The organism is Rhizobium rosettiformans W3 (genome assembly GCF_004912135.1).
Lineage (GTDB): Bacteria > Pseudomonadota > Alphaproteobacteria > Rhizobiales > Rhizobiaceae > Allorhizobium > Allorhizobium rosettiformans.
Map to the genome: position 1 here is coordinate 1 of NZ_STGU01000004.1, position 435,725 is coordinate 435,725.

At 62.2% G+C, this 435,725-nt stretch carries 451 protein-coding genes, 15 tRNA genes, 1 other RNA gene, 3 pseudogenes and 2 riboswitches; of the genes and pseudogenes, 225 read left to right on the forward strand and 245 right to left on the reverse strand.

Annotation, left to right across the window (positions count from 1 at the left end):
* The 8 genes and pseudogenes from FAA86_RS08335 to dctP all read right to left on the reverse strand — a co-directional run.
* Nucleotides 1–1,207, reverse strand: a 1,207-nt coding sequence (locus tag FAA86_RS08335) for an acyltransferase family protein (protein WP_136539722.1), incomplete at its 3' end; no start/stop codon positions are given.
* Nucleotides 1,208–1,326: 119 nt separating this feature from the next.
* Nucleotides 1,327–2,343 carry an NAD-dependent epimerase/dehydratase family protein gene (locus tag FAA86_RS08340; RefSeq protein WP_136539724.1) on the reverse strand — a complete coding sequence of 339 codons (1,017 nt, stop codon included), beginning with the start codon at nt 2,341–2,343 and terminating at the stop codon, nt 1,327–1,329.
* Nucleotides 2,344–2,345: 2 nt separating this feature from the next.
* A pseudogene (locus FAA86_RS08345) lies at nt 2,346–2,519 on the reverse strand (UDP binding domain-containing protein); the annotation flags it as partial.
* Between the two features lie 35 nt (nt 2,520–2,554).
* Nucleotides 2,555–2,644: transfer RNA gene (locus FAA86_RS08350), tRNA-Ser, on the reverse strand.
* A gap of 1,109 nt (nt 2,645–3,753) precedes the next feature.
* The gene (locus tag FAA86_RS08355; RefSeq protein WP_136539726.1) at nt 3,754–4,683 is read right to left on the reverse strand and encodes a dihydrodipicolinate synthase family protein; all 930 of its coding nucleotides are present in this window, start codon (nt 4,681–4,683) and stop codon (nt 3,754–3,756) included.
* Between the two features lie 31 nt (nt 4,684–4,714).
* Complete coding sequence (locus FAA86_RS08360) at nt 4,715–6,010, reverse strand: TRAP transporter large permease (protein ID WP_113458067.1); 1,296 nt, start codon at nt 6,008–6,010, stop codon at nt 4,715–4,717.
* A complete protein-coding gene (locus FAA86_RS08365; protein ID WP_246035031.1) occupies nt 6,007–6,528 on the reverse strand; it encodes a TRAP transporter small permease in 522 nt (173 codons plus the stop codon). Before FAA86_RS08365 ends, FAA86_RS08360 begins: the two co-directional genes overlap by 4 nt.
* A 120-nt stretch (nt 6,529–6,648) precedes the next feature.
* On the reverse strand, nt 6,649–7,665 hold the full coding sequence (dctP, locus tag FAA86_RS08370; RefSeq protein ID WP_136539729.1) for a TRAP transporter substrate-binding protein DctP: 1,017 nt from the start codon (nt 7,663–7,665) through the stop codon (nt 6,649–6,651).
* A gap of 171 nt (nt 7,666–7,836) precedes the next feature.
* On the opposite strand from dctP, the gene FAA86_RS08375 reads away from it, so the two are divergent.
* Entirely contained in the window at nt 7,837–8,547 is a 711-nt protein-coding gene (locus tag FAA86_RS08375; RefSeq protein WP_136539731.1) for a GntR family transcriptional regulator, read from the forward strand.
* A 35-nt stretch (nt 8,548–8,582) separates the two neighbouring features.
* Here the strand turns inward: FAA86_RS08375 and FAA86_RS08380 are convergent, their stop codons facing one another.
* Together FAA86_RS08380 and FAA86_RS08385 are read right to left on the reverse strand one after the other, a co-directional pair.
* Nucleotides 8,583–10,472: a bifunctional sugar phosphate isomerase/epimerase/4-hydroxyphenylpyruvate dioxygenase family protein gene (locus FAA86_RS08380; RefSeq protein ID WP_136539733.1), complete on the reverse strand. Its 1,890-nt coding sequence runs from the start codon at nt 10,470–10,472 to the stop codon at nt 8,583–8,585.
* 224 nt (nt 10,473–10,696) lie between these two features.
* Complete coding sequence (locus FAA86_RS08385) at nt 10,697–11,584, reverse strand: shikimate dehydrogenase (protein WP_136539735.1); 888 nt, start codon at nt 11,582–11,584, stop codon at nt 10,697–10,699.
* A gap of 184 nt (nt 11,585–11,768) precedes the next feature.
* On the opposite strand from FAA86_RS08385, the gene FAA86_RS08390 reads away from it, so the two are divergent.
* Nucleotides 11,769–12,416 (forward strand): TetR/AcrR family transcriptional regulator, encoded by a 648-nt coding sequence (locus FAA86_RS08390; RefSeq protein ID WP_162760072.1) that lies wholly within the window; start codon nt 11,769–11,771, stop codon nt 12,414–12,416.
* A 28-nt stretch (nt 12,417–12,444) separates the two neighbouring features.
* Here the strand turns inward: FAA86_RS08390 and FAA86_RS08395 are convergent, their stop codons facing one another.
* From FAA86_RS08395 to FAA86_RS08415, 5 genes are all read right to left on the reverse strand, one after another.
* Nucleotides 12,445–12,954 (reverse strand): 2'-5' RNA ligase family protein, encoded by a 510-nt coding sequence (locus tag FAA86_RS08395; RefSeq protein WP_136539736.1) that lies wholly within the window; start codon nt 12,952–12,954, stop codon nt 12,445–12,447.
* On the reverse strand, nt 12,951–13,307 hold the full coding sequence (locus tag FAA86_RS08400; protein ID WP_136539738.1) for a hypothetical protein: 357 nt from the start codon (nt 13,305–13,307) through the stop codon (nt 12,951–12,953). Before FAA86_RS08400 ends, FAA86_RS08395 begins: the two co-directional genes overlap by 4 nt.
* Nucleotides 13,304–14,050 carry an exonuclease domain-containing protein gene (locus tag FAA86_RS08405; RefSeq protein WP_136539740.1) on the reverse strand — a complete coding sequence of 249 codons (747 nt, stop codon included), beginning with the start codon at nt 14,048–14,050 and terminating at the stop codon, nt 13,304–13,306. Before FAA86_RS08405 ends, FAA86_RS08400 begins: the two co-directional genes overlap by 4 nt.
* Before the next feature lie 177 nt (nt 14,051–14,227).
* Entirely contained in the window at nt 14,228–15,541 is a 1,314-nt protein-coding gene (locus FAA86_RS08410; RefSeq protein ID WP_342774132.1) for a cation:proton antiporter, read from the reverse strand.
* Between the two features lie 139 nt (nt 15,542–15,680).
* Nucleotides 15,681–17,015, reverse strand: coding sequence for an MFS transporter (locus FAA86_RS08415; RefSeq protein ID WP_113458077.1), 1,335 nt, complete (start codon nt 17,013–17,015; stop codon nt 15,681–15,683).
* Nucleotides 17,016–17,253: 238 nt separating this feature from the next.
* On the opposite strand from FAA86_RS08415, the gene cyoA reads away from it, so the two are divergent.
* From cyoA to FAA86_RS08440, 5 genes are read left to right on the forward strand one after another with little or no spacing between them, the layout of a single operon-like run.
* Nucleotides 17,254–18,459, forward strand: coding sequence for a ubiquinol oxidase subunit II (gene cyoA / locus FAA86_RS08420; protein ID WP_136539742.1), 1,206 nt, complete (start codon nt 17,254–17,256; stop codon nt 18,457–18,459).
* A 12-nt stretch (nt 18,460–18,471) separates the two neighbouring features.
* Nucleotides 18,472–20,478 (forward strand): cytochrome o ubiquinol oxidase subunit I, encoded by a 2,007-nt coding sequence (gene cyoB / locus FAA86_RS08425; RefSeq protein ID WP_136539744.1) that lies wholly within the window; start codon nt 18,472–18,474, stop codon nt 20,476–20,478.
* Nucleotides 20,479–20,483: 5 nt separating this feature from the next.
* A complete protein-coding gene (cyoC, locus tag FAA86_RS08430) occupies nt 20,484–21,104 on the forward strand; it encodes a cytochrome o ubiquinol oxidase subunit III (RefSeq protein WP_136539746.1) in 621 nt (206 codons plus the stop codon).
* Nucleotides 21,104–21,502: a cytochrome o ubiquinol oxidase subunit IV gene (gene cyoD, locus FAA86_RS08435; protein ID WP_136539748.1), complete on the forward strand. Its 399-nt coding sequence runs from the start codon at nt 21,104–21,106 to the stop codon at nt 21,500–21,502. Before cyoC ends, cyoD begins: the two co-directional genes overlap by 1 nt.
* 16 nt (nt 21,503–21,518) lie before the next feature.
* Nucleotides 21,519–22,223, forward strand: a complete 705-nt coding sequence (locus FAA86_RS08440; protein WP_136539750.1) for an SURF1 family protein — start codon at nt 21,519–21,521, stop codon at nt 22,221–22,223.
* 12 nt (nt 22,224–22,235) lie between these two features.
* On the opposite strand, the gene FAA86_RS08445 is transcribed toward FAA86_RS08440, so the two are convergent.
* Nucleotides 22,236–23,144: a LysR family transcriptional regulator gene (locus tag FAA86_RS08445; RefSeq protein WP_113458083.1), complete on the reverse strand. Its 909-nt coding sequence runs from the start codon at nt 23,142–23,144 to the stop codon at nt 22,236–22,238.
* 171 nt (nt 23,145–23,315) lie between these two features.
* On the opposite strand from FAA86_RS08445, the gene FAA86_RS08450 reads away from it, so the two are divergent.
* From FAA86_RS08450 to FAA86_RS08485, 8 genes are read left to right on the forward strand one after another with little or no spacing between them, the layout of a single operon-like run.
* A complete protein-coding gene (locus tag FAA86_RS08450) occupies nt 23,316–24,440 on the forward strand; it encodes a BMP family ABC transporter substrate-binding protein (RefSeq protein ID WP_136539752.1) in 1,125 nt (374 codons plus the stop codon).
* 20 nt (nt 24,441–24,460) lie between these two features.
* Nucleotides 24,461–25,576, forward strand: coding sequence for an ABC transporter permease (locus FAA86_RS08455; RefSeq protein WP_136539754.1), 1,116 nt, complete (start codon nt 24,461–24,463; stop codon nt 25,574–25,576).
* Nucleotides 25,573–26,493, forward strand: a complete 921-nt coding sequence (locus tag FAA86_RS08460) for an ABC transporter permease (RefSeq protein ID WP_136539756.1) — start codon at nt 25,573–25,575, stop codon at nt 26,491–26,493. The genes FAA86_RS08455 and FAA86_RS08460 overlap by 4 nt, the downstream gene beginning before the upstream one ends.
* An 11-nt stretch (nt 26,494–26,504) precedes the next feature.
* Nucleotides 26,505–27,521 (forward strand): formamidase, encoded by a 1,017-nt coding sequence (locus tag FAA86_RS08465; protein ID WP_136539758.1) that lies wholly within the window; start codon nt 26,505–26,507, stop codon nt 27,519–27,521.
* Nucleotides 27,518–28,195, forward strand: a complete 678-nt coding sequence (gene biuH / locus FAA86_RS08470; RefSeq protein ID WP_136539760.1) for a biuret amidohydrolase — start codon at nt 27,518–27,520, stop codon at nt 28,193–28,195. Before FAA86_RS08465 ends, biuH begins: the two co-directional genes overlap by 4 nt.
* Complete coding sequence (locus tag FAA86_RS08475; RefSeq protein WP_136539762.1) at nt 28,192–29,730, forward strand: ABC transporter ATP-binding protein; 1,539 nt, start codon at nt 28,192–28,194, stop codon at nt 29,728–29,730. Before biuH ends, FAA86_RS08475 begins: the two co-directional genes overlap by 4 nt.
* On the forward strand, nt 29,730–30,395 hold the full coding sequence (locus FAA86_RS08480; RefSeq protein ID WP_113458090.1) for a cysteine hydrolase family protein: 666 nt from the start codon (nt 29,730–29,732) through the stop codon (nt 30,393–30,395). The genes FAA86_RS08475 and FAA86_RS08480 overlap by 1 nt, the downstream gene beginning before the upstream one ends.
* Nucleotides 30,388–30,720, forward strand: coding sequence for a cupin domain-containing protein (locus FAA86_RS08485; RefSeq protein ID WP_113458091.1), 333 nt, complete (start codon nt 30,388–30,390; stop codon nt 30,718–30,720). The genes FAA86_RS08480 and FAA86_RS08485 overlap by 8 nt, the downstream gene beginning before the upstream one ends.
* A 36-nt stretch (nt 30,721–30,756) precedes the next feature.
* Here the strand turns inward: FAA86_RS08485 and hutC are convergent, their stop codons facing one another.
* The 17 genes from hutC to FAA86_RS08570 all read right to left on the reverse strand — a co-directional run bounded on the left by hutC (nt 30,757) and on the right by FAA86_RS08570 (nt 50,400).
* A complete protein-coding gene (gene hutC, locus FAA86_RS08490) occupies nt 30,757–31,494 on the reverse strand; it encodes a histidine utilization transcriptional repressor HutC (protein ID WP_136539764.1) in 738 nt (245 codons plus the stop codon).
* A 75-nt stretch (nt 31,495–31,569) separates the two neighbouring features.
* Nucleotides 31,570–32,190: a HutD/Ves family protein gene (locus FAA86_RS08495; RefSeq protein WP_136539766.1), complete on the reverse strand. Its 621-nt coding sequence runs from the start codon at nt 32,188–32,190 to the stop codon at nt 31,570–31,572.
* A gap of 17 nt (nt 32,191–32,207) precedes the next feature.
* Nucleotides 32,208–33,881, reverse strand: a complete 1,674-nt coding sequence (hutU, locus tag FAA86_RS08500; RefSeq protein ID WP_136539768.1) for a urocanate hydratase — start codon at nt 33,879–33,881, stop codon at nt 32,208–32,210.
* Nucleotides 33,882–33,893: 12 nt separating this feature from the next.
* Complete coding sequence (gene hutG / locus FAA86_RS08505; RefSeq protein ID WP_136539770.1) at nt 33,894–34,694, reverse strand: N-formylglutamate deformylase; 801 nt, start codon at nt 34,692–34,694, stop codon at nt 33,894–33,896.
* Nucleotide 34,695: 1 nt separating this feature from the next.
* Nucleotides 34,696–36,231, reverse strand: coding sequence for a histidine ammonia-lyase (gene hutH / locus FAA86_RS08510; RefSeq protein WP_136539772.1), 1,536 nt, complete (start codon nt 36,229–36,231; stop codon nt 34,696–34,698).
* Complete coding sequence (gene hutI, locus FAA86_RS08515; RefSeq protein WP_136539774.1) at nt 36,228–37,448, reverse strand: imidazolonepropionase; 1,221 nt, start codon at nt 37,446–37,448, stop codon at nt 36,228–36,230. Before hutI ends, hutH begins: the two co-directional genes overlap by 4 nt.
* Nucleotides 37,445–38,953, reverse strand: coding sequence for an HAL/PAL/TAL family ammonia-lyase (locus tag FAA86_RS08520; RefSeq protein ID WP_136539776.1), 1,509 nt, complete (start codon nt 38,951–38,953; stop codon nt 37,445–37,447). The genes hutI and FAA86_RS08520 overlap by 4 nt, the downstream gene beginning before the upstream one ends.
* A gap of 43 nt (nt 38,954–38,996) precedes the next feature.
* Nucleotides 38,997–40,370 carry a formimidoylglutamate deiminase gene (hutF, locus tag FAA86_RS08525; protein WP_136539778.1) on the reverse strand — a complete coding sequence of 458 codons (1,374 nt, stop codon included), beginning with the start codon at nt 40,368–40,370 and terminating at the stop codon, nt 38,997–38,999.
* 103 nt (nt 40,371–40,473) lie between these two features.
* On the reverse strand, nt 40,474–42,099 hold the full coding sequence (locus tag FAA86_RS08530) for an FGGY family pentulose kinase (protein WP_136539780.1): 1,626 nt from the start codon (nt 42,097–42,099) through the stop codon (nt 40,474–40,476).
* Complete coding sequence (locus FAA86_RS08535) at nt 42,092–42,799, reverse strand: HAD family hydrolase (RefSeq protein ID WP_136539782.1); 708 nt, start codon at nt 42,797–42,799, stop codon at nt 42,092–42,094. The genes FAA86_RS08530 and FAA86_RS08535 overlap by 8 nt, the downstream gene beginning before the upstream one ends.
* Before the next feature lie 6 nt (nt 42,800–42,805).
* Nucleotides 42,806–44,290 carry a mannitol dehydrogenase family protein gene (locus tag FAA86_RS08540; RefSeq protein WP_136539784.1) on the reverse strand — a complete coding sequence of 495 codons (1,485 nt, stop codon included), beginning with the start codon at nt 44,288–44,290 and terminating at the stop codon, nt 42,806–42,808.
* A 34-nt stretch (nt 44,291–44,324) separates the two neighbouring features.
* On the reverse strand, nt 44,325–45,101 hold the full coding sequence (locus FAA86_RS08545; RefSeq protein WP_167494926.1) for an L-iditol 2-dehydrogenase: 777 nt from the start codon (nt 45,099–45,101) through the stop codon (nt 44,325–44,327).
* On the reverse strand, nt 45,098–46,096 hold the full coding sequence (locus FAA86_RS08550; protein ID WP_136539786.1) for an ABC transporter ATP-binding protein: 999 nt from the start codon (nt 46,094–46,096) through the stop codon (nt 45,098–45,100). Before FAA86_RS08550 ends, FAA86_RS08545 begins: the two co-directional genes overlap by 4 nt.
* Before the next feature lie 11 nt (nt 46,097–46,107).
* Nucleotides 46,108–46,932, reverse strand: coding sequence for a carbohydrate ABC transporter permease (locus tag FAA86_RS08555; RefSeq protein ID WP_113458103.1), 825 nt, complete (start codon nt 46,930–46,932; stop codon nt 46,108–46,110).
* An 11-nt stretch (nt 46,933–46,943) separates the two neighbouring features.
* Entirely contained in the window at nt 46,944–47,816 is an 873-nt protein-coding gene (locus tag FAA86_RS08560; RefSeq protein WP_113458104.1) for a carbohydrate ABC transporter permease, read from the reverse strand.
* A 167-nt stretch (nt 47,817–47,983) separates the two neighbouring features.
* Nucleotides 47,984–49,297: an ABC transporter substrate-binding protein gene (locus FAA86_RS08565; RefSeq protein WP_136539788.1), complete on the reverse strand. Its 1,314-nt coding sequence runs from the start codon at nt 49,295–49,297 to the stop codon at nt 47,984–47,986.
* Nucleotides 49,298–49,446: 149 nt separating this feature from the next.
* On the reverse strand, nt 49,447–50,400 hold the full coding sequence (locus FAA86_RS08570) for a sugar-binding transcriptional regulator (protein WP_136539790.1): 954 nt from the start codon (nt 50,398–50,400) through the stop codon (nt 49,447–49,449).
* A 139-nt stretch (nt 50,401–50,539) separates the two neighbouring features.
* On the opposite strand from FAA86_RS08570, the gene FAA86_RS08575 reads away from it, so the two are divergent.
* The 3 genes from FAA86_RS08575 (at nt 50,540) to FAA86_RS25090 (ending at nt 51,471) form a co-directional block, all read left to right on the forward strand.
* Nucleotides 50,540–51,085, forward strand: coding sequence for a DUF4142 domain-containing protein (locus tag FAA86_RS08575; protein ID WP_136539792.1), 546 nt, complete (start codon nt 50,540–50,542; stop codon nt 51,083–51,085).
* A gap of 11 nt (nt 51,086–51,096) precedes the next feature.
* A complete protein-coding gene (locus FAA86_RS08580) occupies nt 51,097–51,276 on the forward strand; it encodes a hypothetical protein (RefSeq protein WP_136539794.1) in 180 nt (59 codons plus the stop codon).
* A 66-nt stretch (nt 51,277–51,342) separates the two neighbouring features.
* Entirely contained in the window at nt 51,343–51,471 is a 129-nt protein-coding gene (locus tag FAA86_RS25090) for a hypothetical protein (RefSeq protein WP_281281738.1), read from the forward strand.
* 245 nt (nt 51,472–51,716) lie between these two features.
* Here the strand turns inward: FAA86_RS25090 and FAA86_RS08585 are convergent, their stop codons facing one another.
* Together FAA86_RS08585 and FAA86_RS08590 are read right to left on the reverse strand one after the other, a co-directional pair.
* A complete protein-coding gene (locus FAA86_RS08585) occupies nt 51,717–52,541 on the reverse strand; it encodes a manganese catalase family protein (protein WP_113458108.1) in 825 nt (274 codons plus the stop codon).
* Between the two features lie 81 nt (nt 52,542–52,622).
* A complete protein-coding gene (locus tag FAA86_RS08590; RefSeq protein ID WP_167494927.1) occupies nt 52,623–52,826 on the reverse strand; it encodes a hypothetical protein in 204 nt (67 codons plus the stop codon).
* A gap of 114 nt (nt 52,827–52,940) precedes the next feature.
* Between FAA86_RS08590 and FAA86_RS08595 the strand changes: the two genes are divergently transcribed.
* The 13 genes from FAA86_RS08595 (at nt 52,941) to glpK (ending at nt 67,680) form a co-directional block, all read left to right on the forward strand.
* Nucleotides 52,941–54,254, forward strand: a complete 1,314-nt coding sequence (locus FAA86_RS08595; RefSeq protein WP_246035032.1) for an NAD(P)/FAD-dependent oxidoreductase — start codon at nt 52,941–52,943, stop codon at nt 54,252–54,254.
* A 102-nt stretch (nt 54,255–54,356) separates the two neighbouring features.
* Nucleotides 54,357–54,589: riboswitch (cobalamin riboswitch) on the forward strand.
* Nucleotides 54,590–54,791: 202 nt separating this feature from the next.
* Nucleotides 54,792–55,586, forward strand: a complete 795-nt coding sequence (locus tag FAA86_RS08600; protein ID WP_167494928.1) for an ABC transporter ATP-binding protein — start codon at nt 54,792–54,794, stop codon at nt 55,584–55,586.
* A gap of 20 nt (nt 55,587–55,606) precedes the next feature.
* On the forward strand, nt 55,607–56,563 hold the full coding sequence (locus tag FAA86_RS08605; RefSeq protein ID WP_136539796.1) for an ABC transporter substrate-binding protein: 957 nt from the start codon (nt 55,607–55,609) through the stop codon (nt 56,561–56,563).
* A gap of 57 nt (nt 56,564–56,620) precedes the next feature.
* The gene (locus FAA86_RS08610; RefSeq protein ID WP_136539798.1) at nt 56,621–57,631 is read left to right on the forward strand and encodes a FecCD family ABC transporter permease; all 1,011 of its coding nucleotides are present in this window, start codon (nt 56,621–56,623) and stop codon (nt 57,629–57,631) included.
* A 71-nt stretch (nt 57,632–57,702) separates the two neighbouring features.
* Nucleotides 57,703–58,491 carry a DeoR/GlpR family DNA-binding transcription regulator gene (locus tag FAA86_RS08615; RefSeq protein WP_136539800.1) on the forward strand — a complete coding sequence of 263 codons (789 nt, stop codon included), beginning with the start codon at nt 57,703–57,705 and terminating at the stop codon, nt 58,489–58,491.
* A 91-nt stretch (nt 58,492–58,582) separates the two neighbouring features.
* The gene (glpD, locus tag FAA86_RS08620) at nt 58,583–60,094 is read left to right on the forward strand and encodes a glycerol-3-phosphate dehydrogenase (RefSeq protein ID WP_136539802.1); all 1,512 of its coding nucleotides are present in this window, start codon (nt 58,583–58,585) and stop codon (nt 60,092–60,094) included.
* A gap of 51 nt (nt 60,095–60,145) precedes the next feature.
* Nucleotides 60,146–61,225 (forward strand): ABC transporter ATP-binding protein, encoded by a 1,080-nt coding sequence (locus tag FAA86_RS08625; protein ID WP_136539804.1) that lies wholly within the window; start codon nt 60,146–60,148, stop codon nt 61,223–61,225.
* Nucleotides 61,226–61,236: 11 nt separating this feature from the next.
* A complete protein-coding gene (locus FAA86_RS08630) occupies nt 61,237–62,307 on the forward strand; it encodes an ABC transporter ATP-binding protein (RefSeq protein WP_136539806.1) in 1,071 nt (356 codons plus the stop codon).
* Between the two features lie 3 nt (nt 62,308–62,310).
* A complete protein-coding gene (locus FAA86_RS08635) occupies nt 62,311–63,180 on the forward strand; it encodes a carbohydrate ABC transporter permease (protein WP_113458117.1) in 870 nt (289 codons plus the stop codon).
* An 11-nt stretch (nt 63,181–63,191) separates the two neighbouring features.
* The gene (locus FAA86_RS08640) at nt 63,192–64,010 is read left to right on the forward strand and encodes a carbohydrate ABC transporter permease (RefSeq protein WP_136539808.1); all 819 of its coding nucleotides are present in this window, start codon (nt 63,192–63,194) and stop codon (nt 64,008–64,010) included.
* Between the two features lie 10 nt (nt 64,011–64,020).
* The gene (locus FAA86_RS08645) at nt 64,021–64,302 is read left to right on the forward strand and encodes a DUF2160 domain-containing protein (protein ID WP_113458119.1); all 282 of its coding nucleotides are present in this window, start codon (nt 64,021–64,023) and stop codon (nt 64,300–64,302) included.
* Between the two features lie 82 nt (nt 64,303–64,384).
* Nucleotides 64,385–66,106, forward strand: a complete 1,722-nt coding sequence (locus tag FAA86_RS08650; protein WP_136539810.1) for an ABC transporter substrate-binding protein — start codon at nt 64,385–64,387, stop codon at nt 66,104–66,106.
* A gap of 80 nt (nt 66,107–66,186) precedes the next feature.
* Nucleotides 66,187–67,680: a glycerol kinase GlpK gene (glpK, locus tag FAA86_RS08655; RefSeq protein ID WP_136539812.1), complete on the forward strand. Its 1,494-nt coding sequence runs from the start codon at nt 66,187–66,189 to the stop codon at nt 67,678–67,680.
* 4 nt (nt 67,681–67,684) lie between these two features.
* Here the strand turns inward: glpK and FAA86_RS08660 are convergent, their stop codons facing one another.
* Genes FAA86_RS08660 through FAA86_RS08680 form a run of 5 tightly spaced genes read right to left on the reverse strand, consistent with a single transcriptional unit; the run spans nt 67,685 to nt 72,040 of the window.
* Nucleotides 67,685–69,301, reverse strand: a complete 1,617-nt coding sequence (locus tag FAA86_RS08660) for a cisplatin damage response ATP-dependent DNA ligase (protein ID WP_136539814.1) — start codon at nt 69,299–69,301, stop codon at nt 67,685–67,687.
* A 1-nt stretch (nt 69,302) separates the two neighbouring features.
* Nucleotides 69,303–70,316, reverse strand: coding sequence for a ligase-associated DNA damage response exonuclease (locus FAA86_RS08665; RefSeq protein WP_136539816.1), 1,014 nt, complete (start codon nt 70,314–70,316; stop codon nt 69,303–69,305).
* A gap of 39 nt (nt 70,317–70,355) precedes the next feature.
* Entirely contained in the window at nt 70,356–70,757 is a 402-nt protein-coding gene (locus tag FAA86_RS08670; RefSeq protein ID WP_136539818.1) for a DUF2177 family protein, read from the reverse strand.
* Between the two features lie 39 nt (nt 70,758–70,796).
* Complete coding sequence (locus FAA86_RS08675) at nt 70,797–71,474, reverse strand: ChrR family anti-sigma-E factor (RefSeq protein WP_136539820.1); 678 nt, start codon at nt 71,472–71,474, stop codon at nt 70,797–70,799.
* Nucleotides 71,471–72,040 (reverse strand): sigma-70 family RNA polymerase sigma factor, encoded by a 570-nt coding sequence (locus tag FAA86_RS08680; RefSeq protein ID WP_113458126.1) that lies wholly within the window; start codon nt 72,038–72,040, stop codon nt 71,471–71,473. The genes FAA86_RS08675 and FAA86_RS08680 overlap by 4 nt, the downstream gene beginning before the upstream one ends.
* A gap of 239 nt (nt 72,041–72,279) precedes the next feature.
* Here FAA86_RS08680 and FAA86_RS08685 point away from each other — a divergent pair, with 239 nt between their 5' ends.
* From FAA86_RS08685 to FAA86_RS08695, 3 genes are read left to right on the forward strand one after another with little or no spacing between them, the layout of a single operon-like run.
* Entirely contained in the window at nt 72,280–73,638 is a 1,359-nt protein-coding gene (locus FAA86_RS08685) for an NAD(P)/FAD-dependent oxidoreductase (protein ID WP_167494929.1), read from the forward strand.
* On the forward strand, nt 73,635–74,432 hold the full coding sequence (locus FAA86_RS08690) for a DUF1365 domain-containing protein (protein ID WP_136539822.1): 798 nt from the start codon (nt 73,635–73,637) through the stop codon (nt 74,430–74,432). The genes FAA86_RS08685 and FAA86_RS08690 overlap by 4 nt, the downstream gene beginning before the upstream one ends.
* Nucleotides 74,429–75,646 (forward strand): SAM-dependent methyltransferase, encoded by a 1,218-nt coding sequence (locus tag FAA86_RS08695; protein ID WP_136539824.1) that lies wholly within the window; start codon nt 74,429–74,431, stop codon nt 75,644–75,646. Before FAA86_RS08690 ends, FAA86_RS08695 begins: the two co-directional genes overlap by 4 nt.
* Before the next feature lie 43 nt (nt 75,647–75,689).
* Here FAA86_RS08695 and FAA86_RS08700 read toward each other — a convergent pair whose 3' ends face one another.
* Nucleotides 75,690–76,433, reverse strand: coding sequence for an SDR family NAD(P)-dependent oxidoreductase (locus FAA86_RS08700; RefSeq protein WP_136539826.1), 744 nt, complete (start codon nt 76,431–76,433; stop codon nt 75,690–75,692).
* Nucleotides 76,434–76,485: 52 nt separating this feature from the next.
* Nucleotides 76,486–77,910 carry a phosphomannomutase gene (locus tag FAA86_RS08705; protein ID WP_136539828.1) on the reverse strand — a complete coding sequence of 475 codons (1,425 nt, stop codon included), beginning with the start codon at nt 77,908–77,910 and terminating at the stop codon, nt 76,486–76,488.
* Between the two features lie 575 nt (nt 77,911–78,485).
* On the opposite strand from FAA86_RS08705, the gene FAA86_RS08710 reads away from it, so the two are divergent.
* A complete protein-coding gene (locus tag FAA86_RS08710; RefSeq protein WP_136539830.1) occupies nt 78,486–79,109 on the forward strand; it encodes a ribonuclease D in 624 nt (207 codons plus the stop codon).
* 49 nt (nt 79,110–79,158) lie between these two features.
* On the opposite strand, the gene FAA86_RS08715 is transcribed toward FAA86_RS08710, so the two are convergent.
* Nucleotides 79,159–79,488, reverse strand: a complete 330-nt coding sequence (locus FAA86_RS08715) for a DUF6665 family protein (RefSeq protein WP_136539832.1) — start codon at nt 79,486–79,488, stop codon at nt 79,159–79,161.
* A 152-nt stretch (nt 79,489–79,640) separates the two neighbouring features.
* Between FAA86_RS08715 and FAA86_RS08720 the strand changes: the two genes are divergently transcribed.
* Nucleotides 79,641–79,892 carry a hypothetical protein gene (locus FAA86_RS08720; protein ID WP_136539834.1) on the forward strand — a complete coding sequence of 84 codons (252 nt, stop codon included), beginning with the start codon at nt 79,641–79,643 and terminating at the stop codon, nt 79,890–79,892.
* Here FAA86_RS08720 and FAA86_RS08725 read toward each other — a convergent pair whose 3' ends face one another.
* Nucleotides 79,893–81,290: a nicotinate phosphoribosyltransferase gene (locus FAA86_RS08725; RefSeq protein WP_136539836.1), complete on the reverse strand. Its 1,398-nt coding sequence runs from the start codon at nt 81,288–81,290 to the stop codon at nt 79,893–79,895.
* 240 nt (nt 81,291–81,530) lie between these two features.
* On the opposite strand from FAA86_RS08725, the gene FAA86_RS08730 reads away from it, so the two are divergent.
* On the forward strand, nt 81,531–83,231 hold the full coding sequence (locus FAA86_RS08730; RefSeq protein ID WP_136539838.1) for a hypothetical protein: 1,701 nt from the start codon (nt 81,531–81,533) through the stop codon (nt 83,229–83,231).
* A gap of 72 nt (nt 83,232–83,303) precedes the next feature.
* Here the strand turns inward: FAA86_RS08730 and rpsA are convergent, their stop codons facing one another.
* Nucleotides 83,304–85,007, reverse strand: coding sequence for a 30S ribosomal protein S1 (gene rpsA, locus FAA86_RS08735; protein WP_113458136.1), 1,704 nt, complete (start codon nt 85,005–85,007; stop codon nt 83,304–83,306).
* 152 nt (nt 85,008–85,159) lie between these two features.
* The gene (gene cmk / locus FAA86_RS08740; protein WP_136539840.1) at nt 85,160–85,786 is read right to left on the reverse strand and encodes a (d)CMP kinase; all 627 of its coding nucleotides are present in this window, start codon (nt 85,784–85,786) and stop codon (nt 85,160–85,162) included.
* Nucleotides 85,787–86,054: 268 nt separating this feature from the next.
* On the opposite strand from cmk, the gene FAA86_RS08745 reads away from it, so the two are divergent.
* Entirely contained in the window at nt 86,055–86,441 is a 387-nt protein-coding gene (locus FAA86_RS08745) for a TIGR02300 family protein (RefSeq protein WP_113458138.1), read from the forward strand.
* 154 nt (nt 86,442–86,595) lie between these two features.
* Nucleotides 86,596–86,671, forward strand: a tRNA-Ala gene (locus FAA86_RS08750).
* Nucleotides 86,672–86,777: 106 nt separating this feature from the next.
* Here FAA86_RS08750 and FAA86_RS08755 read toward each other — a convergent pair.
* A complete protein-coding gene (locus FAA86_RS08755) occupies nt 86,778–86,975 on the reverse strand; it encodes a hypothetical protein (protein ID WP_113458139.1) in 198 nt (65 codons plus the stop codon).
* 142 nt (nt 86,976–87,117) lie between these two features.
* On the opposite strand from FAA86_RS08755, the gene FAA86_RS08760 reads away from it, so the two are divergent.
* Nucleotides 87,118–87,909, forward strand: a complete 792-nt coding sequence (locus FAA86_RS08760; RefSeq protein WP_136539842.1) for a YdcF family protein — start codon at nt 87,118–87,120, stop codon at nt 87,907–87,909.
* A 6-nt stretch (nt 87,910–87,915) separates the two neighbouring features.
* Here the strand turns inward: FAA86_RS08760 and FAA86_RS08765 are convergent, their stop codons facing one another.
* Nucleotides 87,916–88,389 (reverse strand): hypothetical protein, encoded by a 474-nt coding sequence (locus tag FAA86_RS08765; RefSeq protein ID WP_113458141.1) that lies wholly within the window; start codon nt 88,387–88,389, stop codon nt 87,916–87,918.
* Between the two features lie 125 nt (nt 88,390–88,514).
* Here FAA86_RS08765 and FAA86_RS08770 point away from each other — a divergent pair, with 125 nt between their 5' ends.
* On the forward strand, nt 88,515–89,150 hold the full coding sequence (locus FAA86_RS08770; RefSeq protein WP_136539844.1) for a trimeric intracellular cation channel family protein: 636 nt from the start codon (nt 88,515–88,517) through the stop codon (nt 89,148–89,150).
* A gap of 14 nt (nt 89,151–89,164) precedes the next feature.
* Here the strand turns inward: FAA86_RS08770 and irrA are convergent, their stop codons facing one another.
* Entirely contained in the window at nt 89,165–89,581 is a 417-nt protein-coding gene (gene irrA, locus FAA86_RS08775) for an iron response transcriptional regulator IrrA (protein WP_113458143.1), read from the reverse strand.
* Between the two features lie 303 nt (nt 89,582–89,884).
* On the opposite strand from irrA, the gene fabA reads away from it, so the two are divergent.
* Nucleotides 89,885–90,400: a 3-hydroxyacyl-[acyl-carrier-protein] dehydratase FabA gene (gene fabA, locus FAA86_RS08780; protein WP_113458144.1), complete on the forward strand. Its 516-nt coding sequence runs from the start codon at nt 89,885–89,887 to the stop codon at nt 90,398–90,400.
* Nucleotides 90,401–90,444: 44 nt separating this feature from the next.
* Nucleotides 90,445–91,668, forward strand: coding sequence for a beta-ketoacyl-ACP synthase I (gene fabB, locus FAA86_RS08785; RefSeq protein WP_136539846.1), 1,224 nt, complete (start codon nt 90,445–90,447; stop codon nt 91,666–91,668).
* A gap of 86 nt (nt 91,669–91,754) precedes the next feature.
* Here fabB and FAA86_RS08790 read toward each other — a convergent pair whose 3' ends face one another.
* The 11 genes from FAA86_RS08790 to rimP all read right to left on the reverse strand — a co-directional run bounded on the left by FAA86_RS08790 (nt 91,755) and on the right by rimP (nt 104,549).
* A complete protein-coding gene (locus FAA86_RS08790) occupies nt 91,755–92,018 on the reverse strand; it encodes a helix-turn-helix domain-containing protein (RefSeq protein ID WP_113458146.1) in 264 nt (87 codons plus the stop codon).
* 207 nt (nt 92,019–92,225) lie between these two features.
* The gene (locus FAA86_RS08795) at nt 92,226–93,248 is read right to left on the reverse strand and encodes a helix-turn-helix domain-containing protein (protein WP_136539848.1); all 1,023 of its coding nucleotides are present in this window, start codon (nt 93,246–93,248) and stop codon (nt 92,226–92,228) included.
* Between the two features lie 114 nt (nt 93,249–93,362).
* Complete coding sequence (locus FAA86_RS08800) at nt 93,363–94,379, reverse strand: class I SAM-dependent methyltransferase (protein ID WP_136539850.1); 1,017 nt, start codon at nt 94,377–94,379, stop codon at nt 93,363–93,365.
* Nucleotides 94,380–94,454: 75 nt separating this feature from the next.
* Nucleotides 94,455–96,599 carry a polyribonucleotide nucleotidyltransferase gene (gene pnp / locus FAA86_RS08805; RefSeq protein WP_136539852.1) on the reverse strand — a complete coding sequence of 715 codons (2,145 nt, stop codon included), beginning with the start codon at nt 96,597–96,599 and terminating at the stop codon, nt 94,455–94,457.
* Nucleotides 96,600–96,913: 314 nt separating this feature from the next.
* Nucleotides 96,914–97,183, reverse strand: coding sequence for a 30S ribosomal protein S15 (gene rpsO / locus FAA86_RS08810; RefSeq protein WP_113458150.1), 270 nt, complete (start codon nt 97,181–97,183; stop codon nt 96,914–96,916).
* A 150-nt stretch (nt 97,184–97,333) separates the two neighbouring features.
* Nucleotides 97,334–98,263 carry a tRNA pseudouridine(55) synthase TruB gene (truB, locus tag FAA86_RS08815; protein ID WP_136539854.1) on the reverse strand — a complete coding sequence of 310 codons (930 nt, stop codon included), beginning with the start codon at nt 98,261–98,263 and terminating at the stop codon, nt 97,334–97,336.
* A gap of 14 nt (nt 98,264–98,277) precedes the next feature.
* Nucleotides 98,278–98,682, reverse strand: a complete 405-nt coding sequence (gene rbfA / locus FAA86_RS08820; protein WP_113458152.1) for a 30S ribosome-binding factor RbfA — start codon at nt 98,680–98,682, stop codon at nt 98,278–98,280.
* A gap of 158 nt (nt 98,683–98,840) precedes the next feature.
* Nucleotides 98,841–101,495 (reverse strand): translation initiation factor IF-2, encoded by a 2,655-nt coding sequence (infB, locus tag FAA86_RS08825; RefSeq protein WP_113458153.1) that lies wholly within the window; start codon nt 101,493–101,495, stop codon nt 98,841–98,843.
* Nucleotides 101,496–101,596: 101 nt separating this feature from the next.
* Nucleotides 101,597–102,283, reverse strand: a complete 687-nt coding sequence (locus tag FAA86_RS08830; protein ID WP_377344247.1) for an RNA-binding protein — start codon at nt 102,281–102,283, stop codon at nt 101,597–101,599.
* Nucleotides 102,280–103,896: a transcription termination factor NusA gene (gene nusA, locus FAA86_RS08835; RefSeq protein ID WP_113458155.1), complete on the reverse strand. Its 1,617-nt coding sequence runs from the start codon at nt 103,894–103,896 to the stop codon at nt 102,280–102,282. The genes FAA86_RS08830 and nusA overlap by 4 nt, the downstream gene beginning before the upstream one ends.
* Nucleotides 103,897–103,952: 56 nt before the next feature.
* Nucleotides 103,953–104,549 (reverse strand): ribosome maturation factor RimP, encoded by a 597-nt coding sequence (gene rimP, locus FAA86_RS08840; protein ID WP_113458283.1) that lies wholly within the window; start codon nt 104,547–104,549, stop codon nt 103,953–103,955.
* Between the two features lie 242 nt (nt 104,550–104,791).
* Between rimP and FAA86_RS08845 the strand changes: the two genes are divergently transcribed.
* The gene (locus tag FAA86_RS08845; RefSeq protein ID WP_136539858.1) at nt 104,792–106,426 is read left to right on the forward strand and encodes an MFS transporter; all 1,635 of its coding nucleotides are present in this window, start codon (nt 104,792–104,794) and stop codon (nt 106,424–106,426) included.
* A 9-nt stretch (nt 106,427–106,435) separates the two neighbouring features.
* On the opposite strand, the gene FAA86_RS08850 is transcribed toward FAA86_RS08845, so the two are convergent.
* Both FAA86_RS08850 and recR read right to left on the reverse strand, forming a co-directional pair.
* The gene (locus FAA86_RS08850) at nt 106,436–107,698 is read right to left on the reverse strand and encodes a lytic murein transglycosylase (protein ID WP_136539860.1); all 1,263 of its coding nucleotides are present in this window, start codon (nt 107,696–107,698) and stop codon (nt 106,436–106,438) included.
* Between the two features lie 23 nt (nt 107,699–107,721).
* Entirely contained in the window at nt 107,722–108,327 is a 606-nt protein-coding gene (gene recR / locus FAA86_RS08855) for a recombination mediator RecR (RefSeq protein ID WP_113458158.1), read from the reverse strand.
* Nucleotides 108,328–108,382: 55 nt separating this feature from the next.
* Here recR and FAA86_RS08860 point away from each other — a divergent pair, with 55 nt between their 5' ends.
* Nucleotides 108,383–109,003, forward strand: coding sequence for an MOSC domain-containing protein (locus FAA86_RS08860; protein WP_136539862.1), 621 nt, complete (start codon nt 108,383–108,385; stop codon nt 109,001–109,003).
* Between the two features lie 79 nt (nt 109,004–109,082).
* Nucleotides 109,083–109,973 carry an alpha/beta hydrolase family protein gene (locus FAA86_RS08865; protein ID WP_136539864.1) on the forward strand — a complete coding sequence of 297 codons (891 nt, stop codon included), beginning with the start codon at nt 109,083–109,085 and terminating at the stop codon, nt 109,971–109,973.
* Nucleotides 109,974–110,010: 37 nt separating this feature from the next.
* Here FAA86_RS08865 and FAA86_RS08870 read toward each other — a convergent pair whose 3' ends face one another.
* The 3 genes from FAA86_RS08870 to ffs form a co-directional block, all read right to left on the reverse strand.
* The gene (locus FAA86_RS08870) at nt 110,011–110,334 is read right to left on the reverse strand and encodes a YbaB/EbfC family nucleoid-associated protein (protein WP_113458161.1); all 324 of its coding nucleotides are present in this window, start codon (nt 110,332–110,334) and stop codon (nt 110,011–110,013) included.
* A 48-nt stretch (nt 110,335–110,382) separates the two neighbouring features.
* Complete coding sequence (locus tag FAA86_RS08875) at nt 110,383–112,263, reverse strand: DNA polymerase III subunit gamma/tau (protein WP_136539866.1); 1,881 nt, start codon at nt 112,261–112,263, stop codon at nt 110,383–110,385.
* 80 nt (nt 112,264–112,343) lie between these two features.
* Nucleotides 112,344–112,440: signal recognition particle sRNA small type (ffs, locus tag FAA86_RS08880), an RNA gene on the reverse strand.
* A 93-nt stretch (nt 112,441–112,533) separates the two neighbouring features.
* Between ffs and FAA86_RS08885 the strand changes: the two genes are divergently transcribed.
* On the forward strand, nt 112,534–112,941 hold the full coding sequence (locus tag FAA86_RS08885; RefSeq protein WP_136539868.1) for an HIT family protein: 408 nt from the start codon (nt 112,534–112,536) through the stop codon (nt 112,939–112,941).
* On the forward strand, nt 112,938–113,897 hold the full coding sequence (nudC, locus tag FAA86_RS08890; RefSeq protein WP_136539870.1) for an NAD(+) diphosphatase: 960 nt from the start codon (nt 112,938–112,940) through the stop codon (nt 113,895–113,897). The genes FAA86_RS08885 and nudC overlap by 4 nt, the downstream gene beginning before the upstream one ends.
* 21 nt (nt 113,898–113,918) lie before the next feature.
* Here the strand turns inward: nudC and FAA86_RS08895 are convergent, their stop codons facing one another.
* Nucleotides 113,919–114,770: a prephenate dehydratase gene (locus FAA86_RS08895; protein WP_113458165.1), complete on the reverse strand. Its 852-nt coding sequence runs from the start codon at nt 114,768–114,770 to the stop codon at nt 113,919–113,921.
* Between the two features lie 4 nt (nt 114,771–114,774).
* Nucleotides 114,775–115,539, reverse strand: a complete 765-nt coding sequence (locus tag FAA86_RS08900) for a 3-deoxy-manno-octulosonate cytidylyltransferase (RefSeq protein ID WP_136539872.1) — start codon at nt 115,537–115,539, stop codon at nt 114,775–114,777.
* Between the two features lie 155 nt (nt 115,540–115,694).
* On the opposite strand from FAA86_RS08900, the gene FAA86_RS08905 reads away from it, so the two are divergent.
* A complete protein-coding gene (locus FAA86_RS08905; RefSeq protein ID WP_136539874.1) occupies nt 115,695–116,456 on the forward strand; it encodes a c-type cytochrome in 762 nt (253 codons plus the stop codon).
* A 60-nt stretch (nt 116,457–116,516) separates the two neighbouring features.
* Here the strand turns inward: FAA86_RS08905 and FAA86_RS08910 are convergent, their stop codons facing one another.
* Nucleotides 116,517–117,461: an AEC family transporter gene (locus tag FAA86_RS08910; protein WP_136539876.1), complete on the reverse strand. Its 945-nt coding sequence runs from the start codon at nt 117,459–117,461 to the stop codon at nt 116,517–116,519.
* A gap of 326 nt (nt 117,462–117,787) precedes the next feature.
* Here FAA86_RS08910 and FAA86_RS08915 point away from each other — a divergent pair, with 326 nt between their 5' ends.
* Nucleotides 117,788–118,780 carry an adenosine kinase gene (locus FAA86_RS08915; protein ID WP_136539878.1) on the forward strand — a complete coding sequence of 331 codons (993 nt, stop codon included), beginning with the start codon at nt 117,788–117,790 and terminating at the stop codon, nt 118,778–118,780.
* Here the strand turns inward: FAA86_RS08915 and FAA86_RS08920 are convergent.
* Entirely contained in the window at nt 118,773–119,315 is a 543-nt protein-coding gene (locus FAA86_RS08920) for an SH3 domain-containing protein (protein ID WP_136539880.1), read from the reverse strand. The genes FAA86_RS08915 and FAA86_RS08920 overlap by 8 nt on opposite strands.
* A gap of 199 nt (nt 119,316–119,514) precedes the next feature.
* Here FAA86_RS08920 and FAA86_RS08925 point away from each other — a divergent pair, with 199 nt between their 5' ends.
* Entirely contained in the window at nt 119,515–120,519 is a 1,005-nt protein-coding gene (locus tag FAA86_RS08925; RefSeq protein WP_136539882.1) for a 2-hydroxyacid dehydrogenase, read from the forward strand.
* A 3-nt stretch (nt 120,520–120,522) separates the two neighbouring features.
* Here FAA86_RS08925 and FAA86_RS08930 read toward each other — a convergent pair whose 3' ends face one another.
* The 3 genes from FAA86_RS08930 to recF are packed head-to-tail and all read right to left on the reverse strand — an operon-like array spanning nt 120,523 to nt 122,924.
* Complete coding sequence (locus tag FAA86_RS08930; protein WP_136539884.1) at nt 120,523–121,005, reverse strand: GNAT family N-acetyltransferase; 483 nt, start codon at nt 121,003–121,005, stop codon at nt 120,523–120,525.
* Complete coding sequence (locus tag FAA86_RS08935) at nt 121,002–121,754, reverse strand: molybdopterin-synthase adenylyltransferase MoeB (RefSeq protein WP_136539886.1); 753 nt, start codon at nt 121,752–121,754, stop codon at nt 121,002–121,004. The genes FAA86_RS08930 and FAA86_RS08935 overlap by 4 nt, the downstream gene beginning before the upstream one ends.
* A gap of 42 nt (nt 121,755–121,796) precedes the next feature.
* The gene (recF, locus tag FAA86_RS08940; protein ID WP_136539887.1) at nt 121,797–122,924 is read right to left on the reverse strand and encodes a DNA replication/repair protein RecF; all 1,128 of its coding nucleotides are present in this window, start codon (nt 122,922–122,924) and stop codon (nt 121,797–121,799) included.
* 161 nt (nt 122,925–123,085) lie between these two features.
* Between recF and FAA86_RS08945 the strand changes: the two genes are divergently transcribed.
* Both FAA86_RS08945 and FAA86_RS08950 read left to right on the forward strand, forming a co-directional pair.
* Complete coding sequence (locus FAA86_RS08945; protein WP_136539889.1) at nt 123,086–123,373, forward strand: hypothetical protein; 288 nt, start codon at nt 123,086–123,088, stop codon at nt 123,371–123,373.
* A 77-nt stretch (nt 123,374–123,450) separates the two neighbouring features.
* Nucleotides 123,451–123,660 (forward strand): SlyX family protein, encoded by a 210-nt coding sequence (locus tag FAA86_RS08950; protein ID WP_113458172.1) that lies wholly within the window; start codon nt 123,451–123,453, stop codon nt 123,658–123,660.
* Here FAA86_RS08950 and FAA86_RS08955 read toward each other — a convergent pair.
* On the reverse strand, nt 123,654–124,268 hold the full coding sequence (locus FAA86_RS08955) for a TetR/AcrR family transcriptional regulator (RefSeq protein WP_136539891.1): 615 nt from the start codon (nt 124,266–124,268) through the stop codon (nt 123,654–123,656). The genes FAA86_RS08950 and FAA86_RS08955 overlap by 7 nt on opposite strands.
* A gap of 98 nt (nt 124,269–124,366) precedes the next feature.
* On the opposite strand from FAA86_RS08955, the gene FAA86_RS08960 reads away from it, so the two are divergent.
* A complete protein-coding gene (locus FAA86_RS08960) occupies nt 124,367–124,618 on the forward strand; it encodes a putative antibiotic biosynthesis monooxygenase (RefSeq protein ID WP_136539893.1) in 252 nt (83 codons plus the stop codon).
* 65 nt (nt 124,619–124,683) lie between these two features.
* Here the strand turns inward: FAA86_RS08960 and dnaJ are convergent, their stop codons facing one another.
* From dnaJ to FAA86_RS24545, 8 genes are all read right to left on the reverse strand, one after another.
* The gene (gene dnaJ / locus FAA86_RS08965) at nt 124,684–125,835 is read right to left on the reverse strand and encodes a molecular chaperone DnaJ (protein WP_113458175.1); all 1,152 of its coding nucleotides are present in this window, start codon (nt 125,833–125,835) and stop codon (nt 124,684–124,686) included.
* A gap of 4 nt (nt 125,836–125,839) precedes the next feature.
* A complete protein-coding gene (locus FAA86_RS08970) occupies nt 125,840–126,310 on the reverse strand; it encodes a hypothetical protein (protein ID WP_136539895.1) in 471 nt (156 codons plus the stop codon).
* Nucleotides 126,310–128,223: a molecular chaperone DnaK gene (gene dnaK / locus FAA86_RS08975; RefSeq protein WP_113458177.1), complete on the reverse strand. Its 1,914-nt coding sequence runs from the start codon at nt 128,221–128,223 to the stop codon at nt 126,310–126,312. The genes FAA86_RS08970 and dnaK overlap by 1 nt, the downstream gene beginning before the upstream one ends.
* Before the next feature lie 289 nt (nt 128,224–128,512).
* Nucleotides 128,513–130,738 (reverse strand): transglycosylase domain-containing protein, encoded by a 2,226-nt coding sequence (locus tag FAA86_RS08980; protein WP_136539897.1) that lies wholly within the window; start codon nt 130,736–130,738, stop codon nt 128,513–128,515.
* Nucleotides 130,739–130,921: 183 nt separating this feature from the next.
* On the reverse strand, nt 130,922–131,380 hold the full coding sequence (locus tag FAA86_RS08985; RefSeq protein WP_136539899.1) for a YbaK/EbsC family protein: 459 nt from the start codon (nt 131,378–131,380) through the stop codon (nt 130,922–130,924).
* 314 nt (nt 131,381–131,694) lie between these two features.
* A complete protein-coding gene (locus FAA86_RS08990; protein WP_136539901.1) occupies nt 131,695–133,083 on the reverse strand; it encodes a dipeptidase in 1,389 nt (462 codons plus the stop codon).
* Between the two features lie 106 nt (nt 133,084–133,189).
* Nucleotides 133,190–133,636: a MarR family winged helix-turn-helix transcriptional regulator gene (locus tag FAA86_RS08995; RefSeq protein ID WP_113458181.1), complete on the reverse strand. Its 447-nt coding sequence runs from the start codon at nt 133,634–133,636 to the stop codon at nt 133,190–133,192.
* Between the two features lie 231 nt (nt 133,637–133,867).
* Nucleotides 133,868–134,029 (reverse strand): hypothetical protein, encoded by a 162-nt coding sequence (locus tag FAA86_RS24545; protein WP_167494931.1) that lies wholly within the window; start codon nt 134,027–134,029, stop codon nt 133,868–133,870.
* Between the two features lie 35 nt (nt 134,030–134,064).
* Between FAA86_RS24545 and polA the strand changes: the two genes are divergently transcribed.
* A complete protein-coding gene (polA, locus tag FAA86_RS09000; RefSeq protein WP_136539903.1) occupies nt 134,065–137,043 on the forward strand; it encodes a DNA polymerase I in 2,979 nt (992 codons plus the stop codon).
* Between the two features lie 62 nt (nt 137,044–137,105).
* Nucleotides 137,106–137,900, forward strand: a complete 795-nt coding sequence (pcaD, locus tag FAA86_RS09005; protein WP_136539905.1) for a 3-oxoadipate enol-lactonase — start codon at nt 137,106–137,108, stop codon at nt 137,898–137,900.
* 70 nt (nt 137,901–137,970) lie between these two features.
* Here the strand turns inward: pcaD and FAA86_RS09010 are convergent, their stop codons facing one another.
* From FAA86_RS09010 to mepA, 6 genes are all read right to left on the reverse strand, one after another.
* Nucleotides 137,971–138,606, reverse strand: a complete 636-nt coding sequence (locus tag FAA86_RS09010; protein WP_136539907.1) for a 2,3-bisphosphoglycerate-dependent phosphoglycerate mutase — start codon at nt 138,604–138,606, stop codon at nt 137,971–137,973.
* Nucleotides 138,607–138,627: 21 nt separating this feature from the next.
* Nucleotides 138,628–139,440: a 4-hydroxy-tetrahydrodipicolinate reductase gene (gene dapB, locus FAA86_RS09015; RefSeq protein WP_136540414.1), complete on the reverse strand. Its 813-nt coding sequence runs from the start codon at nt 139,438–139,440 to the stop codon at nt 138,628–138,630.
* A gap of 18 nt (nt 139,441–139,458) precedes the next feature.
* Entirely contained in the window at nt 139,459–141,342 is a 1,884-nt protein-coding gene (locus tag FAA86_RS09020) for an ABC transporter ATP-binding protein (protein ID WP_136539909.1), read from the reverse strand.
* A gap of 21 nt (nt 141,343–141,363) precedes the next feature.
* Nucleotides 141,364–142,404, reverse strand: a complete 1,041-nt coding sequence (locus FAA86_RS09025; RefSeq protein WP_136539911.1) for a glucokinase — start codon at nt 142,402–142,404, stop codon at nt 141,364–141,366.
* A gap of 28 nt (nt 142,405–142,432) precedes the next feature.
* The gene (locus tag FAA86_RS09030) at nt 142,433–142,813 is read right to left on the reverse strand and encodes a methylglyoxal synthase (RefSeq protein WP_136539913.1); all 381 of its coding nucleotides are present in this window, start codon (nt 142,811–142,813) and stop codon (nt 142,433–142,435) included.
* 88 nt (nt 142,814–142,901) lie between these two features.
* Nucleotides 142,902–143,972 carry a penicillin-insensitive murein endopeptidase gene (mepA, locus tag FAA86_RS09035; protein WP_136539915.1) on the reverse strand — a complete coding sequence of 357 codons (1,071 nt, stop codon included), beginning with the start codon at nt 143,970–143,972 and terminating at the stop codon, nt 142,902–142,904.
* Between the two features lie 188 nt (nt 143,973–144,160).
* Between mepA and FAA86_RS09040 the strand changes: the two genes are divergently transcribed.
* The 11 genes from FAA86_RS09040 (at nt 144,161) to FAA86_RS24550 (ending at nt 154,409) form a co-directional block, all read left to right on the forward strand.
* Nucleotides 144,161–145,999, forward strand: coding sequence for an extracellular solute-binding protein (locus FAA86_RS09040; RefSeq protein WP_136539917.1), 1,839 nt, complete (start codon nt 144,161–144,163; stop codon nt 145,997–145,999).
* A gap of 142 nt (nt 146,000–146,141) precedes the next feature.
* Nucleotides 146,142–147,236: a microcin C ABC transporter permease YejB gene (locus FAA86_RS09045; RefSeq protein ID WP_136539919.1), complete on the forward strand. Its 1,095-nt coding sequence runs from the start codon at nt 146,142–146,144 to the stop codon at nt 147,234–147,236.
* On the forward strand, nt 147,236–148,372 hold the full coding sequence (locus FAA86_RS09050; protein ID WP_113458191.1) for an ABC transporter permease: 1,137 nt from the start codon (nt 147,236–147,238) through the stop codon (nt 148,370–148,372). The genes FAA86_RS09045 and FAA86_RS09050 overlap by 1 nt, the downstream gene beginning before the upstream one ends.
* 67 nt (nt 148,373–148,439) lie before the next feature.
* Nucleotides 148,440–148,688, forward strand: coding sequence for a hypothetical protein (locus tag FAA86_RS09055; RefSeq protein ID WP_113458192.1), 249 nt, complete (start codon nt 148,440–148,442; stop codon nt 148,686–148,688).
* Nucleotides 148,688–149,176 carry a type II toxin-antitoxin system VapC family toxin gene (locus tag FAA86_RS09060; RefSeq protein WP_281281739.1) on the forward strand — a complete coding sequence of 163 codons (489 nt, stop codon included), beginning with the start codon at nt 148,688–148,690 and terminating at the stop codon, nt 149,174–149,176. The genes FAA86_RS09055 and FAA86_RS09060 overlap by 1 nt, the downstream gene beginning before the upstream one ends.
* Nucleotides 149,173–150,801: an ABC transporter ATP-binding protein gene (locus FAA86_RS09065; protein ID WP_136539923.1), complete on the forward strand. Its 1,629-nt coding sequence runs from the start codon at nt 149,173–149,175 to the stop codon at nt 150,799–150,801. The genes FAA86_RS09060 and FAA86_RS09065 overlap by 4 nt, the downstream gene beginning before the upstream one ends.
* Before the next feature lie 13 nt (nt 150,802–150,814).
* Entirely contained in the window at nt 150,815–151,777 is a 963-nt protein-coding gene (locus FAA86_RS09070; protein ID WP_136539925.1) for a 2-hydroxyacid dehydrogenase, read from the forward strand.
* 90 nt (nt 151,778–151,867) lie between these two features.
* Nucleotides 151,868–152,158, forward strand: a complete 291-nt coding sequence (locus tag FAA86_RS09075) for a hypothetical protein (RefSeq protein WP_136539927.1) — start codon at nt 151,868–151,870, stop codon at nt 152,156–152,158.
* Between the two features lie 130 nt (nt 152,159–152,288).
* Nucleotides 152,289–153,593 (forward strand): nicotinate phosphoribosyltransferase, encoded by a 1,305-nt coding sequence (pncB, locus tag FAA86_RS09080; protein ID WP_113458197.1) that lies wholly within the window; start codon nt 152,289–152,291, stop codon nt 153,591–153,593.
* Between the two features lie 103 nt (nt 153,594–153,696).
* Nucleotides 153,697–154,161, forward strand: a complete 465-nt coding sequence (locus FAA86_RS09085) for an SRPBCC family protein (RefSeq protein WP_113458198.1) — start codon at nt 153,697–153,699, stop codon at nt 154,159–154,161.
* 92 nt (nt 154,162–154,253) lie between these two features.
* Nucleotides 154,254–154,409, forward strand: coding sequence for a hypothetical protein (locus tag FAA86_RS24550; protein WP_167494934.1), 156 nt, complete (start codon nt 154,254–154,256; stop codon nt 154,407–154,409).
* A gap of 18 nt (nt 154,410–154,427) precedes the next feature.
* Here FAA86_RS24550 and FAA86_RS09090 read toward each other — a convergent pair whose 3' ends face one another.
* From FAA86_RS09090 to FAA86_RS09130, 9 genes are all read right to left on the reverse strand, one after another.
* Nucleotides 154,428–155,414, reverse strand: a complete 987-nt coding sequence (locus tag FAA86_RS09090) for a type II secretion system F family protein (protein ID WP_136539929.1) — start codon at nt 155,412–155,414, stop codon at nt 154,428–154,430.
* A 12-nt stretch (nt 155,415–155,426) separates the two neighbouring features.
* Nucleotides 155,427–156,443: a type II secretion system F family protein gene (locus FAA86_RS09095; RefSeq protein ID WP_136539931.1), complete on the reverse strand. Its 1,017-nt coding sequence runs from the start codon at nt 156,441–156,443 to the stop codon at nt 155,427–155,429.
* A 5-nt stretch (nt 156,444–156,448) separates the two neighbouring features.
* A complete protein-coding gene (locus tag FAA86_RS09100) occupies nt 156,449–157,933 on the reverse strand; it encodes a TadA family conjugal transfer-associated ATPase (protein ID WP_136539933.1) in 1,485 nt (494 codons plus the stop codon).
* 25 nt (nt 157,934–157,958) lie between these two features.
* The gene (locus FAA86_RS09105; protein ID WP_136539937.1) at nt 157,959–159,248 is read right to left on the reverse strand and encodes a CpaE/TadZ family protein; all 1,290 of its coding nucleotides are present in this window, start codon (nt 159,246–159,248) and stop codon (nt 157,959–157,961) included.
* 30 nt (nt 159,249–159,278) lie between these two features.
* Nucleotides 159,279–159,956: a CpaD family pilus assembly protein gene (locus tag FAA86_RS09110; RefSeq protein ID WP_136539939.1), complete on the reverse strand. Its 678-nt coding sequence runs from the start codon at nt 159,954–159,956 to the stop codon at nt 159,279–159,281.
* 59 nt (nt 159,957–160,015) lie between these two features.
* Complete coding sequence (locus FAA86_RS09115) at nt 160,016–161,569, reverse strand: type II and III secretion system protein family protein (RefSeq protein ID WP_136539941.1); 1,554 nt, start codon at nt 161,567–161,569, stop codon at nt 160,016–160,018.
* A 13-nt stretch (nt 161,570–161,582) separates the two neighbouring features.
* The gene (gene cpaB, locus FAA86_RS09120; protein WP_113458205.1) at nt 161,583–162,395 is read right to left on the reverse strand and encodes a Flp pilus assembly protein CpaB; all 813 of its coding nucleotides are present in this window, start codon (nt 162,393–162,395) and stop codon (nt 161,583–161,585) included.
* 114 nt (nt 162,396–162,509) lie between these two features.
* Complete coding sequence (locus FAA86_RS09125; protein ID WP_136539943.1) at nt 162,510–163,022, reverse strand: A24 family peptidase; 513 nt, start codon at nt 163,020–163,022, stop codon at nt 162,510–162,512.
* A 155-nt stretch (nt 163,023–163,177) separates the two neighbouring features.
* Nucleotides 163,178–163,375 carry a Flp family type IVb pilin gene (locus FAA86_RS09130; RefSeq protein ID WP_136539945.1) on the reverse strand — a complete coding sequence of 66 codons (198 nt, stop codon included), beginning with the start codon at nt 163,373–163,375 and terminating at the stop codon, nt 163,178–163,180.
* A gap of 521 nt (nt 163,376–163,896) precedes the next feature.
* Here FAA86_RS09130 and FAA86_RS09135 point away from each other — a divergent pair.
* The 7 genes from FAA86_RS09135 (at nt 163,897) to FAA86_RS09165 (ending at nt 169,276) form a co-directional block, all read left to right on the forward strand.
* The gene (locus FAA86_RS09135; RefSeq protein ID WP_167494943.1) at nt 163,897–164,250 is read left to right on the forward strand and encodes a pilus assembly protein N-terminal domain-containing protein; all 354 of its coding nucleotides are present in this window, start codon (nt 163,897–163,899) and stop codon (nt 164,248–164,250) included.
* Nucleotides 164,251–164,358: 108 nt separating this feature from the next.
* Nucleotides 164,359–165,000 carry a TadE/TadG family type IV pilus assembly protein gene (locus tag FAA86_RS09140; protein ID WP_136539949.1) on the forward strand — a complete coding sequence of 214 codons (642 nt, stop codon included), beginning with the start codon at nt 164,359–164,361 and terminating at the stop codon, nt 164,998–165,000.
* Nucleotides 165,001–165,017: 17 nt separating this feature from the next.
* Nucleotides 165,018–165,620 (forward strand): TadE/TadG family type IV pilus assembly protein, encoded by a 603-nt coding sequence (locus tag FAA86_RS09145; RefSeq protein WP_136540416.1) that lies wholly within the window; start codon nt 165,018–165,020, stop codon nt 165,618–165,620.
* Between the two features lie 86 nt (nt 165,621–165,706).
* Nucleotides 165,707–166,927 (forward strand): phosphopentomutase, encoded by a 1,221-nt coding sequence (locus tag FAA86_RS09150; RefSeq protein WP_136539951.1) that lies wholly within the window; start codon nt 165,707–165,709, stop codon nt 166,925–166,927.
* On the forward strand, nt 166,924–167,892 hold the full coding sequence (locus FAA86_RS09155) for an adenosine deaminase (protein WP_136539953.1): 969 nt from the start codon (nt 166,924–166,926) through the stop codon (nt 167,890–167,892). Before FAA86_RS09150 ends, FAA86_RS09155 begins: the two co-directional genes overlap by 4 nt.
* A gap of 106 nt (nt 167,893–167,998) precedes the next feature.
* The gene (gene upp, locus FAA86_RS09160) at nt 167,999–168,628 is read left to right on the forward strand and encodes a uracil phosphoribosyltransferase (RefSeq protein WP_113458212.1); all 630 of its coding nucleotides are present in this window, start codon (nt 167,999–168,001) and stop codon (nt 168,626–168,628) included.
* 126 nt (nt 168,629–168,754) lie between these two features.
* Nucleotides 168,755–169,276, forward strand: a complete 522-nt coding sequence (locus tag FAA86_RS09165; RefSeq protein ID WP_136539955.1) for a TIGR02281 family clan AA aspartic protease — start codon at nt 168,755–168,757, stop codon at nt 169,274–169,276.
* A 12-nt stretch (nt 169,277–169,288) separates the two neighbouring features.
* Here the strand turns inward: FAA86_RS09165 and deoA are convergent, their stop codons facing one another.
* The 10 genes from deoA to FAA86_RS09215 form a co-directional block, all read right to left on the reverse strand.
* Nucleotides 169,289–170,605, reverse strand: a complete 1,317-nt coding sequence (gene deoA / locus FAA86_RS09170; protein ID WP_136539958.1) for a thymidine phosphorylase — start codon at nt 170,603–170,605, stop codon at nt 169,289–169,291.
* 3 nt (nt 170,606–170,608) lie between these two features.
* Nucleotides 170,609–171,379 (reverse strand): deoxyribose-phosphate aldolase, encoded by a 771-nt coding sequence (deoC, locus tag FAA86_RS09175; RefSeq protein ID WP_136539960.1) that lies wholly within the window; start codon nt 171,377–171,379, stop codon nt 170,609–170,611.
* Nucleotides 171,372–172,178: a purine-nucleoside phosphorylase gene (locus FAA86_RS09180; protein WP_136539961.1), complete on the reverse strand. Its 807-nt coding sequence runs from the start codon at nt 172,176–172,178 to the stop codon at nt 171,372–171,374. Before FAA86_RS09180 ends, deoC begins: the two co-directional genes overlap by 8 nt.
* A complete protein-coding gene (locus FAA86_RS09185; protein WP_113458217.1) occupies nt 172,175–172,567 on the reverse strand; it encodes a cytidine deaminase in 393 nt (130 codons plus the stop codon). The genes FAA86_RS09180 and FAA86_RS09185 overlap by 4 nt, the downstream gene beginning before the upstream one ends.
* Before the next feature lie 3 nt (nt 172,568–172,570).
* Complete coding sequence (locus tag FAA86_RS09190; RefSeq protein WP_136539963.1) at nt 172,571–173,542, reverse strand: ABC transporter permease; 972 nt, start codon at nt 173,540–173,542, stop codon at nt 172,571–172,573.
* Nucleotides 173,543–173,552: 10 nt separating this feature from the next.
* A complete protein-coding gene (locus tag FAA86_RS09195) occupies nt 173,553–174,656 on the reverse strand; it encodes an ABC transporter permease (RefSeq protein WP_113458219.1) in 1,104 nt (367 codons plus the stop codon).
* Between the two features lie 7 nt (nt 174,657–174,663).
* Nucleotides 174,664–176,184, reverse strand: a complete 1,521-nt coding sequence (locus tag FAA86_RS09200) for an ABC transporter ATP-binding protein (RefSeq protein WP_113458220.1) — start codon at nt 176,182–176,184, stop codon at nt 174,664–174,666.
* A gap of 68 nt (nt 176,185–176,252) precedes the next feature.
* A complete protein-coding gene (locus FAA86_RS09205) occupies nt 176,253–177,245 on the reverse strand; it encodes a BMP family lipoprotein (protein ID WP_113458221.1) in 993 nt (330 codons plus the stop codon).
* A gap of 256 nt (nt 177,246–177,501) precedes the next feature.
* Nucleotides 177,502–178,161, reverse strand: a complete 660-nt coding sequence (gene msrA, locus FAA86_RS09210) for a peptide-methionine (S)-S-oxide reductase MsrA (protein WP_136539965.1) — start codon at nt 178,159–178,161, stop codon at nt 177,502–177,504.
* Between the two features lie 180 nt (nt 178,162–178,341).
* Nucleotides 178,342–178,659, reverse strand: coding sequence for a hypothetical protein (locus FAA86_RS09215; RefSeq protein WP_246035034.1), 318 nt, complete (start codon nt 178,657–178,659; stop codon nt 178,342–178,344).
* A 172-nt stretch (nt 178,660–178,831) separates the two neighbouring features.
* On the opposite strand from FAA86_RS09215, the gene FAA86_RS09220 reads away from it, so the two are divergent.
* The 8 genes from FAA86_RS09220 (at nt 178,832) to FAA86_RS09255 (ending at nt 184,711) form a co-directional block, all read left to right on the forward strand.
* Nucleotides 178,832–178,921 (forward strand) — tRNA-Ser (locus tag FAA86_RS09220).
* Nucleotides 178,922–179,111: 190 nt separating this feature from the next.
* Entirely contained in the window at nt 179,112–179,414 is a 303-nt protein-coding gene (locus FAA86_RS09225) for a hypothetical protein (protein ID WP_136539969.1), read from the forward strand.
* Nucleotides 179,415–179,460: 46 nt separating this feature from the next.
* Nucleotides 179,461–179,670, forward strand: a complete 210-nt coding sequence (locus tag FAA86_RS09230) for a hypervirulence associated TUDOR domain-containing protein (RefSeq protein WP_136539971.1) — start codon at nt 179,461–179,463, stop codon at nt 179,668–179,670.
* A 96-nt stretch (nt 179,671–179,766) separates the two neighbouring features.
* Nucleotides 179,767–180,924, forward strand: a complete 1,158-nt coding sequence (locus FAA86_RS09235) for an osmoprotectant NAGGN system M42 family peptidase (RefSeq protein ID WP_136539973.1) — start codon at nt 179,767–179,769, stop codon at nt 180,922–180,924.
* 68 nt (nt 180,925–180,992) lie between these two features.
* Nucleotides 180,993–181,979 (forward strand): GlxA family transcriptional regulator, encoded by a 987-nt coding sequence (locus tag FAA86_RS09240; protein WP_113458251.1) that lies wholly within the window; start codon nt 180,993–180,995, stop codon nt 181,977–181,979.
* A gap of 120 nt (nt 181,980–182,099) precedes the next feature.
* Nucleotides 182,100–182,492, forward strand: a complete 393-nt coding sequence (locus tag FAA86_RS09245) for a hypothetical protein (RefSeq protein ID WP_136539975.1) — start codon at nt 182,100–182,102, stop codon at nt 182,490–182,492.
* Nucleotides 182,493–182,588: 96 nt separating this feature from the next.
* Nucleotides 182,589–183,269, forward strand: coding sequence for a helix-turn-helix domain-containing protein (locus tag FAA86_RS09250; RefSeq protein ID WP_167494935.1), 681 nt, complete (start codon nt 182,589–182,591; stop codon nt 183,267–183,269).
* A gap of 29 nt (nt 183,270–183,298) precedes the next feature.
* Nucleotides 183,299–184,711, forward strand: a complete 1,413-nt coding sequence (locus tag FAA86_RS09255) for a PepSY-associated TM helix domain-containing protein (protein WP_136539979.1) — start codon at nt 183,299–183,301, stop codon at nt 184,709–184,711.
* Here the strand turns inward: FAA86_RS09255 and FAA86_RS24555 are convergent.
* A complete protein-coding gene (locus tag FAA86_RS24555; protein ID WP_167494925.1) occupies nt 184,704–184,952 on the reverse strand; it encodes a hypothetical protein in 249 nt (82 codons plus the stop codon). The genes FAA86_RS09255 and FAA86_RS24555 overlap by 8 nt on opposite strands.
* Here FAA86_RS24555 and FAA86_RS09260 point away from each other — a divergent pair.
* Both FAA86_RS09260 and ngg read left to right on the forward strand, forming a co-directional pair.
* Nucleotides 184,885–186,660 (forward strand): N-acetylglutaminylglutamine amidotransferase, encoded by a 1,776-nt coding sequence (locus FAA86_RS09260; RefSeq protein ID WP_136539981.1) that lies wholly within the window; start codon nt 184,885–184,887, stop codon nt 186,658–186,660. The two genes, FAA86_RS24555 and FAA86_RS09260, sit on opposite strands and share 68 nt — an antisense overlap.
* Nucleotides 186,661–186,662: 2 nt before the next feature.
* Nucleotides 186,663–188,471, forward strand: coding sequence for an N-acetylglutaminylglutamine synthetase (ngg, locus tag FAA86_RS09265; RefSeq protein ID WP_136539983.1), 1,809 nt, complete (start codon nt 186,663–186,665; stop codon nt 188,469–188,471).
* 2 nt (nt 188,472–188,473) lie between these two features.
* Here ngg and FAA86_RS09270 read toward each other — a convergent pair whose 3' ends face one another.
* Nucleotides 188,474–189,463, reverse strand: a complete 990-nt coding sequence (locus FAA86_RS09270) for a YihY/virulence factor BrkB family protein (RefSeq protein ID WP_136539988.1) — start codon at nt 189,461–189,463, stop codon at nt 188,474–188,476.
* Nucleotides 189,464–189,584: 121 nt separating this feature from the next.
* On the opposite strand from FAA86_RS09270, the gene FAA86_RS09275 reads away from it, so the two are divergent.
* A complete protein-coding gene (locus FAA86_RS09275; protein ID WP_136539990.1) occupies nt 189,585–190,040 on the forward strand; it encodes a hypothetical protein in 456 nt (151 codons plus the stop codon).
* Here FAA86_RS09275 and FAA86_RS09280 read toward each other — a convergent pair whose 3' ends face one another.
* From FAA86_RS09280 to FAA86_RS09290, 3 genes are all read right to left on the reverse strand, one after another.
* Entirely contained in the window at nt 190,041–190,850 is an 810-nt protein-coding gene (locus FAA86_RS09280) for an SDR family oxidoreductase (protein WP_136539992.1), read from the reverse strand. It abuts the gene before it with no gap.
* Nucleotides 190,851–190,998: 148 nt separating this feature from the next.
* Entirely contained in the window at nt 190,999–191,349 is a 351-nt protein-coding gene (locus tag FAA86_RS09285) for a hypothetical protein (protein ID WP_136539994.1), read from the reverse strand.
* 21 nt (nt 191,350–191,370) lie between these two features.
* Nucleotides 191,371–191,880 (reverse strand): ferritin-like domain-containing protein, encoded by a 510-nt coding sequence (locus FAA86_RS09290; protein ID WP_136539996.1) that lies wholly within the window; start codon nt 191,878–191,880, stop codon nt 191,371–191,373.
* 122 nt (nt 191,881–192,002) lie between these two features.
* Here FAA86_RS09290 and FAA86_RS09295 point away from each other — a divergent pair, with 122 nt between their 5' ends.
* Nucleotides 192,003–192,812 (forward strand): SDR family oxidoreductase, encoded by an 810-nt coding sequence (locus FAA86_RS09295; RefSeq protein ID WP_136539998.1) that lies wholly within the window; start codon nt 192,003–192,005, stop codon nt 192,810–192,812.
* Between the two features lie 68 nt (nt 192,813–192,880).
* Here FAA86_RS09295 and FAA86_RS09300 read toward each other — a convergent pair whose 3' ends face one another.
* On the reverse strand, nt 192,881–195,970 hold the full coding sequence (locus FAA86_RS09300) for a DNA translocase FtsK (RefSeq protein ID WP_136540000.1): 3,090 nt from the start codon (nt 195,968–195,970) through the stop codon (nt 192,881–192,883).
* Nucleotides 195,971–196,224: 254 nt separating this feature from the next.
* Between FAA86_RS09300 and FAA86_RS09305 the strand changes: the two genes are divergently transcribed.
* Entirely contained in the window at nt 196,225–196,614 is a 390-nt protein-coding gene (locus FAA86_RS09305) for a hypothetical protein (protein ID WP_136540002.1), read from the forward strand.
* 51 nt (nt 196,615–196,665) lie between these two features.
* Nucleotides 196,666–197,211, forward strand: coding sequence for an IMPACT family protein (locus FAA86_RS09310; protein WP_136540004.1), 546 nt, complete (start codon nt 196,666–196,668; stop codon nt 197,209–197,211).
* A gap of 6 nt (nt 197,212–197,217) precedes the next feature.
* On the opposite strand, the gene FAA86_RS09315 is transcribed toward FAA86_RS09310, so the two are convergent.
* Nucleotides 197,218–198,042 (reverse strand): tetratricopeptide repeat protein, encoded by an 825-nt coding sequence (locus FAA86_RS09315; protein WP_136540006.1) that lies wholly within the window; start codon nt 198,040–198,042, stop codon nt 197,218–197,220.
* A 147-nt stretch (nt 198,043–198,189) separates the two neighbouring features.
* On the opposite strand from FAA86_RS09315, the gene FAA86_RS09320 reads away from it, so the two are divergent.
* The 4 genes from FAA86_RS09320 (at nt 198,190) to FAA86_RS09335 (ending at nt 201,346) form a co-directional block, all read left to right on the forward strand.
* Nucleotides 198,190–199,581 (forward strand): leucyl aminopeptidase family protein, encoded by a 1,392-nt coding sequence (locus tag FAA86_RS09320; RefSeq protein ID WP_136540008.1) that lies wholly within the window; start codon nt 198,190–198,192, stop codon nt 199,579–199,581.
* 92 nt (nt 199,582–199,673) lie between these two features.
* Nucleotides 199,674–200,021: a MarR family transcriptional regulator gene (locus FAA86_RS09325; protein WP_113458267.1), complete on the forward strand. Its 348-nt coding sequence runs from the start codon at nt 199,674–199,676 to the stop codon at nt 200,019–200,021.
* Nucleotides 200,022–200,033: 12 nt separating this feature from the next.
* A complete protein-coding gene (locus FAA86_RS09330) occupies nt 200,034–200,888 on the forward strand; it encodes a C40 family peptidase (RefSeq protein ID WP_136540010.1) in 855 nt (284 codons plus the stop codon).
* Between the two features lie 98 nt (nt 200,889–200,986).
* On the forward strand, nt 200,987–201,346 hold the full coding sequence (locus FAA86_RS09335; RefSeq protein WP_246035035.1) for a hypothetical protein: 360 nt from the start codon (nt 200,987–200,989) through the stop codon (nt 201,344–201,346).
* A gap of 34 nt (nt 201,347–201,380) precedes the next feature.
* Here FAA86_RS09335 and FAA86_RS09340 read toward each other — a convergent pair whose 3' ends face one another.
* Nucleotides 201,381–201,602 carry a hypothetical protein gene (locus tag FAA86_RS09340; RefSeq protein ID WP_113458270.1) on the reverse strand — a complete coding sequence of 74 codons (222 nt, stop codon included), beginning with the start codon at nt 201,600–201,602 and terminating at the stop codon, nt 201,381–201,383.
* A gap of 173 nt (nt 201,603–201,775) precedes the next feature.
* Nucleotides 201,776–201,862: transfer RNA gene (locus FAA86_RS09345), tRNA-Leu, on the reverse strand.
* A 256-nt stretch (nt 201,863–202,118) separates the two neighbouring features.
* Between FAA86_RS09345 and FAA86_RS09350 the strand changes: the two genes are divergently transcribed.
* Nucleotides 202,119–202,589, forward strand: a complete 471-nt coding sequence (locus FAA86_RS09350) for a BA14K family protein (RefSeq protein WP_136540014.1) — start codon at nt 202,119–202,121, stop codon at nt 202,587–202,589.
* A 45-nt stretch (nt 202,590–202,634) separates the two neighbouring features.
* Here FAA86_RS09350 and FAA86_RS09355 read toward each other — a convergent pair whose 3' ends face one another.
* A complete protein-coding gene (locus tag FAA86_RS09355) occupies nt 202,635–202,937 on the reverse strand; it encodes an Rdx family protein (protein ID WP_136540016.1) in 303 nt (100 codons plus the stop codon).
* A gap of 120 nt (nt 202,938–203,057) precedes the next feature.
* Between FAA86_RS09355 and FAA86_RS09360 the strand changes: the two genes are divergently transcribed.
* The 4 genes from FAA86_RS09360 to FAA86_RS09375 all read left to right on the forward strand — a co-directional run bounded on the left by FAA86_RS09360 (nt 203,058) and on the right by FAA86_RS09375 (nt 207,382).
* The gene (locus FAA86_RS09360) at nt 203,058–203,498 is read left to right on the forward strand and encodes a DoxX family protein (RefSeq protein ID WP_136540018.1); all 441 of its coding nucleotides are present in this window, start codon (nt 203,058–203,060) and stop codon (nt 203,496–203,498) included.
* A 95-nt stretch (nt 203,499–203,593) separates the two neighbouring features.
* On the forward strand, nt 203,594–204,298 hold the full coding sequence (locus FAA86_RS09365) for a type 1 glutamine amidotransferase (protein ID WP_136540020.1): 705 nt from the start codon (nt 203,594–203,596) through the stop codon (nt 204,296–204,298).
* 136 nt (nt 204,299–204,434) lie between these two features.
* Nucleotides 204,435–205,748: a vanadium-dependent haloperoxidase gene (locus tag FAA86_RS09370; RefSeq protein WP_246035036.1), complete on the forward strand. Its 1,314-nt coding sequence runs from the start codon at nt 204,435–204,437 to the stop codon at nt 205,746–205,748.
* A complete protein-coding gene (locus FAA86_RS09375) occupies nt 205,745–207,382 on the forward strand; it encodes a CRTAC1 family protein (RefSeq protein WP_136540022.1) in 1,638 nt (545 codons plus the stop codon). The genes FAA86_RS09370 and FAA86_RS09375 overlap by 4 nt, the downstream gene beginning before the upstream one ends.
* 1,526 nt (nt 207,383–208,908) lie before the next feature.
* Here FAA86_RS09375 and FAA86_RS25195 read toward each other — a convergent pair.
* The 4 genes and pseudogenes from FAA86_RS25195 to lepA form a co-directional block, all read right to left on the reverse strand.
* Entirely contained in the window at nt 208,909–209,274 is a 366-nt protein-coding gene (locus FAA86_RS25195) for a YegP family protein (RefSeq protein ID WP_136540023.1), read from the reverse strand.
* A gap of 49 nt (nt 209,275–209,323) precedes the next feature.
* Nucleotides 209,324–209,655, reverse strand: a pseudogene (locus FAA86_RS25200) (CcdB family protein).
* A gap of 2 nt (nt 209,656–209,657) precedes the next feature.
* Nucleotides 209,658–209,888 (reverse strand): type II toxin-antitoxin system CcdA family antitoxin, encoded by a 231-nt coding sequence (locus FAA86_RS09390; protein WP_136540024.1) that lies wholly within the window; start codon nt 209,886–209,888, stop codon nt 209,658–209,660.
* 64 nt (nt 209,889–209,952) lie between these two features.
* Nucleotides 209,953–211,776, reverse strand: coding sequence for a translation elongation factor 4 (gene lepA / locus FAA86_RS09395; protein ID WP_113460273.1), 1,824 nt, complete (start codon nt 211,774–211,776; stop codon nt 209,953–209,955).
* Between the two features lie 260 nt (nt 211,777–212,036).
* Here lepA and FAA86_RS09400 point away from each other — a divergent pair, with 260 nt between their 5' ends.
* On the forward strand, nt 212,037–212,408 hold the full coding sequence (locus FAA86_RS09400; protein WP_136540026.1) for a YciI family protein: 372 nt from the start codon (nt 212,037–212,039) through the stop codon (nt 212,406–212,408).
* Nucleotides 212,409–212,414: 6 nt separating this feature from the next.
* Nucleotides 212,415–213,659, forward strand: a complete 1,245-nt coding sequence (locus FAA86_RS09405) for an RNA polymerase sigma factor (protein WP_136540028.1) — start codon at nt 212,415–212,417, stop codon at nt 213,657–213,659.
* A 25-nt stretch (nt 213,660–213,684) separates the two neighbouring features.
* Here the strand turns inward: FAA86_RS09405 and FAA86_RS09410 are convergent, their stop codons facing one another.
* The 4 genes from FAA86_RS09410 to FAA86_RS09425 all read right to left on the reverse strand — a co-directional run bounded on the left by FAA86_RS09410 (nt 213,685) and on the right by FAA86_RS09425 (nt 215,807).
* On the reverse strand, nt 213,685–213,999 hold the full coding sequence (locus FAA86_RS09410) for a type II toxin-antitoxin system RelE/ParE family toxin (protein WP_136540030.1): 315 nt from the start codon (nt 213,997–213,999) through the stop codon (nt 213,685–213,687).
* Complete coding sequence (locus FAA86_RS09415) at nt 213,996–214,265, reverse strand: CopG family ribbon-helix-helix protein (protein ID WP_136540032.1); 270 nt, start codon at nt 214,263–214,265, stop codon at nt 213,996–213,998. The genes FAA86_RS09410 and FAA86_RS09415 overlap by 4 nt, the downstream gene beginning before the upstream one ends.
* Before the next feature lie 76 nt (nt 214,266–214,341).
* A complete protein-coding gene (locus FAA86_RS09420; protein ID WP_136540034.1) occupies nt 214,342–215,217 on the reverse strand; it encodes a carbon-nitrogen hydrolase family protein in 876 nt (291 codons plus the stop codon).
* Complete coding sequence (locus FAA86_RS09425) at nt 215,214–215,807, reverse strand: GNAT family N-acetyltransferase (RefSeq protein WP_136540036.1); 594 nt, start codon at nt 215,805–215,807, stop codon at nt 215,214–215,216. The genes FAA86_RS09420 and FAA86_RS09425 overlap by 4 nt, the downstream gene beginning before the upstream one ends.
* An 81-nt stretch (nt 215,808–215,888) precedes the next feature.
* On the opposite strand from FAA86_RS09425, the gene FAA86_RS09430 reads away from it, so the two are divergent.
* Nucleotides 215,889–216,290: a ketosteroid isomerase-related protein gene (locus FAA86_RS09430; RefSeq protein ID WP_136540038.1), complete on the forward strand. Its 402-nt coding sequence runs from the start codon at nt 215,889–215,891 to the stop codon at nt 216,288–216,290.
* A 21-nt stretch (nt 216,291–216,311) separates the two neighbouring features.
* On the opposite strand, the gene FAA86_RS09435 is transcribed toward FAA86_RS09430, so the two are convergent.
* Nucleotides 216,312–217,748, reverse strand: a complete 1,437-nt coding sequence (locus tag FAA86_RS09435) for a S8 family serine peptidase (protein WP_136540040.1) — start codon at nt 217,746–217,748, stop codon at nt 216,312–216,314.
* A gap of 106 nt (nt 217,749–217,854) precedes the next feature.
* On the opposite strand from FAA86_RS09435, the gene FAA86_RS09440 reads away from it, so the two are divergent.
* From FAA86_RS09440 to FAA86_RS09455, 4 genes are all read left to right on the forward strand, one after another.
* Entirely contained in the window at nt 217,855–218,379 is a 525-nt protein-coding gene (locus tag FAA86_RS09440) for an RNA polymerase sigma factor (RefSeq protein WP_136540042.1), read from the forward strand.
* A gap of 16 nt (nt 218,380–218,395) precedes the next feature.
* The gene (locus FAA86_RS09445) at nt 218,396–219,175 is read left to right on the forward strand and encodes a zf-HC2 domain-containing protein (RefSeq protein WP_136540044.1); all 780 of its coding nucleotides are present in this window, start codon (nt 218,396–218,398) and stop codon (nt 219,173–219,175) included.
* A 79-nt stretch (nt 219,176–219,254) separates the two neighbouring features.
* Nucleotides 219,255–219,971: a DUF6065 family protein gene (locus FAA86_RS09450; RefSeq protein ID WP_136540046.1), complete on the forward strand. Its 717-nt coding sequence runs from the start codon at nt 219,255–219,257 to the stop codon at nt 219,969–219,971.
* 183 nt (nt 219,972–220,154) lie between these two features.
* Nucleotides 220,155–220,505 carry a hypothetical protein gene (locus tag FAA86_RS09455; RefSeq protein WP_136540048.1) on the forward strand — a complete coding sequence of 117 codons (351 nt, stop codon included), beginning with the start codon at nt 220,155–220,157 and terminating at the stop codon, nt 220,503–220,505.
* Between the two features lie 70 nt (nt 220,506–220,575).
* On the opposite strand, the gene FAA86_RS09460 is transcribed toward FAA86_RS09455, so the two are convergent.
* A complete protein-coding gene (locus tag FAA86_RS09460; protein WP_113460265.1) occupies nt 220,576–220,806 on the reverse strand; it encodes a DUF2171 domain-containing protein in 231 nt (76 codons plus the stop codon).
* Between the two features lie 166 nt (nt 220,807–220,972).
* Here FAA86_RS09460 and FAA86_RS09465 point away from each other — a divergent pair, with 166 nt between their 5' ends.
* Nucleotides 220,973–222,664, forward strand: a complete 1,692-nt coding sequence (locus FAA86_RS09465; protein ID WP_136540050.1) for an FAD/NAD(P)-binding protein — start codon at nt 220,973–220,975, stop codon at nt 222,662–222,664.
* Here FAA86_RS09465 and FAA86_RS09470 read toward each other — a convergent pair.
* The 4 genes from FAA86_RS09470 to FAA86_RS09485 all read right to left on the reverse strand — a co-directional run bounded on the left by FAA86_RS09470 (nt 222,649) and on the right by FAA86_RS09485 (nt 226,336).
* Nucleotides 222,649–223,377 carry an MOSC domain-containing protein gene (locus FAA86_RS09470; RefSeq protein WP_136540052.1) on the reverse strand — a complete coding sequence of 243 codons (729 nt, stop codon included), beginning with the start codon at nt 223,375–223,377 and terminating at the stop codon, nt 222,649–222,651. The genes FAA86_RS09465 and FAA86_RS09470 overlap by 16 nt on opposite strands.
* An 82-nt stretch (nt 223,378–223,459) precedes the next feature.
* Nucleotides 223,460–224,485 (reverse strand): L-threonine 3-dehydrogenase, encoded by a 1,026-nt coding sequence (gene tdh, locus FAA86_RS09475; RefSeq protein WP_183954630.1) that lies wholly within the window; start codon nt 224,483–224,485, stop codon nt 223,460–223,462.
* A 2-nt stretch (nt 224,486–224,487) separates the two neighbouring features.
* Nucleotides 224,488–225,690: a glycine C-acetyltransferase gene (locus tag FAA86_RS09480; RefSeq protein WP_136540056.1), complete on the reverse strand. Its 1,203-nt coding sequence runs from the start codon at nt 225,688–225,690 to the stop codon at nt 224,488–224,490.
* An 82-nt stretch (nt 225,691–225,772) separates the two neighbouring features.
* Nucleotides 225,773–226,336 carry a helix-turn-helix domain-containing protein gene (locus FAA86_RS09485; RefSeq protein ID WP_136540058.1) on the reverse strand — a complete coding sequence of 188 codons (564 nt, stop codon included), beginning with the start codon at nt 226,334–226,336 and terminating at the stop codon, nt 225,773–225,775.
* 122 nt (nt 226,337–226,458) lie between these two features.
* Between FAA86_RS09485 and FAA86_RS09490 the strand changes: the two genes are divergently transcribed.
* The 3 genes from FAA86_RS09490 to FAA86_RS09500 all read left to right on the forward strand — a co-directional run bounded on the left by FAA86_RS09490 (nt 226,459) and on the right by FAA86_RS09500 (nt 228,088).
* Nucleotides 226,459–227,043 carry a helix-turn-helix domain-containing protein gene (locus FAA86_RS09490; protein WP_136540060.1) on the forward strand — a complete coding sequence of 195 codons (585 nt, stop codon included), beginning with the start codon at nt 226,459–226,461 and terminating at the stop codon, nt 227,041–227,043.
* A gap of 18 nt (nt 227,044–227,061) precedes the next feature.
* Nucleotides 227,062–227,595: a GNAT family N-acetyltransferase gene (locus tag FAA86_RS09495; RefSeq protein WP_136540062.1), complete on the forward strand. Its 534-nt coding sequence runs from the start codon at nt 227,062–227,064 to the stop codon at nt 227,593–227,595.
* A 151-nt stretch (nt 227,596–227,746) separates the two neighbouring features.
* Nucleotides 227,747–228,088, forward strand: coding sequence for a hypothetical protein (locus FAA86_RS09500; protein WP_136540420.1), 342 nt, complete (start codon nt 227,747–227,749; stop codon nt 228,086–228,088).
* 99 nt (nt 228,089–228,187) lie between these two features.
* On the opposite strand, the gene FAA86_RS09505 is transcribed toward FAA86_RS09500, so the two are convergent.
* Nucleotides 228,188–229,417: an MFS transporter gene (locus FAA86_RS09505; protein ID WP_136540064.1), complete on the reverse strand. Its 1,230-nt coding sequence runs from the start codon at nt 229,415–229,417 to the stop codon at nt 228,188–228,190.
* A gap of 48 nt (nt 229,418–229,465) precedes the next feature.
* Nucleotides 229,466–230,077 (reverse strand): TetR/AcrR family transcriptional regulator, encoded by a 612-nt coding sequence (locus FAA86_RS09510; RefSeq protein ID WP_136540066.1) that lies wholly within the window; start codon nt 230,075–230,077, stop codon nt 229,466–229,468.
* A 184-nt stretch (nt 230,078–230,261) separates the two neighbouring features.
* Between FAA86_RS09510 and FAA86_RS09515 the strand changes: the two genes are divergently transcribed.
* A complete protein-coding gene (locus tag FAA86_RS09515; protein ID WP_136540068.1) occupies nt 230,262–231,290 on the forward strand; it encodes a histone deacetylase family protein in 1,029 nt (342 codons plus the stop codon).
* A gap of 7 nt (nt 231,291–231,297) precedes the next feature.
* Here the strand turns inward: FAA86_RS09515 and FAA86_RS09520 are convergent, their stop codons facing one another.
* The 3 genes from FAA86_RS09520 to FAA86_RS09530 form a co-directional block, all read right to left on the reverse strand.
* Nucleotides 231,298–232,923 (reverse strand): alpha/beta hydrolase, encoded by a 1,626-nt coding sequence (locus tag FAA86_RS09520; protein ID WP_246035039.1) that lies wholly within the window; start codon nt 232,921–232,923, stop codon nt 231,298–231,300.
* Between the two features lie 190 nt (nt 232,924–233,113).
* On the reverse strand, nt 233,114–234,211 hold the full coding sequence (locus tag FAA86_RS09525; RefSeq protein WP_136540070.1) for a TRAP transporter substrate-binding protein: 1,098 nt from the start codon (nt 234,209–234,211) through the stop codon (nt 233,114–233,116).
* A gap of 158 nt (nt 234,212–234,369) precedes the next feature.
* On the reverse strand, nt 234,370–234,840 hold the full coding sequence (locus tag FAA86_RS09530) for a group III truncated hemoglobin (protein ID WP_136540071.1): 471 nt from the start codon (nt 234,838–234,840) through the stop codon (nt 234,370–234,372).
* A 128-nt stretch (nt 234,841–234,968) separates the two neighbouring features.
* On the opposite strand from FAA86_RS09530, the gene mbfA reads away from it, so the two are divergent.
* The gene (gene mbfA, locus FAA86_RS09535) at nt 234,969–235,952 is read left to right on the forward strand and encodes an iron exporter MbfA (RefSeq protein ID WP_136540073.1); all 984 of its coding nucleotides are present in this window, start codon (nt 234,969–234,971) and stop codon (nt 235,950–235,952) included.
* A 29-nt stretch (nt 235,953–235,981) separates the two neighbouring features.
* On the opposite strand, the gene FAA86_RS09540 is transcribed toward mbfA, so the two are convergent.
* Together FAA86_RS09540 and FAA86_RS09545 are read right to left on the reverse strand one after the other, a co-directional pair.
* Nucleotides 235,982–236,380: a VOC family protein gene (locus tag FAA86_RS09540; RefSeq protein WP_136540075.1), complete on the reverse strand. Its 399-nt coding sequence runs from the start codon at nt 236,378–236,380 to the stop codon at nt 235,982–235,984.
* A 31-nt stretch (nt 236,381–236,411) separates the two neighbouring features.
* A complete protein-coding gene (locus FAA86_RS09545; RefSeq protein ID WP_167494936.1) occupies nt 236,412–236,792 on the reverse strand; it encodes an RNA polymerase sigma factor in 381 nt (126 codons plus the stop codon).
* Nucleotides 236,793–237,156: 364 nt separating this feature from the next.
* Between FAA86_RS09545 and FAA86_RS09550 the strand changes: the two genes are divergently transcribed.
* Nucleotides 237,157–238,326: an MFS transporter gene (locus tag FAA86_RS09550; RefSeq protein WP_136540079.1), complete on the forward strand. Its 1,170-nt coding sequence runs from the start codon at nt 237,157–237,159 to the stop codon at nt 238,324–238,326.
* A gap of 10 nt (nt 238,327–238,336) precedes the next feature.
* Here the strand turns inward: FAA86_RS09550 and FAA86_RS09555 are convergent, their stop codons facing one another.
* Together FAA86_RS09555 and FAA86_RS09560 are read right to left on the reverse strand one after the other, a co-directional pair.
* Entirely contained in the window at nt 238,337–238,954 is a 618-nt protein-coding gene (locus FAA86_RS09555) for a transglutaminase-like cysteine peptidase (RefSeq protein ID WP_136540081.1), read from the reverse strand.
* A 174-nt stretch (nt 238,955–239,128) separates the two neighbouring features.
* Entirely contained in the window at nt 239,129–239,923 is a 795-nt protein-coding gene (locus FAA86_RS09560; RefSeq protein ID WP_136540083.1) for an alpha/beta hydrolase, read from the reverse strand.
* 178 nt (nt 239,924–240,101) lie between these two features.
* On the opposite strand from FAA86_RS09560, the gene infC reads away from it, so the two are divergent.
* From infC to pheT, 14 genes are all read left to right on the forward strand, one after another.
* The gene (gene infC, locus FAA86_RS09565) at nt 240,102–240,638 is read left to right on the forward strand and encodes a translation initiation factor IF-3 (RefSeq protein ID WP_183954642.1); all 537 of its coding nucleotides are present in this window, start codon (nt 240,102–240,104) and stop codon (nt 240,636–240,638) included.
* A 187-nt stretch (nt 240,639–240,825) separates the two neighbouring features.
* Nucleotides 240,826–241,395 carry a hypothetical protein gene (locus FAA86_RS09570; RefSeq protein ID WP_136540085.1) on the forward strand — a complete coding sequence of 190 codons (570 nt, stop codon included), beginning with the start codon at nt 240,826–240,828 and terminating at the stop codon, nt 241,393–241,395.
* Between the two features lie 147 nt (nt 241,396–241,542).
* Nucleotides 241,543–242,055: a PepSY domain-containing protein gene (locus FAA86_RS24820; RefSeq protein WP_183954632.1), complete on the forward strand. Its 513-nt coding sequence runs from the start codon at nt 241,543–241,545 to the stop codon at nt 242,053–242,055.
* 3 nt (nt 242,056–242,058) lie between these two features.
* The gene (locus FAA86_RS09580) at nt 242,059–242,724 is read left to right on the forward strand and encodes a response regulator transcription factor (protein WP_113460244.1); all 666 of its coding nucleotides are present in this window, start codon (nt 242,059–242,061) and stop codon (nt 242,722–242,724) included.
* Nucleotides 242,721–244,043 (forward strand): sensor histidine kinase, encoded by a 1,323-nt coding sequence (locus tag FAA86_RS09585; RefSeq protein ID WP_136540087.1) that lies wholly within the window; start codon nt 242,721–242,723, stop codon nt 244,041–244,043. The genes FAA86_RS09580 and FAA86_RS09585 overlap by 4 nt, the downstream gene beginning before the upstream one ends.
* 171 nt (nt 244,044–244,214) lie before the next feature.
* Nucleotides 244,215–244,418, forward strand: coding sequence for a 50S ribosomal protein L35 (gene rpmI, locus FAA86_RS09590; protein WP_102020677.1), 204 nt, complete (start codon nt 244,215–244,217; stop codon nt 244,416–244,418).
* Between the two features lie 37 nt (nt 244,419–244,455).
* Nucleotides 244,456–244,860, forward strand: coding sequence for a 50S ribosomal protein L20 (gene rplT / locus FAA86_RS09595; RefSeq protein ID WP_113460242.1), 405 nt, complete (start codon nt 244,456–244,458; stop codon nt 244,858–244,860).
* Nucleotides 244,861–244,964: 104 nt separating this feature from the next.
* Nucleotides 244,965–245,840 (forward strand): BUD32 family EKC/KEOPS complex subunit, encoded by an 876-nt coding sequence (locus tag FAA86_RS09600; protein ID WP_136540089.1) that lies wholly within the window; start codon nt 244,965–244,967, stop codon nt 245,838–245,840.
* On the forward strand, nt 245,833–246,918 hold the full coding sequence (gene pheS, locus FAA86_RS09605; RefSeq protein ID WP_113460240.1) for a phenylalanine--tRNA ligase subunit alpha: 1,086 nt from the start codon (nt 245,833–245,835) through the stop codon (nt 246,916–246,918). Before FAA86_RS09600 ends, pheS begins: the two co-directional genes overlap by 8 nt.
* Nucleotides 246,919–247,001: 83 nt before the next feature.
* A complete protein-coding gene (locus FAA86_RS09610; RefSeq protein ID WP_136540091.1) occupies nt 247,002–247,292 on the forward strand; it encodes a DUF2442 domain-containing protein in 291 nt (96 codons plus the stop codon).
* Between the two features lie 44 nt (nt 247,293–247,336).
* Entirely contained in the window at nt 247,337–247,579 is a 243-nt protein-coding gene (locus FAA86_RS09615) for a DUF4160 domain-containing protein (RefSeq protein WP_136540093.1), read from the forward strand.
* Entirely contained in the window at nt 247,554–247,829 is a 276-nt protein-coding gene (locus tag FAA86_RS09620; RefSeq protein WP_136540095.1) for a DUF2442 domain-containing protein, read from the forward strand. The genes FAA86_RS09615 and FAA86_RS09620 overlap by 26 nt, the downstream gene beginning before the upstream one ends.
* Nucleotides 247,826–248,050 carry a DUF2442 domain-containing protein gene (locus FAA86_RS09625; RefSeq protein WP_246035040.1) on the forward strand — a complete coding sequence of 75 codons (225 nt, stop codon included), beginning with the start codon at nt 247,826–247,828 and terminating at the stop codon, nt 248,048–248,050. The genes FAA86_RS09620 and FAA86_RS09625 overlap by 4 nt, the downstream gene beginning before the upstream one ends.
* Nucleotides 248,051–248,175: 125 nt before the next feature.
* The gene (gene pheT / locus FAA86_RS09630; protein WP_136540097.1) at nt 248,176–250,599 is read left to right on the forward strand and encodes a phenylalanine--tRNA ligase subunit beta; all 2,424 of its coding nucleotides are present in this window, start codon (nt 248,176–248,178) and stop codon (nt 250,597–250,599) included.
* Nucleotides 250,600–250,708: 109 nt separating this feature from the next.
* Here pheT and FAA86_RS24560 read toward each other — a convergent pair whose 3' ends face one another.
* Nucleotides 250,709–250,876: a hypothetical protein gene (locus FAA86_RS24560; RefSeq protein WP_167494937.1), complete on the reverse strand. Its 168-nt coding sequence runs from the start codon at nt 250,874–250,876 to the stop codon at nt 250,709–250,711.
* Between the two features lie 234 nt (nt 250,877–251,110).
* The gene (locus FAA86_RS09635; RefSeq protein ID WP_136540099.1) at nt 251,111–252,025 is read right to left on the reverse strand and encodes a DMT family transporter; all 915 of its coding nucleotides are present in this window, start codon (nt 252,023–252,025) and stop codon (nt 251,111–251,113) included.
* A 161-nt stretch (nt 252,026–252,186) separates the two neighbouring features.
* Here FAA86_RS09635 and FAA86_RS09640 point away from each other — a divergent pair, with 161 nt between their 5' ends.
* Nucleotides 252,187–253,050 carry a helix-turn-helix domain-containing protein gene (locus tag FAA86_RS09640; protein WP_484335645.1) on the forward strand — a complete coding sequence of 288 codons (864 nt, stop codon included), beginning with the start codon at nt 252,187–252,189 and terminating at the stop codon, nt 253,048–253,050.
* Here FAA86_RS09640 and FAA86_RS09645 read toward each other — a convergent pair whose 3' ends face one another.
* On the reverse strand, nt 253,051–254,412 hold the full coding sequence (locus FAA86_RS09645) for an aminotransferase-like domain-containing protein (RefSeq protein ID WP_136540101.1): 1,362 nt from the start codon (nt 254,410–254,412) through the stop codon (nt 253,051–253,053).
* 162 nt (nt 254,413–254,574) lie between these two features.
* Here FAA86_RS09645 and FAA86_RS09650 point away from each other — a divergent pair, with 162 nt between their 5' ends.
* Complete coding sequence (locus FAA86_RS09650; RefSeq protein ID WP_136540103.1) at nt 254,575–255,435, forward strand: DMT family transporter; 861 nt, start codon at nt 254,575–254,577, stop codon at nt 255,433–255,435.
* 104 nt (nt 255,436–255,539) lie between these two features.
* Here FAA86_RS09650 and FAA86_RS09655 read toward each other — a convergent pair whose 3' ends face one another.
* Nucleotides 255,540–256,535, reverse strand: a complete 996-nt coding sequence (locus tag FAA86_RS09655) for an aldo/keto reductase (RefSeq protein WP_136540105.1) — start codon at nt 256,533–256,535, stop codon at nt 255,540–255,542.
* A 119-nt stretch (nt 256,536–256,654) separates the two neighbouring features.
* Here FAA86_RS09655 and FAA86_RS09660 point away from each other — a divergent pair, with 119 nt between their 5' ends.
* Nucleotides 256,655–257,545: a LysR family transcriptional regulator gene (locus tag FAA86_RS09660; protein ID WP_136540107.1), complete on the forward strand. Its 891-nt coding sequence runs from the start codon at nt 256,655–256,657 to the stop codon at nt 257,543–257,545.
* Between the two features lie 7 nt (nt 257,546–257,552).
* On the opposite strand, the gene FAA86_RS09665 is transcribed toward FAA86_RS09660, so the two are convergent.
* The 4 genes from FAA86_RS09665 to FAA86_RS09680 form a co-directional block, all read right to left on the reverse strand.
* On the reverse strand, nt 257,553–258,005 hold the full coding sequence (locus FAA86_RS09665) for a GNAT family N-acetyltransferase (protein WP_136540109.1): 453 nt from the start codon (nt 258,003–258,005) through the stop codon (nt 257,553–257,555).
* Nucleotides 258,002–258,952: an aldo/keto reductase gene (locus FAA86_RS09670; RefSeq protein ID WP_136540111.1), complete on the reverse strand. Its 951-nt coding sequence runs from the start codon at nt 258,950–258,952 to the stop codon at nt 258,002–258,004. Before FAA86_RS09670 ends, FAA86_RS09665 begins: the two co-directional genes overlap by 4 nt.
* 169 nt (nt 258,953–259,121) lie before the next feature.
* A complete protein-coding gene (locus tag FAA86_RS09675) occupies nt 259,122–260,090 on the reverse strand; it encodes a GlxA family transcriptional regulator (RefSeq protein ID WP_136540113.1) in 969 nt (322 codons plus the stop codon).
* Nucleotides 260,091–260,101: 11 nt separating this feature from the next.
* On the reverse strand, nt 260,102–260,662 hold the full coding sequence (locus tag FAA86_RS09680; RefSeq protein ID WP_136540115.1) for an isochorismatase family protein: 561 nt from the start codon (nt 260,660–260,662) through the stop codon (nt 260,102–260,104).
* Between the two features lie 192 nt (nt 260,663–260,854).
* Between FAA86_RS09680 and FAA86_RS09685 the strand changes: the two genes are divergently transcribed.
* The gene (locus FAA86_RS09685; protein WP_136540117.1) at nt 260,855–261,841 is read left to right on the forward strand and encodes a Gfo/Idh/MocA family protein; all 987 of its coding nucleotides are present in this window, start codon (nt 260,855–260,857) and stop codon (nt 261,839–261,841) included.
* Between the two features lie 15 nt (nt 261,842–261,856).
* On the opposite strand, the gene FAA86_RS09690 is transcribed toward FAA86_RS09685, so the two are convergent.
* Together FAA86_RS09690 and FAA86_RS09695 are read right to left on the reverse strand one after the other, a co-directional pair.
* Entirely contained in the window at nt 261,857–262,231 is a 375-nt protein-coding gene (locus tag FAA86_RS09690) for a GtrA family protein (RefSeq protein ID WP_136540119.1), read from the reverse strand.
* Nucleotides 262,228–263,265, reverse strand: a complete 1,038-nt coding sequence (locus FAA86_RS09695; RefSeq protein WP_136540121.1) for a glycosyltransferase — start codon at nt 263,263–263,265, stop codon at nt 262,228–262,230. Before FAA86_RS09695 ends, FAA86_RS09690 begins: the two co-directional genes overlap by 4 nt.
* 178 nt (nt 263,266–263,443) lie before the next feature.
* Here FAA86_RS09695 and FAA86_RS09700 point away from each other — a divergent pair, with 178 nt between their 5' ends.
* The 8 genes from FAA86_RS09700 (at nt 263,444) to FAA86_RS09735 (ending at nt 270,543) form a co-directional block, all read left to right on the forward strand.
* A complete protein-coding gene (locus FAA86_RS09700) occupies nt 263,444–265,267 on the forward strand; it encodes a hypothetical protein (protein ID WP_425467442.1) in 1,824 nt (607 codons plus the stop codon).
* 65 nt (nt 265,268–265,332) lie between these two features.
* Entirely contained in the window at nt 265,333–266,943 is a 1,611-nt protein-coding gene (gene xseA / locus FAA86_RS09705; RefSeq protein ID WP_136540125.1) for an exodeoxyribonuclease VII large subunit, read from the forward strand.
* A complete protein-coding gene (locus tag FAA86_RS09710; protein ID WP_136540127.1) occupies nt 266,943–267,542 on the forward strand; it encodes an NAD(P)H-dependent oxidoreductase in 600 nt (199 codons plus the stop codon). Before xseA ends, FAA86_RS09710 begins: the two co-directional genes overlap by 1 nt.
* 235 nt (nt 267,543–267,777) lie before the next feature.
* On the forward strand, nt 267,778–267,987 hold the full coding sequence (locus FAA86_RS09715) for a cold-shock protein (protein ID WP_006725042.1): 210 nt from the start codon (nt 267,778–267,780) through the stop codon (nt 267,985–267,987).
* 134 nt (nt 267,988–268,121) lie between these two features.
* Nucleotides 268,122–268,343, forward strand: coding sequence for a hypothetical protein (locus tag FAA86_RS09720; protein ID WP_136540129.1), 222 nt, complete (start codon nt 268,122–268,124; stop codon nt 268,341–268,343).
* A 29-nt stretch (nt 268,344–268,372) separates the two neighbouring features.
* A complete protein-coding gene (locus tag FAA86_RS09725; protein ID WP_136540131.1) occupies nt 268,373–268,753 on the forward strand; it encodes a DUF6481 family protein in 381 nt (126 codons plus the stop codon).
* 205 nt (nt 268,754–268,958) lie between these two features.
* Entirely contained in the window at nt 268,959–269,312 is a 354-nt protein-coding gene (locus tag FAA86_RS09730; RefSeq protein ID WP_136540133.1) for a hypothetical protein, read from the forward strand.
* Between the two features lie 112 nt (nt 269,313–269,424).
* Entirely contained in the window at nt 269,425–270,543 is a 1,119-nt protein-coding gene (locus FAA86_RS09735; protein WP_136540135.1) for an endonuclease/exonuclease/phosphatase family protein, read from the forward strand.
* A 10-nt stretch (nt 270,544–270,553) separates the two neighbouring features.
* Here FAA86_RS09735 and FAA86_RS09740 read toward each other — a convergent pair whose 3' ends face one another.
* From FAA86_RS09740 to FAA86_RS09750, 3 genes are all read right to left on the reverse strand, one after another.
* Nucleotides 270,554–271,804, reverse strand: a complete 1,251-nt coding sequence (locus FAA86_RS09740; protein ID WP_136540137.1) for an aminopeptidase — start codon at nt 271,802–271,804, stop codon at nt 270,554–270,556.
* Between the two features lie 85 nt (nt 271,805–271,889).
* The gene (gene ybaK, locus FAA86_RS09745) at nt 271,890–272,363 is read right to left on the reverse strand and encodes a Cys-tRNA(Pro) deacylase (protein ID WP_136540139.1); all 474 of its coding nucleotides are present in this window, start codon (nt 272,361–272,363) and stop codon (nt 271,890–271,892) included.
* A gap of 3 nt (nt 272,364–272,366) precedes the next feature.
* Nucleotides 272,367–272,717 (reverse strand): ArsC family reductase, encoded by a 351-nt coding sequence (locus tag FAA86_RS09750; protein WP_136540141.1) that lies wholly within the window; start codon nt 272,715–272,717, stop codon nt 272,367–272,369.
* A gap of 174 nt (nt 272,718–272,891) precedes the next feature.
* Here FAA86_RS09750 and FAA86_RS09755 point away from each other — a divergent pair, with 174 nt between their 5' ends.
* Nucleotides 272,892–273,452 (forward strand): methylated-DNA--[protein]-cysteine S-methyltransferase, encoded by a 561-nt coding sequence (locus FAA86_RS09755; RefSeq protein WP_136540143.1) that lies wholly within the window; start codon nt 272,892–272,894, stop codon nt 273,450–273,452.
* 70 nt (nt 273,453–273,522) lie between these two features.
* Here FAA86_RS09755 and guaA read toward each other — a convergent pair whose 3' ends face one another.
* The 13 genes from guaA to FAA86_RS09820 form a co-directional block, all read right to left on the reverse strand.
* Nucleotides 273,523–275,085: a glutamine-hydrolyzing GMP synthase gene (gene guaA / locus FAA86_RS09760; RefSeq protein ID WP_113460214.1), complete on the reverse strand. Its 1,563-nt coding sequence runs from the start codon at nt 275,083–275,085 to the stop codon at nt 273,523–273,525.
* Between the two features lie 76 nt (nt 275,086–275,161).
* On the reverse strand, nt 275,162–275,800 hold the full coding sequence (locus tag FAA86_RS09765) for a 5'-methylthioadenosine/S-adenosylhomocysteine nucleosidase (RefSeq protein ID WP_136540145.1): 639 nt from the start codon (nt 275,798–275,800) through the stop codon (nt 275,162–275,164).
* The gene (locus FAA86_RS09770) at nt 275,797–276,246 is read right to left on the reverse strand and encodes a PaaI family thioesterase (protein ID WP_136540147.1); all 450 of its coding nucleotides are present in this window, start codon (nt 276,244–276,246) and stop codon (nt 275,797–275,799) included. Before FAA86_RS09770 ends, FAA86_RS09765 begins: the two co-directional genes overlap by 4 nt.
* Nucleotides 276,247–276,315: 69 nt before the next feature.
* The gene (locus tag FAA86_RS09775) at nt 276,316–276,768 is read right to left on the reverse strand and encodes a TspO/MBR family protein (RefSeq protein WP_377344265.1); all 453 of its coding nucleotides are present in this window, start codon (nt 276,766–276,768) and stop codon (nt 276,316–276,318) included.
* 40 nt (nt 276,769–276,808) lie between these two features.
* Nucleotides 276,809–277,885, reverse strand: coding sequence for a DUF1513 domain-containing protein (locus tag FAA86_RS09780; RefSeq protein WP_136540151.1), 1,077 nt, complete (start codon nt 277,883–277,885; stop codon nt 276,809–276,811).
* 1 nt (nt 277,886) lies between these two features.
* The gene (locus FAA86_RS09785; protein ID WP_136540153.1) at nt 277,887–278,993 is read right to left on the reverse strand and encodes an imelysin family protein; all 1,107 of its coding nucleotides are present in this window, start codon (nt 278,991–278,993) and stop codon (nt 277,887–277,889) included.
* Nucleotides 278,993–280,519: a di-heme oxidoreductase family protein gene (locus tag FAA86_RS09790; RefSeq protein ID WP_136540155.1), complete on the reverse strand. Its 1,527-nt coding sequence runs from the start codon at nt 280,517–280,519 to the stop codon at nt 278,993–278,995. Before FAA86_RS09790 ends, FAA86_RS09785 begins: the two co-directional genes overlap by 1 nt.
* Nucleotides 280,520–280,565: 46 nt before the next feature.
* Complete coding sequence (locus FAA86_RS09795) at nt 280,566–281,846, reverse strand: imelysin family protein (RefSeq protein WP_136540157.1); 1,281 nt, start codon at nt 281,844–281,846, stop codon at nt 280,566–280,568.
* A gap of 123 nt (nt 281,847–281,969) precedes the next feature.
* Complete coding sequence (locus tag FAA86_RS09800; protein WP_136540426.1) at nt 281,970–283,262, reverse strand: RsmB/NOP family class I SAM-dependent RNA methyltransferase; 1,293 nt, start codon at nt 283,260–283,262, stop codon at nt 281,970–281,972.
* 103 nt (nt 283,263–283,365) lie between these two features.
* The gene (locus FAA86_RS09805) at nt 283,366–283,728 is read right to left on the reverse strand and encodes a septal ring lytic transglycosylase RlpA family protein (RefSeq protein WP_183954634.1); all 363 of its coding nucleotides are present in this window, start codon (nt 283,726–283,728) and stop codon (nt 283,366–283,368) included.
* A 370-nt stretch (nt 283,729–284,098) separates the two neighbouring features.
* Complete coding sequence (locus FAA86_RS09810; RefSeq protein WP_136540159.1) at nt 284,099–284,980, reverse strand: SDR family oxidoreductase; 882 nt, start codon at nt 284,978–284,980, stop codon at nt 284,099–284,101.
* Nucleotides 284,981–284,983: 3 nt separating this feature from the next.
* Complete coding sequence (queG, locus tag FAA86_RS09815) at nt 284,984–286,138, reverse strand: tRNA epoxyqueuosine(34) reductase QueG (RefSeq protein ID WP_136540161.1); 1,155 nt, start codon at nt 286,136–286,138, stop codon at nt 284,984–284,986.
* Between the two features lie 11 nt (nt 286,139–286,149).
* Nucleotides 286,150–286,842, reverse strand: a complete 693-nt coding sequence (locus tag FAA86_RS09820; protein ID WP_113460203.1) for a glutathione S-transferase family protein — start codon at nt 286,840–286,842, stop codon at nt 286,150–286,152.
* A 141-nt stretch (nt 286,843–286,983) separates the two neighbouring features.
* Between FAA86_RS09820 and FAA86_RS09825 the strand changes: the two genes are divergently transcribed.
* Nucleotides 286,984–287,790 (forward strand): undecaprenyl-diphosphate phosphatase, encoded by an 807-nt coding sequence (locus FAA86_RS09825; protein WP_136540163.1) that lies wholly within the window; start codon nt 286,984–286,986, stop codon nt 287,788–287,790.
* 64 nt (nt 287,791–287,854) lie between these two features.
* Here FAA86_RS09825 and FAA86_RS24565 read toward each other — a convergent pair whose 3' ends face one another.
* The 7 genes from FAA86_RS24565 to dnaN all read right to left on the reverse strand — a co-directional run bounded on the left by FAA86_RS24565 (nt 287,855) and on the right by dnaN (nt 292,768).
* On the reverse strand, nt 287,855–288,013 hold the full coding sequence (locus tag FAA86_RS24565) for a hypothetical protein (protein ID WP_167494938.1): 159 nt from the start codon (nt 288,011–288,013) through the stop codon (nt 287,855–287,857).
* Between the two features lie 194 nt (nt 288,014–288,207).
* A complete protein-coding gene (locus tag FAA86_RS09830) occupies nt 288,208–289,188 on the reverse strand; it encodes a complex I NDUFA9 subunit family protein (RefSeq protein ID WP_136540165.1) in 981 nt (326 codons plus the stop codon).
* 131 nt (nt 289,189–289,319) lie between these two features.
* Nucleotides 289,320–289,607 (reverse strand): DUF1330 domain-containing protein, encoded by a 288-nt coding sequence (locus tag FAA86_RS09835; RefSeq protein ID WP_136540167.1) that lies wholly within the window; start codon nt 289,605–289,607, stop codon nt 289,320–289,322.
* Between the two features lie 23 nt (nt 289,608–289,630).
* The gene (gene pyrF / locus FAA86_RS09840) at nt 289,631–290,335 is read right to left on the reverse strand and encodes an orotidine-5'-phosphate decarboxylase (protein ID WP_136540169.1); all 705 of its coding nucleotides are present in this window, start codon (nt 290,333–290,335) and stop codon (nt 289,631–289,633) included.
* Nucleotides 290,332–290,922 (reverse strand): histidine phosphatase family protein, encoded by a 591-nt coding sequence (locus FAA86_RS09845; protein WP_136540171.1) that lies wholly within the window; start codon nt 290,920–290,922, stop codon nt 290,332–290,334. The genes pyrF and FAA86_RS09845 overlap by 4 nt, the downstream gene beginning before the upstream one ends.
* A 10-nt stretch (nt 290,923–290,932) precedes the next feature.
* Nucleotides 290,933–291,526, reverse strand: a complete 594-nt coding sequence (pmtA, locus tag FAA86_RS09850) for a phospholipid N-methyltransferase PmtA (protein ID WP_136540173.1) — start codon at nt 291,524–291,526, stop codon at nt 290,933–290,935.
* Between the two features lie 123 nt (nt 291,527–291,649).
* Nucleotides 291,650–292,768, reverse strand: coding sequence for a DNA polymerase III subunit beta (dnaN, locus tag FAA86_RS09855; RefSeq protein ID WP_113460196.1), 1,119 nt, complete (start codon nt 292,766–292,768; stop codon nt 291,650–291,652).
* A gap of 225 nt (nt 292,769–292,993) precedes the next feature.
* Here dnaN and rsmI point away from each other — a divergent pair, with 225 nt between their 5' ends.
* The 9 genes from rsmI to FAA86_RS09900 all read left to right on the forward strand — a co-directional run bounded on the left by rsmI (nt 292,994) and on the right by FAA86_RS09900 (nt 301,985).
* Complete coding sequence (gene rsmI, locus FAA86_RS09860; RefSeq protein WP_136540175.1) at nt 292,994–293,911, forward strand: 16S rRNA (cytidine(1402)-2'-O)-methyltransferase; 918 nt, start codon at nt 292,994–292,996, stop codon at nt 293,909–293,911.
* Nucleotides 293,908–294,276, forward strand: coding sequence for a YraN family protein (locus FAA86_RS09865; protein WP_136540177.1), 369 nt, complete (start codon nt 293,908–293,910; stop codon nt 294,274–294,276). The genes rsmI and FAA86_RS09865 overlap by 4 nt, the downstream gene beginning before the upstream one ends.
* Nucleotides 294,277–294,411: 135 nt before the next feature.
* Nucleotides 294,412–295,710: an extracellular solute-binding protein gene (locus FAA86_RS09870; RefSeq protein ID WP_136540179.1), complete on the forward strand. Its 1,299-nt coding sequence runs from the start codon at nt 294,412–294,414 to the stop codon at nt 295,708–295,710.
* A 69-nt stretch (nt 295,711–295,779) separates the two neighbouring features.
* A complete protein-coding gene (locus FAA86_RS09875) occupies nt 295,780–296,661 on the forward strand; it encodes an ABC transporter permease subunit (protein ID WP_113460192.1) in 882 nt (293 codons plus the stop codon).
* Nucleotides 296,662–296,671: 10 nt separating this feature from the next.
* Nucleotides 296,672–297,514: a sn-glycerol-3-phosphate ABC transporter permease UgpE gene (ugpE, locus tag FAA86_RS09880; protein WP_136540181.1), complete on the forward strand. Its 843-nt coding sequence runs from the start codon at nt 296,672–296,674 to the stop codon at nt 297,512–297,514.
* Between the two features lie 14 nt (nt 297,515–297,528).
* On the forward strand, nt 297,529–298,641 hold the full coding sequence (locus FAA86_RS09885) for a sn-glycerol-3-phosphate import ATP-binding protein UgpC (protein WP_136540182.1): 1,113 nt from the start codon (nt 297,529–297,531) through the stop codon (nt 298,639–298,641).
* Nucleotides 298,642–298,726: 85 nt separating this feature from the next.
* Nucleotides 298,727–299,218 (forward strand): cupin domain-containing protein, encoded by a 492-nt coding sequence (locus FAA86_RS09890; RefSeq protein ID WP_136540184.1) that lies wholly within the window; start codon nt 298,727–298,729, stop codon nt 299,216–299,218.
* A 96-nt stretch (nt 299,219–299,314) separates the two neighbouring features.
* The gene (gene gshB / locus FAA86_RS09895; RefSeq protein WP_136540186.1) at nt 299,315–300,262 is read left to right on the forward strand and encodes a glutathione synthase; all 948 of its coding nucleotides are present in this window, start codon (nt 299,315–299,317) and stop codon (nt 300,260–300,262) included.
* A gap of 193 nt (nt 300,263–300,455) precedes the next feature.
* A complete protein-coding gene (locus FAA86_RS09900) occupies nt 300,456–301,985 on the forward strand; it encodes a YifB family Mg chelatase-like AAA ATPase (RefSeq protein WP_136540188.1) in 1,530 nt (509 codons plus the stop codon).
* Nucleotides 301,986–302,013: 28 nt separating this feature from the next.
* On the opposite strand, the gene FAA86_RS09905 is transcribed toward FAA86_RS09900, so the two are convergent.
* The 3 genes from FAA86_RS09905 to FAA86_RS09915 all read right to left on the reverse strand — a co-directional run bounded on the left by FAA86_RS09905 (nt 302,014) and on the right by FAA86_RS09915 (nt 304,942).
* The gene (locus FAA86_RS09905; protein WP_136540190.1) at nt 302,014–303,066 is read right to left on the reverse strand and encodes an HWE histidine kinase domain-containing protein; all 1,053 of its coding nucleotides are present in this window, start codon (nt 303,064–303,066) and stop codon (nt 302,014–302,016) included.
* A gap of 115 nt (nt 303,067–303,181) precedes the next feature.
* On the reverse strand, nt 303,182–304,150 hold the full coding sequence (cysK, locus tag FAA86_RS09910) for a cysteine synthase A (RefSeq protein WP_113460185.1): 969 nt from the start codon (nt 304,148–304,150) through the stop codon (nt 303,182–303,184).
* Nucleotides 304,151–304,324: 174 nt separating this feature from the next.
* Complete coding sequence (locus tag FAA86_RS09915; protein ID WP_136540192.1) at nt 304,325–304,942, reverse strand: LysE family translocator; 618 nt, start codon at nt 304,940–304,942, stop codon at nt 304,325–304,327.
* Between the two features lie 124 nt (nt 304,943–305,066).
* Here FAA86_RS09915 and FAA86_RS09920 point away from each other — a divergent pair, with 124 nt between their 5' ends.
* Entirely contained in the window at nt 305,067–305,699 is a 633-nt protein-coding gene (locus FAA86_RS09920; RefSeq protein WP_136540194.1) for a LysE family translocator, read from the forward strand.
* A 26-nt stretch (nt 305,700–305,725) separates the two neighbouring features.
* On the opposite strand, the gene dut (FAA86_RS09925) is transcribed toward FAA86_RS09920, so the two are convergent.
* Entirely contained in the window at nt 305,726–306,202 is a 477-nt protein-coding gene (gene dut / locus FAA86_RS09925) for a dUTP diphosphatase (RefSeq protein ID WP_136540196.1), read from the reverse strand.
* A gap of 88 nt (nt 306,203–306,290) precedes the next feature.
* Here dut (FAA86_RS09925) and FAA86_RS09930 point away from each other — a divergent pair, with 88 nt between their 5' ends.
* Entirely contained in the window at nt 306,291–307,874 is a 1,584-nt protein-coding gene (locus FAA86_RS09930) for a peptide chain release factor 3 (RefSeq protein ID WP_136540198.1), read from the forward strand.
* 167 nt (nt 307,875–308,041) lie between these two features.
* Nucleotides 308,042–311,740 (forward strand): autotransporter domain-containing protein, encoded by a 3,699-nt coding sequence (locus FAA86_RS09935; protein ID WP_136540200.1) that lies wholly within the window; start codon nt 308,042–308,044, stop codon nt 311,738–311,740.
* 45 nt (nt 311,741–311,785) lie between these two features.
* Here the strand turns inward: FAA86_RS09935 and FAA86_RS09940 are convergent, their stop codons facing one another.
* Nucleotides 311,786–312,460 carry an HAD-IA family hydrolase gene (locus FAA86_RS09940; RefSeq protein WP_136540203.1) on the reverse strand — a complete coding sequence of 225 codons (675 nt, stop codon included), beginning with the start codon at nt 312,458–312,460 and terminating at the stop codon, nt 311,786–311,788.
* 118 nt (nt 312,461–312,578) lie between these two features.
* A riboswitch (TPP riboswitch) is annotated at nt 312,579–312,675 on the forward strand.
* 53 nt (nt 312,676–312,728) lie between these two features.
* On the opposite strand from FAA86_RS09940, the gene thiD reads away from it, so the two are divergent.
* On the forward strand, nt 312,729–313,556 hold the full coding sequence (gene thiD, locus FAA86_RS09945; RefSeq protein ID WP_136540205.1) for a bifunctional hydroxymethylpyrimidine kinase/phosphomethylpyrimidine kinase: 828 nt from the start codon (nt 312,729–312,731) through the stop codon (nt 313,554–313,556).
* 4 nt (nt 313,557–313,560) lie between these two features.
* Here thiD and FAA86_RS09950 read toward each other — a convergent pair whose 3' ends face one another.
* Both FAA86_RS09950 and FAA86_RS09955 read right to left on the reverse strand, forming a co-directional pair.
* Nucleotides 313,561–313,956 (reverse strand): GFA family protein, encoded by a 396-nt coding sequence (locus tag FAA86_RS09950; protein WP_136540207.1) that lies wholly within the window; start codon nt 313,954–313,956, stop codon nt 313,561–313,563.
* Between the two features lie 68 nt (nt 313,957–314,024).
* Nucleotides 314,025–314,936: a pirin family protein gene (locus FAA86_RS09955; RefSeq protein ID WP_136540209.1), complete on the reverse strand. Its 912-nt coding sequence runs from the start codon at nt 314,934–314,936 to the stop codon at nt 314,025–314,027.
* A 242-nt stretch (nt 314,937–315,178) separates the two neighbouring features.
* On the opposite strand from FAA86_RS09955, the gene FAA86_RS09960 reads away from it, so the two are divergent.
* A complete protein-coding gene (locus FAA86_RS09960; protein ID WP_136540211.1) occupies nt 315,179–316,006 on the forward strand; it encodes a class II glutamine amidotransferase in 828 nt (275 codons plus the stop codon).
* A 10-nt stretch (nt 316,007–316,016) separates the two neighbouring features.
* Here FAA86_RS09960 and FAA86_RS09965 read toward each other — a convergent pair whose 3' ends face one another.
* The 7 genes from FAA86_RS09965 to ubiE all read right to left on the reverse strand — a co-directional run bounded on the left by FAA86_RS09965 (nt 316,017) and on the right by ubiE (nt 323,123).
* Nucleotides 316,017–316,370, reverse strand: a complete 354-nt coding sequence (locus FAA86_RS09965; RefSeq protein WP_136540213.1) for an MmcQ/YjbR family DNA-binding protein — start codon at nt 316,368–316,370, stop codon at nt 316,017–316,019.
* Entirely contained in the window at nt 316,367–317,581 is a 1,215-nt protein-coding gene (gene coaBC, locus FAA86_RS09970; protein ID WP_136540215.1) for a bifunctional phosphopantothenoylcysteine decarboxylase/phosphopantothenate--cysteine ligase CoaBC, read from the reverse strand. The genes FAA86_RS09965 and coaBC overlap by 4 nt, the downstream gene beginning before the upstream one ends.
* An 88-nt stretch (nt 317,582–317,669) precedes the next feature.
* Nucleotides 317,670–318,713 carry a sensor histidine kinase gene (locus tag FAA86_RS09975; protein ID WP_136540217.1) on the reverse strand — a complete coding sequence of 348 codons (1,044 nt, stop codon included), beginning with the start codon at nt 318,711–318,713 and terminating at the stop codon, nt 317,670–317,672.
* Nucleotides 318,714–318,726: 13 nt separating this feature from the next.
* Nucleotides 318,727–319,164, reverse strand: coding sequence for a response regulator (locus tag FAA86_RS09980; RefSeq protein WP_113460172.1), 438 nt, complete (start codon nt 319,162–319,164; stop codon nt 318,727–318,729).
* Nucleotides 319,165–319,167: 3 nt separating this feature from the next.
* Nucleotides 319,168–320,655: a sensor histidine kinase gene (locus FAA86_RS09985; RefSeq protein WP_136540219.1), complete on the reverse strand. Its 1,488-nt coding sequence runs from the start codon at nt 320,653–320,655 to the stop codon at nt 319,168–319,170.
* Between the two features lie 111 nt (nt 320,656–320,766).
* Nucleotides 320,767–322,341 carry a 2-polyprenylphenol 6-hydroxylase gene (gene ubiB, locus FAA86_RS09990; RefSeq protein ID WP_136540221.1) on the reverse strand — a complete coding sequence of 525 codons (1,575 nt, stop codon included), beginning with the start codon at nt 322,339–322,341 and terminating at the stop codon, nt 320,767–320,769.
* 5 nt (nt 322,342–322,346) lie between these two features.
* Nucleotides 322,347–323,123 carry a bifunctional demethylmenaquinone methyltransferase/2-methoxy-6-polyprenyl-1,4-benzoquinol methylase UbiE gene (gene ubiE / locus FAA86_RS09995; protein WP_113460169.1) on the reverse strand — a complete coding sequence of 259 codons (777 nt, stop codon included), beginning with the start codon at nt 323,121–323,123 and terminating at the stop codon, nt 322,347–322,349.
* Between the two features lie 137 nt (nt 323,124–323,260).
* On the opposite strand from ubiE, the gene mutM reads away from it, so the two are divergent.
* From mutM to dnaA, 4 genes are all read left to right on the forward strand, one after another.
* A complete protein-coding gene (mutM, locus tag FAA86_RS10000) occupies nt 323,261–324,151 on the forward strand; it encodes a bifunctional DNA-formamidopyrimidine glycosylase/DNA-(apurinic or apyrimidinic site) lyase (RefSeq protein WP_136540223.1) in 891 nt (296 codons plus the stop codon).
* Nucleotides 324,152–324,179: 28 nt separating this feature from the next.
* Complete coding sequence (locus tag FAA86_RS10005) at nt 324,180–324,953, forward strand: enoyl-CoA hydratase (protein ID WP_136540225.1); 774 nt, start codon at nt 324,180–324,182, stop codon at nt 324,951–324,953.
* Between the two features lie 189 nt (nt 324,954–325,142).
* Nucleotides 325,143–325,409, forward strand: a complete 267-nt coding sequence (gene rpsT / locus FAA86_RS10010; protein WP_113460166.1) for a 30S ribosomal protein S20 — start codon at nt 325,143–325,145, stop codon at nt 325,407–325,409.
* Between the two features lie 807 nt (nt 325,410–326,216).
* Nucleotides 326,217–327,767 (forward strand): chromosomal replication initiator protein DnaA, encoded by a 1,551-nt coding sequence (gene dnaA, locus FAA86_RS10015; protein WP_113460165.1) that lies wholly within the window; start codon nt 326,217–326,219, stop codon nt 327,765–327,767.
* Between the two features lie 117 nt (nt 327,768–327,884).
* On the opposite strand, the gene hemW is transcribed toward dnaA, so the two are convergent.
* From hemW to rph, 4 genes are read right to left on the reverse strand one after another with little or no spacing between them, the layout of a single operon-like run.
* The gene (gene hemW, locus FAA86_RS10020; RefSeq protein ID WP_136540227.1) at nt 327,885–329,066 is read right to left on the reverse strand and encodes a radical SAM family heme chaperone HemW; all 1,182 of its coding nucleotides are present in this window, start codon (nt 329,064–329,066) and stop codon (nt 327,885–327,887) included.
* 4 nt (nt 329,067–329,070) lie between these two features.
* A complete protein-coding gene (rdgB, locus tag FAA86_RS10025; protein WP_136540229.1) occupies nt 329,071–329,715 on the reverse strand; it encodes an RdgB/HAM1 family non-canonical purine NTP pyrophosphatase in 645 nt (214 codons plus the stop codon).
* A gap of 7 nt (nt 329,716–329,722) precedes the next feature.
* The gene (locus FAA86_RS10030; RefSeq protein WP_136540231.1) at nt 329,723–330,136 is read right to left on the reverse strand and encodes a VOC family protein; all 414 of its coding nucleotides are present in this window, start codon (nt 330,134–330,136) and stop codon (nt 329,723–329,725) included.
* Nucleotides 330,137–330,153: 17 nt separating this feature from the next.
* Nucleotides 330,154–330,870, reverse strand: coding sequence for a ribonuclease PH (rph, locus tag FAA86_RS10035; RefSeq protein ID WP_136540233.1), 717 nt, complete (start codon nt 330,868–330,870; stop codon nt 330,154–330,156).
* Nucleotides 330,871–331,044: 174 nt separating this feature from the next.
* Here rph and hrcA point away from each other — a divergent pair, with 174 nt between their 5' ends.
* Together hrcA and grpE are read left to right on the forward strand one after the other, a co-directional pair.
* Nucleotides 331,045–332,133 carry a heat-inducible transcriptional repressor HrcA gene (gene hrcA, locus FAA86_RS10040; protein WP_136540235.1) on the forward strand — a complete coding sequence of 363 codons (1,089 nt, stop codon included), beginning with the start codon at nt 331,045–331,047 and terminating at the stop codon, nt 332,131–332,133.
* Between the two features lie 101 nt (nt 332,134–332,234).
* On the forward strand, nt 332,235–332,861 hold the full coding sequence (gene grpE / locus FAA86_RS10045) for a nucleotide exchange factor GrpE (RefSeq protein WP_136540237.1): 627 nt from the start codon (nt 332,235–332,237) through the stop codon (nt 332,859–332,861).
* A gap of 75 nt (nt 332,862–332,936) precedes the next feature.
* Here the strand turns inward: grpE and ptsN are convergent, their stop codons facing one another.
* The 6 genes from ptsN to lptC form a co-directional block, all read right to left on the reverse strand.
* A complete protein-coding gene (gene ptsN, locus FAA86_RS10050) occupies nt 332,937–333,401 on the reverse strand; it encodes a PTS IIA-like nitrogen regulatory protein PtsN (protein ID WP_113460311.1) in 465 nt (154 codons plus the stop codon).
* A gap of 67 nt (nt 333,402–333,468) precedes the next feature.
* Complete coding sequence (hpf, locus tag FAA86_RS10055) at nt 333,469–334,044, reverse strand: ribosome hibernation-promoting factor, HPF/YfiA family (protein ID WP_113460158.1); 576 nt, start codon at nt 334,042–334,044, stop codon at nt 333,469–333,471.
* A gap of 222 nt (nt 334,045–334,266) precedes the next feature.
* Nucleotides 334,267–335,835, reverse strand: coding sequence for an RNA polymerase factor sigma-54 (rpoN, locus tag FAA86_RS10060; protein ID WP_136540239.1), 1,569 nt, complete (start codon nt 335,833–335,835; stop codon nt 334,267–334,269).
* Nucleotides 335,836–335,975: 140 nt separating this feature from the next.
* Nucleotides 335,976–336,722, reverse strand: a complete 747-nt coding sequence (gene lptB / locus FAA86_RS10065; protein WP_162760080.1) for an LPS export ABC transporter ATP-binding protein — start codon at nt 336,720–336,722, stop codon at nt 335,976–335,978.
* 75 nt (nt 336,723–336,797) lie between these two features.
* Complete coding sequence (locus FAA86_RS10070) at nt 336,798–337,349, reverse strand: LptA/OstA family protein (protein ID WP_136540241.1); 552 nt, start codon at nt 337,347–337,349, stop codon at nt 336,798–336,800.
* On the reverse strand, nt 337,346–338,029 hold the full coding sequence (gene lptC / locus FAA86_RS10075; protein WP_136540243.1) for an LPS export ABC transporter periplasmic protein LptC: 684 nt from the start codon (nt 338,027–338,029) through the stop codon (nt 337,346–337,348). Before lptC ends, FAA86_RS10070 begins: the two co-directional genes overlap by 4 nt.
* Nucleotides 338,030–338,331: 302 nt before the next feature.
* On the opposite strand from lptC, the gene FAA86_RS10080 reads away from it, so the two are divergent.
* The 7 genes from FAA86_RS10080 to FAA86_RS10110 all read left to right on the forward strand — a co-directional run bounded on the left by FAA86_RS10080 (nt 338,332) and on the right by FAA86_RS10110 (nt 343,992).
* Nucleotides 338,332–338,634, forward strand: a complete 303-nt coding sequence (locus FAA86_RS10080; RefSeq protein WP_054149157.1) for an integration host factor subunit beta — start codon at nt 338,332–338,334, stop codon at nt 338,632–338,634.
* A gap of 94 nt (nt 338,635–338,728) precedes the next feature.
* Complete coding sequence (locus tag FAA86_RS10085) at nt 338,729–339,073, forward strand: LapA family protein (RefSeq protein ID WP_113460309.1); 345 nt, start codon at nt 338,729–338,731, stop codon at nt 339,071–339,073.
* Nucleotides 339,074–339,181: 108 nt separating this feature from the next.
* Nucleotides 339,182–340,321 carry a class I SAM-dependent methyltransferase gene (locus FAA86_RS10090; RefSeq protein WP_136540245.1) on the forward strand — a complete coding sequence of 380 codons (1,140 nt, stop codon included), beginning with the start codon at nt 339,182–339,184 and terminating at the stop codon, nt 340,319–340,321.
* Entirely contained in the window at nt 340,318–341,178 is an 861-nt protein-coding gene (locus FAA86_RS10095) for a TrmH family RNA methyltransferase (protein ID WP_136540247.1), read from the forward strand. The genes FAA86_RS10090 and FAA86_RS10095 overlap by 4 nt, the downstream gene beginning before the upstream one ends.
* A 2-nt stretch (nt 341,179–341,180) precedes the next feature.
* Complete coding sequence (gene lspA / locus FAA86_RS10100) at nt 341,181–341,672, forward strand: signal peptidase II (protein ID WP_113460151.1); 492 nt, start codon at nt 341,181–341,183, stop codon at nt 341,670–341,672.
* An 87-nt stretch (nt 341,673–341,759) separates the two neighbouring features.
* Nucleotides 341,760–342,641, forward strand: a complete 882-nt coding sequence (gene olsB / locus FAA86_RS10105; RefSeq protein WP_136540249.1) for a l-ornithine N(alpha)-acyltransferase — start codon at nt 341,760–341,762, stop codon at nt 342,639–342,641.
* A gap of 433 nt (nt 342,642–343,074) precedes the next feature.
* Nucleotides 343,075–343,992 (forward strand): LysR substrate-binding domain-containing protein, encoded by a 918-nt coding sequence (locus FAA86_RS10110; RefSeq protein WP_136540251.1) that lies wholly within the window; start codon nt 343,075–343,077, stop codon nt 343,990–343,992.
* On the opposite strand, the gene FAA86_RS10115 is transcribed toward FAA86_RS10110, so the two are convergent.
* Nucleotides 343,989–346,274, reverse strand: coding sequence for an NADP-dependent malic enzyme (locus tag FAA86_RS10115; protein ID WP_136540253.1), 2,286 nt, complete (start codon nt 346,272–346,274; stop codon nt 343,989–343,991). The two genes, FAA86_RS10110 and FAA86_RS10115, sit on opposite strands and share 4 nt — an antisense overlap.
* 198 nt (nt 346,275–346,472) lie before the next feature.
* Between FAA86_RS10115 and mutS the strand changes: the two genes are divergently transcribed.
* The 3 genes from mutS to murJ all read left to right on the forward strand — a co-directional run bounded on the left by mutS (nt 346,473) and on the right by murJ (nt 353,656).
* Nucleotides 346,473–349,124, forward strand: a complete 2,652-nt coding sequence (gene mutS, locus FAA86_RS10120) for a DNA mismatch repair protein MutS (protein ID WP_246035049.1) — start codon at nt 346,473–346,475, stop codon at nt 349,122–349,124.
* 92 nt (nt 349,125–349,216) lie between these two features.
* On the forward strand, nt 349,217–352,042 hold the full coding sequence (locus FAA86_RS10125) for a [protein-PII] uridylyltransferase (protein WP_183954636.1): 2,826 nt from the start codon (nt 349,217–349,219) through the stop codon (nt 352,040–352,042).
* A 3-nt stretch (nt 352,043–352,045) separates the two neighbouring features.
* Nucleotides 352,046–353,656, forward strand: coding sequence for a murein biosynthesis integral membrane protein MurJ (murJ, locus tag FAA86_RS10130; protein WP_136540259.1), 1,611 nt, complete (start codon nt 352,046–352,048; stop codon nt 353,654–353,656).
* On the opposite strand, the gene FAA86_RS10135 is transcribed toward murJ, so the two are convergent.
* Entirely contained in the window at nt 353,647–354,066 is a 420-nt protein-coding gene (locus tag FAA86_RS10135; protein ID WP_136540261.1) for a YcbK family protein, read from the reverse strand. The two genes, murJ and FAA86_RS10135, sit on opposite strands and share 10 nt — an antisense overlap.
* Nucleotides 354,067–354,314: 248 nt before the next feature.
* Between FAA86_RS10135 and FAA86_RS10140 the strand changes: the two genes are divergently transcribed.
* The 16 genes from FAA86_RS10140 (at nt 354,315) to trmB (ending at nt 368,366) form a co-directional block, all read left to right on the forward strand.
* Nucleotides 354,315–354,713: a VOC family protein gene (locus FAA86_RS10140; protein ID WP_136540263.1), complete on the forward strand. Its 399-nt coding sequence runs from the start codon at nt 354,315–354,317 to the stop codon at nt 354,711–354,713.
* A 106-nt stretch (nt 354,714–354,819) separates the two neighbouring features.
* Nucleotides 354,820–355,884: a tryptophan--tRNA ligase gene (gene trpS, locus FAA86_RS10145; RefSeq protein WP_136540265.1), complete on the forward strand. Its 1,065-nt coding sequence runs from the start codon at nt 354,820–354,822 to the stop codon at nt 355,882–355,884.
* 73 nt (nt 355,885–355,957) lie between these two features.
* A complete protein-coding gene (locus tag FAA86_RS10150) occupies nt 355,958–356,449 on the forward strand; it encodes a universal stress protein (RefSeq protein WP_113460142.1) in 492 nt (163 codons plus the stop codon).
* 100 nt (nt 356,450–356,549) lie between these two features.
* Nucleotides 356,550–357,113 (forward strand): NifU family protein, encoded by a 564-nt coding sequence (locus tag FAA86_RS10155; protein WP_136540267.1) that lies wholly within the window; start codon nt 356,550–356,552, stop codon nt 357,111–357,113.
* Nucleotides 357,114–357,134: 21 nt separating this feature from the next.
* On the forward strand, nt 357,135–357,782 hold the full coding sequence (gene tsaB, locus FAA86_RS10160) for a tRNA (adenosine(37)-N6)-threonylcarbamoyltransferase complex dimerization subunit type 1 TsaB (protein WP_136540269.1): 648 nt from the start codon (nt 357,135–357,137) through the stop codon (nt 357,780–357,782).
* Between the two features lies 1 nt (nt 357,783).
* Nucleotides 357,784–358,281, forward strand: a complete 498-nt coding sequence (locus tag FAA86_RS10165) for a GNAT family N-acetyltransferase (protein ID WP_136540270.1) — start codon at nt 357,784–357,786, stop codon at nt 358,279–358,281.
* A 44-nt stretch (nt 358,282–358,325) separates the two neighbouring features.
* A complete protein-coding gene (locus FAA86_RS10170) occupies nt 358,326–358,754 on the forward strand; it encodes a Fur family transcriptional regulator (RefSeq protein ID WP_076393124.1) in 429 nt (142 codons plus the stop codon).
* A gap of 33 nt (nt 358,755–358,787) precedes the next feature.
* Nucleotides 358,788–359,585, forward strand: a complete 798-nt coding sequence (olsA, locus tag FAA86_RS10175; RefSeq protein ID WP_377344438.1) for a lyso-ornithine lipid O-acyltransferase — start codon at nt 358,788–358,790, stop codon at nt 359,583–359,585.
* 57 nt (nt 359,586–359,642) lie between these two features.
* Nucleotides 359,643–361,037 carry a tRNA (N6-isopentenyl adenosine(37)-C2)-methylthiotransferase MiaB gene (gene miaB, locus FAA86_RS10180; protein WP_136540271.1) on the forward strand — a complete coding sequence of 465 codons (1,395 nt, stop codon included), beginning with the start codon at nt 359,643–359,645 and terminating at the stop codon, nt 361,035–361,037.
* Between the two features lie 40 nt (nt 361,038–361,077).
* Entirely contained in the window at nt 361,078–362,133 is a 1,056-nt protein-coding gene (locus tag FAA86_RS10185) for a PhoH family protein (RefSeq protein WP_113460136.1), read from the forward strand.
* 20 nt (nt 362,134–362,153) lie between these two features.
* A complete protein-coding gene (ybeY, locus tag FAA86_RS10190) occupies nt 362,154–362,660 on the forward strand; it encodes an rRNA maturation RNase YbeY (protein WP_136540272.1) in 507 nt (168 codons plus the stop codon).
* A gap of 12 nt (nt 362,661–362,672) precedes the next feature.
* Complete coding sequence (locus tag FAA86_RS10195) at nt 362,673–364,001, forward strand: transporter associated domain-containing protein (RefSeq protein WP_246035041.1); 1,329 nt, start codon at nt 362,673–362,675, stop codon at nt 363,999–364,001.
* Nucleotides 364,002–364,098: 97 nt separating this feature from the next.
* Complete coding sequence (lnt, locus tag FAA86_RS10200; RefSeq protein WP_136540273.1) at nt 364,099–365,688, forward strand: apolipoprotein N-acyltransferase; 1,590 nt, start codon at nt 364,099–364,101, stop codon at nt 365,686–365,688.
* Nucleotides 365,689–365,836: 148 nt separating this feature from the next.
* A complete protein-coding gene (locus tag FAA86_RS10205) occupies nt 365,837–366,256 on the forward strand; it encodes a helix-turn-helix domain-containing protein (protein ID WP_113460133.1) in 420 nt (139 codons plus the stop codon).
* Nucleotides 366,257–366,420: 164 nt separating this feature from the next.
* A complete protein-coding gene (metK, locus tag FAA86_RS10210) occupies nt 366,421–367,659 on the forward strand; it encodes a methionine adenosyltransferase (protein ID WP_113460132.1) in 1,239 nt (412 codons plus the stop codon).
* 5 nt (nt 367,660–367,664) lie between these two features.
* Entirely contained in the window at nt 367,665–368,366 is a 702-nt protein-coding gene (gene trmB, locus FAA86_RS10215) for a tRNA (guanosine(46)-N7)-methyltransferase TrmB (RefSeq protein ID WP_136540275.1), read from the forward strand.
* A 38-nt stretch (nt 368,367–368,404) separates the two neighbouring features.
* On the opposite strand, the gene FAA86_RS10220 is transcribed toward trmB, so the two are convergent.
* Both FAA86_RS10220 and FAA86_RS10225 read right to left on the reverse strand, forming a co-directional pair.
* Nucleotides 368,405–368,662 (reverse strand): BQ00720 family protein, encoded by a 258-nt coding sequence (locus tag FAA86_RS10220; protein WP_102020787.1) that lies wholly within the window; start codon nt 368,660–368,662, stop codon nt 368,405–368,407.
* A gap of 49 nt (nt 368,663–368,711) precedes the next feature.
* On the reverse strand, nt 368,712–369,134 hold the full coding sequence (locus tag FAA86_RS10225) for an Hsp20 family protein (protein ID WP_113460130.1): 423 nt from the start codon (nt 369,132–369,134) through the stop codon (nt 368,712–368,714).
* Between the two features lie 139 nt (nt 369,135–369,273).
* Here FAA86_RS10225 and FAA86_RS10230 point away from each other — a divergent pair, with 139 nt between their 5' ends.
* Complete coding sequence (locus FAA86_RS10230) at nt 369,274–370,218, forward strand: nucleoside hydrolase (protein ID WP_136540277.1); 945 nt, start codon at nt 369,274–369,276, stop codon at nt 370,216–370,218.
* A 62-nt stretch (nt 370,219–370,280) separates the two neighbouring features.
* On the opposite strand, the gene FAA86_RS10235 is transcribed toward FAA86_RS10230, so the two are convergent.
* The 3 genes from FAA86_RS10235 to FAA86_RS10245 form a co-directional block, all read right to left on the reverse strand.
* The gene (locus FAA86_RS10235) at nt 370,281–372,626 is read right to left on the reverse strand and encodes a methyl-accepting chemotaxis protein (protein WP_136540279.1); all 2,346 of its coding nucleotides are present in this window, start codon (nt 372,624–372,626) and stop codon (nt 370,281–370,283) included.
* A 154-nt stretch (nt 372,627–372,780) separates the two neighbouring features.
* Nucleotides 372,781–373,680 (reverse strand): ribokinase, encoded by a 900-nt coding sequence (locus FAA86_RS10240; protein ID WP_136540281.1) that lies wholly within the window; start codon nt 373,678–373,680, stop codon nt 372,781–372,783.
* A gap of 54 nt (nt 373,681–373,734) precedes the next feature.
* Nucleotides 373,735–374,955, reverse strand: a complete 1,221-nt coding sequence (locus FAA86_RS10245) for a DNA recombination protein RmuC (RefSeq protein ID WP_136540283.1) — start codon at nt 374,953–374,955, stop codon at nt 373,735–373,737.
* 269 nt (nt 374,956–375,224) lie between these two features.
* Between FAA86_RS10245 and FAA86_RS10250 the strand changes: the two genes are divergently transcribed.
* The 5 genes from FAA86_RS10250 (at nt 375,225) to truA (ending at nt 380,682) form a co-directional block, all read left to right on the forward strand.
* Nucleotides 375,225–376,727 (forward strand): globin-coupled sensor protein, encoded by a 1,503-nt coding sequence (locus FAA86_RS10250; protein ID WP_136540285.1) that lies wholly within the window; start codon nt 375,225–375,227, stop codon nt 376,725–376,727.
* Between the two features lie 113 nt (nt 376,728–376,840).
* Entirely contained in the window at nt 376,841–378,349 is a 1,509-nt protein-coding gene (locus FAA86_RS10255; RefSeq protein WP_136540430.1) for a globin-coupled sensor protein, read from the forward strand.
* A 70-nt stretch (nt 378,350–378,419) separates the two neighbouring features.
* On the forward strand, nt 378,420–378,932 hold the full coding sequence (def, locus tag FAA86_RS10260) for a peptide deformylase (protein WP_113460123.1): 513 nt from the start codon (nt 378,420–378,422) through the stop codon (nt 378,930–378,932).
* A gap of 38 nt (nt 378,933–378,970) precedes the next feature.
* Nucleotides 378,971–379,915 (forward strand): methionyl-tRNA formyltransferase, encoded by a 945-nt coding sequence (gene fmt / locus FAA86_RS10265; RefSeq protein WP_136540287.1) that lies wholly within the window; start codon nt 378,971–378,973, stop codon nt 379,913–379,915.
* Nucleotides 379,915–380,682, forward strand: a complete 768-nt coding sequence (gene truA / locus FAA86_RS10270) for a tRNA pseudouridine(38-40) synthase TruA (RefSeq protein WP_136540289.1) — start codon at nt 379,915–379,917, stop codon at nt 380,680–380,682. The genes fmt and truA overlap by 1 nt, the downstream gene beginning before the upstream one ends.
* A gap of 5 nt (nt 380,683–380,687) precedes the next feature.
* Here truA and FAA86_RS10275 read toward each other — a convergent pair whose 3' ends face one another.
* From FAA86_RS10275 to dapD, 4 genes are all read right to left on the reverse strand, one after another.
* On the reverse strand, nt 380,688–381,284 hold the full coding sequence (locus FAA86_RS10275; RefSeq protein WP_136540291.1) for a hypothetical protein: 597 nt from the start codon (nt 381,282–381,284) through the stop codon (nt 380,688–380,690).
* Nucleotides 381,271–382,464, reverse strand: coding sequence for a succinyl-diaminopimelate desuccinylase (gene dapE / locus FAA86_RS10280; protein WP_136540293.1), 1,194 nt, complete (start codon nt 382,462–382,464; stop codon nt 381,271–381,273). Before dapE ends, FAA86_RS10275 begins: the two co-directional genes overlap by 14 nt.
* 103 nt (nt 382,465–382,567) lie before the next feature.
* Entirely contained in the window at nt 382,568–382,942 is a 375-nt protein-coding gene (locus FAA86_RS10285) for a DUF805 domain-containing protein (protein WP_113460118.1), read from the reverse strand.
* 6 nt (nt 382,943–382,948) lie between these two features.
* Nucleotides 382,949–383,809: a 2,3,4,5-tetrahydropyridine-2,6-dicarboxylate N-succinyltransferase gene (dapD, locus tag FAA86_RS10290; protein WP_136540295.1), complete on the reverse strand. Its 861-nt coding sequence runs from the start codon at nt 383,807–383,809 to the stop codon at nt 382,949–382,951.
* 138 nt (nt 383,810–383,947) lie between these two features.
* Between dapD and FAA86_RS10295 the strand changes: the two genes are divergently transcribed.
* Nucleotides 383,948–384,826 (forward strand): LOG family protein, encoded by an 879-nt coding sequence (locus tag FAA86_RS10295; RefSeq protein WP_136540297.1) that lies wholly within the window; start codon nt 383,948–383,950, stop codon nt 384,824–384,826.
* Nucleotides 384,827–384,867: 41 nt separating this feature from the next.
* On the opposite strand, the gene FAA86_RS10300 is transcribed toward FAA86_RS10295, so the two are convergent.
* Both FAA86_RS10300 and FAA86_RS10305 read right to left on the reverse strand, forming a co-directional pair.
* Nucleotides 384,868–385,563, reverse strand: coding sequence for an EF-hand domain-containing protein (locus FAA86_RS10300; protein ID WP_136540299.1), 696 nt, complete (start codon nt 385,561–385,563; stop codon nt 384,868–384,870).
* A gap of 109 nt (nt 385,564–385,672) precedes the next feature.
* Nucleotides 385,673–386,392, reverse strand: a complete 720-nt coding sequence (locus tag FAA86_RS10305) for a pyrimidine 5'-nucleotidase (protein WP_136540301.1) — start codon at nt 386,390–386,392, stop codon at nt 385,673–385,675.
* Nucleotides 386,393–386,401: 9 nt separating this feature from the next.
* Here FAA86_RS10305 and FAA86_RS10310 point away from each other — a divergent pair, with 9 nt between their 5' ends.
* The 3 genes from FAA86_RS10310 to FAA86_RS10320 all read left to right on the forward strand — a co-directional run bounded on the left by FAA86_RS10310 (nt 386,402) and on the right by FAA86_RS10320 (nt 389,206).
* On the forward strand, nt 386,402–386,608 hold the full coding sequence (locus FAA86_RS10310) for a hypothetical protein (RefSeq protein ID WP_136540303.1): 207 nt from the start codon (nt 386,402–386,404) through the stop codon (nt 386,606–386,608).
* Nucleotides 386,609–386,711: 103 nt separating this feature from the next.
* Nucleotides 386,712–387,626, forward strand: a complete 915-nt coding sequence (locus FAA86_RS10315; RefSeq protein WP_136540305.1) for an EamA family transporter — start codon at nt 386,712–386,714, stop codon at nt 387,624–387,626.
* Nucleotides 387,627–387,709: 83 nt separating this feature from the next.
* Nucleotides 387,710–389,206 (forward strand): MFS transporter, encoded by a 1,497-nt coding sequence (locus tag FAA86_RS10320; RefSeq protein ID WP_136540307.1) that lies wholly within the window; start codon nt 387,710–387,712, stop codon nt 389,204–389,206.
* A 24-nt stretch (nt 389,207–389,230) separates the two neighbouring features.
* On the opposite strand, the gene argB is transcribed toward FAA86_RS10320, so the two are convergent.
* Nucleotides 389,231–390,118: an acetylglutamate kinase gene (gene argB / locus FAA86_RS10325; protein ID WP_113460111.1), complete on the reverse strand. Its 888-nt coding sequence runs from the start codon at nt 390,116–390,118 to the stop codon at nt 389,231–389,233.
* Nucleotides 390,119–390,276: 158 nt separating this feature from the next.
* Here argB and FAA86_RS10330 point away from each other — a divergent pair, with 158 nt between their 5' ends.
* From FAA86_RS10330 to FAA86_RS10340, 3 genes are all read left to right on the forward strand, one after another.
* Nucleotides 390,277–390,822 carry a sigma-70 family RNA polymerase sigma factor gene (locus tag FAA86_RS10330; RefSeq protein WP_136540309.1) on the forward strand — a complete coding sequence of 182 codons (546 nt, stop codon included), beginning with the start codon at nt 390,277–390,279 and terminating at the stop codon, nt 390,820–390,822.
* Nucleotides 390,809–391,525 (forward strand): anti-sigma factor, encoded by a 717-nt coding sequence (locus FAA86_RS10335; RefSeq protein ID WP_136540311.1) that lies wholly within the window; start codon nt 390,809–390,811, stop codon nt 391,523–391,525. The genes FAA86_RS10330 and FAA86_RS10335 overlap by 14 nt, the downstream gene beginning before the upstream one ends.
* 179 nt (nt 391,526–391,704) lie before the next feature.
* Complete coding sequence (locus FAA86_RS10340; RefSeq protein WP_136540313.1) at nt 391,705–392,262, forward strand: fasciclin domain-containing protein; 558 nt, start codon at nt 391,705–391,707, stop codon at nt 392,260–392,262.
* 58 nt (nt 392,263–392,320) lie between these two features.
* Here FAA86_RS10340 and yihA read toward each other — a convergent pair whose 3' ends face one another.
* The 5 genes from yihA to rpmH are packed head-to-tail and all read right to left on the reverse strand — an operon-like array spanning nt 392,321 to nt 396,342.
* Nucleotides 392,321–392,980: a ribosome biogenesis GTP-binding protein YihA/YsxC gene (yihA, locus tag FAA86_RS10345; protein ID WP_136540315.1), complete on the reverse strand. Its 660-nt coding sequence runs from the start codon at nt 392,978–392,980 to the stop codon at nt 392,321–392,323.
* Between the two features lie 49 nt (nt 392,981–393,029).
* Nucleotides 393,030–393,935, reverse strand: a complete 906-nt coding sequence (locus FAA86_RS10350; protein ID WP_136540317.1) for a DMT family transporter — start codon at nt 393,933–393,935, stop codon at nt 393,030–393,032.
* Nucleotides 393,936–393,991: 56 nt separating this feature from the next.
* A complete protein-coding gene (gene yidC / locus FAA86_RS10355; RefSeq protein WP_136540319.1) occupies nt 393,992–395,782 on the reverse strand; it encodes a membrane protein insertase YidC in 1,791 nt (596 codons plus the stop codon).
* Nucleotides 395,782–396,171, reverse strand: coding sequence for a ribonuclease P protein component (gene rnpA, locus FAA86_RS10360; RefSeq protein WP_136540321.1), 390 nt, complete (start codon nt 396,169–396,171; stop codon nt 395,782–395,784). Before rnpA ends, yidC begins: the two co-directional genes overlap by 1 nt.
* A 33-nt stretch (nt 396,172–396,204) precedes the next feature.
* Entirely contained in the window at nt 396,205–396,342 is a 138-nt protein-coding gene (rpmH, locus tag FAA86_RS10365) for a 50S ribosomal protein L34 (RefSeq protein WP_006727993.1), read from the reverse strand.
* Nucleotides 396,343–396,758: 416 nt separating this feature from the next.
* On the opposite strand from rpmH, the gene FAA86_RS10370 reads away from it, so the two are divergent.
* The 3 genes from FAA86_RS10370 to FAA86_RS10380 all read left to right on the forward strand — a co-directional run bounded on the left by FAA86_RS10370 (nt 396,759) and on the right by FAA86_RS10380 (nt 398,843).
* Nucleotides 396,759–398,192 carry a sensor histidine kinase gene (locus FAA86_RS10370; RefSeq protein WP_246035050.1) on the forward strand — a complete coding sequence of 478 codons (1,434 nt, stop codon included), beginning with the start codon at nt 396,759–396,761 and terminating at the stop codon, nt 398,190–398,192.
* A gap of 115 nt (nt 398,193–398,307) precedes the next feature.
* Nucleotides 398,308–398,384 (forward strand) — tRNA-Arg (locus FAA86_RS10375).
* Between the two features lie 261 nt (nt 398,385–398,645).
* Entirely contained in the window at nt 398,646–398,843 is a 198-nt protein-coding gene (locus tag FAA86_RS10380; RefSeq protein ID WP_136540325.1) for a hypothetical protein, read from the forward strand.
* Between the two features lie 76 nt (nt 398,844–398,919).
* Here the strand turns inward: FAA86_RS10380 and FAA86_RS10385 are convergent, their stop codons facing one another.
* The 26 genes from FAA86_RS10385 to FAA86_RS10510 all read right to left on the reverse strand — a co-directional run bounded on the left by FAA86_RS10385 (nt 398,920) and on the right by FAA86_RS10510 (nt 422,180).
* Nucleotides 398,920–399,576 (reverse strand): helix-turn-helix domain-containing protein, encoded by a 657-nt coding sequence (locus tag FAA86_RS10385; RefSeq protein ID WP_136540327.1) that lies wholly within the window; start codon nt 399,574–399,576, stop codon nt 398,920–398,922.
* A gap of 220 nt (nt 399,577–399,796) precedes the next feature.
* The gene (gene dut, locus FAA86_RS10390; protein ID WP_136540329.1) at nt 399,797–400,222 is read right to left on the reverse strand and encodes a dUTP diphosphatase; all 426 of its coding nucleotides are present in this window, start codon (nt 400,220–400,222) and stop codon (nt 399,797–399,799) included.
* Nucleotides 400,206–400,445 (reverse strand): glutaredoxin domain-containing protein, encoded by a 240-nt coding sequence (locus tag FAA86_RS10395; RefSeq protein WP_167494939.1) that lies wholly within the window; start codon nt 400,443–400,445, stop codon nt 400,206–400,208. Before FAA86_RS10395 ends, dut (FAA86_RS10390) begins: the two co-directional genes overlap by 17 nt.
* Entirely contained in the window at nt 400,445–402,670 is a 2,226-nt protein-coding gene (gene nrdJ, locus FAA86_RS10400; protein ID WP_136540333.1) for a ribonucleoside-triphosphate reductase, adenosylcobalamin-dependent, read from the reverse strand. The genes FAA86_RS10395 and nrdJ overlap by 1 nt, the downstream gene beginning before the upstream one ends.
* A gap of 168 nt (nt 402,671–402,838) precedes the next feature.
* Nucleotides 402,839–403,174 (reverse strand): helix-turn-helix domain-containing protein, encoded by a 336-nt coding sequence (locus tag FAA86_RS25205; RefSeq protein WP_136540432.1) that lies wholly within the window; start codon nt 403,172–403,174, stop codon nt 402,839–402,841.
* 10 nt (nt 403,175–403,184) lie between these two features.
* Entirely contained in the window at nt 403,185–403,424 is a 240-nt protein-coding gene (locus FAA86_RS10410) for a hypothetical protein (protein WP_136540335.1), read from the reverse strand.
* Between the two features lie 15 nt (nt 403,425–403,439).
* Nucleotides 403,440–404,381, reverse strand: coding sequence for an FAD-dependent thymidylate synthase (locus tag FAA86_RS10415; RefSeq protein ID WP_205910030.1), 942 nt, complete (start codon nt 404,379–404,381; stop codon nt 403,440–403,442).
* Nucleotides 404,381–405,157: a deoxynucleotide monophosphate kinase family protein gene (locus tag FAA86_RS10420; protein WP_136540337.1), complete on the reverse strand. Its 777-nt coding sequence runs from the start codon at nt 405,155–405,157 to the stop codon at nt 404,381–404,383. Before FAA86_RS10420 ends, FAA86_RS10415 begins: the two co-directional genes overlap by 1 nt.
* A gap of 29 nt (nt 405,158–405,186) precedes the next feature.
* Nucleotides 405,187–405,453 (reverse strand): hypothetical protein, encoded by a 267-nt coding sequence (locus FAA86_RS10425; RefSeq protein WP_136540339.1) that lies wholly within the window; start codon nt 405,451–405,453, stop codon nt 405,187–405,189.
* Nucleotides 405,454–405,459: 6 nt separating this feature from the next.
* Nucleotides 405,460–406,818, reverse strand: a complete 1,359-nt coding sequence (locus tag FAA86_RS10430; protein ID WP_136540341.1) for an ATP-dependent DNA helicase — start codon at nt 406,816–406,818, stop codon at nt 405,460–405,462.
* 66 nt (nt 406,819–406,884) lie between these two features.
* Nucleotides 406,885–407,856, reverse strand: a complete 972-nt coding sequence (locus FAA86_RS10435; RefSeq protein WP_136540343.1) for a hypothetical protein — start codon at nt 407,854–407,856, stop codon at nt 406,885–406,887.
* A 62-nt stretch (nt 407,857–407,918) separates the two neighbouring features.
* Nucleotides 407,919–409,007: a PDDEXK family nuclease gene (locus tag FAA86_RS10440; RefSeq protein ID WP_136540345.1), complete on the reverse strand. Its 1,089-nt coding sequence runs from the start codon at nt 409,005–409,007 to the stop codon at nt 407,919–407,921.
* A 14-nt stretch (nt 409,008–409,021) separates the two neighbouring features.
* The gene (locus FAA86_RS10445; protein WP_136540347.1) at nt 409,022–409,660 is read right to left on the reverse strand and encodes a 3'-5' exonuclease; all 639 of its coding nucleotides are present in this window, start codon (nt 409,658–409,660) and stop codon (nt 409,022–409,024) included.
* A complete protein-coding gene (locus tag FAA86_RS10450) occupies nt 409,660–409,929 on the reverse strand; it encodes a hypothetical protein (protein WP_136540349.1) in 270 nt (89 codons plus the stop codon). Before FAA86_RS10450 ends, FAA86_RS10445 begins: the two co-directional genes overlap by 1 nt.
* Nucleotides 409,930–410,058: 129 nt before the next feature.
* Nucleotides 410,059–412,293 carry a DNA polymerase gene (locus tag FAA86_RS10455; RefSeq protein ID WP_136540351.1) on the reverse strand — a complete coding sequence of 745 codons (2,235 nt, stop codon included), beginning with the start codon at nt 412,291–412,293 and terminating at the stop codon, nt 410,059–410,061.
* A 4-nt stretch (nt 412,294–412,297) separates the two neighbouring features.
* The gene (locus FAA86_RS10460; protein WP_136540352.1) at nt 412,298–412,522 is read right to left on the reverse strand and encodes a hypothetical protein; all 225 of its coding nucleotides are present in this window, start codon (nt 412,520–412,522) and stop codon (nt 412,298–412,300) included.
* 16 nt (nt 412,523–412,538) lie between these two features.
* Nucleotides 412,539–414,167: a helix-turn-helix transcriptional regulator gene (locus FAA86_RS10465; protein WP_136540354.1), complete on the reverse strand. Its 1,629-nt coding sequence runs from the start codon at nt 414,165–414,167 to the stop codon at nt 412,539–412,541.
* A gap of 7 nt (nt 414,168–414,174) precedes the next feature.
* The gene (locus FAA86_RS10470; RefSeq protein ID WP_136540356.1) at nt 414,175–414,780 is read right to left on the reverse strand and encodes a hypothetical protein; all 606 of its coding nucleotides are present in this window, start codon (nt 414,778–414,780) and stop codon (nt 414,175–414,177) included.
* Nucleotides 414,777–415,379 carry a hypothetical protein gene (locus FAA86_RS10475; RefSeq protein WP_136540358.1) on the reverse strand — a complete coding sequence of 201 codons (603 nt, stop codon included), beginning with the start codon at nt 415,377–415,379 and terminating at the stop codon, nt 414,777–414,779. The genes FAA86_RS10470 and FAA86_RS10475 overlap by 4 nt, the downstream gene beginning before the upstream one ends.
* 72 nt (nt 415,380–415,451) lie before the next feature.
* Entirely contained in the window at nt 415,452–415,880 is a 429-nt protein-coding gene (locus FAA86_RS10480) for a hypothetical protein (RefSeq protein ID WP_136540360.1), read from the reverse strand.
* Nucleotides 415,852–417,657: a DEAD/DEAH box helicase gene (locus FAA86_RS10485; protein ID WP_136540362.1), complete on the reverse strand. Its 1,806-nt coding sequence runs from the start codon at nt 417,655–417,657 to the stop codon at nt 415,852–415,854. The genes FAA86_RS10480 and FAA86_RS10485 overlap by 29 nt, the downstream gene beginning before the upstream one ends.
* Nucleotides 417,658–417,697: 40 nt before the next feature.
* Nucleotides 417,698–417,943, reverse strand: coding sequence for a hypothetical protein (locus FAA86_RS10490; RefSeq protein ID WP_136540364.1), 246 nt, complete (start codon nt 417,941–417,943; stop codon nt 417,698–417,700).
* 22 nt (nt 417,944–417,965) lie between these two features.
* Entirely contained in the window at nt 417,966–418,172 is a 207-nt protein-coding gene (locus FAA86_RS10495) for a hypothetical protein (RefSeq protein WP_136540366.1), read from the reverse strand.
* Nucleotides 418,172–418,555, reverse strand: coding sequence for a DUF7831 domain-containing protein (locus FAA86_RS10500; RefSeq protein WP_136540368.1), 384 nt, complete (start codon nt 418,553–418,555; stop codon nt 418,172–418,174). The genes FAA86_RS10495 and FAA86_RS10500 overlap by 1 nt, the downstream gene beginning before the upstream one ends.
* 40 nt (nt 418,556–418,595) lie before the next feature.
* On the reverse strand, nt 418,596–419,771 hold the full coding sequence (locus tag FAA86_RS10505) for a hypothetical protein (RefSeq protein ID WP_136540370.1): 1,176 nt from the start codon (nt 419,769–419,771) through the stop codon (nt 418,596–418,598).
* An 87-nt stretch (nt 419,772–419,858) separates the two neighbouring features.
* Nucleotides 419,859–422,180: a hypothetical protein gene (locus FAA86_RS10510; RefSeq protein WP_136540372.1), complete on the reverse strand. Its 2,322-nt coding sequence runs from the start codon at nt 422,178–422,180 to the stop codon at nt 419,859–419,861.
* A 302-nt stretch (nt 422,181–422,482) separates the two neighbouring features.
* Between FAA86_RS10510 and FAA86_RS24570 the strand changes: the two genes are divergently transcribed.
* The 15 genes from FAA86_RS24570 to FAA86_RS24575 all read left to right on the forward strand — a co-directional run bounded on the left by FAA86_RS24570 (nt 422,483) and on the right by FAA86_RS24575 (nt 428,400).
* Complete coding sequence (locus tag FAA86_RS24570) at nt 422,483–422,632, forward strand: hypothetical protein (protein ID WP_167494940.1); 150 nt, start codon at nt 422,483–422,485, stop codon at nt 422,630–422,632.
* The gene (locus tag FAA86_RS10515; RefSeq protein WP_136540374.1) at nt 422,632–423,141 is read left to right on the forward strand and encodes a hypothetical protein; all 510 of its coding nucleotides are present in this window, start codon (nt 422,632–422,634) and stop codon (nt 423,139–423,141) included. The genes FAA86_RS24570 and FAA86_RS10515 overlap by 1 nt, the downstream gene beginning before the upstream one ends.
* Nucleotides 423,142–423,228: 87 nt before the next feature.
* Nucleotides 423,229–423,480, forward strand: coding sequence for a hypothetical protein (locus FAA86_RS10520; protein ID WP_136540376.1), 252 nt, complete (start codon nt 423,229–423,231; stop codon nt 423,478–423,480).
* Entirely contained in the window at nt 423,437–424,033 is a 597-nt protein-coding gene (locus FAA86_RS10525; protein ID WP_136540378.1) for a tyrosine-type recombinase/integrase, read from the forward strand. Before FAA86_RS10520 ends, FAA86_RS10525 begins: the two co-directional genes overlap by 44 nt.
* Nucleotides 424,034–424,044: 11 nt before the next feature.
* Nucleotides 424,045–424,476: a hypothetical protein gene (locus FAA86_RS10530; protein WP_136540380.1), complete on the forward strand. Its 432-nt coding sequence runs from the start codon at nt 424,045–424,047 to the stop codon at nt 424,474–424,476.
* Nucleotides 424,469–424,669 carry a hypothetical protein gene (locus FAA86_RS10535; protein WP_136540381.1) on the forward strand — a complete coding sequence of 67 codons (201 nt, stop codon included), beginning with the start codon at nt 424,469–424,471 and terminating at the stop codon, nt 424,667–424,669. Before FAA86_RS10530 ends, FAA86_RS10535 begins: the two co-directional genes overlap by 8 nt.
* Nucleotides 424,670–424,780: 111 nt before the next feature.
* Nucleotides 424,781–425,860 (forward strand): bifunctional nicotinamide-nucleotide adenylyltransferase/Nudix hydroxylase, encoded by a 1,080-nt coding sequence (locus FAA86_RS10540; protein WP_136540383.1) that lies wholly within the window; start codon nt 424,781–424,783, stop codon nt 425,858–425,860.
* The gene (locus FAA86_RS10545; RefSeq protein WP_136540385.1) at nt 425,860–427,284 is read left to right on the forward strand and encodes a nicotinate phosphoribosyltransferase; all 1,425 of its coding nucleotides are present in this window, start codon (nt 425,860–425,862) and stop codon (nt 427,282–427,284) included. The genes FAA86_RS10540 and FAA86_RS10545 overlap by 1 nt, the downstream gene beginning before the upstream one ends.
* Before the next feature lie 87 nt (nt 427,285–427,371).
* Nucleotides 427,372–427,449, forward strand: a tRNA-Met gene (locus FAA86_RS10550).
* A 420-nt stretch (nt 427,450–427,869) separates the two neighbouring features.
* A tRNA-Asn gene (locus FAA86_RS10560) sits at nt 427,870–427,953 on the forward strand.
* A 2-nt stretch (nt 427,954–427,955) separates the two neighbouring features.
* Nucleotides 427,956–428,030, forward strand: a tRNA-Gln gene (locus tag FAA86_RS10565).
* A gap of 3 nt (nt 428,031–428,033) precedes the next feature.
* Nucleotides 428,034–428,109: transfer RNA gene (locus FAA86_RS10570), tRNA-Val, on the forward strand.
* Nucleotides 428,110–428,139: 30 nt separating this feature from the next.
* Nucleotides 428,140–428,214, forward strand: a tRNA-Ala gene (locus tag FAA86_RS10575).
* Between the two features lie 5 nt (nt 428,215–428,219).
* Nucleotides 428,220–428,303: transfer RNA gene (locus tag FAA86_RS10580), tRNA-Leu, on the forward strand.
* A 10-nt stretch (nt 428,304–428,313) separates the two neighbouring features.
* A tRNA-OTHER gene (locus FAA86_RS24575) sits at nt 428,314–428,400 on the forward strand.
* Nucleotides 428,401–428,680: 280 nt separating this feature from the next.
* On the opposite strand, the gene FAA86_RS10585 is transcribed toward FAA86_RS24575, so the two are convergent.
* On the reverse strand, nt 428,681–428,914 hold the full coding sequence (locus FAA86_RS10585) for a hypothetical protein (RefSeq protein WP_136540387.1): 234 nt from the start codon (nt 428,912–428,914) through the stop codon (nt 428,681–428,683).
* A 42-nt stretch (nt 428,915–428,956) separates the two neighbouring features.
* Between FAA86_RS10585 and FAA86_RS10590 the strand changes: the two genes are divergently transcribed.
* The 8 genes and pseudogenes from FAA86_RS10590 to tnpC all read left to right on the forward strand — a co-directional run.
* Nucleotides 428,957–429,031, forward strand: a tRNA-Lys gene (locus tag FAA86_RS10590).
* Between the two features lie 4 nt (nt 429,032–429,035).
* Nucleotides 429,036–429,110: transfer RNA gene (locus FAA86_RS10595), tRNA-Lys, on the forward strand.
* A 4-nt stretch (nt 429,111–429,114) separates the two neighbouring features.
* Nucleotides 429,115–429,191 (forward strand) — tRNA-Cys (locus FAA86_RS10600).
* A 184-nt stretch (nt 429,192–429,375) separates the two neighbouring features.
* A complete protein-coding gene (locus FAA86_RS10605) occupies nt 429,376–429,642 on the forward strand; it encodes a hypothetical protein (RefSeq protein WP_136540389.1) in 267 nt (88 codons plus the stop codon).
* A gap of 127 nt (nt 429,643–429,769) precedes the next feature.
* The gene (locus tag FAA86_RS10610; RefSeq protein ID WP_136540391.1) at nt 429,770–430,168 is read left to right on the forward strand and encodes a hypothetical protein; all 399 of its coding nucleotides are present in this window, start codon (nt 429,770–429,772) and stop codon (nt 430,166–430,168) included.
* Between the two features lie 11 nt (nt 430,169–430,179).
* Entirely contained in the window at nt 430,180–430,617 is a 438-nt protein-coding gene (locus FAA86_RS10615; RefSeq protein ID WP_136540393.1) for a hypothetical protein, read from the forward strand.
* A gap of 2 nt (nt 430,618–430,619) precedes the next feature.
* Nucleotides 430,620–431,573, forward strand: coding sequence for a TolB-like translocation protein (locus tag FAA86_RS10620; RefSeq protein ID WP_136540395.1), 954 nt, complete (start codon nt 430,620–430,622; stop codon nt 431,571–431,573).
* Nucleotides 431,546–432,691, forward strand: a pseudogene (tnpC, locus tag FAA86_RS10625) (IS66 family transposase); the annotation flags it as partial. The gene FAA86_RS10620 and the pseudogene tnpC, both read left to right, overlap by 28 nt.
* 34 nt (nt 432,692–432,725) lie before the next feature.
* On the opposite strand, the gene FAA86_RS24580 reads toward tnpC, so the two are convergent.
* From FAA86_RS24580 to FAA86_RS10640, 3 genes are all read right to left on the reverse strand, one after another.
* Nucleotides 432,726–433,046 (reverse strand): hypothetical protein, encoded by a 321-nt coding sequence (locus tag FAA86_RS24580; protein ID WP_050742834.1) that lies wholly within the window; start codon nt 433,044–433,046, stop codon nt 432,726–432,728.
* Nucleotides 433,047–433,058: 12 nt separating this feature from the next.
* Nucleotides 433,059–433,694, reverse strand: a complete 636-nt coding sequence (locus FAA86_RS10635; RefSeq protein WP_078706666.1) for an SH3 domain-containing protein — start codon at nt 433,692–433,694, stop codon at nt 433,059–433,061.
* A 239-nt stretch (nt 433,695–433,933) separates the two neighbouring features.
* Nucleotides 433,934–435,289, reverse strand: a complete 1,356-nt coding sequence (locus FAA86_RS10640) for an IS1380-like element ISPme1 family transposase (protein ID WP_012112698.1) — start codon at nt 435,287–435,289, stop codon at nt 433,934–433,936.
* An 87-nt stretch (nt 435,290–435,376) separates the two neighbouring features.
* Here FAA86_RS10640 and FAA86_RS10645 point away from each other — a divergent pair.
* The coding region (locus tag FAA86_RS10645; protein ID WP_136540397.1) for a hypothetical protein at nt 435,377–435,725 on the forward strand (349 nt) is incomplete at its 3' end.

Below are 435,725 nucleotides of genomic sequence, written 5' to 3' on the forward strand. Positions count from 1 at the left end.
TCAGTTGTCGCAACTGAGTCCATGTGTAGCGCCGTGCTTCCTTGGCAATAGCAGGATCGATCGCTTTGGATATCTCCTCGGAATATCTCCAAGACCATAGCAACCTGTCGGAGACGCCAGCAACGCAGAGGAAGATCGTAGCGGTTAATGTCGTCCCGATCGCTGCATAGCGCAATTGTGCACGTTCGGGGGCATATCTGAAATACTTCTCGATCAGCTGGTACTGAAACGCGGCAAGCGCTGAGATTGTGATTATGACGGGCCCAACGAGATAGCTCGGAAGCCCGTCTGCACGCCCGTACGAGAAGAACACTATAACTGGCCAATGAACTAAGTAGATCGAATAACTAGCTCGCCCCAACGCCGCCATCGACCAATGCCCCAGCACGCGAGCCGCCAACGTGTGCCGGGATGCGTAGATCAGAAATGCGGCGCCGGAACCGGGGAGAAGCGCTGCAAAACCTGGAAAAGGTATTGCTGAATTATACAAAATAGCCGGCACCAACACCGCGAACGCGCCTGTGATGGTCATATAGTTCAGGAGCGACGAGCGTTGAGGTTCTGCATGTCTCACTCGTACAAGCAAGGCCCCAATCGTAAACTCGAAAATCCGGGCTGGAAGCAAAAAATAGGCCCCAGCTGGATCGAAATGCGCCCATATTTCCGAAAGCATCACAAGCGCAAGACAGCCGAGGACGAGTAACGAGATAGATGTCCGTCCAATGATGGGTAAAGCGCCTACCAAGATAACAGGCCAGAGGAAATAAAACTGCACTTCAACCGACAAAGACCAAGTATGAAGCAGTGGCTTCAAGATTGCGTCCGCATTAAAATAATCTGTTTGTGACCAATATAAGAAGTTTGACCACGCTAGAGCGCTAGCTGCTGAAGCTTGCGCTGCAGCGACAGTGTGCTCGGGGCTAAAAATGAGAGCAGAGTAGACGGCAGAGACGAAGACGGTAGTGATAAGCGCAGGGAAAAGTCTCCAAAAGCGGCGCTTCAGAAAGTCAACATATGAGAAGTAACTTGAGCGGCTCTTCTCAACAATTTGGCTGGTAATTATGTAGCCGCTTATGACGAAGAAAATGTCTACGCCGATAAAGCCACCTGAGAAGGTCTCAAACCCCAAGTGGTAGAAAACCACCAGCAGCACAGCAACGGCGCGAAGACCATCAACTTCCGGGCGATATGTGTTTTTTTCGACCATAGCCGCAAATAGCTTGAAACTGATCGCCCGTAAATCTCCTACATTGCCAGTCGATCATGGCGTAGGAAGGGTATTCTGGGTAATAGTTCAGCGCTCGGCACTCCGGGGAATAACCCTAGTCACTCCTGCAGCTCGCGCCGGGCTTCGAGATACCATTCGACGAAGGCCTTCACGCCTTCTTCGAGCCTGGTGCTCGGGGTATATCCGGTCAGCGCCTGCAGGAGATCCGGTGCGGCATAGGTGCGCGGGACGTCGCCCTTCTGCATCGGCAACATCTTGCGGATCGCCGGCTGACCGAGCGCCTTCTCCACCAGTTCGACGAAGTCCATCAGGTTTTCCGGCTGGCCGCCGCCGATATTGACCAAGCGGAACGGGGCCTGGCGCGATAGCGTCTCGATTTTATCATCGGCGACGCGATTCGATTCGTCCGGAATGACATGCGAGATCCTGATGATCGCCTCGACGAGATCGTCGATATAGGTGAAGTCGCGGCTCATCTGGCCCTCACCATAGATCTCGATCGGCTGGTCATTCAGCATCAAATCGACGAACTTGAAGAGCGCCATGTCCGGCCGGCCCCAGGGGCCGTAGACGGTAAAAAAGCGGAAAGCCGTGGTTGGCGTCTTGTAGAGATGGGCATGGGCATGGGCCATCAGCTCCATCGACTTCTTCGTCGCGGCATAGATGGTGAGCGGCTCGTCGGCGCGGTCCGTCTCGCGGAAGGGCACCGTCGGATTGGCGCCATAGATCGAGGAGGTGGAGGGGAGCATCAGGTGCTTGACCTTGTGACGCTCGGCAAGCTCGATGATGTTATAGGAGCCGGTGACGTTGGACGTCAGGTAGGATTGGGGGTTTTCCAGGCTGTAGCGCACACCCGCCTGGGCCGCCAGATGGATCACGACATCCGGCTTGGCAGCCGCCATGGCGTCTTCCACCGTAGCGCGATCCTCCAGCATGGCGATCACAGGCGTGAACGCCGGATACTGGGCGAGCGCCGCATGGCGCATCTGCTTGAGCTTGACGTTGTAATAGGGCGTCATGCCGTCGAAGCCGGTCACCTGATGCCCGTCGGCGAGCAGCCGGCGGGCAAGGTGGAAGCCGATGAAGCCGGCGGTGCCGGTGATGAAGTAATGCATGCTCAGGCCTTTGCCATGCGCTTGCCGATCGGGAAGTGGCTGAAGCCGTATTTCTCCATCTCCTCCGGCTTGTAGATGTTGCGCAGGTCGACGATGACGGGCGCCTTCATCTCCTGCTTCAGACGGCGGAAATCGAGCGCGCGGAATTCGTCCCATTCGGTGACGACGACGAGTGCTTTCCCGAAAACTCTCAGCAGAAGATTGAGATGTATGGCGGAGAGGGTGGGATTCGAACCCACGATACCCTTGCGAGTATGCCGCATTTCGAGTGCGGTGCTTTCGACCACTCAGCCACCTCTCCGGTCACATTGGTCGGCGCGTTTGAAGCGCGGGCTGTCTCATAGCGGCAACTCACGCACCGTGCAAGAGCGAATATGACTGTTTTCCGTTTGCTGTAAGGGAAATAGCATATCTGTCGTAGAGGCTGACAGACACTAAACAACCACTGGGTCTCTCGTAAACCGATCGTCTCACATAACAAGGATCAAAGGGGTGCTTCTGCCAGATCCGGTTCAGACATGTAGTACATCGAAGCATTGAGCACAGCGATGACCTGGCGGGGCTACCGTGCCAAGTCCTATTGCCGCGATAAACCTTCTCCCAGAACCCCTTTCTTGCGGAAATTTGTCGATACCGCTCCAAAGTTCAGCGGGTCGAACATCGAGTATTCAACGCCGGCCGACAGCGACACGTTTGCGAGGAGGGTGGCCTTGGCCTCTTGGATTGCGGCAGATCCATAGCGTGAATGTTCGTCAAGCCCGACAGCACGGTCCGAGCGTCGATTTCGCACACCCGAAGCAGTTCGATGCAATCGCCCAACGAATGGAGAACCTCGCCCCGGCCTGGGAGAACCCCGGCTTCGGCGAATAGGCGCTGCGTGTATGGAGAAGCAGTTTTCGAAGGATCTTGCATAAGATCGGGAAACAGACACCGATCCTTCCAAATAACTGCCCATTCAGCAAATCCGATCTCGTGACGAAAACGATGCAATAAGATAAACCGCCTGCTTTCATCCGTTTTGAGAGGAATGCGCCGCCACTCACCGTTGATCTCCACAAAGTCACTGGGCTGAGCAATCCAGATACCCGGATATGCCGCTTCTGACCAAGCGCGAGCGGCAGCGCTCGGATCGGGGGCAATTATTGCTTGGAATAGCGACCGCGCCTCAGCCGCCAGATCGGCAGCTAAACGATGGGCCTTGTCGCGCGGTATTTTGCCGAGACTGATCCTGATTAGGGGGCGTTGCTTGCCAAATACGGCAGGAACTCTGATTTGAAACTAATAGGTATAGCCTGAGCATCCCAGGTATCGACCAGGCGCTGTTTTGCGTCCTATCTTCGGGCGATCTGGCACGAGGCTCACTGCAATCCAAGCCTAGCCGCGCCTGACCCCGCCAATATCAGGGACGAACTACACGCCGCCGATTGCGCACCGAAAACGCTCGGCGCCATAGATGATGTGATCCAGGATCGTTTCGACCGCCCAGTGGCGTTCCGCAATGTCGTGTGGCACGGCACGGCTGTGCACATTTGTGAAGGTGCCGATGCGACGGTGGTAGCGTTTGGCGAGCTTGGGATAGCCGAGGCTTTCCGACATGGCGGAGAGCACGAGGAAGGTGTCGAGCTCGGCGGCGAGTTCCGGATGGGCTTCGCCGTGATCGTAGAGCCAGCGATAAAGGTCCGGATGGAAGTTGTTCATCACCCCGGAAAAGCCGTGGCCACCGGCCTGCAGGAAGGGCCAGGCGATCGCCGCATTGGCGTTGTTGATCGCAAGTGGCGTGTTCTCGACCAGAGCAAGACGGCGGCGGATGTGATCCAGATCGCAGGAGACATCCTTGAGGAAGGCAAAGCGGCCACTGTGGGCGCACCAGCGCACCTCGTCGTCGCTCAGCAAGCGCCGATAGGGGGCGGGGCATTCGTAGAGCCCGAGCGTCATGTCGGCCGGAAGCGCGCCGATCAGGTCCTGCAGCCGCGAGCGAAAGATGGATGTATCTTCGTCGGCCGCCGCCAGACGGTTGGTCACGAGCACGACGGCATCGACGCCGGTTTCCGCCATGGCCCGCAGCTCTGCCTTCTGGTCGTCCATGCGCTCCGATATATGCCCGGAAGCGACGACAGGCACGCGGCCCTTGACCTGGTCGACCGTGAAGGCCGCAAGTTGAGTGCGCTCCTCAAGCGTCAGAAACAGCATTTCCGATGACTGGCACACGGCGAAGAGACCATGTGAGCCGTTCTCGATGTACCACTCGATCAGCCTGGCATAGCCGTCCCAGTCGATCCGGTTGTTGTTGTCGAAGGGCGTGATCATCACCGGGACGATCCCGTGGAAGTTATGCGTCATGGAGAAGGTCCTCGAAACAGGGGCATTGCGATCAGCCGGCATAGCCGAGGGCTCTCGGCAGCATCAGGGTGATGTCTGGAACGAGGATCAGCATCAGCAGCGCAACCATGAGGGCCGCAAGGAAAAGCCAGATCTCTCGGATGATTTCGGCAAGCGGGATCCGCGTCACGGCATTGATGACGAAGAGCAGGATGCCGTAGGGCGGCGTGATCAGCCCGATCATGCAATTGACCACGGCCACCACCCCGAAATGCACGAGGTCGATGCCGAGCGCCCGACAGGTGGGAATGAACAGCGGAATGATGACCAAGATGATCGTGGACGCATCGAGGAAACAGCCGAGAACGAGCAGCAGCAGGTTCACGACAAGCAGGAAAACCAGCGGATGCACGTCGAGGCCAACAAGTGCGTCGGCGACGACGGTCGGGATGTTTTCGGACGCGACGATGTAGTTGAGAATGAGTGCGCCGCCGATGATCAGGCCCACCGCCGCCGACGAGCGCGCGCTCGACACCAGGATCTCGTAAAAATGCCGGAAGCTGAGCGACCTGTAAAAGATCGTCGCGAGAATCAGCGCATAGAAGGCCGCCACAGCCGCTGCTTCCGTTGGCGTCGTCACGCCGCCATAGATGCCGTAGAGCAGGATCGCCGGCATCATGAGGGCCGGACCCGCATTGATCGTCAGGCGCGGGAAGTCGCGCAGCGGCACGGGTTCATGCTTGGCGAAGCCGCGCCTGTGCGAGATCCAGGCATTCATTGCCATGAGCACGGCCCCCATCAACAGGCCGGGCACGATGCCGCCGAGAAAGAGGTAGCCGATGGAGGTGTTGGACACGAGCGCGTAAAGCACCATCGGGATTGACGGCGGGATGATCGGGCCGATCGTGGCCGAAGCCGCCGTGATCGCGGCGGCATAACCGCGGGTGTAGTGGCCCGACTTCACCATCATGTCGATGATCATCTTGCCGATTCCGGCCGCATCGGCGATCGCCGATCCCGACATGCCGGAAAAGACCAGCGAAGAAAGAATGTTGACGTGGCCGAGCCCCCCGCGGAACCGGCCGACTAGGGCGACGCAGAATTGCAGCAGGCGATCGGAAACCGACCCGGCATTCATGATGTTGGCGGCGATGATGAAGAGCGGCACGGCGAGAAGGATGAAGCTCTGATAGAGCCCGTCGAGCAGGATCTTGCCGCTGATGCCGATGCTCTGCCCGGTGGCAGCGAGATAGGCGAAGGAGGCCACCAGGATCGCATAGGCGATCGGTGTTCCCATCACGGCGAGGCCGAGCAGGATGACGATACAGAGAAGAAAGGCGATGCTCATGCCGGGCCACCCGAATGGCCGGTTTCGTCAGAACCGGCGAGACTCTCGCGCAGCGCGTTCCAGACCTGCCAGAGATAGCGGCCTGCAACAGCGACGAGGAAGACGATGTAGATCACGTAGATGTCCCGCATCCGGATCCAGTCGCCGAAGAGCTCGCCGAGCGTCGCTGTCTTCTTCAGGCGAAGGATGGCCAGGCGGTCCCAGGTCGGCGCCACGGACAGAAGCAGCGCGATGGCGACGGCAAGGCCGGTGATGACGGTAAAGATGCGCCGGACGCGTGGAGAGACGGAGACATAGAGCACGTCGAAGGTGACGTGATCCTCGACCCTGACGACGAAACTGTTGCCCCAGAAGATCAGCCAGACCCAGATGGCAAGGCAGAATTCCAGCGTCCATCCGAAGTTTGCCGGCTGGAGAAAGGGCATGTTTTCGGCAACCCAGGGCAGGCGCGCCGTGTAGCGAATGACGACCTGCAGGATGAAGGTCGCAAACATCGCGGCCATCAGCGCGGCAGCCACGGCCTCCGCCGAGGTCCGAAACAGTCTGGTTAAAGAAGACACACCATCACCTTCGACAGGACATCATGTTCGACGAGGGGCCGGAGATCTCTCTCCGGCCCGGTTCAGGTCGGATTGGGCTCAGTCCGCCAGCGCGTTGATCTTGTCGAGCACGCCTTCCGGCCAGGCCTTGGCGAATTCGGAGCCGACATACTGTGCCTGGACATGGGTGCGGAAGGCGTTGAGATCGGGTTCATAGACCTCGAGACCCTGCTCCTTCAGGAAGGCGACCAGCTCGTCCTCTTTCTTCAGCTGGCCTTCACGGCCGGACTGCGCCGCGTCTTCGGCGGCCTTCTGGACGGTTGCCTGCTGCTCGGGGGTGAGCTTGTCCCAGACCGCCTTGGAGAAGGCGACATAGTTCAGGTCGACCAGATGGGCGGTCAGGCTCACCTGCTTGGTAACTTCGTAGAACTTGGCGTCGACGACGGTCGGCAGCGGATTGTCCTGACCATCGACCGAGCCCGTCTGCAGGGCCGTATAGATCTCGGTGAAGGCCATCGGCGTCGGGTTGGCGCCAAGGGCACGGCCGAGGAACTGCCAGGCGTCGCTGCCGGGCATGCGCAGGTTGACGCCAGCGAGATCGGCCGGGGCCATCACGTTCTTTTCAGAACGCGGGAAGCGCAGGTTCACGTGGCGCTTGCCGAGATACATGACCGCGAGAAGCTTCACGCCGAGTTCGCTTTCGACCTTCTCCTTGAACGGGTCCATCAGCGGGTCTTTGAAGACGTTGACCTGATGCTGCGCGCTGCGGTGAACATAGCCGGTGGCGAAAATCGAGAACTCCGGCAGGAAGTTTGCAAGCTCCTGAGCCGAGGTGATCGACATTTCCAAGTCGCCGGAGGCAATCGCCTCGAGCTCCGAGCCCTGCGGCACCAGGGAGGCGTTGTAATGCGGCTGATAGGTGGCGAATTCGCCGATCGCCGGACCGAATACGGTCGCGAGCGCAACGGAGCGCTGATCGGTCTCCGAGGCCGGCGTGGACATGCGGATGACCGGCTTGTCCTGGGCGACCACGGTCGCAAGCGGTCCGCTGGCAGTGATGGCCGTCATGGCGATGGCCGAGGCCATCAGGAAGCGGCGGGTCAGTTTGTATTGCATTGGTAGTCTCCTCCCGTTTGACTGTGGATTGGTGGGTGTTTTTCCACCTCAACCCGCTTCCGGTCCTCCAAACCTGTGAAAACGTGGTTGCGGCAGCAATCCTGCCTTACTGATATCGAACTAACATGTTAGTGTGCGGTTATCAATCCCGAAAGCGGACAGTGTGACCTGATGAGAGACAAACCGAGCGCCCGGCAGGCAGTGACGTCGACGACAGGCGAAAGCTCGCTCAGGCAGCTCGCCTATAGTCGAATTGAAGAACTTCTGAATTGGGGTCGGCTGAAGCCCGGCCAGCTGATCTCCCAGCGCGAGCTCGTGGAGACGACCGGCCTGACCTTGAGCGCCGTACGAGAAGCGATCCCGCGGCTGGAGGCGGAAGGGCTTTTGCAGACGCTCCCGCAACGCGGCCTGATGGTGCCGAGCCTTGATGTCACCTTTGTGCGGGAAGCCTATCAGATGCGCCGCGTCATCGAGCTCAGCGCCATTCCCGACATGATCCAGCGGCTCGACCGCGATGTCATCGCGACCTGGCTGGATTGGCATATCGCGGCGCGCGAAAGGTTGAGCAGCGACGATACGGTCGATCTTCCGGCCTTCCTTCGAGAGCTTCAGGTCTATGACTGGCAGATGCATGCCGACATGGTCGAGGCCATGGAGAACAGCCTGATTTCCAACGTCTACCGCGTCACGGCAATCAAGATCCGCATGACCGCCCAGACCAGGGTACGCGTGACGCGCGACAATGCCACCCGCGTGATCGCGGAGCACATGGCCTTTCTCACTCCGCTGAGGGACGGAGCGCCGGAAGCTGCTGCTGCTGCGCTCTCGCGGCATATCGATCAGTCCCTGACGATTGCGCTGGGTGGCACGGTGGCCAACTGAGCGGCCGCGCCCGGCGATGTCTAGGATCCAGGCGCTCATCTCGGCATCCCCTTCGGACGCAGGTGACGCTTGAGCGCGGCGATACGAAAGATCGCATTCGGCGCCCCGTAACCCCGATACCCGCGCCGCTCGACGATTTCGAAGAAGAAGCCCTCGCCATAGGTCGGTGAATAGAGCTGGAAATACTCGCCGGCATCATCGCGGTCATAGAGAATGTTAGCCGACTTCATTCGCTCGACGAGCGTGGGGTCGAGCCCGAAGCGGGCTTCTATGTCGTCGTAATAATTCGGCGAGATCACCAGGGACTGGAACCCTTTGTCGGCAAGCACAGCGGCCGTGGCGAAGATGTCTTCTGTCTCGAAGGCGATGTGCTGGATGCCCGAGCCAAAGGTCTCGGCGATGAAGCGGCCGGCCAGCGTGTTGCGGTTTTCAGCGCCGTTCAAGGTGATGCGCAGGCGCCCGTCCGGCGATTCGATCACCTGGCTTCGAACGAGCCCGGCCGGATCGATGATGTCGACCATCGGCGTCTTCTGGGCATCGAGCTGCGATGTGTAGAAAAGCAGCCAGGTCAGCATTTCCTCGTAGCGGGTCGTCTGGGCGATGTGGTCAATCCGGGTCAGGCCGATATCGACGGCCTTCTCCGGTCTCTCGTCGAGAGGCGTGAACTCTACGTCGAATATCCGCGCGAGCTCGCTCTTGCGGTCGAGGAAGTAGACGAGCCCTCCGCCGACCCCGCGGATCGCCGGGACCTGCATTTCGCCCGGACCGACAGGCTGGTGAAAATCTTCCGCACCGAGTGCGAGCGCACGCCTATGGGCCTCTACCGCGTCATCGACCATGAGCCCGAAGGCATAGGCATTGGCGCCATGGACGAGATAGGAGGCGTTGGCAAAGCCCTTCTCTTCCCTATTGATGACGAGGTTGATGTTCCCCTGCCGATAGAGGGTCACGGCTTTGGAGCGATGGCGGGCGATGGGCGCGAAGCCGAGAAGTGTGAAAAGGGCCTCGAGTTCTCGCTCCTCGTCCTCCCCCGCCGCAAACTCGATGAAGGCAATGTCGGAGACCTTGGCACGCTCAGGCATCGCCGGCACGGGTATGCTGATCTTCGGCTCGGCCCGCGCCACCTGATCCATGAGGTTGACGAGAGAGCGACGCCCATCGCGCGAGATCGCATCGGGTGAGCCGCCGCGAAATTGGTCGTTGAAGATTTCAAGCGACAGATAGCCGTTGTATCCGGTGGCCGCGATGGCCTGCATGAAGGCGGTGACGGCCAGGTCGCCTTCGCCCGGCATGTTGCGGAAATGGCGCGACCAATAGAGGAGATCCATCTCGATCAGCGGCGCGTCCGCAAGCTGCACGATGAAGATGCGATCGCCGGGGATCGAGCGGATCGAGTTCAGCTCGATTTTCCGAGACAGGGTGTGGAAGCTGTCGAGGATCAGGCCGATGCTGGGGTGGTCGGCTCGCCGCACAATCTCCCAGGCGTCGCGATGATCACTGATATGCCGGCCCCAGGCGAGCGCCTCGTAGCCCACCCGCAAACCGCGGCGGGCCGCACGTTCGCCAAGTGCATGGAAATCCTCGGCAGCGCGGTCGATCCCGCCCAGTGCGACCGGAGAGGTGTTCGAGCAGATCAGCATCAGATCCGTGCCGAGCTCGGCCATCAGATCGAACTTGCGCTCTGCCCGGTCGAAATTGCGAGACCGGAACGGCTCCGGCATGCCTTCGAAATCGCGAAACGGCTGGAACAGGGATACGGCCAGCCCGTGATCGCGAACCATCTGTCCGACCTCTGCAGGAGAGCGGTCGAATGTCAGGAAATCGTTTTCGAAGATCTCGACGGCATCAAAGCCGGCACGCGCGATGGCGCAGAGCTTTTCCTCGAATTCACCGCTGATGGAAACGGTCGCAATCGACGTCTTCATGCGCACCTCCGCAGAGGAAGGCAGATGCGCCGCAGCTGGAATGTTCTGCGCTGCCTGCGAAGAGGTAGGCCGGAAAGCGGCGATCCTTCGCGTGCTGCCCGGGAGCGCAGGATGTCGATACGGCCGAACATGTCTTTCTCCTCCCTGCCGCGACGGGCTACCAGTTCCAGTCATCACGGGCATCGAGTTCAATGTCCGCGAATCTCAAATGCACGTTCCTCGCCTCAAGCCGTTTCAGGCAGCCGCAGGGGACCTGGTTGTGTCAGGTCTGCGAAATGGCGAAGCATGCGGTGAACATCGGGCTCAAGGCCCGTAAACAGCGAAAAGGCGCCGACGGCCTGGAAGACGGCCATGCCTCCTCCGTTTGCCACACGGCATCCGCGCTGGCGCGCGGCCTGCAGCAGCGCTGTCTCCAAGGGGAAGTAGACCACCTCGGCGACCCAGAGACCCGGATGCAACAGCTCGGCCGGCAATGGCATGCCGGGATGCTTGTCCATGCCCATTGGCGTGGCGTGGACGAGGCCTGTCGCGCCGTTGAGCACAGCCTGCAGATCGGTCGCGACGGTGACCGACGCTTCCGGAAAATTCCGCGCCATCAGCGAGGCGAGGTCCGAAGCTTTGGCCGGATCGATATCGAAAACAGCAAGCGAACGCGCGCCCATTGCGAGCACGGCATAGGCTGTCGCTGCACCGGCGCCGCCTGCACCGATCTGTACCACCGCGGACAGGTCCGCATCGGGAAGCTGTCGCTTGAAACCCTCGGCAAAGCCCCACCAGTCGGTGTTGTGGCCCATGCGTCTTCCGTTGCGCAGAACCACGGTGTTGACCGCGCCCAGCTTGCGGGCATCCTCCGAGATCTCGGTGAGCAGGGGCAGGATTTTCTGTTTGCAGGGATAGGTGATGTTGAGACCGCAGAACCCTTGCGCCTCCGCCTCGGCGACAAGCATCTCAAGGTCATCGGGCCCGAGCTTGCGTTCATTGAGATCGATGAGGTCGTAGCGATAGTCGACTCCCTGGGCCTCGCCCTCGCGCATATGCATGGCAGGTGTCAGCGAGCGCTGAATGCCGAACCCGATCAGTCCGGCGCGCAGGATGTCGCGCGTCTGCGTCATGTCACCTCCCGTTATCGAAGCCCCGGCATTCGCAGGGCCTCAGGCCTCCCAACCTGAACAAGACGATAATGTACTAACTAGTTAGTGTCAATGGTAGCTAGCTTGAAGCGCGATGGCGAGACCACTATGAACGGAGAGCGCGCCGCGTCGATGAGACCTGCAGCCGCGATCGGGGATGGAGCAGATGGCAAAAACGGCGAGGGAAACGCGTAGGAACGACCCTGAGCGCACGCGTGAAGACATCCTGGATGTCGCAACCGAGGAGTTTTCTGAACTCGGCCTGTCGGGCGCCCGCGTCGACCAGATCGCGGAAAAGACCCGCACCTCCAAGCGCATGATCTATTACTACTACGGCAGCAAGGAGGGGCTGTATCTGGCTGTGCTGGAGAAGGCCTACCGCAAGATCCGATCGCTCGAAGCCGATCTTCAACTGGCCGAATTGCCGCCGGAAGAAGCGCTGCGCCGGCTGATCAGCACGACCTTCGACCACGACGAGCAGAACCCGGACTTCGTCCGGCTGGTCAGCATCGAAAACATCCACCACGCGATGCATATGAAGCGATCGAGCGAGATTGCCGACCTCAATATCTCCGTCATCCGCACCATCCAGGACATCATCGATCGCGGACTTCAGACGGGCGCCTTCAAGCGCCGCGCCGACGCGATCGATGTGCATATGCTCATCAGCGCGTTTTGCTTTTTTCGCGTGTCCAACCGCTACACCTTCGGCACGATTTTCAAGCGCGACCTCTCGGAGCCGCCCCTCTATTCGCGCCACAAGTCGATGATCACGGAAGCCGTGCTCGGTTATCTCCGCTGCGTTGAGGAATGAAGCACGGCAGACACCCCCGTCAGAGCGGTCATTCGAACGCCAGATCGACGAGATGATCCCAGGGGCCACCGCGATAGGCCCAAAGCTGCAAGCCCGTGATTGCAATCGAGTAAATTTGGAAACCGGCACTGAGGCGCGCATGAAGCGCGTCGGCCGCTGCCCTTGAAGCCTTGTTTTGAATGGTGACATGCGGCCGCCATGGCTGCATGTCCTGCGACCCGAGCCAGGCCACGAACCGCGCCCGAAGCTCTCCACGCACGGCCTGCAATTCCTGACTCGAGATGGAGAAAGCGACGCCAGCGCCAAGATGGCGAAGCCCGCTGACCTCCGCATCAATTCTTGGTGTTTGTCCTGCCACTTGCGCCAGATCGCTGCGGATTTGAGCTTCATACTCTCCAGGCAGTCGGTGAAACATCGTCAGATGCGCCGAGAGGAAGTTTCGATCGGCGGGAAAATGCTCTGCCCGCAACAGGTTGAAAGGCGCAAGGTCGCCTGCCGCAACCTGCGCCGTCAGAATGAGCGGTTTGTCGGTCTTCACTCCCGCTCCTTCCCCTTCTCATCGGTCTCGATTTGAGCGAACCAGTCGGCATAGGGCGTGTTTTTCGCCATGTGCCGGTTGAAGTCCGGTTGACCATCATACCACCAGACGGGCCCTCGCTCACCCAGAGCGATCTTGGCGTCGTTCACCTCTTGGCGTGCGACAGCGGTCGCCTGAGGATCGCCTTTCGCCTGGCGGACCGCATTGCGCGCCGCCATCAGCGTCTTCGCCAGACGCTGTCTGAGATCGCTGGCCAGAGCCGGATTGCTCTTGCGCCAGAGGCGACCGCGGACGACGAAATAACGGCCATCGGGCGTTTCAGGATAGGGCGGATGCTTGGAGTGCTCAGTCATCGCAACTGCCGTTGTGCGGGCTCCAGGTCCTCGCGCTCCTGCCGTTCATCGCGCCTTGCCAGTTCCGTCCTCGCACTGAATCTGATGTCGGCGTCCCGGTCCTGAAGATAGGCGGTGAGCGCTTCGCTGCTCAAACGCTCCCAGCTTTTTCCGCGATCCGGGCCGGCAGGCACGCGGGGAAGAAGCCCGGGCTCCGCACTCCAGGCCAGAAGCTCTTCGAGCGACGCCGCGTTGAGCTGGTCGCGAAGGTGGTGCGCCGTGACATAGGCATCCGGCATGGCCCGGTGCGCCGGCAGTCCGATCTCATGCACCAGCCCTTCGGGCATACGCTGATAGCGCAGCATCTGGTTGGAGAACCGGGGCAAGTCCGGCCAGACCCGCAAGGCACATTTCCAGGTGCAGATCCACGGAAGCCCACCGGTGAGGCGAGGGGTGCAATACCGCTGCTCGAAGGCGGCACGATGGGCGGCGAGCGCGACAATCTCCTCGTCGGGCCGCAGGATCTCCGGCGCCAGATCCTTCCAATAGGGTGCGTCTTTCACATGCGCATCGAGGATATGGTGGATCGCCATGGTCTCCGGTGAGATGGGTCGTCCAGGGTTGACGAACCGCGCACCGCGCTGCTCGCTAAGCATCCAGCGTCCGTCACGCAGAATCACATCCTGCCAGCCGATCTCGCAGACATCGTTCGCACCGTTCCCGGCGGTTTCCAGATCAATGACGCGGATGCGTTTCTCAGACACCAGTCGGTTTTCTCCTCGCCTGTCCGGGCCAGGGTTCGAAGCCGCGCTCGTGTGGCGATGGCGGCTGCTTCCATCAGGCGGGAAGGGTATCCCGGACAGTCCCTTCAAGGATGGCGTTGTTGGCGGCAAAGGCAAGGGCGTGGCTGTGTCCGCCCGCAGAGAGCTCTCGCCATTGTCTCAAGAGCCCTCATGCGAGGCGGGACCCTGTAGCCCGGGTGGCGGCGTCCCTTCATCCGGATCCCGGCCTCGGCTCTTGTCGAGGAGCCGCATGATCGGGGTAACGGTCAGGCCGTGCAGAAGAATGGACAACAGCACCACGAGCCCGACGATTGCCCATAATCGTTCGGCACCTTCGACAGGCATGTGGTTGAGGCCATAGGCGAGATAATAGAAGGAACCCACACCCCGGATGCCGAAGAAGGCGAGCGTGAGCTTTTCGCTCGTGGAGGCTTTCAGGCCGAAGAGACCGATCAGACCCGCGATCGGCCGCACCACAAGCAGGATCGCCACGGCGATGCCCACATCGATCAATCCAAGCGGAGCCAGAAGGCCGCTGACAAGCGCGCCACCGAACAGCACCAGCAGGATCATCATGGCGAGCCGTTCCATCTGCTCGGTGACATCATGCATTTCCCGGTGAAAGTCGTGCTGCCGGTGGGCGTGCCGCAAGGTCAATGCTGTGACGAAGACCGCCAGGAACCCATAGCATTCGATGAGCTCTGTAAGGCCGTAGGAGACGAAGGTCGCGGCGATGGCGATCAGCCCGTCGCCGGTCTGTGCAAGCTTCGTGTCTGCCGGCATTTGAAAAGTCAGCCAGCCGAACAACCTGCCGATCAGCCATCCACCCAGTGTGCCTGCACCAACTTCCCAGAGAACGCTGTGAAAGACCCATTTTCCCAGCCAGGGGTCACCATTGGCGACGGAAAGGCTGAGAAGAATTGCGAGGTTCACGAAGGGAAAGGCCAACCCGTCATTCAGGCCGGCCTCGGAGGTCAGCCCGAACCTGACCTCGTCCTCCTGTCCCGATTTCGGCGGTCCCACCTGAACGTCTGCCGCAAGAACCGGATCTGTCGGCGCCAGACTGGCAGCCAGTAACAATGCGATCGGCAGCGAGAAGCCCAACCCCCAGATCCCAAGAACCGTAATCGCGCCAATGCTGAGAGGCATGGTGATGGCCAGAAGTCGCCACGTCACGTTCCAACGCCGCCAGCTGAACACCCGGTCGAGTTTCAGCCCTGCTCCCATCAGCGCGATGATGACCACGAATTCGGTGAAGCGTTCTGTGATATGCGGATAGCTTAGAGGCAGCGGCTGGTCGGACACCTGCGGGACCAGGAAGAGTGCGGCGCCAAGGCAGACGCAAACGATGGGCAGGGAGAGCGGTAGGCGCCGCAGCGCCAATGGCAGCCAGGCGACAAGCGCGATCAGAAAGCCGAACCCGGTGAGAACCAGGATGTAAGGGTCGGGCGACCACTCCGTGAGATCCATCATCTCGGCTCAACGGGAAGAAGCGGCTTTTGATCCCATGCGCTTCGCGCATGCGGCCCGTGACCACGCAAAAAACAAAGCCCCGGAGCAGTTGTCCGGGGCTTTGGTCACTTCCTTGGCAGTTGTTTGTCTCGCCGCCTTCTCAGTCCTGGCCCTTCGGCTGCAGCGCGATCTGGCGCGCAAGCGCGAGCGAAATCAGCGTGCAGACAGCGCCGGACAGGAGGTAGAGTCCGGCCGCAAAGAGACCGAACCAGGTCGACAGCAGAAGTGCCGCGAGAGGCGCAAATCCCGCACCGAACATCCACGACAGAGCAGACACCATGGCCGATGCGGTATAGCGGTTGCGCCGGTCGAAGAGTGAGGCGATGGTGCCTGACGACTGGGCAAAGTTGAAGCCCAGCACGATGAAGCCGACCATCATGTAGATAACGACACCGGTCTCGCCCCCGTTGAGCAACAGGGGGGCCGTCAGCGCGAAGGCGCCGATCGCCCAGGCTCCCCAGACGAGGATCTTTTCGCGGCCGATCCGGTCGGACAGCCAACCGGAAAAGAGCATGGCAAGCACACCCACGGCAGCGCCGGCCGCTTCGATCAGAAGGAAGGTGCCAGGCGCCTCATCCGTGTAGAGGAAGATCCAGGACAGGGGGAAAACGGTGACCATGTGGAACATGGCAAAGCTCGCCAGCGGCACGAAGACGCCGAGCAGCACCGTGCGTCCGTCCTGCGACAAGGTGGCGCGCAGGCTCGTAGGTGTCAGCTCATTCGTCTCGAACAGTTCCTTGAACTCCGGCGTGTCGACGATGCGAAGCCGCGCAAAAAGCGCCACCACATTGATCGCGAAGGCAACAAAGAAGGGATAGCGCCAGCCCCAGTCGAGGAAGTCGGCTGCCGACAGCGTCATGACCAGATAGGCGAAGAGCACGGCCGCGACCGCCAGTCCGACGACGGCACCGAGCTGCGGGACCATGGCGTAGAAGCCACGGCTGTCTTTGGACGCCGTGATCGCGAGCAGCGGTGCGAGACCGTCCCACGTGCCGCCCAGGGCCAGACCCTGTCCGATGCGCAGAAGGGCCAGCATCGCGATCGCCCACCATCCCGCGGTCTCGTAGGAGGGCACGAGGCCCATCGCAACCGTCGATGTCCCGAGCAGGAACAGCGCCACGGTCAGCTTCGTCACGCGACCATGGCGGCGGTCGAGCATGGTAAACAGCACTGTTCCCAATGGGCGCGCCACGAAGGCGAGTGCCACGAGCACAAAGGACCACAGTGTGCCGGTCAGCGGATCGAGAAACGGGAAGATGCGCGCCGGGAAGACGATGACCGAGGCGATGGCGAAGACGAAGAAATCGAAGAATTCGGACGTGCGGCCAATGATGACGCCGACAGCGATATCGGAAGGGGAAACGTGATGATCGTCTTCAGACGTCGTGCGCCCCTTCTGGGCGGTGGGAGATGTAGAACCGGTCAGGCTCGCCATAACGCGTGCTCACTTTCTGGCTTGAACGGGGCGAACCTGCATGGGGGGAATGCACTCCGCGCCTCAGTCTAACATGGCGCAAAGCGATGCCGCAGCTGCGGCCAAATTGACAGGTGACAAATTGTCGTATGTGCTGCACCGCAAAACCCAACTAACTACCTTGACGAATATCAATGGTCGTCGAGTAGCGTTCGGGGGGACCCCTGCTCTGTGACCCGTCAGTGTATCAGGGTAAGAGATGCAGAAGCTTCGCCTCCCGAAAATACTGGCCGCCCTCGGGGCGGTCCTGTTCCTGTCCGCCTGCAAGGCCGAAGTCCTTGCTCCCACCGGCGATATCGCCGCCCAGCAGCGTGATCTGCTCGTCATCTCGACGCTGCTGATGCTGGTCATCATCATTCCGGTGATGGTGATGACCTGCTGGTTCGCCTGGCACTATCGTGCGGCCAACAAGGACGCGATCTACAAGCCGAACTGGTCCCACTCCACCAAACTCGAGCTGATCATCTGGGCGATCCCTCTGATGATCATCATCTGCCTGGGTGCGCTGACCTGGGTCGGAACCCATCTCCTCGATCCCTACCGCCCGCTGGCACGCGTCTCCGAAGAGCAGCCGCTCGATCCGCAGCAGGAGCCGCTGGACGTTCAGGTGGTCGCACTCGACTGGAAGTGGCTCTTCATCTACCCGCAATACGGCGTTGCCGCCGTCAACGAACTGCCGGTTCCGACCGATCGTCCAATCCGCTTCTCGTTGACCTCGTCCTCCGTGATGAACGCCTTCTACATCCCGCATATGGCCGGCATGATCTATGCGATGCCCGGCATGCAGACGACCCTGCACGGGGTGTTCAATCAGGAGGGCACCTTCCAGGGCCTCGCTTCGCACTACTCGGGCGCAGGCTTCTCCGGCATGCGTTTCAAGGCAAAGGCAACGGATGCCGCAGCCTTCGAGGCCTGGGTCGAAGAGGCGCGCGCCGGCAGCGAAAAGCTGGACCGCGCAAAGTATCTTGAACTTGAGCGCCCCAGCGAGAACGTCACGCCCGTGACATTCGCCAGCGTCGATCCGCAGCTCTTCCCCCGCGTCGTCAACATGTGCGTCGAAGAGGGCAAGATCTGCATGGCCGAGATGATGGCGCTCGACGCCCAAGGCGGCACGGGCATCGCCGGCACGGTCAACATGAGCGCGCTGATCTACGACAAGCATGAGCGTCGTGGCACGCGCGAGCCGGTCTTCGGCTGGGAGCCTTTCAAGGTTCTGGGCTTCTGCTCGGTCGAAGAGCTGGAACAGATGCTGGCCGCAAAGCCCGCCTCGTTCAACGACAAGCCCGTCATCTCGGGTCCCCTGATGGGACACAACATGACGCAGCCGGCATCGCCCTTTGGCGGTGAGGCCGAACGTTTCCTCACGCTCGTCCGGCAGGCATCCGGCAATGCGCCGCAACTCTGACAGGAATTCGGCATGGCCACTGCAATAGACCATTCCACCACGTTTCTTCTCGGCCGCCTCAACTGGAGTGCGATCCCGACCGATCCGATTGTTCTCTCGACCTTCGTGGTCGTCGCGATTGGCGGCGCTGCAACGGTTGCCGCGCTGACCTACTATCGCCTCTGGGGCTATCTTTGGCGCGAATGGCTGACCTCGGTCGACCACAAGAAGATCGGCATCATGTACATCATACTGGCGCTGGTCATGCTGGTGCGCGGCTTTGCCGACGCCATTATGATGCGCCTGCAGCAGGTGCTCGCCTTCAATGGCTCAGAGGGCTATCTCAACGCTCACCACTACGACCAGATCTTCACCGCCCATGGCGTGATCATGATCTTCTTCGTGGCGATGCCCTTCGTCACCGGTCTGATGAACTATGTCGTGCCGCTGCAGATCGGCGCGCGTGACGTCTCCTTCCCCTTCCTCAACAACTTCTCCTTCTGGATGACGGTTGGTGGTGCCGTTTTGGTGATGGCCTCGCTCTTCGTCGGCGAATTCGCCCAGACGGGGTGGCTCGCCTTCCCGCCGCTGTCGGGCATCGGCTACAGTCCATGGGTCGGGGTGGACTATTATATCTGGGGTCTGCAGATTGCCGGCGTCGGAACGACATTGTCAGGCATCAACCTGCTGGTCACCATCGTCAAGATGCGGGCACCGGGCATGACCCTGATGCGCATGCCGGTCTTCACCTGGACAGCACTCTGCACCAACATCCTCATCGTGGCCTCCTTCCCGGTGTTGACGATGACGCTGATCCTTCTGACGCTAGATCGCTATGTGGGAACGAACTTCTTCACGAACGATCTCGGCGGCAATCCGATGATGTACATCAACCTCATCTGGATCTGGGGTCATCCGGAAGTCTACATCCTCATCCTGCCGCTCTTCGGCGTCTTCTCTGAGATCACCTCGACCTTCTCGGGCAAGCGCCTCTTCGGCTACAGCTCGATGGTCTATGCCACCGTCTGCATCACCATCCTCAGCTACATCGTCTGGCTGCACCACTTCTTCACCATGGGTTCGGGTGCCTCGGTGAACGCCTTCTTCGGCATCACCACCATGATCATCTCGGTGCCGACGGGTGCCAAGATCTTCAACTGGCTCTTCACCATGTACAAGGGAAGGGTGCGCTTCGATCTGCCGATGATGTGGACGGTCGCCTTCATGCTGACCTTCACAATCGGCGGCATGACGGGCGTTCTTCTGGCGGTTCCGCCGGCAGACTTCGTCCTGCACAACTCGCTCTTCCTGGTGGCACACTTCCACAATGTCATCATCGGCGGCGTCCTCTTCGGCTGCTTTGCCGCGATCGCCTACTGGTGGCCCAAGGCCTTCGGCTTCAAGCTCAACGTCTTCTGGGGCAAGGTCTCTTTCTGGAGCTGGGTCAGCGGTTTCTGGCTCGCCTTCATGCCGCTCTATGTGCTCGGCCTGATGGGCGTCACCCGCCGCATGCGCGTCTTCGATGATCCCGATCTCAGGATCTGGTTCATCCTGGCAGCCCTCGGTGCCTTCCTGATTGCCATCGGCATCGCCGCCTTCTTCATCCAGATCGCCGTCTCGATCTGGCAGCGCAAGGACAACATGGACGTGACCGGCGACCCCTGGGATGGCCGCACGCTGGAATGGGCGACCTCTTCTCCCCCGCCGTCCTACAACTTCGCCTTCACGCCTGTCGTCCATGACCTCGACGCCTGGCATGACATGAAGCAGGTCGGGCAGACGCGTCCGAAGGCGCCGTATATCCCGATCCACATGCCGCGTTACACCGGCACGGGTGTGATCATCTCAGGCCTGGCCACGATCTGCGGCTTCGCTCTGGTCTGGTACATCTGGTGGCTGGCGGCCCTGTCTTTCCTCGCGATCATTGCCGTCTCGATCGCCCACACCTTTAACTACGACCGGGACTACTACGTCCCCGTCGACGAGGTCGAGCGTGTCGAAAAGGCCCGTGACCGCGAACTGGCAAGCGTAGGAGCGTAACGACCGTGAGTACCGTCACCCAAACCGATACGCCTGCTGTCTATTGGGAAACCGAGCCGCATCATCATCCGGAAGGCGCGTCCACGCGGCTCGGCTTCTGGATCTACCTGATGAGCGACTGCCTGATGTTCGCAGTCCTCTTCGCCGTCTTCGGCGTGGTCGGTCAGAGCTATGCGGCCGGCCCGGGCCCGAAGGCGCTTTTCGAACTGGAGCTGATCGCCATCAACACCGGCTTCCTGCTGGTCTCCTCGATCACCTTCGGCTTTGCCATGCTGTCGATGTATGAGGGTCGCCAGGCCCGCATGCAGGCATGGCTGGCGGTGACCCTGCTGCTCGGCCTCGCCTTCCTGGCGCTGGAACTCTACGAGTTCCACCACCTGATCGAACTCGGCGCCGGTCCGCAGCGTTCGGCCTTCCTGTCGGCCTTTTTCGCACTCGTCGGCACGCACGGTCTGCACGTCCTGTTCGGCTGCATCTGGCTCGTGACCCTGATGGTCCAGGTCAACCAGAAGGGTTTGATCCCGGCCAACACCCGACGCATGGAATGCCTCAGCATGTTCTGGCACTTCCTCGATGTCATCTGGATCGGTGTCTTCACCTTCGTCTATCTCCTGGGGATGATCTGATGTCCAAACCTTCCATCCAGCCCCATGGCCATCACGAGCACGGCCACGACAACAGCGGCCACGATCATGGCAGCTACCGCTCCTATCTGACCGGCTTTGTGCTGGCCGCGATCCTGACGATCATACCCTTTGCCATCGTCATGAGCGGCGGCTTCGACAGCCGCGTCCTGACCGCGGTGACGGTGATCGGCTTCGCCGTCGTCCAGATACTCGTCCATATGGTCTACTTCCTGCACATGAACACACGCTCGGACGAAGGCTGGACCATGTTGTCGATGATCTTCACCATCATCGTGGTGGTGATCATGATCGCCGGCTCGGTCTGGGTCATGTACAACCTCAACACCAACATGATGCCATCGATGGATCACGAGAGCTTCCAGGGCTTCGGCTCCTGAGCGAACAGGTGAGGCAATGACGCGGACGCGCAGACCGTGGTGGTTCATCGGGCTGGGCATCCTTGCCATCGGCCTGCTCGTCGGCCTCGGAGTCTGGCAGGTCCAGCGCTTGCAATGGAAAACGGCGCTGATCGAACGCGTCGAGGCGGGGCTCACCGCCCCGCCTTCGGCCTCGCCTGGCCCAGGTGATTGGCCGGCACTCACCTTCGACACGGCGGAATATCGTCGCGTCGAGGTGAGCGGCAGCTACCTTCAGGGCGACGATATCCTCGTCAAGGCCGTGACGACGCGCGGATCCGGCTTCTGGGTCATGTCGCCCTTTCAGTCGAGTGACGGATGGCGCCTCTTCATCAACCGGGGCTTCGTGCCGGACGATACCCAATCAGCCGACGATCGTCCCCTCCCGCAGGGTGAGCAGACCGTCACAGGCCTCCTGCGTCTCACCCAGCCGGGCGGCGCCTTTCTGCGAGACAATGATCCCGCGGGCAATCGATGGTTTTCCCGCGACACGATCGCCATGGCCGAGGTCCTGGAGCTCGGGGAGGTTGCTCCCTATTTCATCGATGCCGATCAGAGCGGCGAGGGCCTGCCGATCGGCGGCCTGACGGTGGTGACCTTCCCCAACAATCATCTTGGCTACGCCTTCACCTGGTTCGGTCTGGCTGCTGTCTTTGCCTTTCTGCTCTATCGCGCGACCCGACCGGAGGCCTCTGAGCACTAGCACTCTTCGTGCTCACGACACCTCGTATCGATTGGCCAAGGTCGTCGACAATTGGGCCGCGAACCGGGCTGCTGCGACCGGAAGCGTCCGCCCGCGCAACTGCCCCATATAGAGTACACCCGCCGGCACATCGCGTTTGTCGAGCGGTCGCGTGATCATCTCCCCGGTCATCGTATGGTCCGAAAGCCCGATCGGGATTTGGAAGGTGATGATGTTCTCCGCGACCGCATGATTGCGCAGGAACTCGAAACTGTCCGATTCGATCACCGGCTCCAGCCGATAGGATGATTTCTGCGCCGCCATGTCCATCAGGTGCCGGACGCCGAAGGGGACTGTCGGCAGGGAATAGGGATAGGCTAGGCAGTCGCTCAGCCGGATGGTGTCCTTGGCTGCCAGAGGATGGTGCGGCGCCATCACCACATGCACCGGCTGATGCACCCGGATCAGCGTCATGAAATCGGCCATCCTGACCGGCTCGAAGACGATCGCCAGATCCGCCGAGTGATCGACCAGCGACTGCTCCGCCGCCTGGCGGTCGCGCAGATGCACGCCGAAGGTCACCGCCGGATGGTCCTTTCGATAGTGCGCGATCTGATGCGGCAGGAAATAGGGCAGGAGCGCCTGGCTGCAGGCAATCGACACATGACCGCGACGAACGCCTGAAAGGTCCGCGATCTGTGAGCGCACCCGCTCCATGTCGGAGATCTGGTTGCGGATGTGATGGATCAGGATCTCGCCGGCACTCGACAGCCGCACCCCATGGGGCAGCCGCTCGAAGACCGGCACGCCCAACTCCTCCTCCAGCGCCAGAATACGCCGATTGAGCGCCGTGGACGTGATGGCCAGCGATTCCGCGGCCCCACGGATGGAGCCGGCCTTGGCGACGGCATCGATGTAACGCAGCGAAGTCAGGTGCCGCATGTGAAATCTCCGATGGTGATGCAAAGTTTGCAGCAGCTCGCGCAAAACTTAGCACAAGACAGAAGCGGCGCCATATGGGTTACTCAAAGGTGAACGCGGAGCGCCATAGAAAATCAGGGGAACCAGCGCCCGCCCGAGCTTCACTGTTCATCCTGATCTGGGAGATCCTTTATGAGCCAGTTTCTTATGCCGAGCCGCCGCCAGTTTTTGCGCCAGTCAGCCGGCCTCGCAGGCCTTGCCGCCGCAAGCAGCGTGCTTCCTTTCAATATCGCCCGCGCCGCAGGTCTGACCGTCGGCTTCATCTATGTCGGCCCGAAGGATGACTTTGGCTACAACCAGGCTCACGCCGAAGGCGCTGCCGCGATCAAGGCGATTGAAGGCGTGACCGTGGTCGAAGAAGAGCAGGTGCCGGAAACGGTCGACGTCCAGAAGACCATGGAGAGCATGATCAACTTCGACGGCGCCACGCTGCTCTTCCCGACCTCCTTCGGCTATTTCGACCCCCATATCCTGACCATGGCGCCGAAATATCCCGATGTCCGCTTCGAGCATTGCGGCGGCCTCTGGACCCCGGACAAGCCCGCCAATACCGGTTCCTATTTCGGCTATATCGGCATGGGCCAGTATCTGAACGGCATCGTTGCCGGTCACATGACCAAGACCAAGAAGATCGGCTTCGTGGCTGCCAAGCCCATTCCGCAGGTCCTGCTCAACATCAACTCCTTCCTGCTCGGTGCCCGCGCCGTCGATCCCACGATCACCTGCCAGGTCATCTTCACGGGTGAATGGTCGCTCGCCGTCAAGGAAGCGGAAGCCACAAACGCACTCGCCGACCAGGGCGTCGACGTCGTCACCTGCCATGTTGATGGCCCGAAAGTCGTCATGGAAACCGGTGCCGGTCGCGGCATGTTCCTCTGCGGCTACCACGCCAACCAGAGCCCGCTGGCGCCTGAGAAATATCTGACCGGCGCCGAGTGGAACTGGTCCAAGGTCTATACCGACATGGTCAACACGACGCTGTCAGGCGGCACCATCGACAACTTCGTCCGTGGCGGCCTTGCGGAAGGCTTCGTCAAGATGAGCCCCCTCGGACCGGCCGTCACCGAGCCGGCACGCAAGCAGTTCGACGCGACGCTTGCCGAAATCATGAAGGGCGGCTTCTCGGTCATCAAGGGACCGCTGAAGGACAACAAGGGCAATGTCATCGCCACCGAAGGCCAGGCCTTCGCCGAGACCGATGTTGCGCTCGAGAGCATGAGCTACCTTGTCGAGGGCGTCGTCGGATCGACCTCGTAAAGAGCCGGGAGGGGCATGCCATGAGTGCACCGGCGGATTTCGCAAGCCAGCAGGGTCTGGCCAGACGCAGTGTTTCGCTCGAGACGATCCTGCGCTGGCTCGACCCGCTCTTCCTGCCACTGGCAGCGCTGCTCGCCGGCATGCTCCTCTTTGCCGTCTTTCTGCTTCTGATCGGCACGTCGCCCATCGAGTTCTACACCCTCGTCTACAAGGCGGGCTTCGGCACCTCCTTTTCCTGGACCAACACGCTCGCCCGCGCGGCACCGCTTCTTCTCGCCGCCCTCTGCGTCGCGCTGCCGGCCCGGCTGGGCCTCGTGGTGATCGGCGGAGAGGGTGCGATCGTGCTGGGGGGGGTCGGCGCCGGTGCGGTTGCCATGCTGGCGCCGGGCATGCCGGGTCCGGTCGGGATCCTCGCCATGATGATCGCGGGTGCATTGGTTGGTGCCATATGGATCGGCGGCATCGGGGCTCTCAGGCATTTCCGTGGGGTCAACGAGACAATCTCCAGCCTGCTGCTGGCCTATATCGCGATCGCTCTTATGAACCATCTGGTGGAAGGACCGCTCCGCGATCCCGCCAGCCTCAACAAACCCTCCACGGCACCCCTGCCGGAACTCTACCGAATTGGCGAAATCCCGGGAATCGGCGTGCATTGGGGGCTCGCAGCCGGCATCATCGCCTGCATCCTCTGCTGGGTGCTGATCGAAAAGACGACCTTCGGATTTGCAGCCCGCATTGTCGGCGGCAACATCAGGGCCGCCCAGGTCCAGGGTCTGCCGGCCGGCCTGCTGATGATCGGCTTCACGGCACTTGGCGGCTCTCTCGCTGGCCTCGCAGGTGCCTTCGAAGTGGCGGCCGTCCATGGCTCGGCCAATGCCTCGCTCGCCGGCGGCTACGGCTATACCGGAATCCTCATCGCCTTCCTTGCCCGTCACAACTGCCTGGCGATCATTCCGGCCACCCTGCTCTTCGCCGGCTTCGAGGCGTCGAGTGGCCTCGTTCAGCGCAGGCTCGACCTGCCGGATGCCACCATCGTGGTCTTCCAGGGCATGATCTTCATCGCCATCCTCCTGTCCGACGCGTTCCGTGATCGCATCACGCTGGATGGCCTTCTGCTGAAGGGGAAGCGCGCATGACGGATATCGGTCTCTGGGGCGTGCCCCTTGCCATCCTCGGCGGGGCCATCCGCGTCTCCACACCTTTCATCTTCGTCAGCATCGGTGAATGCCTGACGGAACGCTCCGGCCGCATCAATCTCGGCCTCGAAGGCACGCTCGTCTTCGGCGCGATGAGCGGCTATGCCGTCGCCTATCATACCGGCTCCGCCTGGGCGGGTACGCTCGCGGCTGCTGTCTCCGGTCTCCTCTTCGGTCTTCTGCACGGCTGGATCTGCAAGTTCCCCAAGGTCAACGACATTGCGATCGGCATCGCCCTGATGATCTTCGGCTCGGGCCTCGCCTTCTTCTTCGGCAAGCCCTACGTCCAGCCCGTCGCGCCTGATCTGCCGTCGATCCCGCTGGGCTTCTGGTCGGATATCCCGCAGGTCCAGGCGGCCCTCAACGTCAACGTCCTCTTCCTCGTCGGCATCGCACTCGCTTTCCTTGCCGCCTGGGCTCTGAAAAACACCCGTGTCGGCCTCACCATCCGGGTCGCCGGCGACAGCGCCGATGCGGCGCGTGCGCTCGGCATCAATGTCAATCGTGTGCGGCTCTGGTCTACAGCGGTCGGCGGTGCGCTGGCTGGCGTCGGCGGCGCCTATCTCTCGCTTTACTATCCCGGCAGTTGGAACGAAGGCATTTCCTCAGGCCAGGGCCTGATGGCGGTGGCCCTCGTCATCTTCGCTCGCTGGAACCCGGTCCATTGCCTCTATGCCTCGCTGCTCTTCGGCGGCGCAGGGGCGCTCGGGCCAGCGCTTCAATCGGTCGGCGTCACCCAGGGCTACTACCTCTTCTATGCCGCACCCTATGTGCTCACCCTTGGCCTCCTGATCGCGATCAGTTCGCGCACCAGGGCCATGGTCTCGGCCCCCGGCGAACTCAGCATCACCAAATAGGAGCAGGATCCATGAACGGACTTGGCGGTCTCAACAAGTCGCCCGAGGGCGTGGTCATCGGCCTCGTGCAGCTGCAATTGCCGAACACGGTCACCCGGGCCGATCTCGCGGCCCAGACAGATAAGGTCGTCGGCATGGTCGCAAAGGCGCGGCGCAACATCGCCGGCATGGATCTCGTCGTCTTCCCTGAATATGCCCTGCATGGCCTGTCGATGGATACGAACCCGGAGATCATGTGCCGGATGGACGGCCCGGAAGTCGCAGCCTTCAGAGAGGCCTGCCGCGACAACCGCATCTGGGGTTGCTTTTCGATCATGGAATACAATCCCGGCGGCAATCCGTGGAATACCGGTCTTATCATAGACGACCAGGGCGAGATCAGGCTCTATTACCGCAAGCTCCACCCTTGGGTACCGGTCGAACCCTGGGAACCCGGCGATCTCGGCATTCCCGTCATCGAAGGCCCCAAAGGCTGCAAGCTCTCGCTGATCATCTGCCACGACGGCATGTTCCCGGAAATGGCACGTGAGGCAGCCTATAAGGGTGCCGAAATCATGCTGCGCACGGCGGGTTACACCGCCCCGATGCGCGAGGCCTGGCGCTTCACCAACCAGTCCAATTCCTTCTGCAACTTGATGGTGACCGCCAATGTCTGCATGTGCGGATCGGACGGTACCTTCGATTCCATGGGCGAGGGGATGATCGTCAATTTCGACGGCAGCATCATCGCCCATGGCACATCCGGTCGCCCGGACGAGATCATCACGGCGGAAGTCCGCCCCGATCTCGTGCGCGAGGCGCGGCGCGTCTGGGGCGTCGAAAACAACATCTACCAACTCGGTCATCGTGGCTTTTCGGCCGTTGCCGGCGGTGCGGGCGATTGCCCCTACACCTTCATGCAGGACCTGGTGGCCGGAGAGTACAAGCTCCCCTGGGAAGACGAGGTCCAGGTGACCGACGGCACATCCTGCGGCTTCCCGAAACCCGTGCGCCGCTACGGCGAGACCAACAAGGAGGCGGCGGAATGACGACCATTAAGGCAGATCCCTATCTCTGGCCCTATAACGGCGATCTCCGTCCCGAAAACACCGCGCTGATCATCATCGACATGCAGACCGATTTCTGCGGCGTCGGTGGTTATGTCGACAAGATGGGCTACGACCTCTCGCTCACCCGCGCGCCGATCGAGCCGATCAAGAAGGTGCTCTCCGCCATGCGCGCCAAGGGCTATCACATCATCCACACCCGCGAGGGCCATCGCCCTGATCTCTCCGACCTGCCGCCGAACAAGCGCTGGCGCTCGCAGCAGATCGGCGCCGGCATCGGCGATGCCGGTCCTTGCGGTCGTATTCTCGTGCGTGGCGAACCGGGCTGGGAAATCATCGACGAACTGGCGCCGCTGCCGGGCGAAGCGATCATCGACAAGCCGGGCAAGGGCTCCTTCTGCGCCACCGATCTCGAACTCATCCTGCGCACCCGCGGCATCGAGAACATCATCCTGACCGGCATTACCACCGATGTCTGCGTGCACACGACCATGCGCGAGGCGAATGACCGCGGCTTCGAATGCGTCATTCTGGAGGACTGCTGCGGCGCCACCGACCCCGGCAACCACGCCGCGGCCATCAAGATGGTCAAGATGCAGGGTGGCGTCTTCGGCTCCGTCTCCGACAGCGAAAAGCTTGTGGACGCCCTGCCATGAGGGTCCCGGCGCAAGAGTTCAAGGCACCCGATCATGCCATGTCGGTGGAGACCGTCGGCATGACCATGCGCTTCGGCAGTTTCACGGCGCTCAACGACGTCTCGATGCGTATCGCCGCCGGCTCCTTCCATGTGCTGCTCGGCGAAAACGGCGCCGGAAAGTCGACCCTCGTCAAATGCATGATGGGCTTCTACAAGCCGACCTCGGGTCAGATGATGGTCGAGGGCCTTGAGGTCGAGATCCCCGATCCCCGTGCTGCCCATGACCTCGGGCTCGGCATGGTCTACCAGCATTTCACCCTCGTTCCCTCGCTGACCGCCGCCGAAAACCTCGTCATCAGCCGGGCGGACGCACCGGCGCTGATCGACTGGAAGAAGGAGCGTCAGGCGCTGTCCGCCTTCATGGACCGCATGCCCTTCTCCGTGCCGCTCGACATCCCCGTCGGCCGGCTCGCCGCCGGTGAAAAGCAGAAGCTGGAACTCCTGAAGCAGCTCTATCTCGGCCGCCGTTTCCTGATCCTCGACGAGCCGACCTCGGTGCTGACACCGGCGGAAGCCGACGAATTGCTCGGCATGGTCCGTGGTTTGACGAGTGCGGGGGAACTCACCTGCCTGATGATCAGCCACAAGTTCCGCGAAGTGACGGCCTTTGCCGACGAAGTCTCGGTCCTGCGGCGCGGCGAATATGTCGGCGGCGGCAAGGTCTCCGACCTCTCGACCTCCGACATGGCGGCGATGATGATCGGTGAAAAGGAGCTGGTGAAGCCGGCCGCCCGCGTCGCCTATCAGGGCGTCCCCGTCCTTTCCGTCTCCGGCGTCAGGGCCCCGGATCGCTCCGGCCTGAAGACCATCGACATCGCCGATCTCACCGTGAAATCCGGCGAGATCGTCGGCATTGCCGGTATCTCCGGCAATGGCCAGATGGAGCTGATGGAGATCCTGACGGGCCAGCGGCCGCTGGAAAAGGGCGAGATCCGCGTGAAGGCGGAGCCCTATCACGCACGCCGCGGCGAAGCCCGCAAACTCAATGTACGCTATCTGCCCGAGGAGCCCTTGAAGAACGCCTGCGCGCCGCGCATGACGGTAGCCGAGAACATCTTCTTCCGTGATTTCGACTTCACCGCAGGGAGCAGCCAGTTATGGCTCGATGGCAGCCGCATGCTCGAGCAGGCGGGCCATCTGGTCAGCGAGTACAAGGTCAAGACGGCCTCGCTCCAGTCCCCGATCGCCTCGCTCTCAGGCGGCAATGTGCAGCGCGCGGTTCTTGCCCGCGAACTGACCGGCGACGTCGATCTCCTCATCATCACCAATCCCTGCTTCGGCCTCGATTTCTCCGCCGTTGCCGAAATCCGCGCCCGTATCATGGCCGCAAGAAACGCAGGCGCCGCCGTTCTCCTGATTTCTGAAGACCTCGACGAAATCCTGGAGCTCTCCGACCGGATCCTCGTGATGTCGGACGGGCATATCGCTTACGAGACCCCTGCCGCCAACGCCGATATCGGCGAGATCGGCCGGCACATGGCAGGACATCACTGATGGCAATCATCAAGGCGCGTCCCTTCGACTTCGACCTCGATCGGGACCATGCGGCCCTCATCATCATCGACATGCAGCGCGACTTCGTCGAGCCCGGTGGCTTCGGCGAAACTCTGGGCAACAAGGTCGCTCTTCTGCAGGCGATCATTCCGGCAACCGCGCGCCTTCTTGCTGCCTTCCGCGCTGCCGGACTGCCTGTCATCCACACCCGCGAATGCCATCGCCCGGATCTTTCCGATTGCCCGCCCGCCAAGCGCGAACGTGGCAAGCCGTCTCTGCGCATCGGCGATCCCGGTCCCATGGGCCGCATCCTCATCTCCGGCGAACCTGGCGCCGACATCATTCCGGAGCTCTATCCGGTGGAGGGCGAGATCGTGCTCGACAAACCCGGCAAGGGTGCCTTCTACGCGACGCCGCTCGGAGAGATCCTGGCCGAGCGGAAGATCCGCCAACTCGTCTTCGCCGGTGTGACCACTGAGGTTTGCGTGCAAACCACCATGCGCGAGGCGAATGACCGAGGCTTCGAATGCCTGCTCGCGACCGATGCCACCGAAAGCTATTTCCCCGAATTCAAGAAGGCAGCCATCGACATGATCACCGCGCAGGGCGCCATCGTCGGCTGGGCGGCAAGCGTCGATCAGATCGTGGAGGCGCTCGATGTCTGAAGCCTTGAGTTTTCCCGATTTCCTGCGCGGAGGCTGGCAGCACTGCCAGTTCGAATACTTCCGCGACGGTGTGGAGATCTGCCGGCTTGTCACGGGTGAACCGGAAGTGGCGCTCCTGCGCTACGCGCCCGGTGCCTCCGTGCCGCGCCATTTGCACCAGGGACTGGAGACCATCCTGGTGCTCGAAGGCTCACAGAGCGACGAATTCGGCCATTATCCCGCGGGCTCGCTGGTGGCGAACCCGGAGGGCACCTGCCATTCCGTGGCCTCATCGGAAGGCTGCGTCGTGCTGATCCAATGGACGAAGCCGGTCAAAATCCTCTGATTTATGTTGCCGGCTAACATTTACTCGTTCCTGAGCTCAGTAGGAGCTCTCCAGGCTGTACCGACTGCCGGGATAGAGAAGCCGCACCGACGTCACCAGCCGGTCACCTGACCAAGTCCGTCGCCGGACCTGGAGGCAGGGTTCCGATTTGGCAATGGCCAGCAACCGGCATTCCCATGGCTGCGGCAACACCGCCTCGACGAATTGTTCGGCGCGCGAGATGGGCGCGATAGCGCTCAGATAGGCGTTGGGCGTGATCGCCCGAAAATCCTGATCGAGATAGGCGGGCGCAAGTTCGACATGGACGAAGCGATCTTCCAGCTGGATCGGTAGATCGTCTTCCTTGTGCACCATGACTGAGTGAAAGGCGGATGTGCCGGCCTTCACTTCCAGCCGGTCCGCCAGATCGTGATCGCAGACTTCCGCCTGCATCAGCACGATCTCGACGGAATGCTGGCCGCCACGCTCGGCAATTTCCTCGGCGATGTTGCGCACGTCGCTGACATTGGCCCGGCGCTTCTTCGGTGCAACGAAGGAGCCGCGCCCCTGGACGCGGATGATCACGCCTTCGCTGGCGAGTTCTCTCAGCGCCCGATGCGCCGTCATCCGGCTCACTCCCAGCATATCCACGAGCTCATTTTCGGAGGGGATGCGGAAATTGATCGGCCATTCGCCGCGTTCGATGCGCGCCTTGATCTCGGACTTCATCTGCTCGTAGAGCGGCGTATCCTGACCTTCGTCGGGAAGCGCAAAGCCTGGTTGATCATCGGACATGCTGGTCGATCCTGCTGGTGGCGAAGCGAATGTGGTGTCGCGGCGCGGCGGTCATTCCCTTATCGCTTGAGGCCTTCACGAGGCAACCTGTTCAGGGGCTGCCGCCATGTCCAAATCGGAAGCAATCTCGATGGCATAGAGGGCGCAATCCGCTCCGACGGGCGTAACGGTGAGTTCGAACGGCATCGGCTCGCAGATCAGGACATCCCCGAGCCCGACATCCGTTCGCACGCTATCCATCGTAACCGTCGCATCGCCACGAAAGACGATCGCAACGGTGTCCTTGGACATCGAAAGCCTCTGCGCAGCTCTGACGTCGATCCTCGTCATGCGATGGACGACAACCCCGCGCCGGCTCATGACGTTGAGATCGAGCGTTTCTTCACCCAGACAATCCGCCTGAACCTCGGCATTGCCGGAGAACGCGAAGGGCGGCGAGTCCACGAGAAGCGGCGGCTCCCGCCGCCCATCGACCGTCAACTGCATGCCGTCGCCCTCCAAAACGGCGATCGTCCTGTCGATCCCGGGAAAGACCGAGAACGGACCGGAGGCACCGACGGTGGCCAGGCTGATCCGCCAGTCGAACCCGCCGGATCCATCCGAAGCCGGCCGGGAGATCACCTCGCGGGTGATCCCCAGCCCGTTCTTCCAGGGCATCTTCAGGTGCTCGCCAAAGCGCTGGATGCGGATGGACATGGGCGTTTCTTGTCCCCTCAATTGCCGAGGATGCCGGGCAGGCGCAGGCCCTTTTCCTTGGCGCAATCGAGCGCGATGTCGTAGCCCGCATCGGCATGGCGCATGACGCCGGTTGCCGGGTCGTTCCACAGCACCCGTTCCAGCCGCCGTGCGGCATCATCAGTGCCATCGGCGCAGATGACCATGCCCGAATGCTGGGAAAAGCCCATGCCGACACCGCCACCATGATGCAGCGAAACCCAGGTCGCTCCCGAGGCGCAGTTCAGAAGCGCGTTGAGAAGCGGCCAGTCGGACACGGCGTCGGAGCCGTCCTTCATCGCTTCCGTCTCGCGGTTCGGCGAAGCGACAGAGCCGCTATCCAGATGGTCACGGCCAATCACGACCGGGGCCTTGAGCTCGCCATTGCGCACCATCTCGTTGAATGCAAGGCCCAGCTTGTGGCGATCGCCGAGGCCGACCCAGCAGATGCGCGCCGGCAGGCCCTGGAAGGCGATGCGTTCGCGGGCCATGTCCAGCCAGTTGTGCAGATGCTTGTTGTCGGGAAGCAGCTCCTTCACCTTGGCATCCGTCTTGTAGATATCCTCCGGATCGCCCGAAAGTGCGGCCCAGCGGAAGGGGCCGATGCCGCGGCAAAACAGTGGGCGGATATAGGCCGGCACGAAGCCTGGGAAGGCGAAGGCATTCTCGAAGCCTTCTTCCTTGGCGACCTGGCGAATGTTGTTGCCATAGTCGAGCGTCGGAATGCCCCTGTTCCAGAAGTCGACCATCGCCTGCACATGGGTCTTCATCGAGGCGCGGGCGGCAACTTCCACCGCCTTCGGATCGCTCTCCTGCTTCGCCCGCCATTCGGCGACCGTCCAGCCGACCGGCAGATAGCCGTGGATCGGATCATGGGCCGAGGTCTGGTCTGTCACGATGTCGGGGCGCACGCCACGGCGCACAAGCTCCGGGAAGATTTCGGCGGCATTGCCGAGCAAGCCGACGGATTTCGCTTCGCCCGCCTTGGTCCATTGGTCGATTAGGGCAAGCGCCTCGTCCAGCGTATGCGCCTTGGCATCGACATAACGGGTGCGCAGGCGGAAATCGATGCGGGTCTCGTCACATTCGACGGCAAGGCAGCAGGCGCCGGCCATGACGGCGGCGAGCGGCTGCGCGCCACCCATGCCGCCGAGGCCACCGGTCAGGATCCACTTGCCCTTGAGATTGCCGCTGTAGTGCTGACGCCCGGCCTCCACGAAGGTCTCGTAGGTGCCCTGCACGATGCCTTGCGTGCCGATATAGATCCACGAGCCGGCGGTCATCTGGCCGTACATGGCGAGACCCTTTTTATCCAGCTCGTTGAAATGATCCCAGGTCGCCCAATGCGGCACGAGATTGGAATTGGCGATCAGCACGCGCGGTGCATCCTTGTGGGTGCGAAATACGCCGACCGGCTTGCCCGACTGGACGATCAGCGTCTCTTCTTCCGTGAGCGTCTTCAGCGTCTCGACGATCCGGTCGAAATCATCCCAGGTACGGGCCGCCCGGCCGATGCCGCCATAGACAACCAGCTCGTGCGGCCGCTCGGCAACGTCAGGATCGAGATTGTTCATCAGCATGCGCAGCGGCGCTTCCGTCATCCAGCTCTTGGCATTGAGTTCCGGACCGCGGGGTGCGCGAACGTCGCGGATATTGTGTCTGGGATTGCTCATGGTCCTCGCTCCTCAGCGTTTCAGTTCGAGCGCGATGGCTTCGATGGATGTCAAAATGTCCTTGAGATGTCGTCGCAGCGCCTCGGCCTTCCCGGCGTCATAGGCGAAGGGTGGTGCTTCGGTGGCCAGATGCGTGATCTGCGCCAGTTCCATCTGAATGGCGTGCACCCCGGTGTCGGGCTGCCCGTAATGCCGGGTCGTCCAGCCACCCTTGAAGCGGCCGTTGACCACAGACGTGTAACCTTGAGCCCGACCGGCGATCTCGGCGGCGGCTTTCTCGATCGCCGCATCGCAGGTGCGGCCCATATCCGTGCCGATATTGAAATCCGGCAGGGGCCCTTCAAACAGGAAGGGGATGAGCGAGCGGATCGAATGGCAGTCGTAGAGCACCGCCACGCCATGGACCGCCTTCACGCGCTCGATCTCGGTTTTTAGTGCCGCATGATAGGGCTGATGGAAGCCTGCCAGCCGATCGGCAATGTCCTCGCTCGTTGGTTCCTCGCCGTTTTTCCAGATGGCGACCCCGTCGAAATCCGTTTCCGGCACAAGTCCGGTGGTGTTCTGCCCCGGATACAGGCTCACCCCATCAGGATCGCGGTTTGCATCGATCACGTAGCGATGGAAGGTCGCCCTGACCGTCGTCGCATCCGACAGCAGCCCGGCATAGAGGTCGTGGATATGCCAGTCGGTATCCGCAAGCAGCTGTCCGTTCTCGTTGAGGCGATCCCAGATCGCAGGCGGCACGTCCGTGCCCGTATGCGGGAAGGCGAGAATGACGGGTGAGGTGCCTTGCTTGACTTCGAAGACGGCCATGTCACCCCTCCAGCTCCGGCAACAACCCGGCGGAAACGGCCGAAACCAGCGTCCCGTCCGCCACCAGGCGACCGGCGGCCTCGAGATCGGGTGCCATGTAACGGTCCTCCTCCAGGGTAGCGACATGGACACGCAAGGTGGCGATCACTCGTCGCAGTTCCGGGCTCGTCGTCAGGGGCTCGCGGAATTCCACGCCCTGGGCGGCCGTCAGTGCCTCGATGCCGATGATCGAGAAGAGATTGTCGGTCATCTGCAGCAGGCGCCGCGCGCCATGGCAGGCCATCGAGACATGGTCTTCCTGATTGGCCGAGGTCGGAGTCGAATCGACCGAGGCCGGATGCGCCATCTGCTTGTTTTCGCTCATCAGTGCCGCCGACGTAACTTCGGCGATCATCAGGCCGGAGTTCAGCCCCGGCTTCTTGGCGAGGAAGGCCGGCAGACCGTAAGAGAGAGCCGGATCGACCAACAAGGCGATACGCCGTTGTGCGATGGCGCCGATTTCGCAAACGGCAATCGCGATCTGGTCGGCGGCGAAGGCCACGGGCTCCGCATGGAAGTTGCCGCCAGAGACGACGCTCATGTCGGAGAGCACGAGTGGATTGTCGGTGACGGCATTCGCTTCGATTTCGAGCGTGCGGCCTGCCATGCGCAACAGATCGAGGCAGGCACCGTCGACCTGCGGCTGGCAGCGGATGCAATAGGGATCCTGCACGCGCTCGTCGCCTTCCAGATGACTTTCCCGGATGACGGAGCCTGCAAGCAGTCCGCGCAGGGCCGCTGCCGTATCAATCTGACCCTTGTGACCCCGCAGCGTGTGAATGTCGGCGGTGAACGGCGCCGACGAGCCCATGGCCGCATCGGTCGAGAGCGCGCCGGTGATCAGTGCGGCCTGTGCGGCCCGATGGGCGCGGAACAGGCCGGCCAGGGCCAGTGCGGTCGAGGCCTGCGTGCCGTTGATCAGCGCCAGACCTTCCTTCGCCGCCAGCACGACGGGCGTGAGCCCCGCCCGCTTCAGCGCCTCGGCGCCGGGAAGCCGTTCCCCCTCAAAGAAGGCCTCGGCCTCGCCCATCATCACGGCCGCCATATGCGCGAGCGGTGCAAGATCACCGGAGGCGCCGACGGAGCCTTTCTCCGGAATGAGCGGGATGACACCCTTGTCCAGCATGCCCTCGATCAGGCGTACCAGCTCTAGGCGGACACCGGAGGCGCCACGCCCGAGCGAAATCAGCTTAAGCGCCATGATCAGGCGCACGATATTGTTCGCCAGCGGCTGGCCCACGCCGCAGCAATGCGACAGGATCAGATTGCGCTGCAGAGTTTCCGTGTCGGCCGCATCGATCTTGATCGAGGCGAGTTTGCCGAAGCCGGTATTGATGCCGTAGACCGGCTCGTTGCCTGCCGCGATTTCGGCAATGCGTGCGGCGGCCTTCTCAATACCGGTATCGAAGCTGCGGTCGAGCACGGCGCTTTCGCCGCTCCAGTAGATCTGCGCGAGTTCGGCGAGAGAGACGCGGCCGGGGTGAAGCGTAATGGTCACGACAGAATTCCTTTGGTGATGTGGCCGTTCCAGATGCGCTGATGCAGCGGATTGAAACCGATGCGGTAGACCAGCTCCGCCGGGCTCTCGACCGACCAGATGGCAAGGTCGGCCTGCTTGCCGACTTCGATGGTCCCGACCGTGTCGAGACGCCCGAGCGCGCGGGCGGCATTGCGGGTGACGCCGACAAGGCATTCCTCGACCGTCATGTGAAACAGCGTGGCCGCCATGTTCATGGTGAGCAGCAGCGAGGTCAGCGGCGAGGTGCCCGGATTGCAGTCCGTGGCAAGCGCCATGGCCGTACCGTGTTTGCGGAACAGATCGATCGGTGGCTTTTTCGTCTCGCGGATGAAGTAGTAGGCGCCCGGCAGCAGCACCGCGACGGTTCCAGCCCGGGTCATCGCGGAAGCGCCGTCTTCATCGGTGTATTCCAGATGGTCTGCCGACAGCGCCTGATATTCGGCTGCCAGCGCCGCCCCATGCAGGTTCGACAGCTGATCCGCATGCAGCTTCACCGGCAGTCCAAGTGACCGCGCCGCATCGAAGACGAGCCGCATCTCGTCGGGCGAAAAGGCGATGCCTTCGCAAAAGCCGTCCACCGCATCGACCAGCTCTTCTGCATGGGCAGCCTTCAAGCCCGGCAGGACGATCTCCTCGATGAAGTCGCGGTTGCGTCCCTTGTAGTCGGCAGGCGTTGCGTGCGCCCCGAGATAGGTCGTGGTAATGGCGACCGGACGCTTGTCGGCGAGCTGTCGGGCCGCACGCAGCATTTTGAGCTCGTCTTCGACGCTCAGCCCATAGCCGGATTTGACCTCGACGGTCGTGACACCCTCGGCGATCAATGCATCGAGCCGGGGGAGCGTTTGCGAGACAAGCTCCGCCTCGCTTGCCTCGCGCACCTGGCGCACGGACGAGACGATGCCGCCGCCAGCGCGTGCGATTTCTTCATAGGACGCGCCGGCAAGACGCATCTCGAATTCACGGGCCCGGTTGCCGGCATGCACCAGATGCGTATGGCAATCGATGAGGCCAGGCGTCACCCACCGACCCTCGCAGTCGATCACCTCGGCGCCAGCAGGGCTCGCAATCTCGTTTGCCGCACCGACGGCGACGATCCGCCCGCCGTCGATCACAACCCGGCCATTCTCGATCACGCCGAGCCCTGGCCGGTCGGGCGACATGGTTGCCAGTCGTGCATTGGTGAGGATGGTCGTCATGCGCCCTCGCTCTCCGACCAGGCTGCCGTCGTCTTCAGGAGTGTCCGGATCTGCTGGATGTCGCGGTTCAGGGGCCGATCGTCCCGGTAGAAGGGCACCGTCTGGCGGATCCGCTCAAAGATCCCTTGCGTCATCGCAGCCTTGGCCGCCTTGGAAGACTGCAGGTCATGGGCCTGTGCGGCGGCGGTCAGTTCGATGGCAAGCACCGTTTCGAGATTGTCGAGGATGGCGAGCGCCTTGGCCGCAGCCGGCGTCGCATGGGTCAGGATGTCTTCCTGCAGGCCGGAGGTGATGCCACCGTCGAGGCTTGCCGGCATCGCCAGCCGGCGGTTTTCCGCCACCAGCGCTGCCGCCGTGTACTGGATGATCATGAAGCCGGATTCAACGCCGCTACCCGAGGCAAGGAACGCGGGCAGGCCGCTCACCAGCGGGTTGACCAGCCGGTCGATCCGACGCTCGGAAATGGCGGCGAGTTCGGCCGCCGCCGTTGCCAGGTGATCCATGGCAAGCCCAAGGGCTGCCCCGACAGCATGCGCCTGCGAATGCACTTTCGGGTCTTGAGGTGATCCGCTCACGGCGGGATTGTCGGTGACGCTCGCAAGCTCCCGATCCACCACCGCACGCGCTTCCGCGAGCGTATCGCGCACCGCGCCATGCACATGCGGCACGGCTCGAAGGCTGAGCGGATCCTGCGTCCGCTTGCCGGCAGATTTCGCCAGGAGCGCGCTCCCTGCCAGCAATGTCCGCAAGTTCTTTCCGACCTGCTGCAGGCCATCGGACTTCCGCAGGGAAAGCGGCAGTTCCGCAAATGGGTCTGTCTGCGCGCCGAGGTTCTCATAACTCATCGCGGCGGAGGCATCTGCCCAGTCGACGAGATGCGCCAGCCGGGAGACGGCAAGAGATGCCAGACCGGTGGCGCAAGGTGTGCCGTTGATCAGGCTCAAACCTTCCTTCGCCTGGAGCACCAGCGGCTTCAGACCGAGCACTGCCAGCGCCTGTGCGCCCGATAATTGCTTGCCGTCATGAAGGCATTCCCCGGATCCAATCAGCACCAGCCCGATGGCTGCGCCATGCGTCAGGTAACCGACCGAACCCCTTGAAGGAATCACCGGAAGCATGTCGCTGTTCAGAAGCGCAACGAGCGTCTCGACGACTTCAAGCCGGATACCCGAATAGCCATGGGCAAAATTGGCGATCTGGGCTGCCATGATCGCGCGTGTTTCCACCCGCCCGAGCGGTTCACCGACGCCACAGGAATGGCTGAACAGCAGATTGCGGGAGAGTGACGCCTGCTCTTCCCGGTCGATGACCACGTCGCAGAGCGCCCCGACACCGGTATTGATACCATAGCCACGGATACCGCGGTCGACGAGTGCGTCCACGATCGCGCGGGCATCGCGAATCCGCTGCCGCGCCGTGTCGCTCAGGGCCAGCTGCGCGCCTTCCGCAATCGCAGCGATCGCCTCAGATGTCAGAACAGTATCGAGAGTGATCATCTGCCCCATCAAGCGCTCCGTCCGCTGAAAGATATTCGGCGGCTAATGAAATTCATTGCAGGATCCTCTTCAGCGCAAGAGTGAAGTCTCTGTCGATACGCTCTTCGTCTCGGTGGCGACCCTCCTGAACCACGAACTCTCCGCGAACCATGACGTCGCGCACAGCCTCGCTGCCGACTGCAAAGATCCAGCGATCGAGAATCTGGTCGTCCGTGGCCGTGGCGATGAAGGGGTTTGTACCGTCGAGGACGACGAGATCGGCACGCGCGCCAATGCGAATGCCGCTGACGTCGAGACCTGCCGCCTGCGCCCCGCCGGACAGGCTGGCCTCGATCAGCGTACGACCGACCGAGGCTCCGGCACCGGACACAAGCCGGTTGCGGCGCCGGTCGCGCAGTCGCTGTCCGTATTCGAGCACGCGCAGTTCCTCCGCCACGGAGGTCGCGATGTGGCTGTCCGTGCCGATACCGAACCGCCCGCCCTGGGCCAGGAACTCCGTTGCAGGATAGATCCCGTCGCCGAGATTGGCTTCGGTAGCCGGGCAGAGCCCTGTGACCGCACCCGACTTTGCCAGCCGCACCGTTTCCTCCGTGGTCATGTGCGTGGCATGGATCAGGCACCAGCGCTCATCGACTGCAAACTCGTCGAGCAGGTAGCTGACGGGTCGGCGCCCACTCCAGGCGAGACAATCCTCCACCTCCCGCTCCTGTTCGGCGACATGGATATGGATCGGTCCGCCGGTCTTCTCTGCCGAGAGTACCGCGCGCATTTCCTCTGGCGTCGCCGCCCGCAGCGAGTGGATGGCCATACCAAGGCGCGCATCGGCAGAAGCACATGCAGGCGCCAGCCGATCGAGCAGGGCAAGAAAGCTGTCGACGTCATGCAGAAACGGTCTTTGCCCGTCATTCGGAGCCTGCCCGCCAAAGCCGGAATGGGCATAGAAGACCGGCAAATGCGTAAGGCCTATTCCGGACGTCTCGGCCGAGCGCAGGATACGGCTCGACATTTCGAAGCCGTCTGACCTGCCCGCCTCGGCAAGGGCATGGTGAAAATAGTGAAATTCGGCGACATGGCCGAAGCCGCCTTTCAGGAGTTCACTATACAACTTCGTCGCCACGGCTTCGACATCATCAGGGGACATCTGCCCGACCAGTCGATACATCGTGTCGCGCCATGTCCAGAAGCTGTCATCGGTCGAGCCCGCGATCTCGGCGAGACCTGCCATGGCGCGCTGAAAGGCATGAGAATGCAGGTTTTGCAGGGCCGGAACGACCGGGCCGGACATCCTGACCAACTCGGGGCCAGGGGTCGCGCCGCGCTCGACCGAAACGATTGAGCCCGACTGATCGATCCCGATCGCCACGTCGCTCGCCCAACCCTCAGGGAGGAGCGCATGTTCGCAAAAGAGACTTTGGGAAGCTCGCATCTCGAAACCTTCGCAAGTTGTATATGCAACATGGCAGGTTCAGAGTGAGGACGCAAGGGGCAGTCAGGAAAAGGCGTCGCTGTCTGCCGTTCCGAGCAGGAATTCAGCCAGCCATCGAAACAGCGCTGGCGGGCGCCGCCGAGGGGCGCGCAAGGGAGGCCAGTTCGTCCCGATGCCGCATCATGGCTTTGAGCAGCGCGTGATCGCGCGCCAGTGCGGCCTGACGCGCCGGGGAGGGAGCAAAATGGGCCATGGCAAACCGCATCTCGGCTCCAGCAGTAGCGGCATCTTCAAAGGCGCCGGCAGCGACGCCCGCATGCAGTGCGCAGCCGAGCAGCACGGCATCGCAGTCAACGGGCACATGCACATCACAGCCTGTCGCATCCGCATAGAGCTGGGCAAGCAGCGGATGATCCGCCAGTCCCCCCGCCAGCAGTAGCTGCCTGGGGACACCGGCGCGGCTCGGCTGATGTGCGATGATGTGGCTGATGCTGCAGGCGAGCGCGACACAGCTGCGCCAGTAAAGCTTCAGCAACGAGAGCTCGCTCCGATCAAGATCGAGACCCGCAACGATACCCGTCAGCAGAGGATCGGAGACAGGCGACCGGGTGCCGTGAAGATCCGGGAGCACGCTGATCGGCAGGCCGAAGTCGGGTCCTTCGGCCTCGAGCCGCACGGCAATCGCGTCGAGGATCGACCTGTGTCTTGCCTTGGTCGGCGTTCCGCCGGCCGGATGCAGCGTGACGATATGATCGAGAAAAGCGCCGGAAGCGGATTGTCCGGCTTCGGTCAGCCAAAGTCCCGCTACGGCAGCATCGCGAAACCCGCCCCAGCATCCGGGTCCGGACACCGGCTCCTGAGACAGGCGGACAATGCAGCTCGACGTCCCCGCGATCAGCACCGCCTCGGCCGTCAGTGGCCGCTCCAGGCGTTGGCCAGCGGCGTAAAGGCCGACGGTGCCGGCATAAGCATCGATCAGGCCGGGGGCTACGAGGCACTGGATGTCCAGTCCAAGTTCCGCCGCGCTTTCGGGACCGAGCGTACCGATCGTCGTACCAGGTGGCTGGGATCGTTCGGGCAGTCCTGCGCGCTCCAGCACATCCCCGAGCCCGATTTTCCGGTAATAGTCCATCGGCGGAGAACCCGGCGCTTCCGGGGTGTAGCCCCATTTGGAAGCAAGGGGCGAGTGGCTGCGTGCGGATGACCCCGTCGCCCGCCAGGTCAGATAATCGCAGAGATCGAAGATCTGCCCGCAGGCCGCCCAGAGGTCGGGCTTGTGAGTCTTCAGCCAGAGCAGCTTCGGGATCTGCATCTCGACCGAAAGCCGCCCGCCGAAGCGGTCCAGCAGGGGATCGGTGATGGAATTGCAGATCTCCGTCTCTTGGATCGCCCGGTGATCCATCCAGAGGATCGTATCGAGCCCCGGCGAACCGGTGTCGGAGACGGACAATGGCATCCCGTCCTTGTCCCTCACCACCAGGGAACAGGTGGCGTCGAACCCTATGGCGAGAACGCTGTCCGGAGAGACACCGCTTTCGGCAAGCGCTGCCTTTACCGACGCGCAGGCGGCAGACCAGATCTCTTCGCTGTTCTGCTCCATGTGTTTGGGAAGGGAATGATAGACGCTGATCGGCACGACACATCGGGCCAGCTGACGACCGCTGAGATCGAACACACCCGCCCGTGCACTGCCTGTGCCAACATCCACGGCCAGAAGGTGGTTACGCATTCGTCAGATCTTCCGGTCTCCTCACTCCGAGGACAAAGTGGAGCAAATTCTCCATGGCGTCAAACTGCGCGTCCGGCTGAAGCTGTGCCAATGTCTGCCGGTAGCTCGCATGACGGGTGTGGGACCCGCCGGTAAAGGCAAACACGCGCATCCCGGCCGCCTGAGCCGCGCTGATGCCGGCCGGACTATCCTCGATCACCAAACAGTCTTCGGGGGCAAAGCCCATCTCCGACGCCGCATGCAGAAACAGATCCGGTGCCGGCTTGCCGTTTTCAACCATCGTCGCGCTGAAGATATGGGGTGCGAGCTTGGGCAGGAGTCCGGTGACGGAGAGCGAAAGTTCGATCCGTTCCCGCTGGCTGGAGGAAGCGACGCAACAGGCGACATCGGACGCCTTCAGGGCATCGATCAAGCCCGCGACACCCGGAAGCGGCTTCAGTTCGGCGCGAAAGCGCCCATAGAGCGCTTCCCGCATGCCGGCGAGAAAGGCGGCGTCGATCTCCACGGCAAATTCGGTCAGAACAGCTTCTGCCAGAGATCCAAGACTGCGTCCGAGAAAGCGCTCAGCGGCTCCGTCGACCGTCAGCGGAATACCTTTCTCGGCCAGGGCCGTGACCAGAACCTGCAGCGCGATCCCTTCGCTGTCGACGAGAACCCCGTCACAGTCGAAGATCACAAGGCGGATCGGCTGCGGGTCCATGATCACTCAGCTGGCAAGGGTTCCGTCGATATAGCGCTGGAGCGTAGCGGCGGTCCCGTTGCTCCGCAAGCTGTCGATCGCTTCGCGATACCGCTTCTGGAAGCGGGCATCGGTTCCCACGGCGCCGAAGATGTCGGTCATGCCGATGAAGGCCTGAGGGTCGGTGCGGGACGCAAGAGCGGCGGCATGCAGCCGATCGGCACTCGGATCATTGAAGACGATTGTCTTGCCGCCATCGCTCGTGCCCTCGAAATAGCGGCACCAAAGCGCCGAGACCAGCGCCAGGCCCTGCACATCCAGTCCCTTGGCCAGCCGGTCGGCCGTCGACGGCAGGATGAATTTCGGTTGCCGGTTCGAGCCATCCTGCGCCAGGCGCGGGATCGTGTCTCCGATCTTCGGATTGGAGAAGCGGTTTTCGATCAGGGCGAAATAGTCCTGCAGGCTGGTGTTGGGCACGGGCGGGACGACTGGAATGATGTCCTCGTTCTCGAGCTTGGAGAGAAAAGCCCGGATCAGCGGGTTCTCCATGGATTCGTGCACGAAGTGGATGTCCATCAACGCGGCCGGATAGGCGATCGCGGCATGTCCGCCGTTCAGGATCCGGAGCTTCATCAGCTCGTATGGCGCGACATCGGGCACGAACGTCACGCCCACGTCTTCGAGCGCCGGACGCCCGAGCGGAAACTTGTCTTCCAGCACCCACTGCTTGAAGCCCTCGCAGAAGACCGGCCAGCCGTCCTCGATGCCGTAGTTCTCCCGGGTCATGTCGATCTCGCGCTGGCCCGTGGCAGGCGTGATACGGTCAACCATCGAATTCGGGAAGGCGACGTTGTGGTGGATCCAGTCGGCGAAGTCCGGATCGGACAGACGTGCGAGACCGCAGATCGTCGCTTCGGTGACCTCGCCATTGCCCGGGATGTTGTCGCAGCACATCACCGTGAAGGCAGGAATACCAGCCTCCCGGCGCGCCCTCAGCCCGGCGATGATCAGGCCGAAAACGGTCTTGGGATGTGCCGGATCCTGGGCGTCGGCAACGATCGCAGGATGTGTCGGATCGAACTTGCCGGTGGCGGGATCGATGAAATAGCCGCCTTCCGTGATCGTCAGCGAAACGATGCGGATATCCGGCGAGGCGAGTGTCTCGATGATGCGGTCGAAATCCGGTGCCGTGATCACGTCGAGCATCGGCCCGGTGATGGTCGCCGCCGAACGGTCGATGTCCTGCTCCACGACCGTGGTGAGGAAGTCTTGCGCCTTCAACGTGTCGCGCATGCGTTGGTCCGACGCCATCACGCCGGCACCGATGATCCCCCAGTCGAGATCGCGGCCCTTGTTGAAGAGCTCGTGCAGGTAGATCGCCATATGCGCCCGGTGAAAATTGCCGACGCCGAAATGCAGGATCCCGGGACGGATCTGCTCGCGACGATAGGAGGGCAGGGATGCCCGGTCACCGATGTCATCAAGAGTTGCAAGCGAGAGTTTGGTCGTCATGGGTGCATTCCTTGGCTTGGGGCCGCAAGAGCCGTCAGCTCATCCAGTTTCCGCCGTCGACATTGTAGGTCTGGGCAACGATGTAATCGGCTTCCGCCGAGGCGAGGAAAATCGCCATGCCTGTCAGGTCTTCTGCCCGGCCCATCCGGCCGAACGGGACAGCTTCGCCAACGAGCTTCTTCTTCTCTCCGCGCGGCCGGTTTTCATATTTGGCAAACAGCGCATCGACGCCGTCCCAGTGCTCGCCGTCAACGACGCCGGGTGCGATGGCGTTGACGTTGATGCCGTGCTTGATGAGATCGAGACCCGCCGACTGCGTGAGCGAGATGATGGCGGCCTTGGTGGCACAATAAACGGCCACCAAGGCCTCGCCCCGCCGCCCCGCCTGGCTCGCCATGTTGATGATCTTGCCGCCCTTGCCGCGGGCAATCATGGACTTGGCCGCGGCCTGCATCATGAAAAGCGAGCCGGCGACATTGATGGAAAACAGCTTGTCATAGCTGGCGCGGCTGATCTCCACGATCGGGGCGAGATCGAAGAGTGCAGCATTGTTGATCAGGATGTCGAGGCCACCGGTTCGCGCTTCGACGGCCGCGACGGCCGCTTCGATCGAGGCCTGATCCGTCACATCGAGCGCGATCGCATAAGCTTGCGGACCGATCTCGGCAGCAGTTTTTTCTGCGCGCGCCAGATCGATGTCGGCGATGGCAACGGTCGCACCTTCACGCACATAGGATTCGGCGAAGGCGCGGCCAATGCCTCTGGCAGAACCCGTAATGAGGGCGGATTTTCCCGACAAACGCATCGTCATTGCGCCAGACCCTCGGCATTGAACTTGTGCATGCGGTTTTCGTCCGGTGTCGCGTAGACCGTATCGCCATGGCGGACTGGCATCTCGCCGCTGCAGCGCGCGGTGATGGTGCCGACGCCCTCGGTCGCGATATGCAGGAACGTGTCGGAGCCGAGATGCTCGGCCACGGTGACTGTTCCCTTCCATGCGCCTTCCGTTGTTGAAAGCGTCATGTGTTCAGGCCTGATGCCGATCGTATGGGCGCCCTTTTCGACGGCCTTGGGACCGGAAATGAAGTTCATCTTCGGCGATCCGATGAAGCCGGCGACAAACAGGTTGCGCGGGCTGCGATAAAGCTCGAGCGGCGAGCCCACCTGCTCGATTCGACCCTTGTTCAGGACGACGATCTTGTCCGCCATGGTCATGGCCTCGACCTGGTCGTGCGTGACATAGATCGATGTCGCCTTCAGCTTCTGGTGCAGTTCGGAGATTTCCAGACGCATGTTGACGCGCAGCGCCGCATCCAGGTTGGACAGCGGTTCGTCGAACAGGAAGCATTCAGGCGAACGGACGATCGCGCGACCAATGGCGACACGCTGGCGCTGGCCACCGGAAAGATTGCGCGGCTTGCGATCGAGGTAGTCGGTGAGGTTCAGGATCTTGGCCGCTTCCTCGACCTTTCGGTTGATCTCGGCCGGATCGACCTTTGCCATCTTCAGCGGGAAGCCGATATTCGAGCGCACGCTCATATGCGGGTAAAGGGCGTAAGACTGGAACACCATCGCGAGGCCGCGCTGAGAGGGTGCCTTGTCGGTCGCATCCTTGCCGTCGATCAGGATCTTGCCGCCCGAGACATCTTCGAGGCCGGCGATCAGGCGCAGCAGGGTCGACTTGCCGCAACCGGAGGGGCCGACAAAGACCGCGAATTCGCCATTGTTGATCTCGAGATCGATCGAGGGGATGACCGTAACTTCGCCGAAGGTCTTCGACACGTTCTGAAGTGTGATGCTACCCATCTTCTTGTTCCTTACTTCACAGCGCCAAAGGTGAGGCCGCGGACGAGTTGTTTTTGGCTGAACCAGCCGAGGATGACGATCGGAGCGATGGCAAGCGTCGAGGCTGCCGAGAGCTTCGCCCAGAACAGTCCCTGCGGGCTGGAGAAGGAGGCGATGAAGGCCGTGAGCGGCGCTGCATTGGTGGTGGTCAGACGGATCGTCCAGAAGGCTTCGTTCCAGGCCAGGATCACGTTGAGCAGCATGGTGGAGGCAATGCCGGGCACAGCCATCGGGGTCAGCACGTAGACGATCTCGTTGAGCAGCGATGCACCGTCCATCCGCGCCGCTTCCAGGATCTCGCCGGGGATTTCGCGGAAATAGGTGTAGAGCATCCAGACTACGATCGGCAGATTGATCATCATCAGCATGACCGTCAGGCCGATCCGCGTGTCGAGCAGGTCGAAGTCGCGGAAGATGAGATAGATCGGCACGAGAACGGCGACCGCCGGCATCATCTTGGTGGAAAGCATCCACATCAGGACGTCCTTGGTCCGCTTGGTCGGCGAAAACGCCATGGCCCAGGCGGCCGGAATGGCGATCAAAAGGGCCAGCACGGTCGAGCCCACCGAAATCACGACGGAATTCATGAAGGGCTTGAAATAATCCCGCTGCGTCTGGACGGTGACGTAGTTTTCCAGCGTGAAGGACGGCAGCAGGTCGAAGCCCTGGATTGCCTCCGTCTCTGTCTTGAGCGACGTGATGATGGTGTAGAGGATCGGGAAGAAGATCACCAAGGCGATCAGCCAGGCGAATACGGTGAAGGCGATCTTCTTTTGCGTGGATGCAGCGCGAGCCATGTCTGGTCTCCTCAGCGGTCGAGGTTCTTGCCGACCGCACGCATCAGGAAGAATGCGACGATGTTGGCGAGGATTATGGCGATGATCCCGCCGGCCGAGGCTCCGCCGACGTCATAGCCGAGAAGCGCGGTGCGGTAGATTAGGAAGACCAGGTTGGTCGAGGCATATCCCGGACCGCCATTGGTCGTGACCAGGATTTCCGCATAGACACCCAGCAGGAAGATGGTCTGGATCAGCACGACGACCGTGATGGCGCGGGCCAGATGCGGCAGGGTCAGATAGATGAACTGGTTGATGAAACCGGCACCATCCATCTCGGCCGCTTCCTTCTGCTCGCCATCGAGGGACTGGAGCGCAGTCAGCAGGATGAGCGTCGCAAAGGGCAGCCATTGCCAGGCCACGATGACGATGATCGAAAACAGCGGATATTGCGCGAACCAGTCGACCGGCTGGAATCCGAAGAACCGGTTGATGTCGGCAAGCACCCCATAGCCCGGATGCATGATCATGTTCTTCCAGACCAGCGCTGCGACCGGCGGCATGACGAAGAAGGGCGAGATGATCATGATGCGCACGAGACCCTGGCCAAACATCGGCTGGTCCAGGAGAAGCGCGATGGCGATGCCGCCGACGACGGTGATGAAGAGCACGCCGCCAACCAGCACCAGCGTGTTCCAGATCGACTGGAAGAAGGCCGGGTCGCTGTAGAAGAAGCGGTAGTTGAACAGGCCTGCGAAGCTCACATTGGCCGGGTTCAGGAGATTGTAGTTCTGGAATGAGAACCAGAGCGTCATTGCGAGCGGCACGATCATCCAGATGAGGAGAAGGCCGACGGAAGGCGCCATCATCAGACGGGCAAGCGTCCGGGTGTTTTGCGTAGCCATGGGTTTTGATCTCTTGCTAGAGGCCAGCGCTCCGACATGGGGCGCACGGGCTCACTCTCCAGACGAAGGCTTAATCCGGCAAGGCCGGGCGGGGCCATCGCACCCGCATCAAGGGCTTATGGGCGCCGCCCGGACCAGAGGGCCCGGACGGCATCTTCGGGAGGATATTACTTGATGTAACCACCGCGGGTCATTTCGCGGACCGAGGCCTGCTGGGCCTGGGCCAAAGCGTCATCGACCGACATCTGGCCAGCGAGCGCTGCCGAGAAGAGCTGACCGACGGTGGTGCCAAGGCCCTGGAATTCCGGGATGGCGACGAACTGGACGCCGACATACGGGACCGGCTTGACGGTCGGGTTCTTCGGGTCAGCCGCATTGATCGAGTCAAGCGTCATCTTCGCGAAAGGCGCTGCCTTCTGGTATTCCGGGTTCTCATAGAGAGAGGTCCGCGTACCCGGAGGAACGTTGGCCCAGCCTTCCTTGGAGGCAACGAGCTCGGCATACTGCTTGCTGGTTGCCCAGGCGATGAACTTCTCGGCCGATGCAGACTTCTGCGAACCGGCCGGAATGGCGAGGTTCCAGGCCCAGAGCCAGTTGCCGCGCTTGCCGAGACCCGTATCGGGAGCAAGGGCGAAACCGACCTTGTCGGCAACGGTGGAGTCAGCCGGGTTGGTCACGAAGGATGCAGCCACCGTGGCGTCGATCCACATGCCGCACTTGCCCTGCTGGAACAGCGCCAGGTTTTCGTTGAAGCCGTTCGACGATGCGCCCTGCGGACCAGCGTCGTTCATCAGCTTGACGTAGAAGTCGAGCGTGTTCTTCCATTCGGGCTGGTCGAACTGCGGCTGCCAGTTCTCGTCGAACCAGCGTGCGCCAAAGGCGTTGGACGTGGCCGTCAGGAAGGCCATGTTCTCACCCCAGCCGGCCTTGCCGCGAAGGCAGATGCCGTTGATGTCGTTGGCGCGGTCCGTCATCTTGCGGGCAGCGTCAGCCACGAATTCCCAGGTCGGGGCGTCGGGCATGGTCAGGCCAGCCTTCTCCATCAGGTCCTTGCGGTACATGATGAAAGAGGATTCGCCGTAGAACGGAGCGGCATAGAGCTTGCCGTCTTCGCCCGTCAGACCCGAGCGGATAGCCGGCAGCAGGTCGTCGACGTCATAGTCGGCGCCAAGATTGTCGAGCGGCAGAAGCCAGCCCTGCTTGGCCCAGATCGGAACCTCGTAGGTGCCGATGGTCATGATGTCGTACTGGCCACCCTTGGTGGCGATGTCCGTCGTGACGCGTTCGCGCAGGACGTTTTCTTCCAACGTGACCCACTCAACCTGGATGTCGGGGTTAGCCGAGGTGAATTCCGACGTCAGACCCTGCATGCGGATCATGTCGCCATTGTTCACGGTAGCGATGGTGAGGGTTTCAGCCGAGGCCATGCCGGCGAGAGCCAGCGCTGAGCAGGCGCCCAGCAGAATCGTCTTGAAGTTCATGTCTTCCTCCCAGAAGAAAAAATGAGCATTCGCTTTGCTCATGGGCAATTACTCACTTGATGCGCGCAAATTGTCAATCGGGATTCCATGCTGCAGCGCCGCATAGTCCAGCTAAATGCCTGAAAGGGCGAATTAAAATTTGATTGGCATCAGGACGCGAGCAGGTGTCGCGCCGCCTCTTCGTCGGTAATCAGGCCGTTGATATGCCCACCCCGCACCGCAGCCAGGATAGCCGGATGCTTGCGCTTGCCTCTCGCCAGCCCGACCACAGTCGAGGCGGCCCGAGACGGTATCTCCAGGCTGGCGACCCGGTCGTTGACCGGATGCGAAAGGAGCTCTCCGCTCTCTCCGAAGATCCAGCCGCAGATCTCCCCGACCGCGCCCGCCTGAAGCAGATCCTCCATCTCGTCCGACTTTAGAAAGCCGTCGACGAGCAATGGTGCACTCATGTTCATTTCGCCGATGCCGACGAAGGCGACATCCGATTTGTGCGCGAGCTCGATGGTCGGAGCAACGAGTGGCTGCTGGTGCAGAAGCTGCTTCTCCGCCGGTGAAGACACGATGACCGGAAGCGGCATTGGGAAGTGCGGAGCCTTGATGGCATCCGCCATCGAGAAAATGACGTTGAAATAGGCCGCCGAGCCATCCGGGCTGATATTGCCGGTCAGGGAGACGATCTTGTGCTGCGGGCACTCCATCGGCGAGAGCTGGTCGATCATCGCACGCAGCGTACGGCCGGTCCCCATGGCGATGACCAGGGGATCGCTCTGGCGCAACCAGCGTTCAAGCTGGGCCGCACCCGCTTCCGCCACACCGACGCTTGCTGATTCGGCGGCAGGGTCGGTCGGAACGATCTCGACGTCCTTCAGCCCGAATTTGCGCTTCAGGGCTTCTGCAAGTTCAAGGCAAGCCGCGATGGGATGGTCAAGCCGCACCTTGATCAGCTTCTCGGCCACCGAAAGCGAAACGAGGCGCTGCGCGCTCTGCCGCGAAATTCCCATGGATGTCGCGATCTCGTCCTGGGTACGGCCCGCCACATAATATAGCCAGCCTGCCCGCGCCGCATCATCCAGTCTCGTCTGACCCTCACCACGCCGTGCCATGCAGTCTCCTCTCCGTGTGGAACAGTGCTGCCAATTTTGCCCGACGCTGTCAAATCGCCGGACTGCGGGGAGCGCAGATCTGGAACGGTTCCGGGGCTGACGGGTTGGACCTTAAACCCTCAGTTCAAGGAGATCGACCATGATCCGCCTCACGACCATCGCCGCCGCAACGGCACTGAGCTTTGCGCCGACCGCGCACGCTCAGGACACAACGCCGGTCCAGCAACTGCCGACGCCACAGGCCTCCGAGGAGACGAAAGCTCTCGATCCCGCCGGCTTCGCCCAACAGGCGGCCGCATCGAACGAATTCGAGATCTTGTCGGCCGAACTCGCTTTGCGGCGAAGCCAGGATGCCGAAGTCCGGAAATTTGCGGAGACCATGCTCGATGACCATCGCCGTGCCCAGCAGCAGCTGCAGACCGCGGCCGAGGCTGATTCGGTCGCGATGGTGACCGAGCTGTCCATGGAGCAGAAGCAAACCCTGACCGCCCTTGAGCAGGCCGAGGAGAGCCAGTTCGACAGCGCCTACATGTCCGCACAGATGAAGGCACATGATCAGGCTATCCGGCTCTTGGGCGCCTATGCCGATAACGGTGCAGCCGGCAGTCTGAAGACCTATGCGGTTGCCAACTATCCCCTGGTGCGAACCCATAAGGTCCGCGCGCAATCCCAGACAAGCCCATAAGGGAGGTCTTCATGAGCAAGAAATGGCAGCTCGCGGCACTCCTGGGTGCCGTTCTGATCGCCGGGGTAATGTTGCTCGCGGCAGAGTTCCAGCAGGAAGTGGCAGACACTGCCCCGGTCGCCGCGCCGACCCGGCATGAGCCAGTGCCTGATGTTCCGCCCAGCGCGACCGGCGACATCGACACGCCCTGACCGGTCCATCACGTGCCGAGCACCATGTAGGCTGGCATTCCACTTCCAAATCGCAGGAGTTTTGCGATGTCCACTCCCTTCCGCTTTCTCGCGCTCGCAGTCCTGATCCTTGTTCTTGCCGGTGCCTTCTTCGCGATCGGCAACGGAGACAACGAGGATAACAAGGACTATCCGCCGCACAGCGTTCAGCAGTGATTTCTCTTCCCCCAGGACGATCGGCAGGAAGGCCCGCCAACAGGGGCCACCGATCGACCCGTTCCAGAACAGTCGTGATAACAAAAAAGAACCCCGCCAGAGGCGGGGTCCAGGTGGGCGCCCTCAGGGGCGGCCGGGGGAGGTTGGAGGAGGAGGGAACAATGTGCTGTCAGCAGATCAACTGCCTTGAGGCATCGTTGTTCCACCCCTGGAACAAAGATTCTTTTGGGCATCTTGTCCCGGTGTCAGAGCTGTTCCTTCTGGGCGCCGCTGTTCGGCTTGGCAGGCCCAAGGTTGGGCTCGGGGCCCAGCGGTTGCATCGGCTGCGACACGAACTGACCCTTGCCGTCGATCGACTGGCCTTCCGACCAGCGGCCGGGTGCGGGCGCGCTGCCGTCCTGCTGGAAACCGAGATAGGCGTAGCTGAATTCCTGCTTTTCCTGCTCCTGCGGGAAGCTGTTGGGAATAGGGAACGCGCCGGTTGCGCCACCCAGCTCTTCGAGAGCCGCCATCCACTGGTTCTGGTGCATCGTGTCGCGCGCGATCAGATAGGACAGCATGTCCTTCATGCCGGGATCGTTCGTCATGTTGTAGAGCCGCGTTGCCAGAATTCGGCCGGTTGATTCGGCGGTCACGTTGGCGCTCATGTCGGCCGCGATATTGCCGCTGGCATAGATATGCGACATGTCGAACGGCACGCCGTCGGAATCCACCGGCATTGCCGAAAGGCCGGCTGACAGCAGGTTTTTCAGGTTGATTCCACCCAGCACTGCGCCGCCAACTGGGTCATTGGCCACTTCTTCCTTCAGCGAAAGAGGCGCACCCTCGAGGTTCATCGCGACTGCCGTGGCCAGCATCTCGATATGGCCCAGCTCTTCGGCAGCAGTGTTCATCAGCAGGTCGCGGAACTTGGGATTGCCGCGGGCGCCGCAGGCCTGGAAAAAGTACTGCATGGCAACGCGTATTTCGCCTTCGACACCGCCGATCGCCTGCTGAAGGGCACGGGCGAACAGCGGGTCCGGCTTCTCGACGCGAACGGGATATTGAAGCTTGTTGTCGGTATAGAACATGGCATTCTCTCCTCGTTTTGACCGCCGCCTAACAACAACTCTCCTGGCTTGTTCCGGAAATTACTGCCATCCTTGGTAGAGTTATTTTTCGTCCCGGGTTTTGAGCGAATCACCGAGGTCGCCCTTCTCCGGGTCCTGCAGGTTTTCGCCGACGGCATCTCGGTCGACATCCGGATCGTCCTTGGCAGGCAGATAGCCGCTCGGTCGGTTTTCCTGTGGCCCCTCCCAGCGCGGGGACTGATCGGTGGTGCCCGGCTTGCCGGTTTTCGGGGAATTCATGCCCATGATGCGATCTCCTGTCTGGCTGTTCTTGCCTGACCAACTGCCGGTCTGCCGAACCGTTCCGCAGGAACATTTGCAAATAACCCCTGTTTGTCCTTGCATCAGAACAGCGAGGTCATGATGGAAAGTGTAGAGAAGCAGACGAAGAGGCCTCACGTGGTCATCGTCGGTGCCGGCTTTGGAGGGCTTGCTTGTGCCCAGGCGCTGGGCAAGTCCGAGATCGACGTGACGGTCATCGATCGGCGCAACCACAACCTCTTCCAGCCTCTGCTCTATCAGGTCGCGACAGCCGCCCTTTCGCCGGCGGATATCTCCGAACCGATCCGTCGGACCCTCGGCCGCTATCCCAACATCAAGGTGGTGATGGGTGAGGTCACCACTGTCGATCAGTCCCGTCGGACAGTCGGCTTGAAGGATGGCGTCAGCATTCCCTACGACCGGCTCGTCCTGGCGACGGGGTCGGACTACAACTATTTCGGCCATGAGGACTGGCAGAAACACGCGCCGGGCCTGAAATCCATCCACGAGGCGCGCCAGATCCGCCACAGCCTTCTGCTCGCCTTCGAGAAGGCCGAGCGCAGTGAGGATGAGGCGGAGAAGCGACGGCTTCTGACCAGTGTCATCATCGGAGGCGGGCCGACCGGCGTGGAAATGGCAGGCGCCATTTCTGAGCTTGGCCGTTTCATGATCGCCCGCGATTTTCGCAGTCTGAGGCCGGATCAGCTGCAGGTGCTGTTGATCGAGGCCGGCCCGCGGATCCTCGCCAGTTTTCCGGAATCCCTGTCGCAATATGCCGTCGATTACCTGACGCGGATCGGCGTGGACATCCGCTTGAATACGCCTGTGGAGGATGTGACGCCCGACGGCGTGGCGGTCGGCGGAGCGCTGATCCCGGCAAGCTGCATGGTCTGGGGTGCCGGCGTTAAGGCCTCTCCCGCGGCCGCCTGGCTCGGCGTTCCGCCAGGCCCCGGAGGGCGTCTACAGGTCGCCTCGGATCTGTCTGTCGAAGGAAAATCGGAGATTTATGCTCTGGGCGACACCGCTCTGTCGACCGGGGAGGATGGCAAGCCGCTGCCGGCGCTCGCGCAGGTCGCCAAGCAGCAGGGCACCTTCCTCGGCAAGGCGCTGAAGGTCAATCTTCTGCGGGGCGAACCCGTGCCGACCTTCCGCTTTCACAACCGCGGCAATACGGCCGTGATCGGCAGGAACGCTGCGGTTTTCGATTTCGGTTCCTGGCAGCTCAAGGGACGACTGGCATGGCTGCTTTGGGCGATCGTGCACGTCTACCTGCTCGTCAACTTTGAAAAGCGGCTGCTGGTCAGCATTCAATGGATTTGGCGATACGCCACCCGCCAACGGGGTGCTCGGATCATCGACGAGAATGCCGTTGCGGTGGACCGCCCGGCCGCCGATGGCCAGATCTCGAACTGATTTTCCGAACGCTAGGCGCTGGACAAGCTCGTGCGCAAGCTATAGGCGTAATGATATTACATTACGGAAGAGATCAAGGCTTGACCGCCGGGGCCCGCAGGCCCTATGCAAACAGATGACGGTTCCCCGCCGGATGACTCCGAGGGGATTAATAGGGAACACGGTGAGGACGACCCAATAGGGACCAATACCGTGGCTGCCCCCGCAACTGTAAGCGGATTGCTGTCCATTCTCGCGGCGCAACAAGCGCCGGGCCACTGCGGGAGACCGTGGGAAGGCAAATGGAACGGCGCATATCCGCGAGCCAGGAGACCTGCCGTCAAGAGTTGAAACCGAAGCGGACGGGGTGTTCCGATGGATACGAACTGGCTTTTGCGCTGCGCCGTCAGGCGCGCTGATCACATGCCATTTTGCCTCCGGAGAAATCCTGCGGAGGACGGGCATGCATCTACTGAAAACTTCTGAGCCGTCGAAACGGTCGTCTGGCCGCGGCCTGAGCGCTGGCGCCACCCTGTCCTCCCGCGCGGAGGCACGGCAATGAGCTGCAGCAGCAAGGGCTGCCCGATCCGCGTCAACGACGTCGGTTGGGGGCCGAAGCCAACGCAATATCTGGTTCGCGACGTCTCCTTTTCCCTGGACTCGGGCGATCGTCTGGCAATTGTCGGTCCGAATGGTGCTGGCAAGACGACGCTGCTGCGCTGCCTCTATCGCGGTGTCACGCCGCTGGAAGGCCGGGTTGAAATCGACGGCCAGGACATCTGGCAGATGAGCGCCCGTCAGGTTGCCCGGCGGATCGCCGTCGTGCTCCAGGAAATGCCGGGAGACTTTCCCTTTACCGTGCGGGACGTCGTCATGATGGGCCGGGTACCCTGGCGCGAAGGCCTGTCCGGCTGGAGCGATCAGGACCGCGCCGAAGCCGAGCATGCACTTGATCATCTCGATCTCCTGCGGCTGGCCAACAGGCAGTTCTCGACCCTGTCGGGTGGCGAGAAGCAGCGTGTGCTGGTGGCCCGCGCGCTCGCCCAGAAGCCTGAGATCCTGATCCTCGACGAGCCGACGAACCATCTCGACATCCGCCACCAGCTGGAAATCCTCGATCTCCTCGGCGGGTTGAACCTGACGATCATCACGACGCTGCACGACATCAATCTCGCGGCCGAATTCGCAAGTCATGTCGCTTTGATGCAGGGCGGCCGGATGCGTGCTTTCGGTACGCCGGACGCTGTCCTGACGGAGCAGGCCCTGTCAGGGACCTTTGGCGTTCTCGCCGCCCGCCAGCAGGTCGACGACCGTCGCGCGCATCGCTTTTCCTTTTCCCTCGCTCTCAATTGATTTTGAAAGGACTCGCCACAATGGCCGCCCGCCTTCTTTTGTCCGCCACCCTGTTTGCTTCGGTTTTCGCAGCCTCCTCGGCTTTCGCCTATCCGGTCACCGTCAAGAGCTGCGATCGCGAGGTCACCTTCGAGCAAGCGCCCGCCCGCGCCATTTCCAACGACGTGAACCTGACCGAGATGATGCTGGCTTTGAAGCTTCAGGATCACATGGTGGGCTACACCGGCATCTCCGGCTGGAAGACGTTGGATGAAAGCCTGCGCGAAGGCGTCCAGGAGCTGCCGGAGCTTTCGCCGAAATATCCGACCAAGGAAGTGCTGCTGAACGCGGATGCCGACTTCTACTTCGCCGGCTGGAACTACGGCATGAAGGTCGGCGGCGAGGTGACGCCGGAAACGCTCGAGCCCTTCAAGATCAAGGTCTACGAACTCACCGAATCCTGCATCCACATCATGGCGAAGAACAAGCCGACGATGGATGACATGTTCGTCGACCTCCTGAACCTCGGTAAGATCTTCGGTGTCGAGGATCGCGCCGAGACCCTGGTCGCCGGCTACCGCAAGCAGCTCGACGAAATCACCACCCGCATCGGCGCAATCGAGAAGCCCGTTCGCGTCTTCGTCTACGATTCGGGCACCGAAAAGCCCTTTACCTCGGGCCGTTTTGGCATCCCGACGGCGATGATCGAAGCCGCCGGTGGCATCAACATCATGGACGATGTCGAAAAGAGCTGGACGGAGGTTTCCTGGGAACCTGTCATTGAGCGCAACCCGGAAGTCGTTGTGATCGTCAACTACGGTGACGTCACCGCCGAGCAGAAGATCGCCTTCATGAAGGAGAACCCGGCCTTCAAGAACCTCGATGCCGTGAAGCAGGACCGCTTCGTGGTGCTGGAATATGTGGAGGCCACGCCGGGCCCACGCAATGTCCAGGCGATCGATCGTCTGGCCAAGGCCTTCCACCCCCGCAACATGTAAAAGGTCTCAAGGCGGGGCCGCATACCGGTCCCGCCCGACAGGAATACGCAAGGCAGCATGATGCAGGGTCGATTGTTTATCTGGGTGGGTCTGGCGCTCCTGCTGCTTGCCCTGTGTCTGACGGCTGGCGTGTCCCTGGGCTCGGCCGCCATTCCCGCGGAGACCGTCTGGTCGATCCTTGTCAACAAGCTGGCGCCGGGCACCTTCGAGCCGACCTGGTCGCCGGGCCGGAAAAGCATCGTCTGGGATGTGCGATTTCCCCGTGTCATCCTTGCCGGCCTCGTCGGGGCCGGCCTCGCCACCGTCGGCGCGGTCCTCCAGTCGGTCACCCGCAATCCGCTGGCCGATCCGCATCTTCTCGGCGTCTCCTCGGGCGGTGCCTTAGGCGCGATCATCGCGCTGCTCCACACCGGGCTGATCTTCGGCCTCGTCACCGTGCCGCTCTTTGCCTTCGCCGGCTCGCTTCTGGCAACGCTTGCGGTAGTCGCCGTGACCCGCTTCACAGGCGCCGGTGCTGATCGTCTCGTGCTGTCAGGCGTCGCCATCGCCTTTGTTGCCACCTCGCTTGGCAATCTCGCGATCTTCCTCGGCGATCCGCGCGCGGCCCATACAGTTGTTTTCTGGATGCTGGGCGGCCTTGGCCTTGCCCAATGGTCACACCTTCTCTATCCGGCGATCGTTCTGGTCGGCTGCCTGACTTTCCTCACCATCCGGGCGCGCGAGATCAACGCCATGGCAATGGGTGACGAAACGGCGGCGACGCTCGGCGTTCCCGTGGCCCGCTTCCGCGCCGAGCTTTTCGTGGTCACCGCCCTCCTCACGGGCGTCATGGTCGCCTTCTCCGGTGCCATCGGCTTTGTCGGACTGCTCGTCCCCCATTTCGTTCGTCTGACGGCGGGCAGCGACAACATCCGTGTTATCCCCCTGTCTGCGCTGACGGGCGCGGTGATCCTCATTCTCGCCGACATTGTCTCGCGTACCATCATGGCGCCCGAGGACATGCCGATCGGCGTCATCACCGGGCTTGCCGGTGGCCTCGCCTTCATTTGCCTCCTGCGCCGGCGCTAGTGCGTCAGGGGGTATTGCTCCTGTTTCGTTTTCGCCTAGACTGAAGAAAAACGAAAAGGGGAGGGGCTGACATGATGTTTTCGGCGAGACAGGCGGAGATCATGGCTCTTGCCAGGGAGCAGGGGCGTGTTCTGGTGGACGAACTCGCGGCACGCTTCGCCGTGACCCCGCAGACAATCCGCAAGGATCTCAACGACCTCTGTGATGCCCGCGCCCTCAACCGAATTCATGGCGGCGCCGTTTATCCGAGCGGAAACGAAAACGTCAAATACGAAGCGCGCCGTTCAATGGCCGCTACGGAGAAACAGGCGATCGGCCGCGCGGCCGCAAACCTGATCCCGGACAATTCATCCCTCTTCATCAATATCGGCACGACGACCGAAGCCGTGGGTGAGGCGCTGATCGACCACCGGGAATTGATGGTCATCACCAACAACATCAATGTTGCCAATCGTTTGCGCGTCTATCCCTCGATCGAGGTGGTGATTGCCGGCGGTGTCGTCCGCGGCTCGGATGGTGGCATCGTGGGCGAGGCGGCGGTCGATTTCATTCGCCAGTTCAAGGTGGATTTTGCCGTCATTGGCGTTTCCGCCATCGACGAAGATGGTGCGCTGCTCGATTTCGATTTTCGCGAAGTGAAAGTCGCCCAGGCCATCATCGCCAATGCCCGTCACGTCATCCTCGTCTCGGACGCATCGAAATTCGAGCGCACCGCGCCGGTTCGCATCGGACATATCTCGCAGGTTCAGACCTTTATCACCGACCACTGTCCCTCGAGCAGCATCAGGGACATCTGCGCGGAACAGGACGTGCGCATCATCGAAACGGCGCCCGAAGCCTCGGATGCAGCTGCAGAATAACTTTCGTTTGACATTCGTTTAAATTTCGAAAAATATATCCATACTTTCGCAATAGCAGCAAATGCTGCAAGTGCGAACATGCGGAGGAACAATGTCAGGGCAGCCAATCTACGATCTCTTTGTGATCGGCGGCGGGATCAACGGATGCGGGATCGCGCGTGACGCGGCCGGCCGTGGCTATTCGGTCGCCTTGGCTGAAATGAACGACTTCGCCTCGGGCACCTCGTCCGGTGCCACCAAACTCATTCATGGCGGCCTGCGCTATCTCGAGCATTACGAATTCCGCCTCGTGCGCGAGGCGCTGATGGAACGCGAAGTGCTATGGGCCATGGCCCCCCACGTCATCTGGCCGCTGCGTTTCGTCCTGCCCTTCCAGAAGGGCGGCATCCGTCCGGCCTGGCTGATCCGCCTGGGCCTCTTCCTCTACGACAATCTGGGTGGCCGCAAGCTGTTGCCGCCGACGAAGACGCTCGACCTGCGTCGCGATCCGGCCGGCAAGCCCCTGAAGCCCGTTTTCTCGAAAGCCTTCGAATACTCCGACGGCTGGGTCGATGATGCCCGCATGGTGGTCTTGAATGCCCGCGATGCGCAGATCCGGGGCGCCACCATCCTGAGCCGCGCGCGCGTCATCTCGGCCCACCGCGAACAAGGGCATTGGGTCGTCACCACCAAATCGCAGCGCGATGGCTCCGTGACCACCCACAAGGCCCGCATGCTCGTCAATGCCGCCGGCCCCTGGGTCGACCAGGTTCTGGCAGGCGCCTTCGGCCGAAACAACGTGCACAATGTGCGCCTCGTCCAGGGCAGCCATATCGTGGTGCGCAAGAAGTTCACCGACCCGCGCGCCTATTTCTTCCAAAACCCCGATAACCGCATCATCTTCGCCATTCCCTATGAAGGCGAGTTCACGCTGATCGGCACGACGGATCGGGATTTCACCGAAGACCCGAAGGATGTGCGCATCAGCCCCGAAGAGGTGAACTACCTCTGCGATGCCGCGAGCGAATACTTCCAGGAGCCGATCCGCCCCGACGATATCGTCTGGAGCTATTCCGCCGTCCGACCGCTCTTCGATGACGGCGCCTCCAAGGCGCAGGAAGCCACACGCGACTACGTGCTGAAGATCGAGGGCAACAGTGGCGATGCCCCGCTTCTCAACGTCTTCGGCGGCAAGCTCACGACCTACAGACGACTGGCAGAACATGCTCTCGAGAAGATCGGCGAGGCAATCGGCGAAAAAGGCACGCCCTGGACGGCAGGCAGTCATCTGCCCGGCGGCGATTTTGCCGCAACCGCATTCGAGCCGACGGTCGCGGACCTGCTGAAGGCCTATCCCTTCCTGGAGCGGGGACATGCCGAGCGCCTGATCCGCTGCTACGGAACGGATTCGAAATCGATCCTGGGCAAGGCCCGGTCGACGGCGGATCTGGGTCGTCACTTCGGCGGCACGCTTTACGAGGCAGAGGTTCGCTGGCTGGTGGAAATGGAATGGGCGCTGACAGCCGAGGATGTGCTGTGGCGTCGAACGAAACAGGGTCTTTTCCTGACGCCGGAGGAGGCGAAGGGGCTGGATGCCTATCTGGGGATGCTGGCGGCGGCCTGATCGCCCATCTCATGGATAAAGACCGACGGTTTGGAGGAGGCCCGAGGACATATGTTGGAACTGCGTAAAGTCTCGAAAATGGCGGGAGGTGGATACCATATTCACCCGACCGACCTGACGTTGCAGCGGGGAACGCTCAACGTCCTGCTCGGCCCCACGCTTTCGGGAAAGACTTCCCTGATGCGTTTGATGGCCGGCCTCGACAAGCCGACATCCGGCACCGTGCATTTCGACGGGCAGGACGTCACCGGCATGCCGGTCCAGAAGCGCAACGTCGCGATGGTCTACCAGCAGTTCATCAATTATCCCGCGCTGACGGTCTACGAAAACATCGCCTCGCCGATGCGCGTCGCCGGCAAGGATGCGGCCACCATCGACCGCGAAGTGCGCAAGGCTGCCGATCTCCTGCGCCTGACACCCTATCTCGATCGCACCCCGCTCAATCTCTCGGGCGGCCAGCAGCAGCGCACGGCGCTCGCCCGCGCCATCGTCAAGAACGCGACCCTTGTCCTCCTCGACGAGCCGCTCGCCAACCTCGATTACAAGCTGCGCGAAGAATTGCGCGAAGAACTGCCGAAGATCTTTGCCGAATCCGGCGCGATCTTCGTCTATGCGACAACCGAACCCTCCGAAGCCCTGCTGCTCGGCGGCAATACCGCAACCTTGAGCGAAGGCCGTATCACCCAGTTCGGCGAGACGATCGACGTCTATCGTCGACCTGCCGATCTGCTCACTGCGAAGACCTTCGCCGACCCGCCGCTCAACACGATCGCGCTTGTCAAGCGGGGCGGAAGCTTCGAGCTGGACGGCCATTCGGTCCTCACTGTCCCCACTCATCTGGCAGGCATTCCTGATGGCGCAGTCACGGTGGCTTTCCACCCGCACCACCTGTCGCTTTCGTCTCTGCCCGCGGCCCTGCCGATGCGCGCGCGCACCCTGGTGTCGGAAATCGCGGGATCCGAGAGCTTCATCCACGTCGAATACGGCGCTGCCCGCTGGGTCTGCCTGGCGCATGGCATCCACGACATCGATCCCGACCGCGAGATCGATGTCTTCATCGACACCCGTCACCTGATGGCGTTCGGCGCCGACGGCAAGGCGCTCGGCGCGCCGGCCGAACTGGCCGCGTGAGGAGCAACGTCATGGCACGCATCAACCTCGATCATATCCGCCACGCCTACTCACCCGCCGCCCGTGCGGCGGGAGATTACGCCCTCAAGGAAGTACACCACGAATGGGATGACGGCGGCGCCTATGCGCTGCTCGGTCCGTCTGGCTGCGGCAAGACCACGCTGCTCAACATCATCTCGGGCTTGCTGCATCCGTCCGATGGCCGCATTGAGTTCGATGGCGTCGACGTCACGAACCTGCCGACGGCAGCCCGCAACATTGCCCAAGTCTTCCAGTTCCCGGTCGTCTACGACACGATGACGGTCTACGACAATCTGGCCTTCCCCCTGCGCAACCGCAATGTGCCGGAAGACCAGGTCAACAAGCGGGTCAACGAGATCCTCGACATGATCGACCTGCAGCCCATGGCGCGCAATCGCGCCCAGGGCCTGACGGCAGACCAAAAGCAGAAGATCTCGCTCGGCCGCGGTCTCGTCCGCTCCGACGTCAATGCCATCCTCTTTGACGAGCCGCTGACCGTGATCGACCCGCACATGAAGTGGGTCCTGCGCTCACAGTTGAAACGCCTGCACCGCCAGTCGGGCTTCACCATGGTCTATGTCACCCATGACCAGACCGAAGCGCTGACCTTCGCTGACAAGGTCGTGGTCATGTATGACGGCCAGATCGTCCAGATCGGCACGCCCGCCGAGCTCTTCGAGCGTCCGAGCCACACCTTCGTCGGTTATTTCATCGGTTCGCCGGGCATGAATGTGATGCCGGCAAAGGTGACCGGTGCGACCGCGACGATCGGGGATCAGACCGTCAATTTGCCCGGCGCACCGAAGCTCTCGGGCCAGGGCAAGATCGAACTCGGCGTCCGGCCGGAATTCGTCCGGCTCGGTCGCGAGGGCATGCCTGTGTCTGTCGCCAAGGTCGAGGACATCGGCCGCCAGAAGATCGTGCGCGCCCAGTTCGCTGGCCAGCCTCTGTCGATCGTCGTCTCGGAAGATGCCGAGATACCGGCGGATCCCCGCATCACATTCGTTCCTGAAGGCGTCGGTATCTATGCCGATTCCTGGCGCGTAGGCATGGAGGGCTGATCGATGGAAAAGACCTGGAATAACAAGGCCTGGTTCATGGTCATTCCGGTGCTGCTGCTGGTGGCCTTCTCGGCGGTCATCCCGCTGATGACCGTGGTGAACTATTCGGTTCAGGATACCTTCGGAAACAACCAGTTCTTCTGGGCCGGCACCGACTGGTTCGCCGACATCCTCTCGTCCGACCGCTTCTGGGATGCGCTCTTCCGCAACCTCGCCTTCTCGATGATCATCCTGGCCATCGAGGTTCCGCTTGGGATCCTGATCGCGCTCAACATGCCGAAGAAGGGCCTCGGCGTGCCGGTCTGCCTCGTCCTCATGGCGCTGCCGCTCCTCATTCCGTGGAACGTCGTCGGTACGATCTGGCAGGTCTTCGGCCGCGTCGACATCGGCCTTCTCGGCCATACCCTGAATGCGATGGGCGTGGACTACAACTTCACGCAGGATCCGGTCGATGCCTGGGTCACTGTTATCGTCATGGATGTCTGGCACTGGACGAGCCTCGTCGTGCTCCTCTGCTATGCCGGTCTCGTGTCGATCCCCGATGCCTATTACCAGGCCGCGAAGATCGATGGCGCCTCGCGCTTCTCCGTCTTCCGCTACATCCAGCTGCCGAAGATGAAGCGCGTGCTGCTGATTGCCGTCCTCTTGCGCTTCATGGACAGCTTCATGATCTACACCGAACCCTTTGTTGTCACCGGCGGTGGTCCGGGCAACTCGACGACCTTCCTGTCCATCGACCTCGTCAAGATGGCGGTCGGGCAGTTCGACCTCGGGCCGGCGGCTGCCATGTCCATCATCTACTTCCTGATCATCCTGCTGCTGTCATGGGTCTTCTACACCGTCATGACCGTCAGCGATGCCAAGAGCCAGTGAGGAGGAGACCGATGAGCGCTTCCGACACCCGTTCCCGCTTCGGCTTCCTGATCCCGACGATCTACATCGTCTTCCTGATCCTGCCGATCTACTGGCTCGTCAACATGAGCTTCAAGACCAACAGCGAGATCCTCGGGGACTTCTCGCTGTGGCCGACCAATCCGACGATCGCCAACTACGCCGTGATCTTCACCGATCCGTCCTGGTACAATGGCTATATCAACTCGATCATCTATGTCGTGTTGAACACCGTGATCTCGGTCGCGGCGGCATTGCCGGCAGCCTATGCCTTCTCGCGCTATCGCTTCCTCGGCGACAAGCATCTGTTCTTCTGGCTCCTGACCAACCGGATGGCGCCGCCCGCCGTCTTCGCGCTGCCCTTCTTCCAGCTCTACTCCGCCTTCGGCCTGATCGACACGCATATCGCGGTCGCCATCGCGCACTGCCTGTTCAACGTTCCGCTCGCCGTCTGGATCCTGGAAGGCTTCATGTCTGGCGTGCCGAAGGAGATCGACGAGACCGCTTACATCGATGGCTATTCATTCCCGAAGTTCTTCGTGAAGATCTTCATGCCGCTGATCGCCTCCGGCATCGGTGTCGCCGCCTTCTTCTGCTTCATGTTCTCCTGGGTCGAGCTGCTGATTGCCCGCACGCTCACCACGACGGATGCAAAGCCGATCGCGGCGACCATGACCCGCACGGTGTCGGCCTCGGGCATGGACTGGGGCGTGCTCGCCGCAGCCGGCGTCTTGACCATCATCCCGGGGGCGCTCGTGATCTATTTCGTCCGCAACTACATCGCCAAGGGCTTTGCCCTGGGCCGCGTCTGAGGAGGTTTCGATGGACTTTTCATGGATGGCCTGGACGACGCCGACCGCGATCTTTTTCCTCGTGATCTTCGGCCTCATCCTTTCGATGGCAGTCTGGGAATATGTTTCCCCCGGCGGCAATCCCCGCACCGGCATCCTGCGCTTCGAAACCACCCGCGGCGACCGTCTCTTCGTGTCGCTGCTCGGATCGGCTTTCATCAATCTCGCTTGGCTCGGTCTCGTGGGACCGAACCTGTGGTGGGCTCTCGCCCTGTCCGTGGTCTACGCCATCGGCGTCTTCCGCTACGTCTAGGGCAAGAAAAGACGGCTGGCGGCGGGAGGTCGCCATCCTCGAGACTGAACGTGAATGCAATCGCAACCTTAGGGAGGACATAATGCGAAAGCACCTTTTGACGACGACGGCTGCCATGCTTCTTGCCATGACGGGCGTCGCCTTTGCCGACATGGAAGCGGCAAAGCAGTTCCTGGATGCCGAAATCGGCGATATGTCGTCGCTGGATCGCGCCGGCCAGGAAGCCGAGATGCAGTGGTTCATCGACGCTGCAAAGCCGTTCCAGGGCATGGAGATCAAGGTCGTTTCTGAGACCATCACCACGCATGAATATGAATCGAAGGTCCTCGCTCCGGCCTTCACCGCAATCACCGGCATCAAGATCACCCACGATCTAATCGGTGAAGGCGACGTCGTCGAAAAGCTGCAGACACAGATGCAGTCGGGCGAGAACATCTACGACGCCTATATCAACGATAGCGACCTGATCGGCACCCACTGGCGCTACCAACAGGTCCGCAACCTGACCGACTGGATGGCGAACGAAGGCAAGGACGTCACCAGCCCGACCCTCGACATCGATGACTTCATCGGCAAGTCGTTTACAACAGCTCCGGACGGCAAGCTCTATCAGCTGCCGACCCAGCAGTTCGCCAACCTCTACTTCTTCCGTTACGACTGGTTCAACGACGAGAAGAACAAGGCCGATTTCAAGGCCAAGTACGGCTACGACCTCGGCGTTCCGGTCAACTGGTCGGCTTACGAGGACATCGCTGAATTCTTCACCGGTCGCGAAATCGACGGCAAGAAGGTCTTCGGCCACATGGACTACGGCAAGAAGGACCCGTCGCTTGGCTGGCGCTTCACCGATGCCTGGCTCTCCATGGCCGGCAACGGCGACAAGGGCATCCCGAACGGCCTTCCGGTCGACGAATGGGGCATCAAGGTCGACGAAAATTCCCGTCCGGTCGGCTCCTGCGTTGCCCGCGGTGGTGACACCAACGGCCCTGCTTCCGTTTACGCCATCGAGAAGTATCTCGAGTGGATGAAGAAGTATGCCCCTCCGGCTGCCCAGGGCATGACCTTCTCCGAATCCGGCCCGGTGCCGTCGCAGGGTGAAATCGCGCAGCAGATGTTCACCTACACCGCCTTCACGGCCGACTTCGTCAAGGAAGGCCTGCCGGTCGTGAACGAGGACGGTACGCCGAAGTGGCGTTTCGCCCCGAGCCCGCATGGCGTCTACTGGAAGGACGGCATGAAGCTCGGCTATCAGGACGCCGGTTCCTGGACGCTGATGAAGTCCACCCCGGAAGACCGTGCAAAGGCCGCCTGGCTCTACGCACAGTTCGTCACCTCCAAGACCGTCGACGTAAAGAAGAGCCATGTCGGTCTGACCTTCATCCGTCAGTCTACCCTCGATCACCAGTCCTTCACCGATCGCGCACCGAAGCTCGGCGGTCTCGTCGAGTTCTACCGCTCGCCGGCTCGCCTGCAGTGGTCGCCGACCGGCACCAACGTTCCGGACTATCCGAAGCTGGCGCAGCTCTGGTGGCAGGCCATCGGTGACGCGTCCTCCGGCGCAAAGACCGCCCAGGAAGCCATGGACTCGCTCTGCGCTGAGCAGGAAAAGGTCCTCGAGCGTCTCGAACGCGCTGGCGTTCAGGGCGACATCGGTCCGAAACTCGCCGAGGAAAAGACCCTCGAAGAGTGGAATGCCGATGCCGTTGCCAAGGGCAATCTCGCTCCGCAGCTGAAGATCGAGAACGAGAAGGAACAGCCGATGACCGTCAACTACGACGAACTGGTCAAGAGCTGGCAGAAGTGATCCGGATCATCCTCTGATCATTGACAACCGCCGGGGCGAAATCTACGCCCCGGCTTCTTCACATAAGGAGTTTGCGCCTGATGAGCGGTTACATTCTGGCCATCGACCAAGGAACGACCTCGACGCGCTCGATGATCTTCGATCACGAGATGCATATCGTCGGCGTCGCCCAGCAGGAGTTCACCCAGCATTTTCCGGATTCCGGATGGGTCGAGCATGATGCGGACGAGATCTGGCAGAGTGTTCTGGCAACCATCGAAAAGGCGCTCTCTGCCGCCAGGATCAAGATTGGCGACGTCACCGCCATCGGCATCACCAACCAGCGCGAAACCGTGGTGGTCTGGGATCGCCAGAGCGGCAAACCCGTCCACCGCGCCATCGTCTGGCAGGACCGTCGCACCGCCCGCTTCTGCGATGAACTCAAGCAGAAGGGCCTGGAGCCGCTCTTCACGCAAAAGACCGGGCTGCTGCTCGACCCCTATTTCTCCGGCACCAAGCTCTCATGGCTCCTGAAGAATGTCGACGGCCTGAAACCGCGCGCCGAAAATGGCGAGATCTGCTTCGGCACGGTCGATAGCTGGCTCATCTACAAGCTGACCGGCGGCAAGGTTCATGCGACCGACGCGACCAATGCCTCGCGCACCCTAATCTATGACATCGGCGAAAACCGCTTCGACGACGAACTCCTATCGATCCTCGAGATCCCGCGCGTCATGCTGCCGGAGGTCAAGGATTGCGCCGACGATTTCGGCATCACGGATGCGGCGGTGCTGGGCGCCGAAATCCCGATCCTCGGCGTCGCCGGTGATCAGCAGGCAGCCGTGATCGGCAATGCGTGCTTCGAGCCGGGCATGATGAAGTCGACCTATGGCACCGGCTGCTTCGCGCTTCTGAACACCGGCCCCGATCGCGTCGCCTCGTCCAACCGCCTGCTGACGACGATCGCCTACCGCATGAATGGCGAGACGACCTATGCGCTCGAAGGCTCAATTTTCATCGCCGGCGCCGCCGTCCAGTGGCTCCGCGACCAGATGGGCTTCGTGAAGGTCGCCTCGGAAACGGATGCGCTCGCCAGCAAGGCCGATCCCCATCAGCGTGTCTATCTCGTGCCTGCCTTCACCGGCCTTGGCGCACCCCATTGGGATGCAGACGCGCGTGGCGCGATCTTCGGCCTGACCCGTGGCACCGGCCCTGCCGAGTTCGCCCGCGCCGTACTCGAAAGCGTCGCCTACCAGACCCATGACCTGCTGGAGGCGATGAAGAAGGACTGGAACGGCAGCGCCTCGAAGACGGTGCTTCGCGTCGACGGCGGCATGGTTGCGTCCGATTGGACGATGCAGCGCCTCGCCGACATTCTGGCGGCCCCGGTGGATCGTCCCGTCGTGCTGGAAACCACCGTCCTCGGTGCAGCCTGGCTTGCCGGCTCCCGCGCCGGCCTCTGGCCCGACCAGAAGGGCTTTGCCGCCACCTGGAAGCGCGACCGCCGTTTCGAACCCGGCATGGACGCCGGCGAGCGCGATGCGGCGATCGCCGGCTGGCAGGACAGCGTTTCCCGCTGCCTGACGACGCGCTAAGCGCTCAGTCGATCAGCGAGACCAGCGTCTCCAGCCGGTCGGCATCCTTGGGCAGCTTGTCCTGACGCAGGCGCGCGATGCGGGGAAACCGCATCGCGACTCCGGACTTGTGCCGGGTCGACCGCGCAATTCCCTCGAAAGCCACCTCCACGACGAAGCCGTGCTCCGGCTCCGCGCGTAGGGCCCGCACCGGGCCATAACGGTCCACCGTGTTGTTGCGCACGAAGCGGTCGAGCACTTCCAGCTCCTCGTCGGTAAAGCCGAAATAGGCCTTGCCGACCGGTACCAGAACATCCCCTTCGCCGGGAATGGCCGTCCAGACCCCAAAGGTGAAGTCGGAATAGTAGCTGGAGCGTTTGCCATGCCCGCGCTGCGCATACATCAGCACGGCGTCAGCATTCATCGGGTCGCGTTTCCACTTGAACCACGGTCCCTTGGCGCGTCCGGCCTGATAGCTGCTGTCCAGCCGCTTCAGCATAACGCCTTCGATCACCGGGTCGGGTGGGGCGGCGCGAAGCTTCTCGAGCTCCTCCCAGGTCGAAAAGGGCACGAGCGGCGAAAGATCGAAACGGCGCGGTTCCAGCTGATCGACGAGAGCGCTGAGCCGCTTGCGTCTCGCCAAAAAGGTTTCCGGTCGCACATCCAGATCGCCATCGAACAGAATGTCGTAGGCGCGGATGAAGACCGGATCGTCATCCAGCATCTTCGCCGTAACCGTCTTGCGATTGAGCCGCTGCTGGAGGTCGGAAAAGGTGCGCGTCGGTGCATTCGTCCGCGACGTGCCACCCACCAGAAGCTCGCCGTCGATCACGCCATCGAACTGCGCGGCCTCGATTACATCGGGGAAGGCTTCCGAGATCTCGTCGCCCGAGCGGGAATAAAGCCGGCTTTTTCCCCCGGAGCAGGAGAGCTGTACGCGGATTCCGTCCCACTTCCATTCCGCAGCGAAGTCTTGCGGATCGAGATTGGGAAGATCCTTATCCTCGATCGGCGTCGAGAGCATCACCGAATGGAAGATCGCCGGCGTCGACAGGACAGGCTTGTCGACCTTGTCCTCCAGCCAGGCGAACAGCTCGGTATAAGGCGGCTTCAACCCGTGCCAGAGCCCCTCGATGTCGACGACATCCTTGTCGCCATAAAGGGCGAGCGCCTGCTTGGCGAGGCGCGCCGAGACCCCGATCCTCAATCCCCCGGTCACGAGCTTGATCAGCGCAAACCGCTCCGACGTGTCGAGGCGATCGAAGAGATCGCGCATGACCGCGCGCGTCTCGTTTCGACCGAGGCGTTGCAGCCGCTCAACGATCTTGGAAAGGCTTTCGAGATCCTGATCGCTCTCCGCCTCCGGCGCCTGCGGCTCCCAGACCAGCGAGATCGTCTCAGCAAGATCACCGACATAGTCATAGGAATACTGGAACAGGACCGGATCCATCCGCTCCAGCACCAGCTCCTTCAGGAGCGCCGGCTTTACGCCCTTGATGTCCAGCCCGTCGGTAAGGGCTGCCAGCGCATAACCGCGGTCCGGGTCGGCGGTATCGCGGAAGTAGTCGACGAGCAGTGTCAGCTTGCCATTGCGGCTGGGCGTCAGAACGAGGCGGTCGAGCAGGCGGGCAAAGGCCTTCATCTCAGTCGCCCTCGTCTTCGTAGCCGACCAGATGCAGCGGCCGCGCCTTGATGCCTGTAAGTTCGCACCAGCGCACGAGGGCTTCCTCGCGCCCATGCGTCACCCAGACCTCCTGAGGCCCGACTTCGCGGATCGTGTCGAGAAGCTCCGGCCAGTCGCAATGGTCGGAAATGACGAGCGGCAGTTCGACCCCCCGCTGCTTCGCCCGCTGACGCACCATCATCCACCCCGAGGCAAAGATCGCCAGCGGATCCTCGAAGCGCCGCGCCCAGCGATCATTGAAGGCCGAAGGCGGCCCGATGATCACGGCCCCTTTCAGCGCGCCGGACTTCTTGTCCTCGGTGGTTGCGGGTCTCAGCTCACCCAGCTCAACGCCCTGTTCACTATAATAGTCGCAGAGCCGCGCCATGGAGCCGTGAATATAGATCGGCTTCTCGTAACCGCCACGCCGGATCAGCGAGATCACCCGCTGCGCCTTCCCCAGCGCATAGGCGCCGATGAGGTGGCTGCGCTCGGGAAACTGCTGGAGTGATCTCAGAAGCTTTTCGATCTCGCGCCGTGGCTCCGGATGATGAAAGACGGGCAGCCCGAAGGTGGCCTCTGTGATGAAGACGTCGCAAGGCACGGGCTCGAAACTCGCGCAGGTCGGATCCGCCCCGCGCTTATAGTCGCCGGAGACGACGATACGCGTCCCTTGCGCCTCGATCTCGATCTGGGCGGACCCCAGCACATGGCCCGCCGGATGAAACCGGACCGTAACGCCATTGACGGAGATGGTTTGCCCGAAGTCCGCACTTTGCGATGTACCGCAGAAGTCTTCGCCATAGCGGATCGCCATGATGTCGAGCGTCTGCCGGGTGGCGAGCACATGGGCATGGCCCGAGCGCGCATGGTCGGAATGGCCATGGGTGATCAGTGCACGGTCGACCGGCCGGACCGGATCAACAAAAAAATCACCCAGCGGGCAATAGAGCCCACCGGGTGTCGGATGGAGAAGAAGGTCCGGCTTGATCATGCCGAAAACATAGGGCGGTCAGGTCGTGCCTTCCAGCACTCACTGTGCAAAGCGCGAAACGGCCAGATAGCCCGCAGCCGCGGCGGTCGCCGTGAGGAACGCGCCCCAGGCCATGTCGACCAGGCTCATCTGCAGCGACCACCCCTTCAGCGTGGCGAGGTTCGTCATGTCATAGGTGCCATAGGCGAGAAGTCCGAGCAGGGCACCATTGATAAGTGCGGTCACCAGACTGCCTGCCGAGACCGCCGGCATCACCGCGAAATACACCACGCCGACCACGTAGAAGAGATAGAAGACCCCGGCGGCGGTAAAGTTCGGCGACGCCAGCATGAGGCTGCCGATCTGCTCGCGGTAGAACCCGATCGCGATCCGGGTGAGCCAGAGATAGTCGAGGGCAAAGAAGACGACAGCCGTCGAGATGTAGGCGATCACGTAAGGCATATGTCTTCCCCCACGGCCGGGCACACGCCCGGCCTTCAATCAGATACCGAGAACCGGCTGGACCAGACGGACCAGGAGGCTCTTGAACTTCAAAGGCGCATCGGTCACTGCAAGACAGATGCAATCCTCCTCCGGCGTCGCGACCGGCTGGTGCGTCAGCGTTTCATCCGCTTCTTCGAGGTCGCCGCGCTTGAACACGGTTTCACCATCGGTGAAGGCGCCTTTGAGCACCAGGGTGAGCTCGCGCCCGCCATGCGAATGCTCGGGCACCGGCTTGCCGGCCGGGATCTTCAACAGGCGAACCTGACTTTCGGCATCACCCGTCTTGATCGGAATGTGATAGGCACCACGGCCGAGCGACTTCCACTTCAAGGCCTCGACGTCGCCGCCGACATAGGAGCGCAAAGGCTCGGGCAGGACCGGTACGTCCGCCGGCGTTGCGACAGGCTTCGCCGTGGCCGTAGGTGACGAGCCTTGCGCCTTCAGCTTCGCCTTCATCGCCGACCAGCTGTCGGCAGATGAGGTCTCTTCGGCCACCACTTCGGTCGCCTCGAGGATCTGTCCGCCGGTGTGCTCCATGAAGGAGAGCCGGTCGCGGCAGGCCGGGCAAAGCGCCAGATGCGTGGCAACGGCAATGCTCCAGCCTTCGGCAAGATTGCCGGTGGCGTAATCGAGCAGCAGTTCGTCGCTGATATGGTGTTGAACATGGAGCGTCATGCCCGCTCCTCCAACGCTGCGCGCAGCTTTGCGAAAGCGAGGCGGATGCGCGACTTGACGGTTCCCATGGGCAGACCGAGTTCGGCTGCAATCGTGCTATGGGATGCTTCTCTGTAGAATGACATTTTGAGGAGTTCGAGCTGTTCGGGTGGTAAGGTTTCCATGGCGCGGCGAAGACGGTCTGCCTCCTGCCTGCCTTCGAATTCGACATCGGCCGGCGGCACGTCGTCTGGCACGAATGCCGGGTCGGACGGGTCGAAGGCCGGGCGCCTTTCGCGACGAAACGCGTCGATGCGCTGATTGCGAGCGATGGTGAAGATCCAGCTGGAGACATTCCCGCGCGTCGGGTCGAATTGCTCCGCCTTGTTCCAGACGGCGAGCATGGTCTCCTGCATCAACTCTTCGGCCGCCTGCCCATCGCGGGCGAGCTTGGCCATGTATGCACGCACCTTGGGGCCGTAGTATTTGAAGAGCTCTTCGAAGGCTTCGATATCGCGATCACGGCCGACGGCGGCCAGCAATTGCGAGAGATTTCGCTGGTCCAGTTCTTTCACAGACTCGGTCATCGATACGCTTTTTTTCCCTCGTTTGAGCGGCGCAACGACCTGTTGCCGCGCTATCCGCCCGGGGTCATTCTGGCACGCATCTGCCGAGATGTGTATCGCGTTCATCATGAAGCCGTTTACGCCGCCTCACTTCTGCTGGATCACTGCACGTGAATTTATTCGTGCTGATCGATCCATTGCGAAAAACCGTGCGTAATCATGGCATATGCATCAGCGACACGATTGGCAAAGGGCGGGTAATGAGCACTGGTATCACGAAGGCCGCATCCGGCGGTAAACGCAGGATCGCGGTCATCGGTTCGGGAATTTCGGGTCTGTCCTGCGCCTGGCTCCTGTCGAAGAGCACCGATGTCGTTCTCTACGAAACCGAGAACCGGCCCGGCGGTCATTCCAACACCGTGCTCGCGCCGGGTGCGAAGAAGCACATTCCGGTCGACACCGGGTTCATCGTCTATAACGACCGCAACTACCCCAATCTGGTGAAGCTGTTCGAACATCTCGATGTGCCGACGCTTGCCTCGAACATGTCCTTTGCCGCGTCACTGGGGTCAGGGGCCTTTGAATACTCCGGCTCCGGTCTTTCCGGGCTCCTAGGCCAGAGGTCGAACATTTTGCGTCCGCGCTTCTGGCGAATGGTGAAAGACATCCTTCGCTTCTACAAGGAAGCTCCCGGTCTGCTCGAGCGCCCGGAACTAGAAGGCGTCTCCCTCGGCGACTATCTGGCATCGGCCGACTATGCGCCATCCTTCGTGGACGATCATCTGCTTCCGATGGGCGCTGCCATCTGGTCGACGACCGCCTCGGAAATGCGGCTTTATCCCCTGCACGCTTTCATTCGGTTTTTCGCCAATCACGGGTTGCTGGTCCTGAAGAACCGCCCGCAGTGGCGAACGGTCAAGGGCGGCAGCCGCGAATATGTCGCGCGGATTCTCGCGGATTTCACCGGAGAAGTTCGTCTTGGCACCGCGGTGACGGGTGTTCGCCGTGGCATTGCAGGCGTCGAAGTCACCGATATTCATGGCGCCGTGGAAGCCTTCGACGATGTCGTTCTCGCCACGCATGCGAACCAGAGCATCGATCTCCTGGAGGATGCTGATCAGGACGAGATCGACGTGCTGGAATCCTTCCAGTACACGCCCAATCTGGCCGTCTTACACTCCGACGAAAATCTCATGCCGAAGCGCAAGGCTGTCTGGTCGAGCTGGAATTACGTCGCTGAAAAGCAGGGCGATGCCAGTGAAACCCTTTGCGTCACCTACTGGATGAACAAGCTGCAGTCGCTGGATCCGGCGACCCCTCTTTTCGTCACGCTCAATCCGTGCCGTCCGATCGATCCCGCAAAGATCATCCAGACCTTCAACTACGAACATCCGCTCTTCGACGTTGCGGCCATCCGCGCCCAGCGCCGCATCTGGCGGCTTCAGGGCCGCCGCAACACGTGGTATTGCGGCGCCTATTTCGGCAGTGGCTTCCACGAGGATGGGCTGCAGGCGGGCCTTGCCGTAGCCGAAGCCCTGGGCGGCGTGCGCCGTCCCTGGTCGGTCGAAAACGAGTCCGGTCGCATCGTCATCAGCCGCCAACTCGAGGCGGCGGAATGACATTGCGCTCCGCCATCTATGCCGGGCATGTGCTGCATGTCCGCAGCCGACCCAAGAAACACAGCCTCCGCTACAGTGTCTTCTCGCTGCTGATCGATCTCGACGAGATCGAAGAGCTGAACGAACGCATGCGCCTCTTCGGCTATAACAAGGGCGCTCTCTACTCGGTCCACGACGCAGACCATGGGAACGGTCGTAAAGGGGACCTGCGCAACTGGGTCCACGACCGTTTGAGCGCCGCAGGTCTGGAGGGTGACGGCTGGAAGATCCGCATGCTCTGCTATCCCAGGATCTTCGGCTATGTTTTCAACCCGCTCACCGTCTACTTCTGCTACCGCGCCGAGGGTGGTCTCGCGGCGGTTCTCTACGAAGTGTGCAATACGTTCAACGAGCGCCACACCTACGTTATCCCGGTCGAAGGAGAGACGGCGGGCGAGATCCTGCGCCATCGCTGCGCCAAGGAAATGTATGTCTCGCCCTTCATGCCGATGAACTGCGAATACAATTTCCGCATCAGCCCGCCGGATGAAAACGTCGCCATCAACATCGGCGAAAGCGACCCCGACGGGCCGCTCCTCTTCGCCAGCTTTTCGGGCGCACGGCGCCCGTTGTCGGATACCGGCCTATTGATCATGCTGCTGAAATATCCCTTGATGACGCTCAAGGTGATGGGGGGCATTCACTGGGAGGCGCTGAAGCTCTGGTGGAAGGGCGTGCCTGTCTATCGACACAAGCCCGCAGCATCGAAAATTGCGTCCACGATCGTTGTGCAGAATGGGATGAACAAGTCATGAGTCATGCTGAACAGGAAATGCACCCTGTCGTTAGCCCTCTCACATTCTGGCAGCGTATGATGTGCCGCTGGGCCGATCGCATTGCCGTCGGTCGCCTGACCCTGCAGTTCGAAGGCTATGGCGAACACGTGGCGATCGGAGCCACACCCGGTCCCAATGCCGTCCTTTGCGTTCGCAATGCGAGCCCGGTTGTGCGCATCCTCACAAGCGGCACCCTTGGCTTCGCCTCGTCGTTTATCGATGGCGATCTGGATTCTCCCGATATCGGCGCGGTGCTGGAGCTTGCGCTGGCAAACGAGCCCCAGCTCGGTCGGGTGCTGGCATCCTCGTCGATCTTCAAGACGCTGGCCCGCCTGCGGCACAAGTTACGCCGCAACTCGAAAAAGGGCAGCCGCCGGAATATCGCCTATCACTACGACCTCGGTAATGCCTTCTATGGCCTCTGGCTCGACCAGACGATGACCTATTCTTCCGCGCTCTACAGCGCGCCGGGCATGACGCTTGCCGATGCGCAGGAGGCAAAATATGCCCGCATCGTCGAGGAGTTGCAGATCGGCCCGGACGATCATGTCCTGGAGATCGGCTGCGGCTGGGGTGGCTTTGCCGAGCACGCGATCCGCAAGACCGGTTGCCGGGTCACTGGCCTCACACTCTCCACCGAACAGGCGAAATTCGCGCGCGACCGCCTCGAGAAGGCAGGCTTCGCCGACCGGGTGGATATCCGCCTGGAGGATTATCGTGACTGCCGCGGGCACTACGACAAGATCGTCTCGATCGAGATGTTCGAGGCTGTGGGTGAGGAAAACTGGCCGATCTACTTCAAGGCCGTTCAGGAGCGGCTGGTAAAGGGCGGCAAGGCGCTGATCCAGACGATCACCATCGACGAGAGCCGCTTCGATTATTATCGCCGCAGCGCGGATTTCATCCAGACCTATATTTTCCCGGGTGGCATGCTACCGTCCGTCACGGTCTTCGAACGGGACGCGAAAGCTGCCGGTCTGGAGATCGGCGACCGTTTCCGCTTCGGCCGCGATTATGATCGCACCCTGATCGCCTGGGACCACGCCTTCACTGCCAACTGGCAGAAGATCGAGCCCTTGGGCTTTGACCGCCGCTTCTACCGCATGTGGCGGCTCTATCTGCACTACTGCGCGGTCGGCTTCCGTTTCGGACGCATCGACGTCGTACAGTTCAGGCTGGACAAGCCAGCCTGAACAATTCTCTCATTTCAGGAATGCGCCACGGGCCGATGAACGGTCAGCGGAGCATCTTGCGCGTGAGAGCGAAGCGGAGCGAGTGGGGCAGGGCGTGCAGAAGCCGGATGGCAACCGCCATCTTCCAAGGGAAGATGATCTCGAATTTGCCCTTCGCCAGCCCCTTGGCGATCGTGTCTGCCGCTTCTTCCGACGAGACGAGGAAAGGCATCGGGAAGTCGTTCTTCTTGGTCAACGGCGTGTCGACGAAGCCTGGATTGATGATGGTGATCTTCACCCCGGACCGTTCGAGCTCCGGATAAAGCGCTTCGCACATCACGTTGAGAGCGGCCTTGGTCGCTCCATAGGTTGCCGCGCCGGGAAGGCCAACATAGCCGGAGACCGAGGCCACCACCGCAATATGGCCGCTGCGCCGCGCCGTCATCGCGGGCATGACGGTTTCGAGGCATGACGCCGTGCCGAGCACGTTGAGCTCGAACATCTGCCGGGTGCGTGCGCTGTCGAAATCCTTCGCGTAGTCGCGCGTATAGGACCCGGCTGCGAAAACGGCGAGATCCACCGGTCCCATGTCGCTTTCGACCGCGGCGAAGACCTGCTTCACGGCCGCGGGGTCCGTCACGTCGAGAGGATAGACACCGATCTTGCCGGGATGGCTCGAAGCGAGTTCGGCAAGGGCATCTGCGCTCCGCGCACTGACCGCGACCCGGTATCCATCTCGCAGCAGACGCTCTGCCAATGCTTTCCCGATGCCGGAGCTTGCCCCGGTAATCCATGCGATTTTGGTCATGATATCCTCTTGTTTTCTATCATGACCAATACGCTGCCAAATCAGACCCGGTTTATGCGGACCACGCGCGCAGGAGGGAAAGCCCCTGTTTCAGAAGCGATTCGGCCTTGTCCTTGTCGGCCGCTTCGACATAGCAGCGCATCTCCGGCGCATTGCCGGAGGGGCGGAAATGGATGACACGGCCATCGCTCAACGTCACCCTCAGCCCGTCGATCTCGCTGACGCTTTGCACTGTCCCGAGCGGGGCAAGGAAGCCATCCAGCGCCTCGCGCGATCCATTGAGTTCGGCCATCAGCGCCGTGCTGCGCTCGCTTGCATAGTTTTCCAGGCGGTCGCTGAGCGCCATGGGCAGACTGAAGTCATCAACGAGCGCCGAAAGCGACACGCCTCTCTGCGCTGCCGTCCCAAGTGCGGCAAGTGCCGGCAGAAAACTGTCTCGCGTCGGAAGCGCGGCAATTTTCTTGCCGGAAATCTCGAGGTCCGATCCCAGCATCAGGCCGCCGTTTGCCTCGAAACCGATCACGCCCTGTTTCCCATCGGTTAGCGCTTCCTCCATCGCCGCGATGACGAAGGGTGAGCCAACACGGGTGCGATGAACGGTGAAACTGCCGTCCTGCTCGAGCCCCGAATTCGAAGTCACGGGTGTCGCAACCACGCCGGCCTTGAGGAACCGGGCGGCGATGAGACCGAGGAGGTCGCCGCGCAGCGGCGTCCCCCGTTCATCGGCCACCAGCGGTCGGTCGCCATCGCCATCGGTGGAAAGAAGGGCATCCAGCGCCAGTTTGTCCGCCCAGCGGGCGAGCTGCGAAACGGTATCCGGCGAGACGGCTTCGGTATCCACGGGGATGAACTGCTCAGAACGTCCGAGCGGAAAGACGGTCGCACCGCAATGCTCGAAGACCGTGACCAGCATGTCCCGGGCGACGGAGCTGTGCTGGTAGATGCCGATCCGTTTACCTTTGAGAGCGTCGGCCGGAAGGATGCCGAAATTGCGGTCCACGAAAAGTTTGGTCGCCTCGGCTTCGCGGTTTTCCGCTGACCCAGCCTCGACCCTGTTGGCTTCGGCATCGTCGGCAAGTTCGCGCGCGAGGCGCGTGATGGCCTCTTCGTCGCTCTTGTTGACTTCGCCGTCGGGGCGATAGAACTTGATGCCGTTGCGGTCTGCAGGGATATGCGATCCCGTCACCATGATACCCGCCGCGCCGATCGACGCACCATAAAGGGCAAGAGCAGGCGTCGGGATCGTGCCGCAATCGATCGGCTGAAGGCCGAGGCGCTTGATCGCAGCCATGATGGTGCCGGCAATCTCCGGGCTGGATGGGCGGAAGTCGCGGGCAATGACCACAGGCGATCCGGGCTGCAGAGCGCCGCTGTCCAGCATGTGGCGGGCGAAGGCGGTAGAGTACAGCGCAGATACGGAGCCGACCAGATCCGTCGACAATCCTCTCAAGCCACTCGTTCCAAACTTCACCGACATGCAAGCCTCCTGATTATCCTTGATCAAAGGGCCTTATATGGGCCGACGTCCGCCTGCATCAAGCAGAAGCGTTCGTGGGGGAGTCGAGGATAAAGGGGGCTAAAAATGCAAAGAGCCTGGCGCGGGAGGAGGATGCGCCAGGCTCTTAAACTTGATCGGCAATTGGGAGGAGGAGGAGTATTGCCGATCCTACCGAGCGGCACTGGGAGGAGGAGTGCGCCGCTTCGATGCTTTTGTTATATTCATATCGCTTTGACCTGCCAATCATTGTTGTTGCAACGCAGCAGTGCGTTTGACGCATGGCTCGTTCGCTTTCGTGCCTTCGCGCTTTCCAATGAACCGAAAACATCCGCCTAAAGCCTTCGTTTTCGCGCGTTTCGGCGGGCCCCGAAGCGCGTTTGATCAGCATTTAATCAACTTGAGCCGCTGCCCGCGTTCTTTGCATGCATCCATCACAGGGCTGTGATCTCTGGCACCAGAAAGGGATAGTCGTTGCGGTTCCGCGGTCGCAGGTGGTCTTGCTGAAATCATTCGGCTATAGGGGCAGGAACGATCAGAGAGTGCCGGAGGCCGAGATGAGCAAGATTCGCTACCACGAAGAAGATATCTCCGCCGAGGGCGCCGCCCGTTATACGGATGCAATCGCAATCGATACGGAAACGCTGGGTCTCGTCCCGCGCCGCGACCGGCTATGCGTGGTTCAGCTCTCGCCGGGCGACGGCACGGCAGATGTCATTCGCATCCGCGCCGGCCAGACCGAAGCCCCCAACCTTAGCGCCATGCTCGCTGACGCCGGGCGGACGAAGATCTTTCATTATGGTCGCTTCGACATCGCCGTTCTCTTCCAGACCTTCGGCGTCACGACGGCGAACGTCTTCTGCACCAAGATCGCATCGCGATTGACGCGGACTTATACCGACAGACACGGGCTGAAGGACAATCTGAAGGAGATGCTGGAGATCGATATCTCCAAGGCGCAGCAGTCTTCAGATTGGGCCGCCGAGACCTTGAGCCAGGCGCAGCTCGAATACGCAGCTTCCGATGTGCTTTACCTGCATGCCCTGCGCGACAAGCTCATGCATCGTCTCGTGCGGGATGGACGGCTGGAGTACGCCGAGGCCTGCTTCCAGTTCCTGCCCACCCGCGCGAAGCTGGATTTGCTGGGCTGGGAAGAGACCGACATCTTCGCCCATAGCTGAGCCGGCGACGCCGCCACTCCTCTTATCAACTGTGACATGAGTTGACGCTCTAGTCCTTGCTCTTCCTCGTGATGCCGACACGCGCCATCACCTCTTTCGGAATCTGATACCGGCGGACCATGTCCGTCTGATTGCGCAGCCCGCAAAGCTCGCGCTGGATCGTCAGCCCGAAGACGGCATCGGCGGCAGCATCGATAAGGGGATCGCGTAAAACTCCGTCTTTATCGCGTGCCGCCTCCAGGCGAAGGAGAGCCTCCTCGAGCTTTCGCCCCGCCCGCGCCAGGGCATCGGCCTTTTCCCCGGCAAGCTCGATTTCGAGCGGGCTCATCATGTCTTTCGCAGACGGAGACAGCAGTGAAGCCGGAGGTCTGAAACTCATCCCTACATCTCATCGATGAGAATTGGTGAACACGACGCGACATCTGCCAAGGTTTCATTAACCGAGACTTCGCATCATCGCTCCCAGAAAAATCGGTAGCGAAACGGGCTTTTCAAGTCACCCGTTTTCATAAAGGCGTTGATCAGGCGACCATGACGGAAGCAACCAGGAACCTCCTTGACTCGGTATCGCGTAATTCATCCACCTATGACCTCGACCTGATCGAAATCCCTGTCGATACAGACGAAAGCGAAGAGGAAGGCCCGCGTTATGCGCCGGCCAACTGGTTGGACGCCTTCATCGTCGATGAACGCAGCCGTTCTGACGAGGCATTCGGCGAGCGCGTTCCGGTGCCCTCGGATGAGGCCGGCCTCTACCCGCGTTTCATGCGCCTCGTCGATTGATCAGCGCGGCTGGCTGGCCGCCGTCGCTCTGTCGCGGATCTCGTCCAGGCTCCAGTCCACCAGCAATTCTCCATCCTGCCAGACGGGCCGCAGCAGGTTCTCGCGGCTGCCCAGGTCTTCCAGGGGCACCGTCACGATATCATAGCCGTCGGCGATGGCCGCCACACGACCGGCCATGGGCGTCTTCTCCTGCGGATTGCTGGGACGCCGTGCAACGGGGCGCCACGCTCCTTGCGCATCCTGCACGGCGCTCGTGCGCATCGTGAACGACATGGTGTCGCGATTGATCTTGTGCAGCAGGCCCGACCCCATGCCGAAGGCGATGTTCTCGGCGGAAAAGCCCATGCCCTCGAGCCGGCCGAGGATCATCTGGATGTCCTGGATCGAAACGCCATCGGCCTGCAGGACGCGGACATTGCCGTCGAGGACCTTGAAGCCCTTGCCATTGAGCCGCGTGCCGAAAGCGTAAGCCAGCTGCGCCACGACCTGGACGGGGGTGTCGATCGGATCACCGCTGTCGGGGCGCACGACGAGAACGCCGCCCGCGGCGCGAACCTTGGTCTGCAGCTTCTTGCCCCAGATTTCTGTGACGGCATTGTGCAGATCGAAGCTGTCGGAGACGACCGAATAGCCGCCGGCCTCTGCGAAGTTGTCGATCATGTTGGAATAGGCTTCGACTTCCTGCGTCTGCCCCCAGGCAAGAATCGTCCCATGCTCGGCCGCCGGGATGGAGAGGGCTGGCATGGAGCTCTTGTAGACACGTCGCGCCTGCAAGATGGCCGGCAGCGAGTCCGACGTCTGGAAATGCACGAGATGGGCTGCGCCCCCAAGCGCCGCCTGCTCGACGCTCGATGTGCTGCGGCAGCCGTAATCGCTGATTCGGCTCGGCTGCAGTCCCACGGGATCGTCGGTCGTCCGGTCGAGGAAAGGCTGGATCGCCAGCCGCAGGCGCCAGGCCGTGGTGGCGACAGTCGAGGGATACCAGACAGCCCGCAAAAGTGCGGTTTCCATGTAGGACGTCAGCCACGGCACCAGCGGATCCGTATTGACCACCTGCATCACCGGCACGCCACGGCGGATCGCCGTGCCCTCGGCAAGGGCTTCGATCCGAAGTGGCAGGAAGCCGCCATGCGCCTTCAGGATGTGCTCCCAGCCTGCGCGGTCGAAGGGCTGGCCATGGGCCGCGGCAATGTCCTCGGCCTCGTCGATGTCGCCCCGTGTAATTGGAGAGGAGAGATAGTCCTTCAGGAACATCTGCAGCCCGAAGAACATCACCTCGGGACGGAAGGAATTGCCACGCGTGGTGACGAAGGCGCTGACGGCGCGGGTGTCCTTCGGATACTGCAGAAAGACGCCGAGCTTGTAGCTGTCCGTGTTCAGGAGAAGATTGCGTGTCATGCCTGCGCCTGTCGTTTTTCCATCCGGCGACGGTCTGCCGCCTTCTCCATGATGCACGCCAATCTATGCGCGAGGCTGGTGTCTCTTCGCTTCCGGTCGCGATTAGCAATTGATTAACCATATCGAGCGACGATAGCCGATCGGTGCCGGCTGCGAGGTTTGATCCTGGCAAAGCCTCGCCGTCGTCGTGAGTTTGTCCCAGCGTCATAACAAGAGGCACCAGAACCGGAGAGGTCGCCCATGCTTCCTCCAGTCCTTGCGTCAACGAATTCATATCCCGCAACGACCGATGCGCGTGCGCGCCCGGATCAGTCGGCTGCGCCCCGTGCAACAGCCACGGCAACGCCGCAAGCACCGGTCCTTGCTCAAGAAGCTGCCGTTGCCAGTCAGCTCAACATCATGCTGCTGTCCGGTCCCGAACGCATGTCGCAGAACCTGGCGACCCTGGCGGAGGTCTTGGGCTCGGCGCTCAAGATCGAGCGACGGACGAACGAAACCCTTTCGGATTACATGGGCCGGTTGATCGAAGGGATCGCGGCCCTTCCGGCCGCCGATCGGCTAAAACTGCAAAGACTTCTGGCGCAGTCTTTCGCCGGTCTGCAGCTCAGAACATTACTGGAAGCCATGGCGAGTCCATCCGGGCCGGAACGCGCCACCCTGACGCTTTATCTGGAGCTCTACCGGCAAACCGATCGCGACGGCGCCATGCGCTCCGTGATCTCGTCCTATCGCGAACTTGCCGGCGAAAGCCGTGCCACTGATCCGGCCGTAGCGCGGCGCATCGCAGCGAATGATGGCGGCCGACCAACGTTGCCGGGCAGTCCCGCCTCCGATCAAAAGCTGGCCCAGGTCTCGCAGGCAGCGCCGCTGACTGAGGCTCGAACGCTTGGCGGCGGAAACGCCGATGCCGATTCGCCGGATGCGCCCCTTGAACGAGCGCTTCCCCCAGATGCTGCCCGCCCGCGAACGGCTGCGATGTACCCGTCTCAGTCGCCTGCCGGCCAAGAGCAGCCCGGTCGAAATTCAAGAACCGCGGCAGACCCTGCGTCCGCTGCAGCGCGCGAGAGCGCCAGAATGAGCGGCGACGGTGTTTCCAGACAAGCACTGTCCGACGCCCCGGCGCGTCCAGAGGCGCCCGCTGCCAATGCCAAGCTGGACACAGCCCCGGCAGCCCCGCGCAGTGCCGTAGCCGACGTTCCCCTTGAGACGGATGCCGATGGTTCTCTGGTGCCCGAGCGCCGCACAGTGACTGTACCCGTTCCAGTCACCATCCCCGCGCCGGGACAAGCATCGCAGACGCTGCCGGCCTCCTGGCTTGCGGAGCTGCTGGATACCGATTTCGTCCGGGCGCTCCTGCAACTGAAGACGCTGCCCGCTGATACAAGGCAGGGGACACCGGCAGGCAGTCTTCCGGGTTCTCCGGAACAGGCGATGGCCGCCCCTGGCACTGAGACAGAAGCTGCGGCCGTGCGCGCCGTAACGGCGGACGATGGCTCTCAGCCATTCGATCCCGCGTCTCGCGAGGCCGTTGAAGAACGCAGTACACCATTACCTGTGGCGCTGCCGGAGCAGGCCGCGATCCGCCCGACCCTGTCGCGCGAGGGCCTCCCGCTGCCCTTTATCTCCTACCTGATCGACGACGATTTCGAGATCGGCGAAGTCGAAGAGGAGGAGGAAAGACCGGGTCAGGATCAGGACAGTGACGAGGACAATGAGGCGCAAGACCTCGCGCCCTTCGAAGAGCCCGCCGACGAAGAGGGCGAGGGGAGTGATGAAGTCGAAGCGGCACTTGCCGTGGCCACCGACCCTCTGATCGCCACCGAAGAGCGCGCAGAAGGCGCCACCGCGCAAGCCGCCCTGCCGTCGCCGACCGACCGCCCCTTCGGCCTCCAGACCGAACCCGCGCATCAGCTCTATCTCCGGATGGCCGGTCTCACCTGATCCCATTGGTTCAAAAGAAAAAACCGCCGGAATTGCTCCCGGCGGGTTCTTTCATTCACTCAACAGCGAGGATTAGTCGTTGTTGCGGTTCTTCAGGGCTGCACCCAGGATGTCGCCGAGCGAAGCGCCCGAGTCGGACGAACCGAACTGAGCAACGGCTTCCTTCTCTTCTGCGATCTCGAGAGCCTTGATCGACAGCATGACCTTGCGGTCCTTCTTGGAGAAGTTGGTGACGCGGGCGTCGACAACCTGACCGACCGAGAAACGCTCCGGACGCTGATCGTCACGATCGCGTGCCAGGTCGTTGCGGCGGATGAAGGACGTGATGTCCTCGTGGTTGACCAGCTTCACTTCGATGCCGCCATCGTTGATGCCGATGACTTCGCACGAAACGACGGCGTTCTTGCGCAGGTCGCCGGAAGCGGCGGCATCGCCGACCGAGTCCTTGCCGAGCTGCTTGATGCCGAGCGAGATGCGTTCCTTCTCGACGTCGACGTCGAGAACGACAGCCTTGACCACGTCACCCTTGTTGTACTCTTCGATGACCTGTTCGCCCGGACGGTTCCAGTCGAGATCCGACAGGTGAACCATGCCGTCAACGTCGCCTTCGAGGCCGATGAACAGGCCGAACTCGGTCTTGTTCTTGACTTCGCCTTCGACTTCAGTGCCGGCCGGGTGGCTGAAGGCAAATGCCTGCCACGGGTTCTCGAGGGTCTGCTTGAGACCGAGCGAGATACGGCGCTTCGACGGATCGACTTCGAGAACGACGACGTCGACGTCCTGCGTGGTCGAAAGGATCTTGCCGGGATGAACGTTCTTCTTCGTCCAGGACATCTCCGAGATATGGATCAGGCCTTCGATGCCCGGCTCCAGCTCGACGAATGCACCGTAGTCGGTGATGTTCGTGACGGTACCGGAAATCTTCTTGCCAACCGGGTACTTGGCAGCGATGCCATCCCACGGATCCGACTCGAGCTGCTTCATGCCGAGCGAGATGCGGTGGGTTTCCTGGTTGATGCGGATGATCTGAACCTTGACCGACTGGCCGATGGACAGGATTTCCGAAGGATGGTTGACGCGGCGCCATGCCATGTCGGTGACGTGCAGCAGGCCGTCGATGCCGCCGAGGTCAACGAACGCACCGTAATCGGTGATGTTCTTGACGACGCCGTCAACAACCTGGCCTTCTTCGAGGTTCTGAACGATTTCAGAACGCTGCTCGGCACGGCTTTCTTCGAGAACCGTACGACGCGAAACAACGATGTTGCCGCGACGCTTGTCCATCTTGAGGATTTCGAAGGGCTGCGGGTTGTGCATCAGCGGGGTGACGTCGCGGATCGGACGGATGTCGACCTGCGAACGCGGAAGGAAGGCAACGGCGCCGTCGAGGTCAACCGTGAAGCCGCCCTTGACCTGGTTGAAGATAACGCCTTCAACGCGCTCGCCAGCTTCGAACTTGGCTTCGAGCTTGATCCAGCTTTCTTCGCGACGCGCCTTTTCGCGCGACAGAACAGCTTCGCCGAGAGCGTTTTCGATGCGCTCGACGTAAACTTCAACTTCGTCGCCAACCTTGAGCGTGCCGTCCTTGGCACGGGCGCCGAATTCCTTCAGCGCGATGCGGCCTTCGACCTTGAGGCCGACGTCAACGATCGCGACGTCCTTCTCGATAGCCGTGACGATGCCCTTGGCAACATAGCCTTCGGCCAGGTCGGTCTTGGCAAAGGATTCCTCGAGGAGGGCTGCAAAGTCCTCGCGCGACGGGGTAGAAACAGACATGAAATCTCCTAGTCGCATCCATCTGGATGCGTGAGCGCCGGGGGTTGGTGTTGATCTTGGCCGGCAACCGATCCGCTCTTCTTGAAGAGCAATTCCGGCGCGGGGACTGGATGTCGGCCCTCAGGCTCCGGCTTTGCCGGGTCCTGGTCACTTCATTTCGTCAGGGCAGCGTCGATGAGTGCCTTCGCCGCGAAGAATGCGGCCTCTATACTCATTTCGGAAGTATCTAGCAAGTGCGCGTCATCCGCTGGTTTCAAGGGGCTGTCGGCCCGTCCCATGTCGCGCTCGTCCCGCTTCTTCACATCGGCGAAAATCGCGTCGAAGTCGGCGCTCTCGCCCTTGCCCAGGATCTCGTCATATCGGCGCTTCGCCCGCACTTCCGGAGAAGCGGTCACATAGAGCTTCACAGGAGCCTCGGGGCAGACGACGGTGCCGATGTCGCGACCGTCGAGGACGGTGCCGGGTGCACGCTTCGAAAACGCCCGTTGTGCCTCAACCAGCGCCCGGCGCACGGAGGGCATGACCGCGATCTTCGAGGCCGCCTCGCCGATGGCATGGGCAGACAGCACGTCACGGTCGAGGCCGGCGAGCTCCACGGCGAGCGCCATGCGCTCGGCAACCGCCTCGTTGTCGAGCGGCAGCCCGGCATCGAGAAGGGCCTTGGCCGTTGCGCGATAGGTGAGGCCGGTATCGAGGTGGTGATAGCCATAGGTCTCGGCAATCCGTCGCGACAGCGTTCCCTTGCCGGCCGCGGCCGGCCCGTCGATGGCAATGATCATGAAGCTCTCTTTGCGTTGCGTGCGGTGACAGTCTGATACAAAGCTTGGCCCCGCTTGCCAAGCAAGCTCCAAGAAGCTGAAGCCGAACCCCTGACGGCACCATCCGGCATGCTCGGCGAGGTGGCGCAACATCAACCCCTTTTCTGTCGCAGTTTGCCTTTGACAGACGCTGTGCCAGCGATTAAGGGGACCGACTACAGTTTGGCCGGCCTCGCGCCGGGCGCTAGGCGTATGCCCTTATTCTTCACGACTTCATGAGGCTTTGACAGTGGCAAAGGCAGAACTTGGAACGAAACGCACTTGCCCCGACACCGGCAAGAAATTCTACGACCTGAACAAGGACCCGATCGTGTCGCCGTACACGGGCAAGTCCTGGCCGCTTTCCTATTTCGAGGAAACCTCGGTCGCAGCCATCATGGAAAAGGCTGAGGAAGAGGATGTCGCGGAAGTCGATACCGAAAACACCGATGTCGAGCTCGTCTCGCTCGAGGACGCCGACGATTCCTCCAGCGGTGACGACATTCCGGACATGGGCGATGACGACGTCGAAATCGACGGCGACGACGACGATACCTTCCTGGAAGCCGACGAAGATGATGACGACGACGACATGTCCGGTCTCATCGGCGTGACCGGCGACGACGACGAAGTCTGATATTTCAAGGATTTCGAGCCCGGGCCTAAAAAAATGCCCGGGCTTTCATTTTTCGGCTTGCCATCTCCGATTACCGGAAGTATCAAGCCGCCACCCCGACGGAAGCAGCGCTTTCAAGGGGTTCCCGGAGCCGGAAGTAACCCGGTACCCTGATGGGGCTATAGCTCAGCTGGGAGAGCGCTTGCATGGCATGCAAGAGGTCAGCGGTTCGATCCCGCTTAGCTCCACCAAATCCTCCCTGAACGTGAACTTAAGTTTCTGCAGCAATAGGCTGGTCTCAGAGAGCCGTCGATTGGCTTCCGTTGTTTCGAAGCTCTTAGATGACGGCTTGAACCCTCACCGCTGAAACAACTCCACCCGCTCGCCGCTTTCCGACAGATCGATCTGGAACCAGTCGATGATCTTGCGGATGTCGAGCTTCACCTCGCCGTCGCGCAGCTTCAGATGCAGCTTGTCTTCGCTGACATGGAGCGGAGTGCCGATGTAAAGGCGGTCGTTGCCGGAGTCGTCCACGGTATCGATGGCAAATCGCATGGGTTTCCTCCCGAAAAATTCACAAGGCAAAGGATGACAGTGGCACGAGGGTTTAGTAACGCCTCCTTGAGCGAAGCTGGTCTCCTCTCGCTGAGGCCGGCATGAGAGATGGCCCGGGAGAACCGGGCAGGGAGAATGCCCGTTGTTCGTTGTTTCCAAGGTGTTCTGGAACCTGGTCCAGCCGCTGTCGCTGGTGTTCCTGTTCGCGGCTTTGGCCCTTCTGCTGATTGGCCTCAAGCACCTCCGCCTGGCGGCCGCAGCCCTGTCCTTCGCCCTCGTCGTTCTCTTTCTCACGCTCTACACAACGCTCGGGTCTTTTCTCCTCCAGACGCTGGAAGCTCGTTTTCCACGGCCCGCGGGAGACCCGCCTGAGCTTGCCTGCATGATCGTGCTCGGTGGCGCCTTCGAGACGGAAGTCACCACGGCACGGGGAGGGATGGATCTCAATCAGGCAGGGGACCGATTCGTCGAGGCACTGCGTCTCGCCATCCGATATCCTGAGGCAAGGATTCTGGTGTCCGGCGGGGACGGCTCCCTGAGCGGCATCTATGAAGGCGATGCGGCAGCCTCGATCCGCTTCTTCGAGGCCTTCGGAATCTCGCGCGACCGGCTGATCGCCGAGACGACATCGAGAAACACGGACGAGAATGCGCAAAACAGCCGTGAGCTGCTCGCCTCGAACGGTCTTGGCCAATGCCTGCTGATCACCTCCGCCTTCCACATGCCGCGTTCCGTCGGGCTGTTTCGCAAGGCAAACGTCGAGGTCACGCCCTGGCCGGTCGATTACCGCACGGCGGGCAACATCTCCTTTGCACTCGATTTCACCCAGCCGACGCTGAATTCCCAGCAGATGTCGACCGCAGTTCGCGAATGGGTCGGATTGGTGGCCTACAAATTGATGGGCCGCATCGCTGCGGTCTTCCCGGCGCCGTAGGCGGGGTCACTTCTTCGAGATCGTCAGGAATTTCGTGCCGCGCACGCGCACCGTCATCGCACAGGGCTCCTGGCCTTCTTCCCGCTCGCAATAGCGCGGGTGCATCTTGAGCACGAAGACCATGTTGCCGAAGCGCTTGATGAAGTCATAGGAGTACATCTGCGCCGTGGCGATCATGAAGTAGCCGCCTTCCTTCACCTGGAGGTAGAAGTTGAAAGGGCAGCCTTCCGCCGTGCAGTCCGGGCCGCGTACGCCGTCGCAGACGATCTCGCTGCTGTTGGTCACCGCGTCCTTGATGCCGTCATTGTTGATGTCGATGCGGTCGATGAAGCCGCTGCCATATTGCACGGTGTCGCAGCGCTCTGCGTAGTGGTTCTTCTCGTAAATTTCGGGGTCGCTCAGCAATTCCTGCTGGGCAACGGCAGGCGCGGTCGCCAGGCCGGTCGCAACGACGAGGAAGAGGCGCAAGAAGAAAGTCACGGGGATGGACTCCAGATCGCATTCTGTGCTGAACGAGGCGTAAGTCTAGCGCCAGCGTCTTGCCTCACCCTTAACGACATGCTGCAAATCTGGCCGGCACCAAGCCTGCAACGAGGGAAGAAGTCATGTCGCTCCTGTCATATCTCGACTATGCGGGGATCGCCCTGTTTGCCGCGACCGGCGCGCTGGCGGCCTCGCGCAAGCAGCTGGACATGATCGGCTTTCTGTTCTTCGCCGTCGTCACGGGTCTCGGTGGCGGAACGGTCCGCGACATCGTTCTCGGAAGGGTGCCGGTTTTCTGGGTCCTGAACCCGGATTACATCCTGGTCTGCTGCGCGATCGGCGTTCTCGTCTTCTTCACCGCCCATCTGGTCGAATCGCGCTATCGCCTGCTGATCTGGCTCGATGCGATCGGCCTCTCCGCCTATTGTGTCATGGGGGCGGCCAAGGGGCTGGCCGCAACCGGCTCCCCGACGATCGCCATCGTCACCGGCACGTTGACCGCAAGCCTGGGCGGCGTCTTACGCGATCTTCTCGCCAATGAACCCTCGGTGCTGTTGCGCCCGGAAATCTACATCACGGCCTGCCTTGTCGGCGCTGCCGTCTTCACGGCGGCCAATGAATTTGGCGCGCCGCTCTATGCGGCCTCGGCCATCGGCGCTTTGGCAGCCTTTGTCATCCGCGGCGGCGCTCTGCATTTCGGCTGGACGTTCCCGACCTACAAGCACAAGCCAGGTCGGCATCCGGACGAAGTCATGTAAGGGAAGGTGGAGCCTCAGCCCTGCTTGGGGCGTAGACGGATCACCACATCGACATGGGCGATTTCCATGCCTTCCGGCGCGGGTGGCAGGTTGTCGATGCTGATATTGTTCACCGGAATGTCGAGCACCTTGTTCTCACCCTCAACGAAGAAGTGATGGTGGTCGGAGACATTGGTGTCGAAATAGGTCTTCGAGCTTTCAACCGCGAGAACGCGGATGAGGCCGGCTTCGGTGAACTGGTGCAGCGTGTTGTAGACGGTCGCGAGCGAAACCGGGAAATCGGCGGCCATCGCCTCTTCGTGCAGCTCTTCCACGGTCAGGTGGCGGTCACCCTTGGCGAACAGAAGGCCGGCCAGCGCAATGCGCTGCTTCGTCGGGCGAAGGCCCGAGCGGCGCAGTTTCAGTTCGATACCCGTTTGGCAGGTTGCCATCGTCAAAGACGCACTCCAGTCATTGCGTGTCATGCAGGCGCATCCACAAGTGTCGATATAACTGCAAAATCAGGCGGATTCAATAGTTGCGGTGGGCAGAAGCCCTCAGCCGCCTGCTGTTCGGCGGTTTTTGACGCCGCGGGTCTGGTGATGCTCTTTTCCTTCCTGTATGCGACGATGCTATGAGGATGAGGCCGATCAGGCCTCAGGGAACCGGCGGATCGCCTGTGGGGCTTCAATTTGCCACCGTCTTGCTCTATTGGGTCCCGGATAAGTGAAGCAGAGGGGGGAAGAAGAAGAACAATGGTTACGAGACAATCCAGCTACAATTACGACGAAATCCTCGCTTGCGGCCGCGGTGAACTCTTCGGCGAGGGCAATGCGCAGCTCCCCCTGCCGCCGATGCTGATGGTACACCGCATCACCGACATTTCCGAAACCGGCGGCGCCTTCGACAAGGGCTATATCCGCGCGGAATACGACGTTCGTCCCGATGACTGGTATTTCCCCTGCCATTTCCAGGGCAACCCCATCATGCCGGGCTGCCTCGGCCTCGACGGCATGTGGCAGTTGACCGGCTTCTTCCTCGGCTGGCTCGGCGAGCCGGGCCGCGGCATGGCGCTCTCCACGGGCGAAGTGAAGTTCAAGGGCATGGTGCGTCCCGAGACCAAGCTTCTCGAATATGGCATCGACTTCAAGCGCGTCATGCGCGGTCGCCTCGTACTTGGTACGGCAGACGGCTGGCTGAAGGCCGATGGCGAAACTATCTATCAGGCAACCGACCTGCGCGTCGGTCTGTCGAAGGACAAAACGGCCTGAACCGGCCCGGTCCGCACCTGAAGTTCATATAGAAGGTCTGAGAGATGAGACGGGTTGTAGTAACAGGTCTTGGCATCGTGTCCTCCATCGGTGCCGATGCCGCCGAAGTCACGGCGTCGCTGCGCGATGCCAAGTCGGGCATCACCTTTTCTCCCGATTTCGCCGAACACGGCTTCAAGTGCCAGGTCTGGGGCAAGCCCAACCTGGACCCGACCGATCTGGTCGACCGCCGTGCCATGCGCTTCCTGTCCCAGGGTGGCGCTTGGAACCATGTGGCGATGAAGCAGGCGATCGCAGACGCTGGCCTCGAAGAAGGCGACTACCAGCAGAATGAGCGCGTCGGCATCATCATGGGCTCCGGTGGTCCGTCTACCCGTCAGATCGTCGAAGCCGCCGACATCGTCCGCCAGAACAACAGCCCGAAGCGCATCGGCCCGTTTGCCGTGCCGAAGGCCATGTCGTCGACGGCCTCTGCCACGCTTGCCACCTGGTTCAAGCTGCACGGCGTCAACTACTCGATCTCGTCGGCCTGCTCGACCTCGGCGCATTGCATCGGCAATGCCTATGAGATGATCCAGTGGGGCAAGCAGGACATGGTCTTTGCCGGCGGCCACGAGGATCTCGACTGGTCGATGTCGAGCCTCTTCGATGCCATGGGCGCCATGTCGTCGAAATACAACGACACGCCCGCAACGGCCTCGCGCGCCTATGACGTGTCGCGTGACGGTTTCGTCATTGCCGGTGGTGCCGGCGTTCTGGTTCTGGAAGAGCTGGAGCATGCCAAGGCCCGCGGCGCAAAGATCTATGCTGAAGTCGTCGGCTACGGCGCGACCTCCGACGGCTACGACATGGTGGCTCCCTCGGGCGAAGGTGCGATCCGCTGCATGCGCCAGGCTCTCTCCACCGTCACCGGCGAAGTCGACTACATCAACACCCACGGCACTTCGACGCCGGTGGGTGACTCGAAGGAAATCGGCGCGATCCGCGAAGTCTTCGGCGACAAGATCCCCCACATCCAGTCGACCAAGTCGCTCACCGGCCACTCGCTCGGCGCGGCAGGCGTGCAGGAATCGATATACGGCCTGCTGATGATGCAGGAAAAGTTCATCGGCGAGAGCGCTCACATCACCGAGCTCGATCCGGAGTTCGAAGGCGTGCCGGTCGTGCGCAAGCGCATCGACAACGCCAAGATCGATACCGTGCTGTCCAATTCCTTCGGCTTCGGCGGCACCAACGCCACGCTCGTCTTCCAGCGCCACAACGGCTGATCGGCAGACGCTTGAAACAAAAAAGCCTGGCGCGTCGCCGCGCCAGGCATTCATCCGAAGTGGTCCGCCAGCCGTGGGAGTACGGCTTACTTCGGTTGATGGGGGTCGGTGTGATCGATAACGCCGATCAGCATGGCGAGGCTCACCGCATGCATCAGGTTGCTGGCTTCCAGCTTTTCCTGGGCACTCACAAGCGCCTGGTTCACCTCTTCGCGCGACAACACCAGAACATTCGCTGCTTCTTCTGACCGCTTGCCTTCAGCGACGAGCTGGAGACAGCGGATTTCACGATCTGTAAGCGCGGAGAAACTCGGCTCTTGTCCGATTGCCCGCATGGTATCGGTTTTCATGATGATCTTTGCCGCAAGGAGAAAAGCGTCATGGCCTCGCCATGTCGTCAGGCGGCGCTGATACCATTGAGGATATCGGAAGGTCGTTCACCGCGGGCGACAAAGTTTTATCCGCAGGCGCTAAAACAGCGGCAGCGACAACGTGCGGGGCGATTGGATAGGAGCATTAGGAACGATCATCCGCTCCCTGTCAACCTCACCAAAGTCTCAAGCCGATTTCCGCTCGCGCACCTCGGTCGGTGTCGAACCGAACCAGCGCGTCACGGATCGGGTGAAGGCGCTCGGGGCGGAATAGCCGAGCCGGTAGCAGATTTCGGAGATCGGCAGCTCGCTCTCGGTCAGGAGGTTAAAGCTCACCTCCTTGCGGATCCCGTCGCGCAATTCGTTGAGGCTGGTCCCCTGAGCGGCCAACCGCCGCTGGAATGTCCGCTCGGACATGCCGAAATGCGGTGCGATGGCCGAGAGCGGAAACTCTTCGTCGGAGACATGCAGCAGCAGATACCGCCGCACCTGGTCCATGAAGTCGGCAGCCTTTTCCGGCAGCGCCGGCCGCAGACTGCGGCACTGCAGATCCATGAGTTCGAACAGCCGGCGGTCGCCCGTCGGGTTCTGTGCTTCGAGGAAGCCGCGTGGAAAATGGACCGAATTCATCCGCGCCCCAAACCGCAGCCGACGCGCCAACAATTGCCGGAAGGGGTGGGGATTTCGCGGGGCGGGGCGCTCCAGTTCGATCTCGACCCCTTCCGCGCCTGCAAAGACCTTGGCCCGCTGCATGACCAGTCCGACGGACATATCGACATACTGGTCCCGCTTCACGATGACAGGCGCAAACGTCCAGGCGAGATGGGCACCGTTCTCGTCGAGTGTCAGCCGCGAATAGCTGGTATGGGTCGCATACTGGATGTGGTCGTCGAGGAAGCGCACGAAGTCGAGGCCGGTCGGCGCGGCCATCAGGCCATAGCCGAAGGGGCCGGTCGATCCTGCCTCGTATCTTGGCACGCTGGTAAGTGCAAAGGCTTCATCGTCGGCCAGCAGCGCGCAGGCCTCCAGAAGCCGGCACAGGCGGTCCAGACTGATCCGGGCGGTCAGGCTCTGGAAAACGTCGGGATTGATCTCCAGCGCCTTGCAGATGGGTTTTATGTCGATGCCATAGGATTGGGCATGCTCGACCACCGCCGAGGCGAGGCCGGCCACGGTGGTCAATTCATCGGTGAGATTCCGAGGAGGCATGAGACCGCTGGCGCCAGAAGTGAAGCTGATGGCGTCAGATGCTAAGTCAATGGCGTCCCAGAGTCGAGGCCGCAATAAGGCAAGCCTCGGCCTCGCCGTTCACGATCGCGCGCGTCAGCGCTTGGCCCAAAGCACCTTGAAGCGGGCATTGCGGCAGACTTCGCCATGCTGCTTGAAATGCTGTGCGAGCACCGGCTCGTAGGGCAGGCCGCGGTTTGCGACCATCAACAGATCGCCACCACCACGCAAGGATTCGGCCGCCGCCTTGATCATGGCAGCGCCGATGGACGGTTCTGCAGCATGTCCCTCGTGGAACGGCGGGTTCATGATGACGAGATCGTATTTTTCCTTCGGTGGCTCGGTGGTGAGATCCTGCCAGAAGAAACGCGCCGTCAGGTCGGGGCAGTTCTTCGCGAGGTTGCGCTTGGCGTGCTCCAGCGCCTCGTGGCTCGCTTCGAACAGGTCGATGCGGTTGGTGCGCGGCGCAGCCTCGGCCAGCATGACCGAGAGATAGCCCCAGCCTGCGCCGAAATCCGCGGCATTGCCGTCGAAATTCGTCGGCAACCGGCTGGCGAGCAGCTCGGAACCCTCGTCGGCATGGGCGTGAGAGAAGAGGCCGGAGCGCGTTTCAAAGCGACCGTCGACCATCACGGGCTTCGCTGCCAGCACCGAAAGCAGCGAAGCGACCTCCGAAGGCACGGTGAACCAGACGGCGACACCGTGGTATTTCGGCGTGGATTGAGGCTCGAGACCAAGGCGATCGAGCTGCTTGCGCACGGAAACGATCCCGTCTTCCTTCGCGCCGGCGATTAAGACGATCCCGCCTGCCTTCACGCGCTGAAGCGCCTCGGCAACGCGATCCTCGTTGACCCCCTTGTGCTTGCCGCACAGGATCAGCGCGCCGTCATACCCATCGCCGTCCACCGTTGGAACCGGCTGCAGATGGCTTGCCTCGAGACGCCGGAATTCCGGGCGGAAATCCTGCACCACGGTGAGCTCGGCGGCAAAGCCCTCGGGTTTCGCAAAGCCGGCTTCCGCACCGAGGAAGAGATAGCGGCTTCCGGTTTCCGGCAGGGCGACAGCTTCCGTCACGAAGGGGTGGAACAGGGTCTTCAGGGTCTCGCGGCTCATGGCTCGGTCTTCTCTCTCGGCGAACAAAAAAGGCGCGGGAATTCTCCCGCGCCTCGGATCGGGTACGACGACCGCTTATTCAGCGGCTTCGCCGTCTTCCTTCTTCTTCTCGGCAACGATTTCCTGGCCGGTGGTCTGGTCGACGACCTTCATCGACAGGCGAACCTTGCCGCGCTCGTCGAAGCCCATCAGCTTGACCCAGACCTTGTCGCCTTCCTTGACGACGTCGGAGGTCTTGGCAACGCGCTCGGAAGCGAGCTGCGAGATGTGCACGAGGCCGTCACGCGAACCGAAGAAGTTGACGAAGGCGCCGAAGTCGGCGGTCTTCACAACGGTCCCTTCGTAGATCACGCCGACTTCCGGCTCAGCCACGATCGAGTGGATCCACTTGCGGGCCGCTTCGATTTCCTTGCCGGAGGACGAGGCGATCTTCACGGTGCCGTCGTCTTCGATGTTGATCTTGGCGCCGGTCTTTTCGACGATTTCGCGGATGACCTTGCCGCCCGAACCGATGACTTCACGGATCTTGTCGACCGGGATGTTCATCACTTCGATGCGCGGAGCAAATTCGCCAAGCTGGCCACGGCTTTCCGAAAGGGCGTTCGCCATTTCGCCGAGGATGTGCTTGCGGCCGCCCTGGGCCTGGGCAAGCGCGACCTTCATGATCTCTTCGGTGATACCGGCGATCTTGATGTCCATCTGCAGCGAGGTGATGCCGTCGGCAGTACCCGCGACCTTGAAGTCCATGTCGCCGAGGTGGTCTTCGTCACCGAGGATGTCGGAGAGAACGGCATAACGTTCGCCTTCCAGGATCAGGCCCATGGCGATACCGGCAACCGGCTTGGCCAGCGGAACGCCGGCGTCCATCAGAGCGAGCGAGGTGCCGCAAACGGTGGCCATCGAGGACGAGCCGTTCGACTCGGTGATCTCGGAGACAACGCGCAGCGTGTAGGGGAACTGTTCAGCCGACGGCAGCATCGGACGGATGGCGCGCCAGGCGAGCTTGCCGTGACCGATTTCGCGACGGCCCGGAGAACCCATGCGACCCGTTTCACCGACCGAGTAGGGCGGGAAGTTATAGTGCAGCAGGAAGCGTTCCTTGTACATGCCGGTCAGGCTGTCGACATACTGCTCGTCTTCGCCGGTGCCGAGCGTGGCGACAACGATCGCCTGGGTCTCGCCGCGGGTGAAGAGGGCCGAACCGTGCGTGCGCGGCAGGATTCCGACTTCCGATACGATCGGGCGAACCGTCGACAGGTCACGACCGTCGATGCGGCTCTTGGTGTCGAGGATGTTCCAGCGAACGATCTTGGCCTGCAGGTGCTTGAAGACGGCACCAACGACTTCGTTCGTGTACTTCGGCTCTTCGCCTTCCGGGAAGAAGTGTGCCTTCACCTTGGCCTTGACGGCGTCGACTGCGGCGTAACGATCGGCCTTCTGGGTGATCTTGTAAGCTGCGCGCAGTTCGGTTTCGGCGATCGAGAGCATTTCGGCTTCGAGAGCGGAATGATCTTCCGGTTCGAATTCGCGCGGCTCCTTGGCAGCCACTTCGGCGAGCTTGATGATCGCGTCGATGACAGGCTGGAAGCCCTTGTGGCCGAACATGACGGCGCCGAGCATGATGTCTTCGTTGAGTTCCTTGGCTTCGGACTCAACCATCAGAACGGCGTCCTGCGTGCCGGCAACGACGAGGTCGAGAACCGACTCGTCCATCTCGTCGAGATGCGGGTTCAGCACGTATTCGCCGTTGATGTAGCCGACGCGGGCGCCACCGACCGGGCCCATGAACGGAACACCAGAAAGCGTGAGCGCGGCCGAGGTGGCAACCATCGACAGGATATCGGGGTTGTTCTCGAGGTCATGCTGAATGACGGTGACGACGACCTGAGTGTCGTTCTTGTAGCCTTCCGGGAAGAGCGGGCGGATCGGACGGTCGATCAGGCGCGAAACCAGCGTTTCGTTTTCCGACGGACGGCCTTCGCGCTTGAAATAGCCACCCGGGATCTTGCCGGCGGCATAGGTCTTTTCCTGGTAGTTGACGGTGAGCGGGAAGAAGTCTTGACCCGGCTTCGGCGCCTTGGCCGAAACGACGGTGGCGAGAACCACGGTCTCACCATAGGTCGCGAGAACGGCACCATCTGCCTGGCGGGCGATCTTGCCGGTTTCCAGCTTCAGCGGGCGGCCTGCCCACTCGATTTCGACGCTGTGCGTGTCAAACATATCTTGTCCTTCATATGCGGACGTTCCTCCTGCCGATGAGGCAGGGTCGGTCGGTCTGCAATGTGCTGACGCATCACGGGCAAGACAGTGGGAGGCTTCTGGTGCGGCGCCTGCCGCAATTGCATCCTCAAGGATGCGGAAGCGTCCAACAATCCTGCCCCATGACAGGTCATCGGTTGTCGTCGACAGATCCGGCCCATCCGGCCTGTCGTTCGTCCCGGGCGAATATCGCGCGGAACCGGTCGCGGGTCTTCATGCCTGACCCGGAAAGGCAACCGGCGGACCTTCGTCGAGGAAGGTCCGCCGGGAAGTCCTTAGCGGCGGATGCCGAGGCTGGCGATCAGCTTCGTGTAACGGCCTTCGTCCTTCTTCTTCAGGTAGTCGAGAAGCGAACGGCGGCTCGAAACCATGGTCAGAAGGCCACGACGCGAGTGGTTGTCCTTCTTGTGACCCTTGAAGTGTTCGGTCAGGTTGTTGATCCGCTCGGTGAGGATAGCAACCTGGACTTCCGGCGAACCGGTGTCGCCTTCGGCAGTTGCGTATTCCTTGATGAGGGCAGCCTTGCGCTCTGCAGTGATCGACATCGGAAATCCTTTCTGGATAACGGGAAACAAAAGACGCCAAACGCCGGGATGTCGTCCAGCATTGGCCGTGAATGCGGGCACCCGAAGGGCCAGCTGCCGCCGCCTATACTCTATTCCCTGAAGAAAGGAAAGAGTAGGCGGCGGGATGGGTCAGGCGAAGACGCGGCGCGGATGAAATTCGCCGCCGGCGATCTCGCCGATGGCAATCAGCTTGCCGCCGGCAAGCGCCACGGCTTCCGGTTCGGCGACCGGTGCATCGCGCCCACGCAGGATGATCGGATTGCCCATCCGCAGGCGATGCGCCTGGTCGTCGGTGATCCTGAGCTGCGGCAGGGAAGACAGCGCCTCGGCCGTGTCGACCAGGAAGGCGTCGAGCGCCTCGAGCCGCGCATCCCGGTCTTCGATCGCCTCGAGGGCGACGAGCTCGGCGAGCGGCACCATCATTTCCTCGGCGAAGGGGGCCACGAAGGTGCGGCGGAGCGACGAGATATGGCCATAGCAGCCCAGCTCGCGGCCGAAGTCCCGCGCCAGCGAGCGCACATAGGTGCCCTTGCCGCATTCCACTTCGAAATGCGCCTTGTCCGCTTCGCAATTGAGCAGCGTCAGGCGGTGAATTTCGACTTCGCGCGAGGGGATTTCAACCGTCTCGCCGTCACGGGCAAGGTCGTAGGCCCGTTCGCCGGCAATCTTGATCGCCGAGAACTGCGGCGGGATCTGGCTGATGATACCGGTGTAATTCGGCAAAAGCGCGCGGATCGCCTCTTCGCTCGGGCGCTTGTCCGAGCTCTGCGTGACCTCGCCTTCCAGATCGTCCGTCGAACGCTCCTCGCCCCAGGTCACCGTGAATTCGTAGATCTTGCGACCGTCCATGACGTAAGGGACGGTCTTTGTCGCATCGCCGAGCGCGATCGGCAGCATGCCGGAGGCGAGCGGATCGAGCGTGCCGGCATGGCCGGCCTTCTGGGCATTGAACAGCCACTTGATCTTGCCGACGGCTTCGGTCGAACCGAAATCGACCGGCTTGTCGAGGATCAGCCAGCCCGAGATCGGGCGGCCCTTCGGCTTGCGGGGTTTGGACATCTGGGATCTTTTCTTCAGTCTTGATCGTCATCGGAGCCGAGGTCGCGCTGGACCTCCGGCGAGCGCAGCAGCGCATCGATCTTCTGGTAGTTGTCGAAGCTCGTATCGTCGCGGAAACGCACTTCCGGCATATATTTCATCTGGCGCAGCTGATTGCCCAGCCGTCCGCGGATGAACTTGGCGTTCTTGTTCAGCGCGGCGATCACGCTGTCATGGTCCTTGACGCCGAGCGGCGTCACATAGGCGGTCGCGATCTTCAGGTCCGGCGACATGCGGACTTCGGAGATCGAAATCACCGTCTTTTCGATCAGGTCGTCGCGGACTTCGCCGCGCTGCAGGACCTGAGTGATGGCGGCGCGCACCTGCTCGCCGACGCGCAGCATGCGCTGCGAAGGTGCCGATGAGGTTGCTTTGGTCATGGTCTCGTTGCCTTTCGCATGCGGCGGCCAGAGATCTGTCCGTCCAGGTCATGCTTTGTGTTCTGGGTTCGGTTGGTGCCGAAGATCGCGATCTCCATAAACAGCGAGCGCCGGAAAATCCGGCGCCCGAAGAGATCTTGGGTTCGAAACGCCTGAGATCAGAGCGTACGCGTGATGTGCTCCACGCGGAAGCACTCGATCGTGTCGCCGGCGCGGATGTCTTCGTAGTTTTCGAAGGCCATACCGCATTCCTGACCCATCGGCACTTCCGAGACTTCGTCCTTGAAGCGCTTGAGCGTCTTGAGCTTGCCTTCGTGGATGACGACGTTGTCGCGCACCAGGCGCACGCCTGCACCACGTTCCACCTTGCCTTCGACGACGCGGCAACCGGCGACCTTGCCGACCTTCGTGATGTTGAACACCTCGAGGATCTCGGCATTGCCGAGGAAGGTTTCGCGACGCTCCGGAGAGAGCAGGCCCGACATCGCCGACTTCACGTCATCCACCAGATCGTAGATGATGTTGTAGTAGCGGATCTCGATGCCGGCACGCTCGGACGCGGTGCGCGCCTGAGCATTGGCACGGACGTTGAAGCCGATGATCGCGGCGTTGGAGGCCTCGGCGAGCGAGATATCAGACTCCGTGATCGCGCCTGCACCCGAATGAACGATGCGAGCCCGAACTTCGTCGGTGCCAAGCTTTTCGAGGGCTGCAACGATCGCTTCGACAGAACCCTGCACGTCGGCCTTGATGACCAGCGGGAATTCCTTGAAGCCGGTATCCTGCAGCTTGCTCATCATCTGCTCGAGCGAACCGCGCTGACCCGACTGGCGGGCAGCTGCCTTGTCGCGGGCGAGACGCTGACGATACTCGGAGATCTCGCGAGCACGGCTCTCGTTCTCGACCACGGCGAACTTGTCGCCGGCAGCAGGCGTACCCGACAGGCCGAGGATCTCGACCGGCATGGCAGGACCCGCTTCCTTGACGTGTTCGCCCTTGTCATTGACGAGCGCGCGGACACGGCCCCACTGATCGCCGGCCACGATGATCTGGCCGGGCTTTAGCGTGCCCTTCTGAACGAGGACGGTCGCGACAGCACCACGGCCGCGGTCGAGCTGCGCTTCGATGACGGTACCTTCGGCAGTACGCTTCGGGTCGGCCTTCAGGTCGAGAATTTCAGCCTGCAGAAGCACGGCCTCGAGCAGCTTGTCGAGGTTGAGCTTGTTCTTCGCCGAAACCTCGACGTCGAGCACTTCACCACCCATGGATTCGACGAAGACTTCGTGCTGCAGAAGCTGCTGGCGAACCTTGTCCGGGTTTGCCTCATGCTTGTCGATCTTGTTGATCGCCACGATGATCGGCACGTTGGCCGCCTTGGCGTGGTTGATCGATTCGATCGTCTGCGGCATCACGCTGTCGTCGGCCGCCACCACGAGGATCGCGATGTCGGTCGCCTGGGCGCCGCGGGCACGCATCGCGGTAAACGCGGCGTGGCCGGGGGTGTCGATGAAGGTGATCTTCTGGCCGTTCTGTTCGACCTGATAGGCACCGATATGCTGCGTGATGCCACCGGCTTCACCGGCTACGACATTCGCCTTGCGGATGGCGTCGAGCAGCGAGGTCTTGCCGTGGTCGACGTGACCCATGATGGTCACGACCGGCGGACGGGTGACCAGTTCGCCTTCGTCGTCCTTGACGTTGAAGATGCCTTCTTCGACGTCGGATTCCGAAACGCGCTTCACGGTATGGCCGAACTCGGTTGCGATGATTTCAGCGAGGTCGGCGTCGATGACGTCGCCCGGCTTCATCATCTGGCCTTCCTTCATCAGGTACTTGATGACGTCGACGGCGCGTTCGGACATGCGCTGCGACAGTTCCTGAATAGTGATCGTTTCCGGCAGGATGACCTCGCGCATGACCTTTTCGCGCGTTTCCTGCATCTGGCTGCGGCGGAACTTCTCCTGGCGACGGCGCATGGAGGCGAGCGAACGGCCGCGCGATGCGCCACCTTCGTCGTCGACGGCAGCGCTGGTGACCGTCAGCTTGCCGCGACGGCGATCTTCCTCGGCCTTCGGACGGGCAGGGACCTTCGCCGGAGCCGGGGCCGCGACCTTGCCACGGCCCGGAAGGCCGCGCGGCGGGCCGCGATCGTCGTCCTCGTCGTCTGCCTTGCGGCCACGGGCAAAGCCCGGAGAAGCCGGAGCCGACGGTGCTGCAGGAGCGGCCGGACGCGCAGGCGCTGCCGGAGCAGCCGCCACCGGAGCCGGCTCGGGTTCAGCCGGAGCCTCGACCTTCGGTTCCAGTGCGCGGCGAGCAGCCTCTTCGGCGGCCAGACGGGCAGCTTCCGCGGCTTCTGCCTTGCGGCGTTCTTCATCGATGGCGCGCTGCTTGGCTTCTTCGACTTCGCGGGCCTGAGCTTCGATCAGGGCGCGACGACGGGCTTCCATTTCACCGGCCGACAGGTCGTGCAGAACGGCGCCACGCGGACGCTCGGGCTGACGCGGCGGCTGCGGACGCTGCGGCTGCGGAGCCGGCTGATGAACGCGTGCGGCCGGAGCCGACGGCTGTGCCGGAGCCGGACGCTGTGCCTGCGGAGCAGGGGCTTCCGGAGCACGGGCGGCCGGTGCTGCGATGGGGGTAATGGGCTTTTCGTCGAGTGGGCGGGTCGGGCGGCGCTTTACCGTCTCGACAACGACCGACTTCGTACGGCCGCGCCCCATGTCCTGGCGCACGGTACCCTGGCTCATCCCCGAGGGCTTCAGGGTGAGAGTCTTTTTCACGCCGATTGTCTTGTCGTCTTTGTTGTCGGTCATTCCGTTCCCGTTCCTTCGAGCGGGGCCGGATGCCGAGCATCAGGCCACGCCGTTCACATACTGTCCTAAACCACGGAGGCCGACCTGTGCCGGTGACCGCGTCATTGTGATTTCGGGCCAGCGCCCGATACCTGCGGCTGAAGGCCGCGATAGGTTTCGAGCAGAGTTGCGCGCTTCACTACACCCTCACCTGCCTGCCCTGCAAGCACGCAAGCATGGATAAAAGCATTCTGGCCCATCTGCTCTTCCAATTCCGCCCCGGTCAGAAGGTGAAAGGCGGGAACCTCCGCCTCTGCCCCCGTTCCGAGGTGCCAGGCCTTGCGGGCCTGGTCGATCTTTCTCACGCCATCTGGTGCAGCATCCAGAGAATGGAAGACTGCAATGGCTTCGCCGCTCCGCACGGCCGCCTCGACCTTCGCAGCACCGCTGATGAACTGGCCGGCCTTGCGCGCCATGTTCATCATGCCGATCAGCTGCGCGACCAGGAGGCGGTCGACCACGGACCCAAGGTCCGGATCCGCCTTCACATCCCGTTTCAGCGCCCGGGCGAAGAGCTTCTTCGCCACGGCTTTGTCGACGGCCTCGCGGCTGGGGCTGACCCAGCAGCCCCGACCCGGAAGCGCCCGCTTCAAATCCGGGACGATCGTCCCGTCGGGTGCCGCCACGAAACGCAGAAGCGTCTCCGGCGATCCGCTCTCGCGGGTGACGATGCACATCCGTCCATTCACGCCGGAGAGGTCGAAGTCGTCTTCGGCCCCCGTCGCGTCGGGCGTCTGCGCGGCCATCACGTGGCCTGCTCGGCTTCTTCGCCTTCGAGTTCGGCTTCAGCTGCTTCGGCTTCGGCCGCGAGGTCTTCCTCGGTGATCCAGCCCGCTGCGAGGCGCGCCTGAACGACCATGGCTTCGGCTTCGGCACGCGAGATGTCGAACTTCGAGAACAGCCCCTCGAACTTCTTCGTCTCGCCGTCCTTGCGCTCGCTCCAGCCGACGAGATCGTCCGCGGCGCAGCCAGCGAAGTCCTCGATCGTCTTGATGCCGTCTTCGCCGAGCGCGACCATCATCTGCGAGGTCATGCCGTCGATCTGGCGCAATTCGTCGGCCACGCCGAGTTCGCGGCGCTTGGCATCCATTTCGGCCTCGATCTTCTCGAGGTATTCGCGAGCGCGGGTCTGGATTTCCTGCGCCGTGTCTTCGTCGAAGCCGTCGATCGAAGCGATTTCGTCGAGATCGACGTAAGCCACTTCCTCGACCTGGGCGAAGCCTTCCGATGCCAGCACCTGGCCGACCATCTCGTCGACGTCGAGCGCGTCCATGAACAGGTTCGTGCGCTCGTTGAATTCCTTCTGACGGCGTTCCGATTCCTCGGCTTCCGTCATGATGTCGATGTCCCAGCCGGTCAGCTGCGAAGCCAGGCGGACGTTCTGACCGCGGCGGCCGATGGCCAGCGACAGCTGCTCGTCCGGAACCACGACTTCGATCCGCTCTGCATCTTCGTCGAGAACGACCTTGGCGACTTCTGCCGGCTGCAGGGCGTTGACGATGAAGGAAGCCGGATCCTGGCTCCACGGAATGATGTCGATCTTCTCGCCCTGAAGCTCGCCGACAACGGCCTGAACGCGCGAACCGCGCATACCGACGCAAGCGCCGACCGGATCGATCGAGCTATCGTTCGAGATGACGGCGATCTTGGCGCGCGAACCCGGATCACGGGCCACCGACTTGATCTGGATGATGCCGTCGTAGATCTCCGGCACTTCCATGGTGAAGAGCTTCACCATGAACTGCGGATGGGTGCGCGAGAGGAAAATCTGCGGACCACGCTGCTCACGACGGACATCATATACGTATGCACGGACGCGATCGCCATAGCGGAAGGCTTCCCGCGGGATCATTTCGTCACGGCGGATGATGCCTTCGCCACGGCCGAGGTCGACGATGACGTTGCCGTATTCGACGCGCTTGACGGTGCCGTTGACGATTTCGCCGACGCGGTCCTTGAATTCGTCGAACTGGCGGTCACGCTCGGCTTCGCGCACCTTCTGCACGATGACCTGCTTGGCCGACTGGGCAGCGATACGGCCAAAGTCCATCGGCGGCAGCGGGTCGGCAATGAAGTCGCCGAGCTTGGCGTCGACATTGCGGTCACGAGCCAGTTCAAGCGCGATCTGCGTCGAATAGTCCTCGACCTTCTCGACCACTTCCAGGAGGCGCTGCAGGCGGATTTCGCCGGTCTTCGAGTTGATGTCGGCGCGGATGTTCGTTTCCGTGCCGTAACGCGAACGGGCAGCCTTCTGGATCGCGTCGGCCATGGCGGCGAGCACGATTTCGCGGTCGATCACCTTTTCACGGGCAACGGCATCTGCGATCTGCAAGAGCTCGAGCCGGTTAGCACTGACTGCCATGTTTAGGTCTCCGTCTTCACCCCCGGGCGCCTGGCCGCGAGGTCTTGGGTCAAACGTTATTCTTCGCTGTCGTCTTCGTCGTTCTGGTTCGCGGCCTGCGCCTTGGCGAGCTTGTCGGCGCGCAGCGCATCCCGGATCAGATCGTCCGTCAGAATGAGTTTGGCTTCAGCGAGCGTGTTGAAGGGAATCGTCACCTTCGGCTCCTCGCCATAGGCCACCTGATCGCGTTCCAGTGTGAACCCGTCCTGGGTCACATCGGTGATCTTGCCGCGGAAGCGCTTGCGATTGTCGACCAGAATCGAGGTTTCGCACTTCACCAGATGTCCCTGCCAGCGGCTGAAATCCGACTTGCGAACCATCGGGCGATCGATGCCCGGCGACGACACTTCCAGATGATAGGCCTTGTCGACCGGATCCTCGACGTCGAGAACCGGCGAAATCGCCATCGATACGGCTTCGCAATCTTCGACGGTCATCGTGCCGTCGGTGCGTTCTGCCATGATCTGCAGCGTCATTCCGTTCTGGTTCATCATGCGTACGCGAACCAGCTTGAAATCCATCGCGACGAGCACGGGCTCGATAATTTCGGCGATCCGACGGTCAAGGCCCGTCTCGATGATGATCCGTGCTTCGCCGGGTTCCGGCTTCGGCATGTCTTCGGACAATCGTTCTACTCCCGATTGGCTGCGATCGCCAATAAAAAAGAGCGGGTCCTTCCGGGCCCACCCTTCATCTGTCGATCAAGAATTTGAAGCTGATATAGCCGACCACCCCGACTTTTGCAAGCTTTTCGGGAAGGGTCGAAAACAAACTTGCCATTCAGGCGTTGCGCAAGGCAAGCTCTCACCCACCGCAGACGTGACCGGATCCGGTTGCGGACAGAAAAGTTTCAGACATGTCTCCGAACGAACGTCGCTCGCCCCTCCTGCCACTCCGCAACGAGGCTTACCGCCGGATCTGGCTTGCCAGCATCTCGTCCAATCTCGGCGGACTGATCCAGGGCGTCGGTGCCGCCTGGATGATGGCGTCGATCTCGACCTCGGAAAACATGGTCGCGCTGGTCCAGGCCTCCAACACCGGCCCGATTATGCTGCTTTCGCTGATTGCCGGTGCCATTGCCGACAGTTTCGATCGCCGCCGGGTGATGATTGCCGCTCAGCTCTTCATGATCCTGGTCTCGGCGCTGTTGACGCTCTTCGCCCTCCTGGATCTGATCACGCCCTGGGCGCTTCTTGCCTTCACCTTCCTGATCGGCTGCGGCACGGCGCTCAACAATCCGTCCTGGCAGGCCTCGGTCGGCGACATCGTCCCGCGCGGTGATCTGCCCGCAGCCGTCTCGCTGAACAGCATGGGCTTCAACATCACCCGCAGCGTCGGGCCGGCGATCGGCGGTATGATCGTGGCAGCCGCCGGTGCCGCGGCAGCCTTCGCCGTCAACACGCTCTCTTACTTCGCCATCATCTACGCGCTCATCCGCTGGCGTCCGAACATTCCGAAAAACCCCTTGCCACGCGAGCAGCTCGGCTCGGCGATTGCCGCCGGTCTGCGCTACGTCGCGATGTCGCCCAATCTCGGCAAGGTTCTCTTCCGCGGCTTCGTCTTCGGTCTCACGGCCACGGCAATCCTCTCGCTGCTCCCCATCGTTGCGCGCGACCAGCTGATCGGCGGTCCGCTGACCTTCGGCGGTCTGCTCGGCGCTTTTGGTCTCGGCGCCATCTTCGGCGCCTTCGCCAACCAGCGTGCCCGCGAACTTCTCTCGAGTGAGGATATCGTCCGCGCCGCTTTCGCCGGCTTCGCGGTTGCCGCCGGCGTCACCGGCATCAGCACCTCGATCTGGATCACAGCACTCGCGTTGATGGTCGCCGGCGCCTGCTGGGTGCTCGCGCTTTCGCTCTTCAACACGGTCGTGCAGCTCTCGACCCCCCGCTGGGTCGTCGGCCGTGCCCTGTCGCTCTACCAGACAGCCACCTTCGGCGGCATGGCGACCGGCAGCTGGCTGTGGGGCAGTGTCGCCGAGAATTACGGTTCGGGTCAGGCTCTGGTCGCGTCCAGCCTCTTGATGATGGTCGGCGTCTTCATCGGCCTCTTCCTGCCCATGCCGGCCTTCGCCACGCTGGACCTCGATCCCTTGAACCGGTTCAACGAACCATCCCTCAGGCTCGACATCCGCCCCCGCAGCGGTCCGATCGTCATCCATGTCGATTTCGAGATCGCCGACGAGGACGTGCCGGAATTCTTGCGCGTCATGGTCGAGCGCCGCCGCATCCGGCTGCGCGATGGCGCCCGCAACTGGGCGCTGATGCGGGATCTCGAAAATCCCGACATCTGGACGGAAACCTATCACGTGCCGACCTGGGTCGATTACGTCCGCCATAATCAGCGGCGCACCAAGGCCGATGCCGAGATCACCGACCGCCTGCTCGAACTCCATCGCGGCGATCGGCCGCCCAAGGTGCACCGAATGATCGAGCGCCAGGCCATCCCGCCGGCCGATGACGTCTTCCATCAGCCGCATATCGACCATCACTGAGACGGAGGCTCAGCGCAGCTTCGCCTTGAGATCCGCGCTTGGATAGCAGGTGGGCTTCATCCCGTTCTTCGCTTGCCATTCGCCGAGCGAGCGGCGCGTCTTGAAGCCGGGCAGGCCATCGACCTTGCCGACGTCATAGCCCTGTGCCACCAGGGCCTTCTGCATGGCGAGCACGTCCGAGCGCAGCATCTTGCCGACATCGCCCCAGGATGCCTTGAAGGCACCGCCGCCATAGGCGATCCGGTCGGCGAGATTGCCGATGAACAGCGCATAGAGATCGGAATTGTTGTATTCCTTGAGCACGTAGAAATTCGGCGTCACGAGGAATTCCGGGCCATAGGTCCCGGCCGGCACCAGCATCATCGCCGGCTGCGAGCTTTCCGACGAGGGAAATGCGCGGCCGGAAATGCGCGTGAGGCCGCCGTCTGCCCAGGCAGAGACGGGCTTTGCCCTGTCCGGCCCTTCCTGCGCACAGGAAACGCCATCAGGAATGGTGATCTCGTAGCCCCACTCCCGGCCCCTTTGCCAGCCGCTCTTCACCAGATAGTTGGCGATCGATGCCAGCGTGTCCGGCACCGAGTTCCAGATATCGCGCTTGCCGTCGCCATCGAAGTCCACGGCATATTTGAGGTAGCTGCCCGGCATGAATTGCGGCTGCCCCAGTGCGCCGGCCCAGGAACCCATCAGCCGGTCGGCACTCACATCCCCGCTTTCGACGATATGCAGCGCCGAGATCAGCTCCTGCTGGAACATCGGCTTGCGCGTCGACATGAAGGCTTTGGTCGCCAGAACGTCGATGGCCGAATGGGGAAGCTTCGCCCGCCCATAGCCGGACTCGCGTCCCCAGATCGCGACGATGATCGAGCCTGGAACGCCATAGGTCGCCTCGACCTTGCGCAGCGTCGACGCATGCTGACTGGCGAGGTTTCGGCCGGTTGCGGCCAGTCCCTGCAGGCGCTTCTCGTTGAAATAGGAGGCCGGTGAGCTGAACTCCGCCTGGCTTTGCGTCCGCTCCTTCGGCGGCTCGGTGCCGGGCGGCACGAGATCCGGAAGGTCCCAATCGAGCTTTACGCCCCGAAGGGTCCTGTCGAACACTTGCCTGCTGATCCCGCCTTCCTGGGCGGCACGCCAGAGATCGCTGGCAATCCATTGCCGGAATTGCGCCTCGACAGCGCTGCGCGAGACGGCTGCGGCCGGTGAAGCGAGGCCTCCTGCCAGAACGAGTGAAACGGTGGTCAGCAGCCAGCGCAGTGGCTTTCGAAGTCGTGCCATCGATCTTTCCTCCCGGAATACTGTCAGATCGCCGTCCGCGCCCTCAGCGCCGCAGACAATGTGCCCTCGTCCAGATAATCGAGCTCGCCACCGACAGGCACGCCATGGGCGAGCCGTGTGATCTTCACGTCGAGCCCCGTCAGGTGGTCGGTTATATAGTGTGCTGTGGTTTGTCCCTCGACGGTCGCGTTGACCGCGATGATGATCTCGCGGATCCCGCCCTTCGACACCCGGTCGATCAACCCCTTGATGTTGAGATCATCGGGTCCGATCCCGTCGAGCGGCGACAGCGTGCCGCCCAGCACGTGGTAAGCGGCATTCATCGCGCCAGCCCGCTCCAGCGCCCAGAGATCGGAGACATCCTCGACTACGATGATCACGGACTGGTCGCGCTGCACATCGGTGCAGACCGTGCAGGGATCGACCGTGTCGACATTGCCGCAGCAGGAGCAGATCTTCACCTTGTCATAGGCTTCGCCCATGGCGTGACCCAGGGGTCCTAGGAGCTGGTCCTTCTTCTTGATGAGATGCAGCGCCGCACGCCGTGCAGAGCGGGGTCCAAGCCCCGGCACCTTCGCCAGAAGTTGGATGAGTTTCTCGATTTCGGGTCCGGTGACTCGTTTTGCCATGGCGGCGTTTCTAGCCCATATAGACGGCGAACGGAATCGCCGAAGGGTGCGTCACATGAAAATCCTCGCCGTCTGCCTCGGTCGACCCGAAATCCTGCCGGGGAAGAAATACAAGACGGGCATCAACAAGCTCGCCATCCAGGGTCCTGTTATGGTCGATGCCGAAGGGCTCGTCGGCGACGCGATCCTCAACCGCAAGCATCATGGCGGCGTCGACCAGGCCGTCTATATCGAGGGCTCCATCGATCTCGACTGGTGGCAGACCGAGCTCGGTCGGGATTTGCCCTTCGGCACCTTCGGCGAGAACCTTGTCATCGAGGGCCTGGAAAGCGCCATGCTGGCCGCCGGCGACAGGCTGGCGATCGGCGAGGTCCTGCTCGAGATCACCTCTGCCCGCATCCCCTGCGCCACCTTCGCCGCGAAGATGGGCGAGCCGACCTTCGTCAAGCGCTATACCCGCGCCGCCAGGCCGGGCGCCTATGCGCGCGTGCTGCAGGGTGGCATGGTCGAGGCTGGCCAATCCGTCGAGTTCAAGCCCTGGAGCGGCGACCGCGTCACCATGCGCGAGATGATGGCAACCTTCGGCCGCAGGCTGAGCGACACCGATCGCGCCCGTTATCTGGCGGCTCCGGTCCACTACAAGGTGAAGGACGCGATCCGCGCCGGCGAGATGTGAGCCTCCGCCGAAGGTGGTAAAGCGGCCGGCTTTACCAGGCCGAGCCATCTCGCCATCATGCCGCCCGCCTGGAGGAATGATGGAGCCAAGACAGATAGAACTGACGGCCGCCGACGGTGTCCGGCTGACGGGCCACTGGTGGCGTTCGGAGGGAGTGACGCCGACCGGGACCGTCATCGTCAACCCGGCCACCGGCGTCCACGCCCGCTATTATCACCGCTACGCTGCTTACCTTGCTGCGAACGGCTTTTCGGTGCTGACCCATGATTATCGTGGCATCGGGCTCTCTCGCCCGACAAGCTTGCAGGGCTCGACCTTCACCTGGCGACAATGGGGAGAGCAGGATTTCGACGCTGCCCTGCGACACGCCCTGCAGGAAGACGAGACGGGACGGGTCCTTGTCGTCGGCCACAGCATCGGCGGTTTCCTGCCTGGCTATTCGCAAAGCATGGACAGGGTCACGGCCATGCTCTCCGTCGGGGGGCAATATGGCTATTGGGGTGATTATCTGCCGGCGCGGCGCCTGCCGCTTGTCCTCAAATGGCATGTCGCCATGCCCGCGATCACCCTCGCCATCGGGCATTTCCCGGGAAAGCGCCTGGGCTGGCTCGAGGATCTGCCGAAAGGGGTCGCCTATGGCTGGGGGCTGCAGCAGGGCAGGGCGGAGCAGGGGCTCTCAAGCGACGCTGCCGAAGCCATGCGCGAGCGCTTCGCCAGCGTCACGTGCCCGATCCTCAGCGTCACCATGTCGGATGATGAATTCGCGACCCCGAAGGCTGTCAATCGGGCCATGCGCTATTACCGCCGCGCCGCGGTGACCAAGGTGCTTCTCGCACCACAAGACCTCGGCTTCGGCCGGGTCGGCCACTTCGATCTCTTTCACGCCCGCCATCAGGATCGCTTCTGGCGCCAGAGCCTCAACTTCCTGCGCGACGGAGAAAATCCGTGGGGCAATCGGGTCTATCTCTGACAGACCCGATCACCCTCCTTGGTAAAGAACTGTTTGATCAGAACGGGAACTTCATGCCCGGCGGCAGCGGGATGCCGGCCGTCAGCGCCGCCATCTTTTCCTGCGCCTGGGCTTCGCCCTTGTCCTTGGCGTCCTTGTGGGCGGCGACGATCAGATCTTCGAGGATTTCCACTTCGTCTTCCTTGAAGAGCGACGGATCGATCTTGAGGCTGCGCATCTCGCCCTTGCCGGTCAGCACCACGGTGACCAGGCCGCCGCCGGACTTGCCCTCGATTTCGAGCGAGGCGATTTCCGCCTGCATCTTCTCCATCTTCGACTGCATTTCCTTGACCTTGCCCATCATGCCCATGATGTCGCGCATAACCGTCTCCTTGGATTGTTGTCTTATTTCGTGGAAGGGCGCTGAGCCCTAGAATTCGATGTCATCGCCCGGCAGGATGTCGCCCTCGGCGGATTCGGCCGCTGCCGGCGGGGCCGCGACGATGTCGTCATCCTCGATCGCCGCCGCCTTGATCCGGACGTCGGTCACCTTGGCGCCGGGGAAGCGGGCGAGGATTGCGGCCACATCCGGATCCTGCCGTGCATCGACGAGACGCGCCTCGCGCGTCGACTTCTCGACTTCGACCAGCGTCGGCGCACCGGCCTCGTTGGACAGCGTCACCCACCAGTTGATGCCCGTCCATTCGCTGAGCTTCATCTTCAGCTCGTTGACAATCGTCGGCGGGCATTGCGATTCCAGCCGGATTTCCAGTCGGCCCGGTTCGATCTTCACCAGATGCACGAACTGGCGCAGCTGCGCCCTGAGTACGGGTGCGCGGTTCTTGGTGCAGAGATCAGCGATATCATCAAGCGTCTCGACCCGAACGCCGGGGATCGGTGCTTCCTCGACCTTGGGCTCTCGCCGCTCCAGGGCTTGAGGCAGCGCATCGCCCGCCGGCACGCTCTGCAGATGGGCAACCGGCTGGCTCATCGCCGGACGCGCGCCGCTGTCTTGCGCGGGCTGTCCCACGGCCTGCACCCGCATCGCCATCGAGGCACCGCCACCGCCGCCGTTCGGACGGGGTGAGGATGGCCCACGCTCTGCTCCGCCATCGCCATTGGAGAGCTCGAGCAGGCGTCGCGCGGCATCTTCGGGTGAGGGGAGATGCGCGGCATGCGCCAGCCGGATCAGCACCATTTCGGCAGCCCCTGCCGGTCGCGACGAGGCCTCGGCTTCCGGAATGCCCTTGAGCAGCATCTGCCACATGCGCGACAAGGTGGTCACGGCCACGCTGTCGGCGAGTTCTGCACCGCGCACGCGCTCGACCTCGGACAGCGAGGGATCCTGGGCTGCGGAAGGGATGTATTTGAGCCGCGTCACCAGATGGGTGAAGTCGGCAAGATCGGTCAGCACCACCGTCGGGTTGGCACCCGCCTCGTACTGACTGCCGAATTCGGAAAGCGCTGCCGTCACGTCACCACGCACGATGTGTTCGAAGAGGTCGACGATACGGGCGCGGTCGGCAAGACCCAGCATGGCGCGCACGGCATCGGCATGCACCATGCCGCCACCATGGGCGATGGCCTGGTCGAGCAGCGAGAGGCCGTCACGCGCCGAGCCTTCGGCCGCACGCGCGATCATCGCCAGCGCCTCTTCCTCCGCCTCGATGCCTTCTTTCGATGCGATCGTCGAGAACAGCCCGACGAGATCGCCGGCGCTGATCCGGCGCAGGTCGAAGCGCTGGCAGCGAGAAAGCACGGTGATCGGAACCTTGCGGATTTCGGTGGTTGCGAAGATGAACTTCACATGCTCCGGCGGCTCTTCGAGCGTCTTCAGCAAGCCGTTGAAGGCTGCCGTGGAGAGCATGTGCACTTCGTCGATGATATAGACCTTGTAGCGCGCCGACACCGGGCGATAGCGGACCTGCTCGATGATCTCGCGGATGTCATCGATACCCGTATGCGAGGCGGCGTCCATCTCGATCACGTCGACATGCCGGCCTTCCATGATCGCCTGGCAGTGTTCGCCGGGGATGCGAAGGTCGATCGTCGGCTTGTCGATCTCTGGTGTCTTGTAGTTCAGCGCACGCGCCAGAATGCGGGCCGTGGTGGTCTTGCCCACCCCGCGCACGCCGGTCAGCATATAGGCCTGCGCAATGCGGCCGGTTTCGAACGCATTGGTCAGCGTCCGCACCATCGGCTCCTGGCCGACCATCAGGTCCGTGAAATCCTTGGGGCGATATTTGCGGGCAAGAACGCGGTAGCCGCCGGGGGCGGGCTTGGCCTCTGCAGTCGGCTCGAAATCGCTCATCGCGTTGCCAGCTTCCCCGTCGCCCGCAGCCGGGCATGGCACGGCCCGTGTTGGAAACAAAGGCCGGAAATGAAGATGAGGTGGGAGGCTGGCACGATGACCCGTGCCGCGCTCGTTAGGGCTGCTTCCTTCCGGACCTGACCCGGTTGGCGAGTGGCTCGTCCACCACCAACCTCCCGAGGAGACATATCGGCAATAACGTCGCCAAATGCAAGCCAAGCGCCAAAAAAACTGCTAGCCTTTGGTCAAAGCATTTCGGAGAGAAACACCGTGCAGCCCTTCATCCTGGATGAGCGTCTTGGCCGAGACAGCGAGTCGATCCTCAAACTCGGCCTCTGTGACCTCAGATTGGCAAGGGATAGCCGCTGGCCCTGGCTGATCCTCGTGCCGCAGCGGCCTGATGTCTCGGAGATCTTCGATCTGACTCCGCTCGATCAGGCCGTCCTGACTTTCGAGCAGGTGACGGTGGGGGCGGCACTCAAGAAGGCGACGGGCGCGGAGAAGATCAATATCGCCGCGATTGGCAACATCGTGCGTCAGCTCCACGTCCATGTCGTGGCACGCTTCGAGAACGACCCGAACTGGCCCGGCCCGATCTGGGGCTTCGAGAAGCCGATTCCCTATCAGGAAGAGACCTTTCAGGCGATGAAGAACAGGATCCTTGAAGCATTCCAATGAAGAATTCCATTTTCCTCAATCGTGCTCCCCATCTCGAACCCAGCGAACTCACGGCCTTCTCCGGCAACAAGCTCGACCGTGACAGCGAGCATCGCGACGAGACCACGCTCGAAACGGCGCTGAAGGTCGAGGGCACCCATATCCTTGCCTTCTCCGGCACCCAGCTCGTCCTCAAACACGACGGCCAGGTTCTGGACCCGCTCTTCGCCCCTTACGAACTGGTCGATCTTCAGCCGAAATTCGACGACGCCATCCTGCTCGGCCATCAGGCCTCGGGCGAGCCGCGTCTCGCCGTGCCTGTCAATGTGGCACCGGAAGCACTTGCCGCTCATTACAAGCCGGCCGATCCCCGCGCGCTGTTTCGCGACGCCCTCGTCGGGGACGAATTGCTGGGCGAAGTCGCCCAGGCGCTCAGCCTCCTGCGCTGGAATGCCGACAACAAGTTCTGCGGCCGTTGTGGCGGCACGATGGAAACCCTGATCGGCGGCTACAAGCGCAGATGCACCGCCTGCAGCCACGAGATTTTTCCGCGCACCGATCCGGTCGCGATCATGCTGGTCGTCGATGAGAAGCAGGATCGCTGCCTTATGGGCAGAAGCCCGCGCTTTCCGGCCGGCATGTATTCCTCGCTCGCCGGCTTCGTCGAGCCGGGGGAGACGATCGAAAACGCCGTCCGCCGCGAAACACGCGAGGAATCGGGCATCACCGTCGGCCGCGTCCGCTATCACGCCTCGCAACCCTGGCCGATGCCGCATCAGCTGATGATCGGCTGCTATGGCGAGGCGACCACCGTCGATATCACTTTCGACACGACGGAACTGGAGGATTGCCGCTGGTTCACCCGCGAGGAAATCGGCGCCATGTTGTCGGAAGGCTCATACGACGGGCGGTCGCTACCGATCCAGGGCACCATCGCCCGCAGGCTGATCGAGGACTGGTTCGAATGGCGGCACTGAGCCGTCTCCCACCTATGCAGTTCAGAGCTTGCCGCGCATTTCATGCGCCTTGTAGACGCCGAGGATGCGGACCTTTTCCGAGAAGAAGCGCAGTTCTTCCAGTGCCCGCTTCACCGGCGCGTCCTCCGGATGTCCCTCGATATCGGCATAGAACTGGGTCGCGATGAACTTGCCGCCGATCTGGTAGCTCTCGAGCTTGGTCATGTTGACGCCATTGGTGGCAAATCCGCCCATCGCCTTGTAGAGCGCTGCCGGGATGTTGCGGACATTGAACACGAACGTGGTGATGAAACGCTCGTCGTCACTCACCCGTTTCGGCTCGTCCTCGTCACGCGAGAGCACGACGAAGCGCGTCACGTTGTTCTCGGAATCCTCGACATTCTCGGCCAGGATATCGAGCCCGTAGAGCGACGCTGCAAGCCGCGGCGCAAGGGCGGCCATCGTCCGGTCGCCCTTCTCCGAGACGAGCTTGGCAGCGCCGGCGGTGTCGCCGGCGACGACCGCCTTCCAGCCATGGCTGCGGATGATCTTGCGGCACTGACCAAGCGCATGGATGTGGCTGTGCACGGTGCGGATCTCGTCGAGCTTCACGCCCGGCAGCACCATCAGCTGGAAGCGGATCGGCATGAAATATTCGCCGACGATGTGCAGACGCGACAGCGGCAGCAGATAGTGGATGTCGGCAACGCGACCGGCCAGCGTGTTCTCGATCGGGATCATCGCGAGATCCACCTCGCCCGTCTCCAGCGCCACGAAGGCATCCTCGAAGGTCGGGCAGGGCAGTGGCTCCATGTTGGGGAACATGTCGCGGCAGGCCATGTCAGAATTGGCGCCGTAGTCGCCCTGGAAGGAAATCTTGTTCGTCGGTGCCAAGGGATCAGTGTCCTGCGTTGGAGGATGCGGAAAGGATGCGGCGCGCCTTTTCGAGATCGTCGGGTGTGTCGACGCCGAGCGGCACGGTCTTCACCACCTCGGCATCGATGCGCATGCCGGCCTCGAGCGCGCGAAGCTGCTCCAGCGACTCGCGTCTTTCGAGCGTCGACGGCGAGAGCGAGACGAAGCGTTCGAGCGCTGCGCGGCGATAGGCGTAAAGCCCGATATGGTGATAAAGCGGCCCGGCACCGTAAGGAGCGGTGGCGCGGGTAAAGTAGAGCGCCCGGAGCCTGTCGCCGGAAATCGGCGATCCCACGACCTTCACGACATTCGGATTGGTCTTTTCCTGCTCGTCCTCGATCTCCACCGTCAGCGTCGCGATGTCGACGGCTGGGTCTTGAAGCGGCCTCAGTGCGGCACGGATCGTTTGCGGATCGATGGTCGGCAGGTCGCCCTGCACATTGATGACGATTTCAGCCTGACCATCTGGGTCGACCTTGCTCAGCGCTTCGAAGATACGGTCGGAACCCGACTGGTGGTCCGCCCGTGTCATGACCACCTCGAAGCCCGCGGCTTCCACGGCGTCGAACACTTCGCTGTCGTCGGTGGCCACGATGATTCGCCCGACCTCGGCTTCCTGAGCCCGTTTCGCGACCTGCACGATCATCGGCAGACCGGCGATATCGGCAAGTGGCTTGCCCGGAAGTCGAGTGGATGCCATGCGGGCCGGGATCAGGACCAGGGTTTTGGCAGTTCCGCCTTCATTCATGTCCATAACCCCTTCAAATCACCGAACAGAAGTGTCAAAAAGTCCCAGTTGCGGGACCATAATCGTGTTGCAAGTGTTATGCAAAAGACATAGGTTCCGCGCGATTTCAAGATCGTCCGGTTGCTCATCGGCCGGCTGCACGGGGAGCTTTGCAGATGAACTCTTATACCAACATGGGCGTGGGTGCCTTTCTCGGCACCGTCTTCGTCCTGATGTCTGTGTCGATCGCTTCGGAAGGCATTTTCCACTCGGAAGCACCCGAGCAGGAAGGCTTCGCCATTGTTGCCGAAGAAGCGGGTCCGGCAGAGGCTGCACCCGAGGTCGCCGCAACGCCGATCGCCGTGCTTCTCGCCAGCGCTGATGCGGGCGCAGGTGAAGCCGTGTTCAAGAAGTGCGCGAGCTGTCACACCGTCGACAAGGGTGGCGCCAACAAGGTTGGCCCGAACCTCTATGGCCTTGTCGACCGCCCGATCGCTTCGCATGAAGGCTTCAGCTACTCCGCTGCCATGACCGAATTCTCCCAGGGCGGCTCCGTCCTTTGGACCTGGGAACACCTCAATGAATTCCTGCTGGCGCCGAAGCAGCACATCCCGGGCACCGCCATGGGCTTTGCCGGCATCAAGAAGGATGACGAGCGCGCCAACCTGATCATGTATCTGCACACGATGGCAGACAGCCCGGTTCCGCTCCCGACCCCGGAGGCTGCACCGGCAGACGCCGCAGCAGCCCCTGCAGACGCAGCGCCGGCTGATGCCGCTGCCGCCCCGGCAGATGCGGCCCCGGCGGAGGCTCCGGCCGAAGCTGCTCCGGCTGCTCCGGCAGAGGCCGCTCCGGAAGCACCGGCGGACGCAGCGCCCGCGGCCCCCGCAGAACCGGCTCCGGCCGAGCCTGCTCCGGCACAGACGACGACGCCGTAATTCGGTCGTTTCGATTTCTTCGCACTCTGCGCCCGGCCCTTGCGGCCGGGCGTTTGCGTTTCAGAGCAGAAGCAAGGCCCAGAGCGATACGGTCACCACCCCAGCCGCTGTCGATAGCGTGATGACAGAGGCTGCCAGCCCCTGACCGACGCCGAAGCGGCTGGCAATCAGCCAGGCATTGATGCCTGTCGGAACCGACGAGGTGAGCACCAGTGCCGCAGTCCATTGCGGTGAAAGGCCAAGTAGCGTCGAAGCGAGCCACACCACCGCAGGCATCAGGGCAAGCTTCAGGAGCGAAATGCTGGCAGCGATCCGGACATTGCCTGCCAGGCCATATTTGTTCAGCGTCATGCCGAGCGAAATCAGCGCTGCCGGCGCCGCCATGCCGGCGACCTGTGCGACGATGCCGTCGATCAGCGCGGGGACAGGTGTGCCCACGACCTGCAGGAGGATGCCGCCGGCAAGGCCAATGATCAGCGGGTTGCGGATGAGGTTGCCGCCCACCTGTTTCGAAACGGCAAGGATGCCGGCGGCCTGCCGGCCACCGCTTTTCTGCTCCGCCCGTTCCATCGCGAGAACCCCCGCGATCATCATCAACGGCAGATGCACGGCAAGCAGGATCGACATCGCGACAATCCCATCCGGACCGACCGTGCGCTCGACGAGTGGAAGACCGATGAAGACATTGTTGGCAAAGGCGGAGGAGACACCGGCGAGAACGCCGAGCTTCTCGTCTCGACCGAAGAGGCGCGTCGCAACCAGATGGCCGATCGTCCAGGTGACGAGAACGCCGGCGAAATAGGCGATCCAGAGTCGGAAGGGCGATGCGCCATGGAAATCGGCATTGGCGATCGTGCGCAAGAGCAGCAGTGGCACCGCCACCTTGAAGACGAAGTCTCCAAGCCCGTCGCCGATCTCCGTCGCGAGGATCTTGAGGCGGACCAGCGCCCAACCGAATAGTATAAGAATGAAAATAGGAAGGACGTCTTGGGCAACAGCAGTCATGAAACGACTCAAGGGGAGGGCAAGGACAAAAGCCTTCTTAGGCCGCCCGCCGCTCACCGCCAATCCGCCAGAAACGACAAAAGCAGGCCACTGCCTGCTTTCACGCCGGCCTCATGCCGGTCGAGATAGGCCGCCAGTACATCCGTGGTCGGCTTTCCCGTAACGGACCGGTTATGGTCCACTTGGACGCCCAGGGGAGATGGACGTCTTGATAATGATTTATAAGCTTTCGATGTAACGGCAAGATGACGTTGATCGGCTTGCCCCTTCCCATCGCTGCAAAAATCACTATGACCGTGGGGCACGCAAATGGAGCCCCGGACCTTATGAGCCAGTTCGATGTCCTGACGATCGGCAATGCCATCGTCGACATTATTTCCCGCTGCGACGACCAGTTTCTGATCGACAACGCCATCACCAAAAGCGCAATGAACCTGATCGACGCCGAGCGCGCCGAGCGGCTCTACGGTCTCATGGGCCCCGCCGTGGAAGCTTCCGGCGGCAGCGCCGGCAACACGGCAGCCGGCATCGCCAATTTCGGCGGCAAGGCCGCCTATTTCGGCAAGGTGGCCGAGGACCAGCTGGGCGAGATCTTCATCCACGATATCCGTGCCCAAGGCGTGCATTTCCAGACCCGCCCGCTGGGCAGCCAGCCGCCGACGGCCCGCAGCATGATCTTCGTCACCGAAGACGGCGAGCGCTCGATGAACACCTATCTCGGCGCCTGCGTCGAATTCGGCCCCGAGGATGTCGAGCCGGAGGTGGTGGCGAAATCCAAGGTCACCTATTTCGAAGGTTATCTCTGGGATCCGCCGCGCGCCAAGCAGGCGATCCTCGATTGCGCCCGCATCGCCCATGACGCAGGCCAAGAAATGTCGATGACGCTGTCCGACAGCTTCTGCGTCGGCCGCTACCGGTCGGAGTTTCTCGACCTCATGCGCTCCGGCACGGTCGACATCGTCTTCGCCAACGAGCAGGAGGCCCTCTCGCTCTACGAGACGGATGATTTCGCCCAGGCGCTCGATCTCATTTCGAAGGATTGCAAGCTCGCGGCCGTCACCATGGGTGACCAGGGTGCCGTGATCGTCAAGGATGGCGCCCGCATTCGCGTGCCCGCGACCAAGGTGCAGACAGTGGTCGATACGACCGGCGCCGGCGATCTCTTCGCCGCAGGCTTCCTCTTCGGCTACACCAACGGTCGAAGCCTCAAGGATTGCGGCCATCTTGGCTGCTATGCCGCAGGTGTCGTCATCCAGCAGATTGGGCCACGCCCGATGATGTCCCTGAAGAACGGAGCTGCGGCGACAGGCCTTATTTGAAGGCCTCGCCGGGATAGGCACCCCAGATCTCGGCCTGCGACACCCAGCCACTGACCCCGCCGGCTTCGGCCTGGCACCAGTTGCCGTTGCATTCGCTGAGCTTCAGCAGGACGCCGGGTTCGAGCTTGGCGATGACAGCTGCCGAGGAGTTCGAATCCCGGCGCATCATCACATAGACATTCTCACCCTTGCCGCGCATCCAGGGCGCGGCAACGGCGGTGCGCTCGCCGGTCAGCAGGGTCTGGTTGACCCAGCCCTCGGTGCCGTCGGCATCACGAATCTGTCGCCAGTTCTCGTATTCGCGGATGATTTCCACCGGCAGACCAGACTTCATGTAGCGCCAGGAAACAGCGTAGTCGGTGCTGGGGCCGATCCGCAGATTGACCTTCTCGGCCTTGAGGCTGACGAAGCGCGGAAGCGGCAGACCGCTCGAGCCCTTGGTCGTGGATTGTGCATGACCGGCGATCGGGCCGGCCACGAGAGACAGCGCGAGGACGCTGAAGGCTAGGCTGACGCGGCACAGGTTATGAAACATGGTCATTCCGGGCTAAGCTATGGAAATGAAGTGCTTTCTGACCGCCCCGGACCGCTTCGCGCATGTCCGGGACAAATCCGCCGCGACCCGACGAGTTTTGTTTGTCTTCGCCGACGGGTTTGGTAGAAATTGCCTTCCTAAGGAGCGAAGTATCCCGCGACTTGGTTAACGAGTTCTGAAGAAGGCATCGATCCGGCCCATGACGAACAGGAAAAGACCAACGGTCTATATCACGCGGAAACTGCCCGATGCCGTGGAAACGCGCATGCGCGAGCTGTTCGATGCCGAGCTCAATGTCGACGACAAGCCGCGCACGCGCGAAGAATTGATCGCAGCCGTCAAGACGGCGGATGTGCTCGTACCCACGGTCACCGACCGAATCGATGCGGCTCTCATCGCGGAGGCCGGACCGCAGCTGAAGCTGATCGCAAGCTTCTCCAACGGCACCGATCACATCGACATCGATGCGGCTGCGAAAAAGGGCATCACCGTCACCAACACGCCGAATGTCCTGACCGAAGACACGGCCGACATGACCATGGCGCTGATCCTCGCCGTCCCCCGCCGCCTCGTCCAGGGCGCGCGCGTGCTGATGGACAAGCCGGGCGAATGGGAAGGCTGGTCGCCCACCTGGATGCTCGGGCGCCGCATCTGGGGCAAGCGCATCGGCATCATCGGCATGGGCCGCATCGGCACGGCCGTTGCCCGCCGTGCAAAGGCCTTCGGTCTCTCGATCCATTACCACAACCGCAAGCGCGCCAATCCGGCCACCGAAGAAGAGCTCGAGGCAACCTATTGGGACAGCCTCGACCAGATGCTCGCCCGCGTCGATATCGTCTCGGTCAACTGCCCGTCGACGCCGGCAACCTTCCACCTGCTTTCGGCACGGCGTCTCGCCCTGCTGCAGCCGACCAGCTACGTGGTGAACACCGCCCGCGGCGACATCATCGATGAGGATGCGCTGGTGCAGGCGCTGCGCGCCGGCAAGATCGCCGGTGCGGGCCTCGATGTGTTCGAGAACGAGCCTGCGGTCAATCCGAAGCTGGTGAAGCTCGCCAATGAAGGCAAGGTCGTGCTGTTGCCGCATACGGGCTCGGCGACGATCGAAGGCCGTATCGATATGGGCGACAAGGTGATCATCAATATCAGGACCTATTTCGACGGTCACCGTCCGCCGAACCGCGTTCTGCCGAGCCGAAGCTGAGCTTCAGCTCAGCCGCTTCTGCATCTCGATGTAGGTCGGGCGCTCGTAGCCGGCATGGCTCTTCTCCGCCGTGCGGACAAAGCCCCAGGCACCGAAGCGCCGGTGATTGCCCGTGAGCTCGATCCGCGTCTCCAGCCGCAGCGCAGGCTTGCCGAGCTCGTGAGCAATGGCTTCCGCTTCAGCCAGAAACCGGCCGCCGATCCCCGACCCCTGCGTTTCGGGCGCCACCGCCAGCTTGCCGACATAGAGGAAGTCAGGCTCAGGCCGCAGAAAGGCACAGCCGACGAGCCGCCCTTCGACCTCTGCCATCAGACCGATCTCGTCCCTGGCCTTGTCCTTGAGCGAGGCAAGCGTCAATCGATGCGCCGACGAAGGCGGGTCGATCACGCCATCCATATAGGCAAACGATCCCATGATGAGCGCCAGGAGTTCCTCATAGCGCGAAAAGCTTTCGTCGATCCGGCTGATCGTCACATCCATCGTCATGCCCGTCTTTTGTAGCGCACCGTATCGAAGCGCGCTGCCAGTCCATCATACATCAGCAACCGCCCGACCAGCGGCTCGCCGATCCCCGTGATTACCTTGATCGCCTCCATTGCCATCAGCGTGCCGATCACACCGGTCAGCGCGCCGATCACGCCCGCTTCCGCACAGGCCGGTATCAGGCCCTCCGGCGGCGGCTCGGGAAAGAGATCGGTATAGCGGGGGTAAGGCTGTCCATCGGGGCCGCTTTCATACGGCTTTAATACCGTCACCGTCCCGTCGAAGCGCCCGACAGCGCCGGTCACCAACGGCACGCGCGCAAGCTCCGCCGCATCCGCCGCCGCATAGCGCGTGGAAAAATTGTCGGAGCCGTCGATCAGCAATGTGTAGCGCGGCAGATGATCCCGCGCGAAACCGGGATCGAACCGATCCTCGTACCTTACGACACGGCAATGCGGGTTGAGCCGCGCGATGGCCTTTACCGCACTCTTGGTCTTCTTCTCGCCAAGCGTTCCGGTATCGTGAATGACCTGCCGCTGCAGATTGGAAAGCGACACCCCGTCGTCATCGACGATCCCGAGCGTGCCGACGCCAGCAGCCGCCAAATACTGCAACACAGGCGACCCAAGCCCGCCGGCCCCGATAACCAGCACGCGTGCGGCCTTCAGCAATTGCTGCCCATGACCACCCACTTCGGGCAACAGGATGTGGCGGTGATAACGGGAGAGTTCGTCTGGGGACAGCGGATCCATGGCGCCTACCTTGCCACCAGGCGGTTTGGAAAGAAAGCGCGGTCAGCCATCGATCTGCCCGTCCCTGACCGTCACGAACTGCGCCCGATCACCCAGCGCCGAAAACATCGCCTTGTCGGTCCCTGTCATGAAGGCCTGCCCGCCCAGCGCATCGATGCGCGCAAAAAGCGCCGCCCGCCGCCCTTCGTCGAGATGTGCCGCGATTTCGTCCAGCAGCAGGATCGGCGCGTAACCGGTCATGGTCGCGACCAGCCGTGCATGTGCGAGCACGAGACCGATCAGGAGCGCCTTCTGCTCGCCTGTCGAGCAGCGTTCGGCATCCATGTCCTTCTCGATATGCCGCACGATCAGATCTGCCCGGTGCGGTCCATCCAGCGTCCGTCCAGCCGCCGCGTCCCGATGGCGCGATTGTGCGAGGATGTCGATATAGCGCTCTTCGAATTCGAAGGCCGGCAGATCGGCGAGCTCGTCGAGGAAACCCGTGAGCGCAAGCGAGGCGGAGGGGAATGCCGAGGTGTCCCGATCCGCCTCGATCAATCCGGAAAGCAACCCGAGCATTTCCCGCCGTGCCGCCGCCATGGCCACGCCGAGCGCTGCCATCTGCTGCTCGATCCCGGAAAGCCAGGTCGGATCGAAGCGGCCTTCCGAGAGAAGCTTGTTGCGGCTGCGCATGGCCCGCTCGAAGTCGCTGGCCCGCCGGCCATGTGCCGGATCGAGCGACAGGACCAGCCGGTCGAGGAAGCGGCGTCGATCGGCCGAAGGGCCTGTAAACAACCCGTCCATCGCCGGGGTCAGCCACAGAATGCGCAAGTGATCCGTCAGTTCGTCCACCGACTTGGCCGGCGCGCCATTGATCCGCAGTCGGCGGACGAGATTGTCCTCTTCCGTCGTTTCCGTACCGGTGCCGATATCGGCCTCGCCCACCATGCCGTCGATCGCCGCAAAAATCGTGAAGCTTCCCGAGGCGCCGAGCCGCGGAATGTCCGAAAGAACGGCCCGGCGCAGCCCCCGTCCCGGCGACAGGAAGGAGATCGCCTCCATGAAATTGGTTTTGCCCGCCCCGTTGTCGCCGACCAGCACAACATGCCGCCCGTCCAGCGCAAGGCCTGCCTGCGCATAGTTGCGGAAGTCCGTCAGTTTCAGTCGGTGGATCTGTGTCTTCTGGGTCATGAGCCGGAATCGTTGTCGCCTTGAGCTAGGCCGATTGGTTGGTGAAGGCAAGGCACAAGCGTGCTTTCGGCTATATCTCTGAGCCTGCGGCGCTTGGCGGCATGGAACTGTTTCCAAGCCGCGCTAGTTTGATGACATCGCCGCCGATCTGGAGCCAGGCCATGCCCTTGCATTCCGATGATCTAACCCCCGAAGAAGCCCGCCGTGACCATTGGGACATGCTGGGCTTTCTCGCGCTGAACGCAACGCTCGGTGCCGCCCTCGGCTTTGCGGTTGCCTTCGGCATTGTCTGGTTCGATCTCGGCGGCGTCGGCACCTCGCTCTCCCGCTCGAGCCACCCGGTTCTCCCGACAGTCATGATGGCCGTTCCCCTGGCCTTGACCTTCGCCGCGGCCGTGACCGCCTCCGCCGTCATGACCATGCCCTACCGCAAGAAGAAGCAGCGATGACTTGGCCTCAAGTCCATGTTTGACCGCGCCTTCGTCTTGCGGCATCTAGGCCGCTTGAGAGACGATGGAGAAGACCCATGGACACGCAGGAAGAGCGCATCACGCGTCTGGAAGAGACCGTCGCCCATCAGACGCGCGTCATCGAAGAGCTGTCGGACCAGCTGGCCGAGCAATGGAAGGTGGTCGAGCAGACCCGCGCGAAGCTCGATCGCCTGACCGAACGCTTCCTGTCGCTGGAAGAGCAGGCGCTGGAAGCCCCGGCCGTCACCCGCCCACCGCATTATTGAGCGCCGCCACGCTCCGTTGCAAATCCGGTCAGCACTGCATCGACCAGATGCGTGATCTGGTCGCGGGATGGGTCGAGCCGGCCGGTCAGCAGCCGCTGCCAGCAGAAGCTTGAGAACAACTCCATGATCAGCGGAATGTCGAGCGTGCCCCGGATCTCGCCGCGCGCCACACCCCGCTCAAGGATCACGCCGCTCGCCCGACAGCGCGTCACGGCATAGTCGCGCAGCGCTTCGAGCGCTGCCGGATCGCTCTGCGCCTCGGCGACGATCGAGCGAAAGACTTCGCCCCCGCTCGTTTTCCAGAAGCCGAGCAGCGCCTCGAGAAAAGCGATCAGATCCCCGCGCGTGGCGCCCGTATCGGGATAGAAGGTCTCGCCCTTCTGGCGATGATAGACGTCAAGGAGAAGTGCTGCCTTGGAGGGCCACCAGCGATAGATCGTCGGCTTGCCGGCCTTTGCCCGCCGCGCGACCGCCTCGATCGAGAAGGCGGAAAGTCCCCCTTCGGTGAGGATCTCGGCTGCGGCCGTCAGGATGGCATCCTCGCTGGCGGGATTGCGTTGCGCGCCGATCGATGTGCGCTTTGTGATATCGCGTGCAGTGTTCGTCACAGTCGATGCTCCTTCGCTCGAGTTCTAGCAGAAAAAACTATTGAACGAAACGGCCCGTTTCAATATAAACGAAACGTACCGTTCTTATGGAGCCTCCCATGTCCGATCTCTCGACAACCCGACCCATCCCGTCGAAGCACCGCCTCGCCATGATCATGCTGCTCGTAATCTATCCCTTCGTCACCGGCATTCTCTATGTCCTGATGCCGCTGACAGAGGGCTGGCCGATCTGGGCCCGCACGGCACTGCTTGCGCCCATCATGGTGATCTCGATCGTTTACGGCATCGCGCCGGCGATCCAGAAACACTTCGCGTGGTTCATCCTGCGCCAGCCCAGACTGCTCGCTTGAGCCCATGCAAAAGGGGCGGCCCTTCAGGACCGCCCCTTGCATAATCACCCCGGCTTCGCCGCCCGTCAGTCGCTGAGCGTGTCGAAGAAATCCTTCATCCGGGCAAAGAAGCCCGTCGATTCCGGATTGTTCTCCTTCGACGACAGCTGTTCGAACTCCTGGAGGAGTTCGCGCTGACGCTTCGTCAGCTTCTGCGGCGTCTCGATCTGAATCTGGATGTAGAGGTCGCCGACCTGCGTCGAGCGCAGCACCGGCATGCCCTTGCCCTTCAGGCGGAACTGCTTGCCGGCCTGCGTGCCTTCCGGAACCGTCACCCGCGACTTCGTGCCATCGAGCGTCACCACATCGAAGGTCCCGCCGAGTGCCGCCGTCGTCATGGAGATCGGCACGGAGCAATAGAGATCCGCGCCGTCACGCTGGAAGAACTCGTGCGGCTTCACTGACAAGAAGATATAGAGGTCTCCAGCCGGCCCGCCGCGCAGTCCTGCCTCGCCTTCGCCCTGCAGGCGAATGCGCGTGCCGTCCTCGATCCCGGTCGGGATGCTTACGGACAGCGAGCGTTCTTCCGTGACGCGGCCCTGGCCGTGGCACTTGGTGCAGGGATCGGAAATCGTCTGGCCGCGACCGTGACAGGTGGGGCAGGTCCGCTCGATCGAGAAGAAGCCCTGGGCGGCGCGCACGCGGCCCGAGCCCTGACAGGTCGTGCAGGTCTTCGGCTGGGTGCCGGGCTTGGCGCCCGAACCGGTGCAGACATCGCAGGTGATCGAGGTCGGAACCCGGATCTGCGCCGTCTTGCCGGTGAAGGCCTCTTCGAGGCTGATTTCCATGTTGTAGCGCAGGTCTGCCCCGCGCTCGCGGCCGCCCGTCGAGCGGGCACGACCGCCACGGCCGCCGCCCATCATCTCGCCGAAAATGTCCTCGAAGATGTCGGAGAAGCCGCCGCCGGCAAAACCGCCGCCGCCACCGAAACCGCCGCCGCCCATGCCGCCCTGTTCGAAGGCGGCATGGCCGAAGCGGTCATAGGCCGCGCGCTTCTGGGGATCCTTCAAGGTCTCATAGGCCTCGTTGATCTCCTTGAACTTCTTCTCGGCTTCGCTGTCATCCGGATTCTTGTCCGGGTGATATTTCATGGCCAGCTTGCGGAAGGCGCTCTTCAGCTCCTTCTCGTCCGCCGTCCGGCCAACCCCGAGGGTCTCGTAGAAATCTGCTTTTGCCATGGTCTTACAAAGCTCTCAAAGCTTTCCCAACGCTCGTGTGGCTGCCCGTCGCCTTGCCGGCCTGCTTGTCGCAAGCCTGCATGTCTTTCTGGAAATCGGACGCGGCGGAGATTGCATCCTGCATCAGAAGCTTGCGCGCTTCGCCTTTGCTGATGAGGCCGTCGGCAGAGGTCACGGCAGCAAAAGCCAGGGAATGCGCAGCCATGTCACAGGAAGAGACTTCGCCACCGTTCTCGCGCCGCTGAAGCGCTGCTTCGATGATCCTGCCGAGCTCATTGCCAATGCGGGAAAGGGAATTGCTGTCCTTCGCGGAAATCGCCTTGGCCACTCTGGCCTCGGCGGCGCTCACCTGACGGTGAACTGCGCTGACCTGCCCCCTGTCCTGTGCCATGGCACCGGTCGTCAGGATCAACGAAAGTGCGGCTGGCCCGAAGGCCAGCCAGATCTTGGAACGGCGTCCGAAGTGGCCCTGCATCAGGCCGACTTCTTCGCGTCTTCGTCCTTCACTTCTTCATAGTCGGCGTCGACGACGTTGTCGTCCTTGCCACCATCCGTGTCGCCTGCACCGCCTTCGGCCTGCTGGGCTTCATAGATGGCCTGGCCCAGCTTCATGGAAACTTCCATGAGCGTCTGGGTCTTGGCCTGGATGTCGTCGGCATCAGGCTCGGAGGCTTCGATCGAACCCTTCAGGGCAGCGATTGCATCCTCGATCGCCTTGCGGTCGGTTTCCGAAACCTTGTCGCCATATTCCTTGACCGACTTCTCGGTGGAGTGAACGAGGCTTTCGGCCTGGTTCTTGGCTTCGACCACGGCACGACGCTTCTTGTCGGCCTCGGCATTGGCTTCGGCGTCCTTCACCATCTTCTCGATGTCGGCGTCGGAGAGACCACCGGAGGCCTGGATGCGGATCTGCTGTTCCTTGCCCGTGCCCTTGTCCTTGGCCGAAACCTGAACGATGCCGTTCGCGTCGATGTCGAAGGTGACTTCGATCTGCGGAACGCCACGCGGTGCCGGCGGCAGGCCAACGAGGTCGAACTGACCGAGCAGCTTGTTGTCTGCAGCCATTTCGCGCTCGCCCTGGCTGACGCGGATGGTCACGGCCTGCTGGTTGTCTTCAGCGGTCGAGAAGGTCTGGCTCTTCTTCGTCGGGATCGTCGTGTTGCGGTCGATCAGACGGGTGAAGACGCCACCGAGGGTCTCGATGCCGAGCGACAGCGGGGTCACGTCGAGCAGCAGAACGTCCTTGACGTCCCCCTGCAGAACACCGGCCTGGATCGCTGCACCGAGGGCAACGACTTCATCCGGGTTCACACCCTTGTGCGGCTCCTTGCCGAACAGCTGCTTCACGACTTCCTGGACCTTCGGCATGCGGCTCATGCCGCCGACCAGAACCACTTCGTCGATATCGGCTGCGGAAACGCCGGCATCCTTGAGGGCTGCCTTGCACGGTGCGATCGTGCGCTGGACGAGATCGTCGACCAGGCTTTCGAACTTCGCGCGAGTCAGCTTCATCGTCAGGTGCTTCGGACCGGAAGCGTCCGCCGTGATGAACGGCAGGTTGATTTCGGTCTGCTGCGAAGAAGACAGCTCGATCTTGGCCTTTTCGGCGGCTTCCTTCAGGCGCTGCAGGGCCAGCTTGTCGCCCTTCAGGTCGATGCCCTGGTCCTTCTTGAACTCGGCTGCGAGATATTCGACGAGACGCATGTCGAAGTCTTCACCGCCAAGGAAGGTGTCGCCGTTGGTCGACTTCACTTCGAAGACGCCGTCGCCGATCTCCAGAACCGAGATATCGAAGGTACCACCGCCAAGGTCGTAAACGGCGATCGTCTTGCCGTCCTTCTTGTCGAGGCCGTAAGCGAGGGCAGCAGCCGTCGGCTCGTTGATGATGCGCAGAACTTCAAGACCGGCGATGCGGCCGGCATCCTTGGTTGCCTGGCGCTGCGCGTCGTTGAAGTAGGCGGGAACGGTGATGACGGCCTTTTCGACCTTTTCGCCGAGATAGGCTTCAGCCGTTTCCTTCATCTTCTGAAGAATCATGGCCGAGATCTGCGAAGGCGAATAGCCCTTGTTCTGGGCTTCGACCCAGGCGTCACCATTGTCGCCCTTGATGATCGGGAAGGGAACGAGGCCCTTGTCCTTCTCAACGGTCGGATCTTCGTAGCGGCGGCCGATCAGGCGCTTGACGGCGAAGAGCGTGTTGGTCGGGTTGGTGACGGCCTGGCGCTTGGCCGGCTGACCGACGAGGCGTTCGCCGTCGTCCGAAAATGCCACCATGGACGGCGTGGTGCGTGCGCCTTCCGAATTCTCGATGACCTTCGCATCCTTGCCGTCCATGACGGCGACGCAGGAATTGGTCGTTCCAAGGTCGATACCGATTACTTTTGCCATGTCATATTCTCCTTGAAGCAGGCCATCGGAACCCCAATCAGGCATTCCTGACAGCCCCTCGACGTGGATGGTCTGGGATACACTGCAGCGCCGCTGCGGTTATGTCGCGTATATAAGAAGCGGTTTTTCCGACTGCAAGGCTGGAATTCCGCCGAAAACCGGTAAAAAAGAACAGATTGGCGCCACAGCTTCACGTGCTTCGCGGCACCTCTCAGTCCTTGTCGACCGGCCATGCTAAAGCGCCGGCCTTGCGTCAGGCCGACGATGATCAGCTGCCCTCATGTGGGCGTTATTGCCCGAGGATCAAGTCAAGAAGTGTGGTGCGCCGCGTGCCCTGTCCGCCTCCGACCTCGCCCGGCGGGACTGGACCGGCCGAGCCTGTCACATCGCCGGGTGGCGCGGGCTCTGCAGGATAGTCTTCGGCATAGACAGGGTCGCCGGAATAACGCTCTTCGCCACCACCCTGGAACACGTCGGAGATGATGGTGCCGATGGTCGCCGGCTCCTCGACCGGCGCCGGCTCGATGAAGTCGCCGCCGGGCAGCGGAGCAGGCGCCAGACCCTGATGAGCGGCCGTCATGAAATCGTGCCAGGCCTTGGCCGGCAGGCCGCCGCCTGTCACCTTCTTCATCGACTGGCCATCGTCATTGCCGAACCAGATGCCGGTGGTGAGGTTGCTGGTATAGCCGACGAAGAGCGCGTCGCGGAAAGATTGGGTCGTGCCCGTCTTGCCCGCAGCCTCCCAACCTTTCAGCTGCGCCTTCTTGCCGGTCCCGTGATCGATGACGCTGCGCATCATCAGGTTCATCGCCGCAACGACATTGTCGTTCAGGACCTTCGGGGGCTCCAGGTAATTGTTCTCGTAGAGCAGTGTCCCGTCGGACTTGGAGATCCGCCGCACGATATGCGGTGTCGCCTTGTAGCCGCCATTCATGAAGGGCGCATAGGCCGCCGTCAGCTCGAGCAGCGACACCTCGGATGTCCCGAGCGCGATCGAGGCATTGTTCTGCAGCTCCGACTCGATCCCCATGCGATGGGCCACCTTGATCACCTGATCGGGGCCGACTTCCATCACAAGCTGGGCGGCAATCGTGTTCAGCGATTCAGCCAGCGCCTGCGTCGCCGTCACCTGTCCGCGATACTTCTGGTCGTAATTCTCCGGCGTCCAGGAGCCGATACGGATGGGGGCGTCGTTGCGCAAGGAAGTCGGGCGAAGCCCGTTCTCGACAGCTGCCGCATAAACGAAGGGCTTGAAGGCCGAGCCAGGCTGGCGCTTCGCCTTGACCGCACGGTTGAACTGGCTTTCGGCATAGTCACGCCCGCCGACCAGCGCCCGGATTGCGCCCGTGCCGTCGATCGAAACGAGCGCGGCCTGCGAGGCATTGACCTTGTCGCCTTCGGTAGCCAGCGATTCCGTCAGGGCGGCCTCCGCCTTCTTCTCCAGCGTCATGTCGATCGTCGTCTCGACCACGATGTCCTCGGTCACCTTGCCGATCAGCATGGTCACCTCGTCGCGCACGAGATCGGCGACATATTGCCCCGCACCGCTCCAGTAGCGCTTCGCCTTGGTTGGCGGCTGCGACATCGCCGTCTTGATCTCGTCGGCGGTGATATAGCCCTCTTCGAGCATCGCCTGCAGCACGACCTGGGCCCGCGCTTCCGCGGCTTCCGGATCGCGCGCCGGCGACAGGCGTGACGGGGCTTTCAAAAGGCCTGCGAGCAGGGCCGCTTCGCCGAGGTTCACGTCCCGCGCCGACTTGTTGAAGTAGCGCCGCGCTGCCGCCTCCACGCCATAGGCATTCGAACCGAAGAACACCCGATTCAGATACATCGCCATGATCTGATCCTTGGTGTATTTCTGCTCCAGCCAGAACGCGAGCAGCACTTCCTGCACCTTGCGCTCGATCGTGCGCTCGGGCGAGAGGAAGAGGTTCTTCGCGAGCTGCTGCGTGAGCGTCGAGCCGCCCTGCACGGCGCGGCCGCTCGTCAGGTTGGTGACGATGGCGCGCGCCAGACCAAGCGGGTCGACGCCGAAATGCGAATAGAAGCGCCGATCCTCGATCGCCATGACGGCCTGCGGGATGAAGGGCGACATTTCTTCGAGCGGCAGAGCCTCGCCGCCGGTCGCGCCGCGATTGGCAATGACGGTGCCCTCGACCGACACGATCTTCATGTTCGGCGGGCGCTCGGGGATGGACCAGCTGCTGGCGCTCGGCATCTGCGAGCCGTAATAGGCGATGAGACCGACAAGGCCGATCCCGCACCAGATCGACAGCACGAAGCCCCAATAGATCAGACGGCCGAGGCCGAACCCGCCGCCGCGGCTCTTGGCTTTGCTTTTCTTCTGGCCGCCGGACTTGCCGCGCTTGGCCGAAGATGCCGCCTTCTTGGCCCCGGCGCGCACCGGCCGACCGCCCACGACACGATCATCCGCATCCAGCCGGAAATCCTCGTCCTCGCGCTCGTCGTCGAAGCTCGGCTCTATACGATCGCGGGATTTTCCTCGGCTCACCATTGCCGTGATCTTGCTCCAGATAGTCGTTGTGCGCAGCCGACAGACGGCAGGCGCAAAAATGGCTTCAAGAAATTCGGTCGATCAGACCGGCGCCCGGGTGGATGACCGCGCAATTGCACAGTAAATGCGGCGATTTAAGGGGTGGTTAAAGCCCGGTAAACAAGCTCTGAACCCTGCGTGACCTCATTGGCAGAGATCGGCCCATTCCGCACCGACGAGACTTCTCATCCGCTCCGGCGCGATCTTCACGGCGGCATTCGTCGCGCCGGCCGCAGGCACCACCTCGTCATAAGCCTGAAGCGACAGATCACAATAGATCGTGAGCGGCGAGGGCAGGCCGAAGGGGCACACACCACCCACCGGATGGCTGGTCGCCTCGACCACGGCATCAGCATCGAGCATGCGCGGCTTGACCCCGAAGCGATCCTTGAACTTGCGATTGTCGAGCCGCTTCGTGCCCGCCGTCACCACGAGCACGACATCATCTCCGATCCTGAGGCAGATCGTCTTGGCGATCTGGTCCGGCTCCACGCCATGCGCTTCGGCAGCAAGCGCAACGGTAGCCGAGCTCGCTTCGGTCACGATGACGGAGATGTCGGGTGCATTTTCTGAGAAGAACTGGCGAACGGATTGAAGGCTCATGGACGAAGTCTAAACGGTGCATCGTGCGCATTTCAAGCGCCTGCCTCTTGAAAGCCGGAGGGAGACATCCCATCTCTCGCTTAGCATGCGACGAAGCGTTTCAGGTGAGCCTGTTTCAGGAACTTCAAAACGCTTAACCGGTTGTTAAGCATCCAGCGCGATCATCAAGGTCCGGGATGCGGTTCGCGAAGGTGAACCAACATCCGAGAAATCGCATGGCACGTTTCCGTCACTGACCACGGATGTACTGGCAGGAAGTCGTCGAAACGTAAAGGAAAGGCCGGTTTTTGACCGGCCTTTTTGCTTTTCTGGTCTTAAGTATTCGCCAGCGCGTCCATGATGCGGATCCAAGAGCGAATGCCCTTGTGGAACGAGTTGAGGTCATACTTCTCGTTCGGGGAATGGATGCGGTCGTCGGTCAGGCCAAAGCCGACCAGCAGCGAATCCATGCCGAGCATCTTCTGGAAATCGCCGACGATCGGAATCGAGCCGCCCATGCCGATGATCACGGCGGGCTTCGGCCACTCGTCCGACAGCGCATTCTTCGCCTTGGTCAGTTCCGGCGAATCATAGGAGAGCTGGATCGCCGGCGAGCCGCCGTGCTCGTGGAATTCCACCTTGCAGTCGGCGGGAATGCGCGCCTGAACGAAGGCGCGGAAGCTCTCGCGCACCTTGGCCGGGTCCTGCGTGCCAACGAGGCGGAAGGAGATCTTCGCCGAAGCCTTGGCCGCAATCACCGTCTTGAAGCCTTCGCCGGTATAGCCCCCGATGATGCCGTTCACTTCCGCCGTCGGACGCGCCCAGGTGAGCTCCAGCACGGAACGGCCCTTTTCACCAGCGGGGACCGACAGGCCCACTTCGCCGAGGAAGCTTTCCGCCGTCCGCCCCAGGCTATCCCAGGAAGCCTTGATGTTGGCAGGCGTCTCTTCGACACCGTCATAAAAGCCGGGCAGCGTGACCTTGCCTGTCTCGTCATGCAGGTCGGCCAGGATCTTCGTCAGGATGTGCACGGGATTGGCCGCCGCGCCGCCGAAGAGGCCCGAATGCAGGTCGCGGTCAGCCGCAATGACAGTGACTTCTTCGCCGACCAGGCCACGCAGCGCTGCAGCGATAGCCGGCGTCTCCCGATCCCACATGCTGGTATCGCAGACCAGCGCGAAGTCGGCCTTCAGTTCGTCGGCATTTTCAGCAAGGAAAGGCTTGAGCGACGGCGAACCGGATTCTTCCTCCCCTTCGAAGAGGATGGTGATCTTGACCGGCAGTGAACCCTTCACCGCCTTGTAGGCGCGGCAGGCCTCGACGAAGGTCAGAAGCTGGCCCTTGTCGTCGGACGTGCCGCGACCGGTGATCACCTTGCGGCCGTCCTTCTCCTTGATGGCCGGCGCGAAGGGATCGTCTTCCCAGAGATCCAGCGGATCGACCGGCTGCACGTCGTAATGGCCATAGAAAAGCACATGCGGTGCGTCGGCCTTCTCGGCCGCGTGATGCGCCACCACCATCGGATGGCCGGGCGTGTCCCTAAGCGAAGCATCGAAACCCAGTTCGGTCAGCGCCGAAACCAGCCATTCGCCGGCCTTGCGGCAGTCGGCCTTGTAGGCCGGGTCGGTCGAGATCGAGGGGATGCGCACGAGATCGAACAGGCGCTCGAGGCTCTGCGGCAGGGCCTCGTCGGCCTTGGCGAGAATGGGGGAAAGATCGGTCATGGTCATGTCCTGCAAATTTGAAAGTGCGGCGGACGATAGACCAAAGCTCCTGACGTTTCGAGGCTGTGAGACCGCGAATTTTTCTCAAACCTGCATCAATTTCCGCTCACAGCTTGCGCGCATTCGCGATCGCCCAGCGGATATATTCCTTCAGCAATTCCTTCTCGAAGCGACGGAACCCATGAAACACGGCCTGCTCGGCCTCGTCAGCCGCCGCAAGCGCCTCCTCGCGCATGCCGCGGGCCTTGTCTGTCAGGAAAATCTGCTGTGCGCGCTTGTCGCGGGGATGCACGCGCCGCTCGATCAGACCGTCGCGTTCCATGCGGGCGAGGGTATTGGCAATCGTCGCCTGCTCCACATCGACGCGGTCGAGCAACTGCCGCTGCGTCAGTCCCTCTTCTTCCCAAAGCTCGAGCAGGATCGGAAACTGACCGGGTGAGAAACCGAGTTTCGCCGCGCGCGCCTGCAGCGCCCGTGTGAACCCGCGCGCCAGTTGGCTCGCCAGCCATGTGGCGGATTCGGAGCGATCAGGGGTCGTGCGGTCATGGGCCATGGCACTCGACGCGTCGTCGTGGATTCGTCAGAGGGGAATGATCGCATGCGATCCATTTCCGAGGCTGACTAATTTTGGGTTCTGATGAGAAGGGGGTGGAGGCCGTCGTGGCTTGAGGCGGGGACTGCCACGACGGCTCCGAATATGGGGACAAAGGCCCGGAGAGGGGGATAAGGCCTTTGCCCGAGTCTGAAGCGGCGGGGGACGAGCCTCTTTCAGACTACGGCGTGATCAGTCGCCGATGACTGAGATTTGTGATCCGGAATGTGGTTTTTCAAGGGAAGCCGGGATTACAAATCGGTAAGCTTTTCGTGATGTTTGGCGGCTGATCCAATTGACGATCATGGCCATCGCTTCGCCGGTGATTTTGCCGCCTTCTGGCCAAACCGTCATGGACGTTTCAGCCGCCCCGCGCTATCCATGCCGACATGAAAAAAGGCGATCACCTCTTCCTCGTCGACGGCTCGGGTTTCATCTTCCGCGCCTTCCACGCCATCCCGGCCCTGAACCGCAAGTCGGACGGCCTGCCCGTCAACGCGGTCTCCGGCTTCTGCAACATGCTGTGGAAGCTGTTGCGCGATGCCCGCAACACCGATGTAGGTGTGACGCCGACCCATCTGGCGGTCATCTTCGACTACTCGTCGACGACTTTCCGCAAGGAAATCTATCCGCTCTACAAGGCGAACCGCTCGGCCCCGCCGGAAGACCTGATCCCGCAATTCGGCCTGATCCGCCATGCGACCCGCGCCTTCAATCTCCCCTGCATCGAGACCGAAGGTTTCGAGGCCGACGACATCATCGCCACCTATGCCCGCCAGGCAGAGGCCGTCGGCGCCGATGTCACCATCGTCTCCTCCGACAAGGACCTGATGCAACTCGTCACCGCGAACGTGCATATGTACGACGCGATGAAGGACAAGCAGATCGGCATTCCCGACGTCATCGAGAAATGGGGCGTGCCGCCGGAAAAGATGATCGACCTCCAGGCCATGACCGGCGATTCGACCGACAACGTGCCGGGCATTCCCGGTATCGGCCCGAAGACCGCCGCCCAGCTTTTGGAAGAGTTCGGCGATCTGGAGACGCTGCTCGCCCGTGCCGATGAGATCAAACAGGTCAAGCGCCGCGAAAACATCGTGGCCAATGCCGAGCTTGCCCGCGTCTCGCGCCAGCTCGTCGAACTTCGCACCGATGTGCCGCTCGACATGAAGCTCGAGGACCTAGTGCTCGAACCGCAGAATGGTCCGAAGCTCATCGCCTTCCTTAAGGCCATGGAATTTACCACGCTGACGCGCCGCGTGGCAGAAGTCTGCGACTGTGATGCGGCCGCCATCGAGCCTGCCACCGTGCCGGTTGAATGGGGTGATGCCGCCCGCGGTCCCGATCTCGATGCCGGCGATGCACCTGCATCGTCCGCAACCTCGGCAGCAGCCGCCACGACATCCACGGCACCGGCAGCCACCCCCAATGGCAAAACCCCCGGCGATCTTGCGGCAAGCCGCGCCAACGCCTTTGCCGGCAAGCCGCTCGACACCGGCAGCTATGTCACGATCCGCGATATCGAGACGCTTGAGCTCTGGATTTCGGCCGCCCGCGAAACCGGCCTCGTTGCCTTCGACACCGAGACCACGTCGCTCGACCCGATGCAGGCCGAACTCGTCGGCGTCTCGCTCGCGATCCAGGACAATGTGCTCTCACCCGGCTCGACCGATATCCGCGCCGCCTATATCCCGCTGACCCACAAGACGGGCGTGGGTGATCTCCTCGGCGGCGGTCATGCCGAGGGCCAGATCCCGATGAAGGAGGCACTGGCCGCCCTGAAGGGCCTGCTCGAAGATCCTTCCGTCCTGAAGGTCGCGCAGAATCTGAAATACGATTACCTGGTGATGAAGCGCCACGGGATCACGCTTCAGTCCTTCGACGACACCATGCTGATGTCCTACGTGCTCGACGCCGGCAAGGGCAATCACGGCATGGACGGCCTCTCGGAGAAGTGGCTCGGCCACACCCCGATCCCGTACAAGGATGTCGCCGGCTCCGGCAAATCCTCCGTCACCTTCGATCTCGTCGACATCGATCGCGCAACCGCTTATGCCGCCGAGGACGCAGATGTGACGCTCCGCCTCTGGCTGGTGCTGAAACCGCGCCTAGCCGCCGAGGGTCTGACGCGCATCTATGAGCGGCTGGAACGCCCGCTGGTACCGGTGCTTGCCCATATGGAAGAGCGCGGCATCACCGTCGATCGCCAGATCCTCTCCCGCCTCTCGGGCGAACTTGCCCAGAAGGCCGCTGCCGCCGAGGACGAGGTCTACGAACTCGCCGGCGAGCGTTTCAACATCGGCTCGCCCAAGCAGCTCGGCGATATCCTCTTCGGTCGTATGGGCCTGCCAGGCGGGTCCAAGACCAAGACCGGCCAGTGGTCCACCTCCGCCCAGGTGCTGGAAGACCTTGCTGCCGAGGGTGCCCCCCTGCCGCGCAAGATCGTCGACTGGCGCCAACTGACCAAGCTCAAGTCCACTTATACCGACGCGCTGCCCGGCTATATCCACCCTGAGACCAAGCGCGTCCACACGGGCTATTCGCTCGCCTCGACGACCACGGGCCGCCTGTCTTCATCCGAGCCGAACCTGCAGAACATCCCGGTCCGTACCGCCGAAGGCCGCAAGATCCGCACGGCCTTCATCTCGACACCCGGCCACAAGCTGCTCTCGGCCGACTACAGCCAAATCGAACTGCGCGTGCTCGCCCATGTCGCCGAGATCCCGCAGCTGCGTCAGGCCTTCGCCGACGGCGTCGACATCCATGCCATGACGGCGTCGGAAATGTTCGGCGTCCCGGTCGAGGGCATGCCGTCCGACGTCCGCCGCCGCGCCAAGGCGATCAACTTCGGCATCATCTACGGCATCTCGGCCTTCGGACTTGCCAACCAGCTCGGCATCGAGCGCTCGGAAGCGGGGGAATACATCAAGAAGTATTTCGAGCGCTTCCCCGGCATCAAGGACTACATGGAGAGCACCAAGGCCTTCGCCCGTGACAAGGGTTATGTGGAAACCATCTTCGGCCGCCGCGCGCATTACCCGGAAATCAGATCGTCCAACCCCTCGATGCGCGCCTTCAACGAGCGCGCCGCGATCAACGCGCCGATCCAGGGCTCGGCCGCCGACATCATCCGCCGCGCCATGATCCAGATCGAGCCGGCGCTTGCAGCAGCGGGTCTGTCTGAGCGTGTCCGCATGCTGCTGCAGGTGCATGACGAACTGATCTTCGAAGTCGAGGACGAGGCCGTCGATGTCGCGATGCCTGTCATCGTCGACATCATGGAAAACGCGGCCATGCCGGCCGTCTCCATGCGCGTGCCGCTCAAGGTCGACGCCCGCGCCGCCCACAACTGGGACGAGGCGCACTGAGAATTCCCGGCCTTGCCGGTTAGCGAAACACGGGGGCTGTTCAGCCCGCAGGAGTACAAGATTTGGCCTTCAAGACCATCAACGGCAATGTCGTCCACTACGAGCTGATCGGCGAGGCGAAAGCCAAGAACCTGATCGTCTTCTCCAACGGGCTCGGCACCGACTTCCGCATCTGGCTGCCGCTCTTCGATGAGCTCGGTGACGATGTCTCGGTGCTGCTTTATGACAGCCGCGGTCACGGCCTCTCCGGCGGCGCCGACAAGCCCTTCGGCATGGCCGATCTCGTTTCGGATCTCGCCAGCCTCTGCGACGAACTCGGCATCCGCAAGGCGACCTTCTGCGGCCTTTCCGTTGGCGGTCTCGTCTGCCAGGGCCTCTGGAAGGAGCGGCCGGACCTCTTCCGCAAGCTCATCCTCTGCGACACCGCCCCCCGCATCGGGTCTGCCGAGATCTGGGCCGAGCGCATCGCCGGCATCGAAAAGGGCGGCCTGGAAAGTGCGGCCGACAGTGCCATGGCGCGCTGGTTCACCCCGGCCTTCCACGAAGACCGCCCTGACGAACTCGCCGGCTACCGCCTGATGATGACGCGCCAGTCCATCGCAGGCTATCTGTCGACCTGTGCTGCCCTGCGCGACACGGATTTCTCCGATGTCCTGCCGACCATCACGGTCCCCACGCTCTTCGTCGTCGGCGACCAGGACGGCTCGACGCCGCCCGCCACGGTCCAGGCCGGTGCCGATCTCGTGCCGGGCGCTCGTTTCGAGGAAATCGCCGATTGCGCCCATATCCCTTCAGTCGAGCAGCCGGAAGCGCTCGCCGAGCTGATCCAGGGTTTCATGCGCAAGCAAGCAAACTGAGAACAGTTTCTGGAAATGCAGAAGCCGCCTCATGGGCGGCTTCTTTCATTTCGGGAAGGGTAGTTTGCGCTCAGTGCGCGCCGGACATGTCGCCCAGCACTTCCTTGGAAGCCACCGTCGAATCCGCGTTCAGCTTGTAGACCATGGGAACGCCGGTCGCGAGGTTAACCCCGAGGATCTGCTCCTTGGTCAGCTTGTCGAGAACCATGACCAGCGAGCGCAGCGAATTGCCATGCGCTGCCACCAGCACCTTTTCGCCACGCAGCACGCGCGGCAGGATTTCGGTCAGGTAATAGGGCCAGACGCGCGCACCGGTATCACGCAGGCTTTCGCCCCCCGGCGGCGGGACGTCGTAGGAGCGGCGCCAGATATGCACCTGCTCCTCGCCCCACTTGGCGCGCGCATCGTCCTTGTTGAGGCCGGAGAGATCGCCGTAGTCGCGCTCGTTCAGCGCCTGATCCTTGATCGTCTCGAGACCGGTCTGGCCGACATTCTCGAGGATGATGTTGCAGGTCTTCTGAGCACGCGTCAGCACGGACGTGAAAGCGATATCGAACTTGATGCCGTAATCGGCAAGCGCCTTGCCGCCGGCATTGGCTTCCTGCACGCCGAGTTCGGTCAGGTCCGGATCACGCCAGCCGGTAAACAGGTTCTTCAGGTTCCAGTCGCTCTGGCCATGGCGCACGAGCACGAGGGTACCGGTCATCGACAATTCCTCTCTTGACGATCAGGGGGTGGAGTTGAGCCCGAGCACGTCGAGCATGGTATAGCGTCCGGGCTTCTTGTCCCGGGCCCAGGTGGCAGCCTTCAGCGCGCCGCGGGCAAAGAGCGAGCGATCGGTCGCGCTGTGAGACAGCGTGATCAACTCGCCTTCGCTGGCAAACAGCACCTGATGCTCGCCGATGACCGAGCCGCCGCGCAGTGTGGCAAAGCCGATCGAGCCTTGCTCGCGCGGTCCGGTATGGCCGTCGCGCACGCGGACCGAATGATCGGCCAGCGAAATGCCCCGGCCCTCGGCCGCCGCTTCACCGAGCAGAAGGGCGGTGCCAGACGGCGCGTCCACCTTGTGCTTGTGGTGCATTTCGAGCACCTCGATATCCCAGCCGGCGGCATCGAGCGCGCGCGCCGCCTGCTTGATGAGAACCGAGAGCAGATTGACGCCAAGGCTCATATTGCCCGACTTCACCACCCGCGCATGCCGTGCTGCCGCGTCGATCTTCGCCTCATGCTCCGGCAGGCAGCCCGTGGTGCCGATCACATGCACGATGCGCGCCTGGGCGGCGAGGGCTGCGAATTCTACGGTTGACGCCGGCGTGGTGAAGTCGATGACGCCATCGGCATGCAGGAAGGCCGCCAGCGGATCGTCGGTCACGGCAACGCCAAGCTTGGGCACACCAGCCAGTTCGCCCGCATCCTGGCCCAGCGCGGCAGAGCCCGCCCGTTCGACCGCCGCATGCAGCACAAGGCCCTCGGTCTCGCTGATCAGTTTGATCAGCGTCTTGCCCATGCGACCGGCGGCACCAACGACGACGAGCTTCATGGGCGTATCCATGCGAGATTATTCCTGGCTGCTGAGCAGGCCGTTGGGGGCGGCCTGAAGGTTGTTGAGGCGAGCGTAAAGACCACCCGGCTGCTGCGCAAGGCTCTCATGCGTGCCTTCCTCGACCGCCTGGCCTGCATGCATCACGATGATCTTGTCGGCATTGACAACCGTCGACAGGCGGTGCGCGATGACAATCACCGTGCGTCCGGCCATGGCCGCGTCCAGCGCCTGCTGCACGGCCGCTTCCGATTCCGTGTCGAGCGCAGAGGTCGCCTCGTCGAGCAGCAGGATCGGCGCATTGCGCACCAGCGCACGCGCGATCGACAGCCGCTGCCGCTGACCACCGGACAGTGTCGCCCCGTTCTCGCCGACCGGCGTGTCGTAACCCTGCGGCTGCGCCAGAATGAAGTCATGCGCATTCGCAAGCCGTGCTGCATCCTCGATCTCCGCATCGGTCGCATCGGGGCGCCCGTAGCGGATATTGTCGCGGATCGTGCCTTCGAAGAGATACGGCTGCTGCGACACGTAGGCGAGATGCTGGCGCAGTGACGACTTCGTCACATCGGCGATATTGTGCCCGTCGATCAGGATCTCACCGTTCCCCGGGTCATAGAAGCGCGGCACGAGCGTAATCACGGTCGACTTGCCGGCTCCGGACGGGCCAACCAGGGCCGTCGTCTTGCCACCTTCGGCGACGAAGCTCAGATTGCGAAGCACGGGCGGATTGTCGCCATAGGCGAAGCTCACATTGCGGAATTCGATCCGCGCGTTGGTGACCTCGAGCGCGCCGGCACCCGGCTTGTCGCGCTGATGCGGCTGCATGTCGAGGATCTCGTAGATCATCCGCGCATTGACCGCCGCGCGCTCCATCTGCACCTGCAGCTTCGCCAGGCGTTTCGCCGGTTCATAGGCGAGAAGCAGAGCGGTGACGAAGGAGAAGAAGGCACCCGGCAGCACGCCGCCATAGATCGACTGATAGGCGGCATAGGCCATGACGCCGGCGATCGAGAAGCCGGCCACCGTCTCGGTCATCGGGCCGTTGCGCTCGCTGAGCTGCGCGATCTTGTTTGCCCGCCGCTCCGCCTGGTCGATACTCGACTGGATCCTGCCCTGAAGCTCCCTCTCCATCGTGAAGGCCTTGACGATGGCAATGCCCTGCACGGCTTCCTGCATTGAGCCCAGGACATGGGAGTTGAGGATGATGCTGTCCTTGGTGGCGCTGCGAAGGCGCTTGGAAAGATAGCGCAGGCCAAGCAGCAGCGGCGGCGCCACGGTGAACACGATCAGCGTCAGCACCAGATCCTGGTAGAGCATGACGCCGAGAAGAGCGACCAGCGTCACGAGATCGCGTGCGAGCGATGTCACGGTGAGGTTGAGCACATCCCGCACGCCATTGATGTTCTGGTTGATCTGGGCCGCAAGCCGCGCCGAGCGCGCCTCGTTGAAATAGCCGACCGATAGCGTCATCAGATGGGCAAACAGGCGCTTCTGATAGCGCGCCACGATGTTGTTGCCGATCTTGGAAAGGGTCACCGCCTGGCCGTAACCGGCGAAACCGCGCAGCACGAAGGCGACAAAGATCGAGCCGCAGATGATCCAGACGAGGTCGGCGCGCCTGTTGGCGAAGGCCTCATTGATGACCGACTCCATGATCCAGGCGGTAAAGGCGGTGGTTCCGGCGACGATCAACAGGCAGACGATCGCAAAAGCGTAGCCCTTGACGTGCTCACGGCCGTTCTCGGCCACGACCCGCCGGAGGACGGCGGTGACGCTCTCGATATCCGCTGCCTTGCGGCTTTCGTTGTCTTTGGCGTCCAAGAAGAAAGTCCTGTGCGATTGCTGTCTCACGCCTCGCAGAGGCGCCGCCGCTCTATAGCCAGTCGCAGCGTCTTTGGCCATAGCCGCAGGTGCGCAGGGAGCTCAGCGCCAGTGACGCCCCTCGGTCGCTAGCCCGAAATCGGCAGGCGCCGTCGCAAAGGCGGCGAGCCCGTGCAGGGCAGCCTGCGGATGGGTGACGACAAAGGTCGGGATGCCATGCATCACGCCCTGATGTGGTGCCTTGTCTTCGAAGGCGGCCCGGAATTCGCCGCTCTGCAATGCCGGCAGGATTTTTGGCGAAATGCCACCGGCGAGGAAAACTCCGCCCTTTGCCATGAAGATCAGCGCCAGATCGCCGGCAACCCGTCCGAGATAGGTCGCAAACAGGCTGAGCGCCTCACCGGCCAGGCTGTCCGCGCCGGAAATGCCCGCGGCCGAAACCTGGGCCGGCTCTTCGTATCGGGGCGTCAGATTGCCATCGGCCTTGCAGAGCGCCCGATAGATGTTCATAAGCCCGCGCCCGGAGAGAAGCTCTTCCGCCGAAATGCGGCCAAGGGCGGCGTTAGGATCGCGGACCGGCGTCAGATGCGGCCAGATCTGGTAGTCACGCGCGGTGCGCGGACCGACATCCACATGCCCGCCTTCGCCCGGAACCGGGAACCACATGTCACGCGCGCGCACAAGGCCGGCAACGCCAAGTCCTGTGCCGGGTCCCAGCACGACGCGCGAGCCGAGCGGGGCTTCGCTGAGCGAGCCCAGATGCTGTCGGTCATCAACGTCAAGCGTGGCTGCCGCCAGCGCCTGCGCTTCGAAGTCATTAAGCAAGAGCACTTCGGAGAAGCCGAGATCGGCCATCAGCACCTTGGGGCGCACCACCCAGGGGCAGTTCGTCAGCGGCACCTCGTCGCCCTTGATCGGCCCTGCCAGCGCGAGGATCAGGGAGCGCGGCTTGTGGCTCGTCGTTTCCAGCACGCTCACGCGGATGGCCTCGTCGATCGTTGCGAAATCCTTGTTCACCACGTTCGGAAAGCTGATCTGTTCGCCGCTCTCGTCAAGCAGGATCGAGAAGCGGGCATTGGTGCCGCCGATATCGCCGATCAGGATTGGGAAGGGCAGGGTGTCGTCGCGCTGTGTCTTGGCCATGGTGTGTCCGGTCTTGGGCCCCGCTGCCTCAGGCAGTCAGGGTCTGCATCAGAATGTCGGCGGTCGCGAGGTTCAACGCCATCGGAATGTCGTAGACGGTCGCAAGCCGCATCAGCGCCTTGACATCCACATCATGGGGCATCGGAGTCAAGGGGTCGACGAAGAAGACGAGCATGTCGACTTCCCCCGTCGAGATCAACGCACCGATCTGCTGGTCGCCTCCGAGAGGCCCGCTTTTCAGCCGCGTCACGTCGAGTTCCGGAACAGCATCCTTGATCCGCCCGCCCGTCGTGCCCGTCGCCACGATCTTCCAGCTTTGCAGCTTGGCTTGGTGACGTCGGGCGAAGTCCGCCATGTCGTCCTTTTTCTGGTCATGCGCGATCAGGGCGATGCAACGGGTGCGGCTCACGACAGGTCCCCAGCTCATTTAAATCGATTTGATAAACCCATCTAGCGCAGCCGGCATCCGTTGAAAAGGCACCCGAAGGGACCTTGTGTCACCAGCCCGAAGGCCGTGCCGGCGGAACGGGAACGACGGCGGGCAGCTCGAAGCCCTGCGGCGAGGAGGCCATCGGTGCTGCAAAGGCCGATGCGGCACTGCTTGGTAGTGCGCCACCGCTCGCCTGATAGGTCACCTCATATTCGTTGGCCGGGCCACGAGCCTGCAGAACCGTGCTGCAGGCTTTCGGCAAGTCCGAGACCTGCATCGCGCGCGGCTTTGGCGCCGGCTTCGCGTTCGGGTCCTTTTTCGGTGCTGCCCACGGCTCCTTGGTGAACCACCAAGCCAGCGATTTGTCGCAGCCGTCGCCCGGTGGCACGGCAGCCTGCGGCTTGCAGCCGCTTGCACCCTCGGGGCAGCGCATGCGGATATGGAAATGCGCGTCGTGACCGTAGATGGGGCGGATCTTGCCCAGCACGGAGCGGTCGCCGGTCCAGGTGTCGCAGAGTTTCTTTTTGATCGCCGGATTGACGAAGATGCGTTCGACCTGCGGATAACTCGCCGCCTGTACGACCACACGCGCATGGGTGTCGGTCCACAGGCGCTTGTCGACGGTCAGGAACTTGTCCTTCACCAGCATCGAGGTGAATGGCATGTCTTCGCGCTGCTGCGGCGACAGGGGCTGAGCCGGCTTCGGCGTGAACCATATATCGGCATCGAGCCCGATCTGATGCGAGGCATGGCCTGACAGCATCGGGCCGCCGCGCGGCTGCGAGATGTCGCCGATCAGGATGCCCGAACCCCAGCCAAGCTGCACCGCATCCTTCGAAAAGCGCTCGAGCAGCGCGATCATTTGCGGATGACCCCAGCGACGATTGCGCGAAAGCCGCATCGCCTGCCAGGTCGGCCCATCCGTTGGAATGGCAACGGCGCCGGCAATGCAGCCCTTGGCATAGGAGCCATAGGGCGAAGGCGCAGCCTTTGCCGGCAAGGTCATGCCCCCGAACAGTTCTTTCGCCGGACGTCCTTCGGCAAGGGCGCCCTCGCCGGTGGCACCAACAAAGGCTGCCGTGAGCATCAGGGCGGTGGTAATCGGGCGGGTGCCCCAGGTCTTCTTCATCGTCTGCATGTGTCCCCGGTCTCTCCGGATCCACCCGACGTCTCCGCCGGGGTGAATCATCTGTCAGTCTAACCTGAAACCGAAATGGGGTGAATCTGCGGAGCGGTAGATGCTCACTTCTCCGTCACCCGTCTGTATTTTGCCGCCATTTGTCCTATTCTGCTCCACAACCATCAAGAAACAGGGGATCTCGGCCGATGGGTCTAAGCAGAAACAGCGTCGTCTTTTTGGGTGTCATCGTCGGTCTGGGCCTCAATTTCGGTCCGGCCGCCGCGCAGGAGCCGTCTGAACCCTTTCGCCACGGCGTCTCGATCCTCGGCGATGTGAAATATGCGCCGGGCTTTCCCCACTTCGATTACGTAAATCCGGACGCGCCGAAGGGCGGTACCTTGCGCATGTCCTCCACCGGGACATTCGACAGTTTCAATCCGATTCTGGACAAAGGCGAAGCCGCGCCCGGCCTCGCGATCGTCTTCGATACCCTGCTCAAGGATACGAGTGACGAGATCTCGACGGGTTATGGTCTGCTCGCCGAAGGCGTCTCTTTCCCCGAGGATATCTCAAGCGCCACATTCCGGCTCCGCGCCGAAGCCCGCTTCGCCGACGGTGAACCCGTCAAGCCTGAGGATGTCATCTTCAGTTTCGAGAAGCTGAAGGAGCTGAACCCCCTCTACATGAGCTACTACAGCCATGTGATCTCGGCCGAAAAGACGGGGGAGCGGGATATCACCTTCCGCTTCGACCAGAAGAACAACCGCGAGCTGCCGATGATCCTCGGCCAATTCCCCGTTGTCGCCAAACACTGGTGGGAGGCGAACGGCCCAGATGGCCAGCCGCGCGACATTTCCCGCACCACGCTCGAACCGGTCATGGGATCGGGGCCTTACGAGATCGCCGAATTCAAGCCGGGCGCAACCATCCGCTACCAGCTGCGTGACGATTATTGGGGCAAGGATATCAACGTCAACGTCGGCTACAACAACTTCGCCAACATCACCTACACGATGTTCGGCGACCGTGACGTCGAGTTCGAAGCCTTCCGCTCTGGTGTGACGGACTTCTGGCAGGAAACGCGTGCCGCACGCTGGGCAACCGGCTTCGACTTCCCCGCGGCTCAGGACGGCCGCGTCACGAAGGAGGAGTACGAGAACCCCTTCCGGGCAACCGGTGTCATGCAGGCGCTGGTGCCCAATATGCGGCGCGACATGTTCAAGGATCAGCGCGTTCGCAGGGCTCTTAACTACGCGCTCGACTTCGAGGAATTGAACCGGACAGTCTTCTATAACGCCTACGAGCGGGTCGACAGCTTCTTCAATGGCACCGAGCTCGAATCGACCGGCCTGCCGGAAGGCAAGGAACTGGAACTGCTGACCGCCTTGAAAGACAAGGTCCCGCCCTCGGTCTTCGATACGCCTTATGAAAACCCTGTGGGCGGCTCACCGCAGGCCTCCCGCGACAATCTGCGCAAGGCGGTCGAGCTCTTCAAGCAGGCCGGCTATGAGCTGCGTGGCAATGCGATGGTCAATGCGCAGACCGGCCAGCCCTTCCGCTTCGAACTCCTGCTTTCCAATCCGCAGCTCGAGGTCCTCGCCGTTCCCTACCAACAACAACTGCGCAAGATCGGCATCGAGATGTCCGTGCGCACGGTCGACCCGTCGCAATACACGAACCGTACCCGCAGCTTCGATTACGACATGACCTGGATCGTCTGGGCCCAGACGCTGAACCCGGGAAATGAGCAGCGCGACTATTGGGGTTCCGCATCGGTCAATCGCGAAGGCTCGCAGAACTATGCCGGCATTTCCGATCCGGCGGTCGACGCCTTGATCGAGAAGATCATTTTCCCGGCCGATCGCGATGAACAGGTCGCCGCGACCAAGGCCATGGACCGCGTATTGCTCGCCCATGATTACGTCATCCCGCTCTATTATGGCGGAACGGCGCGCTATGCCTTCTGGGACAAGTTCGAGCATCCGGCCGAACTCCCCACGTACAGCACCGGCTTTCCCTCCATCTGGTGGGCGAAAAATCCGTGATCTCTGCTCGGGGCTTGCGCCGCTTGCGTGAGACTCTAGGAATGGTGGGGGCGAATCGCTGGACAACGGAGCAGCTGAGATTGGCGGACGAAAGAAGCTTGGACATCATGGTGAGACCCGACCCTGAAGCGGGACATCGCGCATGACCGCCTACATCCTCCGCCGCCTTCTGCTGATGATCCCGACCATGATCGGCATCATGGGCATCTCCTTCATTGTCATCCAGTTCGCCCCCGGCGGCCCCGTCGAGCAGGTCATAGCCCAGCTGAGCGGCCAGGGTGACAGCGCCGATGCGCGCCTCTCCGGCGGCGGCGACATGCTGGGACAGTCCACCGGTACGGAGGAGGGAAGCTCCCGCTATCGCGGCGCTCAAGGTCTCGATCCGGAACTGATCGCCAAGCTCGAAAAACAGTTCGGCTTCGACAAGCCGCCGCTCGAGCGCTTCCTCGAGATGATGTGGAACTACATCCGCTTCGACTTCGGCGAGAGCTTCTTCCGCAACACTTCGGTGATCGATCTGATCATCGAGAAGATGCCCGTTTCGATTTCGCTCGGTCTGTGGGTGCTCCTGATTTCCTATGCCATTTCGATCCCGCTCGGAATCCGAAAGGCCGTTTCCGACGGCTCGCGCTTCGATGTCTGGACATCCGGCATCATCGTGATTGGCTATGCCGTCCCGGGCTTCCTCTTCGGCATTCTTCTGATCGTGCTCTTCGCCGGCGGGTCCTTCTTCGACTGGTTTCCGCTGCGCGGCCTGACCTCGGACAATTTCGACCAGCTCTCCTGGTGGCAGAAGATCCTCGATTACTTCTGGCATCTGGCATTGCCGCTGACCGCGCTCCTGCTTTCCGCCTTTGCCACGACGACGTTGCTCACGAAGAATTCCTTCATCGACGAGATCAAGAAACAGTATGTCGTGACCGCCCGCGCCAAGGGGCTCGGCGAGCGCCAGGTGCTTTACGGCCACGTCTTCCGCAACGCCATGCTGATCGTCATCGCCGGCCTCCCCGGTGCCTTCATCTCGGCCTTCTTCACCGGATCGCTTTTGATCGAAAACATCTTCTCGCTCGATGGCCTCGGCCGCCTCGGTTACCTCGCAATCGTCAACCGCGACTATCCGATCGTTTTCGCGACTCTGTACATCTTCTCGCTGATGGGCCTTGTCGTCGGTCTGATCTCCGACCTGATCTACACCTGGATCGACCCGCGCATCGATTTCGACCGGAGGGACGTCTGATGTCCGCCGTAGAGACCACGCCCATCGCGCCGCCGAGGAAGGACTGGCTCAAGCCCACCAATCGTCGACGCCTGGAAAACTTCAAGGCGAACCGGCGCGGCCTCTGGTCTTTCTGGATCTTCATGGTGCTCTTCGTCCTGAGCATGTTCGCCGAATTCATCGCCAACGACAGACCGATCATCGCGTCCTACAAGGGCGAGATCCTCTTCCCCGTCGTGGTTGACTATCCCGAGGAGAAGTTCGGCGGCTTCCTGGCAATCACGGACTATCGCTCGCCCTTCATCTCCGACGAGATCAACGCCAACGGCTGGATGATCTGGCCACCGATCCGCTACTCCTACCGCACGGTGAATTCCGAGGTGCCGCATTCCGCACCGACGCCGCCCTTCTGGCTGATGGACAAGGAAACCCGTTGTGCGGCCTACCCCCTCGGGGCGGAGGATCCGAATTGCGTGCTCGGCAACATGAACTGGCTCGGCACCGACGACCAGGCCCGCGACGTCATGGCCCGCATGATCTACGGCTTCCGGATCTCGATCCTCTTCGGTCTGGCGCTCACCCTCGCCTCGGCCGTCATCGGGGTAACGGCCGGTGCCGTGCAAGGCTATTTCGGCGGCTGGACCGACCTTCTGATGCAGCGCTTCATCGAGATCTGGTCCTCGATGCCGGTGCTTTACATACTGCTGATCATAGCAGCCATCCTGCCGCCCGGCTTCTTCGTCCTGCTCGGCATCATGCTGCTCTTCTCCTGGGTCGGTTTTGTCGGCATCGTGCGCGCCGAGTTCCTGCGCGCCCGAAACTTCGAATATGTGAACGCCGCCCGCGCCCTCGGCGTCGGCAACGGCACGATCATGTTCCGCCACCTGCTGCCCAACGCCATGGTCGCCACCCTGACCTTCCTGCCCTTTATCCTCTCGGGCTCGATTACCACGCTCACCTCGCTCGACTTCCTCGGCTTCGGCATGCCCCCCGGCTCGCCTTCGCTCGGCGAACTCATCGCCCAGGGCAAGCGCAATCTCCAGGCCCCCTGGCTCGGCCTCACCGCCTTCTTCACCATGTCGATCATGCTCTCGCTGCTGATCTTCATCGGCGAAGCGGTACGCGATGCTTTCGATCCCAGAAAGACCTTCCGATGAGCGCGGGTTCGTCAATTGCGCGCATTTGTGGCATGATGGGCCAAGACCTGATCAGGAGCGCGATGCGATGAACAAGATCGTCAGAGAGCATTACCCGGTTGAGAATTTGCCGGCAGATCTCCGCGAGGGGTTGGAAGCGGGCAGCACAGTACGCGTCGTGGTGGAGATGGAAGGCGACGCTCCGAACCCGGCCAAAGCGAGCTTTGAAGATTTCATGAAAAAGGTAGAGGCCTATCGTAGCCAAGACGATCGCCGCGTTACAACCGCTGAAGCTGTGGCGCGTATTCGCGAACTTCGCGACGAATGGGACGACTGATGCCGCATCGGCACCAAATCTACCTCGACACGAATGCCGCAATCTTGCTGATCGAAGGCGAAGGCCTTCTACGTGACTTGATGCGAGACCTGGCCAGCAAGGCATCATCTCAACCGAGCACGATTTTGTGCACGAGCGCGCTCACCATCTCGGAACTGCTGGTGAAGCCTTTGCGCGACGGCGATCAGAAGCTCGTTGAAGTCTACAGGGCCTGGGGTTCAGGTCTGCCGTGGCTGCAGATCATTCCCGTGGAGAGCCTCATTCTGGATATGGCCGCACAATTGCGGGCGCGCCGGAACAGCCTGAAGCTTCCTGATGCCATCCACGTCGCCTCAGCGTTCGCTGTCGCGGCGACGCATTTCTTGACTGACGATCACGGCATCTCGCCTCCGCTCGAAAACCCGGCTGTGCAAGCGGGCCCCTATTTCGAAGTCTGTCGCCTGAACGAACTGACGCTCACCTCCCTCATCGAAAGCTTGTCCGCATGACCGAACCTCTCCTGTCCGTGCGCGATCTCTCCGTCGTCTTCCATCAGAGCGGTCGCGAGAGCCTGGCAGTAGACCGTGTCTCCTTCGAGATTGGTCGTGGAGAGATCGTCGCTCTGGTTGGCGAATCCGGCTCCGGCAAGTCGGTCTCCGCCGCCTCGATCCTGAAGCTTCTGCCCTATCCGGCCGCCAGCCATCCCTCGGGACAAATCCTGTTTGACGGTCGAGACCTGATGACCGCCAGCGAGCCGGATCTTCGTGCCGTACGCGGCAACGAGATCACCATGATCTTTCAGGAGCCGATGACCTCGCTCAATCCGCTTCACACGATCGAGCGGCAGATCGGCGAAATCCTGTCCCTGCATCAGGGGCTCGAAGGCACGGCTGCCCGCGCGCGTGTCCTGGAACTCCTGCATCAGGTCGGCATCCGCGAGCCGGAAAAGCGGCTCAGCGCCTATCCGCACGAACTTTCCGGTGGCCAGCGTCAGCGCGTGATGATCGCCATGGCGCTCGCCAACCGTCCGAAGCTCCTGATCGCCGACGAACCGACGACCGCGCTCGATGTCACCGTACAGGCGCAGATCCTGGAGCTTCTCGGACGCCTCAAGACGGAGCATGGCATGTCCATGCTCTTCATCACCCATGATCTCGGCATTGTCCGCAAGTTCGCCGACCGCGTCTGCGTCATGACCAAGGGCAAGATCGTCGAGGCAGGCTCCGTCGAGGACATCTTCGAGCGCCCCCAGCATCCCTACACGAAGAAGCTCCTCGCCTCCGAACCGCGGGGCGAGCCGCCTGTCCTCGATGAGCAGAAGCCTGTTGTCATGCAGGGCGAGGACATTCGCGTCTGGTTCCCCATCAAGGCCGGTTTCCTCCGCCGCACTGTCGACCATGTGAAGGCCGTTGATGGCGTCGACCTCACGCTTCGTGCTGGCCAGACGCTGGGCGTTGTCGGCGAATCCGGCTCCGGCAAGACCACGCTTGGCCTTGCCCTTTCGCGCCTGATTTCGTCGAAGGGCCGCATCAGTTTCATCGGCAAGGACATCGACGCCTTCTCCTATCGCGAGATGCGGCCGTTGCGCGATCGCCTGCAGATCGTCTTCCAGGATCCCTTCGGTTCCCTCAGTCCCCGAATGTCCGTCGGCGAAATCATCGCCGAGGGCCTGAAGGTTCACGAAAGACAGCTATCGGCGGAAGAGCGCGACGCCCGTGTGGCCTGGGCGCTCGAGGAAGTTGGGCTGGATCCCGCCACCCGTTGGCGCTACCCGCACGAATTCTCCGGCGGCCAGCGTCAGCGCATCGCAATTGCCCGTGCCATGGTGCTGAAACCCCGTTTCGTCATGCTCGACGAGCCGACCTCGGCCCTCGACATGACCGTCCAGGCCCAGGTCGTGGACCTCTTGCGCGATCTGCAGGCCAAGCATGATCTCGCCTACCTCTTCATCAGCCATGATCTGAAGGTCGTGAAGGCGCTGGCCAACGAACTGATCGTCATGCGCGGTGGCAAGGTGGTGGAGAAGGGCCCTGCAGCGGAAGTCTTCGCCGCGCCCAAGGCCGAATACACCCGCGCCTTGATGGCCGCCGCTTTCGATCTCGAAGCCGTCGAGGATGGCGGCATCCGCCAATAATGTGAGTTCTCCCATGTCTGGAAAACGTCCCGTCGTCATCGACCTCCGCTTCGCACGCGAAAGCGTGGTCTCAGCCTTGCGGTCCGCCTTCCCGGATCGTCCGGTCATCGATATGGGCGATGCGGCCAATGCAGAGCGCGATCTGACCGATGCCGAATTTGCCGTCGTCTGGAAGCCAGACCCCGCGCTTTTCCGTCGCGCCACGGGGCTCAGGGCCATCTTCTCCGGCGGAGCCGGCGTCGATCACATCCTCTCGGCCTATGAGCTGCCTGATCTCCCCATCGTCCGCTTCGTCGATCGCAGCCTCACGGACCGCATGAGCGAATGGGTTATCTGGCAGTGCCTGCATCATCTGCGCAACGGCATCGCCTATGCCAGCCAGCAGCGGGAACGCGTGTGGCATGAAATCGCCGAGCAACCCGAAGCACGCGACGTGACCGTGGGCGTGATGGGCCTTGGCGTCCTCGGCGCCGATGCGGTCAGAAAGCTCAAGGTCATGGGCTTTGATGTCATCGGCTGGTCGCGGCGTGCGAAGTCCATCGAGGGTCTGGAGACCTTCGACGCCGCAAATCTTGAGGCCTTCCTCGGCCGGACGGACATCCTGGTCGGCCTGCTGCCGCTGACCGACGATACCCGCGGCATTTACGACCGCGCGCTTTACTCCAGGCTGCGTCGCACTGGTCCGCTCGGCGGGCCGATCTTCCTCAATGCCGGTCGTGGTGGCAGCCAGAACGAGACCGAGCTGATTGCCTGCCTCGCCGATGGCACGTTAAAAGCCGCATCACTCGACGTCTTCGAAAAGGAGCCGCTGGACCCTGAAAGCCCGCTCTGGTCGATGCCGAATGTGATCGTCACACCCCACGCCGCCGCTGCCTCCGATGTCCGGGCGCTCTTCCGCCATGTCGAAGCGCAGATTGCCCGCCTTGAATCGGGCCTGCCGCTGGAATTCGTGGTCGACCGCGTCTCCGGTTACTGAGCATAGTCTAATTGGCGGAACAAACCCGCCAAGCTTCCGTTGTCCCAGGGAAAGACGCTTCGAGCGTTCCGAAACAACGGGAGTAACGACATGAACAGCCGAACCGACATGCCCGATACCACTGATCGCCGGACGCGTGGTCTGAAGCCCGAGCCGGTGACGGCGACCGAAGCCCGTCAGGGCTTCCGCGGCAAGCCCGTCCTGATCGTGCTTCTGGCCGGCCTGATCCTCGCAATGCTCGTCTGGATCCCGGCCGAGTGGTGGGGTAACGCCATTGCCCCGTCCGATCCGGCAAACCAGCCGGTCGAACAGACCGCACCCGCACCGAGCGAAAATGGCGGCCAAGTGGTTCCGGAATCCAGCCCCACCCCAACCCAGTAATGGGTCGCGCAGTGAGTGCACGTCGCTCACTGGACAATCCGACATCGATTGCCGATAACTGCAGCGGAAGCGGCCGAAACGTTCCGGCCGTCCGCTGCAGTTCCGGCTGCGGATCATAAGGCAGTCGATCATGACCAAGACAGATATTGCGACCAGGGTCTATAACCACACCTGGAAGCTCGATCCCATCATCCGCAGCCTGATCGACACCGACTTCTACAAGCTCCTGATGCTCCAGATGATCTGGAAGCTCTACCCGGAGGTGAACGCCACCTTCACCCTGATCAACCGAACCACATCGGTGCGCCTTGCCGAGGAAATCGACGAACAGGAACTCCGCGAACAGCTCGATCACGTCCGCTCGCTGCGTCTCACCAAGAAGGAGATGATCTGGCTCGCCGGTAACAGCTTCTATGGCCGCGCCCAGATCTTCGAACCCGAATTTCTCGCCTGGCTCGGCAATCTGCAATTGCCCGAATACGAACTCGCCAAGCGCGACGGTCAGTATGAACTGACCTTCCACGGCACCTGGATGGAGACGACACTTTGGGAGATCCCGGCGCTCGCGATCATCAACGAGCTGCGTTCGCGCGCCGCCATGCGCTCCCTCGGCTATTTCACGCTTGATGTGCTCTATGCGCGCGCCAAGGCCAAGATGTGGGCCAAGGTCGAGCGCCTGCGGGAGCTGCCGGGCCTTCGCATTTCCGATTTCGGCACCCGCCGCCGCCACAGCTTTCTCTGGCAGCGCTGGTGCGTCGAAGCCTTGAAGGAAGGCATCGGCCCGGCCTTCACCGGCACCAGCAACGTCCTCCTCGCCATGGATAGCGATCTGGAAGCCGTCGGCACCAACGCACACGAATTGCCGATGGTCGTCGCCGCGCTCGCCAAGACCGATGAGCAGCTGGCGGCCGCGCCCTACCAGGTTCTGAAAGACTGGAACCAGCTGTATGGCGGCAATCTCCTGATCGTCCTCCCGGATGCCTACGGGACCACCTCCTTCCTCGAGCACGCACCGGAATGGGTTGCCGACTGGACAGGCTTCCGCCCCGACAGCGCGCCGCCCATCGAAGGTGGTGAAAAGATCATCGAGTGGTGGAAGAAAATGGGCCGCGATCCGCGCAAGAAGCTGCTGATCTTTTCCGATGGCCTCGATGTCGATGCGATCATCGACACCTACCGCCATTTTGCCGGCCGCGTCCGCATGTCCTTCGGTTGGGGCACGAACCTCACCAACGACTTTGCCGGTTGCGCGCCGCGCGAGATTGCCGGCCTGAAGCCGATCTCCATCGTCTGCAAGGTCTCCGAGGCCAATGGCCGCCCGGCCGTGAAGCTCTCCGACAATCCGCGCAAGGCAACGGGCGATCCGGCCGAGGTCGAGCGCTACATCAGGTTCTTCGGCTCGAAGGACCGCGTCGAGCAGGCTGTTCTCGTCTGACTTCACCCATCTCCTGCTTTAGCAGTCTTGCATCTGTCGCGTCAGCCATGCAGTCTTGATGGCTGCGGGAGGGAGCCCGCGATCTGCAAGGGAGGAATGCCGGATGGACATGCAAGGCAGCGAGCGCATCGAGGCGCCGGTGGAGACCGTTTGGCAGGCGCTCAACGATCCGGAAATCCTCCGTCAGTCGATCCCCGGCTGCGAGAGCCTGGAAAAGACCTCGGATACCCACATGAATGCGAAGGTCGTGCTGAAGATCGGTCCGATCAAGGCCAAGTTCGAAGGCGCGGTCGAGCTGCAGAACCTCAACCCGCCGCACTCCTACACCATCTCGGGCGAAGGCAAGGGCGGTCTGGCGGGTTTTGCGAAGGGTGGCGCCGATGTGACTCTCACTCCAGAGGAAGACGGCGCCACGCTTCTCACCTACACCGTAAAGGCCGAAGTTGGCGGCAAGATCGCCCAACTCGGCAGCCGCCTGATCGAATCGACGTCGAAGAAACTCGCCGGCGAGTTCTTCTCGAACTTCAGCGCGGCCGTCACGTCGGGCGGCGTGAAAGCCGAGGCTTGACCTTGCAGGCCCGATAGGCTGAAAGCTCGGCGCAAGGAAAGATCATCATCGTGGAACCAGCCGAGATGATTCGGCCTTAAGGGGACATGACGATGAACGAAGGACCTGATCAGTATTTCGAGCAGCAGGACATGGCGGTCAAGCTGATGCTTCTCGAGAACAAATCCGACGAACTCACGGACATCCTGGTCGAAGCGCTGCAGGATGCGCTGAAGCTTCTCGAAGAAGAGCTCGCGACCGTTCACTGACCTTGCGCGACCGCTGGCTCAGAACCGGTCGGACACCTGGATCCCGGCGGGGCCCAAGATAACGGCGATCAGCACGGGCAGGAAGAACAGGATCATCGGAACGGTGAGCTTGGGCGGCAGTGCCGCTGCCTTCTTCTCCGCCTCGTTCATGCGCTCGTCACGCCCTTCCTGCGCCAGAACGCGCAAGGCCTGCGCCACCGGGGTACCATAACGGTCTGCCTGAATGAGGGCCTGCACGACGTTCTTCACGCCATCGAGCTGCGTGCGCGTGCCGAGATTTTCCAGCGCCTGTCGACGATCCGGCAGGAACGAAAGCTCTGCTGTCGTCAAAACCATTTCCTCGGCCAGTTCAGGCGATTGCTCGCCGATCTCTTCCGAGACGCGACGCATGGCGGCTTCGAGCGAAATGCCTGATTCGACGCAGATCAGCATCAGGTCCAGCGCATCCGGCCAGGCACGGCGGATCGACTGCTGACGCTTGGTGATTCTGTTCGAGATGTAGATGTTCGGCAGGTAGAAGCCGATATAGCCGCCGACAATGGTGGCGAAGAGCCGCATGGGCAGAGGCTTTTCCGCCAGATTGCCCATCACGAAAATCCAGAAAGCGGTCAGTGCCAGCGTCGCGAACGGCAAGAGGAAGCGCGCGACGAGAAACATGTTGAGCGCGTTCTGCGACCGCAGACCTGCCGCCTTCAGCTTGTCGACCGTCGTATCGTCCACCAGCGCCTTGCGCAGATTGAAGCGCTCGACAATGTCTCGGACGGATTTGTTGTTGGTCGTTCTGAGCGATGCGCGGCTTTGAGCCGCTTCGGCATTCAGCTTCGCCCGTTCCCGGGCGCGGATCAGGTCACGCTCCGTGGAGACCGCACGCATGCGCTTGTTCAGGTCGCCGCGCTCGAAGTAGGGCATGGCGATCGTGTAGAAGGTGGCGAACACGGCAAGCGCCACGAGAATGGCTATCACCAGCGCCGGATCGGTGAAACGTGCTGCCCAGTCTTCCGTCATCGCCGCCGCTCCTCAGATCTCGAAATTGATCATGTTACGCATGACCAGCAGCCCGATGCTCATCCACACCGCAGAACAACCGAGGATGAGATGCCCGCGCGAGTCCGTGAACAGGATGGTGATGTAGCCCGGTGACGTCAGGTAGACCAGGAAAGCGACGATGAAGGGCAGGGCGCCGATAATGGCAGCCGAAGCCTTCGCCTCCATCGACAAGGCGTTGACCTTCGCCTTCATCTTCTTGCGGTCACGGAGGACACGCGACAGGTTGGCCAGCGCTTCCGAGAGGTTGCCGCCCGCCTGGCCCTGGATCGCGATCACGATGGCGAAGAAGCTGACCTCGTTGAGCGGCATGGTCTGGTGCATGCGGGCAACCGCATCGGAGACGCTCAAGCCCAGCTGCTGGGATTCGACGATCCGACGGAACTCGGTCTTGACCGGCTCCTGACCGTCGGCGGCGATCATCCGGATCGCATCGTTGAGCGGCAGGCCAGACCGGATCGAACGCACCATGACGTCGAGCGAGTTCGGAAACTCCTCGAGAAACTTCTTCTGCCGCCGTTTGACGAGGAAGCCGACGACCCAGCGCGGAAGGCCGAGGCCGGCGACGAAGGCACCGCCGACCATCACGAGCGGCGGCATGCCCGCGAGGAAAGTCATGGCCAGAACGACGACGCCGAGCACGGCGCTCAGCAGGTAGAACTGGGTGACCGACACGGACAGGCCGGATTGCACCAGTTTCGCCTTGAGGCTTGCCGCATTTGCCTTCCTGGACTTTTCCTGCTGCTGCTTCTTTTCCAGCTCCTTCAGGGAGTCCTGCACGGACTTGCGGCGTTTGGAAATCTCCTGCACGCGGTCGCGTGCGGCCTTCATCTGCGTGGTATCCGTTTCGGCAGCCCGCACGCGGTTGATGCGGCTCGCCGTCTTCTTGTCGGTCTCGATCCGGGAATAGAGGACACCATAGGCCACCGCACCGGTCGAGACGGCGACCAGGAGCACGATGGCGAGAATGGTGGGATCGATGCCGAACATGCGTGTCAGATCCCCTTCGACTTCTGTTCCATGTTGTCGAGCGCGGCGGCGAGACGACGATCTTCGTTGTAGTAGCGGGCACGGTCCCAGAAATGCGGCTTGCCGATGCCGGTCGACATGTGCCGGCCGATGATCTTGCCGTTGGCGTCTTCGCCCTCGATCTCGTAGCGCATCAGATCCTGGGTGATGATGACGTCACCTTCCATCCCGATGACTTCGGTGATGTGGGTGATGCGGCGCGAACCATCGCGCAGGCGGGCAGCCTGGATGATGACGTCGATCGAGCCGGATATGATCTCGCGCACGGTCTTGGCCGGCAGCGAGAAGCCGCCCATGGCGATCATCGATTCCATACGGCTCAGGCATTCGCGCGGCGTATTGGCGTGGATGGTGCCCATCGAGCCGTCGTGACCGGTGTTCATCGCCTGCAACAGGTCGAAAACCTCCGGTCCACGCACTTCACCGACGATGATGCGTTCGGGGCGCATACGGAGGCAGTTCTTCACGAGATCGCGCATGGTGATCTCGCCTTCGCCTTCGATGTTCGGCGGACGCGTTTCAAGACGCACGACATGCGGCTGCTGCAGCTGAAGTTCGGCCGTATCTTCGCAGGTGATGATGCGCTCGTCCTGGTCGATGAAGCCGGTCAGGCAGTTGAGAAGCGTCGTCTTACCCGAGCCGGTCCCGCCTGAAATGACGACGTTGCAACGCACGCGGCCGATGATCTGCAGGACCTCGGCACCTTCGGGCGTGATCGCACCGAACTTGACGAGCTGCGCCAGGTTCAGCTTGTCCTTCTTGAACTTACGAATGGTGAGTGCCGGCCCGTCGATCGCAAGCGGCGGAGCAATGACGTTGACACGCGAACCGTCGGGAAGGCGTGCGTCGCAGATCGGGCTCGATTCGTCCACACGGCGGCCGACCTGGCTGACGATGCGCTGGCAGATCGACAGAAGCTGCGAATTGTCGCGGAAGCGGATTTCCGACTCGATGGTTTTGCCGCCCACTTCGATGAAGGTCTGGCCGGCGCCGTTGACCATGATATCGGCGATGTCGTCACGCGCGAGCAGCGGCTCGAGCGGACCATAACCCAGAACGTCGTTGCAGATGTCTTCGAGCAGTTCTTCCTGCTCGGAAATCGACATCGCGAAATTCTTGATGGTGATGATGTCATTGACGATGTCGCGGATTTCTTCGCGCGCGCTTTCGCCGTCGAGCTTCGCCAGCTGCGACAGATCGATCGTATCGATGAGTGCCGAGAAAACCTGGCTCTTGGTGTCGTAATAGTCTTCCGTCCGCGGCGGCTTCTTGCGGCTCGGCGTTTGCATCGACGGCGGCGTCACCTGCTGTCGGTTGCTGACCTCGGGACTGCCGGGTTCGATGAGCGTGCTGGTGCGTGCCGCAGGCGCGGCAGCAGCCGGCTGTGCCGGGATCGTGCCGACGCCCGCCCCGCCTTTGCCGAAACCGTCGTTTCCGCGTTTGCCAAACATGAGCTCTACCTGTTCCTGTTACCGGTCACTTCTTGCGCAGTTTCTCGATGAACGAGCCGAGGCCCGCCTTCTTTGGCTTCTTGATCGTCGCGCGGCCCGTCACGAGATGGGCAAGCTGCGAAAATGTCTCCGCCGTCGGCGACTTCCCGTCCATCTCGCTGATCATCCGGCCGCTATTGGCAGCAGTGCCGAAAAGCTGGGCGTCGAACGGAATGATGGCGACGGGTTCGAGTTCGAGCGGCTCGAAGAAGTCGGAAGGCGCGATTTCCGGGCGCTTCGGCATACCCACCTGGTTGAGGATGAGATGCGGCGGCTTGTCCTGCGGCCTCAGCTTCTTCAGCGCATCGATCATGTTCTTCATGTTGCGCAGATTGGCGAGATCGGGTGCGCAGGTGATGACGATGTCGTCGACATCGGAAAGCACGGCGCGCGTCCAGTCCGCCCAGGTATGCGGCAGATCGAGGACGGTGATGGGCGCCGTCCGCTGCAGCACATCCAGAATCGGCTGGAAAGCGCCGCGTTCATAGTCGTAACCGCGGTCGAGCATGGAGGGTGCCGCGAGCAGCGAAAGGTTCTGGCCACACTTCGTCAGAAGGCGATCGAGGAAGACCTCGTCGAGGCGCTCCGGGGAAAACACCGCTTCCGCCATGCCCTGCGCCGGATCCTGGTCGAAATCGATATTGGCCGTCCCGAAGGGCAGGTCGAGATCGGCCAGAACCGTCTCCGTTGAGAAGAGCGACGAAATGCCGAAGGCGCAGTTATGGGCGATCGTCGAGGACCCGACGCCGCCCTTGGCGCCGATGAAGGCGATGGTCCGGCCGAGAGGTTCGGCTTCTGGGTCGACGAAGATCGAGGCGATCGAGCCCATCATGTCCGCCATCGTGAACGGCGCCACGATATATTCCGAAATGCCGTTGCGGATCAGTTCGCGGTAGAGCGCGATATCGTTGTGGCGGCCGACGACAATGACCCGCGAACTCGGATCGCAGACCTCGGCAAGCGGCGCCAGTTCCGCCATCAGATCACGGGGGCCGGCATCGGTTTCCAGGATGATGAGGTTCGGCGTCGGCGTCGACGAGAACATGTTGGCCGCTGCGGCAATGTTGCCGTGCGTGACGCGCATGCTGACCCGGGCCATGCGCCGGTCGCCCGCGCACTGCTCCATGGTCCGATGAACGGTGTCGCTGATGCAGAAGGCATGGATGGAGATGCGCGGCAGGGGGCGGAGGTTGTCGACCTCGCCCGCAACGACGGTATCAGTATCCGCGCGATATCCGCCATTGGGTTCGCCGATGTCATAATCGATCGCGTTCATGCTCTCATCCCGTCCTGTTGGACTGCTGCATCAGTTCGTTGAGGTATCGCTGCCCTTGCGATAGAGGCCGATGACGGTCGACCGTCGGGTCGCATCGATCGGCGCCATGTCGCGCGGGGTCACGAGATCCATCGGATTGGCAATCTGAGCGGCGAGATTGCTCTGCGTCGCGCAGCCGAAATTATGGTAGTTCTTGTTGCTGAAAGTGTTGTCCTGCAGATCTTCAGGCCACTCGCCGCAAGGATTGGTCATGGCCGTGATGGCCACATAGCTGATCCGCACGGGTGCGGCATTGCTGTTCGGGTCCGCCTGATAGGAGGTCTCGATGATCCGGTTCGAAGGCACGCCGCGTGCGGTCAGCACCTGGCGGATCTGCTTGCGCATGTCCGATGCAGCCCCCGAATTCGGCGCGCCGTGAGGCACCATGATCTGGATCGTGCCGGTCGAGGCCGAAAGGTAGTCCGCCGCAAAGCCTGCGATCGAATCCTGAACGCTCACCGTCAGCCTGCGGTCGCCGGACGCGATCGGCACATCGAGCGTGTGCTCCACTTCGCTCAGCATGATCGGATGGCGCGTGCGATAATCGTCCGGAATTGCCGAGGTGGACATCTGGTCCTTCATGCTGCCGCAGCCGGAAAGCACGGCAACGGTCCCAAGAACGATGCCGGACAGGACGAGACGCTGGAATGACTGACGTGCGGATGCCATGGCTGGCCGACTTTCCCTGACTTGACGTGCCGAGTGTTTCATCACGATCCTCGCGCCGTTTACTTGTAGATGAAGCCTACCGCGCCATGGTACTGGCCGGTCGGTTCGCTGTTTTCGCGGCGGCCATAGACCTTGTTCACCTTGTTCAGGAAGAAGGTCGCGCCGTCGTTCTCGGGGTTGAAATTGTCATCCGGCCTGGAGAGGGCACCGCGCGCCACCGGCCGCACCAGATAGGGCGTTGCGATGATGACGAGTTCGGTCTCGTTGCGCTGGAAGTCCTTGCTGCGGAACAGGGTACCCAAGACCGGCACCTTGGAGAGACCCGGCAGGCCGGACATCGCCTGGCGGATATTGTCCTGCACGAGACCCGCGATGACGATCGAACCACCGGAGGGCAGCTCGACCGTGGTCGAGGCTTCGCGCTTGCGGATGGACATGAAGGTCGATCCCGGAATCTGATTCAGGATGTTGCCTGTCACCTGCGAGTTTTCCCAGGTCGGTTCGGAGACATTCGTCTCGATCTGCAGGCTGATGCGGCCCGGTGCCAGAACGACGGGGCGGAAATTCAGCTCGATGCCATAGTCAACGCTCTGTGTCGTGCGCTGGATGGATGTGCTTTCTTCGTCACTTGTGACCTCCTGAGGCCCGGCAAGACGGAACTCGCCACCCACATAGAATTTGGCGGGCTCGCCGGAAATTGCGGTCAGGCTGGGCTCGGCCAGGGTGCGCATGACACCGGCCTGTTCCATTGCATTGATATAGGTGTTGATACCCAGACCACCGATGCCTGCCGAAAGCGTGGCCGTTCCGGTGGGATCGATCGCATTGCCGAGATTGGACGGATTGGCATAGCTGATGCCGGTGGAACCATCCGAAATGCTGCCCGAGAAGCCGAGCTGCTTCAGCACCTGCCGGCTGACTTCAGCAACGGTGACCTTGAGCGTAACCTGATCTTCGCCTTCGATGGTCAAAAGATTGACGATCTGGGACGTCTGCCGCTCTTCGGCGTATATGGCGACGTCGCCGCCGTTGTCCCCGCCTGAAGCGGTCGTGTTGCGCGTCGTCGCTTCACCGCCCTTTAGGAACGCCTCGGCAAGGTTTTCGGCGCGCGCCGCATCCTGTGGCGTCCGGACGGTGCCCGTCAGCACAATGTTGTCCGAGACGATCTCGATCTTGATATCCGATTGTGGAATGAAGCGACGCAGGTTCGCTTCAAGTCCTGCAATATCCCGCTCAATCTCGATGTCGAGGCTGACGATCTCCTGGCCGTCTGAGCCAAAGATGAAGATGTTGGTCTGTCCGACGGTTTTGCCGAAGAGATAGATCCGGCGCGAAGAGCGGGTAACCGCATCTGCCATGGAAGGATCGGCGACAAGAATATCGTGTGCGTCAGCGGGCAGATCAACGACGAGAGCCTTGTTAAGACCAAGCTTCACCGTTCGACGCGCGCCAGGTCCGGAATTGGTGATCCGCATGACCGTTTCCTGTGCTGCTTGAGCAGCCGGCATCACGGACCCGTGCTTTGAAAGCGTGATCGGGGCTCCGCTCATCACCATGGCGAAGGCGATGCCGCCGGTCAGGGAAACTCGAAGTTTATGCGTCAGGCTGGCCACGGTGCGTCCCCACTCACTGCATGGAATTGGCGGTCGAGGAATTCGATTTGACGACCTCGCCGGACTTGATGACCTGGATGGTCGGCTGACCGTCTCCGCCGCTCAGCAAATGATCGGCAGCTGAGGTGTCTTCCTCCTGGGCGTCCGCAACCGAACGAAGGGCAAGAGACAGACGATCGGCCATCTGCTGTGCGACGGTGATCACCTTGGTCTGCTCCGGCGTCAGTTCCAGCGTCGCGGTCGTGCCGATCACGGATTTGGAGCCGTCGGGCGCTTCCTCGATCTGCTGGTCGATCGCCAGAACACGGACATTGGACAGGACGGTCTCGGTCAGAAAATTGTCTTCGTCGCCCTTGCGGACCATGATCACGTCGACACGATCGTTCGGCAGGATGAAGCCGCCGGCGCCGGTTGCAACCGAGATCTCGGTCGACACGGCACGCTTGCCCGATGGCAGCAGCGCCGAAAGGATGCGGGACGAGGAATCGGCGATCTTTTCGCGCCGCAGCGGCTCACCTTCAAAAACAGGCAGGCGCACGACGACGCCGGTGAGCTCGGTCAGTGCATCGGGTCGCGTTGAGGATGTAATGAAGCCATCGACGATGCTGCCTTCCGGCCAGGGCATCCAGCGCATGGAGGTTTCATCGAGCCGGGCACCAACCGGCAGGTTCTTGGCAGAGACCAAAACGTCGACGGTCGGGGCCTTCTCGATCACGGCATCCTGGACGACGACGGTCTTGTTGCCGCTCAGCCGCATGGCGAGGAGACCGGCCATACCGGCAGCCACGACGGCGACAGCGAGTATGATGAGACGGGCGGGTTTCATGATCGATCCTCGGGCGACGCAATAGGTTCTGCCGGAAAGATTGATCAGGAATTGGTGTACTTATGGTTAATGAGCCGCTTACAATCGTAGTTAACGTAAGGTTTCTTTGCGCTTCTAGTTGCTGCTCTGAATAGCTGCGACCACAAGCGGGGAGCTGGGATAGGCGATCAACCCGGCAGCGCCGATAGCGATTGCGTAAGGAATCTTCTTGGCGACCATCAGGGTCTGCGGCAGCCTGACACCCACCGTGGCGAGCTTGTCCCAATTGGCGCGCAAAAGAAGGACCAGGATGGTCAAGGCGCCGCCGAGGTAACCCGTGAACACGAGAAACGTAAACAGCGAAGGGTTGAAGCCGAACCAGAGCGCGGCAGCAGTCAGCAGCTTGGCATCACCGCCGCCCATGACGTTCAGCGCGAAAAGACCGAAACACCCGATGAACACCAGCATGGCGGCCGCCAAGTGCCAGCCAAGCGCGATGGCCGACATGCCGCTGAAGGGAGTAATGACGACGAAAGCGCCGACCAGCAGGAGGCAGATCCAGTTCGGGATCGTCATCTCCAAGAAGTCTGTGAGAGCTGCCATGACGAGGCAGGCTGGAAGAACAAGAAAGACGATCGCTGAATACATGGCTGCTACTCCTCGTCAGCCTGCATACTGAATTTGTGTTGAGATTCCGGAAACAAACCTTGGTTCAGGGGCACGCTGTGCATGCATGCAGAAAGGCCGCCCGGTTAAGAGCGGCCTCCAGTGCGGCGGTTTCGGCGCCACGCCTGCAAATCTTATTAGTTGCCAGCGTTAGCGGCTGCAGTGCCTGCACCGTTCATTTCGGTACCAATGCTTTGGAAGGTGTTGTTCAGAGCGCCACCCAGCGTCGTCGCGCCGGTGATGAGGGCGACCGAGATGAGGGCGGCGATCAGGCCGTATTCGATGGCGGTTGCGCCGGACTCGTCCTTGATGAAACGTGCGAAAAGCTTGGTCATGTTATTTCTCCTACTCCGCGAGGTTGATCAGCACTGCCGGCAACTGTTTGCCGTTGCTCGGATGTCGCCAACCTACGTGCCGGCCTATTGCCATCGGCTTAAGAAAAACGGTTAGCAGATCGTGAAACCGCGTTAGCCCGCGATGTGGTAAACGAATGCTGGATACAGTCCGTAAAAACCGAGCCTATGCCCCAGAATTTCAGGCTTTTCCCGCGCGCGCCAGTCTACTCGGCCAGGCATCGACATCGCCTGAATGCCGAAGGCCGGCGCGAGTTAACAATTCCGCCGGTATTTCCGTATCGATATGGCACGCGCAGACCCTTCAAGGCCCGCAACGCTAGGCGGAGATTGGGTGCAGGTGTGACCGGCTCCTATCGCTTAAGTGATGCCCTAATCGGCTTAACGCTTCATTCACCAAAAGCCGGCATCCTCTCGGCACCTCTTCACGCGCGTATATCAAAGGCACGTCCATGTCCGACCGTCGTTTCGCCGCCGCTGCCGCCCTGAGCCTGGCCTTCGCCATGGTCTCGCCTGCGCCCGCAGCCCATGCGGAAGAAGACGGCATCCTGCGTGTCTATATGAATAGCGCGCGCGTACTGAAGCTTGATCGCCCGGTCAGCAAGGTCATCGTTGGCAATGCCGAAGTCGCAGACGCCACAGTCGCGGATTCGAAGACGATTGTTCTGACCGGTCGCGCTTACGGCACCACCAACCTTGTCCTGCTTGATGCAGACGGCAATGCGATCGTTGATGAACGCATCCTCGTTTCGATCGATGAATCCAGCACTGTCCGCGTCTTCAAGTCCACGGCGCGAACCGTTCTGTCCTGCACGCCGAACTGCGAAGAGCACGCCAAGACGGGTGGGTCTCCGTAAGAGTGTGACCATAGACTTCAGCCGGATCGACAAACTGTAAAGATTCGGGAAACGGAATATCAATATTTCGTCCGTAGCTTCTCCTCATCTTTGGGGATGGATAAGGCTATGACCAGCCAGACGAATGATCGCAACCACCGCAACGAGCGTGTCCGCGGACCGCGCTTCCGTCTTTGGCGGAAACTTGTGCGGTCCAGCGATGGCGCCGCCGCCATCGAGTTCGCGATCCTCGCAGTGCCCTATTTCTTGATCGTCTTCGCGATCATTGAGACCTTCGTCGCCTTTGCAGCCGAGCAATTGGTCACCAATGCCGTCAATACGCTCGGCCGAGAGCTGCGCACAGGCCAGATCACCTACAACCTCAACCGTTCGACGACGGACATGGACATCACCAAGTTTCGCAGGGCGTTCTGCGGAGAGGTGAACATTATGATCCAGTGCTCGGAAGAGGAAATCGCGACGCCGAACAAGCTGTACATCGACGCACGAACCTTCACGAGTTTCGCCGCGATCCCGAAGACGATCCCGCGCAAGTCGACGGCAGCCTATTCGGACATCGACCCGACGAGCTTCAAGTTCACGCCCGGCGGACCGTCCTCGATCAACATGCTGCGCGCCTATTATCGTTGGCAGGTGATCACCGACCTCGTGCGTCCCTTCATCACGACGATCAGGCCCGCCGACGGCTCCATGCCGTCTGACTTCCTTATCGTTGCGACAACAGCCTTCCAGAACGAGAACTATCCATGAGCGCCCGGGGTGGAGATATGTCCGTGCTGACCCAGAGCCTGGCCCGTTTCAAGCAGGGCGCAACCGCAGCCCGCCGCACGTTGAAGCGTCTTGTGCACGACCGGCAGGGCGTGGGCGGCGTCGAATTTGCCATCGTCGCGCCGATGCTGATCGTTATCTATCTCATGGCCTTCGAGCTGACGATGGGTCTGAGCGTTGCCAAGAAGACCTCGATGGCGAGCAGCACGATCGCCGATCTCGTCGCCCGCCAGGAGAATGTCAACAAGACTTTCCTGGCGACGATGTCCGACGTTACGGGGGCGATTTTCGTTCCCTATGCGTCCAATAATCTGCTCATCAATGTGAGCGCGATCCGGATCGACTCCTCCAAATCGGCCAAGGTCGCTTGGTCCTGGTCCACCACGGGGCTTGCACCCTATGCGGTTGGCAGCGATGCGCCGGTCCCCGCCGACATGCTGGTGGCCGACACCTTCCTCATCCGCAGCGAACTCAGCGTCACGCATGAACTGATGATGTACCTGCCGGGCATGACTGGTTCGGAAGCCAAGAGCCTGACGATTGGCCGCGAATTCTATTTCCGCCAGCGCCTCGGCACCGAGGTCACCTGCTCGGATTGCTGAGCAGGTTTGCCAAGGCATCGGACAGGCGCTAAGGATGCTGGCGAAGGCCGGCACAAGAACAAACCAGACCCGGCCGTGGGTTCCACATGGCACGCGCTTTCCTCTTCGTTCTTGATTCCTTCGGCATCGGCGGTGCGCCCGACGCACCGTCCTATGGTGATGACGGTTCGGATACCCTCGGCCACATCGCCGAATTCTGTTCGGCTGGCGCGGGAGACCGCAAGGGCCTGCGCCAGGGACCGCTTGCCCTGCCCAACATGTCCGCCCTTGGCCTTCTGGCCGCAGCCAAACTCGCGACCGGCAAGGTTCCCGATGGCATGCCGATCCCGGAGCGGGTCTTCGGACTGCATGGCGCCGCAAGCGAAGTCTCGCACGGCAAGGACACGCCCTCAGGCCATTGGGAAATTGCCGGCACGCCCGTCATGTTCGACTGGGGCTATTTCCCGGAGGGTGACGAGGCTTTTCCAGCCGATCTGGTCGAAGCAATCTGTCGGGAAGCGAACCTTCCGGGCATTCTCGGCAACTGCCACGCCTCAGGCACCGAGGTGATCGCCCGCTTCGGCGAAGAACACATCCGTACGGGCAAACCGATCTGCTACACGTCGAGCGACTCCGTCTTCCAGATCGCAGCCCATGAAACCCATTTCGGTCTCGAACGCCTGCTCGAACTCTGCCAGATCGTCCGCAAGCTTCTGGACCCGCTCAACATCGGCCGGGTCATTGCCCGCCCCTTCATCGGCGAAACGGTCCAGACCTTCGAGCGCACCGGCAATCGCCGCGACTACTCTGTGCTGCCGCCGGAGCCGACCCTGCTCGATCGCCTGGTCGAGGCTGGCCGCAAGGTCCATGCCGTGGGTAAGATCGGCGACATCTTTGCCCACCAGGGTGTCTCCCGCGTCATCAAGGCCAATGGCAATATGGCGCTGATGGATGCGACCCTGAAGGTCATGGACGAGGCGGAGGACGGCGATCTCGTCTTCACCAATTTCGTCGATTTCGACATGCTCTTCGGCCACCGTCGCGACGTACCGGGCTATGCCGCCGCCCTGGAGGCCTTCGATCGCCGACTTCCCGAAGTGCATCGCAAGCTGAAGCAGGGCGACATGGTCCTGATGACCGCGGATCACGGCTGCGATCCCACCTGGCGCGGCACTGACCACACCCGCGAACGCGTGCCGATCATGTGCTTCGGCCCAGGTGTGCGCTCCCGCAACATCGGTGTGCGCAACACCTATGCCGATATCGGCGAAACCATCGCGGCGCATTTGGGCATCGAACCCGGCCGCCACGGACGGAGCTTCCTGTGACGAAAAGACTGAAGAAGGCCGAACTGCACTGTCATCTCGAGGGTGCGGCATCGCCGGCGCTGGCCCTTGCGCAGGCTCAGAAATACGGCGTCGATCCCGCGACCTTCATGCGCGACGGCACCTATGCCTGGAACGACTTTGCCGAATTCATCAAGGCTTATGACCGCGTCGCCGCACTCTTTTGCACGGAAGAGGATTACGCGCTGCTGACCGAAACCTATCTCCGTGAACTCGCCGCCGTCGACACGATCTACAGCGAAATCATCGTCTCTCCCGATCACGGCGACCGGATCGGACTTGGCGCCGATACCTACCTCGCCGGCATCACCGCCGGCATCGAGGCTGCGAAAGCCGCAACCGGCATCGAGACGCGCATCATCGTGACGGGTGAACGCCATTTCGGTCCCGAGAGCGTCATTGCCGCCGCCGAATATGCCGCCCGCAGCGACAATCCGCTCATCACTGGCTTCAACATGGCCGGCGAGGAGCGCATGGGGCGTGTGGCCGATTATGCCCGCGCCTTCGATATTGCGCGTGATGCAGGCCTTGGCCTCACCATCCATGCCGGCGAAGTCTGTGGCGCCTTCAGCGTCGCCGATGCGCTTGATCTCGTGAAGCCGTCGCGCATCGGCCACGGCGTCCGCACCATCGAAGACCCCGACCTCGTGCGCCGCCTCGTTGACCTCGGCACGGTGCTCGAAGTCTGCCCCGGCTCCAACATCGCGCTCAAGGTCTTTCCGGATCTCGCAAGCCACCCGCTGCGGAAGTTCCACGATGCTGGCGTAAAGGTCTGCATCAATTCCGACGATCCGCCCTTCTTCGGCACGTCGCTCGCGCAGGAATACGACTGGGCATCGAGCGCGTTCGGCTTCACGGATGAAGAAATCAACGGCATGACGCGCACCGCGATCGAGGCCGCCTTCGTCGATGAGGAGACGAGGGCCCGGCTTCTCGCCGCCCTGTGACGCCGCAACTGTTGAAGACCGGTCAAAAACCGGCATCGCTCTTGCGGCATCTTCAGAGAACGTGAAAATAGAAGCACCTCAGAAAACAAGAAAAGAAGGCTCGACCATGGACGGCGTAACAGTCATCGATCACCCCCTCGTGCAGCACAAGCTGACGATCATGCGCCGCAAGGAAACATCGACCTCGAGCTTCCGTCGGCTCCTGCGCGAAATCTCGACGCTCCTCTGCTATGAGGTCACCCGCGATCTCGAGTTGACCATGGAGACGATCGAGACGCCGCTGACCGAAATGCAGTCGCCGATCCTCGAAGGCAAGAAGCTGGTCTTCGCTTCCATCCTGCGTGCCGGCAATGGTCTGCTCGAAGGCATGCTCGAGCTGGTTCCGGCCGCCCGCGTCGCCCATGTCGGCGTCTATCGCGATCATGAAACCCTGCAGGCCGTCGAATACTACTTCAAGGCACCGGAAGCCCTGTCCGAGCGCTTGATCATTGTCGTCGACCCCATGCTTGCCACCGGCAATTCCTCGATCGCGGCCATCGAGAAGCTCAAGGAACGCGGCGCAAAGAACATCCGCTTCCTCTGCCTTCTCGCCGCACCGGAGGGCATCAAGAATTTCCACGCCGCCCATCCGGACGTGCCGATCTTCACCGCATCGATCGACAGCCATCTCAACGAGAAGGGCTATATCATGCCCGGCCTCGGCGATGCCGGCGACCGCATGTACGGAACGAAGTGATTTCTTAACCAGATCGCAAGCTTTGGCGGCCCGAAATCCCGGTTTCGGGCCGTTTTGCGTGATGCGTTATCCAAATTCCGGATCGCGGCTGCTAGCATCCCTCCCCATCGCTCACGGAGATGACGGATGTTCGCTCGCACGCTGTTCACGGTCCTGATGCTCGCCCTGTCGGCCAGCCAGTGGCCGACGATCGCCGAGAAGGTTCAGGTGATGCTGGACGAGCGCGAGACAGCCGGTCCGCAAGAGGTTGCCGCCAAGCCCGTCGCCGCGACGCCTTCAGGCCAGACGGTGCTGACCATGGCGCCCAATGGCCACTATACCGGTACCTTCAGGATCAACGGCAAGCCCATCGAGGCCATGGTTGATACCGGCGCCTCCCTGGTCGCGATCAACGTCTCCACCGCCCGCCGCCTTGGCTTCAGCCCGGCAGCGCTCGATTTCCAACACCAGGTGAGGACGGCGAACGGATCGACGAAAGCCGCCCATGTGGTTCTCGACCGCATCGAGATCGGCAGCATCCGGGTGCGAAACGTCGATGCGGTGGTTCTCGGCGACGAGGCACTATCTTCCACGCTCGTCGGCATGAGCTTCATGCAGAAGCTAAAGTCCTACACCGCCGAGAAGCGCATCCTGCGGATGATCCAGTAAACCCCTTGGCTTTCACTCTGCGCCGATGCGCAGACCGATGACCGGCGTCGCACCCGGCTTTGCAGCAGAAATGCTGTAGCATTCCGCCACTGTCTTCGCGGCTTCAGCCGCAGCAGCCTCGTCATTGGCCTGAACAAAGGCGATCGGTTCACCCTTTTCGACCTTCGTGCCCAGCGGCCTGAAGCCGGAGAGGCCCACGCCATGATCGATCGCGTCGCTCGGACGCTGCCGGCCACCGCCAAGGGACACCACTGCCAGCCCGAGGCGACGTGTGTCGCAGGCGCTGAGATAACCGTCCTGCTCGGCAAGAACCGGGACGTCGACCTTGCCGCGCGGCAAATAGCTTGACGCCTTCTCCATGAAGTCTGAGGGGCCACCGAGTTCGCGCACCATCTGGCCGAAGAGCTCTGCCGCCTGACCGGAGGCCAGAGCGTCCCGGCAACTGGCCAGCGCCGCTGCCCGGTCGCTTTCGACCCCGGCATTCACCAGCATCTCGGCGCCCAGCGCCAGCGTCACCTCTTCAAGCCGCGTGCCGCTCTTGCCGCCCTTCAGGAAGTCGACCGCATTCTGCACTTCGATCGCGTTGCCCGCGCAGTCGGCCAGCGGCTCGTTCATGTCGGTCAGAAGTGCCGTGGTCTTCACCCCGGCGCCGTTCGCCACCCGCACCAGCGAGCGCGCCAGGGCTTCGGCATCCTCGGCTTTCGCCATGAAGGCGCCATTGCCGACCTTCACGTCGAGAACTAGGCTCTCAAGCCCGGCTGCGAGCTTCTTCGAGAGGATGGAAGCGGTGATCAGCGGAATGGACTCCACCGTCGCCGTCACGTCGCGGATCGCATAGAGCCGCTTGTCGGCCGGTGCGAGATCCCCCGTCTGGCCGATGATCGCGCAGCCGGCGCGATCGACCGTCCGGCGGAAGGTGACATTATCAGGCATCACGTCATAGCCGGGGATCGACTGCAGCTTGTCGAGCGTGCCGCCGGTATGACCGAGCCCTCGACCGGAGATCATCGGCACCGCCAGCCCGCAGGCTGCAACGATGGGTGCGAGCATCAGCGAGACATTGTCGCCCACGCCACCGGTCGAATGCTTGTCGGCCACGGGCTTGCCCACACCAGCCCAGGAGAGCACATCGCCGGAATCGCGCATCGCAAGCGTCAGCGCCACGATCTCGTCCGGGCTCATGCCCTGAAAGAAGACGGCCATGGCGAAGGCCGCGACCTGTCCCTCGGAGATCGTTTCGCTGGAAAGGCCCTCGATGAAGCTGGCGATTTCCTGCCCGCTGAGAGCCTTGCCGTCACGCTTGCGCCGGATGATCTCCTGAGGAAGCATGGTTCAATATCCCGATGCCGCAGCCGTGGATCGTTCGCCGGACAAGACGGCGATGATGTCGTCGAGGAGGCCGGAAGCACCGAAGCGGAAGGTCGAGGGGATCACCCAGTCGTCGCCCATGATGGTATCGGCAAGCCTCAGATAGTGACCGGCATCGGCAACGGTCGAAATGCCACCGGCGGGTTTGAAGCCCACCTTCTTGCGGCTGTCGCGGATCGCCTGCAGCATAATGTCGGCGGCTTCCAGCGTCGCATTGACGCCGACCTTGCCGGTCGAGGTCTTGATGAAGTCGGCCCCTGCGGCAATCGAGAGATCCGAAGCACGGCGGATCAGAGCAATGTCCTTCAACTCCCCGGTCTCGAGGATCGTCTTCAGGATCGCCGGGCCGCATGCGCCCTTCACCGCCGTCACCATATCGGTCACGGCCTTCTCGTCGCCCTTGGCAAGCGCACGATAGGGAATGACCAGGTCGATCTCGTCGGCGCCGTCGGCCACCGCATCGCGCGTCTCGGCCAGCACGTCCTCGGTCTTCATCTCGCCAGAGGGGAAGTTGACCACGGTGGCGATCCGGATCGGGCTATCGGGACCAAGCAGCGTGCGCGCCTGCATCACGAAGCGCGGCCAGATGCAGATCGCAGCCGTCGGCCCGAAGGGGCTCTGAGCCCTCTCGCAAAGCGTGACGATCTGGTCGGGGGTGCAATCGTCCTTCAGATTGGTAAGATCGAGGAGTGCAAGTGCCCGTGAAGCCACGGCACGCAGTTCTGGATTATTCAATGTCGTTTCCTCCGCCGAGCATCCTCTTGAGGATGCTGGCCAGACGTTTGCCGCCGATCGGCGCCATGTCTTTTGTTTCTTCGTGGCTGAGTTCGCCACCGGTCATGCCAGCTCCATAATTGGTGATCACGGAGGCGGCTGCAACCCTCAGGCCAAAGAAGCGGGCGAGAATGACTTCCGGCACGGTCGACATGCCGACCGCGTCTGCCCCGAGGATACGGGCCATCCGGATCTCCGCCGGCGTCTCGAAGCTCGGTCCGGAAAACCACATATAGACGCCCTGCGAGAGCGGCACGCCTTCGGCTTCCGCGGCTGCCCGCATGGATGCCTGCAGCTCGGCGTCATAGGCCGAGGTCATGCCGACAAAACGCCCGTCGCTCGGCTCGCCGATCAGCGGGTTCTTGCCCGAGAAGTTGATGTGGTCGGTAATCTGCATCACCGAGCCCGGTGCCATGTCCTCACGCAGCGAGCCGGCCGCATTGGTGAGGATCAGCGACTTGACGCCAATCCCCATCAGCACTTCGATCGGCTTGCGCATCGCATTGGCATCGCCGTGTTCGTAGTAATGCATGCGCCCGGCCAGCATGATGACGGGGGTGCGCCCGAGATAGCCGGCAACGATTTCCCCGGCATGGCCGGAAACACCGCTCAACGGAAAACCCGGCAGATCGGAGTAGGGGATGCGGACGGCGTCACGAACCTCGTTGACGAGCGAGCCGAGGCCCGAGCCGAGAACGATCCCGTGGCGGGGCATGAGGCCGTTCAGGCGCTCGACGAGAAGATCGACCGCTGCCTTCATCCCAGGATATCCGTCTTGAAGCTGAGCGGCAGCAACTCGTCCATGGTCATGGTCTTCTGCACGCCGACCTCGTCGCAAAGATAGATCTTGGTACTCGCCGAAGCGAATTCCGAGATCTTCTGCCGACAACCGCCGCAGGGCGGGCAGAGCGCCAGCTTCTCGGCAATCACGGCCATCTCGATGATCTTCTTGCCGCCGCCCATGATCATGCAGCCGATCGCCGTCGGCTCCGCACACCATCCTTGCGGGAACGAGAGGTTCTCGATGTTCGCGCCGGTATAGATCTTGCCATCATCCGCACGGATGGCTGCACCCACGGGGAACTTGGAATAGGGCGCGTGCGCGAATTGCATCGCGTCGCGCGCGGCTTCGAAGAGGTCGTGAGCCATCGATCAGCGCTCCTTGGTATAGGCGACGCCACCGGCCTTAGGCGGGTTGGCAGCGCCGATGAAGCCCGCAAGCAGAATGCAGGTCAGGATATAGGGCAGGGCCTGGAAGAGCTGGACCGGCACTTCGCCGATGACCGGGATCTCCTTGCCCTGCATGAAGTTTGCGAGCGCATCGAGGAAGCCGAACAGGAGGCAGGCGAACATGACCGGCACCGGCTTCCACTTGGCGAAGATCAGCGCTGCAAGCGCGATGAAGCCCTTGCCCGCCGACATGTCCTTGATGAAGGCCGCCGACTGGGCGATCGCGAGATAAGTCCCGGCAATGCCACACAACAGCCCGGCCATTAGCACGGCGCGGTAGCGCAGGAAGGTGACCGAAATACCCGCCGTATCGACGGCACCGGGGTTTTCGCCAACAGCGCGCAGGCGAAGGCCAAAGCGCGTGCGATAAAGCACCCACCAGGAGATCGGCACGGCGAGGAAGGCCATATAGGTCAGGATGTTGTTGCCGGAGATGACGTTCGAATAGAGCGGCCCGATGAACGGGACGTCGCGCATCACGTCCGCACCCGGCAGCATGATCGGCGAGAAACGGCCTTCTCCGGAGACCTGCGGCGTGCGTCCGCCCTGGCCGAACCAGGCTTGCCCGAGCACCACGGTCAGACCCGCTGCGACGAAGTTCAGGGCCACGCCCGAGACGATCTGGTTGCCGCGATTGGTGATCGAAGCAAAGCCATGGATCAGCGAGAAGACGAGCGAAACGGCGATGCCGGAGAAGAGCCCGAGCCAGGCCGAGCCGGTGAGATAGGCAACACAGGCAGCAGCAAAGGCGGCTGCCAACATCTTGCCCTCGAGACCGATATCGAAGACCCCGGCGCGTTCGGAATAAAGACCGGCAAGGGCAGCGAGGATCAGCGGGATCGACAGACGGATCGTCGAGCCGAGGATGCTGATGAGCATGTCAAAGGATTCCATGGTCTCGTCCTCAGGCCTTGGTCAGTGTCTGGTAGATGCGCACGATCATCGGCCGGCACATGTATTCGAGCGCGCCGGCAAACAGGATCACGAGACCCTGGATGACGACGATCATCTCGCGAGTGATGTTCGGCATGTCGAAGGAGAGCCAGGCTCCGCCCTGATAGAGGATGCCGAACAGGATGGCGGCGAGCACGATGCCGAGCGGATGGTTGCGTCCCATCAGCGAGACGGCAATGCCGACGAAGCCGGCCCCCGCGACGAATTCCACCTGCAGTCGGGCAGAGGCGCCGAGCACCGGGTTCAACGCCATCATGCCGGCAAGGCCGCCGGAGATCAGCATGGTGATCATGACGATCTTCACATAGGGAATACCGGCATAGGCGGCGGCCGAGCGGCTGATACCGAGGGTCCGCATCTCGAAGCCGAGCTTGGTCCGCCAGATCAGCACCCAGACCAGCACGCACATGACGAGCGCGATCAGGAAGGAGACGTTGAACGGGGCCGGGCCAAGCGTGCCGCCGAACATCGAGATCAGCCAGTCGAGCTTCGGCAACTGTCCACCCTCGAGGAAGGTGCGGGTTTCCGGCGCCATCTTGCCCGGCACAATCAGCACGTTGACGAGCAGATAGACCATCAGCGCTGCGCCGATGAAGTTGAACATGATCGTGGTGATGACGATATGGCTGCCGCGCTTTGCCTGAAGCCAGGCCGGGATGAAGGCCCAAGCAGCACCAAAGAGCGCTGCGGCCATGATCGCAAACGGCATGGTCACATACCACGGCACGTAATGATCTAGCGCCAGTGCCGCGAGCGCCGCACCGAGACCACCGAGATAGGCCTGGCCTTCGGAGCCGATGTTGAACAGTCCGGCATGATAGGCGACAGCCACCGAAAGCCCGGTGAAAATGAAGTTCGTCGCATAAAACAGCGTGAAACCGATGCCTTCGCCGCTGCCGAGAGCGCCTTCGAGCATCAGCTTCAGGGCGTCCCACGGGTTTTCGCCGATGATCCAGACGACAAGGCCCGAAACCAGGAAGGCGAGCAGGAGGTTGATCAGCGGCAGCAGCGCATAGTTGATCCAGTTCGGAAGGGGTACGGATGCAGTGCTCATCAAATCCTCAAGCGGCAATGCCGGCCATCATCAGGCCGAGTGTCTGTTCGCCGGTGTCAGGCGTTTTCTCGCCGACGACCTTGCCGGCGAACATCACCAGAATGCGGTCGGAAAGCGAGCGGATCTCGTCGAGTTCGACGGAAACGAGCAGCACGGCCTTGCCGGCATCGCGCGTCTCGACGATCCGCTTGTGAATGAATTCGATCGCGCCGATGTCGACGCCGCGGGTCGGCTGGCCGACGATCAAGAGCTTCGGATCGCGCTCGATCTCGCGGGCAACGACGATCTTCTGCTGGTTGCCGCCGGAGAAATTGGCGGTCTTCAGCCGCGGGTTCGGCGGGCGGATGTCGTATTTCTCGATCTCCTCGACGGCCGCCTTGCGGATCAGGTCCGGGCTTAAGAACATGCCCTTGCCGTAGCGTTCGTCGCGGTGATAGCCGAGGATCGCGTTCTGGCTCTCCTCGAAGGGCAGCACCAGGCCCATGTGATGGCGATCTTCCGGAATATGGGCGACCCCGATGCCGCGCAGTTCCGCCGGATCAAGCCCGGCCACGTTCTGGCCATTGATCCAGATCTCGCCGGCCACCGGCTTGCGAATGCCCGTGATCGCCTCGAGCAGCTCGCTCTGGCCATTGCCGGCCACACCGGCAATGCCGACGATCTCGCCGGCGCGGACGTCGAAGGAGACATTGTCCACCATCACGACGCCGCGATTGTCCTTGACCGTCAGATTGCGCACGGAGAGGAAGATCTCGCCCGGATTGGCCGGCTTCTTCTCCACATGCAGGAGCACGCGGCGGCCGACCATCAGCTCGGCCAGCTCTTCGACCGTCGTCTCGGCGGTCTTGCGGGTGGCCACCATCTCGCCACGGCGCATGACGGAGACCGTGTCGGTGATCGCCATGATCTCGCGCAGCTTGTGGGTGATCAGGATGACCGTCTTGCCCTGGTCGCGCAGCACGCCGAGGATCTTGAACAGGTGGTCGGCTTCCGCCGGTGTGAGAACGCCCGTCGGCTCGTCGAGGATCAGGATCTCGGCGCCGCGATAAAGCGCTTTCAGGATTTCGACGCGCTGCTGCAGACCGACCGGCAGTTCCTCGACAACAGCGTCGGGATCAACATCCAGTTCATAGTCCTCTTCCAGCTTCTTCAGCGCCGCACGCGCAGCATCCGTGCCCTTGCCGAGCAGCGCGCCGCCTTCGGCGCCGAGCATCAGGTTTTCGAGCACGGTAAAATTCTCGACCAGCATGAAGTGCTGGTGCACCATTCCGATCCCAGAATTGATGGCGGTCTGACTGTCCTTGATGATGATTGGCTTGCCGTCGATCTGGATGGATCCGTGATCGGCCTGGTAGAAGCCGTAAAGGATCGACATCAGCGTCGATTTGCCGGCGCCGTTTTCACCGATGATGCCGTGGATGGAGCCCTTGGCGACCGTCAGATTGATGTTCTTGTTGGCATGCACCGCACCGAATTTCTTGTCGATGCCGATCAGTTCGATCGCGGGTGCCTGGTTGGCTGCACTCATTCCGGTCCCCCAGACATACAATAAGGGCGCAAGACGACAAGAGAGCCGTCCTGCGCCCGGATTTCAAATCACTTCGGGCAGGAATTGTCCGACATGTAGTCGTGGACCTTGACCGTGCCGGCGACGATATCGGCCTTGGCCTTCTCGACGGCAGCCTTCATGTCTTCGGTGATCAGCTTGGCATTGTTGTCGTCGAGCGCATAGGCAACGCCGTCCTGAGCCACGCCGAGAACCTGGAGGCCGGGGGTGAACTTGTCGTTCTTGGCGTCCGAATAGGCGTTGTAGACGGCGAGGTCGACGCGCTTGACCATCGAGGTCAGAACCGAGCCCGGATGCAGGTGGTTCTGGTTGGAATCGACGCCGATCGACATCTTGCCGTTGTCGGCCGCGGTCTGAAGAACGCCGAGACCGGTCGCACCGGCTGCCGCGTAGATCACGTCTGCACCCTGGTCGATCTGGTTCTTGGTGAGCTCACCGCCGCGAACCGGGTCGTTCCAGGCAGCACCCGTGGTGCCGGTCATGTTCTGGAACACTTCGATGTCAGCCTTGGCAGCGCGTGCGCCCTGCTCGTAGCCGCAGGCGAACTTGCGGATCAGCGGAATGTCCATGCCGCCGACGAAGCCGACCTTGCCGGTCTGCGAAGCCATGCCGGCGAGCAGGCCGACGAGGTAAGAGCCTTCCTCTTCCTTGTAGACGACCGAACGGACATTCGGCTTGTCGACGACAGAGTCAACGATCACGAACTGGGTGTCCGGGAATTCAGCGGCAACCTTTTCGATGGCCGAGGTCCAGGCGAAGGAGACGGCGACAACCGGGTTGAAGCCGCGCGAAGCGAAGTTGCGGATGGCCTGTTCGCCCTGCGTGTCGCTGGTCGGCTCGAAATCGCGGTAGTCGATGCCGGTCTCGGCCTTGAACTTCTCGGCGCCGCCGTAAGCGGCTTCGTTGAAGGATTTGTCGAACTTGCCGCCCGTGCCGTAGACCAGCGCCGGCTTGACATCGGCCGCAAGCGCGGTCGCCGACATCGCGGCCAAGGCAAAGAGACTGAGGAGGGTTTTCTTCATTGTGCAGCCCTGTTGTTGCTATTGATCTTGTTGGGTCCTCCCGCAAGCCTTTCCTCATGAGAAAGACATGTCTGCGGAACCGCCGCCTCCTTATTGGAGGTCCTGGCTGGCTTTCATCCTTGCATGGCTCGCTTCAAAATTCACCAGATTTTTTTCATCTGGTAAAGATTCACAAGCCTACTGATTTTTCAGCGCTCGGCGCTGAAAAATCAGTCAGATCAATAGGATTTTCTGCTGCTGCTTTGGGCAACTGCTCTCAGGCGGCAGGCGAGATCGGGCAGGACACGCCTGTACCACGCAAGCCACAATAGCCGTTTGGATTCTTCGCCAGATACTGCTGGTGATAGTCCTCAGCATAGTAGAACGGACCGGCATGGGCGATTTCGGTGGTGATCCGGCTGTTGCGGCCGGCCTGCACCAGCGCTTCCTGGAACCGGTCGCGAACCTTCACGGCGAGTGTCATGTCGTCTTCGTCCTCGACATAGATCGCCGAGCGATAGGTCGTGCCGATATCATTGCCCTGGCGCATGCCCTGGGTCGGATCATGGGCCTCGAAGAAGATCTTGAGCAGGGCCTCGAGCGAAATCTTGGCCGGGTCGTAGACCACCTTCACCACTTCCGTATGGCCCGTCAGTCCGGTCACCGTTTCCTGATAGGTTGGGTTCGGCGTGATCCCGCCCTGGTAGCCGGCAGCGGTGAGATAGACCCCCGGTGTCTGCCAAAGCAGCCGCTCGGCACCCCAGAAGCAGCCCATGCCGAGATAGACGGCCTTCATGCCCTCGGGGAGGGGACCCTTCAGCGGCAGGCCGGAAATGAAATGCGTCGCGGCCGTCGGGATCGGCTCGGCGCGTCCGGGCAGGGCGTTCTCCGCCGTCGGCATCACGGTCTTCTTGTTGAACATGTCGATCAGGAACATTCTATACCTCCTGAGGCCATCTGAGGGCCTGTCACGTCGTTGGGAGTGCAGCCTTGGGCGGATCGGCAATTTCTGCTTCCGCCGGGCTTCATTGTCTTAAGTCTTATGTCGTGGCGACCGCCTGAAACTTACACTCGGGTGCGTCAAACACGCGTCTCCACCCAGAAAGCTTCAGGCGGCTCAGGCCGCAAAACGACCGGCCGGCGAAGGCTTCTTGTAGCCGATCATCCAGAACAGCAGCGACAGAACGAAAAAGGCGCCGGATGCCGGCTGCGGCAGGATCACGTCGCGCAGCGCAAGCCAGGCACCATCGCCAAGCCGCGTCTCGACCAGGCCTTCCAGCGCCATCAGCGAACCGGGATGGGCATCGATCCAGGCTTCCGAGAGCGGCGTCATGATCACCTGCGAGGCCGAAACCGAAGCGATCGAATCGACGACGCCGAACACGACACCGACGCAAAGCGCAAGCAAACTCAAGACCCTGAACAGGAACCGCACCACCAATGTCTCCGGCTGAAGCCCGCCACGGCCTGCAATCCGCCGCGCGTGAGCCTATAGATAGGGAATTGTCGGCCGATGTCAAAATTCTGATAGATTTCGGTTGATCCGCCGAAATTCATCGGTATATATCGCGCCCGACCAACCGCGGTGATTTTCCCGCGTTCCCCCTGGACAGGTGGCCGAGTGGTTTAAGGCGCACGCCTGGAACGCGTGTGTGCGTGAAAGCGTACCGTGGGTTCGAATCCCACCCTGTCCGCCATCTATCCCAGCACATCCTCCCCGTCCTGGCCGCATCTCCGTCAGCGCGCGCATCAAGCTCTTTGCCCTCCGCCGAGCCGCGCCCCGGAACCGGATCCCGGCTGCGCCGTTCTCCTGCGAGACCACGGGCGCCGCATCACGCATTGTCGAGCGGACGCCATCGCCCGCCATTCATGCCGGAGGAAGCCGAGATGTCCGATACGTTCAAGCCGACCGCAGCTGTGGCCAAGCAGGCGGCGCGGGGGCTGGAATTGCGCCAGAAGTTCAACCGCGGCGGAACCCAGGTCGGCGTCGCCCGGGCGCGCGATCTCAAGAACCAGCGAAATCTGAGCGAAGACACGATGAAGCGCATGAAGAGCTATTTCGCGCGTCACAAGGTCGACAAGCGGGCGAAGAATTTCGGTGACGACGACAACCCCTCCGCCGGCTACATCGCCTGGCTCCTCTGGGGCGGCGATGCCGGGCGCGACTGGGTGAAGGAACAGCTTCAGTAAATGCAGCATGCGCTGCAAGCCAAGCCATCAAATGGGAGATCCGAACATGACGAAGAACCTGCACAAGGGCGACAAGGTCGAGTGGAAAACCAGCCAGGGCAAGACGGAAGGCAAGGTCGTCAAAAAGCAGACCTCGCCAACCAAGATCAAGGATCACGAGGTGAACGCGTCGAAATCGGACCCGCAATACATCGTCGAGAGCAGCAAGACGGGAAAGCGCGCCGCCCACAAGCCCGAGGCTCTGGCCAAGGCTTGAAAGCACCGGCCGGAAAGACCAGGAGATCCATCCGGCCCTGAAGCGAATGGCCCCGTGGCTGTTGACCCCGGCGGCAGCGGCTGCCAAAAAGCCAGGATGCAGACACCGATCGATATCGACCCGGATTATCTCCGGTCCCGGCTGAAAGCACTGCTTGCCATCCCGAGCCCCACCGGTTTCACCGATGAATCCGTCCGCTACACGGCGCGCGAACTCGAGCGCCTCGGGCTTGAAGTGAAGCTCACCCGCCGTGGCGCGATCCGCGCCCGCCGCGCCGGCGCCCATGAGCGGCCGGCCCGCGCCATCGTCTCCCACCTCGATACCCTCGGCGCCCAGGTTAAGGCCCTGAAGGACAATGGCCGCCTCGAACTCGTGTCGATCGGCCATTGGTCGGCGCGCTTTGCTGAGGGCGCGCGCGCCTCGATCTTCTCGTCCAAGGGCATCTATCGCGGCTCGATCCTGCCGCTCAAGGCCTCCGGCCACACCTTCAACGATGAGGTGGACACCCAGCCCACGGGCTGGCGCCATGTCGAATTACGCATCGATGCGCTCGCGCGCGATCGCAAGGACATCGTCCAGCTCGGCATCGACATCGGCGATATCATCGCCATCGATCCGCAGCCGGAATTCCTCGACAATGGCTACATCGTCTCGCGGCATCTGGACGACAAGGCCGGCGTCGCGATCATGCTGGCGGCGCTGGAGGCCATGCAGCGCGAGAATGTCGAGACACCGGTCGATACCTATTGGCTCTTCACCATCGGTGAAGAAGTGGGCGTCGGGGCCTCCGCAGCCCTGGTGCCCGAGATCGCCTCCCTCGTGGCCGTCGACAATGGCACCACGGCGCCCGGGCAGAATTCCGATGAGTTCGGCGTGACGCTGGCCATGGCCGACCAGACCGGCCCCTTCGACTACCATCTGTCGAAGAAGCTTTACGAACTCTGCGGCGAACATGGCATTCGCGTGCAGAAGGATGTCTTCCGCTATTACCGCTCCGATGCCGCCTCGGCGGTGGAGGCCGGTCATGACGTGCGCACGGCGCTCCTCGCTTTTGGGGTGGATGCGTCGCACGGCTACGAGCGCATCCACCTCCATGCCCTGCTGTCGGTCGCAAAGCTCGTCATCTATTATGCCGCAAGCGAAGTGCAGATCGAGCGCGATTCGGAGGAAGTCTCAGGCCTGCGCGGCTTCACCCGCCAGAAGGTTGTCCCCGCCCATCAGGACCTCAAGGCGAACGAACCCGACGAGTCGTGATTGCAGCGACATCGGTCCGCTGATAGCGTGGAGGATGGCGATTTCGCCGGAATTCGGAGACCAGGGCAATGTCGGGTGACGAGGCAACGAAGAGGCCGCGGCTGAAGATCGGTTTCGTGCTGTCGCGATCCTTCACGCTGTCGGCCTTTGCGCTGTTCATCGATACGATCCGGCTCGCGAGCGACGAATACGACCGGTCCGGCCGCGTGCTCGCAGACTGGCAGGTCATCGGCAGCACCCGCCATCTCATCAGCTCCAGCTGCGGCGTCCAGGTCGCGCCGACAAGCGATTTCGTCGACCCGAGCCGTTTCGATTACATCGTCGTGGTCGGTGGTCTGCTCGGCCGCCAGCCGGCGGTCGATGACCAGACCATCGCCTTCCTGAAGAAGGCGGATGCCCAGAAGGTCCCGCTGATCGGGCTCTGCACCGGCACCTTCATTCTCGCCGAAGCCGGCCTCATGAAGAACCACCAGACCTGTGTCAGCTGGCTGCATTATCAGGAGTTCCGGGATCGCTTTCCCGGCCATGATGTCCGCTCCGACCGCCTCTTCAATCTCGATCGTCGTCGCGGTTCCTGCGCCGGCGGCAGCTCGTCGGCCGATCTTGCGGCCTTCATCGTTCGCCAGTATCTCGGCCATGATGCCGAACGCAATGCGCTGGAAGTCCTGCAGATCGAAAAGGCCCGCACCAACAAGGACATCCAGGTCCGCCGGCCGCTCACCATCGAATGTGATGACCCCCGCGTGAAGGCGGTGCTGATCCTGATGGAACAGAGCCTGGAAAACGAGCTGACGATCGACCAGCTCGCCCGCTCCGTCGGTCTCTCGCGCCGCCAGCTGGAGAGACTCTTCGCCCAGAAGATCGATGTCTCGCCGGCCCGCATCTATACGAAGCTGCGGATGGAGCGCGCCAAGATGCTGGTCACCCAGACCAATGCCTCGCTGATCGACATCGCGCTGCAGGTCGGTTTCCAGAACACCTCCCATTTCACCCGTGTCTTCAAGGGCACCTATGGCAGGACACCCGGCCAGATGCGCAGCCATCCGGCGGCCTAAGCTCACCTCCGAAAGCCATTGCTGTATGTGCAGGAGACCCTGCGACGAGATGGAAGCGGGCTCCGGCTTGTGAGCGGCGCGAGGCGGTGCTATCCACGCTTGATCTGTCGGGGGGATAGAATGGCCGAACGGGGCTTGCCGATGAGTTTTGACCGGGCGATACGCATGATCTGCGTCGTCGCGCTGGTTCTGCTCGGCCTTGCGCATCGCCCGGTCGTGTCCTCCGTGCCGCAGCTTTCTCCTCAAGAGATCGCAGCGCTCACTCTTCCTGATGGCACGCTGCCGGAACTCTGCCTGCCATCCGAAGACGGCAAGAGCAAACCACATGCCGGCACCTCGACCTGCGAAGCCTGCCGGATTGCCGCAACCGCCCTTCTGCCGACACCATCCGATGCCGTTGGCGCCCGTATGCCGTTCGTGGCAGCGATTGTCCTGCCGCTGCCGGCGGAAGCACATTACCGCCAGCTTTTCCCGCCCGCGAGCCATCCTCGCGCACCACCCGTCACCGTCTGATCGAACCTCGTGGCCGGCGCATCGCGTCGGGCGGTCGTATCGTCAGACCGGTGGGCCTGCAGTTTTCGCAGCTCCGGTCGCAATCGGATGTCTGTCATGCTGCAAATGCTCGCCAATCCCGCGGCACCGCCCGCGTTTCCGCGTGTTTCTCCAACGGCGCCGGACTTGCGCAGCGCCTCTCTGTCCGGACCGCTTCTGCCGCCGCGCACCGTGGTCTTTCTCGAAGGGCTTGCCCGCTCCCCGCAATACCGTGTCGTCGATGGCTGTATCGCGACCGCCCAGACCCTCTCGGATGGCAGGCGGCAGATCATCGATCTGGTCGGACCCGGCCGTCTGATCGGCTTGGGTTTCGGTGATCAGAACCGCTATTCCGCGGAAACCTTAGGTTTCACCCGGCTGGAACTCGTCCCCGACAGCCTGACTCCGGGCGAGCGCGATCAGGCGCTCAGCGAAATGCTCGCCCGCTCGCAAAGCCTTGTCATGCTGCTCGGCCGCAAGACCGCGCCGGAACGCGTCGCCTCCGCGCTGATCGATCTTGCCCTCCAATTCGGTCGTCCGGCGCGTGACCGCAAGCGCGGAGCCGAGACCTTCCATCTGTATCCCACCCGCGGCGATCTCGCCGATTGGCTCGGTCTGACCATCGAGACGGTCAGCCGCTGCCTCACTCGCCTGAAGAAGGCGGGTCTCATCGACATCAGACATGGCGATCTCGTCACCGTGCTCGATCAGCGTGAACTCGCCGGCGTGGCCGCCGGTGACCGCGCACTCTCCAACTGAACCTTTCCCCCCAACAACAGAGATCCTGGATGACAACCGTTTCCGACCTCCACCCCGTCCAAGCCACAGGCAAGGACCTGTCGCGCCGCTTCTACATCACCGCCTGGCGCTGGCATTTCTATGCCGGCCTCTATGTGGCGCCCTTCATGATCATGCTCGCCGTCACCGGCCTGATGATGCTGTGGACCGCAACCCTCTTCGGCCGGGACGGGGAAAAAACCTACGTGGTCGAACCGCAGGCCACCGTCGCTGCCGTCTCCCTGCAGTCGGAAGCCGCCGTCAAGGAGATCCCCGGCCAGATCGTGCAGTATATCGCGCCGCGCACCCCCGAGCAGGCGTCGCTCTTCCGCGTCAATCAAGGCGAAGCGTCCTACATGGTCGCCGTTGATCCATATAGGGCCGAAGCGCTCGGCCATTGGGAACGCCAGGCGGGCCTCTATGACCTCGCCAGCGACATCCACGGCACACTGTTGATCGGCACGCTCGGCGACCGCCTGATCGAGATTGCCGCCGGCTTCGGCATCATTCTGGCGATCACCGGCCTCTATCTCTGGTGGCCACGCGATGGCCAGGGTTTCGGTTCCGTGCTTCTCCCGCGCCTCTCGGCCAAGGGGCGTCAGCTGTGGAAATCTCTGCATCTGACGATCGGCTTCTATGCCTCGCTCTTCCTCGTGGTCTTCCTCATTTCGGGCCTGACCTGGGCCGGCATCTGGGGCGAGAAGATGACCCAGGCCTGGAGCACCTTCCCGGCCGAGAAGTGGGACAATGTCCCCCTCTCCGACAAGACGCATGCCAGCATGAACCATGGCGGCGTCAAGGAAGTGCCGTGGACGCTCGAGCAGACCCCGATGCCCGCCTCCGGGTCTGAAGCCGTTGTCACCGGCACGGCGCAAGGCCAGCCCGTGACGCTCGACGCCATCGTCACGCTCGCCCGCACGCTCGGCTTCGACCAGCGCTTCCAGCTCGCTTTCCCGGGCGACGAGACAGCCGTTTGGACCATCTCGCGCGACACGATGAGCAATGACAGTGCCAATCCGCTTGACGATCGCACCGTGCATGTCGACCAGTATACCGGCCGCATCCTCGCCGATGTCGGCTTTAGTGATTATGGCGCAGCCGGCAAGGCCATGGCCGCCGGCATCGCCTTCCACGAGGGCGACATGGGTCTCTGGAATCTGGTGCTGGTCAACCTCTTCTGTCTGTCGATCATCTTCCTTTCGGTCAGCGGCTTCGTGATGTGGTGGAAGCGCCGCCCCAAGGGTGCCGCCCGCCTCGTCGCACCGACGGTCGGCGAGCACGGACCGCTCTGGAAGACCGGAGCCCTGGTCATGCTGGGAACCGCTCTGCTCTTCCCGCTCTCCGGCGCCGTCCTCCTGGCGGTCCTCCTCCTCGACCTCCTCGTCCTGCGCCACATCACGCCGCTGAAGAAGGTGCTCAGCTGATCGTGAAACAGGGCGCGCCGGACCGGAGAAAAGAGGCGCCCTTTCCGCCTTCCGAAAAAAATATGGAACAATGGAACCTCTCGGCCATTTGCAAAATATGTGTCCGGTAAACCGAGGAGCGGTTTGCCGGCACCTTTTCGTTTGGTCTTTCAACGGAGGTTTCAGCCCGGTTCATGTGTGGCATTTGCGGAGAAGTTAGGTTTGATGGCGCGTCGCCGTCGGTGGCGGCAGTTTCGGTCATGGCGGATGTTCTGGCCCCTCGAGGGCCGGATTCAGCCGGCGTGATGGTCAGGGGCAATGTCGGGCTCGGTCATCGACGATTGCGCATTCTCGACCTCTCCGACAAGTCGCAGCAGCCCATGGTCGATCCGGACCTCGGCCTGTCCATGGTCTTCAACGGCTGCATCTACAATTTCCGCGAGCTGCGGGGCGAACTTGAAGCCAAGGGCTATCGTTTCTTTTCCGATGGCGACACGGAAGTCATCCTGAAGGCCTGGCATGCCTGGGGTCCCGATTGCGTGGCCCGCTTCCACGGCATGTTCGCCTTCGTCATCCACGAGCGCGACACCGGTCGCGTCGTCATGGCCCGCGATCGTTTCGGCATCAAGCCGCTCTATCTCGCGGAGGTTTCCGGTGCTGTCCGTTTTGCCTCTTCCCTCCCGGCCATCGTCAAGGCCGGCGGCGTCGACACCTCGATCGATCTCGACGCCCTGCACAACTACATGACCTTCCACGCCGTCGTGCCGCCCCCGCGCACGATCCTGAAGGGTGTGCGCAAGCTGCCGCCGGCAACACTTCGCGTCTACGAAGCCGATGGCCGGTTTTCCGATCGCCGCTATTTCGACCCTTCGTATCTGCGTCGTCCGGAAGATGCCGCCGTGTCTCGCGAGGAGTGGCAGGAGCGCCTGCTCGAATCCCTGCGTCTTGCGGTCAAGCGCCGGATGATCGCCGACGTGCCGGTCGGCGTTCTCCTCTCCGGTGGCGTCGATTCGAGCCTAATCGTTGGCCTGCTGGCCGAAGCGGGACAGACGGGCCTGATGAGCTTCTCCGTCGGCTTCGAGGAGGCCAATGGCGAGAAGGGCGACGAGTTCGTCTATTCGGACCTGATCGCCGAGCGCTTCGGCACGGATCACCACAAGATCTTTGTCCCCTCGGCCGATCTCATGGGCGCTCTGCCCGGCACCATTTCCGCGATGTCGGAGCCCATGGTCTCCTACGACAATGTCGGCTTCTACCTTCTGTCCAAGGAAGTCTCCAAACACATCAAGGTCGTTCAGTCGGGGCAGGGTGCCGACGAGGTCTTCGGCGGTTATCACTGGTATCCGCCGCTGGTCGGCTCCAACGATGTTGTGGCCGATTACGGCCGGGCCTTCCGTGACCGCTCCCATGAGGTTCTGAAAACCCAGCTCGAATCTCGCTGGATGGCGGAGAGCGATGTGAGCGGCGAGCTCCTGCGCGACCATCTCCTCCGCTCGGGCGCGGAAACGCCCGTCGATCAGGCCCTTCGCCTGGACAGCTCCGTCATGCTGGTGGACGACCCGGTGAAGCGCGTCGACAACATGACCATGGCCTGGGGTCTGGAGGCCCGCGTTCCCTTCCTTGACCATGAACTGGTCGAACTCGCCGCCCGCATTCCCCCGGAAGAAAAGCTGCGCGACGGCGGCAAGGGCATCCTGAAGGACGTGGCCCGCAAGGTCATTCCGTCCGAGGTCATCGACCGCAAGAAGGGTTACTTCCCGGTCCCGCAGCTCAAATACATCGCCGGCCCCTATCTCGACATGCTGCGCGACACGCTCTCGTCGAGTGCGGCCCGCGAGCGCGGGCTCTTCCGTCAGTCCTATCTCGATGCGCTGATTGCAGCGCCTTCCGAACATATCACGCCGCTCCAGGGCTCCGAGCTCTGGCAGGCTGGCCTGCTCGAAATGTGGCTTCAGGCCCACGAGGTATGACCATGAAGAAACTCGAAAAGGGGTCTGCCGCCGCGCGTAAGCCGCGCAGCACCAAGGCCGTTTCTCATCGGCTGAGCCGGCTGCGCGCACCAGGCACCTCTGGCCACACCGCACGGGCGGCCAGAGGCGGTGGCGCCGAGACCAAGGGCAATGTCGTGCTCGATTGCGGCTGGGGCCGTCTTCTCTTCGCCAGCACCTTTTCCGATGATGAGGTGCTGCTCGATGCGCTGAAGGAAGAGGCCCCCGACAGCCGCGACATCGCCTTTTATGTCGGCGATCCGCATGTGCTTCTTTCCCGCGCGCCGCAGGAAATCTTCCTCGATCCCTCCCACACCTTCCGGCTGGATCTCTCGACCTATCGTGCGGGCGGCCGCCGCCCGCGTGGCATCACCATCCGCCGCTTGGGCTCGGAAGGGGATGCGGCTGGCATCAACGCCGTCTATGCCGCCTGCGGCATGGTGCAGGTGCGCGAGGACTTCTTCGCCGGCGAGCGCGACAATCGCCCGGTCACCTATTTCGTCGCCCAGGACGACGCGACCGGCGAGATCGTCGGTACGGTCACCGGCATCGACCACCAGCGTCTCTTCGATGATCCCGAGCGCGGCGCTTCGCTCTGGTGCCTCGCGGTTCACCCTCAGGCCCGTCAGCCGGGCATCGGCGAGGGGCTGGTCCGCATCCTGGCAGAGCATTTCCAGGCCCGGGGCCTCGCCTATCTCGACCTTTCCGTCCTGCATGACAACGATAAGGCCATCCGCCTCTACGAGAAGCTCGGCTTTCGCCGCGTGCCGCTGTTTGCGGTCAAGCGCAAGAACGCCATCAACGAGAAGTTCTTCGCCCAGCCGGTCGAGGGCTATGAAGAGCTCAACCCCTATGCCCGTCTGATCGTCGACGAGGCGCTCCGCCGCGGCATCCATGTCGAGGTCACCGATGCGGCCGGCGGCTTCTTCCGCCTGATCCATGGTGGCCGCACCATCCATTGCCGCGAAAGCCTGTCCGATCTCACCTCTTCCGTCGCCATGTCGATCTGCGACGACAAGGCGGTCACGCGTCGCTTCGCCGAAACCGCCGGCCTCAACGTGCCCGAACAGCTTTCCGCGGATGCGTCGGACGATGACAAGCGGGACTTTCTCGAGAAGCACGGCAAGCTGGTGGTCAAGCCGGCGCGTGGCGAGCAGGGGCGGGGCATCTCGGTCGGCATCTCCTCGATGGAAGCGCTGCAGGCGGGCATCCGCCAAGCCCGCCAAGTCTGCGACCGCGTTCTTCTCGAAGCCTGCTTCGAGGGTGAGGATCTGCGCCTCGTCGTCATCGACTACAAGCTGGTGGCCGCTGCCATGCGCCGGCCGCCACGCGTCGTCGGGGACGGCCAGACACCCATCCGCAAGCTGATCGAGCAGCAATCGCGCCGCCGCGCTGCGGCCACTGGTGGCGAAAGCCGCATTCCGGTTGATGCCGAGACCAAGCGATGCCTCGCCGAACAGGATCTCGATCTCGACAGCGTGCTGGACGAAGAACGCGAGATCACCGTCCGCAAGGCCGCCAATCTGCACACCGGCGGCACGATCCATGACGTCACGGCCCAGGTCCATCCCGATCTCGTCGACGCCGCCTGCCGCATCGCCAAGGCCATCAAGATCCCGGTCGTCGGCATCGATTTCATGATCCGCGATCCGTCCAGGCCGGACTACGTCTTCATCGAAGCGAATGAACGCCCGGGCCTTGCCAATCACGAGCCGCAGCCGACGGCCGCGCGCTTCATCGAACTTCTGTTCCCGGGAAGTCGCGAGGTCGCGGCCTCAAACGCCTCGGGATAAGATCAGGAATGGGCCTTGCCCAGCGTATCGGCCATCCGGGCCCCCCGCTCGCCCATCGGCTTGCCGGGCCCGGTGGTCGAATCGCGCGCGGTCTGATGCTCGAGCTCGGCATTGATGATGGCGCCCACGATCAGGATCACCGTTGAGATCCAGGTCCAGAGCATGAAGCCGATGAAGGTTCCGAGCGTGCCATAGGTGGCATTGAGATCGGCGAAGTTCTCCAGATAGTAGGAATAGCCAAGCGAGGCGATCAGCCAGGCCACTGTGCTGAACAGGGTGCCCGGCCCCAGCCAGCGCAGCTTCGCGTCGGCCCGGCTCGGACCATAGCGATAGACGAGCACGGTCCCGCCCCAGATCAGCGCCAGCAGGATCGGCCAGCGCAGGACCTTCATCAGAAGCTCCACGCGGTCAGGCACGAAGATCACCGCCATCACGGCGGGCAGGATCGCAAGGGCCGTCGCAAGGATGACCGCCATCACCATACCCGCCAGCGTGAAGGCGGTGCTGATGAGGGTGATATGCAAGAAACTCCGCTTTTCCTTTTCCGCATAGGCAAGGTTCATCGCCTCGAACAATGCGGTCACCCCGTTATGCGCACTCCAGAGCGCAATCCCGAGACCGATCAGGAAGCCGATGCTGAGCGTGCTGTTCGCCTGCTGCGCAAAGGCTTGGAACTGGTCGAGAATGAGGTCGAGCGCGCCAGACGGCAGGACCCCCGAAAGGAACTGCATCTGCCCGGCAATGGTCGAGGGATCGGAAATCAGGCCGTAGAGCGAAACGAGCGCGCCGAGACCGGGAAAGAGCGCAAGCAGCAGATAGAAGGCCACACCCGCAGCAATCAGCGTCACCCGTTCCCGGGTCAGCCGACCGTAGATCCGGATCACCACATCGCGCAGCCCGCGGCGGGGGATCTTGGTGGGCGACGTCGCCTCGCGTCCGCGCGCCTCATCGTCCGGACGCGTGTTTTCCTTTGTTGCCGATGTCTGTGTCATGAGCCTGTCCCCTTTCAACGGGAACACATCTTCTCCGCCATTGTTCCGTCGAAGGCGAAGACCAACCGGAACTGCAACCGTCACCGGGACGTTGGATGAGCGCCGTCACAGGGAGACACACATGGACAGAGACAGACAGGATGCCCCCGCCTGGGAGGACAAGCCGGATGAAAAACTCACCACCCGGCCCTTGGAGGAGGCTGCGCGCCGTCATGATGCTGCAGCCGCGGCAGGAACGGAGGGTGCGAGCCGGTATCCGGAACAGGTCAACCTCTACCGCCTCGTGCCGACAGCCGAAGCCGACGACCCGCGCTGGGAAAACTCGCCCTATCAGGGCGAGGTGATCGTGGCTGCCCGCTCCACAGGCGATGCGCGTATCGTCGCCGCGGCGAGCGAACTGGATTACATGGAAATCGATGCCAAGCCGGCAGAAGACGTGACCACCAGCATGGCCAGCGCCTTCCGCTCGGAAAAGCTCTACACGGTCATCGAGATCGATCGGGACCGCACCGATCTCAGCCGCGGCGTTATCGAAGGCAATATCGCCATCGATACCATCCGACCGGTACAGGACTGATCAGAACGGGTTCGACGGATGCGGGCTGTCCTCATAGGCGCCCCAGATCGACTGGTCGAAATTGATCGTCGCCCCGGTCATCAGGCCGGACTCCGCCGAGGAGAGGTAAGCGCAGGCGCGCGCCACTTCGGCGGGGTCGACCAGCCGTCCGAAGGGCTGCTTCGCCGCAGCCTCTTTCAGCCAGTCCTCGGAGGCGCCGTGGAATTCACGCTGGATACGGTCTTCGCCGTCGCTCGCCATCCAGCCGATATTGAGCCCGTTCACCCGGATCCGGTTTTTGAGCAGGGCAAAGGCCGTATTGCGTGTCAGCGTGTCGAGCGCTCCCTTGGAGGCACAATAGGCCGCAATGAAAGGCTGGCCTGCCATCGCCGACATCGAGGAAATGTTGACGATCGTGCCTTCCGTCTTCGTCTCCAGCATCAGCTTGATCGCCTCCTGCATCAGGAAGAAGGGCGCCCGGGTATTGATCGCAAACATCCGGTCGAAGAGGGCAGGATCCGTATCGAGGATCGTGCCGCGATCGGTGATCGCAGCGACATTCACCAGCGCATCCACCCGCCCGAAGGCCGCGCGCGCTTTCGCGATGACCTTGCGGCAGTCTTCGACCTCCGCCAGATCTGCCGAGACGAAATGCACCGTCGTGCCATAGGCCTCGCTGATGGATCTGGCACGCGCCTCACCCTTGTCCGTGCTGCGCCCGCAGATCACCAGCCCCTCGGCCCCGCGTTCGGCAAAGAGCCGCGCAACCTCCGCGCCCAGCCCCTGCGTTCCTCCGGTCACGACCGCGATCTTGCCATCCAGACGACTCATGCTCTACCTCCTGCCATGCGCCACAATGCGTGACACCGGGCGCAATCTGAACCGGAGCCGTGGGAGCGCACAAGCCCTCCGAGGCTTGTCGAAGCATGAGTTTTTTCAATGGGTCGGGCCCGAGGCGATCATTGGCTGAGCCACCGGATCACGGCAGGGCGTAGATCGAAACAAGCGCTCCGATCCCGATCACGGCCATGAGGGCGATCCCAAAGAAATAGAGCCAGAACGGCCCCTGCTGCGCACGGTTTCCCGAAAAGCGCGGGCGCATCGCCGTGCCGCTGTCGCCGGAGACATCGCGCGGTCGTCCCTCGCGCTGCTCTCGCCGCGCCGTCTGGATCTCGGCTTGCGAAAGCGGGGCGCCGCCCGCTTCCGCATCGGTCTCGAGCGGCGCCATGGCCGGGTCGAAGCCCGGGCGCTTGTCGCCCGTCAGCCCCGCCTGGATATCGCCGCGCACCTGTGCGGGGTTGGCGCCCCTGCGGTTCGGTTCTTCGGCCATGGCTCGCCCTCGCGTGGTATGTCAGACCTTGGCGCTCTCGCCGGCCTCGCGCCGCGTGACGAATTCGGCCGTCACTTCGCGCAGGTTTTCGCTGAGCCAGCGCGCCATGTTTTCCTCTTCCGAGAGGTTCTCGCGCAGCGCCGCCATAGCGCTCTGGAAGCCGCCCATCTCGGCCATGATCAGCAGCGAATTATAGGCCGCGATCTCGTAGTTCTCGAAGGCGAAGTTCGCGATCGAATTCTTCAGGATCTCGTCGTCGGCCATCGAATGGCCGATCGCGGCCATGCTGCCGCCGGCAGAGAGCATCCAGTCCTTCATCGCGGAATGGTCTTCGTCGAGGCTTCCGAGAATATCCTCGATCCGCTTCATCTGGTTTTCCGTTTCTTGGAGATGCTGCTCCAGGCGACGTGCCACCTGCGGATAGTTTTCGATCCGCTTCAACTGCGGCTTGATGATGGAAACGGCCTGGTTCTCCATCGCATGTGCGTTCTTGAGGCCGGTGACGAACAGCGAACGTCGGTCTTCTACCATGTCAATTTCTCCCGTGTCGGTTTGCCCTGTTCGAACTGCCGCCCTTGCCGACGGTTCCCTGGCTTGACCGTCCTTGGTGCGGACTGCACCCTGCAGGCCCGATCGGCGGGAGGAGAGGCGACATGAAATCCATCATCATTACAGGCGCTTCCGAGGGGATCGGCCGCGAACTGGCCCGGCAGATTGCAGCGCGGGAGAAGGGGTCTGCCGCCCTCGTGCTCGCCGCCCGCAACGCGGCGCGTCTGGAAGAACTCGCCACAGAACTGCGCCCTCACGGCAGCCGCGTCGAGGTCATGCCCACCGACGTGACGGATCGTGAAGCCTGCCGCCGCCTGATCGCCGAAACCATGACCCGCCTCGGCCGCATCGATGTCCTCGTCAACAATGCGGGTATGTCAGCTCACGCCAACTTCTCTGAATTCACCGATGCGGATTTTGACTGGTCGGAAAAGCTGATGGTGATGAACTACTGGTCCGTCGTCTGGCTCACCCGAGCAGCGCTGCCGCATCTCCTGGCTTCAAAGGGGCTGGTCGTCGGCGTCAGCTCCGTCGCCGGCCTCGTCGGCGTGCCTGGCCGCACCGCCTATTGCGCCACGAAATTCGCCATGAACGGTTTTCTTGAGGCGCTGCGGGCCGAACTCGCCCACAAGGGCCTGCGCGTGATGATCGCCTATCCCGGCACGATCGACACCGATCTGCGCAAGCGCGGCTTCGGCCCCGGCGGTTCACCGGCCGGCGTCTCGATGATCCGCGATGACCGCGCCATGCCGGTCGAGACCTGCGCAAGGCTCATCCGTGAAGGCATGGAAAAGGGGCGCCGTGAGGTTCTCATGACGCCCCGTATGAAGCTTGGTCGTTGGCTCAGGCTGCTCGCGCCTCAGATCGTCGATCGCATGGCGATGAAGGAGGTCAAGGCCGAGTTCCGGCCCTGACGATCGGCGAGCAATTCCAGGAAAAGTGTCTGCGGTTTTCCGTCCGGAATTGCGTTAAGTTCTAAGCCTCAGCCTTCGAAGTCACCTTCGCCGCTCACCTCGCGTCCGCCGACGATGATCGCCCGCTTGCCGACATGGTTGGCAGCCCCCACGATGCCCTCCTGCTCCATGCGCTCCACCAGCGAGGCGGCCTTGTTGTAGCCGATCGACAGGCGCCGCTGGATGTAGGAGGTCGAGCACTTCTTGTCGCGCAGCACCACCTTGACGGCCTTGTCGTAGAGGTCGTTGCCGTCCTCTTCGCCCATGGCGCCCTTGTCGAAGACGGCGGTATCTTCTTCCGGCTCTTCTTCGACCTCGTCGGCATCCTCGGTAACCGTACCCAGATATTCCGGACGGCCCTGCAGCTTCAAATGCGCGACCACCTTCTCGACTTCCTCGTCGGAAACGAAGGGACCATGCACGCGGGCAATGCGCCCGCCGCCGACCATATGCAGCATGTCGCCCTGGCCGAGCAGATGCTCGGCGCCCGGCTCACCCAGAATGGTGCGGCTGTCGATCTTCGAGGTCACCTGGAAGGAAACGCGCGTCGGGAAGTTCGCCTTGATCGTGCCGGTAATGACATCGACCGAAGGCCGCTGCGTCGCCATGATCAGGTGAATGCCGGCCGCACGCGCCATCTGCGCCAGCCGCTGGATCGCTCCTTCGATCTCCTTGCCGGCCACCATCATCAGGTCGGCCATCTCGTCGACCACTACGACGATGTAAGGCATCGGCGAGAGGTCGAGTTCCTGCTCCTCGTAGACGATCTCGCCGCTCTGCCGGTCGAAGCCGGTCTGGACGGAAACAGTGATCGTCTCGCCCTTCTCGCGCGCCTGGGCCGCACGGGCATTGTAGCCGTCGATATTGCGCACGCCGAGGCGGCTCATCTTGCGATAGCGATCCTCCATCTCGCGCACCGCCCATTTCAAAGCCATCACGGCCTTCTTCGGGTCGGTAACAACGGGGGTCAGAAGATGCGGAATGCCGTCATAGACGGAAAGCTCCAGCATCTTCGGATCGACCATGATCAAGCGGCACTCGTCCGGTCGGAACCGGTAGAGAAGCGACAGGATCATCGTGTTGATTGCGACCGACTTGCCCGAGCCGGTGGTGCCAGCCACCAGCAGATGCGGCATCTTCGCGAGTTCCGCGATCACGGGCTCGCCACCGATGGTCTTGCCGAGGCAGACCGGCAGCTTGTAACGCGTCTCGGCATAATCGGGCGTCTCGATCAGCTCGCGCAGATAGACCGTCTCACGCACCGGGTTCGGCAGCTCGATGCCGATGACGTTGCGGCCGGGCACGACGGCGACACGGGCAGACAGCGCGGACATCGACCGGGCGATATCGTCGGAGAGGCCGATGACGCGCGAGGATTTGACCCCCGGGGCCGGCTCGAATTCGTAGAGCGTCACGACCGGGCCCGGGCGCACGTCGATCACTTCGCCCTTGATGCCGAAATCTTCCAGCACGCTTTCGAGTAGCCCGGCGCTCTGCTCGAGCGCCTCGGCCGACATCGTCGTGCCCGTCTGGGCCGGCGGCTCCTGCAGGAAGTCGAGATAGGGCAGCTCGTATTCGCCTTCGCCCAGCGCTTCCTGCGCCTTGAACAGCGGCTGGCGCGCCTGGATGGCCGGAGAGGGAAGGGCGGGCGACTGAACCGCCGGAACCGGTGCGGCAACAGCCACCTCGAGCGGCGCCACCGTCTCGGCCGCCATCGGCATCTGCGAAAGCCCAACAGCCGGTGCCGTCACGTCCCGGCTCGCGACCTGGCGATAAAGCGCCACCACGGATCCGGGCGTTGCCTCGAAGACAGGCTTGCGCGGCAGATGCGCCACGGGCTGGACGGCACTCGCAAGGCCCTCCGGACGATAGCGGACCACTTCCGCACGCATGGCAGCAGGTGCCTGCGCGGCCGGTGCCGGAATGGTGCGCACAGCCTGAGCCGCGGCACGCTGCATCGCCGGGGCCGCCAGCGGATGATGTTCGGCACGGATCGGCTGCGCCGTAACGGGCCGCACCATTTCGATCTCGGACGGCGCATCGAGCGGCTCGATCATCGCCTCGAAGAAGATGTGGTCGGAGAGAAGCGAGGCGATCGGCAGCCGCGCGGCCTGTGCTTCGGCCGGGACTTCCGTTTGCGTCACCACAGGCGCGGCGGTAGCCGCAGCCTGCGGAATGCCTGGCGCAGGATGGGTCATCTGGGCCCAGGCTGCGAAGCCCGACGGGACGGAAGTGTTGACGGCAGGGGCGTTTGCCACCGGCTGCGCGGGGGTCGCGACAGGTGCCGCAACCGGCTCGGGGGCCGCTGGCAGAGGCGGCGTGCGAAGGAAGGCGTTGCGCACCATCGGTGGACGCACCGTCGGCATGGCCTGCTGGGCCGCCAACCGTGCCGCTTCCGCCTGCTGGGCGAGCGAACGCTGCAGATGCGGCGGCACTTGATTGTCGGTCACCGGGCGAGCGGCCGCGCCGACGGTCGCGGCCTGTGTGCTCGCCAGCACGCTGCGCATGCCCTGGACCAGCGGGGCCGGCTGCACGGGCTGCGGCGCAGTGCCGATGTCTCGCGATGTGGCGCCCTCCGCCATCGATGCTTCCCAGGCAGCCTGTTCGGCCTGCTGGCGTGCCAGTTCCCGGCGGAGTTTGTAGGTGAGCGCCCGCGCACCCACGGCATCCGGCGGCTGCGGCAACGTCACCGAGGCCGGCATGCGCGGCGCTTCGGGCTTGGGCGCTGCGGCAGGGGTGCCCGTGCGCGGCAGACCGGCAAAGGGAACGCTGCTCGTCGGCGTCGAGGTCTGTCGGGGCTGCGTAACCGGTGCACGCTGGACCGGCGGCGCATAGGCCTGCCGCGGCGCCTCTGGTCGAATGGTCTGCTCCGAGGCTGTGGTCCGGGCGACCGGTGCACTCGGCGGCGCTACCGGGGCCGGCATGGTTTCGGGCTTGGCCGGCGTGCGGTCGGGTGTACGGGTAAAGCGCACATTCGGGCCCAGCACGAAGGCCTTCTGCCAGACCGGCGTCTCCTCGCGCCCTTCGATCTGGTCGGCTGCCGACTGATCGGCGCCTTCCCCCTTGATCTCCCCTAACTGATTGACCTGATACGCGGAATTTGAACGGGGAGGATGCATCGGAAACCTGAACGCTGGCGGGATACAAGAACGCGAAAACGGAGCTATCTGAGTAGAAAATAAAGGTTAACGACCGCTTTCCGTCCGGCAGGAATTTCTAATGAAACAGCCGCCGGAAAAGGGTCATCCCGACCCCGATGCCGCTGTTGCCAAAGCCGAATTTCGCCCCCCGTCGGAAGATGCGAAGCTTCAAGTTTTTTTCTCGCGCCAACTCGCCGCACGGGCTAAGGACGGGGGCGAACAGAAAGCCGGTCATGTCGAAGAAAGAGAAGCCCAGCCCCTTGAAGAAGCTCCTGAAGGCCTGGTCCGCGGCCGGTGCCGAGGATCGCCAGGCCTTCCTGGATCTGGTCTCGGCCGAAGTGCGCGCACGCAAGCCAGCGCCGGCCACACCCGCCCTGGAGCCGGTGCCCGAGGATGCGGCAAACCTGATCGCCAATGGCCGCTATCTGCTGCCCTCGACCATCGAGCGGGTCGAGGCGGTCATGCGCGCGCGAAAACTCTCGCCCTCCGGCGTCATGGCCGAGCTCGGTTTTTCCAGCCGCGATGCCTCGCTCACCCGCGCGCTTGCCATGAAGGCGGCCTTGCGCCTTTCGGTGATCGCAGCGCTCGCCGACTGGCTTACCGCCCACGAAGCGGAAGGCTGAGGTTTAGGCCATGTCCTTCACCCTCCTTGCCCCGTCGATTTCGTTCAGGACATCAAGAAGAGCCGCTTCATCGGCCAGGCCGCGCCGATATCCGGCGAGGAAGACGCCAAGGCCTTCCTGGCAAAGGTCTCAGATCCCGCCGCCAATCACAATTGCTGGGCCTGGCGCATCGGTCAGGCCTATCGTTTTTCGGATGATGGCGAACCCTCGGGTACGGCCGGAAAGCCCATCCTCCAGGCGATCGACGGCCAGGATCTCGATGGTGTCATGGTGGTGGTCACCCGCTTCTTCGGCGGCATCCTGCTCGGCAGTGGCGGGCTTGTGCGCGCCTATGGCGGAACCGCAGCCCAGATGCTCCGTGCAGCCGAAAAGCAGGAGATTATTCCGATGGTGGCGGGCGAATGCGCCTTGAGCTTTTCGGACCTCGCGCTGGTCAAGGCGCGCCTGACCGCCATCCCGCATCTTTCCCTCGCCGAGACGTTTACGGCCGAAGGCGTGGATCTCGTGGTGACCCTCCGTGAGGGCGATGAGGACCAGGCGATCAGCCTCGTCCGCGACCTCACCAGCGGCCGGTCGCATCTGACTTTTCCGGATTGAGGCGGCTTAGCCGTTTTTCTTCTTCGGCATGTCCTGGCTGGACAGCTGCTTCCAGGAATTCTGCTGCGCCAGCATGCCGCGCAGATATTGCAGGTTGGCCGCAGCCTGCTGCGGGTCGAGCTCCTGCGCCGCCAGCTGCTCGGCTTCCTGGAAGCGTCCCTGCAGGCCGACCACCAGCGCCAGGTTCTGTCGCACGCGGCTGTCGGCACCCGGCTGTTGCGATGCCTGGCGCAGATAGTCTTCCGCCGTCTTCAGATCACCGGAAAGCACGAAGGACATGCCCATATTGGACAGCACGCTCGGGTCGTTCGGCTGCATCTGCAGCGCCATGCGGTAGCGCGAGCGCGCTTCGCTCGAGCGGCCGAGCTGGTCGAGCACGGCGCCTTCGGCCGAATAGAGCCGCCAGTCGGGCCGGTCGGGTGTCTGTGCTCGCTGAATGGTGCCGAGCGCCTTCTCCAGCTGCCCGGCGGCGGCCTGCGCCTTGCCGAGAGCCGCCAGCACTTCGCGGTCGCTGGGATGGGCGATGGCCACCTGTTGCATCACGGCAAGCGCCTGCGTGTTGCGCCCGGTCATCATCAGGCCGTTGGCATAGGAGAGGCCGACATTGCGATCCCGCGGATTGCGCTCATAGGCCTGGCCAATGCCTTCCACGGCGCGGGAAAGCTGCGGTCCGCTCAGCTGGTCAAGCTGCCGGTTGACCTTCGGGATCGAGCCGGTCGTCAGCTCCTTCTTCGAGGATGCGCAGCCCGAAAGCGTCAGCGCCGCCAGCACGAGGCCGGTCGTGGCCATGAACTGCAAACGGTTTGCCAAGCCTGGATTTCGCATGCGCATGGTGATCGTCCCGAGTTAAATCGTCCTCACCGCCTCTTCAGTCCAGGGCGGCGCAATCTCCACTCAAGCAATAATCTGTTAACCCTAACGGAGTGTTAATCGGACACTCCCGCGATTCTTCCGCTCGTTTCCCAGAAAGCGTCCACCATGGCTCCGTTCCAGTATATCGAAAGACCGTCCCCCTTCAGCAGCAAGGGCGGAAAGACGCTTCCGGTCTTCGCCGTCACCCCGGCCCATGTCGAAACCGGCACGCTGGAGCCACTGGCGCTCGATTGGGCCAAAAAGGCGGGCTTCAAGGCTGATCCTGGCTCGGTGCTGTTGATCCCGACAGCCGAGGGCCATGTTGGCGGAGCTCTCTTCGGCCTCGGCTCCAACCCCTCGGAAAACCCCTACCTGACGGGCAAGCTGGCGCGCGCGCTGCCGGCCGGCGAATGGCATATCGAAACCGCGCCGCTCACCGCCAATCGTCTCCTCCTCGGCTATGGTCTCGGCGCCTACAGCTTCGACCGCTACCGCTCCGAACGCGTCACCGAACCGCGCCTGCTGATCCCGCAGGATGCCGACGCCGCCGACATCAAGCGCCAGATATCAGGCGTCTATCTCGCCCGTGACCTGATCAACACGCCCGCCAATGACATGAGCCCGGCCGACATCGAATCAGCCGTCCGCCGTCTGGCCGAGCACTACAAGGCCGAGGTCTCCGTCATCACGGGCGACGAACTCCTCGACAAGAACTTCCCCCTCGTCCATGCCGTCGGTCGCGCCTCCACGGTCGCCCCGCGTCTCATCGAGATGCGTTGGGGCAAGAAGGGCCACCGCAAGGTCACCCTCGTGGGCAAGGGCGTGAGCTTCGACACCGGCGGCCTCGACATCAAGCCGGCCTCCTCTATGCTGCTGATGAAGAAGGACATGGGCGGTGCAGCCAATGTCCTCGGTCTCGCCTTGATGATCATGGATGCCAAGCTCAAGGTCGATCTCCATGTCGTCATCCCCGCTGTCGAAAACGCCATCGCCGGCAATGCCTTCCGTCCGGGCGACGTCTACAAAAGCCGCAAGGGCCTGACCGTCCAGATCGACAACACCGATGCCGAGGGACGTCTGATCCTCGCCGACGCGCTGGCCTATGCCGATGCCGAGGACCCGGAACTGCTGATCGACATGGCGACGCTGACAGGTGCCGCCCGCGTGGCGCTGGGTCCCGATCTGCCGCCCTTCTTCACGGATGACGAAGACCTTGCCCATGGCATCGCCGATGCAAGCCTCGAGGTCGATGATCCGCTCTGGCGCATGCCACTGCACAAGGGTTACGAGCGCATGCTCAAAGCCCAGATTGCCGATCTGACGAATGCCCCCTCGGGCGGCATGGCGGGTGCCATCACCGCGGCCCTGTTTTTGAAGCGCTTCGTCTCGCCCGGTCGTCGCTGGGCGCATTTCGATATCTTCGGCTGGTCGCCGACGGAGCGTGCTCATTCGCCCGTTGGCGGCGAGGCTCAGGCGATCCGGGCGATCTACCGCTACCTCCAGTCCGGCGCCGACTGAGTCGGAAGATTGGCTGCCCTTGCCATATCGTTCCTTTGCCGGAATGATATGGACGAGGGCCCTATGCCCTAACCGCGACAAGGGGGAGGGGCATGGGCCTCGATATGACGGCAACCCAGGCACTAGGCCTCTGGCACAAGGTGACGCTGGAACAGGTGCAGAGGCAGGGCCCGGATCTTACCATGCGACAGCTGGCCGTCTTGCTCGAGATCTATCTCGTGCCGCCGCCGCATACCGTCCGCGGCCTTGCCGCGACCCTCAACGTCACCAAGCCGGTGATTACCCGCGCGCTGGATACGCTCGGCGAAATGGGTCTCGTCGACCGCGTTCGCGACGAGCTCGATCGTCGCAGCGTTATCGTCAAGCGCACCGTCGGCGGCGCGCTGTTTCTGGAAAAATTCGGCGATACCATCATCGCCAGGGGCCGCTCGCTCGGCTGACGGAGAGTTGAAATGCTTGACCGGCGTCTGCACGCCTTCCGCCCCGATCTTGCCGATCTCGCCCTGAAGGGACAGGTCGAGGCCGATCGTTTCGTATCCCCTCAACCGGCCATCATCAACCGGCCGGTCGTGGCGCTTCGCCCGAAACCGGATCTGACCATTGGCATCGATACCGAACTGCTGATGGGCGAGGAGGTCCGGGTTTTCGAGCGAAACAATGGCTGGGCCTGGGTGCAGGCCCTCGATGACGATTATGTCGGTTATCTGCCCGAGGATGCCCTCGCTCCGGTCGTCGCATCGACCCATGTCGTCACAGCGCCCCGCACCTTCGTCTATTCCGGCGCCGATCTGCGCTTCCCCACGCGCATGGCGCTGTCGATGGGAAGCCGGCTAATGATCACAGGTGAGGCGGAGACCCGTGGCACACGCTATCTGCTTCTTGCCGACGGAGGCGCACTCGTCGCCCGACATCTCCGACCGCTGTCGGAGCCCGTTGTTGCCGACTATGTCTCCGTTGCCGGTCTCTTCCTGGAAACGCCCTATCTCTGGGGCGGCAAGTCGGGCTTCGGCATCGATTGCTCAGGCCTCGTGCAGCTTTCCATGCGCATGGCAGGCCATAAGGCCCCACGCGACAGCGACATGCAGGCAGTGGGCCTTGGCACACCGATCGAACGGCAGGACCTCAAGCGCGGCGATCTCGTCTTCTGGAAAGGGCATGTCGCCATCATGGAAGACGAAACCAGGATGATCCATGCCAACGGCAACACCATGTCCGTAGCGCGGGAAACGTTGGAAGCGGCCATCGAACGTATCGGCTGGCTGTACGGCACCCCGACCGGTTACCGGCGCCCCGTCGCCGAAACGTGAAGAGTTCGGCCTTGGTGCCGCCACGCCGAATGCTTATATCGGCTGCAGATTTGCTGACGAGAAGATTGCCCATGCTCCCGGCCCGCCGAAAGATTGAGATGCCTGTCACGACCGGCCGCAGATGTGCGCCGCTCGCTCTGGCGGTTCTGATGGCATTCGCGGCCGCGCCGGTCCCCGCAGCCGAAGGCATCGCCTGGGGTGCCGCCGGGCAGGAAAGCTTCAAGGATTTGCCGGGCGTGAAGCCGCAGGATCCGGCCAATCAGTTCGGCGAAGACATGACCTGTGAGACCCGCACGGTCTCTCCCCGTCCGGGCATCGGCGGCAGGCGCGAACTGCGCGACGTCCTTCCCTATACGGTCTATCGCTGTGAGAAGAACGGCATCGTCTATCAGGGGACCCAGCCACCGCGCACCGGCCGCCAGTGGTATCCCGGCGTCAATCCGCGCGTCATCGACTGAGCACGCGGCAAGAATCAAAACACGGGATTAGGACTTAGGCCTGATCGTCCTGGCCGAGCAGTCCGTCGAACACTTCAAGCAGCGCTTCGCTGATCGCGCCGCCGAGCTTGTGTCCCGCATCCCGCAAGCCTTCTTCGTCCATGTCGCGGGCCGCAAGGGCAAGGGCCGTGCCCTCCTGCGCGACGATTTCCTTGGCGCGTTCGATTGCCCAGAGCGCGAATTCACTACGGCTTTCGATGGCGACGGTCTCGTCCATGGTCGGTCCTTTTCGGCTGTGCGCGGCCGCTTCTGGAGGGGTCGCTGGGATCGGTCGAAAATGGCTTTACGGCAGGGTTCAAACCCTGTCTGCAGACAAGAAAAAAGCCCGGCAAGCCGGGCTTTTTTAAGTGTTTGAGTATCAGCATAAACCGCTGATCTCAAATCGGAATTTGGTGCCCAGAAGAGGACTCGAACCTCCACACCCTTTCGAGTACCAGCACCTGAAGCTGGCGCGTCTACCAATTCCGCCATCTGGGCGACGAGGAGCCGTGTAAAGGGACTGCTTCGGCCTGTCAACCGCCATTTTGAAGTTTTCGTGTCAGTCCGCCGAAAGCGCTTCGAAAGTGCCGCCGACTTGTTGATCGTCGCTCGTCCCGCCGTGTCCCGATCCCTCCTCCCTGTGCGCTAGAGGCGCCGATGACGGTGTCGTGAAAAAGCCGTGATCCATCCGCTCTAATCTTCCCGTCGGCGCGCCCGGATGCAGGCCCCGCCGGGATCGAGACAGGACGAAACGATGAAGACACGCCCCGCTTTCATGGCCTTGGCCCTTGCCGCTGCAGCGCTTTTCACTCCGACGGCCGAGGCGGCCACGCCCCGACCGGCTCAGCCCTTCGCCGAGCGGCCAGCCGACGTCCAATCCGTCGACCTCGTTTGCGACTTTTCCGGCTGCTACGAGACCTGGGATCGTCCGCCACCGCCGCGCTACCGGCCACGTCCGCTGCCGCCGCAATATTATCCGCCGTCCGTCTATGACGAACCGCCGGTCTATCGTCCGCGTCCGCGCCCACCCGTCTATGTCGAGCCGGGTTACCGCCCGCGGCCCCGTCCGCCGGTTTATGCCGATCCGGGCTACCGTCCGCCGGGTCGCGCCTGGGCACGCCATGTGGATTGGTGCCTCGATCGCTACCGGTCCTACAATCCCCGCACCAACCAGTTCCTCTCGACGAGCGGATACTACAAGGTCTGCCGTTCGCCCTTCTATTGATCGAATCTACCGGGGTAAGGCGGCCGCCCGGCCGCCTGTCTCGCTTCAAGTGTCTAGACCTTCCTGACGATTCGTTCGATCGACATGGCCCAGATCCCGCTCGGGATCGATTGCATCCCGCACCCTCTGCTTGAGCTCCTTCGGCCCCGGAAAGCCGCCGTCGCGCTTGCGCTCCCAGATGACGTCGCCATTCAGATGGATCTCGAAGATCCCGCCCGTGCCGGGGATCAGCGCCACCTCGCCCAGATCATCGGCAAAGGTATGCAGAAGTTCCTGCGCCATCCAGCCGGAGCGCAGAAGCCAGTTGCACTGGGTGCAATAGGTGATCGAGATACGGGGCTTTTGCATCAGTCATCCTCACTTCACGGATAAGTTAACCCGTTTAATCAACTTTTCTTGGCGCGTCCAATTGCCACGGCGCAGCAGTTCCGCCAAGAGGCTCGGGTATCGTCTTTGTGGAGTTTGTTCATGTCCATTGAACCCAACCGTCTTTTCGTTCCCGCTCTCGCGCCTGTCTACCGCTCGGCCCATGACGGAGTGGAAACCCTCCTGCGTCTGGTGGCCGGTGGCTTCCTCGTCATCCACGGCGCGGGCAAGATCGTCGATCCCTTCGGCGCCGTCCAGATGGTCGAGGGCCTCGGCTTCTATCCCGGTGTCTTCTGGTCGCCGCTGCTCGCCATCACCGAATTCTTCGGCGGCATCCTGCTCGCGATCGGCCTCTTCACCCGTCCGGCCGCCTTTGCCGCCACCATCGTGCTGCTCGTCACGGTCTATTTCCACTGGATCCAGCTCGACCAGGGCTTCTCCGGCGCGGAAAAATCACTGCTCTGGGCCGCCATGACCGCCTTCTTTGTCATTCGCGGCGGCAACAGCCAGTCGGTGGATGCGCGCCTGTCGAAAACCTTCTGATCAAGGGGGAGGGGCCGGTACCGGCACCCTCCCGTCTTGCCGACAAGACGGCCGCATGCTTTCTCTGGCAAATCCACCGTGAGAGCCGATTCCCCATGCGCGTTGCCATCGTTGAAAACACCAAAGTGACTGAAGCCGGACAGGTCGGCATTGCTCTTGCCGAGGCAGGTGCAACCCCTGCGACCTTCAGGGCCTTTGCCGGTGAGCCCTTGCCGGACTTCGATGCGTTTGATGCGCTCGTCGTCTTCGGCGGCGAGCAGAATGCCCGCGACGACGAGAAACATCCCTATCTTCCTGATCTCGCGCAGTTGATGCGCCGCTTCGGAGACAGCGGCAAGGCGGTGCTCGGCATCTGTCTCGGCAGCCAGCTGCTGGCGCGGGCCTATGGCGGCGAAAACCTGATCGGTTCGGCCCCGGAATTCGGCTGGCGCGGCATCGACCGCACGGACGCCGGCAAGGCCGATCCGGTGCTCTCTGCCATGCCTGACAGCTTCCTGTCCTTCCAGTGGCACGACGACACCTTCACCCTTCCGGAAGGTGCAGCCCATCTCGCGGAAAACGAAGCGGCCCGCCATCAGGCCTTCCGCATCGGCCGCGCGGCCTATGGCTTTCAGTTCCACTTCGAGGCCAACCGGCATGTCGTCCGCAACTGGATGACCCACTTTCCCGATCTCATCGAGCGCAAGGCGCCCGGCTGGCTTGGCCGCCATCCGGAGCTGGAACCGACCGATGGCGCCCTTTCCGACGAAGCGGGTCTGGAGATCGCCCGCGCCTGGGTCCGGCAGATCAAGCCGACCTGAGAGGCGTCCGGGGGGATGGCCTCATCGGCCGGAATTGATCCGGCGTCATCTGCCGCCCTCTTGCGAGGCGCCCGGCCCCGTGCTTAATCGACATTCAATCGATTGAGATCGCTTCAGAAACCTGTGGGAGGGGGACATGAAAGCAGTCGGGACGCGCCTGATGGCGCTCTGCTTCATCATCGTGGCACTGGCTATGCAGCCGGTCCAGGCAGCCCCTGTCGGCGCCGATAAGGTCATGCGCGACTGGTATCGCCTGATCCTCGAACTCGTCCGCCACACCCCGACCTATTCGCCCCCGGTCGCGAGCCGCGCCTTCGCCTATCTCGGCGTCACCGGCTATGAGGCGCTTGCCTCGGGCGATACGACAATGACTTCGCTCTCCGGCCAGTTGAACGGTCTGACCCCCGTGCCCCAGCGAGAAGGGGGCATGGCCTATGACGAGGCCGTAGTCATGCAGGCGGCACTCTCCTCGGCCGCCCGCGAATTCTTTGGCAATACCGGCCCGACCGGTCAGCGTGCGCTGAAGCGCATGACCGAAAAGCTCTCCTCCGAAGTCTCCTCCGGTCTCGCGCCCGAGCTCGTCGCCCGCAGCCAGGCCTATGGCGAAAGTATCACGGCGCATATCCTCGCCTGGTCGCTGAATGACGGCGGCGCCAAGGTCGAGAACATGGGCTTCCCGCTCGAATACAAGCTCACCGAAGGCCCCGAGCACTGGGTGCCGACGAACCTGATCAACCAGCAGCAGATGCCGCTTCTGCCGAAATGGGGTGAAAACCGCCCCTTCGCCATGGAGATCGGCAATGCCTGCCCCCTGCCGCCGCCGCCGGCCTATAGCGAGGAAAAGGGCTCGGACTTCTACAACGAGGCGCTCGAGGTCTATGAGGCGGTGAACAATCTCACGCCCGAGCAGCGCGCCATCGCCCGCTTCTGGTCGGACGACCCCATGCTCTCGCCCACACCACCCGGCCACTGGATGTCGATTGCGCTGAAACTGCTCGACGAGCGCCAGGCGAGTGCCGCCGAACATGCCGATCTTCTCGCGCGGCTCGGCATCTCGCTGGCCGACGCCTTTATCGGCTGCTGGCACTCCAAATTCGAATTCGACCTCGTCCGCCCGGTCACCTACATCAAGCGCGTCATCGATCCCAAATGGGAGCCGATCCTGATCACGCCGCCCTTCCCGGAATATCCTTCCGGCCACTCCACCCAGTCCGGCGCCGCCGCAACGGTGCTGACCGCCTTCTTCGGCGAGAACTTCGCCTTCACCGACAACACCCATGAGAAGGACAAGCTTCCCAACCGCTCGTTCAACAGCTTCTGGGATGCGGCGAACGAAGCCGGCATCTCCCGCCTCTATGGCGGCATCCACTTCCGCGCCGCAATCGATCGCGGCCTCGACCAGGGGCGCTGCATCGGCGAGAAGGCGGTGGCCTTGAGGACGCGCGGATGAAGCCTGTCGCTCGCGCATATCCTCTGAACAAAACCGCAACCGCCGTGGCGCTTCTCCTCGGTCTCCAGGCCGGCACGGCGCTTGCCGATGGCGGCCCGCTCGTTCCCCGCTTTGCCGATGAAACCGCGTCAAGCGGCATCACCAGCACCTATCGCGGCGATTGGGAATTCATGGTCGGCGGCGGGGCTGGCAGCTTCGACTGCAATGCCGACGGCTTCCCCGATCTCGTGCTGGCCGGCGGCGAGGACAAGGCGAAGTTCTATCTCAACCGCAGCGAGGCCGGCGGTGCGCTGAAATTCGAGGAAAAGCCCTCTGGCCTCGAACTCGATAAGGTTGTCGGCGCCTATCCGCTCGATGTCGACGGTGACGGCTTGCAGGACGTCGTGCTCCTGCGCTCCGGCGAAAATGTCGTCATGCGTGGCCTTGGCGAGTGCCGTTTCGAGCGTGCCAACGAAGCCTGGGGCTTCGATGGCGGCGATGCCTGGTCGACCGCCTTTTCCGCCACCTGGGAAATGGGCAATGCCTGGCCGACCCTTGCCATCGGCAACTACATCGACCGCTTCGAGGACTTCGAGCCCTGGGGCTCCTGCACCGACAACTGGCTGCACCGGCCGGCCGGCCCCGGAGAACGCCGATTCGCCCCGCCGCTTGCGCTCACCCCCTCCTATTGCCCGCTCTCGATCCTCTTCACCGACTGGAACCGGTCGGGCACGCCCTCGCTGCGCGTCTCCAATGACCGCGAATATTACAAGGGCGGCCAGGAGCAGATGTGGCATGTCGAGCCGGGTCAGCCGCCGCGCCTCTTCACCCAGGAGGAAGGCTGGAAATACCTGCGCATCTGGGGCATGGGCATCGCCTCCCACGACCTCGATTTCGACGGCTATCCGGAATATTTCCTGACCAGCATGGCCGACAACAAGCTGCAGAAGCTCGGGGAAATCCCCACCGACGGCAAGCCCAAGCCATCCTATGCCGACGTCGCCTTCGCCAAGGGCGCGACCGCCCACCGGCCCTATACCGGCGGCGAAATCCGCCCCTCCACGGCTTGGCACACGGATTTCGAGGACGTCAACAATGACGGCCGCGCCGACCTCTTCATTGCCAAGGGCAATGTCGCGAAGATGCCCGACTTTGCCGAGAAGGACCCAAACAACCTGCTGGTCCAGGGCGAAGACGGCAAGTTTACCGAAATGGGCGACAAGGCCGGCGTGGCGAGCATGGCGACCGGCCGCGGCGGCGCGCTTTCCGATTTCAACCTCGACGGCAAGATCGACCTGCTCGTCGTCAACCAGGGCTCGCCCGTCGAGATCTGGCGCAACACGACGGAAACGCCCGGCCATTACCTGCAAGTCGCGCTGCGCCAGCAGGGCCCGAACCGCGACGCGATCGGCGCCTGGATCGAGGTGAAGACAGGCGACCACGTCCAGCGCCGCGAAATCACCCTCGGCGGCGGCCATGCCAGCGGCAAGACTGGCTGGTGGCATTTTGGTCTAAGCGACCAGGCAGAGACCGAGATCCGTATCTTGTGGCCCGACGGCGAGGCGGGGGACTGGCAGAAGGTTGCGGCGGACGGGTTTTATGTCGTCGAGCGCGGGGCGCCGCCGAGGGCCTGGAAGCCGGGCGAGGGGATGTGAGGGCACCACCCATCTCCCCTCGGTGGGGGAGACTTCGGAGCGATGGCCGAAGGCCAGAAATCGATCCAGTGAATCGATTTCAGCGAACGGAGGCCTGAGCGCGACGCCGCGCGAAGGCTCAGAGATGAATTAGGCGAGCGCAAGCCGCCTAAACATCAGAAATCGCAAGAGAGGGGGCTCGTTCATGGTGCCCGCAGCACGGATCCCCTCACCAGCAAAAATCTGAAGTTTAGTCGGCTTGCGCTCGCCTAAGCCTTCGATTTTGCAACCTCTCCCACAAGGGGAGAGGCGGGCGCGGTGGCTTCCGCGCGCCCTCATGCTGAGGTGTCCACCATCACCCAAGTGCGGAACGAATCCTCGGCAGATCCTCGGGACGAAGCCCGAGGATGACGGCATCCGGGGTGGGCCCGGTGCCTCTTCTGCGGCTTCGGAGTGTTGCGACGCTTGTGGAGGATACCCTTCCTCTCCGCGATTCGTCATCCTCGGGCTTCGTCCCGAGGATCTGCCAGCGAGTCGGCAAACTCGCGGTGCGAGGCAGCTCGGCAAGTGCAGACTTTCAAAAACCCCAAGCGTCGCCGCCGGTCGGATCTTCATCCTCCGGTTCGGTCATGCTTGTCTCGGACGAGGCGCCAGAAGCAACCTGTCTAAGTAAATATGTGGCTCCTTCCGGCGCCTCGTTCGGCGTCTATTCCCGCTGCATGCGTCTCTCTGGCAAGGCGGCGACGGTCCTCTGTCCTCGTCCTCGGGTTAAACCCGAGGATGACCCGAGGACCGAGGATGACCGGGCGCGGGTCCGGCTTTGGCATCACCGTGAGATGACGCGTCAGCCTGGCCGGTGGCCCGGGAGGTTCCCGCCGGATGGTGCACCATACCGACCGGGACCCTCGCCCGGGGGATGCGGCCTTCGGTCATTTTCGACCTCGGCCCACCATCCCCGCCGTTTTTGTCGCCCCTCCGGCTGGTGATGTTCGCGACGGCGTGGGCGCCTTGTCTGTGTGCCTCTGAGGCACGTCCTTCCGATCGGGGTATCCGGTGTGGGGCATCCGACCCCGTCACCTTCGTTACCAGCCCCTCGTCCGGAGGGAGACCGTTGCAGCGGGCCGGGGTTTCAGGCTGCGACAACCCTCCATCCCGGCGCCGGCCCCGCCTCGCCTGACATCGCATCGTCAGGTGTATCCGAGGGCGGGACGGGGACTAGGGTAACTGTGTGGAAATGGGCGGGGATGAAAAAATGTGTGGCTGTTTGATTTCGTTGAGGAATCGCCGCGAGGCGTCCCCCTTTTTTCGGGAAATGGGACGCGACTTGCTGGTTTCAGAGCCGCAGGACGCCGCGTTTGGGGCCTTTGCCCCTCACCCTACCCTCTCCCCGCTCGCGGGGAGAAGGTGCCGGCAGGCGGATGAGGGGCTGATGTGATTGAGTTTGAGGGGCGAAGGTCGAAAACACGGCGGCAATCTCCGCCCTTGGAGGGGAGACTGCGGCCACCGCTCCGAAGCCTCTCCCACAAGGGAAGAGGCAGAATCGACCTTCACTCCGCCTCGTCCACCGCAGCCTCGGCCGCGCGCTTCTGAATCGAGGCGATGCAGCTCTTGGCGCTCGACTTCGACTTATACGTTTCCGAGCGCACCATGATCTCGCCATTGGCGGCGCGGAAGCGGACGAAGGTTTCGCCGTTTTTTGCCTGGTCGATCTCGAAACGATAACCGCTGCCGGTTTCCTCCTTGGTGAGATCGACGACGGGGGCGGCGGGGGCATTCTTCTTTAGGGACTCGACGCAGTTCTTTGCGCTTGCCTTCGAGGCGTAGTTCTCCGACCAGACCATGACCTCGGCATTGTAGACGAACTGGACGCGGAACTCGCCCTTTTCGGTCTTCAGGATCTTGAATTTGTGCATGCCCGTCTCTCCCCTCATCCGTTCATCGGCTTATGATTGCATTCAAATGCTAGCGCGACTGGGGCAGGGGGGCAAGAAGGGTTGAAATGCCCTGGAAGAGGAAGTCGGTGGCGCCGGTGATCTCGGCGGCACGGGAGGAAAGGTCGGCGATGGCGGGGCCGACGACGGAGATCGGGACCGTGGTGATGAATTGGGTGAGCATTGCGAAAGTCTCGCCGTCGATCGTCAGGCGGGATTGAGGCGCGGGATGAGGTTTTCGACCTCCCCGATGGGAACCAAGGGGACCACCACGCGGGTCGTCAGAGCATCCAGAAGGTTGGATTGCAGGTCGAGGGCAAGGCTTCCATCGTTCCCGATCCGGTGAACGTGGAAGCGGGTCATGATCAGAAGGTCCGATATTTCGCGAGCGGCAGACCATGCTTGGCGACATAGTCGTTCGACGCCTTGATGGCATCGGCATTTTCGATCTTCCAGCGTCGTTCTTTTTCCGCCTTGATGGCGCGGGCAATGCCCTGTTCGGCAGCACTCGTGATGTCGAGGCCAAGCTCCGCCGCCTCGGCGACGAGGGCTTCGCTGACGGTCAGGTCCTGTGGCTTGCGGGCTTCAATCGACATGGATGGCGCTCCGAGGATGCGCCAGTATAGCGAGAAAGGGGCCCTGTGGGGAGGGCCCCACCCCTCACTCGTCGCTCATCTTGAGCGCGGCGATAAACGCTTCCTGCGGGATCTCGACCTTGCCGAACTGGCGCATGCGCTTCTTGCCGGCCTTCTGCTTGTCGAGAAGCTTGCGCTTGCGGGTCGCGTCGCCGCCGTAGCACTTGGCGGTCACGTCCTTGCGGAGCGCCGAGATCGTTTCACGGGCGATCACGTTGCCGCCGATGGCGGCCTGGATCGGGATCTTGAACATGTGCTTCGGGATCAGGTCCTTGAGCTTTTCGCACATGTCCCGGCCGCGCTTTTCCGCTGCCATGCGGTGCACCATCATCGACAGCGCATCGACCGGCTCGCCATTGACGAGGATCGACATCTTCACGAGGTTGCCCTCGCGATGGCCGTCGAGGTGATAGTCGAAGGAGGCGTAGCCCTTGGAGATCGACTTCAGGCGGTCGTAGAAATCGAAGACCACCTCGTTGAGCGGCAGCTCATAGGTGATCATCGCGCGCTTGCCGACGTAAGTGAGTTCGGTCTGGATGCCGCGCCGGTCCTGGCAAAGTTTCAGGATGCCACCGAGATAATCGTCGGGGGTCAGGATCGTCGCCTTGATCCACGGCTCGTGGATTTCGTCGATCTTGACCACGTCGGGCATGTCCGCCGGATTGTGCAGCTCGCGCTCCGTGCCGTCGGTCATGTAGAGCTTGTAGACAACGGACGGCGCGGTCGCGATCAGGTCGAGATCGAATTCGCGCTCGAGGCGCTCCTGGATGATTTCAAGGTGCAGCAGGCCTAGGAAGCCGCAGCGGAAGCCGAAGCCGAGCGCGGCGGAGCTCTCCATTTCGAACGAGAACGAGGCGTCGTTGAGGCGCAGCTTGCCCATGGCCGCGCGCAGGTCTTCGAAGTCTGCGGCATCGACCGGGAAGAGACCGCAGAAGACGACCGGCTGGGCCGGCTTGAAGCCCGGCAGCATCTTTTCGGTCGGACGCTTGTCCTCGGTGATGGTATCGCCGACGCGGGTGTCGGCCACTTCCTTGATCGAGGCGGTGAAGAAGCCGATTTCGCCCGGCCCGAGCGAATCGACATTGACCATTTTCGGCGTCAGAACGCCGACGCGCTCGATCGTGTATTTGGCATCCGTGCCCATCATGCGGATGGTCTGGCCCTTGGTCAGAACGCCGTCGAGCACGCGCACGAGAACCATGACGCCGAGATAGGTGTCGTACCAGCTGTCGACGAGCAGCGCCTTGAGCGGGGCCTTTTCGCCGCCCTCGCTCTTCGGCGCCGGCAGCTTGTGCACGATGGCTTCGAGAACATCGGGAATGCCCAAGCCCGTCTTGGCCGAAATCAGCACGGCTTCGGATGCATCGATGCCGATGACTTCCTCGATCTGCTCCTTGATGCGCTCGGGTTCGGCGGCCGGCAGGTCGACCTTGTTGAGCACGGTGACGAGCTCGTGGTCGTTGTCGATCGCCTGGTAGACATTGGCAAGCGTCTGCGCTTCGACGCCTTGGGAGGCGTCGACGACGAGCAGCGAGCCTTCGCAGGCGCTGAGCGAGCGCGAGACTTCATAGGCGAAGTCGACATGGCCGGGCGTGTCGATCAGGTTCAGCACATAGGTTTCGCCGTCATTGGCCTTGTAGTGCAGACGCACGGTCTGGGCCTTGATGGTGATGCCGCGTTCCTTCTCGATCTCCATGTTGTCGAGAACCTGCTCCGACATCTCGCGGTCGGCGAGGCCACCGGTCATCTGGATCAGACGGTCGGCCAGCGTCGATTTGCCATGGTCGATATGTGCGACGATGGAAAAGTTGCGGATATGGTCGAGAGGGGTGCGGGACGATGTGCTCATGGCACGCGCATATAGCAGCGGCCCCTTCTCTCGCAAAGCGGAAAGATCGGGTTTTCCGGGCGATCACGGCGGTTTTGACGTCGCAGCCGGGCCTGCGCTTCGCGTGACGCCCGCCATTGTCACGGACCGGGCTGTCGCCGATAGTGGAGGGGGCCTTAAAAATTCTTGCCGCGTTGTCGAATCCGCTGTCGCAGCCGCGTCTCTTGCTCGACGGGATCGATCGACGATGCCGCAAAGGGCCCGCAGGAGGGGCAACGACCATGCAATACATGCTGCTGATCTATGAAAACGAGGAAATCTTCGGCGGACCCGACAAGACCGGGCCGATCATGGCCGATCTCGGACCGCGCCATTTCGCCTTCAGCCACGAACTGGGCGAGAAGATGCGCGCCGGCGCCGGGCTGAAGGGCACGGAGGCTGCGACCACGGTGCGCACCACTGCCGGCAAGCAGACCATCCATGACGGTCCCTTCGCCGAGACGCGCGAACAGCTCGGCGGCTTCTATCTCGTGGAAGCCGAGGATCTGGATGCGGCGATCGCGATCGCCAGAAAGGTGCCGCTCGGCAAGGACGGGGCCATCGAGGTCCGGCCGGTGCTGCCCATGCCGCCGGATCTTGCGACGAAGCGCTGACGGGCGATGCGGGACACGGTTCTCGACGAGACCTTCCGGGTGGCAGGCGGGCGCATTCGTGCGGCCCTTGCCGCCCGCTACCGCGATCTCGACCTTGCGGAGGAAGCCTTTGCCGAAAGCTGTCTGAAGGCGGTGAAGGCCTGGGGCGCGGAGGCGAGCGACCTGCCGCGCGATCCGGCCGCCTGGCTCTACCGGGTGGCCGAGCGCGCAGCGCTCGACATCCTGAGGCGAAGGCGGACGAGGGCGGCAAACCGTCCCGACGAGCCGGAGCCCGAACCGACCGCCGAGGATCGGCTGACAAGCGACGACGCCGTCATTCCCGACGAACGGCTGAAGCTGATCTTCGTCTGCTGCCATCCGGCGGTTGCCGCCGACAGCCGGGCGGCGCTGACGTTGAAACTCGTCTGCGGCCTCTCGACGGAAGAGGTGGCGCGGGCTTTCCTCGTGTCGGAGACGACGCTCGCCCAACGGCTAGTCCGCGCCAAGCGCAAGATTGCCGAAGCCGGCGTCAGCTTCGAGGTGCCGGGGCCGCAGCACTGGGCCGAGCGGCTGGCGGCCGTCCTGTCGACGCTGGAAGTCGCCTATGCCAAGGCGCATGAGGATGCGGCGGGGTCGAGCCGGCATGCGGGCTTTGCCCGTGAAATGCTGGAGGTGACGGCGCTTCTGGCCGAGATGCTGCCACAGGAAGCCGAGGTGTTGGCGCTGGCTGCCACGATCCGCTTTGCCGAGTCCCGTCGGCCGGCGAGGATGGACGCGGACGGCGTCATGGTGCCGCTGGCCGAGCAGGACCCAGTGCTCTGGTCGAAGCCTCTGATCGAGGATGCCCGGCGCTATTGCGGACGGGCGCTCGGTCTGTCGGGCCCGGGTCCGCGCATCCTGCAGATGATGATCCACGCGCTCTGGTGCGGGCGAAAGACGCTGGCCGATCCGCCGCCCTGGAAAGCGGTGCTCGCGGCCTATGACATCCTCGTCGAACTGCGCGACGACCCGGTCATCCGCATCAACAGGGCCGTGGCCCTGGCCGAAGTGGCGGGGGCCAAGGAGGCGCTGGCGGAACTGGACGGGCTGAATGCTGAGGCCTTGTCCGATTTCCTGCCCTTTCATGCCGCCCGCGCAGATCTGCTGGCACGCCTCGGCCGCGTCGCCGAGGCAATCGCCGCCTATGATCGCGCGCTTGCGCTGTCGCCGGGCGAGGCGGAGCGGCGGTTTCTGGAAAAGCGACGGGAGGCGTTGGGCACGGCTTCTGGATGATGCTATCGGCGAGAAGCCTTGAGCGTCAGCTATCGCTCGGCCAACTGCCTTGCGGCCAGTTGCGGGCGGTATGGATGATACGCAGGATCAGGATGCGTTCGCCCTCCTTTTGATCGTCGATGGCGTAGCAGAGGATCCAGGGAAGCGGGGCGAGGGATTTTTCAAATGTGCCCGCTACACGTCCGGGGCGGCCGGTCGGAATGTCACTCAGGCGATTGCCAGCCGCCTCGATCGCGTCGACGATACGCTCGGCCGCCTCGGGATCGTCTTCGGCGATATGGCGCAGGATCGCCATGGTGTCACGGGTGGCGTCGGCCGCCCAGACGACCGGGCGCTTCATCCCCGGGTGGCCCGTTCGCGGCGGACCGCTGCGATCATCGCACGCATGTCGGCGATGGCGTCATCATGGCTGACCACGTTGCCGGAACGCCCATCGGCAAGGCTCTCTTCGATCGACTGCCGTAAGGCAAGCTCCTCCTCGACGAAGGCGGTTACCGCTTCCTCGGCAAGGTGCTGGCTGCTCCGGTCCCCGCCCGATGCGAGCGCATCGAGCTGGTCCTTCACCTCCTGACAGATTTCGATCGTCATCGTGGTGCGAGAAGACATAGGCGCTGCTCTTCTGGTTGCCCGATCATCATAGCGCGGGAGTCGAGGATGCACCAGATCAAGCGCGGATCAGCACTCACACCCCGAACTGCTCCGGCCAGTCTCGGCGGGTGGCGACCTGGCCTTCGGTTCGGAGGCGGCGGACCATGTCGAGGTCGATCTCGGTGATCAACCAGTGGCTTTCTTCGACAGTGTCGCTCTCGCTTTCGGCATAGATGCCATTGGGCGGCATGCCGTAGTCGGAGGGAACGTAGAGGGCGGCGCGGCCGCGGTTTTCGTCGAGGGCCGGGGACCAGGGCGCGGTGCCCGCGGTGGGGGAGGCGAGCACGGCAATCTGGTTTTCCAGTGCCCGGGCCTGAGCACCGATGCGCACGCGATAGGCGCCAGCCAGCGTATCGGTGCAGGACGGGGCGAGGATGAGGTCGACGCCTTGTTCGGCGAGGCCATGCGCCAGCATCGGGAATTCGTTGTCGTAGCAGATGAGGATGCCGAGCTTGCCGAGTGGCGTGTCGAAGGCGGTGAGGCCGTCGCGTCCGGCGGCGATACCCCATTGCTCGCGCTCGAAGCGGGTCATGATGATCTTGTCCTGATGACCGATCAGACCGTCGGGGCCGAACAGAAAGGCGCGGTTGCGGTATTGGCCATCGGGATCGAGCACCGGTGCGGAGCCGGGCTGGAAGACGATGGGATGCGTGCGGGCAAGCTCCTCGCAGAGCTTGACCCAGGCCGGAATCAGCGGCTGGATGCCGGCGATCGAGCCATGCAGGTCCGAGCGGGTTTGAGGATCGAGCTGGCCGGCGAGCACCAGACCGGCATATTCCGGCAGCAGAACGAGCTTTGCGCCCCGCTCGACGGCCTGATGCACCAGGCCCGTCAGGTGGAGGACGTAATCCTCCCATGTCTCGATGAGGTCGATCTTGTATTGGCAGGCGGCGAGCGTGAGGGTTGTCATGCTGTGAGATCCCGGATCCAGAAGGAAAGTGGCTTCGGGCTCTCGACGGTCTCGTCGAGGTCGCGCCAGGTGAAGGTCGTGCGAAGCTCGGGGTGATGGGTATAGCCGCGCTTGGCCCAGAAGACGTCGAGTGGCTGGTAATCGGCGGGCCTGCGCGGATGATCGGCAGGGCGTTCGACGGCGCAGAAGGTGGCGTAGCGCAGGCCGAGCCTCTTTGCTTGCGCCTCGCGGCCCTCGAAGAATTTCACGCCGATGCCTTGGCCGCGATACTGCGGCAGAAGCACGCTTTCGCCGAAATAGAAATAGTCGGCCGGATCGCGGCCAGCGGCGATGAAGGGTGCCTGGACCTCGTCTGTCTCCGAAATCATCGGTGTGCCCGTCGAGGCACCGACGACTTTGCCATCGTCGATGGCGAGGACAAAGATCGAGCCTTCCGACCGCGCATAGGTCTCCATGTACTGGCGCTCATAGTCGCTGTCGCCATGATAGAGATAGGGAAAGTCGCGGAAGACCGCGATCCGAAGCCTTGCAAGGTCGTCGAAATAGGGCGTCGCGTCGCTGCCGGAAAAGGATTGGATCGTGAGCGTCATAGAGTGTTTTCAGTCCGTTGCGGAGTGGTTATACCCATCCAGGACGACCTGAGAAAGCAATTCCACGACGAGGAGTGACCGATGACCGCCGCCGCCACCATCCGTGCCTATTACGATGCCTTCAATGCCGGCGACATGGACCGCTTCCTTTCGCTCCTCACCGACGATGTCGCCCATGACATCAACCAGGGTGCCCGCCAGACGGGCAAGGACGCTTTCGCCAAGTTCATGGACCACATGAACCGCTGCTACAAGGAAGAGCTCACCGACATGGTGATCATGGTGAACGAGGACGGTACGCGCGGTGCGGCCGAGTTCATCGTCAACGGCACCTATCTCGCGACCGACGAAGGTCTGCCGGAAGCCAACGGCCAGACCTATCGTCTGCCAGCCGGCGCCTTCTTCGAGATCCGCGACGGCAAGGTCGCGCGCATCTCCAACTATTACAGCCTCCCCGACTGGATCGCCCAGGTCGGCGGCTGAACGGCCGCCGCGGCTTCGCAGTCAGGGCTGAACTGAGGCCTCGGCCGTGCACAGACGCCGGGCATCGAGCAGGCCCCAGCCGAAGACCTGGTCCTTGCCGGGGCTGCCGATATCCTGCGCCAGTCCGGAGAGCGCCTCGGCCATCTGTGCTGGTGTGAGCTCCGGCCGCTCTGCGAGAAGGACGGCGGCCGCGGCGCTGACGAAGGGGGCGGCAAAGGATGTGCCGCTCTTCGGACGGGCGCCGCTGATCGAGGCGGCGGTCCAGACATTGACACCAGGGGCGGCGATATCGACATGCGCGCCCTGGTTCGCGCGGCGATAGGCATTGCGGCCCTTGTCGACAGCCGTCACGGCGATCACCCCGTCATAGCCGGCGGGATAGAGTGGTTTCGCCCTGGGTCCGGCATTGCCGACCGCTGCGACCAGGATCACGCGACGCTCGATCATGGCGTCCACGGTTGTCTTCAGCAATGCATTGTCCGGACCGGCGAGGCTGAGATTGATCACTCGCACATTGCGACCCGCCAGCGCATCGAGCGCCCTGACCAGATCGAAGGTGGAGGCGACATCGGCCGATCCGCCAAGCCTTCGGAAGGCATCGACGGCGACCACCTTGGATGAGGGCAGAAGGCCGGGCGCCCGGCTGCCGGCCGCACCCACGAGAAGAGCCGCAACCGCCGTCCCATGCTGGCGCCCGGATTGCGGCAGCGCATCGTCGGTGATCCGGATAACTTCGAGCCGCGCATCGCCGAGTGATGGATGATCCGGGTTGATGGCGGTGTCGATCAGGCCGATCGTCGGCAGGCTTCCACAGCGCTGCACAAGTCCTGCGGGATCAATGGGCCAGCCGATGATCTCGCGCACCAGCGCACAACTCTGGCCGCCGCAATAGGGGGCGGTTTCCGTCTGCTCGGGCCGGTAATAGTGATTGAAGTCGACCTGAGCGACCGGGGCAAGGGATGTGACCCTCTCGCGCGCCGCCTCCAGCCCGGTGCCACGCGGCACGACGAGACGCACGATCTCGGTGGCGGGGCCGGCGGTCACCAGGCCGAGGCTCTGGCGCTCGGCAACGGCATAACCTTCTTCGGTCAACTGGGTGATGGCGGCCTCGGGCAGACCGACGGCAATGATTTCGTTCGGCACGCGATCGGGAATGGCTGTGGCTGCGCGACGAACGGGTGCTGGACGTTGGGGCTGCAGGAAAGGAAACAGCGTGAAGCCGGATGGCCTCGAAGAGGGGCGGTCCCCTGATCGACCGGAGCCGCCTTCGCTGCGCCGACCCCCGCCATCGTCACCATCATCATCATCATCATCGTCCCCACCACCGTCATCGTCGTCATCCGCAAATGCGGACGAAACCAACGGCAGTGTCGGGTAGAGGGGGAGGGAGACGGGTGGAGGTAGGACCATCGCGAGTCCCAGCAATCCGCCGAGCAACCTTGCAAAGACCCGATCCATGTTCCATCTCTCCCTTGTCGCCGCCGGGATTTTGCGCCGGTCGGCGGCCGTCCTGCAGGGATATACGCGCGAGCCGCCGGTTTATTCCGGAGACACGGAAGTTTTTATGGTTGAACCGATCGATATCGTCGGAGAGCGCCTTGTCTCCTTCCTGCCGAACCTCAGGCGTTTTGCGATTTCGCTCTGCCGCGCACGTGACGTCGCCGACGATCTCGTTCAGCAGACTTGCGAGCGGGCCTTGGCCGCGGCTTCGAGCTTCGACCCAAATACGCGCTTCGATGCTTGGGTATTTCGTATCCTGCGCAATCTCTGGCTCGACCAGCTGCGTCGACAGAAGACGGCAGGGCCAGCGGTTGATATCGACGAGATGCACGATCTCTCCGTCGGCTCCGGCGAAGCGCAGAGCGAGGCGCGGCTGGCGCTTGAACGGGTACAGGTCGCATTGCAGGAATTGCCCCCTGAGCAGCGCGAGGTTCTGGTGCTGGTCTGCATCGAGGAGCTGAGCTACCGCGATGCCGCTGATGTGCTGGAAATCCCGGTAGGCACGGTGATGAGCCGGCTCGCCCGCGCCCGAAAGGCACTTTCCGAATTGACGGGAATAAATCCCGAAGCCAGACGTTCTTCGCCATGAGAAAGGCGGACACTCCATGACACGCGCGATTTCCGACGAAATGCTGATGGCCTTTGCCGATGGCGAACTCGCTCCCGCCGAACAGGAGGAGATCGAGGCAGCACTTGCCGAGGACGAGGCTCTGGCCGAGCGCCTCGCCGTATTCATGGACACGAGACATGAGCTCTCGGCGACTATGAAGCCGCTGATCAATGAGCCGGTGCCGGCAGCACTTCAGGCCTCCCTCGCCGCTGCGATCGCGACAGCCCGGCAGACACAGGGTGCCCAGCCGCAAACAACCGAGACTGTCGTGCCGCTCAGGCCGCGTGCGTCATCCACGTCTGCCGCTCGGTCCACGGGATCGGCGATTTCGTCGCCCTGGGGGATGGCACTCGCTGCCTCCTTCGTCGGGATCGTCGTTGGTCTCGGCGGTTTCCTGCTTGGCCAATCGACCGGTGTTGCGCCGGATGGCGCAAACCTGGCGCTGAACGAGGCGCTGGAAACCCTGCCCTCGGGCGGGGACCGCGCGCTCTCTGAATCCGAAAGCCTGCATATGATCGCGAGCTTTCGCGATGCCGAAGGGCATCTCTGCCGCGAATACGAGCGCAAGGCGGCAGATGCCGTGACCACGGCGGTGGCCTGCCATGGACCGGCGGGCTGGCAGACGCGATTTGCTCTGACCAACCCGGTCGCGGAAGGCTACGTGCCGGCCTCGACCACGGACACGCTGGATGCCTTCCTTTCCGGCATCGGCGCTGGTGCGCCGTTGTCGCCCCAGGAAGAAATCGCCGATATCGAAGCCCTTCGCAGCCGCTGAAACGAAAAAAATGACGCGGACGGGAATAACCTCCCGCCCCATCCGTTCTCCAGAGCAGACTAGGATCTGGAGAAAGCCGATGAAGCTGTCGCTGCTGAAACGTCCGACACCCCGCATCACCTTCACCTGCCGTCCCGAGGACGAAGGTGTGATCACGCCGCCGGTTCGGGCCAAAACCGTGTTGCCCGAATGGTTCCGGAAGCTGCCGGCAGTGACTGAGGCCAAGGTCTCGCCGACCGATAGCGGCCTGACGGTGAAACGCTGCATGCCCTTCCTCGACGCGATGATGGCAGGCTGGGTAATCGGCCTGCCGGCAACCGTACGCATGGAAATTTCCGATGGCGGCCGCACGGTGAATTGCGGTTGGGATTTCGATCGCACGCTTGTCAGCAACCATGCCACCCACCAGGTGGCCGGCAATCCGCGTGACCCGCTGCCGCCCTGCAAGTTTCACAACTACTGGACCATTCGCACGCCGCCCGGCTGGAGCTGTCTTTTCGTATCGCCGCTCAACCGTCCAAACGGGCTCTTTGAGGTCGCTGCGGGCGTCGTTGATACCGATACCTATCAGTCGGAAATCCATTTTCCCTTTTTCGCAACCGGGCCGGATGGTTTGCATGTGCTCGAACGCGGCACGCCGATCGTCCAGGTGATCCCCTTCCGGCGCGAGACCTCGGATCTCGAAGGCGACATCCGCACCGAGACGGAAGAAGAGCAGACGACACGCAGGACGATCTTCCGCAAGACGATCGCCTCCGAAGGCTGGTACCGGAAGTTCGCCCGCGCCCAGCGCTGAGAAGACCAGCATCATCCTGTCGTTGACCACCCGGAACGCCGTTTCGGGTGGTGCTTCCGGTTTTGCCGCAATTGAGATTTAAATATCTGAAAATAAATGAGTTTTGTCGGAATAAACCTCGAGGCGGTCCGTTCTTCCCATGCAGCCGACGTGCTGCCGTGAAAGAAACCAAGGAGACTGACCATGAAGAAATTCATCGCCATCCTGAGCTCGGTGCTCGCCATCGGCACCACCGCCCCGGCCCCTGCTCTGGCCGACGATCCGCTGACCCGCTTCCTCGACCGGGCGACGGGTGAGGGCCGCTCCTATGCGCGCTCTGGCGGCCGCAACGACGATCGCCGCGGTTGGAGTTCGAACAGCAACTCGAACGGTTCGTCGAACTCCTCGAGCAATTCGAATTCCAACAGCAATTCGAACTCGTCCTCGAACAGCAGCTCCAATTCGTCCAACAATTCGAGTTCGAATTCCTCGTCGAACTCGTCCTCCAACTCTTCGTCGAACTCGTCGTCCAACTCGTCCGACGACGACGATTGATCCCTGCATCGGATCGAAACGAAAAAGGCCGCGGCATTGCCGCGGCCTCCTTATAGGGAACTGATGGGGATCAGTTGACCGACCAGTCACGCTTGACGGCATCGGCATCCTTCGAGAGATGCACGTGCTGATCGACGTGGTCGACCCAGTCGAGCGGGATGTAGTGGTGCTGGCCGTCAGCGGAATCGTTCTTGGTCAGCTTGATGCGGCTTGCGCCATCCATGTGGTCGACGGTGCCGACATGGGCGCCGTCCTGGGCCAGAACTTCCATGTGTTCGCGGATCTGATCTGCAGAAATCATCGGTCATCTTCCTTCGGGTGTTGCGATGGCTGGGAAAGGCGCGACGAGGGGAATTTGTTCCGGGGCCATTCGCCGCAGGGCGCGACAGGCCCGTTGCGGAACATCCTCCGCTCACGTGCATTGAATGTCACGCGCGCGAGATCCTTCGCCGCCAGCGAGTACACATATGTTCCCGAGAATTGCGATCATCGGCACCGGTCCCACCGGCCTCTACACGTTCAAACAACTGATCGGCTCGACCGTTCCCTTGTCGATCACCCTTTACGAAGCGGAAGGTGAGCCCGGAAAGGGAACGCCCTACCACCCCGACATGAACGATCCGGCGATGCTCTCCAACATCCCGAGCATCGAACTGCCGGCCTTCACCGAGACCCTGGTCGACTGGTTGCGGCGGCAGGATGACGAGGCGCTGATGCGTCATGGCATTCGCCGCGAGACGATCGACGAGCGGGAGTTCTACCCGCGCCTCGTGCTGGGCGATTACATGCAGGCGCAGTTCGAGCGGATGTTGGCCATTGCCGCCGATCACGGCCACGAGATTTATGTGCGGGCGCGCCACAAGGTGGTGGACATCGAAATCCAGCCGGAAGCGATCCGTCTGCGCGTCGCGCATTCCGAGGGCGAGGAGGATGCGAGCTTCGATCACGTCGTGATGGCAACGGGCCACAACTGGCCGGACAGCACGGAAATCCGCCCCGGCTATTTCGTCTCGCCCTGGCCGGCGACCGTGCTGACGTCGATCCGCAACGAGGCCGTTGGCATTCTCGGCACATCCTTGAGCGGCATCGACGCCCTGATGACGGTGGCGACCGCGCATGGCATGTTCTACAGCGATGCGGCGGGCGACCTGCAATACCAGCCGGCAGCCGATACCGAAGGCTTCACCGCAACGCTGATGTCGCGCAAGGGCATCCTCCCTGAAGCGGACTTCTATTGTCCGCTGCCCTATGTGACGCCGCTGATCTGCACCGAGCAAGCCGTCGACGCGCTGATCGCGACAGGTCGTCACGACCTGCTCGATGACGTCTTCGATCTCTTCCGCGGTGAAATCGTTGCCCGCGATCCGGATTATGCCGCGCGCATCGGCCTGTCGCAGCTGACGGTCGAAACCTTCGCGGCGGCCTATTATGCCGATCGCACAGAAAACGATCCCTTTGTCTGGGCCGCGAAGAACCTGGCCGAGACCGAGGAGAACCGCGCGAAGCGCTATACCGTGCCGTGGCGCTACGCGATCCTGATCACGCATGAGATCGTGGCGCGCGTCATTCCCCATCTCGACGAAAACGACCTGAAGCGCTTCCACCGGCACTTCAAGGGCATCTTCATCGACGACTATGCAACGGTCCCGCTGATGTCGATCCGCCGATTGCTGGCGCTCTCGCGGGCCGGCAAGCTCTCGATCCTGAGGCTCGGCGAAGACTACAAGATCCGCACCGCCGAGGACGGCCTGGATCATGGCGCCGAGGTCGTGGTGGGCGAGACGACCCATCGCTTCGGCGCCTTCATCGATGCGACCGGTCAGGAGACGCTGTCGGCTACGGATCTGCCATTTCCGACCCTTGTCGCTCAGGGCGGGGTGCGGGAATCGGCGACGCCGAAACCAGGCGCATTCCAGTTGCCCGACCGAGACCCCGCTATGGTGCGCACCGGGGGCATCGACGTCGATGAGTTTTATCGTCCGCGGCTCGGCCTGCCTTCGACGGCCCGGCTCTATTGCGCGGCGATCGCCTTCCTGTTGCACAAGGAGCCCTTCGTGCAGGGGATCACCAGCGCGCGGGACATCGGGGAAACCGTCGGCAAGGCGATCCTGGCGGATGTCGTAAAGTCCGACGAACCGCTCTTTCAGATATCCGCGTAGACCGGGTCGCCGACTGAGATCCTCACCGGTGCTGTGGGCGCGGCATAGACGCCGAGATTGCGCTTGTTGTGGCGCATGATGCCGCGCAGGACGTCGGGCTCTTCGGAGAGGCCGGGCTGCGCGACCAGTGTCATGCCACAGCGGCGCGAGGCCTCGGTGACCTGGATCTCGGCCTCGCCGATGCGGATGGACTGGCCGACCCAGTCGTTTTCCATGAAGCCCTGGCCGTCCTGGGTCTCGATGAAGACCGAGGGCCGAAAGCGTCTGGTGTCGATGGAGGATAGCCCCGCTGCCGCCGCGAGTGCCGCAACCGAGGCCGTCGTAACGAGATGCAGCGGCGCTGGCGTATAGCGGTTGGAGACGACGGGCAGGCGGATATCGCCGGATCCGGCAAGCCCGATCCCGACGGGAAACCCGAAATGTTCGGCGAGACGGTCTGGAAGGTCGGGATCGTCGAGGCCATGTTGCGCGCCGTCGGCGAAGTGCAGCACCGGGAGGCCCGAGGCTGGCTGCGAAGCCGTGATGAAGAGCGCGGGCCGCCAGCGGGTTTCGCGTTCAGGGGCAGCAGCAAGACCGGTCTCCGGATCGAAGAGGGCAAAGCGCCTGTCGCCCGGTATGCCCTCCGGCGCGACGGTGATCGAGGACAAGGCTTCGCCGCCCACGGAACTGACCGGATAACGCCAGACTTCCTGCACTCGACCGATTTTCCGCATGATGGCTTCCCGTTTCAGACCACCACCATACGCCGTTCAGCCGTTCAATGTTCCAGCAAAAACGCTTCGACCAGGTTTCCGGTCAGGTCCAGTCGAGCACGATCTTGCTCGCCTTGCCGGCTGAGGCCAGTTCGAAGGCTTCAGCGTAGTCATCCACCTTCATCCGGTGGGTGATGACCTTGCGCACGTCCAGCCCGCTTTCGAGCATGGCGAGCATCTTATGCCAGGTGTCGAACATTTCGCGGCCGTAGATGCCCTTGAGCGTCACCATGCGGAAGACGACCTTGGAGAGATCGAAATGGAAGGGACGGGCGGGGACGCCCAAGAGTGCGATGCGTCCGCCCATCACGAGATGGTCGATCATCTGATCGAGGGCAGCGGGAGAGCCGCTCATTTCGAGCCCGACATCGAAGCCTTCCTTCATCTTCAGCTTCGCCATGACGTCGCGCAGGTCTTCCTTCGCCACGTTGACCGGATGCACGTCGGCAACTTCGGCTGCAAGCGCGAGGCGCTCCGGGTTGACGTCGGTGATGACGACATGACGCGCGCCGACATGGCGGGCGATGGCAGCACCCATGATGCCGATCGGACCGGCGCCGGTGATGATGACGTCCTCGCCGACCAGATCAAAGGCAAGCGCGGTGTGCACGGCATTGCCGAGCGGATCGAGGATCGCGCCGATCTCGTCGTCGATCGTGTCGGGGAGCGGGATGATGTTGAAGGCCGGGATCTTGGCGAATTCGGCAAACGTGCCCTGGACGTTGACGCCAATGCCCTTCGTCTCCGGGTCGAGATGATACTTGCCGGCGCGGGAGGCGCGGCTGTTCATGCCGACGAGATGGCCTTCGCCGGACACGCGTTGGCCGATCTGGAGGTTGCGCACGTTCGCGCCGACGGCGACGATCTCGCCGGCATATTCATGGCCTGTGATCATCGGCACGGGGATCGTCTTCCGCGCCCACTCGTCCCATTTGTAGATGTGCACGTCGGTGCCGCAGATGCCTGTTTTATTGATTTTGACCAGCACGTCGTCGGGACCAATCTCCGGGACTGGCGCGTCGATCATCCAGATGCCGGCTTCGGATCTCTGTTTGGAAAGCGCCTTCATGGTCAGATCATCCCGATGGTCTTGCCAGCATCGATGAATGCGGCGATGGCGGTGTCGATATCGGCCTCGGAAAGCGCTGCCGACATCTGGGTGCGGATGCGGGCCTGGCCCTTGGGCACGACGGGGAAGAAGAAGCCGGCGACATAGACGCCTCGGGCGTCGAGTTCGGCGGCAAGCTTCTGGGCGAGCACGGCGTCGTGGGTCATGACCGGTATGATCGGCGTTTCACCGGGAAGCAGTTCAAAGCCCGCCTCGGTCAGGCCCTGGCGGAAACGTGTGGTGTGACCGGAGAGCTTGGCGCGCAGGTCGTCGGCACTTTCGGCGATCTCGATTGCCTTCAGCGAGCCGGCCGCAACGGCAGGCGCCAGGCTGTTGGAGAAGAGATAGGGCCGTGCCCGCTGTCGGAGCAGGTCGATGGCGGCTTTCGGACCAGCGATGAAACCGCCCATGGCGCCACCCAGCGTCTTGCCGAAGGTCCCGGTGATGATGTCGACGCGGGTGCCGACGCCGGTCAGCGTCGGCGTGCCCTTGCCCTTGGCGCCCAGATGGCCGGTGGCATGGCATTCGTCGATCATCACCATGGCGCCGTATTTCTCGGCGAGCGCGCAGATCTCCGGGAGCTTGGCGACAAAGCCGTCCATCGAGAAGACGCCGTCCGTGACGATCAGGCGGAAGCGCGTGCCGTCGGCGATCGCCTGTTTCAGCTCGTCTTCCAGCGCATCCATGTCCGAATTGGCATACCGATAGCGCTTCGCCTTGGAGAGGCGCACGCCGTCGATGATCGAGGCATGGTTGAGGCTGTCGGAAATGATTGCGTCTTCCGGGCCGAGCAGCGTCTCGAAGATCCCGCCATTGGCGTCGAAGCAGGCGGCAAACAGGATCGCGTCGTCCTTGTCGAGATAGCGGGCGATCGCCTGCTCGAGCTGACGATGGATGTCCTGCGCACCGCAGATGAAGCGGACCGAGGCCATGCCGAAGCCGTGGCTGTCGATCGCGGCCTTCGCGGCCTTTTCGATTTCGGGATGGTTGGCAAGGCCGAGATAATTGTTGGCGCAGAGATTGATCATCTCGCGCGTGCCCTTGGCGTCGCGCACCTGGATGCGGCCCGATTGCGGGCTGACGATTTCGCGTTCGCGTTTCAGAAGCCCATCGGCTTCGATGCCCTGGAGGATGTCGGAGATGTGGTCGAGAAAGCCGGTCTGCATGGGAAATCCCTCGATGCTGAATAATTCCAGCATATCGGAATTTTGCCCTGCGGCAATCGATATTTTGGAATTGCCTTTTCGCCTACCTGTGTAGCACGACCAGCAGGCCCTTGCCGAGTGCGGCCCCGGCATTGCGGATCGCATGCGGAACATCGGCCCGGTAACGGGCGGTTTCGCCGGCCCTGATGACCGTCTTGCTGCCGCCGCTGGAAATCTCGAAACCGTCGGTAAAGGCGGTGAAATGTTCGAAGGCGCCGATCGAATGCGGCTGGCTGACGAGCGCACCGCCCGGGTCCATTTCGAGATCGTACCATTCCGTCTGGCCGGCGAGCCGCGGCGAACTCAGGATCTTCAGCCGGCAGGAGCCGTCGGCGCTGCGGATGACCGGCGTGTGCATGACCGAGGTCACCTCGATCTCCTCGCGCCCGGCAACCGACGTGCCGTTGCCGATGAGGTCGGACAACTCGATCTCCATCGCCTGGGTCAGGCTCCAGAGCACGGCAAAGGTCGGATTGGCCTCGCTGCGCTCGATCTGGCTCAGCATCGATTTCGAAACGCCCGACAGCGTGCCGAGCTGTTCGAGCGTCAGCTTGCGCGCCTTGCGCTCGCGCTTGATGGCTGGGCCGATCTCGGGAGTGTGCTGCATGGGGTCATGTCCTGCGGTTTTGTCGGCGGTGACCGATGGATCCTTTTACGCCGAGCCTGCGGCAGAGTGAAAGAGGCAAGCGTCCACCGCTTGACTCCAATATCCGCGAATGAAATTCTTAGATAATGGAATCGAGCGATCACTTCGAGAAACATGTGGCCGAACGGCTGAAGCGCCTGCGCCTCGAGCGCGGCCTGACGCTCGATCAGCTGGCGGATCTCTCCGGCGTGAGCCGGGCGATGATCTCGCGCATCGAACGCTCGGAGGCAAGCCCAACGGCGGCGCTCCTGGCGCGGCTCTGCTCGGCGCTCGGCGTCTCCCTCTCGGTCTTCTTCGCAAGCGCTGAGGCCGAGCCATCGCCGCTGGCGCGTCGTGCTGACCAGCCGGTCTGGCGCGATCCGGAAAGCGGATATGTGCGCCGTGCGGTCTCGCCACCGGGCACGGGCAGCGGCACCGATATCGTCGAGGTCGAGTTTCCGGCCGGTGCCGAAGTGCGGTTTCCCGGACGTCCCACGGGCCGCAGCCAGACCCAGCATGTCTGGGTCTTCGACGGCGCGATCGAACTGACCGTCGGTGACGCCGTGCACCGGCTGGAGGCCGGGGACTGCCTGTTCATGAATGTCGGCGACGTCCATGGCTACCGCAATCCGACCGACAGACCCGCCCGCTATGCCGTCGTCATTTCCCTCGGCCCCACGACCCTCTGACACCACAGGACCGCCCACATGACTGCCACGACCACGACCGAAATCCGCCTACTCTCGAAAGACGATGCGTTGGCTGCCTTGCCCGACCTCTGCGAGACACTGGCCGATTGCATCGAGGGTGGCGCCTCGCTCGGTTTCATGTCGCCTTTCGCGCCTGAGGATGGTGAGGCCTTCTGGCGCGGCGTGGCCGAGGCGGTTGGACGGGGTGAGGTCCTGCTTTACGGTGCCTTTCTCGGCGAACGGCTCGTGGGCACGGTGCAGGTCGGATTTGCGCTGAAGCCCAATCAGCCACACCGCGGCGATCTGATGAAGCTGCTCGTGCATCGCGACGCCCGTGGCCTCGGTCTGTCGAAGGCGCTGATGGCAGCGGCAGAGCAGGGCGCGGCCCGGGCCGGACGCACGCTGCTGGTGCTCGATACGGCGGCCGGCGAGCTGGCGGAAGGCCTCTACGAAAAGCTCGGCTGGCAGCGTTCGGGCATCATTCCGAACTACGCGCTTTTCCCCGACGGGCGCTATTGCGACACGGTGATCTTCTGGAAAACTGTTGCCTGATCGCATCGCTCGCAAGCGATAGCGAGTTAACCCAAAAAACGTCCGCGCCTGGCTCTTCTCAGCCGCATGAGCATCTGCTTATGGTCCCGCAGTTTCATGGCTTTAGGGGAGCAAGGGGAACAGTATGGTTGCAAGAGCAACTTTGAAATGGATGGGTGTGGCATTGGCGGTGGCCGTTGCCGCGCCGGCCTTGGCAGCGGACGTGACCTTCGTGATGCGCAACGACCATCCGAACGCCGTCGAGGTCGAACTCTACAGCCAGGACCGCGATTATGTCTGGCCGGGCAACAACCAGGTCTTCTATCTGGATGACGGCGAGACCAAGCAGATCCCGCTGTCCTGCGAGGAAGGCGAGACGATTTGCTACGGCGCCTGGATTTCCGGCGACAAGCAGAGCTATTGGGGCACCGGCCCCGACAATGCGGAAAATTGCGACAACTGCTGCTACACCTGCGAAGGCGGAGAGACGGAGCAGATCAATCTGACCGAGTAAGATCGGTTCGGCGGGGGCCGAGGGGCGGGGCGGTTTTTCGGGTCTGTGGATCCGGAGAACCGCCCCTTTGCTTTGATGGGACAGTATTGCCTGAGGCGCTCAGCGCTTGCGCTTCTCCGTCAGGAAGACGAGCAGCGCAGCCGTGGGCAGGGCGGCTCCGACGAGCGCGGCCGCCATCCAGCCGCCATGGGCATAGCTATAGGCACCAACCGCGGAGCCGATCGCGCCACCGGTGAAGAAGATCGCCATGAACAGGCCGTTCAACCGGCTGCGCAGCTCGGCACCGAGGCCGAAGATGGCGCGCTGGCCCGTGACCAGCGTCGTCGTCACGCCGAAATCGAGAAGAATGGCGGCGAGGGTCAAAAGGGTAAGCGCGATCCAGGATCCCTCCGGAACGACAAGGGTCATGAGAAAGGCGGCCAATACGCTCGACAGACCGAAGGCGGTGGCGGGGCCTGAGAAGCCGCGGTCCGCGAGGCGACCGGCAATCGGCGAGGCGATGGCACCCGCGACACCGGCCAGGGCAAAAAGGGCGATACCTGTTTGGGTCAGGCCGAAGGCAGGGCTCGCGAGATAAAGCGGCGTGACCGTCCAGAACAGGCTGAAGGCGGAGAACTGGAAGGCTTGATAGGCCGCGCGCCGTTGCAGAACCTTCTGCGTGGTGAGCAGGCGACCCATCGATCCGATCAGCGCGAGATAGCCGAGATGCGTCTTGGGAACGCGCCGCGGCAGGTTTCTGGCAAGGACCGCAGCCAGAGCCACCATGACGGCGGCGGAGAGGAAGAAGATCGTGTGCCAGGATCCGAAACGCGCCACGAGGCTCGAGATCGGGCGCGCCAGCATGATGCCGACCATCAGCCCGCTCATCACATTGCCGACCACCTTGCCGCGCGCGTGATCCGGGGCAAGCCCCGCGGCGAAGGGCACGATCATCTGGACGGCGACGGCCCCAAGCCCGATCGAGAGGGACGCCGCGAGGAAGGGAAGCGGTGTCGTGGCAAGCCCGGCGGCAACAAGGGCTGCTGTGACCACACCCATCATGATCAGGATCAGCTTGCGGTTCTCGACGAGATCGCCGAGCGGCACGAGGAAGAACAACCCCAATCCGTAACCGATCTGGGTCAGCGTGACGATCAGGCCGCTGGCATGCAGCGGCAGCCCGATGGCTTCCGCGATCGGGCCGGCGAGCGGCTGGGCATAGTAGAGATTGGCGGCGATCAGGCCGCAGGCGGCGGCCATGATGAAGGTGAGGCCGGCGGAAAGGCCGGGCGCGCGGGCTGCGTCGCCGGCGCTTGGAACGGGATCGGCAGTGGAGGATGTGGAGGTCATGACACGGTTTCCGGGGGAGGAGGGGGAGGATCGAGGGAGGTTGAACGGTCAGTCGAGCAATATCAGGAGCGCATCGGCCGCCGCGCGCGTGCGGCCGGGGTCTTGGCCGGATTTTCCGGCAATGCGGATGCCCTGAAGGAAGGAAAAGATGGAAAGCGCCGTGCTGGGCGCGTCAATCGCGCTGGAGACGGAGCCGTCTTTCTGGCCGTTCAGGAGGAAGCCTTCGATTTGGGCAAGGGTAAAGGCATGCGCCCGCGCCACCCGCTCGGCGACGTCAGCGTCAAAGAGCGCGAGTTCGACGGCCGCCCCGATGGCAAGGCAGCCCCGTCGCCCGGTCTCGCCGCAGGCGGCCTCGGCATAGAAATGCAGGATCGCCTGGACCTGCTCGCGGCCGGTCGAAGCGCCTTCAAGCTTTTCTGCAAGGAGCGCTGCCCGCACCTGCTTGTAGCGGTCGAAGGCGGCGAGGAAGATCGCCTTCTTGTCCTTGAATGCCTTGTAAATGCTGCCAGCCGTCAGGCCCATGGCCGCCTTGAGGTCGGTGATCGACGTGCCGTGATAGCCGCGCTCGGTAAAGACGGTGATGGCCGCATCGAGGGCGGTGTCGATTTCGAACTCGCGCGGCCGGCCGGCGCTGCGGCTGGCAATGGTGACATCGGACATCATGGTTTCACGCAATTAGGAAACGATCGTTTCCAAATAGGCGCAATGGTTCAATTCGTCAAGCGCCTGCGCTGTCCGATCCGATTTTGGTCGAATGACCGGGAAAATTGAGGCCGATGCTCTTGTGGCTGAGGCGGCGGCGAGGCAAGTTTTGCGCAAAACGACCAGAGGGAAAACTCAAGATATGCGCGTATTCTATTCCGAAAAACACAAGCTGCGGGACGCCAAGACCGAACTGCATGGCGGCCTGCTGGTGAAGCCCTTCGAGGGGCCGTTCCGCGCAGAATGGGTGCTGGCGGGCGTCAAGGAAGCGGGCTTCACCGATGTACGCACCCCGGCCGAACACGGGCTTGAAACCGCACTTAAGGTGCATGACGCCGGTTATCTCGAATTCCTGCGAACCTGCTGGGATCGCTGGCAGGCGCATGGATTCGAAGGCGAGGCGATCGCAACTTCTTTCCCCTGCCGTCGCAGCCAGACGGGTCGCGTGCCGAAGAACATCGACGGCGCTGTCGGCTATTACACCAACTCGGCGGAAACCTCGATTTCCAAGGGGACCTATGAAGCGGCGATCGCCTCGATGGATGTCGCCTTGTCGGGTGCCGACTGGCTGAACGAAGGCAACCGCTTCGCCTTCTCGCTCTGCCGCCCGCCTGGCCACCATGCCGGCATCGATCTCTTCGGCGGCTATTGCTTCATCAACAACGCCGCCGTCGCAGCCCAGCGTCTCATCGACCATGGCGCAAAGAAAGTCGCGATCCTCGACGTCGACTTCCACCACGGCAACGGCACCCAGGACATCACCTATCGACGCGGCGACATCTTCTTCGCCTCGCTGCATGGCGAGCCGGAAGACGCCTTCCCCTTCTTCCTCGGTTACGCCGACGAGACGGGTGAGGGCGAGGGCGAGGGCCTGAATGCCAACTACCCGATGCCCTCAGGCACGCCCTTCGAGATCTGGTCGGCAGCACTCGAGGACAGCCTCAAGAAGATCAAGGCCTACGGGGCCGAAGCCATCGTCGTTTCGCTCGGCGTCGACACCTTCGAGAAGGACCCGATCAGCTTCTTTAAGCTGAAGAGCCCGGATTACATCCGCATGGGCGAGATGATCGCGGCGAGTGGTGTGCCGGTGCTGACCCTGATGGAGGGCGGCTACGGCGTCCCGGAAATCGGGCTGAACGTGGCAAACGTCTTGAAGGGGCTGGAGGGCTGACGGCGCCTCAATAGGTCTTCGCGACTTCGGTGAAATGGCGCTTCAGCCGCGCCACGTCCGCCGGATCGATTTCAATACCGGTCACGGCGATCCAGGGATCGATATGATGCTGCGGCGCATAGACATGGCCGTAACCGACTGGGCTTGTCGTCGCGATCATCATGTCGAACAGCAGTTGCAGCATGGTGAGCACGGGATACCAGGTAAGCTCGGGGGACACATCCGGACCCCGCGTGTCCGAGAGCCAGGCGGGTGCGCGGTAGGCCGAACGTGGCTCGAAGAAGACCACGGGATCGCTGGCATATTGCAAATAGACGATCCGCAGTGGCCCCCATGCGGCATAGGATGAATTGAGGTCGGCTTGCTGGTTGGTGAAGCGCACGATCGAGCCGTCGCCGTAGCGGGGCAGCCAGGCGGGCGAGTTCTCCTCCCGAGCCGCGGTGAGCTCGCTCCACATCCGGCTCTGGAACGGCGGTCCGACCCACAATGCGCCAAAGAAGGGATCGGCGACGATTTCGAGAAGGTCAACTGAGCTTTGTGAGTTGAGGGCTCCAAGGCTCAGGCCATAGAGCACCAGCCGAGGGCGTTCATTGGCCGGCAACTGCTTCCAGTGACGATAGACGGCGCGAAACAGCGCCTTTGCCGACTCCGAGCCATATTCCGGCTCGACCAGCAGCGAGAGCCAGCTGGTCAGATAGGAGTATTGCAGGGCGACGCTTGCGACATCGCCGCGTAGCAGAAAGTCGAGCGTGTCTGCCGCCGCAGGGTCGATCCAGCCAGTGCCGGTGGGAGCCATGATCACCAGCGTCGAACGCTCGAAACCGCCCTGCCGGATCAGTTCCTCGAGCGCCAGTGCCACGCGCGTCTCGATGTCCTCTCCGTTGTTGAGCCCGGCATAGACGCGGATCGGCTCGAGCGCCGGCTCCTCCCAGAAGCGCTCGATATCTTCTCGCGTCGGGCCGGAGGCGATGTAGTGTCGCCCCTGACGACCCAGGCCATGCCAGGCGAGACGTGAACCAGGTCCGCCGGTTTTCGCCGATGAGGTTGGCGCGGCGAACTCGTCTTCCATCAGGTCGTCCAATTGCTGGAAGGAGGAATCCGCCAGCCTGAGAGCCCCGCGCAAGACGATGTTTTCTCCGATCGACCAGAAGATGAAGGCGGCAATGATGAAGCCGATGGCGGTGGCGACGCGTGCCGGAAAGATGGTTGCCATACGGGCCGCCAGCCTCTTGAACAGCATCATGAACAGGCGGCCAATCCAGAGCAGGCCGAGGAACAAGGCTGCGGCAACCAGCACCGCCTCCATATACGATGCGTCGAGAGGGGCCATCTGCCAGAGCGCGCGTGCCGATTCCTGCCAGACCGCAGAGCGCCAGAGCGCGACGGCCATTGCGGGCACGCCGAACGCAGCTATCCAGAAAAGCGCCTTGTCTCGGCGCAGGCTGGGCTCCGGCAACTCGAAAAACCGCCAGAGAAAGCTTAGGAGAACGCCGAAGAAATAGCCGACGGCCGCAGCAACGCCGGACAGCGCGCCCTGAACCAGAGCGTCGCGCGGCATGAGGCTGGGCGTCAGTGAAGCACAGAAGAAGGCGGTCGCGAGAACGACGCCCGACAGGGAAAGCTTGCCGATCAAGACCCTGACGATGACCGACAGTGTACGTCTCCCGCTTCAAGCCGTTGGAGCCATCGCGGCTCCTGTTCTGTTCGAACCCGCAGACTAATCGACTTGTTTAGCCTTTTGAAGGGCAGAAGCGCCGTAAGGCAAAAGCGGACAAACCCGGCATGGGAGCCGGGTTTGTGGTTTGCAAACGATGTTGCCTTGCTCAGAGCGTGCCCTGGCGCTGCTGGATCATCTGATAGGTGTCGAAGCTGTATTCGGCGATCTGCGCCCAGAGATAGGCGTCCTGCTTGAAGGCCTGCTGGCTGTCGAAGAGCTTCTTGAACCACTCGTTCTTCGCCGCGAGATCCGCATAGGTTTCCTTCGCGGCCTTGTGGCAGGTGTCGAGGATGTCGGACGAGAAGGCACGCAGCTGCGCACCGCCGGCAACGAGTTCGCGCAGTGCCTGGGCATTGGACGCGTCGTAGCGGGCGAGCATGCGGGCGTTTGCGGCCGCGCAGGCATCGGTCAGGATGCGCTTGTAGTTTTCCGGTAGGGCGTTGAACTTGTCGAGGTTGAAGAAGGCATGCACGACAGGGCCGCCTTCCCACCAGGCCGGGTAGTAGTAGTAAGGCGCTACCTTGTAGAAGCCGAGCTTCAGGTCGTCATAGGGACCGACGAATTCGGTGGCGTCGATCGTGCCCTTTTCCAGCGCCGGATAGACGTCGGAGCCGGCGATCTGCTGCGGGGTCACGCCAACCTTGGCCATGATCTCGCCAGCGAGGCCGGCAATGCGCATCTTCAGACCCTTGAGGTCGTCGATGGTCTTGATTTCCTTGCGGTACCAGCCGCCCATCTGGGCACCGGTGTTGCCGGCCGGAAGCGCATAGAGGCTGTGCGAGGCGAGGAATTCGTTGAGCAGCTCGTTGCCGCCGCCTGCCGTGAACCAGGCATTGGTCATGCGGGCATTGAGGCCGAAGGGGATGGCCGTGCCGAGCGCGAAAGCCGGATCCTTGCCGATGTAGTAGTAGCAGCAGGTATGGCCCATCTCGATCGTGTCGGCGGTCACGGCATCGGCGACCTGCAGCGGCGGCACGATTTCGCCGGCGGCAAAGACCTGGATCTCGAACTGGCCGTCCGTCGCCTTCGACACGCTTTCAGCGATGTCTGTCGCAGCCCCGAAGATGATGTCGAGGCTCTTGGGGAAGGACGAAGCGAGGCGCCAGGTGATCTTCGGATTTTCCTGGGCGATGGCGGGCGCGGCGAGTGCGGCAGCCCCGACGCCGGCAACGCCGGCCTGTTTGAAGAATTGACGGCGGTTCATGATCTCTTGCCTTTGAATTTGATGCGCTCCTCCAGCTCCCGCGGCGGGTCTAGTCGGGCACAGAAGGGAGCGCAAGGGCAAAAGCTCAGGAAATTGTCTGATGACCGGACCAAATTTGCGTTTTCTTTCGCGCGAAAGCAGTTGCACGAAAGGAACCGTCAGGGAGCGCTGCGCAGCCGCGGGTCGTCGAGGGCCGGATTATAGAAGAGTGAGAGCACAAGGCTCTTTGCGATCCGTTCGGCACTCGCCATGAACCAGCGATGCGCCTCTTCCGACGCGCCGATCTCGACCAGCGTGTCGGAGAAGAGCTGCAGCCATTGCAGAAAGAGGTGTTCGGCCATGCCGTCGACGCCCTGATGGGCCATGACCGGTTTGCCGCCATAGGCGCCGGTCTTGAAGGCGACCGATCCCCAGAAGGCCTTCATCTTGACCATGTGTTCCGGCCACCGACCGGAAAGGCGCCCGTCGAAGACAGGGCCGAGATCCGGATGGCGCCGGATATGGCCGTAAAAGGTCTCAACCAGCAGGTCGATGAAGGCGGCATCGACCCCCATCGCCGCCATTTCGGCGGCCGCTCGGGCGGTGATCTCGGCGCGGTGGGCGGCGCGGCCCGAAAGTTCGCTCGTCATGGCTCTTCTCTCGATCTTCCTGTCAAACCCCTGATGCACCCCTGAAAGCAAATGGTCCATGCGGCATCTTGATACAATCCGCAATCTGCCCTAAGTTTAGAATTATTCTAATCTAGGTGATAGTGCTCATGTTCAGTTTCTCGTTCCAGGGCGGCAAGCGCCCCTTCGACAGCCTATCCGAGCAGGAGATCCTGGCGCTGGCCATTTCCTCCGAGGAAGACGACGCCCGCATCTATCTGGCCTATGCCGATCAGCTCAGGGCGGATTATCCGCAATCGGCCAAGGTCTTCGAGGACATGGCGGAGGTGGAGCATAGCCATCGCAACATGCTGATCGAGATGCATCGGGACCGTTTCGGCGAGCGGATTCCGCTGATCCGCCGCGAACATGTGCGGGGCTTCTACGAACGCAAACCCGACTGGCTGCGCAAGAACCAGACGCTGGACCAGATCCGGGACGAAGCGATGCGCATAGAAGAGGGCGCCTATCGCTTCTATCACGAGGCCGCCCAGCGGACCTCGGATGCGACGATCCGCAAGCTGCTCGGCGACCTCGCCATGGCCGAACAGGGCCATGAGGAAATCGCGACCATGCTCGGCGACCGGCATCTGCCGGAGGATGCACGCGAGGCAGAGGACGAGACGAAGAAGCGGCAGTTCATTCTGACCTATGTGCAGCCAGGTCTCGCAGGCCTGATGGACGGCTCGGTCTCGACGCTTGCGCCGATCTTTGCGGCCGCCTTTGCGACCGGCGACACCTGGTCGACCTTTCTGATCGGACTTTCAGCCTCGGTCGGCGCCGGGATCTCCATGGGCTTCACCGAAGCCGCCCATGACGACGGCAAGCTCTCGGGCCGGGGCTCACCCGTCAAGCGCGGCCTCGCCTCCGGCATCATGACGACGCTCGGCGGCCTCGGCCACGCGCTACCCTATCTCATACCGCATTTCTGGACGGCGACGATCACGGCGATCATCATCGTCTTCTTCGAACTCTGGGCGATCGCCTTCATCCAGAACCGCTACATGGAGACGCCCTTCTGGCGCGCCGCCATGCAGGTGGTCCTCGGCGGCTCGCTGGTGCTCGCCGCCGGGGTCTTGATCGGGCAGGGATGATGGCAATGGACGCGGCAGCTGCGGCCGCCTCAGGCGACAGCCTTCTTCTGCCGCGGCATATCCTCGGTCTGGTACATGGACAGCGTATGGCCGTCTGGATCGGCAAATTCGGATGACCAGCCACCGGGCGCATGGCTTACGGGTGTCACGATTGTGACCCCCTGTTCCGCCAGTCCCGCCACCATGTCGTCGATGCCGCCATCTTCAAGGTCAAAGACGATGATCGGCGAATTACCGGGCTTCGTCTCCATCTGAAAGAACAGGAGATCGATCCCATTGGCGGTCGATGCAATGAGCCAGTCGGGTTCGCCCGGCTCGTTTGCCATGCGCTGCAGGTCGAGCCCCAGTGTCTCGCCGTAAAATCGGGCGGTGCGGTCGATATCGGCAACGTAGTAGCAGATATTGGTGAGTTTCTTGGTTTTCAGCATGGAGAACTCCGGTGTTGGAATGCGAACGCGATCATGTTGCCGCCGGGCGCGATTTTGTGAGGTCGCGGCCGAAACAAATCAGATGACCGTCCGGATCATGGGTCGCAAGCGTTGCGCCGGTATGCCTGACCATCGGCCGCAACGCCTGGCGAATGGATCCGAAGGCCATCCGCTCCGAGAGGCGTTCGGCGGGCGAACCGGTAAGCCCGGCGGCGCGAAGCCGTTTGCGGATCTCGCAGATGCGCTGCCGGAGCGTGACCTCGTTCACCGACAACAGATGCCGAATTTCGGTTTGCGTCTGGCCGTTGACGGCAAGCAAAAATGTCGTTCGGAGTGCCGGCGGCAGTAATTGCAAATGGTGCGTGAGTTCCTGCGGCAGGATCGGTTCGTTCGACGGTAGCTGCTCGATCATGAAGGCGCTTTCCCGTCGCCGTCGGCGCATGGCCGAGCGCGCCAGAAACGCGCTGCGATGACGCAGAACACCGCGGATCCAGCGCATGTTTTCCGGCAGCGAAAGATCCGTCCGGCCGGCGGCCAGTGCCGCGGCAAGCGCATCCTGAAGTAGATCCTCTGCCTCTTCAGCGCGTCGGCTATGCCGCCTCGCCTCCTTCAGAAGTTGTATGAACTGTCCGCTCTGCACCGTCTCCCCCATCCTCGCCGAAGGTGGCAGACGGCGGTGAAGGCGGCAAGCGTGCCGTTTTCAGATTGGTGAATTTTGCCTATTGCGTCAGGATGACAGTCACATACCTGCAATCATCCCTCGTTATGGCGCATCCATGAAAGCCTCTCCCGCGACCATTGGTCTGGGCGTCACCATGACCATCGGTTACGGCACGCTCTATTACTCCTTCTCTGTCCTTGCGCCCGAAATCGCCCGCGAATTCGGCTGGGGGCAGAGCTTTGTCTTCGGGGTCTTCTCCTTCGGCCTTCTCGCCGGCGCGGTCGCCGCGCCCGTGCTCGGGCGGTTCGTCGACCGTTATGGTGCGCGGCTGGTTCTCTGCCTCGGCTCCGTGGCGGCGGCCCTCTCGCTTGCTCTTTTCGCGGTGATGCAGAATGCCTGGCAGTTCGCGTTGATCACGCTGGCTGCCGAATTCATTTCGCTCGCCGTCCAGTATGACGCGGGGTTTGCCGCGCTCGCCCAGGCCCATGGCCGCGAGGCGCGTGCGCATATCACGCTGGTCACTCTGATTGCGGGCTTTGCCTCGACGGTCTTCTGGCCGCTGCTGCAATGGCTGCTGACCTTCATGACCTGGCGGGACATCTATCTGGTGATGGCGGCGATGAACCTGATGATCGCGCTGCCGATCCATCTCGCTTTGCCGCGCACCAGACTGACTGAAAAGCCGGCTTCAACCGCCGAAGTTGAGAGTGCTGGGGTTGACGGGGACGGGGAGCGCAGGCGCCGGATGGTCCTGATGGCAACCGCCTTCGCCGCCGGTGGTTTCGTCATTTCGGCCGTGGGGTCCACGCTGCTCGTTCTGATGCGCGACCTCGGTTACGCGACAGCCATGGCGACGCTGGCGGGCAGCCTGATCGGTCCGAGCCAGGTGGCGGCGCGGCTGGTCGAATATGTCAGACGCAATCTGTTCTCGCCACCACTGACGGCAATCTTGGCCGCGGCGGCCATGGCGCTGGGCTTGTCCATGCTCGCAGGCGCGCTTTTGGCCCCGTTCGCCGGTTTCGCGCTCGCCTTTGCCGTCTTCTATGGGTCAGGACAGGGGCTGACCTCGATCGTCCGGGGCGTGCTGCCGCTGCATTACTTCGGTGCGACCGGATATGGCAAAACCATGGGCACGCTTGCGTCGGCACGGATCATCGCCTCTGCGATTGCACCGGTCTCGGTCATCTGGCTGAGCGAGGTAATCGGACCATCCGCCGGACTGGGTGCGCTGGTCGCCGCATCCCTCCTCGCGGTGGGTGCGACGCTGGCGCTCACGCGGCGCTGACGGCCAGAGCTTACTGCAGGGCGCCGACCAGAACGTCGGCCGTACCGTTCTCGATGGTGACCCAGCGGCCGCTATCGGTCGAGGACTGGCGCTTGAGGAAGGAATAGCGCGTTTCGCTCCAGAGCTTCACCTCGTCATTGAGGTTGTCGAGCACGAAATCGCCGGACTGGGTGCGAACGGTCAGCACGGCATGACCCTCGCCATCCGGCTTGCGCACCACGGTCATCAGGAGGTCACCGGCCGAGAATCCGGCTTCCATCAGCTTCTTGCGCTTCAGGAGCACGAAGTCTTCGCAGTCACCGACATCGACGGGATAGGCCCAGACTTCTTCGCGGCCGTAGATCTGCGCATCGGTCATCGGGACGATGGCGTGGTTGACGCTGGCATTGACGTCGCGGATCACGGTCCAGCCGTGATCGGTAACCTTTGCGGGCATCATGGGACGGCCGCGCACGTCGCATTCCTGCGGCAGCGCCTTGCAGAATTCGTAATGGCCGATGGGCTGAGACGTCACGCTTCCCGTGATCATCGAGCGAAGCGACTGCGGCGCCGAGAAACCGGCATGGGCAGGTGCGAAAACCGCAGCTGCAATGATCAGCGCCTTGATGACGCGTGAGCCGTTCGTCATGAACACGTCCCCTGTATCCTTAACAAAAAGTTAAGATTGCCAGAGGACGCAAGTCAACGGCGCGGGCGTCGCCGCCCACGCAATTCATCGACTATGGTTAAAATGCGACAGTTCGAACGCCCGAAAAGAGAATCGGTTCCCAAAGAATGAGGACATATAAAAAGACCGAAATACTCAGATCATTGAGAGTATCGCGTTTTTCATCTTCAAAATGTCTTCGGGGCGCGAAAGGCGGTGGTCGCCATCGCGAATCAGGGTCAGCACGACATCGTCGAGCGGCAGGAATTCCATGAGCTTCAGGGCGTGTTGATATGGCACGTCGGGATCTTTCATGCCTTGCAGGATATGGACCGGGCAGCCGGTTTCGATCAGCCCCGTCAGCACCCGGTTCTTCTCCCCGTCCTCCATCAGCGCGCGCGTGAAGATATTGGGTTCGGGACTGTATTCGGACGGCTCCTCGAAGTAACCGCGCTCGGCCAGGGACTGGCGCTCCGCATCCGTCAGGCTCGGCTCGATCAGCTCGGCGGTGAAGTCAGGGGCGGGTGCGATCAGCACGAGGCCTTTCACCGAAAAGGAGAGGCCGAGACGGCGGGCTTCCTGGATGACGCGCAGGGCAATCCAGCCGCCCATTGATGATCCGATCAGCACGACCTTCTTGACGCCGGACGCAGCGATGACGGCCAGAGCCTCCTCGGTCCAGCGCGAAATGGTGCCCAGCCGGAAATCACCACCGGACACGCCGTGGCCGGAATAGTCGAAGCGGATGGCGGTAAGCCCCTGGGCGCCGGCCAGTGCATCCATCTCGATCGCCTTGGTTCCGGCCATGTCGGAGCGGTAGCCGCCGAGCCAGACAAGGGCTGGCTTATCCGTGTCGGGACCGAGGCGGGTGATGACGGCGATCTCGCGTGCCGCATCACCGGAGCCGACAGTGAGTGTGGTCTGTTGGAGAATGTTGGCTGCGTCGGTCATGGGGTGCTCCTTTTATCGAATGGCTGTAAAACACATCCGGGAAGTGACCGACAACAGGTGATTTTCTTTCGCAAGCATGCTATTGACACTGTCGTCGCAGATATCACATAGGCCTTTGACGCGGATGCGCGCGGGTTTTCGCTGCGACATCCCGAAATTTTTTGAGGAGAATACGACCATTCGCAGACCGTTCAAAGCCGATGCCCCCGTCAAGGAAGGGCCGCGCTCCAACCGTGAAATCCGCATTCCGAAAGTCCAGCTGATCAACGAAGAAGGCCAGAACCTCGGCGTCGTGCCGACGGATCAGGCGCTGCGTATGGCGGAAGAAGCCGGACTCGATCTGGTCGAGATTTCGCCGAATGCCGAGCCACCGGTCTGCAAGATCCTCGACCTGGGCAAGCTGAAATACGCCAACCAGAAGAAGGCGGCCGAAGCGCGCAAGAAGCAGAAGATCGTCGAAGTCAAAGAAATCAAGATGCGCCCGAACATCGACACCCATGACTATGAGGTGAAGATGAAGGCGATGAACCGCTTCTTTGAAGAGGGTGACAAGGTCAAGGTGACCCTGAAGTTCCGTGGCCGCGAAATGGCCCACCAGGAACTCGGCATGAAGCTTCTGCTGCAGGTCAAGGAAGACACGCTCGCCATCGCCAAGGTCGAAGCCGAGCCGAAGCTCGAAGGCCGCCAGATGATGATGGTGCTCGCACCGAAGTGATGCGCCGTCCGCATGAGTTCGAAGAAGCCGCCCCTCGGGCGGCTTTTTTCGTTCCGGGGCGAGCCTGTCGTCGACAGAACCGTCATGCGGCTGACAGTTTGCTGACAAGTTCAGCCACCGGTCTGTCAGTGAGCCTCATGCATAGTCCTCCTATCGAAACACTTCGAGACTTACTGGAGGACATCCGATGACCAAGCTCATGCGCCGGGCCCTGCTCGTTTCCAGCACGGCACTGATCGCAATCACCTTCATTCCGACCCTGGGCGCGATTGCTCCCACGCCCCTTGCGGCGCTGATTGCCAGCGAGGCCCAGGCCCGCGGTGGCGACGATGACGACGACGGCGGCAGCGAGAGTGACGACAGCGGTCGCGACAGTGACAGCGATCGCGACGACAGCGACGATGACAGCTCTGGCCGTGACCGTGACCGTGACCGTGACCGTGATCGCGATCGCGATCGTGGTGGAGACGATGACGACAGCGACGACGATGATGATGATGATGATGACCGTCGTGGCGACGACGACGACGATGATGATGACGACAACCGTCGTGGCCGTGGTGGGGATCGCGACGAGATCCGCCTGATCGTCAATGACAACCAGCTGTCCGGTCTGCTCAATGGCTCGATGATCCCGGTCGACCAGAACGGCAAGCGCCTGCGCTTTGAGGTCGAGGAAGAGCATGGCCAGACGGAAATCAAGCTTCGGGCACCGCGTGGCACGCTGACGGGCGTCACCGTCATCCCCGCACCCTGATCAAACCGGAACGGCGAAGCCCGAGCCGCCGCGGGTAACTTCGATCCGTTTCGCCCCGTCCGGCCCCCACCGGACGGGGATAGCTTTTCTTCTGTTGGCTGCGAAGGCCGGCCACGCTACTCTCTCTTCAACACTGATCGAGCCACGATGAACCGTCGCCTTTTCTTGATTGCACTTCTAGGCCTGCTGAGCCCCGGCTTTTTGCCGGCGGGTAGCGCTTGGGCAAAGAATGGCGGCGACGACGATAGCGATGATGATGACGGTGGCGACGACAACAGCGGCTCTGGCGGCGGCGGTTCCGACCGCGACCGCGATGATGACGACGACGATGACGATGATGACGACGACGACAGCGGTCGCGATCGTGACGACGATGATGACGATGACGACGACGGTAGTGACCGGCGCAACGGCCGCGGCTCCGGCAAGAAAAGCGACCATCTGAAGGCGCGCGATGCGGTCGAGCAGGGACGCATTCTGCCGCTTCGCGAAATTCTCAAGCGCGTCGATGATCTGGGAGGCGGACGAGTGATCTCCGTTGACCTGAACCTCAAGGCGCGATCCCCCTATTACACCCTGAAGGTTCAGAGCGGCTCGAGGGTCAAGACGATGAAGCTGGAAGCCGCAACCGGGCGCAAGCTCAATATATTCGGATGGTGAGACATGCGCATTCTGCTCGCGGAGGACGATCAGACCATTGCCGACCATACCCGGGCCAGGCTCGAGATCGAGGGCTTTCTCGTCGATCATCGCGCCACGGGGCCTGATGTCTGGGCCGAAGGCGAAACGGGCGACTACAGTGCCATCATCCTCGACCTCGGTCTGCCGGGCATGGACGGGCTTTCGATCCTGAAACGCTGGCGTGCCGCCGGGGTCGACACACCCATCATGGTCCTGACCGCCCGGGGGTCCTGGATGGAGCGCGTCGATGGGTTCGATGCCGGTGCCGATGACTACCTGCCCAAGCCCTTCCGCAGCGAGGAACTGGTCGCACGCCTGAAGGCGCTTCTGCGGCGCGCCGGCGGGCGGGCCAAGACAAAGGCCTCCGCCGGAGGCTTCGTCCTCGACGAGGCATCCCGCCGGGTTACCTATGATGAACGTCCCATCGAGCTTACCCCGCTGGAATACCGATTGCTGGCATTGCTGATCGCCGAGCCGCAGCGGGTTTTTGACCCGATCGAGATCGCGCGACAGGTGCAGGGCAGGGAGGACGACGCGAGCAAGAATGCGGTTGAGGCCATGATTGCCCGCATCCGACGCAAGACCCATCCCTCGGCCATCGCCACCCGCCGCGGCTTTGGTTACACCTTGGCCGGCGAGGAGGCATGATCCAGTCCCTGCGCCTGCGCCTCCTGGGTGGAGCCGTTCTGGCGATCGCCTTCATCCTTCTGCTGGTTGCCTCGGGACTGAGCCGCATTTTCTCCAACTATGTCGCTGACCGCTATCAGGCGGACATGTCGGCGATCATCGATCAGCTCGCAGCCGGCGTGGAATTCGACGGCCCTCAAGCCCGGATGACCGCTGAGCCGGGCGATCCGCGCTTCGAGCTCCCCGGCAGTGGCCTCTACTGGCAGGTGATCGGCGAGAACGGCCTTGTTTTCCGCTCCCGTTCCTTATGGGACGTGGAGCTTTCGACCGATGCGCTACAGGCGGGCCCCTACGGTTTTCGTCAGGCGCAGGGTCCCGACGGGGCTCCGCTTCTGGTGCAACTGCGCGATCTCGTCGTCGAAACGCCTGACGGCAATCATCCGCTCACTTTGCTCGCCGCCTTCGACCGCAATGTCATGGACAATGCGATCTCCGAATATCATGGCGCGATGACGATCATGCTGGTGTTGACGGCTGCCGTTCTGCTCGCGGCCGCCTTTCTTCAGGTGGGCGTGGGCCTCGCGCCCTTGTCGCGTCTGCAAAACGAATTGGCACTGGTCCGCTCGGGTCGGACGGACCAGTTGCCGGATGCCGGTCCGACGGAGCTGCGGCCCCTGGTTGGCGAATTGAATGGCCTTTTGAAGGAGCGCGAGACGGCCGTCGAGCGCGCGCGCGCCCGGGCGAGCGACCTGGCGCACGGGCTGAAAACCCCGCTCACGGTCCTGTTGCAGCTTGCCGACAATCTGCCGAAGCGCGAGCAGACCCTGATCCGCCAGCAGGTTGACCTCATTCGCCAGCGTGCCGACCGGCAGCTACAATCGGCGCGGCTGGGGGTAGAGCAGATGGCACAAACCGGTCTTGCCTCCCTGACCGGCAAGCTGATCTCAGTTCTGGCGCCGGTGACCGCCGCCCGAGGGGTGAAGTGGAAGGTCGAGATCGATGAAGCGATGACTGCGGACATAGACCCCGCCGACCTCGCCGAAGCCTTGGGCAATGTGTTGGACAATGCCACCCGCTATGCGGAAAAGACCATCTCGATATCCGCCGAGCGCGAGGGCGCTTTCCTTCGCCTGGACGTCGAGGATGATGGCCCGGGCGTGAACGACGAAGACCTCGTCGCGATCTCGCAGCGCGGCGTGCATCTCGCCGAAGATGAGGGAACGGGTCTTGGTCTTGCGATCAGCTCCGACGTCCTGACCGCCTATGGCGGCCGCATCACCTTCGCCCGGTCCGACATCGGGGGATTGAAGGCCTCGCTCTATCTCCCGGGACAGGCGTGAGGCAGCGCCTGCGGCTCAAGAAGATTCATGGCTTCACCCGTTGCGCATTTTAAGGTCTGCGGTTATAAGCGCGCGTCCGAACGGTCCGGCAGGGCATGCCGTGGCCGTTCTTTATGCTTGAAAACGGGCATTCGTCAGCCTGTTTCGATACAAGAACAATGGAGTAGCAAAATGCCCAAGATGAAGACGAAATCCTCCGCCAAGAAGCGGTTCAAGATCACGGCTTCCGGCAAGGTCCTCGCGGCTGCTGCTGGCAAGCGTCACGGCATGATCAAGCGTTCCAACAAGTTCATCCGCGATGCCCGCGGCACGATGGTTCTGGCTGAACCTGACGGCAAGAAGGTCATCAAGAACTACCTGCCGAACGGTCTCTGAGACCCGCTCGCTGTTGGACAATTAAGGAGATCATGACATGGCACGCGTAAAACGTGGCGTAACTTCCCGCGCCAAGCACAACAAGGTATTCAAGCAGGCCAAGGGCTTCTACGGCCGCCGCAAGAACACGATCCGCGCAGCAAAGGCTGCCGTTGATCGTTCCAAGCAGTTTGCTTACCGCGACCGCAAGAACAACAAGCGCAACTTCCGCGCTCTGTGGATCCAGCGTATCAACGCTGCTGTCCGCGAATTCGGCCTGAGCTACGGCCGCTTCATCGACGGCCTGAACAAGGCTGGCATCGAAGTCGACCGTAAGGTCCTCTCCGACCTCGCCATCCATGAGCCGGCTGCTTTTGCGAAGCTCGTAGACGCTTCCAAGAAGGCACTCGCCTACCTCAAGGATGCCGGCACGACGAACGAGTTTGAAAGCGTGGTCAAGTAAACCAGCGCTCCCAAGCTTTTTTTGATTTTGATTGGGAAACCCGCGCTGGACATCCGGCGCGGGTTTTTCGTTTGCCGCAGCTGCTGTAGCGGTGGGGATTGGACATGGCTTATCTGGGGGATGGGTCCGGGGCGCCGAATGGCGAGATCGAACTCACGCAAGATGAAATCGCGGATGTCTTGAAGGCGCTGGTGCAAAGCGACGGCCGGGTGCAGCGGCTCGACCTGCCGAACCGCCGGCTCTGGATCAAGCGACAGGGCGTCAAGGTGCTGCCCCGCTTCGTCTCCCTGCAGGGGCTGGCGGCCGCCCTGCTGCGCGTCCCGCACCTGCGGCCGTCGCCGCAGCTTTCCCCGGCGGCCATGCAGGCACGCGAGATCGCCCGCATGCGCGCCTTCGCGGGTGCGGGTTTTCCGGTGCCGTTGATCGCCTACCAGTCAAAGACGGCGATGGTGATGACGGATGCGGGCGAAACGCTGGCGCAGCGGCTGAAGGGCCTGCGCAAGACGGATCCGGACGCTCATGAGGCGCTGCTGGTGCGGGCGGCCGAGGCCCTTGGACGCGTCCATGCCGCCGGATTGAGCCATGGCCGACCGCATGTGCGGGACTTCTTCCTGCGAGACGGCGATGTCGGCTTCATGGATTTCGAGGAGGATCCGGCTTCGGTCATGCCACTCGAGATGGCGCAGGCCCGCGACGTCTTCCTGTATTTTCTCGTCGTCGCTTCCGCGTCGATCCGGCCGGACGAAACCTGTCCGGCGGCGCTCGCGGCGTGGTCGCGGCACGCCTCTGTGGCGGCCCGGCATGAATTGCAGGTGCTCACCGCTCTCGCAGGCCGAATTTTGCCGCTGATACGGTTGATCGGCCGCGTGCACATGGGTAGTGATCTGCGACGCTTCATCATGGCTACGGAATTTCTGAGGCAGGCTCCGCTCCCAGAGGCGGAAAACCTGAACACCGCCAAGGCAGGACATTATGGTTGAACTAGACGCATTGAAGGCACAGCTTCTGGCGGAGATCGCCGCAGCCGGCGACGAGCAGGCGATCGAGGCCGTGCGCGTGGCAGCCCTCGGCAAGAAGGGTTCGGTCTCCGAACTTCTGAAGACGCTCGGCACCATGACGCCGGAAGAGCGCCAGACGCGCGGTGCCGCGATCAACGCGCTGAAGAACGAGATCACCGAAGAAATCGGAACCCGCAAGACGGCTCTGAAGGATGCGGCGATTAATGCGCGCCTGAAGGCCGAGACGCTGGACGTGTCGCTTCCCGTGCGGTCCTCGCCGGCCGAGCGCGGCCGCATTCACCCGATCAGCCAGATCGTCGACGAGATCACCGCGATCTTCGCCGACATGGGCTTCTCGATCGCCGAAGGTCCGGATATCGAGACCGACTATTATAATTTCACGGCTCTGAACTTCCCGGAAGGTCACCCGGCCCGCGAGATGCACGACACCTTCTTCCTCCAGCCGGATGAGAATGGTGAGCGCAAGGTGCTGCGTACGCATACCTCGCCGGTGCAGGTGCGCACCATGGAAGCGCAGAAGCCGCCGATCCGCATCGTTATCCCCGGCAAGACCTATCGCCAGGACAGTGACGCGACGCATTCGCCGATGTTCCACCAGGTCGAAGGCCTCGTCATCGACAAGACCGCGAATGTCGGCCACATGCGCTGGATCCTGGAAGAATTCTGCAAGGCCTTTTTCGAGGTCGACAGCGTCACCATGCGCTTCCGCCCGTCCTTCTTCCCCTTCACGGAGCCGAGTTTCGAGGTCGACATCCAGTGTGATCGTTCCTCGGGCCCGATCGTCAAGTTCGGCGAAGGCAAGGATTGGATGGAAATCCTCGGCTGCGGCATGGTGCACCCGAACGTGCTGCGCGCCGGCGGCCTCGATCCGGACGAGTACCAGGGCTTCGCCTGGGGCATGGGCCTCGATCGCATCGCCATGCTGAAATACGGCATGCCGGACCTACGCGACTTCTTCAACGCCGATGTCCGCTGGATGAGCCACTACGGCTTCCGCCCGCTGGATGTTCCGACGCTGTTTGGGGGCTTGAGCAGCTGATCTGGGCTTGAGTGGCCGCAGTGACGGCCAGATGGAGGGGGCGGTTAAAGGCTGCCCCATCCCTGTGAATGAGGCAATGCGACGTGATTGAACATCTCGACAACATGCGCCCGGTCGATCTGCTTTGCGATGACGACCTCTTGCATGTGGAACTGACGGACGGTCGTATCGTCAGCGTTCCGGTCTGGTGGTACCCGCCCCTTCAGGAGGCGATGCCGGTGGAGCGGAACAATGTGGAATTCATGCCGTCGAGCATCCACTGGCCCGACATCGATCTCGATGTGACGGTGGTCAGTATGCTCCTCGGAAGGCAGGCGTCAGGCGCGCAACCGCTGGACGGCTCGGGCAAGATGCAGATGGGAACGAGACAGTAGGATTAGGCCCTTCAGTTGAAGGATATTGTGGACGGGGTGAGGTAATGCCGACGGTCCTTCGCAAGTATGGGTTCCGCTTCCATTTCTATGGGTTCGATATGGGTGAACCTCGGCATATCCATGTCAGCGGGCACGGCGGCACTGCGAAAATCTGGCTCGAACCAATCGAATTGGTCGAGGCCAAGGGGTTTAATACCGCAGATCTGAGACGTATTATGGATGTCGTCGAGGATCACCACGGGCAGTTTGTGGAGGCATGGAATGAATTCGCCAAGTCTGTATCCTGAAAACGAACGGCCGGTTGAGGCGTGGTGCGACCTTCACAATGTTCACGTGCGGCTCGCGGATGGGCGTGAGGTGATCACCCCTTTATGGTGGTATCCCAGCCTTTACGCAGCGACGCCCGCCCAGCGAAACAACATCGAACTTATGCTGGCAGGTGTGCATTGGCCGGATGTCGATGAGGATCTGTCCATCCGGGGCATGCTGGCTGGCTGGAAATATCCGCAGGCCAAAGCGCCGGAGAAGGCGGCGTGACGGAATTTGAAACCGAGGAAATGCGTCCGGTAAAAGCATGGTGCACAAAAGACGAGGTGCATGTGACGCTTGCCGATGAGCGCACGATCTCCGCACCTCTCTGGTGGTACCCGTTTTTGTCTGGCCTCGATGAGCAGGGCTTGAACGAGATCGAGCTGATGTACGAAGGCATCTGGTGGACGAAGGTCGATGAGGGATCTCGGTTAAAAGTATGTTTCTAGGTGTTAAGGCTCCAGGGGCCAAGGCGCCCGACAAGGCGGCCTGATAGACGCGCAGACGATCGAAGACATCGCGACGGAATTTGGAATTTGCGCGGCTGGCGCATTGAGGAAGACGAGAAAGTCCAATGAAATTCACACTCTCCTGGCTGAAGGATCACCTGGAAACCGAGGCCTCGCTCGAGGAAATCTGCGAGCGGCTGACCGCGATCGGTCTCGAGGTCGAGGACGTCGATGACAAGGCGGCCTACAAGCCCTTCGTCATCGCCAAGATCCTGACGGCGGAAAAGCATCCGGAAGCCGATCGCCTCAAGGTCCTCACCGTCGACGCCGGTGACGGCAAGCCGGTGCAGATCGTCTGCGGTGCGCCGAATGCCCGCGCGGGCATGATCGGCGCGCTCGCGCGTCCGGGCACCTATGTGCCTGGCATTGATGTGACGCTCTCCGTCGGCAAGATCCGCGGTGTCGAAAGTCATGGCATGATGTGCTCGGAAAAGGAGCTGAACATTTCCGAGGATCATAACGGCATCATCGACCTGCCCGAGGATGCGCCCGTTGGTACGTCTTTCGCCTCTTACGCCGGCCTCGACGATCCGGTCATCGAAATCAACCTGACGCCGAACCGTCCGGACTGCACGTCAGTCTTCGGCATCGCCCGTGATCTCGCCGCCTCCGGCCTCGGCACGCTCAAGGCCCCAAAGGCCCCCGCCTTCAAGGTTGAGGGCGAGACGCCCCATCAGGTGAAGCTTGAGCTCGACGACCACCTCTGCCCCGGCTTCGCCTATCGTCTCGTGCGCGGCGTGAAGAACGGCCCGAGCCCGAAGTGGATGCAGCAGCGTCTGCTGTCGATCGGCCTGCGTCCGATCTCGGCACTGGTTGACGTCACCAACTACATGACCTTTGACCAGGGCCGTCCGATGCACGTCTTCGATGCCGACAAGGTCAAGGGCGCGCTCGTCGTCCGTCGGGCGAAGGAGGGCGAGGAGATCCTCGCGCTCGACACGCGCACCTACAAGCTGAACCCGGCAAACGTCATCATCGCTGACGACAACGGTCCGGAATCCATCGGCGGCATCATGGGCGGCGAGCATTCGGGCTGTGACGAGAACACCGTCAACGTGTTGATCGAATCCGCGCTCTGGGACCCCATCAATATCGCCAAGACCGGCCGCGCCCATGGCATCATCACCGATGCACGCTACCGCTTCGAGCGCGGCGTCGATCCGGAATACATGGTCCCGGGTCTGGAGCGCACCACGGAGCTGGTGCTCGAAATGTGCGGTGGCACCGCAGCAGCAGCCAAGGTCGAGGGCTACAAGGGTCACCAGAAGAAGGTCGTCGATTTCCCCTATTCGGAAGTCAAGCGCCTGACGGGTCTGACCGTTTCCAACGCGGAGTCGCGCCAGATCCTGACGGCACTCGGCTTCGAGATCCTCTCGGGCGACGAGACGTCTGCCAAGGTTTCCGTTCCCTCCTGGCGTCCGGATGTCGACGGCAAGGCTGACCTCGTCGAAGAGGTCATGCGCATGTTCGGCGTCGACAAGATCAAGCCGGAACCCCTGCCGCCGACCGGTTCGGTCAACGGCAAGATCCTGACGACGCTGCAGATCCGCACGCGCTCGGCCCGCCGGGCGCTCGCCTCGCGCGGCATGCTAGAGGCGGTCACCTGGTCCTTCATCTCGGCCGAGCATGCCAAGCTCTTCGGCGGTGGCAGCGAGAAGCTGAAACTCGTCAACCCGATTGCAGCTGATATGTCCGACATGCGGCCGTCCCTGCTGCCGGGTCTGCTGACGGCTGCCCAGCGCAATGCCGACCGCGGTTATGGCGACGTGGCGATCTTCGAAGTTTCCGGCACCTATGAAGGCGACACGCCCGACACGCAGCGCCGCGTCGCCGGTGGCGTGCGCCGTGGCACGGCCTCGATCGCCGGTGCCGGCCGCATGTGGTCGAACCAGGCCAAGGGCGGCGGCAAGCCGGTCGATGTCTTCGACGCCAAGGCCGATGCGCTCGCCGTGCTCGAAGCCTGCGGCATTCCGATGAGCAATGTCCAGATCGAGCAGGGTGGCCCCGAATGGTATCACCCGGGCCGTTCCGGCACGATCAAGGCGGGCCCCAAGGTCGTGCTCGGCACCTTCGGTGAATTCCACCCGAAGACGCTGGAAGCGCTCGACGTCTCCGGTGCGCTCTGCGGCTTCGAGATCTATGTCGATGCCTTGCCGGAACCGAAGAAGAAGGCGACCCGCACCAAGCCGGCGCTTGAACTCTCGCCCTTCCAGGTGGTGAAGCGCGACTTTGCCTTCGTCGTCGAAAAGACGATCGAGGCCGGCGCGATCATCAAGGCGGCGACAAGCGCCGATCGCAAGCTGATCTCGGGCGTCAATGTCTTCGACGTCTTCGAAGGCGCATCGGTGGGCGAAGGAAAGAAGTCGGTAGCGATCGAGGTTCTGATCCAGCCGTCTGACAAGACGCTGACGGACGAGGATTTCGACGCCCTGACGAAGAAGATCGTCGGCAATGTCGAAAAGTCCACGGGCGGTAGCTTGCGCGCCTGATCCGGCTTAGCTCCCGCCTGAGGGGGTGACCTCTCAACACAGAAAAGCCCTTTCCCTGCATGCCAGGGAAAGGGCTTTTGCTTGTCGAAACATCGGTGGTGCCACGCGATCAGAGGCTGACGCGGCGTCCTTCCTTGTCGGCGGCCTTGCGGTCGTCGCCGTGCTTGGCAAGGATCGCCTTCGCATCCTCGACGGAAATGCGATGCTTCTTGGCGAAGGGAATGGGCTCATAACCCTTGGGCGCTGCGGGCGCGGGCTTGTTGGTGTCGTCTGCCATGCTGGTCTCCAATTCGAAATCGCCCCGGCAGAATGCGGGAGCTCGATGTGTCGCAGTGAAGGGGAAGAAAAGCTCGTCTTGGGATTGCGAGCGGAGGCGACGTCTGCGAAGGACGTCGTCGATAGACCCTATATGGGGACCGCAGGAGGAAAGCTCAAGCCTGCTTTCGGGAAGCGCCCCATCGGTTTATGGAGCGCTCCGAGGGGAGCGCATGTGCAAATGGGCCTGTCCGGCTCATGCCTTGAGATCAAGTTGAGCGCCTGCAGCGAGGTCGCGTCGGCGCGGCAGCTTGGCAAACATCACCGCATTGCTGGCGAGCGTGAGCGCAAGGCCAAGCATCGCAAGTGGCGTGAAGTGATAGTCCTCGTAAAGGCTCGACAGCGTGAGCGCGACGACCGGGAAGAGCACAGTGGCATAGGCCGCCTTTTGCGACCCGATGCGCGAGACCAGCATCAGATAGGTGGTGAAGCCGACGACGGAGCCGATGACAGCGAGATAGACGAGGGCTGCGAGATAGGTCTGGTTCGGTGGCAACACGATGGGCGTGCCGGTAATGCCGATCAGGGCAAGAAGAGCGATCGAGCCATAGCTCATGCCCCAGGCATTGGCGGTGATGGGCGCAATGCCTTCCGCGCTGTTGCGGCGGGACGCCATGTTGCCGAAGGAAAAGAACAGTGTGCCGAGCGCGGAAAGCCCGATGCCCTTCCAGCTGTCCGGATTGACGGCGACGAAGATCTCTGGACCGAAGAGGAGCGCAAGCCCGGTGGCGCCGAGACCCGCGGCGACCAGCGTGCGTGGCTTGATCTTGTCACCGAAGAAGATCCGGGCATTGACGGAGTTATAGACCGTGGCGAGCGAGAAGACGACGGAGATGAGCCCCGAGGGCACGTAGCTTGCCGCGTGGTAGAAGCAGAGGAAGTTGCAGCAGAAGAGCGACAGCGCCTGTATGAGGATGAAGGGCTGCTGCTTCAGCGTCGGCACCTTGAGGCGACCTGTCAGCGCCAGCACGCCGACGAGCACGAGGGCGGCGAGCGCGAAGCGGTAGAAGACCGAGACCAGCACGGGCACCGGCCCGATCTGCAGGGCAATGGCGATCCAGGTCGTGCCCCAGATCAGCACGGTCGATGAGAAGAGAAGAAGATTGGTCATGGATTGCGCCTCGCTTTCGCAAGGCAGGTAACGCTGAGCGGTCTTTTCGTGCTTGCACGATCTTGCGGTGAACTGCGCCGAGAGGGGTGGGCGGCGGTGATTGCCGATGGCGCAGCGCACAAAGCGCGCTAGAATGCGGGCGATCTTGTAAAGAGCGAACCATGCTGCACACCGCCACCGTCTTCAGCTCCCTGTCCGCCTCGTCCCGCGCCGAGCGTGGGGAGACGCTCGACCTTGGCGAGGGCAGGGGAAGTGCGATCTGGCGCAACAGCCATGACCGCATGCGCTACGAGCGGACCGACGGCCACACCTTCAGCTGCTATCTGCGCGGCGGCGACGGCACGCGAAGGATCGATGCCGGCAGCATTGCCGGCTGGCCGGGTGCGCTCTGCATCATGCCGCAGGGGGCCTCCTCCGAATGGGAGATCACCGACAATTTCAAGTTCGTGCATCTCTATGTCGCCGATGACGAGCTGCGCCGCCTGTTCGCGGAGACCTTTGACCGCGATGCCCGGCTGATGCTTCTGCCGGAGGCGACTTTCGCAGAGGCGCCGAGACTGGCGGAAATCCTGGTGCATCTGGCGACCGCCACGCAGGGTGGCAACCGGCTGCTCGCCGAACAGGCGATCGTCTCCGCCGTCGAGCAGTTGTTTGCCGACCCGCGTTATGGCGGCGAGCGGCGTCCGGTGCTGCGGGGCGGCCTGGCGCCCGTTTTGCGGCGGCGCCTTGTCGAGCATATCGAGGCGAGCCTCGATCAGACGATCACGCTCAAGGATCTGGCGAAGCTCGCCGATTTGAGCGAATTCCATCTGCAGCGGATGTTTCGGGCAAGCTGCGGCGTCTCCCCGCATGACTTTATCCTGAACCGCCGCATCGACCGCGCCCGGCATATGCTGAAAGGCAGCGAGCCGATCGCTCAGATCGCTTCTGCCTGCGGTTTCAGCAGCCAGAGCCATCTGACGCGCATCTTCAAGGCCGTGACCGGCACAACGCCGTCAGCCTATCGCCGCGCCGTCAGCGGCTGATTATCCCATCGTCTTCAGTGCACGCTCCAGCACCCTGAAGGGCCTGATATCGCCCATATGCGAGACGTTGAAGCGCATGAAGCCGTCTGCCGAGAGCGAGGGGCTGAAGACATTGCCGGGCGCCAGCACAACGCCCTGGGGCAGGGCGGCCTGGGCAAGCGCGGTGGAACTGACGCCATCGGGCATGCGGCACCAGAGATAGGGGCCGCCACGCGGCATGAGCACGGGATGGATGCCGAGATCCCCGAGCCGGGTGGCGGTCGCGCGCCGCTCGGTGTCGAGCCGCCGATGCAATTGCTCGAGATATTTCCGATAGCCGCCGCTCGACAGCACGCTCTGGATCGCCTCGGTTGCCACCTGGCTCGGGCCGCCGAACTGGATCGCGACCTGCAGGTCGGTGAGGAGCCGGATACGCTCGGGATCGGCGGCGATGAAGCCGGTGCGCAGCGAGGCTGAGATCGTCTTGGAAAAACTGCCGATGCGGATGACACGGGAGAGGCCGTCGAGGGTGGCGAGCGTGATCGCCGGCTCCGGCTCGAAGTCTGAAAAGATGTCGTCCTCGACGACCAGCATGTCCGAACGGGCGACGATGCCGAGCAGTTGGAAGGCGACCTGCGGCGAGAGCGTTGCGCCGGTCGGATTGTGCAGGCCGGAATTCGTGAGATAGAGGCGCGGCGTCTCGCGGGCGACGGCGGCTTCGAAGGCGGCGATATCAGGGCCGTTTTCCGTGTAGGGCACGGGGATTGCGATGGCCTGATGGGCCCGCAGCAGCGTCTGGAAATTGAAATAGCAGGGATCGTCGACAATGACCCGGTCGCCGGGACGGAGCAAAAGCCGGCAGGCGAGATCGAGCGCCTGGGTGGCTGAGCCCGCAAGCAGAACCTGATCTTCGGATAGCGTAATCGACTGCTGACGCAGCCGCGTTTCGACGAAACGCCGGAGGCCAGCGCTGCCCCGCGAGGGACCGTAATCGGTGGTGAGGCTGGTCGCCTGGCGCAGCACATTGCGCATGCCGGCATGCAGGAGGGCTGTCGGCATCCAGTCCGGCGGCAGCCAGCCGCAGCCGGGCTTGGATGTGCCGGGATCGGCGTCCAGCGCCTGGCGTGCGACCCAGAAGGGATCGACCTCTGGCGCCCGGGGAGGATCGAGCCGGACGAGCGGTGCAGGCGTGCGCCCGGCCTCGGTGACGAAGAAGCCGGAACCGGGACGCGGGCGGATCAGACCTTCCGCCGACAACCGATCATAGGCCTCGACGACGGTGGATGGCGACACCGAAAGCTCGACGGCAAGGCGCCGGATCGAGGGCAGCCGGTCGTTGGGCGCGAGCCGGCCCGCGCCGATGCGGCCGCGAATATCGGCCATCACTTGCGCCGTCCGCGAGGCCGGCAACTCCGGGGGTTGAACCCGCTCGTTCATCTGTATGGCCTTTGTCATCAATACAGTTTGGCCAGATTGTATCGCTCCGTCTCTGGATGCACCAGCCCCTTCGCGCGATAAGGGAGGGCAGAAAAGAAGGAGACGAGAATGACGACCTCTTGGAAAGCCTGGGCCAGTGGATTCATCGGCGTGCTGATCTTCAGCGGTTCGCTGCCGGCAACGCGGGTGGGGCTCGCCGATTTCGCCCCGCTGTTCCTGACATCGGCGCGCGCCGTGATCGCGGCGGTCCTTGGTGCCGCACTGCTGGTTGTTCTCCGTGAGAAACGGCCCGCGCGCAGTGACCTCCTTCCGTTGGCGGTCGTCGCCCTCGGTGTCGTCGTCGGATTTCCCCTGCTGACGGCGCTGGCGCTCCAGAGCATCACGTCGGCCCAGTCGATCGTCTTCATCGGCCTGCTGCCGCTCTGCACGGCGCTCTTCGGCGTGTTGCGGGCGGGCGAGCGGCCCTCGGTCGTCTTCTGGATGTTCTCCGTGACGGGCGCAGCCCTCGTCGCTGGCTTTGCGCTCTCGACCACAGCGGAGATGTCGGTGGCCGGAGCCGGGCTGATGATCGCCGCGGTGCTGGCCTGCGGCCTGGGCTATGCCGAGGGCGCGCGTCTGTCGCGTCGGCTGGGTGGCTGGCAGGTGATCAGCTGGGCGCTGGTGCTGTCGCTGCCGGTCATGCTGCCGCTCGCGCTCTGGACCATGCCGGAAGATCTGGCCGCCGTTTCGTCCTCCGGCTGGTTCGCTCTCGCTTACGTTTCGCTCTTGAGCATGATGATCGGCTTCATCTTCTGGTATCGCGGCTTGGCACTGGGCGGCATCGCCTCGGTAGGCCAGCTGCAGCTGCTGCAGCCCTTTCTCGGCTTCGTTCTGGCGGCAGGGCTGCTGCATGAAAAAGTAAGCCTTCCCATGCTGACAACAGCCCTGCTCGTGGTGCTTTGCGTGGCGGGCAGCCGACGCTTTGCCTGAAAGAGCATGTCCAGCAAAAGTGCGTCAGCGGTTTTGCGTCCGGACTGCGTCGAAACAAGGCAGGTCGAGTACTTCCGGCTCCTGGCGGAAGTACTCTAGCGACCTTATCGGCCTGCCATCTTGGACATGGCTTCGTTGTAACGAGCGCCCGCCACCTTGTCGGGCGAGACCACGGTCGAGAGCGTGGCCAGATCCTCGGCCGAGAGCGTGATCCCGGTCGCATCGATATTGCTGTCGAGATTGGCGATCTTGGTGGTGCCCGGGATCGGCACGATGAAGTCGCCCTGGGCGAGAACCCAGGCGAGCGCCAGCTGGCCGGGCGTCACACCCTTATCCGCCGCCATGGTTTCGAGCGCCGTGACCAGCGCCAGGTTGGCATCGAAATTCTCCTGGTCGAAGCGCGGCAGACCGCGGCGGAAGTCGTCCTTGCCGAGCTTGGAAAGGTCCTTGAGCGCGCCGGTCAGCATGCCGCGACCAAGCGGCGAGAAGGGCACAAAACCGATGCCGAGTTCGCGGCAGGTGTCGAGCACGCCGTTCGTTTCCGGGTCGCGGGTCCAGAGGGAGTATTCGCTCTGGATGGCGGAGATCGGATGAACGGCATGCGCCCGCCGCAGCGTCGCGGCACTTGCCTCCGAGAGACCGAGCGCCTTGACCTTGCCCTCTTTCACGAGGTCTGCCATGGCGCCGACGGTCTCTTCGATCGCGACATCGGGGTCGACGCGGTGCTGGTAGAAGAGGTCGATGACCTCGACGCCGAGCCGCTTCAGCGAAGCTTCGGCCACAGCGCGGACATGCTCCGGCCGGCTGTCGAGGCCGGAGGGACGCGCGGCCTTGGCCTCGTCGCCGATGGTGAAGCCGAATTTGGTGGCGATCACGACCTTGTCGCGATGCTTTCGCAAGCCCTTGCCGACCAGTTCCTCATTGGTGAAGGGGCCGTAGACCTCTGCCGTGTCGAAGAAGGTCACGCCGCGTTCCACCGCATGATCGAAGAGTTTCTGCGCCGTCGCCTCGTCGATATTGGTGCCATAGGCATGGCTCATGCCCATGCAGCCGAGGCCGATGGCGGATGTCGTGAGTGTGCCGAGTGTGCGGGTCTTCATCAGGCCTCTCCTTCAAAATCTGTAGGCAGCCGGAAGCGGCCGCGGAGGTCTATCTAGCGCGTCATGATCTTTCAGAAAATCCATGCATCCCGGATCAGCTTGTTCTATCATTTCGAACAATGAACCGGACCCAGCTTTCCCAACTCGCCGTGCTTGCCACGGTGGCCCATCACGGCAGCTTCCGCAAGGCAGCCGCCGAACTCGGCATCGCGCCCTCGGCGGTGAGCCATGCGATCTCGTCGCTGGAGGAGAGCCTGAACCTCCGTCTGATAGCTAGGACGACACGGAGCGCCGCGCCGACGGCGGAAGGTCGCCAGCTCCTCGAGACCCTCCAGCCGGCCCTGGCCGATATCGCTTCTGCGATCGAAGCGCTCTCGGACAGCAGCGGCCGCCCGGCCGGGGCACTGCGCATCACCATGCCGATGCTGGCAGCGCAGAGCCTGATCGCCCCACGGCTCGGCGCCTTTGCCGCCGCTTATCCGGAGATCGAGCTGGAGATCCTCACCGACGACCGTTTCGAGGATATCGTCGAGAAGGGCTATGACGCGGGCCTGCGTTTGGGCGAACATCTCGATGCCGATATGATTGCCGTCAGGATGAGCGGCCCCTGGCGCGGTTCGGTCGTCGGCTCGCCGGATTACTTCTCGCGGCATCCGATCCCCAGGGAGCCGCGTGACGTGACCGAGCATGCCTGCATCCGCCGGCGTTTCCAGAGCGGCACGATCTATCGCTGGGAGTTCGAAAAGGGCGGTCGCGCATTGTCCATCAATGTCCGGGGACCCCTGATCCTCTCCGATCAGGGCCTGATGCGGCAGGCTGCGATCGATAGCGCGGGCCTTGCCTATCTCTTCGACACCGGCGTCGAGGCGGATATTGGCGAGGGGCGACTGATCCGCGTGCTCGACGACTGGTGCCCGCCTTTCGACGGTTTCTCGCTCTACTATTCCAGCCGCCGCCAGATGCGCCCGGCGCTTCGCGCCTTCATCGATTTCTTCCGCTGGCGGGGCTGACGCCCGCTTAACCGAGCCTCAGCCGATAGCGGACATGGCCGTCTTCCGGCGCGTAGGTGTCGTAGAGCTTCCGGGCGGTGGCATTGTCCCGGTCGGTATGCCAGTAGAGCCGGGACCAACCTTTTGCCTTCGTGATCGCGATCAGATCGTCGATCAGCGCCCGGCCAATGCCCTGACCGCGATAGGTCGCGTTGAGGAAGAGGTCTTCCAGATAGCAATCCGGCGTCTTCACCCAGGTCGAATCGTGGAAATGGTGGATGGCAAAACCGGCGAGCATTCCGTCGACCTCCGCCACACGCATGGCGACTCGCGACGACGGATCGAGAATGCGCGCCCAGGTATGGGCCGTGACATCCTCGGCGAGGTTTACCTTGTAGAAGGCGAGATATTGATTCCAGAGGCCCCGCCAGGCGGCTTCATCCGCCGCCGTGGCGTCCCGAATGACGAGAGGCCGGCTCATGCGCTGGCCGCATTGAGCGCGTCGATCTGCGCCTTCGTCAGTTCAAGCTTACCGGCGGCAATCAGGCTATCGAGCTGGCGCAGGCTCGTGGCGGACGCGATCGGTGCGGTGATCCCCGGCTGAGCCGCCACCCAAGCGATGGCCACGGTGGCGGGGCTGGTCCTGGTCTCAGCAGCCACCTGGTCGAGGGCGCCGAGAATGTGGAAGCCACGCGTGTTGAGATAGGGCTCCATATCCTCGCCGCGCGCCTTGCCCTCGGTATCGGCCGCGCTGCGATACTTGCCGGTGAGGAAGCCGGAGGCCAGCGCGTAGTAGGTGATCACGCCAATCTCTTCGCGCTGGCAGAGGTTCGCCAGATCCCCCTCGAATTTGGAGCGGGTGTAGAGATTGTATTCCGGCTGGATGACGTCGTAGCGCCCGACGCCGGCCTTGGCTGCCGCGTCGAAGGTCGTCTGAAGTTGCTCAGCATCGAGGTTGGAGCAGCCGATCGCGCGCACCTTGCCCTCGTCCTTGAGCTTGGCAAAGGCGGCAAGGCTCTCCTCATCATCCGTTTCCGCATCCGGCCAATGGGCGAGATAGAGGTCGATATAGTCGGTCTGCAGACGCCGCAGCGAATCCTCCACCGCTTCCGCAATGCGGCGGGCGCTGAGGCCGCGCTTCTTGCCGCCGAGATCGGCACCCACCTTAGTAACGATAACGGCATCCTCACGTTTCACGCCACCGCGCTTCAGCCAGTTGCCGATGATCGTCTCGCTCTCGCCTCCGACATTGCCGTCAGCCCAGAGCGAATACATGTCGGCCGTATCGATCGTGTTGAAGCCGGCGTCGAAGAAGCGGTCGAGAACCTCTAATGAGGTCTTCTCGTCGGCGGTCCAGCCGAAGACATTGCCGCCGAGCACGACGGGGGCGATCGAAAGGCCGGTGCGGCCGAGAGCACGTTTCTGCATGGGAAGCCTCGGATAGATGGGGAAAGGAAGGATTGGAGCGACGCTATCAAGCGTAAGTCGACGGCACCATTGAAAAGCATTGATGGGTTCTGAAGCGGGTTTGTCCTATCGCCCGCTCATGGCCTCGATATGGGTCTCGCATTGCGGCTTTCCAGTGTCGCACGGGCTTTCAGTCTCCAGTCTTGCGAAACGCGCTGGGTGACAGGCCGTGATGCTGGGCAAAGACGCGCCGCATATGCCGGGACGAGGCAAAGCCGGAACGCAGTGCGAGGCTTTCCATGTCGAGCCGCGATTGCTTGAGAAGTTCCTGGGCGAGCGTCACCCGCATCAGGTTGACGTAATCGACGACCGACTGCCCGACATGCTCGCGGAAGAGGCGCGAGAGATGCCGCTCGCTCAAATGCGCGATGCCGGCGAGGCCCGGCAGAGACCAGTCTCGCGCCGGATCGGCCATGATCGCATCCTGCGCCCGGTGGATGGCCGGATGGATATGGTTGCGCCCCGAAAGCCAGGGCGACAGCTGCGGGTCCTGGCCGCTGCGACGCAGGTAGATGACCATCTTGCGGGCAGCGGCGAGAGCGGCCTGCGGCGAGGCGAAGCGGCTGACGAGATGCAGCATGAGGTCGATGCCGGTGGAGATGCCAGCGCTCGAAAAGCGGTTGCCGTCCTCGACATAGAGGCGGTTTTCGAGAACGCTTGCCGTGGGTGCTAGTGATCTCAGTTCGTCCAGGCACTCGGCATGCGTGGTGCACTGATAGCCCTCCATCAGCCCGGCGGCAGCCGCCAGCAGCGCGCCGGAGCAGATGGTCACGAGACGCGTGTCGGGTCTGACCGTGCGGGCAAGCCAGCGCTTGAGTTCCTTCAGTTCAGCGTCGCGCGCAATCTCGTCGATGCCGACGGTGAGACTGCCGGAGATAACGAGGATCGCCTGCTCCGGCAGGGTCTCGGGCAGCGGATCGAGCCCGTCGAGCACGAGCCGGATCGACGTCTGCTGCCGCGGCTTGGCGGAGATGTAGCGATAGTCGAAGCGAACCCGGTCCTGCTCGCCGTTTGCATAGCGCAACACTTCCAGCGGACCGGCGATGTCGATCAGCAGCGTGTCGGGCGGAACGAGGATGAAGACCGGGATCACGTCCATGATGATTGCCCTTAGGCGGCGGCAGAAAGCGGCGCGAGCGCCTGTTCTACCGTCACGATCCGGGCAAAGCGGCCGGCAAGCACGAGTTCGGTCCTGACGCGGATATCCTCGGCCGAGAAGACTTTGCCCGAGGCATGCGTCATCGCGAAGGTCAGCGTTGCCTCGGTGACGAAATCGACCTCGAAGCCAAGATCGGAGGCGTGGCGGGTCGTGGTCTCGCAGCACTGTTCCGTGCGGATGCCGGAGACGATGACGCGGCGGATACCGTTTGCGCGCAGCCAGGCCTCGAGGCCGGTATCGACGAGAGCCGAATGCACACCCTTGTGGAAGGTGATGGTCGGCTCGATCGTAATCTCCCAGAGCGTGCGGACAAGGCCGCTTTCCAGCCGGAAGGCTTCGTCCGTGTCGACATGGAAGATCTGCACGATCGGCATGCCGGCGGTCTTGGCCCCATCGATCAGCGCCTGCTGGCGGGCGATGTAGGCCGGCAGTTCCGACGCGTCCCAGTAAGGCGCCTGGCGGAAACTCTCCTGAACGTCGACCACGATGAGGGTAGTGTCTTGAGCGGACATGTTCGTCTCCTGTCTTTGCGATGAAGACTAGCATAGATCCTTGGTTTATAGTCACCATGCGCCTGCCGGACGAAGAGCGGACATTTTCGGCCAAGCATCTCTTTCTCGCGGCAAGCTGATTGTCTGACAACCGGTTGCGCCCTGCCGGAGCTTCGCCTAATGTCCGCCCCGACATTTTGAGGAGGACAAAAGATGCTGCGTTTCGGAATTCTGTCGACGGCCAAGATCGGTCGCGAGCTTGTGGTGCCGGCGATCCAGGATGCCGAAAACGCTGTTGTGACGGCAGTCGCCAGCCGTGATCTCGCCAAGGCCCGCGAGATGGCCGACCGTTTCTCGGTTCCCCATGCCTTTGGCTCCTACGAGGAAATGCTCGCCTCCGACGTCATCGATGCCGTCTACATCCCGCTGCCGACCTCGCAGCATGTCGAGTGGTCGATCAAGGCGGCCGATGCCGGCAAACATGTACTCTGCGAAAAGCCAATTGCACTGAAGGCGGAAGAGATCGACGGGATCATTGCGGCCCGCGAACGCAACAAGGTGCTGATCACGGAAGCCTATATGGTGACCTATGCACCGGTCTGGCTGAAGGTCCGCGAACTGCTGGCCGAAGGCGCCATCGGCACTCTGAAGATGGTGCAGGGCTCCTTTACCTATTTCAACCGCGACCCCGGCAACATGCGCAACATCCCCGAACTCGGCGGCGGCGCGCTGCCGGATATCGGCGTTTACCCGACGATCACCACCCGTTTTGTCACCGGCAAGGAGCCAGTCCGGGTGCAGTCGACCATCGAGCGCGATCCGGAATTCGGCACCGACATCTATTCGAGCGTGAAGGCCGATTTCGGTGACTTCGAGCTGAATTTCTATGTCTCGACCCAGATGGCGAACCGCCAGCTGATGGTCTTCCACGGCACGGACGGCTTCATCGAGGTCAAGTCACCCTTCAATGCCGACCGCTGGGGCGCCGAGGAAGTCGAACTCACCAATCGCGGCCACAACGTCTCCCAGATCTTCCGCTTCCCCGACAGCCGCCAGTACAAGCTGGAGGCAGAAGCCTTCGCGCGGGCCGTGGCCGGCACGAAGGGCGAGGTCGTGACCCTGGAGAATTCCAAGGCGAACCAGAAGCTGATCGACGCGATCTACCGCGCGGCAGAGAAGGACGGCTGGGAGGCGGTGTAATCCGCCTCTTGCCGCCTAGCGGCGAAAGACGTAGCGCGAATAGCCGAAGAAGCTGAACAGCATCGCCGCGATGGACGCAAAGACCAGCGCGGCGTAGGGGCTGAGCAGCGGCGCGCCGATCAGAAGCAGGGCATAGACCCCGTAATTGATCAGCGACGTGACGGCGCCGATGAAGCCGTAGCGAAAGCCTTCGCTGACAACAGAGCGCTTCGAGGCGCCGAAAGTGAAGTGGCGGTTGAGCAGCCATGTCATCGTCATGGCAAACGCGATCGCGACGATACGGGCGGCAAGCGGCCCGATCGGCGTGAAGGTGAGGAACAGCCAGAGCACGCCGGCATCGACGAGAAAGCCGGTGGCGCCGACGACGACGAAGCGCAGGAACTTCTTCATGCAGCGCGGGACGAGCCGCCCTTGCTCGTTAGCTTGGGCGAGCGCTCACGCTTCGGTTTCTCCGGTGCAGTCTGTGCTTCGGTGGCGAGCCTGGACGTGTTGAGCGCCGGAAGCGTGAGATAGTGGATCCTCAGCTGCTCGGCGCGAGACCGCGCGACGGAATCGAGGATGAGCGCTGCCGTGAACGACAGGAAGGACATCATGGTCAGCGCCATGGCGGCGATCCAGGTCGGCATGCGCGAGACGAGGCCGGTGGTGAAGAACTCGTAGAGGACGGGCGCCATGAAACCGATGCTTGCCCCCATCAGGCCGGCGGCGATCAGCCCGAAAAAGGCGAAGGGCCGCGTTTCCTTCATCAGCATGGCGAACATCCAGAGGATCTTGAAGCCATCCTTGAAGGTCGAGAGCTTGGAATGGGAGCCTTCCGGCCGGCGGCCGTAATCGAGCTCGATCTCGCAGACCGGCAGCTTCAGCCGCGAGGCATGCACCGACATTTCCGTCTCGATCTCGAAGCCGGCGGAGACGGCCGGGAAGCTCTTCACATAGCGGCGGGAGAAGGCGCGGTAGCCTGAGAGAATGTCGGTGAAGTCATTGCCGAACAGCATGCGGTAGAGCTGGTTGAACAGCCGGTTGCCGAAGGCATGGCCGTTGCGGCCGGCATCGTCATGCACGCCGCGGCGCGTGCCGACCACCATGTCGGCGCGTTCGGTGATCAGCGTGCGGATCAGTTCCTCGGCGTCGGCGGGTCCATAGGTCCCGTCGCCATCGGCCATGATGTAGATGTCGGCGTCGATGTCGCAGAACATGCGGCGCACCACATGACCCTTGCCCTGGCGGCGTTCGCGCACGACGGTCGCGCCGGCGAGCATGGCCTTCAGGGCCGTGCCATCCGTCGAATTGTTGTCGTAGACATAAATCTTCGCCTCCGGCAGGGCCGCGCGAAAATCGCTGACCACCTGGCCGATCGTGGCGGCTTCGTTGTAGCACGGCAGAAGAACGGCAATGTCGAGGGAGGGAATGGCCGCACGGCTCATGGGGACCTGCTCAAAGCGCTGGGGTTCGGGCAGCCCTTGGCCACCATTGGTTTTACTATTTCTTGAGAAGGTTAAGGCTAGGTTTCGGGCAAGATCAGTCTTTGAAATATGGTCCGTCGCTTGTTCCCGATGGGAGGCAGTTCGGATGGACAGGGAGATTTGAGCCAGCATGGCCGACATGACCTTGCCGGATACGTCGAGAGCCTCGCCCGCGCGCCCGCTTCTGGTCTGGACGCTGGTCTACGGCATCGTCACCATGGCGGTGATCGCCCTGTTGAACCTGCCCATGGCGGTCGATTATGTCGGCGCGGACAATGATGACGTCATGCGCCTCGTTCAGGTGCGCGATCTCCTGGCCGGCCAGTCCTGGTTCGACCTGACGCAATATCGTCTGGGGCTCGAAGTCGGCACGCTGATGCACTGGTCGCGCCTCATCGACCTGCCGATCGCCCTGCTGATTGGTGCCTTCGCCCACTTCGTGCCGATGGAGCAGGCCGAGGCACTCGCGCTGCTCGTCTGGCCCTTCCTGCTGATCCTGCCGCTGATGGCAGCCATCGGCGTGGCGGCCCGGCGTATGGGCGACGATGTCACCATGCATATCGCGCTGCTCCTGACATCCGTTTTCGTCATCACCGCCAATCGCTTCCTGCCCGGCTCGATCGACCACCACAATGTCCAGCTCGTTCTGGTCGCAGCGATCGCCGCCGGCCTGCTCGATCCAGCAAGAGGCACGGCGGGTCATGCGCTGGCAGGTCTCGCCGCTGCCGCAGCCATCGCGATCGGTGCGGAGACGACGCCGCTCATTGCCGCCGCTTGCGCCATCGTCGGCGTCCTCTGGGCTCTGGAAGGGGCAGCATACGCAAAGACCGCACGAACCTTCTCGCTCACCCTCCTCGTCAGCCTCTCGGCCTTCTTCTTCGCCACGGTCCCCCCGGCGCAGTATGCGACCGTGACCTGCGACAGCCTCTCGGTCGGCTTCTATGCGGTGGTCGGGATAGGTGCAGCCGCGCTTTTCATCGCCACCCAACTGCCTGGCATGCAGGATATCCGTCTGCGCATCGCAGCCATCGGCGTCACGGGCCTGCTCGTGGGCCTCGGCGCTCTCACGATCGCCCCGCAATGCCTGCAGAACCCCCTCAACGAGCTGGATCCCCTGCTGCATTCGCTGTGGCTGTCGGGCGTGATTGAAGCGCAATCCTTCCTCGACCAGTTCGACAAGGAGCCCTCGGCCTTTGGCGGCTTTTATGCCGTTGGCTTCTTCGCCATCTGTGTCTGCGGCTTCCGGATCCTGAACGGCGATCGCATCCGGTCGCACGCCATCATCCTCGCCCTGATCGCGGTCTGCTGGTTGATTGCGCTTGTCCAGGTGCGCGGCGCCATCTTTGCAAACCTGCTCGCGATCCCGCCACTCGCGCTCCTCATCGGCGAACTGCGCCGCAAGACCCGGGAGGAACCCGACCAGTTGGGCACGGGCCTGCTCTTCGCGCTGGCCGCCTTCTTGTCGGTGCCGGGAGCCTGGGCCCTGTTCGGCGTTCTTTTTGTCGAGGGCACGGCCGGCGTGACCAACCGCATGAAAGGGCTGGCACCGGCGACCGCGGCTCAGGCGGCAGAAAGACCGGCCTGCGATGCACCGGCGGGCTTTGCAGCGCTCAACCAGCTGCCGACAGGTGTCGTCGTTGCGGCCTCCGACATGGGGCCGGAGATCCTGCGCTTCACCCGCCACCGTGTCCTCTCCGGTCCCTATCACCGCAACCAGGGTGGCATGCTCACCGAACTGCATGTGGGTCTCGCCGAGCCCGAAGAAGCCGCCGCCTTCCTGCGGGGTGCTGGCGCGACGATCCTGGTCTTCTGCCCAGACTTCCCGCAGACGGAAAAGATCGCTGAGACCAAGGCCGATGGTCTCTATGCCGGCATGAGGAAGGGCGAGGTGCCCGGCTATCTCAAGCCCGTGCCCGTGGACGGCCCTTCGGGCATGCAGATCTACCGCGTCGAACTGCCCTGAGGGAAAGCAAGGGATCGCCTGCGCTGCGGGCTGATCTTGCCGGCGTTTTCCGCTAGGGAAGGGGCATGAGCAATTTCTTCGACAACGATTCGCCGACGAACCTCACCGAGTTCTCCGTTTCGGAACTCTCGGGCTCGATCAAGCGCACCATCGAGACCTCTTTCGATCACGTGCGGGTGCGCGGCGAAATCTCCGGCTATCGCGGGCCCCATTCCTCGGGCCATGCCTATTTCAGCCTGAAGGACGACAAGGCGCGCATCGATGCCGTGATCTGGAAGGGCTCCTTTTCCCGGCTCAAATACCGCCCGGAAGAGGGCATGGAGGTGATCGCCACCGGCAAGGTCACGACCTTCCCCGGCTCGTCGAAATACCAGATCGTCATCGAGCAGATGGAGCCGGCGGGCGCCGGCGCGCTGATGGCCCTGATCGAGGAGCGTAAGCGCCGCTTTACGGCGGAGGGTCTGTTCGATCCCGCCCGCAAGCAGCTCTTGCCCTTCCTGCCCAAGGTGATCGGCGTCGTCACCTCGCCGACAGGTGCGGTCATCCGCGATATCCTGCACCGCATTTCCGACCGGTTTCCCGTCCATGTGCTGGTCTGGCCAGTCAAGGTGCAGGGCGAAGGTTCTGGCGACGAGGTGGCCAATGCCATTCATGGCTTCAATGCGCTGGAGCGTGGCGGCCCCATCCCGCGGCCAGACGTGTTGATCGTCGCGCGCGGCGGTGGCAGCCTCGAGGACCTCTGGAGCTTCAACGACGAGGCGGTAGTGCGTGCGGCAGCTGCCAGCGCGATTCCCCTCATCTCCGCCGTCGGCCATGAAACTGACTGGACCCTGATCGACTACGCCGCCGATGTGCGCGCCCCGACGCCGACGGGCGCGGCGGAAATGGCCGTTCCCGTGAAGGCCGACCTCGAGGCGCAGGTGGCGACGCTGTCCGCTCGTCTCTCTGGCGCAATGGTCAGGCAGATGGACAATCGTCGCCAGAACCTGCGCAGCCTCGTGCGGGCACTGCCTTCGCTCGACCAGTTGCTCGCCTTGCCCCGCCGTCGCTTCGACGAAGCGGCTGCCGGTCTCGGTCGCAGTCTCGAGCTCAACACCATGAACAAGCGCCGCAGCTTCGAGCGCGTGGCCGCCAAGCTCTCGCCCGAAATGCTGGCGCGCCGCCTGGTAGAGCGTAAGCAGAAGCTGTCGGAAAGTGGTGTCCGCGCCGAACGCGTCATCGAGCGGCTGATCGAGCGCAACAAGGCGCGGCTCGGGCGTTTCGATGCGACGCTGACGGCGGTCCCGGCGCGGCTGACGGCGATGACGGAACGCTCGAAGGACAGGCTGGAAAGCCTGGGTCGCCGGGCCGACAGTGCCGTGATGAACGATCTGCGCCGCGCCCGCCAGGCGCTGGTGGCGCAGGACCGCGTGCTCCAATCGCTCTCTTACAAGAACGTGCTGGCGCGCGGTTATGCCGTGATCCGCGACGAGGATGACCGGCCTGTCTCGCGGGCCGACGGCCTCACGCATGGCCAGACGATTGCGATCGAGTTTGCCGATGGCCGCGTTAGGGCCGTCGCCGGCGAAGGTGTATCCCCGCCGGAACCGTCAGCGCCACAGCCGGCGCGGATCGCGCCTGCGCCGAAGCCTCCACGCAAGAGCGAGCCACCGGCCGGGCAGGGGAGCCTCTTCTGATGGCACGCCGCTTCCTGGTCGTGCTCGCCCATCCGCTTCCGGAGAGCTTCGCGGCCTCTGCGGCTAGAACGGTGGTCGAGACGCTGGAAGGACGAGGCCACACGGTCGATCTGCTCGATCTCTACGTCGAGGATTTTGATCCGCGTCTTACGGCCGCCGAGCGCGCCGCTTATATGGAGCCCGGTTATGAGCCGCCGGAAGACGTCTCGGGCATCGTCACACGGCTCAAGGCGGCCGATGGCCTGGTGCTCGTCTTTCCGCAATGGTGGTTCAATCTGCCGGCGATCATGAAGGGGTTCATCGACCGCATCTTCGTGCCCGGCGTCGCCTTCGAGCACGACAAGGCCGGCGGGCGCATCGTGCCGCTGATGACCCACATCGAGAGCTTCTGGGTCGTGACCTCGACCGGTTCGCCCTGGTGGGTCGTGCATCTCTACATGGCCAACCCGGTCAAGCGGATCCTGAAGCGCGGCGTGGCTGCCTTCTGTGCCAAAGGCGTGGACTTTCGCATGTTCGCGCTGCACGACATGGACCGGGCGACGGAGGAGAAGCGCAAGGGATTTCTCGACAGGGTCAGGTCCGCTTTCGCCAGCCTTTGACCGGGCGCGGTTGCATCTTCGAAAATTACACTTTTGATTGAAGATGAAGCGTGGTCAAAAACCGATGGTTGACTTTCATTAGGAAGACCTCTATCTATCGGTCATCGATGTTTGCTTGCTAAGCTTTGGTTACCGCGCGGGACAGCCCGCGCCCTGTCGAACCTTCCTCTCAAAAATCGTTCTCTCCGCAGCGCATCCGCGCTGGGTCACTCTATGCGCTATGAAAGGGTTCAACATGACCACTGGCACAGTAAAATGGTTCAATTCCACCAAGGGCTTCGGCTTCATTCAGCCTGACAACGGCGGCCCGGACGCCTTCGTTCACATCTCCGCCGTCGAACGGTCGGGCATGCGCGAAATCGTCGAAGGCCAGAAGCTGGCTTACGACATGGAGCGCGACAACAAGTCGGGCAAGATGTCGGCCTGCAACCTGCAGGCAGCCTGATAGATCCGGGATCCGCTTTCCTTTGACCACGGATGTACTGGCACTGTTGAAGGCACGATCCCTCGGAAAGGTCAGGCGGTTCGCCTGGCCTTTTTTTATTGCCTGAACAAGGCAGCCTCCTGAAAGGAGACCCCATGACCGAACACCTCACCAAATCCAGACAAACGGCCGAGATCGCCTTCGCGAAGACGCAGTCGCAGTTTCTGGCCCGCAGTCGCGCCGTCGACGAGCAGGATGCCATCGCCTCCGCGCGCGACGAAAAGACCATCCGTCTGCGCGAGGCACGTCTCGCCCGCGAGCGTGAAGCCCGCGAAAGCGCCACGGCGGCTCTGGTCGCCAAACGGGCGCGCACCTGAAACCTGACATCCAAGAGATCGGAGACAAGATGAAATTCAGCAGAGATCATGGCCTTGCCGAGCGCCGCACAACAGCCACTGAGGCCAAGGCGGCCCTGCTGCAGGCCTATAAGGCGGCACACGCCGCGGCAGATCCCGAGCGCGAGGCCCGCATGGCACAACGTGCGATCCGCGCCGAAGAACGTGCCAAGCGCCATGCCGAGCGCGACCGGTTGAAGGCCGAAGAAGAGGCCCGAGCCGAGCAGGAAGCCCGCGAGCGCGAAGAAGCGGCGATCGCCGCAGCACGCGCCGAACAGGATGCCCGCGAGCAGGCCGAAGCATCGCGCATCAGCCGCGTGGTCGAAGACGAAGCCGCCCGCAAGGCCGAGCGTGACCGTCGCTACGCTGCCCGCAAGGCCCGCCAGAAGTAACCGGGCGGAGCTCCCTCGTCACGCCGCTGTCCGTTTTCGCTGCCTGACGAGGCGGGTGCGAGCATGGTGAACACTGCGTGTGCAAAATGAGTTGCGCGCAATCGATCAAGCTCATGTGATTATACTAGACAACCATCTTCCTGATCGCCACTTGTGGCCTCGAAGCCGGATGGTCTCCCAAGCGTCCGGCGAAAGGAGCATGATCATGATGAAGAAACTCGTTCTGGCTGCAGCCGTTGCTGCAGCATCCCTTGCCACCCTACCCGCCAGCGCCGCGACTTATGTCGAGGCGGGCGGCTGGACGCCGCGCGAAATTCTCTTCGGCAAGCAGTATAATGGCAATGTCACCGCGATCCGCGTGGACCGCGGCAGCTTCGAGCGGCACACCTATCCGCAGCAGGCCATCTATCCGACAGGCAACAGCCTGGCGCTTGCCCAGGCCGTGGTCGCGGAAGACCCGAGCCTCTCGGCAGCCCTCAAGGTGCGCGGCATCGCCCCGCACAATGTGCTGTGGGTGCAGACGGCCTATAATGGCGGCAAGATCGTCTACTATCGCTGACGACCGGAGTGTTTGCGCGCTTGTCGCGTGAGGCAGATTGTTTCTCGCGACATGCGCGCATCACAAATCTCTGGTATCATCCCGTCCCAGTTCGAGAGCCTGGGAGGGAGCAATGCGCCTTGCAGTCTACAACGTCGAGAACCTGTTCGATCGCGCCAAGGCGATGAACCTCGAAACCTGGGAGGACGGACGCCCCGTCCTCGAAAAGTTCGCCGAGTTGAACAGTCTGCTCGGCGAAATCTCCTACACGCCCGCGGCGCGCAAGAAGATGGCCGACCTGATCATCGCGCTCGGCATGGAAAAGAGCGACACCGGCCCCTTTGTCATTCTGCGCCGCAATCGCGGCGGCCTGTTGAAACGCCCTCAGTCGGGCGGCGTCGAGATCACGGCTTCGGGCCGCAGCGACTGGGTCGGCTCGCTCGAGTTGCGCGACGAACCGATCAACGAACACGCCATGCGCAACACGGCCCGCGTGATCCGCGACCTGGAGGCCGACGTGCTGGGCGTGGTCGAGGCCGAAAGCCGGCCGGTGCTGAAGGCCTTCAACGACGAGATCGTTGCCGCCGTCGACGGCACGCCGTTTCGTCACGTGATGCTGATCGATGGCAATGACGAACGCGGCATCGATGTCGGACTGATGTCCGGACCGCAGTTTCCGATCGGCCGGATGCGCAGCCATGTCGACGACCGGCTGCCGGATGGCAGCGACCGCATTATCTTTTCCCGCGACTGCCCGGAATTCGAAGTGACGACCGCAAGCGGCAACAGGCTGCTGGTGATGGTCAACCATTTCAAGAGCAAGGGGTTTGGCGGCAAGGCCGAGTCGGACCGCCGCCGGAAGGCCCAGGCGACCCGTGTTGCCGAGATCGTGGAGGAGCGGCTGGCCGAAGGCTGGGAGTATATCGCGGTGATCGGCGACTTGAACGACACACCCGAGAGCGATCCCTTGAGCCCGCTTCTGCAGGACGCCGAGCTGACCGATGCCTTCGAGCATCCGAGCTTCGACAATGGCGGCTTCGAGGGCACCTATGGCCTGTCCAATCCCGGCAACAAGATCGATTACCTGCTGCTCTCGCCGAAACTGTTCGACAAGGTGGAGAAAGGCGGGGTCATCCGCACCGGCATGTGGTCGGGGGTAAGGCCGAAACGCTGGGAGACCTATGAGGAGCTGAAGAGGCCGCAGGATGCGGCCTCCGATCACGCAGCGCTCTGGGTCGACCTCGACATTTGAGGTCTGGACCTCAGGCCCATTCCCCCTTCCGCATGACCGGCACCTTCGAGCCGTCGGCGCGAAGGCCGTCGATATCGACCTTGTCTGAGCCGACCATCCAGTCGATGTGGATCAGCGAGGAATTGCCGCCTTGCGCCTTGATCTGCTCCTGGCTGAGCGAGGCGCCGTTGAGGAAGCACTTCGAATAGCACTGGCCGAGCGCGATGTGGCAGGAGGCGTTTTCGTCGAAGAGTGTGTTGTAGAAGAGAACGCCCGAGGCCGAGATCGGCGAGGAATGCGGCACCAGCGCCACTTCGCCGAGACGGCGTGCGCCTTCGTCCGTGTCGAGCACCTTGTTGAGCACGGCCTCGCCCTTGGAGGCCTTGGCCTCGACGATCCGCCCGCCTTCGAAGCGCACCTGGATATTGTCGATCAGCGTGCCCTGATGGGAAAGTGGCTTGGTCGAGGAGACATGGCCCTCCACCTTCAGCGCATGCGGCGTGGTGAAGACTTCTTCCGTCGGGATGTTGGGATTGCAGGTCACGCCATTCTTCGCCGTCGAGGCGCCGCCATGCCATTCATGGCCGTCTGCAAGGCCGACGGTCAGGTCCGTGCCGGGGCCGGTGAAGTGCAGGGCGGCAAATCGCTCGCCGTTCAGCCAGGTGGAGCGCTTCTTGAGTTCCGCATTGTGCTCGGCCCAGGCCGCGACCGGATCGTCGCGATCGACGCGCGAGGCAGCGAAGATGGCGTCCGCCAGCTTGCGCACGGCCTCTTCGATCGGCATGTCGGGGAAGACGAGCTTCGCCCAGGAGGGGTTGGGATAGGAGCAGATGTTCCAGTTGATGTCGAAATTGGAGATATGCTCCAGCGCCGGCTTGTAGGCAATCGAGGTCGCCTTGTTGGCACGGCCGACCTTCGTCGGATCTTCCTGCGCCAGCAGCATCGGATTGTCGCCGGCAATGGCGAGACGGGCAGCGCCATTCTCGTAAGCCTTGGCCATGCCGTCATAGAGCCAGTTCGGCGCGCGGTCGAAGCTGTCGTCGTGACCATGACGATAGCGTGCCAGTGTCGTCTCCTCGTCGGAATAGAAGGTCGTCACCGTCGCCGCACCCGCTTGGTAAGCATGCGCCGTGATCAGCCGCACCAGCGGCACAGCGACGAGCGGCGCGGTCAGCACCAGATCCTGACCCTTTTGCAGCTGCAGCCCGACCTTGATCGCCACCTCGGCGAGCTTGTCGAGCTTGTGCGGATCGATGGAGGCGGAGAGATCGGGGAGGGTCATGGGGCATTCCTGTTTTTGTCTGTATGCCAGACTTAAGGGTAAAGATGGCGAAGTCCAGACCATGCACGCCGAAGCATGGATCTGTTCAGGCAGTGAGCGGTGCCGCAATGGCGCCCAGCGCCTTGAGCGCATCCTGCGGGGACACCCGCACCTGCAAGCCGCGCTGCCCGCCATTCATGTAGACGAGCGGCTCGTCCATGGCCGAGATCTCGATGGCCGTAGGCACCTGTTTCTTCTGGCCGAAGGGGCTGATGCCGCCGACCACGAAACCTGTGAGCTTTTCGGCATTGGCCGGTTTCATCATCGCCGCCGATTTGCCGCCGAAAGCGCTCGCCAGCTTCTTCATCGACACCTCCTTGTCGGAGGGCACGACAACACAGACCGGCTTGCCGTCAAGCTCGGCCATCAGCGTCTTCAACACCCGCGACGGATGCTCACCGATCGCTTCCGCCGCCTGCAGCCCGATGCGCTCGGCATTCGGGTCGTAATCATAGGTCGCGGTGGTATAGGCGACACCGGCCTTGTCGAGGAACTGCGTGGCGCGGGTGGTCTTGGCCATGGCTCAGGCCTGGAAGATCTGCTGATAGGTCTCGGGCTTAAAACCGACCGTGAGCTTGCCGTCGACATCGAGCACCGGCCGCTTGATCATCGACGGCTGCGCCAGCATCAGCGCCTTGGCGCGTGCCGCATCGAGGTTCTCTTTCTGCGCCTCGTCGAGTTTCTTGAAGGTCGTGCCGGCCTTGTTGAGCAGCACCTCCCAGCCAACCTGGCCGATCCAGCTGTCAAGGGTCGAGGCATCGATGCCCTTGGCCTTGTAGTCGTGGAAGTCGTGCGCCACGTCTTGGCTTTCGAGCCAGGTGCGCGCCTTCTTCATCGTGTCGCAGTTCTTGATGCCGTAGATGGTGATGCTCATGCGCCGCCGGTCTCCTGTTCATTCTCGACGGATAGCAAGACGATCCCACGGCTGGCAAGCCGAGCGGGTGGCCTTGGGGCCGGGAGCCGGAAAGTCTGTATAGGCCCGGCATGAAACGGGTTGCTCGATCGCCCGGAGCACGTCACCCTGTGGCAGCATGAGGGATGCAGACCGATGACGAGCAACCAGGCTTATACGCTGTTTGAAACACAGAGCGGCACCTGCGCCATCGCCTGGAGCGATGAGGGCGTTTCCGGCTTTCGCCTTCCGGGCGACGATCCGGAACAGACGGAGCGCGCCATGCGCCGACGGTTCCCGGGCGCCGAGCCTGCGGCGCCGATCGCAGAGATTGCCGCGGCTATCGATCGTGTCCGGGCGTATTTTGCCGGTGAGCGCAGCGACTTCTCCGACCTGCCCCTCGACCTCTCGGCCCAGACGGATCTCTTTCGCCAGATCTACCTCGCCACCCGGCGTCTTGGCTGGGGAAGCACCACGACCTATGGCGCGCTGGCGGGGGAGCTGGAGCTGGGACCTGCGGGTGCCTGGACGATCGGTCAGGCCATGGCGAAGAACCCGATCCCGCTGATCATCCCGTGTCACCGGGTCTTGGCGGCAGGACGCAAGATCGGCGGCTTTTCGGCGCCGGGCGGATCGGACTCCAAGCTGCGCATGCTGGAGCTGGAAGGCGTCGAACTGCCCGACACGTCCCCGGCGCAGCAATCGTTCGTCTTCTGAAGGGGCATACGAAAAAACGGAGGGCGAGGCCCTCCGTTTCAGAAATTTCATATTGGCAGAGGCGTTCGCCTTACTCCCACTCAATCGTCCCCGGCGGCTTCGACGTCACGTCGTAGACGACGCGGTTGATGCCGCGGACCTCGTTGATGATGCGGGTGGCCGCCCGTCCGAGGAATTCCATGTCGTAGTGATAGAAGTCGGCGGTCATGCCGTCGACCGAGGTGACGGCGCGCAGCGCACAGACGAATTCATAGGTACGGCCATCGCCCATGACGCCGACGGTCTGGACCGGGAGCAGCACGGCAAAGGCCTGCCAGATCGCGTCGTAGAGGCCGGCCTTGCGGATCTCGTCGAGATAGATGGCATCGGCTTCGCGCAGGATGTCGAGCTTTTCGCGGGTCACACCGCCCGGGCAGCGGATGGCAAGGCCCGGACCCGGGAAGGGGTGGCGGCCGATGAAGCTATCGGGCAGGCCGAGTTCCTTGCCGAGCACGCGCACTTCGTCCTTGAAGAGTTCGCGCAAGGGCTCGACGAGCTGCATGTTCATGCGCTCGGGCAGACCGCCGACATTGTGGTGCGACTTGATCGTGACCGAAGGACCGCCGGTGAAGGACACGCTTTCGATGACGTCGGGATAGAGCGTGCCCTGGCCAAGGAAATCCGCGCCGCCGAGCTTCTTGGCTTCTTCCTCGAAGGTCTCGATGAACAGGCGGCCGATGATCTTGCGCTTGGTTTCCGGGTCGCTCACACCTTCCAGCTCGCCGACGAACTTGTCGACGGCATCAACATGGATGAGGTGCAGGTTGTAATGCTCCTTGAACATGGCAACGACATCGGCTGCCTCGTTCTTGCGCATCAGGCCGTGGTCGACGAGGATGCAGGTCAACTGGTCGCCGACGGCCTCGTGGATCAGCAGCGCTGCGACCGACGAATCGACGCCGCCGGACAGCGCGCAGATGACGCGCTTATCGCCGACTTGAGCGCGGATCTGCTCGACCGCCTTCTGGCGATAGGCATGCATGGTCCAGTCGCCCTTGATGCCCGCGACCTTCTGGACGAAGTTCTGGATCAGCTTGGCGCCGTCGGGCGTGTGCACGACCTCGGGGTGGAACTGCACGGCGTAGTATTTGCGCGCTTCGTCGGCAATGAAGGCGAAGGGCGCGTTGGAGGACGTGGCCAGAACCTTGAAGCCCGGCGGGATCGCGGTCACGCGGTCGCCATGGGACATCCAGACCTGATGGCGCGAGCCGGTCGACCAGAGGCCGTTGAACAGTTCGCAATCCTGCTCGACATCGAGGAAGGCGCGGCCGAATTCGCGGTGATGGCCGCCTTCGACCTTGCCGCCAAGCTGGGCGCACATGGTCTGCTGCCCATAGCAGATGCCGAAGATCGGAAGACCGCTGTCGAACAGCACCTGCGGCGCCCGGGGGCTGCCTTCATCCAGCGTGGAAGCGGGGCTTCCCGACAGGATGATCGCCTTGGGCTTCAACCGGTGGAAGCCTTCTTCGGCGGACTGGAAGGGGACGATTTCGCAATAGACGCCGGATTCGCGGACGCGGCGTGCGATCAGCTGCGTTACCTGGCTGCCGAAATCGACGATGAGAACACTGTCGGGATGTGCTGTCTGGGTCATGGCGAGCCTTTAAAGAAATCGCGGCCATCTTTCAATGGCAGATCGCCCGCAAAACCTGGAATTTTTGTGCGCCTGCTCAGAACCAGAAGACGCCGTCTTCCAGCGCCGTCTGCAGGCCATCGACGGCAAGCGCCAGCTTCTTGTCGATGACGTGCAGATACTGCGTCCAGTCGTCGATGTGATTGACGTCGTGCCGGCCGTCGGAAATGCCGCGCAACCCGATCAGGGGGATGTTGAAACCTTGGCAGGCGCGCAGAATGGCGAAGGTTTCCATGTCCACCATGTCGGCGTCGATCGACTTGTAGGCGGCGCCCGAGACGACATTCGCCCCAGTGGATAGCGTCGCCGTCTGTATCCCTGGGATCCGGAGCGGCAGTTCGACGGAAACGGGCAGGTCGAGAAACGGCGTCTTGCCCTTCTCAAAACCGAAGGCGGAGGCGTCCATGTCGCGATAGGAGACGGCCGAAACCTGGTAGATCTCGGCCTGTTCGAGCGTCGCCGACCCCGCCGAGCCGAGCGAGACGACGAGATCCGGCAGGTCGTCGTGGCTGGCAAGACGGGCGAGCTCCCGGGTCAGAGCGATGGCCGCTTCGACGGGCCCGACGCCGGTCATCAGCGGAGAAATGCGGGTGCGCAGGAAGACGCCGTATTCGGCATCGGCGGCCATGACGAAGAGCACGTTCTTGCCGGCGACCGGCTTCATTTCATAGGTCATCCGGAAATCCCCTCACGGCCGCGGATGACCATCATCGTGCTGGTCATCGAGGCAATCAGCTTGGCCGGGCCGTCGGTCAGCGCATAGCCGCGACCGTCGGCGACGATGATATTGGAGCCGGGCTTGGTGATTTCGCCGCGAAACAGGAAGCGCTCGCCGCGCCCTGGCGACATCAGGTTCACCTTGAACTCGATGGTGAGCAGGGACACCTCCGGAGTGGTCACCGTATAGGCGGCATAGCTGCAGGCTGTGTCCAGCGCGGCGGAAATGACGCCGGCATGCAGGAAACCGTGCTGCTGGGTGAGCTTGGGATCGTAGGAGAGTTCAATTTCGACGACACCGGGGCTGACGCTCGAAAGCTCGGCCCCAAGCGTTTCCATCGCCCCCTGCCGCGCGAAGCTCTGCCGGATCCGTGTTTCAACGGTCTCCTGATCGTAGTCCACCATGGCTCATATCCCCTTCGGCGGCGAAATTGGCATGGCCGTTCCAGGCAGGCAAGGCGGCGAAACGGAAATTCAGTTCAGCCAGGCAATCGAGAGATTGAGCACGCTCGCAAAGGCGACCCAGGCAAGATAGGGCACGAAGAGCAGGGTCGAAATCCCGTCGATCGGCTTGGCCTTCACCATGAAGGCCACGATCGTCACCAGCATGCCGGCAATGACGGCAAGTGCGAGTTCGGGGTTCTGCAGGCCGAAGAAGGCGGGCGACCACATGAGATTGAAGGCCATCTGGGCGAACCAGAGCTGCATGGCCGCCGACTTCGGCGCACGCTGCCAGATCCGGGCACCGGCCACACCGATCATCACATAGAGCGTGGTCCATACCGGACCAAAGATCCAGGAGGGCGGGTTGAAGAACGGCTTTTCGAGGGTCTGGTACCACTCGCCCGGCATGTTGGTGACACCGGCAATGAGACCCGCGCCGACGACGAAACCGATGAAGAGGATGTAGCTTACGATCTTGGACATGGCAGGCATCTAGGGCGCTCCTTTCGGTTCGACCAGCGTTCTAGATCCGGATGATGTGCTGATCCCAGGCGACAGGGCTTTGGCGGGCGAGGAAATCGCCGCGATAGGAGGAGACCGCGAAGCTTTTCGGCGAGGGGGCGATGCCCGAAGCATCGGCCAGCACGGTCTCCGAAATCAAGCGTCCGTCCTTACCGTCGAGCACGGCCCAGAGCCCGTTTTTAGGCGAGGCGATGCCGACGAGACCCTGAGCCCGGTTGACGGCGATGGCGCCGACATAATTGCCGAGCCGGTCGGTCGTCTCGTCGGGAAGCTGGACATAGGAGACGGGAACGCCCTTGGCAAAATGCCCGACCAGCGGCGGCCGATCCGTGCGCGGCCCCTCATACTGGCAGGCAAACCAGATCCGCCCATCGGCGGCGACATCGAGATGCCGGGTGGAGAGTTGGCTGAGCTCCGGCGGCAGCGTGTGCTTCTCGATCAGCGCGCCGGTCTTGGCATCGGCCAGAACGAGTGACGGCTCCATATGGTCGAGATTGAGCTTGGTGCGGCCGAAATCCGGATGCGTCTCGATCCCGCCATTGGCGATGACCAGGAGACCATCTGCCGTGACGGTGATGTCATGCGTGCCGATGCCATGAGCCGGCACCTCGCCCACGCGCTCGAAGCCGGAGATGCAGTCGTAGATCCCGATCACCCCAGCATTGGCATCGAAGTCGTTTTCGCTGGCATAGAAGAGCCGGCCATCGGGCGAGAAGGCGCCATGGCCAAAATAGTGGCGTCCTTCCGAAGCGGCGATGATGCGCGGCTCAACAGCCTTCTTGGCATCGAAGATGACGGCAAAGGTCCCGGGACGCCTGGCAAAGGCAACCGATAGCCCATTTGCAGCACTGTGGCAGAGCCCGTGGATGCGGCCCGGCAGCGCGATCTCGTCGATCAGTGTGCCGGCCTCGCTGACCAGTCCGATGGCGAAGCTACCGTCGGGACGCTTGAGGCCACTGGCATAGACCGCATCCGTGCGCTCGAGCGCAAAGGCCGACCGGGCGCCAAGCCCCGCGACAAAGGCGAGGCCTGCGGAGCGCAGGAAGGCTCGGCGATCGATGAGCGGCGTTGCGATCATCTCAGTCGCCGTCGGAGAAGGAGAAGCCGGCCGCAAGGCCGATACCGCCACCTAGATCATTGTTGAGCCTCAGGGTCAGGTCGCGGCTGTTCAAGAGCAGGAAGTCGAGCTTTGCGATCTGGGCCGGGTCTTCGACAACGGCGGCCACATCGGGCTTGATGTCGCCGGAGACGCGCGACAGCGAACGGGCCACGAAATCGGTCGACGAGACGACCGAGCGATTGTCTTCGGCCAGAAGCTCCACCATGCCGGAGGTAGCAAGCAGATCGCGCAGGCCTTCGATATTCGCGGTGATCGAGCGGAAGGTATTGCCTGAACGCCAGTAGATCGCCTGACGTGGCAGGGCCTTTTTCGCGTCACCCTTGTAGAACTGCTCGATGCGCTGGTCGCGGATCGTCTCGGCCGCGTGCACGAGCACGCCGAGCAGCTCCTTGGCAGCCTCGGCTTCGTCGCGGAAGATCGGGTTGTCGGGACCGGGCGTTTTCCAGGCGGCCGCCACGCCATCGGGCGCATCCCAGGCTTCGGTCAACTCGCTCCCCAACCGCTTCAGATTGGCCGCGATCGCCGTGCCATATTGGCAGCGATAGGCGCCTTCTGCCGATTGCAGGCTCTCAGAACCCGTGCCGAAGAGAACGAATTCCAGCGCGCCCAGCCCCTGCATGGCCACGCTCTTTTCCTTCAGCGTGTCGACCGACGTCACGCTCGGATCAGGCTTGGCGAGGGCCGCCTGCACCTGCTTCAGCCCAGTGCCTTTGCGATCGGGAAAGAACAGGATGCGCTCGAACCGATTGCCTTCGAGAACTGGCCCGACCCGGACGATCTCGATGCGCGACCAGGCTTCGACAACGTCGCCGAATGTCGATTGCGCGTTCATGAGGCTTTCGGACGAGGGCGAGCCGCAGAGTTCGACCATGGATTCTTCCATGGTATCGGCTTCTTCTTCGAACCGGCGATAGCCGGGCCGGATGAAGTCATCGACGGCGCGGGCCATGACGGAGGGCACCTTGGCCGTGTCGAGCACGCCGACGGTCAGGCTCGATTCCTGCGCCAGCGCCGGAAGGGGCAGCAACATCGTGGAGAGGAGGGCAAGGCGCGTCAGTAACCGCATCAGAGAGACTCCAGGAATGTGATCAGGGCCTTGCGGTCCTCGAGGTTGGCGGCGGCGAAGGCATTGCGGGCGGCTTCCGCCTCCCCGCCATGCCAGAGGATCGCTTCGGTCAGGTTTCGCGCCCGGCCGTCATGCAGGAAGAAGCTGTGGCCGCTGACGACCTGGGTGAGACCGATACCCCAGAGCGGCGGCGTGCGCCACTCCCGCCCGGTGGCATCTCCGACGGCCTGGCCATCGGCCAAACCTTCGCCCATGTCATGCAGCAGGAAATCGGAATAGGGCCAGATCAGCTGAAAGGCCTGTGCCTTGTTGTCAGCTCTGCGGCTGGTCACGAATTTCGGCCGGTGACAAGCCGTACAGCCGCTCTGGTAGAAGATCTCCTTGCCGCGCAGAACCTCCGCATCGTCCACGTTTCGGCGCTTCGGCACGGCAAGGTTCTTCGCATAGAAGGTGACCAGTTCAAGAACGGGGTCGGGGCCTTCGGTATCGCCGAGCCGCGGCTGCACACCGGTGGCGGCTTCAAGGCAGGCGGTCTGCTTCTCCGTGCAGTCACCGAAATGCCTGGGATCATCTGGCGTCGAAATGCCGATATCGCCGGCAAAGGCGCTGGAGCTCTGATCGCGCACCGAGGCATTCTGCGCCTTCCAGCCGAAGCGGCCGAGCTTGATCTCGCCGGTCCGGTGATCGCGGGCGCGGGCGACGCGGCCGGAAATGCCGTCACCATCAAGGTCATCGGGATCGGCCAGCGCCCGAATATCCTCCGCTGGGATCGCCTCGATCAGACCGAGACCGATCATCGGATTGGCGATGCGGGGCGAGAGAACGGTCGTCGGGTCGAGTGGGCCGTAATTCAGGTCACTGACGGAATAGCTGGGGCGTCGCAGCATCACCGTCTCGCCGCCGGAGAGTGTCACCGGCTCCTCGGTATAGGTGACGACCATGCGCCCTTCGGCGGAGATGCCCGGCACCGCCTGTTCCTGCAATTGGCCGCCATAGACGGGATCGGGCAGGGAGGCGATCTCGAGCCGGTCAAGCTTCGCCTGCTCGTCTTCCGTCGCGGCGGGACGCGCCAGTCGGAAAAACATGGACGTGTGATCGCGGTCGCCTTCCGGCGGATGGCCGCGACCATCCTTCAGGTGACAGCTCTGGCAGGCCCGCGCATTGAAGAGGGGACCGAGACCATCGGACGCCTGGGTGGACGAGGGGGAGGAGACCCAGAGCTTGCGGAACAGCGCGTTGCCGAGCTTGAAATCCTGCTCTTCGGCGAAGGTGATATTGGCGGAAAAGTCGGAAAAGGAGTCCGCGCTCACTCCGCGCGGGGAGGTTCCGGCGCCGCCCTGCATCAGCTCGAAGGCCTCGGCCTTGGAAAAATCATCCGTCGGTCGGGTGACGGCGACAACGCGCGCCCTGTCCTTGGGCGTCAGGTCCGCTCGCTCGACGGGCTCGCCGGCCGTGCCAGCCGAGACAAGAATGCCGGTTGTCATCAAGGCGCCGAGGCCGGCGGAGAGAACCCTGCGAGATGTCATGGAAGAGATCGGGTCGCCCGGCTTTCGGACGACCCGCCTTTGCTGCTTACTGGAAGACGGCCCCAGGATTATCAAGGCTGTCGGAGCCTTCAAGCTCGATCGTGCCGAGATCCAGCGACGCAATGACGCGCTGGATGGACTGGGTCTGGTCGATCAACCCGTCGATGGCCGCCTGAACGGTGGCGTTGCCCTCGGCATTGCCTTCGCCGATCATCTGGTCATAGGCCTCGGTCGTCTTGGCGCGCTCTGCCATGGCATTCATCGCAGCAAGCGTCTTATCGAGCTTGGCCTTCATTTCCTGATCGAGCGCCTGATCCTTGGCGGCGACGAGTTCGGAGAGCGACGGGCCGGTCATCTTCGTGCCGTCGACGCGGGTGTATTCGCCGGTATAGGCGGATGCAATGCCGACGGCGTCGTTCAGGTGCGAAGCATGGGTGTTGTCGGAGAAGCAATCATGCTCCTCTTCCGGATCATGCAGCAGCACGCCGAGCTTCATGCGCTCGCCGGCAAGTTCGCCATAGGAGAGCGAGCCCATGCCGGTGAGGATGATGGAGATGCCCTTGTTTTCATCGGCAAGCACGTTCTTCGTGGCTTCGCCCTCGGGTGCCCAGGCGGCAACCATCTCTTCGAGATCCTGGACCAGGAGGGTGGAGGCGGCCTTCAGATAGGCGGCGCGGCGATCGCAATTGCCATTGGTGCAATTGGCCGTGTCGTAATCGGTATAGGAACGGTTGCCGGCGCCCGGGCCGGTGCCGTTCAGATCCTGGCCCCAGAGCAGGAATTCGATGGCATGATAGCCCGTCGCGACATTGGCCTCGACTTCGCCGGCTTCATGCAGCGTTTCGGCCAGGAACTCCGGCGTGATCTTGGAGGCATCAACCTCTTCGCCGTTGATCTTGATCTTCGGGTTGGCAATCACATTCGCCACATAGAGCGAATTGCCATCGCTTTCGGTGCCGTAGCCGGCATCGACATAGTCGATCAGGCCTTCGTCCAGCGGCCAGGCATTCACCTTGCCTTCCCAATCGTCAACGATCGGGTTGCCGAAGCGGTAGACTTCCGTCTGCTGGTAAGGGACGCGGGCGGCGATCCAGGCTTCGCGGGCCGCCTTCAGCGTCTCGTCGCTCGGCTTGGCAATGAGGGCGTCGATGGCGGCATCGAGCGCCTTGGCAGTCGACAGCGAGTCCTCGAACTTCGCATGGGCGAGCTCTGCGTAATGCGTCAGCACGTCCTTGGGCGCTGGTGCGGCGACGGCCGGGCCAGCAAAGATGGCAGCCGATGTGACGAGCAGCGCGATGGACGCGCCGATGACGGATTTCCTGATCATGGTGTCTCCCTCCGACGCCGATAGGCGCCTCGATTTAACGGACGGCCTTCTCTTCGCGCAAAAAGAAACTGGTGTCAAACAGTCGACTATAAGAAACAACGGTTGGATTTGACGATCGTCAAATCAGCTCGACCGCCGACGCATGCGGCAGAAGAAGAAGCCGTCGGTATCCATGCTGGCGGGGCTGAGCGTGACGGTCTTGCCATCGGCCGAACGCGGCTTCGGGGCTGAACCGCCGAAAAGATGCGTCCAGTCGTCCATCACGGAGACGATCTCGAAGCTCGGATTGGCTTCGCAGAAGGCCTGGACCTGACGGTCGTTTTCCTCCGGCAACACGGAACAGGTGACGTAGAGAAGCGCGCCGCCAGGCCTGACGAAGGCCGAGGCCTCGGTCAGCGCTTCCTGCTGCTGGGTGATGCGCTCCTGGAGGTTCCGATCAGTCAGGCGCCACTTCGTATCCGGACGCCGACGCCAGGTGCCGGTTCCGGTGCAGGGGGCGTCGACCAGAACCTCGTCGCAGCGGTCGCGCAGGTTGGAGAGGCCCTTCGCGCTGTCATGCACCTGCACATTGTGGGTGCCCGCGCGCTTCAGGCGTTCGATGATCGGCGCAAGCCGCTTGCGGTCCGCGTCATAGGCATGCACCTGACCCTTGTTGTTCATGGCAGCTGCCATGGCGAGCGTCTTGCCGCCACCGCCGGCGCAGAAGTCGAGCACCTGATCGCCCTCGCGCGGCGTAACGAGATCGGCAACGATCTGCGAACCTTCGTCCTGCACCTCGAACCAGCCCTTCTGGAAGCTGAGTTCGGCTGTGACGTTGGGCAGACGCGACGGGCCTTCGCCGGCCGGCACGCGCATGCCGAAGCGGGCAATCGGCGAAGCCTGGGCGCCGGAGCGGTCGAGCGCCTTCAGCACCTTGTCGCGATTGGCCTTCAGCGTGTTGACGCGCAGGTCGAGCGTCGGGCGGGTGGCAAGCGCCTGGGCCTCGGCGAGCCAGTCGTCACCGAAGGCCTGTTCGAAGGAAGGCTGCACCCAGTCGGGGATGTCGCCCTGCACATGCAAGGGCGCGTCCGAAAGGTTGCGGCTGGTAAAGGCCTGAATCTGGCTTTCGGAGAGGGGGGCGGGGGCGAAATTGTCGCCTTCGAGATCGGCCTGCAGCGACTCGAGGCTCATGCCCCACTGGCGCAGCAACACGGCCCAGCCGAGGCTATGAGCCCTGTCGTCATCCATCAGCCACGCATGGGATAGCTTCATGCGCAGGGCATCATAGACGATATTGCCGATGGCCGCACGGTCGCCGGAACCGGCGAAACGATGCGAAAGGCCCCAATCCTTGAGGGCATCGGCAACGGGACGGCGACGGGTCTCGATATCATCCAAGACTTCGATCGCACCGGCAAGACGGCCGCCCAAGCGCATGGTCATTCTCCTCTGAAAGAAGAGAGCGTGGTAACGGCGATCACCGGCAAGAGCAAGCGTCTAAAGCCGGACGAATGGATCGCCGCCTCCTGGAGGACGGGTCTTAGCCGAGGATCTCGTAGCAGACCTTGGCATGGCCGGCGCGGACCATGCCGATGTTCTGGGCTGCAGCCTTGGACAGATCGAGCACACGGCCGCGAATGAAAGGGCCGCGATCGTTGATGCGCACGACGACGCTCTTGCCGCTTCGCGAGTTGGTGACCTTGACCTTGGTGCCGAAGGGCAGGCTCTTGTGAGCGGCGGTCAGCTTGGCCGGGTTCATACGTTCGCCGGAAGCCGTCTTCGACGTCAGGGCGTACCAGGAGGCACCACCGCAGGAAGACTTGGCATTTGCACTCTGAGGCGCGAAAGCACAGAGAGCTGCAATAGTTGCAGCGGCGAAAATAGAGCGTCGGTTGATCGTCAAGTTATACGTCCCTAGTCGTTGACACGAGCGGTTTTTTGCGTGCCGACGCCTAGGCAGGGTCAAAAATGGCAAAAACGTGCCACAATGCCATCACGAAAAGTTACAAACTGTAACATTCGTGATGATGCAAACAGGAATCTTTACCTTAATGAAGCATGAAGAATGGAGAAAAATCGTTTGAATCCAGGAGTCTTTGCGGAATGAAAAACTCGCGCGCCGCGTATTCAGCACGATCACGGAATCTGCGAAGAAAAATTTTGCTTTCCCGCCATATTTCCTGCCCGAATTATGGTGCCTTCGAGGCTGAGACGCTTGGAATGCCGGACTTCCTGCACCCTGGACGCAAAGTTTGACCTCGTGAAACGCCTGTTCAGGCCTTCTGGTTCCAGCTGCCGGAACCAAGTAGATCCTCCAGAGACATCATGTAATTCGGGTACTGGAAGTTGAATCCGAGACGCTTGATCTTGGCGTTGGAGACGCGCTTGTTTTCGCCATAGAAGGAGCGTGCCATCGGCGTCAGATCGGCCGTCTCGAAGGGCTGCTCGGGCGGCGCCTCCATGTCCATCAGTCGGGCTGCTTCCGTGACCACGTCCTGCGGCGGCGAGGGCATGTCGTCGGTCACGTTGAAGATCCCGGCAGTCTTGGGGCCAGCGAGGAAGGCGGTGGCAGCAGCGATGTCCTCGACCCGGATGCGGTTGAACACCTGATCCTTCTTCACCAGCCTCCGTGCCGTGCCATTGGCAAGGTTCATGAAAGTGTTGCGGCCCGGCCCGTAAATGCCGGAGAGACGCAGGATCGCAAGCGGCAGATCATCCCGCGCCGCAACCACCTGCCAGGCCTGCTCGGCCTCGACGCGCTCCACCGAACGGACGGAGACGGGCTTCAACTCCGTTTCCTCGTTGACCCAGGCACCGTTGTGGTCGCCATAGACCCCGACGGTCGAGAGATAGGCGATCCATTCGAGCTTCGGCATGATGGCCCTGATTCCCGCCTTACCGCAGAGCCGGATCAGTGGGTCGCCCTCACTGCCGGGCGCAATCGACTGGACGAGGTGGGTGGTTTCGGAGAGTTCGCCGAGCAGCTCTTCGGTGAGACTCGCGCCATCGAAGACGAAGGGGCGGATGCCCACCGCTTCCAGCGCCTTGCCCTTCTCGGCGCTGCGCGTGGTGCCGGCAACGGATGCGCCCTGGTCGCTAAGCAGCCGGCCGATCGCCTTGCCTGAATATCCCGCTCCGAAAATCATCACCCGCATGCGTCAGCTCCCCGTCATCCATTCCTGTCGGACCGTTTCGTCCATTTCTCCTGGCATGTGCTCCGCCCGGAGCCTCATGAAGTCGTCGCCGCGCAAGAGCCGCGACAGCGCCCAGGCCGCCATGCCGCGCACATCGGCCGAGGCATCGCTCAGCAAGGCCTGGCAGGCTGGTGCCAGCTCCACCGAACCGGAATTGCCGGCCGCGATCAAGACATTGCGCACGAACCGATCCCGTCCGATCCGCTTGACCGGCGAGCCGCTGAAATAGGTCCGGAAGGTCGGATCGTCCAGCGTCAGGAAGTAGGCGATGTCGGGCGCCTTCAGGTCCTCGCGGGCCACGAGTTTCATTTCGCGCGCCGACGCCGCGAACTTGTTCCAGGGACAGGCCGCCAGACAGTCGTCGCAGCCATAGATGCGGTTGCCGAAGGCGGGGCGCAGTGCCCGGTCGATCGGCCCCTTGTGCTCGATCGTGAGGTAGGAAATGCAACGCCGCGCATCGATCTGGTACGGCGCCGGAAAAGCGTTCGTCGGGCAGGCGTCGAGACAGGCGCGGCAGGAGCCGCAATGGTCCCGTTCGGCTTCATCGATCTCCAGGTCGGCCGTGGTGAACAGGCTGCCGAGAAAGAGCCAGGAACCGTATTCGCGGCTGACGAGATTGGTGTGTTTGCCCTGCCAGCCGAGCCCGGCAGCGGCGGCGAGCGGCTTTTCCATGACGGGGGCCGTATCGACGAAAACCTTCACGTCCTCGCCCGCACGCGCGGCAAAGCGCGTCGCCACTTCCTTGAGCCGTCCCTTGATGACGTCGTGATAATCGCGATTGCGGGCATAGACCGAGATGGCCGCCTTCTCGGGTTGAGCCTGCAGCAGGCGAGGATCCTCGTCAGGACCGTAATTCATCCCGAACATCACGATGGAGCTCACGTCCGACCAGAGCACACGCGGATCGCTTCTGCGCTCCTTGGTCTCCTCCATCCAGGCCATCGTGCCGTGGCGGCCGTCCTCGAGGAAGCTCTCAAGACGCGCAGGCGCTTCGGGGATGGCATCCGGCAAAGTGATCCGACAGAGATCGAAGCCCTGGGCTTCCGCCTCCTGGCGCAGGAAGCGGGTGAGGTCTGCCCGCAGCTTCCGGATCTTGGGATCGATCTGCGGCTCGTCCATGGCGCTTGCTGTCAGAAGTCGAGGTCGGCGTAGTGCGACACCGGCGTGATCCCGCGCACGCGCTCGGTGAGCAGTGGCCGGAAAGAGGGTCGCGACTTGATCCGCTGGTACCATTCCTTGGCGACCGGAAACTCGTTCCAATCGATCTCGCCGAGATAGTCGAGCACGGAGACGGCCGCTGCCGCCGAGAGGTCGGCATAGCTCAGCCGTTCGCCGGCGATCCACTGGCGTGAGCCAGAAAGCCAGGTCAGGTATTTCATGTGGTGGCGGATATTGGAGCGGGCCGTGCGCAGGACCTTGGAATCGGGCGCACCACCGCCAAGGCCATTCGGAATGATCAGCTTGTGCACGCGTTCGCGCACCAGCGGCTTGGTCACATCCTGCTCCATCTTCTGCAGGAACCATTCCGTCAGCCGACGGATTTCGGCGCGCTGGAACGGATCTTCGGCAAAGAGGCGCCGGTCGCGCTTCAGTACGCCGTGCGTCTCGTCGATGAATTCCGAAATGACGAAGGGGCCGCACAGCGCCCGCATGCTGTCATCGACATAGACGGGCAGCGTGCCGGCGGGATTGAAGGCGAGGAACTCCTTGCGCTTCTCCCAGGTCTGCTCCTCCACCAGATCCGTCTGGAAGCCGTATTCGGACAGCACCAGTCGAATGAAACGGGACGCAGTGGACATCGTGTGATGGTACAGGGTCGGCATCGGAACTCGGAGTCTCGGATTTTTCAGTGGCCGCGACACAGGCGGTGGAAGCGGCTGGTCATCAGCGCGGCTTCCAAGCTATAGGGTTTCGGCCCCGGCAATACAAGCAAATCACTTTGCCTTCCCCTTGAAGGAGACCTCATGGAAGATCAATCCATTATCAGCGCGCTCGTGCTCGGCCTGATTGAAGGCCTGACCGAGTTCGTGCCGGTATCGTCAACCGCACACGTGCTGCTCGCCGGCCATTTCCTTGGCTTTGAATCGCCGGGCAACACCTTTGCCGTGCTGATCCAGCTGGGCGCCATCCTTGCGATCCTCAGCGTCTACTTCGCCAAGCTCCTGAACATCGCCCTGTCGCTGCCGACAAGCGCCGAGAGCCGACGTTTCGTTGGCGCGGTTCTCCTCGGCTTCCTGCCGGCCGCCGTCATCGGCTTCCTCGCCCACGATTTCATCAAGACCGTGCTCTTCGAGACGCCGATGCTGATCTGCGTGGTGCTGATCCTGGGTGGCCTCGTCCTGCTCTGGATCGACCGGATGCCGCTAAAGCCCAGATATCACGACGTCACCGAATATCCGCTGTCGCTCGCGCTCAAGATCGGCTTCTGCCAGTGCGTGGCGATGATCCCCGGCACTTCGCGCTCGGGAGCGACGATCGTCGGCGCGCTGCTGCTCGGCGCCGACAAGCGCTCGGCGGCGGAGTTCTCCTTCTTCCTCGCCATGCCGACCATGCTCGGCGCCTTCACGCTCGATCTCTACAAGAACCGCAACGCGTTGACCGCCGACGACACCACGATCATCGCGATCGGCTTCGTGGCAGCCTTCGTCTCGGCGCTGTTCGTGGTGCGGGGGCTTTTGAATTTTGTCTCGAAACGGGGCTATGCGCCCTTCGCCTGGTGGCGGATCGCCGTCGGCACGGCCGGCATTCTCGGACTGCTGATGTTCGGCTGAGGCCGGCAGGTCCGAGACAAGAAAAAAGGCTGTCCCGAGGGGCAGCCTCTTTGATTTTGGGAAATCAGTTGGTCGACGGGATGGAAGCCGTCGAGCAGGGGTCGATGCCATAGGCAGGCGAGCAATTGTCCTTGCGGGCCGCCACGGTGGTCGGCGCGACGAAGGAGCCAGCGATGATAACCAGTGCCGCACATGCGAAGAACAGTGCGATGGACTTGCCCATGGAAATGCCTCTTGAGACTGTCTGAAATGAAGGGCCGGCAACCGCTGCCGGCCGGCCGTTGGGGGCCAGTCTTTACGCATTGCCACGACCGCCATCAATAGGCGAACTTGCTTTATCCGCGGTTAACGCAGGTCTTGGTTAAGCTGCGTCTTTTGTGCAACGGCGGGACGCTCGAAAGGCGGGTGAGGGCAGCCTCAGGCTGCCTTGCCGGAGCCCGTATACTGGCCATGCACGCGATACTGCACGAGATAGGTCGGCAGGATGGCGGCCATGGTGACAGGCTGGATGCCGAGGCCTTCGAGCGTGCGCCCTTCCGCCTTGGCGGCAGGGGACACGACATTGTCCTTTTTCAGAAGCTTGACCTGGTCGCTGGTGAGCGGCGGCGTGATCAGCGGCACGGCAGACGCGATGCTGCCGATCAGCGAGGCAATGCCGAAGGGCAGGTTGACGAGCGCACGCTTGCGGCCAACGACGTCGAGCATCATCTCGAGACACTGCTTGAAGCTCGCGACATCCTGGCCACCGAGCTCATAGATCTTGCCGCGGGCAATTGTGCCGTCGACGGCGCGTGCCACCACTTCGGCGACATCGCCGACATAGACGGGCTGGAACTTGGTCTTGCCACCGCCGACCAGCGGCAGGGCAGGGGCGATGCGAGCCATGGAGGCGAACTTGTTGAAGAAGCCGTCTTCAGGGCCGAAAACGATCGACGGGCGCAGGATGGTCGCGTCCGGCAGGATCGACTGCACGGCAGCTTCCGCACGACCCTTGGTCGCGGCATAGACCGAATCCGACTTCGCATCGGCGCCGATCGCCGAGATATGGGTCAGCGTCGCGCCGACGGAGCGGGCAGCTTCGGCAACGGCGCGGGCGCCGAAATCCTGGACGGCATCAAAGCCGTTGCGGCCGCTCTCGAACAGAATGCCGACGCAGTTGACGACGTGATCGGCACCCTGGACGGCCGCATCGACCGACGAGCGGTAGCGCAGGTTTGCCTGAACGAAGGAGATCTGGCCGACATTGCCGAGTGGCTGCAGGAAGCCCGCGAGATCAGGGCGGCGCACGGCGACACGGATACGATAGCCGCGCTTGGCGAGCGCGCGCACCACATGCCGTCCCACGAAGCCCGAGCCCCCGAAGACGGTGACGAGCGGCGGAAGGTTGGACAAGGTCATGGACGGCTCCCCTGAACTATATGGGCGCACACGATATGCGCGATCTGGCCTCTCTTAGCCGAATCGTCTGGCGGGGGAAAGGCCCGTCAAGGCCTCATCCGCGGGACATTCGGCCTCAGGGGAGGAACGGCTCAAACGCCTTCGACGACAACCATCTCGGCATCCGCGACTTCCTGGCGGATCTTGGCGGCGATCTGATATTCCGGGCAATTGTAGCAGTCGACGGCAGCCTGATGCGAGGGGAACTCGATCACCACGTTGCGGGCACGAACCTGACCTTCGAGCTTCGTATACTCGCCTCCGCGCGCGAGGAACACTGCGCCGTACTTCTCAAACGCAGGCTTTGCCGCCGCGACATAGTCCTTGTAACGCTCAGGGTCACGGATATCGACGCGTGCGATCCAGTAGCCTTTGGCCATGTCTTCCTCCCGGTTGTCTTTCGTTACGCCTGCTTTGCGAGCGCGTCGTCCATCTCGGCGAGAATGGCGAGTGCGGCTGCCTTCGGATCCTCCGCCTTGACGATCGGGCGCGCCACGACGAGGTGGCTGGAGCCCGCGGCAATTGCGTCCGATGGCGTCATGACGCGCTTCTGGTCGCCCTTGTCGGCGCCGGCCGGCCGGATGCCGGGGGTGACTATCGCCATCTTCGGGCCGACGATCCCGCGCACGGCGGAGGCTTCTTCGGCCGAGCAGACAATGCCGCCCATGCCGGCGGCACGGGCCTGTTCGGCGCGCTTCAGCACCAGCGTATGCCGGTCGTATTCATAACCGGCATCGGTCAGGTCCTGCTCGTCCATCGAGGTGAGTACGGTGACGCCGAGCAGGCAGAGGCCGGAGCCTTCGGCGGCCTTGACCGCAGCCGCCATGGCCTTCGGATAGGCATGCAGTGTCAGCATGGTCATGCCCATGCGCGCGATATTCTCGACAGCGGAAGCAACCGTGTTGTCGATGTCGAGCAGCTTCATGTCGAGAAAGACCTGCTTGCCCTCCCGCGCGAGATCACGGGCGAATTCCAGGCCGCCGGCAAAGGCGAGCTGATAGCCGATCTTGTAGAAGGAGATGCTGTCGCCGAGCGTTAAGACGACCCGCTCCGCTTCCTGGACAGTCGGAACATCCAGTCCGACGATGAGACGGTGACGTGCGCTCAAGACAAAGACTCCTGCCAGATCTCCATGGCCGTCCAGTCGCATGAGATGCGCCGGTCTGCAAGGGAGAAGCAGAAAAGATTGCCGCCACCCCCAGCTTGATCCTGGTTTCGCGCGATCGGCTGGCCCGCAAGATGACATTTCAGAAGCGTGCCGACGCCGCCATGGCCGACGAAGGCGATCGGCTGACGGATGTCGTGCGCGGCGAGGATCTTGTCGACGGCGCGGACGATGCGCGCCTGGGCGTCCACGGCGCGCTCCCAACCTCGATAGCTTTCCTCGGGATGGGCGAAGAACCAGTCGGCCGCCGCCTCGAAATCCGACGGGGCGAGGAAGCCGGTGGCCGATCGGTCGTTTTCGTGCATCTCGAGTTGGATTTCGACATCCTCACCCGTGGCCGAGGCGAGGATCTCGGCGGTCTCGATCGCCTTGCGCTCTCCGCTGCTGACGATGCGCGAGAGTTCCCGCACCCAGGGCCGGGTGACGCATGCGTCCGCACGGGCTCGGCCAAGCGCGGAGAGACCCCAGTTAGGGACCGGCACGGCAGGATCGATCTGGACCTGCGGATGGGTGATGTAGAGACCGAACATCAGAGGCCGCTCAGGCCCTGCGGTAGATCCAGAGCTGCGCCGGCGGGATGTTGCGCACGACGAAGTCGAAATGCTGGATGTGGTAACGATCGGGCTTCGCGATGATCGGAGACACCGGACCATAGGTGATCTGCACCACAGGACGGCCTTCCGGGATACGGGACAGAAGGTCCTCGAGCAGTTGGATGCGGGCTTCCATCGGGAAGCTCAGCATTGGTACGGCCGAGATCACGCAATCGAAGGTCTGATCGGCGAAGGCGCCGAGCGATGTCTTCAGATCAAAGGCGTCGCCGTGGATGAAATTGACGCCGGCATAATCCTCGACCAGGCGGCGGTAGAAATCCTCGGAATACTCGACGGAAACAATCTTTTCGGCGGGAACGCCGCGCGCCAGGATCTGCTTGGTGATGACGCCGGTTCCGGGACCGAGTTCGAGCACGGGCAGACCCGACTTCGGTTCGATTACACTCGCCATGCGCCTGGCGGTGACGGAAGAGGTCGGCACGATCGCGCCGACCGTCTTGGGACCTTGCATCATGCCCTTGAAGAAACGGATCTCCTCGTCGAATTTCTTCTCGAACCGTTCCTTCAGTCGGATGGCCATGATCGTCCCTCTCTCGTTGTTGCTCGATTGTTGCGAGCCTATTGCGACAATTTTGGGTCGTTTTGTCGCAATTGCAAGAGAGAATGCCGCATGTGGGCCATAAGCCTGCCGCAGACGGGCAGCTTAGACGCGCATCGGCATCAGGACGTAGAGCGCGTCAGCACCGGCCGTGTCGCGAATAAGCGTCGGAGAACCGGCATCCGCGAGCATGAAGATGGCATCGTCGCCGGAGAGCTGGGCGGTGATGTCGAGCAGATATTTCGCATTGAAGCCGATCTCCATCGCGTCGCTTTCATAGCCGACGGCGACCTCTTCCGTCGCACTGCCCGAATCCGGATTGTTGACGGTGAGCATCAACTGGCCGTCGGCCAGAGCGAGCTTCACGGCGCGGCCACGCTCTGAGGAAATGGTCGACACGCGGTCCACGGCGCGGGCGAAGGTCTGGCAATCGACACGCATTTCCTTGTCGTTTGCCTGCGGAATGACGCGCTGATAATCCGGGAAGGTGCCGTCGATCAGCTTGGAGGTCAGGACCACGGAGCCGATGGAGAGACGGATCTTGGAATCCGAGATCTCGATGCCGATGGTCAGATCCGGATTGTCGATCAGCTTCTGCAGCTCGCCGACTGTCTTGCGCGGGATGATGATGCCCGGCATGCCTTCCGAGCCCGAGGGGGCGTCGACATCGGCGCGGGCAAGGCGGTGACCGTCGGTTGCGACGGCGCGCAGCTTCAGCGCGCCACCGGCCTCGATCGTGTGCAGAAAGATGCCGTTGAGGTAATAGCGGGTTTCCTCCGTCGAGATCGCAAACTGCGTGCGATCGATCAGCATCTTGAAGTCGGATGCCTTGATCTTGAAGGAATGGGTGAAGGTCCCGGCGGTCAGGTCCGGGAAGTCCGACTGCGGCAGGCACTGCAGCGAGAATTTCGAGCGGCCGGATGCCACCGTCATCGAGCCACCATCCGGATTGGTCGCCAGCAGTACTTCCGAGCCATCGGGCAGCTTGCGCACGATTTCATAGAGCAGATGCGCCGGCACGGTGGTGGCACCTGCCTGCTCGACCATGGCCGCGGTGCTTTCGGTGATCTCGAGATCGAGGTCCGTCGCCTTCATGTCGAGTGCCGCGCCTTCGGCCTTCAAGAGCACGTTGGACAGGATCGGGATCGTGTTGCGACGCTCCACCACGCGGTGCACGTGGTTCAGAGACTTGAGGAGATTGGACCGTTCAAGAGTTATACGCATGGGATGCTACCGCTTTCGACGTGTCGTCTTCCGGAGTTCCGGATCGGAATAAGGGGGCCGGGCAGTCCCCGGGCCGGACGATGTGGACGGGCAAAATGGCAGCAAAAGTGCGGGAAAAGCAAGAGGCTCCAAGGTTTTCCACGCCCGTCCCACCGCAAGGTTATCGGAATGGTTTATGGGCCGGCCGCCCTTGCCGTGAGAGTGGGGGTGGAGGATAAAGGCCGCATGACAACAGAAGACAAAAATGCGTTGGCTACCCCGGCCTCGAAGCGCTATCGCCTGAACGACACAGCAGTCGCCTCACGACCGCTGGAGCCCGCGCTTTATCTGGTCGCAACGCCGATCGGCAATCTCGGCGACATCACCATCCGTGCACTCGAAACCTTGGCCGGTGCCGATGTGCTCGCCTGCGAGGATACGCGGGTGACGCGCGTGCTTCTCGACCGCTACGGCATCGAGAACCGGCCTTACGCCTATCACGAGCACAATGCCGACGAGGCAGGCGCTCGCCTGCTGGCAGCCCTCGAAGCCGGCAAGTCTGTCGCTCTGGTCTCCGATGCCGGTACGCCGCTCGTTTCCGATCCGGGTTACCGTCTCGGCCAGCTGGCGATCGAGGCGGGCCACCGCGTCGTGCCGATCCCCGGCGCCTCTGCCCCGCTCGCGGCTCTGGTCGGCTCCGGCCTGCCGAATGACGCCTTCCTCTTTGCCGGATTCCTGCCGACCAAGGACAAGGCAAAGCGCGACCGACTGCGCGAGCTCGCCAAGGTGCCGGCGACACTGATCTTCTTCGAGTCTCCCCATCGCATCGGCGATACGCTGGCCGCCGCCGCCGACGAACTCGGCGTCGAGCGATTGGCCTCTGTCTGCCGCGAGCTGACAAAAGCCTTCGAGGAGTTTCGCCGCGGGCCGTTGGGCGATCTCGCTCAAGACTATGCGGAAAAGACGGTCAAGGGCGAGATCGTGCTCGTCATCGGTCCGCCGGCCCCCGATGCTGCGCCCGACGCGGCCGATGTCGACCGTTTGCTGACCGAGCTTGCCACCACCCTGCCGACGGCCAAGGCCGCGACGGAAGCCGCCAAGCTGACAGGCCTTCCGCGCAAGGATCTCTATCAGCGTCTTCTGGAACTCAAGGGGACCGCATGAAGCCCAGGAGCGCGGATCGAAAACGCATCCGCGCCGAGAGGCTGGGCCGCTGGTCGGAATACCGCGCGGCGCTCGCGCTGCTCCTCAAGGGCTACCGCATCGTTGCATTACGCTACAAGACGAAGGCCGGCGAAGTGGACATCATCGCGCGGCGCGGCAATCTCGTCATTTTCGTCGAAGTGAAAGCCAGAAGAGACCTCCGCGCCGGCGTCGATGCGGTGAGCTACACCGCCGAGAAGCGCATCGAAAATGCCGCAGATCATTGGCTGCGCAAGCAATCCGATGCAACACGACTGTCACTTCGCCATGATATCATCGTGGTGCGGCCCTGGCGTTGGCCCACCCATTTCGAGGGCGCATTTTAGCTTCGTTTCACTTTCGATCAGTGAATCTCGAAAGCTTCGTTTTGTGACAGCTCTGACATAAAACGTTCAAGTCGCTGTCATGGAGCGCGCCTAATGGAGCCCTCACCGCAACAACCGGTGGAGAGGATCTATTCCATGATCAAGAAGATTTCCCTGGCCGCTCTGGCCCTGACCATGACCGCATCGACGACGCTTGCCGCGACCAACATTACGTGGTGGCACGGCATGGGCGGCCGCAATGGCGAAGTGATCAACGAGATCGCTCAGAAGTTCAACGCTGCCCAGACCGAATGCGTTCTGACGCCCGTTTCCAAGGGCTCGTACGAAGAAGCCCTGTCGGCCGGCATCGCCGCCTTCCGTTCGGGCGAGCAGCCGAACATCCTGCAGGTCTTCGACGCAGGCGCCGCGACCATCATCAACGCCAAGGGCGCGACCATTCCGGCCGAAGACCTCCTGAAGGACAACGGCTTCGAATTCAACCGCGAAGCCTTCATCGAAGGCGTGCGTTACTTCTACGCTGACTCCGATGGCAAGTTCGTCGGCATGCCGTTCAATTCCTCGGCGCCGATCATGTACATCAACGACGAAGCCCTGAAGAAGGCTGGCGTCGAAGCCCCGAAGACCTGGGAAGAGTTCGAAGCCATCGCGCCGAAGCTGAAGGAAGCCGGTTACATCCCGCTCGTTCAGTCGCAGCTCACCTGGCAGTTCACCGAGAACTTCTTCTCGCGCAACAACATCCAGTTCGCCTCGAACAACAACGGTTACGACAGCATCGTCGACACGACGATCAACGTCACCGACGAAAACCATGTCATGATGTATGACAAGCTGAAGGCCTGGTACGACCAGGGCCTGTTCGGCTACTACGGTGCCGCCTGGAACGATAACCAGAAGGTCTTCGAAGAAGGCAAGGCTGCTCTCTGGATCGGCTCCTCGGGCTCCTTCGGCGGCCTGCAGAAGACCGCCACCATGCCCTTCTCGGCGACCTTCCTGCCTTACTGGAACTCGATCGAAGGCGCTGGCGTCCACTCCTTCATCGGTGGCGCTGCTCTCTTCGCAATGGCTGGTAAGTCGGCTGAAGAAAACAAGTGCTCGGGCTCCTTCTTCAACTTCCTGACCTCGACCGAAGTCCAGAAGTTCTACCACCAGGCCACCGGCTATGTCGCCATCACCAACGCTGCTTACGAGCTGTCGAAGTCTGAAGGCTACTACAACGAAAAGCCGGCTGCCGAAGTTGGCATCCAGCAGCTCCAGCTGCCGTCTGCCGAGTGGAACAAGGGCTATCGCCTTGGCTTCTACCCGCAGATCCGCGTGATCATGGAGCGCGAATACAACCGTCTCTTCGCCGGTGAAACCACTGCCAAGGACGCCATGGAAACGATCAAGAAGGAAGCCGACGAGCTTCTCGCCCGCTTCGCCAAGACGGCCGGCTGATCACCATACCCTGAGCGACTGAGAAACCCGGGGGCGACAAGCCCCCGGGACTTGCATTGAGAGGGCCCCATGAAGCGCGTCCAGTTCAACTCGCGATATCTGCCATATCTATTCCTGCTACCGCAGTTCGCGATCATCTCCATTTTCTTCTACTGGCCCTCGATGCAGGCGATCACCTCGTCCTTCTATATCGAGGATCCCTTCGGCTTCGGCTCGACCTTCGTCGGCGCTTCCAACTATACCGATGCGCTTACCTCGCCCGAGTATCAGAAAATCGCCCGCTTCACGATCGGCTACAGCCTGATCGTCACCTTCCTGGCGCTCTCCCTCGGCCTGCTGCTCGCCCTGAAGGCGGATGCGGTGATCCGTGGCAAGTCCGCCTACAAGACGCTGCTGATCGTCGTCTATGCCATTGCGCCGCCGGTTGCGGGCCTGATCGGCATGATGCTCTTCGACCAGCATATCGGCCCCTTCGTCAAATTCGCCGCTCTGTTCGGCTGGGAGATGAAGGTGGGGCTGAACTACTTCGACACGGCCTTCGCCATGGTGATGGTCGCCGTCTGGAACCAGATCCCCTACAATTTCATCTTTTTCCTCTCGGGCCTTCAGGGCATCCCGGCCTCGATCCGTGAAGCCGCCGCCATCGACTGCAAGTCCGGCACGCGCCGTTTCTGGACCGTGATCCTGCCGCTGCTCACCCCGACGGCCTTCTTCCTTCTGGTCATCAACATGACCTATTCGCTCTTCGACACCTTCGGCGTCATCGACGTCATCGTGAAAGACAAGCCGGCCAACAACCCGATCACCCTGGTCTACAAGGTCTATCTCGACGGCTTCCGCGGCAATGACCTCGGCTCGTCCTCCGCCCAGTCGGTCATCCTGATGCTGGTCGTTCTGGTGCTGACCATGATCCAGTTCCGCTTCATCGAACGCCGCGTCCATTACGGTTGAGGAGAGCGCCATGTATCGCACCAAATTCTTCGACCACCTGATCCTGATCGCAGGCGTCATCTTCATGCTCGGGCCGCTGGTGGTCGCCTTCACGACGTCCACCCATTCGGCCGCCGAGATCCATACCAACGGCCTGATGCTGTCGATTGGCGACGACTTCACCTCGACCTATGACAAGGTCCTCTTCAAGTCAGGCGGTTTCACCGGCCAGGTGACCGGCCTGACCATGGCGATGAACTCGTTGATCCTCGGCTTAGGCTTTGCCGTCGGCAAGATCGTGCTCTCGATGCTGGCGGCCTATGCCATCGTCTACTTCCGCTTCCGTTTCGCCACCCTCGCCTTCTGGCTGATCTTCACCACGCTGCTTTTGCCGCTCGAAGTGCGCATCATGCCGACCTACAAGGTGATGAGCGATCTCTCGCTGCTCAACAGCTATCAGGGTCTGATCCTGCCGCTTCTGGCATCCGCCACCGGCACCTTCTTCTTCCGGCAGTTCTTCAAGTCCGTGCCCGACGAGCTGCTGGAGGCTGCCCGCATCGACGGCGCCGGCCCCTTCAAGTTCTTCATCGACGTGCTGGTACCGCTGTCGCGCACCATGATCGCCGCCGTCTTCATCATCATGTTTGTCTATGGCTGGAACCAGTATCTCTGGCCCATGCTGATGACGACAGATGAGGGCTTCTACACTCTGATGCGCGGCATCAAGCAGATCCTGCAGGTCTGGGTCGGCTCGCAGATCCCCGATTACAACGAAGCCTTTGCCATGGCCGTGCTCGCACTGCTGCCGCCCGTCATCGTGGTGGTGGTGTTCCAGAGCTGGTTCATCAAGGGCCTGACCGAATCCGACAAGTAAGAGGAGTACGCTCCATGGCGTCCATCGACATCAACGAGGTCTCCAAGATCTACGACAAGGGCGGCGCAAAGGCCGTCGACAGCGTCGACATCCAGATCGAGGATGGCGAATTCATCGTGCTCGTCGGCCCCTCCGGCTGCGGCAAGTCCACGCTGCTGCGCATGGTGGCCGGTCTCGAAGCCATCTCGCAGGGCACGATCTCGATCGGCGACCGCGTCGTCAACGAGGTCGAGCCGGCAGACCGCGACATCGCCATGGTCTTCCAGAACTACGCGCTTTATCCGCACATGACCGTTTTCGACAATCTCGCCTACGGCCTGAAGAACCGCGGCACCCCGAAGGCCGAAATCGCTGCCCGCGTGGCGGAAGCCGCCAGGATGCTGGAGATCGAGAAATATCTCGACCGCAAGCCGCGCGCGTTGTCCGGCGGACAACGCCAGCGCGTCGCCATGGGTCGTGCCATCGTCCGCAAGCCCGCCGTCTTCCTCTTCGACGAGCCGTTGTCGAACCTCGACGCCAAGCTGCGCGTCACCATGCGTGGCGAAATCCGCAAGCTGCAGAAGCGCCTGAAGACCACGGCGATCTACGTCACCCACGACCAGCTGGAAGCCATGACGCTGGCCGATCGCCTGGTGGTGCTGAACGGTGGCCGCATCGAGCAGATCGGTACGCCGCTCGAGGTCTATAACCGACCGGCCTCCACCTTCGTCGCGAGCTTCATCGGCTCGCCGGCCATGAACCTCGTCAACGGCCGGATCGAGGGCCATGAGCTTTCCATCGGCGACGCCCGCATTCCCCTGTCCGAGACCTGGCCGCAGGGCGAGGTGCGCGTCGGCATCCGGGCAGAAGACCTGGCGCTGGCAGGCGAAGGTCAGGTGATGTTCGATCTCGCGATCGATTACGTCGAGGAACTGGGCGCCCAGCGTCTGGTGCATGGCCTAATCGGCGATCAGCCACTGACGGCCGTTCTCGGCTCCAATGTGCCGCTCGGCGACCGTCTGCCGCTGCACATCGCCCCGAGCCGCCTGCACTTCTTCGCGCTCGACACCGGTCGGCGTCTCGAGCCTTACGCGCGGCAGGGTATGTCGGATGCCGTTGTTGCGGATCGGAGCGCCGTGCTGGCCTGATCGATCGTTTGCATTTTAACGATCGGGAACACGTCACTTTAGGAGCTTGTGGATAGGGTGCCCTCTGGATTGTGAGGGGGTACTCATGCCGTTAAAACTTTTTTTGGCCGGAATGGCCAGCATGGCGCTGACGGTGCCGAACCGTCGTGCGGATGGTCAGCCGCCGGTCATTGCCGCCAATGCGGATCATCTGGCGCTGAAAGCCGCGCCGATCAATCCGGACTGGATCGTCAGGGGAACGCCGCTCGCCCGCATCGGCGAGCATTCCCAGAGCGCCGACGAGGCGAGCCTGACCGCGGTCTGGGATTGCACCGCTGGTGAGTTCCGCTGGTATTTCGGCTGGGACGAGACGGTGGTCATCCAGGAAGGCGAAGTGCATGTCACGGCCGAGGATGGAACCCAGCGCATACTGAGAACGGGCGACATCGCCTATTTCCGCCAGGGCACCTGGTCGACCTGGCGTGTCGACACTTACGTCCGCAAGGTTGCCTTCCTGCGCAAGCAGTTCCCGGAGCCGCTGGCGACGCTCTACCGGATCCGCAACGCGCTGCGGCGCGGGAAATACTCCGCACTTTGACCTGAAACGATCTTCAGCAAATTTGAGGCTGTGCGGCGTTGCCATCCCCTGCCGCACGGCCTACATCTCCGGTGCTTTTCAACGGGGACAAACCACATGGCGAAGATCACCAATGTCGCGGTCCAGATGGACCACGTATCCACGATCAACATCGCGGGTGATTCCACCTTCGCCATGAGCCTGGAGGCTCAGAACCGGGGCTACAAGCTGTTTCACTACACGCCCGACCAGCTCTCCATGCGTGACGGCCGTGTCTACGCAACCGTCGAGCCGATGGAGCTGCGGGACGTCAAGGGCGACCACTTCACGCTGGGTGCGCCGGAACGCATCGATCTCTCGACCATGGACGTCGTACTGCTCCGCCAGGATCCGCCCTTCGACATGAGCTACATCACCTCGACGCATTTCCTTGAACGCATCCATCCAAAGACCCTGGTCGTCAATGATCCGGCCTGGGTGCGCAACTCGCCGGAGAAGATCTTCGTCACCGAATTCGCCGACCTGATGCCGCCGACGCTGATCACCAAGGATCCGGCCGAGATCGCCCGCTTCCGCGAAGAGCAGGGCGATATCATCCTGAAGCCGCTCTATGGCAATGGCGGCGCCGGCGTCTTCCACTCCACCCGCGACGACCGCAACTTCACCTCGCTGATGGAAATGTTCGCGCAGATGTTCCGCGAGCCCTTCATCGCGCAGGGCTACCTTCCGGCGGTGCGCAAGGGCGACAAGCGCATCATCCTGGTCGATGGCGAACCGGTCGGCGCAATCAACCGCGTACCCGCCGAACACGACAGCCGCTCCAACATGCATGTCGGCGGCCGCGCCGAGGCGACCGAGCTGACCGCGCGCGAGCGCGAGATTTGCGTGCGCATCGGCCCAGCACTTCGCGAACGTGGCTTCCTGCTCGTCGGCATCGACGTCATCGGCGACTACATGACGGAGATCAACGTCACTTCGCCGACCGGGATTCGTGAGGTGAAGAAGTTCGGCGGCGCGGATATCGCCGCACTGCTCTGGGACGCGATCGAACGCAAGCGCGCTTAACCGCCTGATTTCGATATCGAAGTTCCCCCTGTGTTCCCGCTGCACAACCGGGCACAACTGAAGCCCTATCGGTAGATGCAGATGTTCCGCAAATGTTCTTGCGGAACGGCTCGTCTTATGCGAGATTGTTCCCGTCGCTACACGCAATATGAAGTTGCATCGGCGACTATAGGTCGATCGGCGAGGGCGGGCGATGGTAGCGCGTATCAGTACGGTTGCATTTCAGGGCATCGAAGGCGTGCCCGTCGAGGTTCAGGTCATGGTGGCGCCCGGCAAGACGGGCATGCAGATTGTCGGCCTGCCCGACAAGGCGGTGGCCGAGAGCCGCGAGCGCGTTCAGGCCGCGCTCCATGCCTCGGGGCTGGCGCTTCCAGCAAAACGGGTGACCGTCAATCTGGCGCCGGCCGATCTGCCCAAGGAAGGCTCGCATTTCGATCTGCCGATTGCGCTCGGTCTGATGGCAACACTCGGGGCAATCCCCGGCGATGCGCTGCAGGGCTTTCTTGTTATCGGCGAGCTCAACCTGGATGGCACCATCGCACCGATCGCAGGCGCGCTTCCGGCGGCGATCAGCGCCAACGCTCTGGACAAGGGGCTCATCTGCCCGGCCGACAGCGGCGCGGAAGCCGCCTGGGCCGGCAGCGAGATCGACATCCTGGCACCCCGCAGCCTGATTGCGCTCGCCAATCATTTTCGCGGTACCCAGGTCCTGTCGAGGCCGGAGCCCTCGGTCAGAGCGCTTCCCGCCAATCTGCCTGACCTTGCCGACATCAAGGGCCAGGAAAGCGCCAAGCGCGCGCTGGAGGTCGCTGCGGCCGGCGGACACAATCTCCTGTTTGTCGGCCCGCCGGGGTCGGGCAAATCCATGCTGGCGGCTCGCCTGCCGTCGATCCTGCCGCCGCTGTCAGCGCCCGAACTGCTCGAAGTCTCGATGATCCATTCGATCGCCGGCCAGCTCTCCGGTGGCAAGCTCTCCGATCGGCGGCCCTTTCGCACGCCCCATCATTCCGCCACCATGGCAGCGCTCGTGGGCGGGGGGCTCAGGGCCAAGCCGGGTGAGGCCTCGCTTGCCCATCACGGCATCCTGTTTCTCGACGAACTGCCGGAATTTGCGCCGCCCGTGCTCGATGCGCTTCGACAGCCGCTGGAGACCGGCGAATGCATCATTGCCCGTGCGAACCATCGGGTCTCCTACCCCTCCGATTTTCAGCTCGTTGCCGCCATGAACCCCTGCCGTTGCGGCATGGCAGGAGAGCCTGGGCATGTCTGTGCCCGCGGGATCCGCTGCCAGACGGAATATCAGGGGCGCATCTCGGGCCCCCTGATGGATCGCATCGACATTAGGATCGACGTACCCGCGGTGTCGGCGACCGATCTGATCAAGCCTCGCGCAGCCGAAAGCAGCGCGGATGTCGCAAAACGCGTGGCAGCCGCCCGTGCCCGCCAGCGCGATCGCTTCGAGCGCCTCGGCCTGCCCTTCAGCACCAATGCGCGCTGCTCCACCGCGCTGATCGAGACGCTGGCGGAGCCGGATGCCTCGGGCCTGCAGCTCCTGCTAGACGCGGCGGAGAAATTCCGCTTCTCGGCACGGGGATATCACCGGGTGCTGAAGGTCGCCCGCACGCTCGCAGATCTCGACGGCACGGAGACCCTGGGGCGCATTCATCTCGCCGAGGCGATCTCCTATCGCATCGCGTCCGAGCGCCTTGCGGCGGCGGCATGAGGGGAGGGAAGGTGAGCGGCGGTGAAGCTCAGTTGTCGGCGGCTGCTTCGCTGGTCGGCCGCAGCATGTCGACCGGCAGCAGCAGGCGGACGACGGCCCCGTCCTGCGGATAGCTGATCTCGGTCTGGCCGCGGACGCCGGCAATGACGCGCTTCATCAGCGTCGAGCCGAAGCCACCCGCGCCCGCCACCGGTGGCGTCGGCGCGGGGCCGCCGTTTTCGCGCCAGGTGATGACGAGCTGCTCGTCATTGTCGGCGGTGCTCTCGATCAACCAGTCGAGGTCCACACGACCACCCTGGACGCTGAGCGCACCATATTTCGCGGCATTGGTCCCGAGCTCGTGCAGGATGAGGCTGAGCACAACCACGGTCTGTCCGCCGATCGGCACCTTGGGGCCGTTGGCGGTGAAACGTGCGGTGCCGACGATGGCGAAGGGCTCCAGCGCCTGGAAGATCACGCTCTGTAGGGAGGCATCTTCCCCCTTGCGCAGGCCGCGAAGCAACAGATTGGAGCGCCCGAGCGCCGCCAGTCGGTCCCGCAACCGGGCTGCGAGTTCGTCGGCACTCGAAGCATTCTTGAGCGAAAGGCTGATGATGGCGTTGATTGTGGCGAAGATGTTCTTCAGGCGGTGGTCGAGTTCCAGCGCCATCACCTCCTGCTGTTCGGCCAGTCGCTGGATTTCCTCGCGCGCGGTCATTTCCTTGCGATAGGCCTGGGTGACGAGGTAAATCAGCGTCAGCTCGGTGGTCACCACGAAAATGTAGAGCGCCATGGCGAGCAGCGTGCCCACGGAGAAGTCGAAGCGTCCGGGGCTGATGAAGAAATACCAGGCAGAGAGCCCCGAGAGCGCGGCCACCATCACGCCCTGGCGCAGGCCGAAGACGAAGCCGCAGATGATCACGGCGGGGAAGAAGGTGAGGAAGGGAAACCCGGCCGGCAGGACGGGATCGAACCATGCCCTGATGGCCAGCGCCACCGCAAAGACGATGAGGCTTGCCACATAGGTCGCGATCAGGCCGCCACCGGAGAGCGGGTCTTGAACGGAGGCGAAGGCAGGCAGGCGATGAAGAAGTGCGCGCATGGACCCCCGGGAAATGCACTGAAGCAGACAGTCAATTTGTCGTGAACCAATCTAGCCGGGGAACGGTACGCCCGCAATGGAGGAAGCGCCGGGACCGGCGCTTCCGTTCGACGACTTACTCGCCGAGGCCGGCAAAGAGCGCGGTCGAGAGATAGCGTTCGGCAAAGGAAGGAATGATGACGACGATCGTCTTGCCGGCATTTTCCTCCCGCTGGCCAAGCTTGATGGCCGCGGTCAACGCAGCACCCGAGGAAATGCCAACCGGCACACCTTCAAGCCGCGCAACGAGACGGGCATGCTCGAAAGCCTCGTCATTGCTGACGGTGATCACCTCGTCATAGACATGGGTGTCGAGAATAGCGGGGGCAAAGCCCGCGCCGATGCCCTGGATCTTGTGTGGACCGGGATTGCCGCCGGACAGAACCGGGCTGTCGGTCGGCTCGACGGCCACGACCTTGATGTCGGGCTTGCGGCTTTTCAGCACCTGCCCGGTGCCGGTGATCGTACCGCCCGTGCCGATGCCGGAAACGAAGATATCGATCTGGCCGTCCGTGTCGTTCCAAATTTCCTCGGCCGTCGTCTTGCGGTGAATTTCCGGATTGGCGGGGTTTTCGAACTGCTGCGGAATGATCGCATCCGGCGTCGTCTCGGCCAGTTCCTGCGCCTTGGCGATGGCGCCCTTCATGCCCTTGGCGCCCTCGGTCAGAACGAGTTCGGCGCCGAGCAGGGCCAGCATCTTGCGGCGCTCGATCGACATGGTTTCGGGCATGGTCAGGATCAGCTTGTAACCCTTGGCGGCGGCGGCGAAGGCGAGCGCGATGCCGGTATTGCCGGAGGTCGGCTCGATCAGCGTGGTCTTGCCGGGGGTGATCTTGCCCTGGGCTTCCAGGCTTTCGATCATGGCCACACCGATGCGGTCCTTGACGGAGGCGATTGGGTTGAAGAATTCGAGCTTGGCGAGCAGATGCGCCTTCACGCCCTTTTCCTTGGCCAGCTTGTCGAGACGCACGATGGGCGTATCGCCGATCGTCTCGGTGATCGAGCCGTAAACGCGTCCGCGGCCGGGTTTCTTCTGCTCAGTCATGTATCTCTCCCTGATGATGTGTTTGGCGCGAGCTTACGCTTGGCCTGCGCGCCATGCCAGCATAGCCATGCCGCGCCGAGCGCGATCCTTGGAAAAATCTGCTCCCAGGCCGTTGTCCCGAGCGCCAATGGAGAAAAGCGCTTCAGAGCCGGATTGTTGCAGTGAACGGAGAGATCAGGCAGCCCGCGCCGCGATATAGGCCGCCGTGCCGGCGAGAATGCCAGCCGCACTCCGGTTCAACACCTTCAGCGCTTCCGGCCGCTTCAGGAGCCCACGCGCCTGAGCCGCCAGCAGAATATAGGGCAACAGCACGGCCATCAGCACCACGAATGTCAGCCCGACCAGCAGGAGATAGTCGGCAAGCCCGATCGCCTCGAGCGGGATGAGCGTCGGCACCAGCGCGACGTAAAACAGCATGGTCTTCGGATTGCCGAGCGTCACCAACAGGCCGGACAGAAAGGACATGGAGGGACGCATGGCACGCTCCGCCTTGATATCCTGCGGCAGGAGACCGGATGTCCAGAGCTTCCAGGCGACATAGACGAGATAGGCCGCACCCAGGAATTTCAGGATCAGGAAAGGCGTGACGAAAGTCTTGGCCAGAACCGAAAGCCCGAGGATCACGGCCGTCAGATAGACGAGATCGCCGAGAATGAGCCCGAGCCCCATGAAGAAGGTCGGACGGAAGCCGGAGCCCAGAGCCCGCGCCACGATCGCGGTCATGCCGGGTCCCGGAATGGCGGCCGCAATGAACAGCGCGCCGCAATAGGCGATGATCGTCGTCAGTGTCATGGATGGTCTCCTGCGCCGCCATTTCTAGTCCTGGAGCGAAAGACTTGCAACGGTGACACGATCGCGATTGCGCCTTCCACCGCTCTGCAGCTAGGAGGCGCAAACCCCTGTGAGAAACGCCCTCATGCCGAGCCTCTCTGCCTTCCTCGCTTTCAGCCTGATCTGCCTTGGCATGGTGCTGACACCGGGCCCGAACATGATCTATCTCGTTTCCCGGTCGATCTGCCAGGGGCCGATGGCCGGCCTTGTTTCGCTCGGGGGCGTGGCACTCGGTTTCGTCGTCTACATGCTGTTGACCGCGCTCGGGATCACCGTGCTGCTGCTCGCCGTGCCATTCGCCTACGACCTTTTGAAATTCTGCGGCGCGCTCTATCTCGGCTGGCTCGCCTGGCAGGCACTGCGCCCCGGCGGGCGCTCGCCCTTCCAGGTGCGCGATCTGCCCGTCGACAGCCCGCGCAAGCTCTTCGTCATGGGCTTCGTCACCAGCCTGCTCAATCCGAAGGTCGCCATCCTCTACGTTTCGCTCCTTCCGCAATTCATCGATCCCGCACGCGGCAGCGTCTTGCTCCAGTCGCTAAGCCTCGGATCCGCCCAGATCGTCATCAGCGTTACGGTCAATGGCCTGATCGCGCTTTCGGCCGGCGCCATCGCCCTCTTCCTGGCCGGCCGCCCCTTCTGGATGGTGGTGCAGCGCTGGCTGATGGGCACGGTGCTGGCCGGTCTGGCGGTGCGGATGGTGACGGAGGCCCATCGATAGCAGAGTGAAAAAATGCGTCGCGGCCCTCAAACCCCCGTCGATCCGAACCCGCTGGCGCCGCGCGCCGTGTCGCTCGTCTCGGTCACCTCGGTGACCCGCACCTGCGTCACCGGTGCGATCACCATCTGGGCGATCCGCATGCCACGGGTGATGATGAAATCTTCCTGGCCGAGATTGATCAGCAGCACCTTCACCTCGCCGCGATAGTCGCTGTCGATGGTGCCGGGTGTATTGAGGCAGGTGACGCCGTTCTTGAAGGCGAGGCCCGAGCGTGGGCGTATCTGAGCTTCGAAGCCCTCAGGGATTTCCATGATGAAGCCGGTGGGCACCAGCGCCCTCGCACCCGGCGCAAGCGTCATCGGTTCCCCGTCGGTGACCGCGGCTCTGAGATCCATCCCGGCCGCCCCTGCCGTCTCGTAGGCGGGAAGCTCAAGCCCTTCGCCATGCTGCAGGCGCTTGAGGTTGAGCACGGGGCCGAGGACGTCGGAACGGATGGCGGACATGGGCAGAAATCCTTTGTTGCCCGCGCTCAATTGCATATTGGCCGTCGAAACGCTAGATAACCGCCCGACCACAAGGAATTCCAGAGATATGGCTGAAACGCTCGCCGAGGCGGTCTCCCGCCGCCGCACCTTTGCTATTATCGCCCACCCGGACGCGGGTAAGACGACGCTGACCGAAAAGCTGCTGCTGTTCGGCGGCGCCATCCAGCTTGCCGGTGAAGTTAAGGCGAAGAAGGATCGCATCCAGACCCGGTCGGACTGGATGAAGATCGAGCGCGAGCGTGGCATCTCGGTCGTGACGTCCGTGATGACCTTCGAATATGAAGGCAATGTCTTCAACATTCTCGACACGCCCGGCCACGAAGACTTCGCCGACGACACTTATCGCACGCTGACCGCCGTCGACGCGGCCGTCATGGTGATCGACGCCGCCAAGGGTATCGAGCCGCGCACGCTGAAGCTCTTCGAAGTCTGCCGCATGCGCGACATCCCGATCATCACCTTCGTCAACAAGATGGACCGCGAAAGCCGCGATCCGTTCGAGATCCTCGACGAAGTGGAAGAAAAGCTCGCGCTCGACACGGCGCCGATCACCTGGCCGGTCGGTCGCTCCAAGACCTTCTGCGGCTCCTACCATCTCGCCAACAACACCTATCGCGGCGGCGATGCCCAGGTCGAACCCTTGAAGGTCAACGGCCCGCAAAGCGTGGCCGAGAACTTGCCTGAAAACGAACGCCAGGCTTTCATCGACGAGCTGGAACTCGCCCGCGAAGCCTGCCGCCCCTTCGACCGCCAGAGCTTCCTCGAAGGTCATCTGACGCCGGTCTTCTTCGGCTCTGCACTGCGCAACTTCGGTGTGCGCGACCTCATCAACGCGCTCGGTGCCTATGCGCCGCCGCCGCGCGACCAGGTGGCCGATACCCGCACCGTGCATGCGGCGGAAGAAAAGATGACGGCCTTCGTCTTCAAGATCCAGGCCAACATGGACCCCAACCACCGCGACCGCATCGCCTTTGCCCGCATCTGCTCCGGCAAGCTGGAGCGCGGCATGAAGGCGCGCCTTGCCCGCACCGGCAAGCAGATGGGCCTCACGGCGCCTCAGTTCTTCTTCGCCTCGCAGCGCCAGCTGGCGGACACGGCCTTTGCCGGCGATGTCGTCGGCATTCCGAACCACGGGACGCTCAGGATCGGCGACACGCTGACCGAAGGCGAAAACCTCGTCTTCCAGGGCGTACCGAACTTCTCGCCGGAAATCCTCCGCCGCGTGCGTCTCGAAGATGCGATGAAGGCGAAGAAGCTGAAGGAAGCCCTGCAGCAGATGGCGGAAGAAGGCGTCGTGCAGCTGTTCTCGCCGGAAGACGGCTCGCCCGCCATCGTCGGCGTCGTCGGCGCGCTGCAGCTCGATGTCTTGAAGGAGCGGCTCTCGGCCGAATACGGCCTGCCGGTCTCCTTCGAAATGTCGCGCTTCTCCGTCTGCCGCTGGATTTCCGCCGATAACAGGGATGATCTGGAAAAGTTCATGACCCAGCGCCGTGGCGACATCTGCCGCGATCTAGACGGCGATCCGGTCTTCATGGCGCAGGACCAGTTCTCGCTGCGCTACGAAGCCGAGCGTTATCCGGCAATCAAGATGGCCGCCATCAAGGAATATCACGTCGCCAAGGCGGCGTGATTGTTCTTTGATCTGCCCAGAACTGGTCCGAATACCTGCGTTTTTTGACCGGATAGTGACCTTTGATCTCAGCCTCGGCGTGATACTGTCCGCACAACTGTTAATCTTGTGTGGGCGGTCGTTGCGACCGGGGCGTTTTGTTCAAGGCATTTTCTCGTGAAACCCGCTTGCGGGCACTTTTGAAGTCGGTCAGCATCCTGCCACTGCTGGCGGGTCCCGCTCAGGCCGGCTCGGTCAATTGGACCGGCGCCACCTCGAGCGACTGGTTCACGGACAGCAACTGGGAATGGGGCTCCGGTGCCCCGACGGCCTCCGATGATGCGCGCATCAGTCAGACCGGTGTGGTGCTCGATGGCGAAGATGGCGCAGCTGCCGATCTTTTCGTCGGAACCGGCAGCGGAACGGATGGCGGCCTGACCGTCTGGCGTGAACTCTCGACCACAAATGCGACTGTCGCCTACAGCGATGGGTCGATCGGCATGATCACGGTCACCGGCAACCTCGGGAAATGGACGAACACCAGTTCGACCTATATCGGCAATGATGGCGACGGCACCGTCAACGTGCTGACGCAGGGCGAATTTCTTGGCGGCGTGGTTTATCTCGGCGCTGGAACGACAGGCGAGGGCACGCTGAACGTCTCGAACCAGAGCCGCTTCGAGGCCGATGCATTCTATATCGGATACGGCGGCAGTGGCTCGTTCACGCTGGAGCAGGACGCAACCGCAATCACCGGGCGAACCATCATTGCAGACGGGATCGGATCGTCCGGCAGCGCCACGGTCGCAACGGTCTCGCAGTGGACGCTGTCTGATGCACTGACCATCGGCGGGGGTGGCGTCGGTACCTTGCTGATCAAGGAAGGCGCGGATGTCTCCGGAACGGCAGCCTATATCGGCAATGGCGCAGGTTCCTCCGGCAGCAGCGTCACGGTCACCGGGTCTGGGACAAGCTGGGTCAACACGGGCGAGCTTTTCGTCGGCTCGTTTGGCGATTCGACGCTGGAAATCGGCGAGTCTGCGACGGTGTCGAACGGCAATGCGGTCATCGGTCGCCATTCCACTTCATCGGTCACGGTCAGTGGCAGCGGTTCGACCTGGACCACCGGCGCCTTGCTCATCGGCGGCGACCGCTCCGACATGTCGAGTTCGCTCGCAGGCAACGGAACCCTGGATATCCTCGCCGGCGCGATCGTCAGCGGCACATCAGCAGTCCTGGGCGACAGCACAGGGTCTGAGGGTACGGTCAATGTCGACGGGACAGGCTCGCTCTGGGACCTCTCCGACCGCGTCAGTGTTGGCGGGCTGGGTGAAGGCACGGTCATCATCACCAATGGCGGCAAGATCAGTTCGGCTGGCGGCCTTGTCGGGCACGAAGCCTCCGGATCCGGTCTCGTGACGATCTCCGGCGATGGCAGTCTCTGGGAAAACACTGGTGTCTTCTACGTCGGCAACCTCGGCGACGGAACGCTCCAGCTTCTCGCAGGCGGCGATCTGACCAGCACCGACGGCTATGTCGGCACGGAAAATGGCTCGGACGCCGAGGCCACCGTCAACGGTACCGGCTCGAGCTGGATCATGAGCGGCGACTTCCTCGTCGGGCATAACGCTGGCGCTGAAGGCTCCGTAACGATTTCCGCAGGCGGTCTGATTGAGAACCTACAGGGCATTCTCGGCAATCTGGCAGGAGCGGATGGCGAGATGCTCGTCACCGGCGACGGCTCTCTCTGGGACGTTTCCAGCGACCTGAATGTTGGCCGTTTCGGAGATGGCGCGCTGACCATCGCCCTTGGCGGCGATGTGACCGCAGCGCGCAGTCTCATCGGCAATGAAGCCGGATCGATAGGCACCGCCACGGTGTCCGGCAATGGTTCGACCTGGATCACGACCGGCGGCCTCTATGTCGGCAACGAAGGAACGGGCACACTCATCGTCACGGGTGGCGGCTACGTCTCTGCTGACGAAATCACCATTGCCAACGAGGCGGATTCCATCGGCACGTTCATCATCGGCGCAGCCCTCGGTCAGACCGCGGGCGGGAGCGCCGGCTTCGATGCGGAAGAGATCCATTTTGGGGATGGCGATGGCACCCTCGTCTTCAACTTCGGAGGAAGCGACGTCACCTTCGATTCGCTGATTGACGGTTCAGGTGAGATCGCCGTGGCCAATGGCCGGGTGGTCTACGCAGGCAATGGCAGCGCGTTCACGGGAACCACCAGCATCACCGGCGGAACGCTTCATCTGGACAACGCCACGCTTGGCGGCATCCTCACCGTCTCCGGCTGGGGAACGCTAAGCGGGAAGGGAACGGTCGGGGCGACCACCCTCTCCAGCGGTTCCACTGTAACCCCCGGCGGTTCCGGCGTTGGGACCCTGACGGTCGACGGCAATCTGGTTTTTGACGCGGGCGCGACCTACGAGGTCGACGTCAACACCACGACCGGTGCGAGCGATCTCCTGCATGCCACAGGCACGGCAACCCTCAACGGCGGCACGGTGCTGCATGTCGGCCCCTCCAGCGGTTACGCGGCCAACCAGTCCTATGTCATCCTCACCGCCGATGGTGGCCTCACGGGGACCTTCGACACGGTCGATACGGATTACAGCTTTCTTGATGCCGCGCTGAGCTACGACACCAATGATGCGACGTTGACGTTGACCCGCAACGCGACCGATTTTGCGGATGTTGCGCAGTCCACGAACCAGTCGGCCACGGCAGGCGCGGTCGAAAGCCTCGGCTCCGGCAATGCGGTCTACGACGCGATCGTTGTCCTCGACGATGAGATGGCCGCAACAGCCTTCCAGCAGCTCTCCGGTGAAGTCTATGGCCAGAGCATGAGCGCCAGCCTCGAGAATTCCGGGCTGATCCGGAGCCTGGGTGGCAATCGCATGCGCTCGGCCTTCGGCTCTGTCGGGGCCGGCCAGAGCAATGTCGTCTCCCTCGGGAGCGGCAGTTCGAGCGCGCTGGCTTACGGCGAGGAGAAGGCGAAGACGCCGGCCGAACTGGCGGCAGAATCGATCCTCGCGACGCCTGAAAACAACGGCCCCGTCGCCTGGGCGGAAGCCTATGGCGGCTGGGGCAAGAGCTTCGGAGAAAATGGCGATGCCGATCTCTCCAATTCGATCGGTGGCATCGCCTTCGGCATCGATACGACACTGGGAGATACGAGCTGGAGGCTGGGTGTTCTCGGCGGTTACGGCGCCGCCTCGTTCGAGCTGAGCGACGGTCTTTCCAGCGGGGATAGTGACGATTTCGATATCGGCATCTATGGCGGCAATCAGTGGGGGCCGCTCGCCCTGCGCTTCGGCGCGCTCTACAAGCATCAGCAGGTCTCGACGGAACGTACGGTCGATTTCGGCGGCTTCTCCGATCAGCTTTCGGCCGATTACGGTACCAACACGGTGCAGGCCTTCGCGGAACTCGGCTATGAGATCAAGATCCGGGACGTGCGGCTGGAGCCCTTCGTCAACCTGGCGCAGGTCCATATGCACACGCCGGCCTTTACGGAAGAGGGAGGTGCGGCCTCCCTGTCACGCCAGGCAAGTGACATGAACCTCACCTTCACCAATCTCGGCCTCAGAGCAGCGACAGAACTGGCGCTTGCCGGGGTGAGCGCGACCGTTCGTGGGGCGGCCGGATGGCAGCATGCCTTCGGCGATACGGAGACAGCATCGACCCTGTCCTTTGCCGGGGGCAGCGATTTCGTCACCTCCAGCAAGACGGCTGCCGAAAACAGCCTCGTCCTGCAAGCCGGGATCGACATGCCGATCGGCACCATGGCGACCGTGGGTATCGGTTTCGATGGCAATTACAGCAATCGCGGCAATGCCCAGTCACTCAAGTTGAACTTCCAGAAGCAGTTCTGACAGGGCTGTGGCGCCAGGCGGCCTGACGAGCCGCGCTTCGTCACGTCAACCTGCGGCAGAGATCCGCAACCCCTGCGATGGAGCGAACGTCACTGTCAGGCGCTCATAGGTCGCGATGGTCGGATGCGATGTCTCGAGCGGATGGGCGTGGGTCGCCGTGATAACCGCGACATCGGCGCCGGCGGCTTCGCCGGCCTGCACACCGGCAAGCACATCCTCGAACACCAGACAGCGCGAGGGGGCAAAGCCGAGCCGTTCAGCGCCGAGGCGGTAGCCGGCGGGGTCGGGCTTGCCGATCTTCACGTCTTCCGCCGTCACGATCTGCCGTGGCTGGGGCAGGCCGGCTGCGCCGATGCGGGCGCGCGCCAGAGCCGTCGGGGCCGAGGTGACGATGGCCCAGCGGTCTGCGGGCAGGCTTTCGAGAAAGGCGATGGCCCCTGGGATCGGCACGATGCCGTCCAGGTCCTCGATCTCGCCGCGTTCGACTTCAAGCGCCTCTTTTACCACGTCGATACCGGGAAGGTTCAGCGCGCTGATCGTGTCGATCCCGCGCTTGCCATGCATGGTCGGAAGAAAGGTTTCAAGATCGAGCCCGTGTTTCAGCGCCCAGCGGCTCCAGACCCGCTCGGCGGCAGCGATGGAGTTGAGAAGTGTGCCGTCCATGTCGAAGAGGAAACCGTCATAGAAGCGGTCGAAAAGCCGGTCGGGGGAGTGATGCAAGGGAGGGGTCCTGTGATCGATCTGGCAATAGGCTCCCGTACCCGCTCCGGAGAGCGGCGGCAAACACTTAATCCGGGCAATGCAGGTGACAGGCTCCGCGCGGTCGAATAATCTCCCGACGAAGAGACAGGGGCGTCCGGCGGAAGCCGGGCTGAGAAGCACCCTTTGAACCTGAACCAGATCATGCTGGCGGAGGGAGTCGCTCAGGTGCTGCGTCGGGCTTTCCGCGTCTCACCCGTCGCTTCTCCGCCATCGGGGAGAAGCAGAGATGACATCATCGACAATCCGCAACGTACTTAGCATTGCCGGCTCCGATCCCTCAGGAGGGGCGGGCATTCAGGCCGATCTCAAGGCCTTCTCGGCGCGTGGATGTTACGGCATGGCAGCCTTGACCGCGCTCACGGCGCAAAACACGCAAGGTGTCTCTGCCGTCGTGCCGCTCGAACCGGACTTCGTCGTCGAGCAGATCCGCATGGTCTTTGCCGATGTCAGGGTGGATGCGGTGAAGATCGGCATGATCGCCAATGCCGGCATTGCGTCTGCGGTGGCGGAGGCGTTGGAGCCGCATCGCGGCATTCCCGTGGTTCTCGATCCCGTGATGATCGCCAAGGGCGGAGCACCGCTGCTCGATCCGGCTGCGGTCGAGGCGCTGAAGAGCAAACTGCTCCCACTCGCCACCCTTCTGACCCCCAACCTGCCTGAAGCGGCGGCTCTGCTCGGCGAGCCTGAGGCCTGCGAGCGCACGGTCATGGAAGCGCAGGCCATCCGGCTCTCAGCGCTCGGGCCGAAGGCGGTGCTGGTGAAGGGGGGGCACCTTCCGGGTGCCGAAAGCCCCGATGTGCTGGTGTCGGAAGGAGAGGTGCGCTGGTTCGAGGCCGCCCGCTTTCAAACACGCAACACCCACGGGACCGGTTGTTCTTTGTCGAGCGCGCTGGCGGCAGAACTTGCAAAGGGGCGGAGCCTCCAGGATGCCGTCCGTCAGGCCAAGACCTGGCTGGCAGAGGCGGTTGCGGCTTCCGGCCGTCTCTCGGTCGGATCTGGACACGGGCCTGTGCACCATCTCCACGCACTATGGTCAGACGAGAACAGGCGCTGAGGGCTCAGCTGCCTTCGTGACGTTCGAGGTCGCGGATATCGAGGAAGGAGGGCAGGGCGGAGCCCAGCCAGGACTGGTGGTGCGGCTTCAGTTCGCGTCGCTGGTCGATGGTGCCCAGCCGGATGCCGATCTCTCCGTCCGAACTTTCGCGCCAGAGCGGCGAGCCGCAGTCGCCGCAGAAGAATTGGTCGCTCGGCTGTCCGCTGTCGCCAATCTTCCGGTAGCGACGCGGGACACCTGAGGTGAACTGGAAACTGTTGGAAATTGCCGGGGCGGTCACGCGATAGGCCGAACCAGTCAGCCTCTGGCAATCGGTGCAGTGGCAGATGCCGACGGCCTGTGGATCGACCTCGGCTTCATAGCGGATGGCGCCGCACTGGCATGCCCCTGTGACCCGCATCGCACCCTCTGGAAAAAGAAAACCCGGCGGTGGAGTGCCGCCGGGCAAGGTGAACTTGACTGCAGGGGTTAATGATCGGCCTTGATAAAGGTTCCGTTCTGCAGCTCTTTCATCGCCTGCATCAGTTCCTCGCGGGTGTTCATGACGATCGGCCCGTGCCAGGCGACCGGCTCCTTGATCGGCTTGCCGGTGACCAGCAGGAAGCGGATGCCCTGTTCGCCGGCCTGCACGGTAATCTCGTCGCCGGTGTCGAAAACGACCAGCGTGCGGTTGCCGGATAGGTCGCGGATATTGAGCTCCTCACCCATATACTCCTTCTCCACCTTCACGCCGAAGGGCTTGGAGGCATCGCGGAACGAGCCGGAGCCGGCGAAGATATAGGCGAAGGCCAAGCGATAGGTGTCGACCGGGAAGGTCTTGCGCTTGCCCGGCGGCACGGAAATGTCGAGATAGACGGGTTCGGCGGCAATGCCGTCCACCGGTCCGCTCTTGCCCCAGAAGTCGCCACAGATGACCCGCACCGAGGTGCCGTCATCGTCGATGACGACGGGGATGTCGCCGGACTTGATGTCCTGGTAGCGGGGTTTGGTCATCTTCAGCGAGGAGGGCAGGTTGGCCCAGAGCTGGAAGCCGTGCATCCGACCGGCGAAATCGCCCTTCGGCATTTCCTGGTGAAGGATGCCGCTGCCGGCCGTCATCCATTGCAGGTCGCCGGCACCCAGCATGCCCTGATTGCCCAGGCTGTCGCCATGCTCGACAGTTCCGGCCAGCACATAGGTGATGGTCTCGATGCCGCGATGCGGATGCCAGGGAAAACCGCGTACATAGTCGCTCGGCGTGTCGTTGCGGAAATCGTCCATCATCAGGAAGGGGTCGGTCATCGAGGGATCGCCGAAGCCGAAGACGCGGTGCAGTTTGACGCCGGCCCCCTCCATGGTCGGCGTGGCGCGGCTTTCATGCTTGACGGGACGAATGGACATCGATGCATCTCCTCGGAGAATGATGGCTGAATTGTCCGGCAATATATGCGAGCGCCGCCTTCGGCGCAGGTATGCCCGTCAGAACGCAGTGTTCACTTTTGCGCCATTCGACAGCAGGAAGCATGTTGCGCTGCACGACAAAAATTTGTCATGAATGGCGGCATGTTTGCAAATCATTAGTCTATCGCGCCAAGAGTGGACGGCATGCGCAGTCGGTTCGATGGACCTGGGGCAGAATTCAAATGTGTCGTTGGGCGGCTTATCGTGGTGTTCCTATCTTCCTCGAGGAGCTCGTCACCTCTCCTGCGCATTCCCTGATCGAACAATCCCATTGCGCCACCCGCGCCAAGACGGCCACCAACGGTGACGGCTTCGGCCTAGCTTGGTACGGCGATCGCCCCGAACCCGGCCGCTTCCGCGACGTGCTCCCCGCCTGGTCGGACTGCAATCTGAAGAGCCTTGCAAGCCAGATCCGCTCGCCTCTCTTCCTCGCGCATGTCCGCGCCGCGACCCATGGCGCGACCCGTCGCGACAACTGCCATCCCTTCGTGCAGGGCACCTGGTCCTTCATGCACAATGGCCAGATCGACAATTTCGACCGCATCCGCCGGCCGATGGAAGGCATGCTGGACGACGAGCATTTCCATGCGCGTGTCGGCACGACCGACAGCGAACTGCTTTTCCTCCTCGCGCTTCAGTTCGGCCTGAGGGACCGTCCGATTGCGGCGATGAGCGAGGCCGTGGGCTTCGTGGAGCAGATCAGCCTGCATCTGACGGGCACCGCCCGCATCCGCATGACCGCGGCCTTCTCCGACGGCAAGACGCTCTACGCGGTCCGCTATTCCACCGACGAGCATGCCCCGACGCTGTTTGCAGCACCCATGGGCCCGAAGGGCAGCTTCTGTCTCGTGTCGGAACCGTTGAATGACGAGACGGATACCTGGGTGGAGATCCCCGCCGGCAGTGCCGTGATCCTAAGCGAGAACGGGCTGGATGCTGTCGAATTCAAGCCCGAGGCCGAACGCACCCGGGTCGACCAGGCCCGCCGGCCGGCGCTGGCGACGGCTTGACCCTCAAGCCTCAGTCGACGATGCCGAGTTCGCTGCGCAGCTTGCGCGTCAGCGATGCGCTGACTGTGCGGTAGGATCGGGTGAGATAGTTGCGGAGCTCCGCATCGCTGAGCTCGCTCCCGGGCTCAACCGTCACCCATTTGCGTTTGGCAAAATAGGGTGCCTGCGAGATGCCTTCCAATGCGGTCAGGATCTCGAAGCTCTCCTCGCTGACCTTGAAGGCAAGGCGGTTCTCGCCGTCGGTTAGAAGCGCGAAGACCTTTTCTCCGACCTTGGCGACGCGGCTCTCCCATTGGTCGACCAAGCTGGTGCCGGCGAGGGCGTGAACGAAGGTTTCGAAACCCGAACGGGAAAACAGGCTCATGCCCCGGTCCCGCCGATCTGGGTCGCGATCCAGAGTGCCAGCCGTTCTGCGACCTCGTCCTTGGAAAGATCCGGCCAGCCTTCCACACCGTCGCGGGAGATGAGTTTCACGCGATTGCGGTCGCCACCCATGATCCCGGTTTCCGGCGAGACGTCATTGGCGACGATCAGGTCGGCGCCCTTGCGCTCGAGTTTGGAGCGGCCGTTCTCCTCGACATTCTGTGTTTCTGCAGCAAAGCCGACAACGAGACGCGGACGCTGCGCATGGTGTCCGACGGTCTTCAGGATGTCGGGGTTCTCGGCAAGCTCGAGCGGCGGCGGAGCCTCGCCCGGCTGCTTCTTGATCTTCTGACCGGCAGAGGATGCCACACGCCAGTCGGCGACGGCCGCGACCATCACGGCGATATCGGCGGGGAGGGCGCCAAGCACGGCATCGCGCATCTCCTCGGCTCGCTCCACATGCAGTGTCCGAACTCCTGCAGGATCGGGGATCGTGACGGGCCCGGAAACCAGCGTCACCTCCGCGCCGAGGCGGGCAAGGGCTGCGGCGATCGCATGACCCTGCTTGCCCGACGAGCGGTTGGCGATGTAGCGCACGGGATCGATCGGTTCATGGGTCGGGCCCGATGTCACGACGGCCGTCATGCCCGCGAGCGGCTTCGGCCCGGACAACAGGTCTTCGACACCGGCGACGATATCCAGCGGCTCGGCCATGCGTCCGCGGCCGCGTTCGCCGCTTTCGGCCATCTCGCCCTCCATCGGGCCGATCATCTGGATCCCGTCGCCCTGAAGCACGGCAACATTCCGCTGGGTGGCCGGATGCGCCCACATCTTCGGGTTCATGGCGGGCGTGACCAGCACGGGCCGGTCGGTCGCCAGCAGCACGGTCGACGCAAGATCGTCGGCCAGCCCGTTTGCCATCTTGGCCATCAGGTCCGCGGTTGCGGGGGCAACGAGCACGAGATCGCATTCGCGCGCCAGCCGGATATGGCCGACATCCTGCTCGTCTTCCCGCGAGAAGAGTTCGGTATAGACATGGGAGGCGGAGAGAGCACCGACGGCGAGCGGCGTGATGAATTCCTGCGCGCCGCGGGTCATGATCGGACGCACGCTCGCACCGCGTTCCCGGAGCCTGCGGATCAGGTCCAGGCTCTTGTAGGCGGCAATACCACCCGCGATCACAAGCAAAATGCGCTTTCCGGCCAAGGTCATGACGGCAAACCCTTCATCTCTGTCGGGGCGACCCTAGCGCAAATCCGGCACAGGGCAACACCTTGGCCGCCGGAGTGGTAAATGTGCGTCAGCCTGCGCTGCTGTCGAGCTTGAGGGGCACCTCGGCGACGGTCCCGTCGGTGCCTTCCAGATAGCGCAGACCATCACCGAGCGTCGAGGCCATGGATTTGACGATGCGACTGCCAAGACCCGTGCCCTTCGGGGCACTGTCTGGATCGATGCCGATCCCGTCATCTTCGACCCGCAACAGGGCTGCGTCATCGCCGACCATTTTCAACTGCACACGGATGTCGCCGGCTTGTCCCGGGGAATAGGCGTATTTGAAGGCATTGGTCACGAGTTCGGTGACGATCATGCCGACGGACACCGCCTTGTCTGCGCTGAGCGAGATCGGATCGGCATCGAGCAACAGGCGGATCGGCTTTTCTACGCTGTGCAGCGAGCTGTAGAGTTCAGCCGTCAGGCGGCCGAGATAGCGGTCGAGTTCCACCTTCGAGACGTCGTCGGAGGTGTAGAGGCTGCGATGCATGCCGGCAATTGCCGTGATGCGCGCCTGGGTCTCGGCCAGTTCCGCCTTGACCTCCTCGCTCCGCGCGCTGGAGATCTGCAGCCGGAGCAGGCTTGCGACGAGCGCCAGAGAATTGGCAACACGATGGTTCACTTCGGCGAGCAGAGCTTCGGCCCGCTCCTTGCCGAGACGGATCTCTTCGTCCGCCCGTGCCTTGGCGGCTCTCAGTTGGGCATTGGCCACTGTCTGCTCGACCGCGCTCGACAGCAGCGACAGGAAGTCGTCGCTGACCGTCTTGATCACGTAGTCGGCAGCCCCCGCCTTGATCGCTTCGATCGCGACCTGGGCCTCGTTGGAACCGGTGACGTAGACGACGGGCACGTCGATCGCCGCCTCGCGCATGCGTGCGAGCACGTCGTGGCCGGTGGTTTGGCGCAGATAGTGGTCGAGGACGACAACGTCGAACGGGCGCGCGCGCAACAAGGCGAGCGCATCGTCCTCGGTTTCGGAATGGGCTACCTCGTGACCGAGGCGACCCATATACCGCTGCACCAGCCGGGCGATGGCCGCATCGTCGTCGATGTAGAGGACGTTGAAGCGCATCGCCGGGCCATCCTCAGGGGATTTGCATGACGGAGAAGAACAATCCGAGTTGTCGAATGGCGTTGGCGAAGTTGTCGTAGTCGACAGGCTTGGTGATATAAACATTGGCCCCGAGGTCATAGCACCGCTGGATTTCGCGCTCGTCATCTGTCGTCGTCAAGATGACGACCGGGAGCCGCCGCGTATGCGAATTGGATTTAATTTGATCAAGAATATCCGTGCCCGACATGTCGGGCAGATTGAGATCGAGCAGGATCAGCAGATACCGGTCTTCTGAAACCTTACCGCTACGGTCCTTGCCGAGAACATAGTCCAGCGCGTCCGTTCCGTTGGTGAACGGAATGATCTCGTTGTGCACGCCGGCACGACGCACGTTCTTCTCGATGAGACGAGCATGACCTTCGTCATCCTCGACCATGATGATGGTGACTTCCTTACCCACGGCTTTCATTATTCAACTCCGTACCAAGCGTGACAGGTCAGATGGCAGTCGCAGTACGAAGGTCGATCCTTCCCCTAAACGGGACTGAACGGTTATCTCCCCCCCAAGGTTCCGCGCAAGGGAGCGGACATGGGCAAGACCAATTCCGTCGCCGGACTGATCCTGTTGGCCGGAACGGCGAAAGAGTTCGAAAATGCGTTCGTGATCGTGTTCTGCAATGCCACGGCCGTTGTCCTCCACCTCGATCCGAACCATGTGTCGCCCTTCGGGCGCAGTTCGGACAGCGAGGGCCAAGGGCCGATCCGGATGTTTATATTTGATAGCATTATCGAAAAGGTTACCAAGGATTTGTTCGACCGACAGGCGGTCGGTGTTGAGGCGCGGAGCCTTGATTTCAAGCTTGATGCTGCCGTCGCTTTCGCTGATCTGGTGATAGACGCTGTCTGTGATGGTCTCGAGCATCGGCTGCAGTTCGACGATCTCAGGCTTCAGCTGGCGTCGACCATCGCGCGAGATTTTCAGGATGGCATTGATCAGGCCGTCCATCTTCTTCGTCGATGAGCGGATGAAGCCGATCGCCTCCGGCAGGTCTTCTGCTGCGGCCAGTCGAGCCTCGTGGATCTGATCTTCCGAAACGGTCTTGCCGTCGTTCAAGACATAGGCCTGCAGCGACTTCAGCGACGCGTCGAGTTCGGCCGTAAAGCCCATGATGTTGACGAGGGGCGCGCGCAGATCATGCGTGACGATATAGGCGAAACGCTGGATTTCCTGGTTCGCCCGCATCAGGTCTTCCGTGCGCTCGGCCACACGGGCCTCCAGGCCCTGGTTCAGAACTTCGACCTCCTGGCGCGATGCCGCAAGCGCGCGGACATGCTGGGCCACGACCAGCAGCGCGCCACCCATGACGGCGACGATGGCAATGCCGCCGCCCAGCGTGATCCACTGGAGCTGCTGCGTCGCGGCGATCTGTTCTTGGGTTCCCGTTTCGACATTGGCGTCGGAAAGGTCCTTGAACTCGTCGAGCATCTGGCGGATCTCGTCCATCAGCTCTCGACCGACGTCACCGCGGACCAATTCAATGGCTTCGTCCTGTTCGCCGCTGCGTACGAGGTTGATCGCCTGACCCATCTCGGTGAGCTTGCCGCGGATCTTCTCGCGCAATGTGTCCATCCGCTCGGCCTTGATCGGCCGGTCTTTGACGGCTTCCGCCAGCGCTTCCACATTTTCGCGAATTTCCGAGACAGCACCTTCATAGGGCTGCAGAAACTGCTCCTCACCGGTGATGACGAAACCGCGCTGCCCTGTTTCGGCGTCGGTGAGCTTCTGCATCAGATCCGCTGCCATACGGCGGATGTTGCGCTCCTGCAGGATATAGTCGAAGGTCGAGCGCGTGCGCTCCACGAGCCCGAGGGTCGCGACGATGATCCCGATGAGAATAGCGGTGCCGATCAGGAGGAAGAGGAGCGTGGACCGTACGAAACCGGCTTGGGTGGCGGACATGTAACTCCCAGAGGAACAAAAGCTGCGCAATGACGTTTAAACACGGCTCTCGCGACTTTGTTCCATCGAAAGATCGAGAAAATCCGTTTTCTTTTGAAGGGGACGATCGCCCTAAGAAACCTGGAAGGCGATCACCGCAGCCGAGATTGCGATAACCCAGAGCGCCAGTCTTCCGAGCCGCGTGTGCCGCGCTTCAGCGCGACCGATGCGTTCTGCCGTTTCCGCATCAAACCGCAAGCCATCCTCGCTCATGCGAACGATGTCACTATGCAGCTTCTCGGTCTTCGCTGCAATCTCGGGCAGGGCCTCCGCCAGCCTGAGAGCCGCCTTCGCCCCGTCCCGCAGATCCGTCGCAATGCGCTTGGGCCCGAGATTGTCGCGGATCCAGTGCGAGACCACCGGCTCGGCGGCCTTCCACATGTTGAAGCGCGGGTTGAGAATGCGCGACACGCCTTCGACTACGACCATCGTCTTCTGCAGCATGACGAGCTCGGGGCGCGTCTGCATGTCGAAGAGTTCGGTGACCTCGAAAAGCAGGGTCAGCAGCTTGGCCATGGAGATCGTTTCGGCCGGCTGCCCGTGGATCGGCTCGCCGATCGCCCGGATCGCCTGGGCAAAGCTTGCGACATTATGGTGCGACGGCACATAGCCGGCCTCGAAATGCACCTCGGCAACACGCATGTAATCGCGCGTGATGAAGCCGTAGAGGATCTCGGCAAGGAAACGGCGCTCCTTCTTCCCGAGACGGCCGGCAATGCCCATGTCGACGGCCACGATCATGCCCGTGGGATCGACGAAGAGATTGCCCGGATGCATGTCGGCATGGAAGAAGCCGTCGCGCAGCGTGTGGCGAAGGAAGGACTGGATCAACGTGTCGGCAAGCGCGTTGAGATCATGGCCGGCTGCTCTCAAGCCCTCGACATCCGACATCTTGACGCCGTCGATCCATTCCATGGTGACGACATCGCGGCCGGTCCGCTCCCAGTCGACCTTGGGGACCCGGAAACCCGGATCGTCCTTGGTGTTTTCGGCGATCTCCGAAAGCGCGGCAGCCTCGAGGCGGAGATCCATCTCCACCTTGGTGGTCTGCTCCAGCGTCTTGGTGACCTCGACTGGGCGCAGTCGGCGGGTATGCGGCAAGAAGCGTTCCTGCATATGCGAAACGAGGTACATGGCCTCGAGATCGGCGGCAAAGCGCTTGCGCACGCCGGGCCGGATCACCTTGACCGCCACCTTGCGTTTGCCCTCGGGCGTTTCCACCTCGGCCGGATGCACCTGGGCGATCGACGCCGCAGCGATGGGTTCGCCGAAATGGGCGTAGAGATCGTCGATGGAGCGGCCGAGCGACTCCCGGATCGTCGCCTTTGAAGCCTCCGTCGGGAAGAAGGCCATGCGGTCCTGCAGCCCGGCCAGATCTTCTGCGAATTCGGCGCCGACCACATCCGGCCGCGTGGCCAGAAACTGGCCGATTTTCACATAGGAGGGGCCGAGCCGCGCAACGGCCCGCGCCAGCCGGTCGGAGCGCTCAGCAGATTTTGCCCGATTGCGGGCCAGGGGCGCGACGGCGGCTTTGGCAATGCCCACCATCGGCGGCAGGCCCTCCGATGGCAGGGCGGCAATCACGCCTTCCCGCACCAGCACCCAGCCCACCCGCGCCAGGCGGAAATATGCCCCGATCGTGCTCATACGGCTTAGATCTTCCAGCCGGAATGCAGCGCGGCGATGCCGCCGGAATAGTTGGTGAACTTGACGTTGGAGAAACCGGCACGTTCTATCATGCGCGCAAAATCGGGCTGGTTGGGGAACTTGCGGATCGATTCCACGAGGTACTGGTAGGGCTCCGCGTCACCCGTGATCATCTTGCCGAAGCGCGGGATCGCGTTGAACGACCAGGCATCATAGACCTTGTCGAGAAGCGGCATCTCGACCTCGGAGAATTCGAGGACCAGAAGACGACCGCCACGCTTCAGGACGCGGAAGGCTTCCGAAAGTGCGACATCGATATGCGGCACGTTGCGGATGCCGAAGGCGATCGTATAGGCGTCGAAGCTCTTGTCTTCAAACGGCAGGCTCTCGGCATTGGCCTCGACGAAAGTGAGGTTGGGCGAAAGCCCCTTCTTCTCGGCACGCTCGGCGCCGACGCCGAGCATCGAGCCGTTGATGTCGAGCACGGTCGCATGGGCCATCCGGTTGGAGGCTTCCACGATGCGGAACGCAATGTCGCCGGTGCCGCCGGCGACGTCGAGCACCTTGTAATTGGGATCCTTGCGCGGATTGAGCGCCGCCACCATCGAATCTTTCCAGACGCGGTGCAGGCCAGCCGACATCACGTCGTTCATGATGTCGTAGCGCTTGGCCACCTTGTGGAAGACCTCGTTGACCAGCCCCTGCTTTTCCTGCTCGTCGACCTGGCGAAACCCGTAGGAGGTTTCCATGCCGCCATCGGCGGAAATGCGGCTTGCAGTCATCGGTTCACTCCACATATCGGAACGGTCGGCGGACCATAGCGAAAAGGCTCGTCACGCGCTATCTGCGCAGGAGAAGCCAAAGGCTGGCTGGTCTATAGACCTTTAAAGAAGCGGTTCAAACAGAAAGATGGGCTTAAATGCCGGAATTGCCAGAGGTTGAGACGGTAAGACGCGGCCTCGCCCCCGCGATGGAAGGAGCGAGAGTGCAGCGCCTGGAGCTGCGGCGCGCGGATCTGCGCTTTCCGCTGCCGCGCGATTTTGCCGCAAGGGTTGCGGGACGCCGCATCCAGGCGCTGTCACGCAGGGCGAAATACCTGCTTGTCGATTTTGAAGAGGACCTGACGCTCATCGCCCATCTCGGCATGTCCGGCTCCTTCCGCATCGAGGCAGACGAGGGCGCCAACCTGCCCGGCGTCTTCCACCACGAACGCAGCAAGGATGAAAAGCACGACCACGTCATCTTTCACCTGGAGCGTCCGGAGGGCGCCGTTCGCATCGTCTATAATGACCCGCGCCGCTTCGGCTTCATGGACCTGATGGCGCGCTCGGAACTCGATACCTATCCGGCCTTTCGCGAGCTCGGTCCCGAACCCGTGGGCAACATGCTCTCGGCGGATTATCTCGCCACCCGGTTCGCCGGACGCGCCCAGCCGTTGAAGAGCGCCCTTCTGGATCAGAAGGTGATCGCCGGCCTCGGCAATATCTATGTCTGCGAGGCGCTCTGGCGGTCGCATCTGTCGCCGACCCGCAAGGTTGCGACCCTGGTCACGAAGACCGGCAAGCCGAAACCGCAGCTGACGCTGCTTGCCAGTTCCATCCGCGAGGTGATTGCGGACGCGATCGAAGCTGGCGGCTCGTCGCTGCGCGACCATATCCAGGCGGACGGCACGCTCGGCTACTTCCAGCATTTCTTCCGCGCCTATGATCGCGAGGGAAGGGAATGCCTCACGGATGGTTGTGGCGGTACCGTCGAAAGGATAGTTCAATCCGGCCGCTCGACATTCTATTGTCGCGCCTGCCAGAAATGAGGCCTGAAGGCCGCGAAGGGAGGAAGCCATGTCATTTGAAACCCTGCTGATCGAACGGCGCGATCGTGTTGCGCTGGTGACGCTCAATCGCCCGCAGGCGCTGAATGCGCTGAACTCGACCGTCATGCGCGAACTCAGCCAGCTCCTGGCCGAACTGCAGGCGGACGCTGATATCGCGGCCGTTGTGCTGACGGGGTCGGAAAAGGCCTTCGCCGCCGGAGCGGATATCAAGGAGATGCAGTCGCTCGACTTCGTCGACAGCTATATCGGCGACTTCATCGGCGGCTGGGACCAGGTCGCGGGCTTCCGCAAGCCGATCATCGCCGCGGTCTCCGGCTTCGCCCTCGGCGGCGGCTGCGAACTCGCCATGATGTGCGACTTCATCATTGCCTCGAAGACCGCGAAGTTCGGCCAGCCCGAGATCACGCTCGGCATCATCCCCGGCATGGGAGGCTCCCAGCGGCTGACCCGCGCCGTCGGCAAGGCCAAGGCCATGGATCTCTGCCTGACTGGCCGGATGATGGATGCAGCGGAAGCAGAAAGCGCGGGCCTTGTGGCCCGCGTCGTCGAACCCGAGCGGCTTCTGGACGAGGCGCTGGAAGCGGCAGCCAAGATTGCCTCGCTGTCTCTGCCCTCCGTGATGATGGCCAAGGAGGCGGTCAACCGCGCCTTCGAGCAGACCTTGAGCGAAGGCTTGCGTTTCGAGCGTCGCCTGTTCCATTCGCTGTTCGCGACCGAAGACCAGAAGGAGGGAATGGCTGCCTTCGTGGAGAAACGGAAGCCGAGCTTCAAGAACAGATAAGCGCAAGGGAAGGCGCGTTATCTGCAGAATCCGCGTTGACGCAACCGCGCTTTCCCGCTATATGCCCGCCCACGGTTGGGAAAGCCGATGCGCTTTCCCCATGAAACAGCTCCCCAAGTGCTGGTATGGCAGGTCGCAACGACCCGACGCGGCGATGGTGGGCTTTGGTTTGAATTCGAGAGAGGCATTATGGCCAACACAACTTCGGCGAAGAAGGCGACCCGCAAGATCGCTGCCCGTACTGCAGTCAACAAGGCTCGTCGTTCGCGGGTCCGTGGTTTCATCCGCAAGGTCGAAGAAGCCATCGCTTCGGGTGACGCAACTGTCGCCAAGGATGCTCTGAAGGCTGCTCAGCCGGAGATCCAGCGCGCTGCCACCAAGGGCGTCGTTCATGCCAACACTGCATCGCGCAAGATCTCGCGTCTTGCTGCTCGTGTGAAGGCACTGGCTGTCTAATTTTAGACACCTTTTTGACAAATTGTGAAGAGCCTGGCGTTTCGCCGGGCTCTTTGTCGTTGGTGCTGCGTTTTACTGTAAATTGATGTTTTAGGATTTTCTGTTGCAGTGCAGCTTGTCATTCCGATGACATAAAAAATCGAATGTTTCCAATGGCTTCAAGGAGGTGGCTCGCGTAAGGCCCCCTCCGGGCTGGGGGAAGTTACCCCTCCTGGCCGTCAAGGAAAATTTTATTTTTTGGCTTTGCGACAACCCCGTTTTGTGCCCGTTTGGGAATCTCCTTGATTCAAAAGCGATTCTTTTTCGCCCGAATGTGACGCAAAAATGAAGTACCAAGAGTCAATGGCCTGAGGCTCCGCTACCGTAAAAATCGGTGTTGATCTTCACATTTGATCCTGCCTTAATGTTTCTCAGCAAAGGGCGAGGGACTAGCCCGAAACGACGGTCTGAACGGCAGGAATGCTCTCAAGATAGTCGCCTTTGCCGGAGCGGAGTGTGTCCATTCCGTTTTCTCATAAAGTGATCGGCGTTGCATCGGAAACTTGGCTGTTTCCGGGTGATGACGATTTGTGCCTTGAAAGGGCCCTGCGGCTCTGAAGGGATGAACGATCGGCATGACGAGGATGCCGTTCGCTGTGAAAGGACATCCGTCGGCGTGAGGGGGCGACGGAAGCTGTGTCGGGCTTTTGGCTGAAGCGCGACGAGTGTTCGGGGACTGTCGATCTCTAAGGGATCGACGTGAGATGAAGCGGCTGTCGGACGGCGAGAGAAACGCCCGACACCTGGAATGAATTGGAAGGCGGCAAAATGCAGATGAACTCTATGACGGCCGGTGCATTGGCGAACGGGGACAATGCACATTCGGCGCTTGGCGCCGCGTGCTCCGACGGAGCAGGAGAGAATGCCGATATGAAGCATAACGATCTCTTTGACCGCTTCAGCAAGCGACTGAAGGCTCAGGTCGGGGTCGACGTCTACCAAAGCTGGTTTGGACGCCTGAAGCTCCATTCCGCATCGAAGAGCGTGGTCCGTCTGACGGTCCCCACCACTTTCCTGAAGTCGTGGATCAACAACCGCTATCTCGATCTCATCACCTCCATCTTCCAGGCCGAAGATCCCTCGATCCTCAAGGTCGAGATCATGGTGCGCAGCGCAAGCCGCAGCACCCGCGGTCCCCAGGTGGAAGAGCGCGCCGCCGGCAGCGAAGCCGCCCAGCCTGCTGCCGCTCGCAAGTCCGGTCCCCAGTCGATCGGCCAGATCGCGCAGCCGCAGACCCCGTCCAATGGGACGGCTCCGCGCAGCCAGAGCGGTCCGCTCTTCGGTTCGCCGCTCGACAGCCGCTACACCTTTGACGGCTTTGTCGAAGGCGCCTCCAACCGCGTGGCCCTCGCTGCCGCCAAGACGATTGCCGAAGCCGGTGCCGGCGCCGTGCGCTTCAACCCGCTCTTCATCCATTCCTCGGTTGGCCTCGGCAAGACGCATCTCCTGCAGGCGATTGCCAATGCGGCTATCCAGAGCCCGCGCCAGCCGCGCGTCGTCTATCTGACGGCCGAATATTTCATGTGGCGCTTCGCCACCGCGATCCGCGACAACGATGCCCTGACGCTGAAGGACTCGCTGCGCAACATCGACCTCCTGATCATCGACGACATGCAGTTCCTGCAGGGCAAGATGATCCAGCACGAATTCTGCCATCTCTTGAACATGCTGCTCGACAGCGCCAAGCAGGTCGTCGTCGCCGCCGACCGCGCACCCTGGGAACTGGAATCGCTCGATCCGCGCGTTCGCTCGCGCCTTCAGGGTGGCGTTGCCATCGAGATGGAAGCGCCCGACTACGAAATGCGCCTCGACATGATGAAGTCGCGCCTGGAAGTCGCCCGCAAGGACGACCCCTCGCTCGACATTCCCGCAGACATTCTCGAACACGTCGCCCGCAACATCACCAGCAGCGGCCGTGATCTGGAAGGCGCCTTCAACCAGTTGCTCTTCCGTCGCTCCTTCGAGCCGAACCTGTCGATCGAACGCGTCGACGAACTGCTTGCTCATCTCGTTGGTGCCGGCGACCAGAAGCGCGTGCGCATCGAAGACATCCAGCGCGTCGTTGCCCGTCATTACAACGTCTCGCGTCAGGAACTCGTCTCGAACCGCCGCACCCGCGTCATCGTCAAGCCGCGCCAGATCGCGATGTATCTGTCGAAGACGCTCACCCCGCGCTCCTTCCCGGAGATCGGCCGTCGCTTCGGCGGACGCGACCACACGACCGTCCTGCATGCCGTTCGCAAGATCGAAGAACTGATCTCGGCCGACCAGAAGCTGTCGCAGGAAATCGAGCTGCTGCGCCGCCTGATCAACGAATAAGCGAGCCGTTGTCTGCAGAATAAGGAAGCCCGCCGGTTCGTCGCCGGCGGGCTTCTTTCGTTCAATCGAGCGCCTCGGTGCGAGACCTCATCAGCAACTCGGGATCGATAACGAAGCTCAGCAGGCGAGATCGGCGACGACGGCGTCGAGGATCAGCATGCCCGGCGGTGTGCAGCGCAGCCGCGAATTGCCGAGGCGCTCGATGAAGCCCTGGTCCAAGAGGAACTGCTCCTTGTCCGGATCGGGATCGCGGCCGGAAAGCTGTTGCCAGCGGGCGAGGTCGACACCCTCTCGCAGGCGAAGCCCCATCAGCAGCAATTCGTCCGCCTGCGCCTCGTGATCCAGCTCCTCGCGGTCGACGATGCCATGGCCATTCTGCTCGACGGCGGAAAGCCAGGTCTCGGGATGTCGTTCGGCCACCGTTGCGATCTTGCTCCGCCCCTGCGTCAGCCGTCCATGCGCGCCGGGGCCGATCCCGGCATAATCGCCGTAGCGCCAATAGGTGAGGTTGTGCCGACTTTCGGCTCCCGGGCGGGCATGGTTGGAAACCTCATAGGCCGGCAAACCTTCGCGCGCCGTGATCTCCTGCGTCGCCTCGTAAAGGGTTGCGGCATGCTCGTCGTCGGGCACGATCAGCTTGCCGGCCTTGTGCAGGCCGTAAAAGGCGGTGCCTTCCTCGATGGTCAACTGGTAGAGCGAGAGGTGATCGACCGCATAGGAGATCGCCTCCTTCAACTCCTTCTCCCAGGCCTCGACCGTCTGGTTGGGGCGGGCATAGATGAGATCGAAGGACATGCGCGGAAAGATCTCGCGCGCCAGCCGGATCGCCTTCAGCGCATCCGCCACGTCATGCAGTCGTCCGAGAAATCTAAGATCCGGATCATTCAGCGCCTGCACGCCGAGCGACACCCGGTTCACACCCGCGGCCCTGTAGCCGCGGAAACGGGTCGCCTCGACGCTCGAAGGGTTGGCCTCCATCGTGATCTCGATGCCGTCGGGCATGTACCAGTTGGCGGCGATCCCGTCGAGGATCGCGCCGACCGTCGAAGGATCCATCAGCGAAGGCGTGCCGCCACCCATGAAGACGCTGGTCACCGTCTTCGGCCCCGACAACGCCCGCACGGCCTTCAGCTCGGTGAGGAACGCCTGAACGAAGCGCGCCTGATCGACCGGCTGATGCCGCACATGGCTGTTGAAGTCGCAGTAAGGGCACTTGGCCGCGCAGAAGGGCCAATGCACGTAAACGCCGAAGCCGGGCTCTCCGGTGTCGGGCAGCAGCGTGAAGGACCGGTCGGTCAACGCTTCAGGCCTCCAGGCAGGTTTCGACGAAGAGCTTGAAGGCGCGGGCGCGGTGCGACAGTGCCGCCGCATCTCCCGGCTTCCAGCCATGCTTCTCGTCCGCCGTCATCTCGCCGAAGGTGCGTTCATGCCCCTCAGGCTGGAAGATCGGGTCGTAACCGAAGCCGGCGGACCCACGCGGCGGCCAGGCAATGGTGCCTTCGACCTCGCCGCGGAAGAATTCGGTGTGACCGTCCGGCCAGGCGAGACAGAGCACGCTGACGAAGCGGCAGGTGCGTTGCGAAGGCTCGGTCGCGCCCCGCTCGGCAAGCGCCTTTTCGACCTTCTCCATCGCCCAGGGGAAATCACGCGTACCGTCTTCCCGCTCGGCCCAGTTGGCAGTGTAGACGCCGGGCGCGCCATCGAGCGCATCGATCACCAGCCCGCTGTCATCCGACAGCGCCGGCAGACCGGACGCCTTGGCCGAGGCCAATGCCTTGATGGCCGCATTTTCCTCGAACGTCGTGCCCGTCTCGTCGGGCTCGACGAAAGCAAGGTCCTTGGCCGATTTGGCCGAGAAGCCGAAGGGGCCGATCAGATCAGCGATCTCGGCGATCTTGCCGGCATTGTGGCTGGCCACGACGATCGTGCGGGTGTCGAGCTTGCGCATGGGGTCCTCAGAGATTCCAGAGTTTGGGTTCGGCGCATTCCAGGCTGTTGCCGGCCGGGTCGCGGAAATAGATCGAGCGGGCGCCGGTCGGCCAGCGGAAATCGGCCTCGATCGCCACTCCGGCGGCTGTCAGCTTCGCGACCATGTCGTCCAGCCTGTCTCCCGAAACGCGAAAACAGAGGTGTCCCGCACCTGTGGCGCCATGAGGCGGCACGGGCAGCGCTCCGGGAGACGCAGTCTTTACCGTCTCGTCGGCGTTGAAGATCAGCACCACGGTCTGACCGCAGCGGAAGAAGATGTGCCGGTCATCGTGGCGGGCGATGCGCTCGAGGCCGAGTACGGTGCCGTAGAAGTGCTCGGCGGTATCGAGATCGGACGCATAGAGCGCGGCCTCCAGAACACCTTCGATCTCCTGTGCCATCGACCCGGCCCTCAAGTTTAGCCAATCGCCTGCTTCTGCAGGGCCACCAGTTCATCGATACCGTTGCGGGCAAGGCCAAGCAGCGTCAGGAACTCGTCCTGGGTAAACGGCTTGCCTTCGGCCGTGCCCTGGATCTCGACGATGCCGCCGGAGCCGGTCATGACGAAGTTGGCATCGGTCTCGGCTGCCGAGTCTTCCAGGTAATCCAGATCGATCACCGGCTGGCTTGCAAAGATCCCGCAGGAGATCGCTGCGATATGGTCCTTCAGAACCTTCTCGACCTTCACCATGCTGCGCGCTTCCATCCATTTCAGGCAGTCGTGCAGGGCGATCCAAGAGCCGGTGATTGCCGCCGTGCGCGTGCCGCCATCCGCCTGGATGACGTCGCAGTCGATCGAGATCTGCCGCTCGCCGAGCGCTTCGAGGTCGACGATGGCGCGCAGCGACCGGCCGATGAGCCGCTGGATTTCCTGAGTGCGGCCGCTCTGCTTGCCGGAGGAGGCTTCGCGGCGCATGCGCTCGCCGGTCGCGCGCGGCAGCATGCCGTATTCGGCCGTCACCCAGCCCTTGCCGGAATTGCGCAGCCACGGCGGCGTCTTGTCCTCAAGGCTTGCGGTGCACAGCACATGCGTGTCGCCGAACTTCACCAGGCAGGAGCCTTCCGCATGCTTGGAGAAATTGCGCTCGAACGAGACCTTGCGCATTTGGTCGGTTTTTCTGCCGGATGGCCGCATTGCAATCTCCTGAGTTGTTCGTTGCCTTCTAAGGAGGGAGCCACCCATTTGCAAAGAAAAACCATGCCGCAACGCCGCAGGAGGCGTGTCGAAGCCTCAAATACCCCTTGGTCATCGAACAAGCAGTGATTATATTTGCGCCATGAAACCTCTGAGATCCTGTCCGCTGCGCCAATGGCATCACTGAAGACGACTGTCGCAGACGTTTCCGCGTCGCTGGACGAACGCTCACGGGAAGTGTTTCGCCGCATCGTCGAGACCTATCTCGATTCCGGTGACCCGCTGGGCTCGCGCAACCTGTCGCGCCTGCTGCCGATGTCGCTGTCCCCGGCCTCGGTGCGCAATGTCATGAGCGATCTCGAAGATCTCGGCCTCATCTATGCACCCCATGTCAGCGCCGGCAGGTTGCCGACACAGGCGGGACTGCGCTTCTTTGTCGACGCCTTCATGCAGGTGGGCGATCTCTCGGAAGGCGAGCGCGACGAGATCGAGCGGCAGATCCGCCCGACCAGCGCCGATCAGCCGATGGAGGCGATGCTGACTGAAGCAAGCCGCATGCTCTCCGGGTTGTCGCGCGGCGCAGGCCTCGTCATATCGTCGAAGAACGATCCCGTACTGAAGCATGTCGAATTCATCCGGCTCGAGCCGACCAAGGCCCTTGCCGTCCTCGTCGGCGAGCACAATCAGGTCGAGAACCGGATTATCGAGCTACCGGCCGGCGTCACCGCTTCGCAGCTGACGGAAGCGGCGAACTTTCTGAACGCCAATCTTGCCGGCCAGACGCTGCGCGAATTGCGCGGGCAGATTGAGAAGCTGAAGACCCAGGTCGCAAGTGAACTCGACACGCTCTCGCAGGATCTGGTCGAGCGCGGTCTCGCCGTCTGGTCGGGCGAAGTCGCAGGAAAGCAGCCGGCCCGCCTGATCGTGCGTGGCCGCGCCAACCTGCTCGAAGGCCTTGCCGGCTCGGAGGATATCGATCGGCTGAGGCTGCTCTTCGATGACCTCGAGCGCAAGGAAAGCCTGATCGAGATCCTCGACCTTGCCGAAAGTGGCCCAGGCGTGCGCATCTTCATCGGCTCCGAGAACAAGCTCTTCTCGCTGTCGGGTTCCTCGCTGATCGTGGCACCCTACCGCGATGGCGAAGACCGCATCGTCGGTGCCGTCGGCGTCATCGGGCCGACGCGCCTGAATTACTCGCGGATCGTGCCGATGGTCGACTACACCGCGCAGCTGATGGCCCGGCTGTCACGCAGCGGGCGTTAGGCGGATTTCCCGCCAACCCTTGATTTTTTCACCCCAAACCCTGATATCGGGCACGAATTCGACACCGAGAGTTCGGACACCAAAACCATTCGGAGAACGTCATGACCGAAGAAACCAACAAGAACGGACCTGACGCGGCGGCCCACGAGGCGCACGCAACCGAAGCGGCTGAACAGCAGGCTGCGGGCGCAGACGAGGGCGCGACGGAGGCTCAGCTGGACCCTGTGGAAGCCCTCCAGGCCGAGAACGCCGACCTGCGCGACCGCTTCCTGCGCCTCGCCGCTGAGATGGACAATCTGCGTCGCCGCACCGACCGCGAGATCAAGGACGCGAAGTCCTATGCCGTCACGAGCTTCGCCCGCGACATGCTCTCCGTTTCGGACAATCTTCGTCGCGCCATCGAGACGCTGCCGGAAGAGGCGCGCGCCGCCGCCGACGCCACGCTGACGGCACTGATCGAAGGCGTGGAAATGACCGAGCGCGGCATGCTCGCAACGCTGGAACGCCACGGTGTGCGCAAGATCGACGCCGAGGGCCAGAAGTTCGATCCGAATTTCCATCAGGCGATGTTCGAGGTCCCGAACCCGAATGTTCCCAACAACACGGTGGTTCAGGTCGTCCAGGCTGGCTATGCGATCGGCGAACGCGTCCTGCGCCCGGCCATGGTCGGTGTCGCCAAGGGTGGTCCGAAGGCGGACGCCGTTGCCGAGGACGCCGCCAAGGCTTGAGCACTCAAGTCAGAGACCGCATGAAAAAAAGCGCCCGCTGGGCGCTTTTCTATTGAGCTCATCTGACGCTGCAGATCAGGCCGCGTTTGAGGCCTGTTCTTCGTTCAGGAAAGTGTAGATCGCCGAAGCGGATTCGGTCGCGCGGAGCTTGGCCACCAGATCCTGGTCGCGCAGCACGCGGGCAATCCGTGACAGGGCCTTGAGATGATCCGCACCGGCACCTTCGGGTGCGAGGAGCAGGAAAACGAGGTCGACCGGCTGGTCGTCCAGGGCCTCGAAATCCACGGGCGTTTCCAGGCGCGCAAAGACGCCGGTGATCTTGGTGATCTTGTTGAGCTTGCCATGCGGGATCGCGATCCCGTTGCCCACGCCCGTCGAACCCAGACGCTCGCGCTGCAGGATCACGTCGAAGATTTCCCGTTCCGGAATGTCGGTGAGCTTGGAGGCTTTGGCCGCAAGTTCCTGAAGCAGCTGCTTCTTGGAGTTCACCCGGAGGGCCGGTACGACAGCATCCTGCTGCAGCAAATCTGCCAATGCCATATCAATGTCCTTCATGCCTCGGATCGACGAGCGGGCGGCCGCCTCGTGCAGCCGCCCAAGCCGATCCTCAGCCTTTGATGTTGGCGGAATCGATCCACCCGATATTACCGTCATTCCGACGATAAACGATATTCAATTGTTCACTTCCCGGGTTTCTGAACAGAAGAACCGGTTCATCCGTCATGTCGAGAGCCATAACGGCCGTAGCGACCGACATGGTCCGCAGTTTCTTTGTGCTCTCGGCCACGATCGTCGGCGCGTAGTCTTCCGGCAGTTCCTCGTGATCCTCGTCCACGGAGTCCATGACCGTATAGGCCACCTCGATCGGCGGGTTCTGAGCCTCGCCGGCGTGATGATCCTTCAGCTTGCGCTTGTAGCGGCGCAGGCGCTTTTCGACGCGTTCGAACGCCGTGTCGAACGCCACTTGCGGATCATTGGCCTCGCCTGCGGCATGCAGGTTCGCGCCGGTATCGAGATGCACCAGGCAATCGGCCGCGAAGCGCGACTGCGACTTCGTGACGACCACTTGCCCGGAATACCCTCCGTCGAAGTACTTGGTAACCGCATCCTGGATTCGGTCTTCGATCCGCTGGCGGAAAGTTTCACCGATTTCCATCTGCTTGCCGGATACACGCACACTCATGGAGTTTCCCTTCTTATGATTGGTTGCGTATCCATTTTACGCCAAGCGACGTCCGCGTCCAAGCTTTTCGAGCGGTTCGGTCAGTCTCTGCCTTCGTTTGTCGGGCGTGGTCGAGGGGACTTTTCCCTCGGCGACAGTGTGCGCTGTCGATTGCGGCGCGCTTCTAGCCGCCATCGGCCGCAGAGTCAATCTCCTGTTAATCTTTGCGGTGATTTGGGCCGGTCAGACCGCGGAAACCTTGGCCATGGCGCGCTTTTCACGGCGTCTTTGCACCGAGGAGGCGATGTTCATCGACTCCCGGTATTTCGCCACGGTGCGCCGCGCCAGCTCCACGCCGCTCGCCTTCAGCTGATCGACGATGTCGTCATCGGAGAGCACGGCATCGGGGCTTTCCTGGGCGATGAGCGCGCGGATCCGGTGGCGAACCGCTTCCGCCGAATGGCTGTCTCCGCCCTCGGCCGACGCGATGGACACGCTGAAGAAGTATTTGAGCTCGAACAGCCCGCGCGGCGTCATCATGTATTTGTTCGTGGTGACGCGGCTGACGGTCGATTCGTGCATTTTGATCGCGTCGGCAATCGTCTTCAAATTGAGCGGACGCAGATGATCGACGCCGTGATCGAGGAAGGCCGATTGTTGCCGGACAATCTCTGCCGCGACCTTGGTGATGGTCTTTGCCCGCTGGTCGAGGCTGCGGGTCAGCCAGTTGGCGTTCTGAAGGCATTCCGACATGAAGGCCTGGTCGGGCGCATCCTTGGCCATACCGGGGCGCACGGCCGCCATGTAGCTGTGATTGACCAGCACGCGGGGCAGGGCGTCCGGGTTGAGCTCCACCCGCCATCCGCCGTTTCCATCGGCCCGGACCACGATGTCGGGCGTGACAGACTCGCTGACGGCGTGTTCGAAGCTGCTGCCCGGCTTGGGGTTGAGCTTGCGGATTTCCGACAGCATGTCGATGAGGTCTTCCTCGTCGACGCCGCAGATTTTCTTCAGCGTCGCGAAATCGCGCTTTGCCAGGAGCTCGAGATTGTCGACCAGCACCGCCATGGCAGGATCATAGCGGTCCCGCTGGCGCAGCTGGATCGCCAGGCATTCACTGAGCGAGCGGGCAAACACACCCGCGGGTTCCAGCGTCTGCAGGGTGGTGAGAACCTCTTCCACGGCATCGCGCGACAGGCCGAGGCGGCTGGATATCTCGGCGAGATCGGCCCGCAGATGGCCGGCTTCGTCGAGATGGTCGACGAGCACGGAGGCGAGCAGCTGATCGGAGGCGGTACTGAGCGCAAACGGGATCTGCTGATTGAGGTGGTCGCGCAGGCTGATCTGGCCGGCGACGAAATCGTCGAGGTCGAAACCTTCGCTGCCATCGCCCGATTGCCCAGGCATCGATTTCCACTGGCCGAGCAGCTCCGGCGCATCGGGGCGTTGCGCCGAGCCTTCATCGGCGAAGGCCGTATCGTAATTGGTGTCGAGGCGGTCGTTCAGACGGTCGCTGGCGTCGTTTTCGTACCAATCGCTGTCTAGAGCGGGCGGTGCTGCGAAATCATCGCCATTGACCTGATTGTCCTGCTGAGATCCGGTGCCGTGGCGATCGGCAGTCTCGGAAGGGTCTCCGCTCAAATCTCCGTCATCTGCCGCGATTTCGAGCAGCGGATTGCGCTCCACTTCCTGCGCGATGAACTGCATCAGTTCGAGGTGAGTCATCTGTAACAGCTGAATCGATTGCATCAGCTGCGGAGTCATCACCAGAGACTGGCTCTGTCGCAGGAACAGGTTGGCGGATAAGGCCATGGCGGACGTTCGACTCCCCTACATTCCCCCGTATTCCCGCCCTTGATGGCGGGAAAAATCCACTTGGCCCAAAAATTGCTTTTTATTTTACTTTGGTCAAGCCGCAGGAGGGGGAGGGGTGGCGTTTTCTTCGCCGAACCCTAGAGGCTGAACTGTTCGCCGAGATAGAGACGACGGACATCGGCATTGTTGACGATGTCGTTGGCGCGGCCGTGGGTCAGCACCTCGCCGGCATGGATGATATAGGCGCGGTCGATCAGGCCGAGCGTTTCGCGCACATTGTGGTCGGTGATCAAGACGCCGATACCGCGGGCCGTCAGGTGACGGACCAGATTCTGGATGTCAGAAACAGAGATGGGATCGACGCCGGCGAACGGCTCATCGAGCAGCATGAAGGTCGGGTCCGTCGCCAACGCGCGGGCGATTTCGAGACGGCGTCGCTCACCACCGGACAGCGCCACCGCCGGCGACTTGCGCAGCTTCTCGATGTGGAATTCCGCCAGCAGTTCGTCGAGCTTGGCTTCGCGCTTGCGTTTGTCGGAAATGTGCACTTCGAGCACGGCACGGATGTTTTCTTCGACCGTCAGCCCACGGAAGATCGAGGCTTCCTGCGGCAGATAGCCGACGCCGAGGCGGGCGCGCCGATACATCGGCATCGACGTCACGTCATTGCCGTTGATCGAGATCGTGCCGGCATCGACCGGCACCAGCCCGGTGATCATGTAGAAACAGGTGGTCTTGCCAGCCCCGTTCGGTCCGAGCAGGCCAACGGCCTCGCCTCGGCGCACCACGAGCGAGGCGCCGTTGACCACACGACGGGAATTATAGGTCTTGGTCAGTCCATGGGCGATCAGCGTGCCTTCGTAGCGCGCCTTGTCGCCCGGCAGGCCGGCCGGGGCAGCCGCCTTCTTGGCCTGCTTTGTCCTGGAGAAAAAAGGAATGTGCACGTTCACGCGGACCCGTCAGTTGCTCTGCTGGGACTTGGGATCCAGCTGGATCTGGACGCGCCGGCCACAGCTGTCGAGCTTCGCCCGTCCCGTTTCCATCTGAACGGTCAGCTTGCAGCCGACAAAGACATTCTGTCCCTCAGACAGCACCACGCGCTCGCCTTCGAGCACGAAAAGCTGCTGGGCCATGTCAAAATAGCCCTTGTCGGCGGTTGCCTGCTGCGTGCCGGAGGAGAGGAACACCTTCTGCGCGACGTCGATCTTCTCGATGTCGGCATTGCCCTGTGTGACCGTCTGGCCTTCGCCGCGATAATGCACCACCATCGACCCAGCCTGCAGCGTCGTCGTGCCCTGAACCACCTTCACATTGCCGGAGAAGAAAGCCTTCTTCTCCTGCTCGCGGATTTCCAGCGCGTCGCTTTCGATCTGGATGGGCTGGTCGTTCGACAGCTTCAGGCCGTCCATCTGGCTGTTGGTCGTCTGGGCTGCAGCGGCCGATGCCAGGATGCTCGCCGAAACGAACAGGAAGCCAGCGACAACAGACGTGGTAGAGGGGCGATTCATCATGGCTGGGCGGCTTCCATAGACCGATTGCTGCGAAGGGCGGACGGCTCGATATTCAACTTGACGCTGCCCGAAAAAATCATGGTTCGCCCCTTATCCTTCATCTCGAGCGAGTTCGCAACAATCGAGGCGCCTTTGGTCTGGATCGCCACCGGATCGTCCGTCTTCATGGTGCCGCCGGAGATATCGAGATGCGCGGAGCCGAACTGTGCATCGATGCCGCTGCTGAGGTTCAGGGTGAAGGGCTTGTCGAGATCGAGGATATTGGCGCCGCGGTCGAAGATGCCGCTGGTCGCCACGACATTGGCGACAACCTTGTCATTGACGGGCACCGCCGCAGCGATCGTCTCGAGCGTGATCATGTTGGGGTTCTTGATATCCTGCAGCGCGCGCTCGGCCCGCATCGAATACCGCACGCCGTCGGAATTGCGCCCGGCGATTGCAGGCTTCTCCATCACGACCTTGCCGTCTTCGATCTTGGCCGATTCAATCTGCAGCTCCTCGGGCATCAAGCCGCGGACAAAGGAGACGGCCACGAAGGCAAGCGTGATCCCGAGCGCAGCGACCGGCAGCAGAAAGCGCAGGCGACGCACACGGCGTGAATGGTTCACGGCCCGTCGATAGGCTTCAGCGCCGGATCCGCTGTCGGCGGTCGGCAGGCCGTCATGTGTCGTTTGCAGCATTAACAGGAACCCGTTCTCATGGCGCTTGGCCGAAACCTGTGCGCCTACTTTCGTCGTTTCGCATGTCCACCGGTCCTTGCCAATATGGATTGTGGCGGCCCGGTTACAAGAACTGCGCCAGAGGGAGCGTCGACGGGCCGGGTGGATAAAGTGAGGCGACGCCGATCACGATTTAGCGTGTGATGCACGTCATATCGCTCGCAAAGCCACCAATTTATGGTTAAGTTGTTCCTTGACTGAGCTTTTTTGCTTTGGCAACTTTGTCGCCGCTCACGTCACAAGAGAAATTTCAGGGGGTCCGCGTGATAAAGTCGGAATTGGTGCAGATCGTCGCGGCCCGCAATCCGCATCTCTACCATCGCGATGTCGAAAACATTGTGAACGCGGTACTCGACGAAATTACCGATGCGCTCGCAGCGGGCAACCGTGTGGAACTGCGCGGCTTCGGCGCCTTCTCCGTCAAGAACCGCCCGTCGCGTTCCGGCCGAAATCCCCGCACGGGCGAAACCGTCTTCGTTGAAGAGAAGTGGGTGCCCTTCTTCAAGACCGGCAAGGAATTGCGCGAGCGCCTCAACCCCGGCATGGGCGACGAGGACGACGAATAAGACGCTTTTCGCGTTGAAAATTCCGCCTCTGTCCTTACCTTGAACCACTGAGAGGTCCCGGTTGCGGGATCGGGCAGAAATGGGAGTTGTCGAGATGGTGCGCAAAGTGGTGAGCCTCGTGGTATTCGTTCCGCTCGGTGTGCTCCTCGTCATTCTGGCAGTTGCCAACCGCGCGCCGGTCAATCTCGCCCTGAACCCCTTCAATCCGGCCGACCAAGCGCTCTCGGTTTCAGCACCCCTCTTCGTGCTGCTGATCCTTGCCGTCATGCTCGGCGTGCTGCTGGGTGCGATCGTCACCTGGTTCACCCAGGGCAAGCACCGCAAGAAGGCGCGCAACCAGTCGCGCATGGCCCAGCAGTGGCAGGCCGAGGCGGATCGTCAGAAGACGCGCGCCGAAGAGATTGCCGGCTCGACCCTTCCCCAGATCGGCGCGCGCTGACCACGCCGGCGGCGCAAGCCACGCGTGCTCGCGCCAAATTTCCTTTTCGCGCCGGGCCGGCAATGCTAAGGGCAGGCCGAGACGAACACCGACCCACGGATATCAGACGTGAAGAACAAGGAACGTCGCCCCGGCAAGCCATTCCCGGGAGCGAAGGCGAAAGGCAATGGCTCGGACCGGCCGGGCTCGGCAAAGCCCGCGTCTGCAAAGGGCAGGGACGACCGTTCTAGCCGCCCGCCACGCCGCGATGCCGATGCGCCCAAAAGCCGCCCGCAGCCGCAAGCCGTTGACACCGCGGCCGAGCCCTCTCGGCCCTTGACGGTGCGCTCCGGCGAGCGCCCGGCCGAGCGCGTGCCGCTGATCCTGGAATCCACGGGGGCCGGCGATTTCCACCTGATCGATAGCGGCGAGGGCCTGAAGCTCGAGCAATACGGTCCCTATCGCATCGTCCGCCCCGAAGCTCAGGCCCTCTGGCCAAAGGCACTGCCCACCCATGTCTGGGACAAGGCAGACGCCGTCTTCACCGGCGACACGGATGAAGATGGCATGGGCCGCTGGCGTTTTCCCCGCGAGGCGCTCGGCGAGACCTGGCCGCTTTCGCTCCTCGGCGTCGATTTCCATGGCCGTTTCACGGCTTTCCGTCATGTCGGTGTCTTCCCGGAGCAGATCGCCCACTGGAGCTGGATGAAGGAGAAGATCGAAGCTGCCGATCGGCCGCTGAAGGTTTTGAACCTCTTCGGCTATACCGGCGTTGCCTCGCTGGTTGCCGCTGCTGCCGGTGCCGAAGTCACCCATGTCGACGCCTCCAAGAAGGCCATTGGCTGGGCCCGCGAAAACCAGTCCTTGAGCCGCCTGGACAAGGCGCCGATCCGCTGGATCTGCGAAGACGCGATGAAGTTCATCTTGCGCGAGGAGCGCCGCGGCAATCGTTACGACATCATCTTGACCGATCCGCCGAAATTCGGCCGCGGCCCGAATGGCGAAGTCTGGCAGCTTTTCGACCATTTGCCGCTGATGCTCGACATCTGCCGCGAGCTCCTGGCACCCAAGGCGGTGGGTCTGGTGCTGACCGCCTATTCGATCCGCGCGAGCTTCTATTCGATCCACGAACTGATGCGCGAAACCATGCGTGGCAAGGGCGGGCTGGTCGAGTCGGGCGAGCTCGTGATCCGTGAGGCTGGTCTCGACGGCAAGACGCCGGGGCGTGCCCTCTCCACCTCTCTTTTCAGCCGCTGGGTGCCGAAATGACCGATGATTTTCGCCACGAGGGACCGCGCCGGGTCGGCCAGGTCAAGGAAGTCACCAGCCTCGCCAATCCGATCATCAAGGACATCAAGGCGCTGTCCCTGAAGAAGGCGCGCGACGAGAGCAAGACATTCCTCGCCGAAGGCCTGAAGCTCGTCATCGACGCGCTCGATCGCGGCTGGACCATCCGCACCCTCGTCTATGCCAAGGCCGGCAAGGGCAAGCCGCTGGTCGAGAAGGTGGCCGCCCGCACCGTCGCCGCCGGCGGACTGGTGCTGGAAGTCAGCGAAAAGGTCATGTCCTCGATCACCCGGCGGGAAAATCCGCAGATGGTGGCCGCCGTCTTCGAACAGCGTTGGACACCGCTCAAGGACATCCAGCCGAAGGGCTCGGAAACCTGGATTGCGCTCGACCGCGTTCGCGACCCCGGCAATCTCGGCACCATCATCCGCACGGCAGATGCCACCGGCGCCTCGGGCGTCATCCTCGTCGGCGACTGCACCGACCCCTTCTCGATGGAAACGGTGCGCGCCACCATGGGCTCGATGTTCGCTTTGCCCCTGGTGAAGACATCGCCCGCTGATTTCCTCAAGTGGAAGAAGTCGGTCGATGCCCGCCTCGTGGCCACGCATCTCGCCGGCGCCGTCGACTACCGCACCATCGACTACAAGTCGAAGCCGGTCATCCTGATGATGGGCAATGAGCAGTCGGGCCTGCCAGATGAGCTGGCTCAGGCGGCTGACAAGCTCGCCCGCATCCCCCAGGTCGGCATGGCCGATAGCCTCAACCTTGCGGTCGCCACCGGTGTCATGCTCTTCGAGGTTCGTCGCCACCTGCTCACGCTCGATGGAGCCAAGTGATCATGCTCGCAGCCTTCAACCGGCCAGGCCCGGTTCTCACCTTCATCGCGATTGCCCTGATCCTCGACCAGGCGATCAAATATGCGGTGGAAGTCACTCTGCCGATGCATGAGCTGATCCCGGTTCTGCCGTTCTGGGCGCTCTACCGCACCCACAACCTCGGTGTCGCCTTTTCCATGCTGTCCCATCTCGACAGCTGGTTCATCATCGGCCTGCGTCTCGTCATTGTCGGCTTCGTTCTGTGGCTGTGGCGCAAGACCGGCCCGGAGCAGCATTTTGCCCATCTCGGCTTTTCGATGATCATCGCCGGCGCGCTCGGCAACATCATCGATCGGCTGACCTATGGTTACGTCGTCGACTACATCCTGTTCTACACGGACACCTGGTCCTTTGCGGTCTTCAATCTGGCTGACAGCTTCATCACCATCGGTGCGATCTGCATCGTGATCGACGAGATCATTCAGCACCGCAAACCGAAGCCGCCGGAGGCTTGACAGGCGTCATAAGCCTCCGAAGTTTTGTCACTTTCCTGTAGCAGTGTCGTGTTTAAAGGCCCGTGACTTCAACGCTGGATAGATCCGATGAGCGTGGAACTGATCGAACGAGACCTTCTTCTGGAAAGCCCGGCAGCCTTGCCGCTGGGACTTGCGTCCTCCCGTGATCTCCTGGGCCGCATTGGCAGCCTCGAGACGCGCCTTGCCCGCACCGAACGCGAGATCGACGCCGCGCAGGCAGTGCGTTACCGCGTCTTCGTCGAGGAGATGAAGGCCCAGGTCGATCCCGATTGCGCCCGCCGCGGCCGCGATGTCGACAGCTGGGACGGCCTTTGCGATCACTTGCTGGTTCTCGACCGCGCCATCGAAGGCGACACGGAAGATCAGATCGTCGGCACCTATCGCCTGCTGCGCCACGACGTGGCGATCGCCCATGGCGGCTTCTACTCAGGTTCGGAATTCGGCGTCGATTCTCTGGTCGCCCGCCACCCGGGCAAGCGCTTCATGGAGCTCGGCCGCTCCTGCGTGCTGCCGCAATACCGCACCAAGCGCACCGTCGAACTGCTCTGGCAGGGTTGCTGGGCCTATGCCCTGCAGCACCGCATCGACGCCATGTTCGGCTGCGGTTCCTTCCCCGGCACGCAGCCGGAAGAACACGCCCTTGCGCTTTCCTTCCTGCATCACAATGCTGTCGCGCGCGGCGAATGGGCCGTGGATGCGCTGCCGCATCTCTACCGCGAGATGGACCTGATGCCGTCGGAAGCCGTCAATGCCCGCCGCGCTCTCTTTGCCATGCCGCCGCTGATCAAGGGTTATCTTCGCCTCGGCGCCATGGTCGGCAATGGCGCGGTCGTCGACCAGGCGTTCAACACGACCGACGTGTTGATCATCCTGCCGATCTCCAGCATCTCCGGCCGCTACGTGAACTATTACGGCGCGGACGCCGGCCGCTTCGCCAGCGCCAGCTGAAGATACATGCTTTCCCCCGCGGGGGAGAGAAGCTTGCCGGCCAGGCGAGAGGCTTTCGCAGGGTGCTGGACCCCGTTTCTGTCGATCATCGTGGCAATGCGCATGCCGCTGCGTGCATCCGGCCGACACTCTGCCTGCCACCGCATGCCTGTCTCTCGACCGTCCTTGCCGGCTTCGGGACCTCTGCCACCATCGGCAGGTCCGCGAGCTCCCGAAGGCTCATGTCTCGCACGGTCGGGTGGCCCATGGGGTCATGCCTCCAGTCATGAGGCGCTGGCGTCGAATGTGTAGTCGGTTTCCAGAGAAACTTGAACATGGCTCGACCCTTCTCTGCTCCGGTTGGAAGATCTTGCTGCTGTTTGTGAGGCCATGTTCAGGCTCCCGGCACCGAAATTCAATTGAGTTTTGCCCCGATCGAATATAGCTTTTCTATATGAAGAACCTCAGTCAGGTGCATCTAAACGGCCTGCGCGCTGTTGAAGCTGTTGGTCGCCTCGGCTCCCTGCAGGCGGCGGCTGATGAACTCGGGGTTTCGATCGGCGCCGTCAGCCAGCAGGTCATCAAGACCGAGCAGCAGCTTGGTCGGCTGCTCTTCGAACGGACAAGCCGTGGCATGGTGCCGGCCGAGACGGCGGTCGACCTGCTGGCCCGCCTGTCCGATGGTTTCCGACATCTCTCGAGCGCCGTGGATCTTGCGAAGCGGAGCGATGACAGCGTGCTGACCATCTCGGTCGCCCCGGTCTTCGCCGCCCGCTGGCTGGTGCATCGCATCCCTGCCTTTTCCGAGCGCTTTCCCGAGATCGGCCTGCGGATCGATGCCAATGATCGTCTGACCGATGCCAGCCACACCGATGTCGACCTCCGGATCCGTGTCGGCCGCGGCCATTGGCCAGGCTTCAAGGCGGAGCTGATCCTCGATCAACGCGTGGTGCCGGTCTGCACACCTTCGATGGCGGAGCGCTTGAAGCAGCCAGCGGACATTTTGGATCTGCCGAAGATCATCGACGGTCGGGCCATGTTCGACTGGGATCTGTGGCTCGCGGCTGTGGGGCTCGCTGGCGCCGAGATCAAGGCCCGCCACAGCTTCAGCGAAGCCTCCCTCTGCCTTGATGCGGCGATTGCCGGGCAGGGGGTGATGCTGGCCTGGCAGACCATTGCCTCCCATCAGCTGCGGCATGGCCAGCTGGTCGCGCCCTTCGGTCCGGCGGTAAGGACCGGCTTCGGCCACTACTTCGTGACCGCAGAAAATGCGCGGTGGTCGGAGAAGGTGGAAAAGTTCAAGCGCTGGCTGAAGCGGGAGATCGAGGACGACATGGAGCGGCTCGCAAAAGCCGCTCCGGTCTTCGCTTAAACCGCCGCGTTGTATGCAGCAATCGCTGCCATGTTGACGATGTCGCTGTCCTTGGCGCCCATCTGCGCAATCTGCACGGACTTTTCGAGGCCGATGAGCAGCGGCCCCATGACGGTCAGCCCGCCCAGTTCCTGCAGCATCCTGGTCGAGATCGCCGCCGAATGGATCGCCGGCATGACCAAGACGTTCGCCGTCCCCGACAGGCGGCAGAACGGATACTGCTCCATCCGATGGCTGTTCAGTGCCACATCTGCTCCCATCTCACCGTCATATTCGAAGGAGACCCCGCGCCGGTCGAGGATCTTCACAGCCTCACGCACGCGCTCGGAGCGCTCGCCGGTCGGATGGCCGAAGGTCGAATAGGCCAGCAGAGCGACGCGCGGCTCAAGCCCGAGCCGATGCGCGACGCCGGCAGCCTCTTCTGCGATGTCGGCGAGTTCGTCCGCTGTCGGCATGTCGTGCACGGCGGTGTCCGCCACCACGATCGTCCGCCCGCGGGCGAGCGCCAGCGACACGCCGATAACGCGATGCCCCGGCGCCGTGTCGATGCAGCGGCGCACGTCTTCGAGCGCCGTCGAATAGTTGCGCGTCGTGCCCGTTACCATGGCATCGGCATCGCCGAGCGCCACCATGCAGGCGGCGAAGTGGTTGCGATCCGTGTTGATCAGCCGCTGCGCATCGCGGTGCAGGTAACCCTTCCGCTGCAGGCGGGCATAGAGATATTCGGTATAGGCCTCCACCCGGGTCGAAACGCGCGCATTGACCACTTCGATGCCCGGCCGGTCGAGATCGATCCCCGCCCGTTCGGCGGTCGCCTTGAGCGGCTCGTCGCGGCCGAGCAGGATGGCGGTGCCGAGCCCCTGGTTAGCGAAGGAAATCGCCGCGCGCATGACCTGCTCTTCCTCGCCTTCGGCAAAGACGACGCGCTTCGGATGGCTGCGCACATGTTCGTAGATCCGCTGCGTGGCCGCTGCGATCGGGTCGCGGCGGGCGGAGAGTTCATGGGCATAGGAGCCGAGATCCTCGATTGCCTTGCGCGCCACACCGCTATCCATCGCAGCCTTCGCCACCGCAACGGGGATTGCCGAGATGAGGCGCGGATCGAAAGGCACGGGGATGATGTATTGCGGTCCGAAGCGCGGGCGCTGGCCCTGATAAGCCGCCGCCACGTCATCTGGAACGTCTTCGCGCGCCAGATTGGCAAGCGCTTCCGCTGCCGCGATCTTCATCGCGTCGTTGATCTGGCTGGCGCGCACATCGAGCGCGCCGCGAAAGATGTAGGGGAAGCCGAGAACATTGTTCACCTGGTTCGGATAGTCCGAGCGGCCGGTCGCCATGATCGCATCCGAGCGGATTTCGGCCACTTCCTCCGGCGTAATCTCCGGGTCCGGATTGGCCATCGCGAAGATGATCGGGTTCGGCGCCATCGAAGCGATCATGTCCGCGGCAAAGGCGCCTTTCTGCGACAGGCCGAACACGACGTCCGCCCCGACCATCGCCTCCCTCAGGCTGCGCCGGTCGGTCTTCACGGCATGGGCGCTCTTCCACTGGTTCATCCCCTCGGTACGGCCTTGATAGATCACGCCCTTGGTGTCGCAGAGAATGATGTTCTCGCCGTTGAAGCCCATGGCCTTGATCAGCTCGATGCAAGCGATCGCCGCAGCGCCCGCACCGTTGCAGACGAGTTTTGTCGTCTTGAAGTCGCGTCCGGTCAATTCCAGCGCGTTGATCAGACCCGCCGCCGCGATGATCGCGGTCCCGTGCTGGTCGTCATGGAAGACCGGGATGTCCATCAGCTCGCGCAACCGGCTCTCGATGATGAAGCAGTCAGGCGCCTTGATGTCTTCGAGATTGATGCCGCCGAAGGAGGGGCCGAGGTAACGCACGCAGTTGATGAACTCGTCGACATTCTCGGTATCGACCTCGATGTCGATCGAATCGACGTCCGCGAACCGCTTGAAGAGAACCGACTTGCCTTCCATCACCGGCTTGGAGGCCAATGCCCCGAGATTGCCCAGGCCCAGGATCGCGGTGCCGTTGGAGATGACGGCCACCATGTTGCCGCGAGTGGTATAGTCGTAAGCCGTGGCCGGATCGGCCGCGATCGCCTTGACCGGAACCGCAACGCCGGGGGAATAGGCAAGCGACAGATCGCGCTGCGTGGCCATGGCCTTGGTCGGAGTGATCTCGAGCTTGCCGGGGCGCCCCTGGGAGTGGAAGTCCAGCGCTTCCTGTTCCGTGACCGAGACTTTCGTCCGGCCGGTCGTCTTCTCGCTTGCCATGCTTCCCCTCACCTTGTTGTGGGCAGCGGGCGAACGCCGGCCCATCCTGGTTGTTTTTCCTCGCCTTAAGTCGTTAGTGTTGCACGACTTCCTTTTCAAGAAAACATTGAGCCCGTGACGCTATACCAAGCCACCCCGAGTGATGTCCTGAATGTCGCCGAGCTGACCTCGGAGGAAAGCCGCGCGACGGCGACCCCGATGATGGAGCAGTATATCGAGATCAAGGCCGCCAACCCGGGCAGCCTGCTCTTCTATCGCATGGGCGATTTCTACGAGCTCTTCTTCGAGGATGCGGTCGATGCCTCGCGGGCGCTGGGCATCACGCTGACGCGCCGTGGCCAGCATCTCGGCCAGGACATTCCGATGTGCGGCGTGCCGGTGCACGCGGCCGACGATTACCTGCAGAAGCTGATCACGCTCGGCTTCCGCGTCGCCGTCTGCGAACAGGTCGAAGACCCGGCCGAGGCGAAGAAGCGCGGCTCAAAGTCGGTGGTCAAGCGCGACGTCGTGCGCCTCGTGACGCCCGGCACGCTGACCGAGGAAAAGCTGCTCTCGCCTTTCGAATCCAACTATCTGATGGCGCTGGCCCGCATTCGCGGCGGCTCCGCCCCGCAGCTGGCGCTCGCCTGGATCGACATTTCCACCGGCATCTTCCGCCTCGCCGAAACGACGGAAACGCGCCTGCTCGCCGATATCCTGCGCATCGAGCCGCGCGAACTGATCGTGCCGGATACGCTCTTCCACGACGAGGAGCTGAAGCCCGCCTTCGACGTGCTCGGTCGCGTCGTCGTGCCTCAGCCTGCCGTGCTCTTCGACAGCGCCAGTGCCGAAGGTCGCATCGCCCGCTACTTCGGCGTGACCACGCTGGACGGTTTCGGCGCCTTCTCCCGTGCCGAGATCGCCGCCGCCGCCGCAGCCGTCGCCTATGTCGAGAAGACCCAGATTTCCGAGCGCCCGCCGCTCGGCCTGCCCGAGCGCCAGAACGCCGCCTCGACCCTCTTCATCGATCCGGCAACCCGCGCCAATCTCGAACTGGTCAAGACGCTCTCGGGCGAGCGCAACGGCTCGCTCCTGAAAGCGATCGACCGCACCGTGACAGGTGGCGGCGCGCGTCTGCTGGCTGAGCGCCTGATGTCGCCGCTGACGGATCCCGAAGCCATTGCAGAGCGTCAGGATTCCATCGCCTTCCTGCTTGCCGACGGCCTGCTCGTCGATCGCCTGCGCGATGCCCTGAAGCGCGTGCCGGACATGCCGCGTGCGCTGTCGCGTCTGGCGCTCGATCGGGGCGGCCCGCGTGATCTCGGTTCCATCGTCGGCGGCCTTGCCGCCTCAGCCGAAGTCGGCCGCCTGCTGGATCCCTCGAGCCTCCCGAAGGAACTCTCCGAGGCGCTTTCCGATCTCGCAGCCCTTCCCGCCGATTTGGGCCCGAGCCTCGCATCGATGCTGGCCGACGAACTGCCGCTTCTGAAGCGCGACGGCGGCTTCCTGCGCGATGGTGCAATTCCGGAGCTCGACGAACTCCGGGCCCTGCGCGACCAGTCCCGCCGGGTCATCGCCGGTCTGCAGCTGCAATATGCCGAGGAAACCGGCATCAAGTCGCTGAAGATCAAGCACAACAACGTGCTTGGCTATTTCATCGAGGTGACCGCCGGCAATGCAGGGCCGATGACCGACACGGACGAGGCGAAGTCCCGCTTCATCCATCGCCAGACCATGGCCAACGCCATGCGCTTCACGACGACAGAACTCGCCGACCTCGAAAGCCGGATTGCAAACGCAGCCGGTCAGGCGCTGTCGCTCGAACTGGCAGCCTTCGACCGGATGGTGGCGCAGGTGATTGCCGCCGCCGAGCCGATCAAGGCCGCCGCTCGCGCGCTCGCTGTGATCGATGTCGCCGCCGGCCTTGCCGCCCTCTCCGAAGAGCAGGGCTACTGCCGCCCGCTGGTTGACGATAGCAGGATGTTCAAGATCACCGCCGGCCGCCATCCGGTGGTCGAGCAAGCGCTGCGCCGCCAGGCCGCGAGCCCCTTCATTGCGAACGATTGCGATCTCTCGCCGCATGACACCAAAGGCCCCGGTGCCATCTGGCTGCTGACCGGTCCCAACATGGGCGGTAAGTCGACCTTCCTGCGCCAGAATGCGTTGATCGCCATCCTCGCCCAGATGGGCTCCTTCGTGCCCGCCGGTGCCGCCCATATCGGCGTGGTCGATCGCCTCTTTTCCCGTGTCGGCGCCTCGGACGATCTGGCGCGCGGCCGCTCCACCTTCATGGTCGAAATGGTGGAAACGGCGGCCATCCTCAACCAGGCAACCGACCGCTCGCTGGTCATTTTGGACGAAATCGGCCGCGGCACGGCGACCTTCGACGGCCTTTCCATCGCCTGGGCTGCCGTCGAACATCTGCACGAGGCAAACCGCTGCCGCTCGCTCTTCGCCACCCACTTCCATGAGCTCACTGCGCTGTCGGAAAAGCTTGCCCGCATGTCGAACGTGACGATGCGCGTCAAGGAATGGGATGGCGACGTCATCTTCCTGCATGAGGTTGGCCCGGGAGCTGCCGACCGCTCCTATGGCATCCAGGTCGCCCGGCTTGCCGGTCTGCCGGCGGCCGTCGTCGCGCGCGCCCGAGATGTTCTGACCCGTCTGGAAGACAGCGACCGCAAGAACCCGGCCGCCCAGCTGATCGACGATCTGCCGCTGTTCCAGGTCGCTGTCCGGCGTGAGGAGATCCAGAAATCCGGCCCGTCGAAGGTCGAAGAGGCGCTGCGCTCACTCGATCTTGACGACCTCACGCCTCGCCAGGCGCTCGAGGCGCTCTATGATCTCAAGAAACAACTTGGCAAGCCTTGACCGGTAGAGTGCCTGTCAATCGCGCCCGAAAAGCGCTATAGCGCCACCAATCCCGGCCGATTCCCGGGTTCCCAAGAGATGATGCCGCCCCCATGGCCAATGCAGTCCTCGCCTTCGACGATCTCCTCGACATCGACGTGCTTCGTGCGTCCTGCAAGACCATCGCCGAGGCCGGTTGCGGCAACATGCTGGAGACCCGCTCGAAGCTTCTGCCGATCCTGAAGAAGGCGTCGGCCGATGCCCGCGAACAGGCGCGCTTGAAGCTATTCGAGGATGGCAGCGGCATGAACTGCGCCAACCGCATCTCCTGGATCCAGGATCAGCTGATTTCGGTGATCTTCGATTTCGCCCGCACCCACGTCTATCCGAAGGATGCGAACGGTCTCGCCGTTGCCGCCGTCGGCGGCTATGGCCGCGGCACGCTGGCACCCGGCTCCGACATCGATCTGCTCTTCCTGCTGCCGCCCAAGGCTGGCCCCGCCATGCACAAGGCGGTGGAATTCGTGCTCTACCTCCTCTGGGATGTCGGCTTCAAGGTTGGCCATGCCACCCGTACGGTCGAGGAATGCATAAGGCTGTCGAAGGCCGACATGACCATCCGCACGGCGATCCTCGAGACCCGCCACATCTGCGGAGAAGAGGCCCTCGTCACCGAACTGCAGCAGCGCTTCGACCAGGAAGTCACGACCGGCACCGCACCCGAATTCATCGCCGCCAAGCTCGCCGAGCGCGACGAGCGCCACCGCAAGGCGGGCGACAGCCGCTATCTCGTGGAGCCGAACGTCAAGGAGGGCAAGGGCGGCCTGCGCGATCTTCAAACGCTCTTCTGGATTGCCAAATACAATTACCACGTCCGCGATACCGACGAGCTCGTGCGTCTCGGCGTGCTCTCGCGCCACGAATGGCGCCTGTTCCAGAAGGCGGATGACTTCCTCTGGGCGGTCCGCTGCCACATGCACTATCTGACCGGGAAGCCGGAAGAGCGGCTCTATTTCGACATCCAGCCGGAAATTGCCAAGAACCTCGATTATCAGTCGCGTCCGGGCCTCTCGGCGGTCGAGCGCTTCATGAAGCATTACTTCCTGGTGGCGAAGGACGTCGGCGATCTCACGCGCATCTTTGCAGCAGCGCTGGAAGACCAGCAGGCCAAGGCGGCACCCGGCATCGGCGGCATGATCGGCCGCTTCGCCAACCGTCCCCGCAAGATCCCGGGCGCCAGCGAATTCATCGACGATCGCGGCCGCATCGCGCTTGCCGATCCCGGCATCTTCAAGAAAGATCCGATGTCCATCATGCGGCTCTTTCATGTGGCCGATCTGAACGGGCTGGAATTCCATCCCGATGCCCTGAAGGCCGTGACGCGGTCGCTCTCGCTGATCAAGAACGATTTCCGCGAGAGCGAGGAGGCAAACCGCCTCTTCCTCTCCATCCTGACCTCGCGCAAGGATCCGGGCTTCATCCTGCGGCGCATGAACGAGGCCGGCGTGCTCGGCCGCTTCATGCCGGAATTCGGCAAGATCGTCTCGATGATGCAGTTCAACATGTATCATCACTACACTGTCGACGAGCATCTCATCCGCACGGTCGAGGTTCTCTCCGAGATCGACAAGGGCAATGCGGAGGAGATCCATCCGCTCGCCAATAAGATCATGCCCGAGATCGAGGACCGTCAGACGCTCTATGTCGCCGTGCTCCTGCACGACATCGCCAAGGGCCGCCAGGAGGATCACTCGGTGGCCGGCGCCAAGGTGGCGCGCAAGCTCTGCCCGCGTCTCGGACTGACCCCGAAGCAGACCGAAATGGTCGCCTGGCTGATCGACCAGCATCTCCTGATGTCGATGGTTGCCCAGACCCGTGACCTGCATGATCGCAAGACCATCACCGACTTCGCCGAGAAGGTGCAGTCGCTCGATCGCCTGAAAATGCTTCTGGTGCTGACGGTCTGCGACATCCGCGCGGTCGGTCCCGGCGTCTGGAATGGCTGGAAGGGCCAGCTTCTGCGCACGCTCTACTACGAGACCGAGCTTCTGCTCTCGGGCGGCTTCTCTCAGGTTTCCCGGAAGGAGCGCGCCAAGCACGCGGCCGAACAGCTCACCCAAGCGCTCGACGGCTGGAGCCAGAAGGATCAGCGCACCTATACCAAGCTGCACTACGAGCCCTACCTGCTCTCGGTCGATCTGGAGGACCAGGTCCGCCACGCCCATTTCATCCGCCAGGCGGACAAGTCGGGCCAGGCGCTCGCCACCATGGTGCGCACCCACCAGTTCCACGCGATCACCGAGATCACCGTGCTCTCGCCGGACCACCCGCGCCTCTTGTCGATCATCGCCGGCGCCTGTGCCGCGGCCGGCGCCAACATCGCCGACGCGCAGATCTTCACGACCTCGGACGGCCGCGCGCTCGACACCATCCTGATCAACCGCGAATTCCCGATTGACGAGGACGAGATGCGCCGTGCGGCCACGATCGGCAAGATGATCGAAGACGTGCTCTCGGGCCGCAAGCGCCTGCCGGAAGTCATCGCCACGCGCTCCAAAGGCAAGAAGAAGAACAAGACCTTCCCGGTCCAGCCGGATGTGCGCATCTCCAATGCGCTGTCCAACAAGTTCACCGTCATCGAGGTTGAATGCCTCGACCGCATCGGTCTGCTTGCCGAAATCACCGCCGTTCTCTCGGATCTTTCGCTCGACATCCATTCGGCCCGCATCACCACCTTCGGTGAAAAGGTCATCGATACCTTCTATGTCACCGATCTGGTCGGCCAGAAGGTCACCAACGAAAACCGCCAGGCCAACATCGCCAACAGGCTTAAGGCCGTCATGGTTGACCAGCCGGATGAACTTCGCGACAACATGCCGTCCGGCATCATCGCGCCGCCGCCACGCGCTGCGCCGGTGCCCAAGAAGGCACGGGCCTGAGGAATGAGCCTCGTCAAGAAATTCATGACCGTCGGTGGGGCGACGCTCGGCAGCCGCATCTTCGGCTTCGCGCGCGAAACCCTCATGGCCGCAGCACTGGGGACCGGTCCGGTCGCCGACGTCTTCTATGCCGCCTTCCGATTTCCCAATCTCTTCCGGCGTCTTTTTGCCGAAGGCGCGTTCAATGCCGCCTTCGTGCCGCTCTTCGCCAAGGAGATCGAAGCGAATGGCATCGACGGCGCCAAGCGCTTCTCCGAAGAAGTCTTCGGCGTCCTGTTCTCTGTTCTTTTGATCCTGACCATCGGCATGCAGCTTTCGATGCCGCTGCTGGTTCAGTGGATCATTGCGCCGGGCTTTGCCGACGATCAGGAGAAATTCAACCTGACGGTGCGCCTCGCGATCGTCATGTTCCCCTATCTCATGTGCATGTCGCTGACAGCCATGCTGAGCGGCATGCTGAACTCGCTGCACCACTTCTTTGCCGCCGCGATCGCGCCGGTCTTTCTCAATGTCCTGATGATTGGCGCGTTGGCCTGGGCGCTCTGGACCGGCGCCGATCCCTCGGTCACGGCCTGGGCCCTCTCCTGGTCGGTGCTCGGCGCGGGCCTCTTGCAGATGGCCGTCGTTTATCTCGGTGTGCGCCATGCCGGCATCCGCATCGGCTTCAAGCGCCCGCGCTTCACGCCGAACGTCAAGCGCCTGCTGGTGCTCGCAGTCCCGGCCGCCATCACCGGCGGCATCACCCAGATCAACCAGCTGATCGGCCAGGCCATCGCCTCGACCAAGGAAGGGGCGATCGCCGCCCTGCAATATGCCGACCGCATCTATCAGCTGCCGCTCGGCGTGGTCGGTGTCGCGGTCGCCGTGGTGCTGCTGCCAGAACTCGCCCGCGCGCTGAAGGGCGGGCACATGAAGGAGGCGGGCAACCTCCAGAACCGCTCGATCGAATTCGTACTGTTTCTCACCCTGCCGGCCGCTGCCGCAATCTGGGTGCTCTCGGACGAAATCATCCGGGTGCTCTACGAGCGCGGCGCCTTTTCCGAGCAGAATACCGCGGTTGTCGCCTCGATCCTCGCCATTTACGGCATCGGCCTCCCGGGCTTCGTGCTGATCAAGGCGCTTCAGCCGGGCTACTACGCCCGCGAGGACACCAAGACGCCGATGCGCTTCACCATGGTTTCGGTGGCGCTGAACACCGGCCTTGCCATCACGCTCTTCCCGATCTTCGAGGAAAGCGGCATCGCGATCGCTGAAGCCGCTGCCGGCTGGACCAACACCATTCTGTTGTTCTCGGTGCTGGTCTGGCGTGGCCATATCGTCTTCGAGTGGTCGCTGGTCACGCGCACGCTGCGGCTGATGATCGCCTCGGCAATCATGGCGGGCCTGCTCGTCTACCTGTCCGATCGGTGGTCCGCCTGGCTGCAGCCATCAAGCCCGCTCTTCGATCAGGTCCTGGCGCTGGGCGGTCTGGTTGTCGTGGCCATGCCCGTCTATTTCGGAATCGCCTTCCTGATCGGCGGCGCGGATATCGGCACGATCCGCCGCAGTCTGAAGCGCAGGAAAAAGGCCGCTGACGAACCCGCCGCGGCCTCCGCTGATCCCGATCAGCAATAAGTCCAGGTGCGCTTCGGCCCGATATCGACATGCACGATACCGTTGCAGTAGCGGCCGATCCCGCCGATGCCGGGGGCCGTACGCGCCGCCGCGACGATCTTCTTTTCCTGCACGCCGGGAACGCGAATGTCAGCGGCGAAACAGTGGCTGTGCTGGGACTTGCCCGAGCGCGGACGGTGGCCTGAGGTCACCACCGGCTTCTTGCCGGTCTTCTTGGCGATATGAGCAAGGATCGCCTTCAGCTCGTCGGGAAAACAGTTGGCTTTGACGCTGACGCGCTGCAGCGTGTAGGCGACGGCCGTATCGTGCTTCATGAAGAAATGGCGCTTCTTCTTCTCCACGGCCTCGACGGGGGAAAGGAGACAGAGTGAAAGAACGCAGCCGAGCGCGACGCGAAACAATGTGCGCATGAGTGACCTTCTGGAATGAGATTGTTGTTTTCAGCGATCCAGATCGCTTGCTGCGGTTTTTTATTCCCGCAAATGTGTCAAATTTGGTGCGCTTTGCTCGATTTGAGATTTGCACGCATTTTTGGCTTGCGAATCAGTTCGTTTGAAGGGCGCCAATTCATTCCTTAAACCCCTCGAATCCGGGAGGAAATTTGCCTATGCGTGATGTCGGCGTCCTTTCCGTCACATCTCAAACCGAAAGCCCCATCATGAGCGCAAACAGCCTCTTTCTCGTCAGCCTCGTCGTCGACAGCTATGATCGTGCGAAGACCTTCTACTGCGACGCCCTTGGCTTCGACTGCGTGGAAGACACGGCAATGCCGGACGGAAAGCGCTGGCTCGTGGTTCGCCCGAAGGGAGGCGAGGGCGCTTCGCTCCTGCTCGCGGAGGCATCGGACGACACCCAGCGCGCGGCTATCGGCAACCAGACCGGCGGCCGCGTCGGCTTCTTCCTGAAGACCGATGACTTCGCCAGTGACCACCGCCGTTTCACGGAAGCCGGCGTCATCTTCCAGGAGGAGCCGCGACACGAGCCCTATGGCACGGTCGCGGTCTTCGAGGATCTCTATGGCAACCTCTGGGACTTGATCGAGCCGGCACGTCGCTGAGGCCCTTCACCGAAGTGAGCGCTTGATTGCGCCCCGCGCGCCGTGCATAAGCCCTGTCCGACGCGATCAGAAGATCGGGCCCTCCACCAGCCTGTTGAGGACAACAATGACTGAGTTCAAGCCGCTGGTATTCTCCGGCGTTCAGCCCACCGGCAATCTCCATCTCGGCAATTATCTCGGCGCCATCAGAAAGTTTGTCGCGCTGCAGGAAAACAACGACTGCATTTACTGCGTCGTCGACCTGCATGCGCTGACGGCCCAGCTGGTCCATGAGGACATGGCGACGCAGATCCGCTCGATCACCGCGGCCTTTCTCGCCGCCGGCATCGACCCGAAGAAGCACATCGTCTTCAACCAGTCTCAGGTGCCGCAGCATGCGGAGCTTGCCTGGATCTTCAACTGCGTGGCCCGCATCGGCTGGATGAACCGCATGACGCAGTTCAAGGACAAGGCCGGCAAGGATCGCGAGCAGGCCTCGCTCGGCCTTTACGCCTATCCGAGCCTGATGGCTGCCGACATCCTCGTCTACCGCGCGACCCATGTGCCGGTCGGCGAAGACCAGAAGCAGCACCTGGAACTCGCCCGAGACATCGCCATGAAGTTCAACATGGACTTTGCCGACAAGATCCGCCCGACGGGTCTCGGCATCGACATCAAGGTCGGCGACGAGCCGGTGCATGCCTATTTCCCGATGGTCGAGCCGCTGATCGATGGCCCGGCGCCGCGCGTCATGAGCCTGAAGGACGGCACCAAGAAGATGTCGAAGTCGGATCCCTCCGATCTCTCGCGCATCAACCTGATGGACGACCAGGACGCGATCTCCAAGAAGATCCGCAAGGCGAAGACCGATCCCGACGCGCTTCCGAGCGAAACGGAAGGCCTCAAAGGCCGTCCCGAAGCCGATAACCTCGTCGGCATCTTCGCGGCGCTCGCCGACAAATCGAAGGCTGATGTGCTCGCCGAATTCGGCGGCCAGCAATTTTCCGTCTTCAAGCCGGCACTCATCGAGCTTGCCGTCGACGTGCTCGCCCCGATCAATGCCGAGATGCGCCGTCTGATGGAAGACCCGGCTCACATCGACGCGGTGCTGCGCGACGGTGGCGAGCGGGCGCGGGCGCGTGCCGAAAAGACCATGAACGAAGTCCGCGACATCATCGGTTTCGTGCGATAAGGTCGCGGTCGCGGGCGGGTCCCACCGGAGCCCCGCTCGCGCCACATGTCATCGTCCGGCGGCGGGGTATTCTATGGTTTCAACGCGTCTGTCACGTCTTGAAGGTCACCGCCGCAAGTTCATGGCGGTCATCGACAATACCCCGGAATGCTTTCGCGCGGTGCATTATGCCGGCCGCCGTGCCAAGAATTCCAATGGCGGACTGGTCCTGACCTACGTGATCCCCGACGGCGACTTTCAGCAATGGCTGGGTGTCGAGGAGATCATGCGGGCCGAGGCCCGTGAAGAGGCGGAAGCCATCATGGCCAAGGCCGCCCAGACCGTGCGGGACACGATCGGCATCGAGCCGGAGATCGTCATCCGGGAAGGCAGCTCCTTCGCCGAGATCAACGGCCTGATCGAGGAAGACCGCGATATCGCGATCCTCGTTCTCGCGGCCGGATCGACCAAGGAAGGCCCGGGTCCGCTCGTCTCGATGATCGCCGGTCGTGGCGCCGCTTTCCCGATTCCGGTCACGGTTCTGCCGGACACGCTGACCAATGAGGAAATCGACGCGCTCTGCTGATTTCGCCATCCCGGCTTTCACGTCTTGAAGATGCGGTCCGCAACGTCTATTTTGGAAGTATTCTAATCTTTAGCGGTGCGCTCACCGCCCGGAGGCCATAATGTTCATCCAGACCGAAGCCACGCCGAACCCGGCGACCCTGAAATTCCTGCCCGGCAAGGTGGTCATGGAAACCGGCACGGCCGAATTCCGCGACGCCGAAAGCGCTGCTGCCTCGCCGCTCGCCTCCCGCATCTTCGGGATCCCGGGCGTCACCGGCGTCTTCTTCGGCTATGATTTCGTCACCGTCTCCAAGGACGGCCCCGAATGGCAGCATCTGAAGCCGGCGATCCTCGGCACGATCATGGAGCATTTCATGAGCGGCGCGCCCGTCATGGGCTCGGCTTCCGGCTCCGTCGAAGCCGAAGGCGACGATGAATTCTTCGATGCCGGCGACGAAACCATCGTGGCAACCATCAAGGAACTCCTCGAAACCCGCGTCCGCCCGGCGGTTGCCCAGGACGGCGGCGACATCACCTTCCGGGGTTTCAAGGACGGCAAGGTCTTCTTGAACATGAAGGGCTCCTGCGCCGGTTGCCCCTCCTCGACGGCGACCCTGAAGCATGGCGTACAGAACCTGCTCCGCCACTTCGTTCCGGAAGTGCAGGAAGTCGAAGCGGTCTGATCCGACCGGACGGGAGACGAGATGATCGTTCTTGCGATCGATACGGCGGGTGTGGACTGCGCAGCCGCCGTTTTTGATTCTGATGCCGGCGCTATCCTCGGTCGCGTCAGCGAGACCATTGGTCGTGGCCATGCCGAACGGCTCATGGCGATGATCGACGAGGCATTGGCCGAGGCAAAGCTCTCGCTGACGGATGTCGGGCGTATCGGCGTGACCATTGGCCCCGGCTCCTTCACCGGCATCCGTGTCGGCGTCGCGGCCGCCCGGGGGCTGGCACTGGCCCTGGATGTGGAATGCGTCGGCGTCTCGACGCTTGAAGTCTTGAGCCAGACAAGTCCGGAAAAGCAGGGGCTGATCCTCGCCGCCATCAACGCCCATCGCGACGAAGTCTATGCGCAGGGCTTTGAGGGCGGCGTACCACAGGGCGAGCCGCTTCTGCTCGAACTCGATGATTATCTGGCCCGTGCAGCCGTTCCCGGCACCGTTCTTGTCGGCTCTGCCTCGGCCCTGGTTTCGGACCGCCAGGCAGAAACGGGGCCGGATCATTACCCGATCGAGATCGTCGCGCGTATCGCTTCATTAGCGAAAGCTCAGGGCAAGCCGAAGCCGCTCTATCTCAGGGGACCCGATGCGAAACCGCAGACCGGATTTGCCGTATCGAGAGCCTGACATGCGCGACAGCCTGTTCTACCGCCAGCCCCAATTCGAGATCGTCCCGATGACCTCCGAGCACTGCCGCGCGGTGTCGGAGCTGCATGGCCAGCGCTTCCCACGCGCCTGGGGCGACGGCGAGTTCCTAAGCCTCCTTCTCCAGCCCAACACTTTCGGTTTCGCTGCTTGGCAGACCAATACGCTGATCTTCAAGGCACCACTCGCCGGTTTCGTGCTCGCCCGCGAAGTGGCTGGCGAGGCGGAGATCCTGACGATTGCCGTCAGCGACAAGGTCGCGCGCTTCGGCCTTGGCTGGCGACTGATGCAGGCAGCGCTCCGCGAGGCGAAGGGCAGGGGCGGGGAATCCATGTTTTTGGAAGTCGATGACGGCAATCAGGCCGCACTCGGCCTCTATCGCAAGCTCGGCTTCGAGAAAGCCGGTGAACGCCCCGCCTATTACACCGATGAAAACGGCCGCCGGTCCTCCGCGCTTGTCATGCGCCGCGATCTTCGCTAACCCGGCGGTTGGACGAACCGACCATCTGCGGATATGCTGACATTATGAATGACGCCCTGAAATCGCTCGAAACGCTGTGTGCCGAACGGGGCATGCGCATGACCGAGCAGCGTCGCGTTATTGCCCGCATTCTAGAAGAATCGGATGATCATCCCGATGTCGAGGAGCTCTACCGTCGCTCATCGAAGGTGGATGCGAAGATCTCGATTTCCACGGTTTACCGGACGGTCAAACTCTTCGAAGACGCGGGCATCATCGAGCGCCACGATTTCCGCGATGGCCGCTCGCGCTACGAGACCGTTCCGGAAGAGCACCACGATCACCTGATCGACTTGAAGACCGGTACCGTCGTCGAATTCCATTCGCCGGAAATCGAAGCGCTTCAGGAGCGCATTGCGCGCGAACATGGCTTTCGCCTCGTTGGCCACCGGCTCGAACTTTACGGCATCCCCCTGTCGAAGGACGAGAAATAAGCCGATGCCCGCCATGCCAGTGAGGCCCGCGTGATCAACTGGCTGAGGGTCGGCCTTTTTCTCGTCGTGCTGCTGGTCATCTCGGGCCTGATGATCCCGGTCCAGTTGCTGGCACTGCGCTTCGATTGGCCGCTCCGGCGCCGGCTGCCGCGCTACTGGCACCGCATGGCGCTCTGGTTCCTCGGCATTCGCGTGCATGTGCATGGCAGGCTCGAGACACGCCGGCCGCTGATGATCGCCGCCAACCATGCCTCCTGGAAGGATATCCTCGTCCTCGGCTCGATCGCCGATGTTGCCTTCATCGCCAAGACCGAGGTCGCCTCCTGGCCGGTCTTCGGTTTCCTCGCCAAATTGCAGAAGACGATTTTCGTCGTACGCGAGGAAAAGCGCCGCACGGGGGACCAGGTCAACGAGATTGCCGCCCGCATGGCCGACGGCGAAATCGTCGTGCTCTTCCCCGAAGGCACGACGTCGGACGGCAACCGGATCCTCGGCATCAAGTCGTCGCTCTTTGGCGCTGCGGCAGCAGCCCTGCCGAAAGACGACGAGAACGGCATCGTCAATGTCCAGCCGACGGCCATTGCCTACACCCGCGTCCAGGGCATGCCCATGGGCCGCTACCACCGCCCGATCGCCGGCTGGCCGGGAGATACGGGGCTGATGGAGCATCTGATCGGTGTCCTGCGGGCCGGCGCGCTGGATGTCGACGTGACCTTCGGCGAGACGGTCGAGTTTCGCAAAGGCGACAGCCGCAAGACGCTCGCGCTGCGCATCGAAGAGCAGTTGCGCGCGATGCTGCTCGCCCATCTCAGAGGTCGCTACAGGCGCTGATATGCTGCGCTCATTTTTCGGTTTAATCGTGGGCCGAAAACCACTAAATAGCGCGCCATGACCCAGGAAACCGCAAGCCTTCCCGAGACCCCGGCGCCGGGCGCCAACACGCGCAAGGTCTTCATCAAGACCTATGGCTGCCAGATGAACGTCTATGACAGCGGCCGCATGGCCGATGCCCTGGCGGCCGATGGTTATGCGCCGACCGAGGTCATGGAAGAGGCTGATCTTGTCCTGCTCAACACCTGCCACATCCGCGAAAAGGCGGCCGAAAAGGTCTATTCCGCGCTCGGCCGTCTGCGCGAGCACAAGAAGACGCGTGCGGCGGAAGGCAAGGAATTCATGATCGGCGTCGCCGGTTGTGTCGCCCAGGCCGAAGGCGAGGAGATTTCCCGCCGCGAGCCAGCTGTCGACGTGGTGCTCGGCCCGCAGACCTATCACCGTCTGCCGCAGGCCCTGCAGAAGGCCCGCGCCGGCGAGCGTGTGGTCGATACGGAATACGCGCTCGAGGACAAGTTCGAGCATCTGCCGGATCCGACCAAGGTCATCGGCAAGCCCCGCTCGGTCACGGCCTTTCTCACCGTTCAGGAAGGCTGCGACAAGTTCTGCACCTTCTGCGTGGTGCCCTATACGCGCGGGTCAGAAGTCTCCCGCCCGCTCTCGCAGCTCCTCACCGAAGCCCGCAAGCTGGTGGACAGCGGCGTGCGCGAACTGACGCTGCTCGGCCAGAACGTCAACGCCTGGCATGGTGAGGATGAGCAGGGCAGGGCGATTGGCCTCGGCGATCTGCTCTATAGGCTCGCCGAAATCCCCGGTCTCGCGCGCCTGCGCTACACCACCAGCCATCCGCGCGACATGGACGACCGGTTGATTGAGGCGCATCGGGATCTGCGCATGCTGATGCCCTATCTGCATCTACCGGTGCAGTCAGGTTCCGACCGGATCCTGAAAGCGATGAACCGCCGCCACAAGGCATCGGAATACGTCGCTCTCATCGATCGCATCCGCTCCGTCCGCCCCGATATTGCGCTTTCGGGTGACTTCATCGTCGGCTTCCCCGGCGAGACGGATCAGGACTTCGAAGACACGATGAATCTCGTGCGCGAAGTGAACTACGCGCAGGCTTATTCGTTTAAGTATTCGACACGTCCCGGCACGCCTGGCGCCGATTTGCCCGACCACGTGGCCGAGGATGTAAAGACCGAACGCCTGGCACGGCTCCAGGCGCTGTTGCTGGACCAGCAGCAGGCCTTCATGCAGTCGATGATCGGCAAGACCATCGACCTGCTTCTGGAGAAGCCGGGCCGCATGCCGGGACAGCTCATCGGACGCTCGCCCTGGCTGCAGTCGGTGAATGTTGATGCAAAGTCATCGCAAATCGGTGACATTATACAGGTACGAATCACCGCAGCCGGCCCAAACAGCTTGTTTGCCGAGGTGGCAGAGGGTTAGAGTGAGGGCCTGAACCTGATCACAGCAGGAGCCTGATCGCTTGAACGCAACAGAAGTGGTTTCTTCACCCTCGCGCAATGTCCGCACCTCTGCGACCGACGCCAATCACTTCATCTTGACGTTCGAGAACAACAGGCTTGCCAGCGAGCTATTCGGCCAGTTCGACCAGCATTTGAAATTGCTTGAGCAGCGCCTCCAGATCGAGGCCCGCGCCCGCGGCAACTCGGTGGCCATTACCGGCGAACTCCAGGCGACCAACCAGGCTCGACGCGCGCTCGACTTCCTCTATGCCCGCCTGCAGAGCGGCGGCTCGGTGGAAGCCTCCGACGTCGAAGGTGCCATCCGCATGGCGGTTGCCGCAGACGACCAGCTGTCGCTGCCGACGCTGGAGCGTAAGGCCAAGCTGTCGATGGCGCAGATCTCCACCCGAAAGAAGACGATTGCGGCCCGCACGCCGACGCAGGACGCCTATATGCGGGCGCTCGAGCGTTCGGAAATGGTTTTCGGCGTCGGCCCTGCCGGTACCGGCAAGACCTATCTTGCCGTCGCCCATGCCGCACAGCTTCTCGAGCGCGGCGTCGTCGATCGCATCGTGCTGACGCGCCCTGCGGTCGAAGCCGGCGAGCGCCTCGGCTTCCTGCCGGGCGACATGAAGGACAAGGTCGATCCCTATCTGCGCCCGCTCTACGATGCGCTCTATGACATGATCCCCGGCGACAAGGTCGAGCGCGCCATTACCGCCGGCGTCATCGAGATCGCCCCGCTCGCCTTCATGCGCGGGCGGACGCTCGCCAATGCGGCGATCATTCTCGACGAAGCGCAGAACACGACCTCGATGCAGATGAAGATGTTCCTGACGCGTCTTGGCGAAAACGGTCGCATGATCATCACCGGTGACCCGAGCCAGGTTGACCTGCCGCGCGGCGTCACTTCCGGTCTGGTCGAGGCCCTGAACGTGCTGAAGGGTGTCGAAGGCATTTCCGTCGTCCGCTTCAAGGATACGGACGTGGTTCGCCACCCGCTGGTCGGCCGCATCGTGCAGGCCTATGACGCCAAGTACAAGGTACAGGACGAGAGCGAGCAGAGCGAGCACTAAGCCCGCTTCGCCACCAAACGATGAGCCAGTTGGACATACAGATTGCCGTCGAAGCCGACGGTTGGGAAGACGAGACGGCGCTGGAGGCTTTAGCCACCCGCGTGCTCGGCGCAGCGGAAACCCATCTAGCGACTCGCGAGGGCCAGCCCTTTCCGCAGCAGGGCACGGAAGTGTCCCTCGTCTTTGCCGATGACGAGATGATCCGCGAGATCAACGCGGAATGGCGCGACAAGGACAAGCCGACCAACGTCCTGTCCTTCCCCGCGTTTCCGGTGACGCCCGGCAAGATGCCGGGGCCGATGCTCGGCGACATCATCATCGCCCGCGAGACGGTCGAGCGCGAAGCCGTCGAATTGGACAAGACTTTCGAGGATCATCTGACCCATTTGATGGTTCATGGATTCCTGCATCTTTTCGGCTACGACCACATGGAAGTGAACGACGCCGAGAAAATGGAAGCGCTGGAGACTCGCATTCTGGCGGAACTTGGCCTATCTGACCCCTATGCGGGGCAGGACCCGATCTGATAGTTTGGAACAATGACCGATTTTGCGACGAAAACGGCCCCCGAGGCCAAAGAGAGTAACGAGGGTTCCTCTTCCGAAGAGGGCAGTAGTCCCCCCCGAGCGGAAAGCTCGGCCCGACAATCCCCGTCTTTCTGGGCCCGCCTGGGCCGTATCCTGAAGCCCTCTTCCTCCACGAGCCTGCGCGAGGACTTGACCGTCGCGCTGAAAGCCGATGCGACCTTGGGCGAGGCCTTCACGCCCGAAGAACGGGCGATGCTGCACAACATCCTGCGGTTCCGCGAAGTCCGCGTTGAGGACATCATGGTCCCGCGCGTCGACATCGAGGCGGTCGACCAGAGCGTCACCATCGGCGAGTTGATGACGATCTTCGATGTCTCCGGTCGCTCGCGCATGCCGGTTTATGCCGAAACGCTGGATGACCCGCGCGGCATGGTTCATATCCGCGACCTCCTCTCTTACGTCACCAAGCAGGCTCGCAGCCGCAGGCGCGTGGCCAAGGCCGCGGCACCCGCTAATGGCGCGGAGAAGGTGGAGAAGGTCGAAAAGGCACCGGCCAAGCCGAAGATCGATTTCGATCTCGCGCGCATCGACTTGAGCAAGACGGTGGCTGAAGCCGGCATCATCCGCTCCATCCTATTCGTGCCGCCGTCGATGCTAGCATCCGACCTGATGACCCGCATGCAGGCCGCCCGCACGCAGATGGCTCTCGTCATCGATGAATACGGCGGTACCGATGGTCTCGTCAGCCACGAGGACATCGTGGAAATGGTCATCGGCGACATCGACGATGAACACGATGACGAAGAGGTCATGTTCAGCCGGGTCGCCGACGACGTGATCGTCGCCGATGCCCGCGTCGAACTGGAAGAGATCGCGGAAGCGATCGGCCCCGACTTCGACATCAAGGATCGTCTGGAAGACGTCGACACCCTGGGTGGCCTTATCTTCTCGGCGCTTGGCCGGATCCCGGCACGGGGCGAAGTGGTGCAGGCCTTGCCGGGCTTCGAGTTCCACATTCTCGATGCCGACCCGCGCCGCATCAAGCGCGTTCGCGTCGCCCGCAAGCGCGCAGGCGCTCGTCGCCGGTCAACGACGAAGGGTGATGTCGATACCCGCGCCGATGGTGACATCGACGCAAAGGCAGCCAAGGCCGCGAAAGCCGATAACTCTCTGCAGGGGGAAGGCGCGACCAAGGCGCGCGCCAAGGCTCCGGCAAAACCCCGCGCGCCCAAGGCTTCAGTGAAGCCGGCCGAGCCTGCCGCCGAGCCGGACGTCCAGCCTCTTGCTGAGCCGGTCGCCGAGGCCGGTCAGCCGCCTCTGGAGAATGCCGACCGCGCGTAGACGGTAGCGGTTGGCACCGCCCGCGCCGAAAACCGCGACATCCCTCCGGTTTTTTGGAAGACTGCCCGCGATTGATTCGCAAGCACGAGGGGTGGATATGCAGACTTTGGCAGCGAGGATTCTGCTGCTGTGGGGGGTAAGGCGCGCTGGTCTTGCCATTCTCGCAGGAGCGATCGGGGCGCTGGCCCTTCCGCCCTTTGATTCCTTTGCCGCGATGTTCGTGTCGTTCACGCTGCTCGTGTGGCTGCTCGACGGCGCGACGGGCAATGCCGAGACGGGGAGGGCGGGGCTGTCGTCCTCCTTCTGGATCGGCTGGCTCTTCGGCCTCGGCTACTTCGTCTCTGGCCTCTGGTGGCTTGGCAATGCACTGCTTCTGGAGGCCGAGGAATTCGCCTGGGCGTTCCCTCTGGCCGTCCTGGGCCTGCCCGCCGTGCTTGCCATCTTCTATGGTCTTGCCACCATGCTGGCCCGCCTTCTCTGGTCGGACGGCATGGGGCGCATTGCAGCGCTTGCCGCCGCCTTCGGTCTCCTCGAATGGCTCCGCAGCTTTGTGGCGACCGGCTTTCCCTGGAATGCCATCGGTTATGCAGCAATGCCGGTGCCTTTGATGATGCAGTCGAGCCACGTCCTCGGCATCCTCGCCATCACCCCGCTCGCCGTCTTTGTCTTCGCCTCTCCGGCTCTTCTTGGAACCCGCAAAGGGGCATGGCCGGGGCTTCTTCTCGCCAGTGCGCTCCTCGTCGCGCATTTCGGCTACGGCGCGTTCCGCCTCTATGTCGAGCCCCCGGTCGAGACGGACAAGACAATGGTCGTGCGTCTCGTCCAGCCCTCTATCGATCAGTCACAGAAGCTGGAAAACACCGATCGCATCGGCATCTTCGAAAAGCATCTGGCCCTGACCGCCGCGCCACCGGAGGAAGGCAAGCCGCGACCTGACGTGATTGTCTGGCCGGAAACCTCCGTACCCTTCATCCTGACGGAGAACCCGGACGCCCTCGTGCGCATCGGCGATGTGCTGCAGGACGGGCAGATCCTGTTGACGGGGGCCGTGCGGGCCGAGGAGCGCGGCGCCGGTCTGCCGCCGCTCTACTACAACTCGGTCTACATGATCGATGACAAGGGACAGATCCTTGGCGCAAGCGACAAGGTCCATTTGACGCCCTTCGGAGAATACGTGCCCTTCGAGGATCTGCTGCGCCAGTTCGGCATCGAGGAACTGATCAGCCTTCCCGGCGGGTTCACGGCCGCTGCCAGCCGCACGCCGCTTACGCTTCCTTCCGGCATCGGGCTCTATCCCCTGATCTGCTACGAGGCCATCTTTCCGGGTGAGGTTGCATCGGATCTCGCCGGTACAAGTGCAATCTTGAACGTCACCAACGACGCCTGGTTCGGCGCGAGCCCCGGTCCCTATCAGCACTTCCTCCAGGCGCGGCTGCGGGCCGTGGAAACCGGTGTGCCCTTGATTCGCGTGGCAAACAGCGGGATTTCGGCCGTCATCGACCCCTATGGGCGTATCGTTCAGGGACTGTCCCTTGACGCTGCCGGCGCGGTGGATGCAACTCTCAGTGTTAAATCTGTCCCGGTCCGGCACAGCCACAACCACGCCTTAAACCTTTGGTTGGTGGTGGGAATGATGACCTTGATGGCGGCCATTTCTAGTCTGGGTTTTATTAGGCGGGCGAATTGACCAAAAACCCCTAAAATTGCATAGTGGCTCAGACCGGTAATCTACAAGTATGCTGAAAGATCATCGACGGCGAGCACAACGTCTCGTTATGGTTGGGCGGGCATCGGGTGAGGGTCGCAACGCCAACAACTTTGTCAGGACGACATTAATGATCGAGAACAAGAAGAAGCCGAACCCAATTGACATTCACGTCGGGAGCCGGATTCGCCTTCGTCGCACGATGCTTGGCATGAGCCAGGAGAAGCTTGGTGAAAGCCTCGGGATCACCTTCCAGCAGATTCAGAAGTATGAAAAAGGCACCAACCGCGTGGGCGCCAGCCGCCTGCAGAACATCTCCAACATTCTGACGGTTCCGGTTTCCTTCTTCTTCGAAGACGCACCCGGCGAGCAGCCCGCGAACTCCACCGGCATGGCGGAAGCGTCGAGCTCGAACTATGTCGTAGACTTCCTGTCCTCGTCTGAAGGCCTTCAGCTGAACCGCGCTTTCGTCAAGATCGCCGACCCCAAGGTTCGTCGCAAGATCGTCGACCTGGTCAAGGCTCTGGCCGCTGAAGCCGACAGCGAATAAGCCCAATCATCCCCCGATAAAGAGAGCGGCCGCAGGGCCGCTTTTTTTGTGTCCTTGGAAGGAAAAGTTTACTCACATAAAGATATATTTATGTGGTTGTGTCCTTGTCATCGCCGCTCGAACTGAGTAACGATGCCGCCATCCATACTTTGAGGGGAATCCCGATGCGCGCAAACTATCTCTTCACCAGCGAATCCGTTTCCGAAGGTCACCCGGACAAGGTCTGTGACCGCATCTCCGACGAAATCGTCGATCTCGTTTACCGGGAAGCGGCCAAGACCGGCGTCGATCCCTGGACCGTGCGCATCGCCTGCGAAACCCTTGCCACCACGAACCGCGTCGTCATCGCCGGCGAAGTTCGCCTGCCGCCGAGCCTGATGAAGACAGACAAGAACGGCAACGAGGTCATCAATCCCTCGAAGTTCAAGTCTGCCGCCCGCAAAGCGATCCGCGATATCGGCTACGAGCAGGACGGCTTCCACTGGAAGACCGCCAAGATCGACGTGCTTCTGCACTCCCAGTCCGCCCACATCGCTCAGGGCGTCGACAAGGCTGCCGACAGCTCCAACAGCGAAGGCGCCGGCGACCAGGGCATCATGTTCGGCTACGCCTGCAAGGAAACGCCGGACCTGATGCCGGCCCCGATCTATTACTCGCACAAGATCCTGCAGACGCTCTCCACCGCCCGCAAGAAGGGCGAGGGCGATGTCGGCAAGCTCGGCCCCGATGCCAAGAGCCAGGTCACCGTCCGTTATGTCGATGGCAAGCCGGCCGAGGCCACCTCGATCGTGCTGTCCACCCAGCATCTCGACGAGAACTGGGATTCGAAGAAGGTTCGCCAGGTTGTCGAGCCCTATATCAAGGAAGCCCTTGGCGACCTGAAGATCGCCGACGACTGCGCCTGGTACATCAACCCCACGGGCAAATTCGTCATCGGTGGTCCGGATGGTGATGCTGGCCTCACCGGCCGCAAGATCATCGTCGACACCTATGGCGGTGCGGCCCCCCATGGTGGCGGCGCCTTCTCCGGCAAGGACACCACCAAGGTCGACCGTTCGGCCGCCTATGCCGCGCGTTATCTCGCCAAGAACGTCGTTGCCGCCGGTCTCGCCGACAAGTGCACCATCCAGATTTCCTACGCGATTGGCATCGCTCAGCCGCTGTCGATCTATGTCGACCTGCATGGCACCGGCAAGGTGACCGAGGACGAAGTCGAAGCCGCGATTCGCAAGGTCATGGACTTGTCCCCGTCCGGCATCCGCCGCCATCTTGACCTGAACAAGCCGATCTATGCTAAGACGGCGGCCTACGGCCATTTCGGCCGCAAGGCTGGCCGTGATGGTTCCTTCTCCTGGGAGAAGCTGGACCTGGTCAAGCCGCTCAAGGATGCGATCAAGGCTTGATCTGAATGACGGAACAGGAACGCAGGACACGGTCGACCGAGGCATTCTTCGGTCGGCGCAAGGGTAAGCCGTTGCGCGACCAGCAGGTCGAGCGGATGGAAACCGTCCTGCCGGAATTGAAGGTCGACCTCGCCGCGCCCGTGCCGGCCGATCTGAAATCCCTGTTCCCCGTTCCCGTCGACAAGCTCCGCCTCGAGATCGGCTTCGGTGGCGGTGAGCATCTCGTTCATCGCGCCCGCACCAACCCCACGACCGGTTTCATCGGGGTCGAGCCCTTCGTCAATTCCATGGCGAAGCTGCTCGCGGTGGTCGAGGCCGAGGGGCTGAAGAACATCCGCGTCTATGACGATGACGCGACCCAATTGCTGGACTGGCTGCCGGAGGGTCAGATCGACCAGATCGATCTGCTCTACGCCGATCCCTGGCCGAAGAAGAAGCACTGGAAGCGGCGTTTCGTCTCACAGGTAAACCTGGAGCGCTTTCACAAGGTGCTGAAGCCGGAAGGCATCTTCTGCTTCGCCTCCGACATCGACACCTATGTCAACTGGACGCTGCAGCATTGCCGCGATCATGGCGGGTTCGAGTGGACGGCCCGCAATGCGAGCGACTGGCTGACGCCCTACGAGGGCTGGCCGGGCACGCGCTATGAGAACAAGGCCCGCCGCGAAGGGCGTTCATCGGCCTATCTCACATTCCGCAAGCGCTGATTCGCAGCGCCGGAGGCTGCGATGTCTCGCTGCACCACTCAGTGCAGCGAAACGGTCTTCAGGTCGTCTTCCGCAGCCTTGAAGAAGGTGCTGGATCGGTTGTCGGTGAGCAGGATCGGCGTGCCGTCAGCGGCAAACAGCGCCCACAGATCCAATGTCGGGTCGATTTCCGGGGCTTCCGGGAAGCAGCGGGACACTTCGTCCGACTTCATCTTGCGGATATAGCCGACTTCGCCAGCGCCGAGATGCGCCAGTTCGGATTTCGTCAGGCGGGATGAGGCTTCTTTCAGTAACATTCCGATCCTCCGCGAATGAGGGAGAGGCGGCACAGCATTGCCGCAACCTTCATTCTGCGGTGGAGATGTTAATTTTCCTTACCAGATGCACGGGATCATGCCGGATGATCTCGATCGCCAGAAGCCCGTTTCGCAGCGAAGCCCCGGTGATTTCCATGCCGTCTTCGATCGCGAACACCCGCTGGAACTGGCGGGAGGCAATGCCGCGAAACAGGTAGTCCGCTTCGTCGCGCTCGGCCTGTTTGCCGCGAATCACCAGCTGATTGGCTTCTACGCTGACGTCGAGCTCGTTCTCCGCAAAACCGGCCACAGCAAGCGTCACCCGAAGCCGCTCCGCGCCCTTCTGCGGCGGCAGTCTCTCGATGTCATAGGGCGGATAGCCGTCGCTTCCTCTCGGCCGCCGAAAGGCGCTGCCGTCGCCTGTGTCGAAGGTGATGATGAAAGCTTCCGTTGGCAGTCTGTTGCGCGTCATTTCCTGTTCCTGTGTGGCGGACCTGGACCTCCGCCCCAGCCGAATATGGGAAATCTGGAGGGCCCCGACAAGCACTCTCTTGCTTGACAAATAGCACCCCGCGTTCCAAGCCTCCGCCTTTAGACTTTAGGATCGACCCATGACAGAACCCCGCAAGATCATCATCGACACCGACCCTGGTCAGGACGATGCCGCAGCCCTCATGCTCGCCTTCGCCAGCCCCGACGAACTCGAACTGCTCGGCATCACCACAGTCGCCGGTAACGTGCCGCTGACGATGACCAGCCGCAACGCCCGCATCGTTTGCGAGCTCTGCGGCGAAACGGACCGCAAGGTGTTCGAAGGGGCCGATCGTCCCATGGTGCGCCCGCTCGTCACTGCCGAACACGTGCACGGCAAGACCGGCCTCGATGGCGCCGTGCTCCCCGAGCCGACGATGAAGGTTCAGGAACAGCATGCTGTCGACTTCATCATCGACACGATCCGCAACGAGCCGACCGGCACCGTAACCCTCTGCACGCTCGGACCGCTGACCAATATCGGCCTCGCGCTTCAGAAGGCCCCGGACATCGCGCCCCGCGTCAAGGAACTCGTCATGATGGGTGGCGGCTTCTTCGAGGGTGGCAACATCACCCCAGCTGCCGAATTCAACATCTATGTCGATCCGGATGCCGCCGCAGCCGTCTTCGGCTCCGGCATCCGCATCACCATGATGCCGCTCGATGTGACGCATCAGCTGATGACGACGAAGGCGCGCGTCGCCCGCATCGCCGAAATCGGCACCAAGCCGGCCAAGGTCATGGTCGAATGGCTGGAATTCTTCGAGCGCTTCGATGAAGAGAAATACGGTTCGGATGGCGGTCCGCTGCACGACCCGACCGTCATTGCCTACCTGCTGAAGCCCGAGCTCTTCAGCGGCCGCTTGTGCAATGTCGAGATCGAGCTGCAATCCGAACTGACCGTCGGCATGACGGTCGTCGATTGGTGGCGTGTCTCCGGCCGCACGACCAATGCCACGGTCATGCGCAATGTCGACGCCGACGGTTTCTTCGATCTTCTGACAGAGCGTTTCGCGCGTCTCTGATGCCAAAAGAAAAGGGGCGCCGCCAGGCAGCGCCCCTTTGTCATTCACGGCAAGCCTTCGGCTCAGAACTCTTCCCAGTTGTCGGCGCTCGCCGCAGCGCCGCCGGCAGCCGCAACCTTCCGCGGTGCGGGTGAGTAGGCGGGAGCCCTTGGGCTCTGAGCCGCCGGGCCTGCAGGGCTTCGCATCGTTTCCGCCGTAGCGCGCAGAGCCTGAACCGGTGCGCCTGCACCCGTCACCTGGAACTTTGCCACCAGCCCGCGCAGCGTGTCGGATTCATTGCGTAGCGCCATGCTGGCTGCGGTCGTCTCTTCCACCATGGCCGCGTTCTGCTGGGTCACCTGGTCCATCTGGTTGACGGCAGCATTGACCTCCTTCAGGCCGGATGCCTGCTCGCTGGCCGAGGCGGAGATCTGGCGGATGAGACCGTTGATCTGCATGACCTGCTGGGCGATCTTTTCGAGCGTCTGCCCGGCCTCGCCGACGAGTTCGACGCCGTCCTTGACCTGGGCGGCCGAGGCATTGATCAGCGCCTTGATCTCCTTCGCGGCCGTGGCCGAGCGCTGAGCGAGCTCGCGCACTTCCTGGGCGACAACTGCAAAGCCCTTGCCGGCTTCGCCCGCACGAGCCGCTTCGACGCCGGCGTTCAGCGCCAGAAGGTTCGTCTGGAAGGCGATTTCATCGATGACGCCGATGATGCGGGAGATCTCCTGCGAGGACTGCTCGATGCCATGCATGGAGGCGACCGCCTTCTGCACGACCTCGCCGGACTTTTCGGCATCCTTGACCGCGACCGAAACCGTGTTGGCAGCCGTGCCGGCATTGTCCGCGCTGGAATTGACCTGTTCGGTCAATTCGTTCAGCGCCGCAGCCGTTTCTTCGAGGCTCGCCGCCTGCTGCTCGGTGCGCTTGGACAGGTCGGCAGCGCTTTCCGAGATCTCGCTCGTGCCGGCCGCGATGTTCACCACGCTGCCGTTGACGGAGGCGATCGCCTGCTCGAGGCTTGCCACCGCATCGTTGAAGTCGCGCTTCAGGGCGGCGTATTCGCCCGGGAACTCGTCTGCGATGCGATAGGTCAGGTTACCCTGCGAGAGCTGTGCGAGACCACTGCCGAGAGCGGTCACGACATGCTGCTGCACCGAGGCGGAGGCGTTGCGCTCCTCTTCGTTGCGACGACGCTCGCCTTCGGCCGCCTTGCGCTGTGCATCGGCTTCGGCGGCAAGCATGTTGCTTTCGGCGAGCTTGTGACGGAAGCCATCGAGCGCCTTGGCAACGAGGCCGATCTCATCCTGGCGGTCCTGATTCGAGACGTCGCTGGCATAGTCGCCCCTGGTCATGCGCTCAACGTCGCCGACGAGACCATGCAACGGGCGCTGAGCGATCGAACGAACCGCAAGGAAGAGCGCCAGCATGACGGCACCGAGCACGATCAGGCCGCCGACGATCATCATCAGCGTCTGCGCCTCGACCGGCGCGTTGATCGCTGCATGCGGGATGTCGATGATAACAGCCCAGGTCGTGTTAACGCCCGGAACGGCAAAGGGGTAAAGCAACCGGTCAAAGCCTTCGCCATTAGCGTCTGCCAGATTGGACACGAGGCTTCCGCTACCGGTCAAGAGCGCCGTCTTCAACGCCTCTGCCCCGGCTTCCTCATACGGCTTCATCAAGAGTTCGTCCGTGGGAGCCACCAGCCATTGCTGGCCCTGTGCCACCAGTAGCACGCGGCCAGTCTCAAACGGCTTGAGAGCCTTGAGCTTGTCCGACAGAGACAGAAGCGAGATGTCGACACCGCTGACGCCGATCATCTTGCCGCCGGAAAAGACCGGATAGGCGATGGAGCTCATTGTCGTCGGCACATCGGTGCCTTCAGCCAGATAGGGAGCCGTGATCGCGCCTTTGCCGCTCTTGGCTGCAAGCGCATACCATTCTGCGTCATACTTGGCACCGAAGGTCGAAAACTGGATTGCGCCGTTGCGGTCCTTGGACCAGTATGGGGTGTAGATCCCATCGTCATTGGCGCCGAGATCGGCTTGCCCCTTGACCTCATCCTTACGTCCGTCGATCGCACCTGGCTCTTCCGCCATCCAGCTTCCGAAGGCGAACGGATTCTGCTCTAGGTTGGCCTTGAGGATGTTGGTAATCCCTTGGCGGTCGAAGGATTGCCCCTCATGGCCGCGGCCAATAACGCCGGCCATCGTGCGAGCCGCACTCGCCAACTCGCCGATGTCGCCGGCGATTTCGCGGGCGATCGATTTGGCCTCTGCATTGGCCTGTTCCATGGTCAGCGCGTGAACGCGATCACGGGTTTGGAAAATGAGAACCAGATTGGAAAGGATGAGAACCAGACCGATGGCAAGGCCGGTGACGGCCAGCAGTTTGGCGGCGATCGAACGGGCAAAAAAGGCGAACATAGGAGCCTCGAAGATTGAGGTTCAGGACGCAGGGACATTCGTTCCACACCCTCATGGCGCGGCCGGGCGCGCTTCCACGCACCCCGATCGCTGCCGATGCTATGTTCCATTGTTTAAAGTTGAATAAATCAGACTTGTGGCTTCTGATAGCGTCTTAGAGGGCTGCGGCGACCTCTGATGCCACCGGGATCGATGGCTGTGCGCCGGCCTTGAGGCAGGCGAGCGAACCGGCAACCGCCGCCCGACGAAGCGCCTCATCGAAGCCGAGGCCGGCATCGAGGCTGGCGGCGAGATAGCCGCAGAAAGTGTCGCCGGCACCCACGGTATCGACGGGCTCAATCTTCAGCCCCTTGGTCCGATGCAGCGCACCGCCTTCGGCTGCGATCACGCCGTCGCCGCCGAGCGTAACGATCAAGATCTGCCCGGTCTTTCCGTGCATCTCGATCAGGATCTGCTCCCGTTCGCTGGCCGTCAGATTGTCGCGACCGACAAGCCGCTCGAATTCCGTCTCATTGGCGATCACGATGTCGGCCAAGGCTGCGAGCTCCGTCGTCTCTGCAATGAGAGGTGCGATGTTGAGCACGGTGCGAACGCCCTTGGCCTTGGCGGCGTTGAGCGCTGCCTTGACGGAGGTTGCCGGCACTTCGTGCTGCAGCATCAGGATGTCGCCACTCTTCATGTCTCCGACAGCCTTTTCGGCCTGCTCCGCGCTGACCGTGCCATTGGCGGCAGGCACCACGGCGATCATGTTCTCGCCGTCGCCACCCACCAGAATGAGGGCCGTGCCCGTGGGGCCATCGACGCGTGCGACCGCGGCGAGATCCGTGCCCGCTTTGTCGAGAAGATCCAGTGCCGGGCCTGCAAACTCGTCTTGGCCAACCGCACCCACCATGCGCACATCAGCCCCTGCACGCCGAGCCGCGAGCGCCTGATTGGCACCCTTGCCGCCCGCGGCCGTCGCAAATCCGGTGCCGGGGACCGTCTCGCCCGGCTTCGGCAGACGTGGCGTGGTCGCGACGAGGTCCATGTTGATGGAGCCGAAGACGGTGATCATGAGCGCGGTGCCTCCCTGAATGCTCTAGGCTGTCGCGCTCTTTTGGACCGGGTCTCAGTCCTCGTCAACAACCCTCAGCTTGAGCAGGCCCGTGCGGCTCTCGACGCTGCGGGGCTGCACATCGTCGGCATCACCACCGCCCGGAGCCTCGAATTCCATCGCCTCGATCTTGGCACCCCGTTTCGCCAGCTTGTCCGAGGAGGTGATGATCATCTCCACGTCCTTCTGGGCGGCGAGGAAGTGGCTCTGCAGCTTCCGGGTCCGGTCGTCCAGGCGGCCGAGGTCTTCCATCAGGCGAATGACCTCGCCCTGGATGAGATGCGCCTGTTCGCGCATGCGCTGATCCTTCAGCACGGCCTGGATCACCTGGATCGACAGCATCAGCAGCGAAGGCGAGACGATCACCACCTTCTGCCGATGCGCCTTCTGGACGATGCCTTCGAAATTCTCGTGAATTTCTGCGAAGATCGATTCCGAAGGCACGAAGAGGAACGCCATGTCCTGTGTCTCGCCCGGGATCAGGTACTTCTCCGAGATATCTCGGATATGCACCTCCATGTCCCGCCGGAACTGCTGTGAGGCTGCCTTCTTCTGTTCCGGGTTTTCGGTGTCGCGAATGCTGTTCCAGGCCTCGAGCGGGAACTTGGCATCGACCACCAGCGGCGGTGAATTGTTCGGCATGCGGATGGTGCAGTCGGGCCGCGAGCCGTTGGAGAGTGTCGTTTGAAACGCATAGGCGCCCATCGGCAGGCCATCGGCGACGATGGTCTCCATGCGTGATTGCCCGAAGGCGCCGCGGGTCTGCTTGTTGGACAGGATGGCCTGCAAGCCCACCACATCCTTGGCCAGCGACTGGATGTTGTTCTGCGCGGCATCGATGACCGCAAGCCGCTCCTGCAAGGTTCGCAGGTTGTCATGCGTCGACTTCGTCTGTTCCGTAATCGTGGTGCCCAGTCGGTGCGTCATCCCGTCGAGCCTCTGGCTGATCGACTGATTGAGTTCCGCCTGCCGGCTGCCGAACACCTCTGCCATGGTGGCAAGCCGCCCCTGCATCTCGGCTTGCGCCTTCAGCAGTTCCGCAAGCCGCGCCTCCGCCGCCTCGTCGCGCCGCGCCGTCTCCTCCATCAGCCTGGCCCTGGCTGCGGCCCCACGCAGTGACACGACGATTAGCGCCACGACAGGGAGAAGCAGGATCACCGCGGCAATCGCCACGAGGAAGAGGGGTGAAAGGGTGACTGAGCCGATGGTCACCGCCGGAATGTCCTGAATGTTCATGCGGCGACCATAGCTGATTCGCCGATGCCATGCAGATCAAAGAGTGAACAAGGAGCTCGACCGTTGTTTGCGCTTTGCCAATTGTGAAAAAATTTTGAGGCCAGATTTGACGAAACGCAAGTGGCCGAGCCGGGTGGCCGGAAATCCCCAAGGTGAGGCGAAAAGCTGCCTTTGGCGAGCAACCAAAGATTTACCATTTTAGCGCTCCCTTGGATATGTAAATCAGCACCTGCTGATATTTCCTGTGGTTGTAGAAAGACGCGTTACCCATGTCCCACCTCGACAATTCCGACCTGAACAATCGCCTTCGCTTTCTGGGGCTCGACGACAAGGGACGCGAAACGCTGAAGCGGCTCGGACCGCTGATCCGCAAGAATATCGGCGGCGCGCTCGACATCTTCTACGACAAGGTCCGCAAGGTCCCGGAAACTGCTGCTTTCTTCCGCAATGACGACCACATGAAGGGCGCCAAGAAGCGTCAGGAGGAACATTGGGGCATCGTCGGCACGGCGGAATACACGCATAGCTACGTCGAAGGCGTCACCAAGGTCGGCAAGGCCCATGCCCGCATCGGGCTCGAGCCGCGCTGGTATATCGGTGGCTACGCGCTCGTGCTCGAGCAACTCGTCCATGCCGTCGCCCGCGAGCGCTGGCCAAGCCGCTTCGGTCGGCAGAAGTCGGAGGCCCTCGCCGAAGAGATCTCGGTAATCGTCAAGGCAGCCCTTCTCGACATGGATTATTCGATCTCGGTCTATCTCGCGATCCTCGCCGAACAGCGACAGGCGGCGGAGGATGCGCGGCTGAAGGCCGAGGCCGAGCAGGCAACCGCGCTGGCCGCCCTGCGCGGCGTGCTTGCCAAGCTCTCCGCAGGCGACCTGGATGCCCGGCTGCCGAACGATCTGCCGGCCAACTTCGTCCAGATGGCCAACGACTATAACGCCTCGGTCGAAGCCCTGCGCTCGACCATCGTGACCGTGCGCCAGTCCGCCGATGAAATCTTCAAGTCCACAGCCGCCATCTCGGATGCCACCGACGATCTCGCCCAGCGCACCGAGCAGCAGGCCGCCGGGCTGGAGGAAAGCACGGCCGCCCTGCATGAACTCACGCAAAACGTCACCCTGACCGCCGACGGTGCCAAGGAGGCCTCCGATGTCGTGGGCGTGGCGCTCACCGAAGCACGCGTCTCGGAAGAGGTCGTCTCCCGTGCCGTAGATGCCATGGGCGCGATCGAGAAATCCTCTGACGAGATCTCCAAGATCATCGGCGTGATCGACGAGATCGCCTTCCAGACCAATCTTCTGGCCCTGAATGCCGGCGTCGAGGCGGCCCGTGCAGGCGAGGCCGGACGCGGGTTTGCGGTTGTGGCGCAGGAAGTGCGCGAACTGGCCCAGCGCTGCGCCAATGCCGCCCGCGAGATCAAGAACCTGATTTCCCAAAGCTCCAGCCAGGTCGAAGCGGGCGTCGGCCTCGTCAACAACGCCGGCGACGCGCTCGGCAAGATCATCGTGCGCATCGGCGAGATCAACGAGATCGTCGGCAAGATCGCCCTCGCTGCCGCCGACCAGTCCGGCGGGCTTCGCGAGGTAAACACCTCTGTCGCCTCGATGGATCAGATCACCCAGCGCAATGCCGCCATGGTCGAGGAAAGCTCGGCCCAGACGGCAACGCTGCGGGAGGAGGCAGGTCGCCTCGTCCAGGCTCTCCAGGGCTTCAAGACCACCGGGTCGGCGACGCATCACGCAGCACGCGCCGGCTATCGGATGGCAAGCTGATCCACCAACCACGACCCTGCACGGCGGCCTGATTTGTCGCCGTGCGTTTAGAAACTGTTCAGCAAACCGTGACAGTTCTGAATGACAATCGTCATCCTGAGAGTGCGCATCGCATCATGACCAACAAAGCCCAGAACGACCTTTCCGAACGCCTCGAGTTTCTCGAAATCGATCAGAAAACCCGCACGACGCTTGCCGAGCTGCGACCGTCGATCAAGGACGTCCTGGGCGGTGCGCTCGACAAGTTCTACGGCAAGGTTTCCAAGACCGGGAGGATCGCCTCGCACTTCCGCGACGGCGCGCATATGAACGGGGCGAAGAACGCGCAGATCGGTCATTGGGATAAGGTCGCGAGCGGCAATTTCGACGAGACCTACGTTCGCGGGGTGACGGCCGTCGGCAAGGCCCATGCCCGCATCGGGCTTGAGCCGCGCTGGTATATCGGCGGCTATTCGATGCTGGTCGGCGAACTCCTGGCCGGCGTGCTCGTCAAGCATTGGCCTTTCCCCTTCGGCAAGCAGCATGCGGTCTCGCTCGGCGAGAAGCTTCGTGCCGTGGTGAAAGCTGCCATGCTCGACATGGACTATTCGATCTCGGTCTACCTCGACGAACTGGAAAGCAAGCGGCAGGCGCTGGAAGATGAGCGCGCCCGCTTCGCTGCCGATCAGGCGATTGCTATGGAGCATCTGCGCCGGGGTCTGGAGGCGCTCGCCCAGGGCGATTTCGAAGCCCGCATGACGACGGACCTGCCTGACAATTTCAAGGAAATGGCCGGCCACTACAATGAGACCGTCGATCGCCTGAATGTCTCCTTCGCCGCCATTCGCCGCGCCTCGGAAGGCATCCTGACCGGCACCGATGCAATTGCCCACGCCTCCGGCGAACTCGCGAGCCGCACCACCCGCCAGGCAAGCGGTGTGCAGGAAAGCTCGACGGCCCTGCAGCAGCTCTCCGTCAGCGTCAGCCAGACGGCGGCCAATGCGGAGCGTGCCTCTCAGGAAGTGCGCGACACGCAGTGCCAGGCCAAGACCTCCGGCACGGTCGTCTCCAAGGCCGTTTCCGCCATGGATGCGATCGAGAAGTCCTCGACCGAGATCTCCAAGATCATCGGCGTCATCGATGAGATCGCCTTCCAGACCAACCTTCTGGCCCTCAATGCCGGTGTCGAGGCCGCCCGCGCCGGCGATGCAGGCAAGGGCTTCGCGGTGGTCGCTCAGGAAGTTCGCCAGCTCGCCCAGCGCTCAGCCGATGCCGCCAAGGAGATCAAGCAGCTCATCTCTCAGAGCTCCGATCAGGTGAAGGAAGGCGTCGGCCTCGTCACCAGCACCGGCGAGGCGCTGAACGACATCATCACCCGCATCGATGCGATCGACACCTTCGTCTCCGATATCGCCGCCGCCGCCAAGGATCAGGCGATCGGCCTCAACGAGGTCAACCAGGCGACCCGCAACATGGATGTCCTGACCCACGAAAACAGCGATATGGTCGAGCGGACCTCGGACGAGACACACCGCCTGCGCAGCGAAGTCGCGGCCCTTGTCGAACAGCTCTCGCAGATCCGCACGCGCAGCGATCGGCAGGACTATGTGCCCGGCAGAGCCATGGAGCGCCGCGTCGCCTGACCGGCGGCGCAGGTGAGAAGCCACGCACTTTTTCCGTTTCCTCCCAAGGGAACTTGCGCTAAGGGAGGCCATGACCATCAAGCCTCTCATCATCCTGCCCGATCCCCTGCTGCGTCAGGTATCCGCGCCTGTCGAGCGCGTCGATGCCGAACTCGAGCAGTTCATCGACGACATGCTCGAGACCATGTACGAGGCGCCCGGCATCGGGCTTGCCGCGATCCAGGTGGGCGTGCCGCGCCGCCTTCTCGTCATCGACCTCGCCAAGGAAGGCGAAGAGCCGGCACCGCTGGTCTTCATCAATCCGGAGATCCTCAAATCCTCCGACGAGCGCTCGGTTTATGAGGAAGGTTGCCTCTCGATCCCGGACTACTACGCCGAGGTGGAACGCCCGGCGGCGATCACGGTGAAGTCGCTCGGCCGCGACGGCAAGGAGCAGCTGACGGAGGCCGACGGCCTGCTCGCCACTTGCCTTCAGCACGAGATCGACCATTTGAACGGTGTGCTCTTCATCGACCACATTTCTCGCCTGAAGCGCGAGATGGTGATCAAGAGGTTTACCAAGGCCGCCCGTCAGAAGATCTGATCCCGGCGTCTATCCATTCGCGCGTTGAGGCAGATTAGATGGCACTTCGCATCATCTTCATGGGCACGCCGGACTTTTCCGTCGCCACCCTGAAAGCGCTGCATGCGGCGGGCCACGAAATCGTCGCCGCCTATTCGCAGCCGCCGCGCCCCGGCGGCCGTCGTGGCCTCGACCTGCAGAAGTCGCCCGTTCACCAGACGGCCGAAGAACTCGGGATCGAGGTTCGCCACCCTCTGAATTTCCGCGATCAGGCCGATCGAGATGCCTTCGGCGCGCTGAACGCCGACGTTGCCGTCGTCGTTGCCTATGGCCTGCTGCTGCCCGAGGCGATCCTGAACGGCACGCGACTGGGCGCCTATAACGGCCATGCCTCGCTCCTGCCGCGCTGGCGTGGTGCAGCCCCGATTCAGCGCGCCATCATGGCCGGCGATGCCGAAACCGGCATGATGGTGATGAAGATGGACAAGGGCCTCGACACCGGCCCCGTCGCGCTCACCCGCAAGGTCACGATCAGCCCCGACATGACCGCCGGCGAACTACACGATGCTCTGAGCATCGTCGGCGCCGAAGCCATGGTGGAAGCGATGGCGAAGCTCGAAGCCGGCACGCTGCAGACCGTCGTACAGCCTGAAGAGGGCGTGCTCTACGCCGCGAAAATCGACAAGGCGGAGACCCGGGTCGATTTCTCGTGCCCGGCCACCGAGGTCCACAATCACATCCGCGGCCTCTCGCCCTTCCCCGGTGCCTGGACGGAGATCGAGGTCAACGGCAAGCCGGAGCGGGTGAAACTCCTCGCCTCACACTTGGCTGAAGCGGAGGGAGCGCTGGCCGCTCCCGGCACGGCTCTCGACGATCGCCTGACGATTGCCTGTGGCACAGGCGCCGTCAGCCTGGTCCGTCTCCAGAAGGCCGGCGGCAAGGCCATGAACGCCGAAGATTTCCTTCGTGGTACGCCGCTTCCCAAGGGCACGGTGATCGCCTGATGCCGCGCTTCCGGATGACCGTCGAATATGATGGCTCGGCCTATGTCGGCTGGCAGCGCCAGGAAAACGGCCACTCCATTCAGGCTGCCCTCGAACAGGCGATCCTGTCGCTCACCAGCGAGACCGTCGTCATCCGGGGCGCCGGTCGCACCGATTCCGGCGTGCACGCCATGGGCCAGGTCATCCATGCCGATCTCTCCCGTGCCTGGGAGCCGCACAAGCTGCGCAACGCGCTGAACGCGCATCTGGCCATGGCGTCCGAACAGGTCGCCGTGCTTGACGTGCGCGCCGTGTCGGATGAGTTCGACGCCCGCTTCTCGGCGCTTCGCCGCCACTATCTCTACCGCATCATCACCCGCCCGGCCCGTCTGGCGCTGGAGGACAAGCGCGCCTGGTGGGTGCCGAAGCCGCTGGACCATGAGGCGATGCACGCGGCCGCTCAGCAGCTGGTCGGCCATCACGACTTCACCACCTTTCGCTCCGCCCATTGCCAGGCGGCAAGCCCGGTGCGCACGCTCGATCGGTTGGATGTGACCCGCCGCGATGGGCTCATCGAAATTCGCGCAACGGCGCAGAGCTTCCTGCACAACCAGATCCGCTCATTCGCCGGTACGCTGAAGCTCGCAGGCGAGGGCAAGATGACGCCGTCGGATGTGCGCGCTGCACTCGAAGCCCGCGACCGTGCCGCCTGCGGTCCCGTGGCACCGCCGGAAGGCCTCTATTTCATGGCCGTGGATTATCCCGGTGACGAGCCGTTCAGCGGCTGAGAGCCTCAGCCCGGGTAGACGCCGAGGTATTGCTCCAGAACCTCGGCAATGATCATCGACGGCACAAGCAGCACCATCACGATGGTCGAGACCATCAGCAACTGGTCGCCGACTATCATCCGAACGATGCGAAAGAGCGCGGCAATCAGGGTGATCATCAGCAGCAGCCAGAGGAAGGCCACGATACCGGCCAGTGCGGGCACGAACATCATGAGCAGCACGAGCAGGCCATAGGAATAGGAGACGGGCAGGGCGAGCCAATTGGTGACGACCACCATGGCTGCAAATTTCTCCCCTACCCCGATCAGCCAGCAGAGAATGCCGAGCAGCACGAGCGGAAACACCCAGTTCGACGCCTCGACAAGCGCAAGGCGGAAGAAGAAGAGGGCACCCGTCGCCGTGCCGTCAGGCAGGCCCTGGAGATAGAGGAGCCTCCACCAGGCAAACGAGACGAGGATCGCCGGCAGCGCCCAGAGGATCGACCAGAAGGAGCGCAAAGCCCCGCGGTCGGTCAGATCGAGATAGGAAAAGCCTGCCGGATCCTGCTTGAACAGCAGCCACAGGCCCCGGAGATAGAACTCGACCTCCTTAAGCGTCGGCATGGGCGAACCACTGTTCGATGAAGGTCTGGTAGATCACGGTGAGCGTTTCGAGATCCGAGACCGCAACCCGTTCGTCGACCATGTGCATGGTCTGGCCAACCAGGCCGAATTCTACGACCGGGCAATAATCCTTGATGAAGCGCGCATCGGACGTGCCGCCGGTGGTCGAGAGCTTCGGCACCTTGCCGGTGACGGTCTCGATTGCGCCGGAGAGCGAAGCGATCAGTGCGTTGTTGCGCGTCAGGAACACATGGCTCGGCCGCTCCGACCAGGTGATGTCGTAACCGATCGCTGCACGATCCGGCCGAAGTTCGGGATCGACGGCAGCTGCATCAAGTCGGCGCACGATTTCCGCCTTCACGCTGTCTGCGGTCCAGAGGTCGTTGAAGCGGATGTTGAACTTGAAGCGCGCAGAAGCCGGAATGACATTCGTCGCGGCATTGCCGACATCGATCGTGGTCACCTCGAGGTTCGACGGCTGGAAGCTTTCCGTACCCTCGTCGAACACCGGGAACATCAGGCTCTTGGCAAGCGACAGCGCGCCGCGCACCGGATTGTCGGCCAGATGCGGATAGGCGGCATGGCCCTGCACGCCCTTGACCGTGACGGTGCCTGAAACCGAGCCGCGCCGGCCGATCTTGATCATGTCGCCGAGCGTATCGGGATTGGTCGGTTCGCCCACCACGCAGGCATCCCACTTTTCGCCGCGCGCGGCTGCCCATTCGAGCAGCTTGATCGTGCCATTGACGGCGGGGCCTTCCTCGTCGCCGGTGATGAGAAGCGAGACGGAGCCTTTCGGCGCCTTGCCGGCTTCGACCAGTCGCGCATAGGCCGCAATGAAGCAGGCGATCCCGCCCTTCATGTCGACCGCGCCCCGGCCATAGAGCATGCCGTCGCGGATATCACCGGAGAACGGGCCTGCACTCCAATCGCTTTCCGCGCCGACGGGCACCACGTCGCTATGCCCGGCAAACATCAGATGCGGACCGTCAGAGCCGGCCCGGGCATAGAGGTTTTCGATGTCGGGCGTACCCTCGTCTGTCGCCACCATCCGGTCCACCTTGAAGCCGAGCGGCGAGAGAAAGCCCTCCAGAACGTCGAGCGCCCCGCCTTCGGCAGGCGTGACGGAAGGGCAGCGGATGAGGGCCTGGAGGACGTCGACGGGATTTGTAACGGTCATGGACACTTTTACGGGATTGACCGCGCGCCGGTTCAGGCCGGCAATCGGTCTCTGGGAGGATTTGGAAGACTTAGCTGATCCGCCATGACCTGTCACCCACCGCTCACGACGAACGCATGTCGGTTCCCGGCCCGTAACGGTTGTCGTCCTCAGCCGGTGGCCATACGCACAGCACGAAGAAAAGGATCAGCGAGAAGGCCGGCATCAAAAGCAGGATGGAGACCATTCCCGGCATGCCGATGTCGTGCAGCCGCTTGGTGCCCAGCATCAGCAGGGAAAGCAGCGAAAGGCTGGCCGAGGTGAGGAAGAGTGAAAAGCCGCCGGGCGAGACCTCGTCCGACCCTGTAACGAACGCGATCACCGCCGCGTTCGTCATCATCCAGAACAGGGTGCCGAGGATGAAGATGCGGCGGCCAATGCGCCCGTCCCAGAGGAAGAGCGCCCAGCCGACCGTCGTCTCGCGCCCCGGCCCGGACATCTGGTTTTAGTCGCGCAGAAGTTCGTTGATGCCGGTCTTCGAGCGGGTCTTCTCATCGACGCGCTTCACGATGACGGCGCAGTAGAGATGCGGTGCAGCCAGGCCGTTCGCCATGACGGCATTGCCCGACGGCATCGAGCCGGCAACGACGACGGAGTAGGGCGGGACTTCGCCATACATGACTTCGCCGGTGGCGCGGTCGACGATCTTGGTCGACTTGCCGATATAGACGCCCATGCCGAGCACGGAGCCTTCGCGGATGATGCAGCCTTCGACGACTTCCGAACGGGCGCCGATGAAGCAGTTGTCTTCGATGATGGTCGGGCCGGCCTGCAGCGGCTCCAGAACGCCGCCGATGCCCACACCGCCGGAGAGGTGGACATTGGCACCGATCTGGGCGCAGGAGCCGACGGTGGCCCAGGTGTCGACCATGGTGTTTTCACCGACATAGGCGCCGAGATTGACGAAGGACGGCATCAGGACCACGCCCTTGGAAACGTAAGCCGAGCGGCGGACGACGGCATTGGGAACGGCGCGGAAGCCGGCTGAGCGAAATTCGCTCTCGCCCCAGCCTTCGAACTTCGACGGCACCTTGTCCCACCAGGTGGAAGCACCCGGGCCGCCCTTGACGACTTCCATGTCGTTCAGACGGAAGGACAAGAGCACGGCCTTCTTCAGCCACTGATGCACGACCCAGGTACCGTCTTCGCCACGGGCGGCGACACGGGCTTTGCCGCTGTCGAGCAGGTTGAGTGCCGTTTCGACCGCATCACGGATCTCGCCCTTGGTCGCCGTCGTAACGGTATCGCGGTTTTCGAATGCCGCTTCGATGACGTGTTCGAGCTGGGCGAGATCGGTGGCGCTCATCTGAATTCCTTAAACTTCGTTGTCTACCGTGGGATTGGAAACGATCAGGATCTGATCGAAAAGTCGCGCAAAGCTCTAGCGCATTCAGGACGGGATGAAAACAGGCGCAGCAGCACTGCGTTTGTGAAAGGAAAAGGCATGGCACGGTGGAAAAACGGCAAGCACAGGCGCAAGGATGGATCCTGGGATCCGCTGAAGGATAGCTCCACCGACAAGCAGACGGCACAAGTCATTCCGCGCACCCCGCAATCGGCATCTTCCTCTTATACGCTTGCCTATGTCGATGAGGAATTTCTCTGCCGCGAGGAGCTGCGGCCGGTCCGCCTGCAGCTTGAATTGCTCAAGACGGAGATGATCCTCTCCGAGCGGAACATCAAATCGACGGTCGTCATGTTCGGCGGCGCCCGCATTCCCGCTCCCGGTCAGGCCGCCTGGGCCGCGAAGAACGATATTCAGAAGAAGAACCTGGAGAATGCCTCGGTCTATTACGAGGAAGCGCGCAAATTCGCCCAGCTCTGCTCGGCCCAGGCGAAGAAGATGGACTACCACGAATATGTCGTGGTCACCGGCGGCGGTCCGGGCGTGATGGAAGCGGGCAACCGCGGGGCGGAAGAGGTCGGTGCCCCCTCAATCGGGCTCAATATCGTGCTTCCGCATGAACAGGCGCCGAACCCCTATGTGACGCCGGACCTCAGCTTCAACTTCCACTATTTCGCCATTCGCAAGATGCATTTCCTGATGCGCGCCAAGGCGATTACCATCTTCCCGGGTGGCTTCGGGACGCTCGACGAGTTCTTCGAGACGATCACGCTCATTCAGACCAAGCGCATGGCGCCGATCCCGCTGATCCTCTTCTCCCGGGCTTTCTGGGAGGACATCATCAATTTCGAGGCGCTTGCCGCCTTCGGCACGATCGCGCCCGAGGATCTCGATCTCTTCCAATTCGCCGAGACGGCCGACGAAGCCTGGAAGATCATTGAAGACTTCTATGACCTGGACGACGAAACGGCCCCGTGAGGGGCCGCTCGCATTTTCGATTTTGGGCGCTGATCCGCTGGTTAGCGGAACATCACCGGCCGCTTCGGCATGTCGTCGGCGGTGATGAAGCCGTCCTTGTTGCGGTCCATACGGGTGAAGATCTTGTCGGCCATGGCTGTTGCTTCTGCCTGGCTGATCTGACCGTTTTCGTCAGTATCGGCCACTCGCATCATGCGACCGGGGCCGCGCATGCCATCAGGCCCACCACGGTTTTCGGCACGTTCGTTGTGCCAGCCGTGTCGCTTGCCTTCATGGCGCTTGCCTTCGTGACGCTTGCCATGCATGCCTTCGCCGCGCTGGCCGTCATCGTTCATTGCCTGCTCCTGAGGACCTTCGCCGGGCGGCGGCGTGGGAGCATCGGCCTCGGCGGTGTCGCGGGCGGCCTGACGTTCGGCGCGCATGGCTTCGCGCTGAGCCTTCCGCTCTTCACGCATCGCCTCGCGATGCTGGCGCATCTCGCCAGGTGTCAGGACACCATCCTTGTCGGCGTCGACGGCCGCGAACATGGCCGTGCTTGCGGCTGTCGCTTCTTCCTTGCTGATCTTGCCGTCCTTGTTCGTGTCATGCTGCTGCAGCATCTGGACGAACATCACTTCCGGACCACCACGGCCGGGGCCACGGCGCTCGCCGCGGTCCTGCGCGAACGCGCCACCGGCGGTGGTACCGACGAGGAGGGAGGCTGCCACGGCGGCCAGCGTCAGGGTCTTGCCGTTCATTCGGGTATCCTTTCGAGTGCTTCGTTTCGATGGGATGACCGTAGCGGCGGGAAGACCCTGAACCTACTTAACTCTCTGTAAGCTGCATGAAACTTTCGTAAGCTTCCGCTCACGCCTCGTCGGCGAGCAGCCTTTGCAGGAAGGTCGTGAGATCGTCGGTGAGATAATCGACGACATCGGCATCGAGATGCTCCACCCGCTCCCAGGTTTCGAGGATCGCCGTGTCGAGATTGCGGGGTACGAGCAGCACGGTCTTCATGCCCAAAGACTTCGGCACCATCAGATTGCGCGGCAGATCCTCGAACATCGCGGCGTTCTTGGTGTCGATGCGGTTGAGGCTCGCGAACTTGTCATAGGTTGCGCCGGCCGGCTTCGGCACGTAGTCGGCAGCGACGATGTCGAAGATGTCGTCGAAATGATCGAGGATGCCGAGTGCCCGCGCGGCCGCTTCCGCATGCGCCACCGTGCCGTTGGTGAAGATGAACTTGCGCCCCGGCAGCCGCTTGATTGCCGAGCCCAGGGCCTCGTCCGGGATCAGGGCCGAATAGTCGATGGCATGGGCACGTTCGAGAAAGGCGTTCGGATCGACCTTGTGATGCAGCATCAGCCCGGCCAGGGTGGTTCCGTGTTCGTGATAGTAGCGCTTCTGCAAGAGCTTCGCTTCTGCCGGCTCCATCTGCAGCAGCTCGGCGACAAAACCGGTCATGTTCGTGTCGATCTGTGCGAAGAGGTTGATGTGATGCGGGTAGAGCGTGTTGTCGAGGTCGAAGACCCAGTCGCGCACATGAGCGAAATCGGCGGGCGAGGGGATCTTGGCTGGGCTGTTCATCAGGTCCTCTTGGGCATTGCAGACTGCCTGGCGACGCCGGGCGCGTTGCCTCTAATTAGCATTGGTCGCCGCTTCGGGAAGTGCTATCTGGAAAAGATGGGAAAGAAGATGGCGATTTCGGCGATGAAACGGCTGGTGGTCCTGCAGGATCGCAAGCGCCTGCCGTCGCGATTCCATCCGGTGAGTTCGGGCACCATTCGTCACCGTCAGGTCTGAGCCACCCGGCCCGCGTGTCAAGCGTCTGAGGCCTATCCGCCCTGCCTTCCCATCTTCGCCGCAAGCTGCCGAGACGCGCTGCGGCTCTTCTGGACATCATCCCATGGAACTCTGGGCCATCATCACCATTGGCAGCGCCTTCCTGCAGAACCTGCGCTCAGCGCTGCAGAAACACCTCAAAGGCCGCATGGGCACGACAGGGGCGACCTTCGTGCGCTTCGGCTTCGGCCTGCCTTTCGCCTTTCTGTACCTCGCCATTCTGCATCTCGGCCTGAACCGGTCGCTGCCCGTCCCGGGTCTGACCTTCGCGATCTGGGCGCTGATCGGCGCCTTTGCCCAGATCGCCGCGACCTTTCTGCTCGTGCACCTTTTCTCCTTCCGCAACTTCGCCGTCGGCACCGCCTATTCGCGCACCGAGCCAGCCCAGGCAGCACTGCTGGCGCTGGTTCTCTTCGGCGAAACGATCGGGCTCGGGACGGTCGCTGCCATCCTGGTGTCGATCCTTGGTGTGATGCTGATCTCGGTCGCACGCACGGCATTTACGCCTTTGAGCCTCGTGACGTCGGTCGCCAGCCGGACGGCGTTGATCGGCCTGACCTCGGGCTTCTTCTTCGGCATATCCGCGATTGCCTATCGCACCGCGTCGCTGTCGCTCGCCCCGAGCCTTCCCGCACCCGATGCCGTGGTGCAGGCCGGCTACACGCTCTGCGTGGTCATCACGGTCCAGACCGTCTCAATGCTGCTCTGGATGATCTGGCGCGATCGTGCCGAACTGACCCGCGTGCGCGCCGCCTGGAAGGTCAGCGCTCTTGTCGGCTTCGTCGGCGCCACCGCCTCCTTCGGCTGGTTCACGGCGATGACCCTGCAGCAGGCAGCCGTCGTCAAGGCACTGGCCCAGGTCGAGATGCTCTTCACCTTCGCCTCCGCGGTGCTCATCTTCAAGGAGAAGATCAACCGGCTGGAGATCGCCGGATGTGTGTTGATCGTCTTGGGCGTGCTGCTGCTGGTTCTCGTGTGAGGGTGGCGATACCCCCCCGTTGCGAGCCATCCGGCTGCGCGATACACCGGACGGAGCAGCGCGCCGAGGGCGGGAGAGACATGATGGACGCCAAGACACCCGCGATACCACCGACCAGCGTCGACGCCACGCACCCTTACCCGAAGCGCTGGACGGCGCTGATGGTGATGATGCTCGCCAACTTCATGAACCTGCTCGACGTCACCATCGTCAATGTCGCGCTGCCGAGCCTGCAGTCCGAACTGGGTGCGACCTCGAGCCAGATCGAATGGGTGGTGGCGGGCTACGTGCTGGTTTTTGCGCTCGGCCTCTTGCCCTTCGGCCGCCTGGGCGATGTGCGCGGCAAGAAGCAGGTCTTCATCGCGGGCGTTGCGGCCTTCAGCCTTGCCTCCCTGCTGTGTGGTCTGGCGCCCGATATCGGCTGGCTTGTGGTCGCGCGGCTCCTGCAGGGTATGGGCGCGGCGGTGATGACACCGCAGGTGCTGGCGATTGCCCAGATGATGTTTCCGCCGAAGGAGCGGGCGGCGGCATTCTCGCTCTTCGGCTTGAGCGCCGGCCTCGCCTCGGTTTCAGGCCCCATCCTCGGCGGCTGGCTGATCGCGCTCAACCTCTTCGATCTCGGCTGGCGACCGATCTTCCTGATCAACATCCCCGTCGGCATCATCACCATTCTACTCGGATGGCGGTTGATCCCCGCGCTCGCGCCCAAGCCCGGCCTGAAGAACGACTTTGGCGGCATAGCACTCGCCGCGTTGACGATCTTCTGCGTCATCTTTCCGCTGATCGAGGGCCGAGGCTTCGGCTGGCCTCTCTGGTGTTTCGTCATGCTCGCCATGGCCTTGCCCCTCGGCATCGCCTTCGGCTTCTGGGAGCGTCGACAGCATGACCGGAAGGCACCCGAACTTCTGCCCGTGGCGCTGATGAAGAACCGCAACTATGTCATCGGCTCGCTGATGACCGCGACCTTCTTCTCGACGCTGCCGGGCTTCTTCCTGATCTTCGCGATGTTTCTGCAGCAGGGTTACGGCCTGACGCCGCTGCAATCGGGTTTGACGACGGTGCCCTTTTCGGTAGGCATCTTCGTCGCCTCGCTCATCTCCGGCCGTCTCGGCAGCATTGCTCCACGTGTCCGCGTGATCGTCGGCGTGGTGATGGTGGTCATCGGCATGGGCCTGTTGCGGATGGAAATCCAGACGGTCGGTGAAAACATCGACCGCATGGCGCTCCTGCCGTGGTTCCTGCTGAGCGGCCTTGGCATGGGCATCGCGATCGCCCCGATGTTCCAGCTGGTGCTGGCGGGCGTGCCGCCGCAGGATGCGGGCGGTGGATCTGGTGCGCTTCAGGCGATCCAGCAGGTGGGAAGTGCACTAGGAATTGCCATTGTCAGTGAGATCTTCTTCTCCGATCTCGCACGCAATGCGGCAGCAGGCATGACAGGGAAACAGGTCTATGCCGAAGGCCTGAGCCTCGGCCTCATCTACAACTTCGTCGCCTATGCCGTCGTGCTGATCGCTGTCCTGTCGATGCGCACCGTGACCCCGGGAAGCGAGAAACTGGAGCGTCCGCTGCCGATCGAGTGACCGGCAGCAGGCCTGGTCGTCATATCAGGGGACGAGGAGCGTACCGGCGCCGGTCTCGGTGAAGAGCTCGAGCAGCACGGAATGGGCCGTCTTGCCATTGAGGATGACGACGCCCTGAACGCCGGCACGGATCGCCTCGATGCAGGTCTCGACCTTGGGGATCATCCCGCCGGAGATTGTGCCGTCCTTGATCAGAGCATGCGCTTCGGCAACCGAGAGCTCCTTGATCAGCTGGCCGTTCTTGTCGAGAACGCCGGGCACATCGGTGAGGAAGAGCAGGCGCGAGGCATTGAGCGCGCCGGCGATCGCGCCGGCAAAGGTGTCGGCATTGATGTTGTAGGTATGGCCGTCACGGCCCGGTGCGACCGGTGCGATGACCGGGATCATTTCCGAGCGGGCGAGCAAGTCGAGCAGCGTGCGGTCGACCTCGACCACTTCGCCGACGAAACCGAGATCGAGCACGCGTTCGATATTGCTGTCGGGATCGCGGACCTTCTTCTGCGCCTTTTCGGCAAATACCATGTTGCCGTCCTTGCCGCAGAGCCCGATCGCCCATTCGCCGGTCTGGTTGATCAGCGCGACGATTTCCTTGTTGATCGAGCCAGCGAGAACCATCTCGACGATCTCGACCGTCTTCTGGTCGGTGACGCGAAGGCCGTTTTCGAAGCGCGATTCGATGCCCATCTTGGCGAGCATGGCGCCGATCTGCGGGCCGCCGCCATGGACGACGATCGGGTTGACGCCGGACTGCTTCAGAAGCGCGATATCGGCGGCAAACGCCTTGCCCAGCTCGGGATTGCCCATGGCATGCCCGCCGTATTTGACCACGATGGTCTTGTTTTCATAGCGTTGCATGAAGGGCAGGGCCTGGGCGAGAAGCCGAGCCTGCGTTTCGCTTTCGGAAGCTGACATGGGAAACCTCACATTGGATCGCGGCCTTTTAGCGCATCGCCGCGAAGGAGGGAATAATTGCGCGACAATATAAGCGTCACGTGACATGCTTCTTCTTCTCGTCGCATTGTCCACCGAAGATGCCGCGCTATATCCTGGCCACTGCGTGAGGGGGCTCCATGGAACGCGACCACATCGGCAATCTGCTGGCGCGGGTAGCGCTGAAGGACCGTGCCGCCTTTTCCTTGCTCTACAGTCGCATTTCGGCGAAACTTTTCGCCATCTGCCTGCGTATGCTGAAAGACAGGGGCGAGGCCGAAGAGGCGCTCCAGGATGTGTTCGTCAAGATCTGGCACAAGGCCGGCAGCTACACGGGCGAGGGCGACAACGCCTATCCGTGGCTTTGCGCGATTGTGCGCTACCACTGTATCGACAGGCTGAGAGCCCGCCGACCGCAGGGGGAGGATATCGAGGCCGCGGTCGACATCGCCGATCTCGCGCCGGACCCGGAAGAGCATGCGGTGCTCAGATCGGAAGGCGGCCGCATTGACACTTGCCTGGAGGCATTGGATCCTGACAGGGCGCTCGCGGTTCGCCAGGCCTATGTGGAAGGACTGTCCTATCAGGAACTGGCGGATCATTTCGCGGTTCCGCTGAATACGATGCGCACATGGCTGCGACGCAGCCTGCTGAAACTGAGAGAGTGCATGGATGAGCACGCCTGACCAGAGCAAGGGAGACCGGTCGCGGGACGAAGTCCTCGCGGGAGAATATGTCCTCGGTGTCCTGAGCGGAGCCGATCGGCAGAAGGTCGACGCACGCCTGCGCCACGACCGGCAATTTGCCGCCATGGTCAAGCGCTGGGAAGAAAACCTCACCCAGTTCAACGACGATTACGCCGAGGCGCCGCCGCCGGATCATTTGTTCTCCAAGATCGAGGATCGTCTCTTCATCTCGCCGGCTGCCGTGGCAGCAGCCAAGGGAAGCCTGTGGAACTCGCTGGTGCTCTGGCGCGGCTTGAGCTTCGCGTCGATTGCGGCACTCGGACTTGTCGTCGGGTTCGATTATGCCGAACGCATTCGTCCGAAACCGCAGGCAGCGCTGACGGCCGAACTTGCCGGTGAGAACCAGGCGATCGCCTTGCATGCCCGTTACGACGGGACTTCGGGCCGCCTTTCCGTCACGCCGGTGGCGAGTGGCGGAGCCGATCAGAAATCGCTCGAACTCTGGCTGGTGGAGGGCGACCAGGCGCCGATCTCGCTCGGCGTGCTGCCGCAGACAGGGCAGGGCGAACTGGACGTGCCACAGGATCTGAGGGATCGCCTGGCGAGCGGCGTGGTGCTGGCCGTCAGCCTCGAACCCTTCGGAGGTTCGCCGACCGGGCAAGCCACCGGGCCCGTGATCGCACTCGGTGAAGTGCGTCCCTGACGAAGAAATTACGTTTTAATATCAGTCGATTGATGATCAGGCGGCCGAATTTTTCGCGCCGCCTGAAACTTGTTTCGAAGACGCTCCGTCCTTGAAGGCGTTCCGCTGAGGAACCACCGATGTCCCGCCCGAAACCGAGGGACACGGATCGCGAACACAAAGGACAGAGGAAACCTAAAATGTTCAAGACCGCTCTTCGCCCGCTCGCATTCTCTGCTGCCATCCTGGCCGGCGCTGCCGCAGCCTATGCCGCCAATCCGATGGTCGGCGGTGGTGAAATGCTCGAAACCAAGAACATCGTCGAAAACGCCGTCAACTCGAAGGATCACACGACGCTGGTTGCTGCCGTTCAGGCCGCAGGTCTCGTCGAAACCCTCTCGGGTGCCGGCCCCTTCACCGTCTTCGCGCCGACCAACGATGCCTTCGCCAAGCTGCCGGCCGGCACGGTCGATACGCTTCTGAAGCCGGAAAACAAGGAACAGCTGACGAAGGTGCTGACCTGCCATGTGGTGGCAGCCGATGTCATGTCGGAAGCCCTCGTCAAGATGATCGCAGATGATGGCGGCGAACACGACGTCACCACCGTGGGCGGTTGCGTGCTGAAGGCCAAGGCCATGGACGGCAAGGTGACGCTGACCGACGAGAACGGCGGCGTCTCTACCGTCACCATCGCCGACGTCAAGCAGTCGAACGGTGTCATTCACGTCGTCGACGCGGTGATCCTGCCGAAGATGTAAGACATGCGGTTCGGCCCGGTCTCCGCCTGACAGGGCCGACCTGATCGGAGCCTGAGCGTCAAAGGCCCCGACCGACGGCCTCGCTGATTGCCCCGCGCAATTGGTCGAGGCCGTCACCTTTTTCGGACGAGGTGGACAGGACGACCGGGAAGGCGGCAGGCCGCTTCCGGATCTTTTCCTGTGTCTCTGCAATCAGCTTCGGCACGGCCGGCGCCTTGATCTTGTCGGTCTTGGTCAAAACGATCTGATAGGAGACGGCCGCCTTGTCGAGCAGCGACAGGACTTCATCGTCGTTCTTCTTCAGACCGTGACGGCTGTCGATCAGCACATAGACGCGCTTCAGCGTCGCACGACCCCGCAGATAATCGAAGACGAGTTTCGTCCAGGCATCGACATGCTCCTTCGGTGCCTGCGCATAGCCGTATCCCGGCATGTCGACCAGTGCCATCGGCGGCAGGTCGTCGCCCTGGCCCGAATAGCCGTCCGGCACGAAGTAGTTCAGTTCCTGGGTGCGGCCGGGCGTATTGGAGGTCCGCGCCAATCCCTTCTGGCCGACCAGCGCATTGATCAGCGACGACTTGCCCACATTCGAGCGACCGGCAAATGCCACTTCGAGCGGTCCTTCCGGCGGCAGGAATTTCATCGACGGCACGCCGCGGATGAAGATCCAGGGCCGGCCGAAAAGCGGCAGGTCGTTCTTGTCGAGTGCATCGGTCATGGGTCTGGCCTTTCGTAAGCCGGACAGATCCGGGTTTTGACCGGGAAAGTCAAGCAGCCGCGGTCGGCAAGGGCCGCCGAGACTGCCGCGCGTGGCTGATCAGATAGGTGAAGAGGGCAGCCATGACGAGCGCACCGCCGATGATGGTGCGGGCCGACGGGATCTCGTTGTGCAGCAGCACCATCCAGATCGGAGCAAGGATCATTTCGCCGGTGCCGAGAAGGGCTGCGAGCGCCGAGGGGATCATCCGGGCTCCCGTGACATAGAGCGCCATGCCGAGGCCGAGATTGAGCGCACCGAAGCAGAAGAGCAGCGCCAGGTCCTGCAGCCCGACAGCGAAGGCACCCGCCTGGGTCGCGGCAATCAGGCAGGCAATGAAGGACCCGCCACAGGCAGCTGGTGTCATGCGAATGCCGGGATAGCGGCGGGTAACGACGGTCATGCAGGCGAAGATCGCGGGGATCGCGGCGGCGAGCGCCAGTCCAAGCGGCGAGCCGCCTTCGCCGATAGAGGAGGACACCATGATGCCGACCCCAAGGATGACGGCACCGATCGCCCCCCAGGTGACCGGTGTGATCGGCTCGCCGAGCACGATGCGCGCCAGCAGAGCCGCAAACAGCGGAATGGAGGCCATGAAGAGCACGACATTGGCGACAGGGGTCATGGTGACGGCCAGCACGAACAGCGTGGAGACCGATGCGAAACCTGCGGCAATGAATGCCCCTGGCCAGCCTAGCGCCCGGAAGAGGCGGATCGTGCCGGCGAGGCCGTCCCGGATCAGCATGAAAGCGAGCAGAAAGAGGCCCGCGAACAGGCAGCGCCAGAACACGATCGTCCAGCCATCCTCCACGCCGATGAAGCGCTGAATCGCGCCTCCATAGCTCCAGGCCACGGCGGAGCCGGCGACAAGCGCGATGCCGAGCCAGGAACGTTGTGTGGAGGAGGAGTCTGACATGGGATTAGGTCTCGATCACCATAGAAAAAGCCCCGGCATGGCCGGGGCTTTGCGCGTCACTTGGTCTGGGCCGGTTTTCGCCGGAACATGTTGCCGATGTTCTTGAACAACTCGATCTCGACGCCGTGCCGCTTCATGATGACTGCCTGCTGCAGGATCGACAAGGTGTTGTTCCAGGCCCAGTAGATGACCAGACCCGCCGGGAACGAGCCGAGCATGAAGGTGAAGATCACTGGCATCCAGTTGAACAGCATCGCCTGGGTCGGGTCCGGCGGCGTCGGGTTCATGCGCATCTGCAGCCACATGGTGATGCCCATGATGATCGGCCAGATGCCGAGATGCAGGAAGGTCGGCGCGTCGAACGGCAGGAGACCGAACAGGTTGAGGAAGGTCGTCGGATCCGGAGCCGAGAGGTCCTGGATCCAGCCAAAGAAGGGCGCGTGGCGCATTTCGATGGTGACGTAGATGACCTTATAGAGGGCGAAGAAGACCGGGATCTGCAGGAGCACCGGCCAGCAGCCGGCAACCGGATTGATCTTCTCTTCCTTGTAGAGCGCCATCATCGCCTGCTGCAGGCCCATGCGGTCGTCGGCATACTTTGCCTTCAACTCTTCGAGCTTCGGCTGCACGCGCTTCATGTTGGCCATGGACGCATACTGCTTGTTGGCAAGCGGGAAGAACAGGAGCTTGACGACGATGGTGGTCAGCAGGATGGCCACGCCGAAATTGCCGACCAGATGGAAGAAGTAGTCCATCAGGTGGAACATCGGCTTGGTGATGAAGTAGAACCAGCCCCAGTCGATCATCAGGTCGAACTTCGGAATGCCGAGGTTTTCCTGGTAGCTGTCGATGACCGGCACCTGCTTTGCGCCAGCGAAGACGAGCGTCTTCACCGAGGTGCTCTGGCCGGCCGGGATGCTCAGGGCGTCATTCTTGTAGTCGGCCTGATAGCGGGACTGGCCATCGGTGAAATAGGAGAAGCGTGCTTCGTAAGGCAGGGTCTGCTGCGGGATCAGCGATGCCGCCCAGTACTTGTCGGTGATGCCGAGCCAGCCGCCGGTCGCCTTCGGGTTGCTGATGGCGGCTTCTTCGACGTCAGTGTAATCATGCTCGACAAGGCTGCCTTCGGTGCCCAACACGCCGAGGAAGCCCTCGTGCAGAACGAAGATGGAAGGCGTGGTCGGCTTGTTGTAGCGGGTCACGCGGCCGTAGGGCGCAAGGCTCGCCGCTGCGGTGCCGTTGTTCACGATCGTGTCTTCAACGGTGAACATGTAGTGCTCGTCGACCGAGATCGTGCGGTTGAACGTCAGGCCCGATTCGTTGGTATAGGTCAGCGTGACCGGCGTCGTCTCGGTCAGCGTTGCGCCTTCGGGCGCGGTCCAGACGGTGTTCGGGCCCGGAACCGATCCGGCATTTTCACCGGCGATGAAGCCGAGTTCGGCAAAATAGGCGTCGCGGGTTTCAGCCGGATTGAAGAGTGTCACGATCGGGCTCGTCGGATCGACGGTCTCGCGATACTGCTTGAGCTTCAGGTCATCGAGGCGGGCGCCGGTCAGGTTGATCGAACCTTCGAGGTCTTGAGTCTCGATCGCAACGCGCGCCGTCTTGGCAACCGCAGCTTCACGGCTGGCTTCCGCATTCGCGGCACCACCGGCCGGCAGGTTGCCGTCGACGGTGGCGGCCGGCGTCGTCGCCTGCTGCTCGGTCTGCGCCTGCTGCTGGGCGATCTGGGCTTCCTGCGCCTGACGCTGGGCCTCGATGCGCGGGTTCATGTAGAAGAACTGCCAGGCGAGGACGATCACCACCGATAAGGCAATCGCGATGAAATAGTTGCGGTTGTTCTGCATCACTCTTTCCTGGGAGCGGTCTTGTTCGACCGGGAGTTATTCGTCTGGCGGTTCTCGATGCGCTGGATCAACTGACGGGACAACTGATCGAAAGGCACATCCAGGACCTCGCGCCGGGCGACAATGACATAGTCGTGTCCCGGCTGCATTGCAAACGCCGCATTCAGTCGCACGGCTTCTTTCAGCCTGCGCCGCATGCGGTTGCGTTCCACTGCATTGCCGTGTTTCTTGGTGACCGTAAAGCCCACGCGGGGCGGCGCTTCATCTTTGCGGTCCAGCACTTCCAGAAGGAAGGTGCGACCTTTGCGCGCTTCGCCGTGCCTGACGGCGAGAAACTGGGGCCGGCTTTTCAGCCGGCCGACAGGATTTTTGGAGTCCGTGGACGTCATGGGCCCGTCAATCTCGTCGGGCTCATACGGCCCTTAGGCCGAGAGCTTGGCGCGACCGCGTGCGCGGCGTGCGTTGAGGACCTGGCGGCCGCCCTTGGTGGCCATACGCGCACGGAAGCCGTGGCGGCGCTTGCGAACAAGCTTGGAAGGTTGGAAAGTACGCTTCGACATTTATTTAATACCGCGGTGTGCGGCCCTTCTTGGATGTGCAAATTGCAACAGCGTTTTGGTTCGTCGCACGGGTGAGCGCCGCCGGGCGCCTATATCCGAACGTGCGCGGCTTATAGTGTCAGGGGGCACAGGAGTCAATGATGCCGAGTTTTAAGGCCTGATCCGGCAAATAAAGGCGAAATTCCTCTTCTCGCCACACATCCGCCACGCCCTTTGCGTCGTTAACATGAACAAACTTTCATGTTTATTCGCTGCTTGCGCATGATAGGCATGAGAGACAGCATTGAACCGGAGACCGGGTGCCCCTTAGGCATGGCTCGCCTCCGGCCGTTGTGGATCGGGACGACAGGAATGAGGGCCTAATGCTCGACCGGCAGGATCATGATCTGCAGGCCGACCTCTCCGGAGGCTACGCCATGCCGTCCCGCATCCGCGGGCTTTCCGGCAAGCTCCTGTGGCTGACCATTGCCTTCGTCATGCTGGCTGAAATCCTGATATTCGCCCCCTCGATCGCCACCATGCGCCAGAGATGGCTCCAGGATCGGCTGAACACCGCGGCCGCCGCGGGCGTCGTCATCGACGGGCTTCAGCCGCTGGAACTGCCGCGCGGGGTCCAGGAAGACACGCTGGCGACGACGGGCACCAAGGCCATCGTCCTGCGCAAGGACGGCACATCGCGTCTTCTCGCCGTCACTGAAATGCCGAACGAGGTCGATGCCGCCTTCGACCTTTCCGATTATTCCGAGCTCGGATCGATCCGGGACGCCTTCTATACCCTGCTTCTCGGGGGCGACCGGTTGCTGCGCATTTACGGTCCCATTGCCGAAGGCAGCGACGTGACGGTGGAGATCGTCATCGACGAGGGACCGCTGCACAAGGCCATGCTGGGCTATGCCCGCAACATCCTTTTCGTTTCACTGATCATCTCGGTGATAACAGCGGTCCTGATGTTCCTCGCCATCAACCGCGTCATGATCATGCCCGTGCGCCGTCTTGCGCGCAGCATGCAGGCCTTTGCCGAGAACCCGGAGGACCCGTCGCGCATCCTGCCGGCGACGCACGGCAAGGATGAGATCGCCGTTGCCGGTCGGCATCTCTCGCGCATGCAGGACCAGTTGCAGAAGACGCTGCGCCAGCAGAAGACGCTGGCCGATCTCGGCCTCGCCGTCTCCAAGATCAATCACGACATGCGCAACATCCTAGCCTCGGCCCAACTGATGTCGGACCGTCTGGTCGATGTCGAGGATCCCCTGGTGAAGAGCTTCGCTCCGAAGCTGCTGCGCACCATCGACCGGGCTGTCGGTTATACCAGCGAGGTCCTCTCTTACGGACAGACCTCCGAGGCCGAGCCACGCCGCCGGCGTTTCCTGCTTTCCGAAGTGTGTCAGGAAGTGCGGGATCTCCTGCATCTCAGCCACGATTCCGGCATCGAATTCGTTGACACGATCGCCCCCGACATCGAGGTGGACGCAGACAGCGAACAGCTCTTTCGCGTCATTCACAACATCTGCCGCAACGCCGTGCAGGCGCTCGCCTCTTTCACGCCGGAAGAACCGGATCACGTGCGCCGCATCACGGTATCGGCCCAGCGCATGGGTTCGGTCGTCGCCATCGTCATCGACGACACGGGCCCTGGTATGCCGCGCAAGGCGCGCGAAAACCTCTTTGCCGCCTTTCGCGGTTCGGCACGTTCAGGCGGAACGGGCCTCGGTCTCGCCATTGCTCGCGAACTCGTGCTCGCTCATGGCGGAACGATCGCCCTTGTGGAAAAACCAGGCCCCGGCACCATGTTCCGGGTCGAAATCCCCGACAGGCCAGTGGCTCTCGACGACTGGCGCGCCCGCGCCTGAGCGGACGTTCCGCGTCGCATGAAAGGAAAATGACTCTTTTTTGAAATGGGCGCTTGCATTCCTGAGCGACCCGCTTTAGAGGATCGCCACACGCCGACGGACAGTCGGCCGGCACGCACCCGTAGCTCAGCTGGATAGAGCACCAGACTACGAATCTGGGGGTCAGGAGTTCGAATCTCTTCGGGTGCGCCATTTCTTTTCCCTAAGTAAATCAATGACTTAGAAGCAAAAGGCTCCGGAAACGGGGCCTTTTCTATGCCTTATATGCATCAATTAATTTCTGACATTGGGCCTTTTTCGGCCCTGTAGAGCCTAATTCAGCCTAGCAAAATGCACGATTGCACGGATTCTGCACGAGAAATGCACGAGCTGGGGATTGGTGCCGGTTGGGTTTGACAGAATATCTGACATGGGTTAGATATTAATGCAGATGATTAATTGAGTGATTCACCCATGCCTATCCAGCTTTGGACACCCGCACAGACCGTCGAGTTCTTCCACGCCCGTGGGCTGACCGACATCAATGAGAAGTGGGTGAAGAACCGCTGCGATAATGGCGACCTCCCATACACCCTGGTCGGACGTAAGCGGCGCATCCGTAGCGACGTCGCCGAGCGGCTGTATGACAATTGGGTCAAGGAAGCGATCTGAGGTGCAGGCAAAATAAAAGGCGGTACTAAGACCGCCCTTTTGTATATGAAAAATGTCTCAAGTAATAAGAATGCTATTATAACGCGGCGCCGATCCGGCCCTTGATCCTACCAAGCACGATGAGCTTGGCAGCTTCTACAGTGTTGCCAGCTTCGCCTGCCCGATCCGTGGTTCGGACGACGACGGTACCCGGCTCTGCGTAGTTCGCCTGGATGTTGACGACCTGTGCCGACAGACCGTTCCAGATGAGGTACATGCCTTCGCCGGTCGCCTTCGTCACACTCCCGTCGACCACCAGGTGATCACGAGGCTGGAAGCGCGGTGCGAACGTCTCAGACTCGATGTGGTAGATGAAGAGCTTGTCCAGCTCAGTCGCCCGCAGAGTGTCCTTGACGAACTCTGTGGATAGATAGTGGGTACCAACCACCCGGCGCTCATTTGCATCCGTGCCGAAGTCAACAATGTCGACCTTGACCGAATCGGTAGGCACACGATACTCGACCGGAGTGGTCACACCAAAAGCGATCCACTCAGGGCGAACGTAGAGTAGTTTCGCCATTTCCATGGTCTTTTCGTAAGACGGAAAGGTCAGGCCCGCTTCCCACTGAGTAATAGCGGTGCGGCTGATCGAGAGATGCTTTGCCAAGGCGCTCTGCGTCAGCTGCTGCTTCTCGCGAGCTTCTTTGATGCGGTCTTTAATTCCGGCTACTATCGGATTCTGTTCATTGCTCATGTTCGACTCCTTTTCCCTATGCCCTCCATCGGGGTGTTTAACGAAGTCCCAATTCCCCTTGGCAGCGCCATACAACGCGACTAAAGACAGAATTCATGACCTCGCGCAAGTGAACGAAGGCCGAACACAACTGAAAATAGCGCCGATGAGACAGAAAATGTGTCACCGGACGCTAAATATGGTTAAGATGTGAGTTGGTTGTGAGCGGTTGTCGTCAGGTTTACTGACCGGTAGACCCGAAGCCCGCGTCTCCACGATTGGTGTCGGGAAGCTCAGCCACCTCAATGGGGTCGTCCAATTTAATTTGCTCCAGAATGAGTTGAGCAATTCTGTCGCCGCGACGGAAGACGTGGGTGATGCGATCCGTATTCAAAAGCAAGACCTTGATCTCACCCCGATAGTCGGAATCGATGACACCAGCGAGTACGTCGATGCCCTGCTTGGCAGAAAGCCCAGACCTGGGTGCCACGCGCCCATAGTATCCCTCAGGGATCGCGACAGCGATGCCGGTGCTCGCTGCCTCCCGGCGACCGGAGTGAAGGATCAGCTCATCCTGGTCCAGGTAGAGATCGAGACCCGCCGCCTGGGCGGAACCTCGGGTGGGGATTGTCGCGGTCGGCGACAGCTTCTTAACTGGCAGCGTCAAGGAGTTTTCCTTTCAGGAATGCTTTGAGATGATCATACCCACCGATGTGGGTCTTGCCGATCCAGATTTGCGGGACGGTTTCATGATGCTTCTTGAACGCCTCTTTCTCAGCAGGCGTCTTCAGAACGGTTTTGTCCACCTCCACACCAAGTTTGGTGAGGAGGTCGACTGCCAGCTCGCAGAAGGGGCAAGCTGGCTGTGTGATGATCCGGACGGATGCCATCAGCGCACCGGGCAAGCGCCGATGCACTCTTCCCCTGCATTCTCGACTGCAAGCTCGGTCTCAGTGCCGGTCCAGTCGATGGGGAGAAGCTGAGCTTCGTACTCGCGGTACGTCTGCTCATCAACGACAGCCTGCGGAAGATACGCATAACCCAGGTCTTCCGCAGTCTTCGATGGGGCGTTCCGGTAAAGGAAGGACACGCCGACGAAACTATCCCAGTTATTCATGAACCAATCGATAATGGCGGGCACTTCCGATGGGTCATAAGAAACCGTGATCGAGCAGTTGTGGTCGACGTAGTTCTCCATGACGAGCTTGTAGCGGTTGAGCTGGTCGACGGCGCTCTCAAGGTTCACCTCAACTTCGACCTGTTCCTCGTACTCGCGGACTTCGAAATCGCCATGGCCGGTGTAGACGTTCTCCTGGCGCTTCAGAGTGCGGGTGACCTTCGAGAACTCGATGTTCGAATACTCGACCGGAATCTGGACCAGGACACTCGACGGATCGTTCGGCTTCGGGAAGACGTGATAGTTCGCCTTCTTCAGCATCGGGACGAGAGGATCGTGCGCCGACATGCCGACGTTGTTGAAGATGAAGCGACCGAGCGGCGAGTGAATGCCCTCCGGCACTTCCTGACCCTGCAGGCTGAGTGTCTTCGACTGTGTGCCGGACGGCTTGATGGTCGTCACAGCCTTGGCACGAGGCATACCCAGCTCGTCAGCCTGGGCATGGGCACCGGTCTGGGCTGCGTCACGCAGGTCACGCCAGGCCTGTGCGTCCTTCTGCAGGTCCCAGGACACGACGCCGGTCACACCAACGCCGCACAGGCGCAGGAATTCGTTCAACTCATGCCAGCCGCGCTGAAGGATGCCGTCATCGAGCCACACGCAGGTCTGGCGATAGTTCGCACGGGCGACCAGGTAGTGAGCACGGAGAAGACCGGCGAGGTCTCCATTGAAGCGGAAGAGGACAGTTTCAACCAGGTTGCAGAATGAGCGGTCGCCCAGCAGAATTTCGTAGCAGGGGTTACCACCCTTGAACCAAGGAGCGCGGCGCAGAGCTTCGACAGCGTTCGAGAACCCAGGCTCAGAGCCACCGGCCTTGACCATCATGTCGAAGATGTTGCGGACTTCCCAGTAGTCAGGGCGATGGTAGAACATCAGAGTGTTGTTGGACTGCTGACGCTGGGCGCGGTCGAAATAGCCAACGCTTTCCGCCATCCGCTTGATGATCGGCTTGTCTGTGGCGCTGAAGATGTTGAGTCCTTCCGGAACTTCGAACTTCTCGCCCTCGGCGTTATAGAAGTCCCACCACTCGCTCTTGGCGGCGGCAAACTGCTCCCACTCAGGCTCACCCACAGCCATCAGGCAGATTTCGGCAGAACGGCGCGAGGAAAGAACGGTGCCGAGCCAGTTGACGATGTCGAGGATTTCAATGCGGGTCAGGAGGCGACCGGCAGCATTGGACATGATGCGGGCGATGGCTTCGAAGGCAATCGCGATCTGTTCGTCGCCGGAGCTGATCCAGCCGTAACCCTTCAGGCGCTCACCGGCAGGGCGGATTTCGGAGAAGTCGAGCACGAGCTTCTTGGCGGGCTTCTTACCGGCGAGGAGCTTGCCGATGGACTTCGCCCAGGCCTCGGCGCTGTCGCCGACCTTGATCGTCCAGGTGCCGGTCTTCTTGTTGAACGTCTCCTTGTTCTTTTCGCGCCCACCCTTCGAGGTGCGGGTCGAGCGAACGATCTCGACGTTCTCGATCTTGTTGTTGAAGCCGTTCAGGACGCCGACAATCGGACGGAAGCCAACGCCGCAGCCCTGGAGCAACAGCCAGAGGACGTCGACCACGTCATAGACGGAGCGGACTTCCAGGAAGGAGCAGTTGAACATGGAGGACTCGCGGCTCTTGGCGACGTCCGTGCCGCCCAGCCAGCGGGTGCGACCGGCGAGTGTGACCTTGCGCTGCAGGAGAAGGAGGCGCAGTTCTTCCAGCTCTTCTTCCTGCTTGGCATCGAGCGCTTCCAGGTCCCAGATATCGGTCTTCGGGTCCTTGTGCATGCCAGCCTTGGCACGTTCCCAGAGCCAGCGCTGATGGTCGATCATGCGGTCGACCGACTGCTCGAAGGTCTCAAATGTGGTCCCATCCTCATTGAGCGGACGGAGGTAGGTGCGGCGCTCCACGATCTGAGAGCGGATAGAGCCTTTCGCGGCTTCCAGGACGTTATTCATTTCAAGTTCTTTCGATTGAGCGCAGAAATCCATCGCCCGCTGGTGGCGGGACGCCGGTCTCTGCAGATTGTTCTTATTGGCCCTCAATGGGCGACGAGGTTGAGAGGATAGCAAATGCGTCCAAAGTGGTCAAAGATTTTGACACTTTGGCTCGCAACTATATTTTTGCTATCCCCTCTTGACTGGCCTCAGTCGCGCCGCATCGATAATCCGTTCAGTGTTTGCAGGGCGCCCATCCAACAGATAGCCGCGATGCTTATCTTCAGTCAGGCGTCGACCCAGAGCGAGCTTAGCCCGTTCCATCAGAGTCATGCCCGTGTGAAAAGGTAGATCGGTGATGGGCAGGTCAACCGGCTCTGGTGCAAGCTTGCGATCCGGTTTCGTAAACCCATACTGTCGTAGCCACCTCTTCACTCGGGATAGGGTCACACCGTATTGTTCGGCGATCTCCTCCCTGGTGAAGCCGGACTCTCGCAGCTCCATCAGCTTTTCCCGAGTTGGCATCGTTTTGGAATCAGTCACCGGTCTTTTCGCCCCCGGCTTCCTGTTTCTGGGAGGCGATGAACTCGGTCGTCAGCTCCAAGAGCTTGCCGGTCACGAACAGGTCGTAGACGCAGGCAGCGGTCCACATGGCGGGTGTCGGTTCGGACATACCTTCGACACTCTCGACGGACTTCATATCCATCGCAACGACGGGGACGTCCTTGCCTTCGACCTGGGCAACGTTGTCCGAGATTTTCATGAGAATTTGCATGTTGTTTCCTTCTGATCAGCCTGCAGCGAATTCGTTCGGCAGGGTTTTGCGGTATTGGACCCAGCCGACGAAGTTGCCGTGCAGGTGGGGTTGCGAGTAGGAGCTACGGAGGTTGGGTGCTTCAGCAACCTGCAGCTTGTCCGGAGTAGCCTGATGCTCGGCTGGGGAGGCGTGGAGAGGTTCCGATCCGACCAGGCGCTCGTAGAGCTTGATGTCCTGGGCAAGCTGCGGTTCCTTCTTGTCGTGCGTCAGGTACGAAACACGCGCACAGCGGGCGACCGAGATTTTGATCTTGTCGTCCAGGTCGAGGTGACGCTCAGCGTTGCGCAGGAATGGAAGGTGCCACTGACCAGGCATAAGACGATCTGGTGTGCTCTTTTCCCTCGCATTCCACATCTTGGATGCCAGTTCGCGAATTTCGGGCTGAGCATCCTCGTGAAGGCGCAGGTTGAACCAGTTCTGATATTCGGTCGCGGTAACGAGGACCGTGATATGTGCCCAAGGCTCGCAGATGCGATTAGCGATCTGCTTGTGAAGGCCGATCTTGTAGGCAATGAAGGCAGCAGCCACGGCAGGGTACCTGGCGAGCCGCCAGACGCGAATTGCGAGATGGCGCTTCCACCCGGTCAGTTCTGTCTTTGCCTGCATCCCTGACTGATTGGCGCCCCAATACACAGGCATCGCCGGATCGAGGATGATTTCCTTCAGCATCGTCATGACCGGGATGGCTCGGCTGCTCGAAGCGTTGCGCGAGAACACTCGGTGCGTCATCAGCTCGGCATGAATGAAGCGAGGGTAACGCAGCGCGAAGGTCGTGATGCGGGTGCCCATCGTCATCTGACTACGGAAGAACTGGGGAGCGATGGAGTCGGCTACGACTGTTGCCGTGATCCCTGTTGGCGTGGGGAGGTTGAGGACGAAGTTGAAGAATGTGCGGAGGAAGGAGAGGAATCCCATTAGAGGACCCTCCCTTCAATCTCGAACTCGCCGGACATGATGTAGTCGGCCCACGGAGTGCTGTCGACCGAACGCGCCAGGTGCAGCTCATCTTCGAGCATCTTCGCAGGAGACGGGTTCTTACCGGTCTCATGGTAGGTGTCGAACTGATGCGGATGCGACGGCATGTCGATGGTGATCTGATAGCGGATGGTGATTGCTTCCATCGCTGCCATCAGTTCGGCATGATCGATGGGGCCGAGGAAGCGCAGGATCATCTCCTGGTTCAGCTCATCGATTGTGCCCTGGTTGTCGATCACCGCCTTCACCGGCAGGGTCGGGATGTACTTTTCCGACTCGTGCAGCGAGAAGGTGTTGACGTCGGTGTCCCGCTCGATCCGGTAAAGCTCACCACCGGCATCCGCCAGCGCCTGGGCTTCATTCGGGAAGCGGATGTCGGTCGTCACGACGTTTTCGAGTGTCGCGGTGCGGCGCTTCCAAGCGTCGACCCAGAGGTCGTCGTTGATTAGCTTGCGACCGAACTCGGTACCGAGCAGCTGCATGAATTCTCGCGGGGATTTGCCGCCAAGGAATTCGGTTGGGACTTCCTTGAGGTCGCCCTCAATCATCCGCTCGACATCCAGGCTTTCGACACCCTGGTAATAGAGGAAGGCGCGGATCATGCGCTTCAGGCCTTCCGCCATCTTCACTTCTTCAAAACCTGCGGCCTTGAGGACCTTGGCGGCTGTATCCTTGCCGCTGCCCTTCAAACCGGTGAGGCCGACGATATTTGTCATTTTCACTGTCTCCGATGTTAGAAATTCTGTCACTGCTGGGCGAACAAAGTCGCGACAGCTTCGTCCCAAACGTCGATACACTTGGGCGAAATGGCGATGCGATGCTTGTCGAACAGCGGGCGAAGCTGTTCGGGGTTCGTGATCAGGACGGGGTCAAAGCGCACCTCGACCTGATAGAGGTCATCCGGATTGTCGACTTCGAATTCCAGACGGATGATGATCTCCTTCCGATCATCAGACTCGCGGGTCTCGACACCAACAAGGCGGGTGAGAATGGGGTAGACTTTCTGTTCCATGATCCCTCAAACAACTACGGTTAGTTCGTCGGCGGCACGGGTGACGGCGGTGTAAAGCCACTTGTCAGCGTCATCCCGGAACTTGCCGCTCTCATCGTGGACAACGACATTGTCCCACTGCGATCCCTGACTCTTGTGGGTCGTGATGACCCAGCCGAAGTCCAGGATTTCGTCCATGCGCTTTGCATCGAACGCCTGAAACTTCGGCGCCGTGTGAGCATCGCGCTGGCGCTTCTGGTGCTCTTCGAAGGTGCCCTGATAGACCTGCATCTGATAGTCGATGCCGGTCTCGTCGCGGACCTTCATGGTGAAGGATGCATCGCCCTCATAGAGGTCTTCCGGAGGCGTGATGCACTCGACAAAGGACCCATTGACCAGGGTCGGAATCTTCTTCGAGTTTTTGCAGACCAGCAGCGGCTCACCTTCCTGGGGCGCGGCGCCTTCGTAGCCACACATGTTCCGGATGCGCTTGGTCAGAATCCAGCGGGTCTTGTGGGTGCCGCAAAGGACCTGGGCGTCATAGTCTGGGTTCTCCGTCCAATGGTCATCGCGACCGCGCACGATGCGGACCTTGTCGCCCATCTTCGTGCCGGGTGTCAGACGCTTGCCTTCGCGGATGTCCATCGATAGGCGGATGATCGGATTGTCTGCCGCCTGGCGGTGGATTTCCGACAGGAAGAAGTCCGGATTGCCGATTGCCAGGCCTGGGTTGTCACCCACGGGCGGCAGCTGCGCCGGATCGCCAATCGCCAGGATCGGAACTCCGAAGGCGAACAGGTCATCGGTCAGGCTTTCGCCCACCATGGATGCTTCATCGACCACGATCAGCTTCGACTTGGCGACCGGGCTTTCCGGGTTCAAGACGAAGGAGGGGCCGTTCTTCTGGGCGAGGCGGTTGGCATCGTCAAAGTCAGTCTTGAGCTGACGCAGCTCGCCTTCCATCTGAGACACGCGGTTCTGGAACTCAGCCGGATCGAACGCGCCGCTCGTTTCCTGTGCCCGGTTCAAGTCCTTGATGGACTTCTCCAGGGACAGAATATCGTCGCGCAGTTTCTCGACCTTGGCCCTAAGCGGAACGTAAATCTGGGAATGGATCGTTTTAGCAACGACGGTCTTGTCATTGTACATGCCCTGCAGCTTACCGGTGAGGACCTTCGCCGCCTTACCGGTGGGGGCGCAGAAGGTCACATCCTGCCAGTTCAGGCCGCAGTGATCGATGAGATAGGGCAAGATGGATGTCTTGCCGGAACCGGCATAACCGGCGAGGTAGAACTTTTCGAAATCGCCATGCACGGCGCCTCGGTACCAGCTTTTGACCTGGCCTGCGGCTTTCGTCTGCATGTCGGAAAGGACAATATCTGCCACGGTCGACTCCTATCGGGGAGGAGGGAGGACCCCCAGAAGTTGGGGGTCCCGGCGAGAGTGGTGGGCTTAGCCCTGGCGACCACGGCGACCGCGAGCGGAGGCACGGCGGGAAGTGATTTCTTCCTGCACCTCGTCTTCATCCTGCGGTTCGGCATGAACGACGCGGGCGCGGCGCGAGGACTGGGCGGGTTCGTCCTGGTCCTTCACTTCCTCGAATTCGGCGTCTTCGACGTCCTGGTCCTTGGCAGGAGCACGGCGGCTGCGCGGGGCTTCCTCTTCCTTGACAGCACGGGTCGGGCGCTTGTCTTCAACCTGGGCCGGAGCGGCGCGGGTGCGGGGAGCTTCCTGCTCGTAGTTGCCTTCGTCCTCGGCGCCGGAGTCGTCGTCACCGTCACCTTCGAAGATGTCGGCGAATGCAGACAGCTCTTCGAAGTCCACGATCTTGAAGACCGGGGCATACTTGGTGCCAGCCTTCGGGTTGTCCTTCAGGGTGAAGCTGTTCGAACCCAGCTCGATGACCGGGAGCATCGGCAGACCGTCCTTGCCGAGCTTGCCAACGCCCTTCTTGCCGAAGGCGCTGATGAGCTGGCGACCGGCGCGGAGCTTCGAACCGCCAGCGAGCTTGACGGTGAAGGCCTGGTCCAGCTCCGGCGAATAGAGCTGCAGAACGATCTGCTCGACCCAGCCGTCTTCCGAGCCGTCCGGGTACTTCTTGTACGGGCCGTAGTCCGGCAAGGTGTCGATGGACGGCAGCTTCGGACGCTCCATGACGAGGTAGTTGATCTCGTCCTTGGGCGAGCCTTCGACCCAGCAGATGTGACCATGCTGGACACCGATCAGGTTGGCGATCAGCTCATGACCGTCATCAAGGAATTCTTCCTCGTCCTTCTTGCCGAAGCTGTACTTGCCGTCGTTGCCCGAGAACTTGAGGATCGCGCCGAAGAACGAGTTTTCAGCACCGGCTTCCAGCCAGGGGTTGGTATCGGTCTCCGTGATTGCCTTGAACTTTGCGCCGAGCGCTGCGAGTGCGGTACCCATGGATATCTCCTGTTGTTGGGTGTTAGAATTAATTCCCTGCGATGTCAGAAATTCTATCCTGACTAAGCAGAGTCCGAGTCCGTGATGGCGATCACCATCTTCTCGAACCCGTTTCCTTTCTTCTTGAAGGGTGACAGGTCGATGCCAGCGGCTTCCATCGCCTTGGTGTCGACAGTCTCTCGACCATCCTGCCACGCCCAAGAAATCTTAAATCGCTCATCACCGGCCTTCTTGGTCTGGGCACGTGCGAGCATTTCCTTCATGTCGGCCCGAAGATCGTCCTTGCGCTCCTTCATGGCTTTCATCTCGGCGTCGATCTTGCGCTCTTCGCGAGCCAGCTCCGCCAATTCGTTCAACTGCACCTCGGTGAAGGCGTTCTTCTTCTCCTTGGTCGGAACCGCCGCCTTGTTGACCATGGCGCAGGCGTTCTTCCATTTGCAGTATTCGCAGGCATCCATGATGATGCCTTCGGCATAGATATCCTTGGCGTCCGCTGCCGCGTTCAGCTGCTTGGCGCGGATGCGAGCCGAGCGCCAATAGTCCTCATCGAACCGAACGACGAAGACGGTGATCTCGTCGTAGAAGGACGCATTGATGTAGAGGATCACGCCATACATCGGCTTGTGGTCCGTCATCGCCCGGATGATGCCTAGCTGCTGCTGAACCTGCCCATGGTGGATCGCCTTTTCCTCGTCCAGCTTGGAACGCGGATCGATGGACTTGATCTCGACCAGGAAGCAATCCGACTCGATGTCCTCGATTCCATAAAGGGAAAGCGCATCCGGCGAACAGCCGGTGTAGAGGCCGTCCGGCGTGGCAGAGTTATTACCGTAGACGTAGGTGACCTGGTCTTCGCCTGATCCGAAGTGGAAGCGGGTGCCTTCCGGGTTCCGTGTTTCGAGGACCGGGACTACCCAGTGCTCTTCCATCGTGTTGCCACGTTCGGCAGCACCCCAGCCCTGCACAAAATCCTCATCCTGCTCATAGCCATTGGCTTCACCTTTCTTGTCGAACCACGCCTTGCGGAGGCAACCGAATGCCTCCGAGGCGCCGAGGGTGGAGGACCGGTCATGGTCCCAGACCTTCTGGTTCGCATCGACGTGGGATTGGAACATCCCCTTGAAATCGAAGATGGTTTGATTGTCCGTCATGTCTATCCTCGATGTCAGTTTTTCTGTCCATCCATCGCAAGGATCGCGAAGTAGATCGCGGCACATGCGTTGGAGTCTGCCGTGGCATCATGGGCACCTTCAAAGCCGCGCCCGAAGATGTACTGGTGGGCCTCGATCAGCTTCGGGTTCTTCCAGTCGCCATAGACCTTCGGGGTCATCCGCATGATGGGCTTCAGATACTCCATCGTGCAAAAATGTTCCTTCTCGTCCACCTGCGCCGGGTCCAGATTTTCTGAGGCAAACAGGTGTTTGACCATCCGGGTATCGAAGGTGATGTTATGGCAGACGAAGCGGTCGGCGACGTCCATCACGTCCGAGATCAGGTGCGCCAGGTTGTCCGGCGCAATGCCGATCTGGTTCGCTCTTTCCTTAGTGATCCCATGGACGGCGACCGCCTGCTTGTGCGGGTCCTTGTCCGTCAGAACCAGGAAGTTGAACGACACGATGGGCTGAAGATCGAGGAACAGTTGAGTGCTCCCATCCTCCACCTTCCGCTCGACCAGATAGTTCTTGTCGAGGTCGTGTTCATACAGCCCGCCGTAGAACTGCATGATCTTGTCGTTGCCCTGGTCGAACGGGTCTTTCTTCGCGGCAGCGCCGGTCGTCTCGGTGTCGAATACGAATGACAACATCAGTTCAGCGAGCCTTCCAGGTGGGAGGCATCCTGAAAGGAGACCGGGACGAAGTCGCTGTCGATTTCCATCTCGACGGCATCGACAACCTTCTCCATCTCTTCCGAGACGATCTTGCGGACCATCTCCTGCAAGAGATTCAGATGCACGATGTAGGCGAGGGGACCGACGATCCAGGCAAGGCTGATCGCAATCACACCGAAGAGCCAGAGAGCGCCGCCGATAACCGCCCAGGTGATCGCAGAGATCATCAGCGTGGGCAGGCGCATGGCCTGAGACTCATTTGTTCCGGGGGTTACGTTGGGTGTTTGCATTTCTTTCTCCGTTGGTTAATTTGATAGCAAATGTTGCGGGGGTGGTCAACAATTCTTTCTAGGAATGTCAAAAAATCTATCCCCTTAGTGCGTTTGTGCCCAGTTGATCCCATGTTTCGCTTCAGCTGCGACCTCCATGCCGAAGTTGAAGAATTCGCCAGATTCCCTAGCTGAGGCGATCAGGTTCTGTTTGGCAAAGTCGACCAAGTCGTCGCGGACGGCGACCTGAAGTTCGTCATGGATAAACCCAAGGAACGCATAGTCACCGTCCCAGCCGTGACGCAGGCCTTCTTCCTGGAAGTGGTCATCCGACAATAGCATCCATTTCTTAGCAATCACGGCACCATCAGATTGAAGGCGGAGGTTCAATGCAGCATGTTGGGCGCGGACGATGAGGCGGCGACCGTCAAGGCCCTCAACGAAGCCCTTGCGAGCCTGTTTCTGGATGAATTTAACCGCCTGTCCCAGTCCCGGCATCTTCAAGAAGAACTGCTCCCTCAGGCGCTTGCCGATTGCCCGCTGCTCTTCGACACTTGCGAGGGGATCGACAATCCATCCAAGCTTCACATCGCCACCGCCGTAGACAAGAGCGTAAATGAAGGTCTTGGCTTTCTCGCGAGTAGGGAGACCGGCAGCTTCCATGTTGGCGGTGTGAATGTCGCCGACAAGAATCTGATCAACCAGGAACCCATCGTCATATGGCTTTGCCAAGGATGCCAAGCAGCGGAACTCGATGCCCGACAAGTCGCAGCCGACGAGTGTCCAGCCCTTCGGGACATAGAACAGTCGGCGGCAATCCCAACCGTGCCGTCCCAAGCGACCCTTGAGAGCTACCTCCTTCTTGAGTGTGCCATCAGCATTGAAGCAGTCGGAGATTGGTTCGCCATCCGGACCCAGCACCTTCTTGTTGAAGCTGCCGTCCTTATCCAACACCTTGACTGCGATGACTTTTGGTACCTGCGCGATATTCGGATTCGAGTGGGCGCAGCGTCCCGAGATCGTGCCGCCCACGTTCAGACGGTGATGGATCGCTCCATCTGCCTCGACCTTGTTCAGCCAGGAGTTGGCACCTGTCTTGATCTGACCGAGACGCTTGGCGAGGTAGAAGACTTCCGCCAGCTCTTCCGCCATCGGGATGCGTCCGATCAGGCTGCGCAACACCGAGTCTGAGACCTTGACGCCGCCCTTGTCGGTGAATTCGACTGGTTCCCAGTCGTATACGGTGGTGAAGCGGTCGATGATGTGCTGGCGGGAAGACGGCTTGAATTCCTTCTTCTCGATGGCACAGAAAGGCGCACCCTCATCCACGTTGTTGTTCATGGAGCGCTCGCCGGTTCTCGGGTTCACGCGCCAGATTTCCTTGAACTTGCGGGTCGCCTTAGGGACGGTGACCTCGCCCCAGATCGCACGTGAGTCGTCCTCGCCAAACTCAGGGCGCGGCGCCTTGTAGGTCTTCTTCTTGTTGATGCCTTCCGGATCGTCCCAGAGGTAGCGGACCTGGTGCTTCTTCGCTGGACCAAACCACCAGCCAAAGTGTTCCGTCGCCAAAGCTTCCAGCTCTACGCTTTCAGCTTCAATCTCATCTGCGAGGGCCTGTGCCCGCTTGATGTCGAAGGGCCAGCCGTTCTCCTCGATCATGATCGCCATGGAGTGAGCGTCATGTTCGAAGTCGATGGGGAATTCCGGATAGTCGAGGAGGTCGATCTGCTTGTAGAGCGCGGTGTTCACGTCAACGTCGAGATCGCAATACTCCTCCATCTCGATGCTCCAGGTGCCCCAGACGAACTTGCGGATTTCCTCCTTGTCCGTGATGCCCTGTTCCTTGGCACGAGCTTCCATCTCCTGGGCGTAGTCGCCCTTCTGGAGACCCAGGCGGTAGCCCCAGGCTTCAAGCTTGTCGGTACCGATGAGCTGACCGGGCAGCTTGCCCTTGCGCCACAGGCGGAAGTCCTTGTCCTTCTGGTCGGTGAAGATCAGGCGCGAGGAGACAAGAGTGTCGTGGATGACGCAGTCGGGGTGCAGTTCGAAGTCAGGCCACAGGATGCGGATGGCTTCCAAGTCGAACTGCATGATGTTGTGCCCGACGACCGACCGGCAGTCTTCGAGCATGGCAATTCCGTCTTCGAGGGTATCTTCCTCGGCGTTGCGGCGGAATGTCCAGCGCTCGCCGGTCTCGAACTCGCGGATCGAGAGGACGTGCATGGTGGTCAGCTGGTGAAGAAGGCCGTCAGTTTCGACGTCGAAGATCAGGGTGCCGTATGCCGGTTCCTGAATCCAACCGCTCTTCTTGATTTTGACTCCCTCGGGACGGAGCTTCATGGCGTTACCTCAACGAGTGAATTTGCTTGTCCTCGGCGAGGCTGCGGAGCTTCTCCCACCAGCGTCTCTGTCCCCTGCTGGGCACGACGGCGGTGTAGACGCGGGTCAGCGGGTTCATGTTGAACAGCTGCCCCTCGACCAGGAGCTTCACGAGTGGTCCGAGGTGTTGGCGGTCGTCGGCCTCCTTGTGACCGACGACCAGGGCGATGGCTTTTCTTTCTGTCGGCATGGCAGAATTTCTGACCTCAGGCGGCGACAGAGAGAGCTGCCAGGTCCATCACTGCGGCGCAGTAGAGACCGTCGTCGTGCATAGTGACCAAGGTGCGCTTGCCGCTCGGATAGGTCACGATGTGGGTGACACTCCAGCTGGACAGACCGACGTTGTAGCCCATGTCGAGGCTTGCCGAGACGCCCGCACAATAGTTGCCGTCGAAGATCGAGGCACTGTGAGTGTGTGCCGTGTTCGACCGCTTACCCATGCGCGAAAATGCCATCGGCGAGGCCTTGGCACCGTTGGCGCCGACATGCCCGTGCATTGCACACTCGATGTCACCGGCAATGGTGAAGCTGTCGTCCTGGGACAGGAAGATGACGTCGTCCAGGTCCTCATACTGGCGCAGCACCCACGGGAAGACCTGGTACTGCTCATCGCCACGCATGATTGCCTGGTACGTCTGCAGCTGAAGGCGCAGGAAGAACTCAGCATTGATCGGGTCATCTCGATAGTCGGCAGTCTTGAGCCATTTGGTCAGCGCCAGGTCATGGTTCGATTCAACGACCACGGTGAGTGTGCCATCACGCTCGATGTCCTTGAGGAAGATGGCAGCGCCCTTCATCGAGTCTTCGACCGAGTCCGTGTTGCGCATATGCATCTTGAACCGGAAGTGCGGGTCCTTGATGTTGTGGTGGTTGCGGTACTCGAAATCGGTCAGGTCGTGGATGAACTGATATGACGGCTTGAGGTAGTCGAGCATCGCCGGGAAGGAGCGCACCACGCCCGGTGCCGGGAGGTCCCAGCAGGCAGAGGTGATGACCGGGTTGCGCTTCTCCCAGTGAACGTCACCCCAGGTGATCCCTTCGATTGTGCCGTCCGATGATACCTTTCCGGCGCTTACGACGTTCAGAAGGTCCTGGAACGAGCCATCGTCTTCCGCCAACAGGTGACGGACGAAGAACTTGCCGTTCGGCAGCAGCTCGATGATCACGGCGCCCACCTCATGGTGGTGCTCGGCCTTGATACCTGCCTTCTTCTGCACGTAGTTCGGCAGGGTCACAGAGCCGGTGGTCAGGATGATCTTCGCCGGGTCGCCCTTGGCGGTCGGGATCGACTTCAGGTGGACCTTGGGATGTGGGAAGACGCCCCAGCGATCACCCGTGTAGGTATCGAAGCCAGACAGGGGATGCACGGCGGTCGGCAGCGTGTTCATCTCGCAGCAAATCGTCAGACCGTCACCGATCAGCACCTGGTTGAATTCCATGTGCGGAAGCACCTCCGGCATGAAGCTGGAGGCGATAACCGTATGGTCCTCGAACAGGCTCTTGTTGTAGGTGAAGCCGGAGACGATGATCTCGGCGCCCAAGTGATCGGCATAGGCGTTCAGGTTGTCCCAGAAGCCGGTATGGATCAGGGTGTTGTCCTGTGCCGAGGTCACGATGAAATACTGCACCTTGTCGGTGACCGGGATGCGGCGAGCTTCCTTCTGACGACGGGACACAAAGCGTTCCGACTTCAGCTCCTTCAGATGGTTCTGTAGCGTCGAGCGCGGGATGCCCAAGGCCTCCGCCATCTTGCGCTGAGACCCGTGCTCCATCTGGAGCGCGACAATCTGTTCGTAGGAGAGCTTGAGCACCTCCGGATGTTTGGGCTTGCCCATGGAGACCTCAGTTCTTGTTGAAATAGAAGATGCGAGGCTCCTGATCGGTCGAACGCCAATCCCAGAGGTACCAAGCATAGTTGTGACGGGGAGAGCCGGTGCTGCCCTCGATCCAGCGGGGCCGGGTCGTTGCAACGGCCTTGCCGAAGTAGGCAGGGTGATCGCCGAACCACTTCATGCGCTTCTTCGAGCAATCGTACTCATTGCGCATGAGCATGATGACCGATCCGTCGACCGGCTTCATGAGGTTCAGCGCATGCTGAATGAACAGCTCGGCGGTGTCGCCGTAGGGCGGGTTGGTGAAGATCATCTGGACGCCCTTGGGAGCTTCCTTCTGCTTCAGGAAGTCACAACCGCCCTTGCCGTAACCGCGATAGATCAGATCGGTCGCATAGCAGGTGCCGGTCGACCGCGCCTTGATGACCTCGGCAATGTGTCCCTCTCCGCAGGCGGGTTCCCACCAGTCCTTGTCGAGATGGATGGGGCTGTCCGGATGATCCTCGAAGAGATCAGCCAGGTTCTCGGTCATCCATTCCGGAGTCGGATAGTAGTCATGGGCAATTCGGGCATATCCCGAGTTTCCCATCGCGGGGTCGGTCACATTGATTGTCATGAGGTAAGAATTTCTGTCACGATAGAGTTGAATTCGGCGATGAAGAGGCGCTTGGAATCGGCGCAGCCCATGATCGGCATGTCGAAGACCTCGGTGAACTTCCGGTCGGTCTGCATGTGGGTCCAGCAGCGCTCGAACTCGTTGGCCTCATATTCGAGGCACAGACGGTCGGCGGTAGCGAGAGCGCGATCCATCTCCGGCGTGATGCTCAGATCGAAGTGGGTATAGATGACCGCCTGTACGTGATCTTCGACCGCCACGAAGTCAGGCATCTCTCGCTTCATTGGCGTGATCAGATCGACCATCACACCTTCGGATGCATCATGGAGCAGGCCCATCAGGCGATATTCAGGACGCGGACCCATCAGGCGCGAGACGCCGACAGAGTGCTGAGCCACAGAGAAGATTTCGTCGCCAGGGATTTGTCCGTTCCAACGGCACTTCTTCGAGAGGCCCGTGGCAATGTCGTGGAGGTTGACCATCCAAGGCTGGAAGTTGAAGACGTCATACAGAGCGCCGGTCACGCCCTGGATCAGGCGGCGATCCTTCTCCTCCGGCGTGGCGTCCTGATACTTCTTCAGATTTTCGGGGAGTTGCATCGGGTATGTCTCCTTGTTAACCTTGCTTGTAAGATATTCTGCCCATGATGTCAAATATTTTGACACTGCATGTCACGCTTTTGGCAGACCTCGAGTCTCTTCGAAGGCGTTCATGAGCATCATGACGATCTGCTGCATGGCATAAGCCTCCAGCTCCATGCTGGCACCATCGTGCTCGCCGATGTCCAACAGGATGCGCTGCCAGACGTGCATCGCCTCATGGACGATCAAGCCGATGATTTCGGAGAGGGAGTGTTCCTTCTCGCACCCATCCTGGATGGTCACCAGGCAGACGGTCTTCGATCCCTTGTAGTCGAACGTTGTCATCCGCCCTGCCGTCGTCGGGTAGGGTTCGGGCGGCGTGATGCCCAGGCGTTTCATCTCTCGATCCCACGCCTTCTGGCTTGGGCAGAATCCGATGAAGACAGGTTGCCAGCCCTGGTCAAGCCAGCGCACCTTGTCCGCATTCTTCTTACGCTGCTTGCGTTTTGTCTCTGACATGTCGGGCATCCAATGCTTGTGAGATTGTTTCCATGCGGTCGATGATGACCTCGATCAGGCGGGCGTCGAGCGATCCGTCGACCACCAGGTGCTGCACGAGAACCCAATGATCCTGACCGATGCGCCATGCCCGGTCCTCCGCCTGCTCCAGCTCCGAAGGGACCCAGGACAGTTCGGCGAAGACGACGAAGTGTGACGCAGTGAGTGTGAAGCCGACGCCCGCTGCCGCGATGTTGCCGATGAAGACCCGGCAGTCGGGGTCCTCCTGGAACATGTCGACCTGGGCCTGGCGCTTGGCTGACGGGGTCGAGCCGGTGACGAAGGCGCACTGGTTGTCGTAGTATTTCTTGAAATACTGGGCGACTTCCTTGTGGTAGCAGAACAGGATCACCTTCTCGCCCGCTTCCAGCAGCCGGTCGACGTGCTCCTTGACCATGGGTGCCTTGGCGATGGCGAGCGCCTTGCGGTACTCAGACATCTCTTCGAAGGCGACCTGCATCTCATTGGTCAACATCATGCCGACCTCTTCGAAGCTCTTCTCCTCGATCTGTTCCGGGAAGAGCTTGTTCAGTCCGTTCAGGACCAGGCGCGGGTCTTCGATCCCCAGGATGTCCTCATACTTGGACAGCATGGCACGGACGCGGGATAGTTCCTGCTCGACCTGCTTGGCGATGCCGTCGCTCGGCAGCAGCACGATCTCGCGGCGCTTGGGCGGCAGCTCGGTCAGAACCTCGGTCTTCTCGCGCCGGACCATGAAGGCCTGGCGGAGCTTGCGGTTCAGCTCCAGGAGGTTCGATGCACCATCGGTGACGATCCGCGTCTTCGGCGATCCGTCCTGATTGCGCCCGACCGTTTCCTCATAGGCGCCGCAGTAGGTGTAGACGTAGTCTTCCCAGCTCTTGCCTAAGCCATCGGGGTCCATCGCTTTGACAAAGGGCCAAAGGTTGATGGGCTTGGTGGTGATCGGTGTGCCGGTGAGGAAAATGCGCTTGCGCCCTCGGATCGGCTGGACACGATTTCGACCAAAGCCATAGCCCCAGATATGTTGGGATGACTTGGCCTTTGGGTTACAGAAAGCATGGGCTTCATCGATGATAATGAAGTCCCACAGCTCATTTTTGAGCGCGTCGAGATGTCGTTCAAACAGCTCTTTGTTGATAATGACGATGTCGGTGTCGGGCCATACGTCAACCGTATGCTTGAGCTTGGGTCCCTTCCGCTTCCCATCAGGAGAAGGTCCACGCAATGGTTCGCCGCGAGCATCGAGACGATCCTCGACTCGAGTCGTGACAAGTCCGCATGTAAGGCCCAGCGTCGACCATCGTCCGATTTCTCGCTGCCAGTTGACTTTGAGTGAGGCGGGGCAAATGACCAGTCCTCGTCGGGGACGAGAAAGCTTGTTCGTCGTCCCGATAGCCTGGATGGTCTTTCCAAGTCCCGGAGGGTCGGCGATAAGGCAGTCCTTCTTTGCGATAGCGTAAGCAACGCCAGCTCGCTGGAATGGAAGATACTCTTTCCCGACCGGGGAGGGGATTTCGATATCTGAGTCCGTTGCCCAAGAAGCCTCAAGAACAGCTCCGGCACCGCCTCGGTAGGCGTCGATTTGCTTGCGGGCATTTCCACTGGCGAACTCCCAAAAGTCAGCAGCCTTATGAACGTCCTTGGTCGTCCACTTCTTCAGGCGCGGGTGAAAACTCCACCCGGCCTTCTTGAAGATGTCGCGCTGCGCGAATGTGATCTTGGCGACGAACAGATCGCCCTCAGAGACAATTTCCATAGTTACTCTGCCCCTGAAGGGCGCTCAGTTGTTGGGAGGATCAGAAGCGGTCGAAGCGGTAGCCCTTGGTGGGATGGATGCGCAGGTGACCGGTGACCGGGTTCGCCATGCGCTGCCCACGGCTGTCCTTCAGCTTGTTCGCGTCGATGATCTTGTCCCACTCGTCACGCTCGATCAGCGCCTCTTCGAGGAGCTTAGCGTTCAGCCGGTTGAGGTAGGTCGAGTGCGGGCGGATCGGGTTGTTGCGACCGCGAGTGAAGGCCTTCGGGGAGTGGATCGTCTGCATGTCGTTTTTCCTTTCTTAGATGTCAGATTTTCTGACCGGTTGCGGCAAGCCGAACAGAGCGGCATTCGGTCTTCAGCTTGACCTTGCCATCAGAGGTGTGGGCGAAGACGTCGGCAGTGACCGACTTCTCAGCGAGGCGGCAGACCGCGTAGGTCATGACCGGCTTCTCGACGCGGCGGATTTCTTCACCCTGGGCGTTGAGAAGGATTGCGACCAGAAGTGCGCTCATCAGAGGTTCTCCAGGTATTCGAGCCGCTCTTCGAGATAGTTGAAGATGATCGGCGAGGTTTGCGGGAGACGGGACAGTCCGGTGCCGAGGCCGTCTGCAGGGATGACCACGGTGCCGCCCTGGCGAAGGTGGTCGATGACCGGATCGAGGTCTTCATCGATCATGCCGAAAACCTGCTCGGCATCGCGGTCGCGGAAGAAGGCGCCAGGGTTGTTGGAGGGCGACCACTTGGTGCGGACACCGACCGCGTTCTCCTCATCGCGCATTTCCTTGGCCTGACCACCATAGCCAGACCTGTCGTCATTATCCCCGAACAAGTAGAGTGTTTCAGGGTTCGCCTGCAGGTCTTCGCGGCGAATGAATTTCTGTCGAATTACGGGCATTTGCTCCTCGGGTGCTGGGGGTGTGGGGAAGGCTTGCGCCTTACCCCTTGATGATGGAGAGCCAGGACTGGAGCGTCGTGCGTGGGATGCCTGTCTTCTTGCTCGTCCCGCGCTGACCGTTCTCTTCGATCAGCTTCAGGATTTTCTTGGGCGAATAAGTCACGTCGTTATGCGTGAACGTCACCTTGCCCTTGCCCTTCTTGGCGGGTTTGGTCTTCGCCTTGACCACCGGCTTCTCGACCGGGGCGGGAGGTGCAACGACCGGCTCAAGGTCTTCCGGATCGATCTCGGTCGGCGAGACGCTGTCGTATTCGCCTTCGTCCTCGACCAGGTCCTCCTCGTGCTCTTCCTCGACGCCCTGATCGTCGTCTTCCGGCTCGGGCGGGCGTTCGAAGTTGTCGACCGTCACCTGCGCATTGAGCAGTTCGTCATCGCCCTGGGCGACCTCACCGAAGCGGAATTCCTTGAAGGAGCGGACCACCAGGCGACCGCGCAGGATGTCGTGAACCTGGTCCTGCGGCAGCTCACCGACGACGGTGTAGGCGCAGCAGCGGCCCTTCTGGGCACCATAGTCAGGCGGGATCGCCGTGACGTTGGACGGATGCACCTTGACGATGATGATGCGGCGGTTGGTGTTATAGTGCCCCAGGTATTTGAAGGAGCAGAAGTGCAGACCGGTCGAGCACGACGAGCGGGACAGGTCGCACTCGGAGCGCGGCATTGTCACGAATTCGCCCAGGCCGTGGAAGACCTTACCGTTGGCGCCGGAGTGAGCGGAGTAGTAGTCGTCCTGGACGTACTTGTAAGCCAGGAAGCAGCCGTCTTCCGTGAAGGGCATGTCGCCAGCCTCGACCCACTTGAAGAGGTCCTCGCGGACGTACTGCGTGGGATTGTCCATCAGGTTGTCGAGGAAGCGGGCGTAAGGGCCGATGTCGAGACCGGCATGCAGGTGCTTGAGGATGCGCTCCGCCATGTAGCCAGTCTGCGGCAGGCCGTTGAAGATGACCTCGCCCTCGGTGACTTCGACGCGCCCGAACGTCGCCTTTTTGATAAAGGTGGGGATGTCGATCAGGTCGCGGACTTCGTCTTCAGTCGCGGTGCCAGAGCGCAGGAGATCAACGATGGTGTCGAAGTTGACAGCCTGGTTTGTGATAGTGCGAAAGCGACCATCAACGAGAACTGAAAGGGACCGGCCAGAGATACGATGCGGTAGCAATTTCTGCCTCCTTGTTTGAATTTCTATCCTTTGATGTCAGGATTAGCTGCCGATGTCAAATAAAATGACACCGGCAGGCACGAAAAATCACGCGGCCTTGAGAGTGCTCGCGCCCTTGGCATCGAGCGTCAGGCGCTGCTGGGTCTTGAGCCAGGCGTAGAAGGGGAGGACTGCCAGACGGCGCTCCTTTGCCTCTTCGAAGGAGATCACGCGGTCCTGGAACCGGAACGTCGGGATCGTCAGGTGCTTGAGGAGCAGGAAGTCCTTGGCGACACGATCAGAGGCTTCCTCATAGGCCTCCACGATCTTGCCCGCCGCTTCGATAGCCTCATCCTGCGCCGGGATCGAGCCTTCGCGGAACTTCTGGATCAGGCGGATGACTTCCATCGGATTCTTGGACGACTCATTCATCACGATGACCAGATCGTCCAGGGCGTTCAGCATCGCGGGGATGCTCGTGCCTTCAACGAGCGGGTTGAACAGCTTCTCGCCAAGGAGGTCCTGCAGCTTCACCACCTTCTTGTGGGTGTCGCTTGGGCGGTACTGCTGGTTGACATAGTATGCGGTCAGCTCCTGCACATCGAGAACCTCCGGCAGTACGTCACGTGCTCGCGGCAGCAGCTCGACCCAGGCAGGGTTCTTCTTGATCTGGCTGCGGCGCGTCTTCGGTACACCGATCACCGGCAGATCAGGCTCACCGATCTGGACCATCAGGTCACGAATCCGGACCAGCTCGCTCGTGGACAAGCTGTAGCCCTCGACCTCATTCTTATAGAGCGGGACGTAATAGGCCGCTGCCGGTGCCACGTCGCCCTCTTCCGGGGAGGACCAGCCGTTGCGGATGATCTTGTAGTCGTCCGGAACGTAGACGCTGTCGCTGCTGTCGCTGCTGTCGCTCCAGCGCACCGGGGCATAGGGAACGTCCTTCAAGTGAACGATCTCGACCTCGGCGCGACCGACGCATGCACGGAAGCGCTTGATGGCAAACTCGGGGTCAGCCGTGTGGCGCACCCAGAAGCAGGCGACGTTCTTGCTTCTCCAGGTCCCCTGAACCCTCAGGATATCCAGGCGCTGCTGTGTGTAGCGCGGGCGGATGTTCTGGTCCTCGACAATCAGGACGATCTTGTCGACGGTCGCCGGGACGCGCAGGCGGTCGTAATAGTCGGACTGGTCCTTGAAGCGGCGCAGGGTGCCATAAGAGGTCGTCAGGTATCCGGTGATGTTGTCAAACTCCAGGTCGCCGAAACGAGGTTCGCGGCGCTGCGAGGGGACGATCTTCTTCTCGCCGTCGAGTGTGGTGACCTCGACCTCACAGGCAACCTTCTTGTCGCCGATGCGCAGGATGTACTCATCGACCGGCTTCTTGCCCTGGAAGGTCTCATTGCCGAGTGCGAGGAGGGTCCACAGGTGCCCGGTGTAACGCTTCTTCAGCTCGGCAAATCGAGTGTTGAACTGGTGGTAGGTCTCCGCCGCCGCGAGGTAAGCGACCGAGTTGGAGCGCAGATCGTCACGCACCGCTTCCAGTCCACGGATGATGTTCTTCGAGGTGTCCTCATCATAGGAGAGGGCTTCACGCGAGGTGACGACGTCCAGTTCGCCGATGGGGAATTCCAGGTGCAGGGTCAGCTCGAACAGGGGATGCAGCTCGTGCGGGCAGTCGATGACAGCATTCTTGTTGAGCGGATAGAGGACCGTGCCCTGCTTGGCCTCGGCGCGACCGGTGGCGGTTGAATCGAGGAGCTTCCAGCGTTCGCCCTGGCGGATGATATTGCGCTGGGGAATGTGTGGCTTGCGACCGAGGAAGTTTGGAAGCACCGGCAGGCCTTCGCAGGCCCGAACGATAGCGCGTTCGAAGTCGGGGCAATCCTTGGGATCGACCGGGAAGGTAATCATGATACCATTCTCTTCGTCGGTTTCCTGCACCAGGAAGAGCGACGTCTGCGGCTCGCCACCATTGAAGGAGATGTCGTAGTAGCGGGCCTCGCCGTCGAGGAAGGCCGTCAGCTGGAAGGCATCGGTATAGGAGAAGGGCGACTTCGAACCGAGGCCGAACTTTCCGACGAACTTGTTCGACTCGTCGGAGTTGGGATCGTCCTTGGTGGAGCGGAAGAGGGTCGAGTAAAGCTCGAACACCGTGTCGTCCGTCATCGAGACACCATAGTCGCGGATCACGTACTCAGGCTCCAGGTGCGTTGGTACCTTGATGTCGAACGGGCGATCCGGCGTCCCGGCCTGAACGTGGCTGTCCACGCAGTTCGCCATGGTTTCGCGGGCAATGGCATAGGCCTTATCCGAATAGATACCGGAGATCAGTTCCTTGAACGCCTTGCCATTGGCTTCAATGGTCAGCTTGCGGGAACGGACGGCGCCAACATAATCGTGACGGGTGGTGTCAAGGTTGCTTTTCATCAGATGACTCCTCTTCTGAGTGAATTTCGTTGACCCACTGATAGATATTCTGACCGTTGCCGTCAACCGAAAAACGATCATATGAGGCATGTTTGCCTACTTACGTCATTATTATTGACAATCACTGAGGCAGGCGGTAAGAAAATACGACAGCAAGGATCAAAGAATGTCAACTGAATGCACATGCCGCAATCGTGCGACCAACAGGATCGGGGAGATCATTGCACCCAATGGCACCATACTGGTTCGGTTCGCGCTTGACTGCCCAGCCCACGGAATCGTCGTACATGAGGGAGGCGAAATTGGTGACCGAGACCCACAGCCTGCAGAAGACGAGGGAGAAGATTCAGATCGCCCTCGACCGCGATCCAAGCGGCAAGGTGACCGTCAGCAATAAGACGGCTCGCTCGATCATTGAGCACCTCTGGCGACTGGCAGAATTGGATAAGTGATGCCCGACATTTCAATGTGCGTTCAGCGCTGCCCCAAGGCGCCGAACTGCTACCGACACCCGCTCTCAGGTACGCTTCCCTCCGGCTTACGCCAGGCGTATATGAACTACAAACCCGCCGACTGCCGCAGCTATGTGCCGCGCAACAATGAGGAGATGAACATGGATACAGCCCTCTGGAATTTCCTGGTCTCCATCGAAGCTCAGCGTCATGTGCCCACCCGGCGTAAGGGCGACTGGGAAGCGGCCTACAATGAAACCGCCCAGGGACTTGCCCAGCAGCTGCGTCAGATCGCCCAGCTGGAAGGTGCCGATCATGAGCTGGTGGTCGCCCTGAACGAAGTCGCCGAATTCTATGAGCAGCCGGTCGAGGACCCAGAGATGGGCACCTTCGATATGGGCGTCTCTGCCGCGATGCAGGCCTTCGGTGTTGCCGTGGTGAGTGTGATGCAGGAGCGCCGCGCCGACGAGCGCTGGGACCTTCTGCTCAAGGATTTCGTCGCCGATTAACCATTTTGACTCGTTGAGTCAGAATATTTGACATTCGGTGATTGTCAGCAGTCAATATGATCTATATAAGACACGTTAGGAAATGAAGTGAAGCATCTACTGATCGGGAAGCCCAAGCACCTGCCATCTGAAGTCGGCGAGTTCAAGGTCTTCAAATACGACGACAAAGACGAACTGATCGAGGCATCTTCCTTGATCTTCCCGCTGCGCGGCCTCGCCGAGCAATTTATGCGGGACCACGTCGATCCGTCTACCGATCCGTTCGTTGCTCCCATGAGGCAAAAGGAGTCGACAAATGGCAATCAGGAAGGCAAAGACGCTGACCCCGGAGCAGTTTAAGCATCTGCTCGATTACGTCTCCACGCTGAAGACCAGCTACCGCGATACGGCGATGTTGATGCTCTCCTACAAGTGCGGTCTACGCGCCTGTGAGATTGCTCGTCTGACGTGGCGTGATGTGGTCGATGCCCAGGGCGTAGTGCTCCCAACCGGTGCTATGATCGAACTAGGTCACCACATTACCAAGGGAAAAAGGCCTGACACGAAAGTCTACATGCACAGCCAGCTTCGTGATGCTTTGGTGCGTCTGAAGAAGGTCGTTGGCCCGATGCCGGAAGACCGTCTGATGTATGCGACCGAGCGGGGCGTTCGCTTCATGAGTGTCAACAACGTCACGGTCTATCTCTATCGCCTTTACGTTCGTGCAGGCCTCTTTGGATGCTCTTCCCACTCTGGGCGAAGGACCTTCATCACGAACATGGCTCGAACCTGTAACAACCATGGCGCATCGATCAAGGATGTACAGAACCTGGCTCGGCACCGCGATATGCGGACGACCGAGAAGTACATTGATCTTTCGCCGAGCGCGATCAATCTCGCGCTTCACGCATAAAGGAGTCGCATATGACGAAGGAATTCACCGATCTGCAGGGCCTGGCTGTTGGTCAGGTCTGGCAGCACAAGAATGGCAACTGCTACGAGATTTACGACTTCACGAATCTGGAAGCTGGGCGCCAGGACGAGTACCCGACGACTGTCAGCTATCGCAACATCCACACGGGTGCTCCCTACAGCCGCAAGGTGTCGCGCTGGGCAGGCAGCTTCACACGCCGTGAAGACCTGGAGAAGAACAACGAGCTGACGATCCTGGTTAGCGCCCTGGTCGGTGGCGAAACGGTCACCCGCTCGTACCAACTGAAGGGTCTGCGAGCTGCCTGCATCGACCAGGCCAAGGCGAAGTTTGCCGAAGAGCTGGGCGAGGTGGATCGTTGGGTGTTCATCAACACCACCGGCAAGACGGTCCACAAGATCGAGAAGGTCGTCTCTAATGGCTGACTTCTGCAAGCAATGCTCAATCGAGACGTTCGGCGAGGATATGGAAGACCTCGCCGGACTGTCCAAACCCGAAGATACCACCAACGGTCTGTTCGCCGTCGTCCTGTGTGAGGGCTGTGGGCCGACCCAGGTGGATCATACAGGCAAGTGTGTCGCACCCGACTGCATGGAGAAGCACGGCACGGCGGCGTAAAATTTTCTGCCCCGTGGAATTATTTATTGACTCACGGGACTCATTTGCTATCCTGATGTCATCAAATCTGACGGGGCGTCTGTCAGATATCAAACATTGGAGGTGCTCCAAGTGTCGAAAGAATTCGACTACCTGATCTTCATCGGAAGATTTCAACCGCTTCACGTCGGTCACCAGTTCGTCATCGAGCAGGCGCTCGAACGCGCTGAAAACGTCATTGTCCTCGTTGGCTCTGCCACGTCGGCCCGCTCGCCGCGCAATCCCTTCACCTATGAAGAGCGCCGCGAGGTTATCGACAGCACATTCCGGTCGCATGCTTTTCCCAATCGCCTCCACATCCGCCCGATCAGCGACACGTCCTCGGACAACCGCTGGAAGGAGCAGGTCCAGCGTCAAGTCTACTCGGTACTCGAGTCTGATACGGACATCCGGCTCAATGGCATCGGCAAGCGCCGCATCGGTCTGATCGGCTATGCCAAGGACGGCTCTTCCTACTATCTCAAGATGTTCCCTCAGTGGGAATCGGTGAACGTCCAGCCGGACAGCGGTCCCTTTAATGCGACCGACATCCGCGAGCGCTACTTCACCCCACTGCCGGAAATCTCCGAGCGCTGGTTGTCACCTGCGACGGTCGACTTCCTGTCGAGCTTCGTCCGGACCCAGGAGTTCAAGGACATCCTGCGGGATGCCGCTTACATCTCCGCTTACCGGCAGAGCTGGAACCTCGCGCCCTTCAAGCCGACTTTTGTCACCGTCGACAATGTCTGCGTTCAGTCGGGACACGTTCTCCTGGTCAAGCGCGGCGACTATCCCGGCAAGGGTCTCTGGGCGCTGCCCGGTGGCTTCATCAACCACGATGAGCCGCTGAAGGAATCGGCGATCCGCGAGCTGCGGGAGGAGACCCTCATCGCCGACCACCTGGGACGTATCCCACCGGCAAAGCTCGCCGGGTTCATCCAGGAAGACCGCACCAAGGTGTTCGATGATCCGAACCGCTCGTCACGCGGGCGCACGATCACCCATGCCTTCTATTACGAATTCCCTGACCAGGTGGAAATGTTCCAGGTCCAGGGCGCCGATGACGCCGAGGCTGCTGCCTGGGTTCCGTTCGGCGAGCTGCAGCAATCTCAGATGTTCGAAGACCACTACCTCATCCTCGAAGACATGCTGAACCTGAAAGGAGCATTCTGATGGACAATATCATTCTCGCCACCGACAGCTACAAGACCTCCCACTTCAAGCAGTATCCGCCTGGCACCACGAAGGTCACCAGCTACATCGAAGCCCGCCCAGGCGGCACCTGGGACCGCGTCGTCTTCTTCGGCCTGCAGGCCTTCCTCCGTCAGTATCTGACGAAGGCGATCACGCTTGCCGACGTCCTGGAAGCTGAGACGATCTTCAAGGCGCATGGCGTCCCTTTCAACAAGGCGGGCTGGCTTCACATCATCAAGAAGCATCATGGTCTGCTGCCGGTGGGGATCGAGGCGCTGCCGGAAGGCTCCGTCGTTCCCGTGGGCACCCCGCTGGTGCAAATCTGGAACACCGATCCTGAGTGCTTCTGGCTGACCAGCTACCTGGAGACAGCTCTCCTCCGTGCGATCTGGTACCCGTCGACGGTGGCAACGCTTTCCTGGCATGCCCGTCAGAGCCTGGCGCACTTCGTCCATGCGACCACGGACGGTGACGCCGATTCGATCCTGTCCTTCATGCTGCATGACTTCGGAGCACGTGGAGTGTCGAGCCAGGAATCGGCGATGCTCGGCGGTGCAGCTCACCTGATCAACTTCTCCGGCACAGACACCGTCGAGGGCCTGGTCGCAGTGATGCGCTACTATGATGCGGAAGCGGTCCCGGCGTTCTCGGTACCCGCGTCCGAGCATTCGACCATGACGGCCTGGGGACAGGACCAGGAAGCCGATGCCTATGCGAACATGATGCAGGAGTTTCCGACCGGGATCGTCTCCATCGTTGCCGACAGCTACGACTATGTGAACGCTGTCCGCAACATCTTCTGCATCGACCTGAAGGACCTCGTCCAGGTCCGCGCAGGGCAGGGGCGTGTGGTTATCCGTCCGGACAGTGGTGAGCCGGTGCCGACCGTCTTGTTCACACTGGAGAAGCTCGGCGGCGCCTTCGGCTTCACGATCAACAGCAAGGGCTACAAGGTCCTGCCGGATCATGTCCGCATCCTCTGGGGCGACGGCATCGCTGTTCCGCAGATGGAAGGTCTCTTGGCGACCATGCAGCAGCAGGGCTGGGCAGCTGAGAACATCGTCTTCGGTATGGGCGGTGCCCTTCTTCAGAAGGTCAATCGTGACAGCCTCCGCTTCGCCATGAAGGCCAACGAGATCGAGGTCGGGGGCGAGGTGCGCGAGATCGCCAAGCAGCCCAAGACTGATCCGTCGAAGGCGTCCAAGGCAGGTGCCCAGGCTGTTGTCTATGACGGCATGAGCAACATCCGCGTCATTCCGCAGAAGCAGCTCAACGCCTGGTCCGGCAACCTGTTGGAGCAGCGCTTCATCCGGGGCGCCCTGGTAAATGAGAGCACCTTCGACCAAGTACGCGAGCGGGCGAAGAAGCCCTTCACAAATGCCCAGGTGAAAAAAGTAGCCTGACCCTGCATTTTTTCGTTGACATCATGGATAGAATTTCTTACCATGCTGTCAGAATTAAAGGCACCCCTTCTGGGGGTGTCTTCTCATTGGCGGGATAGAGCAGCCAGGTAGCTCGTCAGGTTCATGTCCTGAAGGCCGGAGGTTCAAATCCTTCTCCCGCAACCAACACTGTACCGAAAGACCGACTGAAATGTTGAAGTGCGCAAAACAAAATTCGAAGAGCTTCGTGGCCTCCGCCGCGTTTGCGCTTTCGTGCGCCCTGTCGGTCAATTCGCAGGTAGCAAACTCCTAAGTCTCTGGTGCCCAGCCCCTGATTGGCATTGCACCGCAGAGACAAAGCGGTGCAGTGATAAGAGACTCATTCTCCCTCGATACATCACCAAAGCACCGCTGATGCTTCAGTAGCTCAGCCTGGTAGAGCACCTGTTTGAAGAGCAGGGTGTCGGTGGTTCGAATCCATCCTGTTGCACCATTACCGTTCGGGAAGATCACGCCCGGTCGCCTGCAAACATTCCCGCTCGGGATGTTTTGGCTCCTAAGCAGGCTCGATCTGCGGCGATCTTCCCGAACGGGATCATAGAATTTTGGCAGGTGAGCCGAATGGTAAGGCAGCGGGCTGTTAACCCGTGGCGAAAGCACCTGTGGGTTCGAGTCCCACCCTGTCAGCCAAGTTTGGGTTAGTTCAGTGGTAGAACGCTGCGCTCTGAACGCAGATGTCCGAGGTTCGAATCCTTGACCCAAAACCATATGCGTCCTTCGCCAAGTGGGAAGGCTGGGGTTTTACATACCTCGATTGACCTGGTTCGATTCCAGGAGGACGCACCAAGACTACGCGACCGAAAGGGCGCAGGAAATGGGGATATAGCTCAACTGGGAGAGCAACTGCCTTGCAAGCAGAAGACCGGGGTTCAAGTCCCCGTTTCTCCACCAAACATGCCCGTGTGATGGAATGGCAGACATAGCAGGCTCAGACCCTGTGGCCTCACGGCGTGGGAGTTCAAGTCTCTCCACGGGTACCAAATTCAGATTGGAGGGTTCCGCTAGGAAGGCTGGCAACTGGTCTTGAAAACCAGGGGAACCGAAAGGTTAGGGGTTCGACTCCTCAACCCTCCGCCAATTCACCAGAGCTACAGGGGAGGCGGGTCGCCTGCCAGGTAGCCAAACTGCAGATCGGCGTTCTTCGCGCCACAGGTTGAACACCTCAGCCTCAAGGCCAATTCGGAAATCCGCAGCATATTGTTGGTGGGTGTCCGGACCAGCTTCTCAGGGACTAGCCGGACTGCGCCGCATGACCGGCAGGTTGCCAGGGCATCGTTGTGGCGAGGGATCGTGCTGATCGTGGTGTCATGCCACTCCTGAGGGACGAAGCGGTCGCCATTCGGAAGGACGATCCTGGTCACGGCTTGGACCGGCGAAGATTGCGAAGCGTCTCGTCAACGACGGCATTCTCGTGCTTGGCAAGCATATGGTTGTCGCCGAGCATGATGACCGCCAGAACCGCTTCATCTTCGCCCCAACCGGCAGAGATGGCGTCCTCGATCAAAGCCTGGAAGCGCGGCTCTAACGCCTGCTGGCAGTCCAGGAAGCGGTCGGGATGATCGGACGGTCTGATGGGTGGGTCTATCGCCATCCGCTGAATTTAGCGCCCTGTGTGGCGTAGGCAAGAACAATACGGTGCATAGCTCAGAGGCAGAGCAGCTGGCTCTTAACCAGCGGGACGGGATTTCGAAATTCCCTGCATCGACCAACACACCTCGTTAGCTCAGAGGCAGAGCGTCCGGCTTTTAACCGGAGGGCCGGGATGTCGGAATTCCCACGGGGTACCAACACGACCTGATGCCGGAATGGCTCAACGGCCTCGATTGCAACCCGAGTGTTTACAGGTTCGATTCCTGTTCAGGTCTCCAATCAGGAGCGTAAACCAGCCAGGCGGCTGGCGGCGGTTGCTACCCAACCGGGGCCTGCAAAGGTCTGGGGTTCGAGACCTCTGCGCTCCTCCATCCATCAAATGTTTGATCGAGCCGCAGGACATATTTCTTGACATAGAGGGCAGATATTCTATCATGAACCCTTCAATCAAGAAGGTGTCCAATGCCCACATCTGCTCATATCGTCCCTGGCGACCAGTGGACAGTCATCAATGAAGGCGCTTCCAACCAGCTCATTCAGATGCGGTCGGAAGGGCGTGTTCTTGTCTACCTTGGCGCTGCGGCACCCGCAGAAGATGCTAATGATGGCATCATCCTGTCGCAGCAAAAGCTCCCCGAGCTAGGCATCTCCGTGATCCCGGCTGGCGAGTCTGTCTATTGTAAGGCGCTCGACAGCACCGAGCAGTCGATCCAGGTGATCTACTCATGAAGTTCTTCCTCGGACATCTCCGAGGGATGACGACATTTCTTCTCGGCGAAAACTCCCCGATCCCATTCATTCGACGCTACGTGGCGAAGAGCTACGTCGCGTCCGGTTACCTAGAGGAGAAGGAATCGTGACCATTACTTTGCGGAGCGAAAGCGCAAGCGAGCTGACCTTCGAACAGATGGATAGCAACCTGCTTGAAGTCCGCAACTACGACCTCTCGTTCACTGCAACAGGTGGTTCTAATGCAGATGAGGTCCTGTGGGCCTATATCGCCGCCCGCCCGCTGAAGCTGCCGGTCGCCCTGGATAGCTCACTGATGACTGTCATCGGGGCAACGGCTGCGCTCACCCTCGTCTTCAAGAAGAACGACATCGAGGTTGGCTCGGTCACTTTCGATGCAGGCGCTGCCACTTTTGACTTCCCGTCCGAAGAAACCCTGAACCCTGGTGACGTCCTGACGATCACCAGCTCCGGCGACTACGAGTTCGTCACACTTGCGCTGACTGTGCGCTCCCTGATCAACTAAAGGAAACGATCATGCCCTCCATCACTCCCACCCTCGCTCTCTCCATCCTCGACACGATCACATCCAAGGTTGACGAAGGTTCTGCAGGTGACGCTGTTCTGCGCATCTACAGCGCCGGTACGACACCGCCAACGAACGTGAACGATGCCCTGACCGACCAGGTCCTTCTGATCGAGTTTGTTCTTCCGAACCCGGCGTTCAATGCTGCCACGGATGCTGACCCGACCTACGTGGAAGCAATCGCCGCTGCTATCGCCAACATCCCCGCCGCCGCGACCGGAGATGCTGCCTTCGCCCGCGTCTTCAACCGTGATGGTGAAGCGCTCTGGCAGTCGAGTGTCGGTGAAACAGGTGGCACCGAAGAGGTTCTCCTATCTTCTAAGAGCGTCACGAAGGACGTTGAAACTACGGTCATCAACGCGAACGCCCGCTACCCGAAGGATGCGTAAGCATGACCCTTCACGCGCTCATCGCTTCATCATCACCTAGCAAGTTTTTTGGCTTCAAAAGTCGAGAAGATGGGAACCCTGGATTCCAAGGTCTCCCAGAGGTCGACTATACAACACCGGAGGGTCAGAACCTTCCGCCTGCCAACGCTATGGCAATCTCAGGAGACAGTCAGTGGTTGGTCGTGGGTTCCACTACTACCTCGACAACGCTGCTGCCTTATAGGTTGATGTTGTTCCGCCGCCGTGGTGACGTCTATAAGTTTGTCACCGCCATCAATCCTGGAACACTCACTGATGTCACGATCAACTACAATGGCACAATTATCGGTGTGTCTGGTGGTTCTTCCAGCACCTACAGGATCATCCGTCGTAATGGTCTGACCCTTGAGCCGATCCTGGCCAGTCGTGCTACCGGGAGTAACGTCTATGTATCGCCGAACGGAAAGTGGTACGGCATCCTCAATGGGACGGCTTGCAATATTCGGAAGATCGATGCGTCAGACGCCCTACCGGAGACCGTACTGCCCGGTATTGCAACATCGGCGATCAACGGGGGGATGACATTCTCGCCGGACGGTCGATACGTCGCAATCCAGCACAACACGGATCGCAAAACCCGAATCTATGAACTGTTCGAAGGAACCTCGGTGCTTGTCGCTGAGTTGCAAGTTTCAGCAACTCATACCTTCCAGTGGTATCAGTGGAACGAAGAAGGTCTCTGGGTTAGCGGCTTCACAGCTGCAGGTACGTCCACGGCATCGGCGATGCTCTCGAAGCTATCGTTCGAGAACAATACCCTATCCTTGGTAGCTCAAGGCGAGTTTGATATGTCCTCCTCGCTCTGGCTGCGCACGAGTTTCATGGTTTCGCATGATGGTTCCTTCTGCATCGCACCTATGCGATCCAATCCGGCTGCGCGATATTATTCGACATCGTTCCGGCGCAGCTGCGCGTGATCGTGGTGCGCCGGCCCAAATACGCCTGCCGCGCCTGCGACGATGTGGTCGTTCAGGCTCCGGCTCCCGGCCGGCTGATCGAAGGCGGCCTGCCGACCGATGCGACCGTCGCCCAGGTGCTGGTCTCCAAATACGCCGATCACCTGCCGCTCTATCGCCAGGCGCAGATCTACGCCCGGCAGGGCATCAATCTCGACCGCTCGACGCTCGCCGACTGGGTCGGCCGCGCCGCCTGGCACCTGCGTCCGGTGCACGAGCGACTGCTGGCGAAGTTGAAGGCTTCGCCAAAACTGTTCGCCGACGAGACGACGGCGCCGGTGCTCGATCCCGGCCGTGGCAAGACCAGGACCGGGCAACTCTGGGCCTATGCCCGCGATGATCGGCCGTGGCAAGGAGCCGACCCGCCGGGCGTCGCCTATGTCTATGCGCCGGACCGAAAGGCCGAACGTCCGATCACTCATCTGGCGGGCTTTACTGGCATCCTGCAGGTCGACGGCTATGGTGGCTATCGCGTGCTCGCCGACAAGAGCGGTGCCACGCTCGCCTTCTGCTGGGCACATGTGCGCCGCCGCTTCTACGAACTTGCCGCAGCCGGTCCCGCGCCGATCGCCAGCGAGGCGCTCCGGCGGATCGCGGAGCTCTACAGAATCGAAGATGACATTCGTGGACGATCGGCGGAGCAGCGTCGTGCCGTGCGCCAGGAAAAGAGCCTCCCGATCGTCGCCGATCTCGTACCCTGGCTGCGCGAGAAGCTCGAGCTGATCAGCCAGAAGACAAAGCTCGCCGAGGCGATCCGCTACACGCTCTCGCGCCGGGATGGCCTCTCGCGCTTCCTCGACGACGGTCGCATCGAGATCGACAGCAACACCGTCGAACGCTCGATCCGCCCGATCGCGCTGAACCGCAAGAATGCACTCTTCGCTGGATCGGATGGCGGCGCCGAGCACTGGGCCGTCGTCGCTTCGCTGATCGAAACCTGCAAGCTCAACGGCGTCGAGCCGCTCGGCTACCTCGCCGACGTGCTCACCAGGATCGTCAACGGCCACCCCAACAGCCAGATCGACGATCTCCTCCCCTGGGCCTACATTCAGGCTCCCGAGTTCAGGGCCGTGGCCTGACAACAGCGCTTACGAATAAGAACCGTACCGAGGGTTAGCAATCGATCAGGCGGACGGTTGAGGTCGCTAGAGAATCGTAGTCATCGCCCGGATAGTCCGGTTGACTATAGTAGCTCACGCAGCGTTCCGTTTCGGCAGCCTCGTCGGAAAGGCAGACCTGGTATCCATCCTCGTCAAGATAGAGACTCACGCATACCTCTCCCCGACCGCCATCCGGCGTGATGCAAAAAAATTCCAACGGCTCTTCCTCGAATTCGCTGCCGTCCATTCCGGCAAGTGCCAGTTCAAACGGACCAGCACCAGCCAGAAACAACGTCAATAAAAGCAGCGTCCATCGCACGCGGTGAGACGACATGGGCAGTCTCCTTTACCAACGGAAATGCCCTGCGCCGCTTCGCGTGCCGCCATTCGGACCGACGGCGCGATAGCCGCCGACACAACCATAGGGACCGCATCTACGGGCGCCCTGGACACTACCCCCATTGGGGCCGATGATTGTGCCAGCGCCAGCACAGCCGCGGGGACCGCATCCACGGGCTCCGGAGGCGGTGCCGCCATAGGGGCCTGTTACCGTGCCGGAGCAGCCGTTTGGTCCGCAGCTGCGAGCCGCCTGGCCGTAATAGGCGGGGCCGCGATAGTACCAGGGATAGCTGGCGTAGTGGTTGTCCCAATAGGCCTTGTTGAAGGCAACAACGGCGACCCCGACACTTGCGGCAACGGCCGGCGACAGGACGACCGGGGCACCATTGTAGACCACCTGAACATAGCGTGCCGACACCCAGCCCCGGTAGCTGCCGAAACCGATATCGCACCAGGTGTAGCCCGGCAGACAGCCATGGGTGACGATGCGTGCGCCGACCGGAACGACGACAACGACAGGATATCCCGTCGAGGGTCCGGCCCTTAGATTGACGTTGCCGGTGGCAACTGCAACGGTCGCCGCCGCAGCCATGGATGCCATGGCAAATACCATGACGATCGCGATGCATAATCTCTTGATCATATCCCTATCCCTTATGATCCGACATTCCCCAAGTGGCCTGCCGCTTGACTTCAAGATCGCCTGATTTTGCTCGCTGGGCAAGCGTTTTTCGCCCCGAGCGGTGTCTGTCGTCGCGCAAACGGCCGAAGTCGGGTGGATCAAGCCTCGAACCCGCAGCATTCTGGCCCGGCAGAGCCGCTTTTCCGCGCGGCAGACGGACCTGTCCTGCCGCTTTCGTTCAGCTTGGGCATGGATCGTGGTCATGCGCATGACGGAGGCGTTCGAAGACGGCGGATGGCGGCAAGGACGGCCCGCACCATCGGGCCGGTGACGGCGACCTCGGCCAACTGGAAGGTAATGGCGCGGGCGTGGCGGACGACGCGGGCGCCGATCTTGATCAGCTTGAGTTGCAGGCTGGTCAACGACCAGTCCGCCATGGCCTCGGGCAGTTCGATGCAGCGCAGGAAGGTTGCCAGGTTGTAGGCCAGCGCGTGCAGTTGCAGCCGCACCTCGTTGTGCCGGAACTTCCGGCATGACAGCCGCGTCCAGCGAAAGGCATATTTGCCTTCCTTGATGTGCTGCTCTGCGGTGCCGCGCTGGTTGTAGAACCTCACCACCCAGTCTGGCTCCATCGGCAGGTTGGTGACGATGAAGCCGACTTTGGGGAACAGCTCGCCCGGATGCCATTCGATCTTGGCGATGACGCGGCGCGGCTTGTCCCAGGACGCCGCCTGATACTCGAAGTCCTCGAAGAACCGTTTGACCTTGGTCAGCGAAGGCCGTCCCACGGGCCGTGTCAGCCGATGCGCGATCTTCTCGCGCAAGACGGCGTTGGCGGGCAGACGGATGGCGTAGAAGAACCTGGCTTCTTCCAGCCGCATATAGATCGCGGGGATCGCGTAGGCAGCGTCGGCCCGGAAGAAGCGTCCACCAAGGTCGCGGCCAGCATATCGGGCAATGACGGGATCAAGGACATCCCGCCAGCCATCGGCGCTGTGGACATTGCCGTTACGCAGGGCGCAGCGCTCCAGCATGCCAAACTGGTTGAACAAGAAGATGGGGTGATAGCAGGTGCAGTCGAAATGCCCGTTCCAGGCAGCACCTTCCTGATCGCCGTGGGTGGGGCTGACCGAGCTGTCCATGTCCAGCACGATGTATTTCAACCCGTTGCGGTCATGAAACCGGTCGATCCATTGGCCGTTCAGATCGGCCAGCGCCGCCCGGTTCGCGGCCAGAGCCAGCGTCTCGGTCTCGAACCGTCCCATCTGCGATGCCGAAGCAGCTTGCGCCTCGACGGCCCTGCCGCCAACGACCTGACGCATCACGGGATCGAGGGCCAAGCGGTCGGCATCGTTCACATCCTCGTATCCGGCCAGTCGTCCGAACACCGATTGCCGGAACAATCCGTCAAGCCGATGGAGCGTGTTCTTCCCGGTGCGGCTGTCTCGCAGCGCCTCCGACGCCAGATTGGACAGGCCGAGCACGTCATCAAGCTCGCGCATCACCAGCAGGCCACCGTCTGAACTGATCTGCGCACCACGGAACTCCAGACGCACACGGCGGTCGAAATCAACCCGATCTCCCCGCGCCAAGCCCGCACCCTCCAGGTGATCCATGAAACGCGCCCCTCGCAGCCGTCAACGCCATGATTTATATGCGAAATATCACGATTACGACAGCGAAATCAGCGACTTACTTGGAGAATGTGGGATTATGCTCTTGTCGATCAAGGAAATGGTGCCCTCACCATTACCCGAAATGAGGCGCTTGAGCCTTATGTTCAGTTCAGCCCTCAGCCTCCCGCCATCGCGCTTTCCAATCCGATCATTGAAGCACGTGCATCCATCTATCCGGAGGGATTGAAGGCGATCATGCTTGGCAACATGCCGTTGTCCTCGCTGTACGTGGCCTTGCTGGATACTGCGCCAAACGTGTTCGCTCCGGCAGCGCTGACCCTCACCGAAGCCGTGTCGATGGGTGGTGGTGCCTTGGCATCGAGCGCGGACTGGCCTGCCAATGGTGTGGCGCTGACGAGTGTCGGCTACGCCGATA

What these genes read in the sequence shown, in the direction of transcription:
- FAA86_RS08340 (WP_136539724.1), bottom strand. Translation starts at nt 2,343, where the DNA reads ATGCATTACTTCATCACCGGCACCGCCGGCTTCATCGGCTTCCACCTT.
- FAA86_RS08355 (WP_136539726.1), bottom strand. Translation starts at nt 4,683, where the DNA reads ATGACGCATAACTTCCACGGGATCGTCCCGGTGATGATCACGCCCTTC.
- FAA86_RS08360 (WP_113458067.1), bottom strand. Translation starts at nt 6,010, where the DNA reads ATGAGCATCGCCTTTCTTCTCTGTATCGTCATCCTGCTCGGCCTCGCC.
- dctP (WP_136539729.1), bottom strand. Translation starts at nt 7,665, where the DNA reads ATGCAATACAAACTGACCCGCCGCTTCCTGATGGCCTCGGCCATCGCC.
- FAA86_RS08375 (WP_136539731.1), top strand. Translation starts at nt 7,837, where the DNA reads ATGAGAGACAAACCGAGCGCCCGGCAGGCAGTGACGTCGACGACAGGC.
- FAA86_RS08380 (WP_136539733.1), bottom strand. Translation starts at nt 10,472, where the DNA reads ATGAAGACGTCGATTGCGACCGTTTCCATCAGCGGTGAATTCGAGGAA.
- FAA86_RS08385 (WP_136539735.1), bottom strand. Translation starts at nt 11,584, where the DNA reads ATGACGCAGACGCGCGACATCCTGCGCGCCGGACTGATCGGGTTCGGC.
- FAA86_RS08390 (WP_162760072.1), top strand. Translation starts at nt 11,769, where the DNA reads ATGGCAAAAACGGCGAGGGAAACGCGTAGGAACGACCCTGAGCGCACG.
- FAA86_RS08400 (WP_136539738.1), bottom strand. Translation starts at nt 13,307, where the DNA reads ATGACTGAGCACTCCAAGCATCCGCCCTATCCTGAAACGCCCGATGGC.
- FAA86_RS08410 (WP_342774132.1), bottom strand. Translation starts at nt 15,541, where the DNA reads ATGATGGATCTCACGGAGTGGTCGCCCGACCCTTACATCCTGGTTCTC.
- FAA86_RS08415 (WP_113458077.1), bottom strand. Translation starts at nt 17,015, where the DNA reads ATGGCGAGCCTGACCGGTTCTACATCTCCCACCGCCCAGAAGGGGCGC.
- cyoA (WP_136539742.1), top strand. Translation starts at nt 17,254, where the DNA reads ATGCAGAAGCTTCGCCTCCCGAAAATACTGGCCGCCCTCGGGGCGGTC.
- cyoB (WP_136539744.1), top strand. Translation starts at nt 18,472, where the DNA reads ATGGCCACTGCAATAGACCATTCCACCACGTTTCTTCTCGGCCGCCTC.
- cyoD (WP_136539748.1), top strand. Translation starts at nt 21,104, where the DNA reads ATGTCCAAACCTTCCATCCAGCCCCATGGCCATCACGAGCACGGCCAC.
- FAA86_RS08440 (WP_136539750.1), top strand. Translation starts at nt 21,519, where the DNA reads ATGACGCGGACGCGCAGACCGTGGTGGTTCATCGGGCTGGGCATCCTT.
- FAA86_RS08445 (WP_113458083.1), bottom strand. Translation starts at nt 23,144, where the DNA reads ATGCGGCACCTGACTTCGCTGCGTTACATCGATGCCGTCGCCAAGGCC.
- FAA86_RS08450 (WP_136539752.1), top strand. Translation starts at nt 23,316, where the DNA reads ATGAGCCAGTTTCTTATGCCGAGCCGCCGCCAGTTTTTGCGCCAGTCA.
- FAA86_RS08455 (WP_136539754.1), top strand. Translation starts at nt 24,461, where the DNA reads ATGAGTGCACCGGCGGATTTCGCAAGCCAGCAGGGTCTGGCCAGACGC.
- FAA86_RS08460 (WP_136539756.1), top strand. Translation starts at nt 25,573, where the DNA reads ATGACGGATATCGGTCTCTGGGGCGTGCCCCTTGCCATCCTCGGCGGG.
- FAA86_RS08465 (WP_136539758.1), top strand. Translation starts at nt 26,505, where the DNA reads ATGAACGGACTTGGCGGTCTCAACAAGTCGCCCGAGGGCGTGGTCATC.
- biuH (WP_136539760.1), top strand. Translation starts at nt 27,518, where the DNA reads ATGACGACCATTAAGGCAGATCCCTATCTCTGGCCCTATAACGGCGAT.
- FAA86_RS08475 (WP_136539762.1), top strand. Translation starts at nt 28,192, where the DNA reads ATGAGGGTCCCGGCGCAAGAGTTCAAGGCACCCGATCATGCCATGTCG.
- FAA86_RS08480 (WP_113458090.1), top strand. Translation starts at nt 29,730, where the DNA reads ATGGCAATCATCAAGGCGCGTCCCTTCGACTTCGACCTCGATCGGGAC.
- FAA86_RS08485 (WP_113458091.1), top strand. Translation starts at nt 30,388, where the DNA reads ATGTCTGAAGCCTTGAGTTTTCCCGATTTCCTGCGCGGAGGCTGGCAG.
- hutC (WP_136539764.1), bottom strand. Translation starts at nt 31,494, where the DNA reads ATGTCCGATGATCAACCAGGCTTTGCGCTTCCCGACGAAGGTCAGGAT.
- FAA86_RS08495 (WP_136539766.1), bottom strand. Translation starts at nt 32,190, where the DNA reads ATGTCCATCCGCATCCAGCGCTTTGGCGAGCACCTGAAGATGCCCTGG.
- hutU (WP_136539768.1), bottom strand. Translation starts at nt 33,881, where the DNA reads ATGAGCAATCCCAGACACAATATCCGCGACGTTCGCGCACCCCGCGGT.
- hutG (WP_136539770.1), bottom strand. Translation starts at nt 34,694, where the DNA reads ATGGCCGTCTTCGAAGTCAAGCAAGGCACCTCACCCGTCATTCTCGCC.
- hutI (WP_136539774.1), bottom strand. Translation starts at nt 37,448, where the DNA reads ATGACGACCATCCTCACCAATGCACGACTGGCAACCATGTCGCCCGAC.
- FAA86_RS08520 (WP_136539776.1), bottom strand. Translation starts at nt 38,953, where the DNA reads ATGGGGCAGATGATCACTCTCGATACTGTTCTGACATCTGAGGCGATC.
- hutF (WP_136539778.1), bottom strand. Translation starts at nt 40,370, where the DNA reads ATGCGAGCTTCCCAAAGTCTCTTTTGCGAACATGCGCTCCTCCCTGAG.
- FAA86_RS08530 (WP_136539780.1), bottom strand. Translation starts at nt 42,099, where the DNA reads ATGCGTAACCACCTTCTGGCCGTGGATGTTGGCACAGGCAGTGCACGG.
- FAA86_RS08535 (WP_136539782.1), bottom strand. Translation starts at nt 42,799, where the DNA reads ATGGACCCGCAGCCGATCCGCCTTGTGATCTTCGACTGTGACGGGGTT.
- FAA86_RS08540 (WP_136539784.1), bottom strand. Translation starts at nt 44,290, where the DNA reads ATGACGACCAAACTCTCGCTTGCAACTCTTGATGACATCGGTGACCGG.
- FAA86_RS08545 (WP_167494926.1), bottom strand. Translation starts at nt 45,101, where the DNA reads ATGACGATGCGTTTGTCGGGAAAATCCGCCCTCATTACGGGTTCTGCC.
- FAA86_RS08550 (WP_136539786.1), bottom strand. Translation starts at nt 46,096, where the DNA reads ATGGGTAGCATCACACTTCAGAACGTGTCGAAGACCTTCGGCGAAGTT.
- FAA86_RS08555 (WP_113458103.1), bottom strand. Translation starts at nt 46,932, where the DNA reads ATGGCTCGCGCTGCATCCACGCAAAAGAAGATCGCCTTCACCGTATTC.
- FAA86_RS08560 (WP_113458104.1), bottom strand. Translation starts at nt 47,816, where the DNA reads ATGGCTACGCAAAACACCCGGACGCTTGCCCGTCTGATGATGGCGCCT.
- FAA86_RS08565 (WP_136539788.1), bottom strand. Translation starts at nt 49,297, where the DNA reads ATGAACTTCAAGACGATTCTGCTGGGCGCCTGCTCAGCGCTGGCTCTC.
- FAA86_RS08570 (WP_136539790.1), bottom strand. Translation starts at nt 50,400, where the DNA reads ATGGCACGGCGTGGTGAGGGTCAGACGAGACTGGATGATGCGGCGCGG.
- FAA86_RS08575 (WP_136539792.1), top strand. Translation starts at nt 50,540, where the DNA reads ATGATCCGCCTCACGACCATCGCCGCCGCAACGGCACTGAGCTTTGCG.
- FAA86_RS08580 (WP_136539794.1), top strand. Translation starts at nt 51,097, where the DNA reads ATGAGCAAGAAATGGCAGCTCGCGGCACTCCTGGGTGCCGTTCTGATC.
- FAA86_RS25090 (WP_281281738.1), top strand. Translation starts at nt 51,343, where the DNA reads ATGTCCACTCCCTTCCGCTTTCTCGCGCTCGCAGTCCTGATCCTTGTT.
- FAA86_RS08585 (WP_113458108.1), bottom strand. Translation starts at nt 52,541, where the DNA reads ATGTTCTATACCGACAACAAGCTTCAATATCCCGTTCGCGTCGAGAAG.
- FAA86_RS08590 (WP_167494927.1), bottom strand. Translation starts at nt 52,826, where the DNA reads ATGGGCATGAATTCCCCGAAAACCGGCAAGCCGGGCACCACCGATCAG.
- FAA86_RS08595 (WP_246035032.1), top strand. Translation starts at nt 52,941, where the DNA reads ATGATGGAAAGTGTAGAGAAGCAGACGAAGAGGCCTCACGTGGTCATC.
- FAA86_RS08600 (WP_167494928.1), top strand. Translation starts at nt 54,792, where the DNA reads ATGAGCTGCAGCAGCAAGGGCTGCCCGATCCGCGTCAACGACGTCGGT.
- FAA86_RS08605 (WP_136539796.1), top strand. Translation starts at nt 55,607, where the DNA reads ATGGCCGCCCGCCTTCTTTTGTCCGCCACCCTGTTTGCTTCGGTTTTC.
- FAA86_RS08610 (WP_136539798.1), top strand. Translation starts at nt 56,621, where the DNA reads ATGATGCAGGGTCGATTGTTTATCTGGGTGGGTCTGGCGCTCCTGCTG.
- FAA86_RS08615 (WP_136539800.1), top strand. Translation starts at nt 57,703, where the DNA reads ATGATGTTTTCGGCGAGACAGGCGGAGATCATGGCTCTTGCCAGGGAG.
- glpD (WP_136539802.1), top strand. Translation starts at nt 58,583, where the DNA reads ATGTCAGGGCAGCCAATCTACGATCTCTTTGTGATCGGCGGCGGGATC.
- FAA86_RS08625 (WP_136539804.1), top strand. Translation starts at nt 60,146, where the DNA reads ATGTTGGAACTGCGTAAAGTCTCGAAAATGGCGGGAGGTGGATACCAT.
- FAA86_RS08630 (WP_136539806.1), top strand. Translation starts at nt 61,237, where the DNA reads ATGGCACGCATCAACCTCGATCATATCCGCCACGCCTACTCACCCGCC.
- FAA86_RS08635 (WP_113458117.1), top strand. Translation starts at nt 62,311, where the DNA reads ATGGAAAAGACCTGGAATAACAAGGCCTGGTTCATGGTCATTCCGGTG.
- FAA86_RS08640 (WP_136539808.1), top strand. Translation starts at nt 63,192, where the DNA reads ATGAGCGCTTCCGACACCCGTTCCCGCTTCGGCTTCCTGATCCCGACG.
- FAA86_RS08645 (WP_113458119.1), top strand. Translation starts at nt 64,021, where the DNA reads ATGGACTTTTCATGGATGGCCTGGACGACGCCGACCGCGATCTTTTTC.
- FAA86_RS08650 (WP_136539810.1), top strand. Translation starts at nt 64,385, where the DNA reads ATGCGAAAGCACCTTTTGACGACGACGGCTGCCATGCTTCTTGCCATG.
- glpK (WP_136539812.1), top strand. Translation starts at nt 66,187, where the DNA reads ATGAGCGGTTACATTCTGGCCATCGACCAAGGAACGACCTCGACGCGC.
- FAA86_RS08660 (WP_136539814.1), bottom strand. Translation starts at nt 69,301, where the DNA reads ATGAAGGCCTTTGCCCGCCTGCTCGACCGCCTCGTTCTGACGCCCAGC.
- FAA86_RS08665 (WP_136539816.1), bottom strand. Translation starts at nt 70,316, where the DNA reads ATGATCAAGCCGGACCTTCTTCTCCATCCGACACCCGGTGGGCTCTAT.
- FAA86_RS08670 (WP_136539818.1), bottom strand. Translation starts at nt 70,757, where the DNA reads ATGCCTTACGTGATCGCCTACATCTCGACGGCTGTCGTCTTCTTTGCC.
- FAA86_RS08675 (WP_136539820.1), bottom strand. Translation starts at nt 71,474, where the DNA reads ATGACGCTCCATGTTCAACACCATATCAGCGACGAACTGCTGCTCGAT.
- FAA86_RS08680 (WP_113458126.1), bottom strand. Translation starts at nt 72,040, where the DNA reads ATGACCGAGTCTGTGAAAGAACTGGACCAGCGAAATCTCTCGCAATTG.
- FAA86_RS08685 (WP_167494929.1), top strand. Translation starts at nt 72,280, where the DNA reads ATGAGCACTGGTATCACGAAGGCCGCATCCGGCGGTAAACGCAGGATC.
- FAA86_RS08690 (WP_136539822.1), top strand. Translation starts at nt 73,635, where the DNA reads ATGACATTGCGCTCCGCCATCTATGCCGGGCATGTGCTGCATGTCCGC.
- FAA86_RS08695 (WP_136539824.1), top strand. Translation starts at nt 74,429, where the DNA reads ATGAGTCATGCTGAACAGGAAATGCACCCTGTCGTTAGCCCTCTCACA.
- FAA86_RS08700 (WP_136539826.1), bottom strand. Translation starts at nt 76,433, where the DNA reads ATGACCAAAATCGCATGGATTACCGGGGCAAGCTCCGGCATCGGGAAA.
- FAA86_RS08705 (WP_136539828.1), bottom strand. Translation starts at nt 77,910, where the DNA reads ATGTCGGTGAAGTTTGGAACGAGTGGCTTGAGAGGATTGTCGACGGAT.
- FAA86_RS08710 (WP_136539830.1), top strand. Translation starts at nt 78,486, where the DNA reads ATGAGCAAGATTCGCTACCACGAAGAAGATATCTCCGCCGAGGGCGCC.
- FAA86_RS08715 (WP_136539832.1), bottom strand. Translation starts at nt 79,488, where the DNA reads ATGAGTTTCAGACCTCCGGCTTCACTGCTGTCTCCGTCTGCGAAAGAC.
- FAA86_RS08720 (WP_136539834.1), top strand. Translation starts at nt 79,641, where the DNA reads ATGACGGAAGCAACCAGGAACCTCCTTGACTCGGTATCGCGTAATTCA.
- FAA86_RS08725 (WP_136539836.1), bottom strand. Translation starts at nt 81,290, where the DNA reads ATGACACGCAATCTTCTCCTGAACACGGACAGCTACAAGCTCGGCGTC.
- FAA86_RS08730 (WP_136539838.1), top strand. Translation starts at nt 81,531, where the DNA reads ATGCTTCCTCCAGTCCTTGCGTCAACGAATTCATATCCCGCAACGACC.
- rpsA (WP_113458136.1), bottom strand. Translation starts at nt 85,007, where the DNA reads ATGTCTGTTTCTACCCCGTCGCGCGAGGACTTTGCAGCCCTCCTCGAG.
- cmk (WP_136539840.1), bottom strand. Translation starts at nt 85,786, where the DNA reads ATGATCATTGCCATCGACGGGCCGGCCGCGGCCGGCAAGGGAACGCTG.
- FAA86_RS08755 (WP_113458139.1), bottom strand. Translation starts at nt 86,975, where the DNA reads ATGCGATTTGCCATCGATACCGTGGACGACTCCGGCAACGACCGCCTT.
- FAA86_RS08770 (WP_136539844.1), top strand. Translation starts at nt 88,515, where the DNA reads ATGTCGCTCCTGTCATATCTCGACTATGCGGGGATCGCCCTGTTTGCC.
- irrA (WP_113458143.1), bottom strand. Translation starts at nt 89,581, where the DNA reads ATGGCAACCTGCCAAACGGGTATCGAACTGAAACTGCGCCGCTCGGGC.
- fabA (WP_113458144.1), top strand. Translation starts at nt 89,885, where the DNA reads ATGGTTACGAGACAATCCAGCTACAATTACGACGAAATCCTCGCTTGC.
- fabB (WP_136539846.1), top strand. Translation starts at nt 90,445, where the DNA reads ATGAGACGGGTTGTAGTAACAGGTCTTGGCATCGTGTCCTCCATCGGT.
- FAA86_RS08790 (WP_113458146.1), bottom strand. Translation starts at nt 92,018, where the DNA reads ATGAAAACCGATACCATGCGGGCAATCGGACAAGAGCCGAGTTTCTCC.
- FAA86_RS08795 (WP_136539848.1), bottom strand. Translation starts at nt 93,248, where the DNA reads ATGCCTCCTCGGAATCTCACCGATGAATTGACCACCGTGGCCGGCCTC.
- FAA86_RS08800 (WP_136539850.1), bottom strand. Translation starts at nt 94,379, where the DNA reads ATGAGCCGCGAGACCCTGAAGACCCTGTTCCACCCCTTCGTGACGGAA.
- pnp (WP_136539852.1), bottom strand. Translation starts at nt 96,599, where the DNA reads ATGTTTGACACGCACAGCGTCGAAATCGAGTGGGCAGGCCGCCCGCTG.
- rpsO (WP_113458150.1), bottom strand. Translation starts at nt 97,183, where the DNA reads ATGTCGATCACTGCAGAGCGCAAGGCTGCCCTCATCAAGGAATACGCA.
- truB (WP_136539854.1), bottom strand. Translation starts at nt 98,263, where the DNA reads ATGTCCAAACCCCGCAAGCCGAAGGGCCGCCCGATCTCGGGCTGGCTG.
- rbfA (WP_113458152.1), bottom strand. Translation starts at nt 98,682, where the DNA reads ATGACCAAAGCAACCTCATCGGCACCTTCGCAGCGCATGCTGCGCGTC.
- infB (WP_113458153.1), bottom strand. Translation starts at nt 101,495, where the DNA reads ATGACCGACAACAAAGACGACAAGACAATCGGCGTGAAAAAGACTCTC.
- nusA (WP_113458155.1), bottom strand. Translation starts at nt 103,896, where the DNA reads ATGGCAGTCAGTGCTAACCGGCTCGAGCTCTTGCAGATCGCAGATGCC.
- rimP (WP_113458283.1), bottom strand. Translation starts at nt 104,549, where the DNA reads ATGCCGAAGCCGGAACCCGGCGAAGCACGGATCATCATCGAGACGGGC.
- FAA86_RS08845 (WP_136539858.1), top strand. Translation starts at nt 104,792, where the DNA reads ATGTCTCCGAACGAACGTCGCTCGCCCCTCCTGCCACTCCGCAACGAG.
- FAA86_RS08850 (WP_136539860.1), bottom strand. Translation starts at nt 107,698, where the DNA reads ATGGCACGACTTCGAAAGCCACTGCGCTGGCTGCTGACCACCGTTTCA.
- recR (WP_113458158.1), bottom strand. Translation starts at nt 108,327, where the DNA reads ATGGCAAAACGAGTCACCGGACCCGAAATCGAGAAACTCATCCAACTT.
- FAA86_RS08860 (WP_136539862.1), top strand. Translation starts at nt 108,383, where the DNA reads ATGAAAATCCTCGCCGTCTGCCTCGGTCGACCCGAAATCCTGCCGGGG.
- FAA86_RS08865 (WP_136539864.1), top strand. Translation starts at nt 109,083, where the DNA reads ATGGAGCCAAGACAGATAGAACTGACGGCCGCCGACGGTGTCCGGCTG.
- FAA86_RS08870 (WP_113458161.1), bottom strand. Translation starts at nt 110,334, where the DNA reads ATGCGCGACATCATGGGCATGATGGGCAAGGTCAAGGAAATGCAGTCG.
- FAA86_RS08875 (WP_136539866.1), bottom strand. Translation starts at nt 112,263, where the DNA reads ATGAGCGATTTCGAGCCGACTGCAGAGGCCAAGCCCGCCCCCGGCGGC.
- nudC (WP_136539870.1), top strand. Translation starts at nt 112,938, where the DNA reads ATGAAGAATTCCATTTTCCTCAATCGTGCTCCCCATCTCGAACCCAGC.
- FAA86_RS08900 (WP_136539872.1), bottom strand. Translation starts at nt 115,539, where the DNA reads ATGAATGAAGGCGGAACTGCCAAAACCCTGGTCCTGATCCCGGCCCGC.
- FAA86_RS08905 (WP_136539874.1), top strand. Translation starts at nt 115,695, where the DNA reads ATGAACTCTTATACCAACATGGGCGTGGGTGCCTTTCTCGGCACCGTC.
- FAA86_RS08910 (WP_136539876.1), bottom strand. Translation starts at nt 117,461, where the DNA reads ATGACTGCTGTTGCCCAAGACGTCCTTCCTATTTTCATTCTTATACTA.
- FAA86_RS08915 (WP_136539878.1), top strand. Translation starts at nt 117,788, where the DNA reads ATGAGCCAGTTCGATGTCCTGACGATCGGCAATGCCATCGTCGACATT.
- FAA86_RS08920 (WP_136539880.1), bottom strand. Translation starts at nt 119,315, where the DNA reads ATGTTTCATAACCTGTGCCGCGTCAGCCTAGCCTTCAGCGTCCTCGCG.
- FAA86_RS08925 (WP_136539882.1), top strand. Translation starts at nt 119,515, where the DNA reads ATGACGAACAGGAAAAGACCAACGGTCTATATCACGCGGAAACTGCCC.
- FAA86_RS08930 (WP_136539884.1), bottom strand. Translation starts at nt 121,005, where the DNA reads ATGACGATGGATGTGACGATCAGCCGGATCGACGAAAGCTTTTCGCGC.
- FAA86_RS08935 (WP_136539886.1), bottom strand. Translation starts at nt 121,754, where the DNA reads ATGGATCCGCTGTCCCCAGACGAACTCTCCCGTTATCACCGCCACATC.
- recF (WP_136539887.1), bottom strand. Translation starts at nt 122,924, where the DNA reads ATGACCCAGAAGACACAGATCCACCGACTGAAACTGACGGACTTCCGC.
- FAA86_RS08945 (WP_136539889.1), top strand. Translation starts at nt 123,086, where the DNA reads ATGCCCTTGCATTCCGATGATCTAACCCCCGAAGAAGCCCGCCGTGAC.
- FAA86_RS08950 (WP_113458172.1), top strand. Translation starts at nt 123,451, where the DNA reads ATGGACACGCAGGAAGAGCGCATCACGCGTCTGGAAGAGACCGTCGCC.
- FAA86_RS08960 (WP_136539893.1), top strand. Translation starts at nt 124,367, where the DNA reads ATGTCCGATCTCTCGACAACCCGACCCATCCCGTCGAAGCACCGCCTC.
- dnaJ (WP_113458175.1), bottom strand. Translation starts at nt 125,835, where the DNA reads ATGGCAAAAGCAGATTTCTACGAGACCCTCGGGGTTGGCCGGACGGCG.
- FAA86_RS08970 (WP_136539895.1), bottom strand. Translation starts at nt 126,310, where the DNA reads ATGCAGGGCCACTTCGGACGCCGTTCCAAGATCTGGCTGGCCTTCGGG.
- dnaK (WP_113458177.1), bottom strand. Translation starts at nt 128,223, where the DNA reads ATGGCAAAAGTAATCGGTATCGACCTTGGAACGACCAATTCCTGCGTC.
- FAA86_RS08980 (WP_136539897.1), bottom strand. Translation starts at nt 130,738, where the DNA reads ATGGTGAGCCGAGGAAAATCCCGCGATCGTATAGAGCCGAGCTTCGAC.
- FAA86_RS08985 (WP_136539899.1), bottom strand. Translation starts at nt 131,380, where the DNA reads ATGAGCCTTCAATCCGTTCGCCAGTTCTTCTCAGAAAATGCACCCGAC.
- FAA86_RS08990 (WP_136539901.1), bottom strand. Translation starts at nt 133,083, where the DNA reads ATGACCGATCTTTCCCCCATTCTCGCCAAGGCCGACGAGGCCCTGCCG.
- FAA86_RS08995 (WP_113458181.1), bottom strand. Translation starts at nt 133,636, where the DNA reads ATGGCCCATGACCGCACGACCCCTGATCGCTCCGAATCCGCCACATGG.
- FAA86_RS24545 (WP_167494931.1), bottom strand. Translation starts at nt 134,029, where the DNA reads ATGACGGTTTGGCCAGAAGGCGGCAAAATCACCGGCGAAGCGATGGCC.
- polA (WP_136539903.1), top strand. Translation starts at nt 134,065, where the DNA reads ATGAAAAAAGGCGATCACCTCTTCCTCGTCGACGGCTCGGGTTTCATC.
- FAA86_RS09010 (WP_136539907.1), bottom strand. Translation starts at nt 138,606, where the DNA reads ATGACCGGTACCCTCGTGCTCGTGCGCCATGGCCAGAGCGACTGGAAC.
- dapB (WP_136540414.1), bottom strand. Translation starts at nt 139,440, where the DNA reads ATGAAGCTCGTCGTCGTTGGTGCCGCCGGTCGCATGGGCAAGACGCTG.
- FAA86_RS09020 (WP_136539909.1), bottom strand. Translation starts at nt 141,342, where the DNA reads ATGGCCAAAGACGCTGCGACTGGCTATAGAGCGGCGGCGCCTCTGCGA.
- FAA86_RS09025 (WP_136539911.1), bottom strand. Translation starts at nt 142,404, where the DNA reads ATGGCCAAGACACAGCGCGACGACACCCTGCCCTTCCCAATCCTGATC.
- mepA (WP_136539915.1), bottom strand. Translation starts at nt 143,972, where the DNA reads ATGCAGACGATGAAGAAGACCTGGGGCACCCGCCCGATTACCACCGCC.
- FAA86_RS09040 (WP_136539917.1), top strand. Translation starts at nt 144,161, where the DNA reads ATGGGTCTAAGCAGAAACAGCGTCGTCTTTTTGGGTGTCATCGTCGGT.
- FAA86_RS09045 (WP_136539919.1), top strand. Translation starts at nt 146,142, where the DNA reads ATGACCGCCTACATCCTCCGCCGCCTTCTGCTGATGATCCCGACCATG.
- FAA86_RS09050 (WP_113458191.1), top strand. Translation starts at nt 147,236, where the DNA reads ATGTCCGCCGTAGAGACCACGCCCATCGCGCCGCCGAGGAAGGACTGG.
- FAA86_RS09055 (WP_113458192.1), top strand. Translation starts at nt 148,440, where the DNA reads ATGAACAAGATCGTCAGAGAGCATTACCCGGTTGAGAATTTGCCGGCA.
- FAA86_RS09060 (WP_281281739.1), top strand. Translation starts at nt 148,688, where the DNA reads ATGCCGCATCGGCACCAAATCTACCTCGACACGAATGCCGCAATCTTG.
- FAA86_RS09065 (WP_136539923.1), top strand. Translation starts at nt 149,173, where the DNA reads ATGACCGAACCTCTCCTGTCCGTGCGCGATCTCTCCGTCGTCTTCCAT.
- FAA86_RS09070 (WP_136539925.1), top strand. Translation starts at nt 150,815, where the DNA reads ATGTCTGGAAAACGTCCCGTCGTCATCGACCTCCGCTTCGCACGCGAA.
- FAA86_RS09075 (WP_136539927.1), top strand. Translation starts at nt 151,868, where the DNA reads ATGAACAGCCGAACCGACATGCCCGATACCACTGATCGCCGGACGCGT.
- pncB (WP_113458197.1), top strand. Translation starts at nt 152,289, where the DNA reads ATGACCAAGACAGATATTGCGACCAGGGTCTATAACCACACCTGGAAG.
- FAA86_RS09085 (WP_113458198.1), top strand. Translation starts at nt 153,697, where the DNA reads ATGGACATGCAAGGCAGCGAGCGCATCGAGGCGCCGGTGGAGACCGTT.
- FAA86_RS24550 (WP_167494934.1), top strand. Translation starts at nt 154,254, where the DNA reads ATGAACGAAGGACCTGATCAGTATTTCGAGCAGCAGGACATGGCGGTC.
- FAA86_RS09090 (WP_136539929.1), bottom strand. Translation starts at nt 155,414, where the DNA reads ATGACGGAAGACTGGGCAGCACGTTTCACCGATCCGGCGCTGGTGATA.
- FAA86_RS09095 (WP_136539931.1), bottom strand. Translation starts at nt 156,443, where the DNA reads ATGTTCGGCATCGATCCCACCATTCTCGCCATCGTGCTCCTGGTCGCC.
- FAA86_RS09100 (WP_136539933.1), bottom strand. Translation starts at nt 157,933, where the DNA reads ATGTTTGGCAAACGCGGAAACGACGGTTTCGGCAAAGGCGGGGCGGGC.
- FAA86_RS09105 (WP_136539937.1), bottom strand. Translation starts at nt 159,248, where the DNA reads ATGAACGCGATCGATTATGACATCGGCGAACCCAATGGCGGATATCGC.
- FAA86_RS09110 (WP_136539939.1), bottom strand. Translation starts at nt 159,956, where the DNA reads ATGGCATCCGCACGTCAGTCATTCCAGCGTCTCGTCCTGTCCGGCATC.
- cpaB (WP_113458205.1), bottom strand. Translation starts at nt 162,395, where the DNA reads ATGAAACCCGCCCGTCTCATCATACTCGCTGTCGCCGTCGTGGCTGCC.
- FAA86_RS09125 (WP_136539943.1), bottom strand. Translation starts at nt 163,022, where the DNA reads ATGTATTCAGCGATCGTCTTTCTTGTTCTTCCAGCCTGCCTCGTCATG.
- FAA86_RS09130 (WP_136539945.1), bottom strand. Translation starts at nt 163,375, where the DNA reads ATGACCAAGCTTTTCGCACGTTTCATCAAGGACGAGTCCGGCGCAACC.
- FAA86_RS09135 (WP_167494943.1), top strand. Translation starts at nt 163,897, where the DNA reads ATGGTCTCGCCTGCGCCCGCAGCCCATGCGGAAGAAGACGGCATCCTG.
- FAA86_RS09140 (WP_136539949.1), top strand. Translation starts at nt 164,359, where the DNA reads ATGACCAGCCAGACGAATGATCGCAACCACCGCAACGAGCGTGTCCGC.
- FAA86_RS09145 (WP_136540416.1), top strand. Translation starts at nt 165,018, where the DNA reads ATGTCCGTGCTGACCCAGAGCCTGGCCCGTTTCAAGCAGGGCGCAACC.
- FAA86_RS09150 (WP_136539951.1), top strand. Translation starts at nt 165,707, where the DNA reads ATGGCACGCGCTTTCCTCTTCGTTCTTGATTCCTTCGGCATCGGCGGT.
- upp (WP_113458212.1), top strand. Translation starts at nt 167,999, where the DNA reads ATGGACGGCGTAACAGTCATCGATCACCCCCTCGTGCAGCACAAGCTG.
- FAA86_RS09165 (WP_136539955.1), top strand. Translation starts at nt 168,755, where the DNA reads ATGTTCGCTCGCACGCTGTTCACGGTCCTGATGCTCGCCCTGTCGGCC.
- deoA (WP_136539958.1), bottom strand. Translation starts at nt 170,605, where the DNA reads ATGCTTCCTCAGGAGATCATCCGGCGCAAGCGTGACGGCAAGGCTCTC.
- FAA86_RS09180 (WP_136539961.1), bottom strand. Translation starts at nt 172,178, where the DNA reads ATGAAGGCAGCGGTCGATCTTCTCGTCGAGCGCCTGAACGGCCTCATG.
- FAA86_RS09185 (WP_113458217.1), bottom strand. Translation starts at nt 172,567, where the DNA reads ATGGCTCACGACCTCTTCGAAGCCGCGCGCGACGCGATGCAATTCGCG.
- FAA86_RS09190 (WP_136539963.1), bottom strand. Translation starts at nt 173,542, where the DNA reads ATGGAATCCTTTGACATGCTCATCAGCATCCTCGGCTCGACGATCCGT.
- FAA86_RS09195 (WP_113458219.1), bottom strand. Translation starts at nt 174,656, where the DNA reads ATGAGCACTGCATCCGTACCCCTTCCGAACTGGATCAACTATGCGCTG.
- FAA86_RS09200 (WP_113458220.1), bottom strand. Translation starts at nt 176,184, where the DNA reads ATGAGTGCAGCCAACCAGGCACCCGCGATCGAACTGATCGGCATCGAC.
- FAA86_RS09205 (WP_113458221.1), bottom strand. Translation starts at nt 177,245, where the DNA reads ATGAAGAAAACCCTCCTCAGTCTCTTTGCCTTGGCCGCGATGTCGGCG.
- msrA (WP_136539965.1), bottom strand. Translation starts at nt 178,161, where the DNA reads ATGTTCCTGATCGACATGTTCAACAAGAAGACCGTGATGCCGACGGCG.
- FAA86_RS09225 (WP_136539969.1), top strand. Translation starts at nt 179,112, where the DNA reads ATGTCCGATACGTTCAAGCCGACCGCAGCTGTGGCCAAGCAGGCGGCG.
- FAA86_RS09230 (WP_136539971.1), top strand. Translation starts at nt 179,461, where the DNA reads ATGACGAAGAACCTGCACAAGGGCGACAAGGTCGAGTGGAAAACCAGC.
- FAA86_RS09235 (WP_136539973.1), top strand. Translation starts at nt 179,767, where the DNA reads ATGCAGACACCGATCGATATCGACCCGGATTATCTCCGGTCCCGGCTG.
- FAA86_RS09240 (WP_113458251.1), top strand. Translation starts at nt 180,993, where the DNA reads ATGTCGGGTGACGAGGCAACGAAGAGGCCGCGGCTGAAGATCGGTTTC.
- FAA86_RS09245 (WP_136539975.1), top strand. Translation starts at nt 182,100, where the DNA reads ATGGCCGAACGGGGCTTGCCGATGAGTTTTGACCGGGCGATACGCATG.
- FAA86_RS09250 (WP_167494935.1), top strand. Translation starts at nt 182,589, where the DNA reads ATGCTGCAAATGCTCGCCAATCCCGCGGCACCGCCCGCGTTTCCGCGT.
- FAA86_RS09255 (WP_136539979.1), top strand. Translation starts at nt 183,299, where the DNA reads ATGACAACCGTTTCCGACCTCCACCCCGTCCAAGCCACAGGCAAGGAC.
- FAA86_RS09260 (WP_136539981.1), top strand. Translation starts at nt 184,885, where the DNA reads ATGTGTGGCATTTGCGGAGAAGTTAGGTTTGATGGCGCGTCGCCGTCG.
- FAA86_RS24555 (WP_167494925.1), bottom strand. Translation starts at nt 184,952, where the DNA reads ATGACCGAAACTGCCGCCACCGACGGCGACGCGCCATCAAACCTAACT.
- ngg (WP_136539983.1), top strand. Translation starts at nt 186,663, where the DNA reads ATGAAGAAACTCGAAAAGGGGTCTGCCGCCGCGCGTAAGCCGCGCAGC.
- FAA86_RS09270 (WP_136539988.1), bottom strand. Translation starts at nt 189,463, where the DNA reads ATGACACAGACATCGGCAACAAAGGAAAACACGCGTCCGGACGATGAG.
- FAA86_RS09275 (WP_136539990.1), top strand. Translation starts at nt 189,585, where the DNA reads ATGGACAGAGACAGACAGGATGCCCCCGCCTGGGAGGACAAGCCGGAT.
- FAA86_RS09280 (WP_136539992.1), bottom strand. Translation starts at nt 190,850, where the DNA reads ATGAGTCGTCTGGATGGCAAGATCGCGGTCGTGACCGGAGGAACGCAG.
- FAA86_RS09285 (WP_136539994.1), bottom strand. Translation starts at nt 191,349, where the DNA reads ATGGCCGAAGAACCGAACCGCAGGGGCGCCAACCCCGCACAGGTGCGC.
- FAA86_RS09290 (WP_136539996.1), bottom strand. Translation starts at nt 191,880, where the DNA reads ATGGTAGAAGACCGACGTTCGCTGTTCGTCACCGGCCTCAAGAACGCA.
- FAA86_RS09295 (WP_136539998.1), top strand. Translation starts at nt 192,003, where the DNA reads ATGAAATCCATCATCATTACAGGCGCTTCCGAGGGGATCGGCCGCGAA.
- FAA86_RS09300 (WP_136540000.1), bottom strand. Translation starts at nt 195,970, where the DNA reads ATGCATCCTCCCCGTTCAAATTCCGCGTATCAGGTCAATCAGTTAGGG.
- FAA86_RS09305 (WP_136540002.1), top strand. Translation starts at nt 196,225, where the DNA reads ATGTCGAAGAAAGAGAAGCCCAGCCCCTTGAAGAAGCTCCTGAAGGCC.
- FAA86_RS09315 (WP_136540006.1), bottom strand. Translation starts at nt 198,042, where the DNA reads ATGCGCATGCGAAATCCAGGCTTGGCAAACCGTTTGCAGTTCATGGCC.
- FAA86_RS09320 (WP_136540008.1), top strand. Translation starts at nt 198,190, where the DNA reads ATGGCTCCGTTCCAGTATATCGAAAGACCGTCCCCCTTCAGCAGCAAG.
- FAA86_RS09325 (WP_113458267.1), top strand. Translation starts at nt 199,674, where the DNA reads ATGGGCCTCGATATGACGGCAACCCAGGCACTAGGCCTCTGGCACAAG.
- FAA86_RS09330 (WP_136540010.1), top strand. Translation starts at nt 200,034, where the DNA reads ATGCTTGACCGGCGTCTGCACGCCTTCCGCCCCGATCTTGCCGATCTC.
- FAA86_RS09335 (WP_246035035.1), top strand. Translation starts at nt 200,987, where the DNA reads ATGCCTGTCACGACCGGCCGCAGATGTGCGCCGCTCGCTCTGGCGGTT.
- FAA86_RS09340 (WP_113458270.1), bottom strand. Translation starts at nt 201,602, where the DNA reads ATGGACGAGACCGTCGCCATCGAAAGCCGTAGTGAATTCGCGCTCTGG.
- FAA86_RS09350 (WP_136540014.1), top strand. Translation starts at nt 202,119, where the DNA reads ATGAAGACACGCCCCGCTTTCATGGCCTTGGCCCTTGCCGCTGCAGCG.
- FAA86_RS09355 (WP_136540016.1), bottom strand. Translation starts at nt 202,937, where the DNA reads ATGCAAAAGCCCCGTATCTCGATCACCTATTGCACCCAGTGCAACTGG.
- FAA86_RS09360 (WP_136540018.1), top strand. Translation starts at nt 203,058, where the DNA reads ATGTCCATTGAACCCAACCGTCTTTTCGTTCCCGCTCTCGCGCCTGTC.
- FAA86_RS09365 (WP_136540020.1), top strand. Translation starts at nt 203,594, where the DNA reads ATGCGCGTTGCCATCGTTGAAAACACCAAAGTGACTGAAGCCGGACAG.
- FAA86_RS09370 (WP_246035036.1), top strand. Translation starts at nt 204,435, where the DNA reads ATGAAAGCAGTCGGGACGCGCCTGATGGCGCTCTGCTTCATCATCGTG.
- FAA86_RS09375 (WP_136540022.1), top strand. Translation starts at nt 205,745, where the DNA reads ATGAAGCCTGTCGCTCGCGCATATCCTCTGAACAAAACCGCAACCGCC.
- FAA86_RS25195 (WP_136540023.1), bottom strand. Translation starts at nt 209,274, where the DNA reads ATGCACAAATTCAAGATCCTGAAGACCGAAAAGGGCGAGTTCCGCGTC.
- FAA86_RS09390 (WP_136540024.1), bottom strand. Translation starts at nt 209,888, where the DNA reads ATGTCGATTGAAGCCCGCAAGCCACAGGACCTGACCGTCAGCGAAGCC.
- lepA (WP_113460273.1), bottom strand. Translation starts at nt 211,776, where the DNA reads ATGAGCACATCGTCCCGCACCCCTCTCGACCATATCCGCAACTTTTCC.
- FAA86_RS09400 (WP_136540026.1), top strand. Translation starts at nt 212,037, where the DNA reads ATGCAATACATGCTGCTGATCTATGAAAACGAGGAAATCTTCGGCGGA.
- FAA86_RS09405 (WP_136540028.1), top strand. Translation starts at nt 212,415, where the DNA reads ATGCGGGACACGGTTCTCGACGAGACCTTCCGGGTGGCAGGCGGGCGC.
- FAA86_RS09410 (WP_136540030.1), bottom strand. Translation starts at nt 213,999, where the DNA reads ATGAAGCGCCCGGTCGTCTGGGCGGCCGACGCCACCCGTGACACCATG.
- FAA86_RS09415 (WP_136540032.1), bottom strand. Translation starts at nt 214,265, where the DNA reads ATGTCTTCTCGCACCACGATGACGATCGAAATCTGTCAGGAGGTGAAG.
- FAA86_RS09420 (WP_136540034.1), bottom strand. Translation starts at nt 215,217, where the DNA reads ATGACAACCCTCACGCTCGCCGCCTGCCAATACAAGATCGACCTCATC.
- FAA86_RS09425 (WP_136540036.1), bottom strand. Translation starts at nt 215,807, where the DNA reads ATGACGCTCACGATCCAATCCTTTTCCGGCAGCGACGCGACGCCCTAT.
- FAA86_RS09430 (WP_136540038.1), top strand. Translation starts at nt 215,889, where the DNA reads ATGACCGCCGCCGCCACCATCCGTGCCTATTACGATGCCTTCAATGCC.
- FAA86_RS09435 (WP_136540040.1), bottom strand. Translation starts at nt 217,748, where the DNA reads ATGGATCGGGTCTTTGCAAGGTTGCTCGGCGGATTGCTGGGACTCGCG.
- FAA86_RS09440 (WP_136540042.1), top strand. Translation starts at nt 217,855, where the DNA reads ATGGTTGAACCGATCGATATCGTCGGAGAGCGCCTTGTCTCCTTCCTG.
- FAA86_RS09445 (WP_136540044.1), top strand. Translation starts at nt 218,396, where the DNA reads ATGACACGCGCGATTTCCGACGAAATGCTGATGGCCTTTGCCGATGGC.
- FAA86_RS09450 (WP_136540046.1), top strand. Translation starts at nt 219,255, where the DNA reads ATGAAGCTGTCGCTGCTGAAACGTCCGACACCCCGCATCACCTTCACC.
- FAA86_RS09455 (WP_136540048.1), top strand. Translation starts at nt 220,155, where the DNA reads ATGAAGAAATTCATCGCCATCCTGAGCTCGGTGCTCGCCATCGGCACC.
- FAA86_RS09460 (WP_113460265.1), bottom strand. Translation starts at nt 220,806, where the DNA reads ATGATTTCTGCAGATCAGATCCGCGAACACATGGAAGTTCTGGCCCAG.
- FAA86_RS09465 (WP_136540050.1), top strand. Translation starts at nt 220,973, where the DNA reads ATGTTCCCGAGAATTGCGATCATCGGCACCGGTCCCACCGGCCTCTAC.
- FAA86_RS09470 (WP_136540052.1), bottom strand. Translation starts at nt 223,377, where the DNA reads ATGCGGAAAATCGGTCGAGTGCAGGAAGTCTGGCGTTATCCGGTCAGT.
- tdh (WP_183954630.1), bottom strand. Translation starts at nt 224,485, where the DNA reads ATGAAGGCGCTTTCCAAACAGAGATCCGAAGCCGGCATCTGGATGATC.
- FAA86_RS09480 (WP_136540056.1), bottom strand. Translation starts at nt 225,690, where the DNA reads ATGCAGACCGGCTTTCTCGACCACATCTCCGACATCCTCCAGGGCATC.
- FAA86_RS09485 (WP_136540058.1), bottom strand. Translation starts at nt 226,336, where the DNA reads ATGCAGCACACTCCCGAGATCGGCCCAGCCATCAAGCGCGAGCGCAAG.
- FAA86_RS09495 (WP_136540062.1), top strand. Translation starts at nt 227,062, where the DNA reads ATGACTGCCACGACCACGACCGAAATCCGCCTACTCTCGAAAGACGAT.
- FAA86_RS09500 (WP_136540420.1), top strand. Translation starts at nt 227,747, where the DNA reads ATGGGTGTGGCATTGGCGGTGGCCGTTGCCGCGCCGGCCTTGGCAGCG.
- FAA86_RS09505 (WP_136540064.1), bottom strand. Translation starts at nt 229,417, where the DNA reads ATGACCTCCACATCCTCCACTGCCGATCCCGTTCCAAGCGCCGGCGAC.
- FAA86_RS09510 (WP_136540066.1), bottom strand. Translation starts at nt 230,077, where the DNA reads ATGTCCGATGTCACCATTGCCAGCCGCAGCGCCGGCCGGCCGCGCGAG.
- FAA86_RS09515 (WP_136540068.1), top strand. Translation starts at nt 230,262, where the DNA reads ATGCGCGTATTCTATTCCGAAAAACACAAGCTGCGGGACGCCAAGACC.
- FAA86_RS09525 (WP_136540070.1), bottom strand. Translation starts at nt 234,211, where the DNA reads ATGAACCGCCGTCAATTCTTCAAACAGGCCGGCGTTGCCGGCGTCGGG.
- FAA86_RS09530 (WP_136540071.1), bottom strand. Translation starts at nt 234,840, where the DNA reads ATGACGAGCGAACTTTCGGGCCGCGCCGCCCACCGCGCCGAGATCACC.
- mbfA (WP_136540073.1), top strand. Translation starts at nt 234,969, where the DNA reads ATGTTCAGTTTCTCGTTCCAGGGCGGCAAGCGCCCCTTCGACAGCCTA.
- FAA86_RS09540 (WP_136540075.1), bottom strand. Translation starts at nt 236,380, where the DNA reads ATGCTGAAAACCAAGAAACTCACCAATATCTGCTACTACGTTGCCGAT.
- FAA86_RS09545 (WP_167494936.1), bottom strand. Translation starts at nt 236,792, where the DNA reads ATGATCGAGCAGCTACCGTCGAACGAACCGATCCTGCCGCAGGAACTC.
- FAA86_RS09550 (WP_136540079.1), top strand. Translation starts at nt 237,157, where the DNA reads ATGAAAGCCTCTCCCGCGACCATTGGTCTGGGCGTCACCATGACCATC.
- FAA86_RS09555 (WP_136540081.1), bottom strand. Translation starts at nt 238,954, where the DNA reads ATGACGAACGGCTCACGCGTCATCAAGGCGCTGATCATTGCAGCTGCG.
- FAA86_RS09560 (WP_136540083.1), bottom strand. Translation starts at nt 239,923, where the DNA reads ATGACCGACGCAGCCAACATTCTCCAACAGACCACACTCACTGTCGGC.
- FAA86_RS09570 (WP_136540085.1), top strand. Translation starts at nt 240,826, where the DNA reads ATGACCAAGCTCATGCGCCGGGCCCTGCTCGTTTCCAGCACGGCACTG.
- FAA86_RS24820 (WP_183954632.1), top strand. Translation starts at nt 241,543, where the DNA reads ATGAACCGTCGCCTTTTCTTGATTGCACTTCTAGGCCTGCTGAGCCCC.
- FAA86_RS09580 (WP_113460244.1), top strand. Translation starts at nt 242,059, where the DNA reads ATGCGCATTCTGCTCGCGGAGGACGATCAGACCATTGCCGACCATACC.
- FAA86_RS09585 (WP_136540087.1), top strand. Translation starts at nt 242,721, where the DNA reads ATGATCCAGTCCCTGCGCCTGCGCCTCCTGGGTGGAGCCGTTCTGGCG.
- rpmI (WP_102020677.1), top strand. Translation starts at nt 244,215, where the DNA reads ATGCCCAAGATGAAGACGAAATCCTCCGCCAAGAAGCGGTTCAAGATC.
- rplT (WP_113460242.1), top strand. Translation starts at nt 244,456, where the DNA reads ATGGCACGCGTAAAACGTGGCGTAACTTCCCGCGCCAAGCACAACAAG.
- FAA86_RS09600 (WP_136540089.1), top strand. Translation starts at nt 244,965, where the DNA reads ATGGCTTATCTGGGGGATGGGTCCGGGGCGCCGAATGGCGAGATCGAA.
- pheS (WP_113460240.1), top strand. Translation starts at nt 245,833, where the DNA reads ATGGTTGAACTAGACGCATTGAAGGCACAGCTTCTGGCGGAGATCGCC.
- FAA86_RS09615 (WP_136540093.1), top strand. Translation starts at nt 247,337, where the DNA reads ATGCCGACGGTCCTTCGCAAGTATGGGTTCCGCTTCCATTTCTATGGG.
- FAA86_RS09620 (WP_136540095.1), top strand. Translation starts at nt 247,554, where the DNA reads ATGAATTCGCCAAGTCTGTATCCTGAAAACGAACGGCCGGTTGAGGCG.
- pheT (WP_136540097.1), top strand. Translation starts at nt 248,176, where the DNA reads ATGAAATTCACACTCTCCTGGCTGAAGGATCACCTGGAAACCGAGGCC.
- FAA86_RS24560 (WP_167494937.1), bottom strand. Translation starts at nt 250,876, where the DNA reads ATGGCAGACGACACCAACAAGCCCGCGCCCGCAGCGCCCAAGGGTTAT.
- FAA86_RS09635 (WP_136540099.1), bottom strand. Translation starts at nt 252,025, where the DNA reads ATGACCAATCTTCTTCTCTTCTCATCGACCGTGCTGATCTGGGGCACG.
- FAA86_RS09640 (WP_484335645.1), top strand. Translation starts at nt 252,187, where the DNA reads ATGCTGCACACCGCCACCGTCTTCAGCTCCCTGTCCGCCTCGTCCCGC.
- FAA86_RS09645 (WP_136540101.1), bottom strand. Translation starts at nt 254,412, where the DNA reads ATGGCCGATATTCGCGGCCGCATCGGCGCGGGCCGGCTCGCGCCCAAC.
- FAA86_RS09650 (WP_136540103.1), top strand. Translation starts at nt 254,575, where the DNA reads ATGACGACCTCTTGGAAAGCCTGGGCCAGTGGATTCATCGGCGTGCTG.
- FAA86_RS09655 (WP_136540105.1), bottom strand. Translation starts at nt 256,535, where the DNA reads ATGAAGACCCGCACACTCGGCACACTCACGACATCCGCCATCGGCCTC.
- FAA86_RS09660 (WP_136540107.1), top strand. Translation starts at nt 256,655, where the DNA reads ATGAACCGGACCCAGCTTTCCCAACTCGCCGTGCTTGCCACGGTGGCC.
- FAA86_RS09665 (WP_136540109.1), bottom strand. Translation starts at nt 258,005, where the DNA reads ATGAGCCGGCCTCTCGTCATTCGGGACGCCACGGCGGCGGATGAAGCC.
- FAA86_RS09670 (WP_136540111.1), bottom strand. Translation starts at nt 258,952, where the DNA reads ATGCAGAAACGTGCTCTCGGCCGCACCGGCCTTTCGATCGCCCCCGTC.
- FAA86_RS09675 (WP_136540113.1), bottom strand. Translation starts at nt 260,090, where the DNA reads ATGGACGTGATCCCGGTCTTCATCCTCGTTCCGCCCGACACGCTGCTG.
- FAA86_RS09680 (WP_136540115.1), bottom strand. Translation starts at nt 260,662, where the DNA reads ATGTCCGCTCAAGACACTACCCTCATCGTGGTCGACGTTCAGGAGAGT.
- FAA86_RS09685 (WP_136540117.1), top strand. Translation starts at nt 260,855, where the DNA reads ATGCTGCGTTTCGGAATTCTGTCGACGGCCAAGATCGGTCGCGAGCTT.
- FAA86_RS09690 (WP_136540119.1), bottom strand. Translation starts at nt 262,231, where the DNA reads ATGAAGAAGTTCCTGCGCTTCGTCGTCGTCGGCGCCACCGGCTTTCTC.
- FAA86_RS09695 (WP_136540121.1), bottom strand. Translation starts at nt 263,265, where the DNA reads ATGAGCCGTGCGGCCATTCCCTCCCTCGACATTGCCGTTCTTCTGCCG.
- FAA86_RS09700 (WP_425467442.1), top strand. Translation starts at nt 263,444, where the DNA reads ATGACCTTGCCGGATACGTCGAGAGCCTCGCCCGCGCGCCCGCTTCTG.
- xseA (WP_136540125.1), top strand. Translation starts at nt 265,333, where the DNA reads ATGAGCAATTTCTTCGACAACGATTCGCCGACGAACCTCACCGAGTTC.
- FAA86_RS09710 (WP_136540127.1), top strand. Translation starts at nt 266,943, where the DNA reads ATGGCACGCCGCTTCCTGGTCGTGCTCGCCCATCCGCTTCCGGAGAGC.
- FAA86_RS09715 (WP_006725042.1), top strand. Translation starts at nt 267,778, where the DNA reads ATGACCACTGGCACAGTAAAATGGTTCAATTCCACCAAGGGCTTCGGC.
- FAA86_RS09720 (WP_136540129.1), top strand. Translation starts at nt 268,122, where the DNA reads ATGACCGAACACCTCACCAAATCCAGACAAACGGCCGAGATCGCCTTC.
- FAA86_RS09725 (WP_136540131.1), top strand. Translation starts at nt 268,373, where the DNA reads ATGAAATTCAGCAGAGATCATGGCCTTGCCGAGCGCCGCACAACAGCC.
- FAA86_RS09730 (WP_136540133.1), top strand. Translation starts at nt 268,959, where the DNA reads ATGATGAAGAAACTCGTTCTGGCTGCAGCCGTTGCTGCAGCATCCCTT.
- FAA86_RS09735 (WP_136540135.1), top strand. Translation starts at nt 269,425, where the DNA reads ATGCGCCTTGCAGTCTACAACGTCGAGAACCTGTTCGATCGCGCCAAG.
- FAA86_RS09740 (WP_136540137.1), bottom strand. Translation starts at nt 271,804, where the DNA reads ATGACCCTCCCCGATCTCTCCGCCTCCATCGATCCGCACAAGCTCGAC.
- ybaK (WP_136540139.1), bottom strand. Translation starts at nt 272,363, where the DNA reads ATGGCCAAGACCACCCGCGCCACGCAGTTCCTCGACAAGGCCGGTGTC.
- FAA86_RS09750 (WP_136540141.1), bottom strand. Translation starts at nt 272,717, where the DNA reads ATGAGCATCACCATCTACGGCATCAAGAACTGCGACACGATGAAGAAG.
- FAA86_RS09755 (WP_136540143.1), top strand. Translation starts at nt 272,892, where the DNA reads ATGACGAGCAACCAGGCTTATACGCTGTTTGAAACACAGAGCGGCACC.
- guaA (WP_113460214.1), bottom strand. Translation starts at nt 275,085, where the DNA reads ATGACCCAGACAGCACATCCCGACAGTGTTCTCATCGTCGATTTCGGC.
- FAA86_RS09765 (WP_136540145.1), bottom strand. Translation starts at nt 275,800, where the DNA reads ATGACCTATGAAATGAAGCCGGTCGCCGGCAAGAACGTGCTCTTCGTC.
- FAA86_RS09770 (WP_136540147.1), bottom strand. Translation starts at nt 276,246, where the DNA reads ATGGTGGACTACGATCAGGAGACCGTTGAAACACGGATCCGGCAGAGC.
- FAA86_RS09775 (WP_377344265.1), bottom strand. Translation starts at nt 276,768, where the DNA reads ATGTCCAAGATCGTAAGCTACATCCTCTTCATCGGTTTCGTCGTCGGC.
- FAA86_RS09780 (WP_136540151.1), bottom strand. Translation starts at nt 277,885, where the DNA reads ATGATCGCAACGCCGCTCATCGATCGCCGAGCCTTCCTGCGCTCCGCA.
- FAA86_RS09785 (WP_136540153.1), bottom strand. Translation starts at nt 278,993, where the DNA reads ATGCGGTTACTGACGCGCCTTGCCCTCCTCTCCACGATGTTGCTGCCC.
- FAA86_RS09790 (WP_136540155.1), bottom strand. Translation starts at nt 280,519, where the DNA reads ATGACATCTCGCAGGGTTCTCTCCGCCGGCCTCGGCGCCTTGATGACA.
- FAA86_RS09795 (WP_136540157.1), bottom strand. Translation starts at nt 281,846, where the DNA reads ATGATCAGGAAATCCGTCATCGGCGCGTCCATCGCGCTGCTCGTCACA.
- FAA86_RS09800 (WP_136540426.1), bottom strand. Translation starts at nt 283,262, where the DNA reads ATGCGCTTGGGCGGCCGTCTTGCCGGTGCGATCGAAGTCTTGGATGAT.
- FAA86_RS09810 (WP_136540159.1), bottom strand. Translation starts at nt 284,980, where the DNA reads ATGCGGGTGATGATTTTCGGAGCGGGATATTCAGGCAAGGCGATCGGC.
- queG (WP_136540161.1), bottom strand. Translation starts at nt 286,138, where the DNA reads ATGGACGAGCCGCAGATCGATCCCAAGATCCGGAAGCTGCGGGCAGAC.
- FAA86_RS09820 (WP_113460203.1), bottom strand. Translation starts at nt 286,842, where the DNA reads ATGCCGACCCTGTACCATCACACGATGTCCACTGCGTCCCGTTTCATT.
- FAA86_RS09825 (WP_136540163.1), top strand. Translation starts at nt 286,984, where the DNA reads ATGGAAGATCAATCCATTATCAGCGCGCTCGTGCTCGGCCTGATTGAA.
- FAA86_RS24565 (WP_167494938.1), bottom strand. Translation starts at nt 288,013, where the DNA reads ATGGGCAAGTCCATCGCACTGTTCTTCGCATGTGCGGCACTGGTTATC.
- FAA86_RS09830 (WP_136540165.1), bottom strand. Translation starts at nt 289,188, where the DNA reads ATGACCTTGTCCAACCTTCCGCCGCTCGTCACCGTCTTCGGGGGCTCG.
- FAA86_RS09835 (WP_136540167.1), bottom strand. Translation starts at nt 289,607, where the DNA reads ATGGCCAAAGGCTACTGGATCGCACGCGTCGATATCCGTGACCCTGAG.
- FAA86_RS09845 (WP_136540171.1), bottom strand. Translation starts at nt 290,922, where the DNA reads ATGTTCGGTCTCTACATCACCCATCCGCAGGTCCAGATCGATCCTGCC.
- pmtA (WP_136540173.1), bottom strand. Translation starts at nt 291,526, where the DNA reads ATGGCCATCCGACTGAAGGAACGGTTCGAGAAGAAATTCGACGAGGAG.
- dnaN (WP_113460196.1), bottom strand. Translation starts at nt 292,768, where the DNA reads ATGCGTATAACTCTTGAACGGTCCAATCTCCTCAAGTCTCTGAACCAC.
- rsmI (WP_136540175.1), top strand. Translation starts at nt 292,994, where the DNA reads ATGACAACAGAAGACAAAAATGCGTTGGCTACCCCGGCCTCGAAGCGC.
- FAA86_RS09865 (WP_136540177.1), top strand. Translation starts at nt 293,908, where the DNA reads ATGAAGCCCAGGAGCGCGGATCGAAAACGCATCCGCGCCGAGAGGCTG.
- FAA86_RS09870 (WP_136540179.1), top strand. Translation starts at nt 294,412, where the DNA reads ATGATCAAGAAGATTTCCCTGGCCGCTCTGGCCCTGACCATGACCGCA.
- FAA86_RS09875 (WP_113460192.1), top strand. Translation starts at nt 295,780, where the DNA reads ATGAAGCGCGTCCAGTTCAACTCGCGATATCTGCCATATCTATTCCTG.
- ugpE (WP_136540181.1), top strand. Translation starts at nt 296,672, where the DNA reads ATGTATCGCACCAAATTCTTCGACCACCTGATCCTGATCGCAGGCGTC.
- FAA86_RS09885 (WP_136540182.1), top strand. Translation starts at nt 297,529, where the DNA reads ATGGCGTCCATCGACATCAACGAGGTCTCCAAGATCTACGACAAGGGC.
- FAA86_RS09890 (WP_136540184.1), top strand. Translation starts at nt 298,727, where the DNA reads ATGCCGTTAAAACTTTTTTTGGCCGGAATGGCCAGCATGGCGCTGACG.
- gshB (WP_136540186.1), top strand. Translation starts at nt 299,315, where the DNA reads ATGGCGAAGATCACCAATGTCGCGGTCCAGATGGACCACGTATCCACG.
- FAA86_RS09900 (WP_136540188.1), top strand. Translation starts at nt 300,456, where the DNA reads ATGGTAGCGCGTATCAGTACGGTTGCATTTCAGGGCATCGAAGGCGTG.
- FAA86_RS09905 (WP_136540190.1), bottom strand. Translation starts at nt 303,066, where the DNA reads ATGCGCGCACTTCTTCATCGCCTGCCTGCCTTCGCCTCCGTTCAAGAC.
- cysK (WP_113460185.1), bottom strand. Translation starts at nt 304,150, where the DNA reads ATGACTGAGCAGAAGAAACCCGGCCGCGGACGCGTTTACGGCTCGATC.
- FAA86_RS09915 (WP_136540192.1), bottom strand. Translation starts at nt 304,942, where the DNA reads ATGACACTGACGACGATCATCGCCTATTGCGGCGCGCTGTTCATTGCG.
- FAA86_RS09920 (WP_136540194.1), top strand. Translation starts at nt 305,067, where the DNA reads ATGCCGAGCCTCTCTGCCTTCCTCGCTTTCAGCCTGATCTGCCTTGGC.
- dut (WP_136540196.1), bottom strand. Translation starts at nt 306,202, where the DNA reads ATGTCCGCCATCCGTTCCGACGTCCTCGGCCCCGTGCTCAACCTCAAG.
- FAA86_RS09930 (WP_136540198.1), top strand. Translation starts at nt 306,291, where the DNA reads ATGGCTGAAACGCTCGCCGAGGCGGTCTCCCGCCGCCGCACCTTTGCT.
- thiD (WP_136540205.1), top strand. Translation starts at nt 312,729, where the DNA reads ATGACATCATCGACAATCCGCAACGTACTTAGCATTGCCGGCTCCGAT.
- FAA86_RS09950 (WP_136540207.1), bottom strand. Translation starts at nt 313,956, where the DNA reads ATGCGGGTCACAGGGGCATGCCAGTGCGGCGCCATCCGCTATGAAGCC.
- FAA86_RS09955 (WP_136540209.1), bottom strand. Translation starts at nt 314,936, where the DNA reads ATGTCCATTCGTCCCGTCAAGCATGAAAGCCGCGCCACGCCGACCATG.
- FAA86_RS09960 (WP_136540211.1), top strand. Translation starts at nt 315,179, where the DNA reads ATGTGTCGTTGGGCGGCTTATCGTGGTGTTCCTATCTTCCTCGAGGAG.
- FAA86_RS09965 (WP_136540213.1), bottom strand. Translation starts at nt 316,370, where the DNA reads ATGAGCCTGTTTTCCCGTTCGGGTTTCGAAACCTTCGTTCACGCCCTC.
- coaBC (WP_136540215.1), bottom strand. Translation starts at nt 317,581, where the DNA reads ATGACCTTGGCCGGAAAGCGCATTTTGCTTGTGATCGCGGGTGGTATT.
- FAA86_RS09975 (WP_136540217.1), bottom strand. Translation starts at nt 318,713, where the DNA reads ATGCGCTTCAACGTCCTCTACATCGACGACGATGCGGCCATCGCCCGG.
- FAA86_RS09980 (WP_113460172.1), bottom strand. Translation starts at nt 319,164, where the DNA reads ATGAAAGCCGTGGGTAAGGAAGTCACCATCATCATGGTCGAGGATGAC.
- FAA86_RS09985 (WP_136540219.1), bottom strand. Translation starts at nt 320,655, where the DNA reads ATGTCCGCCACCCAAGCCGGTTTCGTACGGTCCACGCTCCTCTTCCTC.
- ubiB (WP_136540221.1), bottom strand. Translation starts at nt 322,341, where the DNA reads ATGAGCACGATCGGGGCATATTTCCGCCTGGCGCGGGTGGGCTGGGTG.
- ubiE (WP_113460169.1), bottom strand. Translation starts at nt 323,123, where the DNA reads ATGACTGCAAGCCGCATTTCCGCCGATGGCGGCATGGAAACCTCCTAC.
- mutM (WP_136540223.1), top strand. Translation starts at nt 323,261, where the DNA reads ATGCCGGAATTGCCAGAGGTTGAGACGGTAAGACGCGGCCTCGCCCCC.
- FAA86_RS10005 (WP_136540225.1), top strand. Translation starts at nt 324,180, where the DNA reads ATGTCATTTGAAACCCTGCTGATCGAACGGCGCGATCGTGTTGCGCTG.
- rpsT (WP_113460166.1), top strand. Translation starts at nt 325,143, where the DNA reads ATGGCCAACACAACTTCGGCGAAGAAGGCGACCCGCAAGATCGCTGCC.
- dnaA (WP_113460165.1), top strand. Translation starts at nt 326,217, where the DNA reads ATGCAGATGAACTCTATGACGGCCGGTGCATTGGCGAACGGGGACAAT.
- rdgB (WP_136540229.1), bottom strand. Translation starts at nt 329,715, where the DNA reads ATGCGCAAGCTCGACACCCGCACGATCGTCGTGGCCAGCCACAATGCC.
- FAA86_RS10030 (WP_136540231.1), bottom strand. Translation starts at nt 330,136, where the DNA reads ATGGCACAGGAGATCGAAGGTGTTCTGGAGGCCGCGCTCTATGCGTCC.
- rph (WP_136540233.1), bottom strand. Translation starts at nt 330,870, where the DNA reads ATGCGGCCATCCGGCAGAAAAACCGACCAAATGCGCAAGGTCTCGTTC.
- hrcA (WP_136540235.1), top strand. Translation starts at nt 331,045, where the DNA reads ATGGCATCACTGAAGACGACTGTCGCAGACGTTTCCGCGTCGCTGGAC.
- grpE (WP_136540237.1), top strand. Translation starts at nt 332,235, where the DNA reads ATGACCGAAGAAACCAACAAGAACGGACCTGACGCGGCGGCCCACGAG.
- ptsN (WP_113460311.1), bottom strand. Translation starts at nt 333,401, where the DNA reads ATGGCATTGGCAGATTTGCTGCAGCAGGATGCTGTCGTACCGGCCCTC.
- hpf (WP_113460158.1), bottom strand. Translation starts at nt 334,044, where the DNA reads ATGAGTGTGCGTGTATCCGGCAAGCAGATGGAAATCGGTGAAACTTTC.
- rpoN (WP_136540239.1), bottom strand. Translation starts at nt 335,835, where the DNA reads ATGGCCTTATCCGCCAACCTGTTCCTGCGACAGAGCCAGTCTCTGGTG.
- FAA86_RS10070 (WP_136540241.1), bottom strand. Translation starts at nt 337,349, where the DNA reads ATGATGAATCGCCCCTCTACCACGTCTGTTGTCGCTGGCTTCCTGTTC.
- lptC (WP_136540243.1), bottom strand. Translation starts at nt 338,029, where the DNA reads ATGCTGCAAACGACACATGACGGCCTGCCGACCGCCGACAGCGGATCC.
- FAA86_RS10085 (WP_113460309.1), top strand. Translation starts at nt 338,729, where the DNA reads ATGGTGCGCAAAGTGGTGAGCCTCGTGGTATTCGTTCCGCTCGGTGTG.
- FAA86_RS10095 (WP_136540247.1), top strand. Translation starts at nt 340,318, where the DNA reads ATGACCGATGATTTTCGCCACGAGGGACCGCGCCGGGTCGGCCAGGTC.
- lspA (WP_113460151.1), top strand. Translation starts at nt 341,181, where the DNA reads ATGCTCGCAGCCTTCAACCGGCCAGGCCCGGTTCTCACCTTCATCGCG.
- olsB (WP_136540249.1), top strand. Translation starts at nt 341,760, where the DNA reads ATGAGCGTGGAACTGATCGAACGAGACCTTCTTCTGGAAAGCCCGGCA.
- FAA86_RS10110 (WP_136540251.1), top strand. Translation starts at nt 343,075, where the DNA reads ATGAAGAACCTCAGTCAGGTGCATCTAAACGGCCTGCGCGCTGTTGAA.
- FAA86_RS10115 (WP_136540253.1), bottom strand. Translation starts at nt 346,274, where the DNA reads ATGGCAAGCGAGAAGACGACCGGCCGGACGAAAGTCTCGGTCACGGAA.
- mutS (WP_246035049.1), top strand. Translation starts at nt 346,473, where the DNA reads ATGATGGAGCAGTATATCGAGATCAAGGCCGCCAACCCGGGCAGCCTG.
- FAA86_RS10125 (WP_183954636.1), top strand. Translation starts at nt 349,217, where the DNA reads ATGGCCAATGCAGTCCTCGCCTTCGACGATCTCCTCGACATCGACGTG.
- murJ (WP_136540259.1), top strand. Translation starts at nt 352,046, where the DNA reads ATGAGCCTCGTCAAGAAATTCATGACCGTCGGTGGGGCGACGCTCGGC.
- FAA86_RS10135 (WP_136540261.1), bottom strand. Translation starts at nt 354,066, where the DNA reads ATGCGCACATTGTTTCGCGTCGCGCTCGGCTGCGTTCTTTCACTCTGT.
- FAA86_RS10140 (WP_136540263.1), top strand. Translation starts at nt 354,315, where the DNA reads ATGAGCGCAAACAGCCTCTTTCTCGTCAGCCTCGTCGTCGACAGCTAT.
- trpS (WP_136540265.1), top strand. Translation starts at nt 354,820, where the DNA reads ATGACTGAGTTCAAGCCGCTGGTATTCTCCGGCGTTCAGCCCACCGGC.
- FAA86_RS10150 (WP_113460142.1), top strand. Translation starts at nt 355,958, where the DNA reads ATGGTTTCAACGCGTCTGTCACGTCTTGAAGGTCACCGCCGCAAGTTC.
- FAA86_RS10155 (WP_136540267.1), top strand. Translation starts at nt 356,550, where the DNA reads ATGTTCATCCAGACCGAAGCCACGCCGAACCCGGCGACCCTGAAATTC.
- tsaB (WP_136540269.1), top strand. Translation starts at nt 357,135, where the DNA reads ATGATCGTTCTTGCGATCGATACGGCGGGTGTGGACTGCGCAGCCGCC.
- FAA86_RS10165 (WP_136540270.1), top strand. Translation starts at nt 357,784, where the DNA reads ATGCGCGACAGCCTGTTCTACCGCCAGCCCCAATTCGAGATCGTCCCG.
- FAA86_RS10170 (WP_076393124.1), top strand. Translation starts at nt 358,326, where the DNA reads ATGAATGACGCCCTGAAATCGCTCGAAACGCTGTGTGCCGAACGGGGC.
- miaB (WP_136540271.1), top strand. Translation starts at nt 359,643, where the DNA reads ATGACCCAGGAAACCGCAAGCCTTCCCGAGACCCCGGCGCCGGGCGCC.
- ybeY (WP_136540272.1), top strand. Translation starts at nt 362,154, where the DNA reads ATGAGCCAGTTGGACATACAGATTGCCGTCGAAGCCGACGGTTGGGAA.
- FAA86_RS10195 (WP_246035041.1), top strand. Translation starts at nt 362,673, where the DNA reads ATGACCGATTTTGCGACGAAAACGGCCCCCGAGGCCAAAGAGAGTAAC.
- lnt (WP_136540273.1), top strand. Translation starts at nt 364,099, where the DNA reads ATGCAGACTTTGGCAGCGAGGATTCTGCTGCTGTGGGGGGTAAGGCGC.
- FAA86_RS10205 (WP_113460133.1), top strand. Translation starts at nt 365,837, where the DNA reads ATGATCGAGAACAAGAAGAAGCCGAACCCAATTGACATTCACGTCGGG.
- metK (WP_113460132.1), top strand. Translation starts at nt 366,421, where the DNA reads ATGCGCGCAAACTATCTCTTCACCAGCGAATCCGTTTCCGAAGGTCAC.
- trmB (WP_136540275.1), top strand. Translation starts at nt 367,665, where the DNA reads ATGACGGAACAGGAACGCAGGACACGGTCGACCGAGGCATTCTTCGGT.
- FAA86_RS10220 (WP_102020787.1), bottom strand. Translation starts at nt 368,662, where the DNA reads ATGTTACTGAAAGAAGCCTCATCCCGCCTGACGAAATCCGAACTGGCG.
- FAA86_RS10225 (WP_113460130.1), bottom strand. Translation starts at nt 369,134, where the DNA reads ATGACGCGCAACAGACTGCCAACGGAAGCTTTCATCATCACCTTCGAC.
- FAA86_RS10230 (WP_136540277.1), top strand. Translation starts at nt 369,274, where the DNA reads ATGACAGAACCCCGCAAGATCATCATCGACACCGACCCTGGTCAGGAC.
- FAA86_RS10235 (WP_136540279.1), bottom strand. Translation starts at nt 372,626, where the DNA reads ATGTTCGCCTTTTTTGCCCGTTCGATCGCCGCCAAACTGCTGGCCGTC.
- FAA86_RS10240 (WP_136540281.1), bottom strand. Translation starts at nt 373,680, where the DNA reads ATGATCACCGTCTTCGGCTCCATCAACATGGACCTCGTCGCGACCACG.
- FAA86_RS10245 (WP_136540283.1), bottom strand. Translation starts at nt 374,955, where the DNA reads ATGAACATTCAGGACATTCCGGCGGTGACCATCGGCTCAGTCACCCTT.
- FAA86_RS10250 (WP_136540285.1), top strand. Translation starts at nt 375,225, where the DNA reads ATGTCCCACCTCGACAATTCCGACCTGAACAATCGCCTTCGCTTTCTG.
- def (WP_113460123.1), top strand. Translation starts at nt 378,420, where the DNA reads ATGACCATCAAGCCTCTCATCATCCTGCCCGATCCCCTGCTGCGTCAG.
- fmt (WP_136540287.1), top strand. Translation starts at nt 378,971, where the DNA reads ATGGCACTTCGCATCATCTTCATGGGCACGCCGGACTTTTCCGTCGCC.
- truA (WP_136540289.1), top strand. Translation starts at nt 379,915, where the DNA reads ATGCCGCGCTTCCGGATGACCGTCGAATATGATGGCTCGGCCTATGTC.
- FAA86_RS10275 (WP_136540291.1), bottom strand. Translation starts at nt 381,284, where the DNA reads ATGCCGACGCTTAAGGAGGTCGAGTTCTATCTCCGGGGCCTGTGGCTG.
- dapE (WP_136540293.1), bottom strand. Translation starts at nt 382,464, where the DNA reads ATGACCGTTACAAATCCCGTCGACGTCCTCCAGGCCCTCATCCGCTGC.
- FAA86_RS10285 (WP_113460118.1), bottom strand. Translation starts at nt 382,942, where the DNA reads ATGTCCGGGCCGGGGCGCGAGACGACGGTCGGCTGGGCGCTCTTCCTC.
- dapD (WP_136540295.1), bottom strand. Translation starts at nt 383,809, where the DNA reads ATGAGCGCCACCGATCTCGCCCAGCTCGAACACGTCATCGAAGCGGCA.
- FAA86_RS10295 (WP_136540297.1), top strand. Translation starts at nt 383,948, where the DNA reads ATGGCACGGTGGAAAAACGGCAAGCACAGGCGCAAGGATGGATCCTGG.
- FAA86_RS10300 (WP_136540299.1), bottom strand. Translation starts at nt 385,563, where the DNA reads ATGAACGGCAAGACCCTGACGCTGGCCGCCGTGGCAGCCTCCCTCCTC.
- FAA86_RS10305 (WP_136540301.1), bottom strand. Translation starts at nt 386,392, where the DNA reads ATGAACAGCCCAGCCAAGATCCCCTCGCCCGCCGATTTCGCTCATGTG.
- FAA86_RS10315 (WP_136540305.1), top strand. Translation starts at nt 386,712, where the DNA reads ATGGAACTCTGGGCCATCATCACCATTGGCAGCGCCTTCCTGCAGAAC.
- FAA86_RS10320 (WP_136540307.1), top strand. Translation starts at nt 387,710, where the DNA reads ATGGACGCCAAGACACCCGCGATACCACCGACCAGCGTCGACGCCACG.
- argB (WP_113460111.1), bottom strand. Translation starts at nt 390,118, where the DNA reads ATGTCAGCTTCCGAAAGCGAAACGCAGGCTCGGCTTCTCGCCCAGGCC.
- FAA86_RS10330 (WP_136540309.1), top strand. Translation starts at nt 390,277, where the DNA reads ATGGAACGCGACCACATCGGCAATCTGCTGGCGCGGGTAGCGCTGAAG.
- FAA86_RS10335 (WP_136540311.1), top strand. Translation starts at nt 390,809, where the DNA reads ATGAGCACGCCTGACCAGAGCAAGGGAGACCGGTCGCGGGACGAAGTC.
- FAA86_RS10340 (WP_136540313.1), top strand. Translation starts at nt 391,705, where the DNA reads ATGTTCAAGACCGCTCTTCGCCCGCTCGCATTCTCTGCTGCCATCCTG.
- yihA (WP_136540315.1), bottom strand. Translation starts at nt 392,980, where the DNA reads ATGACCGATGCACTCGACAAGAACGACCTGCCGCTTTTCGGCCGGCCC.
- FAA86_RS10350 (WP_136540317.1), bottom strand. Translation starts at nt 393,935, where the DNA reads ATGTCAGACTCCTCCTCCACACAACGTTCCTGGCTCGGCATCGCGCTT.
- yidC (WP_136540319.1), bottom strand. Translation starts at nt 395,782, where the DNA reads ATGCAGAACAACCGCAACTATTTCATCGCGATTGCCTTATCGGTGGTG.
- rnpA (WP_136540321.1), bottom strand. Translation starts at nt 396,171, where the DNA reads ATGACGTCCACGGACTCCAAAAATCCTGTCGGCCGGCTGAAAAGCCGG.
- rpmH (WP_006727993.1), bottom strand. Translation starts at nt 396,342, where the DNA reads ATGTCGAAGCGTACTTTCCAACCTTCCAAGCTTGTTCGCAAGCGCCGC.
- FAA86_RS10370 (WP_246035050.1), top strand. Translation starts at nt 396,759, where the DNA reads ATGCCGTCCCGCATCCGCGGGCTTTCCGGCAAGCTCCTGTGGCTGACC.
- FAA86_RS10380 (WP_136540325.1), top strand. Translation starts at nt 398,646, where the DNA reads ATGCCTATCCAGCTTTGGACACCCGCACAGACCGTCGAGTTCTTCCAC.
- FAA86_RS10385 (WP_136540327.1), bottom strand. Translation starts at nt 399,576, where the DNA reads ATGAGCAATGAACAGAATCCGATAGTAGCCGGAATTAAAGACCGCATC.
- FAA86_RS10395 (WP_167494939.1), bottom strand. Translation starts at nt 400,445, where the DNA reads ATGGCATCCGTCCGGATCATCACACAGCCAGCTTGCCCCTTCTGCGAG.
- nrdJ (WP_136540333.1), bottom strand. Translation starts at nt 402,670, where the DNA reads ATGAATAACGTCCTGGAAGCCGCGAAAGGCTCTATCCGCTCTCAGATC.
- FAA86_RS25205 (WP_136540432.1), bottom strand. Translation starts at nt 403,174, where the DNA reads ATGCCAACTCGGGAAAAGCTGATGGAGCTGCGAGAGTCCGGCTTCACC.
- FAA86_RS10410 (WP_136540335.1), bottom strand. Translation starts at nt 403,424, where the DNA reads ATGCAAATTCTCATGAAAATCTCGGACAACGTTGCCCAGGTCGAAGGC.
- FAA86_RS10415 (WP_205910030.1), bottom strand. Translation starts at nt 404,381, where the DNA reads ATGGGATTCCTCTCCTTCCTCCGCACATTCTTCAACTTCGTCCTCAAC.
- FAA86_RS10420 (WP_136540337.1), bottom strand. Translation starts at nt 405,157, where the DNA reads ATGACAAATATCGTCGGCCTCACCGGTTTGAAGGGCAGCGGCAAGGAT.
- FAA86_RS10425 (WP_136540339.1), bottom strand. Translation starts at nt 405,453, where the DNA reads ATGGAACAGAAAGTCTACCCCATTCTCACCCGCCTTGTTGGTGTCGAG.
- FAA86_RS10435 (WP_136540343.1), bottom strand. Translation starts at nt 407,856, where the DNA reads ATGGGTACCGCACTCGCAGCGCTCGGCGCAAAGTTCAAGGCAATCACG.
- FAA86_RS10440 (WP_136540345.1), bottom strand. Translation starts at nt 409,007, where the DNA reads ATGACGGACAATCAAACCATCTTCGATTTCAAGGGGATGTTCCAATCC.
- FAA86_RS10445 (WP_136540347.1), bottom strand. Translation starts at nt 409,660, where the DNA reads ATGTTGTCATTCGTATTCGACACCGAGACGACCGGCGCTGCCGCGAAG.
- FAA86_RS10450 (WP_136540349.1), bottom strand. Translation starts at nt 409,929, where the DNA reads ATGCGCCTGCCCACGCTGATGATCTCTGCGATCACCTGGGCGGTTATC.
- FAA86_RS10455 (WP_136540351.1), bottom strand. Translation starts at nt 412,293, where the DNA reads ATGAAGCTCCGTCCCGAGGGAGTCAAAATCAAGAAGAGCGGTTGGATT.
- FAA86_RS10460 (WP_136540352.1), bottom strand. Translation starts at nt 412,522, where the DNA reads ATGCCGACAGAAAGAAAAGCCATCGCCCTGGTCGTCGGTCACAAGGAG.
- FAA86_RS10465 (WP_136540354.1), bottom strand. Translation starts at nt 414,167, where the DNA reads ATGGGCAAGCCCAAACATCCGGAGGTGCTCAAGCTCTCCTACGAACAG.
- FAA86_RS10470 (WP_136540356.1), bottom strand. Translation starts at nt 414,780, where the DNA reads ATGACAATCAATGTGACCGACCCCGCGATGGGAAACTCGGGATATGCC.
- FAA86_RS10475 (WP_136540358.1), bottom strand. Translation starts at nt 415,379, where the DNA reads ATGCAACTCCCCGAAAATCTGAAGAAGTATCAGGACGCCACGCCGGAG.
- FAA86_RS10480 (WP_136540360.1), bottom strand. Translation starts at nt 415,880, where the DNA reads ATGTCAGAGACAAAACGCAAGCAGCGTAAGAAGAATGCGGACAAGGTG.
- FAA86_RS10485 (WP_136540362.1), bottom strand. Translation starts at nt 417,657, where the DNA reads ATGGAAATTGTCTCTGAGGGCGATCTGTTCGTCGCCAAGATCACATTC.
- FAA86_RS10490 (WP_136540364.1), bottom strand. Translation starts at nt 417,943, where the DNA reads ATGCAGACGATCCACTCCCCGAAGGCCTTCACTCGCGGTCGCAACAAC.
- FAA86_RS10495 (WP_136540366.1), bottom strand. Translation starts at nt 418,172, where the DNA reads ATGAGCGCACTTCTGGTCGCAATCCTTCTCAACGCCCAGGGTGAAGAA.
- FAA86_RS10500 (WP_136540368.1), bottom strand. Translation starts at nt 418,555, where the DNA reads ATGCCCGTAATTCGACAGAAATTCATTCGCCGCGAAGACCTGCAGGCG.
- FAA86_RS10510 (WP_136540372.1), bottom strand. Translation starts at nt 422,180, where the DNA reads ATGAAAAGCAACCTTGACACCACCCGTCACGATTATGTTGGCGCCGTC.
- FAA86_RS10515 (WP_136540374.1), top strand. Translation starts at nt 422,632, where the DNA reads ATGCCCGACATTTCAATGTGCGTTCAGCGCTGCCCCAAGGCGCCGAAC.
- FAA86_RS10525 (WP_136540378.1), top strand. Translation starts at nt 423,437, where the DNA reads ATGGCAATCAGGAAGGCAAAGACGCTGACCCCGGAGCAGTTTAAGCAT.
- FAA86_RS10530 (WP_136540380.1), top strand. Translation starts at nt 424,045, where the DNA reads ATGACGAAGGAATTCACCGATCTGCAGGGCCTGGCTGTTGGTCAGGTC.
- FAA86_RS10535 (WP_136540381.1), top strand. Translation starts at nt 424,469, where the DNA reads ATGGCTGACTTCTGCAAGCAATGCTCAATCGAGACGTTCGGCGAGGAT.
- FAA86_RS10545 (WP_136540385.1), top strand. Translation starts at nt 425,860, where the DNA reads ATGGACAATATCATTCTCGCCACCGACAGCTACAAGACCTCCCACTTC.
- FAA86_RS10585 (WP_136540387.1), bottom strand. Translation starts at nt 428,914, where the DNA reads ATGGCGATAGACCCACCCATCAGACCGTCCGATCATCCCGACCGCTTC.
- FAA86_RS10605 (WP_136540389.1), top strand. Translation starts at nt 429,376, where the DNA reads ATGCCCACATCTGCTCATATCGTCCCTGGCGACCAGTGGACAGTCATC.
- FAA86_RS10615 (WP_136540393.1), top strand. Translation starts at nt 430,180, where the DNA reads ATGCCCTCCATCACTCCCACCCTCGCTCTCTCCATCCTCGACACGATC.
- FAA86_RS10620 (WP_136540395.1), top strand. Translation starts at nt 430,620, where the DNA reads ATGACCCTTCACGCGCTCATCGCTTCATCATCACCTAGCAAGTTTTTT.
- FAA86_RS24580 (WP_050742834.1), bottom strand. Translation starts at nt 433,046, where the DNA reads ATGTCGTCTCACCGCGTGCGATGGACGCTGCTTTTATTGACGTTGTTT.
- FAA86_RS10635 (WP_078706666.1), bottom strand. Translation starts at nt 433,694, where the DNA reads ATGATCAAGAGATTATGCATCGCGATCGTCATGGTATTTGCCATGGCA.
- FAA86_RS10640 (WP_012112698.1), bottom strand. Translation starts at nt 435,289, where the DNA reads ATGGATCACCTGGAGGGTGCGGGCTTGGCGCGGGGAGATCGGGTTGAT.